Source organism: Sphaerisporangium rubeum (assembly GCF_014207705.1).
In the GTDB taxonomy this organism is placed as follows: Bacteria; Actinomycetota; Actinomycetes; order Streptosporangiales; family Streptosporangiaceae; genus Sphaerisporangium; species Sphaerisporangium rubeum.
Genome location: NZ_JACHIU010000001.1, coordinates 1488572 through 1949944, shown reverse-complemented (window position 1 = coordinate 1949944; position 461373 = coordinate 1488572). Strand labels below are relative to the sequence as shown.

The 461373-nt window shown below is 71.1% G+C and carries 365 protein-coding genes, 1 tRNA gene, 1 other RNA gene and 4 pseudogenes (2 of these 371 only partly in view); 155 read left to right on the top strand and 216 right to left on the bottom strand.

The genetic code is table 11. From position 1 onward, the window contains the following. The 3 genes from BJ992_RS08285 to BJ992_RS08275 form a co-directional block, all read right to left on the bottom strand. A protein-coding gene (locus tag BJ992_RS08285; protein ID WP_184979327.1) for an NAD-dependent epimerase/dehydratase family protein crosses the window boundary here: on the bottom strand, nt 1–175 show its beginning. The gene continues 812 nt to the left of window position 1, outside the view; 175 of the gene's 987 nt are visible here — the first part of the coding sequence; its start codon is at nt 173–175; its stop codon lies beyond the left edge, outside the window. Nucleotides 176–258: 83 nt separating this feature from the next. Continuing rightward, entirely contained in the window at nt 259–459 is a 201-nt protein-coding gene (locus tag BJ992_RS08280; protein ID WP_184979326.1) for a DUF397 domain-containing protein, read from the bottom strand. A gap of 12 nt (nt 460–471) precedes the next feature. Further along, the gene (locus BJ992_RS08275) at nt 472–1332 is read right to left on the bottom strand and encodes a helix-turn-helix domain-containing protein (protein WP_184979325.1); all 861 of its coding nucleotides are present in this window, start codon (nt 1330–1332) and stop codon (nt 472–474) included. 183 nt (nt 1333–1515) lie between these two features. On the opposite strand from BJ992_RS08275, the gene BJ992_RS08270 reads away from it, so the two are divergent. Beyond that, complete coding sequence (locus BJ992_RS08270; protein ID WP_184979324.1) at nt 1516–1944, top strand: ATP-binding protein; 429 nt, start codon at nt 1516–1518, stop codon at nt 1942–1944. 18 nt (nt 1945–1962) lie between these two features. Here BJ992_RS08270 and BJ992_RS08265 read toward each other — a convergent pair whose 3' ends face one another. Beyond that, nucleotides 1963–2331: a MerR family transcriptional regulator gene (locus BJ992_RS08265; RefSeq protein WP_184979323.1), complete on the bottom strand. Its 369-nt coding sequence runs from the start codon at nt 2329–2331 to the stop codon at nt 1963–1965. Between the two features lie 97 nt (nt 2332–2428). On the opposite strand from BJ992_RS08265, the gene BJ992_RS08260 reads away from it, so the two are divergent. Continuing rightward, complete coding sequence (locus BJ992_RS08260; protein ID WP_184979322.1) at nt 2429–3133, top strand: SDR family oxidoreductase; 705 nt, start codon at nt 2429–2431, stop codon at nt 3131–3133. A gap of 84 nt (nt 3134–3217) precedes the next feature. Here BJ992_RS08260 and BJ992_RS08255 read toward each other — a convergent pair whose 3' ends face one another. Beyond that, on the bottom strand, nt 3218–5182 hold the full coding sequence (locus tag BJ992_RS08255; RefSeq protein WP_184979321.1) for a hypothetical protein: 1965 nt from the start codon (nt 5180–5182) through the stop codon (nt 3218–3220). 113 nt (nt 5183–5295) lie between these two features. Between BJ992_RS08255 and BJ992_RS08250 the strand changes: the two genes are divergently transcribed. Next, entirely contained in the window at nt 5296–7110 is a 1815-nt protein-coding gene (locus BJ992_RS08250; RefSeq protein WP_184979320.1) for an asparagine synthetase B family protein, read from the top strand. 296 nt (nt 7111–7406) lie between these two features. Then, entirely contained in the window at nt 7407–9095 is a 1689-nt protein-coding gene (gene treS / locus BJ992_RS08245; protein ID WP_184979319.1) for a maltose alpha-D-glucosyltransferase, read from the top strand. Between the two features lie 158 nt (nt 9096–9253). Here treS and BJ992_RS08240 read toward each other — a convergent pair whose 3' ends face one another. From BJ992_RS08240 to BJ992_RS08230, 3 genes are all read right to left on the bottom strand, one after another. Continuing rightward, a complete protein-coding gene (locus BJ992_RS08240; protein WP_184979318.1) occupies nt 9254–11515 on the bottom strand; it encodes an FtsX-like permease family protein in 2262 nt (753 codons plus the stop codon). 4 nt (nt 11516–11519) lie between these two features. Further along, nucleotides 11520–12269, bottom strand: coding sequence for an ABC transporter ATP-binding protein (locus tag BJ992_RS08235; RefSeq protein WP_184979317.1), 750 nt, complete (start codon nt 12267–12269; stop codon nt 11520–11522). Between the two features lie 175 nt (nt 12270–12444). Continuing rightward, nucleotides 12445–12975, bottom strand: a complete 531-nt coding sequence (locus tag BJ992_RS08230; RefSeq protein ID WP_221474729.1) for a PadR family transcriptional regulator — start codon at nt 12973–12975, stop codon at nt 12445–12447. A 117-nt stretch (nt 12976–13092) separates the two neighbouring features. Here BJ992_RS08230 and BJ992_RS08225 point away from each other — a divergent pair, with 117 nt between their 5' ends. The 6 genes from BJ992_RS08225 to pgm all read left to right on the top strand — a co-directional run bounded on the left by BJ992_RS08225 (nt 13093) and on the right by pgm (nt 20568). After that, nucleotides 13093–14340, top strand: a complete 1248-nt coding sequence (locus BJ992_RS08225; RefSeq protein ID WP_184979316.1) for an ABC transporter substrate-binding protein — start codon at nt 13093–13095, stop codon at nt 14338–14340. A gap of 96 nt (nt 14341–14436) precedes the next feature. Then, a complete protein-coding gene (locus BJ992_RS08220) occupies nt 14437–15756 on the top strand; it encodes an ABC transporter substrate-binding protein (RefSeq protein ID WP_184979315.1) in 1320 nt (439 codons plus the stop codon). A 12-nt stretch (nt 15757–15768) separates the two neighbouring features. Continuing rightward, nucleotides 15769–17157, top strand: coding sequence for an ABC transporter permease subunit (locus tag BJ992_RS08215; RefSeq protein ID WP_184979314.1), 1389 nt, complete (start codon nt 15769–15771; stop codon nt 17155–17157). Beyond that, complete coding sequence (locus BJ992_RS08210; RefSeq protein WP_184979313.1) at nt 17154–18053, top strand: carbohydrate ABC transporter permease; 900 nt, start codon at nt 17154–17156, stop codon at nt 18051–18053. The genes BJ992_RS08215 and BJ992_RS08210 overlap by 4 nt, the downstream gene beginning before the upstream one ends. A gap of 94 nt (nt 18054–18147) precedes the next feature. Then, complete coding sequence (locus BJ992_RS08205; protein ID WP_184979312.1) at nt 18148–18825, top strand: uracil-DNA glycosylase; 678 nt, start codon at nt 18148–18150, stop codon at nt 18823–18825. Nucleotides 18826–18906: 81 nt separating this feature from the next. Beyond that, nucleotides 18907–20568 carry a phosphoglucomutase (alpha-D-glucose-1,6-bisphosphate-dependent) gene (gene pgm / locus BJ992_RS08200; protein ID WP_343072555.1) on the top strand — a complete coding sequence of 554 codons (1662 nt, stop codon included), beginning with the start codon at nt 18907–18909 and terminating at the stop codon, nt 20566–20568. Between the two features lie 68 nt (nt 20569–20636). Here pgm and BJ992_RS08195 read toward each other — a convergent pair whose 3' ends face one another. From BJ992_RS08195 to BJ992_RS08180, 4 genes are all read right to left on the bottom strand, one after another. Further along, nucleotides 20637–20963, bottom strand: a complete 327-nt coding sequence (locus tag BJ992_RS08195) for a hypothetical protein (protein WP_184979311.1) — start codon at nt 20961–20963, stop codon at nt 20637–20639. 104 nt (nt 20964–21067) lie between these two features. Then, nucleotides 21068–21370, bottom strand: a complete 303-nt coding sequence (locus BJ992_RS08190) for an MTH1187 family thiamine-binding protein (protein ID WP_184979310.1) — start codon at nt 21368–21370, stop codon at nt 21068–21070. After that, on the bottom strand, nt 21367–22656 hold the full coding sequence (locus BJ992_RS08185) for an FAD-binding domain-containing protein (protein ID WP_184979309.1): 1290 nt from the start codon (nt 22654–22656) through the stop codon (nt 21367–21369). Before BJ992_RS08185 ends, BJ992_RS08190 begins: the two co-directional genes overlap by 4 nt. Before the next feature lie 64 nt (nt 22657–22720). Then, nucleotides 22721–23704 carry a MerR family transcriptional regulator gene (locus BJ992_RS08180; protein WP_184979308.1) on the bottom strand — a complete coding sequence of 328 codons (984 nt, stop codon included), beginning with the start codon at nt 23702–23704 and terminating at the stop codon, nt 22721–22723. 520 nt (nt 23705–24224) lie between these two features. Between BJ992_RS08180 and BJ992_RS08175 the strand changes: the two genes are divergently transcribed. The 3 genes from BJ992_RS08175 (at nt 24225) to BJ992_RS08165 (ending at nt 26559) form a co-directional block, all read left to right on the top strand. Continuing rightward, a complete protein-coding gene (locus tag BJ992_RS08175) occupies nt 24225–24749 on the top strand; it encodes an RNA polymerase sigma factor (RefSeq protein ID WP_184979307.1) in 525 nt (174 codons plus the stop codon). Nucleotides 24750–25036: 287 nt separating this feature from the next. Continuing rightward, nucleotides 25037–25720, top strand: coding sequence for a Crp/Fnr family transcriptional regulator (locus BJ992_RS08170; RefSeq protein WP_184979306.1), 684 nt, complete (start codon nt 25037–25039; stop codon nt 25718–25720). Then, a complete protein-coding gene (locus tag BJ992_RS08165) occupies nt 25717–26559 on the top strand; it encodes a hypothetical protein (RefSeq protein ID WP_184979305.1) in 843 nt (280 codons plus the stop codon). The genes BJ992_RS08170 and BJ992_RS08165 overlap by 4 nt, the downstream gene beginning before the upstream one ends. Nucleotides 26560–26662: 103 nt before the next feature. On the opposite strand, the gene BJ992_RS08160 is transcribed toward BJ992_RS08165, so the two are convergent. The 7 genes from BJ992_RS08160 to BJ992_RS08130 form a co-directional block, all read right to left on the bottom strand. Further along, nucleotides 26663–28627 (bottom strand): dynamin family protein, encoded by a 1965-nt coding sequence (locus tag BJ992_RS08160; RefSeq protein ID WP_184979304.1) that lies wholly within the window; start codon nt 28625–28627, stop codon nt 26663–26665. Beyond that, complete coding sequence (locus tag BJ992_RS08155; protein WP_184979303.1) at nt 28624–30369, bottom strand: P-loop NTPase family protein; 1746 nt, start codon at nt 30367–30369, stop codon at nt 28624–28626. The genes BJ992_RS08160 and BJ992_RS08155 overlap by 4 nt, the downstream gene beginning before the upstream one ends. Further along, complete coding sequence (locus BJ992_RS08150; protein ID WP_184979302.1) at nt 30362–32389, bottom strand: dynamin family protein; 2028 nt, start codon at nt 32387–32389, stop codon at nt 30362–30364. Before BJ992_RS08150 ends, BJ992_RS08155 begins: the two co-directional genes overlap by 8 nt. 310 nt (nt 32390–32699) lie before the next feature. Beyond that, entirely contained in the window at nt 32700–34427 is a 1728-nt protein-coding gene (gene treZ / locus BJ992_RS08145; RefSeq protein ID WP_184979301.1) for a malto-oligosyltrehalose trehalohydrolase, read from the bottom strand. 40 nt (nt 34428–34467) lie between these two features. Beyond that, nucleotides 34468–36669, bottom strand: coding sequence for a malto-oligosyltrehalose synthase (gene treY, locus BJ992_RS08140; RefSeq protein ID WP_184979300.1), 2202 nt, complete (start codon nt 36667–36669; stop codon nt 34468–34470). An 84-nt stretch (nt 36670–36753) separates the two neighbouring features. Continuing rightward, nucleotides 36754–38859, bottom strand: a complete 2106-nt coding sequence (glgX, locus tag BJ992_RS08135) for a glycogen debranching protein GlgX (protein WP_184979299.1) — start codon at nt 38857–38859, stop codon at nt 36754–36756. A gap of 194 nt (nt 38860–39053) precedes the next feature. After that, a complete protein-coding gene (locus BJ992_RS08130) occupies nt 39054–39353 on the bottom strand; it encodes a hypothetical protein (RefSeq protein ID WP_184979298.1) in 300 nt (99 codons plus the stop codon). A gap of 636 nt (nt 39354–39989) precedes the next feature. On the opposite strand from BJ992_RS08130, the gene mscL reads away from it, so the two are divergent. The 8 genes from mscL to BJ992_RS08090 all read left to right on the top strand — a co-directional run bounded on the left by mscL (nt 39990) and on the right by BJ992_RS08090 (nt 55185). Then, a complete protein-coding gene (mscL, locus tag BJ992_RS08125) occupies nt 39990–40421 on the top strand; it encodes a large conductance mechanosensitive channel protein MscL (RefSeq protein WP_184979297.1) in 432 nt (143 codons plus the stop codon). A 53-nt stretch (nt 40422–40474) separates the two neighbouring features. Beyond that, a complete protein-coding gene (locus BJ992_RS08120; RefSeq protein WP_184979296.1) occupies nt 40475–41560 on the top strand; it encodes an MsnO8 family LLM class oxidoreductase in 1086 nt (361 codons plus the stop codon). Nucleotides 41561–41859: 299 nt separating this feature from the next. Beyond that, complete coding sequence (locus tag BJ992_RS08115; protein WP_184979295.1) at nt 41860–42867, top strand: LacI family DNA-binding transcriptional regulator; 1008 nt, start codon at nt 41860–41862, stop codon at nt 42865–42867. Beyond that, a complete protein-coding gene (locus BJ992_RS08110) occupies nt 42854–44449 on the top strand; it encodes a protein kinase domain-containing protein (protein WP_184979294.1) in 1596 nt (531 codons plus the stop codon). Before BJ992_RS08115 ends, BJ992_RS08110 begins: the two co-directional genes overlap by 14 nt. A 695-nt stretch (nt 44450–45144) precedes the next feature. Then, nucleotides 45145–46812: a cellulase family glycosylhydrolase gene (locus BJ992_RS08105; RefSeq protein WP_184979293.1), complete on the top strand. Its 1668-nt coding sequence runs from the start codon at nt 45145–45147 to the stop codon at nt 46810–46812. Nucleotides 46813–47221: 409 nt separating this feature from the next. Beyond that, nucleotides 47222–50107: a glycoside hydrolase family 48 protein gene (locus tag BJ992_RS08100; RefSeq protein ID WP_343072554.1), complete on the top strand. Its 2886-nt coding sequence runs from the start codon at nt 47222–47224 to the stop codon at nt 50105–50107. 204 nt (nt 50108–50311) lie between these two features. Next, entirely contained in the window at nt 50312–52690 is a 2379-nt protein-coding gene (locus BJ992_RS08095; RefSeq protein ID WP_184979291.1) for a glycoside hydrolase family 9 protein, read from the top strand. 167 nt (nt 52691–52857) lie between these two features. Continuing rightward, nucleotides 52858–55185 (top strand): glycoside hydrolase family 3 N-terminal domain-containing protein, encoded by a 2328-nt coding sequence (locus BJ992_RS08090; protein WP_184979290.1) that lies wholly within the window; start codon nt 52858–52860, stop codon nt 55183–55185. 93 nt (nt 55186–55278) lie between these two features. Here BJ992_RS08090 and BJ992_RS08085 read toward each other — a convergent pair whose 3' ends face one another. The 4 genes from BJ992_RS08085 to BJ992_RS08070 all read right to left on the bottom strand — a co-directional run bounded on the left by BJ992_RS08085 (nt 55279) and on the right by BJ992_RS08070 (nt 58355). Further along, nucleotides 55279–55944 (bottom strand): response regulator, encoded by a 666-nt coding sequence (locus BJ992_RS08085; protein ID WP_184979289.1) that lies wholly within the window; start codon nt 55942–55944, stop codon nt 55279–55281. Between the two features lie 77 nt (nt 55945–56021). Beyond that, a complete protein-coding gene (locus BJ992_RS08080) occupies nt 56022–56765 on the bottom strand; it encodes a phosphatase PAP2 family protein (protein WP_184979288.1) in 744 nt (247 codons plus the stop codon). Then, nucleotides 56762–57532: a phosphatase PAP2 family protein gene (locus BJ992_RS08075; protein ID WP_184979287.1), complete on the bottom strand. Its 771-nt coding sequence runs from the start codon at nt 57530–57532 to the stop codon at nt 56762–56764. The genes BJ992_RS08080 and BJ992_RS08075 overlap by 4 nt, the downstream gene beginning before the upstream one ends. A gap of 85 nt (nt 57533–57617) precedes the next feature. Next, nucleotides 57618–58355: a PP2C family protein-serine/threonine phosphatase gene (locus BJ992_RS08070; protein ID WP_184979286.1), complete on the bottom strand. Its 738-nt coding sequence runs from the start codon at nt 58353–58355 to the stop codon at nt 57618–57620. 97 nt (nt 58356–58452) lie between these two features. Between BJ992_RS08070 and BJ992_RS08065 the strand changes: the two genes are divergently transcribed. Both BJ992_RS08065 and BJ992_RS08060 read left to right on the top strand, forming a co-directional pair. Then, on the top strand, nt 58453–60393 hold the full coding sequence (locus BJ992_RS08065; protein WP_246496557.1) for an N-6 DNA methylase: 1941 nt from the start codon (nt 58453–58455) through the stop codon (nt 60391–60393). A 38-nt stretch (nt 60394–60431) separates the two neighbouring features. Continuing rightward, on the top strand, nt 60432–61325 hold the full coding sequence (locus tag BJ992_RS08060) for a serine/threonine-protein kinase (protein WP_184979285.1): 894 nt from the start codon (nt 60432–60434) through the stop codon (nt 61323–61325). Here BJ992_RS08060 and BJ992_RS08055 read toward each other — a convergent pair. After that, nucleotides 61322–62932, bottom strand: coding sequence for an N-acyl-D-amino-acid deacylase family protein (locus tag BJ992_RS08055; protein WP_343072553.1), 1611 nt, complete (start codon nt 62930–62932; stop codon nt 61322–61324). The genes BJ992_RS08060 and BJ992_RS08055 overlap by 4 nt on opposite strands. A gap of 175 nt (nt 62933–63107) precedes the next feature. Between BJ992_RS08055 and BJ992_RS08050 the strand changes: the two genes are divergently transcribed. From BJ992_RS08050 to BJ992_RS08005, 10 genes are all read left to right on the top strand, one after another. Then, entirely contained in the window at nt 63108–64061 is a 954-nt protein-coding gene (locus BJ992_RS08050; RefSeq protein WP_184979284.1) for a TIGR03557 family F420-dependent LLM class oxidoreductase, read from the top strand. Nucleotides 64062–64139: 78 nt separating this feature from the next. Next, complete coding sequence (locus tag BJ992_RS08045) at nt 64140–65501, top strand: extracellular solute-binding protein (protein WP_221474727.1); 1362 nt, start codon at nt 64140–64142, stop codon at nt 65499–65501. Then, nucleotides 65501–66454: a carbohydrate ABC transporter permease gene (locus BJ992_RS08040; RefSeq protein ID WP_184979282.1), complete on the top strand. Its 954-nt coding sequence runs from the start codon at nt 65501–65503 to the stop codon at nt 66452–66454. Before BJ992_RS08045 ends, BJ992_RS08040 begins: the two co-directional genes overlap by 1 nt. 31 nt (nt 66455–66485) lie before the next feature. Further along, nucleotides 66486–67379 (top strand): carbohydrate ABC transporter permease, encoded by an 894-nt coding sequence (locus tag BJ992_RS08035; protein ID WP_184979281.1) that lies wholly within the window; start codon nt 66486–66488, stop codon nt 67377–67379. A gap of 609 nt (nt 67380–67988) precedes the next feature. Next, nucleotides 67989–68633, top strand: a complete 645-nt coding sequence (locus BJ992_RS08030) for a hypothetical protein (RefSeq protein WP_184979280.1) — start codon at nt 67989–67991, stop codon at nt 68631–68633. 85 nt (nt 68634–68718) lie between these two features. Next, on the top strand, nt 68719–69240 hold the full coding sequence (locus BJ992_RS08025) for a sigma-70 family RNA polymerase sigma factor (RefSeq protein ID WP_184979279.1): 522 nt from the start codon (nt 68719–68721) through the stop codon (nt 69238–69240). Continuing rightward, nucleotides 69237–70403, top strand: a complete 1167-nt coding sequence (locus BJ992_RS08020) for a CU044_5270 family protein (protein WP_184979278.1) — start codon at nt 69237–69239, stop codon at nt 70401–70403. The genes BJ992_RS08025 and BJ992_RS08020 overlap by 4 nt, the downstream gene beginning before the upstream one ends. Before the next feature lie 487 nt (nt 70404–70890). Next, nucleotides 70891–71949, top strand: a complete 1059-nt coding sequence (locus tag BJ992_RS08015) for a polysaccharide deacetylase family protein (RefSeq protein ID WP_184979277.1) — start codon at nt 70891–70893, stop codon at nt 71947–71949. Nucleotides 71950–72406: 457 nt separating this feature from the next. Beyond that, nucleotides 72407–73264, top strand: a complete 858-nt coding sequence (locus tag BJ992_RS08010; protein ID WP_343072552.1) for a hypothetical protein — start codon at nt 72407–72409, stop codon at nt 73262–73264. 287 nt (nt 73265–73551) lie between these two features. Beyond that, nucleotides 73552–74373, top strand: coding sequence for a hypothetical protein (locus tag BJ992_RS08005; RefSeq protein ID WP_343072551.1), 822 nt, complete (start codon nt 73552–73554; stop codon nt 74371–74373). Between the two features lie 89 nt (nt 74374–74462). Here the strand turns inward: BJ992_RS08005 and BJ992_RS08000 are convergent, their stop codons facing one another. From BJ992_RS08000 to BJ992_RS07955, 10 genes are all read right to left on the bottom strand, one after another. Beyond that, nucleotides 74463–75530: a hypothetical protein gene (locus tag BJ992_RS08000; RefSeq protein ID WP_184979274.1), complete on the bottom strand. Its 1068-nt coding sequence runs from the start codon at nt 75528–75530 to the stop codon at nt 74463–74465. Continuing rightward, nucleotides 75527–76156, bottom strand: coding sequence for an RNA polymerase sigma factor (locus tag BJ992_RS07995; RefSeq protein WP_184979273.1), 630 nt, complete (start codon nt 76154–76156; stop codon nt 75527–75529). The genes BJ992_RS08000 and BJ992_RS07995 overlap by 4 nt, the downstream gene beginning before the upstream one ends. Before the next feature lie 296 nt (nt 76157–76452). Further along, nucleotides 76453–77961, bottom strand: coding sequence for an alpha/beta hydrolase (locus tag BJ992_RS07990; RefSeq protein WP_184979272.1), 1509 nt, complete (start codon nt 77959–77961; stop codon nt 76453–76455). A 17-nt stretch (nt 77962–77978) separates the two neighbouring features. Further along, nucleotides 77979–78698 carry an SRPBCC domain-containing protein gene (locus BJ992_RS07985; RefSeq protein ID WP_184979271.1) on the bottom strand — a complete coding sequence of 240 codons (720 nt, stop codon included), beginning with the start codon at nt 78696–78698 and terminating at the stop codon, nt 77979–77981. Nucleotides 78699–78712: 14 nt separating this feature from the next. Next, nucleotides 78713–80008 carry an MFS transporter gene (locus BJ992_RS07980; RefSeq protein WP_184979270.1) on the bottom strand — a complete coding sequence of 432 codons (1296 nt, stop codon included), beginning with the start codon at nt 80006–80008 and terminating at the stop codon, nt 78713–78715. Further along, nucleotides 80005–81324, bottom strand: coding sequence for a JmjC domain-containing protein (locus BJ992_RS07975; protein WP_184979269.1), 1320 nt, complete (start codon nt 81322–81324; stop codon nt 80005–80007). Before BJ992_RS07975 ends, BJ992_RS07980 begins: the two co-directional genes overlap by 4 nt. Before the next feature lie 2 nt (nt 81325–81326). After that, on the bottom strand, nt 81327–82562 hold the full coding sequence (locus BJ992_RS07970; protein WP_184979268.1) for a hypothetical protein: 1236 nt from the start codon (nt 82560–82562) through the stop codon (nt 81327–81329). A 9-nt stretch (nt 82563–82571) separates the two neighbouring features. Next, on the bottom strand, nt 82572–83612 hold the full coding sequence (locus tag BJ992_RS07965) for a YcaO-like family protein (RefSeq protein ID WP_184979267.1): 1041 nt from the start codon (nt 83610–83612) through the stop codon (nt 82572–82574). 535 nt (nt 83613–84147) lie between these two features. Then, a tRNA-Arg gene (locus BJ992_RS07960) sits at nt 84148–84222 on the bottom strand. Between the two features lie 86 nt (nt 84223–84308). Beyond that, nucleotides 84309–84908 carry a C40 family peptidase gene (locus BJ992_RS07955; RefSeq protein WP_184979266.1) on the bottom strand — a complete coding sequence of 200 codons (600 nt, stop codon included), beginning with the start codon at nt 84906–84908 and terminating at the stop codon, nt 84309–84311. Between the two features lie 252 nt (nt 84909–85160). Between BJ992_RS07955 and BJ992_RS07950 the strand changes: the two genes are divergently transcribed. Then, nucleotides 85161–85535, top strand: a complete 375-nt coding sequence (locus tag BJ992_RS07950) for a response regulator transcription factor (protein ID WP_184987739.1) — start codon at nt 85161–85163, stop codon at nt 85533–85535. Between the two features lie 244 nt (nt 85536–85779). Here BJ992_RS07950 and BJ992_RS32685 read toward each other — a convergent pair whose 3' ends face one another. Continuing rightward, a complete protein-coding gene (locus BJ992_RS32685) occupies nt 85780–89004 on the bottom strand; it encodes a helix-turn-helix transcriptional regulator (RefSeq protein ID WP_343072549.1) in 3225 nt (1074 codons plus the stop codon). A 195-nt stretch (nt 89005–89199) separates the two neighbouring features. Continuing rightward, nucleotides 89200–90624, bottom strand: a complete 1425-nt coding sequence (locus BJ992_RS07935; protein WP_246496556.1) for a glycoside hydrolase family 16 protein — start codon at nt 90622–90624, stop codon at nt 89200–89202. A gap of 991 nt (nt 90625–91615) precedes the next feature. On the opposite strand from BJ992_RS07935, the gene BJ992_RS07930 reads away from it, so the two are divergent. After that, on the top strand, nt 91616–92611 hold the full coding sequence (locus BJ992_RS07930; RefSeq protein ID WP_184979265.1) for a LacI family DNA-binding transcriptional regulator: 996 nt from the start codon (nt 91616–91618) through the stop codon (nt 92609–92611). A 47-nt stretch (nt 92612–92658) separates the two neighbouring features. On the opposite strand, the gene BJ992_RS07925 is transcribed toward BJ992_RS07930, so the two are convergent. The 3 genes from BJ992_RS07925 to BJ992_RS07915 form a co-directional block, all read right to left on the bottom strand. Next, nucleotides 92659–93876, bottom strand: coding sequence for a hypothetical protein (locus BJ992_RS07925; RefSeq protein ID WP_184979264.1), 1218 nt, complete (start codon nt 93874–93876; stop codon nt 92659–92661). Nucleotides 93877–94046: 170 nt separating this feature from the next. Next, complete coding sequence (locus BJ992_RS07920) at nt 94047–95270, bottom strand: cellulose-binding domain-containing protein (RefSeq protein ID WP_184979263.1); 1224 nt, start codon at nt 95268–95270, stop codon at nt 94047–94049. Nucleotides 95271–95633: 363 nt separating this feature from the next. Further along, a complete protein-coding gene (locus tag BJ992_RS07915; protein WP_184979262.1) occupies nt 95634–96593 on the bottom strand; it encodes a winged helix-turn-helix transcriptional regulator in 960 nt (319 codons plus the stop codon). Between the two features lie 150 nt (nt 96594–96743). On the opposite strand from BJ992_RS07915, the gene BJ992_RS07910 reads away from it, so the two are divergent. Then, on the top strand, nt 96744–97613 hold the full coding sequence (locus BJ992_RS07910; protein ID WP_184979261.1) for an LLM class flavin-dependent oxidoreductase: 870 nt from the start codon (nt 96744–96746) through the stop codon (nt 97611–97613). Nucleotides 97614–97749: 136 nt separating this feature from the next. Next, nucleotides 97750–97902, top strand: coding sequence for a hypothetical protein (locus BJ992_RS07905; RefSeq protein ID WP_246497732.1), 153 nt, complete (start codon nt 97750–97752; stop codon nt 97900–97902). Between the two features lie 97 nt (nt 97903–97999). Here the strand turns inward: BJ992_RS07905 and BJ992_RS07900 are convergent, their stop codons facing one another. Both BJ992_RS07900 and BJ992_RS07895 read right to left on the bottom strand, forming a co-directional pair. Further along, nucleotides 98000–98311 carry a DUF3817 domain-containing protein gene (locus BJ992_RS07900; RefSeq protein ID WP_184979259.1) on the bottom strand — a complete coding sequence of 104 codons (312 nt, stop codon included), beginning with the start codon at nt 98309–98311 and terminating at the stop codon, nt 98000–98002. 78 nt (nt 98312–98389) lie between these two features. After that, entirely contained in the window at nt 98390–99202 is an 813-nt protein-coding gene (locus BJ992_RS07895) for an SURF1 family protein (RefSeq protein WP_184979258.1), read from the bottom strand. A 132-nt stretch (nt 99203–99334) separates the two neighbouring features. Between BJ992_RS07895 and BJ992_RS07890 the strand changes: the two genes are divergently transcribed. Then, nucleotides 99335–99502, top strand: coding sequence for a hypothetical protein (locus BJ992_RS07890; RefSeq protein WP_184979257.1), 168 nt, complete (start codon nt 99335–99337; stop codon nt 99500–99502). 120 nt (nt 99503–99622) lie between these two features. Here BJ992_RS07890 and ggt read toward each other — a convergent pair whose 3' ends face one another. Next, complete coding sequence (gene ggt, locus BJ992_RS07885) at nt 99623–101419, bottom strand: gamma-glutamyltransferase (RefSeq protein WP_184979256.1); 1797 nt, start codon at nt 101417–101419, stop codon at nt 99623–99625. 160 nt (nt 101420–101579) lie between these two features. Between ggt and BJ992_RS07880 the strand changes: the two genes are divergently transcribed. The 5 genes from BJ992_RS07880 to BJ992_RS07860 all read left to right on the top strand — a co-directional run bounded on the left by BJ992_RS07880 (nt 101580) and on the right by BJ992_RS07860 (nt 106043). Next, nucleotides 101580–102716 carry a sensor histidine kinase gene (locus BJ992_RS07880; protein ID WP_343072548.1) on the top strand — a complete coding sequence of 379 codons (1137 nt, stop codon included), beginning with the start codon at nt 101580–101582 and terminating at the stop codon, nt 102714–102716. Then, nucleotides 102713–103360 (top strand): response regulator, encoded by a 648-nt coding sequence (locus BJ992_RS07875; protein WP_184979255.1) that lies wholly within the window; start codon nt 102713–102715, stop codon nt 103358–103360. The genes BJ992_RS07880 and BJ992_RS07875 overlap by 4 nt, the downstream gene beginning before the upstream one ends. Before the next feature lie 158 nt (nt 103361–103518). Beyond that, nucleotides 103519–103785 (top strand): SHOCT domain-containing protein, encoded by a 267-nt coding sequence (locus BJ992_RS07870; protein WP_184979254.1) that lies wholly within the window; start codon nt 103519–103521, stop codon nt 103783–103785. Further along, the gene (locus BJ992_RS07865) at nt 103782–104549 is read left to right on the top strand and encodes an SDR family oxidoreductase (protein ID WP_184979253.1); all 768 of its coding nucleotides are present in this window, start codon (nt 103782–103784) and stop codon (nt 104547–104549) included. Before BJ992_RS07870 ends, BJ992_RS07865 begins: the two co-directional genes overlap by 4 nt. 150 nt (nt 104550–104699) lie before the next feature. Further along, nucleotides 104700–106043: a sel1 repeat family protein gene (locus BJ992_RS07860; protein WP_246496555.1), complete on the top strand. Its 1344-nt coding sequence runs from the start codon at nt 104700–104702 to the stop codon at nt 106041–106043. A gap of 21 nt (nt 106044–106064) precedes the next feature. Here the strand turns inward: BJ992_RS07860 and ald are convergent, their stop codons facing one another. After that, a complete protein-coding gene (gene ald, locus BJ992_RS07855) occupies nt 106065–107183 on the bottom strand; it encodes an alanine dehydrogenase (RefSeq protein ID WP_184979251.1) in 1119 nt (372 codons plus the stop codon). A 61-nt stretch (nt 107184–107244) separates the two neighbouring features. Further along, the gene (locus BJ992_RS07850; RefSeq protein WP_184979250.1) at nt 107245–108636 is read right to left on the bottom strand and encodes an aspartate aminotransferase family protein; all 1392 of its coding nucleotides are present in this window, start codon (nt 108634–108636) and stop codon (nt 107245–107247) included. Between the two features lie 323 nt (nt 108637–108959). Between BJ992_RS07850 and BJ992_RS07845 the strand changes: the two genes are divergently transcribed. After that, the gene (locus tag BJ992_RS07845) at nt 108960–110300 is read left to right on the top strand and encodes a M20/M25/M40 family metallo-hydrolase (RefSeq protein WP_184979249.1); all 1341 of its coding nucleotides are present in this window, start codon (nt 108960–108962) and stop codon (nt 110298–110300) included. A gap of 73 nt (nt 110301–110373) precedes the next feature. Here the strand turns inward: BJ992_RS07845 and BJ992_RS07840 are convergent, their stop codons facing one another. Together BJ992_RS07840 and BJ992_RS07835 are read right to left on the bottom strand one after the other, a co-directional pair. Then, on the bottom strand, nt 110374–111351 hold the full coding sequence (locus BJ992_RS07840; protein ID WP_343072547.1) for a pectate lyase family protein: 978 nt from the start codon (nt 111349–111351) through the stop codon (nt 110374–110376). 36 nt (nt 111352–111387) lie between these two features. Continuing rightward, a complete protein-coding gene (locus BJ992_RS07835) occupies nt 111388–112830 on the bottom strand; it encodes a pectate lyase family protein (RefSeq protein WP_343072546.1) in 1443 nt (480 codons plus the stop codon). Nucleotides 112831–113322: 492 nt separating this feature from the next. On the opposite strand from BJ992_RS07835, the gene BJ992_RS07830 reads away from it, so the two are divergent. The 4 genes from BJ992_RS07830 (at nt 113323) to BJ992_RS07815 (ending at nt 116538) form a co-directional block, all read left to right on the top strand. Continuing rightward, on the top strand, nt 113323–114153 hold the full coding sequence (locus BJ992_RS07830) for a hypothetical protein (RefSeq protein WP_184979248.1): 831 nt from the start codon (nt 113323–113325) through the stop codon (nt 114151–114153). Next, nucleotides 114150–114536 (top strand): GntR family transcriptional regulator, encoded by a 387-nt coding sequence (locus BJ992_RS07825; protein ID WP_184979247.1) that lies wholly within the window; start codon nt 114150–114152, stop codon nt 114534–114536. Before BJ992_RS07830 ends, BJ992_RS07825 begins: the two co-directional genes overlap by 4 nt. A 112-nt stretch (nt 114537–114648) precedes the next feature. Next, entirely contained in the window at nt 114649–115284 is a 636-nt protein-coding gene (locus BJ992_RS07820) for a LysE family translocator (protein ID WP_184979246.1), read from the top strand. A gap of 207 nt (nt 115285–115491) precedes the next feature. Continuing rightward, nucleotides 115492–116538 (top strand): CPBP family intramembrane glutamic endopeptidase, encoded by a 1047-nt coding sequence (locus tag BJ992_RS07815; RefSeq protein WP_343072545.1) that lies wholly within the window; start codon nt 115492–115494, stop codon nt 116536–116538. Here the strand turns inward: BJ992_RS07815 and BJ992_RS34515 are convergent. From BJ992_RS34515 to BJ992_RS07785, 6 genes and pseudogenes are all read right to left on the bottom strand, one after another. Further along, nucleotides 116473–117579 (bottom strand): annotated as a pseudogene (locus BJ992_RS34515) (MFS transporter); the annotation flags it as partial. The gene BJ992_RS07815 and the pseudogene BJ992_RS34515 sit on opposite strands and share 66 nt — an antisense overlap. A gap of 168 nt (nt 117580–117747) precedes the next feature. Next, nucleotides 117748–119337, bottom strand: a complete 1590-nt coding sequence (locus BJ992_RS07805; RefSeq protein ID WP_184979245.1) for an acyl-CoA synthetase — start codon at nt 119335–119337, stop codon at nt 117748–117750. 28 nt (nt 119338–119365) lie between these two features. Further along, nucleotides 119366–120514 carry a thiolase domain-containing protein gene (locus BJ992_RS07800; protein ID WP_184979244.1) on the bottom strand — a complete coding sequence of 383 codons (1149 nt, stop codon included), beginning with the start codon at nt 120512–120514 and terminating at the stop codon, nt 119366–119368. Further along, entirely contained in the window at nt 120514–121536 is a 1023-nt protein-coding gene (locus BJ992_RS07795; protein ID WP_184979243.1) for a lipid-transfer protein, read from the bottom strand. The genes BJ992_RS07800 and BJ992_RS07795 overlap by 1 nt, the downstream gene beginning before the upstream one ends. 58 nt (nt 121537–121594) lie before the next feature. Beyond that, nucleotides 121595–122497: an OB-fold domain-containing protein gene (locus BJ992_RS07790; RefSeq protein WP_184979242.1), complete on the bottom strand. Its 903-nt coding sequence runs from the start codon at nt 122495–122497 to the stop codon at nt 121595–121597. Then, nucleotides 122487–124031, bottom strand: coding sequence for an acyl-CoA synthetase (locus tag BJ992_RS07785; protein WP_184979241.1), 1545 nt, complete (start codon nt 124029–124031; stop codon nt 122487–122489). Before BJ992_RS07785 ends, BJ992_RS07790 begins: the two co-directional genes overlap by 11 nt. A gap of 214 nt (nt 124032–124245) precedes the next feature. Here BJ992_RS07785 and BJ992_RS07780 point away from each other — a divergent pair, with 214 nt between their 5' ends. Further along, nucleotides 124246–125061, top strand: coding sequence for a crotonase/enoyl-CoA hydratase family protein (locus BJ992_RS07780; protein ID WP_184979240.1), 816 nt, complete (start codon nt 124246–124248; stop codon nt 125059–125061). 8 nt (nt 125062–125069) lie between these two features. Here the strand turns inward: BJ992_RS07780 and BJ992_RS07775 are convergent, their stop codons facing one another. Then, on the bottom strand, nt 125070–126185 hold the full coding sequence (locus tag BJ992_RS07775; protein ID WP_184979239.1) for an NAD(P)H-dependent flavin oxidoreductase: 1116 nt from the start codon (nt 126183–126185) through the stop codon (nt 125070–125072). Between the two features lie 224 nt (nt 126186–126409). Beyond that, nucleotides 126410–127345 (bottom strand): cell envelope lipid trafficking protein PgfA, encoded by a 936-nt coding sequence (pgfA, locus tag BJ992_RS07770; RefSeq protein WP_184979238.1) that lies wholly within the window; start codon nt 127343–127345, stop codon nt 126410–126412. Nucleotides 127346–127479: 134 nt separating this feature from the next. Between pgfA (BJ992_RS07770) and BJ992_RS07765 the strand changes: the two genes are divergently transcribed. Beyond that, complete coding sequence (locus BJ992_RS07765; RefSeq protein WP_184979237.1) at nt 127480–128211, top strand: class I SAM-dependent methyltransferase; 732 nt, start codon at nt 127480–127482, stop codon at nt 128209–128211. Between the two features lie 14 nt (nt 128212–128225). Here the strand turns inward: BJ992_RS07765 and pgfA (BJ992_RS07760) are convergent, their stop codons facing one another. Then, nucleotides 128226–129203: a cell envelope lipid trafficking protein PgfA gene (pgfA, locus tag BJ992_RS07760; protein ID WP_184979236.1), complete on the bottom strand. Its 978-nt coding sequence runs from the start codon at nt 129201–129203 to the stop codon at nt 128226–128228. Between the two features lie 81 nt (nt 129204–129284). Here pgfA (BJ992_RS07760) and BJ992_RS32675 point away from each other — a divergent pair, with 81 nt between their 5' ends. Next, nucleotides 129285–130496 carry an acyltransferase family protein gene (locus tag BJ992_RS32675; protein ID WP_343072544.1) on the top strand — a complete coding sequence of 404 codons (1212 nt, stop codon included), beginning with the start codon at nt 129285–129287 and terminating at the stop codon, nt 130494–130496. 921 nt (nt 130497–131417) lie between these two features. Here the strand turns inward: BJ992_RS32675 and BJ992_RS32670 are convergent. The 5 genes and pseudogenes from BJ992_RS32670 to BJ992_RS07740 form a co-directional block, all read right to left on the bottom strand. Further along, a pseudogene (locus tag BJ992_RS32670) lies at nt 131418–134651 on the bottom strand (alpha-(1->3)-arabinofuranosyltransferase domain-containing protein); the annotation flags it as partial. Then, on the bottom strand, nt 134552–135856 hold the full coding sequence (locus BJ992_RS07750; protein WP_184979234.1) for a glycosyltransferase family 4 protein: 1305 nt from the start codon (nt 135854–135856) through the stop codon (nt 134552–134554). The pseudogene BJ992_RS32670 and the gene BJ992_RS07750, both read right to left, overlap by 100 nt. A gap of 7 nt (nt 135857–135863) precedes the next feature. Continuing rightward, nucleotides 135864–136670 carry a glycosyltransferase gene (locus tag BJ992_RS07745; protein WP_184979233.1) on the bottom strand — a complete coding sequence of 269 codons (807 nt, stop codon included), beginning with the start codon at nt 136668–136670 and terminating at the stop codon, nt 135864–135866. Between the two features lie 12 nt (nt 136671–136682). Continuing rightward, a complete protein-coding gene (locus tag BJ992_RS33680; protein WP_281390319.1) occupies nt 136683–136811 on the bottom strand; it encodes a hypothetical protein in 129 nt (42 codons plus the stop codon). Nucleotides 136812–136826: 15 nt separating this feature from the next. Then, nucleotides 136827–138695: an MmpA family trehalose lipid delivery protein gene (locus BJ992_RS07740; protein ID WP_184979232.1), complete on the bottom strand. Its 1869-nt coding sequence runs from the start codon at nt 138693–138695 to the stop codon at nt 136827–136829. 137 nt (nt 138696–138832) lie between these two features. Here BJ992_RS07740 and BJ992_RS07735 point away from each other — a divergent pair, with 137 nt between their 5' ends. From BJ992_RS07735 to BJ992_RS07725, 3 genes are all read left to right on the top strand, one after another. Next, complete coding sequence (locus BJ992_RS07735; protein ID WP_184979231.1) at nt 138833–140716, top strand: hypothetical protein; 1884 nt, start codon at nt 138833–138835, stop codon at nt 140714–140716. A 174-nt stretch (nt 140717–140890) separates the two neighbouring features. Next, entirely contained in the window at nt 140891–141850 is a 960-nt protein-coding gene (locus BJ992_RS07730; RefSeq protein ID WP_184979230.1) for a LysR family transcriptional regulator, read from the top strand. A gap of 86 nt (nt 141851–141936) precedes the next feature. Continuing rightward, entirely contained in the window at nt 141937–143433 is a 1497-nt protein-coding gene (locus BJ992_RS07725; protein WP_184979229.1) for a S1 family peptidase, read from the top strand. A gap of 179 nt (nt 143434–143612) precedes the next feature. On the opposite strand, the gene BJ992_RS07720 is transcribed toward BJ992_RS07725, so the two are convergent. After that, nucleotides 143613–144104 carry an allene oxide cyclase barrel-like domain-containing protein gene (locus BJ992_RS07720; protein WP_184979228.1) on the bottom strand — a complete coding sequence of 164 codons (492 nt, stop codon included), beginning with the start codon at nt 144102–144104 and terminating at the stop codon, nt 143613–143615. Nucleotides 144105–144484: 380 nt separating this feature from the next. Here BJ992_RS07720 and BJ992_RS07715 point away from each other — a divergent pair, with 380 nt between their 5' ends. Further along, nucleotides 144485–145639, top strand: coding sequence for a S1 family peptidase (locus tag BJ992_RS07715; RefSeq protein WP_184979227.1), 1155 nt, complete (start codon nt 144485–144487; stop codon nt 145637–145639). Nucleotides 145640–145780: 141 nt separating this feature from the next. After that, nucleotides 145781–146521, top strand: coding sequence for a Clp protease N-terminal domain-containing protein (locus BJ992_RS07710; protein ID WP_184979226.1), 741 nt, complete (start codon nt 145781–145783; stop codon nt 146519–146521). On the opposite strand, the gene BJ992_RS07705 is transcribed toward BJ992_RS07710, so the two are convergent. Beyond that, on the bottom strand, nt 146522–148720 hold the full coding sequence (locus BJ992_RS07705) for an acyl-CoA dehydrogenase family protein (protein ID WP_184979225.1): 2199 nt from the start codon (nt 148718–148720) through the stop codon (nt 146522–146524). A 139-nt stretch (nt 148721–148859) separates the two neighbouring features. Then, entirely contained in the window at nt 148860–150320 is a 1461-nt protein-coding gene (locus BJ992_RS07700; protein WP_184979224.1) for a hypothetical protein, read from the bottom strand. Nucleotides 150321–150508: 188 nt separating this feature from the next. Between BJ992_RS07700 and BJ992_RS07695 the strand changes: the two genes are divergently transcribed. Next, nucleotides 150509–151618: a S1C family serine protease gene (locus BJ992_RS07695; RefSeq protein WP_184979223.1), complete on the top strand. Its 1110-nt coding sequence runs from the start codon at nt 150509–150511 to the stop codon at nt 151616–151618. 31 nt (nt 151619–151649) lie between these two features. Here the strand turns inward: BJ992_RS07695 and BJ992_RS07690 are convergent, their stop codons facing one another. Beyond that, on the bottom strand, nt 151650–152330 hold the full coding sequence (locus BJ992_RS07690; protein WP_221474725.1) for a TetR family transcriptional regulator: 681 nt from the start codon (nt 152328–152330) through the stop codon (nt 151650–151652). Between the two features lie 103 nt (nt 152331–152433). Further along, complete coding sequence (locus BJ992_RS07685) at nt 152434–153693, bottom strand: D-arabinono-1,4-lactone oxidase (RefSeq protein ID WP_343072543.1); 1260 nt, start codon at nt 153691–153693, stop codon at nt 152434–152436. Nucleotides 153694–153861: 168 nt separating this feature from the next. Between BJ992_RS07685 and BJ992_RS07680 the strand changes: the two genes are divergently transcribed. Beyond that, entirely contained in the window at nt 153862–155190 is a 1329-nt protein-coding gene (locus BJ992_RS07680; protein WP_184979221.1) for an MFS transporter, read from the top strand. Here the strand turns inward: BJ992_RS07680 and BJ992_RS07675 are convergent. The 7 genes from BJ992_RS07675 to ftsE all read right to left on the bottom strand — a co-directional run bounded on the left by BJ992_RS07675 (nt 155175) and on the right by ftsE (nt 164555). Further along, nucleotides 155175–156953 carry a glycoside hydrolase family 6 protein gene (locus BJ992_RS07675; RefSeq protein ID WP_343072542.1) on the bottom strand — a complete coding sequence of 593 codons (1779 nt, stop codon included), beginning with the start codon at nt 156951–156953 and terminating at the stop codon, nt 155175–155177. The genes BJ992_RS07680 and BJ992_RS07675 overlap by 16 nt on opposite strands. A 204-nt stretch (nt 156954–157157) precedes the next feature. Further along, on the bottom strand, nt 157158–159149 hold the full coding sequence (locus BJ992_RS07670; RefSeq protein WP_184979220.1) for an NACHT domain-containing protein: 1992 nt from the start codon (nt 159147–159149) through the stop codon (nt 157158–157160). 488 nt (nt 159150–159637) lie between these two features. Beyond that, nucleotides 159638–160015: a transfer-messenger RNA gene (gene ssrA / locus BJ992_RS07665) on the bottom strand. A gap of 457 nt (nt 160016–160472) precedes the next feature. Continuing rightward, nucleotides 160473–162332, bottom strand: coding sequence for a penicillin-binding transpeptidase domain-containing protein (locus tag BJ992_RS07660; RefSeq protein WP_343072541.1), 1860 nt, complete (start codon nt 162330–162332; stop codon nt 160473–160475). A 95-nt stretch (nt 162333–162427) separates the two neighbouring features. Beyond that, nucleotides 162428–162895, bottom strand: a complete 468-nt coding sequence (gene smpB, locus BJ992_RS07655; protein WP_184979218.1) for an SsrA-binding protein SmpB — start codon at nt 162893–162895, stop codon at nt 162428–162430. A 30-nt stretch (nt 162896–162925) separates the two neighbouring features. Next, nucleotides 162926–163834, bottom strand: coding sequence for a permease-like cell division protein FtsX (ftsX, locus tag BJ992_RS07650; protein WP_184979217.1), 909 nt, complete (start codon nt 163832–163834; stop codon nt 162926–162928). 31 nt (nt 163835–163865) lie between these two features. Further along, complete coding sequence (ftsE, locus tag BJ992_RS07645; protein WP_184979216.1) at nt 163866–164555, bottom strand: cell division ATP-binding protein FtsE; 690 nt, start codon at nt 164553–164555, stop codon at nt 163866–163868. Nucleotides 164556–164791: 236 nt separating this feature from the next. Here ftsE and BJ992_RS07640 point away from each other — a divergent pair, with 236 nt between their 5' ends. Continuing rightward, nucleotides 164792–164983: a hypothetical protein gene (locus tag BJ992_RS07640; RefSeq protein ID WP_184979215.1), complete on the top strand. Its 192-nt coding sequence runs from the start codon at nt 164792–164794 to the stop codon at nt 164981–164983. A gap of 128 nt (nt 164984–165111) precedes the next feature. Here the strand turns inward: BJ992_RS07640 and prfB are convergent, their stop codons facing one another. Further along, the gene (gene prfB, locus BJ992_RS07635; protein ID WP_184979214.1) at nt 165112–166227 is read right to left on the bottom strand and encodes a peptide chain release factor 2; all 1116 of its coding nucleotides are present in this window, start codon (nt 166225–166227) and stop codon (nt 165112–165114) included. Nucleotides 166228–166316: 89 nt separating this feature from the next. On the opposite strand from prfB, the gene BJ992_RS07630 reads away from it, so the two are divergent. Further along, the gene (locus BJ992_RS07630; protein ID WP_184979213.1) at nt 166317–167357 is read left to right on the top strand and encodes a DUF8094 domain-containing protein; all 1041 of its coding nucleotides are present in this window, start codon (nt 166317–166319) and stop codon (nt 167355–167357) included. A gap of 59 nt (nt 167358–167416) precedes the next feature. Here BJ992_RS07630 and BJ992_RS07625 read toward each other — a convergent pair whose 3' ends face one another. Then, nucleotides 167417–172216, bottom strand: coding sequence for an NAD-glutamate dehydrogenase (locus BJ992_RS07625; protein ID WP_184979212.1), 4800 nt, complete (start codon nt 172214–172216; stop codon nt 167417–167419). A gap of 423 nt (nt 172217–172639) precedes the next feature. Between BJ992_RS07625 and BJ992_RS07620 the strand changes: the two genes are divergently transcribed. Next, complete coding sequence (locus BJ992_RS07620; RefSeq protein ID WP_184979211.1) at nt 172640–174166, top strand: FAD-binding protein; 1527 nt, start codon at nt 172640–172642, stop codon at nt 174164–174166. Between the two features lie 7 nt (nt 174167–174173). On the opposite strand, the gene BJ992_RS07615 is transcribed toward BJ992_RS07620, so the two are convergent. After that, nucleotides 174174–176084, bottom strand: a complete 1911-nt coding sequence (locus tag BJ992_RS07615; RefSeq protein WP_184979210.1) for an acetoacetate--CoA ligase — start codon at nt 176082–176084, stop codon at nt 174174–174176. Nucleotides 176085–176166: 82 nt separating this feature from the next. Between BJ992_RS07615 and BJ992_RS07610 the strand changes: the two genes are divergently transcribed. Beyond that, nucleotides 176167–176802 carry a GNAT family N-acetyltransferase gene (locus BJ992_RS07610; protein ID WP_184979209.1) on the top strand — a complete coding sequence of 212 codons (636 nt, stop codon included), beginning with the start codon at nt 176167–176169 and terminating at the stop codon, nt 176800–176802. 182 nt (nt 176803–176984) lie between these two features. Continuing rightward, nucleotides 176985–178370, top strand: coding sequence for an alpha/beta fold hydrolase (locus BJ992_RS34190; protein ID WP_221474723.1), 1386 nt, complete (start codon nt 176985–176987; stop codon nt 178368–178370). A 103-nt stretch (nt 178371–178473) separates the two neighbouring features. Here BJ992_RS34190 and BJ992_RS07600 read toward each other — a convergent pair whose 3' ends face one another. The 7 genes from BJ992_RS07600 to BJ992_RS07570 all read right to left on the bottom strand — a co-directional run bounded on the left by BJ992_RS07600 (nt 178474) and on the right by BJ992_RS07570 (nt 195182). Next, a complete protein-coding gene (locus BJ992_RS07600; protein ID WP_343072540.1) occupies nt 178474–179181 on the bottom strand; it encodes an HAD family hydrolase in 708 nt (235 codons plus the stop codon). Nucleotides 179182–179302: 121 nt separating this feature from the next. Then, nucleotides 179303–179941: an HAD family hydrolase gene (locus BJ992_RS07595; RefSeq protein WP_184979207.1), complete on the bottom strand. Its 639-nt coding sequence runs from the start codon at nt 179939–179941 to the stop codon at nt 179303–179305. Between the two features lie 78 nt (nt 179942–180019). Continuing rightward, a complete protein-coding gene (locus BJ992_RS07590; protein WP_184987721.1) occupies nt 180020–180526 on the bottom strand; it encodes a DUF6912 family protein in 507 nt (168 codons plus the stop codon). 32 nt (nt 180527–180558) lie between these two features. Next, nucleotides 180559–181248: an HAD-IA family hydrolase gene (locus BJ992_RS07585; protein ID WP_184979206.1), complete on the bottom strand. Its 690-nt coding sequence runs from the start codon at nt 181246–181248 to the stop codon at nt 180559–180561. A 69-nt stretch (nt 181249–181317) separates the two neighbouring features. Continuing rightward, nucleotides 181318–183021 carry a glycoside hydrolase family 3 protein gene (locus BJ992_RS07580; RefSeq protein ID WP_343072539.1) on the bottom strand — a complete coding sequence of 568 codons (1704 nt, stop codon included), beginning with the start codon at nt 183019–183021 and terminating at the stop codon, nt 181318–181320. Nucleotides 183022–183096: 75 nt separating this feature from the next. Further along, nucleotides 183097–188604: an amino acid adenylation domain-containing protein gene (locus tag BJ992_RS07575; RefSeq protein WP_184979204.1), complete on the bottom strand. Its 5508-nt coding sequence runs from the start codon at nt 188602–188604 to the stop codon at nt 183097–183099. Further along, a complete protein-coding gene (locus tag BJ992_RS07570) occupies nt 188601–195182 on the bottom strand; it encodes an amino acid adenylation domain-containing protein (RefSeq protein WP_184979203.1) in 6582 nt (2193 codons plus the stop codon). Before BJ992_RS07570 ends, BJ992_RS07575 begins: the two co-directional genes overlap by 4 nt. A 514-nt stretch (nt 195183–195696) precedes the next feature. On the opposite strand from BJ992_RS07570, the gene BJ992_RS07565 reads away from it, so the two are divergent. Both BJ992_RS07565 and BJ992_RS34185 read left to right on the top strand, forming a co-directional pair. Further along, entirely contained in the window at nt 195697–197055 is a 1359-nt protein-coding gene (locus tag BJ992_RS07565) for a condensation domain-containing protein (protein WP_184979202.1), read from the top strand. 308 nt (nt 197056–197363) lie between these two features. Then, nucleotides 197364–198176, top strand: a pseudogene (locus tag BJ992_RS34185) (TNT domain-containing protein); the annotation flags it as partial. A gap of 173 nt (nt 198177–198349) precedes the next feature. Here BJ992_RS34185 and ptsP read toward each other — a convergent pair. The 5 genes from ptsP to BJ992_RS07540 all read right to left on the bottom strand — a co-directional run bounded on the left by ptsP (nt 198350) and on the right by BJ992_RS07540 (nt 202211). Then, entirely contained in the window at nt 198350–200092 is a 1743-nt protein-coding gene (gene ptsP / locus BJ992_RS07560) for a phosphoenolpyruvate--protein phosphotransferase (protein ID WP_184979201.1), read from the bottom strand. A 7-nt stretch (nt 200093–200099) separates the two neighbouring features. Further along, a complete protein-coding gene (locus BJ992_RS07555; RefSeq protein WP_184979200.1) occupies nt 200100–200357 on the bottom strand; it encodes an HPr family phosphocarrier protein in 258 nt (85 codons plus the stop codon). Between the two features lie 69 nt (nt 200358–200426). Further along, on the bottom strand, nt 200427–200873 hold the full coding sequence (locus tag BJ992_RS07550) for a PTS glucose transporter subunit IIA (RefSeq protein ID WP_184979199.1): 447 nt from the start codon (nt 200871–200873) through the stop codon (nt 200427–200429). A 12-nt stretch (nt 200874–200885) separates the two neighbouring features. Beyond that, nucleotides 200886–201122 (bottom strand): PTS sugar transporter subunit IIB, encoded by a 237-nt coding sequence (locus tag BJ992_RS07545; RefSeq protein ID WP_184979198.1) that lies wholly within the window; start codon nt 201120–201122, stop codon nt 200886–200888. A 54-nt stretch (nt 201123–201176) separates the two neighbouring features. Beyond that, nucleotides 201177–202211 carry an SIS domain-containing protein gene (locus BJ992_RS07540; protein WP_184979197.1) on the bottom strand — a complete coding sequence of 345 codons (1035 nt, stop codon included), beginning with the start codon at nt 202209–202211 and terminating at the stop codon, nt 201177–201179. A 158-nt stretch (nt 202212–202369) separates the two neighbouring features. Between BJ992_RS07540 and BJ992_RS07535 the strand changes: the two genes are divergently transcribed. The 3 genes from BJ992_RS07535 (at nt 202370) to BJ992_RS07525 (ending at nt 205165) form a co-directional block, all read left to right on the top strand. Next, nucleotides 202370–203110 carry a UTRA domain-containing protein gene (locus BJ992_RS07535; RefSeq protein WP_184979196.1) on the top strand — a complete coding sequence of 247 codons (741 nt, stop codon included), beginning with the start codon at nt 202370–202372 and terminating at the stop codon, nt 203108–203110. Nucleotides 203111–203141: 31 nt separating this feature from the next. Next, entirely contained in the window at nt 203142–204479 is a 1338-nt protein-coding gene (locus BJ992_RS07530; RefSeq protein WP_184979195.1) for a PTS transporter subunit EIIC, read from the top strand. Nucleotides 204480–204709: 230 nt separating this feature from the next. Further along, nucleotides 204710–205165: an Rv3235 family protein gene (locus tag BJ992_RS07525; RefSeq protein WP_184979194.1), complete on the top strand. Its 456-nt coding sequence runs from the start codon at nt 204710–204712 to the stop codon at nt 205163–205165. 118 nt (nt 205166–205283) lie between these two features. Here the strand turns inward: BJ992_RS07525 and secA are convergent, their stop codons facing one another. Next, entirely contained in the window at nt 205284–208097 is a 2814-nt protein-coding gene (gene secA / locus BJ992_RS07520; RefSeq protein WP_184979193.1) for a preprotein translocase subunit SecA, read from the bottom strand. A gap of 307 nt (nt 208098–208404) precedes the next feature. Here secA and BJ992_RS07515 point away from each other — a divergent pair, with 307 nt between their 5' ends. Both BJ992_RS07515 and BJ992_RS07510 read left to right on the top strand, forming a co-directional pair. Next, nucleotides 208405–208689, top strand: coding sequence for an HGxxPAAW family protein (locus tag BJ992_RS07515; protein ID WP_184979192.1), 285 nt, complete (start codon nt 208405–208407; stop codon nt 208687–208689). Nucleotides 208690–208829: 140 nt separating this feature from the next. Continuing rightward, nucleotides 208830–210077 (top strand): winged helix-turn-helix domain-containing protein, encoded by a 1248-nt coding sequence (locus BJ992_RS07510; RefSeq protein WP_184979191.1) that lies wholly within the window; start codon nt 208830–208832, stop codon nt 210075–210077. Here the strand turns inward: BJ992_RS07510 and BJ992_RS07505 are convergent. The 6 genes from BJ992_RS07505 to mtrA all read right to left on the bottom strand — a co-directional run bounded on the left by BJ992_RS07505 (nt 210070) and on the right by mtrA (nt 218745). Further along, nucleotides 210070–210774, bottom strand: a complete 705-nt coding sequence (locus tag BJ992_RS07505; protein ID WP_184979190.1) for a response regulator — start codon at nt 210772–210774, stop codon at nt 210070–210072. The genes BJ992_RS07510 and BJ992_RS07505 overlap by 8 nt on opposite strands. 136 nt (nt 210775–210910) lie before the next feature. Beyond that, on the bottom strand, nt 210911–211579 hold the full coding sequence (gene hpf / locus BJ992_RS07500; protein WP_184979189.1) for a ribosome hibernation-promoting factor, HPF/YfiA family: 669 nt from the start codon (nt 211577–211579) through the stop codon (nt 210911–210913). A gap of 1067 nt (nt 211580–212646) precedes the next feature. Further along, a complete protein-coding gene (locus BJ992_RS07495) occupies nt 212647–213249 on the bottom strand; it encodes a ComF family protein (RefSeq protein WP_343072538.1) in 603 nt (200 codons plus the stop codon). Between the two features lie 1268 nt (nt 213250–214517). Beyond that, nucleotides 214518–216296: an LpqB family beta-propeller domain-containing protein gene (locus tag BJ992_RS07490; protein ID WP_184979187.1), complete on the bottom strand. Its 1779-nt coding sequence runs from the start codon at nt 216294–216296 to the stop codon at nt 214518–214520. Beyond that, nucleotides 216286–218037: an MtrAB system histidine kinase MtrB gene (gene mtrB, locus BJ992_RS07485; protein WP_184979186.1), complete on the bottom strand. Its 1752-nt coding sequence runs from the start codon at nt 218035–218037 to the stop codon at nt 216286–216288. Before mtrB ends, BJ992_RS07490 begins: the two co-directional genes overlap by 11 nt. Nucleotides 218038–218067: 30 nt before the next feature. Continuing rightward, nucleotides 218068–218745, bottom strand: coding sequence for an MtrAB system response regulator MtrA (gene mtrA / locus BJ992_RS07480; protein WP_184979185.1), 678 nt, complete (start codon nt 218743–218745; stop codon nt 218068–218070). A gap of 307 nt (nt 218746–219052) precedes the next feature. Here mtrA and BJ992_RS07475 point away from each other — a divergent pair, with 307 nt between their 5' ends. The 6 genes from BJ992_RS07475 to BJ992_RS07450 all read left to right on the top strand — a co-directional run bounded on the left by BJ992_RS07475 (nt 219053) and on the right by BJ992_RS07450 (nt 226458). Beyond that, nucleotides 219053–220354: a DUF7847 domain-containing protein gene (locus BJ992_RS07475; protein WP_184979184.1), complete on the top strand. Its 1302-nt coding sequence runs from the start codon at nt 219053–219055 to the stop codon at nt 220352–220354. Beyond that, nucleotides 220351–221010 carry a DUF4129 domain-containing protein gene (locus BJ992_RS07470; RefSeq protein WP_343072537.1) on the top strand — a complete coding sequence of 220 codons (660 nt, stop codon included), beginning with the start codon at nt 220351–220353 and terminating at the stop codon, nt 221008–221010. Before BJ992_RS07475 ends, BJ992_RS07470 begins: the two co-directional genes overlap by 4 nt. Beyond that, the gene (locus BJ992_RS07465; RefSeq protein ID WP_184979183.1) at nt 221007–222185 is read left to right on the top strand and encodes a DUF4350 domain-containing protein; all 1179 of its coding nucleotides are present in this window, start codon (nt 221007–221009) and stop codon (nt 222183–222185) included. The genes BJ992_RS07470 and BJ992_RS07465 overlap by 4 nt, the downstream gene beginning before the upstream one ends. Nucleotides 222186–222340: 155 nt before the next feature. After that, on the top strand, nt 222341–223321 hold the full coding sequence (locus BJ992_RS07460) for an AAA family ATPase (protein WP_184987716.1): 981 nt from the start codon (nt 222341–222343) through the stop codon (nt 223319–223321). Further along, complete coding sequence (locus BJ992_RS07455; protein ID WP_184979182.1) at nt 223321–224661, top strand: DUF58 domain-containing protein; 1341 nt, start codon at nt 223321–223323, stop codon at nt 224659–224661. Before BJ992_RS07460 ends, BJ992_RS07455 begins: the two co-directional genes overlap by 1 nt. Before the next feature lie 144 nt (nt 224662–224805). Next, a complete protein-coding gene (locus tag BJ992_RS07450) occupies nt 224806–226458 on the top strand; it encodes a penicillin-binding transpeptidase domain-containing protein (protein ID WP_184979181.1) in 1653 nt (550 codons plus the stop codon). A 58-nt stretch (nt 226459–226516) separates the two neighbouring features. On the opposite strand, the gene BJ992_RS07445 is transcribed toward BJ992_RS07450, so the two are convergent. From BJ992_RS07445 to ahcY, 5 genes are all read right to left on the bottom strand, one after another. Continuing rightward, nucleotides 226517–227506: a stage II sporulation protein M gene (locus BJ992_RS07445; RefSeq protein ID WP_184979180.1), complete on the bottom strand. Its 990-nt coding sequence runs from the start codon at nt 227504–227506 to the stop codon at nt 226517–226519. A gap of 265 nt (nt 227507–227771) precedes the next feature. After that, a complete protein-coding gene (locus BJ992_RS33675) occupies nt 227772–228809 on the bottom strand; it encodes an RDD family protein (RefSeq protein WP_184979179.1) in 1038 nt (345 codons plus the stop codon). 44 nt (nt 228810–228853) lie between these two features. Continuing rightward, a complete protein-coding gene (locus tag BJ992_RS32645; protein WP_246496553.1) occupies nt 228854–230230 on the bottom strand; it encodes an oligopeptide/dipeptide ABC transporter ATP-binding protein in 1377 nt (458 codons plus the stop codon). A 269-nt stretch (nt 230231–230499) separates the two neighbouring features. Continuing rightward, nucleotides 230500–231762, bottom strand: coding sequence for an adenosylhomocysteinase (locus BJ992_RS07430; protein ID WP_184979177.1), 1263 nt, complete (start codon nt 231760–231762; stop codon nt 230500–230502). Nucleotides 231763–231851: 89 nt separating this feature from the next. Beyond that, complete coding sequence (gene ahcY / locus BJ992_RS07425; RefSeq protein WP_184979176.1) at nt 231852–233279, bottom strand: adenosylhomocysteinase; 1428 nt, start codon at nt 233277–233279, stop codon at nt 231852–231854. A gap of 112 nt (nt 233280–233391) precedes the next feature. Here ahcY and BJ992_RS07420 point away from each other — a divergent pair, with 112 nt between their 5' ends. Next, on the top strand, nt 233392–233724 hold the full coding sequence (locus BJ992_RS07420; protein ID WP_184979175.1) for a MerR family transcriptional regulator: 333 nt from the start codon (nt 233392–233394) through the stop codon (nt 233722–233724). Between the two features lie 59 nt (nt 233725–233783). On the opposite strand, the gene BJ992_RS07415 is transcribed toward BJ992_RS07420, so the two are convergent. The 5 genes from BJ992_RS07415 to BJ992_RS07395 form a co-directional block, all read right to left on the bottom strand. After that, the gene (locus BJ992_RS07415) at nt 233784–234761 is read right to left on the bottom strand and encodes a cation diffusion facilitator family transporter (RefSeq protein WP_184979174.1); all 978 of its coding nucleotides are present in this window, start codon (nt 234759–234761) and stop codon (nt 233784–233786) included. Nucleotides 234762–234870: 109 nt separating this feature from the next. Further along, nucleotides 234871–235995: an SIS domain-containing protein gene (locus BJ992_RS07410; RefSeq protein WP_343072536.1), complete on the bottom strand. Its 1125-nt coding sequence runs from the start codon at nt 235993–235995 to the stop codon at nt 234871–234873. Continuing rightward, nucleotides 235992–236171, bottom strand: coding sequence for a Trm112 family protein (locus BJ992_RS07405; RefSeq protein ID WP_246497061.1), 180 nt, complete (start codon nt 236169–236171; stop codon nt 235992–235994). Before BJ992_RS07405 ends, BJ992_RS07410 begins: the two co-directional genes overlap by 4 nt. Next, a complete protein-coding gene (locus BJ992_RS07400) occupies nt 236168–237547 on the bottom strand; it encodes a phosphomannomutase/phosphoglucomutase (RefSeq protein ID WP_184979172.1) in 1380 nt (459 codons plus the stop codon). The genes BJ992_RS07405 and BJ992_RS07400 overlap by 4 nt, the downstream gene beginning before the upstream one ends. A gap of 118 nt (nt 237548–237665) precedes the next feature. Then, nucleotides 237666–238040 (bottom strand): DUF3499 family protein, encoded by a 375-nt coding sequence (locus BJ992_RS07395; protein WP_184979171.1) that lies wholly within the window; start codon nt 238038–238040, stop codon nt 237666–237668. 264 nt (nt 238041–238304) lie between these two features. On the opposite strand from BJ992_RS07395, the gene BJ992_RS07390 reads away from it, so the two are divergent. Next, nucleotides 238305–238769, top strand: a complete 465-nt coding sequence (locus tag BJ992_RS07390; RefSeq protein ID WP_343072535.1) for a metallopeptidase family protein — start codon at nt 238305–238307, stop codon at nt 238767–238769. Between the two features lie 6 nt (nt 238770–238775). Here BJ992_RS07390 and BJ992_RS07385 read toward each other — a convergent pair whose 3' ends face one another. From BJ992_RS07385 to BJ992_RS07370, 4 genes are all read right to left on the bottom strand, one after another. Then, the gene (locus tag BJ992_RS07385; RefSeq protein ID WP_221474719.1) at nt 238776–240449 is read right to left on the bottom strand and encodes a DUF5719 family protein; all 1674 of its coding nucleotides are present in this window, start codon (nt 240447–240449) and stop codon (nt 238776–238778) included. Next, nucleotides 240449–243502: a glycosyltransferase family 2 protein gene (locus tag BJ992_RS07380; RefSeq protein ID WP_184979170.1), complete on the bottom strand. Its 3054-nt coding sequence runs from the start codon at nt 243500–243502 to the stop codon at nt 240449–240451. The genes BJ992_RS07385 and BJ992_RS07380 overlap by 1 nt, the downstream gene beginning before the upstream one ends. A gap of 178 nt (nt 243503–243680) precedes the next feature. After that, nucleotides 243681–243923: a WhiB family transcriptional regulator gene (locus BJ992_RS07375; RefSeq protein WP_184889896.1), complete on the bottom strand. Its 243-nt coding sequence runs from the start codon at nt 243921–243923 to the stop codon at nt 243681–243683. A 277-nt stretch (nt 243924–244200) separates the two neighbouring features. Beyond that, the gene (locus tag BJ992_RS07370; RefSeq protein WP_184979169.1) at nt 244201–246183 is read right to left on the bottom strand and encodes a hypothetical protein; all 1983 of its coding nucleotides are present in this window, start codon (nt 246181–246183) and stop codon (nt 244201–244203) included. 192 nt (nt 246184–246375) lie between these two features. Here BJ992_RS07370 and cofD point away from each other — a divergent pair, with 192 nt between their 5' ends. Both cofD and BJ992_RS07360 read left to right on the top strand, forming a co-directional pair. After that, nucleotides 246376–247302: a 2-phospho-L-lactate transferase gene (gene cofD / locus BJ992_RS07365; protein ID WP_184979168.1), complete on the top strand. Its 927-nt coding sequence runs from the start codon at nt 246376–246378 to the stop codon at nt 247300–247302. Next, complete coding sequence (locus BJ992_RS07360; protein WP_184979167.1) at nt 247299–248564, top strand: coenzyme F420-0:L-glutamate ligase; 1266 nt, start codon at nt 247299–247301, stop codon at nt 248562–248564. Before cofD ends, BJ992_RS07360 begins: the two co-directional genes overlap by 4 nt. Nucleotides 248565–248594: 30 nt before the next feature. Here BJ992_RS07360 and BJ992_RS07355 read toward each other — a convergent pair whose 3' ends face one another. Further along, entirely contained in the window at nt 248595–251129 is a 2535-nt protein-coding gene (locus BJ992_RS07355; protein ID WP_246497059.1) for a bifunctional FO biosynthesis protein CofGH, read from the bottom strand. A gap of 217 nt (nt 251130–251346) precedes the next feature. Here BJ992_RS07355 and BJ992_RS07350 point away from each other — a divergent pair, with 217 nt between their 5' ends. After that, nucleotides 251347–251487 carry a hypothetical protein gene (locus BJ992_RS07350; RefSeq protein ID WP_184979165.1) on the top strand — a complete coding sequence of 47 codons (141 nt, stop codon included), beginning with the start codon at nt 251347–251349 and terminating at the stop codon, nt 251485–251487. A gap of 50 nt (nt 251488–251537) precedes the next feature. On the opposite strand, the gene BJ992_RS07345 is transcribed toward BJ992_RS07350, so the two are convergent. Both BJ992_RS07345 and manB read right to left on the bottom strand, forming a co-directional pair. Continuing rightward, complete coding sequence (locus BJ992_RS07345; RefSeq protein WP_184979164.1) at nt 251538–252461, bottom strand: DNA glycosylase family protein; 924 nt, start codon at nt 252459–252461, stop codon at nt 251538–251540. A 28-nt stretch (nt 252462–252489) separates the two neighbouring features. After that, on the bottom strand, nt 252490–253593 hold the full coding sequence (manB, locus tag BJ992_RS07340; RefSeq protein ID WP_343072534.1) for a mannose-1-phosphate guanylyltransferase: 1104 nt from the start codon (nt 253591–253593) through the stop codon (nt 252490–252492). Nucleotides 253594–253799: 206 nt separating this feature from the next. Between manB and BJ992_RS07335 the strand changes: the two genes are divergently transcribed. The 3 genes from BJ992_RS07335 to BJ992_RS07325 all read left to right on the top strand — a co-directional run bounded on the left by BJ992_RS07335 (nt 253800) and on the right by BJ992_RS07325 (nt 255748). After that, entirely contained in the window at nt 253800–254270 is a 471-nt protein-coding gene (locus BJ992_RS07335; protein ID WP_184979162.1) for a hypothetical protein, read from the top strand. Then, the gene (locus tag BJ992_RS07330; protein WP_184979161.1) at nt 254267–254620 is read left to right on the top strand and encodes a hypothetical protein; all 354 of its coding nucleotides are present in this window, start codon (nt 254267–254269) and stop codon (nt 254618–254620) included. Before BJ992_RS07335 ends, BJ992_RS07330 begins: the two co-directional genes overlap by 4 nt. 315 nt (nt 254621–254935) lie before the next feature. Then, nucleotides 254936–255748 (top strand): DUF1206 domain-containing protein, encoded by an 813-nt coding sequence (locus tag BJ992_RS07325; RefSeq protein WP_184979160.1) that lies wholly within the window; start codon nt 254936–254938, stop codon nt 255746–255748. A 102-nt stretch (nt 255749–255850) separates the two neighbouring features. Here the strand turns inward: BJ992_RS07325 and BJ992_RS33670 are convergent, their stop codons facing one another. Beyond that, the gene (locus BJ992_RS33670; RefSeq protein ID WP_281390318.1) at nt 255851–255976 is read right to left on the bottom strand and encodes a hypothetical protein; all 126 of its coding nucleotides are present in this window, start codon (nt 255974–255976) and stop codon (nt 255851–255853) included. A 160-nt stretch (nt 255977–256136) separates the two neighbouring features. Between BJ992_RS33670 and BJ992_RS07320 the strand changes: the two genes are divergently transcribed. Then, nucleotides 256137–256460, top strand: a complete 324-nt coding sequence (locus tag BJ992_RS07320) for a hypothetical protein (RefSeq protein WP_184979159.1) — start codon at nt 256137–256139, stop codon at nt 256458–256460. Between the two features lie 72 nt (nt 256461–256532). Here BJ992_RS07320 and BJ992_RS07315 read toward each other — a convergent pair whose 3' ends face one another. From BJ992_RS07315 to BJ992_RS07305, 3 genes are all read right to left on the bottom strand, one after another. Further along, entirely contained in the window at nt 256533–257654 is a 1122-nt protein-coding gene (locus BJ992_RS07315; RefSeq protein ID WP_246496551.1) for a glycosyltransferase family 4 protein, read from the bottom strand. A gap of 190 nt (nt 257655–257844) precedes the next feature. After that, nucleotides 257845–258807, bottom strand: a complete 963-nt coding sequence (locus tag BJ992_RS07310; protein ID WP_343072533.1) for a lysylphosphatidylglycerol synthase transmembrane domain-containing protein — start codon at nt 258805–258807, stop codon at nt 257845–257847. Continuing rightward, the gene (locus BJ992_RS07305) at nt 258804–259646 is read right to left on the bottom strand and encodes a class I SAM-dependent methyltransferase (RefSeq protein ID WP_343072532.1); all 843 of its coding nucleotides are present in this window, start codon (nt 259644–259646) and stop codon (nt 258804–258806) included. Before BJ992_RS07305 ends, BJ992_RS07310 begins: the two co-directional genes overlap by 4 nt. Before the next feature lie 82 nt (nt 259647–259728). Between BJ992_RS07305 and BJ992_RS07300 the strand changes: the two genes are divergently transcribed. Next, on the top strand, nt 259729–260670 hold the full coding sequence (locus BJ992_RS07300; RefSeq protein ID WP_184979157.1) for a lysylphosphatidylglycerol synthase domain-containing protein: 942 nt from the start codon (nt 259729–259731) through the stop codon (nt 260668–260670). Here BJ992_RS07300 and BJ992_RS07295 read toward each other — a convergent pair. The 3 genes from BJ992_RS07295 to BJ992_RS07285 all read right to left on the bottom strand — a co-directional run bounded on the left by BJ992_RS07295 (nt 260628) and on the right by BJ992_RS07285 (nt 264854). Further along, nucleotides 260628–261704 (bottom strand): glycosyltransferase, encoded by a 1077-nt coding sequence (locus tag BJ992_RS07295; protein ID WP_184979156.1) that lies wholly within the window; start codon nt 261702–261704, stop codon nt 260628–260630. The two genes, BJ992_RS07300 and BJ992_RS07295, sit on opposite strands and share 43 nt — an antisense overlap. Nucleotide 261705: 1 nt before the next feature. Beyond that, on the bottom strand, nt 261706–262635 hold the full coding sequence (locus BJ992_RS07290) for a glycosyltransferase family 2 protein (protein ID WP_343072531.1): 930 nt from the start codon (nt 262633–262635) through the stop codon (nt 261706–261708). A 98-nt stretch (nt 262636–262733) separates the two neighbouring features. Then, nucleotides 262734–264854, bottom strand: coding sequence for a hypothetical protein (locus BJ992_RS07285; RefSeq protein WP_343072530.1), 2121 nt, complete (start codon nt 264852–264854; stop codon nt 262734–262736). Between the two features lie 135 nt (nt 264855–264989). Here BJ992_RS07285 and BJ992_RS07280 point away from each other — a divergent pair, with 135 nt between their 5' ends. The 4 genes from BJ992_RS07280 to BJ992_RS07265 all read left to right on the top strand — a co-directional run bounded on the left by BJ992_RS07280 (nt 264990) and on the right by BJ992_RS07265 (nt 271682). Further along, nucleotides 264990–266450 carry a hypothetical protein gene (locus BJ992_RS07280; protein WP_184979155.1) on the top strand — a complete coding sequence of 487 codons (1461 nt, stop codon included), beginning with the start codon at nt 264990–264992 and terminating at the stop codon, nt 266448–266450. A 146-nt stretch (nt 266451–266596) separates the two neighbouring features. Further along, nucleotides 266597–268453, top strand: coding sequence for an LCP family protein (locus BJ992_RS07275; protein WP_184979154.1), 1857 nt, complete (start codon nt 266597–266599; stop codon nt 268451–268453). A 245-nt stretch (nt 268454–268698) separates the two neighbouring features. Next, a complete protein-coding gene (locus BJ992_RS34180) occupies nt 268699–270486 on the top strand; it encodes an acyltransferase family protein (RefSeq protein WP_184979153.1) in 1788 nt (595 codons plus the stop codon). Nucleotides 270487–270566: 80 nt separating this feature from the next. Next, a complete protein-coding gene (locus tag BJ992_RS07265) occupies nt 270567–271682 on the top strand; it encodes a glycosyltransferase (protein WP_184979152.1) in 1116 nt (371 codons plus the stop codon). Nucleotides 271683–271706: 24 nt separating this feature from the next. On the opposite strand, the gene BJ992_RS07260 is transcribed toward BJ992_RS07265, so the two are convergent. From BJ992_RS07260 to BJ992_RS07250, 3 genes are read right to left on the bottom strand one after another with little or no spacing between them, the layout of a single operon-like run. Then, nucleotides 271707–272015 carry a Rieske 2Fe-2S domain-containing protein gene (locus BJ992_RS07260; RefSeq protein ID WP_184979151.1) on the bottom strand — a complete coding sequence of 103 codons (309 nt, stop codon included), beginning with the start codon at nt 272013–272015 and terminating at the stop codon, nt 271707–271709. Beyond that, entirely contained in the window at nt 272012–274453 is a 2442-nt protein-coding gene (gene nirB, locus BJ992_RS07255; protein WP_221474718.1) for a nitrite reductase large subunit NirB, read from the bottom strand. The genes BJ992_RS07260 and nirB overlap by 4 nt, the downstream gene beginning before the upstream one ends. A 13-nt stretch (nt 274454–274466) precedes the next feature. Next, the gene (locus tag BJ992_RS07250; protein ID WP_184979149.1) at nt 274467–274814 is read right to left on the bottom strand and encodes a molybdopterin oxidoreductase; all 348 of its coding nucleotides are present in this window, start codon (nt 274812–274814) and stop codon (nt 274467–274469) included. 195 nt (nt 274815–275009) lie between these two features. Here BJ992_RS07250 and BJ992_RS07245 point away from each other — a divergent pair, with 195 nt between their 5' ends. Then, on the top strand, nt 275010–275801 hold the full coding sequence (locus BJ992_RS07245) for an acetoacetate decarboxylase family protein (protein WP_184979148.1): 792 nt from the start codon (nt 275010–275012) through the stop codon (nt 275799–275801). A 1-nt stretch (nt 275802) separates the two neighbouring features. On the opposite strand, the gene map is transcribed toward BJ992_RS07245, so the two are convergent. Beyond that, complete coding sequence (map, locus tag BJ992_RS07240) at nt 275803–276570, bottom strand: type I methionyl aminopeptidase (protein WP_184979147.1); 768 nt, start codon at nt 276568–276570, stop codon at nt 275803–275805. A gap of 56 nt (nt 276571–276626) precedes the next feature. On the opposite strand from map, the gene BJ992_RS07235 reads away from it, so the two are divergent. Beyond that, the gene (locus BJ992_RS07235) at nt 276627–276902 is read left to right on the top strand and encodes a helix-turn-helix domain-containing protein (protein ID WP_184979146.1); all 276 of its coding nucleotides are present in this window, start codon (nt 276627–276629) and stop codon (nt 276900–276902) included. A 16-nt stretch (nt 276903–276918) separates the two neighbouring features. Here the strand turns inward: BJ992_RS07235 and BJ992_RS07230 are convergent, their stop codons facing one another. From BJ992_RS07230 to BJ992_RS34170, 6 genes are all read right to left on the bottom strand, one after another. Then, on the bottom strand, nt 276919–277785 hold the full coding sequence (locus BJ992_RS07230) for a glycosyltransferase family 2 protein (RefSeq protein WP_246496550.1): 867 nt from the start codon (nt 277783–277785) through the stop codon (nt 276919–276921). 202 nt (nt 277786–277987) lie between these two features. Then, complete coding sequence (locus BJ992_RS07225) at nt 277988–278755, bottom strand: CDP-alcohol phosphatidyltransferase family protein (protein WP_184979145.1); 768 nt, start codon at nt 278753–278755, stop codon at nt 277988–277990. After that, nucleotides 278733–279773: an iron-containing alcohol dehydrogenase family protein gene (locus BJ992_RS07220; RefSeq protein WP_184987698.1), complete on the bottom strand. Its 1041-nt coding sequence runs from the start codon at nt 279771–279773 to the stop codon at nt 278733–278735. Before BJ992_RS07220 ends, BJ992_RS07225 begins: the two co-directional genes overlap by 23 nt. A gap of 79 nt (nt 279774–279852) precedes the next feature. Further along, on the bottom strand, nt 279853–280587 hold the full coding sequence (locus BJ992_RS07215) for a phosphocholine cytidylyltransferase family protein (RefSeq protein ID WP_184979144.1): 735 nt from the start codon (nt 280585–280587) through the stop codon (nt 279853–279855). Nucleotides 280588–280711: 124 nt separating this feature from the next. Further along, on the bottom strand, nt 280712–281320 hold the full coding sequence (locus tag BJ992_RS34175; RefSeq protein WP_343072529.1) for a DUF5941 domain-containing protein: 609 nt from the start codon (nt 281318–281320) through the stop codon (nt 280712–280714). An 18-nt stretch (nt 281321–281338) separates the two neighbouring features. Continuing rightward, nucleotides 281339–282823 carry a CDP-alcohol phosphatidyltransferase family protein gene (locus tag BJ992_RS34170; protein ID WP_343072528.1) on the bottom strand — a complete coding sequence of 495 codons (1485 nt, stop codon included), beginning with the start codon at nt 282821–282823 and terminating at the stop codon, nt 281339–281341. A gap of 121 nt (nt 282824–282944) precedes the next feature. Between BJ992_RS34170 and BJ992_RS07200 the strand changes: the two genes are divergently transcribed. Next, nucleotides 282945–284231, top strand: a complete 1287-nt coding sequence (locus tag BJ992_RS07200; RefSeq protein WP_221474717.1) for an IspD/TarI family cytidylyltransferase — start codon at nt 282945–282947, stop codon at nt 284229–284231. Here the strand turns inward: BJ992_RS07200 and BJ992_RS07195 are convergent. Next, on the bottom strand, nt 284223–285239 hold the full coding sequence (locus BJ992_RS07195; protein WP_184987694.1) for a glycosyltransferase family 2 protein: 1017 nt from the start codon (nt 285237–285239) through the stop codon (nt 284223–284225). The genes BJ992_RS07200 and BJ992_RS07195 overlap by 9 nt on opposite strands. Nucleotides 285240–285337: 98 nt before the next feature. Between BJ992_RS07195 and BJ992_RS07190 the strand changes: the two genes are divergently transcribed. Further along, nucleotides 285338–286798, top strand: a complete 1461-nt coding sequence (locus BJ992_RS07190; RefSeq protein ID WP_184979141.1) for an LCP family protein — start codon at nt 285338–285340, stop codon at nt 286796–286798. 2 nt (nt 286799–286800) lie between these two features. Here the strand turns inward: BJ992_RS07190 and BJ992_RS07185 are convergent, their stop codons facing one another. Next, on the bottom strand, nt 286801–287631 hold the full coding sequence (locus tag BJ992_RS07185) for a phosphoribosylaminoimidazolesuccinocarboxamide synthase (protein ID WP_184979140.1): 831 nt from the start codon (nt 287629–287631) through the stop codon (nt 286801–286803). A 229-nt stretch (nt 287632–287860) separates the two neighbouring features. Between BJ992_RS07185 and BJ992_RS07180 the strand changes: the two genes are divergently transcribed. Then, on the top strand, nt 287861–288730 hold the full coding sequence (locus tag BJ992_RS07180) for an SAM-dependent methyltransferase (RefSeq protein WP_184979139.1): 870 nt from the start codon (nt 287861–287863) through the stop codon (nt 288728–288730). Between the two features lie 16 nt (nt 288731–288746). On the opposite strand, the gene BJ992_RS07175 is transcribed toward BJ992_RS07180, so the two are convergent. Then, nucleotides 288747–291557, bottom strand: a complete 2811-nt coding sequence (locus BJ992_RS07175) for a BTAD domain-containing putative transcriptional regulator (RefSeq protein ID WP_221474716.1) — start codon at nt 291555–291557, stop codon at nt 288747–288749. A 126-nt stretch (nt 291558–291683) separates the two neighbouring features. Between BJ992_RS07175 and BJ992_RS07170 the strand changes: the two genes are divergently transcribed. Beyond that, nucleotides 291684–292898 (top strand): chymotrypsin family serine protease, encoded by a 1215-nt coding sequence (locus BJ992_RS07170; RefSeq protein WP_184979138.1) that lies wholly within the window; start codon nt 291684–291686, stop codon nt 292896–292898. A gap of 251 nt (nt 292899–293149) precedes the next feature. Further along, a complete protein-coding gene (locus BJ992_RS07165; protein WP_184979137.1) occupies nt 293150–293629 on the top strand; it encodes an Hsp20/alpha crystallin family protein in 480 nt (159 codons plus the stop codon). Nucleotides 293630–293680: 51 nt separating this feature from the next. Here BJ992_RS07165 and BJ992_RS07160 read toward each other — a convergent pair whose 3' ends face one another. After that, complete coding sequence (locus BJ992_RS07160; RefSeq protein WP_221474715.1) at nt 293681–295072, bottom strand: pectinesterase family protein; 1392 nt, start codon at nt 295070–295072, stop codon at nt 293681–293683. 290 nt (nt 295073–295362) lie between these two features. On the opposite strand from BJ992_RS07160, the gene BJ992_RS07155 reads away from it, so the two are divergent. The 3 genes from BJ992_RS07155 to BJ992_RS07145 all read left to right on the top strand — a co-directional run bounded on the left by BJ992_RS07155 (nt 295363) and on the right by BJ992_RS07145 (nt 298012). Continuing rightward, the gene (locus BJ992_RS07155; protein WP_184979136.1) at nt 295363–296052 is read left to right on the top strand and encodes a VanZ family protein; all 690 of its coding nucleotides are present in this window, start codon (nt 295363–295365) and stop codon (nt 296050–296052) included. 169 nt (nt 296053–296221) lie between these two features. Then, complete coding sequence (locus BJ992_RS07150; RefSeq protein WP_221474714.1) at nt 296222–297352, top strand: sensor histidine kinase; 1131 nt, start codon at nt 296222–296224, stop codon at nt 297350–297352. Nucleotides 297353–297481: 129 nt separating this feature from the next. Beyond that, nucleotides 297482–298012 (top strand): RICIN domain-containing protein, encoded by a 531-nt coding sequence (locus BJ992_RS07145; protein WP_184979135.1) that lies wholly within the window; start codon nt 297482–297484, stop codon nt 298010–298012. A gap of 65 nt (nt 298013–298077) precedes the next feature. Here the strand turns inward: BJ992_RS07145 and BJ992_RS07140 are convergent, their stop codons facing one another. The 4 genes from BJ992_RS07140 to BJ992_RS07125 form a co-directional block, all read right to left on the bottom strand. Then, entirely contained in the window at nt 298078–298854 is a 777-nt protein-coding gene (locus tag BJ992_RS07140) for an enoyl-CoA hydratase-related protein (protein WP_184979134.1), read from the bottom strand. A gap of 10 nt (nt 298855–298864) precedes the next feature. Beyond that, the gene (locus tag BJ992_RS07135) at nt 298865–300199 is read right to left on the bottom strand and encodes a ferredoxin reductase domain-containing protein (protein WP_184979133.1); all 1335 of its coding nucleotides are present in this window, start codon (nt 300197–300199) and stop codon (nt 298865–298867) included. Further along, nucleotides 300196–301800, bottom strand: a complete 1605-nt coding sequence (locus tag BJ992_RS07130) for an amino acid adenylation domain-containing protein (protein WP_184979132.1) — start codon at nt 301798–301800, stop codon at nt 300196–300198. The genes BJ992_RS07135 and BJ992_RS07130 overlap by 4 nt, the downstream gene beginning before the upstream one ends. Before the next feature lie 643 nt (nt 301801–302443). Further along, the gene (locus tag BJ992_RS07125) at nt 302444–303607 is read right to left on the bottom strand and encodes an acyl-CoA dehydrogenase family protein (protein WP_184979131.1); all 1164 of its coding nucleotides are present in this window, start codon (nt 303605–303607) and stop codon (nt 302444–302446) included. A 173-nt stretch (nt 303608–303780) separates the two neighbouring features. On the opposite strand from BJ992_RS07125, the gene BJ992_RS07120 reads away from it, so the two are divergent. Continuing rightward, nucleotides 303781–305100 (top strand): nucleotide sugar dehydrogenase, encoded by a 1320-nt coding sequence (locus BJ992_RS07120; protein ID WP_184979130.1) that lies wholly within the window; start codon nt 303781–303783, stop codon nt 305098–305100. A 137-nt stretch (nt 305101–305237) separates the two neighbouring features. Here the strand turns inward: BJ992_RS07120 and purE are convergent, their stop codons facing one another. From purE to BJ992_RS07105, 3 genes are all read right to left on the bottom strand, one after another. Then, nucleotides 305238–305771, bottom strand: coding sequence for a 5-(carboxyamino)imidazole ribonucleotide mutase (gene purE / locus BJ992_RS07115; protein WP_184979129.1), 534 nt, complete (start codon nt 305769–305771; stop codon nt 305238–305240). Then, a complete protein-coding gene (locus tag BJ992_RS07110; RefSeq protein ID WP_184987686.1) occupies nt 305771–306883 on the bottom strand; it encodes a 5-(carboxyamino)imidazole ribonucleotide synthase in 1113 nt (370 codons plus the stop codon). The genes purE and BJ992_RS07110 overlap by 1 nt, the downstream gene beginning before the upstream one ends. A gap of 108 nt (nt 306884–306991) precedes the next feature. After that, nucleotides 306992–307963, bottom strand: coding sequence for a DUF8094 domain-containing protein (locus tag BJ992_RS07105; protein ID WP_184979128.1), 972 nt, complete (start codon nt 307961–307963; stop codon nt 306992–306994). Nucleotides 307964–308189: 226 nt separating this feature from the next. Here BJ992_RS07105 and BJ992_RS07100 point away from each other — a divergent pair, with 226 nt between their 5' ends. After that, nucleotides 308190–308789: a GtrA family protein gene (locus BJ992_RS07100; RefSeq protein ID WP_184979127.1), complete on the top strand. Its 600-nt coding sequence runs from the start codon at nt 308190–308192 to the stop codon at nt 308787–308789. Here the strand turns inward: BJ992_RS07100 and BJ992_RS07095 are convergent. The 8 genes from BJ992_RS07095 to BJ992_RS07060 form a co-directional block, all read right to left on the bottom strand. Beyond that, nucleotides 308773–310044 (bottom strand): HAMP domain-containing histidine kinase, encoded by a 1272-nt coding sequence (locus BJ992_RS07095; RefSeq protein WP_184979126.1) that lies wholly within the window; start codon nt 310042–310044, stop codon nt 308773–308775. The two genes, BJ992_RS07100 and BJ992_RS07095, sit on opposite strands and share 17 nt — an antisense overlap. Before the next feature lie 7 nt (nt 310045–310051). Continuing rightward, nucleotides 310052–310720, bottom strand: a complete 669-nt coding sequence (locus tag BJ992_RS07090) for a response regulator transcription factor (RefSeq protein WP_030451323.1) — start codon at nt 310718–310720, stop codon at nt 310052–310054. Nucleotides 310721–310936: 216 nt separating this feature from the next. Continuing rightward, nucleotides 310937–311425, bottom strand: coding sequence for a bacterioferritin (gene bfr, locus BJ992_RS07085; RefSeq protein ID WP_184979125.1), 489 nt, complete (start codon nt 311423–311425; stop codon nt 310937–310939). A gap of 15 nt (nt 311426–311440) precedes the next feature. Then, nucleotides 311441–311620, bottom strand: a complete 180-nt coding sequence (locus BJ992_RS07080) for a (2Fe-2S)-binding protein (RefSeq protein WP_184979124.1) — start codon at nt 311618–311620, stop codon at nt 311441–311443. 189 nt (nt 311621–311809) lie between these two features. Further along, nucleotides 311810–312439, bottom strand: coding sequence for an MBL fold metallo-hydrolase (locus tag BJ992_RS07075; RefSeq protein ID WP_184979123.1), 630 nt, complete (start codon nt 312437–312439; stop codon nt 311810–311812). After that, nucleotides 312436–313521 carry an S-(hydroxymethyl)mycothiol dehydrogenase gene (locus BJ992_RS07070; RefSeq protein WP_184979122.1) on the bottom strand — a complete coding sequence of 362 codons (1086 nt, stop codon included), beginning with the start codon at nt 313519–313521 and terminating at the stop codon, nt 312436–312438. The genes BJ992_RS07075 and BJ992_RS07070 overlap by 4 nt, the downstream gene beginning before the upstream one ends. Nucleotides 313522–313628: 107 nt before the next feature. Beyond that, on the bottom strand, nt 313629–314114 hold the full coding sequence (locus BJ992_RS07065) for a PH domain-containing protein (RefSeq protein WP_343072526.1): 486 nt from the start codon (nt 314112–314114) through the stop codon (nt 313629–313631). 46 nt (nt 314115–314160) lie between these two features. Then, nucleotides 314161–314985, bottom strand: coding sequence for a biotin--[acetyl-CoA-carboxylase] ligase (locus BJ992_RS07060; RefSeq protein ID WP_184979120.1), 825 nt, complete (start codon nt 314983–314985; stop codon nt 314161–314163). A gap of 163 nt (nt 314986–315148) precedes the next feature. On the opposite strand from BJ992_RS07060, the gene BJ992_RS07055 reads away from it, so the two are divergent. Beyond that, nucleotides 315149–317362, top strand: a complete 2214-nt coding sequence (locus tag BJ992_RS07055) for an FdhF/YdeP family oxidoreductase (protein ID WP_343072525.1) — start codon at nt 315149–315151, stop codon at nt 317360–317362. Beyond that, nucleotides 317359–318279: a formate dehydrogenase accessory sulfurtransferase FdhD gene (gene fdhD, locus BJ992_RS07050; RefSeq protein WP_343072524.1), complete on the top strand. Its 921-nt coding sequence runs from the start codon at nt 317359–317361 to the stop codon at nt 318277–318279. The genes BJ992_RS07055 and fdhD overlap by 4 nt, the downstream gene beginning before the upstream one ends. Nucleotides 318280–318292: 13 nt before the next feature. On the opposite strand, the gene BJ992_RS07045 is transcribed toward fdhD, so the two are convergent. From BJ992_RS07045 to BJ992_RS07035, 3 genes are all read right to left on the bottom strand, one after another. Then, on the bottom strand, nt 318293–320911 hold the full coding sequence (locus BJ992_RS07045; protein ID WP_246496548.1) for a phosphoenolpyruvate carboxylase: 2619 nt from the start codon (nt 320909–320911) through the stop codon (nt 318293–318295). A gap of 168 nt (nt 320912–321079) precedes the next feature. After that, a complete protein-coding gene (locus BJ992_RS07040) occupies nt 321080–322639 on the bottom strand; it encodes a hypothetical protein (RefSeq protein WP_343072523.1) in 1560 nt (519 codons plus the stop codon). Next, entirely contained in the window at nt 322615–323415 is an 801-nt protein-coding gene (locus BJ992_RS07035) for an ABC transporter ATP-binding protein (RefSeq protein WP_184979118.1), read from the bottom strand. The genes BJ992_RS07040 and BJ992_RS07035 overlap by 25 nt, the downstream gene beginning before the upstream one ends. A 76-nt stretch (nt 323416–323491) precedes the next feature. Between BJ992_RS07035 and BJ992_RS07030 the strand changes: the two genes are divergently transcribed. The 3 genes from BJ992_RS07030 (at nt 323492) to BJ992_RS07020 (ending at nt 326354) form a co-directional block, all read left to right on the top strand. Beyond that, nucleotides 323492–325090 carry an acyl-CoA carboxylase subunit beta gene (locus BJ992_RS07030; protein ID WP_184979117.1) on the top strand — a complete coding sequence of 533 codons (1599 nt, stop codon included), beginning with the start codon at nt 323492–323494 and terminating at the stop codon, nt 325088–325090. Nucleotides 325091–325100: 10 nt separating this feature from the next. Beyond that, nucleotides 325101–325304, top strand: coding sequence for an acyl-CoA carboxylase subunit epsilon (locus BJ992_RS07025; RefSeq protein WP_184979116.1), 204 nt, complete (start codon nt 325101–325103; stop codon nt 325302–325304). 105 nt (nt 325305–325409) lie between these two features. After that, entirely contained in the window at nt 325410–326354 is a 945-nt protein-coding gene (locus BJ992_RS07020; RefSeq protein WP_184979115.1) for an NYN domain-containing protein, read from the top strand. A gap of 250 nt (nt 326355–326604) precedes the next feature. Here BJ992_RS07020 and BJ992_RS07015 read toward each other — a convergent pair whose 3' ends face one another. Further along, nucleotides 326605–327585, bottom strand: a complete 981-nt coding sequence (locus BJ992_RS07015; RefSeq protein ID WP_184979114.1) for a LysR family transcriptional regulator — start codon at nt 327583–327585, stop codon at nt 326605–326607. A 71-nt stretch (nt 327586–327656) separates the two neighbouring features. On the opposite strand from BJ992_RS07015, the gene BJ992_RS07010 reads away from it, so the two are divergent. The 6 genes from BJ992_RS07010 (at nt 327657) to BJ992_RS06985 (ending at nt 336144) form a co-directional block, all read left to right on the top strand. After that, a complete protein-coding gene (locus BJ992_RS07010; RefSeq protein ID WP_184979113.1) occupies nt 327657–328400 on the top strand; it encodes a class I SAM-dependent methyltransferase in 744 nt (247 codons plus the stop codon). 10 nt (nt 328401–328410) lie between these two features. Next, a complete protein-coding gene (locus tag BJ992_RS07005; RefSeq protein WP_184979112.1) occupies nt 328411–329238 on the top strand; it encodes a class I SAM-dependent methyltransferase in 828 nt (275 codons plus the stop codon). Between the two features lie 75 nt (nt 329239–329313). Further along, entirely contained in the window at nt 329314–330729 is a 1416-nt protein-coding gene (locus tag BJ992_RS32625) for an AlkA N-terminal domain-containing protein (RefSeq protein ID WP_184979111.1), read from the top strand. A gap of 28 nt (nt 330730–330757) precedes the next feature. Then, a complete protein-coding gene (locus tag BJ992_RS06995) occupies nt 330758–331264 on the top strand; it encodes a methylated-DNA--[protein]-cysteine S-methyltransferase (RefSeq protein ID WP_184979110.1) in 507 nt (168 codons plus the stop codon). A 132-nt stretch (nt 331265–331396) separates the two neighbouring features. Beyond that, on the top strand, nt 331397–334981 hold the full coding sequence (gene dnaE / locus BJ992_RS06990) for a DNA polymerase III subunit alpha (protein WP_184979109.1): 3585 nt from the start codon (nt 331397–331399) through the stop codon (nt 334979–334981). Nucleotides 334982–335208: 227 nt separating this feature from the next. Beyond that, nucleotides 335209–336144, top strand: a complete 936-nt coding sequence (locus BJ992_RS06985; protein ID WP_184979108.1) for an aminoglycoside phosphotransferase family protein — start codon at nt 335209–335211, stop codon at nt 336142–336144. An 88-nt stretch (nt 336145–336232) separates the two neighbouring features. On the opposite strand, the gene BJ992_RS06980 is transcribed toward BJ992_RS06985, so the two are convergent. Next, the gene (locus BJ992_RS06980) at nt 336233–337228 is read right to left on the bottom strand and encodes a hypothetical protein (protein WP_184979107.1); all 996 of its coding nucleotides are present in this window, start codon (nt 337226–337228) and stop codon (nt 336233–336235) included. After that, nucleotides 337225–337869 carry a hypothetical protein gene (locus BJ992_RS06975; protein WP_184979106.1) on the bottom strand — a complete coding sequence of 215 codons (645 nt, stop codon included), beginning with the start codon at nt 337867–337869 and terminating at the stop codon, nt 337225–337227. Before BJ992_RS06975 ends, BJ992_RS06980 begins: the two co-directional genes overlap by 4 nt. Nucleotides 337870–338062: 193 nt before the next feature. Here BJ992_RS06975 and BJ992_RS06970 point away from each other — a divergent pair, with 193 nt between their 5' ends. Then, nucleotides 338063–338257, top strand: coding sequence for a hypothetical protein (locus BJ992_RS06970; RefSeq protein WP_184979105.1), 195 nt, complete (start codon nt 338063–338065; stop codon nt 338255–338257). Between the two features lie 226 nt (nt 338258–338483). On the opposite strand, the gene BJ992_RS06965 is transcribed toward BJ992_RS06970, so the two are convergent. From BJ992_RS06965 to BJ992_RS06925, 9 genes are read right to left on the bottom strand one after another with little or no spacing between them, the layout of a single operon-like run. Continuing rightward, on the bottom strand, nt 338484–341678 hold the full coding sequence (locus BJ992_RS06965; RefSeq protein WP_184979104.1) for an AfsR/SARP family transcriptional regulator: 3195 nt from the start codon (nt 341676–341678) through the stop codon (nt 338484–338486). A gap of 34 nt (nt 341679–341712) precedes the next feature. After that, nucleotides 341713–342174 (bottom strand): pilus assembly protein TadG-related protein, encoded by a 462-nt coding sequence (locus BJ992_RS06960; protein WP_343072522.1) that lies wholly within the window; start codon nt 342172–342174, stop codon nt 341713–341715. Nucleotides 342175–342197: 23 nt separating this feature from the next. Beyond that, on the bottom strand, nt 342198–342602 hold the full coding sequence (locus BJ992_RS06955) for a TadE/TadG family type IV pilus assembly protein (protein WP_184979103.1): 405 nt from the start codon (nt 342600–342602) through the stop codon (nt 342198–342200). Next, a complete protein-coding gene (locus tag BJ992_RS06950; protein ID WP_184979102.1) occupies nt 342599–342829 on the bottom strand; it encodes a hypothetical protein in 231 nt (76 codons plus the stop codon). The genes BJ992_RS06955 and BJ992_RS06950 overlap by 4 nt, the downstream gene beginning before the upstream one ends. Continuing rightward, nucleotides 342830–343753 carry a type II secretion system protein gene (locus BJ992_RS06945; protein WP_184979101.1) on the bottom strand — a complete coding sequence of 308 codons (924 nt, stop codon included), beginning with the start codon at nt 343751–343753 and terminating at the stop codon, nt 342830–342832. It abuts the gene before it with no gap. 20 nt (nt 343754–343773) lie between these two features. After that, a complete protein-coding gene (locus BJ992_RS06940; protein ID WP_184979100.1) occupies nt 343774–344685 on the bottom strand; it encodes a type II secretion system F family protein in 912 nt (303 codons plus the stop codon). Further along, nucleotides 344682–345992, bottom strand: a complete 1311-nt coding sequence (locus tag BJ992_RS06935) for a TadA family conjugal transfer-associated ATPase (RefSeq protein WP_184979099.1) — start codon at nt 345990–345992, stop codon at nt 344682–344684. Before BJ992_RS06935 ends, BJ992_RS06940 begins: the two co-directional genes overlap by 4 nt. After that, entirely contained in the window at nt 345989–346804 is an 816-nt protein-coding gene (locus BJ992_RS06930; protein WP_246496546.1) for a hypothetical protein, read from the bottom strand. The genes BJ992_RS06935 and BJ992_RS06930 overlap by 4 nt, the downstream gene beginning before the upstream one ends. 1 nt (nt 346805) lies before the next feature. Beyond that, a complete protein-coding gene (locus BJ992_RS06925) occupies nt 346806–347507 on the bottom strand; it encodes a hypothetical protein (RefSeq protein WP_184979098.1) in 702 nt (233 codons plus the stop codon). A gap of 804 nt (nt 347508–348311) precedes the next feature. Between BJ992_RS06925 and BJ992_RS06920 the strand changes: the two genes are divergently transcribed. Together BJ992_RS06920 and BJ992_RS06915 are read left to right on the top strand one after the other, a co-directional pair. Further along, nucleotides 348312–348881, top strand: coding sequence for a COG4315 family predicted lipoprotein (locus BJ992_RS06920; RefSeq protein ID WP_184979097.1), 570 nt, complete (start codon nt 348312–348314; stop codon nt 348879–348881). 104 nt (nt 348882–348985) lie between these two features. Continuing rightward, nucleotides 348986–353590, top strand: a complete 4605-nt coding sequence (locus tag BJ992_RS06915; RefSeq protein WP_184979096.1) for a type VII secretion EssC family protein — start codon at nt 348986–348988, stop codon at nt 353588–353590. A 28-nt stretch (nt 353591–353618) separates the two neighbouring features. Here the strand turns inward: BJ992_RS06915 and BJ992_RS06910 are convergent, their stop codons facing one another. After that, nucleotides 353619–354047: a TadE family protein gene (locus tag BJ992_RS06910; RefSeq protein ID WP_184979095.1), complete on the bottom strand. Its 429-nt coding sequence runs from the start codon at nt 354045–354047 to the stop codon at nt 353619–353621. Between the two features lie 655 nt (nt 354048–354702). Continuing rightward, nucleotides 354703–354975: a WXG100 family type VII secretion target gene (locus BJ992_RS06905; RefSeq protein ID WP_184979094.1), complete on the bottom strand. Its 273-nt coding sequence runs from the start codon at nt 354973–354975 to the stop codon at nt 354703–354705. A gap of 231 nt (nt 354976–355206) precedes the next feature. Here BJ992_RS06905 and BJ992_RS06900 point away from each other — a divergent pair, with 231 nt between their 5' ends. From BJ992_RS06900 to BJ992_RS06890, 3 genes are all read left to right on the top strand, one after another. Beyond that, the gene (locus BJ992_RS06900) at nt 355207–356958 is read left to right on the top strand and encodes an ATP-binding protein (protein WP_184979093.1); all 1752 of its coding nucleotides are present in this window, start codon (nt 355207–355209) and stop codon (nt 356956–356958) included. A 103-nt stretch (nt 356959–357061) separates the two neighbouring features. Next, nucleotides 357062–358447 (top strand): hypothetical protein, encoded by a 1386-nt coding sequence (locus BJ992_RS06895; RefSeq protein WP_343072521.1) that lies wholly within the window; start codon nt 357062–357064, stop codon nt 358445–358447. A gap of 163 nt (nt 358448–358610) precedes the next feature. Beyond that, on the top strand, nt 358611–359798 hold the full coding sequence (locus BJ992_RS06890; protein WP_343072968.1) for a pentapeptide repeat-containing protein: 1188 nt from the start codon (nt 358611–358613) through the stop codon (nt 359796–359798). A 3-nt stretch (nt 359799–359801) separates the two neighbouring features. Here the strand turns inward: BJ992_RS06890 and BJ992_RS06885 are convergent, their stop codons facing one another. Further along, the gene (locus BJ992_RS06885) at nt 359802–361193 is read right to left on the bottom strand and encodes an NAD(P)H-quinone dehydrogenase (protein WP_184979091.1); all 1392 of its coding nucleotides are present in this window, start codon (nt 361191–361193) and stop codon (nt 359802–359804) included. A 209-nt stretch (nt 361194–361402) separates the two neighbouring features. On the opposite strand from BJ992_RS06885, the gene BJ992_RS06880 reads away from it, so the two are divergent. Further along, the gene (locus BJ992_RS06880; protein WP_184979090.1) at nt 361403–361855 is read left to right on the top strand and encodes a gamma-glutamylcyclotransferase; all 453 of its coding nucleotides are present in this window, start codon (nt 361403–361405) and stop codon (nt 361853–361855) included. A 2-nt stretch (nt 361856–361857) separates the two neighbouring features. Here BJ992_RS06880 and BJ992_RS06875 read toward each other — a convergent pair whose 3' ends face one another. Beyond that, nucleotides 361858–362157 carry a hypothetical protein gene (locus tag BJ992_RS06875; RefSeq protein ID WP_184979089.1) on the bottom strand — a complete coding sequence of 100 codons (300 nt, stop codon included), beginning with the start codon at nt 362155–362157 and terminating at the stop codon, nt 361858–361860. A gap of 95 nt (nt 362158–362252) precedes the next feature. Here BJ992_RS06875 and BJ992_RS06870 point away from each other — a divergent pair, with 95 nt between their 5' ends. Both BJ992_RS06870 and BJ992_RS06865 read left to right on the top strand, forming a co-directional pair. Then, on the top strand, nt 362253–363056 hold the full coding sequence (locus BJ992_RS06870) for a purine-nucleoside phosphorylase (RefSeq protein WP_343072520.1): 804 nt from the start codon (nt 362253–362255) through the stop codon (nt 363054–363056). Between the two features lie 14 nt (nt 363057–363070). Beyond that, entirely contained in the window at nt 363071–364714 is a 1644-nt protein-coding gene (locus BJ992_RS06865) for a phosphohexomutase domain-containing protein (RefSeq protein WP_184987675.1), read from the top strand. A 182-nt stretch (nt 364715–364896) separates the two neighbouring features. Here BJ992_RS06865 and BJ992_RS06860 read toward each other — a convergent pair whose 3' ends face one another. From BJ992_RS06860 to BJ992_RS06845, 4 genes are all read right to left on the bottom strand, one after another. Then, on the bottom strand, nt 364897–365514 hold the full coding sequence (locus BJ992_RS06860; protein ID WP_184979087.1) for a hypothetical protein: 618 nt from the start codon (nt 365512–365514) through the stop codon (nt 364897–364899). Nucleotides 365515–365580: 66 nt separating this feature from the next. Then, entirely contained in the window at nt 365581–366660 is a 1080-nt protein-coding gene (locus BJ992_RS06855; protein ID WP_184979086.1) for an adenosine deaminase, read from the bottom strand. Between the two features lie 38 nt (nt 366661–366698). After that, the gene (locus BJ992_RS06850) at nt 366699–367397 is read right to left on the bottom strand and encodes an AMIN-like domain-containing (lipo)protein (protein WP_184979085.1); all 699 of its coding nucleotides are present in this window, start codon (nt 367395–367397) and stop codon (nt 366699–366701) included. A 187-nt stretch (nt 367398–367584) separates the two neighbouring features. Then, nucleotides 367585–369021 (bottom strand): MFS transporter, encoded by a 1437-nt coding sequence (locus tag BJ992_RS06845; protein WP_246496545.1) that lies wholly within the window; start codon nt 369019–369021, stop codon nt 367585–367587. Between the two features lie 86 nt (nt 369022–369107). Between BJ992_RS06845 and BJ992_RS06840 the strand changes: the two genes are divergently transcribed. Further along, nucleotides 369108–369485, top strand: coding sequence for a MarR family winged helix-turn-helix transcriptional regulator (locus BJ992_RS06840; RefSeq protein WP_184979083.1), 378 nt, complete (start codon nt 369108–369110; stop codon nt 369483–369485). Between the two features lie 19 nt (nt 369486–369504). Here BJ992_RS06840 and BJ992_RS06835 read toward each other — a convergent pair whose 3' ends face one another. The 9 genes from BJ992_RS06835 to BJ992_RS32620 form a co-directional block, all read right to left on the bottom strand. Continuing rightward, nucleotides 369505–370782 carry a thymidine phosphorylase gene (locus tag BJ992_RS06835; protein WP_184979082.1) on the bottom strand — a complete coding sequence of 426 codons (1278 nt, stop codon included), beginning with the start codon at nt 370780–370782 and terminating at the stop codon, nt 369505–369507. 30 nt (nt 370783–370812) lie between these two features. Next, nucleotides 370813–371205: a cytidine deaminase gene (locus tag BJ992_RS06830; RefSeq protein WP_184979081.1), complete on the bottom strand. Its 393-nt coding sequence runs from the start codon at nt 371203–371205 to the stop codon at nt 370813–370815. After that, nucleotides 371202–372470, bottom strand: a complete 1269-nt coding sequence (locus tag BJ992_RS06825) for an ABC transporter permease (protein ID WP_343072519.1) — start codon at nt 372468–372470, stop codon at nt 371202–371204. Before BJ992_RS06825 ends, BJ992_RS06830 begins: the two co-directional genes overlap by 4 nt. Continuing rightward, the gene (locus tag BJ992_RS06820) at nt 372467–373603 is read right to left on the bottom strand and encodes an ABC transporter permease (RefSeq protein WP_184979080.1); all 1137 of its coding nucleotides are present in this window, start codon (nt 373601–373603) and stop codon (nt 372467–372469) included. The genes BJ992_RS06825 and BJ992_RS06820 overlap by 4 nt, the downstream gene beginning before the upstream one ends. Continuing rightward, a complete protein-coding gene (locus BJ992_RS06815) occupies nt 373600–375273 on the bottom strand; it encodes an ATP-binding cassette domain-containing protein (protein ID WP_184987671.1) in 1674 nt (557 codons plus the stop codon). Before BJ992_RS06815 ends, BJ992_RS06820 begins: the two co-directional genes overlap by 4 nt. Before the next feature lie 231 nt (nt 375274–375504). Continuing rightward, a complete protein-coding gene (locus tag BJ992_RS06810; RefSeq protein ID WP_246496542.1) occupies nt 375505–376572 on the bottom strand; it encodes a BMP family lipoprotein in 1068 nt (355 codons plus the stop codon). Between the two features lie 242 nt (nt 376573–376814). Continuing rightward, nucleotides 376815–378056 (bottom strand): amidohydrolase, encoded by a 1242-nt coding sequence (locus tag BJ992_RS06805; protein WP_184979079.1) that lies wholly within the window; start codon nt 378054–378056, stop codon nt 376815–376817. Continuing rightward, a complete protein-coding gene (locus BJ992_RS06800) occupies nt 378043–379224 on the bottom strand; it encodes a glutamate--cysteine ligase (RefSeq protein ID WP_184979078.1) in 1182 nt (393 codons plus the stop codon). Before BJ992_RS06800 ends, BJ992_RS06805 begins: the two co-directional genes overlap by 14 nt. A 142-nt stretch (nt 379225–379366) precedes the next feature. Then, complete coding sequence (locus BJ992_RS32620; RefSeq protein WP_246496540.1) at nt 379367–379627, bottom strand: SCO4848 family membrane protein; 261 nt, start codon at nt 379625–379627, stop codon at nt 379367–379369. Between the two features lie 104 nt (nt 379628–379731). On the opposite strand from BJ992_RS32620, the gene BJ992_RS06790 reads away from it, so the two are divergent. Next, nucleotides 379732–380853: a D-alanyl-D-alanine carboxypeptidase family protein gene (locus BJ992_RS06790; RefSeq protein WP_246496538.1), complete on the top strand. Its 1122-nt coding sequence runs from the start codon at nt 379732–379734 to the stop codon at nt 380851–380853. On the opposite strand, the gene BJ992_RS06785 is transcribed toward BJ992_RS06790, so the two are convergent. From BJ992_RS06785 to BJ992_RS06775, 3 genes are all read right to left on the bottom strand, one after another. Beyond that, nucleotides 380844–381785, bottom strand: coding sequence for a YihY/virulence factor BrkB family protein (locus BJ992_RS06785; RefSeq protein ID WP_184979076.1), 942 nt, complete (start codon nt 381783–381785; stop codon nt 380844–380846). The two genes, BJ992_RS06790 and BJ992_RS06785, sit on opposite strands and share 10 nt — an antisense overlap. A 105-nt stretch (nt 381786–381890) precedes the next feature. Next, nucleotides 381891–382895, bottom strand: a complete 1005-nt coding sequence (gene trpS, locus BJ992_RS06780; protein WP_184979075.1) for a tryptophan--tRNA ligase — start codon at nt 382893–382895, stop codon at nt 381891–381893. Between the two features lie 60 nt (nt 382896–382955). Next, nucleotides 382956–384278 carry a CNNM domain-containing protein gene (locus tag BJ992_RS06775; RefSeq protein WP_184979074.1) on the bottom strand — a complete coding sequence of 441 codons (1323 nt, stop codon included), beginning with the start codon at nt 384276–384278 and terminating at the stop codon, nt 382956–382958. Between the two features lie 176 nt (nt 384279–384454). Between BJ992_RS06775 and galE the strand changes: the two genes are divergently transcribed. Next, on the top strand, nt 384455–385420 hold the full coding sequence (galE, locus tag BJ992_RS06770) for a UDP-glucose 4-epimerase GalE (RefSeq protein WP_184979073.1): 966 nt from the start codon (nt 384455–384457) through the stop codon (nt 385418–385420). A gap of 93 nt (nt 385421–385513) precedes the next feature. Beyond that, nucleotides 385514–385681 (top strand): hypothetical protein, encoded by a 168-nt coding sequence (locus tag BJ992_RS06765; protein ID WP_184979072.1) that lies wholly within the window; start codon nt 385514–385516, stop codon nt 385679–385681. Here the strand turns inward: BJ992_RS06765 and BJ992_RS06760 are convergent. After that, complete coding sequence (locus BJ992_RS06760; protein ID WP_184979071.1) at nt 385635–386168, bottom strand: DUF11 domain-containing protein; 534 nt, start codon at nt 386166–386168, stop codon at nt 385635–385637. The two genes, BJ992_RS06765 and BJ992_RS06760, sit on opposite strands and share 47 nt — an antisense overlap. 132 nt (nt 386169–386300) lie before the next feature. Continuing rightward, nucleotides 386301–388169 carry a bifunctional serine/threonine-protein kinase/glutamate ABC transporter substrate-binding protein gene (locus BJ992_RS06755; protein WP_184979070.1) on the bottom strand — a complete coding sequence of 623 codons (1869 nt, stop codon included), beginning with the start codon at nt 388167–388169 and terminating at the stop codon, nt 386301–386303. Between the two features lie 758 nt (nt 388170–388927). Between BJ992_RS06755 and BJ992_RS06750 the strand changes: the two genes are divergently transcribed. Further along, the gene (locus tag BJ992_RS06750; protein WP_184979069.1) at nt 388928–389320 is read left to right on the top strand and encodes a peptidase inhibitor family I36 protein; all 393 of its coding nucleotides are present in this window, start codon (nt 388928–388930) and stop codon (nt 389318–389320) included. Between the two features lie 176 nt (nt 389321–389496). Here BJ992_RS06750 and BJ992_RS06745 read toward each other — a convergent pair whose 3' ends face one another. From BJ992_RS06745 to BJ992_RS06735, 3 genes are all read right to left on the bottom strand, one after another. After that, the gene (locus tag BJ992_RS06745; RefSeq protein WP_184979068.1) at nt 389497–390714 is read right to left on the bottom strand and encodes an NADP-dependent isocitrate dehydrogenase; all 1218 of its coding nucleotides are present in this window, start codon (nt 390712–390714) and stop codon (nt 389497–389499) included. Between the two features lie 91 nt (nt 390715–390805). After that, on the bottom strand, nt 390806–391084 hold the full coding sequence (locus BJ992_RS06740) for a DUF3017 domain-containing protein (protein ID WP_184979067.1): 279 nt from the start codon (nt 391082–391084) through the stop codon (nt 390806–390808). Further along, nucleotides 391071–392192: a citrate/2-methylcitrate synthase gene (locus tag BJ992_RS06735; RefSeq protein ID WP_184979066.1), complete on the bottom strand. Its 1122-nt coding sequence runs from the start codon at nt 392190–392192 to the stop codon at nt 391071–391073. Before BJ992_RS06735 ends, BJ992_RS06740 begins: the two co-directional genes overlap by 14 nt. Before the next feature lie 182 nt (nt 392193–392374). Between BJ992_RS06735 and BJ992_RS06730 the strand changes: the two genes are divergently transcribed. The 4 genes and pseudogenes from BJ992_RS06730 to BJ992_RS06720 all read left to right on the top strand — a co-directional run bounded on the left by BJ992_RS06730 (nt 392375) and on the right by BJ992_RS06720 (nt 396698). Beyond that, nucleotides 392375–393022 carry an FHA domain-containing protein gene (locus tag BJ992_RS06730; RefSeq protein WP_184979065.1) on the top strand — a complete coding sequence of 216 codons (648 nt, stop codon included), beginning with the start codon at nt 392375–392377 and terminating at the stop codon, nt 393020–393022. A 99-nt stretch (nt 393023–393121) separates the two neighbouring features. Continuing rightward, nucleotides 393122–393523 (top strand): annotated as a pseudogene (locus tag BJ992_RS34165) (Uma2 family endonuclease); the annotation flags it as partial. 62 nt (nt 393524–393585) lie between these two features. Further along, entirely contained in the window at nt 393586–393744 is a 159-nt protein-coding gene (locus BJ992_RS34160) for a hypothetical protein (protein WP_343073002.1), read from the top strand. A gap of 146 nt (nt 393745–393890) precedes the next feature. Next, complete coding sequence (locus BJ992_RS06720) at nt 393891–396698, top strand: helix-turn-helix transcriptional regulator (RefSeq protein ID WP_184979064.1); 2808 nt, start codon at nt 393891–393893, stop codon at nt 396696–396698. Nucleotides 396699–396841: 143 nt separating this feature from the next. Here the strand turns inward: BJ992_RS06720 and BJ992_RS06715 are convergent, their stop codons facing one another. The 4 genes from BJ992_RS06715 to purN all read right to left on the bottom strand — a co-directional run bounded on the left by BJ992_RS06715 (nt 396842) and on the right by purN (nt 402765). After that, nucleotides 396842–399070, bottom strand: a complete 2229-nt coding sequence (locus tag BJ992_RS06715; protein ID WP_184979063.1) for a M4 family metallopeptidase — start codon at nt 399068–399070, stop codon at nt 396842–396844. A gap of 587 nt (nt 399071–399657) precedes the next feature. Continuing rightward, nucleotides 399658–400509, bottom strand: a complete 852-nt coding sequence (locus BJ992_RS06710) for a bifunctional methylenetetrahydrofolate dehydrogenase/methenyltetrahydrofolate cyclohydrolase (RefSeq protein ID WP_184979062.1) — start codon at nt 400507–400509, stop codon at nt 399658–399660. 52 nt (nt 400510–400561) lie between these two features. Next, the gene (purH, locus tag BJ992_RS06705) at nt 400562–402109 is read right to left on the bottom strand and encodes a bifunctional phosphoribosylaminoimidazolecarboxamide formyltransferase/IMP cyclohydrolase (RefSeq protein WP_343072518.1); all 1548 of its coding nucleotides are present in this window, start codon (nt 402107–402109) and stop codon (nt 400562–400564) included. A gap of 38 nt (nt 402110–402147) precedes the next feature. Then, a complete protein-coding gene (purN, locus tag BJ992_RS06700) occupies nt 402148–402765 on the bottom strand; it encodes a phosphoribosylglycinamide formyltransferase (protein ID WP_184987667.1) in 618 nt (205 codons plus the stop codon). An 84-nt stretch (nt 402766–402849) separates the two neighbouring features. Between purN and BJ992_RS06695 the strand changes: the two genes are divergently transcribed. Further along, complete coding sequence (locus BJ992_RS06695) at nt 402850–403257, top strand: hypothetical protein (protein ID WP_184979060.1); 408 nt, start codon at nt 402850–402852, stop codon at nt 403255–403257. 118 nt (nt 403258–403375) lie between these two features. Continuing rightward, entirely contained in the window at nt 403376–403669 is a 294-nt protein-coding gene (locus tag BJ992_RS06690; RefSeq protein WP_184979059.1) for a ubiquitin carboxyl-terminal hydrolase 14, read from the top strand. Between the two features lie 29 nt (nt 403670–403698). On the opposite strand, the gene BJ992_RS06685 is transcribed toward BJ992_RS06690, so the two are convergent. From BJ992_RS06685 to BJ992_RS06675, 3 genes are all read right to left on the bottom strand, one after another. Further along, nucleotides 403699–405288, bottom strand: coding sequence for a cell division protein PerM (locus BJ992_RS06685; protein WP_184979058.1), 1590 nt, complete (start codon nt 405286–405288; stop codon nt 403699–403701). A gap of 334 nt (nt 405289–405622) precedes the next feature. Continuing rightward, entirely contained in the window at nt 405623–406432 is an 810-nt protein-coding gene (locus tag BJ992_RS06680) for an alpha/beta fold hydrolase (protein WP_184979057.1), read from the bottom strand. Nucleotides 406433–406506: 74 nt separating this feature from the next. Beyond that, entirely contained in the window at nt 406507–407625 is a 1119-nt protein-coding gene (locus BJ992_RS06675) for a helix-turn-helix domain-containing protein (protein ID WP_221474710.1), read from the bottom strand. A 140-nt stretch (nt 407626–407765) separates the two neighbouring features. Between BJ992_RS06675 and BJ992_RS06670 the strand changes: the two genes are divergently transcribed. The 3 genes from BJ992_RS06670 (at nt 407766) to BJ992_RS06660 (ending at nt 411611) form a co-directional block, all read left to right on the top strand. After that, on the top strand, nt 407766–407999 hold the full coding sequence (locus BJ992_RS06670; protein WP_184979056.1) for an alpha/beta fold hydrolase: 234 nt from the start codon (nt 407766–407768) through the stop codon (nt 407997–407999). Between the two features lie 650 nt (nt 408000–408649). Beyond that, nucleotides 408650–410080 (top strand): glycoside hydrolase family 10 protein, encoded by a 1431-nt coding sequence (locus BJ992_RS06665; protein ID WP_184979055.1) that lies wholly within the window; start codon nt 408650–408652, stop codon nt 410078–410080. A gap of 31 nt (nt 410081–410111) precedes the next feature. Then, nucleotides 410112–411611, top strand: a complete 1500-nt coding sequence (locus BJ992_RS06660; RefSeq protein ID WP_184979054.1) for a non-reducing end alpha-L-arabinofuranosidase family hydrolase — start codon at nt 410112–410114, stop codon at nt 411609–411611. A 212-nt stretch (nt 411612–411823) separates the two neighbouring features. Here BJ992_RS06660 and BJ992_RS06655 read toward each other — a convergent pair whose 3' ends face one another. Next, the gene (locus BJ992_RS06655; protein WP_184979053.1) at nt 411824–412345 is read right to left on the bottom strand and encodes an ATP-binding protein; all 522 of its coding nucleotides are present in this window, start codon (nt 412343–412345) and stop codon (nt 411824–411826) included. Nucleotides 412346–412438: 93 nt separating this feature from the next. Continuing rightward, on the bottom strand, nt 412439–413611 hold the full coding sequence (locus tag BJ992_RS06650) for a helix-turn-helix domain-containing protein (RefSeq protein WP_184979052.1): 1173 nt from the start codon (nt 413609–413611) through the stop codon (nt 412439–412441). Between the two features lie 692 nt (nt 413612–414303). Between BJ992_RS06650 and BJ992_RS06645 the strand changes: the two genes are divergently transcribed. Continuing rightward, complete coding sequence (locus BJ992_RS06645; RefSeq protein WP_184979051.1) at nt 414304–414459, top strand: hypothetical protein; 156 nt, start codon at nt 414304–414306, stop codon at nt 414457–414459. A 356-nt stretch (nt 414460–414815) separates the two neighbouring features. Further along, nucleotides 414816–416183 carry an IS4 family transposase gene (locus BJ992_RS06640; protein WP_246497042.1) on the top strand — a complete coding sequence of 456 codons (1368 nt, stop codon included), beginning with the start codon at nt 414816–414818 and terminating at the stop codon, nt 416181–416183. Nucleotides 416184–416347: 164 nt separating this feature from the next. Here BJ992_RS06640 and sucD read toward each other — a convergent pair whose 3' ends face one another. The 3 genes from sucD to pcrA form a co-directional block, all read right to left on the bottom strand. After that, nucleotides 416348–417229, bottom strand: coding sequence for a succinate--CoA ligase subunit alpha (gene sucD, locus BJ992_RS06635; protein ID WP_184979049.1), 882 nt, complete (start codon nt 417227–417229; stop codon nt 416348–416350). Then, entirely contained in the window at nt 417229–418410 is a 1182-nt protein-coding gene (gene sucC / locus BJ992_RS06630; protein ID WP_184979048.1) for an ADP-forming succinate--CoA ligase subunit beta, read from the bottom strand. Before sucC ends, sucD begins: the two co-directional genes overlap by 1 nt. A 217-nt stretch (nt 418411–418627) precedes the next feature. Continuing rightward, complete coding sequence (gene pcrA, locus BJ992_RS06625; protein WP_184979047.1) at nt 418628–420886, bottom strand: DNA helicase PcrA; 2259 nt, start codon at nt 420884–420886, stop codon at nt 418628–418630. A gap of 153 nt (nt 420887–421039) precedes the next feature. Here pcrA and BJ992_RS06620 point away from each other — a divergent pair, with 153 nt between their 5' ends. Next, the gene (locus tag BJ992_RS06620) at nt 421040–421768 is read left to right on the top strand and encodes a PIG-L deacetylase family protein (RefSeq protein ID WP_343072517.1); all 729 of its coding nucleotides are present in this window, start codon (nt 421040–421042) and stop codon (nt 421766–421768) included. Here the strand turns inward: BJ992_RS06620 and BJ992_RS06615 are convergent. The 4 genes from BJ992_RS06615 to BJ992_RS06600 form a co-directional block, all read right to left on the bottom strand. Beyond that, a complete protein-coding gene (locus BJ992_RS06615; protein WP_343072516.1) occupies nt 421732–422529 on the bottom strand; it encodes a CPBP family intramembrane glutamic endopeptidase in 798 nt (265 codons plus the stop codon). The two genes, BJ992_RS06620 and BJ992_RS06615, sit on opposite strands and share 37 nt — an antisense overlap. Before the next feature lie 28 nt (nt 422530–422557). Next, entirely contained in the window at nt 422558–423274 is a 717-nt protein-coding gene (locus BJ992_RS06610) for a neutral zinc metallopeptidase (protein WP_343072515.1), read from the bottom strand. Nucleotides 423275–423537: 263 nt separating this feature from the next. Next, the gene (locus tag BJ992_RS06605) at nt 423538–424176 is read right to left on the bottom strand and encodes a response regulator (protein ID WP_184987659.1); all 639 of its coding nucleotides are present in this window, start codon (nt 424174–424176) and stop codon (nt 423538–423540) included. Between the two features lie 5 nt (nt 424177–424181). Then, complete coding sequence (locus tag BJ992_RS06600) at nt 424182–425369, bottom strand: ATP-binding protein (protein ID WP_184979045.1); 1188 nt, start codon at nt 425367–425369, stop codon at nt 424182–424184. Nucleotides 425370–425502: 133 nt separating this feature from the next. Between BJ992_RS06600 and BJ992_RS06595 the strand changes: the two genes are divergently transcribed. From BJ992_RS06595 to BJ992_RS06560, 8 genes are all read left to right on the top strand, one after another. Further along, entirely contained in the window at nt 425503–427098 is a 1596-nt protein-coding gene (locus tag BJ992_RS06595; protein ID WP_184979044.1) for a PspC domain-containing protein, read from the top strand. Beyond that, entirely contained in the window at nt 427088–427312 is a 225-nt protein-coding gene (locus tag BJ992_RS06590; RefSeq protein ID WP_184979043.1) for a hypothetical protein, read from the top strand. Before BJ992_RS06595 ends, BJ992_RS06590 begins: the two co-directional genes overlap by 11 nt. A 217-nt stretch (nt 427313–427529) precedes the next feature. Then, nucleotides 427530–428030, top strand: coding sequence for a (2Fe-2S)-binding protein (locus tag BJ992_RS06585; RefSeq protein WP_184979042.1), 501 nt, complete (start codon nt 427530–427532; stop codon nt 428028–428030). A 50-nt stretch (nt 428031–428080) separates the two neighbouring features. Then, a complete protein-coding gene (locus BJ992_RS06580) occupies nt 428081–430432 on the top strand; it encodes a xanthine dehydrogenase family protein molybdopterin-binding subunit (RefSeq protein WP_246497038.1) in 2352 nt (783 codons plus the stop codon). Continuing rightward, complete coding sequence (locus BJ992_RS06575) at nt 430429–431307, top strand: FAD binding domain-containing protein (RefSeq protein WP_184979040.1); 879 nt, start codon at nt 430429–430431, stop codon at nt 431305–431307. Before BJ992_RS06580 ends, BJ992_RS06575 begins: the two co-directional genes overlap by 4 nt. Before the next feature lie 241 nt (nt 431308–431548). Further along, nucleotides 431549–432487, top strand: coding sequence for an SRPBCC family protein (locus tag BJ992_RS06570; protein WP_246496536.1), 939 nt, complete (start codon nt 431549–431551; stop codon nt 432485–432487). A 117-nt stretch (nt 432488–432604) separates the two neighbouring features. After that, nucleotides 432605–435106: a bifunctional glycosyltransferase/CDP-glycerol:glycerophosphate glycerophosphotransferase gene (locus BJ992_RS06565; RefSeq protein ID WP_184979038.1), complete on the top strand. Its 2502-nt coding sequence runs from the start codon at nt 432605–432607 to the stop codon at nt 435104–435106. Next, a complete protein-coding gene (locus tag BJ992_RS06560; protein WP_184979037.1) occupies nt 435103–436167 on the top strand; it encodes a glycosyltransferase in 1065 nt (354 codons plus the stop codon). The genes BJ992_RS06565 and BJ992_RS06560 overlap by 4 nt, the downstream gene beginning before the upstream one ends. Before the next feature lie 2 nt (nt 436168–436169). On the opposite strand, the gene BJ992_RS06555 is transcribed toward BJ992_RS06560, so the two are convergent. Together BJ992_RS06555 and BJ992_RS06550 are read right to left on the bottom strand one after the other, a co-directional pair. Further along, nucleotides 436170–437213 carry a sulfotransferase family protein gene (locus BJ992_RS06555; protein ID WP_184979036.1) on the bottom strand — a complete coding sequence of 348 codons (1044 nt, stop codon included), beginning with the start codon at nt 437211–437213 and terminating at the stop codon, nt 436170–436172. Continuing rightward, nucleotides 437210–438148, bottom strand: a complete 939-nt coding sequence (locus BJ992_RS06550; RefSeq protein ID WP_184979035.1) for a hypothetical protein — start codon at nt 438146–438148, stop codon at nt 437210–437212. The genes BJ992_RS06555 and BJ992_RS06550 overlap by 4 nt, the downstream gene beginning before the upstream one ends. Nucleotides 438149–438399: 251 nt before the next feature. On the opposite strand from BJ992_RS06550, the gene BJ992_RS06545 reads away from it, so the two are divergent. Then, nucleotides 438400–439200: a polysaccharide deacetylase family protein gene (locus BJ992_RS06545; protein ID WP_184979034.1), complete on the top strand. Its 801-nt coding sequence runs from the start codon at nt 438400–438402 to the stop codon at nt 439198–439200. Between the two features lie 153 nt (nt 439201–439353). After that, the gene (locus BJ992_RS06540) at nt 439354–439584 is read left to right on the top strand and encodes a DUF397 domain-containing protein (protein ID WP_184979033.1); all 231 of its coding nucleotides are present in this window, start codon (nt 439354–439356) and stop codon (nt 439582–439584) included. Nucleotides 439585–439642: 58 nt separating this feature from the next. Here the strand turns inward: BJ992_RS06540 and BJ992_RS06535 are convergent, their stop codons facing one another. The 4 genes from BJ992_RS06535 to guaA form a co-directional block, all read right to left on the bottom strand. Then, nucleotides 439643–440119: a GDYXXLXY domain-containing protein gene (locus BJ992_RS06535; protein ID WP_184979032.1), complete on the bottom strand. Its 477-nt coding sequence runs from the start codon at nt 440117–440119 to the stop codon at nt 439643–439645. After that, nucleotides 440116–441288, bottom strand: a complete 1173-nt coding sequence (locus BJ992_RS06530) for a DUF2157 domain-containing protein (protein WP_184979031.1) — start codon at nt 441286–441288, stop codon at nt 440116–440118. The genes BJ992_RS06535 and BJ992_RS06530 overlap by 4 nt, the downstream gene beginning before the upstream one ends. A 38-nt stretch (nt 441289–441326) precedes the next feature. After that, complete coding sequence (locus BJ992_RS06525; RefSeq protein ID WP_184979030.1) at nt 441327–442568, bottom strand: acyltransferase family protein; 1242 nt, start codon at nt 442566–442568, stop codon at nt 441327–441329. Nucleotides 442569–442787: 219 nt separating this feature from the next. After that, nucleotides 442788–444338 (bottom strand): glutamine-hydrolyzing GMP synthase, encoded by a 1551-nt coding sequence (gene guaA, locus BJ992_RS06520; RefSeq protein WP_425503644.1) that lies wholly within the window; start codon nt 444336–444338, stop codon nt 442788–442790. A gap of 135 nt (nt 444339–444473) precedes the next feature. On the opposite strand from guaA, the gene BJ992_RS06515 reads away from it, so the two are divergent. After that, a complete protein-coding gene (locus BJ992_RS06515; protein WP_184979028.1) occupies nt 444474–446654 on the top strand; it encodes a beta-propeller domain-containing protein in 2181 nt (726 codons plus the stop codon). 212 nt (nt 446655–446866) lie between these two features. Here BJ992_RS06515 and glpD read toward each other — a convergent pair whose 3' ends face one another. Next, nucleotides 446867–448552 carry a glycerol-3-phosphate dehydrogenase gene (gene glpD / locus BJ992_RS06510; RefSeq protein ID WP_246497036.1) on the bottom strand — a complete coding sequence of 562 codons (1686 nt, stop codon included), beginning with the start codon at nt 448550–448552 and terminating at the stop codon, nt 446867–446869. A gap of 282 nt (nt 448553–448834) precedes the next feature. Here glpD and BJ992_RS06505 point away from each other — a divergent pair, with 282 nt between their 5' ends. Continuing rightward, nucleotides 448835–449710: a sugar isomerase gene (locus tag BJ992_RS06505; protein ID WP_184979026.1), complete on the top strand. Its 876-nt coding sequence runs from the start codon at nt 448835–448837 to the stop codon at nt 449708–449710. Then, nucleotides 449707–450840, top strand: coding sequence for an N-acetylglucosamine-6-phosphate deacetylase (nagA, locus tag BJ992_RS06500; RefSeq protein ID WP_184979025.1), 1134 nt, complete (start codon nt 449707–449709; stop codon nt 450838–450840). The genes BJ992_RS06505 and nagA overlap by 4 nt, the downstream gene beginning before the upstream one ends. A gap of 250 nt (nt 450841–451090) precedes the next feature. Here the strand turns inward: nagA and BJ992_RS06495 are convergent, their stop codons facing one another. Next, nucleotides 451091–452209, bottom strand: a complete 1119-nt coding sequence (locus tag BJ992_RS06495) for a GuaB3 family IMP dehydrogenase-related protein (protein ID WP_184979024.1) — start codon at nt 452207–452209, stop codon at nt 451091–451093. A gap of 84 nt (nt 452210–452293) precedes the next feature. Beyond that, the gene (gene guaB / locus BJ992_RS06490; RefSeq protein ID WP_184979023.1) at nt 452294–453772 is read right to left on the bottom strand and encodes an IMP dehydrogenase; all 1479 of its coding nucleotides are present in this window, start codon (nt 453770–453772) and stop codon (nt 452294–452296) included. Nucleotides 453773–453961: 189 nt separating this feature from the next. Here guaB and BJ992_RS06485 point away from each other — a divergent pair, with 189 nt between their 5' ends. Next, nucleotides 453962–454339: a DUF5319 family protein gene (locus tag BJ992_RS06485; protein WP_184979022.1), complete on the top strand. Its 378-nt coding sequence runs from the start codon at nt 453962–453964 to the stop codon at nt 454337–454339. Here the strand turns inward: BJ992_RS06485 and BJ992_RS06480 are convergent. From BJ992_RS06480 to groES, 4 genes are all read right to left on the bottom strand, one after another. Then, a complete protein-coding gene (locus BJ992_RS06480; RefSeq protein ID WP_184979021.1) occupies nt 454300–454506 on the bottom strand; it encodes a hypothetical protein in 207 nt (68 codons plus the stop codon). The two genes, BJ992_RS06485 and BJ992_RS06480, sit on opposite strands and share 40 nt — an antisense overlap. Then, nucleotides 454503–455129: a sigma-70 family RNA polymerase sigma factor gene (locus tag BJ992_RS06475; protein WP_184987649.1), complete on the bottom strand. Its 627-nt coding sequence runs from the start codon at nt 455127–455129 to the stop codon at nt 454503–454505. The genes BJ992_RS06480 and BJ992_RS06475 overlap by 4 nt, the downstream gene beginning before the upstream one ends. Before the next feature lie 336 nt (nt 455130–455465). Continuing rightward, a complete protein-coding gene (gene groL, locus BJ992_RS06470; RefSeq protein ID WP_184979020.1) occupies nt 455466–457088 on the bottom strand; it encodes a chaperonin GroEL in 1623 nt (540 codons plus the stop codon). A 108-nt stretch (nt 457089–457196) separates the two neighbouring features. Beyond that, complete coding sequence (groES, locus tag BJ992_RS06465) at nt 457197–457508, bottom strand: co-chaperone GroES (protein ID WP_184979019.1); 312 nt, start codon at nt 457506–457508, stop codon at nt 457197–457199. Nucleotides 457509–458172: 664 nt separating this feature from the next. Here groES and BJ992_RS32605 point away from each other — a divergent pair. Together BJ992_RS32605 and BJ992_RS06455 are read left to right on the top strand one after the other, a co-directional pair. Next, nucleotides 458173–459615 carry a THUMP-like domain-containing protein gene (locus BJ992_RS32605; protein ID WP_184979018.1) on the top strand — a complete coding sequence of 481 codons (1443 nt, stop codon included), beginning with the start codon at nt 458173–458175 and terminating at the stop codon, nt 459613–459615. Between the two features lie 186 nt (nt 459616–459801). Continuing rightward, nucleotides 459802–461373 carry the 5' portion of a hypothetical protein gene (locus BJ992_RS06455; protein WP_184979017.1) on the top strand. Its footprint extends 66 nt past the window's final position, so only the first 1572 of its 1638 coding nucleotides appear in the window; the start codon lies at nt 459802–459804; its stop codon lies beyond the right edge, outside the window.

Here is a 461373-nt window from a genome sequence, read left to right as displayed (position 1 = left end):
CGGCGAGCCCGTCGAGCCCTCCCGGCGCCGTCCGATCCCCGACGACCCTGGTGACCCCCTCCGGCACGGCCTTGTTCCCCCGATTGAGAACCGTCACCTCCCACCCTCTCCCGACCGCCGCCTCCACGACCGACCGCCCGACGAACTCCGTCCCACCCAGCACCAGAAGTCTCATGACCCCACCCTGCCCCCACCCCGTCCCGGCCCGTAACCACCGCAAGCCGAGAGCGGAATCGCCGAGAGCGTAGAACGCACCGGTCAGACCGCCTCGCCGTCCTTGAGCCCGGCGACGAACGCGGCCCACCCATCGCAACCGACCGCGATGACCGGACCACCGGGGTTCTTGCTGTCCCGCAGTGCCCTTGTGCCGCCGGCGAGGTATGCGACCTCTACGCAGTCCTGATTCGCGCTGGCGGAGCTCTTCCGCCAGACCGGCCGGGGGGAATCGGTACCGGACATCAAGGGTCTCCTTTAGAGATCGCCATAACTATGCGCCAGTTCCGCGATGAGGCGACCTGATTCATCCGGGTCAAGCGCCTTGGCGCGAAGATGGTCGAATGCCAACGTATACCGATATACGTCGACTTCCTTCTCCACGTACAGACTCCCGGTGAGATTGTCGAGGTATACGACGTCCGTATCGGCCTGATCCGGGAACTCCATGATCGAGAACGCTCCGGACGTCGCCGAGTGCGCTCCAGCTGTGAAAGGCAGCACCTGAATGGTCACGTTCGGCGCTTCGGCAGCAGCGAGGATGTGCTTGAGCTGCGCGTTCATCACCGCAGGATTACCCACGACACGGCGCAAAGCTGCCTCGTCGAGTATGACCCACAGCTTCAACGGCACGGTTCGGGACAACAATTCTCGCCGCGTCATCCTGACCTTGATCCGCCGCTCCACCTCTCCCGGAGGACTGATGACCAAGGTGTTTCGGATGACCGAACGTGCGTAATCCTCGACCTGCAGCAACCCGGGAACGATGTCCGCAGCGAAGCTCCGTATCGCCGACGCCTCCGCCTCAAGACCGATGTACGTCGCGTAGTCCGCAGGCAGATCTCCGAACGCCTGCCACCACCCTTTCTTTTGCGCGTCTCGCGCAAGTTCCATGACTTCGTCGAACTGCATAGGACTCACCTCGTAGAGCCCCACGATCCGGCCGACATCCTGCGGAGTGACCCCCACTTTGCAGGTCTCGATGCGCGAAACCTTCGATATCGACCACCCGAGTCGCGCAGCGACCTGATCCAGGGTGAGATCAGCTTGTTCGCGCATCCGCCGCAACTCCGAAGCCAATCTCCGCCGCCGGACGGTCGGGCTACCCGTCGTCTGCATCTAGTGATCCCTCTCCACCACTCGGTCATGTCTGACTCGGACGACATGAAGGACATATGCCGTGCAATTTGTTGATGCGGTTGCACCGCACTATCCCTAAGCGTAATGCTACGAGCACGCTCAGTACACAGAAGTGATCTGATCGAGTCCTTGCAAGTTGCAGCTCATACCAAAGGAGCCCCGATGACCTTGCCGTCTGACGGAGTGCGTGCCGCAGTGCTGGAGATCCCACACGACGCGGCGGCCATCAGCGGAGCCCGCGACCAGGTGAAGGAGGTGCTGCGTGCCTGGCAGATCACGGAGTTGACTGACGATGTCCTACTGGTCGTCGGCGAATTGCTCGGGAACGCCGTCCGCCACGGCGCGCCTCCTATCCGGGTATCGCTGTGGGGGACGCCGCGGGACTTCTGCGTCCGCGTCACCGACCAGGGAGCGGAGATGCCTCGGCTCCTCCACCTGGACACCGAGGCGGTGCACCGCCGGGGCCTCGCCATCGTCGCGGCGCTCGCCGACGAGTACGGAGTCAACCCCCTTCCCGGCGGGACGGGTAAGACCGTCTGGGCCAAGTGGAAGCGGATCTCCGTCACTGCGCTGCACGCCGGGAAGCCGTGAGCGGACGGCCGGGGTGGGTCAGGCGTCTACGCGGGTGCAGCCGGGGCCAGGACGTTCGGCGGTGGCGATCAGGTCGTCGAGGCGTGCGCGTGCGGTGAGGAGGTCGGTGATCTGGCGGTTGATGCGGGTGCGTTCGGCGGTCAGGCCTTTCAGGAGGGCCGGGGTGATCTTTCCTGAGTCGATGCAGGGGAGGATCTGGCGGATGGTTCTGCTGGCGAGGCCGGCGGCGTAGAGCTGCTGGATGAGGTGGACCCTGGGGACCACGGGAGCATCGTACTGGCGCTGGCCGCCGGGGGTGCGGGTGGAGGTGATGAGGGACTGTTCCTCGTAGTAGCGCAGGGAGCGGACGCTCACTCCGGACTTCTCAGCCACCTCGCCGATGCGCATGTGAGGGAACCTCCGGGACAGGACTTGCAGCTGACGTCAGTGTCAGGTTCTAGCGTAGCCGAGGCAGGTCAGCCGAGACGGGTACGGAGGTTCCCTTATGAAGATCGCCAACTCGGTCGCGTTCGTCACCGGCGCCAACAGGGGTATCGGTCGGCATATCGCCGCGCAGCTCGTGGAGCGCGGAGCGGCCAAGGTGTACGCGGCGGCGCGGGTGCCTGAGCGGGTCGACATCGACGGGGTGGAGGCGGTGCGGGTCGACGTCACCGATCCGGAGTCGGTCGCGGCGGCGGCTGCGACAGCGGGGGACGTGACGTTGCTGGTCAACAACGCGGGGGTGCTGACCGGGGCCAATCTGGTGACGGGGGACATGGACCAGATCAGGCTGGAGATGGACACGCACTTCTACGGGACGCTCAGCGTGGTGCGGGCCTTCGCGCCGGTGCTGAAGGCCAACAGGCCCGGTGCGATCGTGAACATCCTTTCCGCGCTCTCGTGGTTCTCCTATGACGGCGCCAACGCGTACGCCGCGGCCAAGGCGGCGGCGTGGAGTCTGACGAACGGGGTCAGGCTGGAGCTCGCGGGACAGGGGACGCAGGTGACCGGGGTGCATCTCGGGGTCGCGGACACCGACATGAGCAGGGGTCAGGAGGGGGAGAAGATGGATCCGGCTCTGGTCGCGCGGGCCGCGCTCGACGGGGTCGAGGCGGGGAGTCTCGAAGTCGTCGCCGACGACTGGAGCGCCATGATCAAGGCGACGCTCGCGGACGACCCGGCCCGGTTCTATGGACCGGCGCTGAGATGAGGGTGAGCCGTGGACCGGCCGGACCACGGCCTCACCCTGAGGGCCGGTTTCCGGCCCTCAGGGTGAAGGGGCTCGGTCCGGCGGTCAGATGAGGGCCAGGGGCTCTGCTGGGAGGTGGCCGAGGAGTTCGGCGGAGGTGAGGAGGGTGGGGGTGGTGGGGCGGTGCTGGATGTAGGAGTAGGGGTCGGTGGAGTAGACGCGGATGCCGTCGGTGCGGCATTGGCGCATCAGGGGGGTGTCCCAGTCTTCTGAGAGGTCGGGGATGCCGAGGGACTGGAGGGTCTGGCGGCGGGCCAGGATGGTGGCGCCGGTCACTTCGGGGAGATGGCGGTGGGACGCGGCGGGCTGGCGGAGGAGGGTCGCGCCGGTTTCCTTGATGTGGAGGTAGTAGGACGCTTTGCCGATTATCTCGGCGTCGACGGTGGTGCTGTGGCGGAGCAGGTCGGACAGGTAGTGCTCGCCGTAGGTGTCGCGGGGGTCGAGGACGGCCACCAGGTCGCCGTCGGCGAGGCGGAGGGCTCGGTCGAGGGCCGCGCCTCGGGTGGGGGGTGCGGCGTGTGCGCCGGTTCTGGTGGTTTCGCGGACCACGAGGTCGCCGTGGTGGACGGTGCGCAGGGCCTTGTCCACCACGGAGGCGTCGAGGCCGTCGGCCACGGCGACGAGCTGGCCGGGGGACAGGTGCTGGGTTTTGAGGGTCCTGAGCAGTGCGTCCAGGTCGGGCTGGCCGGAGATGGCGACGATGGCGGTGAGGGACGCGGTGGCGCGGACGGAGGGAACGCCGATCCAGTCGAGGATGGGGTCGAGCAGGGGGGTGACGGGGACGGCGTCGCGCCAGGCGCGGTGGCCGGCCGCGGCGGCGTCCGGGGGGACGGTGAACGTGGGGTCGTCCGGGGGGACGGGGGCCGGGACCACGGTGATGGGGGTGGCGCAGGCGGCGACCTCGAGGAGGGTGCGGGGGTCGGCGTCGGGGGCGGCGACGGCGAGGGACACCGAGCGGTAGGCGGTGAGGATGTCGTCGTAGGTGGCCTTGCCGGTGATCAAAGGCTGCCGGCCGGGGCCCGGGTCGCCTTGGACGGGGGTGCCGAGGAGGCCGACGCCGGAGCGGTCGCCGGCGGCGGCGACGGGGTTGTGGACACGCGGTTGCACGGCGTGCGGGAGGACGGCCACGCGGTCGTGGCGCAGGGCCGCGCGCCATTCGCGTGCGCGGGGCTCCGAGGTGACGAGGACGTGGTCGAAGTACGACGCCATGGGGACGGCGGCGGACACCGGGCCGCCGGAGTGCCAGAAGACGGTGCGGATGCCTCGGCGGCCGCACTCCTCGATCAGGTCGCGCAGGCCGCGTTCACGGCCGGCGAGTTCCGCAAGCCATCGGCCGCCGTTGCCTTGCAGGGGTCCGGCCTGGACGGACTCCACGAACAGCAGGTGGGGACGGTGTTCGTCCAGCATCGTGCGCCAGTTGTCCGGTCCGAAGTTCGTGACCTGCCGCCACTCGTAGCGGAACAGGGCCTCAGAACGCCGGTCCACGATGGCGGCCACGGTGAGGTACGGCCGGGCCAGCGGGCCCTTCGGCACGACGAAGCCTTCAGCGAGCGGCGTGGACAGCGCGGGACCGGTGGTGGCGGGCTCGGCGGGGGCCACCGGCTCGGGTTCGACGGCGGGTGGCGCGGGGTCGAAGTCGGAGCGTCGCGGCGCGGACGGTTTGCGGGCCGGCGCGCGCAGGGTGCGGGCCACCTCGGTGGGGTTCTTGGTGTGGATGGCGTCGCCGAGCTTGGACCACTTGCTGCCCTGCACCGAGTCGAGCTTCCACTGCGCGACGGCCGTCTGGTACCGCTGCTCGGCGAGTTGCTTGGCGAGTCGCGCGACCTGCTTCTCGACGGTGCGCAGCCGCGCCTCGGCCTCCTTGGCGCGGGTGACGGCCTCGGCCTCCGACTCGGCGGCTCTGGCGAGCCGTTCCTGGTAGTCGGCCAGCAGACGGGTCAGTTCCGCCGCTACCGAGGCCGCGGCGACCGCCGCGCGGAGCGCCTCGCGCGTGCTTTCCAGCTCTTCCATGCCTTCACCATGTACCGCCACGTCGAGCAAGAATAATCCCAGATCCCTGCTGACCACCTCGAACCATCACAAGTCCGTACACTCGGCTGGTGTCCGCCGAGGGGAGACGACCAGTGCGCCAGGGGAAATGGCCGCGGTACGCGGCACGTCCGTACGTCTGCGGCGCGATCGGCGCCTACGATCCCGCACGCCTCGACCGGTTGCGTGCCGCGGGCCCCGAGGTGCGTGCGGCGTACCGCACGGCGGACGCCGCGCTCTACGCCTCGGCGGCGCTGCGGCCGTACGCGGGGACGGCGCCGCGCCGCGAGAGCGGCTCTCCAGGCTTCGACGGCCCGGTGCACGGCGCACCTGGCGGTCCCGGTCATGGCGGCTCCGCGCATGGTTCACCCGGCGGTGACGGCGGCTCGGTGAACGGCTCGCCTCAGGCCGGGGTGCCGGGGTCGCCGGTGGCGTTCGCCTGGGCCGAGCGGGAACCTGACGCGGCGGGGCCGTGGCACGAGGTCGGCGAGCGGTGGGAGACCCCGGGGCTGATCGACCAAGGAGACGCGGTGGTGCTGCACACCGGCGCGTTCGGGTTGATCGACCTCTACTACCTGGCCGAGGGGGACGCGGTCTACTTCGCGGGGGCCATCGAGCCGCTGCTGGCGCTCGCGCCGCGGCCGTACGAGGTGGACTGGGACGCCTGGGCCGCGATTCTCAAGCTCACCTATCCCCTGCTGGACGCCACGCCGTACCGCGCGGTGCGGCGGCTGCCGGGCTCGGCGGCGCTGGTCTGGTCGCGGACGGAGCGGCGGGTCACCACCGACAAGCGCGCGCCGCGCTGGGTGCGCGACGAGCCGTTCGACCGCGGGATCACCGGCGCCGACATGGTGTCCCTGCTGCACGAGGCGCTGAAGCCGTTCGACGACCGGCCGCTGCTCGTGCCGGTGAGCGGCGGGTACGACTCGCGGCTGCTCGCCTCGGTGGCGGTGGCGCGGCGCATGGACGTCGAGTCGTGGACGACGAGCCCGGACGACGGGCTGGACAACGACCTGGACTTCGCGCGCTACATCACCCGCGAGCTCGGGCTCCGGCACCGGATCGTGCCGCAGGACGCGGCCGCGTACCCCGACGAGGCCCGGTGGGCCGCGCGCCGCCTTGAGTACCTGACCAGCCATCACGCCTGGTACTCCCCGTTCGCGCGCGAGGTGCACCAGGCGGGCCGCGCCGTGGTGGACGGGCTGGCCGGCGGGCCGCTGATGAAGAACTTCCTGATCACCGCGGACGCCGTCGGCGCCGGCACCACGCAGGGCCGAAAGGTAGCGCTACTGTCGGCGCTCGCGCTCGGCGAGCCGCACCTGCCGCCTCTGTCGGACGCGGCGGCGGCCTTCGTGGACGACCGCGTGACCGAGGCGTTCACGCAGGCCACCTCCATGCTGCGCGGCCACCGCGCCGAGTTGCCGCTGAGCGTGCTGCACACGCGTACGGCCCGTGGCATCGCGCGGTCCCCGGTGAACCTGGTCGGCCCCGAGGCGACCCCGGTGTTCCCTTTCCTGCATCCGGAGTTCTTCGACGCGGCGCTGTCGGTGCCGGTGGAGCGCAAGGAGGGTGGCCGCTTCTACCGCGAGATCCTGCGCGCCGCCGATCCGAGGGTCGCGGCGCTGCCGTCCACCAACGGGGCTCTGCCGCACCGGCGGGTGCCGCTGCGGTCCGGCGGGCCGGTGGCGCGCGAGTGGAACCACCGCATGCTGGTCGCGGCGGCGCGGGTGCCGGGGCTGTTGTCGGACCCGATGCGCGAGGTCGTGACGGAGGGACCCGACGCGCTGGCGGCTTTCGGGTCATGGAACGATAGGTTTTGGCTCCGCGGGCTGGTGGTTTTCGGTTCCTGGCTGACCGATTATGCGGACGTCCTTGGCGATCTCACCCCACCGTGGGTCGAGGCCGGATGAACCACCACGATTCACCCTCGAATCCGTGGCTTGAACAGGTAAGACACGCTCAGTGCCGGGGGCATTACGCAGGCATTCGAGGGAGTGCGCTCGATTACGTGGAAACCACGCCGAGTGACCCTGATTGATCGCATGCGAAGGTCCCTAATCGCCTGCTAGCGTTCCGCGAAACAGCGCCGTAATACGCGGGCACCGGCACATCCACCGGTAACGGCGGCGGGCGGGAGCCTCAGGGATGAGGGCACCGGCGGCGCGAGCCCATGACGTACCGCCCTACCCCCTTGTGAGCGATACCTATGAGTGCTTCCCCCTGCCCGGAAAACGTCTCCGAGGACTTCGTTTCCAGCGACCCCGAGTGGTACAAGCGTGCCGTCTTCTACGAGGTGCTGGTCCGAGGCTTCCGGGACTCCAACGGCGACGGAACCGGTGACCTGCGCGGACTCATCGAGAAGCTGGACTATCTGCAGTGGCTCGGCGTCGACTGCCTGTGGCTGCTGCCGCTGTACGAGAGCCCGCTGAAGGACGGCGGGTACGACATCTCGGACTACATGAAGATCCTCCAGGAGTTCGGCAACCTCGCCGACTTCGTGGAGCTGATCGAGCAGGCCCACAAGCGGGGCCTGCGCATCATCACCGACCTGGTGATGAACCACACCAGCGACCGCCACCCGTGGTTCGAGGCCTCCCGGCACGACCCGACCGGCCCGTACGGCGACTTCTACGTGTGGGCCGACGACCCGCACGGCTACCCGGCCGCGCCGATCATCTTCGTCGGCGCCGAGGAGTCCAACTGGACGTACGACCCGGTGCGCGGCCAGTACTACTGGCACCGGTTCTTCCACCACCAGCCGGATCTCAACTACGACAACCCGGCCGTGCAGGACGCCATGCTGGAGGTGCTGCGCTTCTGGCTGGACCTCGGCATCGACGGTTTCCGGCTGGACGCCGTGCCGTACCTGTTCGAGCGCGAAGGCACCGCCTGCTCCGGTCTGCCCGAGACGCACGCCTACCTCAAGCGCGTGCGGGCCGAGGTGGACCGGCTCTACCCCGACCGTGTGCTGCTCGCGGAGGCGAACGGCTGGCCCGAGGACGTCACCGAGTACTTCGGCGACCCGACGACCGGCGGCGACGAGTGCCACATGGCGTTCCACTTCCCGCTGATGCCGCGCATGTTCATGGCCGTGCGCCGCGAGTCACGGGTCCCCATCTCGGAGATCATGTCCCTGACCCCCAAGATCCCCGAGAAGGCGCAGTGGGGCATCTTCCTGCGCAACCACGACGAGCTCACCCTGGAGACCGTCACCGAGGAAGAGCGCGACTACATGCACGCCGAGTACGCCAAGGACCCGCGCATGCGGGCCTACCTCGGCATCCGGCGCCGCCTCGCGCCGCTGCTGGAGAACGACCGCGACCAGATCGAGCTGTTCACCGCGCTGCTGCTGTCCATGCCGGGTTCGCCGGTCATGTACTACGGCGACGAGATCGGCATGGGGGACAACATCTGGCTGGAGGACCGCGACTCGGTGCGCACCCCCATGCAGTGGACCCCGGACCGCAACGCCGGCTTCTCCAGCGCCGACCCCGGCCGCCTGTACCTCCCCGCCGTGATGGACCCCATCTACGGCTTCCAGTCCGTCAACGTCGAGGCGCAGACCAAGAACAGCTCGTCGCTGCTCCACTTCACCCGCAACATGCTGGCCGTACGCCGCCGCCACCCCGTCTTCGGCACCGGCGCCTACACCGAGCTGTGGTCCCCCAACCACCACGTGCTCGCGTTCCTCCGAGAGGAAGGCGACGACACCATGCTGTGCGTCAACAACCTCTCCCGCCACCCCCAGCCCGTGGAACTCGACCTCCGCCGCTTCACCGGCATGGTCCCCGTGGAATGCCGAGGCGAAGTCCCCTTCCCCGCCATAGGCGACCTCCCCTACCTCCTCACCCTCCCCGGCCACGGCTTCTACTGGTTCTCCCTGACCAACCGCTGACCACCATCCGCCGACCACCAATCACCGGCCACCCGGCCGCCGGCCGCACCACCCGGGCCGCACCACTCTCCCCGCCGCCACCGGCGCTGCTCCTCGGCGCCGACGCGGCGGGACGTGGTGCGGCGAAACCGGCGCCACCGCACGGCGGCCGGCCGGTCTCACCTAGGAGTGACAGGAACCCTGGCCCGGCCCGCGCGCCGGGCCGGGATCAAGGCGACGAGCAGGGATGCGCCGACCGCCGTCCCCATGGCGAGCAGCAGGGTCGCCGGGCCAGGCGCACGGCCGATACCCGCACCCATGCCGCTCGCGGCGCCTTGCAGGTCGATCAGTCCGGCCGACACGAGCGCACCGGCACCGGCGCCGACGGCCACGCCGAGCACGACCAGCAACCCCGTACCCGTGACCAGAGTCGCGGTGACCTGCCGTGGCGTGAGACCCATCGCCTTGAGCACAGCGAGGTCCTGTGCGTGGTCGCGCAACCCGAGCGCGCTCGCGGTCAGCAGGTTGGCGAGCCCGATCAGCGCGAGCACCACGACCAGTCCCACGATGATCACCCGGATCACCGCGAGCCGATCGGCGGGATTGACCACCTGCGAAGCCTCCAGCCCTTCCCCCTGCAACCGCGACCGCACCACAGAAGGATCGGCCCCTTCCCGCAGCACCAGCCCGTAGTACTGCGGCGGCAACGCGTCCTTGGGCGCCAGCGAGTCCAGCGGCACCGACAGCACCTCACCGTCCTGCTCGGGTTCAAGCACCCGGCCCACGATCCGCACGATCAACGGCGTGCCGCCGATGGTGAGCCGCACCCGGTCCCCCACCTGCACATGCAGCAGGTCGAGCAACCCCTGGCCGGCGACCGCCTCCCCCCGGTCCCGGAACAGCCGCCCCTCCACCACCGTGAACGGGTACGGATCCCCCACCGTCCCAAGGGCCCGGGCCCGCACCGTCCGCGTCTGCCCCGGCACCAGCGCGTCCACCTCGGTCCCCGGGAAGGCCGCCACGACATCGGGATCGGCCAGAGCCACCCGCTGCGCCTCCTCGGACGTCAGGCTCGCCGGCCGCACGATCACCGAAGCGGCCTGCCCCACCTGCTCGGGATGACCACGGAAGTCGTCGAGCGTGGCCCAGTACCCCAGTCCGATAGTGATCATCATCATCGGGATGGCCAGCCCGAACGCCGTGAAGAAGGCAGGCACCCGCCGCGTGAAGGCGTCCCGAGCACCAAGGACCAGCGCAGGCGGCAACCGCACCACGAACGCGAGCCGCGCCACCCGCGACAGGTGGCCGCTCGGCGGCGCGTGCACGGCAGGCAGCGGCGGCGTACGTCCACCGCGCCAGGCCGGCAGCCACACCGCGACCAGCACGACGGCGGCCGTGCCGAACGCGATGCCGAGCAGCGGCAGTGAGGACAGCGGCACCACCACGGTCTCCGCGAGCGCGTACACCGTGAGCAGCCGGCCGCACAGCACCCCGAGCACGATGCCGGCGACCCCGAGCGCGCCGTGCTCGATGACGAGCATGCGCACGACCTGCCGCCGGGTGAACCCCAGCGACTTGAGCGTGGCGATGTCTCGCCGCTGGGTCAGCACCCGGCCGCCGGTCGCGTTGGCGAGCGCGAGCACGGCGGCGACCAGCCCGGCCGCGCCGAACAGCGCGAGCAGCACGCCGAGCAGCCGGTTGTCCAGCTCCATCGACTGCTCGACCTCGCGCCAGGTGGACACCCGCTGCACCTGGCCGCCGAGCGTCGTGATGGCGCGCTGCACGACCAGCGACGTGGCGTCCTGGTCGGCGAGCCGCAGCCCGGTGACCGACTCGCTGCGGCCGAGTTTCGGCTCGACCTGGTCGAGCGTGCCGGCGAGCGTCCAGGCCAGGCCCGGCGTCCACTCGGGGTAGAAGCCCTGGTCACCGCTCTCGGCCAGCCCGGCGACGGTGAGCGCGTGGGTGGCGCCGTTGAGCCCGATGACGGTGAAGCGGTCACCGGCGCGCAGGCCGAGCGCGCGCGCGTAGGAGCGCTCGACCACCACGCCGGACGGCGCGCGCGGGTCGAGCCAGGAGCCTTCGCGCACCAGGGGACGGCCGACGGCGGGAAGCGTGGCGGACGACTCGCGCAGCGTCACCGGGGTCTTCTTGCCTCCCTGCACGAGGGTGGCGGGAGCGCTGCGGTACGGCCCGGCGATCTCGGTGACGCCGTCGAGGCCGCGCAGCACGGCGGGGTCGGGTGCGTCCCTGGTGTGGATCCAGACGTGCGCGCCGTTGCCGCGCGTGAACAGCCCGCGCCAGGGGTTGGTGCCGTCCTCCAGGAGAGTGGCGGCGGTGATGAGGGCCGCGACGATGCCGGCGACGGCGAGCACGGTGAGCAATGCCTGCGCGCGTCGCGCGCGCAGGTCGGCCCGCAGCCAGCGCACCTCGGCGGCGTTCACCGCCTCAGCCCCGCAGCTCGACCACGTCGCCGGGGCCGCCTTTGGTGCGGCGGCGCGGCAGGCCGATGGCGCCGTCGTCCACGATCTGGCCGTCGAGCAGGGTGACCACGCGGTCGGCGAGCCCGGCGACCCGCGCGTCGTGGGTGACGAGCACGATGGTCTGGCCCTGCCGGTGCACCTCGCCGAGCAGGCGTAGCACGTCACGCGTGTTGCGGCTGTCGAGGTTGCCGGTCGGCTCGTCGGCGAGCAGCACGCGGGGGTGGTTGGACAGCGCGCGGGCCAGTGCAACGCGCTGCTGCTCGCCACCGGACAGCCGCGAGGGTGCGACGTCGGCCTTGCCGGTGAGGCCGAGCTCGCCGAGCAGGTACTCGCGGCGCTCGCGCGCGTGCTTGGCGGTGGATCCGCCGAGCAGGGCCGGCAGCTCGACGTTGTCGGCGACGGTCATGTTGTCGACGAGGTTGAAGAACTGGAACACGAAGCCGATGTTGCGGCGGCGCAGCAGGGCCCAGCCGCTCTCCGACAGTGTGTCGGCGCGGGTGCCCTCGATCCAGATCTCGCCGCTGGTGCGGGTGTCGAGGCCGCCGAGCATGTGGACGAGTGTGGACTTCCCCGACCCCGACGGCCCCATGATCGCGACGAACTCGCCGGCCTCCACGGTGAGGTCGACCCCGCGGACGGCCGGCACGGGAAGCCCACCGGTCTGGTAGATCTTCACGAGGTTGACCGCGCGCACCGCAGGCGCCGCCGCGCTCATCGCGCGTCTCCCCCGACGCGCGTGTGAGCCGCCGCGCGCACCTGCCGTGCGCGTGCCGCACACGTCCGCGGTACGGCCACCGCGCGCGCCTGCCGTACGGCCACCGCGCGCCACGCGGTCCTGCTCTCGGCTCGCACGCCGCTCCCTCCCGCGCCGGCTCCCCGGCGCGTCTTTCTCAGGCGAGCTCCTCCTGGCAACGCTGCAACCAGTCGAGGTCGGCCTGCAGGTGCAGCATCGCACCTTCGATGAGGAGCTGCGCCGCGCGGTTCTCCTCGCCGGTGTTCTCGGCGAGTTCTACCAGATCTCGCATGAGGCCGAGGTAGTGACGGCGCTGCCTGTTGATGAGCGCCATGCGGTCGGCGATGCCGGTCATGGGGGCCAGGACGAGCTTCATGAAGAACTCGTCGCGCACCCGGGGGCCCTCGGTCGGGGAGTCGACCCACTCGTCGAGCGCCTCGCGGCCCTCGGCGGTGCAGTAGTAGACCTTCTTGTTCGGCCGGTTGGACTGCTCGACGTCGACGCCGCGCACCAGGCCGTCCTTCTCCAGGCGGCCGAGGGTGACGTAGATCTGGCCGATGTTCGGCGAGGGGTAGGCGTTACCGAATATTTGCTCTAGCGCTTGTTTCAGCTCATAGCCGTGGGCAGGTTCCTTGGCCAGGAGCGCCAGCAACTGGAGCCGCACCCCTCCACCCCCCTCGGGCCGCATGTTACCTGAGTGTTACGTGACGAGCCGTTGACGGCCACATTATCGCTATGCATAACATGCATGCACCTACATAACACGCATGTAACCCAAGAAATACCTGGAGGACACGTGCGCCTCATGGCCCCCCTGTTGCTGGCAGCCCTGCTGCTCGGCGGCTGCGCGGGGCTCGGCGAGCGTGACACGGCGGCCGGGGCCGGCGACGGCACCGGGCCGATGACGTTCGCGTCGGGACGCGACACCACCGGGTACATCCAGCCGCTCATCGACCGGTGGAACGAGAGCCATCCGGACCAGCGGGTCACCCTGCTGGAGCTCCCCGAGGCCGCCGACGAGCAGCGCGCGCAGATGGTCGCCAACCTCCAGGCCCGCAGCGACCGGTACGACATCCTCGGCCTCGACGTCGTGTGGACCGCCGAGTTCGCCGACGCCGGGTGGATCGTCCCGCTGGACCGCAGCATGTTCCCGCTCGGCAAGTTCCTCGCGCCGGTCGTCGAGACCGCCGTGTACCGCGACAAGCTGTACGCGGTGCCGTACACCAGCAACGCCGGGCTGCTCTACTACCGCAAGGACATCCTGGACCGCGAGCACCTCAAGCCGCCCACGACCTGGGCCGAGCTGCGCGACCAGGCCATGCGTCTCGGCAAGAAGTACAAGCTCGGCGGGTACGCCGGCCAGTTCCTGCCGTACGAGGGGCTGACCGTCAACTTCGCCGAGGCCGTGCAGTCCGCCGGGGGCCAGATCCTCAGCCCCGACGGCACCAAGGTCACCCTCGACCTGGACAAGGCCGCGACCGGCCTGTCCTTCCTGACCGGCGGGGTGCGTGAGGGCTGGATCCCCGAGGACTCGCTCTCCTTCAAGGAGGAGGAGTCACGGCTGGCCTTCCAGCGCGGCGAGCTGCTGTTCGCGCGCAACTGGCCGCACGCCTACGGGCCCGCGACGCGCTCGGCCATCGCCGGGAAGTTCGCGGTCACCCGCCTGCCCGGCCGGTCCGGGCCGGGTTCGAGCACGCTCGGCGGCAACAACCTGGCCATCAGCGCCTACTCCAAGCACCAGAAGTCGGCACTTGAGTTCATCCGGTACTTCACCGGGCTGGACAACGAGCGGCGCGTGCTCACCGAGGGCTCGTTCCCGCCGGTGTGGTCGGAGTTGTACGACGACCCGGCGCTCATCAAGCGCTATCCCTATCTGCCGGTGCTCAAGCAGAGCATCATGACCGCCAGGCAACGACCGGCCACCGCGAAGTACGACCAGGTGAGCCTCGTGATCTCGAGCGCCGTCTCCGACGCGCTCAACTTCAGGAAACCGGCGGACGAGACCGTCGCCGACCTGAGACAGCAACTCGGCGAGATCATTCGCACCCCCTAGATCGTCGGGGCGACCCCCCGTCTCTCATCCCATTTCTCACATTCCATCCCAGTTCCCATATTCGGTTAATCGGGGCCTGCACCAGGAGGTATGACCATGCGTGTAAGGACGACGGCCGTCGTGGCCGGGCTCATGCTCGCCGCGACCGCGTGCGGCGGTGGCGGCGAGCCCGCCGCCGGCGACCCGTCCGCGAGCGCCAGCGCACCCGCCGCCAAGTCGCTCGAAGGCACCACCATCGAGATCGCCGCCAAGTGGACCGGTGACGAGCAGGCGAACTTCGAGAAGGTCCTCGCCGCGTTCACCGAGAAGACCGGTGCCAAGGTGACCTACGCCTCCACCGGTGAGGACACCGGCGCGTACCTCGGCCCCCGCATCCAGGGCGGCAACCCGCCGGACGTCGCGGTGCTCCCCCAGCCGGGCCTCGTGCAGCAGTACGCCGACCAGAAGGCGCTCAAGCCGCTGTCGTCGGAGGTGCAGGCGCAGATCGACCAGAACTACACCCCGTACTGGAAGGAGCTCGGCTCGGCCGACGGCCAGGTGTACGGCGTGCTGGTGAAGGCCGCGCACAAGTCGCTGGTCTGGTACCGCGCACCGGCCTTCGAGGACGCCGGCGCGCAGCCCGCCGCCACCTGGGACGAGCTGATCGCCACCGCGCAGACGCTGGCCGACTCCGGCACCGCGCCGTTCGCGCTGTGCGGCGCCTCCGGCTGGACGCTCACCGACCTGTTCGAGAACATCTACCTGTCCTCGGCGGGCCCGGAGAACTACGACAAGCTGTCCAAGCACGAGATCCCGTGGACCGACCCGTCGGTGGCCACGGCGCTGGAGAAGATGGCGCAGATCTTCGGCAAGAAGGAGTTCATGCTCGGCGGCTCGTCCGGCGCGCTGCAGACCGACTTCCCGACCTGTGTGACCCAGGTGTACGGCCAGAAGAAGGCCGCCATGGTGATCGAGGCCGACTTCGTGGCCGCGTCGGTCGGCCAGTCCGGCGCCAAGGTCGGCGAGGACGCCAAGATCATGCCGTTCCCGAAGGCCGGCGACACCGAGCCGGTCGTGCTCGGCGGTGACGTCGCGGTGGCGCTGAAGGACTCCCCCGGCGCGATGGCGCTGCTGGAGTACCTGGCCTCCGCCGAAGGCGGCTCGGTGTGGGCCAAGCAGCCCGGCTACCTGTCGCCGAACCGCAACGTCTCGCCGGACAACTACCCCGACCCGCTGACCAAGGAGCTCGCGCAGACCATCATCTCCGCGGGTGAGGCCGTCCGGTACGACATGTCGGACCTGGCGCCGAGCGCGTTCGGCGGCACCGACGGCAAGGGCGAGTGGAAGCAGCTCCAGGACTTCCTGCGCAAGCCGACCGACATCAAGGGTGCGCAGGAGAAGCTCGAGGCCGACGCGGCCAAGGCCTGGAAAAAGTAGGGGGCGACGGCCGTGACCGAACGGTTGGACGGCCCGCAGGCTCCGGCCGGCGACGGTGACGTCGCCGGCGGGGCCTCCCCCGGAGCTCCACCGGCACGCGGGTTCGGACGCTCAGGCAACCTCGGACCCTCACCGAAGATCGCGTTGTTCTTCCTCCTCCCGGCGTTCGTGCTGCTCGGCGCCTGGGTGGTGTACCCGATCATCTACTCGATCTTCCGCAGCCTGTACGACGCCAACGGCGACGCCTTCGTCGGCCTCGGCAACTACGGATCGATCTTCACCGACTCCGGCATGCTCACCACGATCAGGAACAACCTGATCTGGGTCGTGGTGGCGCCGAGCCTCGTCACGGCGCTCGGCCTGCTGTTCGCCGTGCTGACCGAGCGCATCCGCTGGGCCTCGGCGTTCAAGCTGATCGTCTTCATGCCGATGGCGGTGTCGCTGCTCGCCTCCGGTGTCATCTTCCGCCTGGTGTACGAGCAGGACCCCGACCGGGGTGTCGCCAACGCCGTCATCACCTCGGTGCACGACGTCTTCCTGCCGAGCAGCGGCTACCCCGGTGCGCGGCCACGGGAGAACGACGCCGCGCCTGCGGTGGTGGACAACGGCGCGGTCGTGACCCGGCAGCCCGTCGAGGCGGGGAAGCCGGTGGACATCCCGCTGGTCGGCCTGAAGCCGGACGCCGTGCCGAAGGACGCCGCCGCCGCCAAGCAGGCCCCGGCCGCACCGGGTGAGGTCACCGGCACGGTGTGGCTGGACTTCGTGCCAGGCGGCGGGACCGTCAACAAGATGGACCCCAAGGAGAAGGGCCTGCCGGGTGTCACGGTGGAGGCGGTGTCCGGCGGCGCGGTGCGCGCCACCACCGAGACCGCGCCGGACGGCACGTTCAGGTTCACCGGGCTGCCGGCGGGCTCGTACGAGGTGCGGCTGCCGTCGTCCAACTTCTCCGAGGCGTTCAACGGTGTGACGTGGCTCGGTCCCGCGCTGATCACCCCGGCCATCATCGGGGCCTTCATCTGGGTCTGGGCCGGGTTCGCCATGGTGCTGATCGCGGCGGGGCTGTCGGCCATCCCGCGTGACGCGCTGGAGGCCGCGCGCATCGACGGCGCCACCGAGTGGCAGGTGTTCCGGCGGATCACCATCCCGCTGCTGTCCCCGGTGCTGCTCGTCGTGCTCGTGACGATGATCATCAACACGCTCAAGGTGTTCGACCTGGTCTTCGTCATCGCGCCTGGCTCGGTGCAGCCGAACGCCAACGTCATCGCGCTGGAGATGTGGCGGGTGTCGTTCGGCGGCGGCGGCAACCAGGGGCTCGGCAGCGCGCTGGCGATCTTCCTGCTGGTCCTGGTGCTGCCGTTCATGGCGCTCAACATCCGGCGGTTCCGTAGGGAGCAGACATGACCACGATGACCGCCACCCGGCCCGACTCCGGCGCCGCAGGCGCGGTGCGGCGCGGCGCGCTCGGCAGGGTCGTGGACCGGCTCGGCGGCGGCGTCGTGCAGGTCGTGCTGATCGTGCTGGCGCTGTTCTGGCTGGTGCCGACGCTCGGGCTGCTCGTCGTGTCGCTGCGTGGCGACGCCGACAACAACTCCACCGGCTGGTGGACGATCCTCACCAAGCCGGCGCAGCTCACGCTGGAGAACTACTCCAACATCCTGGCCAGCGGTTTCACCGCTTCTTTCTGGAACACCGTGGCGATCACGGTGCCGGCGACCGTCCTGGTCATCGGCATCGCCGCCATGGCGGGGTACGCGTTCGCGTGGATGGAGTTCCCCGGACGTGACGCGTTGTTCCTGGTCGTGGTGGCGCTGCTGGTGGTGCCGATCCAGATCGCGCTGATCCCCATCGCCAAGCTGTACGGCACGCTCGGGATCTTCGGCTCCATCCCCGGCGTGGTGCTGTTCCACGTGGCGTTCGGGTTGCCGTTCGCCATCTTCCTGCTGCGCAACTTCTTCACCGGCATTCCGCGCGAGCTGCTCGAAGCGGCGCGCATGGACGGCGCGAGCGAGTGGAAGATCTTCGCGACGGTGGTGTTCCCGCTGGCCAAGCCGGCCATCGCCTCGCTCGGGATCTTCCAGTTCCTGTGGGTGTGGAACGACCTGCTGGTGGCCCTGGTGTTCGCCGACAGCGACGCGCAGCCGATGACCAAGGCACTTCAGTCACAGATGCGGCAGTTCGGAACCAACGTCGACATCCTCGCGCCAGGTGCGTTTCTGTCGCTGATCATCCCGTTGGTGCTGTTCTTCGCCTTCCAGCGCTACTTCGTCCAGGGTCTGCTCGCGGGCTCGGTGAAGTAGCACCTCAGACCGGGTGCCCGTCTCGCGGGGGCAGGCGGGTACCCGGCTCAGGCGTTCGTGCTCGGCTGTCGGAGCGCGCGGCTAAGATCCCGGCATGACCGGACGTCCATTACACGAAGTAGTCGAACCAGGGTGGGCCACCGCTCTGGCACCCGTCGCAGAGCGCATCGCCGCGCTCGGCGACTTCCTGCGTCAGGAGATCGCCGACGGCCGGCGCTACCTCCCGGCGGGTGAACACGTGCTGCGGGCTTTCCAGCAGCCGTTCGACCAGGTCCGGGTGCTCATCGTCGGCCAGGACCCCTACCCGACGCCTGGCCACCCCGTGGGGCTCAGCTTCTCCGTCGCACCGGACGTACGGCCGCTTCCCGGAAGTCTGGTGAACATCTTCAAGGAGCTGAACACCGACCTCGGGCTGCCGAAGCCGTCCAACGGCGACCTCACGCCGTGGGCCGAGCAAGGCGTCCTGCTGCTCAACCGCGTGCTGACCGTCGCACCCGGCAAGCCCGCGTCCCACCGGGGCAAGGGGTGGGAGGAGGTCACCGAGCAGGCCATTCACGCGCTCGTGGCCCGTGGCACGCCGATGGTCGCCATCCTGTGGGGCCGGGACGCGCGGTCGCTGAAGCCGATGCTCAAGCAGGTGCCGTGCGTGGAGTCGGCGCACCCGTCGCCGCTGTCCGCGCGCAACGGGTTCTTCGGCAGCAGGCCGTTCAGCAGGGCCAACGCGCTGCTGGAGGAGCAGGGGGCCGCGCCGGTCGAGTGGAAGCTACCCTGACGCACCGCGTCGCGGCGGTCACCTTTATCATCCGAATGATGCGGTGACCGCCGGGGTAGTGCCCGTTCGACCGGAAAATGCGTGGACGAGGAGTTCGTCGTGGCCCACGAGCGTGCCGGAACGCCGGCGCAGCCATCCGACCTGGTGGACGTACCCCGTCTGGTGACGGCGTACTACGCGCTGCACCCCGACCCCGCCGCACCCGGTGAGCGGGTCGCGTTCGGCACCTCGGGCCACCGGGGGTCGTCGCTCAGGACGGCCTTCAACGAGGACCACATCCTCGCCACCAGCCAGGCCATCTGCGAGTACCGCACGCGGCAGGGGGTGGACGGGCCGCTGTTCCTCGGGGTGGACACCCACGCGCTGTCGGAGCCCGCGCGGGTCACCGCGCTCGAAGTGTTCGCGGCCAACGACGTGACCGTCCTCGTCGACTCGCGCGACGGCTACACGCCGACCCCCGCCGTGTCACACGCCATCCTCACCTACAACCAGGGCCGCACCACCGGGCTCGCGGACGGCGTCGTCATCACGCCGTCGCACAACCCGCCGGGGGACGGCGGGTACAAGTACAACCCGCCGAACGGCGGGCCCGCCGAGACCGGGGCCACCTCCTGGATCCAGGACCGCGCCAACGAGCTGATCGCCGACGGCCTCAAGGAGGTCAGGCGCGTGCCGTACGCGCGCGCGATCGCCGCCGAGACCACCGGCAGGTACGACTTCCTCGGTCACTACGTCGACGATCTGCCGTCGGTGCTCGACCTGGACGCCGTGCGCGACGCCGGGGTGCGCGTCGGCGCCGACCCGCTCGGCGGGGCCAGTGTGGCGTACTGGGGGGCCATCGCCGAGCGGCACCGGCTGGACCTCACCGTGGTCAACCCCGTGGTGGACCCCACGTGGCGGTTCATGACGCTCGACTGGGACGGCAAGATCCGCATGGACTGCTCGTCGCCGCACGCGATGGCGTCCCTGATCGCCGGCCGCGAGGCGTTCCAGGTGTCCACCGGCAACGACGCCGACGCCGACCGGCACGGCGTCGTCACCCCCGACGGGGGGCTGATGAACCCCAACCACTACCTGGCCGTCGCCATCTCCTACCTGTGGGCCCACCGGCCCGAGTGGCCCGCAGGCGCGCAGGTCGGCAAGACCATGGTGAGCAGCTCGATGATCGACCGGGTGGCCGCCGACCTCGGCCGTGACCTGTACGAGGTCCCGGTCGGTTTCAAGTGGTTCGTCCCCGGCCTGCTCGACGGCACCCTCGGCTTCGGCGGCGAGGAGAGCGCAGGCGCGTCGTTCCTGCGCCGCGACGGCTCGGTGTGGACCACCGACAAGGACGGCATCATCCTCGCGCTCCTGGCGTCGGAGATCATCGCCGTCACCGGTTCCACCCCGTCCGAGCTGTACCGCGACCTCACGTCCCGCTTCGGCGACCCCGCCTACGCGCGCGTGGACGCACCGGCCACCCGCGAGCAGAAAGCGGCCCTGGCCCGCCTCTCCCCCGATGACGTGACCGCCACCACCCTCGCCGGCGACCGCATCACCGCCGTCCAGGTCGCGGCCCCCGGCAACGAGGCGGCCCTCGGCGGCATCAAGGTGAGCACCGAGTCCGCCTGGTTCGCCGCGCGGCCCTCCGGCACCGAGGACGTCTACAAGATCTACGCCGAGTCCTTCCAGGGCCCCGGCCACCTCACCCGGGTGCAGCAGGAGGCCCGCTCCTTGGTGACGGCGACACTCGGCTCCGCATGATCCGGCCAGCCGTGGTCCCGGGGCTGTGGACCCCCGGGACCACGGTCAGGCGCCGCACGGCGGCATGGTCACCAGTTGCACGTGGAGTCGGGGACCTGGGTGACGTACTGGCTGTCGGCGGTGACCCAGCCGGCGGCGGCGTACGGGGTGACGATCTGCGCGCTGTACCGGCCGTTGGACACGCCGAAACTCTTGAACAGCCGGCCGTTCGGCAGCGAGTACGGCGGGTTCGTCGCGGTGCCGGTGGAGTAGGCGAACCACCGCACGTCCTGCGCGATGACCCTTCGGCAGTTCCAGGCGGTGGCGTTCGCGGGAGCCGCGGCGGGTAACAGCGCACCCACCAGCGCCGCTCCCACGGCTGTCAGCATGGCTTTGCGGCCGATGGTCACTCGCATGAGAAGTCCTCTCCGCTGGTTGCGTGTCGCGTGAACTCTCCCCCAGCAAAGATGGACATCACGGATATGTCCGGAAGATGACAGCGCGTGGATCCGACCTGTGGTCACTCCGAGCGGTCACCCAGATGGCGCTCCAAGGACTCGACCTTGGACGTCATGGCGCCGGTGACCCCGGGACGCACGTCCGCCTTGAGCACCAGGCTCACTCTCGGGGCCACCTCGGCCACCGCGTCGACGGCTCGCCTGACGACGTCCATCACCTCGTCCCACTCGCCTTCGAGGGTGGTGAACATGGCGTCGGTGCGGTTCGGCAGGCCGCTGTCGCGCACGACACGCACGGCGCGGGCCACGGGTTCGGCGACGTCCACACCGGTGCCGAGCGGGGTGACGGAGAAGGCTACGATCATGCGTCCATTGTCCCGGGGTCGATCGGAGCGGGGTAACCGGGGATCGGCGGGCTCGCCTTCCACGGCTCGTGGATCAGCGGGGCGGGGACGTCCGCCAGCTCCGGCACGTACCTGCGTACGTACTCACCCTCCGGGTCAAGCTTCCTCCCCTGCCGCACGGGGTTCAGGACACGGTTCGGCCGGGTGTCGTTCCCCGTTCCGGCGACCCACTGCCAGTTCCCCCAGTTGTTGGCGAAGTCGGCGTCGAGCAGCAGGTCCATGAAGTGGTCGCCGCCTTCACGCCAGTGGATCCTCAAGTGCTTGGTCAGGTACGACCCCACGATCAGCCGTGCCCTGTTATGCATCCACCCCTCGGCGCGCAGCTGCCGCATGCCGGCGTCCACCACGGGGATCCCCGTCATGCCTGCCTTCCAGGCCGCCAGGGCCTCCGGGTCGTCCCGCCACCGGACGTCCCTGCTCCGGTAGTCGCGCCGCGACAGGTCACCGAACGCGTACACCACCTGGTGGTGGAAGTCGCGCCAGCACAACTGCCTGACGAACGGTTCGGCCCCCGGCCGGCCCGCCGCCTGCGTCACCACGTCGTTCGGGGACACACACCCGAAGTGCAGGTAGGGGCTCAGCATCGACGTCCGGTCCTCCGACAGGTCGTCGTGGCCCTCGTCGTAGTCGGCCAGGCACAGCTTGAGCCACAGATCCAGCCGCCTGCGGCCCGCCGACTCCCCGCCGGGGATGTTCCCGTACGCCTTCGGCCGCGCCGGCACCTCTCCCGGAGGCAGCCCGTCCGGGGTCCGCACCTCCCACGGCGGCGCGAGCACCTCACGCCGCGCGCAGGCCGTCCAGGCCCGCCAGTACGGCGTGAACACGCGGTAGTGGTCTCCGGTCCCCGGCCGCACGTCCCCCGCCGGCACCACCGTCACCCCGGGGAACACCCGGAACCCCATGCGCCGCCCCTCGCACGCCTCGGCCAGCCGCCGTTCCCTGCGGCGTCCGTACGGCGTCACGTCCCCGCTGACCCACACCGCCTCGGCCCGCGCCTGCTCCGCCACCCGCATGGCCTCGTCCACCGGGTCCCCCTGCCGCAGCAGGAGCTCGCCTCCGAGGTCGCGCAGGCTCTCCCGGAGATCGCTCAGCGCCTCGGACAGGAACCGGCCGCGCTGCCGCGGCCGTATTCCCTGGTCCACCACGAACAACGGCACCACGAACCGCGCCTGCGCGCATGCCTCGGCCAGCGCCGGATGGTCGTGCACCCGCAGATCCCGGTTGAACAACACCACGACGGTCTCCACACCTACTCTTTCGCCGTGTCACCCTCCCCCGGTTGCACCTTCGCAGAGCCCGGCCGGGCCACGGTCAGGTGAGAGTGGCGAGGATCTTGGTCACCGCGTCGGGGAGGGACTCGGCATGGGTGACGCCTGGCGGCAGGTCGGCGACCGGCCAGCCGTAGCCGCCGGTGATGACCCGGGTCGGCGGCCGCAGGACGGGAAGGTCCGCGAGGGGGGCCGGGTCGCCGGTCTCCTCCCGCTCCGACCAGATGAACACGGCCGCCGGAGCGAGGCGGCGGATGGCCGCGGCCAGCGACGGGTACGGGGTGCGGGGTCCGAGCAGCCGTGTCTCCAGGCGATGGGCCGTGGTGAGCGTGGCCGCGAGCGCGTAGAGCGGAAGCGTGTGCTGCTCCTCGTCCGCGCAGGTGAGCAGGATGACGCGCGGATGCGCCGGGTCGGCGGGGCGGCCGGTGAGGGGGGTGAGGGCCGCCAGGAGGCGTTCGGAGAACAGGTGCTCGATGTGGATGTCGGCCCCGGTGGCCTGCTGGCGGCGGACGATCGAGGCGAAGGTGGGCCGGACCAGGTGGTCCCATGTCCAGGGGACGCCGTGGGAGGAGAGCGCCGCTTCCAGCGTACGGCTGACGGTGACGGCGTCGAGATTGAGCGCGGCCCGCGTGAGGATGGTGACGGCCGACGGCCCGGGCCGGGGAACGGGCCGGCCCGGCCCCACGGGGACTTCCGGCTCCTCGACGGCGACGGCGCCGGGTTGACCGGACTGCCGCTGGACGGCCCCGGCGCCGAGAGCCGCCTGGGCCGCCTCGGCAGGTGGAAGACCGGCCTTGATGAGTCGGTTCATCTCCTCCAGACGGCGCAGGTCGGCGTCGCCGTAGCGGCGGTGGCCGCCGGGGCTGCGGTGACTCGGGCCGATGCCGTAGCGCAGGTTCCAGGTGCGCAGCGTGGGTGCGGGCACACCGAGCCGGCGGGCCACCGCGCCGATGCCGTAACTGGGGCCGCTGCTTGAGTCGTCCTCCGGTCGGGTGCCGGAGGACGGTTCGCCTCTGTGATCGATCATGTGAACCGCGCCTTGGTCTGCTGTACCGCCGGAGTAAACCTTGCCAGGTGCAGACCGTCACCCGTGCCTGGTCCGGCACGACCGAGGTCTCCTTCTCGTCACTTCGAGCGGAGTGCCTTCCCCGGACGCAGCCACCGTGACTCCCACCTGGATCACCGCACAGCGGCGCCGGATTCACCGCGCGCCGTCCCACCGCGCCGGCGCCGATCAAGCGGACCCGAGACGAAGGGGGATTCCGGCCGTCGCGCATGTCCCAGCAAGCCGAGACCCACCTCGGCCGGCCCACTACGGCACCGGATCCACCACACCCCTCCCACCGCGCCGGCGCCGGTCGAGCGGAGACCCACCGGATCGGCGTGCGACGGGGCCGAATTCGCCACACACCCTTGCGACCGCGTCGGTGCCGGTCGTCGGGGCTGCCGCGGGTGGGGGGCTGTTTTTGCGTTTGCTTGGTTGCGGGGGGTGGGGTGGGTCGACTATGAATAGGTTTTGAGTAAGTTTGTGACGCGAGGGACATGTCATGGCGGAGACACTGGAACATCGTCTGGCTCAGGGGCACGAGGACGCGCTCGCCGAGTGCTATCGGACGCATGCGTCCCTGGTCGGCGGTTATCTGCGGAAGCTTGTGCCGCCGCAGGACGTCGAGGACGTGCGGCAGGTCGTCTTCTCAGAGGTCTGGCGGTCGGCGCACCGTTACGATCCGACGCGGAGCCTGGAGGCGTGGCTGCTCGGGATCGCCAGGAAGCGTGCGATCGACCATCTCAGGGCTCGTTCCCACACGACCGTGCCGCTGGACGCGGTGGCGGACCCGGCGGGTGCCGACGGCCGGGACGCGGCGGACACCTTGGGGCATCGCGATCAGCTGACGCGTGCTCTGGCCGTCCTTCCCGCTCCCCAGCGAGAGGCCATCGAGCTCGCGTACTACGGCGAACTCACCCAGCGCGAGATAGCCGTCCACCTCAATGTCCCCCTCGGTACCGTGAAAGCCAGAACCTCCCGTGGGCTCCAGCGCCTCTCGGCTCTTCTGACGCGCCACGCCGCCTGACCCCGCCTCACACCGGCCGGCGCGGAAATCCTCCGAGGCCGTGCACCCGACGCGATCCCACCGGCGCGCGAATACCCTTCCCGGCCGGCGAGCTCCGTTTTCACGATCTTCCCGCCTCGTGGTATTCGATTTCGGCATCGAAATCGCCGCCGACGGATATACACGGTATGCCGCGCAGGCGTATTTTGGTGACCAGGGGTGTATACCGGGTCACCCAGGGGAGATCCATGATCCGATCGGAATGGCCGGGGGGCCTTGATTCCTGTCGCTGGCCGCACGGCAGTCTCATGGCCGCGATTTCCGTCACCGAGCGCCGCGCGCTTCTCGCCGCGGCATTCCCGCGGAGATTCGAGCGCGGGACCGTATTCATACGCGTCGGCGAGCCCGCGAAAGAGGCCTACGTCGTCGTCTCCGGTTATGTGAAGGTCATGGCCGGGAACCCCGAGGGGAACACCGCGCTTCTGGCGATCCGCACGGCGGGGGACATGGTCGGCGAGTTCGCCGTCCTGGACGGCGGACCGCGGTCGGCGACCGTGCAGGCCGCCGGTCAGGTCGTCGTCGCGGCGATACCGGCCGACGTGCTGCATGACTTCCTCGCCGATCACCCGGGAACCGCTCGCGCGGTACAGAACGGCGTCACCGCGAAGATGCGTGAGTCGATCCGCCACCGTGCCGACCTGAACGGCGTGCCGGTGAACCTGCGCCTGGCCAGGGTGCTCCACAAGCTCGCCGGATGTTACGGCCGCGACGACGCCGAAGGGCTCGTGCTGGCCGTCCCGCTCAGTCAGGCCGATCTCGCCGCGCTCGTCGGAGCCACCGAGCAGAGCATCAGGCGTGGCCTCGCGGCTCTCCGCGAGCAGGGTGTGATCACCGCTCGTTACCGGCGGCTCATCGTGAAGGACATGTTCCGGCTCCAGACCCTGGTAGACACCGGGCCCGAGCCGCCGCTCCACGAAAGGATCACAAGGTGAACGCCTTGCCGCCGGGACGGCGCCGGATCTGCCTGGCGCTCGACATCGAGAAGTACAGCTCCAGAGGAAACGTCGCGCACATCGCGCTCCAGGAACGGCTCGTCGCCATCGTGAAGGAGGCGATGGCGCACGCGCAGGTCCCCTGGGTGATGAACGACGTACAGGACCAGGGGGACGGTCTTCTCGTCATCCAGCCACCGGGGGTGGACGAGCCCCGTGTCGTCCCCGGCCTGGTCAACGGGTTGTGCTGGGCCGTCGGCCGGGCCAACTCGCACGTGCTGAGCAGCCGCCGCCTGAGGTTGCGGGTGGCGCTGTCGGTCGGCATCGTCCATCGCGCCGCCGCCGGATACGTCGGCGACGCGGTGATCGGCGTTTCCCGGCTGCTCGACTCGGTGGTCCTGCGTGACACGTTGAGCGCCAACCCCGGTCACGACATCGCGCTGATCGTCGCGGACGACCTGTATCACGACGTGATCGCGCACGGCTATCCCGGTCTCGACCCCGCCGCGTTCACCAAGGTCCACATCGAGATCCCCGCCAAGGGGTTCACGGCGGACGCGTGGACGCATCTTCCCCGCCTCGACCACGCGGGGATGGCGGCGACCGGCCCACGGGAGACGTCACGCGGCCATCTGGCCAGGGACGTGGCCATGGGTGCGGCCGTCGTCGCCATCTCCACGGGTCTCACGAGCATCTTCACCGCGGCCCTCGACGCGGCCGACCACACTTCCGGGTACGACACCGCCGGATCGCCGTACGACGGGAGCACCGAGGGGGCCGACACCGGCCACGGCCTGGACGACGGCCACGCCACGGACATGGCGGACGCGGACGGCTGACCGCCGGCCCGGACCTGGCCCGGACCTGGCCGGACACGGTCCGGGCCGGCGGCAGGCGTCCTCGTGGACCGCCGGCTCCGGCGGTCCACGGGACACGCGGACATCAGCTGAGGGCCCACTGCTTGATCACGGACGCGGCTCGCTGGTCGATCTCCACGAGGGTTCTGCGGTGGGCCTTGAGCTCGCTCTTGGTCTGCTCGCTGGACTCCTCGTGCCGCTCCAGTTCCCCGAGCGCGAACCGGACCTTCTCGTCGACCTCCGCGACGGCCGACGCCAGCCCTTCGTCGACCCTGCGCTGCTGCTTGGCGAACTCGGCGTAGATCTTGTCGCTGATCAGCCGCGCCATCTCCGGCGCCTCGTCGCGAAGCTTCTTGGCGACCGCGTCGGCCACGGTGTCCACGATGGACTTGTTCAGCTTGTCCAGCTTCCACAACGTGCGGATCAGACCGGCCCCGGCCAGAGCGGCGAACAGCACACCGGGGCCGAATCCGAGCAGACCGATGCCGAAGGCGAGCGCCAGTTGCGGCAGGACTCCCTTGAGCATGTCCTTGAACCCGAACTGCGCGCCGACCAGCGCCGACCCCGGATCGACGAACAACCCGAGCGCCGTCGAGAGCCCGCGGTTGAGCGCCGACGGCGACCGCTGCTCCGCGATCCCGGCCGGCTCGAAGATCGAGACACGGATGTCCTCAAGGTCCCGGTCGAACATGTCCAGCTTCTCGCCGACCTGCGCCTCCAGGTCCTCGACCCTGGCGCGGATCAGGTCCGTCAGCTCCCCCTTGCGCCAGTCGTCGAGGTACTGACGGACCCGGTTCCCGAGGGCCTCGGTCATCTCCTCGGCGAGGAGGTTCATGTTCTCCTTGGCCTTGAACACGTTGAGCGTCACCTTGTTGGAGCGTTCCACCTCGTGACCCCAGCTCAGGCACAGGTCCGCGGCCTGGATCAGCCGCCGCCTCGCCTGTTCCTGTATCTGCGCGCGGGTGGCCGCGAGGTGGTTGTCCATGCTGCGGCCGATGAGCGCGCGGTCCTGGCGCAGCCGCTCCAGCGGCCCGCGGGCCTGTTCGTACTTGTCGGCGAGTTCCTTCCTGTTCCGGTCGAGGAGGCCGAGCACGTCCTCGATGGCGTCCCGGGTGGTCGCGACGACCGTCTGCACCTGGGCCGCGGGTGGCACGATCTTCAACCGAGCGCGCTGCGTGGTCAGGAAGTGCTCCAGGCTGCGTTCGAAGACCGGCAGCCCCGACGCCTCCACCTGCGCCGGGTCGCCGTTCTGCCGGCCCTTGAGCGCTCCCTGCGCGTTGACGAAGATCAGCCGATCGTCGCCGACGTCCCAGCGCTCCCTGATACGTGCGCGGACGCCGGCCTTCACGTTCTCCACGTCGTCCTCGTCGACCTGGTTGACGCGGTTGACGAGGAAGAAGATGTTGTCGTGGCAGAACATCTGCAGATGCTCCTCCATGATCTTCTGCTCGCTCTCGGAGAACGCCTGGAGCGCGCTGAAGACGAACACGACGGCGTCGGCCTTGTTGACGAACTCCAGCGTGATCCTCGCCCGCTCGATGTTCTCGTTGAGACCTGGGGAGTCCACGAGGTCCACACCGCGGCGGCAGAGCTCCAGGGGCCAGCGGATCTCCGCCATCCCCCAGGTGTTCGGCCCGTCGGACTGTGAGTCGATGGTGATATGCCGGGTCAGGTCCTGTACGGCGACCGGAACCGCGGCCTCGTCCAATCCGTCGATCTTGGTGGTGTCCACCCGGTAGAGGAATCCCTGTTCCGTCTCACCCCAGCGCACGACGCTGAGTACCGCGGTCGTGGGGTTGCCGCTGGCCGGCAGTACCTTCTGGCCGAGCATCGCGTTGATGGTGGTGCTCTTCCCCGCGTTGAACTCCCCGGCCACCAGCACGGTGAACGTGTCGTTGGCCACCCTGCCGCGCAGTTCCGCGACGGTCTCGGCCAGCGTCGGCTGGCCGGCCCCGCGTACGACCCCCTCAAGCCGCTCGATGAGTTCGATCAGTTCCTTGCGCAGTCCCTGGAACTGGTCGAAACCCGAGCCGTCCTGTATCGCCGTCATCGGCGTACCCCTCTCCCGTCGGTGAAGACGACGACGTCCGCGCCGGCGCGGATCGTCGCCGTGAGCTCCTCGGCGCCGGCCACGACGGCCGGCCAGTCCGGCGCGGCGGGAAGCGGCGTGACGGCGGGTTCCGCCATGGTGGCGCGCCACTGGTTCCGCAGCCGGAGCACCTCGTCGTGGACGTGCCGGTACACCCGCGACAGGTGGTCGGTGATCGTGTCGGTGTGGGGATCGAGCGCGGCGTCGACCACGCCGGGCAGCCGTTTCCTCAGCAGGGCCCGTTGCTCGTTCACCAGGGTGCGCAGCCGGACCTCGGCCAGCCCGGTGCCGACCAGTGACGCGATCAACGCGGCCGGGGGGCCGAAGCCGGGGACGAGCAACGCCGCCAGCAGCGCCACACCTGTCGGCCCCATGCGGTACAGGAGCTTGCGCTGACGCAGGTCGTCGAGGCGTATGTCTCCCATGACGGGGATGGCCGGGCCGGTGCCGAGGGGTTCGGCCCGCAGATCGAGGCGCAGGCCGAACGACGTGGCGAGCGCGCCGGTCACCTCGTCGAGATGGCGTCCGGTGGTGGCGTGCAGCACCTTGCGCACGTTGCCGTCCCAGGCCGCCAGCCGGGTCTCCAGCTGGTACGGCAGTTCGGCCTCCATCCACTCCTTGGGGTCCCCGGCCCGGTCCACCTGGTGGAGGACGGACGCGGTCAGCTCCTCACGGAACCGGTCCCGCTCGCGGCGCAGGTCGTCGAGCACCTGGTTCTGCTTGCTCTGCACGTCCACGGCGAGCTCGTCGAAGATCCGCAGACGGTCGGCGACGCGCGACCGGTGTCCGGCGGTCTCGCCGGCGAGACGTTCCCGCTCGGCCGCCGCGTCCCGCATCGCCTGCTCGGCCGTCGCACGCACGCTCGCGAGGCACTGGGTGATCCTGCGGCCGATGTGCTCGATACGGGCCGTGCGAGCGGTGGGGAGGATGGTGTCGGTGATCCAGGCGCGTACGCCGGCGGCGATCTCCTGTTCGGCCGCGACCTCCGCCGGGACCACGGTCAGCAGCGGGGAGAGTTTCGCGGCCCGCCTGGTCACGTAGTTCAGCACCTCGGCGCGGTCGTCCTCCTCGACGAGTTCCAGCCTGCTCAGCACGACCAGGACACGTGCAGGCGAGACCCCGAGGCGGAACAGTTCCTCCAGGAACGTCATGTCGGTCATCGTCATCGCCGAGGTGGCGGTGACCGGCATGACGACCGCGTCGGCGGAGGCGAGGACGGACCGCGCCGGTGACCTCGTGTTCCGGCACGACTCCGCCGACGCGGACACCGTGGCCAGATCCAGCCCTCCCTGCTCCAGGGTGTCGTCGTGGAGCTGGAGCCGGAAAGCCGCGACCTCCGGGTCGCCGTCACGGTGCCAGTGGTCGTCCGCGGTCAGCCTGCGAGCGCTCGGCCCGCCGGCGGTCTCGGCCTCCAGGTGGTCGATCCGGCCCGGCGTGATCACGATCGGCACGTCGGCCCCGGGGTCGGCCGGCAGTACCGTACGGCCCAGCAGCTCGTTGACCAGCCAGGACCTGAGCCGTGACGACGTGGACGTCACCACCACACGTGCCCTCATGCGCAGCGCGTGCGAGACGATCGCGTCGACCTCGTCCGAGGCGGCGTCCATCCCCGCTGTCCGCGCGACGGCGCGCGCGCCGTCCAGCCACTCCTTGACCTGGTCGCCGACGGTGACGCCGGGCCAGGTACCGCTGTCGTCAGTCATTCCACCCTCCGAAGGGGTCGGTGGTGTTCAGGCGGTCCACCGTTCGCAGCCGGACCCGCTCGGCGGTCACCGACCTTCCGCGCGCGGCGCTCTCCTTCTGCGCGGCCCTGACGCGGTCGCGGCGGCTGTTCAGGGACTTCTGCCGCCGGTGATGCTCCTGGTGGAGCGCGTCGATCGTCTTGCTGTACGTGCGCCGGTACCACGCCGCCTGGCGCCGGAGCTCCTTCTCGCATCCGTCGGCGGACCCCGCGACGGCGTCCTTCAGCTGCCGGCCGGCCTCCAGGAAGACGGGCCGGACCGGCGCCGTCGCCTTCTCCGTGGCGCGCGCACGCACCTTGGTGATGTCCGCCGCGAACAGGGCACCCACCACGAACCCCAGGGCACCGCCGACGACGGTGCCGATCCCGGGGAGGATCATGGTGCCGAGCAGCGCGCCGGCCCCGACCCCGCCGCCGAACGAGAGCGCGTCCCGCGTGCTGTCGTCGGCGCCGATCGCGGCGGCCGCGGAGAACGTGTCCGCGCCGACCACGATCCCGGCGAGGCCCACATGAGCGGTGTCACCGGTGAGCGGTGCCGCGTCGATCCGCTCCAGCTTGGAGTACTCGGCGGTGAAGGCGGCGCGCAGCGCCTCGGCCTGGGTCGTGAGCTCGCGCCGCAGGATCTCGGTGACGGCGGTCGCCGAGCCCTCCGCCAGCGTGTTCAACCTGTCCCTGACCAGGCTCGGCACCTCGTTCCTCACGACGTTCTCGATCGCTTTGCCGTTGCCGCAGGGGGCGATCGCGGCACGGATCGCGCTCTCGGTGCCGTCGGTCGCGGAGTCCGTCAGGTCGCCGACGCGGGTGAGGGCCCGCTTCTCGGCTCGCCTGATGGACCGCACCCCTGCCGTGAGCCGGTCGGCGAGAAAGTCCTCCATGTCGGCCGGGGCGACGGCGTCCAGTTCGTGCTGCCGCTTCTCCAGCGTGCGCATCTCGCCTTCCAGCTCGCGGTCGAGCTGGTCCAGCAGTTCCTGCAACAGCCGCAGCGCGGTGTCGGCCACCGCGGCGGGCCGCCGCAGCGCGGCGATCCGGTGCAGCCAGCGCCGGGTGGCCCCGAACCGCTCCACCCACACCGCGCCGTCCTCCGGCAGGGTGCCGCGCCGCGCGGCGACCACCTGCTTCGGCGAAGCGAAGATGATCGGGGGGTCGGTCAGCGAGAGCGGTCCCGCGATGCGCCGGGCCGCGTCACGGCGCCGGTCGTCGAACTCGTCGGGCTCGATCTGGTCGGCGTAGGTGATGACGAAGCAGCACCTCGCCAGCAGTCCCTCGTCCAGCGCGCCGGTCAGGAAGTCCTGCAGGGAGAGCGTCATGATCTTGCTCTCGGCGCTGACGACGACGGCGAGGTCGGCCTCGGTGACCACCTGCCTCGCGATGGCGGCGTGCGCGTGACCGTGCTCCCCGTCGCCGGAGTTCGTCCCCGGCGTGTCGATGACGACCAAGCCGGTCTCCAGCAGCGCCGACGGGTACGTCACGTCGACGCGCTCCACCTGAGGCGCCACCCCCGGATCGGTGGTGAGGATCGTCAGCGCCTCGAGCACGCCGGTCCGCTCCAGATGCTCGCGCACCTGCCGCGTGGTCGGCTCCCCGTCGAAGCCACCGTCCGCCGGCTTGACCGGCCCCCGCGCACCGTCCAGGTGTTCACCGGCCCCCGCGGTTCTCTCCCACACCGAACCGTCTCCGAACACCGCGCGCACACCGAAAGCCGGCCCGTAACGCACCCGCACCGACGCGCTCGTCGTCACCAAGGCGCTCGCCGCGAAGATTTCCGCGTCGAGAAGCGCATTGATGAACGTGCTCTTTCCGCTGCTGAACTCCCCGATCACCGCCAGGTAGAACCGGTCGTCGCCGAGCCGGGCCCTGACCCTGGCGATACGCTCCAGGTAATCGCCCCTGCGCCGGTCACTCGCGTCGAACAAGTCGAGCAGGCCCTCGGCGAAATCCAAATGATCAGCCGCCTTGGCGCCGGCATTGTCATTGCCTCTCATCGCCCCCTCCTCCGGGAAACGAGAACAGCGAACCATGCCAACAAGACGCGCGAGTAGCACAAATGGTTGCTTTCCCAATTGATCCCATAGATGGCATATATGCCGATTTTTCGGCGCAATGGATCATGCGATGCCGGGAAGCGAAATTCCTGCCGGAGAATGCAGACCAGAAGTCAAGAATTCAGTGAACGTCACACGCGGTACATCTGGCAGGAAAAGAGAGAGATGTCCGATCAGGTGGATCTACGGAACGCGGTACGCGTCAGGTCCATGTGGCATGACCGGTGCTCTTACGGCGCGGCTACGGGGGTCACCGTGTGGTCTGGAGGATGGTCACCGACCTGGGAGGGAGGGTGAGGGAGGTGTCCGCCAGGTGGGTCTTGGGGTCGGAGGTGAGGAGGATGGTTCCCGGTGGGGTTTCCAGGGTCACGGGGGTGGCGGCGAAGTTGGCGGTGATCCGGAGGTTCGCGCGGGTGACGGTGAGCCAGGTGGCGTCGTTGTCGTAGGTCGCGTGGACGCGGTCGAGGTGGGGGTCGGTCAGGGCGGGGTGGGTCTTGCGGAGGGTTATGAGGTCGCGGTACCAGGCCAGGAGGTCGGCGTGGTCGGGGGTGGTGAGTTCGGGCCAGTTGAGCTTGGACATGTGGAAGGTCTGCTCGGACTGGGGGTCGGGGGCGGTGCCGAGCCAGTCGTCGTAGCCGAAGCCGACGAACTCGCGTTCGCGGCGTTCGGCCTCGCCGGTCGCGAGATCGGGCTCGGTGTGGTCGGTGAAGAAGAGGAACGGGGTGGTGGCCCCCCATTCCTCACCCATGAAGAGCATGGGGGTGTACGGGGAGGTCAGCAGGAGTGCGGCGCCGATCCGCAGGGCCTCCATCGGCAGGCGGTCGCCTCTGGCGCGGTTGCCGATCTGGTCGTGGTTCTGCAGCGCGACGACGAAACGGTGGCCGGGGGTGGTGCGGCGGTCCACGGGACGGCCGTGGGTCCGCACGCGGAAGGTGGAGTAGGTGCCGTCGTGCAGGTAGGCCGAGGTGAGGACCTTGGCGAGAACCTCCATGGAGCCGAAGTCGCAGTAGTAGCCGTGGCGTTCGCCGGTGAGCGCCGAGTGCAGCGCGTGGTGGACGTCGTCGTCCCACACGGCGTGCAGGCCGTAGCCGCCGGACTCTCTGGGGGTGACGAGCCGGGGGTCGTTGAGGTCGGATTCGGCGATGAGAGTGAGGGGACGTCCCACGGCGGCGGACAGGGACTCGACCTCGACGGCCAGTTCCTCCAGGAAGTGGATGGCGCGCTTGTCGTGGAACGCGTGGACGGCGTCGAGACGCAGACCGTCCACGCGGTAGTCGCGCAGCCAGTGCAGCGCGTTGCCGATGAAGTAGCGGCGGACCTCGTCGGAGTGCTTGCCGTCGAGGTTGACGGCCTGACCCCAGAACGACGACGCGGAGTCGTGGAAATAGGGGCCGAACGGCGCGAGGAAGTTGCCGGACGGGCCGAGATGGTTGTGGACCACGTCCATGATCACGCCGAGGCCGGCCAGATGACAGGCGTTGACGAAACGCTTCAGTCCGTCGGGGCCGCCGTACTGCTCGTGCACCGCGTACAGGTCCACACCGTCGTACCCCCAGTTGTGGCGGCCGGGGACCGGCGGGACCGGCAGCAGCTCGACGAAGTCCACCCCGAGGTCCACCAGGTGGTCCAGGCGCTCGATCGCGGAGTCGAAGGTGCCGTCGGTGGTGAAGGTGCCGACGTGCATCTCATAGATGACCGACCCGGGGAGGACTCGGCCGTGCCACGACTGGTCGGTCCACGGGAAGCGCTCGTGCTCGTAGACGCGGCTCGGGCCGAACACCCCGGACGGCTGCCACAGGGTCCGCGGGTCGGGGAGGGGGTCGCCGTCGTCGACACGGAAGGTGTAGTCGGTGCCGTGGCCGGCGCCGGGGACCTCCGCCGTCCACCAGCCGCCGTCGCCACGGGTCATCTCGTGGCGGTGCGCGCCGTCGATCTCGACGTCGACGCGGGTGGCGAACGGTGCCCAGACCTCGAACATGTGTCTCCAAAATCGCTGAACGGTGCGCGGACCGGTGGGACTAATCCCTTTCCAGCAGAGCGACCGGATAACGTCCCAGCAGGTGAGCGAGTGGAATGCGTCCGGTGTACCGCTCGCCGGTGAGGCGGCACGTCCACCGGCCGGACGGCAGGGCCAGGGTCTCGGCGCCGAAGCCGCCGCGGCGCGCGAGGCCCGCGGGGTGGCGGGTCGCCACGGCCACCGCGCGACCGCCGCGGCTGAACGCGATGACGTGCTCACCGGTGGTGGTCAGCGGCACGTACGGCGCGCCTGGCGCGAGGCGGGACCGTACGGCGAGCGCGGTGCGGGTGACGTGCAGCTTGGCGGCGTCCCAGCTGTCGCCGGCCGGGTCGGCGAGCAGGGAACGGCGGTAGGCGAAGTCGACGGGCCTGCGGTTGTCGGGGTCCACCAGCGAGAAGTCGGTGGTCTCGGTGCCTTGGTAGACGTCGGGGACCCCCGGCATCATGATCTGCACGAGCTTCTGGCCGAGCGAGTTGACCCGCGCGTAGCGGTCCACGCGCTCGGTGAAGGCCGCCACCGACGGGCCGCACTCCTCGATGGCACGCGCCGCGAAGTCGCGGATCCCCGCCTCGTACGCCGGATCGGGAGCGATCCATGAGATGGACGTCTTGGCCTCACGAGCGGCCTTGAACAGGTAGTCGCCGAACCGTTCCACGCTGATCGGCCAGGCCGCCATGAGGTTCTGCCAGGCCAGATAGTCCAGGCGCGGGTCGAACGACACGCGTGCCGACCACTCGGCCACCGCTTCGGCCCACTCGCCGGGGATCTCCGACAGCACGGCCAGCCTGGCGCGCACGTCCTCGGAGCGCTTGGTGTCGTGGGTGGACAGGGTGGTCATGGTGTTCGGCGACATGCGCAGGCAGAACGCGTGGAACTCCTCGGCGGTGACGGAGAACCGGTCCGGTTCGCCGCCGACCTCGTTCAGGCACGACAGCGGGTACCACCGGTACAACGCGGTGTCCTCGACCCCCTTGGCCATGACCGGGCCGCAGGCCTGCTGGAACCCCACGACGGTCTCCGGCGGCCCGCCGACCACCAGCTCGGCGGCCCGCCGCACGGCGTCGGGGTCGGTGCGCGTGGCGGCGAGCTCGGCGGCCGAGCCGATCAGGCGGAGGCTCTCGGCCGGCGGCTCCTCCCCCGGCACGAGGTAGGCGCGGTAGACCGGCATCGCGGCGAGCAGTTCCGCCATGGCCTCGCGCAGCGACGGCTCACCGCGGGACAGCCGGTCCAGCTCGACGCCGAAGAACTGCGCGAGCACCTGCTTCTTGGCCTCGTACACGACGACGTCGTAGTCCTGCGTGACACCGGTGTGCTTGACGAACGTGTCGATGAGGCTCTGCGACCCTGCGGGGTCCACGAACAGCCTGGTCACCATGTTGAGCGCGTCGTAGCCGGTGGTGCCGTCGCAGGCCCAGCCGGACGGCAGCCGCTCGCCGTCGATGAGGATCTTCTCCGCGACCGTCCACACCGGCGCGCGTTCCCGCAGCCGCGCCAGGTAGCCACGCGGGTCGGCCAGCCCGTCGGGATGGTCCACCCGAAGGCCGTCGATCACGCCGTCGGCGATCAGGCCGAGGATCACCTCGTGGGTGGCGTCGAAGATCTCCGGGTCCTCCACCCGCAGCCCGATGAGCGAGTTGACGTCGAAGAACCGCCGGTACCCCGGGCCCTGCCGCCACGGGACGAGCCGGTAGTGCTGCTCCGCGAGCTGCGACGAGCCGGGCCGCAGCGGGAAGCGGTGGTCGTGGTACCGCAGGCCGTCCCCGTCGGCGACCACCTCGGCCGCGACATCGGTCCCCTCGCCGAGGACCGGCAGCGCGACCGGCCCCGCCTCCCAGTCGACGTCGAACCAGCGGGCCGCAGCCGAGCCGGGACCGTCGCGCAGCATCTCCCACAGCCGCCGGTTGCCCGACTCCGGCACCGGCACCGTCATGTGGTTCGGCACGATGTCGGCGATCAACGGCAACCCGGCCGCCGCCAGCGCGCGCAGCCCCGCCTCACCGCCGAACTCCGCGCGGATCCGTGAGTGGTCGGTGACGTCGTAGCCGTGCAGCGAACCCGGGTCGGCCTGCAGGATCGGCGACAGGTAGATGTGGCTCACCCCGAGCTCGGTGAGATAGCCCACCAGGCCCGCCGCGTCGGCGAACCCGAAGGCGGGGGTGAGCTGCAGCCGGTACGTCGCGGCCGGCGGGGTGGGGACGGTCACCGGAGGTCCTTCCTGAGGTCGGTCCGGAAAGTCGAGGGATCTACAGGACGGCGCCGGGACGGGTGTCCCGGCGCCGTCGCGGGGTCAGGCGCGGCGCAGCACGCGGACCGAACGGCCCGCGACCGGGACCTGCTCACCCGCGCGGTACACCTCGGTGTCCACGGCGATGGGGGCCGCGGTGTCGATCTCCGGCACCCACAGGTCGCCGTACACCTTCGGCAGCGTGTAGCGGATCGTCTCGTGGTGCGCGTTGAACATCAGCAGGAACGAGTCGTCCACGATGCGCCGTCCCCGCCGGTCCGGCTCGGTGATGGCCTCGCCGTTGAGGAACACGCACAGCGACTTGGCGTACCCGTTGTGCCAGTCGGCGTCGGTCATCTCGCTGCCGGACGGCGTGAGCCACGCGATGTCGGTCAGCTCGTCACCCGACCCGCGCACCGGCCGGCCGTAGAAGAAGCGGCGCCGCCGGAACACCGGGTGGCCGCGCCGCAGGTCGGCGAGCCGCTGGGTGAACTCCAGCAGCAGCCAGTTCTCCCGCACGTCGGACCAGTCGACCCAGCTGATCTCGTTGTCCTGGCAGTAGGCGTTGTTGTTGCCTTGCTGCGTGCGGCCGAGCTCGTCGCCGTGCGACAGCATCGGCACTCCCTGCGACAGGAACAAGGTGGTGAGGAAGTTGCGTTTCTGCTGCTCACGCAAGGCTTCCACGGCCCCGGACGCCGGCCCTTCCTCACCGCAGTTCCACGACCGGTTGTCGTCGGTGCCGTCGCGGTTGCCCTCGCCGTTGGCCTCGTTGTGCTTGCCGTTGTACGACACGAGGTCCCGCAGCGTGAAACCGTCGTGGCAGGTGACGAAGTTGATGGACGCGGCGGGACGGCGGCTGTCGTCCTGGTAGAGGTCGCTGGACCCGGTGAGCCGGGACGCGAACTCCGGCAGCGCCGCCGGCTCGCCGCGCCACATGTCGCGGATGGTGTCGCGGTAGCGGCCGTTCCACTCGGTCCAGCGCGGCGGGAAGTTGCCGACCTGGTAGCCGCCGGGCCCGACGTCCCACGGCTCGGCGATGAGCTTGACCTGGCTGAGCACGGGGTCCTGCTGCACCAGGTCGAAGAACGCCGACAGCCGGTCGACCTCGTGCAACTCGCGGGCCAGGGTCGCGGCGAGGTCGAAGCGGAAGCCGTCGACGTGCATCTCGATGACCCAGTAGCGCAGCGAGTCCATGATGAGCTGCAGGGTGTGCGGCGAGCGCATCAGCAGGCTGTTGCCGGTGCCGGTGGTGTCCATGTAGTAGCGCTGGTCGTCGTCCACGAGCCGGTAGTACGACCCGTTGTCGATGCCGCGCATGCTCAAGGTCGGCCCGAGGTGGTTGCCCTCGGCGGTGTGGTTGTAGACCACGTCGAGGATGACCTCGATGCCGGCCTCGTGCAGGGCCTTCACCATGGCCTTGAACTCCAGCACCTGGCCGCCGCGCTCGGCCGAGCTGGAGTAGCCGTTGTGCGGTGCGAAGAAACCGATGGTGTTGTAGCCCCAGTAGTTGGTGAGGCCGCGCTCCTGGAGGGTGTGGTCGGTGACGAACTGGTGCACCGGCATCAGCTCGACGGCCGTCACCCCGAGGCCGGTCAGGTGGTCGATGATCTCCGGGTGCGCGAGCGCGGCGTACGTGCCGCGGATGCGCTCGGGGATGCGCGGGTGCTGGATGGTCAGCCCCCGCACGTGCGCCTCGTAGATCACCGTGTTGTGGTACGGCGTGGCAGGCGGCCGGTCGTGGCCCCAGCCGAAGAACGGGTTCACGACGATGGACTTCGGCACGAACGCCGCCGAGTCGGAATCGTCGCGGCTGTCGGGCTCGCCGAAGCGGTAGCCGTAGACGGCCTGGTCCCAGCGGACCGTGCCGTCGATGGCCTTGGCGTACGGGTCGAGCAGCAGTTTGTTGGGATTGCAGCGCTGGCCGCGCGTGGGGTCGTACGGCCCGTGGACGCGGTAGCCGTACCGCTGTCCCGGGCCGATGCCGGGTAGGTACCCGTGCCACACGAAGCCCTCGCACTCGGTGAGCGCGACGCGTTGCTCGTTGTGGTCGTCGTCGAAGAGACAGAGCTCCACGCGTTCGCCGACCTCTGTGTACAGCGCGAAGTTGGTCCCCGCGCCGTCGTATGTCGCCCCGAGCGGATAGGGGTCGCCGGGCCAAGTTTCGATCATGTCACCACCCGGATAGGGATTTGCCCCATGGTCTCCCGACCATGCGGCGGAGCGCAGCCGAGTGCGAGTTTCACAGCCCCGTCACCGGCATCGTGCGGTTCCTCTCGTCCACGAGGAACTCGCCGTCCACCCGGCCGGCCCCCTGATCCGTTACGGTACCCGCACCGGGGACCAGCGCCTGACGCGCCTCGCTCTCACCGGCGCCGACGTGGCGGCTCGACGAAGTTGATCAGGCCCGCGCCTTCGCACACCCGGCACGCACGGCCGTCCACGGCGCCGTCTCCGGCGCAGGAACGGCAGGCCAGCACACGGTCGAAACGCGGGTCGCGGTAGGTGTGGCGGGTGCGCCGGCGGCCGATGGCCCAGCCCTGCACCCAGGCGAATCCGTCGATCTCGGCGAACAGCGCGTCGCTGAGCTCCCAGTGCCGGGTGACCGCGCGTTCGCGCAGCGCGTGCCACAACCCCGTTCCGAGGCCGGCGATGCCGACGTTCATGAGGACCGTTTCCTCTCTGGGTCCTTCGCGTGACCGTCGCCAGGAGCGCGGCGTCCCCACCACCGGCCCGGTGTGACCGCGGCATCATCCCCACGATGCCGCGCGGTCGCGCGTCCTACCCGCGCGCGCCCTCCCCGTCCCGTACGGCCTCCCTGCCCGTGTGGCGCGACGCACGGGTCCGGGGTGTGCTTCCGTCAGGGGCTGACCTTCTGTTTCCTTGTTCGTCCCTGTGCGTCACCGCCGATGACGATAGCCACACAAGACACTGTCTTCCGTATATACCTCTCCCGGTGCGCGCAGGGAATACCGCGCGGCGTCACAGCGCCGGACCGGGACGCGGTTTCCCGGCGGGGGTGGTCGCAGGCCAACGGCCGTCGCGGTCCGCGCCTTTAGCCGAGTAAGGGACCCAGGTAAAGGGTGTCAGCGGAGATGGCCCGCGCTCGGCTCGGTGTGGCGCGGGAGAGGACACCGCGCCGGGAACGCCGGCGACCTCGTCCTCGCTCGGCTCCGTGTGCGGCGGGAGACGTCCGTGCGAGGTCCGGGGATCGGTATGTTTGCCTGGTACTTCGCGGGTGGTCCCGCGAAACCCCCCTCGCCGTCGCGCCGACGGCGCGCGCACCCCCCTAGGAGACGACGTTGAGCGGATTCAAGCAGTTCCTGATGCGCGGCAACCTCGTGGAGCTCGCCGTCGCCGTCGTGATCGGCGCGACGTTCAGCGGGCTGATCCAGGCGCTGGTCGCGGACCTGATCACGCCGTTGATCGCGGCGGTGACCGGGGGCAAGCAGCCGGACTTCTCGCGGTACACGTTCAGCGTCAACGGCGCGGTGTTCAAGTACGGCGACTTCGTCAACCACCTGCTGACCTTCCTCATCATCGCCGCGGTCGTCTACTGGCTGGTGATCCTGCCGATGACGCGCGTGATCGGCTTCTTCGACCGCGACAAGAAGACCACCGAGAAGACCTGCCCCGAGTGCCTGAGCGACATCCCGGTGGAGGCCCGCCGCTGCGCGTTCTGCACCGTGGAGCTGTCCACCGTCCCGCCGGCCGACGACCGGCCCGCCGTCTGACGGCCGGATGCGTATGCCGGAATAGAGACCGGCCGGTCCCGGTTGCCGCGAAGGTGACCGATGAGATCCGTGGTGTCCCGCGAGGCGAGGCGACCGTACCCCTGTCCGTGCTCGACCTCGCCACCGTGGGGGCCGGCGACACGCCGGCCGACGCGCTGCGGACCTCCACCGAGCTCGCCAGGCGGGCCGAGCAGTGGGGCTACCACCGGTTCTGGGTGGCCGAGCACCACGGCATGCCGAGTGTCGCCAGCTCCTCACCGGCCGTCATCATCGCTCATCTCGGCGCGAACACCTCCACGATCCGGCTCGGCTCCGGCGGGGTGATGCTGCCGAACCACGCGCCGCTGGTCGTCGCCGAGCAGTTCGGCACGCTGCACGCGCTGCACCCGGGCCGCATCGACCTCGGTCTCGGCCGCGCTCCCGGCACCGACCAGGCGACCGCACGCGCGCTGCGCCGTGAGGCGACCCCGGACGCCGACGACTTCCCGCGCCAGCTGACCGATCTCATCGGCTTCCTCGACGACGCGCACCCGGCCGGCAGCCCGTACGAGCGCATCAGGGCCGTCCCCGGTGAGGCCTCGGCCCCCGGCTCGGGCCGTCCGCCGATCTGGCTGCTCGGCTCCAGCGGCTTCAGCGCGCGCCTGTCCGGGCTCCTCGGCCTGCCGTTCGCGTTCGCTCACCACTTCAGCGCGGCCAACACCGTCCCGGCGCTCGATCTGTACCGCTCGTCGTTCCGGCCGTCGGCGGTCCTCGACCGGCCGTACGCCATGATCGGGGTCGGTGCGGTGGCCGCGGACACCGCGCACGAGGCGCGGCGGCGAGCTCTCACCGGAGCGCTCGGCATGCTGCGGCTGCGGCGCGGTCAGCCGGCACCCCTGCCGACCCCCGAGGAGGCCGAGGCCCACCCCTACTCCGAGGTGGAGCGCGGCTTCGTGGAGGACTGGCTCTCCAATGTCGTGCACGGCGATCCCGCCACGGTGCGCGCCGGCCTGGAGGCGTTGCGTGAGCGGACCGGCGCCGACGAACTCATGATCACGACCTCGGTGCACGGCGGGCCGGCGCGCCTGCGGTCCTACGAACTGATCGCCGAGGCCTTCGGGATGCTCCGGGAGCGGGGCCCCGAGCGCGCGATCGCGTAACGAATCTGCAACGCCCCCGGCCGGATTGTACTCAACCGGTTGAGTGAAGGACAGGGCTGAGCAGGGAGGCCGGTCGGGCCGATGCCGCGGACCGGTCCCACGCAGGTGTGGTGCGGAGAGGTCTCCGGTTCACGAAGTCTGACAGGGACCTTTCTTCGCATGGAATATGTCCGTAACATCGCCTCCAGATCGGCGTGGAACATTTACCGGAAACATCTGTTGACACGCAAGAAACACTGTTATTGTGGTGGGAGCGCTCCCACACCTTCGCGATTTATTCTGAAAGCGGAGGAAGCCGGATGGCTGACCAGCCCACGCTTGCCCAGGTAGCAGCCGAAGCAGGGGTCTCCCCCGCCACGGCATCACGAGTACTCACCGGGTCTGTCCGAGTGAGCACATCGACCCGCCGCCAGGTCCATGACGCCATGTCACGTCTGGGTTACGTACGGCACCGCGCGCCACGGGGCACTTCCGCCCGGCGCTCGGACGCGCTCGTCGCGGCGGTGGTATGCGAACACACGCAACGCATGTTCGCCGAACCCTTCTACGCGAGACTCCTGTCCGCAGCCGACGAGGTGTTCACCGGTTACGGTGTGCCCTTCGTGGTGATGACCGCCACCCCGGCCACCTCCACGATCGCCGCGCCACCGCTGGTCACAGGCTCGTTCGACGGTGTCCTGCTCGCAGGCGCCAGGGAGAGGCACCCCCTCGCGGTCACACTCGCCGCGTCGGGGATCGCGGTCCGCAGCGCGGGCCGGCCGCCGGACGGCATCGATCTGCCGTTCGTCGACATGGACAACAGGGACGGGGCCCGGCAGGCCGCCGAGCACCTCCTGCTGACCAACAGGCGGGCGATCACCGTCATCGCCGGACCGCCGACGCTGCCGGGGGCCAGGGACCGTCTCGACGGCTTCCTGCGCACCCTCAACGCGGCGGGCATCAACGAGGTCCCCGTCGCGTACGGCGACTTCACGCACGCCTCAGGCGCGCACGCCATGCAGTGGCTCCTACAGCGGTCACCGCACCTCGACGCGGTGTTCGCCGCCTCGGACCCGATGGCCGCAGGCGCCATGCAGGCGCTGCGGCGCGCCGGTCGCCGGATCCCCGACGACGTGGCCGTGATCGGCTTCGACGACGCACCGCTAGCCAGGCACACCTCCCCCACCCTGACCACCGTGCGTCAGCCGGTGGAGGAGATGGCTGTGCTCACGGCCAGGATGCTGCTCATGTCGATCACCTCCGAGGAGGACGTCCAGCACGGCAACCCGATACTGCCCACGGAGCTGGTGGTTCGTGAATCAACTTGATGCGGGGGGCGTGCAGGAAGGCGATGTGCTCACGCGCCGTTACCGGCTCGTGGAGCGCATCGCCTCGGGGGGCATGTCGGCGATCTGGCGCGCTTTCGACCAGTCGCTGCACCGTACCGTCGCGATCAAGTTGCTGGACGGCAGCGTGGGAGGCGACAGCGAAGGCCGTGACCTCATCATGCGTGAGGCGCGGGCGACGGCACGCCTGATCCACCCGGACGCCATCGAGGTGTACGACTACGGCGAGACGGTCACGACACGTGGCCGGCTCGCCTCGTACGTCGTGATGCGGCTGCTGGACGGACGGCCGCTGTCCGAGCGCATCGACGAGGGCCCGCTGCCGTGGCGGGAGGCCGTGGTGATCGCGACCAGGGTGGCCCTGGTCCTCGCCGCGGCCCACCAGCGCGGCATCGTGCACCGCGACGTCACGGCGGAGAACGTCCTGCTGTCCCCCGAAGGCGCCAAGCTGCTGGACTTCGGCATCGCGGCGTACGTCGGGGAGCAGGTGGACCAGCGGCTCGCCGACTTCGGCACGCCGCCGTACGTGGCTCCCGAGCGGCTGACCAGCACGACCGTGCACCCGTCCGTCGACGTGTACGCGCTCGGCGTCCTGCTGTTCGAGATGCTCACCGGCAGGCTCCCCTACCCCGAACTGACCTGGGAGGCCCTGGAGAACGCGAACAGGACGGGGCCGCCGCCCGCGCCGTGCGTCCCCGGGCTTCCCGCCGAGGTCGCGGAACTGTGCAGGCGCTGCCTGTCGCAGGACCCAGGTGAGCGGCCGAGCGCTCAGTTCGTCGCCGACGTGCTCGGGTCCTGTCTCACGGCACCCGCCGCGACCAGCGGGTCCACCCCCGTGTGGGTGCGGCGCGCCAGGGTGGTCACCATCGCGGCCGCGGTGCTGACCACCTGGACGGCGGTCCTGCTGTGGGTGCAGCCGGAGGTGACGCCGCCGTCCGCGACGGCCTTCACGATCGGGCCGTCCCTGCCGGCCGCGTCCCCGGTGGCCGAGGGCGAACGGCACGGAGGCGCGCTCACCGAGCCGATCTCCGACTCCGACGCGGACGCCGACTCCGGCACCGTCCTGCGGGAGTCACCCACCGCGTCACCCACCGGCGCGGCCCGGGTCTCCCCCGCACCGACCCGGCCTGCGGCTTCACGGCAGCCGGAACCGGACGAACCCCAAAAGACGGTGCCGGAGGCGCAGGCGCCGCCGCCGCAGGACCAGCAGAAGCCGCAGAGCGACCCGGCGCCGCGAGACGACCAGAAGCCGCAGGACCAGCAGAAACCACCGGCCGGTGACGGCGTCAGCGCGAGCGCGCCGACACTGACCCAGGCGGTCGCCGGTTTCGACACCGCGGTCTCCGCCGGCGAGGCGGCGGGGGACATCCGTCCCGACGTCGCCCTCGACCTGCGCAACGTGGTGCACAACCTCATCCGCTCCGAAGGCGACCCCTCCGACGGCCTCGCGCGGATCCGCGTGAAGCTCGTGGAGCGGGAGCGTGAGGGCGGCCTCACATCGCAGGTAAGGCAGGACCTCGACCAGCGGCTCACCCTCATCGGAGCGGCCCTCAAGGCCGCGTAGCGCCGCACGACGACACCTCCACCGCGCGCCCGGGTCCCAGGCCGGGTGCCGCGCGGCTCTCCTCCGCCGAGCGCTCTCCTCGCCGCACTCGCGGCCCCTCTGCGTCTCTCAGCAGATTCGCCGGCTAATGGTTCACCGGGGAAAGTGCCCCGGCAAATCCGATTGTTTACCCGGAAATAATCGGTTCTTCTTAGTTAACCTTATTTCACAATAATATCGCGCGCAGAGTGACGATCTTGTCGCATACGCGAGTGTCCGAAAATAGGGTTGACGACAGTCCTTGACCTGAGTTTGACCGGACAGGGCCACATGGGAGCGCTCCCAGCACGGCGGAAAATCTTTCTCGCCTCTCCCGCCTCCGGCGTGGAATCTCCGGCTGCCGACCGCCACGCCGAGCCCGTGACCACGGAGAAGCCGGAAGGCCCTTCCGGCCATCACTCTACTCCCGCCGTGGAATTTTCACCCTCGGAAGATCCCCTGAAAGTTGCAAAGCCGACCCTGGGCCACACCGCAGGTCACACCGCAGGCAGGAAGCGGGTGGTGGCGCGGGTGTTGACGCTCCAGGGACCCGAGCGAACCATTGCTCCGCCGTGCGGCCCGCACCCGGCCCGGCACGGCGGACGGCTCCAAACGGGCCGATATGGACGCGAGCGGCGACGCCGGCGCGTCCGACCCATGTCACGAAGGGCATACCGATGAGAGCACGATGGAGCGGCGGCAGGTGGAAGGCCGCGGTGACCGCGGTCGTCACCACCGCGGCCGCGGCGGCGATGGCCGTGACGCTCGGCACCGCGCCGGCCGGCGCGGCCGGCGGCACCGGAGTGGGGTACCTCCACACCAACGGCAACAAGATCGTCGACAGCACCGGCGCGACGGTGCGGCTGACCGGCATCAACTGGTTCGGCATGGAGACCGACAACAAGACCTTCCACGGCCTGTGGGCCAACAACCCGTGGCGCAACCAGATCGACCTCATGGCGAGCCTCGGATACAACACGATCCGCGTGCCGTACTCCGACGACGCGCTCAAGCCCGGCGCGGTGGCGACCAGCGTCAACACCTACAGCAACCCCGACCTGCTGAACCTCACCCCCCTGCAGATCCTCGACAAGGTCGTGGACTACGCCGGCAGCAAGGGGATGCGGATCATCCTGGACCGGCACCGGCCCACGGCGGCGGGCCAGAGCGCGCTCTGGTACGTCCCGTCGGTGCCGGAGAGCACCTGGATCAGCAACTGGAAGATGCTCGCGCAGCACTACGCGGGCAACACGACCGTCATCGGGGCCGACCTGCACAACGAGCCGCACGCCGACGGCACCGAGCCCAACAGCACCGGGTCCTGCTGGGGGTGCGGCGACACCGCGCGTGACTGGCGTCTCGCCGCCGAGCGCGCCGGCAACGCGATCCTCGGCGTGCAGCCGAACTGGCTGATCTTCGTCGAAGGCGTGAGCTGCCCGAGCGGCGGCAACGCCAACGCCTGGGACAACATCCCCGACGAGCCGTGCGGCTGGTGGGGCGGCAACCTGTCCAAGGCCAAGGACTACCCCGTGCGGCTCAACGTGGCCAACCGGCTGGTCTACTCGCCGCACGAGTACGCGACCTCGGTCTTCCGGCAGACCTGGTTCGACGACCCGAGCTACCCGGCGAACATGCCGGCCATCTGGGACAAGTTCTTCGGGTACATCTACAAGGAGAACATCGCCCCGATCATGATGGGTGAGTTCGGCACCACGATGGCCAGCAACACCGACCGGATCTGGCTCCAGGAGCTGATGAAGTACACCGGCACCGGTGTGAACGGCATGTCCTTCACGTACTGGTCGTGGAACCCCAACTCCGGTGACACCGGCGGCATCCTCAAGGACGACTGGGCCACGGTGGACCAGGCCAAGCAGAGCATCCTGCAGCCCTACCTGATCCCCCCGGTCGGCGGCGGCACCGGCTCCCCCTCGCCGACCGTCAGCCCGACCCCGTCCCGCACCCCCACACCGACCCCCACACCCACACCCACACCGACCCCCACGCCGACCCCGACTCCCACACCGACGCCGACGCCGACGTCCGGCTCGCGGTGCCAGGTCACCTTCCGGGTGACCAACTCCTGGCAGGGTGGACTCCAGGCCGAGCTGGCGGTGCGCAACACCGGCACCACGGCGTGGAACAACTGGGCCGTCACCTGGACCATGCCGGCCGGGCTGACGCTCGCCAGCAGCTGGAACGGCGTGATCACGCAGAACGGGACCACCTGGACGGCCAGAGCGCCGAGCTACGCCACGTCGATCCCTGCCGGACAGACGGTCACCGTCGGCTTCACGGCCACCGGCAGCGGCACCGGCACCCCGACCGCGTTCACCTGCTCCTAGAACGGCCTCCGGCGCGGGACGGCACACCGTCCCGCGCCGGTGATCGGTACGCGGGCCGGAAAGTCCGCGGACCGATCGCATGGAATGTCCGATAGCTGAAAGTTTCAGCTAGGTATCACGCCAGCGTGTAAGCCTGGTGTAAGAACCGGCAGGCTGGCGAGCGTAGACGCTTGTACCGCACGAAATCTGCCTGACATGTCATTGACATCTTTGTGGCTCCCAGCAGAATTTCCAGGTGGGAGCGCTCCCATTCACCTTCATTCACTCCGCCCGGTACGAGACCGACGCTTCGCACATCATCTGCACCATCCGTCGTCATTTATCCCTTTGGAGTACCTTCAGGATGTCTTCAACATCGTTAGGAGCGGGAGCGCTCCCACGATCGCGCGCCAAGCGGCGCGGGGTGTGGGTGGCGTTGGTCAGCCTGGCGGCCGGCCTCTTCACCGTGCTGACCTCCGTACCGGCCTCGGCCGCTGTCGCCTGCAACGTGACCTACACGGCGCAGAGCTGGAACAACGGCTTCACCGCCAGTATCGACGTCAAGAACACCGGCGACCCCTGGACGAGCTGGACCCTGCGGTTCACGTTCCCCAACTCCAGCCAGCGCGTCTCCAACGGCTGGAGCGCCAACTGGACGCAGAGCGGCCAGACCGTCACCGCGACGAACGCGGCGTGGAACGGCAACCTCGGCACCGGCCAGACGACCAACATCGGCTTCCAGGGCACGCACAGCGGCACCAACCCCGACCCGACCTCGTTCTCGGTCAACGGTGTGACGTGCAACGGCGGCCAGAACCCGACGAACCAGGCGCCGACCGCGACCCTCACCTCACCGACCGCGGGCCAGACCTTCACCGCGCCGGCCACGGTGAACCTCGCCGCGACCGCCGCCGACTCCGACGGTTCGGTCACCCGGGTCGAGTTCTACAACGGCACAACGCTGCTCGGCAGCGACACCACCGCGCCGTACACCTACTCGTGGACCAACGTCCCCGCGGGTAGCTACTCGCTGACCGCGCGAGCGTACGACAACGGGTCGCCGGCGCTGACCGGCAACTCCTCGCCGGTCGGCATCACGGTGAGCGGCACCCAGGCCTCGACGATCGTGGCCAGCGCCTCCACCCTCCTCGTCCCCGAGGGCAGCAGCGCCAGCTACACGATCCGCCTGTCGCGCCAGCCGTCCAGCAGCGTCACGGTGACCACCGCGAAGGCCTCCGGCGGCGACGCCGACCTGACCATCAGCGCGGGTGCCACCCGGACCTTCACCACCTCCAACTGGAACACGCCGCAGACGGTCACCATCGCGGCGGCCGAGGACAGTGACACCACCGCGGGCTCCGCGACGTTCACCTCCACGGCCAGCGGCTGGACCAGCGCCTCCGTCGAGGCCACCGAGGCCGACAACGACACCCCGAGCGGCACCAACGAGTACATCCAGCGCTTCACCACGCTGTACAACAAGATCAAGGACCCGGCCAACGGGTACTTCTCGCCGGAAGGCATCCCCTACCACTCGGTGGAGACCTTCATGGTGGAGGCCCCGGACCACGGTCACGAGACCACCTCCGAGGCGTTCAGCTACTACCTGTGGCTCGAAGCGGTGTACGGCCAGGTCACCGGCACGTGGACCAGGTTCAACGAGGCGTGGGCGACGATGGAGAAGTACATCATCCCCGCGCAGCGCGACCAACCCACCAACTCCAGCTACAACCCGAGCTCCCCGGCCACCTACGCCGGTGAGTGGAACGACATCTCGTCGTACCCGTCGCAGCTCGACAAGAACGTGTCGGTCGGTGTCGACCCGATCGGCAACGAGCTGTCGCAGGCGTACGGCACCAAGGACATCTACGGCATGCACTGGCTGCTGGACGTCGACAACACCTACGGCTTCGGCCGCTGTGGTGACGGCACCACCCGTCCGGCGTACATCAACACCTACCAGCGTGGCCCGGAGGAGTCGGTCTTCGAGACGATCCCGCAGCCGTCCTGCGACACCTTCGCGTTCGGCGGCCGGAACGGCTACCTGGACCTGTTCACCGGCGACGCGTCCTACGCCAAGCAGTGGAAGTACACCAACGCTCCCGACGCCGACGCTCGCGCCGTGCAGGTGGCGTACTGGGCCAACATCTGGGCCACCGCTCAGGGCAAGCAGTCCCAGATCACTACCACCTTGGACAAGGCCGCCAAGATGGGTGACTACCTGCGCTACGCGATGTACGACAAGTACTTCAAGCAGCCGGGTTGCGCCAGCACCTCTTGCGCCGCCGGCACCGGGAAGAACTCCTCGAACTACCTGCTGTCCTGGTACTACGCCTGGGGTGGCGCGTACGACACCTCCGCGGGCTGGGCCTGGCGCATCGGTTCGAGCCACAACCACTCCGGTTACCAGAACCCGCTCGCGGCCTACGCGCTGGCCAACGTCGCGGCGCTGAAGCCGAAGGGTGCGACCGCGGTCCAGGACTGGAGCACCAGCTTCACCCGGCAGCTCGAGTTCTACCGCTGGCTGCAGTCCTCCGAGGGCGGCATCGCCGGTGGCGCGACCAACAGCTGGGACGGTCACTACGCGGCCCGTCCGTCCGGCACGCCGACCTTCTACGGCCTGGCGTACGACTGGCAGCCCGTCTACCACGACCCGCCGTCGAACCAGTGGTTCGGCTTCCAGGTCTGGACGATGGAGCGCATCGCGGCCCTGTACAACTCGACCGGCAACGCGCAGGCCAAGGCGCTGCTGGACAAGTGGGTCCCGTGGGCCATGGCGAACACCACGGTCAGCGGCACCACCTACCAGCTGCCGTCGACGCTGCGGTGGACCGGCCAGCCGGACACCTGGAACGCCTCCAGCCCGGGTGCCAACAACAACCTGCACGTCACCGTCGTCGACCACACCACGGACGTCGGCGTGGCGGGCTCGTACGCCAAGGTCCTCATGTACTACGCGGCTCGTGCGAACAACACGGCGGCGCGGGACATGGCCAAGGCGATCCTGGACGGCGTGTGGGCCAACTCCGACACCAAGGGTGTCTCGGTGCCGGAGACCAAGGCCGACTACAACCGGATCGACGACCCGATCTACGTCCCGTCCGGCTGGACCGGCAGGATGCCGAACGGCGACACGATCAACTCCAGCTCGACCTTCATCTCCATCCGGTCGTTCTACCGCAACGACCCGGCTTGGCCGCAGGTCTCGGCGTACCTGAACGGCACGGGCCCGGCCCCGACGTTCAACTACCACCGCTTCTGGGCCCAGGTCGACGTCGCCGTCGCTCTGGCCGAGTACGGACGCCTGTTCCCCTGATCCGCAGGCCACGGTGCGGCGGCGCCTGACACGCCGTCGCACCACCTGCAAGGTGGCCGCGCCGGCGCCTGACACGCCAGGCGCGGCCGACCGAGGCGGGGTGCGGTGGGCCTGACCCCCACCGCACCCCGTCCGACCCACCCCGATCCATCCCGATCCACCCCGGCTCCCCCCTCAAGCCACGCACAGCCCGAGAGGCCACCGATGTCCCTCAAACGCACCCTCACCGGCCTGGCGCTCCTCGCCGTGTCGGTCACGGTCCTTCCGGCGATCGGCCCGGCCTCGGCGGCCCCCGCGTTCAACTACGGCGAGGCGCTGCAGAAGTCCCTCTTCTTCTACGAGGCCCAGCGCGCCGGCAAACTCCCCGCGAACAACAGGGTCTCCTGGCGCGGCGACTCCGCGCTGAACGACGGCCAGAGCGCCGGCGTCGATCTTTCCGGCGGCTGGTACGACGCCGGTGACCACGTCAAGTTCGGCCTGCCGATGGCGTCGAGCGCCACGATGCTCGCCTGGGGCGGCGTCGAGTACCGCGACGCGTACCAGAGCTCGGGGCAGCTCCCCTATCTGCTGGACAACCTGAAGTGGGTCAACGACTACTTCATCAAGGCCCACCCCTCGGCGAACGTGCTCTACGGCCAGGTGGGCAACGGCGGCACCGACCACGCCTGGTGGGGCCCGGCCGAGGTCATGCCGATGAGCCGGCCCGCGTACAAGATCGACGCCACCTGCGGCGGGTCGGACCTCGCGGGTGAGACGGCGGCCGCGATGGCCGCGTCGTCGATGGTGTTCCGGCCCACGAACCCGTCGTACGCCGACACGCTGGTCACCCACGCGCGGCAGCTCTACAACTTCGCCGACACGGTGCGCAAGGTCTACAGCGACTGCATCACCGACGCGGCCGGGTACTACCGCTCCTACAGCGGGTACAACGACGAGCTGGTCTGGGCCGCGGCCTGGCTGCACCGGGCCACCGGTGAGGCGTCCTACCTGACCAAGGCCGAGCAGTACTACGACAACCTCAGCAACGAGCCGCAGAGCACCATCAAGTCGTACAAGTGGACGATCGCGTGGGACGACAAGTCCTACGGCGCGTACGTGCTGCTGGCCAAGCTCACCGGCAAGCAGCGGTACATCGACGACGCCAACCGGTGGCTGGACTTCTGGACGGTCGGGGTGAACGGCAACCGGGTGAACTACTCCCCCGGCGGCCAGGCCGTGCTCGACCAGTGGGGTTCGCTGCGGTACGCCGCCAACACCGCGTTCACCGCGTTCGTGTACAGCGACTGGCTGAGCGACGCCACGCGCAAGGCGCGGTACCACGACTTCGCCGTACGTCAGATCAACTACGCGCTCGGCGACAACCCGCGCCGTTCGTCCTACGTCGTCGGCTTCGGGAACAACCCGCCGAAGAACCCGCACCACCGCACGGCGCACGGTTCGTGGTCCAACAGCCTCAACGAGCCCGCCGCGACCCGGCACATCCTGTACGGCGCTCTGGTCGGCGGTCCGAAGTCGGCCGACGACGCCTACGCCGACAGCCGCAACGACTACGTGATGAACGAGGTCGCCACCGACTACAACGCGGGGTTCACCAGCGCGCTGGCGCGGCTGTACCGCGAGTACGGCGGCACGCCGCTGACGAACTTCCCCGTGGCGGAGACGCCTGACGGTCCCGAGATCTACGTGCAGGCCTCGGTCAACGCGTCCGGCGCGGGGTTCACCGAGATCAAGGCCGTGCTCTACAACCACTCGGCGTGGCCGGCGCGGACGCTGTCGGACGGATCGCTGCGGTACTTCTTCAGCCTCGACGGCACCACGACGCCGTCCCAGATCACGCTGACCTCGGCGTACACGCAGTGCCGCCAGCCGACGGGTCCGACCCAGTGGGCCGGAAACATCTACTACATCACCATCGACTGCTCGGGTCAGAACATCGCCCCCGCGGGCCAGTCGGAGTCCCGGCGTGAGATGCAGTTCCGCATCGCCAGCTCCGGCACGTGGGACCCGACCAACGACTGGTCCTACACCGGTGTGGCCACCACCCCCGGCGCGACCCCGGTGACGGTGCAGAACATCGTGGCGTACTCGGGAAGCACCCGCGTCTACGGCAACACCCCCGGCAGCGGCCCGGAGCAGACCCCGCCGGTCACCCCGACGCCGACCCCCACGCCGACTCCCACGCCGACGCCGACTCCCACGCCGACGCCGACCCCGACTCCCACCCCCACGCCGACTCCTACGCCGACCCCCACTCCCACGCCGACCCCCACCCCCACGGCGGGCCGGGCCTGCGCCGCGACCTACAGCATCACGAGTAGCTGGTCCGGCGGCTTCCAGGCCAATGTGGTGGTGCGCAACAGCGGCACGGTGGCGGTGAACTCGTGGACGGTGAACTGGACGTTCCCGAGCGGTCAGACGGTCAGCCAGATCTGGAGCGCCACCCACACCCAGTCCGGCGCCTCGGTCACGGCCCGTCCCCTGAGCTGGAACGCCGCGATCCCGACCGGCCAGACGGTCAACTTCGGATTCCTCGGGACAGGCGCCGCGACCGTCCCGGCGACGGTGAGCTGCACCGCCGCCTGATCCCCCAAAGACGTGGTCTCATGCCCTGGGAGCGCGAGACCACAAACAGCCCGGCCGGGTCGAAAGACCCGGCCGGGCGCCCCCAGGTACGGGGCCCGCGCGGCCCCGGCCGAGCGTGCGGCGACGTGCTCCTCCACCGTCGCGGCGCCATCCGAGGAGGTTTTTCGATGAACGCCGACCGGTCACCACGTCCCCTGCTCGACAGGCTGCGCATCCCTCTCGTGGCCGTGCTGGCTCTCGGCCTGCTCGGCGTCGCGGAGCAGCCTCGTGCCGACGGGGCCGCGCGGAGCGCGGCCGGTGCCGCCGCGCTCCCCTATCAGGACCCGAGCCTGCCGGTGCAGACGCGGGTGAACGACCTGTTGTCCCGGATGACCGTGGACGACAAGGTGGGACAGATGGTGCAGGCCGAGCGTGCGGCGCTGACGTCGGTCTCCGACATCGCGACGTACCGCATCGGCTCGGTGCTGTCGGGAGGCGGCTCGGCGCCGTCGCCGAACAACGCCACCGGGTGGGCCGATCTGTACGACAACTACCAGCGGCAGGCGCTGTCGACGCCGCTGGGAATCCCGATGATCTACGGGATCGACGCGGTGCACGGTCACAACAACCTGCAAGGCGCCACGATGTTCCCGCACAACATCGGGCTCGGCGCGACGCGTGACCCCGACCTCGTGCAGCGCGTCGGCCGCGCCACCGCCGAGGAGGTCGCCGGCAGCGGCCTGGACTGGACGTTCGCACCGTGTCTCTGTGTGGCGCGCGACGACCGGTGGGGCCGCACCTACGAGTCGTTCGGCGAGAACCCGCAGCTCGTGAGCCAGATGGCGAGCATCGTCACCGGCTTCCAGGGCTCCTCGCTCGGTGGCGCGGCCTCGGTGCTCGCCACCGCCAAGCACTACGTCGCCGACGGCGGGACCACCGGCGGCCGGGACCAGGGTGACGCGCAGATCAGCGAGGCCGACCTGCGTGCCATCCACCTGCCGCCGTTCCGGGCCGCCGTCGAACGCGGCGTGGGCTCGGTGATGATCTCCTTCAGCAGCTGGAACGGCCAGCGCATGCACGGCCAGCGCTACCTCATCACCGACGTGCTGAAGAACGAGCTCGGCTTCGGCGGCTTCGTGGTGACCGACTGGGCCGCCATCGACCAGCTCGACGGCCGGACCGGCTTCACGGCCGACGAGATCAGGACGGCGTTCAACGCCGGCATCGACATGGCGATGGTCCCGGTCGACCACCGGCAGTTCATCTCACTGCTGAAGCAGGAGGTGCAGGCCGGCCGGATCAGCGCGGCCCGGGTGGACGACGCCAACCGGCGCATCCTCACCAAGAAGTTCCAGCTCGGCCTGTTCGAGCGGCCGATGGCCGACCGGACGTACGCCGCGACCATCGGCAGCACGGCGCACCGTGACGTCGCCAGGGAGGCGGTGCGCAAGTCGCAGGTGCTGCTGAAGAACAGCGGTGACGTGCTGCCGCTGGCCAAGAACGGTGGCAAGATCTTCGTGGCCGGCAAGAACGCCGACGACATCGGCAACCAGAGCGGCGGCTGGACCATCTCCTGGCAGGGCTCGTCGGGGAACATCACCTCCGGGACGACGATCCTGCAGGGCATCAGGCAGAAGGCCGGGTCCGGCACCACCGTCACCTACAACAGGGACGGCTCCGGCATCGACTCGTCCTACCGGGCCGCGATCGCGGTCGTCGGCGAGACGCCGTACGCCGAGGGGCAGGGTGACCGCACGTCGCTGACCCTGGACAGCACCGACCTCACCACGCTCTCGCGGCTGCGGGCCTCCGGTGTGCCGGTCATCGTGGTGCTGGTGTCGGGACGGCCGATGGACATCTCGGCGCAGCTCGGCGACTGGAACGCGCTGCTCGCCTCGTGGCTGCCGGGGACGGAAGGCGGTGGTGTCGCCGACGTGCTGTTCGGCGACTACGCGCCGACCGGGAAGCTGCCGATGACGTGGATGCAGAACATCGGCCAGCAGCCGATCAACAGCGGGGACGGCAAGCCGGCGCTGTTCGACTACGGCTTCGGCCTCACGTACGGCACGGCCAGCCCTACCCCTACCCCCACCCCGACCCCCACGCCGACGCCGACGCCGACTCCCACCCCGACACCTACCCCGACCCCGACCCCGACGCCGACGATCACCCCCACACCGACGCCGACGCCATCCGCCGGGACGCTCGCCTGCCGGGTGACGTACCGGGTGACGAGCCAGTGGCAAGGCGGCTTCAACGCCGACGTGATCATCGGCCTGACCGCCGGTTCGGTGAGCAACTGGACGCTGAACTTCACCTGGCCCGGCTCGCAGCGCGTCAGCAACGCCTGGAACGCGCGCGTCACCCAGTCAGGAGCCCAGGTCACCGCGCTCGACGGCGGCTGGAACGCCGCCATCGGCGCAGGCGGCTCGTCGACCTTCGGATTCACGGTCACGGGGACGAGCGCTCCACCGGCCGCCTATACCCTCAACGGCGTGACCTGCGCCATCGGGTGACGCCGGGAGCGGGACGGCCACGGGCCGCCGCCGGGACGGACCCTTCCGCACCCCGTCCCGGCGGTCGGCCCGTGGCCGCCGTCCCGCGTGGGATCACGGCTGGAAGCGGTACCCGATGCCGGCCTCGGTGAGCAGGTGCCGCGGCCTGGCCGGGTCGGTCTCCAGCTTGCGGCGGAGCTGCGCCATGTACTGACGCAGGTAGTTGGTCTCCTTGACGTGGCCGGGGCCCCAGACCTCGGTGAGCAGCCGCCGCTGGCTGATCAGCCTGCCGGGGTTGCGCAGCAGTATCGCCAGCAGGTGCCACTCGGTGGGGGTCAGCCTGATGCCGTCGGAGACGGTCAGGTGCACCAGGTCCACCAAGTGGTCACCCACCGGTATCTCGGTCAGCTCGGACTCGTGGACCACGTCCCCGCGGGTCGCGGCACGGATGCGGGCCAGCAGCTCGTCGATGCCGAACGGCTTGGTGACGTAGTCGTCGGCCCCGGCGTCGAGCGCGTCCACCACGTCGGCCCCGCCGCGGCCGGACAGCACGATGATCGGGATCTTGGTCCAGCCGCGCAGGCCGTGGATCACCTCGACACCGTCGATGTCAGGTAATCCGAGGTCCAGCACCACGACGTCGGGGTGCCAGGCGGCGGCCTGGCGCAGGGCCGTGCCGCCGTCCCGGGTCACTTCGACGTCGTAGCGCCGTGCGACAAGGTTCACGCGGAGCTCGCGCAGGAGCCGCGGCTCGTCGTCCACGACGAGGATCTTGGTCATGCCCGCCCCATCTGAAGGCAATCGGCCGATGAACGATCATGGTCAAGCCGACTCCCCGCAGTCCGCACCCACGATACTCAGGGTGAGGTGCTCCAGCGTGGAGGCGTCCCGGAAGACAATCGGGCCTCGCGTGCCGAACGTGACATGAGTGCCGGCACCCCGAGCAGCGCGTGACCGGCGACGGCCACACAGACGAGGCCGAGCACCAGCCCCCAGCTCACGTCGGTGAGGTGGTGCATGCCTCGGTACAGGCGCGAGGCGGCGACGAACAGCGGCACACCGAGGCCGAGGGCCCACCACAGGACCTTGAGTATCGTGTGGCGGTGGGTGTGCAGCACGAGCACCAGGGCCACACCGCAGTAGAAGCCGACGGCCGCACTGGTGTGTCCTGAGGGGAAGCTCGACGTCGGCGGGGCCGGGTCCAGGTGACGCACCTCCGGACGCTGGCGTTCCACGAACACCGTGGCGAGCAGGAAGACGAGGTTCTGCGACCAGACCGCCACCACCAGGAAGATCGACTCACGCCAGCGGTGGAAGACCAGACGGAACACGATGGCCGTGACGGCGGTCAACGCGACGATCACCGGGGTGTCGGCCAGTGTGGAGCCGATGTGGGTGATGGTGTTGAACAGCGGCGTGCGGTCCTCCGCGAGGTCCCTGCTGACGTCCATCTCACCGGCGATGGCCGCGTGCAACGGCCGGGTGATCAGCCAGCCGACCCCGAGGGTGACCGCCGACAGCACCACCAGCGGTAAAAGCAGCAGACGCGCCGCCCACGCCGCGACCGCGGGCCATCGCCGCTCGTCACTCTCTGCCTTCATTGGGGGTTTCCTTCCGGTCGATCCGCCGGGCCTGTCTCCGGCTCGACACCCTCGATGTGGGGTTCGGCCGGCCTGAGCCCGATATCTCTTCGCCAGGTCTCGAAGGCGGCGGTGGTCGCGATGACCACCGCGGCGCCGAAGATCACGCCGGCCACGACGTCACTGACCCAGTGCACGGCGAGCGCCACACGTGTGTACGCCACTCCTGCCACGATCACCGCACCCGCGCACCACAGCAGGGCCCCCGCGCGCTTGCTGACGTACGGCAGGACCAGCAGGATCAGCACCCCCGCGCCGAGTGCGGCGTTCAGCGCGTGTCCCGAGGGGAACGACGCGCCGGGTGCCACCGCGACGGGGTCCGGCAGGTGCGGCCGTGCGCGGTCGACGGCCCACTTCAGTCCGAGCCCGAGCAGTCCGCCGACGGTGATCGTGGTGACGGCCCACGCCGCCAGCCGCCATCTCCTGCGGTACGCCAGCCACGCCACGGCGAGCACGACGGCCACCCGCCACGCCTCCGGGGAGAAAACGTCGGTCCACAGGTCGAGCACCGTGACCCAGCCGGGGTGCTCCAGTGCCCAGGCGTGCAGCGTCTCGGCCACTCCCTGGTCCAGCCGGTGGAGCGGCGGGAACGACGTCTGCACGAGGATCAGCAGCAGGGTGAACGGGACGGCGACGAGGAAGGCCGCGGCGGACGCCAGCGCGAGCCGGGGCCCGAGCCGCGCGCGGGCCTGGTTCGCCGTCGCCGACGGTGGCGCGGAACTGGACATGAGGGGGCGCTACCCCTTTCGGCGCTCTTCGAACGGGGGACGCCGGACCCGCGTCAGTGATGCTTCACCTGGCGTTCAAGGCGCCTCAGCCTTCGGCGAGCACCTCGGCCACCACGCAGGTGATGTTGTCGGGGCCGCCGCCCTGGCGGGCCAGCTCGACGAGGCGTTCCGCGGCCTCACCGAGGTCGCCGGCGGCGGTGAGGATCTCGTGCAGTTCCTTCGGGCCGACGACTCCGCTGAGGCCGTCGGAGCAGATCAGGTAGCGGTCGCCGGCCTCGGCCTCGCGCAGCGACAGGTCGGGCTCCACCGAGCCGCTGCCGCCGAGCGCGCGCATCAGCAGCGAGCGGCGCGGGTGCGCCGCGGCCTGCTCGGGGGTCATCTGACCGTCGTCGACCAGCGACTGCACCAGGGTGTGGTCGCGGGTGATCTGGTACAGATAGCCGCCGCGCAGCATGTACGCGCGCGAGTCCCCGATGTGCGCGAGCGCGATGCGGCCGGCGTCCCACAACATCGCCGTGAGCGTCGTACCCATTCCTGCCAGCTTCGGGTCGCGCGCGGCCATATCCTTCAGGCGATGACCCGCGGCGGTGATCGCCGACTCGAGCGATCCGAGCGGGTCGTCACCAGGTGGATCGCTGTCGAGTGAGGACAGCGCGGCGATGACGGTGGCGCTCGCCACCTCGCCGTGGCTGTGGCCCCCCATGCCGTCGGCGACCGCCAGCAGTCGAGGGCCGGCGTACACCGCGTCCTCGTTCCGCTGGCGGCGCAGGCCGATGTCGGTGCGGGAGGCGTACCGCAGCGTCAGCGACACGTTGTTTGACATACCCCCAGTAAATCATTGGTTGAATCACTTCACAAGCACATGACTTGTGGATTCTTTCGGCGACGTCGACTACGCTGACCGGCAGGCGAGGAGTGCCATGGGACAGCAGGGAGACACGACGCCGATGGGACACGACGCCACGCTGAACGCCGGTGACATCGCGCGGCTGGCCGACGTCGGCCGGGCCGCGGTGAGCAACTGGCGCCGCCGCCACGACGACTTCCCCCAGCCGGTCGGCGGCACCGCCGCCAGCCCGCTGTTCTCCCTGCCTGAGATCGAGGAGTGGCTGCGCCGCAACGGCAAGTCGTACGAACTGTCGCTCGGCGACCGCGTGTGGCAGCGGCTGCGCGCCGCCGCCGACGACCTGCGGCTCGGCGAGATCGTCGCCTGCGCAGGCGCCTACCTGCTGTACCTGCACCGCGACCCGGCCGGCGCGGTGCGCGGCCCCGAGCCGCCGGCCCGGCGCGCCGCGTCCGCCACCGCCGACCTGCCGGCGCCGATCGCGTGGGACCTGGTCGACGCCAGGCTGTACCGCCTGCTCGCCGACCTCGCCGCCGAGCAGGGGCCGAGGGCCGCGTTCGAGCTGCTCTGCGAGCGGTACACCGAGGCCCACTCCCGTCGCGTGCCGGTGACCCGGCCCGACGTGGCGGCGCTGCTGGTCCGCCTCGCGGCGCCTGAGGAAGGCCTCAAGGCGGGTACGGTGTTCGACCCCGCCTGCGGCGCCGGGGCCCTGCTGCTACCGGCCGCGGACAACGGTTTCCCGGTCGTGGGTCAGGAGATCGGCGGGACACCGGCGCTGCTCACCGCCGTACGGCTGCTGCTCACCGGGGCCGAGGCCCGGGTCGTCGCGGGGGACTCGCTGCGGCAGGACGCCTTCCCCGGCCTGCGTGCCGGCGCGGTCGTGTGCGACCCGCCGTTCAACGAGCGGGCCTGGGGATACGAGGAGCTGACCGGCGACCCCCGCTGGGAGTACGGGCTGCCGCCGCGCGGTGAGCCGGAGCTCGCCTGGGCCCAGCACTGCCTGGCGCACGCGCGGCCCGGCGGGCTGGTGGCGATCCTCATGCCGGCCGCCGCGGCGGGACGGCGTCCCGGCAGGCGGATCCGCGGCAACCTGCTGCGCGCCGGTGCTCTGCGCGCCGTCGTCACCCTGGCGACCGGCGGCCCCGACCTGTGGCTGCTGCGCCGGCCCGCGCCGGGGGAACGTCCGCCGTCCGCCGTGCTCATGATGGACGCGTCAGGCGACCTGGCGGCCGTCGAGCAGGCGTGGCCGGCGTTCCGCGCCGATCCCGACGCGGCCCTGCCGGACGGCGCGCGCGCCGTGCGCATCATCGACCTGCTCGACGACGAGGTGGACCTCACCCCGGCCCGTCACCTGCCGCGTCCCTACGACGACCCGGCCCTGGGGTTCGCCGCGGCGCGCGAGCGGTTCCGCGAGGCCGCCGCCGCGCTGCCCGGCGCCGTACCCGACCTCGCCGCGCACACGCCGGCCGGGGACCTGCCGGGAGCCACCGTCGCGGAACTGGTCAGAGCGGGCCTGGTCAGCGTGCACCAGGGGCCGCCGCGGCTCGCCACCGACGGCGGTGACGTGCCGGTGCTCACCGCCGCCGACCTCGCGCGCGGCGGCACGCCGACCGGCCGCACCCCGCACGACCCGAACCTGATCGTGCTGGAGCCCGGTGACGTGGTCGCCTCCCTCGTGGACGCCACCGCGCGCGCCGTCGGCGAAGGCGGCGCCGTGCTCGGCCCGCAGCTCCACCTGTACCGGGTGGACCACGAGCGCATGGACGCCGACTTCCTCGCCGGTTGCCTGCGCTTCGCCGGCGCGGCGCGTCCGTCGCCGGCCGGCGCGAGCCGCATGGACGCGCGGCGGCTGCGCGTCCCCCGCCTGCCGCTGCCGGAGCAACGCGAGTACGGCAAGGCGTTCCGCGAGCTGCTGGAGCTCGAGGACCGGCTGCGTGAGACGGCCGCGCTCGGCGAGAGCCTCGTGCGGCTAGGCTTTGACGGCCTGGCCGGTGGCCGTCTGCGGCCCCTCGCCTGACGGTGTATTTTTCCCGTGAACCGGCAGGGAGGGGGCCAATGGTCATCGGCGACCGCTACGTGCTCGACGACCTGCCTCTCGGCCAAGGCGGCATGGGTGCGGTCTACGCGGGCCACGACACCCACCTCGACCGCCGGGTCGCGGTCAAGTTCCTGCGCTTCCCCGGCGGCCACGACGAGGAGCTGTCCAAGCGCTTCATGCGTGAGGCCCGCATCCTCGCGCGCCTGGAGCACGCCGGGGCCCCGGTGCTGTACGACTTCGGCACCCACGAGCAGCGGCTCTTCCAGGTGATGCAGTTCATCGAGGGTGTCACTGTGGCCGACCTGGTGAGCGAGCACGGGCCGCTGCCTGTGCCATGGGCCGCGGCGATCGTCGCGCAGGCGTGCGCGGTGCTGTCGGCGGCGCACACGCTGTCCATCTGCCACCGCGACCTCAAGCCGACCAACCTGATGCTCTGTCCCGACGGCAGCGTCAAGGTGCTCGACTTCGGCCTCGCGATGCTGCGTGAGGCCGACGTGGCGCAGTTCACCCGGGCCGGTCAGATCATCGGCACCCCCGCCTACATGTCGCCGGAGCAGATCCAGCGCGGCCTGGCCGAGCCGCGCAGCGACCTGTACGCGCTCGGCTGCGTCCTGCACGAGATGCTCACCGGACGGCGGCTGTTCTCCGGGCCCACCGAGTACGCCGTCTTCGAGAAGCAGGTCAAGGAGCGGCCCGAGCCGGTCCCCGGCCTGCCTGACGGGCTGAACGCGCTGCTGTCCGGCCTGCTGGAGAAGGACCCGGACGATCGTCCCGCCGACGCCGCCGCGCTGTACGACCGCCTGCAGCCGTTCGCGGTGGACCTGCCGATGCTGCCGGGGTTCCTCACCCCGCCGTCGACACCGAGTCCCGGCCGCATGTACGCGCGCATCGTGGGACGCGTGCTCCCCTAGCGCGTCCCCTCCGCGGTGCGGCGCAGCGCGCGGCCCGGCAGCGCGCCGGTGTGGCGGCCCTCGTCGATGACCCGCACACCGCCGACGATCACGTACGGGATGCCGTCGGGGGTGCGGCGCGGGTCGTCGTACGTCGCGGTGTCACCGACGCCGGCGGGGTCGAAGAGCACCAGGTCGGCGTGGTATCCGGTGCGGATCAGGCCGCGGTCGGCCAGCTTGAGCCGCCTCGCCGCGCGGCCGGTCAGGTGCGCGACGCACTCCTCCAGGCCGAGCACCCCTTCCTCGCGCACGTAATGACCGAGATAGCGGGGGAAGGTCCCCCACGAGCGGGGATGCGGCTTGGCGGCGGCGAGCAGGCCGTCGCTGCCACCGGTGTGCGCGCGGTGCCGCATGATCGCGCGGACGTTCTCCTCGTTGCCGATGAACCACACGCTGGCCGTGCCGAGGCCGTCCTCGACGAGTTGCTCGCGGAACACCTCGAACGGGGGACGGCCCTCGGCGGCGGCCAGCTCGGCGACGGTGCGGCCCACGCGGTGCGCGAGCGCGGGCTCGCGGACCCCGGAGATCCTGATGGCGTCCCACGGCACCGGCACGCCGTGGCAGCCGTCCGAGCCGTCCTCCTCGATCACGCGGCGGATCCGCTCGGCCTCCTCGGGGTCGCGCAGGCGTTCCATGATGCGCTCGGGGCCGCCTTCGCAGGCCTTGCTCGGCAGCAGCGCGGACAGCATGGTCGCGGCCGGCAGGTAGGGGTAGGTGTCGAGGGTGATGTCGGCGCCGTCGTCCATGGCGGCGTCCAGCAGGGCCAGCAGCTCACCGGCCCGGCCGGCGTTCTCGGGGAAGTTCAGCGTGGCGTGCGCCAGGTGCAGGGGACAGCCGGCGGTGGTGGCGACCTGGACCATCTCGGCGTACGCCGCAAGCGCTCCCCTGCCGTAGGACCGGTGGTGCGGCGAGTAGTAGCCCCCGTACCCGGCGACCACCCGGCACAGCTCCACCAGCTCGGCGGTCCCCGCGTACATGCCGGGGGTGTAGGTGAGGCCGCTCGACATGCCGAGCGCGCCTTCCTCCATGCCGCGCGCCACCAGCGCGCGCATCGCGTCGAGCTCGGCGGCCGTCGGCTCGCGCGCGTCCCAGCCCATGGCGAGCATGCGGACCGAGCCCTGCGGCACCAGGTAGCAGGCGTTGACCGCCATGCCGCCGCGGTCCAGCCGGTCGAGGTACTCCGCGACCGACCGCCAGTCCCAGTCGAAGCCCTCGGGGTCGCCGTTCCAGCCAGCGAGGTGCCGCCGGAGCTGGTCGAGCGTGGTGTCGTCCACCGGCGCGTACGACAACCCGTCCTGGCCGAGCACCTCGCACGTCACCCCCTGCGCGACCTTGGCGAGATGGTCGGGCTCGGTGATCAGCGCGAGGTCGGAGTGCGCGTGCATGTCGATGAAGCCCGGCGCGAGCACCAGCCCCGTGGCGTCGACGGAACGGTTCCCGGCCGCGTGTCCCGGTTCCCGGGTGATCGCGGCGATCCGGCCGTCCGCCACGGTGACGTCCGCGCGGTACGCCGGCGCGCCGGTGCCGTCCACGACGGTGGCGCCGCGCACCACCAGCCCGGCGCTCACTCGCCACCTGTCCCTGTCTCGACGACCTCACCTGTCACGCTCATCACTCCTTCGCCGCGCGAACCCTTCCTCGCATGAAAACACGGCGACGGCGCGGCGGGGAGGTACGTCCCGTTTGCCGGTACGCAGCGGGGTATGGGGCCCAGAGAACAGCGAGAACGCCGAGGAGGACGATGTGACGACCTTCGGATACTTCCTCTCCTGTGAGGAGCACGGGCCCAAGGAACTGGTGCGTCAGGCCAAGATGGCCGAGCGCGCCGGGTTCGAGGCCCTGTGGATCTCCGACCACTACCATCCGTGGCTGGACGAACAGGGACAGAGCCCGTTCGTCTGGTCCGTGATCGGCGCGATCGCCGAGGCCACCTCACTGCCGATCACCACCGCCGTGACGTGTCCCCTGGTCCGCGTGCACCCGGCGGTCGTCGCGCAGGCCGCCGCGACCAGCGCCGTGCTGACCGGCGGCCGGTTCCGTCTCGGGGTCGGCACCGGCGAGGCGCTCAACGAGCACGTCATCGAGTCGCGCTGGCCCCCCACCGCCGAGCGTCTGGAGATGCTGGAGGAGGCCGTCGAGCTGATGCGCGAGCTGTGGTCCGGCAAGCTGGTGACGCACCGCGGCACGCACTACCAGGTGGACACCGCGCGGCTCTACACCCTTCCCGACGAGCCGCCGCCGGTGTACATGTCGGGCTTCGGGGAGAACTCGGTGAAGCTCGCCGGCCGCATCGCCGACGGGTACATCACCACCGGGCCGTCCGCCGAGCTGGTCGAGCTGTTCCACTCCTCCGGCGGCCAGGGAAAACCGGTACAGGGTGGACTCAAGGTCTGTTACGCCGACGACGCCGCGCAGGCACGCAAGACCGTGCACCGGCTGTGGCCCACGCAGGGCATCAAGGGAGAGGCGTCGCAGCTGCTGCCGCTGCCGCGTCACTTCGAGCAGCTCGCCGAGATGGTCACCGAGGAGGAGGCGACCGCCTCCACTCCGTGCGGCCCCGATCCGGACGTCCACGTCGAGGCGATCAAGCCGTACATCGACGCGGGGTTCGACGAGGTCTACATCAGCCAGATCGGCCAGGACCAGGACGCGTTCTTCGAGTTCTACTCCTCTACGGTGCTGCCGAGACTGCGGTGACGGCTGGGCCGGTTCAGGACGTTCCGTACGGGAAGCGCTTCGTTCAGGCACATGCGTGTTCGAAGTCAGGAGACCGAGGTGAACGCAGAGGGCTTACCGAGGCGTGCGGGCCGGGTCGCGGCGGCGTCGCTGCTCGTGGCGGTGGTCACGGCCTGCGGCGGCGTCGGCTCGGCCGGCGGAGGCGGCGGGACCGCGGGGTCCTCGGCGCTCACCACGATGGGGTTCGGGCTTCCCGACGAGATCGCGAGCGTCCGGGTGGACCGGTTCAAGAAGGCCCATCCGGACGTCAAGCTCACGATCAACCAGGGGCAGTTCGACGAGCAGGCGTTCCTGTCGGCCGTGGCGGCCGGCGAACCGCCGGACGTGGTGTACCTGCCGAGGGAACGGCTCGGCGGGTACGCGGCACGCGGCGCGATCCAGCCGCTCGACCGGTGCGTGGCCGCCGAGAAGATCGCCACCGGGGACTTCTACCCGGCGGCGCGGCAGCAGGTGACCTACGACGGCAAGTGGTACGGGGTGCCGGAGTTCTACAACTCCATCATCCTGCTGGTCAACGACAAGGCGGCCGAGGACGCCGGTGTCGGCCCCACGTCGATCGACACCTCCGACTGGGACGGGCTCGCCGCGCTCGGGGAGAAGATGAACAAGGTCTCCGGCGGGAAGGTCGAGCGGTTCGGCTTCTTCCCCAAGCTGCCGGAGTTCCTGCCGCTGTGGGCCAAGGCCAACGGTGCGGACATCCTCAGCCAGGACGGCCGTACCCCGCACCTCGACGACCCCAAGGTGGCCGAGGCGCTCGGGTACGCCGCGGGGCTGGTCGACAGGCAGGGGGGATGGAGCCGGTTGAAGGCGTTCACCGACACCTTCGACTACTTCGGGGCCGAGAACCCGTTCGTCAAGGACCAGATCGGCATGATGCTGACCGAGCAGTTCCTGGTCAGCGCGATGGCCGGCACGACGCCTGACGCGAAGATCACCGTGCTGCCGTTCAAGGACCGGCAGGGCCGGCCGGTGAACATGATCGGCGGGAACGCGTGGGTCGTCCCCGCCGGCGCGAAGAACCCCGGTGCGGCCTGTCGATGGATCAAGACGATGACCGAGGCGGACGCCTGGATCGCCGCGGCGCGCGCACGGCAGGACAAGCGGGCCGCCGAAGGCAAGGTCAACATCGGCACCTTCACCGGCAACGCGCGCGCCGACCAGGTGATCTTCAGCGAGATCGTCAAGCCGAGCGGCCACAAGCCGTTCGACGACGCCGTCGCCACGATCCGCTCGGTGCAGGAGGCCGGTTTCGTGGTGCCGCAGTCCGGTGCGGCGGCCGAGTTCACCCGCGTCTGGCAGGACGCCGCGACCCGGGTGCTCCAGGGTGCGCAGAAGCCGGCCGACGCGTTGCGGCAGGCCCAGGCCGAGGCCAAGCGCGCGCTCGACGACGCGGGGAACTGATGAGCGCCGCCGAGGCGGCCCGCCGCGGCACCGGCTCGCGGCGGCCGGTGTGGCGCGGGGAGACGCGGTGGGCCTACATCTTCCTCGCGCCGTGGCTGATCGGGCTGCTCGTGTTCCAGCTCGGCCCCATGATCGCGAGCCTGGTGCTGTCGTTCACGAGCTACGACCTGATCGGCGGGGCCCGGTTCGAAGGACTCGGCAACTACCAGCGGATGCTGGAGGACCCCAAGGTCGCGCGCGCCATCGGCAACACCGTCCTGTACACCGTGCTGCACGTGCCGCTGGCCGCGGTGCTGGCGCTCGGGCTGGCGCTGCTGCTCAACCGGATCACCGGGCCGGCCGCCGGAGCGTTCCGCACGATCTTCTACCTGCCGTCGATGACGCCGTACGTCGCGGTAGGCGTGCTGTTCCTGTTCCTGCTGAACGGCCAGGCCGGGGTGGTCAACCGGTTCCTCGCGCTGTTCGGCGTCTCGGGGCCGCAGTGGACGACCGACCCCGACTGGATCATGGCAGGCATCGTCCTGATGTCCCTGTGGAACCTCGGGTCGACGACGGTCATCCTGTTCGCCGCGCTGCGCAACGTGCCGCGCGAGCTGACCGAGGCGGCGCTCATCGACGGCGCGGGGCCGTGGCAGCGGTTCCGCTCGGTCACCCTTCCCATGATCAGCTCGGCGGTGTTCTTCGTGGTGATCGTGAACACCATCGCCGCTCTGCAGATGTTCGACCAGGTCTACACGATGTTCTTCGGCAGCCTGTCCGCGCAGCAGACCTCCGGCGACGCCGCGCTGTTCTACGTCGTCTACCTGTTCCAGCAGGCGTTCCAGTACCTCCACATGGGATACGCCTCGGCGCTGGCCTGGGTGCTCTTCCTGGTCATCGCCGTGATCACCGTGATCCAGGTGCGGGTGGGACGCCGGTTCGTGTACTACGAGGCCGAGGAGCGCACCGGATGACCAGCCTTCACTCCGCGGCCGGGTGCGCGCGATGACCACGCTCGACCGTCCCCGCGCCGTCACCGAGACCCTGCCTCCCGCCGACACCGCCGGCCGTGGCACCAGCCGGGTGTTCTTCCTGACCCTGCTCGCCGCCGCCTCGGTGGTCTTCCTGTACCCCTTCGTGTGGCTGCTCGTGGCGTCGCTCAAACCGCGCGACCGGACGTTCGCCGACCCGTTCCTGCCGTGGCCTTCGCCGTTCGCGCCGGGAAATCACGTGGCGGTCTGGGACGCGGCGCCGGTGCTGACATGGCTGGTCAACTCACTGGTGGTCGGGGTTGCCGCCGCGCTCGCCGTGACACTGTCGAGCGCGTTCGTGGCCTTCGGCTTCGCCTATTTCCGATTCCCCGGCCGGGGGGTGCTTTTCGGCAGCGTGCTGGCCACCATGATGCTTCCCGCCGCCGTCACCTTGGTGCCGACGTACCTCATCTGGAACGCGGCCGGGCTGACCGGCACACAGGTGCCATTGTGGGCCGGAAATCTGTTCGGCTCGGCCTTCTACATCTTCCTGCTCCGGCAGTTCCTGCTCGGTGTGCCCCGCTATGTCTTCGAAGCCGCACGGGTGGACGGCGCGTCGTACCTTGACCTGTTCTGGCGCATCGCGCTCCCCCTCTCGCGTCCCGCGTTGATCATCGCCTTCATCTTCGAGCTGAAGGCGAGCTGGTTCGATTTGATGAAACCTCTCATCTACCTGCGCGACCCCGCGCTGTTCACCTTGCCGCGCGGCCTGAAGGCCATCGTCGACCAGTTCTACCAGGGCGGTGACCCGAAATGGGAGATCGTGCTGGCCGCCTCCGTCGTCACGACCCTGCCGCTGATCCTGGTCTTCTTCCTCGGTCAGCGGCATTTCGTGCAGGGGATCGCGACCACCGGTCACCGCGGCTGACCTGTCTCTCGACTTTTCTCCAGAATATTAGTCAAGTAAAGCGGACAATACTGGACATTGCATGCCGAAGCAATCGCAATCTTGGCACTCAGACGGCCGGCAACTCCAAAACACTCCACGACCCGTATATGCTTTTCCTCAGAACAATCAGCCGCCGGTCAAAACGTAGGTTTCCTGAAGCTCTTCGGTCCTCACGGCCCTCCGCCGCGAGCGGGAGGCCCGGGCCGAAGACAGGCGTGTGCGCTCGGCGGTGGTGCGGACCGCCGACGCACACGCCACACACCGAGCCGGCCCCAGGCGATGACCACTCTCGCTCCGCCGCGCACCACATGACGTCCCTCACCTGATACCGCCGACCGGCCTCCTCGCACCTCCCCCTCCGTCCGGCGCGCCAGACGCCTCCCCGACTTCTGTTGCCGGCCCTGGTGGCGCACCGGACACCCCCCGCCGTCTGACATGACGGCTTCCACTTACCGGCATGCCCGCACGACGACATTCAGGCGGTTCAAGGAAGACATCTCAATCGAGAGCACTGCTCTTGACGCAGCGCGCCGCTCTGGTGTTAGCTGCTCTCACTAGAGAGCACTGCTCACGCAAGAGGAGACCGTCATGTCCGTCACCCGTTCCGGCGCCGCCGCACTGGCCGCAGGCGGCGTCCTGTTCCTGCTCTACCAGACGGTCCGCCCCTACACCGGCGAGACCGGCGCGCAGGGGGCCGCCACCATGGCCTCCACGGCGTGGGTGGCCGCGCACACGATGGCGATGGCGGCGTTCGTCCTGGTCACGCTCGGACTGGCCGCCGCGCACACTGTGCTGCGCACCCGGACCTCGGCGACCGCGGCGGTGCTGACCGGCGTCGGAGCGGGCCTGGTGCTGCCGTACTACGGCGGCGAGACCTTCGGCCTCCACGCCATCGCGGCCCGCGCGCTGCGCACCGGCGACATCGGCCTGATGACCCTCGTCGACGACTTCCGCTACGACCCGGTGGCCCTCACCATGTTCGGCGTCGGCCTGCTGCTCCTCGGCGCCGGCGCCGTGCTCGCCGCCGTCGCCGCACAGCGTTCCGGCGCCATGCCGGCCTGGCCCCTCGCCGTACTGGCCGCCGCGTGCGTCCTGCTCCTCCCCCAGTTCTACGGCCCCGCTCCGGTGCGCATGGCCCACGGCGCTCTGTTCGCCCTAGGCGCCGTGCTGACCGCCTGGCACCTGCCCCGGACCCGGTCCGCCGTGGTCGCGTACCGCACGGCGACCGGATGATTTTTCCGGGCCGCCGGTAACATCCGGGAACCTCGGACCACTTCCCGGTGTCATAACAACACACCCGGGATGGAGGAGGTGAGCGGTGACGGACGACGCGCATCGGTTCACCGGTATCTACGACGAGTGCCGCCGGCGGGTCTGGGCCTACGTGGTGAGCAAGGCGGGACGGCAGATCGCGGACGAGGTGGTGAGCGAGACGTTCGCCATCGCCTGGCGGCGGCTGGACGACGTGCCGGAACCGGCGTTGCCATGGCTGCTCGGCACCGCTCGCAACGTGCTGCGCGACACCATCAGGGCCGAGGCGCGGCGTGAGGCGGTCTCGGCCGAGCTGCGGTCCTGGACCGAAGGAGACGTCGCCGACCAGGTGACAGAACGGCTCGGCGTGCTGACCGCGCTGGCGGAGCTGCACGAGGACGACAGGGAGATCCTGATCCTCGTCGCCTGGCAGGGACTGTCGCCGCGCGACGCCGCACATGTCGTCGGATGCTCCCCCGCGACCTTCCGCGTCCGGCTGCACCGGGCCCGCAGGCGGCTCGCGCGGCACATGGACACCGCCGTCCCCACCCCTCCCCGGGTGCGCGACCTCAGTGAGGAGTGGTCATGAACCCCATGGACCGGCTGCGGGACGCACGTCCCGCGCATCTCGGCGGCACCGGGATCGACGAGCGCACGAGGGCCGCCGAGCTGGCGTACGCCATGGGGCGGCCCCGCGAGGTCACGGCGCGGCGCCGGTGGACGCGGCCGGTCCTCGGCCTCGCCCTGACCGGGGCCGCCGCCGCGGCGACCGCGGTGGCCCTCATCACGCAGGGGGCCACGGCCCCCGCACAGGGGCCGGCCCTGGCCATCCCGGCGCCGGGGTCCTCCTCCGGCGCGCCGGCGACCACCCCGATCGAGCTGTCGGCGTCCGCCGTCCTGCTGGCCGCCGCCGAACAGGCCGACCGGCAGCCGGACACGACGAAGGCGTACTGGCACACGGCGACCGTCACCCGCGGGCTGATGACCGTCGACGGCGGGTACACGTTCGTGGATCAAGGTCGCAGCGAGAGCTGGACGCCGTCCGCCGCTGGAGGCAGGACGTGGAGCCGCACCCGGTTCCTCGGCGCGAAGCCCGCGACACCGGACGACGAGGCGGCGTGGCGCGCGGCCGGAGCGCCGGAGGAACTGCGGGTCAAGGTGCCGGGCAAGAAGGCTGAGCTGATCCTGCCGACCAGGCCCGGGAAGGAGCGCGTCGAGAGCTATCCCCCGGCGGACGGGGACAAGGTGTTCTGGCTCGGCCGCAACGTCTCGATGAAGGACATCCGCGGCCTGCCGTCCGACCCGGCCAAGCTCAAGGCGTGGCTGCTGCGGTCGTACGCGGGACACGGCACCGAGAGCTCCGACACCCCCATGTCGTCGGACGAGTGGCTGTTCACGGTGGCGTCGGGGCTGATCACCGACATGCCGGTCACCTCGGCGACCCGTGGTGCGGCGTTCCGGATGCTGTCCGCGCTGAAGAGCATCGAGGTCCAGCATGACGTCACCGACGCCGAGGGCCGGACCGGCACCGCGGTCGGCATCGAGCAGAAGAGCCACGTCAGGGACGGCAGCGCGCCGGACGGGGTGCTGCGGGCCAGGCTGATCTTCGACGAGTCGACGGGTCAGGCACTCGGCACCGACAACGTCGTGGTGCGGCCCGGCGGATACCAGGCGGACCTCGACCCCGGCACGATCTGGCACTCGGTCACCGTGCTCAACGCAGGATGGACCGACACCAGACCGTCGTCCTGATCCGCCTCCCGGCCCCGGGCCTCTCGTGCCCGGGGCCACGACCCTCGCCGGGTGCCGCAGGGCCTCGGCGGACCCACACTCCTCGCGGCTTGACCGGTCGCGACCCGGTCCCCCACCGAAGGACATCGGTGGCCCCAGGCTCCTCGCGACCCGGCCGGCGCCAAGGACATCAGCGGGCCCTTGGGCTCCTTGCGAGCCGGAGCCGCCTCGAAACTTTCCTCGGATCTTCCCTCGTGTCGCCGCAGTTCGCGGCGTAGATGAGCCCTCCGGAGCCTGAAACATTTCGTCTCGTCATTGACATGTTTCAGGACGGGTTCCCACAATGATCCCCGGTAGAGCCACCGTCCCCCGCTCGACCGGATCCCGGAGGAACACGACCATGGCCGACAACGCCACCCCCCCACTCAGGCCCCGGACTCTACGGTCGGCCGTACGCCGCGCGATCGTCGCGGGAGTCGTCGCCGTGCTAGGCGCGGGAGGTCTCGCAGTGACCCTTTCGACCCCGGCCGGCGCCGCCGACTGCAGTGCCGGATACGTCGGGCTCACCTTCGACGACGGGCCCTTCGGCAACGCCACGAACAACCTGCTGAACGCGCTGAAGCAGAACGGCTTGCGCGCCACCATGTTCAACATGGGGCAGAACGCGGCGAACAACCAGGCGCTGGTCAGAGCGCAGGTGGACGCCGGCATGTGGGTCGGCAACCACAGCTACACCCACCCGCACATGACCCAGATGAACACCTCGCAGATGCAGTCGGAGATCCAGCGCACCCAGCAGGTGCTCCAGCAGGCCACCGGCACCGCGCCGCGGCTGTTCCGGCCGCCGTACGGCGAGACCAACGGCACGCTGCGCTCGGTGGAACAGCAGAACGGGCTCACCGAAGTGCTGTGGGACGTCGACTCGCAGGACTGGAACGGCGCCAGCACCGCCTCGATCGTCTCCGCCGCCGGACGGCTGCAGAACGGTCAGGTCATCCTGATGCACGACAACATCGGGAACACCGTCGCCGCCATCCCGCAGATCGCCGCCAACCTGCGCAACCGCAACCTGTGCCCCGGCATGATCTCCACCTCCACCGGCCGCGCCGTGGCCCCCACCGGCGGCGAGCCCACCGCGACGCCGACCGTGACCCCGACCGCGACCCCGACCGTGACCCCGACCTCCGGCGGCGACACGTTCCGCCTGCGCAACGAGGCCGCGGGCCGCTGCGTCGACTCCCCCAACAGCGCCTCCGGCAACGGCACCCAGCTGCAGATCTACGACTGCCACACCAACCCCAACCAGAGGTTCACCTACACCTCCGGCCGCCAGCTCCAGCTCCTCGGCAAGTGCCTCGACTCCCCCACCGGCGCGGGCTCCGGCACCCGTGTGCAGCTGTACGACTGCCACAGCGGCAACAACCAGCAGTGGAACCTCAACTCCAACGGCACCGTGACCAGCGTCGCCAACAACCTGTGCCTGGCCGTCACCGGCACCGGCAACACCTCCGGCGTCACCATCGCCTCCTGCAACGGCCAGTCCACCCAGCGCTGGACCCGCGCCTGACGCGCACCGCACGACCCGGCCGGCGGGCCACCGCCGGCCACACCCCTAGGAACTCCGGGTGGCGGGACGATTGGAGGGATCGTCCTGCCACCCGGTCGAACGGCACACGAGGACCCCGCCGGCTCGCGGCGGGGTCCTCGTGGCGTACGGCCGTCCACCGGCGATCGTCCATCGTGCGGCCGGCGGCTCCACCACAGACGCGGAACTCGATCGACCACGAAGGACCGCGAAGACGTCCGGCACGGGGAATCACGGCCGCCGCGAAAATCACACCTCGTTTCCGCCTGTTGATAACTCGCCGTCCCAGCCGCCCGAATATCGCGATCCACAAACAATGTCCAGAAATGTTGTCACGCGACACCTCGCGCTCCACACTCGGGGAAAGGAGGCCTGACCCCTACCTGCTGGAGCCGCAATGGACAGAACCGTAACCGGAATTCACGAGCGCAGTAAAACGGTGATCCGACGCCTGTCGTCCGCCGTCGCCGCCGTGCTCGCCGTCGCGTTCCTCTCGGCGCCTTCCGCCGCCGCTCTGGCGGTGCCGAGCCCGAAGGAATTCGTGTCGCTCCTCGACCTGGAATGCTTCAAGACCGATTACTACCAGCCCCCGGCCACCACCCTCACGCTGCGGCACCTCAACCCCGTGCTGAGCGGCCTGCCGATCGAGACCGTCACCCTCGGCCCGCGTGAGCAGTTGTGCACACCGGTCGCCAAGAACGGCAATATCCCACCGGACCCCGTGCTGGAGTTCATCAGGTTCGTCGACCTCGCCTGCTACCGCGTCGGCGGCGCCGCGTCGAACGCGGCCCTGGTGCTCAGCCAGCTCAACCCCGTGCTCCAGGACGTGCCGCGGCAGCAGGTCACCCTCGGCCAGTCGCAGCAGCTGTGCGTCCCGGTGCTGAAGAACAACGTCCTGCCACCCGACGAGGTCTGGAAGTTCGTCTCGCACATCGACCTGCGGTGCTACGGCGTCACGAGCCAGCCGATGAACCGCGCGCTGAAGCTGGAGCAGCTCAACCGGGTCGTGGCCGGCACGATCCGGCCGCGGGACGTACGCGTGACCGACGCGCGGCAGCTCTGCGTCCCCGTGCAGAAGCGCGGAGACGAGATCCCGGCCGAGGTCCTGAAGGTCGTCCAATGGATCGACCTGGAGAAGTACGACGTCATCTCCCCGTCCGTCACCCCCACCGTGAATTTGACCCTTCAGCACATCAACCCGGTGCTGCGCGGCCTGCCGGCCGAGCGGGCCACCATCGGCGTCCCGAGCCAACTCGCCGTACCGGTCGCCAAGAACGGCCAGTTCCCTCCGGGCTGAGCCGGGCCGTACGGCCGCACCGCAGAAGGCGGAACCCCTCCCCCGTGCGCGGAGGGGTTCCATTCCATGCATTCTTTCGAATAGACGACATTTCCGGCAAAACGACAAGCCGAACGGCGGGACATTCAAAAAACCTGTCATTAATATTGTCAGAACGTTGTGCACGGCACACACTCATGGCAGGAGGCCTTAACCCCACACACGGAGGCACTGTGAACAGACCGTTAATGCGTTTTCCAGGAGGCAGGAAATCGATTTTCCGGCGCCTGTCCTCCGCCGCGGTGGCGGTGCTGGCCATCGCATTCCTCTGCGTGCCGCCTGCCACCGCTCTCGCGCTGCCGACGCCGAAGGAACTCACCGCGTACCTCGATCTCGAATGCTTCAGGACCAACCCCTACCAGCCACCCACCACGACACTGACCGTCCGCCACATCAACCCCGTCCTCACCGGCCTGCCGATCGAGACCGTCACCCTCGGCCAGCGTGAGCAGCTGTGCGTGCCGGTCGCCAAGAACAACCAGAACCCGCCGTCACCCGCGATCGACTTCATCAAGTACATCGACCTGGCCTGCTACAAGATCTCCGGCACGACGGTGACCACGGGACTGGTGCTCAGCCACCTCAACCCGCTGTTCCAGGGCCTGCCGCGCACGCAGATCTCCATGAACACGCCGCAGCAACTGTGCGTCCCCGTCATCAAGAACAACGTCGTGCCACCCACGGAGATCCTGAACCTGGTCAGCCACATCGACCTCAAGTGCTACTCCATCACCCCGAACACCTCGCTCAGCCAGGGGGTGTCCCTGCGCCAGCTCAACCCCGTGCTCGTCGGCCCCATCCCCACACACGGCGCTCAGATCACCTTCGCTCGCCAGCTGTGCGTCCCCGTGCAGAAGGCCGGTGACCAGATCCCCTCCGAGATCTTCAACATCGTCAGATGGATCGACCTGGAGAAGTTCGACATCACCACCTCGACCCTCCCCACGGTCACCTTGGGCCTGCGCCACATCAACCCCGTACTCGGCGGCCTCCCCGCCGAGGAAGCCATCCTCCAAGGCGCATCCCAGCTCGCCCTCCCGGTGGCCAAGAACGGCAACTTCCCCCCCTGATCCACCGGCCCGGCCCGGACATCGCCGAACCCCTCCACCCCGCGGTGGAGGGGTTCCTCCGTCTCCGGCACCACCTCCGGTCACGCCGTTCAGCGCGCCGGAGCCGGATGGTCCTCGATCTGGTGTTCCGTCCCCCGGCCGCAGACCCGGAACGTCCCCGGCGCGACCTCCCTCGACCGTTCCCGTACCTGGTCGGTGATCCCCGGCGGCCACACCGTGTCCGCCGTCCACAACACCCCCGCGACCACCTCCACCTCGTGCAGGTCGAGATGGTGGAGGTCCAGCCCCGAGGCGTCCACCTCGATCGCCGCCACGTCCTGGATGAGGTCGCGGACGACGTCCCCGATGAGCTCCTCCGTCAGGTCGTACGGATAGGCCCGCGCCAGCTCACGCTCAAGGCTGTAGACCAGGCTGAGGATCTGCTTCCAGGCAGGCAGCAGGTAGGCCGCGCCGACGACGTCCCCCGCGCCTCCCAGCAGCCCGGCGACGTCCGTGGCGATCCTCCACACCAGCCTGACGGCACGGGTGAGATCGACGGCCCAGTTCAGCGGGCTGTTGAGGCCCTTGACCCCGTCCAGGGTCGCCGCCAGGGCCCGTATCCGGTCCAGCACGCCGAACCGCTCGAAGATCTCCGCGTACTCCCCCGGCGCCAGCCCGAGCGCGTCCAGGATGCTCACGGTCCGCGTCAGCGTCCGCGCCGACACCACCGCCAGGGTCACCTCGTGGTCCAGCGTCAGCGCCGAGAGCAGATCCTCACCGCGGTCCACGGTCCGCGCCGGGACGGCGGTCCCGCGCAGCACGCGCACCAGCTCGTGTGCGCGCCGCACCATCGAGTCCCGCAGTTCCTGCACCTGGTCCCGCAGGGCATCGGGTGGCCGGTCGAGCAACCGGTCGTCCTCCCGTCTGCGGTCCAGCATCCGCAACAGGAGCAGATCGCGCCGCATCTCGTGCACGTCGGCGCGCATCGCGATGACGGACGCCGCGACGTCCTCCACCGCGTCCCGGCGTGCGCTCGACACCGCGTCGTCCCCCGCCATGAGTCCGGCCAGCATCGCCGTCATGTCGGTCGCCGCTCGCAAGCTCGTGTCCAGCTCACAAGCGGCGGCACCCAGTAGTGCGTCCAGGTGGTCAAAGGGCGACTCCTGGTCTGCGCTCAAGACTCCCTCCTTCCATCCATGTCCCCGTCCGCGGCGGACGCCTGTGCGGGGCCCGGCCTGCCGTCCACGCGGAGCCCCAGTTCCCGCCTGAGGATCCTGCGTCCTTTCTTGAGCAGGTCACGCGCCTGCTGGTCGGTGATCCCGAGCTCGGCGGCGACGTCGACCGGCCGGAACCCGTCCACGCGGAACGCCATGGCCATCCGGACGTCCTCCGGCAGGCGCCGCAAGGCGTCGAGCACGAGCAAGGTGCCGGCCGTGAACTCGCCGGGGTCCTGCCCCTCCCACACCCGCTCCCCCGGCACGTCCCCGAGCACCGTCGGCGGCTCCCGCCGCCGGTCCGGCGGACGCCGGTAGCACCGCAACGCGACCGTGCGCACCCAGGCCCGCGGGTCGCGCACCGTGTCCCACCACTCAGGCCGCCGGCAGATCAGAGCCCAGGCCTGCGTGAACGCCGCCTGTGCGGCGTCCATCGCGTCCTCCTTGCTCGCCCCGTTGAACATCACGAACCGTGCCACCTGGTGCTGCTCCTTCTCGAGGAGCGCGAGGAATCCTTGTCGCTGCCGTTCCAGCACCTCGGCGTCCACCGTCCGGGCCGGCGCCTGGACCACCGGCTCATCGAACGTCATCGCACCGACCACCGCACCGCCACGGCTCCCCCTCCACCGAGACCCACCGCCGTCCGGCGTACCGCACCCGCCCCCCGGCCGGCACCCGATACGTCCACCCCACCCGTAGCTCCCCCATCCGGCCACGCACGCCTCGCAGCCGCGCTCCGGCCCCCCACAACGCGACCGCGACCACCCCCGCCGTGACGACACCCACGACCGGCTTCATCAGACCGATTCCCTCTCCTCGCCGAGACCCCGGCGAACACCGGCGTCCCTACAGAGAGGCGACCAGCCCCATGATCGGGAAGCCGGGCTCAGCCGAGACGGTCCAGCCACGAGAACAAGCGAGGAAAGACCAGCCTGGCCGCGTGGTCGGAGAGCATGCCGTGGCCCTCGCCTTCGATGGTGACCCATTCCGAACCGGACGGCAGGTCGTTCAGGTGGGTGCGGACCGCCTCGACGGGGATGCGGGGGTCTCGTTCGCCGTGCGCGACGAAGTGTGGCACGGCGGCGAAGCGAGCATGTGGCGCGAAGCGGCCGGACGCTGTGCGCAGGAAGGCCTCGACCTGTGGGTGGCCGGAGTCGTCGAGGTCGGAGGGCCGCAGGAAGCCGCCGAGCAGGAACACGCCGCGTACATCGGGGGCCATCCTGGCGACGTGGGTCGCCAGGTAGCCGCCGTAGCTCATGCCGCCGGCCACGACGGGGCCGATCGCGGTGCGGCGCAGCACGGTCAGCGCGTCGTCGGCGTCGTCCACCCCGTAGCGGCCGGGAAGCGGAGCGCGGACGGCGGGATCGACGAGGCCGCTGCCACGCAGGTTCGGCTGGACGACACGCCAGCCGGCCAGGGCCAGCGACTCGGCGAACGGCGACCAGGTCGCCAGGTTCGAGCCGTTCGGGCCGCCGTGCAGCAGCAGGACGGTGCCGCGTGCCTGGCCGGGAGGGTCGCGCAGCAGGGTCGGCAGGGGGCAGCGCGAGCCCTGGACGACGGTGGCGGCGGCGGACGGCAGGCCGTCGGCGCGCGGCGGGTCCGGGGTCAGCGGGATCTGTTCCCCGCGTGCCAGGCGCGCCGTCTCGGCCAGTTCCAGCCGGCGTGGCCGGCCGGCCGCGGTCCAGCTCAGGCCGACGAGGCCGCCGCCGGCCCGCACGTCGTCCACCACGATCGCGGCCGGCTCCACCAGGCGGCGCAGCGCTCCGGACCGCACGTCCCAGGCGTACGGGACACGACCGGGCCACGCTTCCAGGACCACGACGAGCTCGTGCTCCGACAGCCACGGGCCGGCCGCGGTCACCGGGCCGTCCCGGTGACAGACGCCGTCGCGGTCCACGCACACGACCCGGCGAGCCCTGCCGTGGCGCAGCAGCACAGCGATCCGGTCGTGTCCGTCGAGCGACGGCACCACACACTCGGCCGTCGCTCCCCGCGGCAGCCGCACCTCCCCCATGACGGGATGCGCGACGGCCCGGCCGTCGGGGGTGAGGACCGCACGGGGCCCGGCGTGTTCCGATGCCGCACCGGCCAGCGGCACCGGCGCACTGCTCGACCGCTCGGCCGCGAGGTCGTGGAACACGTCGGCGACCAGGCCGCCGTCGGTCCACTCCGGACGGCTGTGCCACAGGGAGCCGCCGGTGAGCCTGGTCCAGCGGCCGTCCGCGAGCAGCGCGAGGTGGCGACCCGACCAGGCGTCGGTGCTGACCACCGGACCGGCGGGGGTGAGTGCGAACGCCGGCCGTGCGCCGTCGAGCTGCGCGCGCAGGAACGGGGCCGGCAGCGGTCCGACGCTCCGCGGCGAACGGTCCGGCAGCGGTGCGACGTACGGTGTCATCGCCTTGCTCCCGGCGCTCAGGAGGGGGCGTACCGTTTCTCCCGCAGCACCACCGGCACCAGGCGGTCGCCGACCAGAAGTTCCACCCGTTCACCCGGCCGGTGGCTCTCGACCCACGCGTCCAGGTCGTCCAGGCTGCCGAACAGGAAGTCGCCGCAGGAACGGATGACGTCCCCCGCGCGTACCCCGGCGAGGTCGGCGGGTGCGCCGACGGCCACGTCCTGCACCAGCATTCCCTCTCCGCGTACGGCCCCGACGGGGATCACGCCGAGCTCGGTCCTGTGCATGGTGTGGTAGTTCTTCGGCGTTCCGTCCAGGTAGTCGCCGAGCAGCTCCAGGAAATGGTCCCAGTGGTGCAGGAAGCCGTCGCGCTCGAACCTGCCGTTGCCGTCCGCGGGGAAACCCTCCTGCCGGAGGCTCAGGCGGGTGTGGGTCTCCCCCGTGTCCGCCGGCACGTCCGTCAGCTCGAACGTCATCCGGATCTCGGCGTCGCAGGCGATGAGGCCGACCACCAGCTCCAGGCGGCGGAACCGGTCCAGGACCTCGATCCGTCCGCTGTAGGCGGTCGGCATGCGCGCGCCGGGGTCGTACAGCCAGCACAGCGCGGCCCCTTCGCGCTCAGGCATGACACTGGCCACCGTGCCGAGCCAGTGCTCGGCCGCCGCCGGGTCGAACATGGTCCGCCAGACCAGCTCCCTCGGGTGCCGGAGCAGGCGTTCCAGGCTGTTGCTCACCATCGTGTTCTCCTTACCTATACGGACGGGCTGTCGGCCGGGGGCCGCGTCAGCTCCGCGACCCGGGAACGTGTGATCGCGACCGTGGCGAACACGGCGAGCGCGAACATGATCACACCGGCGGCCACGAACGACGTGCGCAACCCCGACAGCGAGGCGAGCACACCGCCGAGCAGCGCACCGAACGGCATGGCCCCGTAGGTGACCAGCCGGTGCACGCCGGTGACCCTGCCGAGCAGGTGGTCCGGCGTGCCGGACTGCCGCAGGGACATCTGGTTGACGTTCCAGATAGCGGCGCCGAACCCGCCGAGGATCTCCCCGGCCGCCGCGACCCACGGATTCGGCGCCGCGGCGAGGACCAGGCAGGCGACTCCCGCCACGGCCAGTGCCACGCGCAGGCTCACCGCCGCGCCGACCCATCGGTTGAGCCGCCGGGCCTGTGCCGCGCCGAACAAGGCGCCGAGGGAACCCGCGGCGATCAGCAGGCTGAAGCCCAGGGCGCCGAGACCGAACACCTGCTGCGCGAACAGCACGAAGATCGCCGTCTGCGCGAGGGACGCCACGTTGAAGAAGCCGGCGATGCCGGTGATCGACCTCAGCACCGGCTGCCGCCACAACCAGGTGAAGCCCTCCCCGATGGCCTTGCGCAGGCCGCCGTCGCCGAGAGCGTTGCGCGCCACGTGGTAGTCGCCGCGCATCCTGCGCAGCAGGACGGCGCTGACCAGGAACGACAGCGCGTCCCCGAGGAAGGGGAGCGACCGCGACATGGTGAACAGCAGTCCGCCGAGCGGCGGCCCGACGAAGGACTCCACCGTGTTGCGTGATCCGACCAGCCACGAGTTGGCCCGCTGGATCCGCTCGGGGTCGCCTCCCACCACCTTCGGCAGCACGGCGGTGCCGGCGCTGTCGAACACGGTGTCGGCGATCGCGATCAGGAACCCCACCACCATCAGCAGCGCGATGCCGGCGTACCCCGTCGCCACGGCCGCCGCGAGCGCCGCGGTCAGGCCGGCGCGCACCAGGTCGCTGATCCACATGGCGCGTTTGCGGTCCCATCGGTCGGCCATGACACCGGCCGGCAACGCGAACAGCAGCCAGGGAAGCCTGCCGACGACGACCACCGACGACACCACGATCGGATCGCTGGACAGCGTGGCCGCCAGCAGGGGCAGCGCCGCGGACGAGATGCCGTTGCCGAGGAGCGACACCGTCGTCGCCCCCCAGAACATGGGGAAGTCCGGCGCCAGCGCGGACATGCCGGACCGGACCGGCCGGAGAGGTGGCCTCGTGTCGCGCGGGCTGTCCGCCATCATCGGCCCTTTCTGTCGGATGCGCCGGCTGGGAGAGGCTGTGACGTGGGGCCGAGCCGCAGCAGGCCGTGCCGGAGCAACTCGGCCACCAGTTCGCGGCTCTCTTCCGACGACGGCCCGCCGCCGTCGTCGTCGCGGACCAGCTCGTCCAGCCGCCACGGGGTACGTTCGAGCAGACGCCGCAGCAGAGGCGCGCAGACCGCGTCGAAGTCGTACCGCTTGCCCGCGGACACGATGACGCACCGGCTGCCGTCCTCATGGAGTGCCACCGGCCGGGGTGCGGCGAGCACCACGACGGCGTCCGGCGGGAAGTCGCCGGACGCCGCGTACGGCAACGCGTGCCGGGGCCTGGCCTGCGCGTGCGCGTCCCGTTCCGCGACGTACCGGCGCAGCCCGTCCTCGGTGAGCAGCGCGCCGATCCGGTCGCGCAACGTCGACAGCCGGACCGCCGTCTCGTCGTCCCAGCCGGTGAGCGGCAGGTCGAAACGCGCCTCCGGGTGGCGGCGCTGCCGTTCCGCCACCCACTTCAGGAAGTCCTCGACCACCGGCCGCCGGAAACCGAAGGTGAGGTGGACGGTGGTGCCGCCGACCGGCCGTACGGCGTGCCAGTGGCCGCGCGGCACGTACAGCGCCTCGCCTTCGCGCAGCTCGAACTGCCGCGAGGGGACCGGGGGGCATTCGTTGAGCGGCTCGTCGCCGGGGAGCGGCACGGGACGGCCGACGCCGAACAGCTGCCACTCCTTGCGGCCGTAGATTTGCAGGATGAGGCCGTCGTGGTCGTCCCAGTGCGGGTCGAAGGCGCCGACCTCCCCCCATGACGCGTAAAGGTTGACGAACACCTCCGCGCTCAGATCGTGTTCGAGGGCCTCGGCGAGGTCGCGGACCGCCGGGACGGCCTCGTCCACCGAACCGAAGACCAGCGTCGCGCCTTCGCGCAGCCGTGCGTGCAGTTTCACGCCGCCGACCCGGAGCACGGGTTCCCTGCCGGTGCCGCGGCCAGGGATCGGCTCGACGTAGGACGACGGAGGCAACGACCTGCCCGCCTTGGCCACCTGCATGCGGAGCGGCCAGGCCCGGTGGCCGTCGAGCAGCCGGTTGAGTTCGTCCCACGGCAGCAGGTGGTGGAAGCGGTCCGGCTCGCCGGTGTCCTGGTAACAGTCCCGCCCCCAGTACCGGTCGAGGAACCGTTCACCGCTCAGGGTGGCGAGAACGCGGTCGAGCGCGTGGCCCTGCGCTCCTGTGCCACCGGGATGCGGTCCCGGCAGGTCGGCCAGGTGGTCCAGCTCCGTGACCGCGAGCAGCCTGCGTGTCTCCATCATGATCACCTCCGGGTCCGGGTGTCCGCCTGGTGGACCGCCAGACGTGCGGCCGGATCCAGGTCGAGCAGAAGACGGCGTGCGTGCTCGGCCACGTCCGGACGTCCCAGCCGTTCCGCGCAGACGGCCGCCGCGTTCGCCGCCGACGCTCCGCGCAGCGTGCCTGAGCCCGCGGCCCGCAGGAACGTCGCGAGCGCGGCCTCCCGGTCACCGAACCCGGCGAGGTAGGCGCCGACCGCGTACAGCGGCTCGGGGTCGACAGGATCGAGGGAGAGCAGCTGCTCGACGGCGTCGGCAGGCGCGCTCGCCGTACCGGTCAGGGTGTCCAGCTTGAGGTGCGCCTCCAGCACCAGTCCCCGGTTCTCCCGCTGGTAGTGGACCTGCGACGGGTTACCGGCCGACCGCGCCAAGGCGTCGTCGTGCTCCAGCGCGGCGCGCATGTGCGTCACCACCGGTTCCCGGTCGCGGCCGGAGAGCTCGTGCAGCGCGGCGGCACGGTGGTAGCGGCTCGTCACCAGGTGCGCCAGCCAGTCCGGCTCGTCGCCGAGACCGGCGAGGGACCGCTCCGCCGCGGCGAGCCATCGGCCCGCCTCCTCCCGATCGCTGCCTCGGACACGGGTGGAGACCAGTTGCAGCGCCGCGAGGGTGCGCAGCGCGGGACGGACGGCGTCGCGGGCCAGCCAGGCGAAGATCTCGTACGGGATGGGGGACTTCCTGTTGAGCTGGTACGCCGCACGCGCCACCTCGTAGACCAGTTGCTGGCGCACCGGGTCGGCGTCCACGGCGAACGTGCCGACCAGGCGTACAGCAAGGCGGTGGAAACCGAGCTGCGTCAGCAACGCGACGACGACGACCCGGCGTGCCGCCGGCAGACCGGCCCAGCCCTCCAGCGCCTCGACGAGGGCCTGCCAGCGTGGTGAGCGCACCTCCGCGGGGAGCGCACCGGGCTGTTCGCACCGATGCCTGTCGCTTCTGGCCTGCACGACGACCTGGTAGCGGGAACTGGTGACCGACACCGTGCTGAACCAGTTCGGCACGTCCTCGTCCTGTTCGCCGGTGAGCATCCGTGCGAGGTGCACGGCGTGCAGAGAACGCAGCGGGACGAGACCATCGGTGTCCCGCAGATCGAGCCACCCGGCCCAGCGGCGGGCCAGCTCCGTCGTGTCGAGCACGTCCGCCGGCGGGAACCTCAGCTCGCCGAACGACCGGGACTCGTCGCGCTGGTAGGCGAAGGAAGACACGTTGCGCTCCTAAACCACTGGACAGGGCAGGGGGGACGACGGGGTCAGCGGTTCGAGGACCTCAGAGCCGTGGCACACGACGCGGCGCACCACGTGGCCGTCGACGGAAGGCAGCCGGACCTCGACCGGCTGGCGTGCGAACAGCGAGTCCGCCGCGTCCAGCAGCGCCGCCGCGTCGACCCGTCCCCGCCGGGACGCGCCGCGTCCCACGATCCGGCTCTCGACGAAGTCCAGGTACGCCGGCCCGGCCGCCGCCACGGCGTGACCCCGTTCCCGCTCCCGGCTCTGCAGACCGCTCGACGGCCGCGCACCGAGCGCGAGCCGTGCCGCCACCGCCTCGTAGACCGCGTGCCGTACGGCGTCACCGGTGTCACCTCTCGCCGCGGCGCCACAGGTCAGGGCCGCACCCCCGGCCCGGTACAGCAAAGCGAGCACGATGTCGGGAAAGTGCCGCGCCACACGGACGGTGCGCAACCGGACCTCGTGCTCACGCAGCCCCGCGAGCAGCTTCTCCGGCAGCACGGACTCGTGCAGGTGGTCCAGTTCCTCGAAGCCGATGTCCCCCGTGCGCCAGCCGCGGACCAGGACGTGCCGCTCCATCACCTCCAGCAGCGCCGCCGTCCGTGCCGACCACCGATCCGTCCCGGCACCCGTACCGGCCGACGTCTGCACACACCACCGCACCTCCGGCGCCGGCGGGTCCCACCCGAGCAGAACCGCCTGAGCCGGCACCACCATCTCGGCCCCGTCGCGCATCCCCTGTCCGGTCACCCAGTGACAGACCGGAGACCCGGCCGCGAGCCACGCCGCGGGCTCCACCCTGGGAAGCCCACCCGGATCCCCCACCAACGGCAGCACCCCCGCCGCCGCCACATGACTCACATGCTGCAGATACTCCCCCACCGCACGCCGCGCCGCACGCCGCGGATCGTCGTCACAAGCCCCGCCACTGATCCCCGACGCGTCACTCATCCACGCGACATGAACGGCCCCACCGACCAGAGGCCGCACCACAGGCCCGGCGGCCCGTACCTCTCCCCGGTCGCTCATCCTCACTCCTCCGCGAACCCCACCCCGGACACCAGGCCCGGACGCGGCGGGGTGCCTGCGCAGGAGACCCACCCCACCACGTCCTTCCGATCGGCCGCTCCCCGGTCACAGGCATGCGGACGACTCACGCGTCAGTAAGACTTGTTGGCGAGGACGTCGAACTCCGCGGCCTCCTCATCGACCTGACCCAGGTCCCAGCTGATCTCCATTGATGTGCTCACCTCCTCTCCGTATTGGGAGGAATCCTGACGGCCGTAAATGGTCCGCCGCATCTCGCAGAGTGCCGCACCGCGCCGGCCCCGCGTCGCGGGAGGTGAGCGGTCAGATCACGAGCCGATCCGTGTCCTCCCGGAAACCGATCACGGCCTCTTCTTCGGCCGTCCGCTCAGCACCCAGGCTCATGAACGACGACATCGGTTACTCGACCGGGTCGTCCCAAGGGGCAATAAAAACGGGCGAGGCTCCATGAGACTGGAGACCCGCCCGTTCCTGCGTCGCCTGCCTTGGTCAGCGACGTGATCAGCTGATCAAGGTCTGGTGCCCCCTGCAGGATTCGAACCTGCGCACCCGGCTCCGGAGGCCGGTGCTCTATCCCCTGAGCTAAGGGGGCTTCGACGCGGGATAAGGCTACCAGCATCGGGGGGCGGTCGGTCACGGATATGGGGGGTGATGATCGTTCGTGCGGCTTGGGGTTGTCTACGGGTGGGGGCGGGTGGCGCCTCGGTAGCGGAGGCGGTAGTAGGGGGAGGTGGCGAAGGGGGTTCTGCGGACGACGTCGCCGGATCTTGGGGCGTGGATCATGGTGCCGTGGTTCAAGTAGATGCCTACGTGGGTGGGGTCGGTGGTGCCGCCGCCGAAGAAGACGAGGTCGCCTTGGCGGAGGTGGGGGAAGGGGATGCGGTGGCCGCGTCTGAACTGGGTGCCGGTGTAGTGCGGGAGGGTCACGCCGGCTCTGGACCAGGCGTAGAGGGCCAGGCCGGAGCAGTCGAAGCCGCCTCTTGTGGGGCCGGAGCGGGAGCCGCCGCCCCAGATGTACGGGGTGCCGAGCTGGCGGAGCGCGGCTCCGGCGGCGACGGCGCCTGGCGTGCGGCGCAGCTTGCGGACGGCTCGCAGGAGGGTGGGGGGTGCGGGGAGGTGGGTGACGGTGGCGGGTCTTGGGGTGGTGGTGACGGGTTCCGGGAGGCGGGTGGGGGTCGCGTTCCTGGGGTGGGCTGCTGGTCCTGATGGCGTGGTGGGTGGGGGTACGGGGAGAGTGAGCAGGGTGAGAAGGGTCGCGGTGAGGAGTGCGGGGAACATGGGTGGGCTCCTGAGGCTCGGGGGTCAGGTCGAGGTCAGGATCTGTGGGGGTCGGGGGTGGGTTGGCGGTGGAACGGGGTTCTGTGGATGACGAGGTCGTGAGTGGGGCCGGTATTCGTGGGGTGAGCTGCGGGAACGGTGCGGGCTCCGGTAGGGGTGTGGATAACTTCGAGGTGAGGAGTTGTGGGAAAGGCGCGCATGGGGGGTTGTTGACGGGTTAGCCTCGCGGCCGTGGAAGACGTTCTGGGGCGGGTGCTGGTGGTGGATGACGACGAGGTCATCCGGCAGCTCATCGCGGTCAATCTGACGCTTGAGGGGTTTCATGTGGAGACCGCGAGCGATGGGCAGGACTGTCTTGATCGGGTGGGTGAGGTGCGGCCGGATGTGATCACGTTGGACGTGATGATGCCTCGGCTGGACGGGTGGATGACGGCCACGCGGCTGCGGGGTGGGGAGGACACGCGGCACATCAAGATCATGATGATCACCGCGCGTGCGCAGGAGGACGACAAGAAGCGGGGGCTGGGGATCGGGGTGGACGCCTATCTCACCAAGCCGTTCGACCCCGCGGAGCTGATCCAGATGGTGCGGGATCTGGCGTCGGCGTCCCGTACGGCCGACGGCTGACCGGGGGTTCGGCCGGGAAGGACGGCCGGGGTTACGGGGTTCGGCCGGGAGGCACGGGGTTCGGCCGGGAGGCACGGGGTTCGGCCGGGACGGCCGGTCGGGGGGGTCATAGGGTTCGGCCGGAATCTTGGGGTTCGGCCGGGAAGGCCCCAGGGTCACGGGGTCTGGTGGAGTGGTGTGCCGGTGAGTCGGCTGGGGTGGCTGGTGGTGTCGTCTAAGTGGTCGGAGAGTGAGTAGTGCCGGGTCAGGGGTGGGGGGGAGGGGGGTCTTGGCGGTGGTGGTGGGCCGCGGCCTGGGTTCTGGAGGAGACGCCTAGTTTGGACAGGATGTTGCTGACGTGGACGCTTACCGTCTTGGGGGCGATGAAGAGGCGTTCGGCTATGTCGCGGTTGGAGAGGCCTTCGGCCACCAGGGCCAGGACCTCTTGTTCGCGGGTGGTCAGGGGGGATTGCTGCGTGGAGGGTGGTGGCTGGGTGGGGGGTGCGGGGGTGAGGCGTGCGCGGCGGCCGAGGGATTCGAGGGCACGGGTCAGTGGGTGTGCGCCTAGGGATCGGCTCTCCGCCATGGCGGTGCGCCATTCGGTGAGGGCTTCTTCGCGTTCGCCGGCGGTGAGGAGGGCTTCGGTGAGGCGCCAGCGGGAGCGGGCCACCTCGTAGGTGAAGCCGAACTGGAAGGCCTGGAGAGCGGGACGCCAGGTTGCGGGGGTGGCGGTGCCGTGGACGCGGTGCCATTCGGCTTCGGCTCTGGCGAGCCACGCCTGGCCTTCCAGGCCGAGGTCGCCTCGCTTGCCTGAGCCGGGGCCGACGGTCGCGGCGGCGCGGGCTCGGGCCAGTAGGTCGTCGGCCCAGGACCATGGGTCGGTTGCCGGATCTTCCGTGGGGGTGGTGCGGTTCACGGAGGTGCCGGGATCCCTGGGGATGGTGCGGTTCACGGAGGTGCCGGGATCCCTGGGGGTGATGCGGTTCGTGGAGGTGCCGGGGTCCCTGGGGGTGATGCGGTTCGTGGAGGTGCCGGGGTCCTTGGGTATGCGGTTCGTGGAGGTCGTGCGAGGTGGTGGGGTGGTGCCAGAGGTGGTTTGGGGGGGTGCGGGAGGGGTTGTGGTCAGGTCGGAGAGGGCCCACAGGCCGGTGGCGCAGATGCGGATCACCACCGGGTCGAAGGGTTCCACCACGTCGAGGATGGCTTTGATGTGGTCGAGGGCTGTGTGGGGGTCGCCTTGCCAGAGTGCGTGTTCGGCGGAGAGGCCGCGGACTATGTAGGTGACGAGTTCGTCGTGCCAGAAGGGTTTCAGCCAGGCGAGGCGTTCTTCCACCACGGGGTCGCCGCGGGCCACCTCCACGAAGAGGGCGAAGCCGGAGAGGCGGGCTTCTGGGATGCGGCCGACTCGTACCGGGAAGCCGGAGGCCAGGGTGGCGGCCTGCTGCCATTCGCCGGCGACGTAGTGGATGAGGAGGCGGAGGAAGCGGAGGTCGGTGCCGTAGGTGCTCCAGTTGAGGCCGGTCTCGCGTGCGAGGGTGACGCCGGTGTCGGCGGTCCTGGCGGCGGGGATCAGGTCGCCGCGTTCGTACTGGATGCGTGCGTGGTGGAAGAGCGCGCGCAGGTCGATGGACAGGTTGCCTGAGCGGATGGCGCCGGCTTCGGCGAGCAGTTCCTGTGCGCAGGCCGCGTCGCCTTCTATCTCGTGCACCATGGCCAGGGAGATCAGCGCGCTGGACTCGGCGTCACGGACCCCGGCGGCGCGTGCGGCCGCCAGGGCCTGGCGGGCCAGGTCCTTCACGTCGTCGTGCCGAGGGGACCACAGCAAGGCACGTGCGTACGTGGCGAGAGAGCGCGCGAGTACGCAGGCGGCGGGGTCGGCCGTCGATGCCGCCTGAGGGGTGACGGTGGGGACGGCTTCGCCGGTGGATGGAGAGGTGATGGCCCCGGGGACGGCCTCCCCCGCGGAGGAGGAAATGGTGGCCGAGGGGACGACTTCGCCGGGGAGTGGAGAGGGGGTGGGAGCTGCGGGGGTGGCGAGGGTCACGGCGGTGCGCGCGGCCTCTATGGCGGCGGAGGCGGAGCCGGAGTCGATCAAGTAGTAGGCGAGGCGTTCCCAGGCTTCGGCGGTGGGGCCTTCGGTGGTGAGGAGGTCGCGGATCTGGGTGACGGCGCGGTGGGGGTCGCCGCTCTCGTCGGCGGCGGCGGCCGAGAGCAGCGCCAGGCGTGAGCGGGGGATGCCGGCGATGGCTTCCGCGTCCTGCACGCGGGGCCACAGGGCCAGGGCCTGGTCGTAGTGGCGGTGGGCCTCGGTGGGTGCGCCGATGTGCTCGGCGCGCCTGCCGGCTTCCACGGAGGCGGCGAGGGCTCCGGGGAGGTCGTGGCTCGCGAGGTAGTGGTGGGCCAGCTCGGCGGGTGAGCCGTCGAGCAGGCGGGTGAACTCGGCGTGGAGGCGGGTGCGTTCGCCGGGGAGGAGGTCGGTGTAGACGGCTTCGCGCAGCAGTGCGTGGCGGAAGGCGTAGCCGTAGTCGCCGTCGGGGAGCAGCAGGCCGCGGGAGACGATCTCGCGCATGGCCTCTTCGAGCTCGGCGTCCTCCAGGCCGGACACGCTGCGCAGCAGGCCGTGGTCGATGCGGCGGCCCGCGACGGCCGCGGCGCGCAGCACCCGCTGGGCCGGGTCGGAGAGCCGCTCGACCCTGGCGAGGAGCAGGCCGGCGAGGCCGTACGGCAGGCCGTCGGCGGCGAGGAGCTCCTCGGCGTAGAAGGGGTTGCCTTCGGCTCGCTCGACGATCTGATGGATCAGCTTGGCGTCCGTGGCGCCGAGAGTCACCAGATAGTCGGACATGTCGCCGTCGCTGAGCGGGCTCAGTTCCACGACGCTCACCGACGGCAGTCGCCGCAGCTCGGCCAGCAGAGGACGTAGCGGGTGGCGCCGGTGCAGGTCGTCGGTGCGGTAGGTGCCGACGAGGCAGACCCGCTCGCGCTGGAGCATGCGGCTGAGGAAGACCAGCAGGTCACGGGTGGACCGGTCGGCCCAGTGCAGGTCCTCCAGCACGAACAGCACCGGCCGGCGCTCCGAAAGCTCCGCGAGGAACGCCAGCGCCGACCCGAAGAGCCGCTGCTGCGTGAGCCCGGAGCCCGCGTCGTCGCCGGCGCCGGACCAGGTGCCGCCGACCAGCGCCTCCAGCATGGGCCGGTCCGCGAGCAGCGGCGCCATCTCGCCGTCGCGCGCCGCGCCGCGCAGCGCGTCGGCCAGCGGCAGGTACGGCAGTGTGTCGCCGAGCTCGGCGCACTGGCCGGTCAGCACGGCGAACCCGAGCTCGCCGGCCCGTGCCACGAGCTCTCCCACGAGGCGGGTCTTGCCGATGCCGGCGTCGCCGCCGACGACGGCCGCCCCTGGACGTCCCGCCGCGGCGCCGCCGAGCACGCCGGTCAGCCGCGCGAGCTCGTCCACCCGCCCGATGAGCGCACCGTCCGCCTGCCGCCACGTCACGTCCGGGAGTATTTCACGGCCCTGCGACACGTCCGCGGCGCGGCGGGGACGGCAACCTGTCCGGGGACAAGTGCTCACGGTCCCCGGTCCGGGGACAAGTCCGCTGAGGGCCCCCCGTCCAGGAACAGTCCGGACAGCCGGAGCAGGTCCGCGGACGGCCCGCGTCCCACGTGCGGGGACGCGGGCGGGGGACGGTCAGCTGAAGGTGAACCAGTTGAGGTTGACGAAGTCGGCCGGCTGGCCGCTGGTGAAGGTGATGTAGACGGTGTGGGTGCCGGTGGTCTGCGCGATGTTGGCGGGGACGGTGCGCCAGGTCTGCCAGCCGCCGGTGTTGCCGACGGCGAAGTCACCGATCGGCGGGTTGGAGAGGCTGTCGAGCCGGACCTGGACGAGGCCGCTGACGCCGCCTGCCGCGCCGGAGGCGACGCGGGCCACGAACTGCGTCACGGGGGTGGAGCCGAAGTTGACGTTGTCGAAGCGGAGCCAGTCGCCGTTCGCGATGTGGGAGACGTTCTGGCCGCCGCCGCTGTCGGTGGTGGTCTCCACCTGGACGCCGTTCTGGGCCTGGTAGTTCTCGGCCTGGATGGTGGAGCGCGCGTTGTGGCCGCCGCCGGGGTTGCTCGGCGTCGGCGTGGGTGACGGCGAGGGGGTGGTGCCGGTGCCGCTCTGCCAGACGGCCACGTAGTCGACGAGCATGGGGCGGCCGGAGACGGTGGACGAGGTCGGCGTGCCGGTGCCGGCGACGCCGTTGGGGAACGCGCCACCCATGGCCACGTTGAGAAGCAGGAAGTAGCCGCTGTGGCCGGTCATGTTGTTCCACGTGGTGGCGTCGAACCGGCTCTGGCTGACGCTGTGGAACTGCTGGCCGTCGACGTACCAGCGCAACTGGTTGGGGCTCACGCTGCGGTCCCACTCGAAGCGGTAGGTGTGCATCGTGGACTGGCAGGTCGAGCCGGGGCAGGCACGGCTCGCGCCGATGCCGTTGAACTCGTCACACGGGCCGCCGGGTGCGACACCACAGTGCAGCACACCCCACACCGAGTCGAGCCCGTTGACGTTCTCCATGATGTCGAACTCGCCGACCCCCGGCCAGTTCTGGTAGTTGCCGCGGTACGGCGAGCCGAGAGCCCAGAACGCCGGCCAGTAGCCGAGCGCGGAGCCGCCGGTGACGTTCGGCATCTGGATGCGGCCCTCGATGCGCAGCACCCGGCCGTCGGCGGGTTTGAAGTCGGAACGCCGGGTCTCGATGCGTGAGGACGTCCACTCTCCGGAGGAGCCGCGGATCGGCGTGATGCGCAGGTTCCCTGAGCCGTCGAGGCTGACGTTGGCGGGGTCGGCGGTGTAGCGCTGGATCTCGCCGGTCCCCCAGTTGGCGGGCCCGCCGGGGTAGCTGAAGCCGGTGTCGAAGATCCAGTTGCTGGAGGACGGCAGCGAGCCCGCGCTGCCGTTGAAGTCGTCGGCCCAGACGAGACTCCAGCCGCTCGGGGTGGACGGCACGGCGGCTCCCGCGGGGGTGGTGGCGGCGATCAGGCCGGCGGCCGGTAGGAGCGCGGTCGCGAGCACGGCCATCAGGGTGCGGAGGCGACGGCGGCGGGGTGGCGGTTCGGCGGAGGTGCTCATGGTCATCCTCATCTCTCGGGGGGTCGCGCCGCACGCCGGGGGACGTGGCGGCACGTAGTGGGGACGGGACCGCGGGACACGAGCGGCGACGGGGAACGGAGAGCGGGGTCCGGGGACATCCCGGACGTGCCCGGGGCGGAGAGCGGGGTCCGGGGCATCCGAGACGGGACCGGGGGACGGCACCGGACGACGGAGGGACGGCGACGGGACGGCGCCACGGCCGGGCGACGTGTGCGCGCGGCGGGGCCGACGGCCGTCGTGGCACCGCGCGGCGCGAGGGGCACGCGTTGGTGTTACGTATGTGTAACGCTCTCCGGCCGCTGACGTTAGATGGCTCGACAAGGGGCTGTCAACCATCGAAGAAAGATTCTTCCAGCAATTGAGAGCGCTCTCCGTTATTCGGATGAGGCTGTTCCGCCGAGAATGCCTCCCTGCCTCGGCCTTCACCAGGGCTGATCCACATCAGGCAGGTGGAACCGGTGGGTTCGCGCCATCGAATCGGTCGGCCCCAACCTTGACGAGCGAGGAGACCGGCCGCACCCTGATGCGAGAGCGCTCTCCACAAGATCTATCCAATTGGCCGGGAGAAAGGGGCAGGCGGCGTCTCGCGGACCTACGGCGAGGTCGTGTCCACGGCCGTCGCCGCACCGGCGTGCGCGTGGACACCGTGCGAAATCCTCGGTGCGGCGGACACAGGCGAGGGCCGCACCGGCGTGCGCACGGACACCATGGACGTCCCTGCTGCGGCGGACGTCGGCGGAGGGCCGCTCCAGCGTGCAGGCGGACATGACCGGCGCGCTTCCCCGGGTGGTGACGATCCCCGGTAGATTCGCCTGATCAAGGAAGCCGGGGGCCGGCGATCGCCGGTGCGGGCCGCTCGCGGGGAGGCCAGTGCCGTGTGAGCGGACGCGTCTCGTATGGTCACCACTGGTGGACTTCGAGTGGCACCATGGGTACCGCCGAAAGGCCGAGGAAGACAGGGCGCACACTGATGAAACGACCCACTCTGGAGGCGGTCGCCGCACGGGCAGGCGTCTCCCGGGCCACCGTCTCCCGGGTCGTCAACGGCCAGGCGACCGTGACCCCGGAGATCAGGGACACGGTCCTGCGCGCGGTGAACGAGCTCGGGTACGTCCCCAACTCGGCGGCACGCAGCCTGGTGACCCAGCGCACCGACTCCATAGCGCTGGTCATCTCCGAGCCGGCGACGCGCGTGTTCTCCGACGACCGCCTGTTCTCCATGGTGATCCGCACGGTGAGCGCCGAGCTGGAGGCGGCCGACAAGCAGATCGTGCTGATGCTCGCCAGCACCCCGCGCAACCACGCCAGGGTGGAGCGCTACATCTCCGGCGGCCACGTGGACGGCGTGCTGCTGCTGTCCATGCACGGCGCCGACCCCCTGCCGGCGGCCCTGACCCGCATGGGGGTGCCGGTGGTGTCGTACGGCCGGCCCGCGGTGGCCGTCGAGATGCCGTACGTCGACAACGACAACGTCGGCGGCGCCGCCGCGGCCGTGCGCCACCTGCTGGACACCGGCCGCCGCCGCATCGCCACCATCGCGGGGCCGCAGGACATGATCGGCGGCCAGGACCGCCTGACCGGGTACCGGGACGCGCTGCGCGACTCCGACCGCCGCTCGATCGTCGCCGTCGGCGACTTCACCCGCGCGTCCGGCGCGGCGGCCATGCGGCAGCTCCTTGAGGACGACCCGGGGCTCGACGCGGTGTTCGCCGCCAACGACGCCATGGCCATCGGCGCGCTGAAGACACTGCGCCACGCGGGCCGGCGTGTCCCCGACGACGTGGCGCTGGTCGGTTTCGACGACATCGAGGCCGCGCGCTACACCGACCCCCCGCTCACCACCGTGCGGCACCCCATCACCGAGCAGGCGACCGCCATGGTGCGGCTGCTGCTGACCCCGCGGCAGGACCGCGTGAGCGATCACGTCATCCTGCCGAGCGAGCTGGTGGTCCGCGAGTCCGCATGAGGACGGCCACGGCGTGGCCAGGGGTCCGCCGGCCCGTCTGACGACCGCTACGGCGTGTGGCCGAGGGCCTTCGGTATGCGGGCCAGCACGCTGTACGGCAGCAGGCCGTAGGTCGTGAAGTCCGTCGCGGTGGCCCCCGCGGCCCTGGCCGCGCGGATCTTGTCGGCCAGGCGATCGGCGGAGTCGGTGTCCGGCAGGCCGGGCCGCAGCACGGCACGCAGGTCACGGTCGGCGCCGACGGAACGGCGGTAGGCGCCGATGTCGTCGGCCACCCGCGCGGGGTCGCGCGCGTAGGCGAACACGCCGAAGGACGGCACGAGGTCGCCGAGCGCCACGAGGTCGACCCCCAGTTGCCAGGCGTCGTGCGCGGCGAGACCCGCAGGCGGCAGGCCGTCGCGGTGACCCTTGCGGTGACCGGTGCCGTCCAGGAACGTCAGCCGTGACCCCTCGGCGGCCACGGCGGCGGACACCTCGCTGACCAGGGACGTCACGGTCTCCGAACGAGCGCGCGCGTACGCCACCACGTCGGGGCCCGCGTACGCGGTGAGCGCGGCGCGGGTGACCTCACCCTGGGCCGGCGGGTCGCCGTCGAGGACGCCGCCGACGATGCGTGCGCACTCCTCGCGCGCCACCTCGGCCTTGACGCCGAGGTCGGCGGCGCGGCGCATGCACCACGCGCAGAAGCACAGGCCGAACAGGAACTCGTCCATCGGCCCGAGCGGCACGAAGCTGCGCTCGTGGCCGTGGCCCTGCTCGAACGCGCCGAAGTGCAGCGACTCGGCGACCACGCTGTCCACCCCGAGGCGCGCCACCGACCTGGCGAGCGCCACGGCGTACAGCCGGACGTCGGGGTGCGCGGGACACAGGCTCGCGGGGAAGCCACGGCCGCCGAAGCAGTCCTGCATGGTGACCTCGGGGTCGGCGAGGCCGAGCGTGAGGTTGTGCAGGAAGACGGCCCAGCCGTGCATCGCCATGCCGCGGTCGAGGGTGGCCTCCCGCAGCACCGCCAGCGGGCCGCCGGCGGCGCCTTCGCGCACCGGCGGGGTGAGGCGCAGGCCTTTGAACAGGTCAGGTGGTGGGACGAAATGAACGCCTTCGGCGCGGAGGGTGACACGGGAGCCGCCGTGCGGGGTGACGTCGCGGGCCGCGTGGTAGGCGGCGGCCACGGTGATCTCGCGCACGCCGTACCCGCCGACACGGTCGAGGACCCGGCCGGCGCCTTCGTCCCTGACGTCCTCGACGTGGAGGTAGACCGAAGCGTCCACTGCGAGCCGTGCCCTTCCGCCGATGGTCCGATGTCCCACGTGACCCTATATCGGCGCGCGTGCGGGCTCGGGCCGCCGGGAGTCAGCCTCCCGCGAACGGTTCACGCGCTCCCCTGGCCCGCCGCCGGCCGGGCGTGCCTCTCGGCCGGCGGCGGGTGCTTTCGGGGGGATCAGCAGGAGATCGGGGACGATCCGAGTGCGACGTCGTCGTACCAGATCGTGTCCGAGTCGCTGCCGTAGCTCTCCCAGCCGAGGCGCAGTGTGGACGGCCGCGGGGCGATCGTGCGGCTGAGCCACTGGGAGTCGATGTCACGAGTCGGGGTCTGGTCGAGGTGGAGACCCGCGACCTCCTGGTTGTCGAGGTAGGTGCTCATGGCCTGGCGCGTGGTGTCGATCTGGTAGCGCAGGCAGACCCAGCGGTTGGTCGGCAGCGGCACGCTCAGGGAGACGCCGGTCGGGCTCTGCTCGGGGAGCGTGGCGTCGTCGGACTCGCGGTTCCACTGCAGAGCGCCGTTCTGGCCGCCGATGCGCAGGTCACGGCCGCCGTTGGCCGAGTCGGCCATGGTGATCATGGTGACGTGGCCGGACGGCAGCGCGGTGGTGTGCCGGACCCACATGCGGCCGTACACGACGGGGCCGATGGAGGAGACGTTCTTGGTGGTGCCGACGAACATGTGGTTGCAGTAGTTGCCGCCGCCGTTGACGCGCAGGGACTTGCCGCCGCTGTGGGACTGCGAGGTGTCGATGGTGGCGGTCCCGGTGCCGGAGCAGTTGGGGGTGATGACCTGCCACTCGCCGGAGGGGCTGCCGCTCTGGTCCTCGAAGCCGGAGCAGACCACGGCGCCTGAGCAACCGGTGGAGCCGGTCGGGGTCGGCGTGGGGGTCGGCGTCGGCGTCGGGGTCGGGGTCGGCGTCGGGGTCGGCGTCGGGGTCGGCGTCGGGGTGGGGGTCGGGGTGGGGGTCGGAGTCGGCGTCGGGGTCGGCGTAGGTGTCGGGGTCGGCGTCGGGAGGCCGCCGCCGTCGCAGGGGGCGCCGTTCAGGGTGAAGCTGGTCGGCAGGGTGTTGGAGGCCGACCAGGTGCCCTGGAAGCCGAACTCGGCGGAGCCGCCGGACGGCACCGAGCCGTTGTACGACATGTTGACCGCGCGCACCGACGTACCGCTCTGGGTGACCGTGGCGTTCCAGCCGCTGGTGACCCGCTGGTCGCCGGGCCAGACCCAGCCGAGCTGCCAGCTCGTGAGCGCCGGTCCGAGGTTGGTGAGCTTCACCGACGCGGTGAACCCGCCACCCCACTGGTTGTTCTGCCACTGGACCCGGCAGATCGGGTCGGCGAGCGCGGCGGCCGGCCGGATGGGGGTCAGCAGTGCGAGCACCGCGACCACGGCGGCGAACATCGCTCCCCAGAGCAACTGCGGCCGGAGCGGCACTGCGTACGCGGATCGGCGGTTCGTGCCGCGGACCCGGCGCGGGAGCGCGCGGCGTCGTCGGAAGTGCGGCGAAGGAGGCGTGGGGCCGGGGGTGGGAGCGCTCATGGGGTTGCTCGCTTTCTCTATGGGAGCGCTCCCACGCACCGATCCGGGACCGCTCTGCTCCGCTCGCCCGCCGATGGTTCTCCGCAGCCCGCTCGGATGTCAACAAGCCCGCCGCCGCACCGGTCACCCACGCAGAGAAACCGCAGGTTCCTGGTTGAATCTTTCACCTGGCCGCCACGGCACGGCACCCGTCTCCGTGGGACGTCCCACACCCGCGGCGGACCCTCAGCCGGCCACCTCGTAGGACAGCTCGCGGCACTCCAGGTCCCCCGCGCAGACGTCGCACACCAGGACCGGCCGCAGCGGCGTGCCGCACGATCGGTGGGTGACGGCGAGCGCCGAGCCGTCCGGCGCCGGCAGCTCGCGCTGGGCCCAGTCGGTGAGCATGACCAGCACGTCGAAGAACGCCAGCCCTTTGTCGGTGAGCCGGTACACCCGCGTGGTGCCGGCGTGCAGCACGCCGAGCTCGCAGAAGCGCCGCAACCGGTCGGTGAGCACCGACGGCGCGATGCCGAGCTCGCGCTGGAAGTCGACGAACCGCCGCACCCCGAGAAACGCCGCCGCCAGCACCGTCGTGCTCCAGCGGTCCCCGAGGATCTCCATCGACACCGGACAGCCGCCGAGGCTCCCGGCCTGCGGCCGCACCGGGGTGGTGGTGCGGCGGTGGTGGCGCGGCTCCCCCACCCGTGCGAACGACAGCAGCGGCCCGCGTTCGGTGCGGGTGTCCCTGGCCGTCGCCCGGTCACGGCACCCCCCGCAGGCGACGTACGGCCGGGTGCCCTGGCCGCATCCGTCGTGGATCAGCGTCAGCATGCCGGGCCGGCCGGCCCAGCCGCGCTCCCAGCTGTAGATCGCCACGAGGTACCGCCACAGCCGCCACCCCGCCTCGGTCAGGTGGTACTCGTGACGCGTGCGGCCGTCGGGGGAGGCGACCGGCTCGAAGATGCCGTGCGCGACCAGTTCCTTGAGCCGCGCGGCCAGCACGGACTCCGAGATCCCGAGCTCGTCGCGCCATCTGGCGAAGGTGCGCACACGCAGCAGGAACGCGTGCTGGAGCATGAGCAGCACCCACCGGTCGCCGAGTATGCCGAGCGCCTGCTCGATGGCGCTGATGGCGGGGTCCGACGGGTGCGCGGCGTCGAGCCGCGGCATCGCCGACACGGCCGGAAACATCTTCGTCTCCACCGCGCCAACTTTAGACAGCGCACCGGCCCGGAGCGCCATATCGGCCCGTTGACGGTCTGACTTCTTTTTCCGTAGCTTTTCCCACTGAACCGTTCCGGCGGCCAGGCGCCTGGACGACGGCTTCACCGTGTCACGGCAGGAGCATCGCACATGAGGCTCAGCGTCGCCCTCGGTCAATGGCCGGACCGGCCGGCCGGCGAGGCGGTGCGTACCGCGCGGATCGCCGACCACCACGGGTACCCCGAGGTGTGGGTGAGTGAGCGCGGCGGTCACGACGTCTTCGCGCTGGCCACCGCGATCGGCCTGCGCACCTCCCGGATCACGGTCACGGCCGGCCCGCTCACGCCAGGCGCGCGGGACCCGGCGGCGATCGCCACCGGGGTCGCCTCGGTTGCGGAGCTGACCGGCCGCCGGGTGGACCTCGCGCTCGGCACGGCGTGGCCGCCGGCCGGAGGCGGACACGGCGCCGCCACGGCGCTGCGCGAGTCGGCCGCGGCGCTGCGGCCTCTTCTCGCCGTGCGCGAACCCGGCCCGGAACTGACCATCGCGGCCTGCGGGCCCGAGGAGGTGCGCGTGGCGGCGGAGGCCGGCCGCATGGTGATCACCATGTTCACCCCGGCGGTGGCCGCGCGGCTCATCACCGACCTGCGGCTGCTCAGCCGTACGACCAGGGTGGCGGCCTGGGTGACGGCCGCCGTGGACCCCGGCGAGGCGGCGCTCAGGCAGTTGCGCCGGTCCGTGGCGCCGTTCGTCGCCGCACCGGGGTACCGCGAGATGTTCGCCGAGGCGGGGTTCGCCGACGTGGTGGCCTACGCCGACGTCGCTCCGGGGCCGGACACCGTCGCCGAGGCGATCCCCGAGGCGCTGCTGGAGTCGGTCGCGCTGCTCGGCGACTCGGTGGAGATCATGGACAGGCTGGACGCGTACGCCGAGGCCGGGCTGGACGAGGTGGCACTGGTGCCGGTGAGCACCGACGACGACCCGTGCGGGGAGGCCACCTTGAAGGCCCTCGCCGGCTGAGCGCGGCGGAACTTCGCCTGGCACACCGCGCGTTGAGCAGGGCGACGCAGAATAGGCGTTGGGGGACCGCCCCATCTTCAGACAGAAAGGCCCGGCAATGTCGCCACTCGCCAAATACTACGTAGGCGCGGGAGTCGTGTCCGTCCTCGCTCTGCTCATCCTGCCGTCCCTCCTCGCCTGGCTGGTCGTGATCGGCGTGCTGGCGGGGCCGGTGGCCGTGTACTTCATGCTGGACGAGAGCCAGCGCGCCAGGTTGCGCCGCATCAGGCGCCGCCAGATCGGCCGATAGCCGTCCGCGCCGGGCCGGTCCGCGACCGTCCCGGCGCTCCGGTCACGGCTCAGATGCCGCGGACCACGAGCCAGACAGGAGAGTCAGTCGGCGCGGCTCAGGCGGTCGCCGGGGTGAGGCGCTCGCGCACGCGCTGGGTGACCTTGCGCTCGATGACGAACGACAGGAACGGCACGGTGCCGGCGAGCAGCACCCCGAGGATGTACGGCCACGACCAGCGGGCCTTGAGGCCGAGGTTGAGCGCCGCCAGCAGGTAGACGGCGTAGACGAACCCGTGCACCGGCCCCACCAGCGCGACGAGGGTGGCGCTGCCGAAGCCGTACTTCACCACCATCGCGGCCACCAGGGCGAGCAGCATGCAGCCGACGATGTAGGCCAGCACCCGGAAGGGTTTGAGGGCGGACTCCACTGACGATCACTACCTCGGTCGCGGGACGGTCACCCCACATTATCCCGGTGACCGGGTGGTCCCGCCGCCGGGAGAGGGTCAGGCCTGCGGGGTGGTGGCCGGCAGGCGTGCGTCCCGCGGCGTGTCGTCGTCGCGGGCCGCGCGCAGCGCGTCGCGGACGAAGTGGAACCACATGAAGACGGCGAAGGCCGCGAAGATCCACCACTGGGCCGCGTAGGCGAGGTTGCGCCAGGTGAAGCCGCCGGCGACGGTGGGAGGCGGCACCGCGACGAGCCGGGCCGGCGTGGCGCCTGCGGCCTGCTCGGTGGCGACCACGAAGCCGTCCCTGACGCGCTCGCCGTGCCAGACGTTGACCAGCACGGCGGTGGAGACGGTCGCCACCTGGCCGGCCTGCGGGACACCGCGCCGCCTGCTGAAGTCGGTGGGCTCGCTCGGCTGGAGCCGGCCCGTCACGGTCAGCTCCCCCGGCGGTACGGCCGTCGCCGGGTCGGCGGCGGACGCCACCCAGCCTCGCACGACCGGCATGACGCTGCCGTCCGCCAGCCGCATGGGGGTCAGCAACCAGAAACCGGCACTCGGGGACGTGCCGCCGCCGACCTCCACGTCCGGCATCCGCTCGGCGACCAGGAGCTGGTTCGCGGCGTCGAACGCGCCGGTCACGGTGACGCGCCTGCCGATGGCCTCGGCCTTCAGGCCCTGGCCGTCGCCGGTGAGCCCCGTGCCGGTGAGCGCCGTCAGCGCCACCGGAGCGGGGTCGGTGGCGGCACGGGGCCGGCCGGAATCCTCCCACACGCCGAGCTGCCACCGGCCGAGGAACGTGAAGGCGATGAGCACGCCGATCGTCACCAGGTGGAGACCCACGAGGCGTGGCGAGAACAGCGTGCGGAGCATGCACCCACGGTATCCGCCGCACCCGGCCGTCCGGCGCGCGCCTCCGGACCTCGCCGTTCACCTGCGCGTCATCGCGAGGCCCAACTGGCATAAACAGCCTCATCTGGCGTTTGAAGTGGCTAAAGTCATGCCATGTCCGAACCTCAGATTGACCCTGCCGGGAACACCCAGCAGTTCAAGGCCTTCGCTCAGCGCCAGGAACCCGAGGCCGCGGCCCCGCAGCGGTCCTACCTGGTCCCGGTCCTCGTGGCCGCCGCCGTCATCGTCGTCGCCGTGGTGGCGTTCCTGCTGCTGCGCTGACCCGCCGGGCCCTCGGCCGAGGGCCACGCCTGTCACTCAGGCAGCCGTCCACCGCGCCGCCGGCACCGCCGACGGCGCTTTCGTCACGTCCCCGGACCGGGCTCGACGGCGCGCCCGGTCTCACCGGCGAGCCGGGCTCACCACCAGTGCGCTCCCCCCGCCGCGGCGGGACGGCTCCGCGACCGCCTGCATCCGGCCGTCGCGCAGGAACTCAAGGCCCGTGGCGGCGCCGATCTCGCCGACCGGCGGCCCCGGCACCAGCGTGAACGTGTGACCGCGCGCGGTCAGCTCCGCGCCGTACCTGTCGATGAACGCCTGCTCGGCCTGCGTGGCCGCGGCGTTGCGCTGGCTGGCCCTCGGTGCGGCCACCGCCTCAGGCAGCGACATGCCGAACTCGTACCGGTTCACCAGGATCTGCAGGACCGTCGTGATGATCGTGGCGCCGCCGGGTGATCCGACGGCCAGCACCGGCTTGCCGGCCTTCAGCACGATGGTGGGGGCCATGGACGACCGGGGCCGCTTGCCGGGGGCCGGCAGGTTGGGGTCGCCAGGCGCGGGGCCGAAGGTGAAGTCGGTCAGCTCGTTGTTGAGCAGCACTCCCCGGCCCGGCACGACGATGCCGCTGCCGCCGGTCTGCTCGATCGTGATGTTGTACGCCGCGACGTTCCCCCAGCGGTCGGCGACGACCAGGTGGGTGGTCTCCGGCCCTTCCGGCTGAGCGAGGACCTCCGGGGGTGGCGCGGCGCCGTCCACCTGACAGCCGGAGTAGTCGCCGTCGGGGTCGCCGGGTGCGGCCGGGTTCGGCATGGCCGTCGGGCCGATCAGGCAGGCGCGTTCCTTGGCGAAGCCGTCCGACAGCAGCTCACGCAGCGGGACGTCCACGTAGCCGGGGTCGCCGACGTACTTGTTGCGGTCGGCGAAGGCCAGGCGGGACGCTTCGAGGTACTCGTGCAGGCCGACGTCCGGCAGCGCCTGGAGGATCTTCAGCGCCTCCCCCACGGTCGAGCCGCCTGAGGACGGCGGCGCCATGCCGTACACCTCGAGCGGGCCGTAGCCGACCTTGCTCGGCGCGCGCTCCAGCGCGCGGTAGGCCCGCAGGTCGGCCGTGGTCATCAGGCCGGGCCGCACCACGCGGGTGCTGCCGGGCCGCACCGGCGGCTTCTTGACGGTCGCCACGAGCTCGGCGCCGAGCCCGCCGCCGTACAGCCAGGACCCGCCGCGTCTACCCAGCTCACGGTAGGTGCGGGCCAGGTCGGGATTGCGGAACACCGAGCCGACGGCCGGCGGGTTGCCGCCTGGCAGGTACAGCGCGGCGGTGGAGGTGAAGTCGGCGAACCTCGCGGCGTTCTGTTGCGTCTGGTCGTAGAAGGTCTGGTCGACCACGAAACCCCGGTCGGCGAGGTCGGCGGCGGGTTTGAGCGCCTGCTTCAGCGAGAGGGTGCCGAACTTCTTCAGGGCCAGCTCCCACTGCGCGACGCTTCCCGGCACCCCCACCGACAGGCCGCTGGTCACCGCGTCGGCGAACGGGATGGCCGCGCCGTTCTCCTGGAACGCCGTCTCGGTCATCGCGGCCGGCGCCTTCTCGCGGCCGTCGATGGTGGTCACCCGGCGGTGCTTGGCGTCGTAGTAGACGAGGAAGCCGCCACCGGCGAGCCCCGCGGAGTACGGCTCGGTGACGCCGAGCGCCGCGGCGCCGGCCACCGCCGCGTCCATCGCGTTGCCGCCTTGCTTGAGCACGCCGAGCGCCGCCTTGCTGGCGTCCAGGTCCACGGTCGCGACCGCGCCGCCGTGGCCTTCGGCGACCGGCGCCTTGACCTGTGGCGCGTGCGCGGCGGGGTCGGCGTGTACCGGCTGGGCCACCAGCCCGGCGGACGCGACGGCCGCGGCGACGGGGAGGGCGAGACGGCGGACGGTCATGAGCGCACCTCATTCCTAGATCGCCATAGCATTGACTCACAGCTTCACAAGAGAGGTCAATGGCGCTCGTGCGACGCCGGCGGCGTACTCCCCCCGCCGTATCCGGGTCTGCCACCGGCGGACGACGACCCCGCCGCCTGGCCGAGGTAGCGTTTCGAACGTGCGTGTCCGCTGGTCTCCCCGCTCCGATTTCCTCGTGCCGTTCATCGTCGGCATGGTGCAGATCTGGGGCACGTTCGGGGCCCAGCACGGCCAGGTGCGTCCAGGAGACCCCACCACCCGGCTGCCGCTCGACGAGCTCGCGGTGGTGCTGCTGCTGATCGGCCCGCTGGCGCTGATCATGCGCCGCTCGCGGCCCGTGCCGACCCTGTGGCTGATCGCGGCGGCCACCGCTCTGTACATCTGGGGTGGTTATCCGTACGGCCCGGCGTTCGTCAGCCCGATCGTCGCGGTGTTCAACGCCGTGCTGACCGGTCACCGGCGGGCCGCCTGGATCTCCATCGGGGTGATGTACGCGTTCTTCGCGGCGTACATCACCTTCAAGCTGCCGGCGCCGCATGACCTGTGGCACCACGCCAGCATCATCGCCTCCATGCTGGTCGTGGTGACGGCCGCCGAGGTCGTCGGCGCCAGGCGCGAACGGCTCGCCGAACGGCTGCGGGTCGAGGAGGAGGAGGCCAGGCGACGCGCCAGCGACGAACGGCTCACCATGGCGCAGGAGCTGCACGACGTGCTCGGTCACAGCATCTCGCTGATCCACGTGCAGGCGGCCACCGCGCTGCACCTCATCGACGACCATCCCGAGCAGGCGCGCACCGCGCTCACCACGATCAAGCAGGCCAGCAAGGACGTGCTGACCGAGATGCGCTCGGTGCTCGGGGTGCTGCGCGACGACGCGCCGCGCTCCCCCACCGCCGGGATCGGCCAGCTCGAGGAGCTGGTCGAACGCATGCCGTCCGCCACCTTGCGCACCGAGGGGACTCCCCGGCCGCTGCCGCCGGAGGTGGACCGCGCGGCGTACCGCATCGTGCAGGAGTCCCTGACCAACGTCACCAAGCACGCTCCCGGGGCCCGCGCCACGGTGACGCTCGGGTACGGCCACGATGAGCTGCTCGTCCGGGTGGACGACACCGGCCGCACCGAGCCCGGCACGCTCACCGGGGACGGCGGCGGCGACGGCCTTCCCGGCATGCGCGCACGTGCCGCCGCGCTCGGCGGCACCCTGACCGCGGCCCCGCACCCCACCGGTTTCCGCGTGGAGGCGAGGCTCCCCATCCCCGCCGAGGACACCAAGTGATCAAGGTACTGCTGGCCGACGACCAGGCGCTCGTCCGCGCGGGTTTCCGCGCTCTGCTGGACGCGCAGGACGGCATCACCGTGGTCGCCGAGGCCGCCGACGGCGCCGAGGCGGTCCGCCTGGCCGGGGTCCACGAGCCCGACGTGGCGTTGATGGACATCCGCATGCCGGGGGTGGACGGGCTCGCCGCCACCCGTGAGATGCCGGCCGGGGTGCGCGTGATCATCCTCACGACGTTCGAGCTGGACGAGTACGTCTTCGAGGCCCTGCGCGGCGGCGCCAGCGGCTTCCTGGTGAAGGACACCGAGCCCGCGGAGCTGATCCAGGCGGTCCGCGTGGTCGCCGCCGGCGAGGCGCTGCTGTCGCCGAGCGTCACGCGGCGGCTCATCGCCGAGTACGCCACCCGTGCCAAGGAGCCGAGCGCGCCGTCCGCACTCGGTCAGCTCACCGAGCGGGAACGCGAGGTGCTCACCCTGGTCGGCACGGGGCTGACCAACGACGAGATCGCCACCCGCCTGTTCATGGCGCCGGCGACCGCCAAGACCCACGTCAGCCGCGCCATGATCAAGCTCGGCGCACGGGACCGCGCACAGCTCGTCGTCATCGCCTACGAGTCGGGGCTCGTCCGGCCCGGCTGGCTCTGACCGCTCGTACGGCCACGGGAGTACACCGGGCCGCCTCGACCACCTCGCGGAGCGTAGTGCGGAACGGGCCGCCGGGGCGATGGCAGGACGGGCTCGCCGGAGGACCGTGGGGGGTGCCGGCCGATCGGGGCCGGAGGTCATCGAGACAGGAGACGACGATGCCTTATCCGCACTGGGGTCCGGGAGCGGGGGCCTTCTGGCCGCTGATCCCGCTGTTCTGGGCTCTGCTCTGGGGGACGGTCGTGGTGCTGGTGCTGCGAGCCCGCAGGCACGGCAAGGGGCCGTTCGCGTGGAGCAGGCCGGGGACGCCGGCGTCGCCGACGGCGGCGGCCGAGGCGATACTCGCCGAGCGGTACGCGCGCGGTGAGATGAGCGACGACGAGTACTTCCAGCGGGTGTCGGTGCTGAAGGGTGGCGCCACGTGAATCCGCTCTATCCGGATCTTCAGGGCAAAGTGGCCCTGGTGACCGGGGGGTCGCGGGGCATCGGCGCGGTGGTCGCCGGTGCCCTCGCGGCGACCGGGGTGACGGTCGCCGTCAACGGCCGCGACGAGCGGGCCGTGGACGCGGTCGTCACGAGGATCGGCGAGGAAGGCGGCGAGGCGGTCGCGCTGCCGGGGGACGTGACCGATCCGGAGGCCCTGGAGGAGATGCGCCGCGCCTGTGAGGCCGGTCTCGGCCCGGTGGACGTCGTCGTCGCGTTCGCGGGGGGCGGCATCGTGCGGCCCGCGCCGATCGAGCAGATCACGCCGCAGGAGTGGCACGCCTGCGTGGACGGCAACCTGACCGCGACGTTCCTCACGCTCCGGACGTTCCTGCCCGGCATGAAGGCCCGGGGCCGCGGCTCGGTCGTCACCATGGCGTCCTCGGCGGGCCGCGCCGTGTCCCCCGCGCCGACGCCGTACGCGGCGGCCAAGGCCGGCGTCGTCATGCTCACCCGCCACGCCGCCGCGCAGGCAGGCCCGTACGGCGTCCGCGTCAACTGCGTCTCCCCCGCCACCATCCTCACCGAACGCACCTCCGTCCACATCACCGGCGAGCTGCGCGAACAGCTCGCGGCCCAGCATCCGCTCGGCCGGCTCGGCACCCCGCAGGACGTGGCCGGCGCGACGCTGTACCTGGCGTCCGACGTCTCCTCCTGGATCACCGGCGTCACCCTGGACATCGCCGGCGGCTCGCTCATGGCCTGAGCGCCACGTCGCGGCCGGGTCAAACGGCTTCCGGCGGACGGCAAGAAGCCGTTGATTCTGTTCCATCTCCTTGGATCGCGTGCGACTCTAACCCCCATGACATGGTGGCAGGGTGAACCGGACGCGGCCGTCGCCAGACCGGCCGTTCCGATGCCCCGTACGCCAGAGCCGCCGGGCCCGTCCGACACCGAAGGGGAGTTGCTCGCGGCGGCGCGAGCGGGAGACGTCACGGCGGCGCACCGGCTGGGGAAGTGGTACGCGCGGCGGGGGGACAGAGCGGCGGCGCGGCACTGGTGGGAGCGCGCGGCGCGGGCCGGGAACGTCGACAGCGCGTACAACCTCGGGGTGTGGCACGACAAGCACGGCAGCGTCGACGAGGCGATCACATGGTACGAGGTGGCGGCCGGCTCGGGGGACGCCGAGGCCGCGGTGAACCTCGCGACGTTGCTGCTGGAGCAACGAGGGGACGTGCGGCAGGCGCGCGGCTGGTTCGAGCGCGCCGCGTCCGCCGGGTCGCGGCAGGCCGCGCGGCGGCTCGCGCTTCTGTGCGAGGACATCGGGGACGACCGCGCGGCCCGCGACTGGCACCACGGCGCGGCCACGGCCGGCGACCTCGCCTCGGCGCACGACCTCGGGTTCCTCGGGTACGCGGCGGGGGACGAGGCACAGGCGCGCGGCTGGTGGGAGTACGCGGCGCGCGGGGGCCACGCCGACGCGGCGTACCACCTCGGCCGGCTGCTGGACGCGGGCCGCGACCCCGAAGGCGCCGAAGCGCTGTACCGGCTGGCCGCCGAGTCCGACCACCCGGCGGCGGCGTCCCAGCTCGGCAGGCTCGCGCTCGCGCGGCGCGACCTGCGCACGGCCCGCGCGTGGTTCGAGCGCGCGGCGCACTTCGGCCGGGTCGAGGACCAGCGGATGGCCGGGTTCGTGTGCGTCGAGCTGGAGGACCCCGCCGCCGCGGGCCACTGGTTCGGCCGCGCCGCCGCCGGAGGGGACACCGAGGCGGCCTACAACTTCGGCCTGCTGCTCATCGCCGAGCACCACGACCTGCGCGGCGGACGCCACTGGCTGCGCCAGGCCGCCGCGCACGGCCACCCCGGCGCCGTGCACGAGCTGTCCGCTCTGGAGCCGGACACGCGTTTCGGCGTGCAGCGCGTCCCCGCGTGGGACCGTCCCGTGGAGCCCGAACTGGCCGCGCGCGCCGAGCTGGCCGCGGCCGCGGCGGGCCGCCGCGGCGCCACCCCGCTGCGCGTGCGCGACCTCGTCGAGATCCTCGGCACCTGGGACCACGTGACCCGCCGCCGCGACCACCCGGCCGACCTGATCACCTGGCTCACCGACCAGAGCGGCCTGCCGGCCTCGGCCATCGAGCACCTGGCGTCGGTCCGCCTCACCCTGGTCCGTCCGGGCACGGCCCCCTGGCCCACTCCGGCGGAAGTGGACCACGTGCTGGCCACCTGTCGTGACCTGCGTAAACGCCTCGGCACGCCGTAACGGGCCGAGGCGTTCGCGACCTCAGGCCCCGGTGAGCACCTCGGCGACCGAGGTGTGCGGCAGAGCGTGAGCCGCGGCGACCTGCGCGTTGGTGAGACCGCCGGCGTGGGTGCTGAGACCGGCCGCCAGGGACGCGTCCCCGCGCAGCGCCGCCTGCCAGCCCTGGTCGGCCAGCTTGACGGCGTACGGCAGGGTGGCGTTCGTCAGCGCGTACGTCGAGGTGTTGGCCACCGAGCCCGGCATGTTGGCGACGCAGTAGAAGACGCTGCCGTGCACCTGGTAGGTCGGGTCGGCGTGTGTGGTGGGCCGGGAGTCCTCGAAGCAGCCACCCTGGTCGATGGCGATGTCCACCAGCACCGAGCCGGGCTTCATGCGGGACACCAGCTCGTTGGAGACCAGCGTCGGGGCCTTGGCGCCGGGGATGAGCACGGCGCCGATCACGAGGTCGGCCTCCAGCACGGCCTGCTCGATGGCGTAGGACGTCGAGACGATGGTGCGTAGGCGGCCCTGGTAGATGGCGTCGATCTCCCGCAGCCGGTCGATGTTGACGTCCAGGATCGTGACGTCGGCCCCCATGCCGACCGCGATCTGCGCCGCGTTCAGGCCGGACACGCCGCCGCCGATGACCACGAACTTCGCGGGGGCCACACCGGGGACCCCACCCGGCAGCACGCCGCGTCCGCCGTTGAACCGCATGAGGTTGTACGCGCCGACCTGCGGCGCGAGCCGTCCCGCGACCTCCGACATGGGGGCCAGCAGCGGCAGGCTCCGGCCGGTCTGCACCGTCTCGTACGCGATGGACGTCACGCCGCGCGACAGCAGCGCGTCGGTGCACTCCCTGGACGCGGCGAGGTGCAGGTAGGTGAACAGCACCTGCCCCTCGCGCATGCGGTGGTACTCCTCCGCGATGGGTTCCTTGACCTTGAGCACCAGTTCCGCCTGGCCCCACACCTCGTCCGCGGTGTCGAGGAGCTTGGCGCCGGCGAACAGGTAGTCCTCGTCACCGATGTGCGAACCGAGGCCCGCGCCGCGCTGGACGTACACCTCATGGCCGTGGCGCACGAGCTCGTGCACCCCCGCCGGAGTCGCGGCGACTCGGTACTCGTGGTTCTTGACCTCGGCAGGCACGCCGATCTTCATCGAAAGGGTCCTTTCAAGAGTGCTCAAGGGTGACGTCCGGTCCGCCGGACACGGAACCGCCCTACAGCCGCTTCCAGGCCTCGGTGAGGACAGATCGCAGGATCGACTCGATCTCGTCGAACTCCGCGGGGCCGCAGGTCAGCGGCGGGGCGAGCTGCACGACCGGGTCGCCGCGGTCGTCGGCGCGGCAGTAGAGCCCGGCCTCGTACAGGGCCTTGGACAGGAAACCGCGCAGCAGCCGCTCGGACTCGTCGTCGTCGAACGTCTCCTTGGTGTCGCGGTCCTTGACCAGCTCGATGCCGTAGAAGTACCCGGCGCCGCGCACGTCGCCGACGATCGGCAGGTCGCGCAGCTTCTCCAGGGTGGCGCGGAACACCGGCTCGTTGCGCTGGACGTGGCCGAGGACGTCCTCACGCTCGAACAGGTCGAGGTTGGCCAGCGCCACCGCCGACGACACCGGGTGGCCGCCGAAGGTGTAGCCGTGGCCGAACATGGCGTCACCCGACGCGAACGGCTCGAACAGCCGCTCGGAGGCGATCATAGCGCCGATCGGCGAGTAGCCGCTGGTCAGGCCCTTGGCGCAGGTGATGATGTCGGGGACGTAGTCGAACTTCTGGCCGCCGAACATCGTGCCGAGGCGGCCGAAGGCGCAGATCACCTCGTCCGACACCAGCAGCACGTCGTGGGTGTCGCAGATCTCGCGCAGCCGCTGGAAGTACCCCGGTGGCGGCGGGAAGCACCCGCCGGCGTTCTGCACCGGCTCGACGAAGACGGCCGCGACGGTCTCGGGCCCCTCCATCTCGATGGCCTTGCCGACCTGGTCGGCGGCCCAGCGTCCGAACTGCTCGGGGGTCATCCCCGGCACGCCGGTGATCTCGTCGGCGCGGTAGTAGTTGGTGTTCGGCACCCGGATCGAGCCGGGGACCAGCGGCTCGAACGGCGCCTTGAACATCGGGATGCCGGTGATCGACAACGCGCCTTGCGGCGTGCCGTGGTAGGCGATGGACCGGCTGACGACCTTGTACTTGCCGGGCTTGCCGGTGAGCTTGAAGTACTGCTTGGCGAGCTTCCACGCCGTCTCGACGGCCTCGCCGCCGCCGGTGGTGAAGAACACGCGGTTCAGGTCACCCGGCGTGAGGTCCGCCAGCCGTCCCGCGAGCTCGGCGGCCTTGGGGTGCGCGTAGGACCAGAGAGGGAAGAACGCGAGCTCCTGCGCCTGCTTGGCCGCGGCCTCGGCCAGCTCGGCACGGCCGTGACCCATCTGGACGACGAACAGGCCGGACAGACCGTCCAGGTAGCGCTTGCCGTGGATGTCGTAGATGTAGGCCCCGTCACCCCGGGTGATGGTGGGGATCTCGGTCGCGTCGTAGGAGCTGTGCCGGGTGAAGTGCATCCACAGGTTGTCCTGCGCCGCCTTCAGGACGGCGGCCGTGTCGGTGTCGGGTCGCGTCATGACTCTCTTCCTCAAGAAGATCTCGGCTTCCTTCAGTGTGCATGGTGCAGACACCTGAGTACAACCGGTTGCGTGGTGACACTATGCAAGAACTTCGGAATCCGCGAGATCGCTGTGTAACAACGACGAAATCCGTGTGCGTGTGTCGCGCGCCGGCTGCCACCTCGCCGAGGGCCGCAAACCCCTGCGACGCCAAGGTTCCGGCGGACCGGGGACGAGCGGCGGCAAAGACGCGAAGATCGCCTGCTTGGGCCCGGGGAGCCGCTCGCCTGTGGTGCAATGTGGCGAACCACACGCAGGACGAGATTGCGGGAGACACCGACGTGACCCCTGAGGAGATCGAGAACGCCGTCACGGCCGGCATGCCGCGGGCCGTCGAGGACCTCACCCGGCTGGTGTCCATCCCCTCGGTCGCCTTCCCGGGGTGGCCCGAGGAGCCGGTGCGCGCCGCCGCCGCGCTGACGGAGGAGCTGCTGCGTTCCGCGGGGCTTCCCGAGGTACGGCAGGTGCCGGTCGAGGGCAGCTTCCCCGCCGTGTTCGCCGAGGCCCCCGCGCCGGCCGGAGCCCCGACCGTGCTGCTGTACGCGCACTACGACGTGCAGCCGCCGGGGGACGCGGGCCTGTGGCGCACCCCGGCGTTCACGCCGACCCTCGTCGACGGCTGCCTGTACGGCCGTGGCGCGGCGGACGACAAGTCGGGGCTCATCTCGCACGTGCTGGCACTGCGGGCCTTCCAGGGCCGGTTCCCGGTCGGCGTCAAGGTCATCGTCGAGGGCCAGGAGGAGTACGCCGGCGAGCGGCTCGAACGGTTCGTCGAGCACAACCCCGACCTGGTGCGCGCGGACGCGATCATCGTGGCCGACACGGGGAACCCCGCCGTCGGCGACCCGGCGGTCACCACGTCGCTGCGCGGGCTCGCCGCGTTCACCGTCGAGGTGCGCACCCTCGAGGAGGCCCTGCACAGCGGCTCGTTCGGCGGCGCCGCGCCGGACGCGCTCGCGGCCCTGATCCGCGTGCTGGCCTCACTGCACGACGACAACGGCGACATCCGCGTCCCCGGCCTGCCGAAGGGCTCGTTCCTCGGCGCCGGCCCCTCGGAGGAGGACTTCCGCGCCACCGCCGGGGTGCTCGACGGGGTGGCGCTGCCGGGTTCCGGCTCGCTCGCCGACCGGCTGTGGGCCTCGTACTCCATCACCGTGACCGGTCTCGACGTGCCGACCGTGCGCGACGCGGTCAACGCGGTGCAGGCGGTGGCCCGCGCCAGGGTCACCGTGCGAGTGCCGCCTGGCGGCGACCCGGCGACCGCCGCCGACGACGTGGTGGAGCACCTGAGGCGCGCCGCGCCGTGGGGTGCGCGGGTCGAGATCACCGACCGGGTGCTCGGGTCGGGTTACCTCGCCGACACCGGCGGACGTGCGAGGTCCGCGCTGAACCGCGCGATGAAGCGCGCCTTCGGCCGCGCGCCGCGCGACATCGGCGCCGGAGGGTCGATCCCGCTGGTGGCGACGTTCGGCAAGTTGTTCCCCGCCGCCGAGATCCTGCTGTTCGGCGCCGAGGACGAAGGCGCGTCGATCCACGCGCCGAACGAACGCGTCGACCTCGAGGAACTGCGCCGCACGGCCACGACCGAGGCGCTGTTCCTGGCCGACTACGCCGAGTTCTGAGCCGTACGCGGCAGGAGGCGCCACCCGGGAGCGCCTGGAATCCGGGTGGCGCCTCGTATCCGAGCCGAGGGGCTCAGACGCCGACGCGGCCGGCGCCTGCGCCGCCGGTCACGATGGACTTGACCTGGGACGGGGTGTCGCAGGTGTAGCCGTAGGGGATGCTCGCCACGCTGCCGCCGGTCTGGCCCGCGCCGGAGTTCACCTTGTGGTTGTTGCGCGCCACCAGAGTTCCGGGCCCCGACGAGCCCTCACCGAGGTGGTACGGGTCGGGGGTGTTCTCGAAGTAGTTGCACTCCACCAGCACGCCGGCCCCCACGGTGGACGCGACGCCGTAGCTGCGCACCCCGCCGTAGAAGTTGTTGAAGACGTGCACCGGGTTGCCGAAGCGGACACGCGGGTGGCGCTGGTTGGTGCCGTCGAACCAGTTGTGGTGGTACGTCACACGCAGCCGGCCGCGGTCCTCGCCGCCGTTGCCGTCGTCGTGGCCGAGCAGCATGGTCTTGTCGTGGCTGAAGATCCGGTTCCACGACACGGTGACGTAGTCACTGGCCCGCTTGATGTCGATGGCGCCGTCGTAGCCGTTGGACAGGGTGTTGTTGCCGATCCACACCCGCGTCGAGTACTGCACGTTGATGGCGTCGTCGTTCCAGTTCCTGAAGGTCAGGTTGCGGATGATGACGTTGGAGGCGTTGGCGACGTTCAGGCCGCAGCCGACCAGGGTGGCGCCGGAGTTGCCGAGCACGCTCTTGTTCGACGTCACCTTGAGCATGCCTGAGCAGGTGATGGTCCCCGACACCCGGATGACCTGCGTCCCCGACGCCGACAACGCGCTGCTCAGCGCCGACGAACTACTGACCGTCGTCGTGCCGCCACCGGCCCCGCCGCTCGTGCCGCCGCCTTGCGTGGCCCAGCCGACCAGGTCCGACGGGCCGGCGAGCGCGACCTGGCGCGCCATCGGCACGGCGGACGCGCCGTCGACCACGGAGCCCGCCAGCGTCAGGCCGGCGGCCGCCGTCAGGGTGAGCAGGATGCTCGCCTTCGTTCTCCTCACAGTGACTTCTCCCTCGTGGATGGTGGCCGTACGGGGTCAGATGCTGATCCGGCCGGCGCCTGCGCCGCCGGTGACGATGGACTTGACCTGGGACGGGGTGTCGCAGGTGTAGCCGTAGGGGATGCTCGCCACGCTGCCGCCGGTCTGGCCGGCGCCGGAGTTCACCATGTGGTTGTTGCGCGCCACGAGCGTGCCGGGGCCGGAGTCGCCTTCGCCGAGGTGGTAGGGGTCGGGGGTGTTCTCGAAGTAGTTGCACTCGACCAGGACCCCGGCGCCTTCGGTGGAGGCGACGCCGTAGCTTCTGACCGCGCCGTAGTAGTTGTTGTAGACGTGGACGGGGTTGCCGAACCGGACGCGGGGGTGGCGCTGGTTGGTGCCGTCGAACCAGTTGTGGTGGTAGGTGACGCGCAGGTGGCCGCGGTCCTCGGAGCCGTTGCCGTCGTCGTGGCCGAGCAGCATGGTCTTGTCGTGGCTGGAGACACGGTTCCAGGAGACGGTGACGTAGTCGCTGCCGCGCTTGATGTCGATCGCGCCGTCGTAGCCGTTGGACAGGCTGTTGTGGTCGATCCACACCCGCGTCGAGTACTGCACGTTGACCGCGTCGTCGTCCCAGTCGCGGAAGGTCAGGTTGCGGATGATCACGTTGGAGGCGTTGCTGACGTTCAGGCCGCAGCCGACCAGGGTGGCGCCGGAGTTGCCGAGCACGCTCTTGTTCGACGTCACCTTGAGCATGCCTGAGCAGGTGATGGTCCCCGACACCCGGATGACCTGCGTCCCCGACGCCGACAACGCGCTGCTCAGCGCCGACGAACTGCTGACCGTCGTCGTGCCGCCACCGGCCCCGCCGGTCGTGCCGCCGCCTTGCGTGGCCCAGCCGACGAGCCCGCCGGGGTTGCCGGGTGGCGGCCCGGTCGGCGTGCTGGTGGGGGTGCTCGTCGGCGTCTGGGTCGGCGTGGTGCCACCCTGGACGAGGCGCCACTGCTTGGTGCTCACCGAGTCGCACGAGTTGGTCTGGACGAGCGCGCCTGAGGCGGTCGAGTCGTCCTTGGTGTTCAGGCACTTGCCGCCGTTGGCGTTGGCGATCCGGTAGTCCGACCCCGACTCGACGAGCTGCCACGCCTGCGACGACGCACCGGAGCAGGTCTCCTGCTGTACGGCCTTGCCGGCCGACGTGCTCGCGTCCCGCACCCCCGCGCACTTGCCGCTGTTGCCGGCCCGCAGCGTCACACCGCCGCTCACCGAGGTCAGCGTCCAGCTCTGGTTCGCCACGTCGGCGCACGCCGTCTGGGTGAGCTGCACCCCGTCGGACCCGCTGCTCCCCGGCACCGTCAGGCACAGCCCACTACCGGCGTTGACCACCCGGTACGTCCCGGACGTCGGCGCGGCCGCCGCGGCCTGCGCTCCCACGATCCCTCCGGCCACCGCGAGGCCGAGCGCCACCATCGAGACCCCGAAGCCTCGCCTTCCCTTACCGCTCACGGTCGAACTCCTCACGCCTTCGCTGTTCATGTATGTGAATCACATACAGAATGAAGAACGCCGTAAACGTAAGAACCCCTCTAACGACTGTCAACGGCGACTGTGATGCGACCACCCGGCACCGAACCCAGGCCAGTGGCCACATCGGCCTCCACCTGCCGTAACGAACTGTTCCAGTAGCCGACCAGAGGACACATATGCGAACGCCGTGAAACGTTCAGCCGACTCGCCGCCGGTCACCCACCCCGGCGCCGCGCACCCCACCGCATGACCCACACTCACCGCCGAACGGCATCCCGCCGAGACCGGACCCGCCGGCACAGCGACCGCGATGACCCTCCGCCTCACACCTCCCTCCCCCTCACCCGACGGCCCCCACCATCCGGACCGCCGCAGCCGGCCCGCCGCGCCACCGGCGACCTCGGCCGGCTTGACTTTGTCGCAAACTATGTCCCATCCTCTTAAGACAATACTTGCGACAAAGGAGCATCCATGCCGAAGCATGACACCTCACCCCCGAGCCCGCCGGTACGTCCAGGGGATCTCCGGCAGGCCACCGCCTGGCTGAACCACCACGGCCTGGACACCACGCCGACCCCGCTGCTGGCCGCACGCCTCGCCGTCCGCCGGCGCGCACGCATCGCCTTCCACATCACCCTGGCCGCCATGATCATCGCCGCCTCGCTGGCCCGCGTCCAAGACCTGCTCGCACGCGCCTTCCTCGGCCGGACCGAACCCGACCTCCCCTTGTCGTTACTGGGCCTGACGGTGTCGGTGGCGGCACTCCTCGTCGTTCAGGCGCTCATCTTCCGGTGGGTCCGCCGCGCCGACCGCCGCGCCGGGGCCCTGCTGTCCCGCCGTGTGGCCCACACCCTCCAACCAGGCTGGCGCGCCGTCCTCGGCCTTCCGCACGCCGCCTTCACCGCCGCCACCCTGGCCGCCGCGTTCCTCCTCGCCACGAGTGCCCTGACCGTCGACGACACCACCGTCCGCCACGCCGCGCTCATCCTCATGGTCGGCCTCGCCGGTGTGGCCGCCTCCCTCGCACTCCAGCTCCGTGACCTGCTCGCCGGCCCCGTGGTGGCCGAGGACGAGGCCTCCCTCACCGCCGACGTCGTCATGCGCGTGGAGGACGCTCGCGACCTCACCGCCCCCACCGTCCCCTGGACCCTCCCCGTCGTCCTCCTCTTCGGCACAGCTCCCCTCTGGTGGAACGTCGCCTCCATGGCCCTCATCCTCATCGGCGTCGCCGTCGCGCACATCGTCGCCACCAGAACCCCCTCCACCGTCACGGTGGCCCGCCAGGCGATGAGCACCCGATGATCGTCATCGACTCGGCGTCCCCCGTACCCCCCTTCGAGCAGCTACGCTCCCAGCTGGCCCGCCAGATCCAGGACCACACCCTCCCCGTAGGCACCCGCCTCCCCACCATCCGCCACCTGGCCGCCGACCTGGCCCTGGCCGTCAACACCGTCGGCCGCGCCTACCGCGAACTGGAGGAAGCCGGCCTCATAGAGACCCGCGGCCGCGCCGGCACCTACGTCGCTCCCACCGCCGACCACTCCCGCACCAAAGCCCAGGAAGCCGCGCTGACCTACGCCGGGCTGACCACCAGCCTCGGCATCCCCCCCGAAGAGGCCCTTCGCATCGTCAAAGCGGCCCTCACCTCCCTCGCGCCTCCCCCCAGGCCCTCACCGACCCGATGACCGACCGGCGACCCGGGGAACCGGTCCACCACCTCCGCCGGCGCCGTCCGGCGCCGAAGCGAGCAGGAAAACCGATGGACGTGGCGGCCGGCGGCTTCCTACCCTCGGCGCCATGCCATCGGTCACAACGCTCCTGGTCTTCGCCGCCGCGACGCTCGCGCTGCTGCTCGTCCCCGGCCCCGCCGTCGTCTACATCGTCACCCGCAGCGTGGCCCAGGGCCGTACCGCCGGCCTGGTCTCGGTGGCAGGCATCCACGCCGGCTCGGTGGTCCACGTGATCGCCGCCGCACTAGGCCTCAGCGCACTCCTCGCCGCCTCCGCCACCGCGTTCACCCTGGTCAAGTACCTGGGTGCCGCCTACCTCGTCTACCTCGGCCTGCGCAAACTCCTCTCCCGCGACCACACCCTCACCACAGAGGTCGCCCCCGCCTCCCCCACCCGCCTCTTCAGCGAAGGCTTCGTGGTCAACGTCCTCAACCCCAAGACCGCCATCTTCTTCCTGGCCTTCCTCCCCCAGTTCACCGACCCCGCCACCGGCCCGGTGGCCCTCCAGGTCATCCTCCTCGGCGTCATCTGGATCGTCCTCGGCATGGCCAGCGACGGAACGTACGCACTCATCTCCGCCACCCTGGCGACCCGCCTCCGCTCCTCCCGCAAGGCAGCACGCCGCCTGGACGTCACCAGCGGCCTCGTCTACCTCGGCCTAGGCGCCACCGCCGCCCTCACCGGCGACTCCGCCAAGCCCTAGCCCGGCTTCACCGCACCGTCCACAGCCGCCGGACGGCCCGGCACTCCTCGAACGATCACCCGACGGGGCCGCAGGTGAAGGTACGCATTAGATTGAGGCGACGCAGGCGCGTACAGGACCTTTCCACCGCGACCGGCGCCAGAGCCGGCACGGTACGGACGACGTGCGGCCCGTTGCCGGTCGGAGACGACAGTTCGGGGTGATCTCGTGACCGGCAGGCGGCCGATCGACCTGGTCCTTTTCCTCATCGTCGCCTTCGGCGCGTCATGGCTGATCGCACTGCCGCTGTGGCTCGGCCAGGGCCTGGCCACCCCGCTGTTCCCGGTGGTGGCCGCCGCGATGATGTTCACCCCCTCACTCGGTGTGGCCGCGGTCTGGCTGAGGAACCGGGTTCCCGCCAAGGAATGGGCCCGGCGGACGGGCCTCGGCCTCGGGCCGCGGCGGGGACGTACGGTGGCGCTCACGGCCGCCGTCTGGATCGGCACTCCGGTACTGATCGCGGTCGCCGTGGGGATCAGCGTGGCCCTCGGGCTGCTGCGCCTGGACCTCTCCGGCCTCAGCCTGTTCGGTGAGACCCTGCGCCAGGCAGGCGTCACTCCCCCCGCCGACCTGCGCGTCGTGGCGGCGGCGCAACTCGCCGCCGCCATGCTGGCCGGGCCCGTGCTCAACGCCATCCCGGCCCTCGGCGAGGAATGGGGCTGGCGCGGCTGGCTGCTCCCCACTCTCGTCGACCGTCACGGCCGCCGCGCCGCGCTGGTGTCGTCCGGCGTCATCTGGGGCCTGTGGCACAGCCCGCTGACCCTGCTCGGCTACAACTACCCGTCCCTCGGCCCGTGGGCCGCGCTCTACTTCACGGGCTTCTGCGTGCTCGCCGGCCTGGTCCTCGGCTGGCTGCGCCTCCGCTCGGAAAGCGTCTGGCCGGCCGTCGTCGGCCACGGCGCTCTCAACGCCGTGGCCCCGGCCCTCCTGCTCCTCGGCGACGCCGACGCCGTGCCGAACCCGGTGCTCGCCGGCATCACCGGCCTGGCCGGCTGGGTCCTCCTCGCCGTCCTGGCGTTCCTGCTCTTCCGTCTCGGCCGGCTCGAACCCCGAAGCCGTCCGGGCCGAGGAGCCACCGGGGAGGCCGCGTACCGTGCGGATCGGGGAACCGAAGGCGACGGCCGTTCCGGCGATCGCCAGGCAGGTGCCGATCAGCAGACCCGGCCGGAACTCCAGAGCCGCCGCGGTGAGGCCGGCGGCCAAGGCGCCGACTGACTGACCGCCGAAGGCAAGGAAGCGCCAGGTCGCGTTGACGCGAGGAAGCAGCTCCGGGGGGAAGAACGTCTGCCGGAAGGTCTGCTGGTTGACCCCGTAGACCGACGGCCCGGCCCCCGCCATGACCTGAGCCGCCACCAGGACGGCCACCGTGACGAGCACCGGCCCGGACGCGGCGGCCAGCACCGCGCCGGACAGGGACTCGACGAGCATCCCCGCGACGAAGGCCGGCCCCGGCCCGAGGCGGCGTGTCACGGACGGTGCGGCGACAGCTCCCGCGACCGCGGCCACGCCGCTGAGCGCGACCAGCAGACCCACCTGCCCCGGCGAAAGACCGAGATCACGCACGAGGTACAGCACCAGCACGACGGCTTTGAACTGACCCGCGAACGCGCCGATCGTGGCCGCGACGACGACAGGACGCATCACGGGGTGGCCGAAGACCGCACGCCACCCCTCCACGACCTCCGGCCCCAGTCGTCCCGGACGTGCCGCGGCGCTCACCCGGCCGGCCACACGGATACGCGACTTGACCACGGCGGAGACCAGGAACGACGTGGCGTCCACGACGATCGCGACCGGCGCGGTGAGCACCGTCACGAGCATCCCGCCGACAGCCGCTCCGGTCGTGCCGACCGTGGCGTTGCTGAGCATCAGCCCGCTGTTCGCCGCGAGCAACCGGTCACGCGGCACCAGCTCCGGCGTGAACGACTGCGCCGCCACCGCCGACAACAACCCGGCGGCCCCGGTCGCCACAGCCACCACGTACAGATGCCACATCCGCAGCACCCCGAGTACGGCGAGAGCGGGAATCACGCCGAGTACCAGCATCTGCGCCAGATCGGTGACCACAAGAACCCGCCGGTACGGCAGCCGCCCCACCCACACCCCCGCCGGCAGCCCCAGCACCAGGTGCGGCAGCAGCGCCACCGCACTCAGCACCCCCATCTCGACGGCCGACGCACCCAGATGAACCACACCGGTCAGCGGCAACGCCACAGTGGTGACACTGGACCCGAGCAGTGAGACGGAACTTCCCACGAACAGCCGCCGGAAGTCCGCGTGCTTTGTGAGAACCCCCAGGAGCCCCGGCGCGCCACCTCCCGCCTCACCCGATAAGCCGCCGGACGACCCCACATGAAGATCCTAAGCAGTGTTCTCGTGTGGTCCGCCGCGGAGTTTCCGGCTCAGCGTCCTGGAGGGGGGAGGTCAGGTTGTGGTGTTCTGCGCGGTTTCCTTGGCCCAGCGGTAGTCGGCTTTGCCGGCGGGGGTGCGGTGGATCTTTTCGACGAAGGCGTACGTCTTGGGGATTTTGTAGCCGCTCAGGCGGGACCGGCAGTGGGTGGTCAAGATGTCGGGGGTCAGGGTCCGGCCGGGACGGGGTTCGACCACGGCGACTACCTTCGTTCCCCAGTGGGGGTCGGGGAGGCCGGTGACCACGGCGTCGAAGACCGCGGGGTGGCCCTTCAGCACGGCTTCGACCTCCTCTGGGAAGACTTTCTCGCCGCCGGTGTTGATGCATTGGGAGCCGCGGCCGTGGACGTAGATGGTGCCGTCCTCTTCGACCGTCGCGAGGTCGCCGGTGAGGAGCCAGCGGGTGCCTGAGTTGTCGGTCACGAAGGTTTGCGCGGACTTCTCGGGGTCGTTGTAGTAGGCGAAGGCTATGTCGCCGGATTTGGCTATGGTGCCCAAGTCGCCGGAGCCTGGTTTCACGGGGGTGAGGGTTTCGTCCAGGACGGCCAGGGTGCAGGTGGTGTTGGGGTGGTATTTGAGGCCGGATTCGGGGGACGAGCCGGCTGCGGCGGAGGCGGTGAAGCCGGATTCGGTGCTGCCGAAGCTGTCCATGATGAGGACGTCGGGGAGGAGTTCCTGTAAGCGGTCGCGGACGACGCCGGTGAGGATGGCGCCGGTGGAGCTGAGGACCTTCAGGGAGGAGAGGTCGTGGGTGCCGGTGGCGATCTCGTCGGCGAGGGGACGGGCCATGGCGTCACCGGTGATGTTGACGCTGAAGACCTTTTCCGCGGCGATGGCGCGCAGGACGTCGGCGGCGTCGAACCTGCGGACGTAGACGACGGTGGCACCCATCCAGAAGGCGATGAAGGTGCCCATCTGCGCGGCGCCGTGCATCAGGGGAGCGGCCGGCATCATGATCAGAGGGCCGGAGGCCACGGCCGTGTCGACGACCTGCTGGGGGGTGGTGTGGGGGGCTCCCCAGGGGTTGCCGCCGCCGAAGGCCATGAACAGGTCGCGGGTGTGCCACATGACACCCTTCGGCATGCCGGTGGTGCCGCCGGTGTAGATGATGTAGATGTCCTGGTCGGAGCGGGTGGGGAGGCCGTCACGGGTGGTGGAGCGGCCGGCCAGTGCGTCGGGCCAGGGGACGGCTGTGCCGATGCCGGACGGGCCGCCTACGGTGATCAGGGTGGTCAGCGCGGGGCAGTGGGGGGCCACGGCGGACACGCGGTCGTCGAACTCCGCGTCGTAGACGAGGGCGACTATGGCGGAGTCGGTGAACAGGTAGAGCAGTTCCGCTTCGACGTAGCGGTAGTTGACGTTGATGGGGACGGCGCGGATCTTCAGTGCGGCGAGCATCGTGATGACGTACTCGACGCCGTTGTAGAGCTGGATGCCGACGTGGTCGCCGTGGCCCACGCCGTGTGCCGTCAGGTGGTGCGCGAGCCGGTTGGCTTCGGCCTCGAGTTCGGCGTACGTCAGGCGGTCGCCGCCGCAGACGACGGCGACGCGGTCCCCCACCGCGTCGGCGACACCTTCGAACAGGTCGGCGTGGTTGAACTCCATCGGGACCCTCATTCCCGGCGCCGACCGGTCACGGCCGGTCGGCGCCTACGATCCACATCGCGAAGAACTGGGCTCCGCCGCCGTAGGCGTGCCCGAGTGCGAGCCGCGCGCCGTCCACCTGGTGGTCGCCGGCCAGCCCGCGTACCTGGAGCGCGGCCTCGGCGAAACGGATGAGGCCGGACGCGCCGATGGGGTTGGAGCTGAGCACACCGCCTGAGGCGTTCCACGGGATGTCGCCGGTGAGCGCGGTGGCGCCGGACTCGGTGAGCTTCCAGCCCTCGCCTTCACCGGCGAAACCCAGGTTCTCCAACCACATCGGTTCGTACCAGGAGAACGGTACATACACTTCGGCGACGTCGATCTCTCGTCGTGGATCGGTGATCCCGGCCTGCCGGTACACGTCCGCCGCGCAGTCCTTGCCGCCTTGCGGGCTGACGGTGTCCCGGCCGGCCCGGAAGATCGGCTCCGAGCGCATGGCGGCGCCGTGGACCCACGCGGGGGTGCCGGTGACCTTGTGCTCGGCGGCGAGCACCATGGCGCAGGCGCCGTCGGACGACGGACAGGTCTCCAGGTACCGGATCGGTTCCCACAGCATCGGCGTGGACTCGACCATCTCGCGGCTGATGCCGGGGATGCGCAGATGCGCGTACGGGTTCTTCAGCGCGTTCTGCCGGTCCTTGACGGCGACCAGGGTGCCGATGTGGCCGGGTGCGCCGGAGCGGCGCATGTACTCGCGGATGTGCGGCGCGAAGTAGCCGCCGGCGCCGACGACCAGGGAGGCGGTGAACGGCAGATGGGTGCTCAGGGCCCAGGTGGCGTTGGACTCGGACTGCTTCTCGAACGCCACGACGAGCACCCGTTCGTGCACTCCGCCTTGGATGAGCGAGGCCCCGACGAGAGCGGTGGAGCCGCCGACGCTGCCTGCCGTGTGCACGCGGGTGACGGGTTTGCCGGCCGCGCCGAGCGCGTCGGCGAGGTAGGCCTCCGGCATCATGACGCCTTCGAACAGGTCGGGGGCCTTGCCGATGACCACGGCGTCGATGTCGGCGAAGGTCAGCTCGGCGTCCGCCAGCGCGCGCAGCGCGGCCTCGCGGACCAGGCCCGCGATGGACACGTCGTGCCGCCGGGTGCGGTAGTGGGTCTGTCCGACGCCGATGACGGCGCAGCGCTCGGCCATCAGGCCTCCATCACGGTCACGAGGTTCTGCTGGAGGCACGGCCCGGAGGTGGCGTGGCCGACGGCGCGGGCCGCGTCGCCTGCCATGATCCGCCGCGCGGCCTCGCCGACGCGGATGAGGCCGGTGGCCATGACGGGGTTGGCGGCGAGCGGGCCGCCTGAGGGGTTGACGGCGACGTCCGGCCCGAGGCCGAGCGCGTCCCGCAGGATGATCTCCTCGTGGCTGAACTGCGTGTGCAGCTCGGCGACGTCCACCGGGCCCTTGCCGACCCCGGCGGCGCGTCCCGCGTCGGCGGCGGACGCCGAGCGGGCCAGGTCGCGCATGCCGAGGTAGTGGGGTTCGGCGCGGTGCGCGATGCCGGTGATCCACGCGGGACGTTCCGCGATCCGCGTGGCGAGGTCACCGGCGGCGAGCACCACCGCGGCGGCGCCGTCGGTCGGCGGCGCGACGTCGCAGGAACGCAGCGGCCGTACCTGGTAGGGGTCGTCGCCGGTGGGGTCGGGGAGGTGCAGCGCGTACGGGTTGGCGCGGCCGTCGGCGCGGCTGCGGCGCGCGATCTCACGCAGCTCGGCCTCCGGCGCGCCGAGCGCGCTCGCCTGGAGCGCGGCGTACGACACCTGGTCCAGGCCGAGCGGCGCGAGGTAGTACGGGTCCAGTTGCAGGGTCATGACCTCGCGTACGTCGGTCTGCGACGACTTGCCGAAGCCGTACACCAGCGCGGAGTCCACGTCGCCGTGCTGGAGCCGCACCCACGCCTCGTACAGGGCCCACGCGGCGTCCATCTCGACGTGGCTCTCGGAGATGGGAGGCCAGGCGCCGATGGCGTCGAGCGCGGAGACGAAGGAGAACGGCGCGCCTGCCAGGTAGTCGCAGCTCCCCGAGCAGGTGAAGCCGAACCGCGACAGGCCGGAGACGCGTTTGACCTCCTCGATGACCGGCGCGATCAGCTCGGGCTCCGACAGGCCTTCGTCGTGATCGGTGTGCCTGGTCTGCGCGAACGCGACGACGGCTACCTCTCGCACGGGGGTTCTCCCTTTTCCGGGGGTCACGGCTTCGAAGGGGTCACAGGCTTTCCCGGGGTCACAGCGTGACGTCGGGCTCGCCGGTGGGGGCGAACCACCTGATGTTGCTCATCGACAGGGTGCGCTCCTCCGGCGGCACCCACACGGCGCGCACCCGCATGCCCTGCCGCACCTCGTGCGCAGGTACGTCCCCCATCAGCGCGATCATGGGGACGTCCGCGCCGTCGAGCAGGATGAACGCGGACACGAACGGCACCTCGGGGGCCCGCGGGTCCGGCAGGTTGTTGATCGCGAAGGTGGTGACGGTGCCGGTGTCCGGCAGCTCGACCTGCTCCTCGATGCGCGAACCGCAGGAGGGACACACGGTGCGGTACGGCACGTACACCTTGTCGCAGGTGGCGCAGCGGCCGGCGAGGAACACCCCGTCGCGCACGCCTTCGAGGAAGCGCAGCAGCGACGCGCCGGGCCGCACACGGTACTCGGTGCGCTGCGGGGACACCATGGTGGTGACCTCGGGGACGAAGCACGCGATGTCGGTGATGTGACCTTTGCGGTCGGTCTCCGGACGCCACCGGGGACGCACGCGCAGACCGGGACGCAGGGCCTTGACGTCGTCGACCGCGACGGCGTGCACGAGCGCGGTGTCGGCGCCGTCCAGGTCGATGAGCCCCCAGGCGAACGGCCGGTCCAGCGGATGGCCGGGACGCGGCTGTTCGACCCAGGCCCACGTGCGCACGGTGCCGGCGGGGCCGACGGGGACGAACTCGCCGGTCACCGGCTCGCCGGTGTGCGGGTCGTACTCCAGCGGCGGCACGAGCACACGGCCGTCCGCGGTGCGCACCCCGACGAGGCGGCCGTCGCGCAGTTCGGTGAGGAAGCGGCCGATGACCGGCCCGGTCGTCCGGGTGTACCCGCCGGGGAACTCCAGCGCGTGCTCGGCGACCAGCGGTTCAGATGGCACGGTCGTGGCCCTCCCAGTAGGGGTCGCGGAGCTTGCGCTTGAGCAGCTTGCCGTTGGGTTCGCGCGGCAGGTTCTCGACGAAGTCGACGCTGCGCGGCCACTTCATGCGGGACAGCCGGCCCTCCAGGGAGGCCAGCAGCTCGGCGGCGAGCTCGGGGCCGGGCTCGACGCCGGCGGCCGGTTCCACGACCGCCTTGATCTGCTCGCCCCATTCCTCGTCGGGGATGCCGAACACGGCGACGTCGGCGACCTTGGGGTGCACGACCAGCTCGTTCTCGATCTCCGCCGGGTAGATGTTGGTCCCACCGGAGATGATCATGTCGGCCTTGCGGTCGCAGAGGAACAGGTAGCCCTCGTCGTTCAGGTAGCCGATGTCCCCCACCGTGAAGTGCTCGCGCAGGCGGTTGGCCGCGGTCTTGGCGGGGTCGCCTTTGTACTCGAAGCCCGAGCCGGCCATCTTCATGTACACGGTGCCGGGGACGCCGGCGGGTACGGGCTCGTGGTCGTCGTCCACGATGAGGATCTCGCTGATGGGCCAGGGCCTGCCGACGGTGCCGGGGTGCTTGCGCCAGTCCGCCGGGGTGGCGACGGTGCCACCGCCCTCGGTGGCCGCGTAGTACTCGTACACGCAGTCTCCCCACCAGTCCAGCATCGCCTGCTTGACCGGTACGGGACAGGGGGCCGCGGCGTGGATCATCCATTTCAGGGAGGACAGGTCGTACCGCCGGCGTGTCTCGTCCGGCAGGGACAGCAGCCGCTTGAAGTGGGTCGGCACCATGTGCGAGTTGGTCACCCGGTACCGCTCGCACAGCCGGAGCATCTCCTCGGCGTCCCATTTGTCCATGTAGACCAGCGTGTGACCCATGTGCAGCGCGGTGCCGCCGAACTGCGTGACCGCGGTGTGGTAGTTCGGGGACGTGACCAGGTGGACGTTGTCCCCTCCCCCGGTGACGCCGAAGATCCGCAGCAGCCCGGTCATCAGCTCGGCGCCGTCGTCGGGGTCGAAGGGGCCGAGCGGCCGCCGCACGCCTTTCGGCCGGCCGGTGGTGCCGGAGGTGTAGTGCATGGTGGCACCCCACGTGCGATCCGCCGGCGGGGTGGCCGGCATGCCGCCGACCAGGTCCGCCATGGGACGGAAGCCGTCGATCGCGCCGATGGCGAACCTGCGGTGCGGTTCGATCGCCTCGGCGGCGCGCGCGGCCTCCTCGGCGTACCGCTCGTGCGCGACGAAGGCCTTGGCCTCGCTGTCGGTGAGGATGTACGCGATCTCGGGCCCGGTCAGGTGCCAGTTGACCGGCGTGTAGTACCACCCGGCCTGCAGTGCCGCGAGGTACAGCACGAGGCCGTCCACGCCGTTCGGCATCAGCCCGCAGACGCCGTCGCCGGGCTTGAGGCCGAGTGCGCGCAGGCCGTGCACCACCTGGTTGGCGCGTGCGTGCAGCTCACCGGCGGTGTGTTCCGCGCCGTCCGGGCCGACCGCCGCGACCCGATCGGGGTCCGCCTGCGCGAGCCTCCAGAAACCGAGCGACCCCATCGGAACTCCCTTGTCCGGTTCCGTCGTGTTGTCCCCCGGACGCGCCGCAGTGAAGCATGTCCCCAGTGTCCCCGGCAAGCCCTGGCGTCACGGGTGCGTCCCGAATAAGAATCTGTTCTAGTTCGTGTGCGCAGCCTAACCCCGGCCGGCTGAGTCGATCAAGCGCTTGCTCTGGCAAACCGGGGCCGTACCCCCGCCGACATGGAGGAACCTCGTGGAGCTCCTGCCCATCAGCACCCCGCACTGCCGTGTCGAGCGGGACGGCCACCTGGTCGTCGTCACCATGGACCGGCCCGAGGCCAAGAACGCGTTGTCGTCCGACATGCTGGTCGGCCTCGCCGACGCGTGGGCCTACATCTCGGCCGAGCCGGACGTCCGCGTGGGGATCCTCACCGGCGCGGGAGGCACGTTCTGCGCCGGGGCCGACCTCAAGGCGATGGCGTCGCCGTCCGCCGACCCCCGGGTCCAGGAGCGCGCGGCGCAGATCCCCGACTACCACTGGAAGGGCCTGCTGCGCGGCGAGGGGGCACTGCCGGCGAAGCCCATCGTGTGCGCGGTCGAGGGGTACGCCGTGGCGGGTGGCACCGAGCTGCTCGTCGGCACCGACCTGCGGGTGGTGGCCGAGTCGGCGACGCTCGGGCTGTTCGAGGCGCGGCGCGCGCTGTTCCCCATGGGAGGCAGCGCCGTACGGCTGCCGCGGCAGATCCCGTACGCGTTCGCCATGGACATCCTGCTCACCGGCCGCGCCGTCACAGCCGCGGAGGCGCTCCAGATGGGCCTGGTCAACAAGGTCGTGCCGGACGGCCAGGCGCTCGCCGCCGCGCGTGAGCTCGCCGAGCAGGTCGCGGCGTGCGGGCCGCTCGCCACGCAGGCGATCCTGCGCGCGTACCGCGACACGCTCGGCATGGCCGAGACCGAGGCGCTGAAGGTCTCCGACGCCATCGGCTGGCCGGTGATCGGCTCGGCGGACGCCAAGGAAGGCGCGCGCGCGTTCCGCGAGAAGCGGCCGGCCGTCTACCGGGGTGAGTGACACCCCGGTCAGTCCCCGGTGAGGCGGCCCAGGCGCTCCACCGCGTCGACGTACTCCTCGACCAGCTCGAACACGACGTCCTTGGCTGATTTCACCTGGTTCATCTGGCCGATGACCTGGCCCGCGGGGAACGTGGACAGCTCCCCGGCGCCATAGTCGGAGATGCGGCGCAGCGCGGGGGAGATCAGCATGAACTGCAGCGGCATCGGCAGCGTGCCGGGGGACTCGGGGGACTCCCAGGCGTCGGTCCAGGCGTTCTTGAGCAGCCGCGCGGGTTTGCCGGTCCACGACCGCGAGCGCACGGTGTCGCGCGAGGTGGCCTTCAGGATGTGCTCCCTGGCGAGCTCGGGGGTGTCGGCCTCCTCGACGGTCAGCCACAGCGAGCCGGTCCAGACGCCCTCGGCGCCGAGCGCGAGCCCCGCGGCCATCTGGCGGCCGGAGCCGATGCCGCCGGCGGCGAGCACGGGGACGTCCACGGCGTCCACCACCTGGGGGATGAGGACCATCGTGGAGATGTCGCCGGTGTGGCCGCCGGCCTCGGTGCCCTGCGCGACGACGACGTCCACGCCGACCTCGACCTGCTTGACGGCGTGCCGGGGGGTGGAGGCGAGCGCGGCGACCTTGACGCCGCGCGCGTGGGCCAGTTCCACGACGTCGGCGGGTGGCGGGCCGAGCGCGTTGGCGAGCAGCGCGATGGGGTGCTTGAGCGCGGTCTCGACCTGGGGACGCGCGGTGGCGTCGGTCCAGCCGAGCAGCACACGGCCGGCGTCGGAGTGCTCCGACAGCGGAGGCACGCCGTGCTGGGCCAGCAGGTTCTCGACGAACTGCCGGTGGCCGTCGGGGATCATCGCCTGGAGCCGCGCGACGAGGTCCTCGGGGGAGTCGACGCCGAGGTCGGCGCCGGCGTAGGAGGCCGGCATGACGACGTCCACGCCGTACGGCTTGCCGCCGACGTGCTCGTCGATCCAGGAGAGCTCGACCTCGAGCTCCTCGGGGGTGAAGTAGAGAGCGCCGAGCACTCCCATGCCGCCGGCGCGGCTGACCGCGGCGACGACGTCACGGCAGTGGCTGAAGGCGAAGATCGGCAGCTCGATCCCGAACATGTCGGTGACACGTGTCCGCATGGGTCGAACATACGACTACCCACGCGCAAACTGCAACGTGTTCTACATAGGAAGTCACCCCAGTGCTACCAGCCGGTAACCTGTCGCGTTCCAAGGCACTCCAATTCCGACAGAACACGTTCTAGTCCGAGGTTTCCGGCATCCCGGACAGAAAACGGAAATGGCCGAGGGAATCGATCCCCCGGCCATTTCACCGTCGATTGGCCGCCGTGGTGCGGGCCGCCTCAGGCCGCGTGGCTGCCGGAGCGGGGCCGCCGCGCGGCGAGGAGCGCGCCGGCGGCGATGAACAGCAGGCCCACCGCGAGCAGGGCCACCGGCACGGTCGTCCTGAGCGTGTTGATCCGGCTCTTGGCGTCCAGCGCCTTGTCCATCAGCTCGCCGACGCTCTGCGGCGTGTACTTGGCCGTCGCGACGAACGCCACCGAGCGCTCCACGCCGTCCTGCGTCTTCAGCACCTCGTGGCGGCGCTGCTCCTGCTGCACGGGGGTGCCGCTGACCGGTTCGACCCAGTAGGTGATGGTGCCGTCGTACCAGCGGTCCACCTGCACGTCGCCGGTCTGCGTCATGCCGAGCACCTTGGCCGGCGCGGTCAGCGTCTCGACCTTGGTCGGCGGGACGGTCTGCTCGAACTTGTAGACCTGGACGCCGTTGATCGTGTCCTCGCCGGTGAACCTCGCGTCGTACGCCTGGCGGACGGAGGCGTTGAACACCGGATAGGTCCGCTTCTGCGTGTCGAACGGGAACAGATAGATCTGGCCGGACAGCTTGACCGGCTCCTTCTCCACACTGGCGCCGCAGCAGTCCACCCCGGCGCCGGTGAACTTGTTGAACGCGCTGCGGCGCTGCGCGTACGAGATGCCCTCCTTGTCGTTGCTGACGTCGTTCACCGCGGTGAACTCGTCCCACACGACGTCGTCCCCCTTGGCGGCCTCGACGTCGCCGCGGGTGGTCACCGTGATGTCGAGGTTCCCGGTGAGGACCTTCAGGTCCCCTTTGCTGAAGTACCGCGCGTTGTCGGCACGCAGCTTGGTGATGCCGTACTGGTCCGCCGGCGCCGCGATCAGCCGGCCGGCCGCGTAGAACCGCACCAGTGGCGCGAGGGTGACGAGGAAGGCTCCGATCGCGATGAGCACGACACCGGTGATAGTGATTCGCCGCATCCGATCCTCCGGGTGACATGGCGTCCGTACTGAGACACCATGTCGAATAGCGCGTATGTTGCCGGTGATGGTATTCCTCGGGATGGCTCGCGTCACCACGCCGCCGCCAAATCGATAGAAACGAGTTCTACTTGATGCCCGCCGCACACCCGGCGGACGGCCTCGGCCGCTCGGTCCGGCTGTTCCGCGCGTTCACCACCGAACAGCTCGACCAGGACGGCTACTACACACTCCTGGCCGCCGACACCACCGCGCAGCTCGAACGGTACACGCCGCTGCGGGGACGCACGGTGCTGGACGTCGGCGGCGGACCCGGCTACTTCGCACGCTCCTTCGAGGCCGCAGGCGCGCGGTGCGCGCGCCTGGACGCGGACGCCGGTGAGCTGGCGGGAGCACGCGGCGAGCCGGGTGGCGTGCTCGGCAGCGCGCTGGACCTGCCGGTGCGGGACGCGGCGGTGGACGTGTGCTTCTCGTCCAACGTGCTGGAGCACGTGCCGGACCCGTGGCGGATGGCGGCCGAGATGGTGCGGGTCACCCGGCCGGGTGGCGTCGTGTACCTGGCGTTCACCAACTGGCTGTCGCCGTGGGGTGGCCACGAGACCTCGCCGTGGCACTACCTCGGGGGACACCGCGCGGCCCGCAGGTACGAACGCGCGCACGGCGCCGCGCCGAAGAACCGCTACGGCGCCAGCCTCTTCCCCGTGTCGGTCGCCGCCGCGCTGCGATGGGTCTCCCGCCGCGAGGACGTGACGGTGCTGGCCGCCGCGCCACGCTACCTGCCGACCTGGACCCGGCCCCTGGTGCGGGTGCCTGTGGTGCGTGAGTTCCTGACGTGGAACCTGATGCTGGTGCTGCGGCGGCGCTGACCTCAGCGCCGGCCTCATGTGGAACCCGAGGCCGCGGCCATGCGTGACTCCGGCGCCGCGCCGGCCTTCGCACGTCCTCCGCGGGTGAGCGACGCGAGGACGGCACCCGCGGCCAGCGCCACGCCGCCGCCGACGACCCCGGCCGTGGGGACCGTGCCGGTGAGGACGCGGACCCTGCCGAGCTCGGCGCGTGCCTCGGCGGTGCTCACCGCCACCTGCGCGGCGGTGTACGCCAGGGTGCCGTCCAGCACGGTCAGACGTTCGCGGCCGTCGGCGGTGCGGTACGCCTGCCGCACCCGCTCCTCGGCCCGCACCGGGGTGCCGGTGACCGGTTCCACCCAGTACGTGCGCGTCGCGGCGGCCCACAGGGTGACGGGGACGTCCGCACGTCCGGCGGCGCGCGGCGCCACCCCGAGCAGGCGAGGCGGAAGGCCGCGCGAGGAGATCGCGGTCGGAGGGACCTCGCTGACGAAGCGGTACACGACAAGGCCCTCGACGACCTCCGCGCCGGCGAAGCGCGCCGGGTGCGCGCGGCGCGTCGTGACGTCCCACAGGGAGGTGTCCCGGGGAGCGGTGCCGTAGGGCCAGCGGAACACCAGGCCCGAGTGCGTGGCGGGACGGCCCTCGGCGGACTCGCCGCAGCAGCCGAGCGCCACGCCGGAGCGCCGGTCGAACGCCGCGCGTTCCTGCCGGTAGGAGACCAGTGAGCCGTCCGCCGCCGCGACCTCGGTGAACGCGTCCCACACGACCCGGCGGGGGCCGCTCGCGCCGACGTCGCCGCGCAGCGTGGTGGTGCCGCGCAGCGTGCCGGTGCGCACCGTGGCCGTGCCGGGGTCGAAGTACGTCGCACCGCGCGCCTCGGTCTCCACCACGGCGTACACGTCGGGCCGCGCGCCGAGCACCCGCTCGGCGACGTAGAACCGCGTGAGCGCCGCGCCGCTCAGCAGGAACGCGCCGAGCATGACGAGGACCACCGCCGCCGATCGCCTCATGCGCCTCCCCCGCCGAGCCCGCACCACGGGGACCTGGGGAATCACCATGCGGTTCGCTACAGTGTGCAAATCCTACGCGAGGTGGCCAGGGTGGCGGAGACGATCAGTGAACGGCGGTCCGGGCCGCTCGACGCCTCGCCTGACGGGTACCGGCCCGCGCTGGACGGCATGCGCGCCGTCGCCGCGCTCGGCGTGCTGCTCCTGCACGTCGCCGCCACCACCGGCGTCGCGTTCCAGGACTCGGCGACCGGGTGGCTGCTGTCCCGCGGCGACGCGGGGGTGGCCGTCTTCTTCCTGCTGTCGGGGCTGCTGCTGTACCGGCCGTGGGCCGACGCGCTGCTGCGCGGCACCCCGGGACCGCACCTCGGCGGCTACCTGGCACGCCGGGCCCTGCGGGTGCTGCCGGCGTACTGGGTGGTGGTGACGGCGGCGCTGCTGGTCTTCAGCCCGCAGCACACCCGGTCGCCGTGGACGTGGGCCCAGTGGTTCCTGCTGCTGCCGCCGTACGACCCGGACCCGTGGTGGCGCGGCTCAGGGCCGGAAGGGCTGTACCAGATGTGGACGCTGGCGGTGGAGGCCGCGTTCTACCTCACGCTGCCGGTCATGGCGTGGGTCGTGGCGCGGCTGTCGGCCGCGGCGGACCCGGCGGCGCGAGCGCGGCGCGCGCTGCTGGTGCTCGGCGGGTTCACGGCGCTGTCCCTGCTGTACCTGCTGTTCGTCTACGTGCCGGCGTGGCGTCCGCTCGCGGGGACGTTCGTGGCGCGGTACTGGATCTGGTTCTGCCCCGGCATGATGCTGGCCGTGGTCGCGGCGTGGGCCGGGACCGAGCACGGCGACGGGCCGGTGCGCCGGTTCTGCCGCACGGTCGCGGGGTCGGCCGGGACGTGCTGGGTGATCGCGGGACTGGCGTACGTCATCGCGTGCACCGAGCTCACCGGGCCGCGTGTGCTGGGGTTCGACACGTTCTGGACGGCGTTCTTCCGCACCGTGCTGTACGCCGTGATCGCGGTGTTCGCGGTAGCGCCGCTCGCTTGGTCAACGGCGGGGAGCCGGGTCCTCGGCGGCCCCGTGCCTGCCTTCCTCGGCCGGATCTCCTACAGTGTCTTCCTGTGGCACGTCTTCGTGATCGCGATCCTGTACCGCACGCTCGGGCTTGAGCCGCGCACCGGCGGGTTCTGGGCCGTCCTGACGGTCGTCTGCCTGGTCACGGTGGCCGTCGCCACGATCTCCCACTTCGCCGTCGAGGAGCCGTTCCGCCTGCTCGGCCGCCGCCTCCCCCGCCGCGCCGCCTGACCGCGCGAGCACGGCGAGCAGCGCGCCGAGCACGGGAAGCGCGAGCAGCTGCGGCAGCACGTCGGTGAACAGCGGTCCTGCGCCGTAGGCGAGCACGACCCCGGAGACGACCAGCGCGGCCGCCGGGACCCACACGGCGGAGCGCCGGGGACCGGCGCGCGTGAACAGCCAGGCGCACAGCGGCGCCACCACCAGGCCCGCGAGTCCCGCGGCCCACAGCCCCGCCGCCGCCGACGCCAGAAGGACCGTGGCCCGGCCCGCGCCGTCCCATCGGCCCGCGTCGGCGCGCCGGCGGCCGACGACCCGCAGCAGCGCGAAGAACAGCACCGCCACCAGCGCGCCGGCGCCGCCGAGAAGGGTCCACCGGAACGGCGCGTCCGGGGTGAAGGTCAGCGTGACCCGTCCGGAGAAGCCCGCGGGGACGGCCCACCCCTGACGCCAGCCGTCGATCCGCACCGGTTCCAGCACCTGTCCGCCGGCGGTGGCGCGCCAGCCGGGGTTGTGGTTCTCCGCGACCACCAGGTACGACGCGTCCGGCGCGGTCACGTCCACGGTGCGGGTGGTGCCGGTGAGGTCGCGCGCCACGGCGGTACCGGTGTGCGGCAGGCGGGCCACGGCGGCGCCGGCGAGCACCGCGGAGTCCACCCGGAACGGGTCGAGCGGCGAGACGATCACGTGGTTGCGGCCCGCCACGACAGGCGCCGGGCCGCAGGTGACGTACCGCAGGGGACGTCCGGCCAGCACGTCGCCGAACGTGCCTTCGGCACGGCTGCGCAGCTGCGTGCCGTTGACCAGGAGCGTGGGGCCGAGGCCGCACCGCAGCGTGAACCGGTCGCGCGAGGCGCCGGGAAGCGGGTCGACACCGGGGACCACGACCTCGCCGACCTGCAGGGACCCGGGGCCGGCGAACCGCAGGGCCAGCCGGTCGGTGCGCAGCGGCGGGAACCGCACCACTCCGTCGTCGCCGATCCAGCCGCCGCGTACCGCGCCGCTCGACCCGGTGACGATGACCGAGGTCGGGGGCCGCGCGGTCGGCGGCCTGCGCACCGTGAGGCGGCTGATGTCGCGCCGGCCCTCCCAGGCGATTGTCAGCTCAGGCGAGGTGTCGTCGTCCGAGGTCACCCACGTGGTGGCGGGGTCGCCGTCGAACGCCGAACGCGGCTGGACCGCCGGGTCGCCGGACCAGGCGCTCGACCCGCGCACCACCGGCGGGCCGCCGGGCCGGGTGTACCGGTCGACGAGGGCCGGGTCGCGCAGCACGGCGTACCCCGAGACGGTCCGCTCGGCGTCGGCGGCGGCGGTGAACTCGTGGTCGAAGGCGTAGCCCTCCTCTCCCGGCCGCGCCAGCGACGGCGAGCAGACCCACCGCGTCGACCCCTCGACGCAGGCGGCACCCTCCGGGGCCCGGGTGAGGACCTGGCCGTTCTCCGGCACGTCGACGACCGGGGAGACGATGGTGCGGGACGGCAGCAGGCCCGGCACCGACAGCTCGGAGATCGCGACCGAGGTGCCGTCCCCCGCCGCGTCCGGCGTGCCGCCGACGGCGAGCACCTGGATCCGCAGCCAGGTGGCGCGGCCCTTGGGGACGGCGAGCCGCTGCGGCGCGCCGGTCGCCGCGACGTCCTGTTCCAGACGTCCGGCGTCGGTCTCCACCGCGACCCTGGCGGGGAACGGGCCGAGCGCGGGGTCGGCCACGAAGGCGACCCGTGCCTCCGGCACGTCCAGCGGACGGCCGAAGCCGACCTTGAGCCACTGTCCCTTCGCGCCTCCCCAGCCGCCGGAGCGCCAGGCGGTGCGCGGGTCGCCGTCGATGGCGGCGTACGGCAGCGCGCCTTCGACGTGCAGGTCGCGGATCGCCTCCGGGCCGGACGCCGACGACGACGCGGAGACCTCGGCGACCCCCTGGAGGCGCGCGGTGGCCCAGTACGGTTTCCAGTCGTCCTCGACGTAGTCGTCCACCGCGCCGGCCCTGCGCGGGGTCTCCCCCGCCGTCAGGGTCGGCGAGATGGAGACGCGCAGCTCGCCGAACTGACGCTGTCGCCTGCGCAGCGAGTCGGTGACGAACACCTGGCGCGGCTCGGCCCCCGCCGCGTCGTCGTCGTTCAGGACGACCGGGCCGGGGCCGAGCAGGCCGTGGTCGGCGAGGGCCAGCAGACCCTCGGGCCCGCCGTACAGCCGGGTCAGGTCGCCGGCCGGCAGCAGCGACACCGCCGGGTCCGCCGCCGCGACCTCGTACACCTCCAGCGAGGGGTAGCGCTGGTCCAGCCCGTCGAGCGCGTCGTCGGTCCACCCGCCGCCGGACGGCGGGCCGAACTCGGCGACCTTGGTGAGACCCGGTGAGGCGTCCAGTGCCTGGTGGACGCGGGCCGGCCAGGCGCCGGTCAGCTCGCGGCGGTCGAGGTCGTTGCGTACCAGCAGATAGCGCACCCCCATGCGCGCGAGCACGGGAGCGGCCCCCGGGGAGCCGTACCCGGTGCTGAGCCGCTGGTCGACGGCGTCGAGCAGGCGGACCAGGCCGAGCGACCCGGCGGCGGCGACCTGCCGCTGGGCCCAGCGCACGGTGAGCAGTTGCTGGGACGGCTCGTCCAGGGGACGGCCCCAGGTGTACTCGCCGAACCGCGAGCCGGGGACGGCGAGCACCCCCTGCCGGCCGGCGTGGTCGTTCAGCCAGCTCGCGGCCTGCCGCCAGTAGTCCGGAATGTCGCGCAGCGACCCGGACGCCGCCATGCCGAGCGTGACGGCCGGCACGACGGTGACGGTGAGCGCGGCCAGGGCCACCCCGGCGAGCACGGGCCGGGCCCGGGTCGTCCGCGGGAGGCGGGCCGTGGCGAGCAGGTGCGCGAGGCCGATCGCGACGGGGAGCCGCAGGACCGCGTCGAACTTGCGGAGGTTGCGCAGCGGAGCGAGCGGGCCGTCCAGCAGGTCGCGTACGTGACCGGCGAAACCCGGCTCAAGCAGGCTGATGTGGCCGCTCACCGCGATGAGCGTGCCGGCGAGCACGGCGAGAGCGAGGAAACGGCGTTCGCGCAGGTCCGCTCGCAGCAGGCCGGCCAGGCCGAGGGCCGCGACGACGCAGGTGGCGACGACGAGCAGCGGCCTGGTGGCCAGTTCGAAGCCGACCGGCTCCGACGGCCCGGCGCCGGTGTAGATCCACGACACCCAGTCGGGGGTGCCGCGCAGCACGTTCGGCAGGGACGTGACGGCGGTGGTGGTGCCGGCGCTCTCGGTGTAGGGGAGGAACGAGAAGCCGTACCGGGAGAACAGCAGCAGCGGCAGCGTCCACCAGACGGTGGCCGCCGCGACGCCGAACCCCCACCAGGCGAGCAGGCGCAGGCGGTAGGCGTCCCTGGTCACGATGTACAGGCCGGGGAGCACGAGCACGGCGACCACGGCGGCGGCGTTCACCCCGCCGCACAGCGCGACCGCGAACGCCGAGCGGGCCGCGCAGATCACGCGGTTGCCGCCGAGTGCCGCGGTGACCAGCGGCAGCATGATCCACGGCAGCAGCGCGGCCGGCTGGAACTCGGCCGACAGCACACCGGCCATGGTGAGCGCGCGCGGCGCGAGCGCGTAGGCCAGCGCGCCGATCAGCCGGGTTCGCGGCGTGCCGACGCCGAGCCGCGCCATCAGGCGTTCCGCGCCGGCGAACGCCAGGACGAGCAGCAGGGCCGTCCACAGCCGCTGCACGACCCAGCCGTCCAGGCCGGCCGTCCTGCCGAGTAGGAAGAACGGGCCCATGGGGAACAGGTAGCCCGCCACCTGGTTCTGGAGCTGGCCGAACTGCGCGGTGTCCCACAGCTCGACGGCACGGCCGAGGAACGCGGCCGGGGTCATCGCCAGGTCGATCTTGGTGTCGCTGATCAGCCGGCCCGGCTGGGTCAGCATGGCGAGCGTCACCAGCAGCAGCGAGCAGGCCAGCCGGTGCAGCCGTCCGCGCAGCCGTTCGTCCACCCCGGGATCACGGCGCTCCGGTGCGGACGCCGCCGGCTCGGCGTGGCCGTCAGCCGGCGGACCGGCCGGCTCGGCGTGGCCTGCCGGACCGGCGTGTGGCCGGTTCAGCACGGCTCGCCCAGCAGGACCTCCTGCGGGCCCGCGGCACGGATCTCCAGGATCTCGCCGAGGCCGGCCGCGCGGATCCGCTCGGGGGTGGTGCATTCGACGACGACGGCGCGCTCGGTGGCCGCGGTGCGGTACCTGACCACGTACGCCTCCCCATCGCCGACGTCGGTGAGTGTGAGCAGCCTGGCCATGCGCCGCGTGCTCTCGTCCCAGCCGAAGCGGGACGACCAGGCGCGGCACTCGGCCGCGATCTCGGCGCGCCGGGCCGCGACGTCCTTGAGCATGGCGCCTGCCACGGTCTCCAGGGACTCGCCGTGGCGCACCAGGCGGCCGGTGCGGCCGTCGCGCACCGCGTCGCGCAGGCCGTCCACATCGTAGGCGACCGTCGGCACCCCGAGGGCCGCCGCCTCCAGCACGCTCAGGCCCCAGCCCTCCCCCTGGGACGCGGACAGGTGCAGCCAGGACGAGGCGACCAGCCGCGCCTTCTCGTGCGCGCCGACGAACCCGTGGAAGCGCACCGTGTCCCCGAGATCCGCCGCCGTCCGCCGGAGGCGGTCCTCCTCGGGGCCGCGGCCGACGATGTGCAGCACCAGCCCCGGCCACTCGGCGCGCAGCGCCGCGGCGGCCTCGATGATCCGCTCGACCCGTTTGTGCGCCACGAGGCGGCCCACGCAGACCAGCGACGGCTGTTCCGACGGCGGCGCAGGCGCGGGTACGGGTGGGTCGCCGCCGTTCGGCACCACGTGGATCGGGCCGGTCCAGCCGAGCCGGTCCCGCATCGCCGCGACGGTGGACGGCGACACGGCGGCGCACACACGGTTCCGGTACACGTGCCGCGCCACCGGGCCTTCGAGGAACCGTCCGGCCCGCGCCATCCAGCCGGGGAAGTGCACGCCGAATTGCGCGTCGTGCACGTGGTGCATGACGCACACCACCGGGACGCGGCGCGGCACGACCCAGGGGGTGAAGAACGGGATGCCGTTCTGGCAGTCGATCACCGCGTCGAACCGGCGGCGGGCCAGCCACGCCAGCACGCGGGGATAGACGGTGAAGACGCCGCCGATCCGCACGATGTCGATGCCGTCCACCCGGTCCGCACGGGTCTGGCCCTCGTCGCGGGCCGTCACGAACGTCACCTCGGCGCCTTGCTCGGCGAGGCGGCGGCCGATCTCCCAGGCGTACGCCTCGGCGCCGCCGGCCGAACGGTGCCACGGGTCGCGCCAGTTGACCACCGCGACACGCCTGCCGGCCAGACCCGGCGGCCAGCCGGGTGCCGACAGCACCACCTCCCTGACGGGCATGCGCGCGTCAGGCCGCCGTCGAGGCCGAGTCGCGGTACGAGGCGCGCGGCGCCGGCAGGTGGCGCACACCGGAGGCGAGGCCGACGTCCCGCCAGATGGCCCCCATCTCGGCGAACACGCCGATCCCGTGGCGCAGGCACGAGAAGGTCGAGCCGGACATGTCGCGCCAGTGCACCGGGATCTCGCGCACGGCGAGCCCCCGTGCGCGGAACCGCGCGAGCAGCTCGACGTCGAACGCGAAGCCGTCGCACCGCAGCAACGCGGCGACCTCACGGGCCTCGGTGCCGCGGAACAGTTTGAAGCCGCACTGGGTGTCGCCGATGTCGCCGACGATCTGGCGGGCCAGGCCGCGGAACACCTTGGCGCCGACCCGGCGCAACGGGCTGTGCCTGGCCTCCACCACCGAGGCGGGGTCGGCGCGCGAGCCGATGACGGCGGCGTACCCCATGCCGAGCAGCGCCATCGCCGGGTCGAGCGCGGACAGGTCGGTCGCCATGTCCACGTCGCAGAACCCGACCAGCGGTGCGGTGGTGGCGAGCAGGCCGGTGCGCACGGCGGCGCCTTTGCCTTTGACGGCGCAGCGCACCAGCCGTACCGGCACGGGGGATGCCGGCCAGTCGCGGACGATGTCCGGGGTCGCGTCGGTGCTCGCGTTGTCGACCACGATGACGCGGGCCCTGACGCGCAGCTCGGCGAGCTTCGCGCACAGCGCGGCCAGCCCTGCCGGAAGGCGGTCCTCCTCGTTGAACGCGGGGACCACCAGTTCCAGCAGGGCCGGGCCGCCGGGCGCGCCGAAAGCCTGGGGGGAGACCATGGCGCGGCCGAGTCAGCGGGTGCCGTAGTTGTACAACGGCTTGTTCACGGGAACGGGGGACGGGGCGGCGAGGTTGACCACGCTCACGCCGGCGCCGAGCGCGAGCAGGACTCCTGCGACTATCGCTATCAGCAGGCGCATCACTCGGCTCCTCGGCTATCCCTCGGTTCGCGTGCAGCCGACATTAGAACGCGATCCAACAAGATGGAAGCAGATATACGAAACCGCAACAAACCATCCCAGTGCCACGACCAGCCACTTCCGTCCCGGCACCTGCGCCGGCACCGGGCCGGGGACCGTGTACAGCCGCAGATCCGGTCCCGCGTACGTGAGCGCGGCGCCCGCGAGGCGATCATGGAACAGGTCACGGTCACGTGGCTCGTCCACCACGACGAACCGCACCCCCGCGCGCCGCAGGCTCTCTGTGATCGGCCCTGTGATCGGCCCTCGCACCACGGCGGCGAGGTCCCGCGCTCTCGGGTCCTCGGTGCCGACCACGACGTCCCCGACCCGCACCGCGTCGTTCCACACCACCCGCCGCGGCAGAAACCGAGGCAGGGGGTCCAGCGAGGCGCGGTCCCCGTTCCAGGTGTACCGGCGGTACGACTCCCACGGCAGCAGCAGCACGTCCCCCACCTGCCGGTCCGCCGCCACGATCGCGCGCACCCGGTCGAAGTCGCGCGGATAGGCGACCGGGTCCAGCCGTCCGGACCCGCCGGCCGCGAGTCCCGGCAGCGACAGCACCGGCGCGAGCGCCATCACCACGGCCACGGTCACCTGAGCACGCCTCCCCACCCCGGCGGTACGGCGAGCCGTCCGGCCGTCACCCACCTCGCGGGGGGCAACCGCCTCCGTCGATCCGTCCCCGGCGGTCTGGTGAGCTGTCCTGCCGTCACCCCGGTCGGCACCCGCCTCGCGGGCTCCCGCCTCCGGTGACCCGTCCCCGCCGATCTGTCCGGCCGGCCGCACGCTCCTCTCCCCGAGCAGCCACCGGGTGGCCGCCGCGAACCCCAGGGCCTGCACCAGGGCCAGCGGCGCGACGTACTGCTGCGCGTCCCGCAGCACCGCGAACCCCGGCCAGAACCCGATCAGCCCGCGCAGCAGCGCACGGCCCGGCTCCACGGTGCCGAGTGCCGCCACCAGGAATCCGGCCACCGCAGCGACGAGCAGCCCCCGCCGTCCCGGCAGGTGCCGTGTCGGCACGAACGCCGCCACGGCCACGACCGCGAGCGTGAGCCGCAGCGCCGCGGGGACCACGGCGTCGTACCCGCCTGGCACGACCTCCGCGTTCCACACCCCCGACAACGTCAGCAGGCTCGCGTACACCCCGAACGGCGAGTCGGCGCGCGCCGCGAACGCCGCCACCCCCGCCGTGTCCCCCGGCACGTCCCGTCCGGCGAGCAGGCTCGGCACCAGCCACGGCAGGCTCAGCACGAGGCACGCCGCGGCCACCCGCGCCGTCCTCGTGAGACGGCGACCGGCCACGTCCCCGGCCACGGGTACGACGGTCAGCGCCGTGACGATCATCGCCATGAACCCCCCGGCCGCGGCCGGCAGCAGCGCGGCCGGCCATCCGCGCCGGCACCCGCCGATCACCCCGCGCACGACCCACGGCAACCCCGCGTACCCCAGCAGCAGGGCCCACTGGCCGAGGAACAACCGCTCCGCGACGAACGGGTTCCAGGCGTAGAACACCGCTCCGGCCAGCCGCACCGCGACCCGCTCACCCTGGAGCAGCGCCGCCACCCCCGAGCACGCCAGCACGAAGATCGCGAGCAGGACGACCTTCTGCACCGCCTCGCCGGGAAGCACGACCCCGAGCAGCGCCACCAGCGCGTCGCTCGGCACCGCGCGCGGCAGCGTGCCGGTCAGGCCGAACGCCGTGGGCCCGAGCACCGGCTCCGGCACGAACACCATGTCGTAGACCAGCGTGAACCCCGGCCCGAGCGCCGGCCCGAGCGCCAGGACGCCGAGCAGCAGCCCGGCGCCGAGAGGCCACCACCGCCGCACCATGCCTCCCGCCATGCCCCCACCTTGCCGGACTCAGCACACCGGCCGTACACCGGCGGGGACCGTACGGGCCTGGCGACCGTGACGAGGCGTGATATACCGGGCTTCGCTGACAGGCTCGGCAGGGGCCGACGGGGAGACGGTGGGTGGGTGTGAGCTCTCAGGACGTGACGGAGGCCATGGTCGAGGGAGGGGCCGAGGGAGGGGTCGAGGAGGGTGAGCGAGCGGGCCGGGGACGGTATCCCGGGCTGGTGCTCGGCGGGGTGCTGATCGTCGCGGGGGTGGTGGCGAAGTGGCTGGTGGTGCGGGAGGGGTTCTTCCGTGAGGACGACTTCGAGTTCATGGGCCGGGCCTTCGCGTCGGGGTTCGACCTCGGGTATCTCGGACGGGTGCATTGGGGGCAGTTCATGCCCGGCGGCTTCGCGGTGGTGTGGGGGGTGGCGCGGGTCGCGCCGTACGACTGGGGGGTCGTGACGGGGGTCGTGCTGGCGGGGTACGCGGCGGCGGGGTGCGCGGTGCTGCGCATGGTGCGGGTCCTGGCGGGGACCCGGCCGGCGGGGCTGGTGCCGGTGGCGGTCTTCCTGTTCACGCCACTCACGCTGCCGGCGATGAGCTGGTGGGCCGCGGCGTTGAACACGGTGCCGTTGCTGGTCGCGCTGCCGATGGCGGTGGCGGCGCACGTGCGGTTCCTGCGGACCGGCACGCGGGCCCGGCTGTGGGAGGCGGCGGGGTGGGTGCTGTTCGGGATGCTCTTCTTCGTGAAGGCGGCGCTCATCCCGGTCGTGTTGTTCGTGGTCACCGCCGGATATTTCACGAAGCGGCGGGGGTGGGCCGTGCTGTGGGCCACGCTGCGCGACCACCGGGCCGCCTGGGCCGTCCACGGCGGGCTGCTCGCGGCGTACGCCGCCGTCTACGTCACCCTGTCGCGCGCCTCGGCCGGCGGGCCGCGGCTGCCTGCGGCCGGTGACGTGGTCACGTTCGCGCTCGGCCTGGTCACCAGGACGTTCACGACGACGGCGCTCGGCGGGCCGGGTGAGTGGTTCCCGATCGCGGCGCGGACCGCGGCGGTCGCCGCTCCGTCCGACGCGGCGGTGGCCGGGGCCGGCGCGGTGTTCCTGCTCCTCGTCGTGGTCAGCGTGGCGGTGCGGCGGCGTGCCGCGTGGAGCTGGGGACTGCTCGCGGGCTATCTGGTGCTCGCGGGGGTGGTGCCGGTCGCGCTCGGCCGGCTCGGCGGGTGGTACGTGGAACTGGCGGGGGCCGAGACCCGGTACGTCGCGGACGCCGCGCCGGTGCTGGCGCTGTGCCTGACGCTCGCGTTCCTGCCGCTCGCGGGTGAGCGCGACGCCTACCGGCGGCCGTTCGCGTGCGGGGACCGGCTGCGGCGTGGCTGGTCACGGTGCGCACGCGGACTGACCGCCGCGGGGGTGGCGGGGTTCGCCGTGGCCGCGGCGTGGTCGACGGCGGAGCTGGTCCGGGTCGTGGACACCACGCCGGGACGGGCCTACCTGGCCGAGGCGGAGCGGTCGCTGAGGGATGCCTCGCCGGATGCCGACGTGTTCGACCGGGAGCTTCCCGGCTACCTGGTACGGCCGCTGTTCGAGGAGTACGCGCGCGCGTCCCGCGCGCTGGCGCCGTTCGCGCGGCCGGTGCACCGGGTGACGATGCGGGACGAGCCGCCGTCCCCCGCACCGCTCGTCCTGGACGACCGTGGACGGCTGCGTCCGCTGCGGATCTCGGGGGACACCTACCGGCCGGGAAAGGGCTGCCTGTCCACCGGGGCCGGCGGCGCGACGGTGCCGGTCGAGGCGCACGAGGACCGCCGTCACCTCGTACGCCTGGAGTACATCAGCGGTACGGCCCAGCCCGTGACCGTGCGGCTCGGCTCGGCGCAGGTGAGCGTGACGCTGGAGCAGGGCCTGCACGGGGTCACGTTCGGGCTCCCCGGTCACGGCGGCACGGTCCGCGTCACCGGCGATCGAGGCGCCGCGTCCTTCCAGATCTGCGCATTGGTCGTGGGGCTCGGCGTTCCGGCCTAGCGGCTCTGTGCGGCGGTGCGATGAAAACCGGCGGGGATACCGCAGGAATTTCGGTTGAAGTAAGTGCACATTTACCGAGATCACAGCCTCGTTCGGCATGATCCGACGATTTACAGTCAAATTTCGTGACAAAACATCATTGCAGCCATACCACCGTGGCCGTACCTTCCCGGTATGGATCTGGAGCTCCGACACCTCAAGATCGTGCGCGCGGTCGCCGAGGCCGGGAGCGTCACCAAGGCCGCCACCCAGTTAGGGCTGGCACAGCCGTCACTAACCGCGCAGCTCAAGCGCATCGAGCGCACCCTCGGGGGCACGCTGTTCGAACGTGACCGCAACGGAGCCCGGCCGACACCCCTCGGGGAGCTCGTGCTGACCAGGGCCCGCGTCCTGCTGCCCGCCGTACGGGAACTGCAGGAAGAAGCGGTGCGCTTCGCCAACACCTACACCGGCATCCCCGGCGTCCGGATCGGCGCCACGCACGGACCCATCCTCGGCGGCCTCGTGGACCGCCTCACCGCCGCACATCCCTCCGCGCCGGTCAGCACCCGCACCTCGTGGTCGGCCAGGGAACTCACCACGCTGGTCGGCGCGGGCCGGCTGGACTTCGCCCTGATCGGGACCTGCGGGGAGAGCCCTCCGCCGTCCATGGAATCGATGACGTGGACGGTCGTCGGCACCGACCCGGTGTTCGCGCTCCTGTCCGAGAGCCACCCCCTGGCCGGGGAGAAGGACCTGGACCTCGCGGTCCTCGCCGACGAGAGCTGGGCCATCGCGCCGGGAGACGGCTGTTTCACCGACTGTTTCGCCGGTGCCTGCGCGCGTGCGGGCTTCGTCCCGAAGAACGTGTACGAATCGGACGTCGCCACCTGCCTCCACCTGGTCCAGGTCGGCAAGGCCGTCGCGCTGTGCCAGGCGACGTTCCAGCTCACCGCGGGCCTGGTGATGATGCCGCTGACCGGCGCGCCGCTCCAGTGGCGCCACCTCCTCGGCTGGCACGTGGACTCGTTCGCCGGCCGCGCCGCCTCGACGGTGGCCGACCACGCCAGAGCCGCGCACGGCCACGCCGTCGAGCGCAGCACGCGGTACGTGGAGTGGCTGGCACGGAATCCTCATTTCGGCGCGGTTCCATAGCCCCGCGATAGGGACCAAGCGATAGTGCGGCGACGCGCGGGAGCGCGGCTACGGTGGCGGCACCCCCCATCTCCCAAGGAGAGTCCATGCTCGAAAGACGCACGGTCACCGCCGGTTGCGCCTTGGCGATCAGTGCCCTCACGCTGCTCGCCGTTCCCGCCGTCGCCATCGCCGACCGTGAACCGTCCGCCGGTTCGGTGTCGGCCGCGCTGAAGCCGCCCGCAGACATGGTGTCGGCCATGCAGCGCGATCTCGGGATCACCAAGGAGCAGGCCGAGTCGCGCCTGCTCAACGAGGCCAGGCTCGGCGAGATCGAGGTCGGCCTGCGCAAGAAGATCAGCGACCGCTACGCCGGTTCGTGGCTGAGCGGCCCCACCTCCGCCACCCTCACCGTGGCGACCTCCGACGCGGCCGCCGCCGCGTCGATCACCGGCGTCGGCGTCAAGGCCCAGGTCGTCAAGAACAGCCTGGCCTCCCTGAACGCCGCCAAGGACGCGCTCGACAAGGCCGCCGCGAACGCGCCGGCGTCCACCCCCGTGTGGTACGTCGACGTGCGCACCAACAGCGTCGTCGTGCTGTCCTCGGCGCCTGAGGAGGCCGGCGGCTTCATCGCGGCGAGCGGCGTGGACAAGAACCTCGTGCGGGTGGAGAGGTCCGCCGAGCAGCCGCAGCCGTTCTACGACCTGCGCGGCGGCGACGCGTACTACATCAACGGCTCGTCGCGCTGCTCGATCGGCTTCCCCGTGACGCGCGGCACCACCCCCGGTTTCGTCACCGCCGGCCACTGCGGCCGGGCCGGCGCCACCACGACCGGCTTCAACCAGGTGTCGCAGGGCACCTTCCAGGGGTCGTCGTTCCCGACGAACGACTACGCCTGGGTGTCGGTCAACAGCAACTGGACCCCGCAGCCGTGGGTGAAGAGCGGCAGCACCAATGTGACCGTCAGCGGGTCCACCGTGGCCGTCGAAGGCGCGTCGATCTGCCGGTCCGGCTCCACGACCGGGTGGCACTGCGGCACCGTGCAGCAGCGCAACACGAGCGTGACCTACTCGCAGGGCACGGTGTACGAGGTGACGCGGACCAACGTGTGCGCCGAGCCCGGCGACTCCGGCGGCTCCTTCATCTCCGGCAGCCAGGCCCAGGGCATGACCTCCGGCGGGTCCGGCAACTGCACCAGCGGCGGCACGACCTACTTCCAGCCCGTCAACGAGGCCCTGTCGGTGTACGGCCTGACGCTGGTCACCAGCGGTGGCGGCACCCCGCCGCCGACCGGGTGCTCCGGCTACCAGCAGACCCGGTCCGGCAGCCTGTCCAGCGGCGCCAGCGCCTACCAGCCGGACAACTCGTACTACACCACGACGGCCTCCGGCACCCACAGCGGCTGCCTGGACGGCCCGAACAGCACGGACTTCGACCTTTACCTGCAGAAATGGAATGGATCGAGCTGGGTGAACGTGGCGCAGGGCATCACGTCGGGCCCTGATGAGACGATCACCTACTCGGGCACGTCGGGCTACTACCGCTACCGTGTACACGCCTACAGCGGCTCCGGGGCCTACACCCTGGGTTACAGCGCGCCATAAGGCCCACAGGACCCCCGGGCGCAGCCGGGGAAACCGCGCCGGCGCCGCCGTCCCTTCGAGGGACGGCGGCGCCGTGCGCGGTCCAAAGGCAGGTGCGCGCGCGCTCGGAAGGCGGCTGCGTGACGCACTCGTAAGGCCGACGCTCAGGCAGGTGCGTGACGCGCTCGTCAGGCAGGGGCTCAGCCCGCGGGCTGTACGCGGAACGCCACGTGGCGCGGGCCGTCGGTGACGCGGACGGTGCCGGTGAGGCCCGTGTAATGGCCGGTGCCGCCGGTGACCGCGGCGAGGCTGCTCACGGGGACGGCGGCGGGAACGGTCTCCAGGCCGATCAAGGTGATCAGGCCGCGCTCGGTGCGCAGGACGCGGGTGCACTGCGCGAGCGAGCGGCGCGCGCTGACGTGGACGGCGGAGCACTGGACGCTCGCGTCGCCGGCCCGCTGTTTCTTCTCGTCGAAAAGCGACAGATAACTCACCCACGAATCACCCACTTTGGGGTCAGACGGCTGAGTAGTGGCATATTTCGCGGCATAGAAGATTATCGGCGCGGGCTTGCGCTCCGGCTTCACGACGCCGGACACCGACGGCGACGGCGAGAGCGGCTCAGGCGCGGCGGCGGCGGCCGGCAGGAGGGCGATCGAGCAGAACGACAGCGCCATGACCAGCGTGGTCACGGCGCGACGGTACCGGGGCGAATATCCTGACATTTATGCTCCAACTCGGGACGGGACAACGATGAACGCGCTTTCCATGAAGCAGCGGTCCGACATTTTTCCCGCGATTCCCCGGCCGAGGCAACGCCTATATTCACGGCATCACCCAGCTTGTCCAGCTAAATCACTCTAAAAAAATCCCATGCTTTTCTGGCATCCACGCGGCACTCCTGTCACGTGCCGGCGCCGCGACAGCCGGAAGGTGTGGCCGACAAAGATCACAAGTCAGGACGATCGGCGAACGGTGGCCATAACACGGAGATAGGGGTGAAACGATAGCTCCGCCATGGCCACCGGGCCGGGTTACGGTGACGGCACTCCCCCCAACACAAGGAGAGCCGATGCTCCGCAGACGCACGGTCACCGCCGGATGCGCTCTTGCAGTCAGTGCCCTCACCATGATGGCCGCCCCCGCCCTCGCGGACCGGACCCCCTCGTCCGCGTCGGGCACCACCGCCGCTCCCGCTCCCACCATGATCGATGCGATGAGCCGCGACCTCGGGATCACCAAGGAGCAGGCCGAGTCCCGGCTGCTCAACGAGGCCAGGGCCGCCGGCCTTGAGGCCTCCTACCGCGACAAGCTCGGCGGCAGCTACGCCGGCTCGTGGCTGAGCGGCCCCACCTCCGCCACCCTCACCGTGGCGACCTCCGACGCGGCCGCCGCCGCGTCGATCACCGGCGTCGGCGTCAAGGCCCAGGTCGTCAAGAACAGCCTGGCCTCCCTGAACGCCGCCAAGGACGCGCTCGACAAGGCCGCCGCGAACGCGCCGGCGTCGGCCCCGTCGTGGTACGTCGACGTGGCGACCAACAGCGTCGTCGTGCTGTCCTCCGCTCCCGCCGAGGCCGACGGCTTCATCAGCGCGAGCGGCGTCGACAAGGCCCTCGTCCGCGTCGAGCAGTCGGCGGAGGCCCCGCGGACGTTCTACGACCTGCGCGGCGGCGACGCGTACTACATCAACAACTCGGCGCGCTGCTCCATCGGCTTCTCGGTGCGCCGCGGCAGCACCCCCGGCTTCGTGACCGCCGGCCACTGCGGCCGCGCCGGCAACACCACCACCGGGTACAACCAGGTGGCGCAGGGCACCTTCCAGGGCTCGTCCTTCCCCGGCAACGACTACGCCTGGGTCGCGGTCAACAGCAACTGGACCCCGCAGCCGTGGGTGAAGAGCGGCAGCTCCAACGTGATCGTGCGCGGCTACAGCGTGGCCGGTGTCGGCTCCTCGATCTGCCGGTCCGGCTCCACCACCGGCTGGCGCTGCGGCACGGTGCAGCAGCTCAACGCCACCGTCCGGTACTCGCAGGGCACGGTCAGCGGCCTGACCCGCACCAACGCCTGCGCCGAGCCCGGCGACTCCGGCGGCTCCTTCATCTCGGGCAACCAGGCCCAGGGCATGACCTCCGGCGGGTCCGGCAACTGCTCCAGCGGCGGCACGACCTACTTCCAGCCGGTCGGCGAAGCCCTGTCGGCCTACGGCCTGACCCTTGTGACCGGCTAGCCCGGACACAACCCGGCACCACCCTCTCCGGCGCCGCCGTCCCACGAGGACGGCGGCGCTGCCGTGTGCTGTGGACAGGTAACCCCAGTGGGGGTATAGATGGGTTATAACCCCTATGTAACCCCCTAGGGAGTACCTCGCATGCCGAAGATCAATGTCTACCTGCCCGACGAGCTCGCCGAAGCCGTCAAGGAGGCGGGTGTCCCGGTGTCCGCGGTGTGCCAGCGCGCGCTGGAGCAAGCAGTGCGGCGCATCACGGCCATCCGCGTGACGGCGTTCGGCAACCTCGACGCCGACGACCCGACCGGACGGTTGACGCAGTTCACCGAGCGCGCCAGGGCCGTGCTGAGACTGGCCGTGGAGCAGGCACGCGCCGCCGGCGCGCCGGCGGTCGGCACCGAGCACCTGCTGGGTGCCATGGTCGCCGAGGGCTCCAACCTCGCGCTCCACGTGCTGCGCGCCATCGACATCGACCCGGTCCGGCTCGCGGAGGCCCTGGCTGACGACGCGGCCGATGACGCGGCCGGGGACGCCGGCCGGGCCGGGGAGCCCGCGCGGCACTTCAGCGCCGAGGCCGCCGCCGCCTTGGAGCTGACCGTCGGCGAGGCCACCGGCCTCGGACACAACTACGTCGGGTGCGAGCACCTGCTCCTCGGCCTGGTCGCCGAGCCCGACGGCGCGGCCGGCCAGACGCTGCGCGGCCTCGGGGCCGACCTGCGGCTCACCCGCCGCGCCGTCACCGCGGCGCTCGCGGGCTACGTCCACCTGCGCGCGCAGACCGGGGCCGCGCAGGCACCCGCCGCCGAGGCGCTCAAGGCGGTCGTGCGCGCGGAGCTCCAGCCGCTCGTGGCGCGGATCGAACGGCTGGAGGCCCGCGGCTGACTATTTGCCGGGTTCGGGGTCGCGCGGCAGGCCGAGCAGGCGCTCGGCGATGATGTTGAGCTGGACCTCGGTGGTGCCGCCGTAGATCGTCATGGCCCGGGTGGCGAGCACGGCGCGGTTCCAGTAGCCGGCGTCGCCGAGCTTCATGTCGGCGGCCGTCGTGGCGGCGGCACCCACCAGGGTCACGGCGCACTCGGCGACGTGCTGCGCGTGGGACGTCGACAGGAACTTGCGCACCGAGGCGTCCGCACCCGGCTCGGCGCCGGCGATCTGCTTGAGCGTGACACGCAGGCTGAGCGCGTTGATGGAGTGGCCCTCGCAGACCACCCCCGCGAGGTCCAGCCGTTCCGCGGGTGTCAGCTCGCGGTCGAGGCGGGAGGCGAGGCCGAGCAGGTCGGGGACCGAGGATCCCGTGCCGCCTGACCCCGAGGACAGTGACACACGCTCGTTGGACAGCGTGTTGCGCGCCACACGCCACCCTTCGTTCACCTCGCCGACCACCAGCTCGTCCGGCACGTAGACGTCGTCGAAGAAGACCTCGTTGAAGAGGTTCTCACCGGTCATCTCGGTGAGCGGCCGCACGGTGACGCCGGGGGCCTTCATGTCCACGATGAAGTACGTGATGCCGTCGTGCTTGGGTCTGGAGGTGTCGGTACGCGCGATGCAGATGCCCCATTCGGCGACGTGCGCCACCGACGTCCAGATCTTCTGGCCGTTCAGCCGCCAGCCGCCGTCGACCCGCTGGGCCTTCATCTGCAGGGACGCGAGGTCGGAGCCCGCACCCGGCTCACTGAAGAGCTGGCACCAGATCAGCTCGCCGGCGAGCGTGGGAGGCAGGAAGCGCTCCTGCTGCGCCGGCGTGCCGTAGGCGACGATGGACGGCACCACCCACGCGCCGATGATCATCTGCGGTGGCCGCACCTTGGCGGCGCGCAACTCCTGGTGGATGAGCACCTGCTCCAGCGGGGACGCGTCCCTGCCCCACGGCCGCGGCAGGTGCGGCATGACGAAACCCTCCGCGGCGAGTGCGCGCTTCTGCTCCTTGCCTTCGAGGCCCCCGACGCGCGCGATCTCGTCCCTGATGCCGGCGCGCATGGCCTCGGCGTCCTCAGGCAGGTCGATCTCCATCTCGCGGGTCACGCCGGACAAGGCGTGACCGGCCACCCGGTCGGCCCACTCGGCGGACGCGCCGAGCAACGCGCGCAGGGTGAGCGCGCGGCGGAAGTACAGGTGCGCGTCGTGCTCGAAGGTGTAGCCGATGCCGCCGAAGATCTGGATGGCGTCCTTGGCGCAGGAGACGGCGGCGTCCGGCGCCATCACGGCCGCGATCGCCGCCGCGTACCCGAACTCCTCGCCGCCGGCGCGGGTGGCGTCCCAGACGGTGGCCCTGGCCTGCTCCAGCGCGACGAGCATGCGTGCGGCCTTGTGCTTGACCCCCTGGAACTGGCCGATCGGCCTGCCGAACTGCACGCGCACCTTGGCGTACTCGGCAGCGGCCCGCACGCACCACGCGGCGACACCGGCCGCCTCGGCGCCGAGCAGCACGGCGGCGATGTCACGCACCGTGGTCCCGCCGAGCCCGTCGAGCACCCGCTCGGACGGCACGGCGACCGCGTCGGCCGTCACGGTGGCGACGCCACGCGTGAGGTCGAGACTTCTGACCGGGGTGACCGTCACGGCGTCCGCGTTCAGCGCGACCCACTCCCGGCCCTTGCCGGTGTCCACCGGCAGCACCAGCACGTCGGCGAGCGCTGCCCCGAGCACGGACCCGGCCGTGCCGGTGACCGTGAGCGCACCGTCGCCGTCCCTGGCGCCGCTGAGCGCGCCGCCGAGCGCCACGGCGCCGGTCAGCGAACCGTCGGCGAGCCCCGGCAGCAGCTCGGCACGCGCCTTGGCGTCGGCCGCGTGGACCACCGCGGAGGCCAGCACCGTCGGCAGGTACGGCCCCGGCGCCATCCGCTCGCCGAGCGCCTCGACCGCCACCGCCGTCTCGAGCAGCCCGAACCCGCTGCCGCCGTACTCCTCGGGGAGGTGCAGCCCGAGCAGTCCCTGCTCGGCGAGGCCTCCCCAGAACGACGGCCGCTCGTGGGTGTCCGCGGCCACCGCCGAGCGGACCACCTCGGCGGGGATGTTGCGATCCGCCCATCCGGTGACGGACTCACGGAGCGCCTCGTGCTCCTCACTCAACCCGATCGCCATGACATCCTCCGCGCGGTTCGTGCCATTACTGTGGACAGAACCATATTCTAGAAGATGCTTCCATGGCGACCGTCGGACTCCACAGGGAAATTACCGTTCCCGCCGCGCGAGCGGGTCCCGGCGGCCGGTACCGGACGGCTCAGATCGGCCGCGCGGACCAGAAGAGCATGTTGAGGTCGCGGTACAGCGCCGGACGGGTGTCCGGCACGGTGGCGAAGAGCATGGCGGGCTTCGCGCGGCCGGTCGCGACGACCATGACGTACGTCTGCGAGGTGTGCTTCTTGCCGTCCACGCGGTACGTCAGCTTGTAACCGAGCAGCCAGCCGACGCCGTTGCGGGTCCGCTGCGACGTGGTCCAGGAGAACTTGGCGTCCTTCGGCTGGTGGCGCAGGGTCCACTTGGCGGCGCGGCCGGCCAGCCTGCGGAAGTCGGAGTACACCTGTGGCTGCTTGCCGAGGCTTCCCGGCAGCGGGGCCGAGCCGATCAGCGCCATGGGAGGCGTGGCGGGCCCGGCCCTCTGCGCGGCCGAGAAGGACGCGCGGGTGGTCTTGGCCCACGGGCCGGCGTACCGGGGATAGCTCAGGCCCGCCTTGCGGTCGAGCACGTAGGACGCGACCGGGGTGCCGGGGCCGTCGAACACGGTCATGTCCTTGGCCTCGGGGACCGGCGGGACGGCGATGGGGGTCGGCGTCGGCTCGGCCGGGGTCGCCGACGCCGGCGGACCGCCGCCTTCGGCGGGGCTGACCCGCATGGGGTCCTCGGGCCGGTCGCCGCCGAACAAGGCGAAGATGAGCACGACGACGACGCCGGTCACGATGGCCGCGCATACGCCGTACACGACTCTGATCGGGATGTCCCCGACCTTCTGGACGACCCCCGCGAACGGACCGTTCCTATGAGGCCGCGCGGCGGCACGCGGCGCTTCCTCGATGGGCTCGGGCCAGTCCGGCATCTCACCGGCGCGGACCCGCGGGATGCCTCCGCGCGGCGCGGGACGGTCAGGCGCGGCGTACGGACGGCGGCGCGGGAAACCGGCAGGAGTCTCCATCGTCGCCGCGCCACGAGCGGGGGGCTCCGCCTGGGACGCGCCACGAGTGTGCGGCTCCGCCGGGGCCGGGCCACGAGCAGGAGGCTCCGCCGGGGCCGCGCCGCGGGCCGCCTTCAACGCGCTGATGACGTCGGCGGCGTCACCCGAGCCGCCTCGGCGGACCGCCAGTTCCTTCCGCACGTCCACCGTGTCGCCGGTGTCCTCCACATCGTCGGCGTGGTCGGCGGCGTCGGGGGCTGTGCCGCTCGCGTCGCCGCCTGCGGCAGGCACGTCCTGCTCGCCGGCGTCGGTGCCGGGGACGACGCGGACCGAGTCGGCGGCCCAGATGCGGACGGCGTCGATCTGCGCCGTCTCGGCGTCCATCTCGGCGTCCATCTCGGCGTCGGCCTCGGCGGCGGCGTCCCGGCGCGAGGTGGCGGCGGGAGTGCCGGCGAGCGCGTCGTCCAGGCTCAGCCGGGGCAGCGGCCCGGTGGGAGCGTCGTAGGAGGGAACGTACGCGGAAGGGTGCCCCGGCCCAGGTCGGCTGGGGGAGTCACCGGTGCCGTCCGCCATGTCGGCAGACTACGTCACAATTCGTGATCGTAGAGGCCCGGACGCGCGCCGGCCCGCATCAAACCGGCATCATCCCAGCTAGACGCCTTGAAAGCCGTGTCCAACAAAAATAACCAGCACACGGACAGATCGACGGCCGTGACTCAGCGTATCTTCGCGGACTCCCGGGCATCACACTTTCCATGGACATGGCACCACAGATCCGACTCACCGGACGCGCCGCCGCGGCCGGGCTGCTGGTGGCCGTGACCGGCGGATGCGGCCTCGTCACCGTTCCCGCCGCCACCAGCACCGCCACCGCGCCGCCGTCCCTGGACGGGACCGCCACCGCGCCGCCGTCCGTCACCGCCACTCCCCCGCAGGCGGCGCCGCTGCCTCAGGAGCAGGCGTACATGCGGGTCATCGCCAAGGTGCTGCCGTCCATCGTGCAGATCACCACCTCCAAGGGGCTCGGCTCCGGCATCGTGTACGACTCCCAGGGCCACATCCTGACCAACGCGCACGTCGTCGGCCAGGCCAAGGAGTTCAAGGTCACGCTGCCGTCCGGCGGCCTGGCCCGTGAGGCACGGCTCGTCGCGTCGTACCCGCTCGGCGACCTCGCGGTGATCCGGGTGAAGGACACCGGCGGCCTCACCCCCGCGACGTTCGGCGACTCCACCCGCCTGCGTGTGGGACAGCTCGTGCTCGCCATGGGAAACCCGCTCGGCCTGTCCGGCAGCGTGACCGACGGCATCATCTCCGCGCTCGGCCGCACCGTGACCGAGCCGCAAGGCGCGGGGTCGCCGGGTGCGACCATCACCAGTGCCATCCAGACCTCGGCCGCCATCAACCCCGGCAACAGCGGCGGCGCGCTCACCGACATGGCCGGTCAGGTCATCGGCCTGCCGACCCTGGCGGCGATCGTGCCGGAGTTGGAGGGAACCGCGCCGGGCATCGGTTTCGCCATCCCGAGCAGCACGGCCAAGGACATCGCCGACCAGATCATCCGCCACGGCAAGGTCGTCAACACCCACCGGGCCGCGCTCGGCGTGCGGGTCAACACCGTCATCGGCCCGAGCGGCCAGCCCGCCGGCGTCGGCGTGGCGCAGGTGGAGCCCGGCGGCGGCGCGGCCAAGGCCGGCATCCGGCCCGGCGACGTCATCACCAAGATCAACGGAACGCCGACCCCCACCGCCGCCGCGCTCACCGAGATCCTCGCCACCCTCAGACCCGGCACCCAGGTCCAGGTCGAACTGATCCACCCCAACGGCACCACCCGCACCCTCACCGTGACCCTCGGCACCCTCCCGAGCCGCTAGACCACGAGCACGGCCTTGCCGCAGCCAGGCGTCACGCGTCCCATCGCCGTTCCCTCGTCTCGTCCTTCTCTTCACGGCTGTCCTCACGCGGGCTGAGCAGAGCGAGCAACTGCTCGCGGCAGACGCGGCGGTACTCCGGTGATGACGGCTCGACACCGAGGACCGCCTGCACGAACTGCGGCATGGCGATCGGCGCGAACGTCAGCGCGTGCGCGAGCAGCAAGGCGAACTCCGGCGTGACCGACGTCGTGACCTCCCCCGCCTCCTGCCGGTCGCGCATCACCTCCACGGCGCGCTGCGTCGCGGCCCGCCGTTCCGCGTCGGTCTCGGCGCCTTCACCCGGGTCGTCGCCGAGGGCCCGCCACACGACCAGCCGGGCCCAGTCCGGCCGGTCGAGCGTTGCGTCCATGTACGCCGCGAGCGACTCCGCGAGCGAGACCCCCTCAGGTGAGAGCGACCCTTCCTGCTCACGCCACCGCGCGCGCAGTTCGTCGAGCAGCCCGCGCTTGCCACCGAAGTAGTAGGAGATGAGCTGCTGGTTCACCCCGGCCCGCGCCGCGATCCCCGCCGTCCGCGCACCGGCGTACCCCTTGGCCCCGAACTCCTCCACCGCGGCCTGCAGGATCCGTTCCCTGGTCCGCTCGGCCGCGCGTCCCCTGCCGTCCACGGCGACCGCGCGGCGCGCTCCGCCACGCGCTCTTTCCATGTTCATGGCTGAGGACCGTACTCGGTCAAGCATTTGGGTGACAAGATTCAATCAGGTGCATGAGTGAGCACGCTGCGACGGCTCCCCTGGTCACAGGGGTGCCGCTCGGTCAGTCTTTTCCGAACAGACGCCGGATGTACGCGTTGGCGAACTTCCCCGACGGGTCGTGGTGCCGCATCAGGCCGTGGAAGTCGTCCCAGTGCTCGTACCGGGACCGCAGCGTCTCGGCGGAGGTGGTGAACACCTTGCCCCAGTGCGGACGCGCGTCGTACGGGCCGAGGTGGTCGTCGATGAGGGAGACGACCGGGATGACGGCCTCGGTGTCCTTGATCCAGGTGAAGTGGACGCCGACGGTGTCGCGGCCCTGGCTCGGGCTCAGCCACAGGTCGTCGGCGGTCATGGTGCGGATCTCGGAGATCTGGAGCACCGGCGCGATGCGGTCCTGGATGGCGCGCAGCGCGTGCAGCGCCGGGAGGATGCGGGACCTCGGCAGCAGGAACTCGGTCTGCAGTTCCTCGCCGGCGCTCGGGGTGAAACCGGGCCGGAAGTGCGGCAGACGTTCGTGCCACGGCCCGGGGACGCCGAGCTGCTGTGTGCAGTGCTCGGCGGACACTCCGGGGATGGGATGCCGCGGCTCGGTGGCGGGGGCCGCGCCGAAGACGCCGTCCTCCGGCACGTCCGGGTCACCGTCCCGGCGTTTCATCCAGATCTGTCCGACGGTGTCCCCATGCCACTGCGTGAAAAGGCTCACGCTGTACGCACCCGACATGATGGCGTCGAAGTGATCGTCCAGCGCCTCGAACGGCAGCCCCTCGAACACCTGCTGCCGTACCTGGAACGAGGGCCCCACCTCCAGCGTCAGCGACGTCACCACCCCGAGCGCGCCGAGCGCCACCACGGCCCCGTCGAACGCCTCGTGCTCCCCCCGCCTGATCGTGACGACATCCCCCTCCGCCGTCACCATCTCCACCTCGACCACCGCCGTGGCGAGACTCCCGTTCCCGTCCCCCGACCCGTGCGTCCCCGTCGCCACCGACCCGGCCACCGAGATGTGCGGCAGCGACGCCATGTTGTGCAGCGACAACCCCTTCTCGTCCAGCCTGCGCGCCACCTCCGCGTACCGCATCCCCGCCGCGACCTTCACCACCCCCGCCGCCGAGTCGACGTCCACGACCTCCGGCAATCCCGCGACCGAGACCAGCACCCCCTCGCTGTCCGCCACGTCATTGAACGAATGCCCGCTCCCCAGCACCCGCACCGACCTCTCCCGCCCCACCACCCCCGCCAGCTCCCCCACCGACCCCGGCCGTACCACCTCCGAAGCCGAGAACACCAGATTCCCCGCCCAGTTCGTCAGTCTCCCAGCCACCCTGTCCCCTTCCTTCGCATATCTCCACAAACTGTAGGACCTGGGCTCTCCGCGTGATATCTCGCTGGTCATGGGTCGCCCCGCTTCGTTAGCATGACGACGCCTGATCGGCGATGATCTCCGGCGGCCGGCCGTGCGAGGGCCGGCGGACGGCTTCTTGGGGGACGGATGAGCGTCTGGCGTGGGCCTTGGCGGGTGCCGGTAGGGCTGGCTTATCTCGCGTTCATCCTGGTGGGGGTGAACGGCGGGGTCGGCGGGGTGTTGCTGCCGGCGCAGATCGGTGACTACGGCGTGGACAAGGCCACGATCGGGATCACGTTCTTCTTCTTCTCGGGGGGGTTCTTCGCGTCGGGGATGACGTCGGGGTCGTTGATCCAGCGGTTCGGCATGCGGGTCTCGCTGGTGGCGGCGGTGGGGATCTTCGTGGTGGGTGCGCTGTACACGGCGGTGCGGCCGCCGTTCGTCGCGTTGGTGCTGGTGCAGCTCGTGGTGGGGTACGGGATCGGGCTCATGGAGTCGGTGCTCAACGCCTTCCTGGCGGACCTGCCGTCGGCCACGACGTTGCTGAACCATCTGCACGCGTTCTTCGGGGTGGGGGCTCTGATCGGGCCCCTGCTCGCGGCCTGGATGCTGGGGTTCGTGCGGTGGCCGGTGGTGTGGCTGGTCATGGCGCTGGCGGGGGTGCCGCTGCTCGTCGGGATCTTGCTGGCTTATCCCCGCAAGCGGGACGAGGTGCGCAACCGGCCGGTGGAGGTCGACGACGTCCGGCCGGTGGAGGTGGGGAGTGCCTTGCCGTTCCCGCCGTCCGGGGAGACCGGGGAAGCCGTGGGAGGACGGGAGGCCGACGCGGTGACGGTGTCCGCGCCGGAGGTGACCACGGGGAAGCGGGGTGGGCTGCTGGTCACGGCGGTGCGGATGCCGGCGGTGATCCTGGCCTCGGTGTTCCTTTCGGTGTATGTGGGGCTGGAGATGGGTGTGGGGCAGTGGGGGTACTCACTGCTGGTCGAGGAGCACGCGCAGGCCCACCTGATCGCCGGGTACACCGTCAGCGGGTACTGGTTCGGGCTGACGGCGGGCCGGTTCCTCATCAGCCCGCTGGCGGCTCGGCTCGGGCTGAGCCCTCTGGCCATGACGTTCGCCTGCCTCGCGGGGGTCACCGCCGGCACGGTGCTCATCTGGGGTGCCCCGGCCGGCGCGGTGGCGAGCGCCGGGTTCGTCCTGCTCGGGTTCTTCCTCGGGCCGCTGTTCCCGACGGCGATGGCGGTGGTGCCGGGGCTCATCGAACCCCGGCTGGTCCCCACCGCCATCGGCGTCATGAACGGCCTGTCCGTCATCGGCGGCGCGCTGTTCCCCTGGATGGCAGGCGCGATCGCCGAAGGCGTCGGCGTCTGGTCGCTGATGCCGTTCGCTCTCGTGCTCGCCGTGGTGCAGCTCGTCGTGTGGTGGCTGCTGTCCCTGCGGATGCGAACCGCGCCTGCCGCCTACAGCGGCGGGTAGGCGTTCGCCACGAGCTGCCGGAACAACGCCGGGAACCACTGGCCCTCGACCGGGGCTTCAGGCAGCGCCTGACTCGGCACGTACGCGCCGCGCGGTTCGGAGAACAGCGGGTCGCACCGCTGGTCGAACGGGATGTTCTCCGGGTTCGGTACGGTGCTCGCCGAGCTCGCGCCGTCGGAGACACCCGGCGGTTTGATCCACGCGTAGGCGTCGATTCCCGGCGCGGGGTCGGCGCGCGGCCGTTCGCCGAGCCCGGTGCCGGTCTGGTTGCACCAGTTGGCGAGGCTGACGCGGCGGTCCACGCGGGATTGGTCGACGTACGTGTTGATGTCGGTGGAGGTGCTCGGCCCCACCGGCCTGGCCGGGCCGCCCCAGCCGTTGCGCGAGGTGTCGATCACCATGCCGATACTCGGCGGGAAGCCCGCCGCGATCAGCCGGTCGCGGAACGCTCGCGCGTACGACAGCTCGTCGACGTAGTCGTTCCAGTCGATCCACCGGGTGTACTTCAACGGCATGCCGTAGATCACCATCGAGGGGGAGATGTACGGCTCGGTCAGCGCGGCCCATTCGGCGGTGTTGACCGTGAAGCCGTCCACGAGCGGCGGCGCGCCGCCGGTGGCCCCGCCGATGCTCGCGAGCAGTTCGGCCGCCGGGCCGAAGTTGTCGGCCCAGCCGAGCCTGCCGTGGTTGGAGGCGTCGAGGTAGGTGTACACGTTGGGGATCGCGTGCAGCCTGGTGAGCGCGTACCGCACGGCCTGCGGGTAGACGCCGCTCGCGCGGACCGGCTCACAGTTGATCGTGTACACGGTGCCGGTCGGCATGATCAGACCTGGCAGGAAGTCGGGCTCGACCACCGCGACGATGCGCAGCCGCCGGTAGGCGGGGTCGGCGAGGATCGCGGCGACCGGGTCGACGTACCGGGTGCGGTACTGGTTCAGTCCGTCGGCGGCGATGGTGAAGTCACCGGTGCTCGCGTACCGCAGGCAGTTGCGGTCAGGCAGGTCGTTCAGCACGACCTGGACGGTGAGCGGCGTGTCGCCGTTCGCGGCGTCCTGCCGTACCGCCTCGTCCAGGTGGGTCCGCAGACCTGGGGCCGTGGACGTGCCGGCGATGCGCGAGACCCGGTCCAGCCACACACCGGTCGAGTTCCGCGCCACCGCGGCCCCGCCGGGCTCACCCGCCGCCGCGGCCGACCACACCGGGTCGACGTACCCGTCGGCCCCGGCGTACGGATTGCCGACCCGGCCGGGAGCCGGTGTCGGTGTCGGAGTGGGGGTCGGGGTCGGTGTCGGTGTCGGTGTCGGTGTCGGAGTGGGGGTCGGGGTCACCGGCGGGTTGGGGCCGATGCAGCCGACCCCGTTCAGCGCGAACGACGTGGGTGGGGTGTTCGCGCCGGTGTACGACCCGTTGAAGCCCAGGGTGATCCGCTGCCCCTGGTCGAGAGTCCCGTTGTACGGCAGGCTCGCCGCCGTCACGTTCCGGCCCGACTGACTCCACGCGGCGTACCATCCGTTGTCCACCCGCTGGCTCCCCGGCCAGGTGAACGTCAACCGCCACGACGTGATCCGCGGCGCCAGATTCTCGATGGTGACACTGGCCCCGAACTGTCCCCCACTGTCCCAGGTCTTCACATACGTCACCCGGCACGTCGCCGGCGGCATCGCCGCCATCGCCGGAACCGCCACCGCCACCACCGCGCACACCACCATCCCCGCGACCATCGCGAGGATCCCTCGATACCGCGTCCTCCACCGCACCACCACGCCGGACCTCCTCAGAACCAGGGAAAGCCCCCACGCCAGAAAAGAGGGGGGTCGCTCACCACCATTCGCTGTGACTCACGACCCTGTACACAGCGGAACGGCCTCCGCGGCCCCCATCGGCGCCGACCCGGACGCGATCAGCTTCCCCAGCTCGGTAAGCAGGCCCTTACCGGCGTCCTCACCCCGCCTGATCCCCTGAAAGCTTCACAGCCGCTCGGGACGCGCGAGGTGGTCCTGCAGGCCCGCGTGGCGGAACTGGTAGACCGGACCGACCACTCGGAGAAATCCCAGTCGATGCGCGTCGTCCAGGAACCCCATGAGGTTGTGCGGGTAATCACCGCGCTCCGCCAAGCGCCATGCGGTCGCCGCGAACGCCAGCCACGCGGCGTACTGGACCATGGTGAATCCGAAGGAGAGCCCGCCGGCGACACCGGACAGCAACCCCAGCTTGATTCCGAACCCGGCTCCGTTCGCCGTCCCGGCCACCAGCCCCGCGATCAGACCGGCGACGACCCCAGGGACCGCGACACACAGAATCACGATGATCCGGCTGGCACGCCAGGTCTCGTACGGCGTGATCGGCGCCGTCGTCGAGGTGGGCTGCTGCACCCACGCGACGAAGAGGAACGCCGGGACGATCCCGAGGGACGACCACAAGCCGATCCGCACCGCAAGACCTGGGCCCGCGTCCCCCACGAGCACTGCACCGACCACGAAGAGCACAGCCAGCACGATCCTGGCCAGCAGCGTGACCGAGAAGACTCGCGTCAGATCCTTTCCCCTGCTCCTCATACGCAGGCTGACGCGTCCGGGTCGGTCCGTGAACCCCTTCTGGATGGCGATCCACGTCCCCGCCCCCGACGCGAAAGCCATCGGAATCGTGACCACCGATGGGAGCTGTCCCCCGACCGCCGCGACCAAGCCACCGAGAAGGCCGATCCAACCCCAGATCCTCAGCCCCGCCCGCCTGCGCTCCTTCTCCGAGAGCACCTGCATCCCGAGCCGCCACCATACCAGGTCACGGGTGTCGCGTGCGGAGAGTGTCCCGGCCAGGCGCCGCAGGTAGTCAAGCGTCCGCTCCGGATCCCACTCATGCCGAGGCTGAAGCCTGGACAGTCCGGAGCGGCCGTCCGCACGGCCACGGGGTGGCCGCGCGGCGAGGTGCGCACGGATGTAGCCGTCCCACAGGTGGGCTTCCAGCTCGGCGTGCTGACGTCCCAGTTCGCCTGTCAGGGGAGCCGGGTCGGCACCGGTCCTGATGTAGACGGCGTTCAGGAGCCACAAGCCGAGCGGCGTCCCCGCCATCTGTGACAGTGCCGCCGGCTTCCCGGTACGCAGGCCGCTCAGCAACTTCTCCCAGTGTGGGCCGGGCTCAGGCGGCAGCCGGTCACGCAGATAGGTCTCGGCGATCGTCCTCGTGAGAGGTTTCGGCGCGATGACGGCCGTGCACGGCAAGGGCCGTCCCAGCTCAGTGATCGCCTGCCTCAACTCCTGGAGCCGTGAGGTGAGGACGAACTGCTCTGTACTGGTCTCCAGAGCGCTGATGACACCGGCCCGGACCGGGGCCGGTAACTCGTCCAGTCCGTCCAGGATGGGGAGGATGTGACCCCCAGTGACAAGAGTGTCCGCCGCGCCGGTCCCGAGGCCGGTCGCCCACAGGGCCTGGTAGTCGCGCTCCAAGGTCTTGATCAGCCAGGCACGCAGTCCCCCCTTTTGCGTGGTGTCCCAACCCGAGAGCGACAGCAGTACCGGCACCGGCCACGCCGGGTCACGTTTCTTGCCGGACAGTTCGAGCAGGAGCCGCATGGCCAGAGTGCTCTTGCCGGTACCGGGATCACCGGTGACGACCAGGCGCCACGTGTCGAGCTTCATGAAGTCTCGCGCGAGCGCGGAGACGTCGTCCCCCGCGTCGTCCGGGAACTTGATGCCGCCAAGGTGCCTGTGGTCGGCCAGCCGGCGGTCCTTGACGAGCCGCCACGCCACCGGAATCGGATAGTCGAGCGAGCGGATCACCGACTCGTCGGACCACTCCCGCCACACGACCCCCACGAGTGTCTGCTTGGCGCTCTCCTCCTGATCATGGTTCGTCACCCCACGGTCGAGTCTGCTCCGTATGCGCCGTACGATCAACGCCGCGCTGGCCGTCGCGGCGAGCACCAGACCCAGCGTGTCGGTGACCGTGGCCTTCTGATCCAAGGAGGTGAGCCTGACCGCGTACACCACGAGCGCACACAAGGCCGCCAGCAAAAGAACGTCGACGAGAATCGCCGGCCAGGATCGATGCCGATTCGCCACCGGCCCATCATGACGATCAGAGCCCACACCACCGGCCGGTTCAGCACAAACTGTTACCATCCGGATACACCAGGCGCGGTGGACTCCCTGCTCCACACGCACGCGACAGGTCCGGCGTCCGGCCCGCCGCCATCTGACGGCGCCGAATTCGCCGTACCGCTCCTTACCGCGCCGGCGCCGGAGAACGTCCGCCGGCGACGGGACGAGGACAGGCCCGAGGACGTGCGACCGGATCCCTGGTACAGGACGGGGACCGCTCGTACATGACCCCGGCCGCTGGTACGTGCCTTGGATGAAGACGCATGACCAGGATCGTGATGGCGGCGAAGGCGGGGTGTGCGGAAAAGAGTGAGGGCCGGGAGGAACGTGGTTCCTTCCGGCCCTCTTCGGGGTGGAGGTGGCGGGAATCGAACCCGCGTCCTCCGGCACCGCTCCAGGGCTTCTCCGGGCGCAGCCTGCTGTGAGTTTCTCAGCCCCGGCGATCACGCAGGCGAGTCGCCGACGGGCTCAGTCACTGTTAGGTTTCCCTAGCGGCCCCGTGACCGGGTCGCGCGGTTCAGCCTCCTAGCGATGCCAGTTCCGGGCCGGAGGCGGTCCCGGGCTGACAAGGGCAAGGTCCTCGCTCAGGCGGCGAGGGCCATACGGCCCTGAGTGCGCGTGTTATCGGCACTTATTTTTTTGCGGTCACAGTGTTAACGAGGTTATGTCCGCCGTCCTCGGCCCGCTTCCCCTGAGGCGACATGTCGAAGTCGAAACCGGTCACCCCCTGGTGGCGCCCGGGCTCTCACCCGGGCACTTCCGAAGATACTAAAGCCAACACCCCTGACGTCAACTTGATTCCCGGCGCTCCGCATGCCGAACCCTGCGGCGTGGGTGGGAGAGGCGGCCGTCGGCGGCCCGGAACACGAACCCTTCCGGATGGGTACGCGGGGTACCGCTTCGGGGACCGCGGTCTGCCGGGTGGGGTGACGAACCCCCGGGGCGTGGGCACGAGGCACACGTCCCCGGGGGCCGACCGGCAGGGTCGAGCCGGTCCGGACGGCAGGGCTTCCCCCGAGATGAAGCCCTGGTCTCATCACGGCGACTGAACCCGCAACCCCCAAGCGGGACCAGTCAATCTGGAAGACGCAGGAAGAGCCGCTGATGGTTGCTCGGCGGCCTGATGATTTTCCGGGTGGTCAGGAAGGTGGGGGAGAACAGCCCCGCCGTCGATTTCACGGGTGGTCAGGAGGCCGCGGGGAGGCTTCTGAAGAACTGGCCTGCCATCTGGGCCGGGACGGTCGGGGTGGGGGTTTCCGTCAGTACGGCGATGGCGGTGTCGCCTTGCCAGCCGACGAACCAGGAGAGGGTGCGTTGGCGTTTCTTGTCGGTGTAGGTGACGGTGGAGACCACGCCGTACACGGGAGGGCCGGGGGTGGCGGCGGCGGTGGCGGCGCCGGTGGTCACGCCGGAGCGCATCATCGAGCGGAGTTTCTCCAAAGAGGCGGAGTCCAGGGTGATGGGCTTGGGGGGGGAGACCGGGGCCACCTCGGCGGTGAGGTCGGGGGCCGAGGGGGAGGTGACCAGGGTGGGGGGGTGCCAGGTGCCGGAGGCCACGGCGGCGGCGGCGAGAGCCATGGACAGAGGACTGACGCGGACGGTCTGGCCGGTGATCACTCGGGCCTTGGCGGCGTCGGTGCGGGCCACCGGGACGCTGCCGCTGTAGGAGCGGAGCGGAAGGGTCCAGTCGGCGCCGATGCCGAAGCGGCCGGCGGAGCGGGACAGGGTTTCCGCGTCGACGCGGCGGGCCAGTGCGGCGAGCGCGGTGACGCAGCCGTGCGCGAAGTCGGTGGTGAGGGTGGGGGCGGTGCCGGTGATGGCGGAGGTCTGCACGAAGCGAGCGCCGCCTACGGTGCGGTCGGGGGGGCACGGCACCTTCTGGCCGGGGTCCACCCCGGCTTCGAGCAGGCCGTCCGCGGCGACCAGCGAGAACGCGGTGCCAGGCGGGAAACGGCCGGCGAGCGCGTCGCGTTCCTGGTGGAGCTGGCGGGAACCGACGGCCAGGATGTCGCCGGTGGACGCCTTGACGGCGACCAGCAGCGAGGGGACGGAGGAGCCGCCGGCGGCGGCGTCGGCGGCGCGCTGCACCCCCTTGTCGAGGGTCGTCTTCACCGAGGTGTTGAGGCGGCCTTCCCACCTGGCGAGCTCGGCGACCTGCTCGCCGCTCTTGAGGTCGTAGGTGATGACCCGGGTGCCGGTGGAGCCGGTGAGCTGGTCCTGGTACGCCTTCTGCAGCCCGCCCTGGCCGAGGGTGTCGCCGGCCCGCTGCGGCCCGCCGAGCTGCTGCTCGGTCTCCGCGGTGATCGCGCCGACCTTGCCGATGATCTCGACGGGCTGCGCGGGGGCGACCGGCTGCTGCTTCTTCTCGATCTGGAGGCCGGAGATGCCGTCGAGGCGGTCGCGCAGCTGCGCGTACTTGGCGCGACCGAAGGTGACGAGCGGCACGAACGACTGCGGCGGCGCGGACACGATGCGGCTGAGCAGGCGGTCCTGCGCGAAGCCGGTGAGCTGGAAGAGCTGCTCGCACAGCGTCTCGCGGTCCTTGAGGGTGGCCGGGACGACGCCGGCGACGTAGAGGGTGGCCTCTTCCTGCAGCGGGTCGCCGTTGCGGTCCAGGATGGGCTGGCGGCCCTCGGAGGTGGCGTCCACGGCGAAACGCTGACCGGCGCGCAGCTCGGGGTGGATGACGCTCGGCGACCAGCGGACCTTCCACTCGCCGTCCACCAGGTGGAGCGGCAGGTCGTTGTCGTACAGCCACAGCGGGTTGTTGTCGCCGAGGTCCACCTCGACGTGGAACCGCGCGTCGGCGTTGTCGCCTTCGGTGGTGACACCCTGCAGGGAGAACCTGATGGAGGCGGCGTCGAGCTGGAGCTTGACGTTCTCCAGGGCCTGGCCGACCTGCTTCGGGTCGCCGTCGGTGCGCCGCGCCGCCGCCGTGTAGTCGCCGGTCTGCCAGCCGACGAGGAACTCCTTGACGGCGTTGTGCGGTGACGGCTCGGCGAAGCACGCCGCGAGCGCCGGGACGGCCACGGCCAGCGAGAGCACGGCCGACACCACCCGGCGCGCCGAGGCGCGCGGGGAACTCGTGCGTGGTGCGGGGAGGACCCGACGGGGGCCCCGCGCCACGGCCTGCCGGGGCCTCACCGGTTGCGGTGCCGCAGTGCGCGGGCCATCTCGCGGGTCGCCTGCTTCTCGGCGAGGTCGTGCCGTTTGTCCCATGTCTTCTTGCCGCGGGCCAGGCCGATCTCGACCTTGGCCTTGCCGTCGCTGAAGTACAGCGCGAGCGGGACGATGGTCAGGCCCGACTCCTTGGTCTTGCCGATGAGCTTGTCGATCTCCTTGCGGTGCAGCAGCAGCTTGCGGGGACGCCGCGCCGCGTGGTTGGTCCAGGTCCCCATGTGGTACTCGGGGATGTGGACGTTCATCAGCCACACCTCGTCGTCCTTGACCTGCGCGTAGCCGTCGGCCAGGCTGGCTCGCCCGGCGCGCAGCGACTTGACCTCGGTGCCCATGAGGACGAGCCCGGCCTCGAAGGTGTCCTCGATGTGGAAGTCGTGCCGGGCCCGCTTGTTCTGGGCGACGAGCTTGCGTCCGGTCTCGCGTGGCATGGCAATGAGCCTACTGTGCGGCGGTGACCGTCAGACCCGAAGGTAACGGCGCAGGGTGACGAACGACGCGAGGATACAGATCAGCACGCCGACGACCGTGGTGAGCGTGATCACCTGTGCGACGTCGCTCCAACTCAGCTGTGTGGACAGCACGAAGTAGTTCTGCATGCCGTCGAACAGCACGATCTTGGCGAACATCAGCAGGACCGCGGAGATCACACCGCCGATGAGGCCGGCGATGGTGCCCTCCATGACGAACGGCAGCTGGATGTACAGGTTGGACGCGCCGACCAGCCGCATGATGCCGGTCTCGCGCCGCCGGTTGTACGCCGACAGCCGCACCGTGTTGCCGATCAGCAGGATCGCCGCGAACACCTGGATGAGCGCCACCACGAGCGCGGCCCACCGGAGTTTGCCCATCAACCCGAAGAACTTGTCGAGAAGCTCCTGGTCGTTCACCACGTTGGCCACGCCGGGGGTGCCGCTCAACGCGTCGAACACCACCTTGTAGTCGTCGGGGTTCTTGAGCTTCACCCGGAACGACTCCGGCATGTCCTCGACCTTGACCGCGGACAGGAACACGCTGTTGCTGCTGAAGGCGGCCTTGAAGTTCTCGAACGCCTTCTGCTGGTCCTCGTAGAAGACCTTGTCGACCTGCGGCATGCTCTGGATCTGCGTCTGGAGCGCCTGCTTCTCCTGCGCGCTGACCGCTCCGCGGCCCTTGCAGGCCTGGAACGGGTCGTTCTTCTTGCACAGGAACGCCGAGAGCTGGACCTTGTCGGACCAGTAGGTGCTCATGTTGCTGACCTGAGCGTTGATCATCAGCCCGATGCCGAGCAGAGCCATGCCGATGGCCACGGTGACGATGACCGCGATGGTCATCGTCAGGTTGCGGCGAAGGCCGATCCAGACCTCAGAGAAGATGAAGTTTGCCCGCATTGCGTGGGAGTCCCCTGTCGTTCTCGCTCGATCAGTACGCCTGGCCGTACACGCCGCGAGACTGATCTCGGACGATCTTGCCGTCCTCCAGCTCGACCACGCGCTTGCGCATGGAGTCGACGATGGCGGCGTCGTGGGTGGCCATGACGACGGTGGTGCCGGTCCGGTTGATCCGGTCGAGCACCTTCATGATCCCGATGCTGGTCGCGGGGTCGATGTTGCCCGTGGGCTCGTCCGCGAGGAGGATCATCGGCCGGTTGACGAACGCGCGGGCCATGGCGACCCGCTGCTGCTCGCCGCCGGACAGCTCGTCGGGCATGCGGTGTGCCTTGCCCTCAAGACCGACGAGTTCGACGACCTCGGGCACCACCTTGCGGATGAACCGCCGGGGCTTGCCGATGACCTCCAGCGCGAACGCGACGTTCTCGTACACGTTCTTGTTCGGCAGGAGGCGGAAGTCCTGGAACACGCAGCCGATCCGGCGGCGCAGGTGCGGCACCTTGAAGTTCGACAGGCGCGCCAGATCCTTCCCGGCGACGTGGATCGCCCCGGAGTTGGGACGCTCCTCCTTCAGGACCAGCCGGAGAAAGGTCGACTTCCCCGACCCCGAAGGACCGACCAGGAACACGAACTCACCCTTGTCGACGTCAACACTCACATGGTCGAGGGCGGGCCGGTTCTGGTTACTGTAGACCTTGGTGACATTATCGAAATGGATCACAGGCGCATCACGGCATGCCAGTCTAGGGGTTAGGACGGTAGCGGAGGTGGCCGAGTGGGCCACATCGCCTTGCTGCCGGCCGGAGGTCGCTCGGTCTTTACCAAGGATCGACGCTCCGGTTGGCCGAGGCTCAGTCTAGGGGTAACACTGGCATGGAACGTCCATAACGGAAACAAAACGATTCCACACTCGCTAACGGGCCGGTATAGCGATCTTCGTGGAGAGGAAGAGTCCCTGTGAGCTGCGAACATCTCATCTGCGCTCAGTGCGCGTCACCGGTGGTCGAGGGCCGCTGCCCCGTCTGCCGGGAAAGCAGGGAGCGGCTTCACCACCACGGTTTCGGCGGGCTGTCGCCCATGGTCATCGCGGTGGTGCTGGTCGTGCTGCTGGCCTTCACGCTGGCGCTCAGGCACCTGTACGGCGGCTGACCCCGGCATCAGGGGGCCGGGCCACGACCGTAGCCCGGGGCCCCGCCGGGGTCGCCGTGACGGAACAGGGGCCGTGCCGGGGTCAGGTCATGCCTCAGAGGCCTCAGGGCCCCGAGAGACCGGACGGGTCAGGCCGCGCCGGACTCCTGGCGGCGGGTCCAGCGGATCTCGCCCTCGATGAACTCGTCGAGGTCGCCGTCGAGCACGGCGGTCGGGTTGCCCGCCTCGACCGACGTGCGCAGATCCTTCACGATCTGGTACGGGTGCAGCACGTAGTTGCGGATCTGCGTGCCCCAGGAGGTCGTGGTCTCGCCACGCAGCTCGGACATCTTCTCGGCCTCCTCCTGCCGCTTGCGCTCCAGCAGCTTGGCCTGGAGCACGGCCATCGCCGATGCGCGGTTCTGCAGCTGGGAACGCTCGTTCTGGCAGGAGACCACGATGCCGGTGGGGAGGTGGGTGATGCGGACCGCGGAGTCGGTGGTGTTGACACCCTGGCCGCCGGGGCCCGAGGAGCGGTACACATCGATGCGCAGATCGTCCTCGTTGATGTCGATGTGGTCGGTCTGCTCGACCACGGGGACGACGTCCACGCCGGCGAAGGACGTCTGGCGGCGGCCCTGGTTGTCGAACGGGCTGATGCGCACCAGGCGGTGGGTGCCGTGCTCGCCGCGCAGGGTGCCGTAGGCGTAGGGGGCCTTCACCACGAAGGTCGCCGACTTGATGCCGGCCTCTTCGGCGTAGGAGGTGTCGTACACCTCGGTGGAGTAGCCCTTGCGCTCGGCCCAGCGCAGGTACATGCGCATGAGCATCTGGGCCCAGTCGGCGGCGTCCACCCCGCCGGCCTGCGAGTTGATGGTGATCAGCGCCTCGCGCGCGTCGTAGGGCCCCGACAGCAGGGTGCGCACCTCAAGCGCGTTGATGTCGCCGCGCAGCGAGGTGAGCTCGCGGTCGGCCTCGGCGCGCGTGTCGGCGTCGTCCTCGGCCTCGGCCAGCTCGAACAGGACCGGGAGGTCCTCCAGGCGGCGCACCAGCGCCTCGACCTTGTTGAGCTCACCCTGCAGGTGGGACAGCTTGCTGGTGACCTTCTGCGCCTGCTCGGGGTCGTTCCAGAGATCGGGTGCGGCGGCCTGCGCCTCCAGGTCGGCGATCTGCTTGCGCATAGCGTCGAGATCGAGCACGTCCTGAATGCCCTTCAGGGTGCCGGTAAGCTCGTTGATCTCTTCTACGGGATCGATGGCTGCCACATCTGCCAAGAGTACGCGAATTCAGAAGCCTCCTCGTGCGATGGCTAGCATGGCGTGCGGCAGGGACCCTTCTCGAAAGGCGAGCGAGCGTGATCAGGACCGTGCGTGCGGCGCTCGCGGCGATCCTGCTCGCCGGAGCGGCCGGCGCGTGTACGTCGGACCGGCCCGCGGCGCGGCCCTCGCCGGCCGCGACCCCGGCGCCGCAGGCGAGCGCCTCGGCGCGGGAGACCCCCACGGTGACGCTCAAGGAGGCGGCGCGGGCCGTGCGCGCCATCCTGGCCACCGACGACGTGGTGCGGGCCGCCGGCGACGAGCCGTACGCGCTGGCCCAGACGCGCGACGCGCAGTTGCCGATCATGGTGACCGAGTTCAGGTCCACCGACCTGAAACCCCCGAGGTACACCTGGGGTGAGCCGCGGCTGCTGGTGCCGCGGCTCGACCGGTTCCCCCTGTGGTTCGCCGCGCTGGTGGAGCGGCGCGACCCCCACGGGGACCGCCGCACGGCCCTGCTGGCGTTCATGCGGCAGTACGAGAACTCGCGCTGGCAGCTCAGCTTCTCGTCCCTGCTGAACGCCGCCACCCCGCTCGGCTCGGACGGCGCGCCGCTCGGCGTCGCGCTGGACGGCGAGGGGTACGCCACGCCGCTGCCGACCAGGGACGACACGCTGGCCATCAGCCCGCACCTGATGGCGCCGCTGCACGCCACCATCGCCGAGGAGGGCCCCGGCGGTTTCGCGGCCGGGCTGATCGCGGCGGGCCCGCAGACCACCGGCTACTTCACCGAGGTCGGCGAGGCCAAGCCGGAGGCCAAACGGCTCGGGCTGCTGTACGACTCGATCTTCGGCGCGACCGAGTACCCGATCTACGCGCTGCGCACCACCGACGGCGGCGCCGTGGTGCTGTACTCGCTGACCCGCACCACCAACTGGCAGGCGCAGACGCTCAACGCGGCGGGCCTGGTGCCGGTGCCGGAGAACGCGCGGTGGTCGACCGGCAGGCCGGTGGTGCGCCGCAAGCTGCGCGTCGTGGAGACCCAGCAGTACGTCGCGCACGTCCAGCCGCGCGGCGCGACCCGCCTGTCGGAGGTCGTGGGGTACGACGGCGCGGTCACCGGCGTCAGCGCCGACTGAGCTTCCGGCACAGGTCCCGCGGCGGCCGTACGCCAGCAAGGCGCACGGCCGCGGTGTCCCTAGATCTCCCCCTCGGCGTGCGGCAGGCCGCTGGCGGCGACCAGTGTGCGGATGGCGCGCAGGGCCACCGACAGGGTCGCGAGGTCGAAGGTGTCGCTCTCCCAGATCTCCGAGATCGTCTGCCGGGACCGCGCCACGGCCGCCGAGTTGGCCTCGGCCCAGCGGGCCAGCCGCTCCTCGGGGCCGAGGCCCGGCTCGCTGTGGGTGAGGATGTCCCGGGTGAGCGTGGCGTGCGCGGCGTACAGGTCGTCGCGCAGCGCGGCGCGCGCCATGGAGTTCCACCGGTTGTCGCGCGGCAGCATGATGACCCGCTCACGCAGCCGGGAGAGCTGGATGCGGTCGGCGAGGTCGAAGTACACCTCGGCGACGTCGTGCACCGGCCTGCCGGTGTTGGCCGCGATCTCCACCAGGTCGAACGTCGAGTACGCCGGCACCATCACCGCGGCCCGCTCGGCGAGGTCGGCCGGCACGCCGCGCGCGGCGTAGGCGTCGCGGCGCTCCTCGTACGCCGCGAGGTCCCGTCCGGCGAGCAGCTTCGGCAGGTCCGGCAGCAGCCCCTCGGCTCCTTCGCTGAAGAACCGTGCGGTCGTGGTGAGGTCGAGCGGCGGCCTGCGGTTGCCGAGCAGCCACCGTGCGCCGCGTTCGACCAGTTTGCGGCCCTCCAGCAGCATGGCGATCTGCGTGGCGGCGTCCACCTTGTTGTCCAGCGCCTCGACGGCACGCCAGAACGCCGGCATGCCGAAGACCTCGCGGGACACCAGGTAGGCCCGCGTGATGTCGGGGGTGGAGGCCCCGGTCTCCTCGCCGAACCGGAACAGGAACGTGATGCCGCTCATGTTGACCAGGTCGTTGACCACGCCGGTGGCGATGATCTCGCGGCGCAGCGGGTGCGCGTCCATGGTCTTGCGGAACCGTTCGCGCAGCGCCGACGGGAAGTACGACACCAGCCACGGTTCGAGGAACGGGTCGTCCGGCAGGTCGGACGCCAGCAGCTCGTGGTCGGCGGTGAGCTTGGTGTAGGCGAGCAGCACCGAGAACTCAGGCGCGGTGAGGCCGAGGCCCGACTGGCGCCGCTCGGCCATCTGCTTGTCCGACGGCAACGACTCGAGTTCGCGGTCGAGCAGCGCGTCGCGTTCCAGTCTGCGCAGGTAGCGAGCGTGGATGTGCAGCATCTCGGGGGCCTGCGCGCGGGCCGCGGCGAGCACGACGTTCTGCGCCTTGTTGTCGCGCAGCACGAGGCCCGCGACCTCGTCGGTCATGTCGAGGAAGAGCTGGTCGCGTTCGGTGTCGGTGAGGTCGCCGTCCCGGATCACCCGGTCCAGCAGGATCTTGATGTTCACCTCGTGGTCGGAGGTGTCCACACCGGCCGAGTTGTCGATGAAGTCGGTGTTGACCAGGCCGCCGCCGCGCGCGTACTCGATGCGGGCCTCCTGGGTGAGGCCGAGGTTGCCGCCTTCGCCGATCACCTTGCACCGCAGAGCGGTGGCGTCCACGCGCAGCGGGTCGTTGGCCTTGTCGCCGGCGTCGGCGTGGGTCTCGGTGGACGCCTTGACGTAGGTGCCGATGCCGCCGTTCCACAGCAGGTCCACCGGGGCCGTGAGGATGGCGCTGATGAGGTCGCTCGGGGTGAGGGCCGTCACGCCGTCGGGGATGCCGAGCGCGGCGCGCGCCTGCGGGGACACGGGGATCGACTTGGCGGTACGCGGCCACACCCCGCCGCCCCGCGAGATCAGGGAACGGTCGTAGTCGTCCCATGAGCTGCGCGGCAGCGCGAACAGCCGCTCGCGCTCGGCGTACCCGCGCTCGGCGTCGGGTGCGGGGTCGATGAAGACGTGCCGGTGGTCGAACGCGGCGATCAGCTTGATGTGGCGGGACAGCAGCATGCCGTTGCCGAACACGTCACCGGACATGTCGCCGATGCCGGCCACGGTGAAGTCGTCGGTCCGCACGTCCACGCCGAGCGAGCGGAAGTGGTGGGCCACCGACTCCCAGGCGCCGCGCGCGGTGATCCCCATGGCCTTGTGGTCGTAGCCGACCGAGCCGCCTGAGGCGAACGCGTCGCCGAGCCAGAAGCCGTACTCCTTGGCGACCTCGTTGGCGATGTCGGAGAACGTCGCGGTGCCCTTGTCGGCGGCCACCACCAGGTAGGTGTCGTCGCCGTCGTGCCGCACCACGTCGTGCGGCGGCACGACCTCGTTGTCCACGAGGTTGTCGGTGATGTCGAGCAGGCCGGAGATGAACTGCCGGTAGCAGGCCACGCCTTCGGCCATCAGCTCGTCCCTGCCGCCGCCGTGGGGTGGCCGTTTCACCACGAAACCACCCTTGGAGCCGGTCGGCACGATGACGGTGTTCTTCACCATCTGCGCCTTGACCAGGCCGAGCACCTCGGTGCGGAAGTCCTCCATGCGGTCCGACCAGCGCAGGCCGCCGCGCGCGACCTTGCCGAACCGCAGGTGCACGCCTTCGACGCGCGGCGAGTACACGAAGATCTCGATCATCGGACGCGGCGGCGGCAGCACGCTGATCGACGCCGAGTCCAGCTTGATGGAGATGTACGGCTTGCGGCGGCCGGCGAGCGTCTGGAACGCGTTGGTGCGCAGCGTGGCGGTGATCAGTTCGAGGAACGCGCGCAGGATGCGGTCCTCGTCGAGGGACGCCACGTCGTCGAGCGCGGCGAGGATCTCCTCGCGCAGCGCGTCCCCCACGTCGCCGCGCAGCTCAGGCGACCGCGCCGGGTCCAGCCTGGCCTCGAACAGCCGTACCAGCAGGCCGGCGACCCGCAGGTTCCCCACCAGCGCCTTCTCGATGTACCGCTGACTGAACGCGGTGCCGGTCTGGCGCAGGTACTTCGCGTACACACGCAGGATCTCGGCCTGGCGCCAGGTGAGCCCGGCGGCGGGGACCAGCGCGTTGAAGCCGTCGCTCTCGATCTCGCCGCGCCACAGCGCGCCGAAGGTGTCCTGCAGCAGCGTCTTGAACGTCTCGTCGGAGACCCGTTCGGTCGGGGGGCAGCGCAGGCCGAAGTCGTAGATCCAGCCGGGCTCGGCGCCTTTGCGCGCCACGCGGTACGGCCGTTCGTCCACGACCTCGATCCCCATGCGGCCGAGCAGGGGGAGCACGTCCGACAGGGAGACCGCGGCGCCGACGCGGTAGAGCTTGAACCGCCACTCCTGGTGCGGACGGTACAGGTCGAGCGCGATCTCGTCGGAGGTGGCGGCGATCTGTTCCAGGCGGCGCAGGTCCGCGACCGCGACAACGGGGGTGAAGTCCTCCTTGTACGCCTCGGGGAACGCGGCGGCGTAGCGGCGGGCCACGGTGGCGGCGTCCGGCATGGCGTCGGCGATCGCGGTGGCCAGGTCGTCCTCCCAGGACCGCGTGGTGGCCGCGACGCGGGACTCCAGCTCCTCGACGTCCACCCCTTCGATGCTGAGGGGCTTGCCGCGCTCACCGCGGATGGTGACGTGCAGGCGCGCCAGAGGGGACTCGCCGATCATGGTGCTGTAGTCGAGCGAGGTGCCGCCGAGCGCCAGCAGCAGGATGTCCTGCACGCGCACGCGCACGTCGGTGGTGTAGCGGTCACGCGGCAGGTAGATCAGGCAGGAGATGTAGCGGCCGTAGTCGTCACGGCTGAGGAACAGGCGCACGCGCTTGCGCTCGCGCAGCCGCAGCACGCCGGTGACGACCGGCACCAGGTCCTCGGCGGGGATGTGGAACAGCTCGGAGCGGGGGTAGCTCTCCAGGATCTCGATGGCGTCCTTGCCGTCGTGGCTGTCGGGTGCGAGGCCCACGCGGTCGAGCACCTCGTCGAGCTTGCGGCGCAGCACCGGGATGCGGGAGATCGACTCGCTGTACGCGACGTGGGTGAACAGGCCGAGGAAGCGGCGCTCACCGACGACCTCGCCTTCGGGGGAGAACAGCTTGACGCCGATGTAGTCCAGGTACACGGGCCGGTGCACGGTGGCGCGGCTGTTGGCCTTGGTGACGACGAGGAACTGTTTCTCGCGAGCCTTGGCGCGCAGCTCCTGCGGCATCGCGGCGAAGCTGGCCGACCCCGCCTTGTCGGCGCGCAGGATGCCGAGGCCCGTCCCCGGCACGGCGCGCAGCCGGTCGCCGTCGGCGGAGGTCTCCAGGCGGTACTCGCGGTAGCCGAGAAAGGTGAAGTGGCCGTCGGCGAGCCAGCGCAGCAGTTCGGCGCTGTCCTCGATCTCCTCGGGAGGCAGGGGCCGCGCGGTGCCGTCCGCGAGGGCCAGCGCCAGCGCGCGCATCTTGTCGGAGTCCTCGACGGCGTTGCGCACGTCCTGCAGCACGCGGCGCAGGTCGTCCTCCACGGCCCGCAGGACGGTCTCGTCGTCCTGCCGGTCGATCTCGATGCGCATCCACGACTCGGCGAGCACCTGGCCGGTGACGCCGCGCTCGGCGGTGAGCATGCGGCCGGTCAGGTCGCGCTCGACGGTCATCTGGGGGTGGACGATGAGGTGGACGCCGAGGCCGTGCCGGTCCAGCTCCATGGTCACCGAGTCGACCAGGAAGGACATGTCGTCGGTGACGACCTCCACCACGGAGTACTGCTGTCCGGCGGGGCTGTAGGCGCGCACCAGGGCACGTCCCTGCGGCCGGTGCTCGGCGAACGCGCGATGGCCCATCGCCGTGCGGTACAGCTCCTCCGGCGCGCGGTGCTCCAGGTCCTCCGGTGCGACATGCCGGTAGTACTGCCGCAGCAACGCGAGCACACGTCCGCCGTCCGCCGCCGTGTCGGCCGCGGACCTCAGCAACCGGTCCTTGTCCTCTTCGAGGGGCATGTCGCTACTCACTCCTTTGTGAGGGGTATCACCTGTGTCGCACAATCGGACGCACCTACCCCGCGAAGGCGGCCCGCTCTCCCTGCATGCGGAACCCGTCCCGGATCACTCCCGGCATACGACTTCCACCAGCGGTGACTCCCCTGGATCGCCATTGATCAGGCTTACCTGCCGCCGTACCCGATATCAGCCCATCACACATCAAACGTCAACTTGTCCCGCGCACCCGTCCCACCCCTTACCTGGTCAGCCTCCCGCACTCCACCCGCCGCCGATACCGATCTGTGATAAACCGCCGGTCCTTTGGGCACGTCTCACACAAGGGGGATGTTCTTTCGCCTCCCTTGACCCCCACGAGGAGGATCGTTGGCGGCACCGGGCCGGGCCCGGACGCGGCCGGTCCCCCTCACAAGGAGCTGAGCCGTGCGTCCATCATTCGACCGGCGGGCCTTCTTCGCCGTCTCGGCGTCATCGGTGCTCGGAGCCGTGGCCGGCTGCGCGCCTCCCGCGAGCGGCGCGCGCACCGCCGCGCCGGGTGCGGCGGTCAGGCCGCCGATCGCGGCGAGGACCAAGCCCGTTCCGAAGGACTGGTCGGCGCTCAGGGAAGGGCTGGCCGGACGGCTGATCCGGCCGGGGGACGCGGCGTACGACGCGGCGCGGCGGCTGTACAACCCGCGGTTCGACGGCGTCAGACCCGCCGGGGTCGCCTACTGCGCGAACGCCTCGGACGTCGCCGAGTGCCTGGCGTTCGCGCGCAGGACGGGGGTGCCGGTCGCGGCCCGCTCCGGCGGTCACAGCTACGCCGGATGGTCCTCGGGGACCGGCCTGATCGTGGACGTGGCCCGGATGAACGGCGTGAGCGCCGCGTCCGGCCGCGCGGTGGTCGGCGCCGGCGCTCAGCTGATCGACGTGTACGACCGTCTCGCGGCCGAAGGGGTGAGCATCCCGGCGGGCTCGTGTCCCACCGTCGGCGTCGCCGGACTCACCCTCGGCGGCGGCATCGGGGTGGTGGCCCGCAAGTACGGCCTGACCTGCGACGTGCTGGAGTCGGTCCAGATCGTCACCGCGGACGGCCGGGTGCGCACGTGCGACGCCAACCACGACGCCGATCTGTACTGGGCCTCGCGCGGCGGCGGAGGCGGCAACTTCGGCGTCGCCGTGTCGTTCACCTTCCGCACCCACCCCACCTCGGACGTCACGGTCTTCTTCCTGCACTGGCCGTGGTCGATGGCACGCAAGGCCGTCGCGGTGTGGCAGCAGTGGGCCCCAGCCGCGCCGGACGCGCTCTGGGCCAACCTGCACCTCGGCCACGACCCGGCCCCCTCCCTGACCATCGGCGGCCTGTACCTCGGTCCGCGCGCCGCGTGCGAGAAGCTGCTGGACCCACTGATCGGCCGCATCGGCGGCCGGACCACCGGCCGGTCGATCACCCAGACCACCTACCTGCAGGCCATGAAGATCATGGGTGGCTGCGCCGGCCGCACGCTCCCCCAGTGCCACGTCCAGGGCACGCTTCCCGGCCGTACCCGCGAGGGGACCTTCCCGAGGGACGACTTCCGCGCGTCCTCGCACCTGGCGTACCGTCCCCTGCCGGCGTCCGGCATCGCCGGGCTGGTCGGCCAGGCGGGGAGCCCCGGCCGTCACTCGATCCTCCTCGACGCGCTCGGCGGCAAGGTCGGCCGCGTGCGGCCCGACGCGACCGCCTACCCGCACCGCCAGGCCCTGTTCAGCGTCCAGTACTACGCGCACCGCGACGGCGCCGCCGCGTGGGTGCGCGCGGCGCGCGCCGCGATGACGCCGCACTTCGGCGAGCACGCGTACGTCAACTACATCGACCCGGCGCTGAAGAACTGGCGCCGCCAGTACTACGGCGGCAACGCCACCCGCCTGGCGAAGGTCAAGGCCGCCTACGACCCGGACCGGTTGTTCCGCTTCCCCCAGGCCGTGTGATCCCGCGTCACGGCGTGAAGTGCCTGAGCACCTCCGGGTTGGCCATCGCGCCGGTGTTGGCGGCCTTCTCCGGCGGCGTGCCGAGCAGGATCTTGCGCACCGGCACCTCCAGCTTCTTGCCGCTGAGCGTGCGCGGGATGCCGGGGACCTCGTGGATCTCGTCCGGCACGTGCCGGGGGGACAGCTCGGCGCGCAGCGCCGCCTTCACGCGGGCCGCCAGGTCGTCGGTGAGCGACTCCCCCTCGGCCGGGGTGACGTACAGCAGCAGCCGTCCCTCGCGGCCGAGCTGACCGGTGTCGATGACGAGGCTGTCGGCGATCTCGGGGAACCGCTCGACCACGCGGTAGAACTCGCTGGTCCCCATGCGCACCCCGCCGCGGTTCAGCGTGGAGTCCGACCTGCCGTAGATCACGCACGACCCGTCGTCCATGATCTTGATCCAGTCGCCGTGCCGCCACACCCCCGGATAGTCGGCGAAGTAGCTCTCCCGGTACCGCTCCCCGCCGGGGTCGTTCCAGAACATGACCGGCATCGACGGCATCGGCCGCGTCACCACCAGTTCCCCGACCTCCCCCACCACGGGGTTCCCCTCGGCGTCGAACGCCTCGACCTTCGCGCCGAGGCACCGGCACGGGATCACCCCGGCCCGCACCGGCAGCAACGGCACGGCCCCCACGAACCCGGTGCACACGTCCGTGCCGCCGGAGAACGACCCGAGCTGCACGTCCGGCAGCACGTCGTACAGCCAGGCGAACCCCTCAGGCGGCAACGGCGACCCGGTGGACCCGACCCCCCGCACCTTGGCGAGCCCTTCGGGCCGCAGCCCGGCGCGCATCGACGCGACGATGTACGGCGCGCCGGTGCCGAAGTAGGTGACCCCTTCCTCGGCCGCGAGCCGCCACAGCACGTCCGTCCCCGGATGCGTGGCGCTCCCGTCGTACAGCACCACCGTCGCGCCGACGAGCAGCCCGCCGGCCAGGTAGTTCCACATCATCCACCCGGTCGTGGTGTACCAGAGGAACACGTCCCCTTCCCCGAGGTCCTGGTGGAAGCTCAGCGCCTTGAGATGCTCGAGGACGATCCCCCCGTGGCCGTGCACGATCGCCTTCGGCAGCCCCGTCGTCCCCGACGAGTACACGATCCACAGCGGATGGCCGAACGGCACCTGCTCGAACTCCGGCTCCGCCGCCTCGGCCCGCAGCTCCTCCCACCCGAGCACCCGTCCCCCGGTGGCGACCGTCCCGGACTCCCCCACCACGACGGTCGCGGTCAGGCCCGGCAGCCGCCGCGCGATGTCCGCCACGACGTCCGACCGGTCGAACCACCGGCCGTTGTAGGTGTAGCCGTCCACCGCGATCAGCACCTTCGGGGTGATCTGCGCGAACCGGTCGGCCACGCTGGACGCGCCGAAGTCCGGCGAGCACGACGACCACACCGCGCCGAGGCTCGCCGCGGCCAGGAACGCGATCAGCGCCTCCGGCGCGTTCGGCAGGTAGGCCGCGACCCGGTCCCCCCGCCGCACCCCGAGCCGCACCAGGCCGGCCCTGACCCGTCCCACCTCGCCGGCGAGCTCACCGTAGGTGTAGACCCGCCGGCCGCCGTCCTCCGCGCGGCCGACGACGGCGACCCGGTCCGGATCACCCCTCAGCGCGTTCGCCGCGTAGTTGACCGTGCTCCCCGCGAACCACTCGGCCCCCGGCATGTCCCCCCGCAGCACCGGCCCCTCGCCGCGTGTCCCCACCACCTGGAAGTAGTCCCAGACCGCACCCCAGAACTCCTCCGGCCGCTCGACCGACCACCCCCACAGCTCGTCGTACCGCTCCCCGCTCCGTCCGAGCCACTCGGCGAACCGGGTGACCTTCGCACCCCGGACCACGGCCTCTGACGGCTCCCACAGCAACGCACCTTCGTCCACCATGCCCCCATCCTGTCCGACCCCCTTCTCCCCATGCCATCCCGCCTGACCACATAACCGGCCCCGCGAGCCGGGAGGCGGTGCGATGCTGAGGCGATGGAGGAACGTCGTGGGCCGTCCCTCGCACCGCCGCGTCTCGTTCCTCCCGGAACCGTCCGCCACCGGAAGGAGCCTGATGCGGGTCTCGTTCATCCACGAACACGGTCTGTCGGCCGCCGAGGTCCTGACCGACGAATACGTGGACGCCTACCTGGAGATCCACGCCGAGCCTCCGTACAACTCCAATCCCAATTCGTCCCGTGAGCGCTATCTGGCCAGAACGCGCCGCCAGGTCGAGAGCCCCGGCTTCCAGCTCGTCGCCTGCCGGGACGACGGCGGCGCGCTGATCGGCTGGACGTTCGGCCTGCCGTTCGCGGCAGGCGGCTGGTGGGGTGGCGTCACGTCCCCCGCACCTGAGGAGGTGCTGCGCGGCGAGAAGTTCGCCGTCATCGAGCTCAACGTGATCAGGAGCCGCCGGGGCCAGGGGTACGGCAGGCGGCTGCTCACGTCCCTGCTGGACTCGCGGCCGGAGCCGTGGGCCACACTGCTGAGTCTTCCCGCCGCGCCGGCGCACGCCATGTACGAACACCTCGGCTGGCGGGTCGTCGGGACGAACCAGCCGGCCCCGGACGCGGAAATCGCGGATGTACTCGTACTCCGGCTGGAAAACCATTCCGCCTGACAATTTTCCCGGCAATGGGCTTTCCGAGCCATTGCGGGGGCCGGTAATCGGTCACCTTTGTGCTGTTCAGTAGGGTGATGGTCCGTGTTCCCTGCTTTGTGAGGGCTCATATGGACAAGTGGTTATCGGCGCGAGGCGGAAGGGTCGTCAAGGCCTTTGGGAATGTCGCGCTGTGGGGGGTGGTGGAGGGTTTATGGACGCCGCGCGGGCCGGGGTCGGCCCTGCAGGCGCTGGCGTGCATGGGGGTCTCGCTGGCGGCCGGGTGGATCGCGGGGTTCTACGGGAGGTCGCGGTGGTACATCCTCCTGGCGCCGGTGACGTTCTGGGTGGTGCTGGAGGTCGTGCGTGCCGGAGCGCAGGGGCCGAGTGTGGACGCGGTGCGGTTCACGACGTTCGGCATGCTGGCGCTGGTGACCGGACGGCTGCCGTACGCGGTGCTGACTCTGCTCCCCATGGCCGTCGGCGCGGCTTTCGGTGCGGGGGCCGCGCGGCGGCGCGCCGGGGTGCGCGCGGCGCGGCTCCCGCGGTACGCGGGACGCGCGGTGACGGTGCTGTCGGCGGTCGTCGTTGCGGGGGTCGCGGTGGTGGTGGCGCTGCCGGGTCGTACCGCGCCGGTCGCGGGGGGTGGCGGGGTCGCGGAGCTGGCCGGCGTCTCGGTGAACGGTCACCGGTTCGGGGTGATGATCAGGGGTGCGGACGCCGCGGCGCCGGTCCTGCTGTACGTGCCGGGGCCACCCGGAGGGTCGGAGATCGGGGCCATGCGGCGGCACCTGGCGGGGCTCGAACAGCGGTTCGTCGTGGCCACCTGGGACCGGCGAGGTGGAGGCAAGTCGTTCGCGGCGTTCGAGCCCACCGCGACGCTCACGACCGAGGACGAGGTGCGCAGCACCGTCGCGATGGCCGAGTACCTGCGGGAGAGGTTCAGGCGGGACCGCGTCTACCTCGCCGCGCACTCCGGCGGGTCGATGGTGGGGGTGCTCGCCGTCCAGCGGCGGCCCGAACTGTTCGCGGCGTACATCGGGATCGGCCAGGCCGTCGCGCCGCCGGCCGCCGACGCGGCGCAGTACCAGGACACGCTGGCCTGGGCCCGCGCCACCGGGAAGGCCGAGCTCGCGCGGCGGCTGGTGGAGCTCGGGCCGCCGCCGTACGGGGACGGGTACTCCTACGAGCCGATGCTGACCAGTGAGCCCAAGGTGTACGCCTACGACCACGGACCCAACAGCGAAGGGGCCGGCGGGTTCGCCGAGAGCCTCGGGGTGCCGGAGTACTCGCTGCTCGACCAGGCGCACGTCATCGGCGGACTGGTGGACGCCTACGACCTGCTCTATCCGCGCATGCAGGGCATCGACCTGCGCCGGCAGGTGAACCGGCTCGACGTGCCGGTGTACTTCGCCGTCGGCGCGCACGAGGTGCCGGTGCGGGTGCGGCTGCTGTCGGAGTGGAGCGACCTGTTGCAGGCGCCGCACAAGGAGACCGTCACGTTCGCGACGTCGGGTCACCGGCCGCAGTTCGAACAGCCTGCGGAGTTCGTGAGGTTCGCCGAACGCGTGCTCGCCGAGACGTCCTGAGACCGAGCACGGTCCCGTCCGCGTCCGGAGGTGGACGGACGCGGACGGACATGGATGGACGCGGACGGACGCGGACGGACGCGGACGGAGCGCCGCCGGGGGTCTAGACGGGCCTGCGGTCCAGAGGGCTGGTGAGACGTGCGACGGCCGCGACCACCTCGGAGGCGTTGGTGAGGTCGGGGAGGACGATGTCGGCGCCTGCCTCGTTCAGTTCGGCCGCGGTGGAGCGGCCGGAGGCGACGGCGATCATGGTGGCGCCGGCGATGCGCGCCGCCTGTACGTCACGGGTGGAGTCGCCGACGAGGACGGTGTTCGCGCCGTCGCAGCGGAAACCGTGGCGGGCCTTGACGCGGCCCTGCGCGACCTGAAGGAGCGTGGCCTTGGGGTACACCTCCTCGCCGTAGCCGCCGCACTCGACGTCGATGTGGCGGTCCAGGCCGAAGGCCTTGAGCTTGAGCACGGCGTTGCTCTTGATGGTGCCGGTCAGCACGGACTGCACCACGCCGTCGAGGCGGGCCACCGCCTTGAGCGCGTCCTTGGCGCCTGGCATGGCCTGGCCGTCCTTGTCCAGCCGCTTGCGGCGGGCCGCGAACGCCGCGGCGAGCGCCTCGATGAAGCGCGGCAGGTGGTCGTCGCCGGTCACGATGCCGTTGACGGCGAGCGTCTCGAAGATGATCTCCGAGTCGGGACGGCCCATGGCGGGTGCGAGCTTCACCAGGGGCCGGCCGGTGACCTGCCGGAAGGCCTCGGCGTAGGCGTCACGGGTGACGATCGCCACGTCGACCAGGGTGAGGTCGACGTTCCACAGCACGAGACGGTTGATGGGGGGCCTCCGGGGACGCGAGTCGGCTGCGCTCAGGGTACGACGCCGACGGCCCGCCTGCCGACGGCATGCCGAGAATGTCGGATTCCGGGCTGTGGGTACTCGCGCGTCAGCGTGCGTGGTCGAAGGCCTCGGACAGCGTCTCGACGACCGGCAGGCCCGAGGCGCTCAGGTCGGCGCGGCTGGTCATGCCACCGGTGTACAGGACGGCCTTGGCGCCGACGTGCTGCGCCGCGTGCGCGTCGTCGAGGCTGTCGCCGATCACGAGGACCTCGGCGGGGTTCACGGCCAGCGACTCGATGTGCGCCACCATGTGCTCGGCCTTGCCGCCGCCGGGTGCGCCGTTGCTGAGGCCGTCGATGCGGGAGAAGTACCGCTCGATGCCGAGCTCGGCGGCCTTGACCACCAGGCGCTCGTGGGCCCACATGGACAGCAGCGACTGGGTGCGGCCGCGCTCGGACCAGGTGGACAGGCAGTGCAGAGCGTCCTCCGCCAGCGCGCAGGAGATCATCAGCCGGTGGTAGTGGTCGTGGAAGGCCTGGTCGAGCCGCTCCCACTCCCCTTCCTCGAGCGCGCGGCCGAGGATGCGCTCGTAGGCGACCCAGATGGGCCGGGTGTACGCGGCGCGGAAGCCGTCGGCGTCGAAGGCCGCCACGCCGTACGGCCGGAAGACCTCGTTGGTGGCGCCGACCACGGCGTCGATGTCGTGGAAGAGGGTGCCGTTCCAGTCCCAGATGATGTGCTTCATATCGCCGTCAAGCGTAAAGCCTGCCGGGCCGCGGGTCCCACCGTATTTTCCCCGGTCGTGCCGGGTGGGTCGCACGAGTCAGATGAGAAGGTCGTCGATCTCCTGCGTGGCGTACCACATGAGCTCGTGGGCCTCCGCGCCGTCCACGGTGAACCGCGCGTCCTCGTCGCCTGAGTCGGCGGCGTACACGGCGGCCAGCGCCTCCTCGACGTCCGGCACGGCCTGCAGGTCGTCCACGTGCACCGACGCGACCAGTTTGAGCGCCACGGGGACGCCGAGGGTGACCCTGGAGCGGTCGTCCAGGTCGGGGCTGGTGCGCACGTCGGCGTCCGGCACCTCGGCGGCGACGACGACCCGGCGGGCCGGCACCGGCAGGCCCTCGGCGCGGTCGCCGGCCAGCAGGCGCAGGGACGCGCGCGCGGCGTCGGTCAGCGCGACGTACTCGAGCTCCTCGGTGTCGCCGGAGACGTACCACTCGACCAGCGCGGGGGTCACCGCGTAGCCGGTCAGCGGGGCCGGGCCGAGCTCACCGTCGGCGGCCACCTTGGCGAGCGCCGGCAGTGTGCATGGCAGGTAGACGCGCATGCGTTCCTCGATCATGAATGGGTGCGGCTGGACTACATGAGTGTGCCAGCAGCGGCGCCGCTCTCCGTACCGGACGGGCCGGGACGGCGCAGCGGGTGACCGAGCAGCGTCTCCATCTCGGCGATCGTCGCCTCGGCCTCGCGGTGGTGCAGGCCCACCAGGCCGAGCGCCTGCGCCGCCGCGACGTTGGCCGCGAGGTCGTCCACGAAGACGCACCGCTCGGCCGGCAGGCCGACCAGGCCGAGCGCGTGGTGGAAGATCGCCGGCTCGGGCTTGCGCATGCCGACCTCGCCGGAGATGACGACACAGTCGAAGTACTCGTCCCAGCGGTCCCTGACGTAGTGGTCCCCCCACGAGTTGGAGAGCAGGCACGTCACGACCCCGGCGCCGCGCGCCGTAGCCAGCATCTCGTACATCGTGGGGACCGGCCGGAACCCGGCGAACATGCGGGCCAGCAGGCCCTCGGCGGCCGGCGGGCCGCCTTCGAGCGTGAGCAGGCGCGCGGCGAGGTCGCGCTCGAACATCGCCGCGTCCACCTCGCCGCGCTCCAGCGCGTGGATGGGGTTGCGGCCGTCGCCGTCGTAGGCCTCGCGGACCAGCTCGGTCATCAGCTCGGTGTAGTGGACGGCGTCGATGCCGTCGGCCTCCAGCCATTCGGTGATGGCCTCGTGCAGGCTCGTGGTGAGCACGCCGCCCCAGTCGATGAGCACACCTTTCAGCACATCGCGCTCCTTCGCTCGGCCCCGGGACGACCCGGGCCTATCAGGTTAAGCCTCGCCTCCGGTCCCCGGTCAACGCAGCCCGACCGGCAGTTTCCCCGCGGGGGTGAGACTGCCGTCCAGCGCCTTGGCGGCGGCCCTGAGCGACGCGCTGCCGGACGAGTAGACGGCGAGCGCGGTGTCGTAGCCGCCGAGGCGGGACAGCTCGTAGGGGGCCGACAGGGAGACGACCGTGACGTGCCTGCCGGTGGCCGCCATGGCCGCGACCAGGCGTGACTGCGCCGGGCCCGCGTCCTCGGTGGTGACGACGATCGAGTCCGACCGCGCGGCGGCGGCGCGGGCCGCGGCGATCTGGGCCGCGGTGGGGGTGTCCGCGGTGGGGACGGCCTCCGCGCCGTCCAGCAGGCCGGCCAGCGCGCGGGCCGCGGGGCCGGTGACGAGGATGTCCCCCTTCAGCGGGAGGTCCCCGGCGCCTTCGACGACGGTGACGGCGCGGTCGGCGATGTCCTGCGCGGTGGCGCGGTGCTCCTTGGAGCGCAGCACGGCCTCGGGGTCCTGCTCGTCCCCCTCACCGGAAAGGACGCCGCGCTCGGCCTTGAGGGTGAGCAGGCGGGTGACGGAGGCGTCGAGGCGGTCCCGCGTGACGCGGCCGGACTTCACGGCCGCCAGCACCGCGCCGTAGGCCTTGGGGAGGTCCGGCGGCATGAGCAGCAGGTCCACGCCGGCGAGGACCGCGCGGACGGCGACCTCGGCGTCGCCGTACTTCTTCCGCACGGCCGCCATGTCGAGCGCGTCGGTGGAGACCACGCCGTCGTAGCCGAGGTCGCCGCGCAGCAGACCGGTGACGATCTTCTTGGAGAGCGTGGCGGGATCGCCGGAACGGTCCAGCTCAGGCATCACGACGTGTGCCGTCATGACGATGTCCACACCCTTGCCGATGGCGGCGCGGAACGGCGGCGCGTCGAGCCTGCGCCACTTGGCCGGGGAGTGCTTGATCACGGGGAGGCCGGTGTGGCTGTCGACCCCGGTGTCGCCGTGGCCGGGGAAGTGCTTGGCGGCGGCCCCGATGCCGGCGTCGTGGAAACCCTCGACCGCGGCGGCGACCATCGCGGCGACCTTGTCCGGCTTCTCGCCGTAGGACCGGGAGCCGATGACCGGATTGGCGGGGTTGACGTTGACGTCGGCGACCGGCGCGAAGTCGACGTTCAGCCCGAGCGCGCGCATCTCCCTGCCGGTGACCTCGGCGGCGGCACGCGCGGCGCCGGGGTCGCCGGTGGCGCCGACGGCCATGTTGCCGGGGACGTCGGTGACCAGGCCGCTCAGCCGGGAGACCAGGCCGTTCTCCTGGTCCGCGCCGATCAGCAGCGGGGTCTTCGCGGCCTTCTGCAACCCGCTCGCGAGCCCGGCCACCTGCTCGGCGCTCTCGACGTTCCCCGACCAGGGGAACAGGATGACGCCGCCGAGGTGGAACTTCTTCACCACCTCCGCCGGGCTCGCCACGCCGTACCTGGCGCTGTTCTCGCCGTGCGCGCCGCTCGCCTTGGACCCGTACAGCACCGGCATGAAGAGCTGGCCGACCTTCTCCTCCAGGCTCATCCCCGCCAGCCGCTCGGCCACCGCGTCCTGGCCGGACGACGGCGTCGCGGCCGGGGTCTCCTTCGGAGGGGCCGGGGTGGCGGCCGGGGTCGTCGCCGCTCCCGGCGGTGTCGGCTCCGCGTCCGACCTGGCCCCGGAACACGCGGCACTCAGCGTCGCGATCAGCAAAAGCGCGGTCACGCGCGTTGGTCGAACCATGGCATCACGGTAGCCGCGCCACCGGCCGTCCGCGCCGCCATCGGCCCTCTCGTGGCTTTACCCGGCCTTACCCAGCACCCCCCGGTCGCGAAGGGTCTGCCATCCGATCAGGTCGTCCGGCGGCGCGTCGGGGACCAGGTCGTCGAAGTCCCACAGCACCCGGCGGCGGCGCGCGACGAGCACGCACAACGCGATGGCGGTGCCGAGGAGCACGTACAGCAGGCCGATCCCCCGGCCCTCGCCGGTGCCGATCAGCTGGCCGACCGTGCCGGCGAGCGCACCTCCGTCCATGAGCATCGGCTCGAACAGCGCGGTGCCGAGCGGCGCGATCACCGCGTAGCCGATCGGCAGTGTGGAGAACGCCACGAGCTGGTTCAGCGCGAAGACACGGCCATGGTAGCGCTGCGGGATCTTGACCTGGACGATCGTGGTGTAGACGCCGTTGAGCAGGGTCAGCGACAGGAACAGGCCGAACACCCCGGTGGCGATCGGCACCAGATGCTCCTGGACACCGACGACCACGGCGCACACCGCCAGGGACAGGGTGAACATCAACTGGCCGCGGAACCGCCGTACGCGGGGGCCACCCCACATCGCCATGGCCAGACCACCGGTGAACACCCCGAGCCCGCCGAAGAAGGCCACCGTGCCGACGTCGGTGAGCGACCCGAACGACAGCACCAGCGGCGAGATCATGAGGAACAGCGCGGCCATGAACAGGTTGACCACCGCGAAAAAGGTGATCATGCGGCGGAAGCCCTTGTTCCCCCAGGAATAGCGGAAGCCGTTGACCATCTCGGCGGTCATCGACTCGCGGCGGCGCCAGGCCATGGCGGAGGGGAAGCGGATCAGCAGGAGGCTGACGACGGCGATCGTGTAACTGATCACGTCGATGACCAGGATGCCTTCCAGGCCGATGAGCGCCATCAAGGCGGCGGCGGCGAGCGGGACGACCAGTTGCGCGACGCCGTTCATCATGCCGACGACGCCGTTGGCGTGACCGAGGAACCGCTTCGGCACCAGTTGCGGGATGGCCGAGCCGTAGGCGATGCGCTGGAAGGCCAGGGCCACCGACAGGACGGCGAGCAGCGGGTAGATGTGCCAGATCGCCAGGTTGCCGGTCCACAGCAACACGCCGAGCGCCAGTTGCGTGCCGCCGGCGCAGACGTCTCCCGCCAGCATGACGTGGCGCCGGTCGCTGCGATCCACGATGGTGCCGGCGAGCGGCGCGACCAGCATCCCCGGCACCAGCGCCAGCACGGAGAACAACGCGAAGTCGACCAGCGAGCCGGTGGTCAGGTAGATCCAGATCGGGATGGCGAACTCCGTCAGCGCCGACCCGATGATGGAGATCCCCTGACCGGCGGCGACGCCGAAGAAGCGGCGCATGCTGGGGGCCGGCCCGCCACGTGAAGGACCGCCGGACGTTCCGGCGCCTGACCCTCCGGCGGCGTCGGGGACGGCGAGATCACCGGCCTCGTGCTCCTCGGCGCCGGTCTCCCGGCCCGGCGCGGAAAGGCCTTCCAGCCACCAGGTCTCCTGGCCGGCGCCGCCGCGCTCGATCGGCGCGGTCGTCCCCGCCTCGATCGCCGGGTGGACGCGCGTGACGATCTCCGCCAGCTCCTCGGCCCGGTACCTGAGGAAGAAGTGCGCGGCCTCGTCGATGACCACGCAGGCCGTGACCGGGGAGAGCACATGCCACTCCCGGTACCGCTCCTGGTAGAACTCCATGACGGGGTCGCGCTCCCCCGCCACCGCGACGACCGGCGCCGTCAGCGGGTCGGCCTCCTCCTCGAACAGGCGGGTGAAGTACCGTTCGGCCGCGCGGGTGCCGTCCCTGCGGTTGGCGACGATCAGCCGGAGCTCCTCGGCGCTCAGGTCGGAGACGTCCAGGCCCGCCGCGGTGAGCGCGTTGACCCGGCCCTGGTGGCCGCGCAGGTCGTCCAGCCGGTGGCGCAGCCTCGTCAGGCGGCCCTCCTTGCGCGCGAACGGGAAGATCCCGCCGAGGTAGACGGCCTCGAGCCGCCGGCCCTCCTTCTCCAGCAACCTGGCGATCTCGGCGACGATCATGGCGCCGAGTCCGCAGTGGCCGTACAGCGCGACGGGGCCCGATATGGTCGCGAGGATCTCGTCGGCGCAGGTCCGCGCCACCTCGTCCGGCGGCATCGCCTCCTCCCCGAGCTCGTGGCCCGGCACGGCGATCGAGTACAGGGCCCAGTCCTCGGGGAGCGCGTCGGCCAGCGGTTTGTAGATCACCGCGCTGCCGCCGCCGTACGGCGCGCAGACCAGGGTGGTGGTGGCGGCGCGGGCCGGGGTGAGCCGGTGCAGCAGGCCGCCGGACCTGGACCCCGGGCCCGATTCGAGCAGCGCCGCCGTCTGTTCCACGGTCGTGTGCTTGAACAGGTCCATCAAGGTGATGCGGTGTTCCGGCGCGGCCTTGCGCAGCCGCGCGAGGACCTGCATGGCGAGCAGGGAGTGGCCGCCGAGCTCGAAGAAGTCGTCGAGCGCGCCGACCTCGGCGACGCCGAGCACGTCGGCCCAGATCGCGGCGACGGTCTCCTCGGCGGGGGTGCGCGGCGGCACGAACTCCGCGCCGGCGTCGGCCCGCTCGTCGCCGGGGTCAGGCAGCGCGGCCCGGTCGACCTTGCCGTGCGCCTTCAGCGGCAGGTGGTCCAGCCAGACGTACCGCGCCGGGATCATGTACGACGGCAGCCGCTCGCTCAGCCAGGCCCGCACCTCGGCCGCCGGCAGGCGCTCGGCACCCGGTTTGTCCTCCGGAAGCAGGTAGCCGACCAGCCGGCCGTCCCGCAGGTCGGCCACCGCCTGCGCCACGCCGGGGCAGGCGGACAGGACCGAGTCGATCTCACCGAGCTCGACGCGGTAGCCGCGTACCTTCACCTGCAGGTCGCGCCGGCCGAGGAACTGGAGGCTGCCGTCCGGCAGCCACCGGCCGAGGTCGCCGGTCCGGTACATGCGCGCACCGGGCTCGCCGCAGGGGTCGGGGACGAACCGCTCGGCGGTCAGACCGGGCCTGCCGAGGTACCCACGGGCCAGCCTCGGGCCGCCGAGGTGGATCTCCCCGGTCAGGCCCACGGGGACCGGCCGAAGCCGTTCGTCCAGCACGTGGACGTGCGCGCCTGGCAGCGGACGGCCGATCGGCAGCGTCGTGCCTGCCACGTCGGCGTCCGGGTCCACGGTGAAGGTCGTCATGCCGACCGTGGACTCGGTGGGGCCGTAGTGGTTGACCACCGCGCAGTGGCCGAGCGCCGCCAGATCCCTGGCCCAGGCCCAGCCGGAGGCCTCGCCGCCGAGCAGCAGCAACCGGCGCGGCAGCAGCTCGGCCGGGGTCGCCTCGGCGAGCAGCGCCGCCAGGTGCGACGGCGTCATCTTCAGGTAGTCGGCGGGGTGACGCGCGAAGTACCCGGCCAGCTCACGCGCCGAGGTCCGCGAGGGGATCAGGTGCAGCCGGCCGCCGGTCAGCAGCGCCAGGTAGAAGATCGTGACACCGAAGTCGAAGGCCAGCGACTGGAGCAGCGCGAACGCCGACCCCGGTTCGACCGCGAGCCGCTCGCGGATCCCCGCGAGGTACGTGACCAGCTCGCGGTGCTGGACCGCGACGCCTTTGGGCCGGCCGGTGGTCCCCGAGGTGTAGATCACGTACGCCAGGTCGTCCGGTGTGACCGCCGCGTCCACCGGCGCGGGGACCTGGTCGTCCCCGGTGCCTGCGTCGTCGAGGGTGATCTCGGTGAGACCGGGAGGCAGCGGTCCGCGCGCCTCCGCCGAGGTGATCACCGTGCGCGCACCGGCGTCGCCGATCATGTACCAGACGCGCTCGGCGGGCTGCTGCGGGTCGAGCGGCACGTAGGCGGCGCCGGCCTTCAGCACGCCGAGGAGCGCGACGGCGAGGCCGGCCGACTGCTCCAGGCAGACCGCCACACGGTCGCCGGGCCGTACGCCGGCGTCGCGCAGGCGCCTGGCGAGGTGACCCGCGCGCCGCTCCAGCAGGCCGTAACCGAGCGTCTCGTCACCGAAGATCACCGCGGGTGCGTCAGGGGTGCGCGCCGCCTGAGCCGAGACGAGCTCGTGCAGCAGCTCCGCGGCGGCCTCCCCCTGGTCGTCGCGGAACGGCGCGGGTGGCGGGGCCGTGCTCAGCTCCGGCAGGCGCGCGCGCTCGGCGCCGGGGAGGATGTCCAGGTCGGCGAGGCGGGTGCGCGGGTCGGCGACGGCGGAGCGCAACAGGGTCGAAAGGCCCGCTCCCATGCGGTCGATCGTGTCCTCGTGGAAGAGCGCGGTGTTGTACACCAGCGCTCCCTCGAAGCCGTCCGCGGTCTCGTGCAGGTACAGGCTGAGGTCGAACCGGCTGACGACGGTGTCGGCGGCGAACGGCGACGGCGACGGCCCGCCGGAGCCGGCCGGCCGTCCCGACCCGTAGTTCTGCAGCGCGAACATCACCTGGAAGACCGCGGGACGGCTGACGTCGCGCACCACGTCCAGCTCGTTGACGAGCTGGTCGAACGGCAGCGCCTGGTGGGAGAAGGCGTCCAGCGCCGCGTCACGGGTGCGGTCGAGCAGCTCGGCGAACGTCGGGTTCCCCGCCAGCTCCGCGCGCATGGCGAGCGTGTTGACGAACATCCCGACGAGGCCGTCCAGCTCCGGCAGCCCCCGTCCGCTGACCGGGCTTCCCACCGCGAAGTCGGTCTGTCCCGACCACCGGCCGAGCAGGGCCTGGAACGCGGCCAACATCGTCATGTACGGCGTGGCGCCGTGCGCCTCGGCCAGCGCGCGCACCGCACGGGTCAGGTCCGGGTCGAGCCGGAACGGCCGCGCGGCCCCCGCGAACGTCTGCTCCGCGGGCCGCGGCAGGTCGGCCGGCAGCTCGAGCGGCGGCACCCCCGCGAGCCGCTGCCGCCAGTAGTCCACGTCGGCCCGGTAGGCCGCCGTTCCCACGCGCCGGCGCTGCCACAGCGCGTAGTCGCCGTACTGCACCGGCAAGGGGGACAGCGACCCCCCGCCGTGCAGGGTGAGCAGCTCGTCCAGGAGGATGTCGCTGCTCCAGCCGTCGGTGACCGCGTGGTGCGCGGCGATCAGCAGCACGTGGTCGTCCGGGGCCAGCCGCACGAGCAGCACACGCATCAGCGGCCCCGCGGCGAGGTCGAACGGGATCGCCAGCTCCGCGGAGACCTGGGCCCTGGCCGACTCCACCGATCCGGCGGTGGTGACGCGGAACCCGGTGGCGGGCTCGGGGTCGACGACCAGGCGCGGCGTGCCGTCCTCTGTGGTGAGGAAACGGCTGCGCAGGCTCTCGTGCCGTGCGGTCACCTCGTGCACGGCGCGGCGCATGGCCTCGGCGTCCAAGGGGCCGTCGATCCGCACCGTGCACGACACGGTGTAGGCGGGGGTGCCGGGAAGGTACTGCTCAAGGAACCACAGCCGCTCCTGCGCGTGGGACAGCGGCGGCTCGGTCCCCTCCGGTCGTGGCGCCACGGTGAGAGTGGTCGCGGTGGGGCGGCGGCGCAGCCGCTGGGCCAGCAGGGCCTGCTTGGCCGGGGACGGGCTGGTCGTCACAACGTCTCCGTGGAGTCGAGCAGGCGCATGGCCTCCTCATCGGACAGGCCTTCCAGGTCCGCGAGGAGGGTCTCCTCGACGACCGTCGCGAACTCCTCCAGCGTGCGGTGGGTGAAGAACGCGCGGATCGGCACCTCGGCCTCGATCACGGCCCCAAGGCGCGCCGCGGCGCGTACCGCGAGCAGCGAGTGACCGCCGAGGCGGAAGAAGTCGTCGGACACGCCGACCCTGGCGACGCCGAGCAGGTCGCTCCACACCTCGGCCACCAGGACCTCGGCGTCGGTGCGCGGCGGCACGTAGGCGTGACCCGCGCCGGTCGCCGAGCCGATGACCGGCCGCTCGTCGATCCGGCCGAGCGTCTCCAGCCGGCCGTCCAGGTGGCGGCGGGCCAGTTCCCCGGTACGGCGCGGCTCGCCGTCCTGATCGCCGGCGCACAGTTCGCCGACGGCGCCAGGCGGCACCGGGCCGTCCCAGGGGTCGAGCAGCCGTTCCGGCAGCGCGGACCAGGCCGACAACAGGGCCTCGTCCTCCGCCGTGGTCAGCGGCAGTTCGGAGACGCGGCGGCCGGGGCCGGCCGCCACCGCCTCAAGCAGCACGGCGAACCGCTCGGCGAACCGCCGGACGGTCGCCGCGTCCAGCAGCGAGGCGTCGTAGGTGAACGACAAGGTGAGACCGCCGGGCTCCGGCCGCGCCGTGAGCGCCAGGTCGTGCGCGACCTCGGCCGGCCTCGGCGCGAACGGCGCGCAGTCCAGCCCGCCGAAGGACACCGGTGGCGCGGGGGACGCGGGGGACGCGGCGTCGCGCACGGTCAGCTCGGTCTGGAACAGCGGCGCCTGGCCCGGGTCGCGCTCCACCTGGAGCGCGGACACCAGCCGCTCGACCGAGACGTCCTGGTTCTCCTCGGCCTCACGTTCGGCCGAGCGCGTGCGGCGCAGCAGCTCGGTGAACGCCGGGTCGCCGGACAGGTCACCTCGGATCACCAGGTAGCGGGTGAGGTGGCCGACGACGTGTTCCAGCTCGGGATGTTCACGTCCGCTGACCGGACGGCCGACGACGAAGCCGGTACGGCCGGTGTGCCTGGCGAGCGCCACTTGATAGGCGGCGAGCAGCACGGTGAACAGTGATCCCCCCGCCGCGCGGCCGGCCTCCTCGAGCGGCTCGGCCCGGTCGGCGGGTAACCACGTCTCGTGCAGCCCCGCGACGCGCGCGGGTTCCTCGGGTCTGCGCCGGTCCAGCGGGAACTCCAGGACCGGCGCGCCGGCCAGCCACCCGCAGGCGCGCTCCAGTGCCGCGCCGGACAGTTCCTCGCGCCTGCGGCGCCAGACGGCGACGTCACCGTCCTGCACGGCCGGCGCCGGCCGTCGGCCGCCGCCGTACAGGTCGGCGAGGTCGGCGCGCATCACGCCGAGCGACCACTCGTCGGCGACCAGCGGGTGCGCCGCCAGGCACAGCACATGGTCGTCGGCGGCCAGCCGGACCAGCGCGGCACGGACCGGCGGGACGGCGGCCACGTCGAACGGCCGCGCGGCGCAGGCGTCGCACAGCCGCGCGGCCTCGGCCTCGGCATCCTCACCGATATCCGCACCGGCATGCGCACCGGCACCGGCGCGGCCGGTGAGGTCGTGTCGTTCCACCGGCATGTCGTACGCCGGCTCGATCACCGGCCGTGGCAGGCCCTCCTCGCCGGGGAAGCGGGTGCGCAGCGCCTCGTGCCGGGCCGTCAGCGCGGCGAGGGCCCCGGCCAGCGCGTCCTCGTCGAGCGGCCCGCGCAGCCGCAGCGCGGCCGACAGGTGGGACGCGGCGTCGTCACCCTGGTAGGAGTGGAGGAACCACAGCCCTTCCTGCACCGGTGACAACGGCGCCGGCGAGCCGTCCGGCCGGGGCCGCAGCGGCACCTCCGGCCGGGTGCCGGGGGCCGGCAGGGCCTTGCGGTCGATCTTGCCGTTGGGGGTGAGCGGCAGCGCCTCAAGCGGCACGTAGATCGAGGGAACCATGTACGGCGGCAGGCGCTCGGCCAGCGCGGCCCGCAGGTGGTCGTGGTCGGGGGTGCCGACCAGGTAGGCGACCAGGGTCTCGCGGTGGACCGCCGCGACGGCCTGGCGGACACCGGGATGGTCCTCCATGGCGGACTCGATCTCGCCGAGCTCGATGCGGTGGCCGCGCAGCTTGATCTGGTTGTCGGCCCGGCCGAGGTACTCCAGGGTTCCGTCGGCGTGGTGGCGGACGATGTCACCGGTGCGGTACAGACGGCCGCCGGCCGGGCCGAACGGGTCGGGGACGAAGCGCTCGGCGGTGAGCCCCGGACGTCCGAGATAGCCGTGCGCCAGGCCGTGGCCGCCGATGAGCAGCTCACCGGGGGCTCCCTGAGGGACCAGGTCGAGCCGTTCGTCGACCACGTAGACCTGGGTGTTGGCGATGGGCCCGCCGATGGAGACCCGGCCGGGGCCGGCCGGGACGTCCCACGCGGTGGACCAGATGGTGGTCTCGGTGGGGCCGTAGACGTTGATCAGCCGGCCGGTGCGTTCCCGCAGGTCACGAGCGAGCGGAAGGGGAAGGGCCTCGCCGCCGGCCAGCGCCGTCAGCGCGGGGTCGGCGTAGCCGGCGGCCAGCAGCACCCGCCAGCCCGACGGCGTGGCCTGCACATGGGTGACCCCCTCGGCCGCGACCAGCTCGGCCAGCGCGCGGCCGTCCCGCGCGACGTCCGCGTCGGCGACGACCGTACGGCCACCGGTGACCAGCGGCAGGTACAGCTCCAGCCCCGAGATGTCGAACGACAACGACGTCAGCGCCAGCCACACGTCGTCCCGCGACGCACCGAGCAGGTCGCGCATCCCCACCAGGAAGTTCAGCAGTGCCCCGTGCGGCACCACCACCCCCTTGGGCCGGCCCGTCGAACCCGAGGTGTACAGGACGTACGCCGGGTCCGCGGCGCCGGCCGCACCCGGCGGATCGGCCGCGGGGCCGCCGGCGTGGTCGCCGTCCAGGTCCAGCACCGTGCCGGTGAACGCGGGTAACCGCTCGCGCAGCTCACCTGTCGTCAGCGCGAACCGCGCGCCGGAGTCGCCGAGCACCAGCTCCACCCGCGCCGCCGGGTACTCCGGGTCCAGCGGCAGATACGCCGCGCCGGCCTTCAGCACCGCCAGCAGGCCGGCCAGCGTGTGCGCCGACCGGCCGGCGTACACCGCCACCACCTCGCCGGGCCCGGCCCCGGCCGCGCGCAGCCGCCACGCCAGCCGGTTGGCCGCCGCGTTCAGCTCCGCGTAGCTCCACCGCACCTCGCCGGCCACCACCGCGACCCGCTCCGGCGCCGCCGCCACCCGCTCCTCGAACAGCCGCACCATCCCCGGCACCGCCGGCAACGGCGACGCGGTGGCGTTCAGGGTGCGCACCATCCGCTCGCGTTCCGCGCCGTCCACCCGCAGCAGCCGCGACAGCCGCGCCTGCGGTTCGGCGACGACGCCGTCGAGCAGGCGGACGAACCGGGTGGCGATGCTCTCGATCGTCCCCGGGTCGAACAGCGCGCTGTCGTAGCCGAAGGTCAGCTCCAGGCCGGTGTCCGACATCCAGGCGTCCACCATGAGGTCGAACCGCGCCGGGGTGTGGTCGGCGTGGAACACCTCCACCGCCGCCTTCCCGAGGGTGTCGCCGCGCGCGCCGACCTGGGTGTGCAGGATGAACATGGTCTCGAACACCGCCGCGGGGCCGGCGTCGCGCGCACCGCCGAAGAGCCGTTCCATCGGGATGTCCTGGTGGGAGAACGCCGTGAGGACCGCGTCCCTGGTCGGGGCGAGCAGGTCGGTGAAAGCCGGATCGCCGGACAGGTCCCCGCGTACGACCACGGTCCCGGCCAGGTACCCGATCACGGACTCCAGCTCGACCCGGTCGCGGCCGGCGAGCGCGGTCCCGACCGCGATGTCGTGCTGTCCGGTCTGGCGGGCCAGCAGCGCCTGGTAGGCGGCGAGCAGCACCATGAACAGCGTCGTGCCGGTCGCGCGGCCGACGGCCTCCAGCCCCGCCACCGCCTGCGGCGTCAGCGTCGCGCGGTGGAAGGCGCCGCGGCGGTCGCCGCCGGACGTGCGCGGACGGTCGGACGGCAGGTTCAGCGGGGTGACACCGGCCAGCCGTTCCCGCCAGAACTCCACGGCGGCGTCGGCCTCCCCCGCCGCGTCCCGCTCGCGCCGCCAGTAGGCGACGTCGCCTTGGTGCAGCACCGGTCCCGGCGGTTCCCGTTCCTCGTAGAACGCGATCAGATCCCCGAACAGCACGTTCAGTGACCAGCCGTCGCTGATGATGTGGTGGAGCACCACGCACAGGACGTGTTCGTGCTCGTCGAGCCGGATCAGGGCCGCGCGCAGCGGCGGCGCGGCGGCCAGGTCGAACGGCGCGTTCACCCGCTCGGTCACCAGCCGCCGGGCCTGCGCCTCACGCTCGCCGTACGCGAGGGCCGACAGGTCGAACCGTTCGAGCGGCACGGGGGCCGGCGGCTCGACCACGGCGAGGAGCATGCCGTCGGTGTCGGGGAAACGGGTGCGCAGCGCCTCATGGCGGGCCGCGACGCGGGTCAGCGCGCCGTCCAGCCGGTCGGCGTCGAGCGGGCCACGCAGCCGGTAGGCGATGTAGACGTTGGAGATGTCGCCGTGGTCGAGCCGGTGCAGGAACCACATGCGTTCCTGCGCGGCCGACAGCGGCGGCGCCGTGCCGGCCGGCCGGGGGCCGAGCGGCACCGAGGACACCTCCAGGTCCCGCACCGCGGCGGCCAGACCGGTCACGGTCGAGCGCGCGAACAGCGCCTGCACGGGGACCTCGACGCCGAGCCGTGCGGTGAGCCGCGCCGCCGCCTTGGCCGCGAGCAGCGAGTGACCGCCGAGCAGGAAGAAGTCGTCGCCGGCGCCGACCGTGTCACGTTCGAGCACCTCGGCGAACACCTCGGCCACCTGGCGCTCGACCACGGTGCGCGGCGCCGCTCCGGCGCCGCTCTCCGGCGGCTCGGGCTCCGGCAGCGCCTTGCGGTCGATCTTTCCGTTGGGGGTGAGCGGGAGGGCCGTGAGCGGCACGAGGATCGAGGGGACCATGTACGAAGGCAGCCTGGCGGCCAGCGCGGCCCGCAGGTCACCGGGATCGGCGGCGCCGACCACGTACGCGACCAGGGTCTCGCGGTGCACCGCCACGACGGCCTGGCGGACCCCGGGGTGATCGTCGAGCACGGACTCGATCTCGCCGAGCTCGATGCGGTGGCCGCGCAGCTTGATCTGGTTGTCGGCCCGGCCGAGGTACTCCAGGGTGCCGTCGGCGTGCAGGCGCGCGATGTCGCCGGTGCGGTACAGACGCGCGCCGGGAGGGCCGTACGGGTCGGGGATGAAACGTTCGGCGGTCAGGTCCGGCCGGCGCAGGTAGCCGTGGGCCAGGCCGTGGCCGCCGATGAGCAGCTCACCGGGGGTGCCGTGCGGCACCGGGTCGAGCCGGTCGTCGACGATGTGGACCCGCGTGTTGGCGATGGGACGGCCGATCGAGACCCGGCCGGGGTCACGCGGCACCTCCCAGGCGGTGGACCAGATGGTGGTCTCGGTGGGGCCGTACACGTTGACCAGCCGGCCCACGGCGGCCCGCAGCTCACGGGCCAGGGCCGCAGGCAGCGCCTCACCCCCCACCAGGGCCGTCACCCGCGCGTCGGCGTAGCCGGCCGCCAGCAGCACCCGCCATCCCGACGGGGTGGCCTGCACATGGGTGACCCCCTCGGTCACCACCAGATCCGCCAGCGCGCGGCCGTCCCGCGCCGTCCCCGTGCCGGCCACCACCACACGGCCGCCGCACACCAGCGGCAGGTACAGCTCCAGCCCCGAGATGTCGAACGACAACGACGTCACCGCCAGCCAGACGTCGTCCCGCGACGCACCGAGCAGGTCGCGCATCCCCACCAGGAAGTTCAGCAGTGCCCCGTGCGGAACCACCACGCCTTTGGGCCGGCCCGTCGACCCCGAGGTGTACAGGACGTACGCCGGATCGTCCGGGCTCACCGCCACACCCGGATCCGCCACCGGACCTGCCGGTGAGTCGGCGTCCAGTTCCAGGACCGGGCTCACCGCCACACCCGGATCCGCCACCGGACCTGCCGGTGGATCGGCGTCCAGTTCCAGGACCGTGCCGTGGAAGGCCGGCAACCGGTCGCGCAGTTCGCCTGTCGTCAGCGCGAACCGCGCGCCGGAGTCGCCGAGCACCAGCTCCACCCGCGCCGCCGGGTACTCCGGGTCCAGCGGCAGGTACGCCGCACCCGCCTTCAGTACCCCGAGCATCGCCGCGAGCGTCCCCGCCGACCGGTCGGCGAACAACGCGACGACGTCACCGCGCCGTACCCCCGCCTCCCGCAGCCGCCACGCCAGCCGGCCGGCCGCCGCGTCCAGCTCCGCGTAGCTCCACCGCACCTCACCGGCCACCACCGCGACCCGCTCCGGCGCCGCCGCCACCCGCTCCTCGAACAGCCGCACCATCCCCGGCACGGCCGGCAACGGTAACGCGGTGTCGTTGAGTTCCTTCAGCAGAGGCCGGACGTTCGGCGTCTCCCGCTGCGGCATTTCAGGCATCGCGCCATCCTCTGTCGGACGGATTGTGGTCGTCCCGGCTCGAATGTCGGATCTAACGCTTGCTTGGCAAGCGCCGGATGGTGGCCCTTGACGCGTCGGACTTCGTGGCGGCGGGCACGACGCGTCACTCGGAGGAGGGAGGACCATGCGTGGGAACGCTCCCACGGAACGTCAGGGTAAGGAGCCGCTCCGGTTAGGTCAAGATCGAGTCAAGTTGAGCCCCTGTCACATGTGCCTGAACCGGGGTTAACGCCAGGCTGAAAACGTTTACAAGGGAGTGTCGCGAACATTACAGGATTTGTTCCCTTGACAGCGGCCAGTGGTGATTGCGAATGTCGTGCAGGCGGCTACGGGTAGGTTGTGGGAGCGCTCCCATGTTGGAGCGACCCCTGCCTGGGCCAGGAGACCGTGCGGGTGCCGTGCCGGCGCCTCACCATCGACCGGAAGGCGAGGCGCTCGTGCGCACACACCCCGTCCGCCGCGCCGTCCAGAGTCCGCTGACCGAGGCCACCCGATGACGGAAGGCCAGGCGGCGGAACGGCTGGCCGGCCTGTCCGACCGCCGGCGCGAGCTGCTCACGCGCCTGCTCGCGCAGAAGGCCGCCGCCACGGCCATCCCCCGCCTGCCGCGCACCGGAGCCCCGCCGGCGTGCTCCCACGAGCAGCGCCGCATCTGGCTGGCCACGCAGGCCACCCCCGAGGCGGCGCCGGCCAACGTCACGCTCGGCGTCGCGGTCACCGGCGAGCTCGATCTGGTCCGGCTCGCCGCCGCGCTCGGCGCACTGGTGACCAGGCACGAGACGTTGCGCACCCGGTACACCGCGATCGACGGACTGCCGCACCAGGTGATCCGCGCCGCGCAACCCGTGCCGCTGGAACTGGTCGACCTGACGTGCCTTCCCGAGGAGGACCGCGAGGCCGAGGCCCTGACCCTGGCCCTGACCGCCGCCGGTGAACGTTTCGACCTGGTGCGCGGGCCCGTGCTCCGGCTGACCGTGTACCGGCTCGGCGCGGCCGAGTACCGGTTGTTCCTGGTCTGCCACCACATCGCCTGCGACGGCGGCTCACTGGGACTGGTCGCGGCGGACCTGGCCGCGCTGTACTCCGGCTCGGACCTCCCGCCTCCTGCCTCGCCGGAGTACGCCGACTACGCCGCCTGGTCGGCCGAGCGGGCCCGCGAGCGGGTCCCCGAGCGGCTGCCGTACTGGCGGGACCGGCTGGCCGGCGTCGAGCCGGTGTTCCCGCGCGTCCCGAACCGGGGCGGCGCCGGACGCGGCAGCGCGACCTCGGCCGCGCGGGTCGGCCGCGACGTCGTGGACGGGCTGCGCCGGGGTGGTGCGGCCACACCGTTCACCGTGCTGCTGTCGGCCTACCTCGTGCTGCTGCACCGGCTGACCGGCCGCCGCGACCTGGTGACCGGCATGGTGACGAGCGGACGCGGCCGGCGCGAGATCGAGCCGGTCGTCGGGTGCTTCATCAACCTGGTGCCGCTGCGGGTGACGCTGCCGGACGGCTTCCCCGCGCTGCTCACCCAGGTCAAAGAGGCCGTCGCCGGTGCGCTGGCCAACGAGATCCCCTTCGACACGCTCGTCTCCGGCCTCGGCGGCCACCGCCTCCCCGGCGTGTACCCCGCGTTCCAGGCGGCCATCGTGCACCGTGACGACCCCGCTCCTCCGCCGGGCTGGGACGGACTGCGCACCAGGGTCTGGGAGCACGAGGTGGACGATCCGAGCTTCGACCTCGGCCTGACCGCCACCCCGAGAGGCGGCGAGTACGAACTCGCGCTGACCGGCCGCCTGGCCCGGTTCACCCAGGCCGACCTGGCCGACCTCACCGCACGCCTCATCGGCATCCTGCGCGATCCGGCGGTGTGAACCGGCCCGGCCGATGGCCGTGCGATCTGTGAAAGTCACACGATCGGCGTGCATGACCGAATCGGCGTGCGTGGCGGCACATGATCGGGAACATATTGAATGGCCGCCTCGCCGCTTTCACGGCTCTATTCTTTGCCTTTCCATTGTGCCGTCGGCAATGTGATCCCGGTGCCGCCGGGAATGTAGATGATCATTCACTGATCAAAGCGCACGACCGCACCCCGTGGCCGCGCATCCCCTCTGCGGGTCATATCCGCTGAAAGGGAGCCGGACGGGACCGGCGGTCCCTGGAGTCCGTTCGGCCGGGGATGTGCGCTTCGCGGGCCGGCAGGTCGCCGGATCGCCTGTGGCCGGTGAATTCCGACCATCCGCCGACGAACGCCAACAGGAAAGTCATGCCACACCATCGATGGAGCGCCGTGCTGGCCGCCGCGACCGGAGCGGCGATCTGTTCTTCCGGAGGTGCGGCCGCGCGTGCCGACGCCTCCCCGCCTGAGACCCCCCCGAGCCTCCCGGCGGCCACGGTCGCCGCGGAGGTCGCGAACCTTCCGCCGACGGCACCTCCCGGGCTGATCTGCGGACCGCCGTACGTGGAAGGCGACCCCGATCTCGGGCCGGTGCACCTGCCGACCACCGGGTACCTCGGCTACCTCATGCGCGGGTACATCCAGTTCGGCGGCCTCTCACCTCAGTTTTTCCTCGGCCGCTACTGGAACTACATCACCAACGACTACCGGTTCCCGCCGGACGACGGTTTCGCGCATTCCGGCGACTATTCCAACGGCAGGCTTCTGCTCAAGACGACATTTCTGCAGATCGGTATGGAATTGGACCGTTTCGGCGGTTACGGCGGCTCTTTCCTGGCGCCGCTCGGCGATCTGTACGCATGGCGCGCGCTGCCGCCACGCAATCTCAACACGAACGCGCAGGATCCCGCTCACCTGTGCAACTACCACGCCTTCCGGGTGCTCAAGGTGTTCCGTGTAGAAGTCGGACCGGTCGCTCCCGCATTCCAGCAACTCGCGGGAGGCACGCAATATCACGTGCTCAGCAAGTACATTCCGGAGGCGCCGCAGGGCAACCCGGAGGTACCGGTGAGCTGGCTGCTGGCGAACGGGTACCTGCAGGAGATCGATCCCCCCACCGAGCCTCTCGCCGTCCCGGTCCAGGTGACATCCACGGAGAAGCCGCGCCGGGCCTTCGTCCGCTGGTGCGGCCGTAAGGGCTCGCTCGTGGCAGGCGCCGGTCGCGGACGGTCGGTCGGAGCGCGCGTCGCCTGCGAGCACGGCGACCGTCAGCTCGGGCCCGCCTCTCCGCGCGCCACGGGATCCGCGGGAGCGTCCACGGCCTCGGCGAGTCCCGGCAAGTGGACGAGGGCCGCTTCCCGTGCGTCCTCGGGAGCAGCGGCACGGCGTGCGGCGGCCGCGGCGGCCTCGCACTGAGCGACGGTGTGGCCGGCCAGTGCGGCCCTGGCCCAGGGGACGGCCGTCGGCGTCATGGACAGCGTCGTGGCGCCGAGGCCCGTGAGCACGCAGGCCAGCGCGGGGTCCGCGGCGGCTTCGCCGCAGACCCCCGTGGGGATGCCTGCCGCCGCCGTGAGCGCGATGAGGTCGAGCAGAGCGGGGTGCCAGGGTGCGTGCAGCGGGGCCAGGGACGGGAGCTCGCGGTCGGCGGCGAAGGCGTACTGCGACAGGTCGTTGGTGCCGATGGAGAAGAAGGCGGTCTGTCCGGCCAGGTCGTGGGCCCGCAGCGCGGCGGCGGGGACCTCGATCATGACACCGGCGCCGGCGAGACCGGCCTCGCGGGCCAGTGCGGTGAACCACGCCGCCTCGTCGGCGGTCGCCACCATGGGGGCCATGACCTGGAGCAGAGGGCTGGTGTCCTCCGCAGCGCGGGCCAGCGCCTGGAGCTGGGTGGTGAGGACGTCGGGGTAGGTGCGGAACAGGCGGATGCCGCGTTCCCCCAGGGCCGGATTGGGCTCGTCCCCCGTGGGACGCAGGAACGGCAGGGGCTTGTCGGCGCCGGCGTCGAGGACGCGGACGACCACGGGTGCGCCGGGGAAGGCCTCGAAGACCTCGCGGTACACCGCCACCTGCTCCTCCAGCGACGGCGAGTCCTCCCGGTCCAGGAACAGCATCTCGGTGCGGAACAGCCCCACGCCTTCCGCGCCGTTGTCCAGCGCGGCGGCGACGTCACGGGGCCCGCCGATGTTGGCGAGCAGCGGCACGCGGCGTCCGTCGGCGGTGCGCGCGGGTGCGGCGGGGGTGCGTGCCGTACCGGTGGAGGTTCGGCCGGTCTCCACGGGTCCCGCGCCGGGTGCGGAGCCGTTCAGCCGGGTCCGCACCTCCGCCTCGTCCGGCCCGACCATGATCACACCGGCGGTGCCGTCCACCAAAACCATGGTGCCTTCGGCGATGCTGGTCGCTCCGGGGCAGGCGACGACGGCCGGCACCCCCATGGCGCGGGCCAGGATCGCGGTGTGGCTGGTCGGCCCGCCTCGCTCGGTGACGAACGCCGCCACCACGTCCCTGGACAGCGTGGCCGTGTCGGCGGGGGACAGGTCATGCGCGACCAGCACGTACGGCGCCTCGGCCTCCCCCGGCAGGCCCGGCATCGGCACACCGGTCAGCTCGGCGATCACCCGATCCCGCACGTCGTCCAGGTCGGCCACCCGCTCGGCGACGTACCCGCGGCCTTCGGCGAGGACGTCACGGAACCGCAGGAACGCGTCGTACACGGCGCGCTCGGCGGCGACCCCGGCGTCGATCAGGCCGGCCACGTCCGCGCTGAGCTCGGGGTCGAGCGCCATCATGGCCTGGGCCCGCAGGACCTCCTCGGCCTCTCCCCCGCAGGCCACGCCGCGTTCCTCCAGCGTGGCGGCGACCCGCGCGACTGCGGCCTCGGCCCTGGCCGTCTCGGCGACCGGGTCGCCGTCGTGCCGCGACCCGGCGGCCGGCTCGGCGATCTTGAACCGTAGCAGGAACGCCGCGCCGTACCCGGTCCCCGGGCTGACTCCTGCCCCGGTGAGCGTCGTCATCGTGTGTTCAGGGAACCGACACGATGGCGGCGAGCTCGTCCAGCAGCCGGTCGGCGTCCTCACCTTCGGCGTGGATCACGATGGTCTCGCCGCTGCGGACATCCAGCGCCAGGATGGACAGGATGCTCTTGGCGTTCACCGGCGTGCCGCCGGGACGCGCGACGGTGACGTCGATGGCCGCCTTCGCCGCGGTCTGCACGAACGTCGCGGCCGGCCGCGCGTGCAGGCCGACCTCCGACTCCACTACCACCTTGCGCTCAGGCACGGTTCCTCCTCGACAGGGTTGTTTTTCATTACGCCTTGATACCCGGCCTCAACAAAAGAGGCGGCTCCGTCAGTCCCACCGGAACAGTTCCTCCCCGGCGCGCACCACTCCGGCCGCCAGCGTACGCAGCGCCTCGGGCCGGGCCTCCAGCGCCACCACCGGACACGCCGGCGACAGACCGGCCGCCTCGACCACCGCCGGGTCCCAGACCACGACGGGACACCCCGCCGCGACGGTCTCCCCCTCGCGTACCAGCACCCGGAACCCCTCCCCCCGCAGCCGCACCGTGTCGATGCCGAGGTGGACCAGCACCCCTCGGCCGTCGGGCCCCACGATCACGTACGCGTGCGGGTGGATCTTCAGCACGGTGCCGTCGAGCGGCGCCAGCGCCTCACCCTCGGCGCGGCGCGGGTCGATCGCCGTGCCGGGCCCCACCAGCCCCCCGGAGAACACCGGGTCCGGCACCGCGGCCAGCCCGATGACCTTCCCGGTCACCGGCGCGAGGACAGTGGTCACGGCCTTGAGGTCTCAGCCGATGATGTCGTCGATGTCCGAGGCGAGCGTGTCGGCGTCCGGCCCCACGACGACCTGCACGACGTTACCCGCCGCCATCACGCCGTGCGCGCCGGCGGCGCGCAGCGCGGCCTGGTCGACCTTGGCGGCGTCGCGGACCTCGGTGCGCAGGCGGGTGATGCACGGCTCGATCTCGATGATGTTGCCGGCTCCGCCGAGCCCGGCGATGATCGCGTTCGCGTCAGCAGACATGTCGTCCTCCTCGTCGCACCGCCTCGGGTGCTCCCGCGTGCCGGGAAGAAAAGGCTATTGCGTCTGCGTGACCTTGTTGAGGCCGCGCGGGGAGTCGGGGTCGTACCCGAGCCGGCGGGCCAGCGCCTCGGTGAGGAGCTGACCCGGCACGATCAGCCCCATCGGGGCCACCCACTCCGGCAGCGCCGGGCCGTTGAGCGACGCGGTGGCGGCCCCCGCGAGCTCCGCGCCGCCGCCGACGGCGTACGCGGCGGCGCCGGCCCCGGTCACGCGCCTGGCGAGCGCGACGGTGCCGGGGAGCGTCGGCCCCTCCCCTGCGGCGACCAGCAGCGCGGGGGTGTCGCGGTCGACCACGGCGATCGGGCCGTGCAGCAGGTCGGCGTACGACAGGCCCATGGCGTGCAGGTAACACGCCTCCTTGAGCTTCAACGCGGTCTCCAGGGCCGTGGAGAACGCCATGCCGCGGCCCGACACCACGACACCCTGCACCCCGGCGAGGCCCTCGACGACGGCGTCCAGGTCACCGGGGTCGGCGATCAGCTCCTCGACGGCGTCCGGCACCCGGGCCAGGTCGCCGGCCTCGACGCCGGCGCCGAGGCCGAGCGCCAGCACGGCGAGCGCGGCGAGCTGGGTCGTGTAGGTCTTGGTGGCCGGAACGGCCTCCTCGGCGCCGGCCACGGTGCACAGCGCGAGGTCGGCGGCCTGCGCGAGCGGCGATCCCTCGCCGCCGTTGGTGATCGCCACGGTGGCGGCGCCGCAGTCCTTGGCCCAGGCGAGGGTCTCGACGATCTCCTCGGTGCGGCCCGACTGCGACAGGCCGACGGCGAGCGCGCCGGACAGGTCGATCCTGCGCTTGTAGGTGGTGGCGATGGACGGCGCGGCGAGCGCGGCGAGGCGGCCCGCGTACGCCTCGACCAGGTAGCGGCCGTACACCGCCGCGTTGTCGGAGGTGCCGCGCGCGACGAACACCAGGTGGCGGGTACGCGCGGCGATCGCCTCGACCTCCCCCACCCGGGGCAGCAGCGCGTCCAGCGTGGCCCTCAGCGCGGCCGGCTGCTCGGCGATCTCACTGCGCATCTTGGTCGTCATGCGTGCCCGTCCTCCGGCTGCGGGTGGCGAGATCGGCCCGTTATCGATCCGTCGCCGGTCCGTACGTTGACACTCGTTTCCGAGCTGTGGTCTAGTCCGGACTAGACCAGCACAAACCCTAACGCATCCCGCCGACGAGATCGAGAGGGGAGGGATCGGTGGCCCGGATCGACCCCGACAGCCCGGTGCCGAAGTACTTCCAGCTCCGCGAGATCCTGCTCGACCTCATCGACGGCGACGAGCTGTCCATCGGCGCGGCGATCCCCTCCGAACGAGAGCTGTGCCAGCGTTTCGGCCTGTCACGCATGACGGTACGCCAGGCCGTGGACCAGCTCGTCACCGAGGGACGCCTGCACCGCGTGGCCGGCAAAGGCACCTTCGTGGCCCGGCCGAAGATCGAGATGGCGCTCCGCCTCACCTCGTTCAGCGACGACATGCGGGCCCGCGGCATGGAACCCGGCTCACGCGACCTCGACCGGCGGGTGGTCCGTGCCAGTGCGCACCTGGCACGCGAACTCGGCATCCAGCCCGGCGAGGCCGTCCACTTCATCGAACGGCTCCGCACCGCCGACGGCGACCCGCTGTGCGTCGAGCGGGCCCACATCCCCGTGTCGTTCGCCCCCGACCTCGGCTCGCACGACCTGACCGGCCGCTCCCTGTACGCGCTGCTGGAGACGCGGCACGGGGTGGTGCTCGACGCCGGGGAGCTGACCATCGACGGCGGCATCGCCGACCCCGGCGACGCCGACCTGCTCGGCATGCCGCGCGGCGGGGCCGTGCTGCTGCTGCAGCGCAGGTCGTTCGCCGCCGGCGTCTGCGTGGAGTTCGGCGTCTCGACCTACCGCGCCGACCGGTACCAGCTCCGCACCGTGCTGGAGATCCCTGCCAGGCGGGGCTGAGTCCTCCCCTCGTCTCACCCGGAGGAAGCCGATGAGCACCTCTTCGGCGGACACGGCCCCGCCGGCCGCTTCCTCGGCCCGGGCCGCCGTGATGGCGGTGCTGTCCCGCATCGGACGTTCCCTCATGCTGCCGATCGCCGCGCTCCCCGCGGCCGGCCTGCTGCTGCGGCTCGGCCAGGACGACCTGCTCGGCCGCACGGACAACACGGCGCTCGACAAGGTGGCGGAGGTCGTCGGCGGCGCGGGAGGCGTGCTGTTCGACAACCTCCCCTTGCTGTTCGCCATCGGCGTCGCCGTCGGGTTCGCGCGCCGGTCGGACGGCTCGACGGCGCTCGCCGCGCTGATCGGCTACCTGGTGTTCGACCGGGTGTCCCGGCTGCTGTTCTTCGACGCCGACCCCGGGTTCGCCGTGCACCAGCGGGTCGCGCGGACCGTGGCCGGCGCGGACGGCCGGACGGCCGAGGTGATCGACCTGGCGGCCGGCAACCCGACCGGGGTGCTCGGCGGCATCGTCATCGGCATCACCGCGGCGCTGCTGTACCAGCGGTACCACCGGATCAAGCTGCCGACCTGGCTCGCGTTCTTCGGCGGACGGCGGTTCGTGCCGATCGTCACGGCGTTCGCGGCGCTGCTCATCGGCGTGGTGTTCGGCCTGGCGTGGCAGCCGGTCGGCGAGTGGATGACCGGGTTCGGACGGTGGCTGGCCGAGCACTCCACCGTGGGGGCCGGGATCTACGGGGTCGCCAACCGGCTGCTGATCCCGTTCGGGCTGCACCACTTCCTCAACTCGATCGTGTGGTTCCAGGTGCCGGACTGCACGGCCGGCGGCAAGGCCTTCGCCGGGGACCTGACCTGCTACCTGCAAGGAGCCCCCGGGTCCGGGGAGTTCATGGCGGGCTTCTTCCCCGTCATCATGTTCGGGTTGCCGGCCGCCGCGGTGGCCATGTGGCGGGCCGCGCCGCCACGGCGGCGGCGCGCGGCCGGCGGCATCCTGATCTCGGCGGCGCTCGTGGCGTTCGTCACCGGGATCACCGAGCCGATCGAGTTCGCGTTCATCTTCGTGGCGCCGCTGCTCTTCGTGATCCACGCGCTGCTCACCGGGGTGTCGATGGCGCTGGTCGCGGCGCTGGACGGCCATCTCGGCTTCACGTTCTCCGCGGGGGCCATCGACGCGGCACTCAACGCCACCAAGTCCAACACCGACGGCTTCGGCATGATCATGCTCATCGGTGTCGTGTACGCCGTCGTGTACTACGTGGTCTTCAGCTTCCTGATCAGGCGCCTGAACATCCTCACCCCCGGCCGCGAACCCGACGCCGACCTCGACGAGAACCCCGCACGAGAACGCACCTCAGAGCCCGGGACGTGACCCGGAGCACGGAGACGCACCTCGGAACCCCTGCTACGTCCACCCGGCGCTGGAACGCACCTCGGAACCTGCCACGTGCACCCGCACCTCGGAACCTGCCACGTGCACCCGGCACTGAATGACACCCTGGAGCCCGGGATCTTCTCGAGAAGTTGGCGCGCCGGCGTATCAGCGGCAACGTCCGGCTACTCCATGAAGGGTCACGAATCCCCCACCCAGCGGAGCGTCCGATGTCCCGACCCGATCCGGAGAGACTGACCCTCCCCACCGCGGAGCCGGCCTACGAGCGGCACCCCCGCCGCGGCCCCGCGCCTGCCGCCGCGAAGCACGCCGCGACTCCCGCCGCCGGTCCCGCCGGCGCGTTCGCCACCGGCGGCGGGCCGCCGAGCGAGCGTGCACTGCGGGGGTTCGCGCAGGCCGTGGCCGAGGTGCTGTCGGGACGGCGGCCGGCCGGGGTGGTGTCGGGACGGTTCACCGACCGGGCCTACGGTGAGCTGGTGCGGGCCGGCCACATGATCCACACCCGGCGGCGCGTGCTGGTGGGACGGCCGCACGTCACCTGGCCACGGGACGACGTCATCGAGTTCTGCGTGCTCGTGCACTGCGGCGACCGCAGCCGCGTCCTCGCGCTCCGCCTGGAACGCCGCCGCGTCCACTGGCTGTGCACCGACTTCGAGACCGCCTGAGCACCGCACGGCAGGCCCTGAAAGCCGATATGTCCGGCCGCCGGTGGACCGGCGCCGGCCTGGACGCACGACAGGCGCCTCCCCGTGCGGGGAGACGCCTGTCCTCGGTCACGTCCGGTCAGACGTTGGCGTTCTTCGGGTCGCCGTGGCAACGCTTGTACTTCTTGCCGGAGCCGCAGGGGCACGGCGCGTTGCGCTCGACGTTGCCGTACGCGGCGCGGTCGGCGGAGGTGGTGCGGACACGGGTCTGCTCCACCTCGCCGCTCTCACCAGGCGCGGTGTAGATCATCTCGGAGGGACGCTGCGGACGGCGCAGCGCCTTGGCGATGATGGCCTCGGTCTCGCTGACCGGCGCGGACACGGCGTCCTGCGGCGTCTCGTCCTGGACGATCGGGTCGTCCTGCACCTGGATCTCCAGGTTGAACAGGTAACCGACCGACTCCTCCTTGACGCCGTCGAGCATCGCGGTGAACATGTCGAAACCCTCGCGCTGGTACTCGATCAGCGGATCGCGCTGCGCGTAGGCCCGCAGGGAGATGCCTTCCTGCAGGTAGTCCATCTCGTACAGGTGCTCGCGCCACTTGCGGTCGATCACCGTGAGGATGACCTGCCGTTCGAAGACACGCATGGCCGCCGCGCCGTACTGCTCCTCGCGCCGGTCGTACGCGGCGAGCGCGTCGGCGGTGACCCGGTCGATGATGGCCTGCGCGGTCAGCGCGTCACGCTCGCCGCCGGCCTCGCTCTCGATGAGCTCGTCGACGGTGATCGAGATCGGGTAGAGCTGCTGGAACGCCTTCCACAGCTTGTCGAGCTCCCACTCCTCGGCGAAGCCCTCGGTCGTGGCGGCCCTGACGTACTCCTCGACGACCTCGCCGATGAAGCCGCGCACCTGCTCGTGCAGGTCCGCGCCTTCCATGACCCGGTGCCGCTCGGCGTAGATCACCTTGCGCTGGCGGTTCATGACCTCGTCGTACTTGAGGACGTTCTTGCGGATCTCGAAGTTCTGCTGCTCGACCTGGTGCTGCGCCGACGCGATGGCCTTGGAGACGATGCCGGACTCGATCGGCACGTCCTCGGGGATGTTCAGCCGCGTCATGATCATCTCGACCCTGGCGGAGTTGAACAGCCGCATGAGGTCGTCCTCGAGCGACAGGTAGAACCGGGACTCACCCGGGTCACCCTGGCGGCCGGACCGGCCGCGGAGCTGGTTGTCGATGCGCCGCGACTCGTGACGCTCGGTGCCGAGGACGTACAGGCCGCCGAGCTCGGTGACCTCGTCGTGCTCGGCCTTCACGGCCTCCTTGGCCTTCTCCAGCGCCTCGGGCCACGCCTTCTCGTACTCTTCGGGGGTCTCCGACGGCGACAGGCCGCGCTGCTGCAGCTCGACGTCCGCACGGAACTCGGGGTTGCCGCCGAGCATGATGTCGGTGCCGCGGCCCGCCATGTTGGTCGCCACGGTCACGGCCTGCTTGCGGCCGGCCTCGGCGATGATCGCCGCCTCACGCGCGTGGTTCTTGGCGTTCAGCACCTCATGGGCCACGCCGAGACGCTTCAGCATCTTGGAGAGCTTCTCGGACTTCTCCACCGAGGTGGTGCCGACGAGGACCGGCTGGCCCTTCTCGTACCGCTCCTTGATGTCGGTCACGCAGGCGGTGAACTTGGCGTCCTCGCTCTTGTACACCACGTCGGCCTGGTCGCGGCGGATCATCGGCCGGTTGGTCGGGATGGGGATGACCCCGAGCTTGTACGTCTGGTGGAACTCGTTGGCCTCGGTGACGGCCGTGCCGGTCATGCCGGCGAGCTTGGTGTAGAGCCGGAAATAGTTCTGCAGGGTGACCGTGGCGAGGGTCTGGTTCTCGTCCTTGATCTTGACGGCTTCCTTGGCCTCGATGGCCTGGTGCATGCCCTCGTTGTAGCGGCGGCCGTGCAGGACGCGTCCGGTGAACTCGTCGACGATGAGGACCTCGCCGTCGACGACGATGTAGTCCTTGTCCTTGCGGTACAGCTCCTTGGCCTTGATGGCGTTGTTGAGGAAGCCGACCAGGTGGGTGTGCTCGGGCTTGTAGAGGTTGTCGATGCCGAGCCAGTCCTCGACCTTCTCGACACCGGCCTCCAGGACGCCGACGGTGCGCTTCTTCTCGTCGACGATGTAGTCGCCGGTGCTGTCCTCGCCGTCCTTGCCCTCGACGCCGCGGCGGAGCCTCGGCACGATCTTGGCGAACTCCTGGTACCACTTGCCGGACTGCTCGCCGGGACCGGAGATGATCAGCGGGGTGCGGGCCTCGTCGATGAGGATCGAGTCGACCTCGTCGACGATGCCGAAGTTGTGGCCGCGCTGTACGCACTCCTCCAGCGTCCAGGCCATGTTGTCGCGCAAGTAGTCGAAGCCGAACTCGTTGTTCGTGCCGTAGGTGATGTCCGCGTTGTACTGCTTGCGGCGCTCGTCCGGCGGCATATTGGCCAGGATCACGCCGACTTCCAGCCCGAGGAAGCGGTGGACGCGGCCCATGGTCTCGGCGTCACGCTTGGCGAGGTAGTCGTTCACCGTGATGACGTGGACGCCTTTGCCGGAAATGGCGTTGAGATACGCCGGCAGCGTACAGGTCAGGGTCTTGCCCTCACCGGTGCGCATCTCGGCGATGTTGCCGAGGTGGAGGGCCGCGCCACCCATGATCTGCACGTCGAAGTGGCGCTGACCGAGCACACGGCGGGCGGCCTCGCGCACCGTCGCGAACGCCTCGGGGAGCAGGTCGTCCAGGGACTCCCCGTCGGCGTGGCGCTGCTTGAACTCGGCGGTGAGCGCGCGGAGCTCGGCGTCGGAGAGGCTGGTGAAGTCGGACTCGATCGAGTTGACCTGCTCGGCGATCCGCTTCAGCTTACGCAGGACCTTGCCCTCGCCGGCGCGAAGAATTCTGTCGAGAATGGCTGGCACTTTTCGTAAAGCTCCTCGCAGCTATGCACCTCGGCCCGACGGCCGGGACAATGAGGACGAGACATGGTTCCTGCTAGCCATGGTAGGCGGTTTCACCACCCCGCACAGCCACCGTCAATCACGCTGTCCGGACCGTGTGGCGCGACCCGTCGTGGCTGAACGGCGGGTACAGGGGCATTACGGACGGGTACGGCCGCGCCGACCGGCGGGGACGTTGGATATCGTGCGACGGTGAAGGGGCGCGAACCTTTCGCCCCGGCGTGCCGCCGACCGGCACCGCCGTATGAACGCGGACAAGGAGTCAAGCATGGCCGACAGCGCACCGGCGCAGCAGGCACACAGCGGTCAGTCCCACGCGGGCCGGCCCACCTCGTGGCTCGCCGTCACCGTGATCCTCCTCGGCTTCACCATCGGCGGTGTGGCGCTGACCATCGGCCCCAACTGGTTCCTGTTCTGGGTCGGCGTCGGCGTGACCGCGATCGGCGGCGTCCTCGCTCTGATCTTCGACATCTTCTCCGACGTGATCGAGGACGCGCCGCGCGACATCGCCGTACAGGAACACCACTCCCCGTTCGAGCGCGGCACACACTGACCGGTCCTCTCACCGGCGGCCCCTTGCACCGCACAGCCGGCCGCCGTTCCACCGGCCCCGGCTTCCGGCACGGCCGGCCGCCGCTCCGACCGGTCCCGCCTCCCGGCGTTTTCGTCGGTGGCGGGTCCTAGCATCGGGTCATGCCGACCGTCCTCCCCGCTTCCGTGATCGAGCTGACCGCCGACGAGGCCCGCCGCGCCATCCTGCGTGCTCAGGGGTTCCTCGGCGCCGACTCCCGCCGGGGTGGGGTGGCCGCGATGCTGCGGCGGCTCGCCGCCGTCCAGCTCGACACCATCTCGGTGCTCGCACGCTCGCACGAGCTGATCCCCTACGCGCGGCTCGGCGCGGTCGGCAGGCCCGCGGTCGAGCGGGCCTACTGGCACGAGCCCGCCGCCGCCTTCGAGTACTGGTGCCACGCCGCCTGTGTGCTGCCGATCGAGCACTGGCCGCTCTACTCCTTCCGCCGCCGCGCCTTCCGCGAGCGGCGCTACCGCTGGCACGAGGTGCCGCCGTCCGTCGACAAGGTGCTCGACCGCGTCAGGAACGAAGGCCCGGTGACCACCACCGACCTCGGCGGCGCCAAGAACGGCGGGCCCTGGTGGGACTGGTCCGACGTCAAGATCTCGGTGGAGTTCCTGCTGGACATCGGCGAGGTGGTCTGCACCCGCCGGGTCGGCTGGCGGCGGGTGTACGAGGCGGCCGAGCGCGCCGTCCCCGCCGCACTACTCGCCGAGGACCTCACCGACGCCGAGTGCGTCACCCGGCTCACCGGCATCGCAGGCGCCGCGCTCGGCGTGGCGACCCGGGCCGACCTGGTCGACTTCGTGCGGGTGCGCGGGCCGCACGCCGCTCTGCTCGACGAGGCCCTGGTTTCAGGCGCGGCGGGTCTCGTGCCGGTCACCGTGGCCGGCTGGCCCGCGGCCCGCGGCAAAGGAGCGGGCCCGGCCAACGCCTGGGCCGACCCCGAGGCGCTGGCGTCCCTGCCGCGCGGCAGGCACCGCACCACGCCGCTGTCGCCGTTCGACTCCCTGGTCTGGGACCGCGCGCGCACCGAGCGCGTCTTCGGCTTCACCCACCGCCTTGAGGCGTACGTCCCCAAGGACAAGCGCATCCACGGCTACTTCACCATGCCGGTCCTGGCCGGCGGCCGGCTCATCGGCCGGGTCGACCCCGCGCGCGGCGGCACCACTTTGGTGGCCCGCACCGTCGGCTTCGAACCCGGCTCCGGCACGCGCGCCGCCGAGGCCATGGCTCTCGCGCTGTGGGAGGCCGCGACGTGGGTCGGCTGCGACGACGTGCGGGTCGAGCGACTGTCCACCCCGGAGCTCGCTCCGGCCCTGGCCGCCGCTCTGCGGCAGAGCGGCGGCACGGCCGGCAGCGTCAGGTGATCTCCAGGAGGCGCTCGCGCACCGCGTAGACGACGGCCTCCATGCGGGAGTGCAGCTGGAGCTTCTCCAGGATGTTGCGCACGTGGTTCTTCACGGTGTTCTCGGAGATGAACAGCTGCTTGGCGATCTCGCGGTTGTTCATGCCCTTGGCCACCAGGCGCAGGACCTCCATCTCGCGCTCGGTCAGCCGCGGCACGGGGAGCTGCGGGGGCCGTTCGGCCTCCTTGCGGCTCATGTTGGCGAACTCGCTGATCAGCTTGGCCGCCATGGCCGGGTTGATCAGCGACTGGCCCTCGTGCACACCGCGCACGGCGTCGGGGACCTCGTCGATCTGGACGTCCTTCAGCAGGTAGCCGGTGGCCCCCGCCTTGATCGCCTCGAAGAGGTCTTCCTCCTCGTCGCTCACGGTCAGCATGATGACGCGCGAACTCGGCATCGACGCCTTGATCGCCCTGGTGGCCTCGATGCCGCTCTGCCGCGGCATGCGCACGTCCATCAGCACCACGTCGGGCATGAGGCGGTCCGCGAGCTCGACCGCCTCCTGCCCGTCGCCGGCCTCACCGACCACCTCGATGTCCGGCTCCGCGGTCAGCGCGAGATCCAGGCTCCGCCGGATCAACGCGTGATCGTCCACGATCAGCACGCGGATCGGCTCGTCACGCCCGGAACGGCCGCCCGTTTCGTCGGTCTGCGTCACGCCTCCTCCTCGTGGGGAACCGGTCGCGCCGGGGGATCGGTCCCTGCCGCGCGACGCTCCCGCGCCGTCGGAACCACCATCCTTACACGGGTTCCGAGGCTACGGGGATGGTCGAGAGGATCATCGAACGTGACGGTTATGGTTCGTCCAGCCGCAGCACGCCGTAGGCGTAACCGACGCGGCGGTACACGACGCTCGGATGGCCGCTCTCCTTGTCACGGAAGAGGTAGAAGTCGTGACCGACGAGTTCCATCTCCAGCAGCGCCTGGTCGATGGTCATCGGGTCGGCCTTGTGGAACTTCTCGCGCACGACGAGCGGCCCGTCGCCGTCCATCTCGATCGGCACGATCGGCTCAGCCGGCTCGTCGGAGGAACGCCGCCGCTCCTCCTCCGGCTCGGCGAAGCGGTCGGTCTCCGCGGGGATCGGCTCCGGCAGCGGTGTGTAGGAATCGCCAAGGACGGAGGTCAGCTCGGCCACCGAGGGGGGGCAGTGGTTGCCGTGATGGACCTTGCGCCGGTCGGCGATCCGCCGGAGTCGGCCCTCCAGCTTGCCTAGCGCTATGTCGAGCGCCGCGAACCGATCGTCGGCCGAGGCCTCGGCACGGATGGCCGGTCCCTTCGAGTGGATCGTCAGCTCGACCCGCTCTCGCTCGTCCTGTGCTCGCACGTTCGCCTGCTTGGACACCTCCACATCCACTCGGATGAGTTTGCTGTCCAGTCGCTCGATCCTGGCCAGTTTCGTCGTCACGTGATCACGGAACCGGTCACTCACACTGGTGTGCCGTCCCTTGACGATGATGTCCACTCAGAGGCCCCCCTTCGTTTCGACTGCAAAGGAGAGCACCCGTCCGGCCGACCTGGTCTTCGTCCCCACATCCGCCTGCTGAGGGGTTCGCGGCTCCATGCCACTACTGCCCTTCTCTTCTGACGAGGGACATCTGGTCCCTGCGGGAAGGCAGGACTTACCTCTAAGCCGCACCGTGATCGGTCGACGAAGAGTCGCCTTACGTGGGCCGTTTCGCCTGCGGCTGGCATCGGCTAGCCGTGCTGGTCCCCCAGAGGGGATCGGCCCGGCGCAACCACGGACCCGAACGGGTGCCATGCTCAGACGCTAGTCGCTACCGGCCCGAATGTCAGCCCGCCCCCGACCGCAAACACCACCCTCCGTAACCACCGCACCCCCCACTCCCCCTGACTCCCCACCCCCTCACCACCCCCGTACGACCCCCACCCCCTCACTCCCCCTGCAAGCAAGGCCATCTACCACTCCCGCCACCAACCTGTCCCCCCACCGCCACTCCCCCGACCCCACCAACCACTACTTTTCGTAACCTCCAGGATTTCTATCCACCTTTTTTCCCGGGCGTGTCGCCAACCCGTGACCTCCCCGATCCCCAACCTCCACCTCCAACCACCCGCCGCCAGCCGCTGGACGAAGACCAGCGCCGTGGAGGAGGACCAGCGCCGTGGACGAAGACCAGCGCCGTGGACGAAGACCAGCGCCGTGGACGAAGACCAGCGCCGTGGACGAAGACCAGCCCGGAGAAGGGAGACCGGTGCGGTGGATCGGAGACCGGCGCGACGGATAGAGACCAGCACGGCGGATAGAGACCAGCACGGCGGATCGAGATCTCCGCGTGGAGAGACTTCGGACCGGCTCGTCGGCGTACTTGAGGCCGAGCTGGACATGGCGGCAAGACCGCGAAAGACAGGGCCCGTTTGCCGGGAGGTTGGAGTAGACCGCGCCACAGGCAGCTCACCGACATAAGCGCGCCGCACAGGACTTGCTCCGCCTCGGAGTCGATTGAAGCGGCGCCGACGCGGCGGGACGTCGTACGGCGGATCCGGCGCCGTCGTACGGCGCTCAGCCGGTCAGCGGCGGAGGCGCGGAGTGGCGGTGAGGGTGATCGCCAGGGGGACGGGGATGCCGGTGCGGCGTAGGGTGGTGGCGGCTTCGGTGAGGGTGGTGCCGGTGGTCACGATGTCGTCGACGAGGACGGCCGTGACGGGAGGCCGGGTGGGCCGGCGGCGGCGTACGGCGAAAGCGTTCGAGAGGTTGGCGGCGCGCTCGGTGGCGGTGAGGCCGGCCTGGTCGCGGACGCGGCGGTGGTGCCGGAGCGCGGGAGTGCAGGATGCCGGGAGGCCGAGGGTGCGGAGTCGCGCGGCCGTGGCCGCGGCGAGGCGGGCCACGGGATCGTGGCCACGCCGTCGCACCGCCGACCGCGCGCTCGGCACAGGAACCAGCGTCAGCGGGCCGGTAGGTAACGCCGGGACAGAGAGCAGCACCGTGGCCAGAACGTCGGCCAGCGGCCGGATCAGGGCCGTGCGGCCACGTTCCTTGTAGGCGAGGACCAGTCCGCGTGCGGCTCCGCGGTAGGGAGCCGCCGACCAGCACTCCGGCATGCCACGTGGCGCGGGGACGGGTGGACGCGGCGCGGGGTCGGCGTGCAGTTCCTCGGCACAGACGGAACACACCACCGCACCTGGCAGCGCACACCCGGCACAGCTCTGCGGCAGAACCAGATCGAGAAAGGCGGACAACACCCCTCCACCATGCCGACCCGCACCGACGAAACCACCTCCACCCGACCCCACTGTCCACACTCGGCCACAAACGTCAGCCGGTACCCGTCCCAGCCACGCCGACCGCCGTACGACGGCGCCGGATTCGCCGTACACCATCCGATCGCGTCGGCGCCGTTCCAAACGACACCACCGTACAGAACAGATCATGCACGGCGGGGTCACGTGGACTCCGATCGGCACACGACCGGCCTGCACCGACTCCGAGTGCGACCCCCGCCACGCAGAAACCCGGCAAGCCATACCAACAGGGGCAACAGACCATACGCGGCCGAGACATGCCGACTCCGTCGGCAACCTGACCCGGACCGGCCGGCCGCCGTACGACGGCGCCGGATTCGCCGTGCACCACCCCACCGCCTCGGCGTCGCCCCGTCCACACCACCGGACGGAACACACCGTGCACAGCCACGCCGGCCACCGTACGAAGGCGCCGGATTCACCGTACGACGTCCCACCGCGTCGGCGCCGACTCCCCTCCGGAGGGAGCGGTCCGGACGAGGTCGAGTCGTTCGGCTCCGGTCGACTTGAAGGGGATCAATCGAGCGGGTAGACCGGAGAGCCGACACCGAAAGGAAGCAGCCCGCACACAGTCGAGTCGTTCGACTCCAATCGACCTACAAGGGGCCAACCGAGAAGGCAGACCGAAGAGCCGACCCCGAAAGGAAGCAGCCCGCACACAGCCGAGTCGTTCGGCTTCGGTCGGGTTACTGGGTCAGCCGAGAGGGGAGACCGGGGGCCGACAGCGGAAGAGAGCTGCTCGGACACAGCCGAGTCGTTCGGCTTCGGTCGAGTTACAGGGGGTCAGCCGAGAGGGGAGACCGGGGGCCGACAGCGGAAGAGAGCTGCTCGGACACAGCCGAGTCGTTCGGCTTCGGTCGAGTTACAGGGGGTCAGCCGAGAGGGGAGACCGGGGGCCGACAGCGGAAGAGAGCTGCTCGGACACAGCCGAGTCGTTCGGCTTCGGTCGAGTTACAGGGGGTCAGCCGAGAGGGGAGACCGGGGGCCGACAGCGGAAGAGAGCTGCTCGGACACAGCCGAGTCGTTCGGCTTCGGTCGAGTTACAGGGGGTCAGCCGAGAGGGGAGACCGGGGGCCGACAGCGGAAGAGAGCTGCTCGGACACAGCCGAGTCGTTCGGCTTCGGTCGAGTTACAGGGGGTCAGCCGAGGGGGTAGACCGGGGGGCCGGCGCCGGATTCGACGAGGGTGGTCCACTGTTTCTTTTGGGGGTCCCAGGCGACTATGCCGCCGTTGGCGCGGGCGGCGAGGACGGGGAGGGGGTCGGGGGCGGCGGTTATGGACTCTATGCTGCTGGCGGCTTTGGCGGTGTCGGCTCGGATGCCTTGGGTTACGGACCAGGGGGTGAGTTCGCGTTCTGATTTGGTCTTGGTGAGGACCAGGAGGGTGCTGGCGTCGCGCCACGCTATGGCGCTGATCTCTTGAGCGTCTTCGGCGGGGACGAGGACGCGGAGGTTCTGGACGGCCAGTTTGGCGCGGTCGATGGTGCCGACCATTACGCGTTGGCCGTTGCCGTCGTCGGAGATGACGGCGACTCTGGCGCCGTCGCGTGCCACGCGGAAGGCGGTGACGTCGGTGGCGGCCAGTTGGGGTGCGCTGAACTGGGTGGGGGGGCCGGAGGGGCCGCCGGAGCGGAAGACCTTGGAGGTGCCGTCGTCCTTGGTCACGGACCAGACGAAGCCGTAGCGGTCCCATGAGGGGGCGGTGGGCTTGGCGCCGGGGATCCAGCGTTGCCACTGGCTGCCGGGAGTGGTGCCGCTCACCCAGACGCCGCCGCCTTGCGCCAGCGCGGCGATCTTGGTGGAGCGTTCGTAGGAGACGGCCAGGTCGGTGAAGCGGCGGTTCTGCGCCTCGCCGGGGTCCACCAGGACGGGGTTGTCGCGGTCCTTGTCGATCAGGTGGAGTTTGCCCTGTTGCAGGTAGTACGCCTGGGCCTCGCCGGACAGGACGTCGGGGGCGAAGCGTTCGTAGTCACGCGGGTCGATGACGAACGTGCCGCCGGGGAAGGTCTCGCCGTTGACGCGCACCTCGATGCGCCGCGACTCGGTCATCGGCTTGAGCGTCCACGCGAGCTGCGCGGACAGCGCCTCGCGGTCGGCGGACTCGCGCACCGAGTCGACGATGCCGTAGGTGAAGTCCACGACCACCAGGTCGCCGTCCACCACCACGCTGTTGACGTCCACGTTGCTGCCGAACGCGGACCTGACGGCCCCGCGCAGCGGCCGGGTCGGGCCGTCGATGAGGCGGTGCACGAGCGACTTGGCGATGCTCTCGCTGGGGTTGATCGGGATGCGGACCTGGTCCACGACGAGACCTTCGGCGCCTTCGGCCGCGAAGTTCAGGTCGAACGGCCGGTAGGCCCGCTTGAAGTCGTCGTCGGACAGCAGCAGCCCGGACGGCGCGGACGAGATGCGCCACTGGCCCGCCACCTTGACCAGCATGAAGTCCAGGCTCCGCTCGGACGCGCCTTCGGTGTCGCTCGGCACGTAGTGACCGTCGCCGTCCATGCTGCCGAGCAGCGTGGTACGGAGCGTGACCCGCACCTGCTGCATGCCTTCCCGCAGCGGTTCGCTGGTCAGTGACCGCTGGTCGTAGATGGTGGTCGCGTCGAACGGGCTCCAGCCGCGTTGCGCCTCTCCGGTGAGGTACTTGCGCGCGACGGTGCGCACAGGGTCGTCGAAGCCGGCCGCCGCGGCGAGGAAACCTCCGACGATGTCCTGCGGCGAGCCGTTCGGCTTGGGATCGGCGGCGAGGATGCGCACGAACGGCTGGCTGAGGGGGTCGCCCTCGCTGGCCCCCCGGGCCTCGAAGATGTTGCCTCCCGCCGGCACCGTGGAGCAGGACGCGCAGGCCACGGCGGCCAGCAGCGCGACCAGGCAGCCGGCCAGCCGCCGGGTACGGGAGCGGAGGTCAGTCGCCATCGAAGTGCCTCTCGATCGCCGGGGACAGCACCGGCGTGGCGGCGCCGCGCCAGTGGCGGCGCATCTCGACCTCCGGCGGCACCAGCGGCAGCGGCGACCCGCGCAGCTCGGCCCCGGCCTGCCGCGGCAGGGAGAGCCGGAACTGCGACCCCTCCCCCGGCATGCCCCACGCCTGGAGCCACCCGCCGTGCAGCTGCGCGTCCTCGCGCGAGATGGCGAGCCCGAGCCCGGTGCCGCCGATGGTGCGGGCCCTCGACGGGTCGGCGCGCCAGAAGCGGTCGAACACCATGTTCTCCTCGCCGGGCTTCAGCCCGACCCCGTGGTCGCGTACGGCCACCGCCACCGAGTCGCGGTCGGCCCCGAGGGTGACCACGATGTCGCGGCCCTCGCCGTGTTCGATGGCGTTGAACAGCAGGTTGCGCAGGATGCGCTCCACCCGGCGGCTCTCCACCTCGGCCATGCACGGCTCGTTCGGCAGCCGCAGGTCGAGCCGGGTCGACTTGCGCTCGGCCAGCGGCTGGGAGTCGCCGACGGCGCGCAGCACGACGTCCCGCATGTCCACCGAGTCGACGTCCAGGGTCGCGGCCCCCGCGTCGTACCGGCTGATCTCGAGCAGGTCGGCGAGCATGGACTCGAAGCGTTCGAGCTGGGCCTGCATGAGCTCGGCCGACCGCGCGGCGGCGGGCTCGAAGTCCTCTCGCGCCTCGTACAGCAGGTCGGCGGCCATGCGGACGGTGGTGAGCGGGGTGCGCAGCTCGTGGGAGACGTCGGAGACGAACTGCCGCTGGACGTGCGACAGCTCCTCAAGCTGGTGGATCTTGAGCGCGAGGTTGGACGCCATCTCGTTGAACGACACCGCGAGCCGCGCGAGGTCGTCCTCGCCGCGGATCCGCAGCCGTTCCTCCAGGCGGCCGGCGGCGAGGCGTTCGGCGGCCTGCCGGGTGAGCCGTACCGGTGTGACGACCTGCCGGGTCACCAGGAACGCGACGGCGGCGAGCAGCAGCACCAGGGCCGCGCCGACCACGACGAGCCACTGCTGCACCAGCGACAAGGTGTGCACGTCGTCCTCGAGCGGGAAGAAGTGGTAGACCTCGTAGTCGCCGTACAGCGTGGGGACCAGCGCTCCGATGGCGAGCGCCGGCACGGGCCTGTCGTCACCGGCGTAGTACAGCGAGGTGTACATGGCCTGCGGCACGTCCTTGACCTGCCGCACCTTGTCGCGCAGCTTCGCCGTCACGCTGCGCGGGTCGACGGCCCCGGTGCCGCGGTCCTCCCCCACCCGGTCGGCGTTGAGGATCACCACGCTGTACCGCGACTCGGCCCGCCGCGCGAGCGCGTCGGCGGCCTGGTCGACGGCGCTGTCCATCTGGACGTCGCCGTCGCCGTCCGGCGCCGAGGCGGACTGCCGGTTCGGCGTCACGGCGGGCTGGGTGAGGTAGCTCGCGACGGTCGTCACGTTGGCCTGCGCCTCGGACGTGGCGGAGTTGATGCGTCCGCGCAGCACCGCCGTGTCGATCATCTGCATGAGGAAGAACCCGAGGACCGCGACCACGGTCATCGAGATCACCAAGGTGCTCGTGACCACGCGGAGCTGGAGGGAGCGCCGCCAGACGCGGCGCACCTTCCCCGCCGTGCGGCGGGCCCGCCTGCGCGCCCCGCGCACGATCTGGCGCGGCGTGCGCCGCGTCTTCTTCTTCGGTTTGGGGCGCGCCGGGCCGCGCGCGGAGGTGAGGGAGGACATCGGGACGTCCAGGCGTGGCCGGCGCGCGGCTTACGCCGGGCCCGCCTTGTAGCCCACGCCGCGCACGGTCACCACGATCTCGGGGTGCTCGGGGTCCTTCTCGATCTTGGCGCGCAGCCGCTGGACGTGGACGTTCACCAGGCGCGTGTCGGCCGCGTGGCGGTAGCCCCAGACCTGCTCCAGCAGCACCTCGCGGGTGAAGACCTGGCGCGGCTTGCGCGCGAGCGCCACCAGCAGGTCGAACTCCAGCGGGGTGAGGTTCACCGTCTCCTCGCCGCGCTTCACCGAGTGGCCGGCGACGTCGATGGTGATGTCGCCGATCTGCAGCACCTCGGGGGTCGGCTCGTCGGTGCGGCGCAGCCGGGCCCGCACCCGCGCGACGAGCTCCTTGGGCTTGAACGGCTTGACGATGTAGTCGTCGGCGCCGGACTCCAGGCCGAGCACCACGTCGATGGTGTCGCTCTTGGCGGTGAGCATCACGATCGGCACGCCGGACTCGGCCCGGATGCGACGGCACACGTCGATGCCGTCCGCTCCCGGCAGCATCAGGTCCAGCAGGACAAGATCAGGACGGGTGTCACGGAACGCGTCCAGCGCCTTGTCTCCATCGGATACGAACGACGGCTCGAAGCCCTCGCCCCGAAGGACAATGCCGAGCATCTCGGCGAGAGCCGCGTCGTCGTCGACGACCAGCACGCGTCCTTTCATAGCCCCTCATTCGTTATGCACATCTGTGTGGGAGTTCGAGGCGATTGCCGCACGACCGTCCGAAGGCTACCCGCCGGTCCTGGCCGGGTGATAAACGACCGAACATTCGCTTCGTCGAAAGCCGAATTTTAGGCGCAGCTTACGGATCTAGCCAATGATCTGGCCTGTCGGAACCACGACATGGCATGGCGCGGCCACACACCGTACGTTCCCCAGTGTGCGCCATGAGATGCGGTTCCGGTCAACCGGTGACCCCATCCCTCGCCCGGCCGCCCCAGGCAGCGGTGCGACATGCCAGGATTGGGATATGTCAGACGGTCACGGCACCCCGTCCAGCACACCCCCGGGGTGGTCGCAGAATCAGCCTCCGCCTTACGGCGCGCCGGGGCAGCAGCCGTGGACCGCTCCCGGCGACCCCAAGGACGCCGCGCCGGGGGCCGTTCCCCAAGGCCAGCCGCCGCCACCCGGCCACGCGCCGCCGCCGGGAGGCTTCTCGCCGCCAGGCGGGTACGGCGCTCCGGGGTACGGCCCGCCGCCGGGATACGGGCCGGGGTACGGCCACCGGCCGCCGCAGCCCGCGCTGCGGCCCGGCATCATCCCCCTTCGGCCGCTCGGCCTCGGTGACATCCTCGACGGCACCATCAAGCTGATCAGGTCCAACCCCAAGGCCACGCTCGGCCTGTCGGCCGTCGCGGCGGCGATCGGCACGCTGCCGGTGGCCATAGGCCAGGCGATCTACTACAGGTCGGTCGGCGACCTGCTGACCGGCGCTCCGGCGCGGTCCGACGCCGACGTGCCGTTGGGTGGGCTCGCCAGCCAGCTCGGCGGGTCGATCCTGTCGCTGGTCGTGCAGTTCTTCCTGGTGACCGTCCTCACCGGCATGCTGACCCGGGTGCTCGGCCGCGCCGTGTTCGGCGGCCGGATCACCGTCGGCGAGGCCTGGCGGCTCACCCGGTCCCGCATCGGCCCCCTGATCGGCCTCGCGCTGCTCACCGCGCTCATCGTGGCCGCGCCGCTGCTCCTCATCGCGGCGCTCGTCGCCGCGGTGCTCGCGGCCGGTTCCGGTGGCGCGGCGGTCGCGCTCGTGACGGTGGTGTTCGGGCTGATCTACATCGGCTACGCGCTGTTCATGACGGCCCACCTGTCGCTCGCCGCACCCGCGGTGGTGCTGGAGGGCCGCGGGGTGACGGCCGCGATCCGCAGGTCGTGGGGCCTGGTGCGGGGCTCGTTCTGGCGGGTGCTCGGCATCCTGCTGCTCACCTGGATCCTCACCGCGCTGCTCGGGGCCGTGCTGTCGGTGCCGATGGAGCTGGCCGTCGTGCTGGTGTCGGTGGCCGGACGCGGCGCGTTGTGGGCCACCGTGCTGATCACGATCCTTCTCACGGTCAGCGGCGTGCTCAGCGCGATGATCACCTATCCGATCCAGGCCGGGGTCAACGGCCTGCTGTACACCGACAGGCGGATGCGCGCCGAGGCGTTCGACCTGGTGCTCCAGACCGCGGCCGTCGAGCAGCACCGCCAGGGCTGGGTGCCGTCCTCGGCCGACGAGCTGTGGCACCCCTCGCACGCCGCCGGTCCGTCCGGCCCCACGCACGCCGGAGCGCCGTGATCGTCGCGACCGCCGTCGCGGCGGCCTTCGACGACATCGGACGCGAGGACGCGCGGCGCCGTGCCGTCGAGGAGCTGATCAAGCCGGAGTACCAGCAGGAGTCGCTGCTGGAGCGGGTCATCCGGCTGATCCGCGAGTTCTTCGACCAGTTGCTCGGCAACGCGCCAGGCGGGGTGCCGGGTGGAGTGATCGCGCTCGTCATCGTCGTCGTCATCGTGGGGTCGCTGATCGCGCTCGTCGCCTGGCAGGGACGCAGGGCCACCCGTGGCCGGCGGGCCGGCGAGGCGCTGCTCGGCGCCGTGGAGCGCACCGCCGACGAGCACAGGGCCGAGGCCGAGCGTCTCGCCGCCGAGTCGCGGTGGGCCGAGGCCATCAGGGAACGGCTGCGCGCCGTCGCACGCGACCTGGAGCACCGGGCCATCGTCACCCCGCAGCCCGGCCGCACCGCCGACGAGCTCGCCGAGGCCGCGGGACGTGAGCTTCCCGCGCACGCGGCACGCCTGGCGTCCGCGGTCCGCCTGTTCGACGAGGTCACCTACGGCGCCGCTCCCGGCACCGCCGAGGGCTACCAGGAGATGACCGCGCTGGACGAGACCCTCCGCACCGCCAGGCCGGCCCTGACCGTCACGTCACCGTCCCGTGGAGGTGCCCGGTGACCGTCGCGCCGCCGCGTGCGGCCGCGGCGTCGGTGTCCACCTCGCCGACCGCGCGGAGCGTGTGGCGCGGCGGCCGTGGCATCGTGGTCGTCGGCGCGCTGATCCTGGTGGTGTCGGTGGTGACGGTGCTGTTCACCGGCACCTCGACCGAAGGCAGGCCGCTCGATCCGGCGGACACCACGCTGGACGGCGGCAAGGCGCTGGCCGAGATCCTGCGGCGCCAGGGGGTGCGGGTCGAGCGGGTCACGTCGGTCGACGAGGCCGTACGGCTGGACGCGCCTGACCGGCTGCTGCTGATCTCGGCGGTGCCGCAGATCTTCGATCCTCCCGCCGCGCGAGCGCTCGCCGCCACCCGGGCCGACCGGCTCATCGTCGGCGCGGTCCCCAGCATGGAGGAGTTCGGCGCCGGCATCACCGTGAAGGACCGGACCGCGGTCGTCTCCCGGCAGCCGCGCTGCGACCTTCCCGCCGCCGCCATGGCAGGCAGCGCCTACATCGGCGGCGCGACGTTCAGCGTGCCACGCGGCGCCGTCACCTGCTACCCGACCGGCGACCTCGGGCCGAGCCTGGCCCGCGTCACCGGCGGGGGCCGCACGGTGACGGCGGTCGGCGACGGCGCGTTCATGAGCAACCAGCGGCTCGCCGAGGACGGCAACGCCGCGCTCGCCGTCAACCTCGCGGGGACGCGGCCGGTGCTGATCTGGCTGGTGCCGCCGGACGAGACGGCCGCCGGTCCGGGCTCCGGCGGCGCGACCCTGACCGACCTGCTGCCACGCGGCATACCCTGGGCCGTGCTGCAGCTCATCGTGGCCGTGGTGCTCGTCGCGCTGTGGCGCGCACGGCGCCTCGGCCCCGTGGTGGTGGAACGGCTGCCGGTCGTCGTCCGCGCCGCCGAGACCGTCGAGGGCAGGGGCCGCCTGTACCGCGCGCGCCGCGCGCGCGGCCAGGCCGCCGCCGCGCTGCGTGCCGCGAGCGCGAACCGGCTGACGCCGCGGCTCGGCCTGAACGCCGACGCCGGCCCCGAGCAGATCATCGCCGTCGCGGCCGCGCGCACCGGCCGTGAGCCCACCTGGGTCCGCGCCGTCATGTTCGGCCCGCCCCCCACCGACGACGCCGGGCTCGTGGCCCTGGCGGGTCACCTGGACACCTTGGAAAGGCAGGTACGAGAGCCGTGACCACACCTCCGCCGGGAGCACCCCAGAGCGGACCCGCCGACCCGGCCCGTCCCCCGGCTCCGACCGGGCCCACCGATCCCTCCGGCCCGGCGGGACCCGCGCCTGACCCCGCGCACGGCCCGCCTTCGGCACCGGCTCAACCCGCGCACGGCCCTATGGACAGGACCGTCGACTTCGGCGCGTCGGCCGCCGCCGTGGGGGCCAGGGAGGCGCTCGGCGCGCTGCGCGCCGAGGTGGCCAAGGCCGTGGTGGGCCAGGACGCCGTGGTCACCGGGCTGGTGATCGCGCTGCTGTGCCAGGGCCACGTGCTGCTCGAAGGCGTCCCCGGTGTCGCCAAGACGCTGCTGGTGCGCACGCTGGCCTCCACTTTGGCGCTGGACTTCAAGCGCGTGCAGTTCACGCCGGACCTGATGCCGGGTGACGTCACCGGGTCGCTGGTGTACGACGCGCGCACGGCGGAGTTCGCGTTCCGCGAGGGGCCGGTGTTCACCAACCTGCTGCTCGCCGACGAGATCAACCGCACGCCGCCGAAGACGCAGGCCGCGCTGCTGGAGGCGATGGAGGAGCGCCAGGTCAGCGTGGAGGGCTCCGCACGTGAGCTGCCGGACCCGTTCGTGGTGGTGGCGACGCAGAACCCCATCGAGTACGAAGGCACCTACCAGCTCCCCGAGGCGCAGCTCGACCGGTTCCTGCTCAAGCTGACCGTGCCGCTGCCGCCGCGCGACCAGGAGATCGCCGTGCTGGAACGGCACGCGCTCGGCTTCGACCCCAAGGACCTGTCGCACGTCAAGCAGGTGGCGTCGGCCGCCGACCTCGCCGCGGCGCGCGCCGAGACCGGCCGGGTCCACGTGGCGTCCGAGGTGCTGGCGTACGTCGTCGACCTGGCGCGCGCGACCCGCATGTCGCCGTCCCTGCAGCTCGGCGTCTCCCCGCGCGGCGCCACCGCGCTGCTCGCCGCGGCCCGCGCCTGGGCCTGGCTGTCGGGCCGCTCGTACGTCACGCCGGACGACGTGAAGGCGCTGGCCAAGCCCGCGCTGCGGCACCGTGTGCAACTGCGGCCCGAGGCGGAGCTCGAAGGCGCCACCGCCGACGGCCTGCTGGACGGCGTGCTCGCCTCGGTCCCGGTCCCGCGCTGATGGCGCTCACCGGCCGTGCGGGCCTCATCGCCGCGATCGGCGCCGTCGTGGTGCTCGTCGCGCCTGAGCCCGGCTTCGCGTTGCTCGGCCTGCTCCTGCTGGTCGCCGCGCTGGTCACGGTCGATCTGACGTTCGCGGGAAGCGTGCGGCCGCTGCGGTTCCACCGGCAAGGCGAACGGCTGGTGCGGCTCGGCGGGGACGTCGCGGTGGAACTGGTCGTGGAGAACCCCGGCGCGCGGCGCGTGCGGGGGTCGCTGCGCGACGCCTGGCCGCCGTCGGCGGGGTCGGCTCCGCGGCGGCAGCGGCTGGACGTGCCGGCCGGTGAGCGGCGCAGGCTCGTCACGACGCTGACTCCGTCCCGGCGCGGGGACCGCGAGGCGGCGACGGTCACCGTGCGGTCGCTCGGCCCGCTCGGCATCGCCGCGCGGCAGGGCTCGCACCACGTGCCGTGGACGGTGCGTGTGCTGCCGCCGTTCCTGAGCCGCAAGCACCTGCCGGCCAAGCTGGCCCGGCTGCGCGAGCTCGAAGGTCAGCACCCGGCGCTCGTGCGGGGTCAGGGCACCGAGTTCGACTCGTTGCGTGAGTACGTCGTCGGTGACGACGTGCGTTCCATCGACTGGCGGGCCAGCGCTCGCCGCGCCGACGTCGTCGTGCGCACCTGGCGGCCCGAGCGGGACCGCCGCGTCCTCATCGTCCTCGACACCGGCCGTACCTCGGCCGGCCGCGTCGGCGTGTCCCCCTTCGCCGAGCGGGGCCGGGCCGCCTCGGGAGACGCCGGGTGGCCGCGCCTGGACTGGTCGATGGACGCGGCGCTGCTGCTGGCCGCGCTCGCGGGCCGGGCCGGCGACCGGGTCGACTTCCTGGCGTTCGACCGCGCCGTGCGGGCCTGGACGACCGGGGGTGCGCGGTCGGACTCGCTGTCGGTTCTGGTCAACGTGATGGCTCCGGTCGAGGCGGAGCTGGTGGAGTCCGACTCGGCCGGCATGGTCGCCGCCATCCTGGCCCGCGCGAAGCGGCGCTGCCTGGTGGTCCTGCTGACCGACCTGAACCCCACCGCCATGGACGAGGGCCTGCTCCAGGTGCTTCCCCAGCTCACCGCGCGCCATCTGGTGCTGGTCGCCGCCGTGGCCGACCCCCGCGTGGCCGAGATGGCCGCGGGCCGTGGCACCGCGGAACGCGTGTACGACGCCGCCGCCGCCGAACGCCTGCGTGGCGACCGCGCGCGACTCACCGCGCACCTGCGCCGGCACGGCTGCGAGGTGGTGGACGCCGTCCCCGACGACCTGGCCCCGGCACTCGCCGACGCCTACCTGGCCCTGAAGGCCGCGGGCCGGCTCTGACGAAGGACCTCCTCGGCGGTCACGGGCCGCACGATATATCACGCTTCGGGTGGGGCTTTACCACAAAACCTGGTCGCGATGCCTGGCAGGCTTTACGATCCAGTTCCGCACCAGTCGCGCCAGGGGGCAGGCGGAGCAATGCCGTTGCGTGAACGTTGGCCGTTGCTGATGGTGGCCATCGTCGCCGTACTGGTCGTCATCGGCGCGGTGGTGCTGCTCGTCGCACCGGATCCGGCCACCCGGGCCGCTGTGGAACCCGCCGGCCCCGGCGAAGGCACCCGGAGCGAGCCGAGGCGCGAACTGACCTTGGAGCCCGTCCCCTCCGGCACCATGCCGGCGGACCCGTTCACCAGCATGCCTCCCGGCACCCCGCCTCCTTCGGAATCCGTCCCCACCGCGCCACCCGCGGACGCACCCGAGCCGGTGGCGGCCCAGTACTTCGCCGCCTGGCAGGCCGGTGACTTCGCCGTCATGGCGTCACTCGTCGACAACCCTCCGGCCGACTTCGCCGACCGGCACCGCAGGTTCACCGCCGACCTGCGGGTCGCGTCGCTGTCGTTGAACCCGGGAGAGACCCGCAGAGTCGCCGACGACGCCGCCGAGACGTCCTTCCAGGGGGTGCGCGAGATCACCGGGCTCGGCCGGTGGCCGTTCGAATCGGTGCTGCGACTCGGGCTCAGGAACGGCGTGTGGAAGGTGCTGTGGGGCCCGGAGACCCTGCACCCCGCGCTGCGGGACGGCGGCGGCCTGCGCCTGGTCGAGAACAAGATGACCAGGCCCGCGACCCTGACCCGCGAAGGCGAGCCGTTCCCCGCCGACAGCCGAGCCGGCGACTACTTCGTCCTCGGCGGCGCATGGACCCAACTGTCCCTCGAGGAGGTGCCGTCCGGCAACGTGCTGCTGTCCACCCCCGAACCGGAAGGCGACGGCACCCGTACCACCGTCGCGCGGCGTGTGCAGTCCGCCGCCGCTCGCGCGCTGGACGGCGTGGGCCGGCCCGCCGCCGTCGTGGCGGTGGACGTCGCGAGCCGTGAGATACGCGCCGTCGCCGACACCCTCGGCGCCAAAGGCGCGTTCAACGGCCTGTACCCGCCGGGTTCGACGTTCAAGGTGGTCACCGCCGCCGCGTTGCTGCGGTCCGGGCTGACACCGCAGTCCCCCGTCCCCTGCCCCGCGTCGTACACCATCCCGAACGGCCGCGCGTTCACCGACTCCGACGGCACCGACCACGGCACCGTCAGCCTCTCCACGGCGTTCGCGCTGTCGTGCAACACGACGTTCGCCAGGCAGGCGTACGAGCGGCTGCGTGACGACCGGCTGCGTGCCGAGGCGGCCGACCGGTTCGGATTCCGGGAGAAACCCGGCCTCAGCTCGTGCCGCATCCAGCCGGCCGCCACCCCCGACGAACTCGGCGCCGACGCCATCGGCCAGAACTCGGTGCAGGCCAGCCCGCTGTGCATGGCCGAGGTGGCCGCCGCCGTGGCGAGCGGCGTGTGGCGGCAGGCCGTGGTGACCCCCGGCGCCGACCACGGGCCTTCGGTCCCGATGGACGACGGGGTGGCGGCGTCGCTGCGGTCCATGATGACCGCCGTCGTCACCGAAGGAACGGCCGCGCGTGCCGGGCTGCCGTCCGGCACGGCAGGGAAGACCGGCACCGCCGAGGTCGCCGGCGCACCGGCCCACGCGTGGTTCATCGGCTACCGCGACGGCCTGGCCTTCGCCGTCCTGGTCGACGGCGGCGGCTCAGGCGGCGGCACCGCCGCACCCATCGCCGCCAAGTTCCTCAAGGCGCTCTGACCCGCGAAGCCGGCGCACCCGCGTCGCGGCCGGCCTTCGGTCCGTTCCCCCACGCGCGCTAACTGGTCGGCACGACGTCCGGGGCACGCTCCAGGTCGCCGGACTCGCCGGCCTTCAGCGCGCGGCGGCCGAAGTACACGACGTATCCGAGGAACGCGGCCTCCGCCACCACGCCGATGCCGATCCGGGCCCACGTCGGCAGCGGCGACGGGGTGACCATGGCCTCGATCAGGCCGGACACCAGCAGCACGACCACCAGCCCGAGCGCGACACTCACCACGGCCCTGCCCTGCTCGGCCAGCGCCTCGCCGCGTCGGCGCGGCCCCGGGTCGATCGCCGTCCAGCCGAGACGCATGCCGACGGCTGCGGCGAGGAACACGGCGGTCAGCTCCAGCAGCCCGTGCGGGGTGATCAGGCCGAAGAAGATGTCGAGACGGTCCCGCGACGCCATCAGGCCACCGGACACGCCGACGTTCAGCGCGTTCTGCCACAGCACCCACGGGATCGGCAGCCCGAGCACCACCGACATCGCGATGACCTGCATGGACACCCACGCGTTGTTGATCCACACCTGGCCGGCGAACGCGGCGGCCGGATGCTCGGAGTAGTAGTCCGCGAAGTCGTGCTCCACGAGCTGCTTGATGGTCTCCGGGCTCGCGACGGCGTTCTGCACCTCGGGGTTGCGCGCGATCCAGATGCCGACGAGCAGCGACACCGCGAGGAACACCGCCGACGTCCCGACCCACCACCAGCGGGCCCGGTACGCCACCACAGGAAACGAGACCGTGAAGAACCTTCCGAACTCCCGCCAAGCCGGACTGTGCGCTCCCGTCACCGCCGAACGGGCCCGCGCGACCAGCGCCGACAACCGTCCCACCAGCAGCACGTCCGACCCCGAACGCACGATGGACAGATGCGTCGCCGCACGCTGGTACAGCTCCACCATCTCGTCCACCTCGGCGCCGCTCAGCGAACGCCGCCGCTTGACGAGGCTCTCCAGCCGATCCCACTCGGGCTTGTGCGCGTTCACGAACGCGTCGATGTCCACCCCTCAGAGCCTACTGGGGCCACCCCCACCCGACTTTCCCTCACACCCCGAACAACCCGTCGCACACCGCCTGCCGCCGAGGAACGCACCTCCGGCAGCCACCGGCTTTCCCTGGAAAGAGAAAAAGTGGGGGGTATGACCGGCGCGACCTCTCCCTCGCGCGTCGGCCATACCCATTCCCACGTCGCGGACCAATGCCCCAATGGCCCGCTGCGACCCTGACTGCCCCCGAACGCCTGACGTATGCACACAGCCGGCGAAAAATTCAGACCGGCGCCACAAACCCCCCGGAGCCTGCCACCGAGCCCGGCATCCTCCCTGGTGGAGGCAGAGGAACAGGCGACCCCACAGGAGGCGGCGGCCCCATCGACCCCGGCCCTCTTCCGGAGGCAGACGCCGGGAACCGGCCGTACGAAGACGGCGCGCCATACGGAGACGGCGCACCGTGCGGAGACAGCGCGCCATACGGAGACAGCGCACCGTGCGGAGACAGCGCACCATACGGAGACGGCGCACCGTGCGGAGACAGCGCACCGTGTGAGGTGAAGGGACCGTGGGCCATCCGGCGCGCGAGCCGGGCCTCGGTGCGCTGGCGACGCTCGGCGAGGACGGCGGCGAGATAGACGTACGGCGGCTCGTTCGGCGGAGGCGGCGGCGACACGTACGACGCGAACTCGGTCGCGATCCGCACCCCCATCTCATGCCGTACCGCCGGCGCGAGCTGATGCCACCGCGACAGATACTGCCGCGCCGCCGACGCGAGCCCCTCAGGCAACCGCGACAACTCCAGCGTCCGGGCCCAGGAAGCCATCCACGGCGGCATCTCAGGCGGCGGCGCCTGCCGAGGCCTCCGCTCCGAGATCACGATCGTCCCCGCGAACACATCCCCCAGCCGCTTTCCCTGCGCGGACACCAACGAGACGATCAACGCCGGCGCTCCCAGCAGGAACCAGAACTCCACCAACCCGGCAAGCCCCCGGAACAACGCCTGCCTGAACCGCTCCGGCCCTCCGTCGTCACTGACCACCCGAAGCCCGAACACGAGCTTCCCCACCGTCCGCCCCCGAGACAACGTCTCAGAGACCACTGGATACCCCACCAAGATCAACGCAGCCAGCAGAATCGCGACCGCCACCACCACCGCCTGCTCCGCCACGAACCCCAACTGCCCCCAGACCCACCCCACCGCATAGATCGCCACTCCCTGCAGAACCCCGTCGACAAGCAACGCCAAGGCCCGCGAAGGCAACTGCGCCACCCGCACCTCAAGAACAACCGCTTCCCCGGTCACGACATCAGCCACCCCCCCACCCTAATTCCGCACACCACCGTCCGGCAGCCGGCCGGTCAGGCCGGGTCGGGACGGGAGAAGCGGAGGCGGAGAGCCTCGGCGGCTTCACCCAGGCCCGTGGCTTCGTGGGGGAGCCAGCAGGCGGAGGCGTGGTCGCCGTCGCCGGTGACTCGGGACAAGGGGGGACGTTCCGCTGCGCAGACCGGCATGGTGTAGGGGCAGCGGAGGTGGAAGGGGCAACCCGAGGGGACGCTGGAGGTCGGCGGGGGATGACCCAGGGAGGATTCGAGGAGGGCTTTGGTGTACGGGTGGTGGGGGTTGTGGCGGATGGTGGCGGGGGCGGCGCGTTCCACGGGGAAACCGGCGTACATCATGATGATCTCGTCGGTCAGGCCGGTGGCGATCGCGAGGCTGCTGGTGGCGAGCAGGAGGGCTGTGCCGGATTCCTGTCGTAAGCGGTGGATCAGGTCGATGATGGCGGCACCGGCCGAGACGGGAAGACCCTCTGCGGGTTCCTCGGCGATCAGCAGCTCGGGACGGGGAGCGAAGGCCATCGCGATCATGATGCGCTGCCGGGTCTCCGGGGAGAGCCGGTGCGGGTACTGCTTCGCGCACCGTGCCGGGTCGTCGACCTCCACCTCGGCGAGGAGTTCCACAGCTCGCCGACGGGCCGCCTTCCGGCCGGCCCCGTGGTCGACGGATCTGATCAGTGCCGCGAGCTGACCGCCGATCCGGCGCAACGGATGCAGCCGGCTCGTGGCCACGGGTGAAACCACCCCGATCGCCGCGTCCCGTGTCCGTCCCGCCGGCTCCGTCCCGTCGAACACCACATCCCCCGACACCTGAGCCGTTCTCGGCACCCCCACCAGCGCACGCACACACTCCCTCCCCCCACTCCCCTTCTCCCCCACCAAAGCCAGCGAACCCCCCGCCTCGACCCGGAACGACACCCCACGTACCACCTGGACCCCCGGCTCCACGGACCTGTCTTGCCCGTAAGGGGGTAGCCAGGTCAGGAGGGAGGTCCAACCCCCCCAAGCGCGACCGTCTCCTTGCGCACCACCGTCCCCGGCGGAAGCGTGGTCCCCGGACACTCCTCCACGGCCGGAATCACCACCGCGACCCTGAGCGTGACCCCTGGCTGAAGCACCACCGTCCCCGGCGGAAGCGCGGTCCCCGGACAGTCCTCCACGGCCGGAATCACCACCGCGACCCTGAGCGTGACCCCTGGCCGAAGCACCACCGTCCCCGGTGGAAGCGCCGTCGTCGAAATGATCACGCCGGCCGGGGGTGCCTCGGCCGGCGGGAGAATCTCCCCTCTCGCCTGGCGTGATGTCGCTCCGGGGAGCACGGCCGGCCCTCCGGCCGGATAAGACCGGTTCCTGAGTGGAGGGGACGGTGACCGTCAGGTTTGTCACCTGGAGGAGCGGCATGTAAGGGGTGGAGTCAGGGATGTCATGAAGGACAGGAACCCACTCCGGAGGGTGGGAAGTCGAGAGGGGTTATCCAAGTGTTGGGGAGGCGCGACCGGCAAGTGATGCTGGTTTGATCTGCGTTTGTCAGTGAATCGTGACAATGAACAGCGGCCAGGAACCGTACCGCGTTCGAGCCATGAGGACTCGGCTCGGACCAGGGACGGAGAGGTACGCCGACCGGTGGTGAGTGGATCGGCATGGCCCCGTCCGGACGGCCGGTGCCGGGGTCAGGAGCCGAAGCGCCAGGAGCGGAGGTAGTCCGCCTGGACGGGGGTGAGGGTGTCGATGGAGACGCCGGTGGCGGCCAGTTTGAGGCGGGCCACTTCGGCGTCGATCTCGCCGGGGACGTCGTAGACGCCTGGGGAGAGGCGGACACGTTCTTCGGCCAGCCAGGCCACGGCGAGGGCCTGCGCGGAGAAGGACATGTCCATCACGGCGGCGGGGTGGCCTTCGGCGGCGGTGAGGTTGACCAGGCGGCCTTCGGCCAGGAGGAGGAGGCGGCGGGAGTCGGGGAGGAGGTATTCGTCAGTGTAGGGACGGACGCCTAGGTGGACTTCCTCGGCGAGGGATTCGAGGGCCCGAACGTCGATCTCTATGTCGAAGTGGCCGGCGTTGGCGAGGATGGCGCCGTCCTTCATCTCGATGAAGTGTTCGGCGCGGATGACGTCGCGGTTGCCGGTCACGGTGATGAACAGGTCTCCGAGTGGAGCGGCTTCCGCCATGGTGCGGACCTCGTAGCCCTGGAGGCTGGCGTCGAGGGCCTTCACGGGGTCGATCTCGGTGACGACGACACGAGCGCCGTGGCCGCGTGCGCGTTCGGCGACGCCGCGGCCGCAGTAGCCGAAGCCGGCGATGACGACGGTGCGGCCGGCGAGCAGGGTGTTGGTGGCACGGATGACGCCGTCGAGGGTGGACTGGCCGGTGCCGTAGCGGTTGTCGAACATGCGCTTGGTACGGGTGTCGTTGACGGCGACCACGGGGAAGCGCAAGGCGTGTTCCGCGGCCATCTGCCTGAGCCGGATGACGCCGGTGGTGGTCTCCTCGCAGCCGCCGGTGACGCCTTTGAGCAGTTCGGTGCGTTCGGTGTGCAGGGTGTTGACGAGGTCGCAGCCGTCGTCGAGCACGATGTCGGGGGCGATGTCCAGCGCCTGGTGGATGTGACGATAGTAGGTGTCGCGGTCCACCCCGGCGCGCGCGTGCACCTCCATGCCGTACGAACGCAGCGCGGCGGCGACGTCGTTCTGCGTGGACAGGGGGTTGGACGCGGCGAGCGCGAGCTCGGCGCCGCCGACGCGCAGCACGCCGACCGCGACGGCGGTCTCGGCGGTGACGTGCAGGCAGGCGGCGATCCGCAGGCCGTCGAGCGGCCGGGTCTCGGCGAAGCGCGCGCCGAGTGCGCGCAGGACCGGCATGGACCGCAGGGCCCACTCGATCCTCCGCTCGCCGGCCTCCGCCAGTGACGCGTCCGGGTTGTTCACGTTGTCCCCCATTGGACGAAGGTCCCCGTGCGAGGGGCACGGGGACCTTCGTACCGGCCGTGCGGCCGGGCCGATCAGGAAGCCGGGATCAGTACCGCCGATCAGTAGCGGTAGTGGTCCGGCTTGTACGGGCCCTCGACGTCCACGCCGATGTACTCGGCCTGCGCCTTGGTGAGCTCGGTGAGCTTCACGCCGAGCGCGTCGAGGTGGAGGCGCGCGACCTTCTCGTCGAGGTGCTTCGGCAGGGTGTAGACGCCGATCGGGTAGTCGTCGGTCTTGGTGAACAGCTCGATCTGCGCGATCACCTGGTTGGTGAACGAGTTGGACATCACGAAGCTCGGGTGGCCGGTGGCGCAGCCGAGGTTCATCAGGCGGCCCTCGGCCAGCACGATGATGGAGTGGCCGTCGGGGAAGGTCCAGGTGTGCACCTGGGGCTTGACCTCGGTCTTCACGACGCCGGGGATCTTGGCCAGGCCCGCCATGTCGATCTCGTTGTCGAAGTGGCCGATGTTGGACACGATCGCCTGGTGCTTCATGCGGCCCATGTGGTCGGCCGTGATGATGTCGTAGTTGCCGGTGGCGGTCACGAAGATGTCCGCGATGCCGACGACCTCGTCCAGCGTGGTGACCTGGTAGCCGTCCATGGCGGCCTGCAGCGCGCAGATGGGGTCGATCTCGGTGACGATGACCCGGGCCCCCTGGCCGCGCAGCGCGTCGGCGCAGCCCTTGCCGACGTCGCCGTAGCCGCAGACGACGGCGACCTTGCCGCCGATGAGCACGTCGGTGGCGCGGTTGAGGCCATCGATGACGCTGTGGCGGCAGCCGTACTTGTTGTCGAACTTCGACTTGGTGACCGAGTCGTTGACGTTGATGGCCGGGAACAGCAGGGTGCCGTTCTTGAACATCTCGTACAGGCGGTGCACGCCGGTGGTGGTCTCCTCGGTGACACCCTTGATGCCTTCGGCGACCTTGGTCCAGCGGTTCTCGGAGGTCACGGTGCGGTGGAGCAGATCAAGGATGATCTTCCACTCCTCGGGGTCCTCCTCGGCGGCGGACGGCACGGCGCCGGCCTTCTCGTACTCGGCACCCTTGTGGACGAGCAGGGTGGCGTCGCCACCGTCGTCGAGGATCATGTTGGGGCCGGCGCCGTCGGGCCACGCGAGGGCCTGGTCGGTGCACCACCAGTACTCCTCCAGCGTCTCGCCCTTCCAGGCGAACACCGGCACACCCTTGGGCTCCTCCACAGTCCCCTCCGGACCGACCACCACGGCGGCGGCGGCGTGGTCCTGGGTGGAGAAGATGTTGCAGCTGACCCAGCGCACGTCGGCGCCGAGCTCGACCAGCGTCTCGATGAGCACCGCGGTCTGGATGGTCATGTGGAGCGAGCCCATGATCCTGGCCCCGCTCAGTGGACGCGCGCTCGCGTACTCACGGCGGATGGCCATCAGGCCCGGCATCTCGTGCTCGGCGAGCTGGATCTCCTTGCGGCCGAAGTCGGCCAGTGCAAGGTCTGCGACCTTGAAGTCCATCTGTCTTCCCCTCAACCCGATCAAGTGCGTCTTCAGCGAGTTTACGAGCCCCTCCCCGCTGGACGCACGCTCGGAGCCGCGAATCTAACACAAGAATGTAAGAATTAGTCCCATGCGCATCACAGAGGCCGCCAAGCACCTTGGACTGTCCCCCCGCATGCTCCGCTACCGGGAGGCTCTCGGCCTGCTGCCGCCGACGAGGGACAGAGGCGCGCACCGCAGGTTCGGCCCCGACGAGCTGGCGGCCGTCGGCCAGGCCATGGAGCTGGAACGCCGGTTCGACGTCTCCCCCGCCGAGCTGGCCTTCGGCCTGCGCGTGCTCAGCGAGCCCGCCGTGGCGCAGGCCGTGCGCGACCTCGGCCTGCGCATCGGCCGCATCCACGCGCCGCGCCGCGCGCTGGACTTCGAGAAGGAGAAGGCCCTGCGGCTGCTGCGCGGCCGGTGACCGCGCACCGGCCCGGCGTCGTCAGGTGGTGGGTCAGCCGTCGTGGTCAGGTGGTGGAGTCAGGTGGCGGTCTCGCCTGAGGCGGCCGGCTCGGCGGCCTCGGCGGCCTTGGCGGCCCGCGCGCGCTCCTCGCTGTACAGGTCGGGCTCCAGGTAGATGACCCTGGCGATCGGCACGGCGTCGCGGATGCGGCGCTCGGCCTCGTCGATGCCGCGCGCGACCTCGGCCGCCGTGTCGTCGTGCTGGACGGCGATCTTGGCGGCGACCAGGAGCTCCTCGGGGCCGAGGTGCAGGGTGCGTATGTGGATGACCCGGTCGACCTCGGGTGCCGCCTCCAGCGCGGCGCAGATCTTCCGCTCGACGTCGGGGGTCGCGCCTTCGCCGATGAGCAGCGACTTGGTCTCCAGGGCCAGGACGATCGCGATGACGGCCAGCAGCACGCCGATCATGAGCGTGCCGACGCCGTCCCACATGCCGTTGCCGGTGACCACGGCCATGGTGACGCCGAACAGCGCGAAGACCAGGCCGAGCAGCGCGCCGAGGTCTTCGAGCAGCACCACGGGAAGCTCAGGGGCCTTGGCGCGCCGGATGAACGTGACCCAGGACTCCTTGCCCTTCAGGTGCAATGCCTCCAGGATCGCGGTCCGGAACGAGAAGCCCTCGGCGACGATCGCGAAGATCAGCACGCCGAAGGCCCAGGCCGGCGACTCGACCGCGTGGGGATGGCTGATCTTCTCGATGCCTTCGTACAGCGAGAACACCGCGCCGATCGTGAACAGCACGACCGCCACCACGAAGGCGTAGAAGTAGCGCTCCCTGCCGTACCCGAAGGGGTGCTCGCGGTTGGAACGCCGGCGCGACCGCCGGTTGCCGACCAGCAGCAACGCCTGGTTGCCCGAGTCGGCCACCGAGTGGACGGACTCCGCCAGCATCGAGGACGAGCCGGTGAACAGGAAGGCCACGAACTTGGCCACGGCGATCGCAAGGTTCGCGGCCAACGCCGCGAGGATCGCTTTGGTACCGCCACCCGCGCTCACGCTGGCTGCCCCTTACTGGTCCGTACTTATGCGCATCCGTCCGTGCCCGTCAGGTAGCGGGATATTCATCCGGATGCCGTTCCCGCCGGTCAGCGGGGTCGCAGGAATCTTATTGCCTAATCCTTGCCTTCAGCTCGGCGATCGCCTCAACCGGGGTGGGGTCGAGACCGAAACCGATGGCCAGGTAGGCGCTGCCGTAGTCGGCGAGGCCGATCAAGGACGCCAGCCGCTCCAGCGGATGCTCCCCCTCGGCCGAGATCTCGCTGACCGGCACGCCGCGGTCCTCCGCCAGCCGCACCGCGAGCGTGCGCCGCTTGGCGGCCCGCGGGTCCTCCTCGGTGTCACGCAGCGCGAACAGGCGCAGCGTCGGCGCGGACTCCTCGCTGAAGACGTCCCGATGAGCGAACGCGCCGTCGAAGGCGGACACCAGGTCGTGCGCGGCTTCAGGAAGCTGTCCCCAGATAGCCGGATATTTCGCGTTGGTCAGCACCTGAGAGGCCAGCCGGTACGCACCCACCGCCGCCAGCGGAGAGGCCCCCCACACCATCGGGATCGACCCGGCGAGCTCCATCGCCAGCGTCTTGCCGGGGTTGATGAACGACTCACTGGACGGCCTGCACCGGTGCGCGATGTCCTCAAGGCGCCGCGCCGTGGCCTCCACCACCGGTGACCCCACGTCGACGAGCCCGAGCGCCGACGCCGCCACCAGCAGCGGCATGGCGAGCCCCCACAGGTTGGCCCGCGGCCGGCCCACCGCGCCGGCGACCGGCACCACCGCCAGGTGCGGCGCGGACGCCTGCTCGGCGACGGACGCGAGCGGCGACTCCGGCCGGCCCACCGTCACCAGGCGGCAGCCCCGCCGCACACCTTCGAGAGCCAGGGCCAGGGTCTCCTCGGTCTGGCCGGACGCCGACACCGCGATCAGCATGTCGGCGGCCCCCACCCACCCCGGCAGGCGGTCGGACCTGACCGTCACGATCGGGATCGGCGCGCCGGGGCCGCACACCGCGGCGAGCAGGTCACCCACGATGGCGGAACCACCCATGCCGGCCACCACGACGGCCCGCGGCCGGCCCTCACCCTTCATGCGCGCGACCACCCCGGCCTCCATCGCGGCGCGGTGCGACGCGCGTACCTGCGCGCCTGAGGTCGCCACGGCGTGAAGCATGCCGGACGGGTCGCCCTCGATGAGGTAGCCCGGGTTGTCCAGCCGCTCGGCCTCGAAGGAGATCACGCGCGGCGGGCCTCGTCGACCAGCAGGACCGGGATGTCGTCCCTGATGGGGTAGACCAGGCCGCACGTCTGCGAGGTGCAGGCCAGCTCGTCGGTCTCCGGCACGGGGTTCAGCGGCGACTTGCAGGCCGGGCAGGCCAGGATGTCGAGCAGCCAGTCGTCGATCTTCATGGTCAGCTCCTCACGGCGGCGAGTACCGCGTCCCGGATCGCCGCCATCTGATGGTCGTCGGCCGCCTCGGCGTTCAGCCGGAGCAGCGACTCGGTGTTGGACGGACGAAGATTGAACCACCAGTCCGGCCCCGACACCGTGATGCCGTCCAGGTCGTCCACGCTCACCCCGTCACGCTCCTGGTACTCGGCGCGGATCCTGGCGACCACGGCGGCATGGTCGGCGACCCGGCTGTTGATCTCGCCGGAGGCGTGATAGCGGGAGAAACCGTCCATCAGGCGCGACAGCGGGCCGTCCTGCTCACCGAGCGCGGCCAGCACGTGCAGCGCGGCCAGCATGCCGGAGTCGGCGAACCAGAAGTCGCGGAAGTAGTAGTGCGCGGAGTGCTCTCCGCCGAAGACCGCGCCGGTGCGGGCCATCTCGGCCTTGATGTAGGAGTGGCCGACCCGGGTGCGCACCGGCACGCCGCCGTGCTCGGCGATGATCTCGGGAACGGCCCGTGAGGTGATCAGGTTGTGGATGACCGGCGCACCGGGGTGCCTGGCCAGCTCCCGCGTGGCCACCAGTGCCGTCACGGCGGACGGCGGCACCGACTCGCCGCGCTCGTCCACCACCCAGCACCGGTCGGCGTCACCGTCGAACGCGAGCCCGAGATCGGCGCTCTTGTCCACGACCGCGGCCCGCAGGTCGAGCAGGTTCTGCGGCTCCAGCGGATTGGCCTCGTGGTTGGGGAACGAGCCGTCGAGCTCGAAGTACAGCGGGATGACCTCGACCGGCAGGCCGCCGAAGACCGCGGGAACGGTGTGGCCCGCCATGCCGTTGCCGGCGTCCACAACGACACGCAGCGGCCGCAGCCCGGACAGGTCGACCAGTCCGCGCAGGTGAGCGGCGTACCCGGCCAGCAGGTCGGACGGGGTGACGGTGCCGGTCGCAGTACCGGTCGCAGGGCCGTCCGCGGCCCGCGGCGCGAGGCCGTCGCGCAGGATCTCGGCGGCGCGGTCGCGCACGGCGGCGAGGCCGGTCTCCGAACTCATCGCGACCGCGCCGGCCCGGCACATCTTCAGCCCGTTGTACCGAGCCGGGTTGTGGCTGGCCGTGAACATCACGCCGGGGAGCTCGAGGCTGCCGCTGGCGTAGTAGAGAAGATCGGTGGAGCCGAGGCCCGCGTCGACGACGTCCGCGCCGGTGGCGGTGACCCCGCGCGCGAAGGCCGCGGCGAGCGGCGCGGAGGAGTCACGCATGTCTCTGGCGATGACCACGGCCGACGCGCCGAGCACCTCGGCGAAGGCCGCGCCTATGGCCTGCGCGGTCTCCTCGTCGAGCTCCGCCGGGACGACGCCACGGATGTCGTACGCCTTGAAGATCTTGGCGAGGTCGCCCACTACCGCTCCGCCTCTAGGTCGGCTCCGTTTCGACACCGAGCCTACTGGTTTCCCCCGGGGGTTCTCCCATGCCCGGATCACCTCTGCCGGGACTTGCCCACTCTCGACGCGGACGACGTCACCGCTCGACGTTCTGCTGCTGCTGGCCCGCGGACCGCAGCACCCTCAGGTGACCGCGTCGTCCGACCTCCACACCCTGCCCCACCGGCTCACCCGAGGACGGTGCGGGACGCGCGGCCTCGCGCACGGCGTTGGCCAGCGCCTCAAGGTCGTCGGTGCTCGGCTGCCCCGCCTCCGACGGCAGCCGCACGACCTCCCAACCGCGTGGCGCCGTCAGCCGCTCAGCGTGGTCCGCACACAGGTCATAGCAGTGCGGTTCGACGTACGTCGCAAGCGGGCCGAGCACCGCGGTCGAGTCGGCGTAGACGTACGTGAGTGTGAAGACGGCAGGCTGCCTGCAGGCGGTACGGGAACAGCTGCGGACGGGGCTCACGGAGGGACCGTATCCGGTCCGCGTTGACATTGCCACCACCCCGCACCTCTTAACGAGCGTGTCGCCACAATTCGGGCACTTGCCTCCCGTTTACGACCCCTAGGTGACCAGCCAGAACTCCCTTGACGTCCCACCTCGAAACCCCGGCCTCACCGGCCTGTCCGGACCGGCGTTGACACACGCGCGTAGCGCCGCGAAGGCGGATCAACCGGGTACCTGCCGGAGTGGGTCCTGCGGATGCGAGGCACGATCTAGGCTTGCTGTGTGAGTTCGGCCCCTGGCGGCAAGCCCCGCCCCAACGGCCCGCGGCGCCGCGACCGCCACGGCCGCGGCATGCGCGGCCCGCTCGCCCCTCCCCACGTCCCCATCGCGCGGTCCCGTGGCGAGCGGTTCGACGATCTCGTGCTGGACGCGGTCGACCGCCTCCGGCCGAACTGGGGCGAGCAGTTGTCGGCGGTGGAGTTCGCCGTCGAGGACGTCCCCCCGGTGGAGGATCTCCTCGACGGGCCGGGCCGCCTGTCGTCCGACCCCATCCCGTTCGGCCGGGTCCAGCCGCCGAGCACCGGGGCCCCGGCCGTGGTCGTCGTCTACCGGCGGCCCCTGGAGGCCCGTGCGCGCGACCGCGAGACCCTCGGCACGCTCGTCCACGACGTGGTGGTGGAGCAGGTCGCCACCCTCCTCGGCCTGTCCCCTGAGACCGTCGACCCCGGCTACGACGAACGCCACTGACCGGGGCTACGGCAGGACGGTCGCGGGGGACTCCACGGTCGGCCGGGTCAGGGTCCAGGTGCGCGACCTCGCGAGCGGGGTCGTCGTCAGCAGCAGGCCGTCCTCGGTGCGCTCGTCCATGACCTGGCCACCGTAGACGGGGGCCGAGCCCGGCAGGGGAACCACCACGAGGCTGTAGTCGCCGGCCTTGCCTGACGGAGGCGACAGCTTGATCTCCTTGGTGCGGGACGCGGGGATCTCGACGTCGACCGGCGCCGGTGGCGCGCCGCGGCCCGGCAGGGACTGCAGGCGTACGCGGGCCGTCCCCTGCGGGGCCGACAGGATCAGGCGGGTGGAGGTGCCCTTGGCGGTGCGGTTGTCGGCGAGCACGCTGCCGAGGTCCAGCGGGGCCGCGCCGGCGCCGAAGGCGATGTCCTGCGTGGAACCGGTCCCGGTGATCATCACGCCGGCGACGACGGGTGCCTGCGCGGTCAGGACGATCGCCGACGGCTGGCCGCCGATGCCGGTGGACAGGTCGACCGAGACGGTGGAACCCGCGGGGACCTCGACGGACTCGCGGTTCTTCATCGCGTAGAAACCGTCGGCGGTCAGGGCCTTCACCTGCACCACCGTGTCGGCCTCGCCGGGGGCCGTCACGAACAGCTCGCGCCGGCCGCCGCCACCCGGCAGGCCGGGGACGACCACCTGCGTCGCGGGGGCCGCGGCGGGAGGCAGCCAGTCCGAGCCCTTCTTCTCACCGAGGACGGCCCGCGCGGAGGCGGCGACCCGGCCGGTGGTGGTGCGTACCTCCACGGCCATGACCAGGGGAGACGGCGCCAGGTCGCTGACCTTGATCTCGCGGTGCTCGCCGGGTGGCAGGACCAGCGCGTTACCTGACTCGCCGACCACGGGGCCCTCCCCGGCGTACACCATGATCTCGATGACGGCCTGGGAGGAGTCGGCGTTGGTGAGGTACAGGGTGACGTCGGCGGCGGCCGGGCCGGGGCCGACGAACCACGCGCTCGAACCGGGCTCGGCGCACCGGACCGAGGACAGGCCGCGTGCGGCGCCGCGGGTCGCCTTGGTGGTCTGCACGGCCTCCAGGCCGAGCGCCATCGCGCCGGTGGCCGCGACCTCGACGGGGCCCGAGCCGGCCGGGAGGTCCTTGTGCCACGGCGCGCCTGGCCGGTCCAGCTCGGCCAGCGGCGACGCCTTGTCCTTGACCTCGGCGACGGTGGCCCGTCCCGTCCCCTTGCCTCCCGGCGGGGTGACGGTGGTGACCCGGCCCCCCGCCGGGTCGGGACACAACGCCGACACCGACTCCACGGCGACCCTGGCCGGCGCCGCGACGACGGGCTTCACCGGCGCGGGCCGCGTGACGTACGCGACCCCGTACAGCGCCGCGAGCGCCGTCACCACCAGCGCGAGGAACCCGAACCGGTTCTGCACGAGCCCGCGCACCACCACGGACGCGCCACCGCCACCACGGGCCTGCTTCGCGCGGCCGTCGGCCTCCGTGTCGCCGGGGCCGGTGGACCCGGCCCGTGTGCCGTCCCCGCCGCGGCCGAGGGGCTCGGGGCCGGCGCCGCGCCTGCGGCGGCCGGCGGACCGGGGCTCGGCGCCGTCCTCGGGGCCCCGGCGGCCGGGGAGCTCGGGCTTGGCGCCGTCCTCGCGTCTGCGGCGGCCCTTGCGTTCTGCCATCACCGGACCAGCACTCCCTGGGGCTCGCGTTCCACCGGCTCGTCGGCGTAGTCGGGGACGGGCTCGGTGCCGCGTGAGCCCGGTGCGGCAAGCACCAGGACCACGATGACGAGGACGAGCTGGATCCACAGCCAGGCGTCGTGCTGGAACGTGTCGTGCTCGACCGTGACGCGGCCCCCGGCGGCCGGTGCGGCGAAGCCCTGGGCCCAGCCGTCCACGGTGGTGGCGGCGAGAACGCCGCCGCCGGCGCGCGCGGTGAAACCGCCGGAGGGCTCGGCGAGCACCAGGGTGCGTGGGCCGGCGCCAGGCGGCACGGTGACGACCCAGCCGTCCCCCGCAGGGGCCGGCGGCACGGCGGCGCGACCGCCGTCCGGGGTCAGCAGGTAGGCGCGGCCGAGCGGCGCGGTCATGCGCCACAGGCCGCCGTTCGCCGAGAGGTTGACCCTGGCGAGCGCCGGGTCGGAGTCGAGTGCCTGCCGCAGCGCCGGGTCGACCGGCGCGGGGGCCGCGACGAACCGCACGCCGAACGTCGCGAGCGTGACGGCGTCGTCGCCGCCGCGTCCGGACACCACACCGGCGATCACGGCGCCGAGACGTGCGCGCAGCGCGTCAGGCACCGGCAGGTCGGTCTCGCCGAGGAGCGGCGAACGGCCGCGCAGCAGCGTGAAGGCCAGCTCGCCGCCGGGTGCGCGGCGCAGCACCACTGTGCTCTCACCCGCGGTGGAGTTGGCCGCGGCGTAGTCGGACACCACCGACGGCACGCCGCGCCGCAGCGGGCCGGTCACGCCGTCGCGCACCCACAGCCCCGCCACGGCCACCGGTCCGGCGAACGCCGCGAGCACCACCACGACGGCCGCGACGCGCCGCAGGCCGCCGGCGCGCAGCAGCTCGACGACCCGGTGGCCGGTGAGCGCCGCCGCCACGATGAGCCCGGTGGCGGCGAACGCCAGCGGCACCCCCGGCCAGGCAGGCGCGCCGTCCACCGGCACCCGGGACACCACGATGGCGACGAGCACGCCGAACACCGTGACACCCCACCCGACGACGACCACGAGCTGGTGGCGGCGCAGCAGCAGCGCGGCCAGCGCGGTGGCGACCAGCCCGGCGGTGGCCCAGATGGGAGGCACGCCGGGGCCGCCGGGGTTGAGCAGCAGCAGCGACTCGGCCGGCAGCCGGGGGTCCACCAGCGACGGCCGGTGCAGCCCCGCTTCGAGCAGCACACGCGCGGGGTCGGCCACCGTCTGCACCAGCCACGGCAGCAGCAGCACGACCGGCACCGCCATGGCGATGCCGAGCGACACCCCGACGCCGCGCCGCACCCCGCCGAACGACACCGCCGCGAGGCCGGCGAGCACGGCGACCAGCACGTACACCAGCGGCGCGAAGGCCGTGCCGACCGCGAGCAGCAGCCCGAGGGCCCACGCGGCCCGCCGTGCCCTGCGGCGCTCCCCGGTGATGACGGTGGAGGCGAGCGCGGCGTACACGGGAAGCAGCACGAACACCACGGCCGTGCCGAGCCGTCCGGCCGCGACGACGCCGGTCGCGACCGGCAGCAGCGCGTACGAGGCGGCGAGCCACACCCGCGGCCCCGGTGAGGCGATCATGGAGCGGGTCGCGACGTACGCCGACACCCCGGCCAGCGGCACGCACCCGAGCAGCAGCACCGAGACGGCGAGCCAGGTCTTGCCGAGGAACAACGTGGACAGCGCGGCGAGCACCGCGACGTACGGCGGGGCCCAGGCGCCGGACCCGAATCCCACCGCGTGGTAGCCGGAGGTGTAGAACTGCCACAGATCGGACGCGCCGCCGACCACAGGCACGAGCGCGCCGCCGCCGAGCAGCCCGCCGAGCACCAGTGAGCGCTCCGCGGCCAGCGCGACCGCCGTCAGCGCCAGCGCCAGCAGCACGCCGGGGTTGCTGAAGACCCGCTGCATCACCCCGGCGTCGGTGAGCAGCTCGTCGCCTTCCTCGGCGGCCGACTCGGAGATCACCGCGTGGTGGCGGCCCGCCGAGTCGATCGGCCCCGAGCCGGAGATGTACCCCTGGATCATGTCGGCCAGGCGCCGGTAGGCCATGCCCTGCGGCGTGAACAGCTTCTTGACCTCGGGATACCCCTGTTTCCTGCCCTGACGCCGCGCCTTGCGTGCGCGCATCAGGCGCAGGGGACGGCCGAGCACGGAGACCAGCGCGACGACCTCGTCCAGCGCGTTCGCCGGCTGTTTGGCGAGCAGCAGGAGCAGGCCGCGCACCAGCGTGGCGACGATGTTGCGCGGCACCGACCACAGCAGGGAACGGAACGGCAGGTTCGCCATGATGACGAACATGGCGTTGCGCCGGTCGAGCCTGCGCGGGTGGTCGGTGCTCGCGGTCAGCCGCCGCCTGCGCCTGGCCGCCGCCTCGGCGTGCCACACCACCGCGTCGGTGACGTTGAGCACGCGGTGACCGGCGGACGTGGCCCGCCAGCACAGGTCGAGGTCGTCGCGGAACAGCGGAAGGTCGGGGTCGAGGCCGCCGAGGCTCTCCCACACGTCCCGCCGGACCAGCATGCCGGCGGTGGACACGGCGAGCACCTGGCGCACGCCGTCGTGCTGGCCCTGGTCGTACTCCCTGGGTTCGAGGCCGGTGTCGCGGCGGCCCGACCGGTCGACGGTGACGCCGGCCTCCAGCAGGATGCGGCGGTCGAGCCAGTCGCGGATCTTCGGGCCGAGCACGGCGGCCTTGGGGTCGGCGGCGGCGACGGCGAGCAGGCAGGCCAGCGCCTCCCGGTCGGGAGCGCAGTCGTCGTGGAGCAGCCAGATCCACTCGTTCTCGCCGGCCTTCGGCAGCCGTTCGAGCACGGCGGCCACCGCCTCGCCGAAACCGGTGGAGCGGGGCAGGCTCAGCACGCCGTTCTGGCCGAACGCCTCGGTGAGGAGCCTGCCGCCGCCGTCACGGCTGCCGTTGTCGACCCCGACGAGACGGTCGAGGGGCCGTGTCTGCCTGAGGACGCCGTCGAGTGTCTCTCTCAGCCAGCGCGCGCCGTCGTGTGCGACGACGATCGCGGTGACGGACATGCGGGACGGTTGCACGGAGATTGGTGTCCTCGGGTCGTAAGGCTTGCGCCGATCACCCTACGACACCCCTGGCACACGTGGTCAGGCACTCCGCCAATCCGGTGCGCACCGGTGGCGTGCGCGGCACCCGCCGGCCTTCGCCGATCGCACGGTCACGGCCCCCCGGACGTGCCCGTCGTCACCCGGCCTCGCGCTTGATGCGCCGGCGTTCGCGTTCCGACAGTCCCCCCCAGATCCCGAACCTTTCGTCATGCTGCAAGGCGTACTCCAGGCATTCGGCCCGGACTTCGCAGGAGCGGCAGACCTTCTTCGCCTCCCTCGTGGACCCACCCTTCTCTGGAAAAAACGCCTCCGGGTCGGTCTGCGCGCACAGTGCGCGCTCTTGCCACCCCAGCTCTTCCGCGCCGAGCATCTGTGCCATGACCAGGTCGGTCACTGCACACCTCCTGCCGATCGCCCGCCCGCCCCGCAACGGAGCCCCCCTTTTGGAACACCTTCCTCAATACCCACGTTGTGAAAGGCGTAACAACACAGCTGTAATTACACGCGTGTGCCGCATGTGGCGTCAAGCGGCAGTGTGTTTCCCGGGACGAGACGAGCTCCTCCCGGTACGCGGACCCCGGCCGAGTGGGGCCCGCCACTGTGTCGGCGGTTTCCGGCCGCCGGAGGACTCCAAGATCCCCCGATCGTCAATGCCCTCAGCGGTCGGAACCGTACCAGGGAGCCCCCTGATCGTCGGCAGATTGTGCCTGATCTCTACCGTCGCTTTCCTCCGGCCTTGCCTGAGGGGCCCGGTCAGGCGCGTAGATCGCCGTCGGGTCGAGCGCGTCACCCCGGCGCTGCTGCGGCGTCGACGGCGGAGAGGACGGCAGCGGCGCGTTCAGCGGGTCGTCCTGGAACGCCTTCTGCTCGTACCGCATGGTCCGCTCGGTCGTCGTCTCCTCCCATGACCGGTCCCCCGGCGGGTACGGCTGCTGCTCGGCGCCGTACCCCGTCCCGTACGCCGCGCCGGCCCCGGCCTGCCGGCCCTGCGGGTCCGGCGGCGTCTGCGGGTGGCCGAAGGGGCCGCCGTAGCCGTAGCCGGGAGCCCGCACCGGCTGCGTGCCGGTGGCCTCGCCGGCGTTCTGCTCGGGCCGGCCGGCCTGGCTCTGGCCCTGGTTCTGGTAGTGCTGCGCCTGCTGGTACGCCTGCGCGATCTGCTGCATGCGCGCGTCCGCCGCGTCGCCGTACAACGGGGACGCCTCGGCGGGCCGCGCCTGCTCACCGGTGGGGTGACTCGCGTACCCCGGCTGGTCCAGCGGGCTCACCTGGGGACCCGTCTGGCCGTACCCGGGGTCCAGCGGCGACGGCTGCGGCCCGGTCTGACCGTAGCCCGCCGGGCTCACCTGGGGGCCGGTCTGGCCGTAGGACGGGTCCAGTGGCGTGACCTGCGGGCCGGTCTGGCCGTAGCCGGGGTCGGCGGACTGCTGCGCGGGCTGACCGTAGGCCGGGTCCAGCGGCGTGACCTGGGGTCCGGTCTGGCCGTACGGCGTGTCCTGCGGAGGTGTCTGCGGGCCGGTGTGACCGGGCTCGCCGGGGCCGGGCTGCGGCAGGGCCTGGCGCGCGCCGGTGGTGAAGGCGTCCGGCCAGCCGCCGCCGGCGGCGTAGGGCTGCGGCGGGTACGGCGCGGGGCTCTCGGCGGGCTCGCCGTGCGGGTGGTGCGCGGCCGGGTGGTCCTGGCGCGGCGGCTGCTGGGCCGTGAAGGGCTGCTCGGGCTGCGGGAAAGGCTGCGGGTCGGCGGACACGTACGGCTGCTGGTCGGCCGGGACGTACGGCTGCGGCTCCACCGGGACGTACGGCTGCTGGTCGGCCGGGACGTACGGCTGCGGCTCCACCGGGACGTACGGCTGCTGGTCGGCCGGGACGTACGGTGGCGGGTCGCCGGCGAACCTCGGGCCCGGGAACTGCTGCGGCACGCCGGGATGCTCACCGTACCCCTGCTGCGGGCCGGTCGTCTGCGGGCCGCCGCTCGGCAGGGCCGGCAACTGACCGGTCCCCTCGCGGCCGAAACCGGCCTGCTCCGGCGCCTGCTGACCGAACCCGGGCTGTCCCGGGCCGTGCTGGTGGCCCGTGCCGTGCTGAGCGGGACCACCCTGATGACCCGGCCCCTGCCGGCCGGCCATGGACTGCGCGGGGCCGTCCTGGCCGGGGAAGGGAGGCGGGCCGTGACCGGGGCCCATGCCGGAGGCGAAGCCCCCTCCGGGTACCGGGTTCCGCCGAGGTGCGGCGGGTGGCAGCACGGACATGGCGTACACCAGAGCGACCACGGTGAGCAGCAGGGACAGGACCCCGGTGAGCGTCCACGCCAGCAGGTTCATGGCCCCGGCCCCGGCGAAGAAGGTGCCGAGCAGGCCGATCACCCCGAGCAGCGCGGAGACCCCCAGTGCGCCGATCACCACGAGGTGGATGGTCCTGGCCCGTGGCACCGGCGGCCCGAACCGGGTGGCGAGGACGAACGCGCCGAGCGCGAGCGCCGTGTGGACCGGGGAGGTGAGCGCGTCCAGTGCGTACGCGGACCAGTCGCCGAAGGACGTACCGGTGAACAGCAGGCGCATCACGGCGATCAGGACGCCGGCCCACACGAGCGCGAGCATCAGCCACGCCGCGGGCTCACGGAGCCGTCCGGGATCTGTTTTGAGCACGACTACCTACCCCCCATGGGTTACTTCGCCACCGAAGTTTCGCACATATCCCCACTTAAGGACGTGCGGACCCATGAACCCCACAGCTCCCTCCACCCTTATCGGCACGGTCCACACGCCTCTGAGCTGGGGCTGATCCGAGGCCCCCGACCGGCCGTCCGGCCGCTCCGGCACGATGGAAGACTTGACAACATGCGCATCGTGACCCTCGCCGGCGGCATCGGCGGCGCTCGCTTCCTCCGCGGGCTCAAGGCCGCCGCCCCCGGCGCCGAGATCACCGTCATCGGCAACACCGGCGACGACATCACCCTGTTCGGTCTGCGGGTCTGCCCGGACCTCGACACCGTCATGTACACCCTCGGCGGCGGCATCGACGAGGAGCAGGGCTGGGGCCGGGCCGGCGAGCACCACATCGTCAAGGAGGAGCTGGCCGCGTACGGCGTCGAGCCGCAGTGGTTCGGCCTCGGCGACCGCGACTTCGCCACGCACATCGTGCGCACCCAGATGCTCGGCGCCGGCTACCCGCTGTCGGCGGTCACCGAGGCGCTGTGCGACCGCTGGCAGCCGGGGGTGCGGCTGATCCCGATGACCGACGACCGCACCGAGACCCACGTGATCATCGAGGACGAGCACGGCCGCCGTGCCGTCCACTTCCAGGAGTGGTGGGTGCGGCTGCGCGCGTCCGTACCGGCGAAGGGGTTCGCGCTGGTCGGCGCCGAGGACGCCAAGCCCGCGCCAGGCGTGCTGGAGGCGATGCACGAGGCGGACGCCGTCATCCTGCCGCCGTCCAACCCGGTGGTCAGCATCGGGACGATCCTCCAGATCCCCGGCATCAGGGAAGCTGTGGAGGCCAAGCCCGTGGCGGGGGTCTCCCCCATCATCGGCGGGGCCCCCGTGCGCGGCATGGCGGACGCCTGCCTGAGCGCGATCGGCGTGGAGACCAGCGCGCAGGCGGTGCTGGAGCTGTACGGCTCGCGACTGGTCGACGGCTGGCTGGTGGCCGAGCAGGACGCCGGGGTGGCGCTCGACGGCGTACGGGTCGTGGCCCGGCCGCTGCTGATGAGCGATCCCGAGGCCACCGCCGCGATCGCGCGCGCGGCGCTGGAGCTGGTCAAGTGATCACCATCCACCCTGTCCCCGGCCTGCCGGAGGTACGGCCCGGCGACGACCTCGCCGCACTGATCGCCGCCGCGGTCCCCGACCTCGCGGCCGGCGACATCCTGGTCGTCACCTCCAAGATCGCCAGCAAGGCCGAGGGCCGGGTGCGCCAGGCCGCGAGCCGCGCGGAAGCCGTCGCCGAGGAGACCGCGCGGGTCGTGGCGCGGCGCGGCGACACGGTGATCGCACAGACCCGCCACGGCTTCGTGATGGCCGCCGCCGGGGTGGACGCCTCCAACACCGAACCCGGCACGGTGCTTCTCCTGCCTGAGGACCCGGACGCGTCGGCGCGCCGCCTCCGCGCGGGCCTGCGGCCCGGGGTCGGCGTGATCCTGTCGGACACCTTCGGCCGGCCGTGGCGCAACGGCCTGACCGACATGGCCATCGGCGCGGCCGGGGTGCGTCCCCTCGACGACTTCCGTGGAAAGTCCGACGGGTACGGCAACCCGCTGTCGGCCACCGTCACGGCGCTGGTCGACGAGATCGCGGCGGCGGCCGAACTGGTCAAGGGCAAGCTCGCCGGGGTGCCTGTCGCCGTGGTGCGGGGCCTGTCCCACCTGGTGACGCCGGAGGACGGCCCCGGCGTGCGGCTGCTGATCCGTCCCGCCGACGAGGACATGTTCCGCTACGGCGCCGCGGACGTGCTGCGTGCCAGGCGAACCGTGCGCGAGTTCACCGACGCGCCGGTGGACCCGGCGGCGGTACGGCGCGCCGTCGCCGCCGCCGTCACCGCACCCGCGCCGCACCACACCACACCGTGGCGCTTCATCCTGCTGGAGACGCCGTCGGCCAGGGAGAAGCTGCTCGACGCCATGCTCGCCGCGTGGATCGCCGACCTGCGCGCCACAGGCTTCACCGAGGAGTCCATCGCCAAGCGGGTGCGGCGCGGCGACGTGCTGCGCCGCGCGCCGTACCTCGTGGTGCCGTGCCTGGTGGCCGACGGCGCGCACACCTACCCCGACGCGCGCCGCAACGCCGCCGAGCGCGAGATGTTCGTGGTGGCGACCGGCGCGGGTGTGCAGAACCTGCTGGTCCACCTGGCCGTGGAAGGCCTCGGCTCGGCATGGGTGTCGTCCACGATGTTCTGCCGCGAGGTGGTACGCGAGGTACTCGACCTGCCGGCGTCGTGGGACCCGATGGGAGCCGTCGCCGTCGGCCACCCGGCCGCGCCACCACGCGACCGTCCGGCACGGGACGCCGAGGACTTCATCGTCACCCGTTGACCCGTCCTCCGGCAGGTCAGGTGTGCGACATCAGGTCGGCGCCAGCGGCAGCGTCCGCCGTACGCTGCCGCACACGCCGTCGCTGGCCGCCGCCGCCGCGACGCGTTCCGGGGACGGCACGCCGTACCCCGTGGTGCGCTGCCGCAGCGGACGGCCGGTCGGCGCCACCATGGCGGCGATCTCGCTGATCGTCTTGTAGGAGCCGTTCTCCGAGCCCGCCATGCGGCTGATCGTCTCCTCCATCAGCGTGCCGCCGAGGTCGTTCACACCACCGGCCAGCACGTCCCTGCACAGGTCGTCGCGCAGCTTCACCCACGAGCACTGGATGTTCGCTATGGCGCCGTGCAGCAGCATCCGGGCCAGCGCGTGCACCGCGCGGTTCTCCCGCGCCGTCGGACCCGGCCGGGCCACCCCCGCCAGGTAGATCGGCGCGCTGTGGTGCACGAACGGCAGCGGCACGAATTCCGAGAAGCCGCCGGTCTCCTCCTGGATGGCCCGGATCGTACGGATGTGCGCCACCCAATGCGCCGGGGTGTCCACATGGCCGTACATCATCGTGGCGGTGGTCGGGATGCCGAGGCGGTGCGCGGTGGTGATCACCTCGATCCAGTCGCGCGCCGGCAGCTTCCCCTTGGTGAGCACCCACCGGACGTCGTCGTCGAGGATCTCCGCCGCCGTACCCGGCAGCGAGTCCACCCCGGCCTCCCGCGCGGCCTGCAGCCAGTCGCGCACGGACATGCCGGTGCGGCTCGCGCCGTTCAGCACCTCCATCGGGGAGAAGGCGTGCACGTGCATGCCGGGAAGGCGGGCCTTGACCGCTTTGGCGATGTCGAAGTACGCCGTACCCGGCAGGTCGGGGTGGATGCCGCCTTGCATGCAGACCTCGGTGGCCCCCGCCTCCCACGCCTCGGCGGCACGGTCCGCCACCTGGTCGAGCGAGAGGGTGAAGGCGTCGGCGTCGGTGCGGCGCTGCGCGAACGCGCAGAACCGGCAGCCGGTGTAGCAGACGTTGGTGAAGTTGATGTTGCGGTTCACGACGTACGTCACGTCGTCCCCCACGGCGTCCCGCCGCAGCCCGTCCGCCACGCGGCACAGCTCCTCGAGGTCCGCGCCGTCCGCGCCGAGCAGTGTGAGCGCCTGCTCGTCGGTGAGGGACGCCGGCGCCGACTCGGCGCGGCGCAGAGCCTCGCGCATGTCTCCTGAGACGTGCGTGGCCGGCCCGGACGGCAGGCGGTCCCGCAGCGCGTCCCAGTCGCCGTACACGTGGTCGAAGTCGTCACGGCGATCCGCCGACCGTCCCTCACCGTCCACGGCCGTGTGCAGGTCCGTGCGGCCGGCGGACGTGAAGCCACCGTCCGGCTCCTGCCAGGGACGTCCCCGCGGGATGACGTCGCGCGCCAGCCCGGTCTCCGGGTCGGCGAGCGCGGCGACGTGACCGGACAGGCGCGGGTCCAGCCACGGCTCGCCGGCCAGCACGTACTCGGGGTAGATCGTCAGCCGCTCCTTGAGCGTGAACCCCGCCGCGGCCGTGCGCACGGCCAGCTCGTCGATCTGCGGCCAGGGACGCTCGGGGTTGACGTGGTCCGGCGTCAGCGGCGACACGCCACCCCAGTCGTCGATGCCGGCCCGGATCATCAGGCCGTACTCGTCGCCGATGAGGTTCGGCGGGGCCTGCACGCGCGCCTTGGCGCCGAGAACGAGCCTCGCCACCGCGATCGTGGCGGCCAGCTCGTGCAGGTCGGCGTCCGGCATGCCGCGCATGGCGGTGTCCGGCTTGGCGCGGAAGTTCTGGACGATGACCTCCTGCACACCGCCGTACTCACGCGCCACCCGCCGGATCGCGAAGATCGACTCGGCCCGGTCGGTCACGGTCTCACCGATCCCGATGAGAATCCCCGTGGTGAACGGCACGTTGGAGCGTCCCGCGTCCTCAAGCACCCGCAGCCGCACCGCCGGATCCTTGTCCGGCGACCCGTGATGCGCGGCCCCCTTCTCCTCGAACAGGCGGCGCGAGGTCGTCTCCAGCATCATCCCCATGGACGGCGCCACCGGCTTGAGCCGCTGCAGGTCGGCCCAGCTCATCACCCCCGGGTTGAGGTGCGGCAACAGTCCCGTCTCCTCCAGCACCCTGACCGCCATGGCCCGCACGTACGACAACGTGTCGTCGTACCCGTGCGCGTCCAGCCACTCCCTGGCCTGGTGCCACCGGTCCTCCGGCCGGTCCCCCAGCGTGAACAGCGCCTCCTTGCACCCGAGCGCCGCACCTTTGCGCGCGATGTCCAGCACCTCGTCCGGACCGAGGAACGCCGCCGGCAGTTTTCCAGGTGCCGTCGCGAACGTGCAGTACCCGCACCGGTCCCTGCACAGCCGCGTCAACGGGATGAACACCTTCCTGCTGTAGGTGACCACCCCCGGCCGTCCCGCGGACTCGAGCCCCGCGTCCCGCACCCGTCCCGCGTACTCCAGCAGCCGATCGAGGTCATCACCTCGCGCGTGCAGCAACACGGCGCTCTCCGCCACGTCGAGCGCCTTACCGTCCCTGGCCCTCGCCAGCGCGCGCCGCATGGCGGCTTCCGTCGGGATCACGTCCATGCCTCGCACAGTACGAAACCCTGGCGACCGGCGCGCGCAGCGGGGCCGAGGGTTTAGCGTTCCTTAAGCTCTCGAACCAGTAATACTCGATAGACGTAAACAGATGCACAGGAACATACTTGAGAGGACAGCAAGTGCTCCCCCGGAACCACCTCGGGAACACACCCCTCTTCCTCACCCGGAGCCCACCATGACCTGGCTCGTCCTCGCCTTCATCATCGCCGCCGCCATCCTCGCCCCGCTCTTCGGCGCCGACACACGCGACGGCCGCAACTGGCAACCCGTCCCCTCCGGCCGGAACCGTGACCAGTTAATGCGGAACAGCCGTTAACCGCGGACCGCCGGTCCAGAACCGGCAGCCACCGGCCGCACAGCGCCGATTCAGAACGACCGATAGTCGCGAGCCGCCATACGGGGGCCGCGCGCCGGCGGCCGGGTTCCGCCGAGTTCCAGGAGGCGGACGACCCGGTGCCGGTGGCCCCGATACGGGGCCAGAAGGCCCAGCATCCCGGCGTCGTCGGTCCTGGCGCCGGTCAGCGACCAGCCGACCAGCGACGGGATGTGATAGTCGCCGACCGAGACCGCGTCCGGATCCCCGTGCGCGCGCTGACGGGTCTCCGCCGACGTCCACACACCGATCCCGGGAAGTGAGCGCATGAGCCGGTCCGCCTCCTCGGAGGTCGCCGCCTCGAACTTCCCGGCATGCGGCGCCGCATTGATGATCGTCCGAGCCCGCACCCCCTCCACCCCGGCCCGATGCCAGTCCCACGAAGGAATGGTGCGCCACACCTCCGGCTCGGGAAACACCCGCATCCCCTCAGGACCCGGCCCAGGAGCCGGCTCACCATAACGGGTGAGAAGCCACCGCCAGGCCCGCCGCGCCTCCCTCCCGACCACCTTCTGCTCCAGCACCGCGGGAACAAGCGCCTCGAAAACCCGCGACGTCCGCCCCACCCGCAGATCCCCGTGCCGCCGCGCCAACTCGTACACCAGCGGATGCCGCATGCTCCCCAGCCGATCCATCAGCTGATGAAACGCGGCCGCCTCATCCCCCCCACCGAGCAACTCCGGCAACGTCTCCAGCATCCACTCGCCCCCCGGCCCGAACGACCGGCCGACCACCACCCCTTCACCGGCACGCACCGACACCCGCAACGTGCCAGGGCCGTCAGGAGTCCGAGCCGTACGCCAGATCGCCCCGTCCGCGGCCTGCTGCCACGCCGGATCCCCGGCCCCCCGCCGATGCGGCCTCAACGTGCCGGCGACATCAACCGGCCCTCCCGGCCGCCACGTCCGTTCCCGCACGAAGCCCAGACTAGCCCCGACCCGGGGTTCAGATCTCGCTGGAGAACCGGACAGAGCAGGCCGGAAGCTGAACCCCCGGCCAGATGCGCACACCGGACAGGAGCTCGTTGTCAGCACCTATCACCGCGTTGTCACCTATGACGGCGTTCTTCAGTACCGCACCTGAGCAGACGCGCGCACCGGCCCCCACCACAGAGTCGTGAATGCCGACCCCGGACTCGATCACGCAGTCCTCGCCGAGAACGCTGCCGTGAACGGTGCTGTCGGACATGACCGTGGCCCTGGCCCCCGCCACCGTGCCGCCGGAGAGTTTCGCGTCAGCGGAGATCTCGGCACCGGGAAGACACAGGAACTCACCGGTGGGACCCGGCAGCGCCGGAGAGTCCAGCCGTCCGAGCACAAGGTCACAGGACCCCTGGACGAACGCGGCAGGCGTGCCGACATCCAGCCAGTAGGTCCGGTCGGGATACCCCATGACCAGGTCACCCGACTCGATCATGCCGGGAAAGGTCTCCCGCTCCACCGAGACGACCCGATCGGCAGGAATGCGATCGATGGCGGCCCGCTGGAAGACGTAACAGCCGGCATTGATCCGATTGGTGACCGGATTCGGAGTCTTCTCCAGAAACGCGGTCACCCGTCCATCGTCCCCGGTAGGAACACAGCCGAACCGAGACGGATCGTCGACCTCGGTGAGATGCAACGTGACAGCAGCCTGCCGTTCCACGTGAAGACGCACCTGCGCACCGATGTCGTGACCCGACAGGATGTCCCCGTTCAACACCAGAACAGGAGCCTCAGGAGCACAGGTCAGCGCCTCAGCCGCGTTCCTGATGGCCCCACCGGTACCGAGCGGCGTGCGCTCGGTCATGTACTCGAGCGACAACCCGAACTCCGACCCGTCCCCGAACACCTCAGCGAACATCTCGGCCCGGTAAGACGTGGCGAACACGATCCGCCGCACCCCGAAGGCCCGCGCACGAGCAAGCTGATGAGCCAGGAACGGCACCCCCGCCGTACTCAACAGCGGCTTAGGCGTCCGCAACGTCAAGGGCCGCAGGCGAGTCCCCTGCCCGCCGACAAGAAGAATCGCCTCAAGGCACGCCGGCCGCGGCGGGTGGCTATCCGTCACACCCGTGAGGCTAGCCGACTGATCCCCCCATCCGCGCAACGAGCCCGACCCCCCGGCATCTCCCCCGCCCGGCCTCCCCGACGCCGCAGTCCCGACCATGACCCGTCCCGCATGGACTGCCTGTCAGACAGGCCGGATCCGACCGAGGCGCCAAGGGTCTCTTTGATCGCTCATATCAGAACGTGTTCTGATGTACCGTGGTGGGTGTGAGCACCAGCCATGCCGACGCAGTGACTTTTTCTGACTTGTCGAGAAATCCCCGAGCAGTCGCCGAGCGCGCGGCACGCTTGGGACGGGTGCGTGTCACCCATCGGGACGCTCCGGACTTCTACTTGACGGCAGCGGGCCGTGAAGAGGAGCGAGAACAGACGCTCACCACCGCCTCCCGGCTGTTTCTTGCCTTGATCAAGCATGATCCCACCGCACGTGCCTTGGTCATAGCCATGCCTGAGGTCTTCCCCTGGGTCCGCCACCTGTCTTCGGACGAACTACGTGCCTTCACTCTGGAACTGGTCGAGGCGCTCTCCGATGCGGCCGAACTGGAGGTCGACGCCACCACGCCGGAGGTCATCGCCGGCTGGCGAGCCACTGCGAGGATCAAGGCCGACCCTGCGCACTACGCCGAGGCTCGCAAGCCCACGAGCGGTGACTTCGGGCCGGTGCAGGTTTCGGCATGAGCCCGAAGCGTGGAGACCGCGTTACGGTGCCACCACCGGATGGCGAGTGGGATATCCGGTTCGGTACCGGCGAAGCGGCCAGGGGCTGGGAAGAGCTGTGCCGTCATGCCTTGGCCAATACGCGCCGATGCTTCGAGGTGCTGCGGGTTGATCCCCGTTCACGCTCCAGCCACGATCGTCGGCATCGCCTACGCGGCGATCTCGCGACTCATCGTCACAACGGCAAGGATTTGGAGCAGTGGGAATTCGAGGTCACCAGCGGCGGGCGTGTCCGCTATGCCATCGATGATGTCACTCGCACTGTCTGGGTGATCTATGCATCGCCTCGGCACCCCAAAGACACCGAATAGCCAACTCTTGCTCCGCGAAGCAAGTGCTGTCACCGGCAGTACCTACTTGATCAAGGTGCCGAATGGGTATTGCGGCATCGGCGGCACCGGTGTCGGCGCAAGTGACCTTCGGCCCGGCGCTCCACGGGGCCGATGACCTCTTCGGAGGAGTAGCCGGTTCGCTGAGACCTCCGGACGGTGGTCAGGCCGGCTCGGAGGTCTCGTCGTGGGTGGAGGAGCCCATGACAGGATGGCGTCGTCGGCCAGGCGTCTGGCCGCCTCCGACGTCTGGCTCCGGCCCCGTCCAGATCGACCTGCCATCCGAGAGGAACCTCGATGACGACTGGGAAGCAGGCCGGCCGGCGGCTGGAGGGTGCGGCCCGGCGGATCGCCGACCACCCTGTCCTGGAGAAACTCGCCAGAGTCGGATTCGCCGCTCGTGGCGTGCTGTACGCGATCATCGGGCTGGCCGCCCTGCAGATCGCCTTCGGCAGAGGTGGGGAGGCCGACAAGAGCAGTGCGATCCACATCGTGCGCGACGCGCCTCTCGGTGACACCCTGCTCTGGGTCATGGCCGTCGGCCTGGTCGCATTGACGATCTGGCACATCTCTGAGGCCATCTGGGGGCGGCCCGAGGTTCGTTACCGCGTCGAGTCCGTCGCCAAGGCCGCCGTCTACGTCGCCCTCGTGTTCTCGATGGTGGCCCTGCTCACTCAGAACAAGGCCGCCTCCTCGACCGACAGCCAGTCGCAGGATGCCGCCAAGGCGCTGTTCGACCTGCCCGGTGGCCAGATCCTGGTCGCGCTGATAGCGCTGGCCCTGATCGGCTTCGGCGTGTCCTGGATGCACGAGGGGTGGACCGGTGAGTTCATGCGGGACATGCACGTGGCCGGGCCGCGCACCCACGCTCTCGTGGTCAACATCGGCCAAGTCGGTTATGTCGCCCGTGGCGTCATCGCTGTCGCCGCCGGCGTGCTGATCGGCCAGGCGGCCCTCACGTACGACCCCGACAAGGCGGTCGGCATCGACGGCGCGCTCAAGTCGCTCGCTGATACCCCGATCGGTCCATGGCTGCTCGTCGTGATCGCCATCGGCTTGGTGCTGTTCGCCGTTTACTGCTTCGCGGAGGCCCGCTGGCACCGCGTGTGAGCCGGACCAGGCTGCGCGCTCAGCTCCCGGCCCCCTGCTCGTCTTGGCTCCGCCACGACGACGGGCCTCGCCATTCAGCGCATCGCTGAATGGCGGTGGACTTCAGGGACGGTTGATCAGCTCGCCGACGTGCAGGGTCGCGGCGAGCACCTCGGGGTCGCCGGTGCGGTCGAGGCAAGCCGGCAACCCGCCGCCTGAGCCGCATGTGCGCGACGGCGCCGCCGGCACACAAGGCTCGTTCCTCGAAATGGGTGGCGAGGTGGAACTGGTTCATCGGTGGGGCTTTTCGGAAAGAGACATCTGGCGGAGGCCTTCGTCCACAGTGGTGACAGGCGCGTAGCCGAGGTGGGTGCGGGCGCGGGTGATGTCGTAGGTCCGGTCGCGGCCCATGAAGGTGATGATCCAGTTGGTGAGAGGTGGCGGCGTGGTGCTGCGCCGGGCCTTGGCGGCGGTCTCCATGAGGGCGGCCAGCGTCGATGCGATCAGGCGCGGGACGCTGCCGGCCTTGCTCACGTCGATGCCGCGGGTTGCGAGTCCGGGCCGGGCCCATCACTACGGCGCACTGCTGCTGACCAGCGTGCACGGCATCCTGGGCATGGAGGCGAGCGGCCAGCTCACCCGGGAGAAATGGCGAACCGACGCCGACGAGATTCTCGAGACCCTCCTCGGCGCGCTCCCGCCGACTGACCGGTTGTGCCCAGAAGCCATCTGACCCGGGCCTTGCGGTCGTGCGCGAAGCGCTCATTCGCACGGACCGAGGCGGTGGGACGCCGCGAGCCTCGGGTCACTGCTCCAGTGCGCGTTGGTAGGACTGGAGGTGGGCCTCGGCTGAGGCTTCCCAGGTGAATTCGCGGGATCTGGCCAGGCCGGCGGTGGAGAGGCTGGTGCGACGGTCGGGGGATTCCAGGAGGGTGCGTAGCGCTCTTCTGATGCTCTCGGCGTCGGGTTCGGTGTAGGAGACCGCTTCGCCGCCTACCTCGGGGAGGGAGGTTCGGTGGGTGGTCAGGACCGGGGCTCCGCAGGCCATGGCTTCCAGTACGGGGAGGCCGAAGCCTTCGCCTCGGGAGGGGAAGGCTACGACCATGGCGGCACCCAGGAAGCCGGGGAGGTCGGCGTAGGAGAGGTAGCCGGGGCGGACTACGCGGACGGTCACGGGGAGTTCCTCTATGGCGGCGTCCACGGCGTCGTCCCAGACGGCGGCGCTGGCGAGGACCAGGGCCGGTGGGGAGGGGAGGTCGTGGACGGCTTGGCCGAAGCCGCGGACCAGGTTGGGGACGTTCTTGCGGGGTTCGTAGGCGCCTAGGAAGGCTACGTAGGGCTGGCCGTGCAGGCCCAGGCGGTCGGTGGCTCTGCGGATCTCGGCCTCGGACGGGGGGTGGAAGAGGGCGGGGTCCACTCCGTGGTAGGCGACGTCTATTCGGGTGGGGTCGGCGCCGAGGACGCGTTCCAGTTCGTCTCTTGTGGCTTTGGAGGGGACGACGACGCGGGCCGCGTTGCGGACTGATGTGCGGGTGGCGGCGCGTAGGAAGGATGCGCGTTCGTCGTCGCCTTGGCCTTCGGTGAAGCAGGTGACGTCGTGCACGGTGGCTACGGTCGGGAGGCCGGAGTGCAGGGGCATGGAGTAGTACGGCGCGTGGATGACCTTGGCGCCTACCTGCTTGGCGAGGACCGGGACTCCGGTCTGTTCCCAGACCAGGCGGGTGCCGCGGCTGGCTATGGCCGGGGGGCCCGGGAGCACCTCGGCCTTCGGGGCCAGCCGGGAGTAGCGTTCGGCGTCGGACCGCTGGCACACGATGGCGAGGTCGGCTCCGGCCTTTCCGAGTGCCGCTACGAGACCGTCGACGTATCGGATCAGCCCGCCGCGATCGGCCGGGACCGCTGCGGCGTCAACGAGAACTCGCGCCATCAAGAGCGTTCGCCCCTTCCGCTCTCACTTCTTCTGTGAAAAGCCGGGCCGGTGTCTTCGCCCCGGTCTCACCCTCTTCACTCTATTCCGCGAGGGCCGGAACCCGTGAGAGAAATCACACCCCTTTTCCCTCGAACCCCGGCCCACGAACAGGCAAACAACAAACCACATGCCATGTCCGGGCACGGATTCAGTCGTGGGACACCTTTGTGCGGCGTGCGGCGAGGCCGGCTGCGGCGGCGCAGATGAGATCGCCCAGGGACACCACAAGGCGGGAGCACAGTGCGGCGGCGATGGCCGGGCCGGCGTCGAGGACGGGGGCCAGTGCGGCGACCATGGCGACTTCGCGTACTCCGGCGCCGGCCGGGGCGATGACCACGACGAAGCCGAGGCACCAGGCCAGCGCGAAGGCGCCGAACGACAGCGTGAAGGCGCGTGGGCCGGTGGCGCCGAGGCCGGCCACGATCAGTGCGAGGTGTGCGCCGTACGCGGCCCAGCCCGTGAAGGCCCAGGCCGCGGAGACCAGGACGCCGCGGCGGGTCAGTGGACGTTCGAGTGGCGGTCGTTTCAGCAGGCGCAGGCCGAAGCTGAGCAGGCCGTTGACGACGCGAGGGTGCAGTGCCGCTACGAGGACCGGTAGGAGCAGGAGGAGCCATGCGTACCGGGTGACGGAGCCGCCGGCGAGGCCCGGGAGGGTGAGGACGGCGACGGTGATGCCGCTGGCCAGGTAGACGGGGTAGGTGAGGAAGAACGCGGCGGCGCTGCGTGGTCGCGGCACGCCGAGATCTCTGCCGAGTTCCATCTGCGCGAGCACGGGCCACAGCGAGCCGGGGATGTACTTGCCGAGCTGGCCGACGAAGAAGACCTTGCCGGCGTCGCGCAGCGGCAGCGGGGAGCCGAGGTCGGCGAGCAGCGCGCGCCACATCATCATGCCGGCGACGAGCGCGGCCAGGACGGCGACCACGGAACCGGCGATCAGGACCGGTGACAGCCGGCCGAAGCCTTCGGCCACGGCGTCCCACCGGCCCGCTACGGCCCACGCGCCGAAGCCGAGCGCGATGGCCAGGAAACCCCAGCGCAGCAGTCTCTTGCGCATGGAGGCGGGTCGCTTCGGGGCCGCGGCGCGGCCGGTGTCCCGGGTGCCGGTGGTCACGGGGTGCGGACCGGCCGTGGCGGTTGGGGGAGGTCGTCGCCGAGGGGTGCGCGGGGGGTTTTGGTGGCGACCCACAGGTAGGTGGGGACGACGGGGAGCAGGCCGCGGAGTGCCGCACCGGGGGTGCGCGCGAGGGTGGCCTGTGCGGCGCGGCCGGCGGGGCCGCCGAACAGCTCGCCACCGGCGAAACGGTCGGGGGTGGCGAGGACCGGCAGGGAGTAGTCCCAGATGTGGAAGTCGCGGAGCATGCGGCGCAGGCCGCCGCGGGTGCGGAAGCGCTCGTGGTAGTGGTCGGCGCGGCCGGACAGCCGGACGTACCGGTCGGCGAGGCCCGGCGGCAGGTAGGACAGGAACGGCAGTTTGTAGTGCGGTTCCATGACGCCGAGCCGGTTGCCGAGGCCGAGATACAGGACGCCGTCGTCGGAGAGCACGCGGTGCATCTCCTTGATCACCGCGTCGGGGTCGACGACGTGCTCGTAGATGTGGTTGAAGACCAGCGCGTCGAGCGAGCCGTCGGGGAACGGCAGGGCCGTGCCGTCGCCGCACAGGAACGTGACGCGGTCGCCGAAGCGCTCGGACGCCTTGCGCAGCCCTGGCACATCGATGTCGACGCCGATGGCGTGCCGCGCGCCGGCGGAGGCCAGCTCGTCGGCGATGAAGCCGGCCGAGCAGCCGATGTCGGCGACGGTCATGCCGTCGAGCGCCTCGCCGGGTTTGCGGCCGAGGAAGTGGCCGAGCACTGCGATGATCTTGGCAGCCTTGCGCCGTCGCTTGGCCTCGTCCAGCATCGCACCCTGGAACTCCGAGTAGGCGAGCTGGACCGCGCGTTCCTTACCCACGCCGTCCAACACTAGTGCGCCGCCGGTGCCCGTCACCCCGAGTCGCGGGTTTCCGAGGGTCCGGGGGCCGTACGCTGGGCTGGTGCTGAGGCGGTTGCGGTCGAGCAGGGTGGTGCGGGCCGGTCTGGCGGTGGTCGCGCTCGGATTTCTCGGGTATGGGCTCGCGGTCAACTGGGGTGCCACATCGGCGGCGCTCGGACTGCTGTCGTGGGGGACGGCGGCAGGGGCCCTGGCGGCGGTGGTCGCGGGGGTGGGCTGCATGCTGGCGGCGTGGCGTGCGGTGCTGGCGGGGCTGGGGTCGCCGTTGCCTTGGCGGGTCGCGGCCAAGGTCATGTGTCTCGGTCAGCTCGGCAAGTACGTGCCGGGGTCGGTGTGGGCCTTCGCGGCGATGATGGAGCTGGCCCGTGACCACGGGTCGCCGCCGCGCCGTACGTTCGGGGCCACCGCGATCGCGCTGGTGATCTCGCTCGGGTGCGCGCTCGGGCTGGCGGCGGCGACGTTGCCGTTCACGTCGCGTGAGGTCGCCGAGCGTGCCTGGTACCTGCTGGCGCTGGTGCCGGTGATCCTGATCGGCCTGCATCCGCGGGTGCTGACGTACGGGCTCAACCTGGTGCTGCGGGTCGCGCGCCGGGAACCGCTGGAGCGGGCCCTGCCGGGCCGGGCCATGCTGGTGGCCGCGAGGTGGACCCTGGCGGGGTGGCTGCTGTACGGGGTGCACGTGTGGCTGCTGCTCGGCGACATGCGGCCGGGTGGCGCGGCGCTGTTCCCACTGGCCGCAGGCGCGTACGCGCTGGCGTGGGCCACGGGCCTGCTGGCGGTGGTCGTGCCGGCCGGCATCGGGGTGCGCGAGGGTGCGATGGTGCTGGTGCTGGCTCCGGTGCTGGACGCGCCGCGCGCGCTGGTGATCGCGGTGGTGTCCAGGCTGGCGTTCACACTGGCCGACCTCATCTGGGCCGGTCTCGGGTTCGTCCTGGCCAGAGGTCAGGCGCCGGCCAGCAGTTCGGAGGCGTACGCGGCCCAGTAGGGCTCGGGGTCGACGGCTTTGACGCCGCGCCGCAGGCGCTCGGGCTCACCGTCGGCGTAGAACCGCTTGAGGGTCTCGGTGAGCGCCGGCACGGAGCCGGCCTCGGTGAGCAGGCCGTCGACGCCGTCGGTGATGTGGTCGGCGAGCGCGCCGACGCGGGTGGCGATGACCGGCACGCCGTGCTCGTGGCCGAGCCAGGCGTTCTGGCTGGCCGTCGCGGAGCGGTACGGCAGCACCAGCGCGTCGGCCGAGGCGAACAGCGCGGGGACGTCGGCGGCCGGGACGTACCCGGGCCGCAGCTCCACGCGGTCGCCGAGCCCGAGCGACGTGATCAGCTCGCGGGTCTGGTCGAGGCCGCCCCAGAACTCCCCCGCCACGGTGAGCGACACGCCGGGGACCTCGGCGAGGGCCCGTAGCAGCAGGTCGAGGCCCTTGTAGTGCCGCACCATGCCGAAGAACAGCAGCCGGTGCCGCACCCCCTCGGCACGCTCCCCCGCGACCCCACCCTCAGGCAGGTGCGGCGGCATCTCGGCGACCCGCACCGGGGTCCGCGACAGGGATCGCGCCAGCTTGGCCTGCTCCCGCGAGTGCACGAGCACCCCGTCGGCGCGGCGCAGCAGGGCCTTGACCAGCGGCCGGTCGTAGGGCCTGCTCTCGTGCGGCAGCACGTTGTGGCACAGGGCCACGACGGGGGCCCCGCGCCGCAGGCCGCGCAGGATGCCGAGGTAGGCGGGGACCTGCACAGGACTGAGCAGGGTCAGCACCACGAGGTCCGCGCCGCGCAACCGCCGGCCGCAGCGCAGCCAGCCGTCCGGCCGGCGCCAGTCGAGGTCGCGCCGCGTGCCGGGGAACGGCTCACCTTCCGGCACGTCGATGGTCTGCTGTCCCGGATAGAGGAACGACGGGTACTGCGCGCGCCACGACTCGATCACGACGTCGTGGCCGAGGGCCGTCAGGCGGTGCGCCAGCTCGGTGGTGTGCTGCGCTCCGCCGCCTTTGTACGGGAAGGCCGGGCCGACGACGGCGACGCGCACGTCAGTCGTTCCGGGAACGGACGATCAGGTCGGCCAGCAGCGCCAGCGACCCGATGATCAGGCCGGACAGGAACGTCATCACGGTGCTCGCCGGGAAGTAGAACGGGTGGCGGAACATGTCGACCACACCCTTGCCGAACGCGATCACGACCAGCCAGATCGCCGGCGGCATGAGGACCTTGAGCGGGTTGAAGTACATCACCATGCGCAGCACCTGCAGGATGTACCGGTAGGCGTCGGAGATGAAGCTGAACTTCGACTTGCCGGCCCGCTTGCTGTACTCGATCGGCATGTAGTGCACGTCGTGCTGGTTGGACAGGAACGCCAGCGTGATCGTGGTCACGCAGGAGAACCCGGGAGGCAGCAGCCGCAGGTACGGCAGGGACACCGACCGCCGGAAGGCCCGAAGGCCCGAGTTGAGGTCGGGGATCTCCTGGCCGGCGAGCCGCTCGGCGACCTTGCGGATGAACCACTTGGCGGGGACCCGCAGGAGCTTGTGCGACCCCTGCTCGCTGGTGCGGGCCCCGACGACCTGGTCGATCGACGGGTCCTTCTCCAGGATCTGCACCAGCTCGGGGATGCGCTCGTTGGGGTAGGTCATGTCGGCGTCGGTCCACACGACGATCTCGCCGCGCGCGTCCTGCGTGCCGATGCGCCGCACCGTGCCGGAGCCGCCGTTGCGGTGGAACGCCACGACCCGCATGCTGGGGAAGCGCGGGGCCGCCTCGCGCAGCCGCGCGAGTGTGCCGTCGGTGGAGTGGTCGTCGACGGCCATCAGCTCGTAGGTGTAACCGCTGGTGTCCATTGCCTGGCAGATGCGCTCGACCTCGGCGATGACGTGGTCCTGCTCGTTGTAACACGGCAGGACGATGGTCACGTACGGCTTCGCGTCCACGGCGGGTCCCGTCTCAGGCTTCTGGGTCACACTCACGTCCGGCGAGAATACCGGCCCTGGACGGCGATCGAGTCCACGTCGGTGTTATCGGCCCACTTCCCCGGCGGCGGCGCGCCACTCCCCGGGCCGTTCCTTCAGTCTGGTGGCGGGACGACGCTCCAGACGTCGACGGCGAGGCTCCAGGTGCCGTCGGGGGCCTCCACCAGTGAGCGTTCGTCCTGGCGGGTGCGCAGGCGCAGGGCCAGAGTGGCGGGCCCGTACGGGATGAGCTGCCTGCTTTCGGCGGCGAGCACCACGGGGACACGATCGGCGGCGCGTACTTGAGCGGCGAGGCGGCGGACGACGGCCGGTGGCGCGAGGTCGCCGGTGACGGCCGCCACCTTGGCCGTGGGGACGCCGCACATGCCGCGTACGACCTGGGTGAACCGGTCGGCGGTGGCCCGCTCGACGATCAGTACGCTCGCGTCGGCCGGGATCTGGCGGCACAGGCCGTCGATGGCGGCGAGCTCGCCGCGCTCGGCGGGGGTGAACGCGGTGCCGATGGACGTCACGGCGGCCGGCACGACCAGCAAGAGGGACGCCGCGACGGCCACCACACGCGGCCGTACCGGCGTGCGGCCGGACCGCGCGGCCCGGTCGCGCAGCCACCGCGCACCCCACACGGCGAGCAGGATCAGGCCGGGGATCACGACCGGCACCAGGCGGCGGGAGGCCCAGGGGTGGTCGGGGGTGATGGCGGGCCGCCACAGCGTGGTCACCGTGCTCCAGGCGATGATCGCCAGCGGCAGGGCCCAGGCGAGGTCACGGCCGCGCAGGACCCGCCGGACGAGCACGGCCGCGCCGAGGGTGGCGAGGACGACGGCGGGGACGCCGAGGTACCAGATCACCCACCACAGGGTCTGCTCAGTGTAGAGGCGCGACGGGTCGACCGGCAGTCCGTTGGCCTTCTGGATGCCGGCGATGAACAGCGCGTTCATCCGGTCGTCGGGGTTGGTCGGCACCCGGCGCACCGTCGCCACCAGCGGCCAGGCGGCGAACGCGGCGACCACCAGCGCGACCCCGGCCGCGGCGGCCGTCCCCGGCCAGCGCGGCGGACGCGTGAGCCGCGCCAGGGCCGCCGGCCCGAACGCGCCGCACAGCACGGCGAGCGCCAGCGTGATCGCCGCGATCCCGAGCAGCGGCCGTACCGAGCCCGACAGGTATCCCAGGTACGGTCGCGCCAGCGTGTACCCGGCCCATAGCCCGAGTCCGGCGCCGGCGAGCACCCCCGCCGCCAGCGGCGGCCCCATCGCCGCGTACGCGGCGCGCCGGCCCGCCGACCCGCGCAACGCGGCGACCAGCCCGGCGGCCCCGAGCACCGGCAGCAGGTCGCGCAGCGCGTCGATCCGCACCACCACGGCCAGCCCGAACACCACTCCGGCGAGCGCGGCGGCCCACGGTCTGCGCCTGGCGTCCAGGGTGAGCGCGAGGCCGCCGAACAGCAGGATCAGCGACGGCATCTCGCTGAAAGTCGTCCGTGAGGTGTACAGGACCGGCAGGGCCACCGCGAACGCGAGCGCCGCGAGCACGGCCCACCACCCCCCGACGAGCCGCGCCGCCACCCCGCCGACCACGAGCACCGCGAGCCCGCCGAGGACCGCCGGCACCCACAGCATCCCCTGAGTGCCACCGGCCCAGTACCCCACCGCGTCGAGCACCGGCGCACCCGGCATGAACTGCGGCACGACGGCCCCGCCGTGGTCGTAGAACCCCACGCTGCCGAACACCAGGAACGGGTCGGGCCGGCCGCCGAACGCCGCGAGGTCGTAGGGGATCGGCAGCCCGCCGTGCCGTGCCAGCCACACCGCGTACTGCGCGTACGTCCCGGGGTCCCTGCGCACGATGAGCTGCTCACTGCGCAGCAGCCCGTTGAACACCGCCGACACCGAAGCGACGCCGCCGACGGCGATGGCCTGCAGCGCCGTCACCGCGAGCGCGGGGCCGCGCCACGCCACCCGGCCCCCCATGGCGCCGAGCGCGAGCGCGAGGCCGCCGGCGAGGAGCAGCGCGGCCACCGGCCGGTACGCTCCGGCCGCCACCAGCGGCACCCCGCCGATCAGCCAGCCCGCCACGGCGAGCGCCGGCACCACGGACGCGACGGCGAGCACCCGGCCCGCCGTCTCCTGCTCCGACCGTCCCACCTCGCCCCCGATCCCGGCCCGGCCCGCGGGGCCGGTGTCCCCCGCTCTCCCCAGTAACGCACGAACCACGGCCACGACCAGGTAGCGTACGGCCCCAGACCACCCACCCGGCCATACCCTTGCCCCGCCTTGTCCGTTCCTGCCTCGCGAGGCCTCGCCGAGCGGTGCGACCGGCGGCCCGGGTACGGACCGGGGAGACGAAGGAGCGGGATGCTGAGGCGGATCCCAGCGGCGGGCCGTGTCACGCGCGTGCGGCGGCATCTGGCGTTCCTGGTGGTGCTGTCGCTCGGCGTGGCGCTGCGCGCGGGGGCCATGCTCGGGTACCGGCCGGCGTTGTGGTTCCCCGACACCTACACCTATGTGGTGACGGCGCTGCGGCCGCGGCCCGATCTGGTGCGGCCGGCGGGGTACCCGATGTTCCTGCGGCTGCTCGAACCGTTCCACGACTTCGCGGTGGTCGTGCTGGTCCAGCATGTGCTGGGGCTCGCGACCGGGGTCATGATCTACGCGGCGGTACGGCGGTGGCGCGCGGCCACGTGGGCCGGGGTGGCCGCGTCGGCGCCGGTGCTGCTCGACGCCTACCAGGTGCAGCTCGAACATCTGCTGGTCTCCGACACTCTGTTCATGTTCCTGCTGGTGACCGCGGTGTACGTCGCGACAGGGACGCGGACGTGGCGGGGTGCGGCGGCGGCCGGGCTGCTGCTCGCGGCGGCGGCGGTCACCCGCACCGTGGGGCTGCCGCTGATCGTGCTCGTGGCGCTCTGGCTCGCGTTCCGTCGCCTGCCGCGGCGCGGCGCGAGAGGCACGCTCTGGCCCGCCGCCGCGTGCCTGGCCGCCGCGCTGGTGCCGGTCGGCGCGTACGCGGCGTGGTTCTCCGCCACGCACCACAGGTTCGGCATCGTCGGCGCCAACGGGGTGTTCCTGTACGGCCGCGCCATGTCGTTCGCCGACTGCGCCGTCATGCGGCCGCCACCTGATCTCGCCGTGCTCTGTGACGACACCCCGCCGGAGGCGCGGCCCCCGTCGCAGGCGTACGTCTGGGACCCCGGGGCCCCCCTGCCGTCCCTTCCCGGCATCACGTTCGCCGAGAGCTCCGACCGCCTGGCCGGCCGGTTCGCGATGCTGGCGCTGCGCTCGCAGCCCCTGGACTACGCCGCCTCGGTCCTCGGCGAGCTGGCCCGCGGCTTCGTCTGGGGCCGGCCCGTGTACCCCGACCGGGTGACCTACGACTACTACGAGTTCCCGGCTCAGCCTCCCTCCCACCCGGCGCGGACCCCCGCGATCCTCGGCCTCACCCTGGCCACGCGCGACTACCAGCGAGGTTCGGTCGACACGCGTGTCGTGGAGCCGTACGCGGGCTGGACGCGGGCCTATCAGGACGTCGCGCGGCTCCCCGGCACCGTCCTTCTGGTGGTGCTGCTCGCCGCGCCGGCCGCCGCCGTCGTCCGGCGCCGCCGCGGGGGGCCGGTGGCGGCGCCGTGGACCTTGCCGTGGATCACGGCGGTGGTGCTCCTGGTGCTCCCGGCCGCCACCGCCGAGTTCGACTACCGCTATGTGCTCCCGGCCGTTCCTCTGGCGTTCCTGGCCGCCGCACTGGCCCTGACCGGCCCGTCCGCGGGACGTGCGACCGAAAAGCCCTCTCTACCTGCGGATTCCATGCACAATGGGTAAAGCGTCCGACTAGACTGTCTCAGCAAATATCTTCACGCCGGTAAGCTTGCGCCGCCGTTCCTACCGCCTGGAGTACGCATGATCCCGAGTCCATCAATCCGATCATGCTGCCCACAACCGGGCTGGTGACCTGACCTCATGACGATATGAGCGAGCACCGACACTCCGCCTCGGTGTCGGACCGGGGAGAGCCGCGTCCGGGCCGCCGAGCGAGCCGCGCACGCCAGCAGGAGGCGCCGCCGCACGCGTACCAGCCCGAGGGGCCGCCGCACGCGTACCAGCCGGAGGGGCCGCCTCGCGCACGCCGGCCGGAGGCGCCGCCGCGCACCCATCAGCCCGAGGCGCCACCGCGTGGGCCGGCCGGCGGCGAGCGTTCCCGCCGCCACCGCGCCGCCGCGGCGCCTCCCCCCGGGACCGGCCACCTGGAGGACGGCCCACCGTCCCGCCGCCGCAGGGCCGCCGAGCCCCCCGTGCCGCCGGACGACCCGGGGTCGCGGCGGGGCCGCGACTCAGGCGGCGGAAAGCGCGGCCGGGTGCTGGCCTGGATCAGCATCGCGCTGACAGTCGTCCTCGTCGGTGTCTCCCTCGGCGGCTACACCCTGTACCGCAGCCTCCTCGGCAACCTGCGCACCCAGGACGTCAGCGGCGGCCTCAACGCCAACCGGCCGGTCAACACCACAGGCGCGCTCAACGTGCTGCTCGTCGGCTCCGACACCAGGGCCGGCGACAACAAGCGGTACGGCCAGCACATGGAGAACGAGGGGGAGCGCACCGACACGATCATCCTCCTGCACGTCTCCCCCAACCGCGACAAGGCCACCCTGATCAGCTTCCCCCGCGATTCGATGGTGCAGATCCCCGCCTGCAAGAACGCGCGCACCAAGGTCGCGATCCCGCCGCGGCTCGACATGATCAACTCGGCGTTCAACGAAGGCGGCATGGCCTGCACGATCAACACGATCGAGGCCAACACCAACATCCGCATCGACCACTTCATCAAGGTCGACTTCACCGGCTTCAAGAACATCGTGGACGCGCTCGGCGGCATCCAGATCTGCGTGCCGCAGGCCGTGAGCGACAAGAAGGCCAAGCTGGAGCTGCGGGCCGGCAAGCAGATCGTCCGCGGCGAGACGGCCCTGGCGTACGTCCGCGCCAGGTACCAGCTCGGCGACGGCAGCGACATCAGCCGCATCAAGCGCCAGCAGATCTTCCTGTCCCAGGTGGCCAAGAAGGCCACGAGCGGCGACACCCTGACCAACCCCGGCAAGCTCATCGCCTTGATCACCGCCGCCGCGCAGTCGGTGGTGATGGACCCGCAGCTCGACGTGGACACGCTGGTGCAGATCGCGCAGAGCGCGCGCAGCCTCACCGCGACCGGCGTGAAGTTCGTGACCGTGCCGTGGGAGCCGTACCCGACCGACAAGAACCGCGTGCAGTGGAAGCAGCCGGACGCCGGCCGGCTGTTCGAGTCGCTGCGCAACGACATCGAGGTGACGCCGACCGCCAAGCCGAGCGCCAGCGCCTCGGGCCCGGCCAAACCGTCCATCAAGCCGGCCCAGGTGAAGGTGCAGGTCCTCAACGGCACCAGCACCCCCGGCAGGGCCAAGGACGTCGCCGAGGCGCTCGCGGCGCAGGGCTTCGACGTCGTGCAGGTCGGTGACGCGCGCAACGCCGACGGCACCGACCGGCCGCAGACCCAGGTGCTCTACTCCAAGAAGGCCGCGGACGGCGCCGACTACGCCGCGCCGCTCGCCGCCAAGCTGGTCGGCAAGGTCGCCCCCGGCGACGGCAAGATCAAGCCCGGCAGCGTCACGCCGTTCGTCCCGAGTGCCTCCGCCACCCCGGCGGCCCCGGATGCGCAGGCGAACGCGGACGGCGCGGCGGCCGAGGGCCCGGTGATCCAGCTCGTCATCGGCGCCGACTTCAAGGGGGTCAAGGTGCCGGTCACCATCCCCGACAGCGCACGCGTCGTCGACTCCAAGACCGATGTGTGCAGCACCTGACCGATAGGCCCGGACGGCCCGATTCCCCTCGGGGAACCGGGCCGTTTTTGCCGTCTCCGGACTCTGGAATCACGGCACCGTCGCGACAAGCTCAGATCGGCACGTTAGGGTTGGCTGATCTGGTGAGCGCGCCCGCCGTCGTCCTCGATCGCCTCACCCTTCACGGGTGGCCGCCAGAAATCCGCCGCTTCAGCAGGTAAGTGCAGGTCATTTCCGTCTTCGACAGATAGCCGAGCGTTTCCCCCGTGAGTGAAACCAGATCGTCTTTCCACGTTCCGGCCCCCCGCGCGGACGGCGCCTCCACCGGCGACCCCGCCACCGACGGCCCCGGTGACCCGGGGCGGCCCGTCGCGGAGACCGGTGATACGGACACGACCGCGAGCCCCTCGGGAACGCACACGGGGCCGCAGGCGGCGCCAGGTCACGGTGAACGGCGGCCGTCCCCCGCGGGCCCCAATCCCTACCGCTCGGGTGCCGAAGCCGCGCGCGCGGCGCGCTGGCCGGTCCCCGACGGCGCCGAGCCGCCGACCGGCGCCTGGGACCGGCAACGGCCGCGCGGCGGGGAGCCGTCCGGGCCGCTGTGGCCGGTGGCCGAGCAGCCCGCCACGGCGCCGCGCCGGGGGCTTCCCCTGGACGACGACCCGGAGACGTTCACCTTCGAGCGTCCCGCCTGGCCGGAACCCCCCGCCGACGGCACCGGGCCGCGCCAGGCACTCGCCCCGGAACCCGACACCTCGGTCATCCCTGCCGCCACCACCGGCGCACCGAGCACGCCGAGCGCACCGGGCCTGCCGGGGACGCCGGCGCACGGCGACCCGTGGCCCGGGGACCACGGCCCCACTCCGTCGGACGGTTTCTCCTACTGGGAGCGCCGTCCGCTGCCGACCGGCGCCGCCGCGGCCCCTGTGGCGCCACCGGTGCCGGGCTGGGAGGCCGCCGGACAGCGTGTCGTCGGCCGGTCCACCGTAGGCGAGCGGCCCTGGGAGCAGGCCGAGGAGGAGCCGCCTGCGCCGCCGGCGCCGCGTCAGCGCGAGCCGTACCTCGACAACGTCAAGTTCGTCCTGATCGCGCTGGTAGTGACGGGCCACTCCCTGGTGCCGACGCTGTCGGCGCACTCGGCCCGCTCGGCCTACCTGTTCATCTACGTGTTCCACATGCCGCTCTTCGTGATCATCAGCGGTTACCTGAGCAGGAACTTCTGGAACTCCAACGCCAAGACCAACAAGCTCGTGGACACGTTCCTCGTGCCGTACGTCATCGTGGAGATCGGGTACGCGCTGCTGCGGTTCGCGTTCGGCCACAAGTGGAGCCTGACCATCATCGACCCGGCCTGGCTCAACTGGTACCTGCTGGCGCTGCTGCTGTGGCGCCTGTCCACCCCGGTGTGGAAGCGCATGCGTCACCCTCTGCCGATCGCGGTGGCCGTCTACCTGCTGGCGGGGCTGTCGGACCTGCCGGGTGACTTCAGCATGGACCGGTTCTTCGGCCTGATGCCGTTCTTCGTCCTCGGCCTGTGGCTCCAGCCGCACCACTTCGAGATGCTGAACCGCCGGTGGATCAAGATCCTTTCGGTGTTCACGCTCGCCGGCGGCGCCGCCGTGGCCATCCTGATCGCGCCGCACGTCAAGCTCGGGCCGGTGTACTACAAGGACAGCTACGCCGACCTCAGCCTGCCGTGGTGGACCGGCATGGGGATGCGGGCCGGTCTGCTGGTCGCCGCGCTGGCCCTGTCGGCGGCCATCCTCGCGCTGGTGCCGCGCCGCACCACGTGGTTCTCCGACCTCGGCACCCGCACGCTGTACTGCTACCTGCTGCACGGCGTGCCGGTGTACATCGCCAAGGAGATGGGCTGGCTGGAGTACCCGTGGCTGCACGGCCCGCTCGGCGTCATGGCGATCCTCAGCAGCTGCTTCGCGCTCGCCATCGTGTTGTGCCTGCCGGAGACCCGCACGGTGTTCAAGTGGCTGCTCGAGCCGAGGCTGACCTGGCTCTACCGCAGACCGTCCGCCGGCGCCAGGTCGGCGAACTCCTAGGGACGGATGTTCAACCGCATTTCCACCGCGATTCACGGTACGCATCCAGGCAGTAAGTGAACGGCGCTCAGCATCGACGCATGAAGGTATGTGTCGGCACGATCGTCCACCACCCGGAGGACGCGCGGATCATGCACCGTCAGATCCGCGCGCTGATGGAGGCCGGTCACCAGGTCACCTACGTGGCTCCGTTCACCCACTGCAACGTGACACCGATCCCGGAGATCCGGCCCATCGACGTGCCACGCGCCGTGGGGCTGCGCCGCAGGCACGCGCTGTCCACCGCGCGCGCCGCGCTGCGCAGGGGGTCGAGGGACGCCGACCTGCTCCTCGTCCACGACATGGAGTTGCTGTTCGCGCTGCCGCGCCGCCGTCCGACGACCGTGTGGGACGTGCACGAGGACACCATCGGCGCGCTGGACACCAAGGAGTACCTTCCGCCGTCCCTGCGGCGGCTGCTGCCGGGCCTGATCCAGCGCGTCGAGAGCCGGGCCGAGCGCCGGCTGCGGCTGATCCTGGCCGAGGCGGCGTACCGTGACCGGTTCACCGGCAACCACCCGGTGGTGCCGAACACGACGTACGTGCCGGACACCCCGCCGCCTCCGCCTGGCGGCAACCGCGTGGTGTACGTGGGCCAGCTCTCGCAGGCGCGCGGCACGCTGGAGATGATCGAGCTGGCCCGCCGGCTGCGTCCGCACGGCATACGCCTCGACCTGATCGGCGGCGCCGACCCGCAGGTCCGGCCCATGTTGCGCGACGCGCAGCGTGAGGGCCTGCTCGACTGGTTCGGGTACGTGCCGAACAACCACGCGTTGCGCATGGCGGAAGGCGCGCTCGCCGGCCTGTCGCTGCTGCACGACGTGCCGAACTACCGGCAGTCCCTCCCCACCAAGATCATCGAGTACATGGCCCGCGGCGTCCCCGTGATCACTACTCCGCTCCCCATGGCGGCCTCCATCGTCGGCCGTGCCGCCTGCGGCGTCGTGGTGCCGTACGGCGACGTGGACGCCGCGATCCAGGCGATCCTGCGGCTGCGTGACGACCCCGAGCGCCGCGCCGTGATGGGTTCACGCGGCTACACCGAGGCCCGCGGCCACTACCACTGGCCCGACCAGGCCCGTGACTTCGTCGCCACCCTGGAGGAATGGGCCGCGCACGTCCCCGCTCCCGCGCTACGGCGCGTGGTACCGGCCTGACTCCGCGCGTGGTTCGCGTCCGCCTCACGGGACGCTGACCACCACCTCCCCGTCGGCGGTCACCTCGGCGGCGTACACCCGCAGGTCCTTCTGGCCGCTGAGCGAACAGCCCGTGGTGAGGTCGTAGGTGTGCTGGTGCAGGGGACAGATCACGACCTGGCCGTCGATCTGGCCGTCGGCCAGCGGGCCGCCGGCGTGGGGACAGACGGCGGACACCGCGCGCAGATCGCCGCCGCGCAGGTGGAAGACGGCGACCGGCTCGCCGGCCACGGTGTAGGCCCGGCCCTCGCCGACGGGGATGTCCGCCACAGGTCCGAGACGGTGGCCGGTCACCGGACCTCGATCAGGGGGAGCGCGGGACGGAACTGGCCGGGGGTGGCGGGGTCGCGGCCCTCCAGCCAGGGGTCGCGGTAGGCGGCCACGGCCGCCTGGACGTCGCGGTCGAGGCGCTCGGCGATGCCTTCGGCGTCGTCCACCACGACGGCGCGTACGTGGTCGGCGCCGACGCGCGGCACGAAGGCGTACGTGCGTTCCAGCCAGTTGGCGTTCTCGCGGTAGTACTGCAAGAACCGGCCGGTCAGGGTGACGACCTCCTCGGGGGTGGCGACGGTCGCCAGCAGGTCACCCTTGCGCACGTGCGCTCCCGCGGCGCCGCCGACGTAGATCTCCCACCGGCCGCCTTCCACCGCGACCACACCGACGTCCTTGACATACGCCTCGGCGCAGTTGCGTGGACAGCCGGTGACGGCGAGCTTCATCTTCCCCGGTCCCTCCAGGCCCTGGTACGTGCTCTCCAGCGCGATGCCGAGCGCCGTGGAGTCGCCGAGGCCGTAGCGGCAGAAGTCCGTGCCGACGCAGGTCTTCACCGTGCGGAAGCTCTTGCCGTACGCGTAGCCCGACGGCATGCCGAGGTCGGCCCACACGGCAGGCAGGTCCTCCTTGCGCACGCCGAGCAGGTCGATGCGCTGGCCGCCGGTGACCTTGACCAGCGGCACCCGGTACTTGTCGGCGACGTCGGCGATGCGGCGCAGCTGGTCGGGGGTGGTGCAGCCGCCTTTCATCTGCGGGACGACGGAGAACGTGCCGTCCCGCTGGATGTTGGCGTGCACGCGGTCGTTGATGAACCGCGCGTCGCGCTCGTCGACGTACTCCTCGGCCCACATGACCCGCAGCAGTGACGCGAGCCCCATCTTGCTCCTGGCGTCCTCCGCGCCGCCGGGGGCCAGGGTCGCGAAGACCGCGGACACCGACTTCAGGCCACGGGCCCGGATCTCGGCCATGAGCTCGGGTTTGGCGAGCGGCACCCCTGGCACGTACCAGTTCGCCGACGGGTCGACCTCGGCCGCGCCACCGGCGGCCCAGTCGACGATCTGCTCCACCAGGGACCGGCACGAGCCGCAACCCTTGCCGGCGCGGGTCTTGGCGGCGACCCCTGTGACCGACCTGACACCGCCGCGCACGGTCTCCACCAAGGTCCGCTTGCTGACGCCGTTGCAGTTGCACACCTGCGCGTCGTCGGACAGCTCGGCCACCGACGTCTCCGCCGAGGGGCCGCCGAGGTCGAACAGCAGCCGCACCCGCTCCTCCGGCAGCGGCAGCCCCTGGTCGAACGTCTGGCTGAGGAAGGCGACCTTGTCCACGTCCCCCACCAGGGTCGCGCCGATCAGCCGGCCGTCGCGCACCACGACGCTCTTGTACGTGCCGCGGCTCGGCTCGGCGAACACCACGAACTCGTCGTCCTCGCGCTCGGGCCCGGCGACCCCCATGGCGGCGACGTTCACCCCCGCCACCTTGAGCTTGGTGGCGACCCGCGACCCGTGGTACGCGGCGGCCGGGTCGGCCCCGGTGATGTGGTCCGCCAGCACGCGTGCCTGCTCCCACAGCGGCGCCACCACGCCGTACACCTTGCCGCGGTGCTGCGCGCACTCGCCGACGGCGTAGATGTCGGGCTCGTCCACGGCCCGCATCTGGTCGTCCACGACGACACCCCGCTCGACGACGAGGCCGCTGGCCCGCGCCAGCTCGGCGTTCGGCCTGATGCCGGCCGCGACCACCACCATGTCGCAGTCGATGGACCGGCCGTCGGCGAGGCCGATGCCGGTGACCTTCTCGGTGCCTTCCACCGCGCTGGTCCTGGCGTTCAGCTCGACCCGGATGCCGAGCCGTTCCACGGCGCGTTTGAGCACGGCACCGGCCTGCGCGTCGAGCTGCTGGTTCATCAGGTGACCGCCGGCGTGCACGAGCGTGATGTCCAGGCCGTGGTTCTGCAGGCCGCGTGCCGCCTCCAGGCCGAGCAACCCGCCGCCGATCACCACGGCACGGCGGTGACCCTTGGCGTACCTGAGCATGTTGCGGGTGTCGTCGATGGTGCGGAAGGTGAAGACCCCCTGGTGGAAGCCACGCTCCGCGACCCGCATGCCGGGGATGTCCGGCACGTACGGCACGCTGCCGGTGGCGATGATCAGCTTGTCGTACCGCGTGACGCCGCGGTCGTCGGAGTACACCTTGCGCGCGAACGGGTTGACGCGCCGCACCCGCACACCGGCCCGCAGGGTGATGCCGTTCTCCTCGTACCACGCGAGGCCGTTGAGGAAGATCGCGTCCTCCGGCTCGTTCCCCGCGAGCACCTCCGACAGCATGATCCGGTTGTAGTTCCCGTACGGCTCGTCCCCGAAGATCGTGATGTCGAACCGCTCACCGCCGCCTCGCGCGAGGATCTCCTCGACCGCTCGCACCCCCGCCATCCCGTTCCCGATCACCACAAGCCGCACGGCCCGTCCCCCCTCAGACCTCGACCAGCCCGAGATCCACCACAAGCGTCCCCGGCACCCCGTCCGGCGCCGCCACGTACAGCTCGACCACCGTCCCCGGCTCCAGGTCCTCGACCACCCGCAGCGACACATGCGTCCCCGCCTTGGCCCCCACCGGGAAGTACCGCATCGGCACGCCGTCCCGCATGAGAATCACACACACCAGTTCGTCACTGCTGTTCCCGCCCCGCAGATACACCGGCTGCGCCACCACCCCGTCCGGCACGACATACCGCAACTCCCCCGCCAGCAGAAACGGCGCCTCCAGGCCCTTACCGACAAACGAGAAAACCCCCTGCAGGAACCGACCCGACGAATCCACGCCACTCCCTTCCCACACCGGCCGTCGAAAGCCCACCCGCCTCTCCCGGTCAGCGTCATCCCACCCCATTTCCCCGGCATGCAAACCCCATGACCACCCGGTTAACCACTCCTCACCTCCGACACCCTTCGCCTGACCGTCCCCGGTCGTATCCCCCTGCTGGCGTCACGGGTCCCGGGTTGGTCTACTGGAGACATGGCCAGCCACCCCGTCCAAGGTCGCCGGGTCGACACCCCCGTACAGGTCAGGGACGCCACCGCGTGCGGTGCGGGCTACCTGGTGCGTGCCGACGCGGTGCGGGCCGTGCTCGCCTACTGCGACTTCGACGTCCTCGAGGTCATTCCCGGCAAGGCGCTGTGCACCTTGGTGTTCGCACGCTTCGCCGACAGTGAGCTCGGGGCCTACCACCAGTTCGGGGTGGCGTTCCTCGTCCGGTCCCCCGGGAGTCCTCGCGTCCGGTCGCGGAGTCCGCTGTCCGGCGTCAAGGAGCTGTGCACACCCGGCACGGGGGCCTTCGTGCACTGGCTTCCCGTGGACCAGCCGTTCGCGCTGGAGGCGGGCCGCGCGATCTGGGGCTTTCCGCATGAGCTCGCGCAGCTCGACCTCCGCCTGGCGTCGCCGTACAAACGCTGCGTACTGCGCAAGGACGGCCGACTGGTGCTGGACCTGCTGCTGCGTCCCGGTATCCCCCTCCCCCGCGTGCCGTCCCCCGGCACGACCACCCTCTCCCGCGTCACCCACCTCGGCCTGCCGATCCTCGGCACCCCCACCATGGACGCCTTCACCCACCTGGACGGCGTCACCCGGCGCTCCCGCTGGACCATCCACCCCCACTCCGTCCGCACCCGCCCCGGCGGCGCCTTGATCCGCCTCGGCAACCACCCGATCGCCAAGGAACTCAGCGAGCTCGGCCTCCCCAAACGCGCGCTCAGCACGACCAGCGTGGCCCGCATGACCATGACGTTCGAGGAACCGGTGAGGATCTGACCTACGGCAGGGTGAGGACGCGCGGGCCGTCCTCGGTGACGGCGATGGTGTGCTCGATGTGCGCGGCGCGGCTGCCGTCCGTCGTGCGCAGCGTCCAGCCGTCCGGGCTCACCCGGTAGTCGTCCCTGCCGCCGGCCATGAACATGGGCTCGATGGCGAGGGTCAGGCCGTGCCGCAGCGGGTACCCACGGCCGGGACGGCCTCGGTTGGCGACATGGGGGTCCTCGTGCATGTGGCGGCCGATGCCGTGGCCGCCGAAGTTCACCGGCATCCCGCAGCCGGCCGACCGCGCGACCGTGTCGATGGCGTGCGAGATGTCCCCGATCCTGTTGCCGGTCGTCGCCGCCGCGATCCCCGCGTCCAGCGCCTCCCGCGTCGCCTTGATCAGCGCCACGTCCTCCGGGTACGGCGTGCCGACGGTGAAGCTGATCGCCGCGTCCCCCGTCCACCCGTCCAGCTCGGCCCCGCAGTCGATGCTCACCAGATCACCGTCCCGCAGCCGGTAGTCCGTCGGGATCCCGTGCACCACGGCGTCGTTGACCGACGCACAGATCACCGCGGGAAACGGCGTAGGCGCGAAGTCCGGCCGGTACCCGAGGAACGGCGACCGCGCACCGGCCTCGTCCAGCACCGTCCGCGCCACCTCGTCCAGTTCCTTTAACGGCACCCCCACCCCCGCGGCCCCCTGCACGGCCGCCAGCGCGTTGGCCACGACCCGTCCCGCCTCGCGCATCGCCGAAAGCGCCGCATCACTCTTGATCTCCACCACGACCCGGTACTCCCACCTGCACGACCAATACTTATACCGGTATTACTATAACCCTCATGGTGCGCACACCCCTGACCCCGGCCGAACGCCTCCGCGGCGAACACTTCGGCACCCTCCTCCGCCAGGCCCGAGCCGGCCGCACCCTCCTGGAGGTGGCCACCACCGCCGGCATAAGCCCAGAAACCCTGAGAAAGATAGAAACCGGCCGAGCCCCCACCCCCTCCTTCTTCACCATCGCCGCCCTGGCCTCGACCCTCGACCTCAGCCTGGACACCCTGGCCGCCGCCTGCACGACCGACACCCCGCACCGAGACCAGGCACTATCCGCCTGACACCGTGACGGCCGGCTCAGACGATGGGGGGACGGCCCAGGCGGAGCATGCGCCAGGCGGTGCGCCAGGCCATGGGGCGGCGTTCGCCTGCGGGCTGGGTGAGGCCTTCCTTGAAGCCCTGGAACCAGCTCTTGATGGCGAGGTGGGAGCGTTCGCGGATCACGGTGAGGAGGATCCAGTCGAGGAGGTACAGGGTGGCGAGGGGCCAGGGGAGGTTGCGGCGGGCCAGCCAGACGCGGTTGCGTGCGTTGAGGCGGTAGAAGTCGGCGTGCCGCGTGGGGGGGACCTGGGGGTGGTACATGACGGCGTCGGCGTCGTATTCGATGCGGTAGCCCTCGCCCAGGAGGCGCCAGGCCAGGTCGGTCTCCTCGTGCGCGTAGAAGAAGCGGCCGGGGAGGCCGCCTACCTGGAGGAAGGCCGATCTTCTGATGGCGCAGGCGCCGCCTAGGAAGGTCGTGACGGGGCTGCTGCGCTGGGGGTCGCCGGCGCGGAGTCTCGGGACGTGGCGGCGCTGGCCGACGCCGCCTTCGGGGTCCATGACGCGGAAGCTGATGACGGCGAGGTCGGGTTCGGCGGAGAAGCGTTCGCGGACGTGCGCGGCGACCTTGTCGGTGGCGTACCAGCCGTCGTCGTCGAGGAAGAGGACGACGTCGCCGGTGCATTCGCGTACGCCGTGGTTGCGGCCCTCGGGGATGCCGACGTTGGCGGGGATGCGGACGGTGCGGACGTTGGGGGACGCGGTGGCGAGCTGGGGGACGTCGGCGCCGTTGCCGACGATCACGACCTCGACGTCGCCGTCGGTCTGGGTGACGGCGGATACGACAGCCCGGTCCAGTTCGGCGACCCGGTTACCCATGGTGAGGATGACACAGGAAATCTTCAACGCGTCATCGCCTCGACGCTGGGAAGGCGCAGGTAACCATGATCACCGAGTCTGGTTGGGCGGCGGGTCCGAACTCTGTACGCATACTGTGAAATAAGGGTATCGGAACGGTCAGCGAACCCCCACCGAACAGACGGTGTTGATCGCGCGTCGGCTCTTGACAGAGATACGACGCCGGAGGCCCGCCGACGGTTCCGGGAGATCACGAAAGCCGCCTCGACGCCAGGATGCTCACCAGGTGGAGGACCGTCTGCACCCCCGCGAACACGACGCAGGCGACGGTGAGCACCTGGGTGGCGGTCAGCCCTCCCGCCACGGCGTCCCACACGGCCGCCAGCAGCGCGATGATCGAGAGCTCGACCGCCTGGAACACCCGGTGGAAGCGCAGGGCCGCCACGGCCTTCCTGGCCATGCCGAGCCTGCGGGAGGTGAACTGCTCGGCCGCCGCCTCGGAGGTGGCGGTCATGCCGGACCGCGCGCGGGCCACGTCCACCAGGTCGGTCTCCGACTTGATCAGGATCGCGCCGAGCGCCGCGGCGAACCCGAGCACGGTGTACCAGTCGGGGACGGTGGCCGACGCGCGGAACCCGAGCCCGATGAGCAGCGCCGCCTCGGCGAAGTAGTGGCCCACCCGGTCGAGGTAGACCCCGGTGATCGACGTGCGGCCCGTCCAGCGCGCCAGCTCGCCGTCGGAGCAGTCGAGCAGCAGGTACGCCTGGATCAGCAGCGCCGCGCCGAGCGCGGCCCACAGCCCCGGCAGCGCGAGCACGACGCCGGCGAGCACCCCCGCCAGGATCATCAGCCCGGTCACCTGGTTCGGCGTGATCCGCGTGCGGGCCAGGGCCCAGGTCACGTAGATCGACAGCTTGCGCATGTACAGCGCACCCGCCCAGTGCTCACCGGAGTTGCGCTCCATCGTGGTGTGCGGCTGAGCGACCGCGCGCATCTCAATGAGCGACGGCCCGGACATATTCCTCCACCCGGTCGCGCGCCTCGGCCTCCGACAGCCGCAGGTGCTCCAGAATCGTGTACCGCCCCGGACGGGTGGACGGCGCCAGCATCACGGCCTCGGTGAACTGCGTGGTCGTCAGCCCGATGTCCAAGGGGCTCACCGGCAGCTCGTGCGCGCGCAGGCAGCCGGTCACCAGCGACAGCATGCGCTGGTCCTCGCGCAGGAAGTAACAGAAGGCGGCCCCGACGCCGGCGAGCTCGCCGTGGTTCGAGGTGCCGGGGAACAGCTGGTCCACGGCATGAAGGATCTCATGATCGCCGCCGCTGCTGGGCCGTGACGAGCCGGCGACCACCATGGACATGCCGGAAAGGATCAGTGACTCGGCGAGCACGGTGAGGAACGCGTCCGACTCGATGGAGTCGGTGCGGCCGAGCACCGCCTCGGCGCTGGTGCGCGCCATGGACACCGCGAGCCCGTCGATGGGCTCGCCGCGCTCGACGTTGCCGAGCTGCCAGTCCTCGATGGCCGACAGGTTGCTGACGACGTCACCGGCGCCGGAGCGGACCAGGGACGGCGGCGCGCCGTGCACGAAGTCGAGGTCGACGAGGATGGCCAGCGGCATCGGCACGCCGAACGACCCCTTGCCTCCCTCGTGCTCCAGCGAGGACACCGGCGAGCAGATGCCGTCGTGGGAGAGATTGGTCGCCACGGCCACCATGGGGATGCCGGCCAGCGACGCGGCGTACTTGGTGACGTCGATGGTCTTGCCGCCGCCGATGCCGACGACCGCTTCGTACGCGCCTTTGCGCAGGTCGGCCCCGAGGGTGACGGCCGAGTCGACCGAGCCGTCCGGCACGCGGAACACCTCGGCGTCGACCAGCGTCGGCGCGATGAGCCCGGAGATGTGATCACCCTGACCGGAACCCACCGCGACGGCGACCCGGCCGGATGTGGCCACACGGCTGTCGGCCAGCAGCGCGCCGAGCTGCGCCACCGCGCCGCGCCGCACCTCGACGGTGAGGGGTGCGGTGAGCATACGCGCTAGCAGCGGCATGAGGTCTCCCTGGTCGTCGGCACGCCGCCGGCCGGCCTCGCGCCGGGGTGGCGCGAGGCGGCTAGTACGTGCACGCGATCTCCCGGGCCCTCGCCAGGTCGTCGTGGTTGTCGACCTCGACCCAGTCGACCTTGCCGATCGGCGCGACCGCGATGCGCTCGCCGCGCGCGACCATCTCGCCGTAGCCGTCCTCGTAGTAGAGCTGGGGGTCGCGCTCGAACGTGGCGCGCAGCGCGTCGGCGAGCCGCTCGGCGGCGCCGGGACGGATCAGCGTGGCGCCGATGTACTCACCGTGGGCCGTGGCGGGGTCCATGAGCTTGGTGATGCTCCGCAGGTACCCCCCGTCGTCCAGGGTGACCTTCATCTCCTCGTCGGCGAGGACCTTGACGTCGTCGACGGCGAGCAGGATGTCGCTGGTCACCGGCGCGTCGAGCAGCGTGCGCTCCACCGAGACCGGGTGCACCGTGTCCCCGTTGACCAGCAGCGCGCCGTGCGCGAAGTGGTCGCGCGCGCACCACAGCGAGTAGGCGTTGTTCCACTCCTCGGCCTTGTCGTTGTGGACGAGAGTGAGACGCACACCGTGGCGCGACTCCAGGTCGGCCTTGCGCTCGTGGACCGCCTCCGCGGCGTACCCCACGATCACCACGACGTCGCGGAGGTCCACGGCCGCGAGGTTACGCAGCGCGATGTCGAGGATCGTGGTCTCCCCGTCCACCGGCACCAGCGCCTTGGGCAGCGTGTCGGTGTACGGCCGCAGGCGACGTCCGGCCCCGGCGGCCAGCACCATTCCCAGCAACGTGCGCTCCTGTCGTCAAGCATGAGTTCGTAGGGTGAAAGGTTAGTTGGCCGCAGGTGCTGATCGTGTAATCCCCGGTTCACTTATGCCGTTATGAGATCGGTCGCGGCGAAGTGACGGAGGGTCAGTCCCCGGAACCGAGGTCCGCCGCCTCGACGCCGGAGCGCGGAGCGGCGAGCCAGCATGTCACGCTCTCCCAGCAGAACAACGCCGCGAGGTAGAGCGTGGCCAGCACGAACACCGGGGTCACGACGTCGAGCAGCACACCCATCGCCACCAGCAGCATGCGGCCCTCCCAGCCGAGCCCCGCGAGAGCGAGCCACGGCGGCGGGTAGACCCGCTGGCGGCAGCGGTAGACGACATCGTAGTGGTGGAACAGGACGGCCCCGAGCAGGCCCACGATCAGTGGCTTGGGGACATCCCACGCGAAGCCGACGCAGGCCACGAAGCCGTACTCGGTGCAGCGCAGGATCGGCGGCACCAGCCAGTCGAGCCGGCTGTCGTGGGGGTGGGAGCTGCCGAGACCGGCGAGCAGCAGCGCCACGGCCGGCGCGAACACGGCCGGGCCCTCGGCTCCGGCGACGCCGAGGAACAGCATCACACCGGTCACGAAGGCCCCGGCGACCGCCGGCGGCAGCGGTGGCAACTGGCCGGCGAGCAGCAGGCCCATGGCGCGGGACAGCACGCCGTCGTCCCGATAGGTGACCACCAGGTTGCGCGGCACCGGGGTCATGCGGACGTACACCATGGCTTACAGCGACCTCGCGATCCTGCCGGTGAGGGTGTACAGGGTGGCGACGCCGCCCCACGCGAGCAACGCGAGGAACGTCACCCGTGCGTTGGCCAGGGCCGCGGTGAGCGCGATCAGCAGCACGCGCTCACCGACCGGCAGCACGATGATCTTGCGGAGCCAGTAGCCCCTGGCGTGCCGGTCCAGCAGCACGGCGAGGCGTCCCCGGGACTCAGGCGCGGCGGGGACCGACAGCGCGCTGCCTGGACGCTCCAGCGCGGGGCCCGCGTGACCGGTCCCGGCGTAGGAGAAGTCGATCATGTGCCGGACCGACTGCAGCAGCATGGCCGCCACCGCCATGGCCCAGATGCCGTCCGGGCCCGCCGGTCCCGCCGCCACACCCCCCGCGTACCCGACAGCCAGGCCGACGTACACGGCGTACTCCTTCACCCGGCCGAACGACGCGTCCAGCCAGGCACCCACCGGGGAGAACGCGCGGGTGTAGCGGGCCAGGCGGCCGTCCACGCCGTCGAGCACGAACGACAGGTACAGCAGCGCCGCGCCGGCGACCAGCGCGCGGCGGCTGCCTGCGGAGAACGCGACCGCCGCGAGGCCCGCGAGGCCCACCGACAGGCCGGTGACGGTGTTCGGCGTCATGCCGAGCCGCGCGGCGAGCCGCACCAGAGGGCCGGTCCAGGTGCTCACGAGGTAGGTCGCGGTGAAACCGTCACCTGAGCGGACGGTGGCGGCGAGCCGCGCGCGGTCCTCGTCCACCTCGGCGAGAGCCGCGACCGCGGCCTCCGCCTCACGCTCCCCGGTCACGCGGGCCGCGCGCAGCAGGCCGAGCGGCGCGGCGCGCACCGGCACCCCGAGCCGTACCAGGCCCGCGAGCAGCAGGTCGACGGCCTCGCCGTCGGTGGCCCCGCCGAGCGCGCCGGCCTGCGCGAGGCCGGCGAGCTCGTCGGCCGCCTCGGCGAACGTCGCGAGGTCGGCGACGCCGACCTGCAGCACGCCGCGGAACGCGCCGTTGGCGGCCGTCACCACGTGGAACGAGTTGCCGGCGGCGACCACCCTGCCGTGGTCCACCCGCACCGGCGGGCCGCCTCCCGGCGGGGAGACCAGCGCGGCGGTGCCGCGCGACGGGTCGGCGAGCAGCAGCGCCAGGGCCTCGGTGTGGGCCACCAGGTCGCCGGGGAGCACCGCCACCGGACCGGTGCAGGCACGGGCCGCCGCCGCGACGGCACGCAGGTCGCCGGGAAGGCCGTCGCTGATCGTGGCCCGGCCCGGCGGCGGGCTCGGCCCGGCTACCCTGGTCACGACATGGTGCTCACGGACGGCGAGGTCGGCGAGCTGCGCGGCGAGCCGTGCGGCGGCGCCGGGGGACGGGCCGAGCACCACAGCGACCACGGTGGACGCGGGGCCGCCGTGGCCCGGCCGGCGGGCCGGCCGCGGCGTCACGCCGGGTGAGGAGCGCGGGGCAGGTGAGGGTGGTGGCAGGTCGGGCAACCGGGGCCTCCTTACGCCGCCTCGAACCGTCCACCTCGCAACGTAACCGAGCCGTCACTGACCTCGCAATCCCGTCGTCACGTCACATGGCGTGACCACCACAGCAGGGAGGATGGCTTTCATGCGCACCGTGGCGGTGGTCCTCGCCGGAGGAGTGGGGCAGCGGGCCGGGCTCGGCATGCCGAAACAGCTGGCGCGGATCGCGGGACGCACCATCATCGAGCACACGGTGGCCGCGTTCGAGGCGGCCCCCGAGGTGGACGAGATCGTGGTTTTGATGGCCGCGGGACACACCGATGAGGCGGCGCGGCTGGTCGCGGGTTTCCCCAAGGTGTCCCAGGTCATCGAGGGTGGCGCGAGCCGTACGGAGACGACGTGGCGCGCGCTGTCGGCGCTCGGCACGCAGGAGTGCCGTGTGCTGCTGCACGACGCGGTGCGGCCGTTCGTGGAGCCGCGGGTCATCGCCGACTGCGTGGCGGCCCTGGAGACGTCGGCCGCGGTGATGGTGGCGGTGCCGACATCGGACACGATCGTGGTGACCGGCGGCGACCTCGTGCGCGACATCCCCGACCGCGCGCCGCTGCGGCGCGTGCAGACCCCGCAGTGTTTCCTGCTGTCGGTGGTCCGCGAGGCGTACACCCGCGCGCTCGCCGACCCGGCGTTCGCGTCCCGGCCCGCCACCGACGACTGCGGCGTCGTGCTGCGTTACCTGCCTGACGTGCCGATACGTGTCGTGGCCGGCAGCGAGCACAACATGAAAGTCACCCATCCGGTCGACTTCCACATCGCCGAGAAGCTGTTCCAGGTGACGGCGTCGGTCCCCTCGGCCTCCCCCGAGACACTCAGGCAGGTGCTCTCCGGCCGGCGTCTGGTCGTCTTCGGCGACCCACGGCTCGGCGGTCTCGCCGCCGAGCACGGCGCGCTCGCGTCCTGCCTCACGGTGCCGGTGTCCGACGCGGCGGCCGTACGGGAAGCGCTCGCCGAGGCGGCCGAGGCCGGGCCGATCGACGCCGTGGTGCTCGGCGCCGGCACGGAGACGTACGCGGAACCCGAAGCAGGGCCATCGGACGGAGGCCACGTCGGTGCGAGCACTGAGGCGGACCCGGGCCAGGCCGAAGCCGGCTCAGCGCCGGACGTCGTGATCGCCGGTCACCTCGGCGCGCTGCACGTGGCGGAGGCCGCTCTCCCCTACCTGCGCGACACCCACGGTCAGCTGCTCCTGCACGCTCCGGCGCCGACCGGCGCGGCCGGCGTCTCGGCGGCCGCCGCTGTGGCGGCCCTCACGCGGTTCCTCGCCGAGGAGTGGTCCGGCCACGGCGTGCGCGTCAACTGCGTCACGGGGACGGCCAGGACGTCCCTGGACGTCCTGGCCTGCGGCGGCACCGGCCTGGTGATCGGTTCAGGCTGACGGTTTGCCGAGCCTCGGCGGGCTGGTGAGGAACCCCCATCCCCAGGACATGTGCATCGTGGCGTACACCAGGGGAAGCCGCGCCAGCGCCGCGGGTGGCAGGCCGCGACCGGTGAGGACCGAGCCCGCGACGACGGCGACGGCGTAGGCACCCGGCACGGCGAGGCCGAGCGGGAAGAACGGCGACACGACGAGGCCGAGGATGATGGCCGCCACCGCCACCGGCGGCGCGAGGTAACGCAGGTTGATGGTGCCTTCGTGGGTGCGGGCCACGACCCGCCGCCACCGGCCGTAGTGGAAGTACTGCTTGGCGAGCGCGCGGACGGTCGGCCGGGGCCGGTAGGACACCCGCATGCGGGGCTGGAACCACACCAGGCCGCCGGTCTGGCGGATGCGGTGGTTCATCTCCCAGTCCTGCGCGCGCTGGAAGTGCTCGTCGTACCCGCCGACCCGTTCCAAAGCCTCGCGGCGGAACACACCGAGGTACACGGTGTCGGCCGGCCCGGGCTGGCCGCCGGTGTGGAAACGCGCGTTGCCGACACCGATGCGGGACGTCATGGCGCACGCCACGGCCTGCTCGAACGGTGTGACCCCCTCGGCGGCCATGATGCCGCCGACGTTGTCGGCGCCGGTCTCCTCCAGGGTCTCCACCGCCACCCGCAGGTAGTCCGGCGGCAGCATGGCGTGGCCGTCCACGCGTGCGATGACGCCGTTGCGTGACGCGCCGATGGCGGCGTTGAGCGCGTTCGGTGTGCGGCCGGTGGGGTTGGCGACGACGACGACGCGGGGGTCCTCGGCGGCGAGAGCGTCGGCGACGTCCTGCGTGCGGTCCTGTGACGGGCCGACGGCGAGGACGACCTCGATCGGCCCGTCGTACCGCTGCGCGAGCACCTGGTGGACGGCCTCACGCAGATGGCGCTCCTCGTTGAGCACCGGCATGACGACGGATACGGGCGGCCAGACTCGGGTGGCCGGTCCCGGGCGGGGCGAGTCGGGGAACTCCTTCATGGCGGCGCTCACGCTACTGTACGAGCGGGTGGGGACGGCAACCCACGGCGGTGAGTACGTCCGCATCGGTGTGCGTCGGTGGCCTTTGAGGGGGCTCGATGAGTGAGGACGACTCCGGCGTCCGGGTGGGTGGGGACGCCTACGGTGGCGTCCGCCTGCCGGAACACCGCGCCAGGCGCTCGAGGTCCGGAGCGCGTGCCGTGCTGCTCTGCGCCGCGCTGTCCTGCGCGGTGCTCGCGGGCTCGGGGGTGTCGTGGTTCCTGTCGTCGTACGCCGCGGGGCAGATCAAGTCGGTGGACGCGGGGACCACCGGCTCGGACGCGCGTGGCGCGCTCAACATCCTGGTCGTCGGCGTGGACAAGCGGGACGACCTCACCCGGCGTCAGCAGAACATGCTCCACCTCGGCCGTGAGGTGGGCCAGCGCAGCGACACCATCATGCTGGTCCGTCTGTCGGAGGACCACTCCAAGGTCACGGTGGTGAGCCTGCCGCGCGACAGCTGGGTGGACATCCCCGGCAAGGGCCAGCACAAGATCAACTCGGCGTACAGCCTCGGCGGGGCCCCGCTGGCCGTGCGCACGGTGCGCAACCTCACCGGGCTCACCATCCACCACTACGTCGAGGTCAACGTCCTCGGCTTCATCAACGTCGTCGACGCCATCGGCGGCGTCGAGGTCTGCACCCCCGTGCCGATCAACGACGAGAAGACCAAGTTCCGCCTCGAACCCGGCACCTACGAGCTGGACGGCATCAAGGCCCTGTTCTACGCGCGCACCCGCGCCACCGCGCGGTCCGACCTCGACCGCATCGACCGCCAGCAGCAGGTCATGTCGGCCCTGCTGGCGCGGGCCCTCAGCGGCGGCACCCTCGCCAACCCGGCCAAGCTCACGGCGCTCGTGGGGTCCACTTTGCAGACCCTGACCGTCGACAAGGCCCTCGCCAAGGACCTGCTCGGGCTGGCCGACCAACTCAAGGACGTCTCCACCGACGACGTGACGTTCGCCACCGTCCCCCTGGCCGACGTGGACTACCGCACCTCGACCGGCGAGTCCGCGGTGCTGTGGGACAAGGCCGCCGCCGGTGACATGTTCCGCCGCATCGCCGCCGACGAACCCCTGGTGAAGCCCCCGCCGACCGTCAAGACCTCCACCACGCCGAAACCCAGCGCCTCCCCCGGGCTCACCGTGCCGCCGTCGCGCATCGCCGTCCGCGTGGTGAACGGCACCGCCGTCACCGGCCTCGGCGCGCGCGCCAAGGCCGACCTGCTGGCAGCCGGCTTCCAGGTGCCGGCCCCTCCCGGGGACACCAGCCGCCGCACGTACGAGAGCACCGTGGTGCGCTACCCCGCCGGCCGTGAGGACTCGGCCCGCACGGTCGCCGCCGCCATCCCCGGCGCCGAGCTGCGGCAGGCCGAGGTTCCCGGCCTGGAGGTCATCGTCGGCAGGTCCTACGACGGGGTCAAGAAGGTCACCGTGAAGGAGACCTCCCCGTCGGCCGGCCCTTCGCCGTCGAGCACGCCGGTCGCGCGCACGGCCACGCAGAACATCTGCAAGAAGTAGAGCTACCAGGTCTCGCCGGTGATGCGCTCGTACGCCTCGATGTAGCGCGCGCGGGTCGCCTCCACGACGTCGGCGGGGATCTCCGGGCCCGGTTCCTTCTTGTCCCAGCCGGTCCCGGCGGCCCAGTCGCGGACGAACTGCTTGTCGAAGGCGTGCTGCGGCCGGCCCGGCTCCCACTCGTCGGCGGGCCAGAACCGGGAGGAGTCGGAGGTCAGCACCTCGTCGGCGAGCACCAGTGTGCCGTCCGGGGCCCGGCCGAACTCCAGCTTGGTGTCCGCGATGATCACACCGCGGGACGCCGCGAGGTCCGCGCCGCGCCGGTACACCTCCAGCGTGATCCGGCGCAGCTCGGCGGCGGTCTCCTCACCCTGGCCCGCCGTGACGTCGTCGATGGTGATGAACTCGTCGTGCTGGCCGAGCGGCGCCTTGGTGGTCGGGGTGAAGATCGGCTCAGGCAGCCTGGACCCCTCGACCAGGCCCGGCGGCAGGCCGATGCCGGAGACCGCGCCGCTCGCCTGGTACTCACGCAGACCGAGCCCGGCGAGGTAGCCGCGCGCGATGCACTCCACAGGCACCATGTCGAGCCTGCGGCACCGCACGGCCCGGCCGGCGAACTCCGGCGGCACGTCGGTCGCGGAGATCACATGGTTCGGCACGATGTCACCGAGCCGTTCGAACCACCACAGCGACAGACGGGTCAGCACCTTGCCCTTGTCGGGGATCGGGGTCGGCAGCACCACGTCGTACACCGAGATCCGGTCGGAGGCGACGAGGACGATGTCCCCACGGTCCTCGTAGACCTCGCGGACCTTCCCCGAATGCAGCAGCTTCACCCGTGACCCCCAGCTCGACCGACCACCCGGGTGCTCCCGGCCGGACCCAAGGCTACCGCCGCGCCGCCGTCCCGCCGTGCCCCGGCCCCGGCGCGTCCGGCCCGGCGAAATCCCGTCACTTCTTAGTTACATCCGACACGACCTTTCACGAAGTGGGGTCCCGTCCCGAGCGCTATGCTTCCGGCCTGATCGACACCGAAACGGGCCCGATCCAGGACAGGTGCGGGACATGCGCGAGCACCACAACCTCACGGCGAGAAACATCCCGCCGGGGGTCGACACGTCGGTACCCAACGTCGCCCGCGTGTACGACTACATGCTCGGCGGCACGTTCAACTTCCCCGCCGACCGCCACCTCGCGGAGCTGGCGCTCCAGATCGCCCCCGACGCACCCGCCATGGCCCAGGCGCACCGCGCGTTCCTGCGGCGCGTGGTGCGCCACCTGGCCGCCGGCGGCGTCCGCCAGTTCCTCGACATCGGCTCCGGCCTCCCCACGCAGGGCAACACCCACGAGATCGCCGAACAAGCCGCGCCGGGAGCCCGCACCGTGTACGTCGACATCGACCCTGTGGTCGTCGCGCACACCCGCGAACTGCTGGAGTCCAGCGACACCGCCACCATCGTCCAGGCGGACATCCGCGACCCCGCCGGCATCCTTACGCACGAACGCTTACGCGGCCACCTGGACCTCTCCCAGCCCGTCGCCCTCCTGATGTGCGCGATCCTGCACCACCTGCACGACCACGAGTCCCCCGCCGCCGTGGCCCACCACCTCGTCTCCGCCCTCCCACCCGGCAGCCACGTCGTCATCTCCCACTTCCACAACCCCGGCCCGGCCCTCCCCGACGTGGCCGTCCAGGCCGCGGAAGCCGAGAAACTCTTCAACGAACGACTCGGCACCGGCCGCTGGCGCACCCGCGACGAGATCCTCACCTACTTCACCGGCACCACCCTGCAGGACCCCGGCCTCGTCTACCTCCCCGACTGGCGTCCCGACCCCGACGACTACCACTTCCGCGGCACCCGCTACTACGGCGACTACGCCTACAAGAGCCTCACCTACCATTCATGGCTCGCCGGCGTCGGCCGCAAGGACTGAACCGGCCCCGGCGATCTCAGGTACTCGGACGCGACGCCGCCAACCTGGCCCGGACCTCCTCGCCGCCGGGATGGCCGAGATCGCTCAGGATGCCGAGAGCCCTTCCCCACGCGGCACGGGCCGAGCGGAGGTCGCCTGCGGCCTCGTAGGTGTCACCGAGGTGGGTGAGGACTCCGGCCTCCCAGTAGCGGTCGCCGAGCCGGCGAAGGTGGTTCAGTGCGTGCTCGTAGCAGGCGATCGCCTCGGTGTGGTGTCCGAGGTGGTGGTGAGCGTAACCGAGCCGGTCCCAGCTCTCCCCCTGCCCGTGGGGGTCGCCGATCGTCTCGAACAGGGCCAGTGCCTGTTCGCAGTGCACGAGAGCCTCATGGTGTTCGTCGAGTTCGGCGTGCACCCAGCCGACGGTGTTGAGCGCGAGCGCCTGCCCGTGCGCGTGATCGGCCGCCCGGAACAGCACCAGGCACCGCCGCGCGTGCTCAAGGGCTTCACGGTGACGGTCCTGGCGTCCGAGCAGCACGGCGAGGCTGTAGTGCGTCTGCCCCTGTCCGGGGAGTTCACCGGCCTGGTGGTAAAGGGCGAGAGCCTGATCGAGATGGACGTGTGCCTCGTCGAAGCGGCCCATCTGGATGTAGGCATGGCCGATCTGCTGGTGGCCGCCGGCCTCGGTGGCGGGCTCACCCGAACGGCGTCCGGTGGTCACCGCGGCACGCTGAGTGGCGATCCAGTCGTGCCAGTGGCCTCGCCGGTCGAGATAGTCGGTCAGGGTCCAGGCCAGTTGCCAAGCGTGGGTGTCGAAACCGGCGCTCACCGCCTGTTCGACGGCGCCGAGCAGCACAGCGTGCTCGGCGCCGTACCACCGCAGCGCGTGTTCGTGGTCGAGGAGGATCTCGGGGACGACGCCTGGAGCGGCTTCCGGCAAGGTGATCGGATCTCGGCACGCGTGCAGGTGCAGCGCCGCCGCGTATCCGGTTCGCAGGTAGTGGTCCAGCACGCGGCGGATCGCGTCACCGCGGAACGCGCCGGGGTCGGTGCGCCGCGCCTTCTCCGCGGCGTAGGCGCGCAGCAGGTCGTGCAGGGTGTACCGGCCGGGAAGTCGCTCAATGATCATGTGCGTCCTGGCGAGTTCGGCGAGCACGGATCGGACCTCGGGCAGCGGCGACCCCGCGAGGCTGGCCGCCGCCGCGGCCGAGATGTCAGGCCCGTGGTGCAGCCCGAGGAGCCGGAAAAGGCGCGCGGCCTCCGGGGTGAGGGTGCGGTACGACCAGGAGAACACCGCTCGCACATCGACGGCCGGATCATCGCTGGTGAGGACGTCCAACCGGTCGTGCGCCGCTCGCAGCTCGGCGGCCAGAGCGTGCAGGGGGAAACGCGGATGGGTGGCGGCCCGCGCGACCACGATCGCCAGTGCGAGGGGTAATCGGTCACACCGTTCGATGATCTCCCCGGCCGCGTCCGGTTCGGCCGCGACACGGCCGGACCCAAGCCGCCGGTCGAGCAGTTCCCGCGCTTCGCCGGGGGAGAGCGCGCCGAGGACGAGCGGCACGGAACCGGTGGCGACCAGGCCGGAGAGCTGGTTGCGGCTGGTCACCACGACCATGCATCCAGGAGTGCCCGGAAGAAGCGGGCCGACGTGGTCGGAGTCGCGTGCGTTGTCGAGCACGATGAGCATGCGGCGGCCGGCCAGCATGCTCCGATAGAGAGCGGCCTGCGCGGCCAGGCCGGACGGTACCCGCTGCGGTGTGACATGGAGTGCGTCGAGGAAACCGCGTACCGCTTCGGCAGGATCCATCGCCCCCTCGGGAGCGAACCCGCGCAGGTTCACGTAGAGCTGCCCATCGGGAAAACGGTCACGGACCCGATGGGCCCAGTGCACGGCCAGCGCGGTCTTCCCCACCCCCGCCGTGCCGGTCAGCGCGCTGACGACCACGGCGGTGGCGTGGTGTCGCGATTGTTCGGCGAGGTCGTCCAGCCTCGACAGTTCGTCGCCGCGGCCGCAGAAGTCGCGTACGTCGATCGGCAACTGCGCCGGCACGACAGCGGGCACGGAAGGCTGCCAGGTCACCGGACGCGTGCCGGAGTCGAGGTCGCCGCGAAGGATCCCCTGGTGCGTCCGGCGGAGAACCGCCCCCGGTTCGGCACCCAGTTCGTCGACCAGCCGCCGCCGGGTGGCCCCGTACAGATCGAGCGCCTCCACCGGCCGTCCCACCGCGTACAGCGCACGCATCAGGACCGCGATCAGCGGTTCGAGAAGGGGATCCCGACGGGCCGACTCGGTGAGCGGGCCGATCACGGCGGCGGCGTCACCGGCGAGCAGTTCGGCGTCGGCCCACGACACGACGGCGTCCAGGTGCTCTCGGTGCAGGTCCTGACGCGTCCGTTCGACCCAGTTCCCGGTCAGTCCGCCGAGCGCGTCACCCCGCCAGAGCTCCAGTGCGTCGCGCAGCAGCCGCAAACGCTCGGTCGGTGCCGCTTGGCGCGCCTGCCGGAGCCGCAGCCGGAACAGGTGGAGATCGACCCGCTCGGGCTCGACGCCGAGAAGATATCCATCCGAGCGGCGCGCCAGCGGCGCGTCGGGCCCGCCAAGTGCGCCGGCTTGTTCAAGCGTCCTGCGAAGTCTGGTGACGTGCGCCTGCAGCGCTCGGCGCGCACGCTCGGGGGGGCCATCGCTCCAGACGCGCGAGATCAGGGTCTCGACGGTGACCTGACGGCCGGCGTCCACCATCAGCGCCGCCAGCACCGTGCACCGCTGCGGCGGCCCTACCGCGATCCTCACCCCGGACGCCACCACCTCCACCGGGCCCAGCAGCCGAAAGTGCACGCCGATCGCCACGCTCCGCTCCACATTCACCACTGTGAACCTGTCACTACATGGTGCGACAACATGCCGACAACTTTCTGCCTGCCGCGCGGATCCAGCATGAGAGCCCGGCTCAATCGCCCGACGACGGGAGCAGCTATGACAGAACGCACAGCCGGACGCGCCGACCGTGCCCGCCGGAGTCTCCTGGTACTGCTCGCCGCCGTGACGGCGGCCTCTCTGACCTCGGGGACCGCGTCCGCCGGCCCCAAGCCCGTCCCGGCCCCGTCCACCTCCGTCGACGACGGCACGCTCGCCGCGATGGAGGCGCAGCAGCCGCTCACGGAAGCCGCTGATCTCATCCGGTGGAGCGTCGAGCGCACCAAGGCCGGCGGCTACGCCGGCATCGAGCTCGGCGACGGCGAGGTCGTGGTCTGGTGGAAGGGCACCCTCCCTGCGGCCGTCCAGGAAGCCGTCACCGAGGCCCGCCGCGGCGCGCGGGTTCGTGTGGCCCCCGCCGTCCACTCCCGCGCCGAGCTGGAGAAAGCGGCCCGCCGCGTGGCGGACTACGTGCGCACACATCCCCGTTCCCCGTACCACAGCGTGATCATCGCTCACGACGGCAGCGGGCTCGTGGTGAAGGCCGAGCAGGCGGGACTCCCGCCGGCACCCCTGCCCGCCGATGCCAGGCCGCCGGCGGAGATCTCGGTCTCCGTCGTCCCGCAGGAACGTCCGCGGCTCGCCGGCCGGCTCAACGACACCGCCCCCTTCTGGGGTGGCGGCCGCATCAACAACAACGACAACAACTCCATATGCACCGCGGGCTTCCCCGTGATCAGGTGGGACTCGGCGTTCATGTTGACCGCAGGACACTGCGGCCGGCCCGGCGGAAGCTGGAACAACGGCGACGACAGCCGCTTCGTCGGCACCGGGGCCTATGAGCACGTGTCCCACGACCTCCTGCTGATCGCGGCTCCGGTCCACGGCCGCATCTGGGACGGGGGTGTGGGTGTCGGCGAATTCACCAAGCGCCTCCTCGGCTGGGGCTGGGTCTCGACCGGTGAACGGCTCTGCGCGTCCGGCTCGGTGACCGGAGCGCGATGCGGCTTCGTGGTCAACGGCGACACCTACGCGATGTGCGCACGTGACGTGTACGGCAACAGCGAGTGCTACTACGACCTCATCGCGGCCGACCACGACCAGTGGGCGTCCGCCGGCACCGCGGGCGACAGCGGTGGCCCGGTCTTCGGCCTCTGGGGCTCCGACGGTGTCATCGCCAAGGGAACCATCACGGCGACGATCGGCCGCACCCTCGTCTTCCAGGACTTCGGCACCGCGTGGCTGGACTTCAACATCGAGACGTTCAACGGCTGACCCGGCTTCCCTTCGTCACGACCGGACGCACGAGCGGCGGGTACGGTTCTCGTCGGCAGCGGGACGGTCTGGCCGCGTTCGACGTGCGCACCCGGGACCAGTGGAGCGGTATCGCCATATCTGTCGCTGTGTGACCGAGTCGTCACACGGGTATCTGCTCATCGCAGGCGCGGGGGACGCCTGATCCGGTCGTTCGGGGACGACAAGGGGATGTCATGTCATTGCCCATGAGACGTGGTAGGGCTCACCAGATGCACACGATCGAACCGGCGGCGATGCTCCGCCGGGACCCGTTCGCCGACGTGCAGGAACTTCTGCGCAGGATCGGGTGGATGATCCCGCCGGCCGGCGAGGCCGAGGCGGAGCGGCCGTGGATGCCGGTCGCCGAGACCGACGAGTCCGGGGACGCGTACACGATCAAGCTGGAGCTGCCAGGCGTGTCGGCGGAGGACATCGAGATCGGCATCACCGACCGGGACCTGTGCATCAACGGCGAGGTCCGCGAGGAGGAGGAAGGCGCCACCGCGCTCCGTATGCGCATGGGCCGCCTCCACTACCACACCACCCTCCCCTCCGACGTGGACGACGACAAGGTCGAGGCATCCCTGCACGACGGCGTCCTCACCGTGCGCGTCCCCAAGGCCGCGCAGGGCCGCACGCGCCGGATCGAGGTGTCCGGCAACCACGGCAAGGAGCAGCAGAAACGTCCCCGGCAGGAGGGGAGGCACTGACACGACGCGGCCTCCCGGCGCCTGCGTCGCGAACGGGACGCCGCGTCCTGCTCAGCCGACGGGGTTCCAGCCGTCGGAACCGGCCAGGTACCTCTGCGGGGTGTAGTTCGCGGCCTGGGAGTCGCTCAACTGGGGGCGGTTGCCGTTCACGCCGGCGCCGGCGCCGGTGTTCCGGTACTCCAGGAAGCGCGCGTTCTGCCAGGCGTTGCCGGACATGTCGGTCCATGGTTGCGATGTCTTGATCGTCGAGCTGAGGGTGGACTCGCGGTACAGCACCTGAGCGGCCGGGCCCCAGGGCCGGCCGAGTGTGGTGGTGTTCGCGGTGGCACCGGTGATACGCGACCGGTAGATCAGCAGGCCGTACGTCCTGCTCGCGGGGGTGCGGGCCGCGGTGATCGGCGCGCCTGTGCTGCGCTTCTCGTAGATGTCGCAGTTGTCGAACACCCCGATGCCGCCGCCGAAGATGAAGTCGACGGTGCCTTCGACGTAGGAGTTCTTCACGTAGGCGCGGCCGGAGTCGTTGACCAGCAGCGTGTCCTGGTCGCCGAGGAGACGCACGCCGTTCAGTGTGGTGCGGTCGCCGTCCAGGCGCAGCGCCACGGCCTGCTGGTCGACGCCGCTGGAGTTCTCCACGAAGTCGTTGGAGATCGTCAGGTTCGTCGCCGTGACGTCGCGGGCCGAGACGAGCACGCTGTAGCTGGCGAACGTGCCGCCGTTCCCCGCCGACCGGTTGTTCACGATGACCGTCTGCGCCGCCGACGTCCCAAGACCCTGCAAGGTGACGTAGGGCTTGTTGACCACGACGACCTCACGGTAGGTCCCCGGCTTGATCGTGATCACCACGCGACTCGTGTTGGTGGACGGCACCGCGTCGATCGCCGCCTGCACCGTGCGGTACCTGCCGGTGCCGTCAGCGGCCACGGTCGGCTGCCCCGAAGTCGGCGTGGGGGTCGGAGTCGGAGTGGGGGTCGGAGTGGGGGTCGGAGTCGGAGTCGGCGTCGCGCTCGGAGTGGTGACCGAGCCCGTGCACGTGACCCCGTTCAGGGTGAACGACGAAGGCACCGGGTTGGACCCGCTCCAGCTCCCGTTGAACCCGATGGCCGTGCTCGCCCCCGTGCCGAGATCTCCGTTGTACGACACATTGGTCGCCGTGACCGTCGCACCGCTCTGCGCGAACGTGGCGTTCCACCCCTGCGTGACGGCCTGCCCCGCACCGAACACCCAGCTCAACCGCCACCCGGAGATCGGGTCCCCCAGGTTGGTGATCGCCACATCCGCCCCGAACCCGCCTCCCCACTGCGACGTGACGGTGTACACCACCCGGCACCCACCGGCCGCCGAGGCCGAAGGAGCGTTCGCGACGGCCAGAGACGCCACCCCCAGCGCGGCCACCCCCGCCATCACCCGCCGCACACCGATCACACGCCGCCGACGCCGCGCCACGAGCGCAAGCCCGCCTTCTGAAGTCCCCACAGGCGATGGCCTTTCGATCTCGGCTCCCAGAGCCCGTCCATCGTCCGGCGATCGACGGCGCACAGAAAGGCCTCCACGACCGTCCCTCACAGCTCCGCAGCTCAGACAGTGCGTTCCACGAGGACATCCGTGAAACTTGCACCTCCTTTCGGCATGACCTACAGGCCGCTGACGTCGCCGCGCGACTCGCACCCCACATATCGCCGGCATATCGAAAACCCCATACGCCACCGCAACGGCTCACCTTCTCCAATGGAGGGATGAACCTGTCGGCACCACACCGCGCCACGCGTATCGCGCTCGCCGGCCTGGCGGTCCTCGGTATGGCGAGCGCCGCCTACGCCGTACGGCGGCCGCTCATGATGTCCGTTCCGGCCTGCGCGTCCGGCCGGTGGCACGGCTGCCTGGACACCGAGAACGGTGTGGTGCTCATGACGGCGGCCGCGCTCCCGCTGGCCGCTCTGCTGGTAGGGGCCCTGACGCTCCTGCGCCGCGCCGCCGGCGTCACCTCACCGCTGCGGAGGTCGCTGGCCGAGGTCGGCATGGTCTACGGCACTGCGCCGTTCGTGTGGATGACCCTGATGCCGGGCCTCGGAGCCGGCGTCGTCACCGGCCGGGTGAGCCTGGTCCCGCTGCGGGACCTGGCCACGATGGGGCCGATCGGCATCGGCGGCAACCTGCTGGTCTTCGCGGCGCTGGGATTCTTCGCTCCACTGCGCTTCCCGGCACTGGCGTCCGTACCACGGATGCTGGCCCTCGGCGCGGGCTTCTCGGCCGTGATCGAAACCCTGCAGTACGTCCTGCGCCTGGACCGCGTCTCGTCCGTGGACGACGTCCTGCTCAACGCCACCGGCGCCGCGCTGTTCGCTCTGGCGTCGCGCCGCTGGTGGCACACCCCGGCACAGGCGCCACCACCCCGGCCCCGCCTGGCGACGGCACCGGCAGACTGAGACACATGCGCGTACCGACAGCGGGGATCAAGCCCCGTCCGGCCGAAACCCTCCGTGACGCGACACCGGCCACCGGACCGGCATCGACACAGGCACAGGCACAGGCGGCATCGACCCCAGACCCGGCACCGACACAGGCGCGGTCCCCCGGCCGGCCCTGGCGGCACGCATGACCGGGCCGCCGGTGAACAGGCCACCAGGAGTCAGCACCCGGCTGAAACTCACCCTCAGCTATGCCGGATTCCTCCTGCTCGCCGGCGCTCTCCTCCTGGCCGTCGTATGGGTCTTCCTGCTGCGCTACGTACCCGACAGCACGATCACCCCCGGCCCGGGAAGCCACCGTTTCGGCGGCCCGGCCCCCCCGTTCATCCCCAACCGCACCGACCTCCAGCGTGCCTTCGTCCCCCGCGCGGCCCAGGCACTGACCTTCCTGCTGGCGTTCGGCCTGCTAGGCGGCTGGATCCTCGCCGGCCGCATGCTGGCGCCGCTGACTCAGATCACGAACGCGGCCCGCACGACCGCCAACGGCTCGCTGTCCCACCGCATCCGCATGAAAGGCCACCAGGACGAGTTCCGTGAACTCTCCGACACGTTCGACTCGATGCTCGAACGCCTGGAGTCCCACGTGGCCGAGCAGCGAAGATTCGCCGCCAACGCCTCCCACGAACTGCGCACCCCCCTGGCGATCTCTCAGGCCCTCCTGGAAGTTGCACGTAAGGACCCCACCCGCGACCGCGACGAACTCATCGACCGCCTGCACACCGTCAACCAGCGCGCCATCGACCTCACCGAGGCTCTTCTCCTCCTCAGCAAAAGCGACCGCGCGAACCTCCCCCGCGACCGCGTCGACCTCTCCCTGATAGCCGAACAAGCCGCGGAAACCCTCCTCCCCCTGGCCGAACGCCGCCGCATAACCCTCACCGTCACCGGCGACCCGGCCGAAACCACCGGCTCCCCCGAACTCCTCGCAAGAATGGCAACAAACCTCATTCAAAACGCCATAGTCCACAACCTCCCCACCAACGGCACCGTGACCGTCCACACCGAAACCCAACCCGACACCAGCGTCCTGATGGTCGAGAACACCGGCCACCCCCTCCCCCCACAACTGATCCCGACCCTCACCGAACCCTTCCAAAGAGGAACCCAACGCACCCGCACCGACGAACACGCCGGCGTCGGCCTGGGCCTCGCCATAGTCCAATCCATCACCCACACCCACAACGGCACCCTCACGTTGACCCCAAGACCCACCGGCGGCCTCCTCGTCACCGTCCGTCTCCCCCGCACTGTCCGGTAGGAGACACAGCCATGGAAAGGGACGGAGATCAGGCCGATAATCCACGCGTACGGTGAAGCAGAACCCTCCGTCTCACCGCACCTCCGAGGCACCTGAACACGTCATGCCGACACCATCGAAAGGCCGGAGATGCGTCCGTCGAAACGTGCCGCGGCGGTGTTCTCCGCCGCAGCCCTGTTAACCCTCACCACCTCACCCGCCGACGCCGCCACGACCTTCACCTTCAGCAACCTGCACAGCGGCAAGTGCCTGGAGGTCGCCTACTCCAGCACCGCCGACCTCGCGGCCGTCGACCAGTACACCTGCCACACCGGCAACAACCAGAAGTGGTACATCCAGCCGGCCGGCGCAGGGTGGCAGACCCTCGTCAACGTCAACAGCGGAAAGTGCCTGGACGTACTCGGCTGGAGCACCGCCGAATTCGCGACCGTCACCCAGTACACCTGTCACGGCGGAGCCAACCAGAAATGGCGCCTCGACCAGGTCCCGGCCGGCCCGGGCCAGCCGAACAACAGAATGATGCTGCGCAACCAGAACAGCGACAAGTGCCTGGAGATCCTCGACTACAGCACCGCCGACTTCGGGGAGGCGGTCCAGTACAGCTGCTACCAGGGTGCCAACCAGGTATGGGTGTCGCCGCAGTGGTACTGGCCCACCTGATTTCGCACGGCCAAAGCTCCGTCATGGCGGACTCCGCAGGGACAGGCGACCCGCGTGCCGTCGCCTCACTCGTCGAGAGACAGGTCGTTGAAGGACGGAGCGCGCTTGTCGAGGAAGGCGCGCATGCCCTCCGACTGGTCCGGGCCGGCGAACAGAGCGTGGAAGACGCGTCGTTCGAAGAGCACACCCTCGCGGAGAGAGGTCTCGTCGGCGCGGTTCACCGCCTCTCTGGCGGCCACGATCGCCGGCTTGCTGAACGAGGCGATCGTGCCGGCGATCTCCACCGCCTCCTCCATCAGGCGGCCGGCGGGGACCACCCGGGAGACCAGGCCGGCGCGCTCGGCCTCGTCGGAGCCGAGGGTGCGGCCGGTGAGGATGAGGTCCATGGCCTTGGCGCGGCCGATCAGGCGGGTGAGGCGCTGGGTGCCGCCGATGCCGGGGATCACGCCGAGCCGGATCTCGGGCTGGCCGAAGGTGGCGGTGTCGGCGGCGATGATGAGGTCGCACATCATCGCCAGCTCGCAGCCGCCGCCGAGCGCGTGGCCGGCGACCGCGGCGATCTTCGGGGTGCGCAGCGCGGCGAACTCCTCCCAGCCCGCGAAGAAGTCCTCCTCGGCCAGGTCGGTCGCGGTTCTCGCCGCCATCTCCCTGATGTCGGCGCCGGCGGCGAACGCGCGATCGGAGCCGGTGATCACGAAGCAGCCGACCCCCGGGTCGCGGTCCAGCGGTTTCAGCGCGCCTACCAGGTCTGTCATCAGCTCGGTGTTCAGCGCGTTCAGCACTTCGGGCCGGTGCAGGCGCGCGATGACGACGCGGCCCGCATGTTCGATCTTCACATTCATGGTTGCCTTCTCAGGAGTCCCAGATCGCGCCGTAGGCGGGGATCCCGCGGCGCTCCATGCCGTGCACGACCTGCCAGGTGAGCTGCTTGTTCGAGATGCAGATGACGGCCTCGGCGCCGAAGTCGGCGTACGCGGCGTAGGCCAGCCGGACCATGTCGGGTTTTCCGAGCTTGGCGGTGTCCCACAGGACGGCGTCGGGCTGTACGGCCAGGATCTCGTCGACGAGTTTGTCACCGTAGGTGTCCCGGTGCCGGCGCGCCGACCACACCAGCCGCGAGGGGACCGCGGCCGCCAGGAGGTGGGGGAGGCAGGGCCCGATCCCGCTGCCGGTGGCGACGTACACCACCTTCGTGAACAGGGTCTCGATGTTGGCCACGCCTGCGGTGGTGATGCCTTTGACCCACACATGCGACGGCAGGTCGTCGATGAAGGATCCCGTCCAGTCACCCGCGCGGGAGATCGTGAGCCTGAACCCCGGCCGGCCGGGGGCCGGGACGTTGGCGAAGGAATGCCACTCCAGGAGCGGGTTGCGGCTGACGGTGGTGGACGAGCCCGCGAACGGGGTGACGCCGTGGTCGAAGTGGACGAGCGCCACGTGTGAGGACGGCCGTTCGATGACCACCGGCACCCTGCGCAGCCGTAGCCATGGCAGTGCGATGCTCAACGTGATCACGGCCAGGATCCAGAGGCTCGGCGCCGTGGCCAGGTTCTCCCCCGCGTCCCGCGCGAAGAGCACCGCCTGGATCCAGAAGAGCGCCAGTGCGGTCCAGCCACCGAAGCGGTGCGTGCGTTCGAACAGATCGTGGTACCTGGACCGCAGCGGCGGCGACGCCGTGACCACCATGCCGACGAGCAGCGCCACCAGCGCGTACGAGACCGCGACGGTCCCTGCCGCGGCGCCGCCGAGCCCTCTCGCGGCGTGGTAGGTGAGCCCGCCGACCAGAGCGAGGAACCAGAGCGTCCCGGCCAGGACGCCGCCGATGTGCAGTCCGCCGAAGTGGTAGACCTTGGCCAGCGTCCACCGGACCCGCAGCGGCCAGGTGGTGGGTGCCAGGGTGGCGAGCCTGAACAGCAGGTTGATGACGTACTGCTGGCGGACGACGATGCCCAACGCGAAGTTGACGAGCGCGGCGGAGGACAGGGCACGCAGATCGACGCCGCCGCTCGTCCACCAACCTCCCGAACCCAGGCCGTGCGCGAGCACGACCAGGTTCGCCACGAGCACGAGGGCCGCGAGCCGGTTGTAGTGCATGAGGCGCGGGTGTTTGAGTACGCGCCGCGGGAGCGGGATCAGCCCTGGCAGCTCGATCTCCGCGTCCGCTCGCCGCGCGGCGTCGACCGTCATGACGCCACCTCCGCCACGGCCATCCTGAGCAGAGCATCCTTGTCGATCTTGCCTCGGCTGGTCATCGGCAGCGTCACCATGGGGTGGACGACGGCCGGAACGCAGTAGTAGGGAAGCGCGTCGGCCACCGCTCTCCTGGCCGCCTCCTGGTCCAGATGAGCCGGCGCGACGAACGACACCAGCGTCCGGTCGTCGAGTTTGAGCGTCACCGCACGAGTGCATCCCGGCATGGACTCCAGTACGGCCGAGACCGAGTCCAGCTCGACCCGGAAGCCGCGGATCTTGACTTGATCGTCGGTCCGACCGAGATGTTCCAATTCCCCGTCCGGTGTCCAACGGCCGAGATCCCGGGTCCTGAACATCATCCGCCTCCCGCCGAGGAACGGATCCGGCGCGTAGCGTTCGCTGGTCAGCTCGGGATCGCGCAGATATCCAGCCGAGACGCAGTCACCCCCTGCCCACATCTCACCGGTCTCGCCGATCGCGCACGGACGGCGGTTCTCGTCGAGCACGTACACCGTGTTGTTGGGTGTCGGCCGGCCGATGGTGAGCCGGATCGCCGCTCGATCGTGCCGCTGCATCGTGTTGACGATCGTGGTCTCGGTGGGGCCGCACGCGTTGTAGAAGGTGCCGACGCCGGCCCACCGGTCGGCGAGCGCACGAGGACACGGCTCCCCCGCCACGGCCGCGACCCTCACCCGGCAGCGTCCGGGGTCGACCGAGGCCAGGATCGTGGCGGTGGCGATCACCACATCGACGTTCTCCACGGTCTCCGCGATGTCCTTGCCGCGGATGACCAGCGTGGCGCCGTGGCTGAGCGCGCCGAGGATCTCCCAGGCCGCCATGTCGAACCCGATGTTGAGAATCTGCCCGACCCGCAGGCCCGGCCGCATACCGAGGTCGCCAGGCTCGGTGAGCAGGATGTTGCAGACGTTGCGATGCGTGACCGTGACCCCGTTGGGCCTCCCCGTGGTACCCGAGGTGAACAGCACATAGCAGCCGCCGTCCGGATCGACGACCCCCTCGGCCTCGAACCTGTCAGGACCGCCGAGGGCCCGCCCCATGACGGTGTCGATCGGGACACACACCTGCCCGCCGGTTGCCGGGATGCGATCCGAGACGTCCGACAGTGTGAGGATCACACGCGTCCCCGCCGTGTCGATGACCTGCCGCAGCAGTGCCTCGGGAGCGATGCCCACGTCCTGCGGCACATACGCCGCGCCTGCCTTGAGCGCGGCCAGCAACCCGGCGACCATGGGGATCCCGCGCCGTACGAAGAGCCCGACGTTGTCCCCCGGCCGGACGCCGTGCCGGACCAGCAGCGCCGCCAGCCGGTTGGCCTGGCGGTCGAGCTCACCGTAGGTGATGGTCTCGCCGAGGTGCTCCGCGGCGACCGCACACGGAGTCGCCGCGACCCATCGCTCGAACGCGCGATGGATGTGCGAATAGGGGACCGCCTGGCTGGAGCCCTGACCGAACTGCTGAAAGAGACGGCGATCCTCAGCTGACAGGCAGTCCAGCAGCGGCGTGGACCAGGGACGCTCGATGACCTGCGGGTATGTCGCCGCACAGTCGTCTGGTGCGTGGCTCAGATCAGTCATTTCCGTTCCTTCGCGGGGAAACAGAGAGCACTCTGACACCAGATGATTGATTTTTAAATCGCCTATAGCAATGGCCCCTCCAATCACAAATGGCCGCAAAATCCCCATACGGCCCGTCCGTAATCAGGAGTCACGAAGGACTCACGCCACACCGACCACACCCCCTTCTCCAACCGCCGCCTGATGAGGCCCGGAACCTCCGAGCCCCACGCGGCAAGGGAAAACACCCACGGACTCTTCCCAGAAGGACTCCCGGCGGGAACGTTCCCGACAGGAAATCACCGCACGTGCACACGGCGTACTCCACCTGCGTTTCTCGAAGATCCCGGCGAAATTCCCCGCCTGGCCTGTGGACGAAAACACGGTAAAGCGCGCGGCGGATCTGAAAGTTTCAGGTCGTCTTGACCATGCGGCACTGAATCCGCCGATTCGGATCGCCTCGCGGTCAGGAGAACGCGCCGAGCCGTCGGTCGCGATGAAGGCACCCATCAGGAATCACGCGGAACCTCCCCACATCCGCCACGGACAGACGGCGCCTGTGCGCCGGACATTCTCGACGCACCGGCGCGCGGCCGGGCCCACAGATGATGAGAACCCGGTCCGGGAGCTTCAACCGGACCGGGTTCTCGCTTGTTCGAGGGACTTACTTGAGGAGCTGGCGGGCCATGACCATGCGCTGGATCTGGTTGGTGCCTTCGTAGATCTGGGTGATCTTGGCGTCGCGCATCATGCGTTCGAGGGGGTAGTCGCGGGTGTAGCCGTAGCCGCCGAGGAGTTGGACGGCGTCGGTGGTTATCTCCATGGCGGCGTCGGAGGCGGCGCATTTGGCGGCGCTGGAGAAGAAGGTGAGGTCGGGGGATCTGGTGCCGTGCATGGCTTGGTCGGACTTGGCGGCGGCGGCGTAGGTGAGTTGGCGGGCTGCCTCCAGTTTCATGGCCATGTCGGCGAGCATGAATTGGAGGCCCTGGAAGTCGGCCAACGGCCTGCCGAACTGTTTGCGTTCCTTCACGTAGTGGATGGCGTGGTCGAGAGCGCCTTGAGCGATGCCTAGGGCCTGAGCGGCGATGGTGATCCTGGTGTGGTCCAGGGTGGCGAGGGCGGTTTTGAAGCCGGTGCCTTCTTCGCCGATCCTGCGGGTGGCGGGGATGTGGACGTTCTCCAGGATGACCTGGCGGGTGGGGGAGCCTTTGATGCCTAGCTTGCGTTCCTTGGGGCCGAAGGAGACGCCTTCGTCGGACTTCTCGACGACGAAGGCGGAGATGCCTCTAGGGCCGGCCGCCGGGTCGGTGACGGCCATGACGGTGTAGTACTCGGAGACGCCGGCGTTGGTGATCCACATCTTGGTGCCGTTGAGTACGTAGTGGTCGCCGTCTCGTACGGCGCGGGTGCGCATGGCGGCGGCGTCGGAGCCGGCTTCGGCTTCCGAGAGCGCGTACGAGAACATGGCTTCGCCGCGGGCCACGGGGGGGAGGTAGCGGCGTTTGAGGTCCTCTGCGGCCGAGAGCAGGAGGGGGACGGTGCCGAGTTTGTTGACGGCGGGGATCAGTGAGGAGGAGGCGCACGCTCTGGCGACCTCTTCGATCACGATCACGGCGGCGAGTGCGTCGGCTCCTGCGCCGTCGTACTCTTCAGGGACGTGCACGGCGTGGAGGTCGGCGGCGACCAGGGCCTTGCAGGCGTCCCAGGGGAACTCGCCGGTCTCGTCGACCTCGGCGGCGTGCGGGGCGATCTTCTCTTCGGCGAGGGCCCTCACGGTCTCGCGCAGCATCTCGTGCTCTTCGGCCGGGGCGTAGAGAGGGAAGCTCATAGCTGAATAGTAGGACGTCCAACAATAGTCTGGCCGCCATGGGGGTACATGGAGGGCAACCCCTGGTGATATGTCCCAGTTTGTCTGTTGGACCAGGCAGGGGGCCGGTAACATGCCTCGGCAACGCAGCGGTAAAGATTGGGTCGATAGCCGAACATGGAAGGAACGCGCTCGTGTCCTATCGCCTGACGGTCATCGGGACCGGTTACCTGGGTGCCACGCACGCGGCGTGCATGGCCGCGCTGGGCTTCGAGGTGCTGGGCCTGGACGTGGACCCGGTGAAGATCGCACGGCTACGTGCCGGTGAGCTGCCCATCTACGAGCCCGGGCTGCAGGACCTCATGCGGCGCGGGCTGGAGTCGGGGCGGCTGCGCTTCACGACCTCCTACGAGGAGATCGCCGAGTTCGGCGACGTTCACTTCGTCTGCGTCGGCACCCCCCAGAAGAAGGGTGAGTACGCCGCGGACGTGTCCTACCTGGACGCCGTCGTGGAGTCGCTCGCGCCGCACCTCACGCGTGAGTGCCTGGTGGTCGGCAAGTCGACGGTGCCGGTCGGCACCGCGCAGCGGCTGGCGGACAAGCTGGCCCGGCTCGCGCCGTCCGGGGCCCTGGTGGAGCTCGCGTGGAACCCCGAGTTCCTGCGTGAGGGGTTCGCCGTCAAGGACACGCTGCACCCCGACCGCATCGTGCTCGGTGTGGTGTCGGACAAGGCGGAGAAGATCATGCGGGAGGTGTACGAGCCGATGCTGCGCGAGGGCACCCCGATGGTCATCACCGACTACCCGACCGCGGAGCTCGTCAAGGTCGCGGCCAACGCGTTCCTCGCCACCAAGATCTCGTTCATCAACGCCATGGCCGAGGTGTGCGAGGCGGCGCACGCCGACGTCAAGGACCTGTCGCTGGCCCTGTCGTTCGACGAGCGCATCGGGGGACGGTTCCTCAACCCGGGGCTCGGGTTCGGCGGCGGCTGCCTGCCGAAGGACATCCGCGCGTTCATGGCGCGCGCCGGGGAGCTCGGCGCCGACCAGGCGCTCACGTTCCTGCGTGAGGTGGACGCCATCAACATGCGGCGGCGCAACCGCATGGTGGACCTGGCACGCGAGCTGACCGGCGGTTCGTTCCGCGGCTGTTCGGTGACGGTGCTCGGCGCGGCGTTCAAGCCGAACTCCGACGACATCCGCGACTCCCCCGCACTGGACGTCGCCGTCAAGATCAGGGAGCAGGGTGGGGACGTCACCGTCTACGACCCGGTGGCCCTGGAGAACGCGCGCCGCGCACACCCGTCGCTGAAGTTCGGCGAGTCCGCCCTCGAGGCGGCGCGCGGCGCTCACGTCGTGCTCCTGCTCACCGAGTGGCAGGAGTTCATCGACCTGGACGCCGAGACCCTGGGGTCGGTCGTCGCGAGCCGCCGCATCGTGGACGGCCGCAACGCGCTGGACGCCGAGACCTGGCGCGCCGCGGGCTGGCACTACCGGGCTCTCGGCCGTCCCTGAAGGGCCGAGCCGGGTGCGCGCACACGTGCGGGCTCCCGGCCGTCCCTGAGCGTCAGGCCGGACCGGGTCGCGTCTGTGTCCGGTATCTGCTGAGTGCGAGGCCGGATCGGGTCGCGCCTGTGTCCGGTCCCTGAGCGTCAGGCGGGGCCGGTCTCGCGCATCTGTGCCGCCTCGGCGCGCAGGCGCTCGCCTTTGGCGTGCGCCTGGTCGCGCAGGTCGGCCTGGAAGGCTTCCACACGCGCACGCAGGGCCTCGTCGGAGGCGGCGAGCACGCGGACGGCGAGCAGGCCGGCGTTGCGCGCGCCGCCGATGGACACGGTGGCGACCGGGACGCCGGCCGGCATCTGGACGATCGACATCAGCGAGTCCATGCCGTCCAGGTACTTGAGCGGCACCGGCACGCCGATCACCGGCAGGGGGGTCACCGAGGCGAGCATGCCGGGGAGGTGCGCCGCACCGCCGGCCCCGGCGATGATCACCCGCAGGCCGCGGCCGGCGGCACGCTCGCCGTACGCGATCATCTCCTGCGGCATGCGGTGCGCCGAGACCACGTCGGCCTCGAACGGCACCCCGAACTCGGTCACCGCCTCGGCGGCGAGCCGCATCACCGGCCAGTCGGAGTCGCTTCCCATCACGATGCCGACAAGGGGGCCGACAAGAGGGCCGGCCATCAGACGTACTCTCCCGTCATCAGGTGCACCGCGGCGTGCCTCGCACGCGCGCGCACGTCGTCCACGTCGGTGCCGAGCGCCGTGACGTGGCCGATCTTGCGACCCGGCCGCACTTCCTTGCCGTAAAAGTGGATCTTGATGCCGGGGTCGTGCGCCATCACGTGCTCGTACCGCCGGTACACGTCGGGGTCCTCGCCGCCGAGCAGGTTCGCCATCACCACCACCGGCGCCACCGGGGACGGCGAGCCGAGAGGCAGGTCCAGCACGGCCCGCAGGTGCTGCTCGAACTGCGACGTCCGCGCGCCTTCGATCGTCCAGTGGCCGCTGTTGTGCGGCCGCATGGCCAGCTCGTTGACCACCACCCGGCCGCCGGGGAGCTGGAACATCTCCACCGCGAGCACCCCGGTCACCCCGAGCTCGTTGGCGATCTTCAGTGCGACGTGCTGCGCCTGCGCCGCGTGCTCGGGGTCGAGCCCCTGCGCCGGCGCGATCACCTCGACGCAGATGCCGTCCTTCTGCACCGTCTCGACCACCGGGTAGCTGACCCCCTGACCGTGCGGGGACCGCGCCACCACCACGGCCAGCTCCCGCTCGTACGGCACCAGCTCCTCCACGATCAGCGGCGTCCCGCTCGCCAGCACCTCCGCGGCCTCATCGGCCGAGGAGAACACCCAGACCCCGCGGCCGTCGTACCCACCGCGCGCCGCCTTGAGCACGAACGGCCGTCCGTGCTCCCGCGCGAACGCCTCCAGCTCACCCGCCGAGGCGACCCGGGCCCAGGCCGGACACGGCGCGCCGATCGCCGACAGCCGCTCCCGCATCACGGCCTTGTCCTGCGCGTGCACCAGCGCCGCGGCCCCCGGCCGTACCGCCACCTCGTCCGCCAGCGCCTCGACGTGCTCCGACGGCACATGCTCGTGGTCGAACGTCACCACGTCGCACCCGCGCGCGAACTCACGCAACGCCGCCAGGTCCCGGTAGTCCCCGATCTGGACCCCGCCGACCACCCGCGCCGCACTCTCGTCCGGCGCACCGGCCAGCACCCGCAGCTCCACCCCGAGCGCGATCGCCGCCTGCTGCGTCATCCGAGCGAGCTGCCCCGCCCCCACCATCCCGACAACCGGCCACCCGGCCGTCCTCCCGAGCCCCGCTTCTCCACTGGTCACACCGCCAAACCCTACCTATTGCCGTGGAGTGCCGGCGGAGGTGGTGGGGGCCGCTCAGAGAGTGATGTCGGCCAGGGTCCGGGAGAGGGCGATGGTGGTGAGTTTGCCGGTGGGGGTGACCTTGGTGGCTAGTTGGACCACTTCGGTGGTGTGGAGGGATTTGGGGGTGGTGGTGGCGGTGAAGGCCTTGGTGGTGGTGGAGGAGTACATGGGGTGTTTGAGGTTTTTGGTGGTGGATTTCTGGGTGTAGAAGATCTTGAAGCTGTGGAAGACGAGGGCTCCGCCGCCGGCGAGGGCCAGGGCCCTGGTGTCGTCGGGGATGAGCTGGATCTCGTAGCTGAGGCGGTCGGGGCGGACGGTGGCGGGTTTCTTGATCAGTTCTTTCAGGAGGAGGCGGACGGGGTCGGTGGAGGGGAAGGTGATGCCGGTCAGGCCGTAGCGGTCGGAGAGATAGGTGAGGTGCTTCTGGGGGACGAGGCGGGCTCGGACGCCGTCGTCGGGGTCGTCGGTGGGGACGACCCGGGTGGTGACGTCGGCGTCGAGCTCGGGGGGGTCGGTCGTGAGCTTCAACGGGCCGTACGCCACGCGCCAGTGGCCGTCCTCCTGCACGAAGACGGTGTAGGCGGGGTCGGGGTCACGGGCCAAGGCGACGAACCAGGGGGTTTCCTCGGGACGGTCGGGGACGTAGAACTCGGCGTCGCGGTAGGTGGGGCGGGAGGGAACCGGGCGGCCGCTCCGGGTGGCGTCGCAGCCACGGCCGCCCAGTTCGTTCTCCGCGGCGGTGGTGAGGAACAGCACCTTCGCGCAGTCGCGGGCCTTCCAGGCGTCGTCGAGCTCCTTGAGGGTGCCGAAGGCGGTCGCGGCGTCCTCGGGGCCTACGGTACGTCCGGCGGCGGTGGGGGGCTCGGCGGAGTCCACGTCGGGGGAGGGTGGCGTGTCGCCGCGCGCTCCGCAGGCGGCCAGCAGGACGAGGCCCGCTCCGAGTGCCGTCAGCCGGAGCAGCACTCCCTCAGGTCGACGTCGCACGCCGGGAGCCACCTCTCAGGGCACCGTGGAAAGCGCCACGGAAATGACCATGGAAAGCACCGTGGGAAACTGCGGCGCAGCCTAGCGCACGGCATCAGCGGCCAACCGGGAAAGTCGGGATATCTCGGTAGATGGACACTTAACGGCGGTGGACGGTCCGACGACAGGCGCACCGGACGGCCTGCCGGTAACCTGTAGGGGCTCTGGAACCCCTGAAAGGACCGTTGTGCAGCTCATTCGCCGCTTGTATGACCGGTTCTCGGCGCTGTTCCGAGAGCTCGCCAAGTTCGGCACCGTAGGGGCCCTCGCCTTCGTCATCGACTTCGGCGGGACCAACCTCTTGCGGTACGGAGTGCAGCTAGGACCCCTGACGTCCAAGGTCGGCGCCACGGTCATCGCGGCGACCTTCGCCTATCTGGCCAACCGGTTCTGGACGTGGCGCCACCGCGAGAAGTCGGGCCTCGCGCGTGAATATTTCCTTTTTTTTGTGCTCAACGGCATCGGCTTGTTGATCTCTCTGTTGATCATCGGATTCGTCGAATACACCCTCGGCTGGACCGACCCGCTGAGCTACAACGCGTCCATGATCGTGGGTACCGCGCTCGGCACTCTGTTCCGCTTCTGGTCCTACAAGAAGTGGGTCTTCCTGCCTCCGGAGCTCCCCCCGGTGGACCCGCACACCGGCCTCCCCGAGCTCGCCGGGAAGCCGCAGGAGTCCCCGGCGCCGCAGTCCACCCACGTCCCCCTCGACCATGTGCGGACCAAGCGGCTCCCCTCGGTGAACGGTCACGACGGCACGCAGCCCCACATCAAGCCGGGCCGCTGACCACCCGTTGCCGCGCCGTCTCCACGGCGGGTCGCAGGAACAACGCGAAGACCGCGGGCCGCGCGCGCACCAGCTCCAGCCGGCCCCCGTCGGACGCGGTGAGGGCACGGGCCAGCGTCAGCCCGAGCCCGGTGCCGCCGGCGCCGCTCACGTTGCGCTCGAAGACCCGGGTGCGCAGGTGCTCGGGGATGCCGGGCCCGCAGTCGGCCACCTCGATCACGATGGACCTGTCCGAGCTCCCCGTGGTGATCGTCACCGGGCCGTCGCCGTGCTCCAGAGAGTTCTCCAGCAGCGTCGCCAGCACCTGACTGAGCCCGCCTTTGGTGACCATGGCGTGCAGCCCGCGATCCCCGGCCAGCACCAGCTCACGCCGGGACCGGCGGAACGCGGGCTCCCATTCGGTGATCTGCTGGCCGAGCACCTCGTCCAGGTCGATGGCCTCGGTCTGCGCGTGCCGCTGGCGCCGTGCCGCGGCGAGCAGCTCGTCGATGACCTTGGTGAGCCGCTCCGCCTGGACGATCGCGGCCTCACCCTCCTCGCGGACGATCGCGGGCTGGGTGGCGGCGGCCACGATCTCCTCCAGCCGCATGGTCAGCCCGGTGAGCGGTGTGCGCAACTGGTGGGACGCGTCGGTGGCGAACTCCCGCTCACGGCTCAGCAGCTCGGAGATGCGCGTGGCGCTGCGGTCGAGCACCTCGGCCACCCGGTCCAGCTCGGGGATGCCGTAGCGGTGCCTGCTCGGCCGCGCGTCACCCGAGCCGAGGCGCTCCGCGATGCGCGCCAGGTCGAGCAACGGCAGCGCGAGCCTGCGGGACTGCACGACGGCGAGCGACACCGCGACCGCGAGGGCCAGCCCGGCCAGCGCCACGATGAGCATGAGCCATCCCCGGATGTTCCGCTCCACGTGCGCGCGGTCGCGGGTGATCCGGACGAAGACCCCGCTTTCGGACTGGGTCTCCTCGGTCATCTGCCGATCGGGGGGCGGTTCGGCGCCGACGACGACCGTCGGCCTGTCGCGGATGAAGATCTGGACGTACCTGGCGGGGTACTGCCGCTGCAGTTCGTCCGGATCGATGGGCCGATCCTCGATCGACGCGTATTCGACCTGGCTGAGCAGCAGTGTCGCCTGAGCCCGTAACTGCTGGGCCGCCTCGTCGTCGATGAGGCGGGTGACCACGAGCCCGAGCGGCACTCCGAGCAGCAGGACGGCGATAGCCGCGACCACCAGAGTCGAGGAGAGCAACCTCCGGCGCATTCAACGGCTATTCGCGCTCGAACCGGAAACCGACTCCTCGTACCGTGGTGATGTAGCGGGGCTTGGCGGCGTCGTCCCCCAGTTTGCGGCGCAGCCACGAGATGTGCATGTCGAGGGTCTTGGTGGACCCCCACCAGTTGGTGTCCCACACCTCGCGCATGATCTGCTCGCGGGTGACGACCTTGCCGGCGTCCCGCACGAGCACACGCAGCAGGTCGAACTCCTTGGTGGTGAGATGCAGCTCCTTGTCACCCATCCAGGCGCGCCGCGAGTCGGCGTCGATGCGCACCCCTTGGACCACGGGGGTCTCCGAGGTGCCGCGGCGCAGCAGCGCGCGGACACGCGCGAGGAGTTCGGCGAGCCGGAACGGCTTGGTCACGTAGTCGTCGGCGCCGGCGTCGAGACCGACCACGGTGTCGACCTCGTCGACACGTGCGGTCAGGATGAGCACGGGTGTGCCGTGCCCTTCGGCGCGGATGCGACGGGCGACCTCCAGCCCGTCCATTTCGGGTAGGCCCAAATCGAGCACGATGAGGTCGACGCCCCCGGACAGAGCCCGTTCAAGGGCCTGCGGGCCATCGGGGCTCACCTCCACCTGATAGCCCTCACGGCGCAGCGCGCGTGCGAGTGGCTCCGAGATCGAGGTGTCGTCCTCGGCGAGAAGTACGCAGGTCATAAAGCGATCGTAGGACCTTAGGCGATCGTTTCCCGGGTACAGCGCGCGGTTTGACTTGTCGTTGACCCAGCAATTGACCTGGGCAAAGACGGCGAAACAGGTGCGAGCCCGTACGCACCGGCCGGGGTCACCGGGAGCGCCTCGCGGCGCACCCCGGCACCCTTCCTACCCCGTACCGCGGCACATGTGACATGCCGCGGGGACCACCGGAAAGGATCAGTCTCCCGAAGAGGACGGAAGCTCCACGAAACGCTGGAGATAGAGCGGCTCACCGAGCTTCTCGAGCAGGTCGAGCTCGGTCTCCAGGTAGTCGATGTGGTGCTCCTCATCCTTGAGGATGTCCTCGAAGATGCGGGCCGAGGTGACGTCGCCACGCTCGCGCATGAGCTGGATGCCGGGACGCAGCCGCGCCACGACGCCGAGTTCGAGGTCCAGGTCGGCCTGGTGCTGCTCCTTGACCGTCTGGCCGATGTGCAGCGTGCCGAGCTTCTGGTAGTTGGGGAGCCCCTCCAGGAAGAGGATGCGGTCGGTCAGCACCTCGGCGTGCCGCATCTCGTCGATGGACTCGGCGCGGGTGTACGCCGCGAGCTTGGTGTATCCCCAGTGCTCCTGCATCTTGGCGTGCAGGAAGTACTGGTTGATGGCCGTGAGTTCGGAGGTCAGTTGCTCGTTCAGCAGAGCAATGATCTCTCTGTCCCCCTGCATTGCGGACCTTCCGATCTATGCGGTCGCGACGAGTTCCTCAGATCGCTTAAGGATCGCACAGATCTTCCGCACGCATGTCGCGCAGTCCTTGCCGGCGCCTGTGGTATCCCGGATCTGCCGTGCGCTCTTGGCACCCGCCTGGATGCAGGCGTGGACCTCGCTCTCGGTCACCGCCTGACAGATGCACACGTACATAGAAGGATATGCCCTTCGCTCAGCGTAGGTTAGGCATGCCTAAGATAGCGCATGCTTCTTAGGTTTGCCTATCCTTTTTCTACCGCGAAGACAGCCAGCGCATGTCCAGAAAATGCACCGTATGTGTACAAATACCGCACGCTCCGTGATCCTCACAGTAAGCGGAGGACCACGGAGCACGCTACGCGATCAATGACCCCGAGCGATCCATTCGTCCAGGTCAGGGGCCTCTGCGCCGATGCTGGTGGAATCGCCGTGCCCGGTGTGCACGACCGTCGCCGGCGGCAGCACCAGCAGCCGGTCCCTGATCGAGTCGATGATGGTGCCGAACGACGAGTACGACCGTCCGGTGGCTCCCGGCCCGCCGGAGAACAGCGTGTCGCCGCTGAACAGCACGCCGAGCTCCGGCGCGTACAGGCACACCGCGCCAGGCGAGTGGCCCGGAGTGTGCAGCACACGCAGCTCGGTGCCGGCCACCTCGATCGTGTCGCCGTCGGCGAGCGGCCGGAACTCCCGGCCGGTGCCGTAGACCGCCTCCCACAACATCGTGTCCGCCGGGTGCAGCAGCACCGGCGCGCCGGTGGCGTCGGCCAGCGCACCCGCGGCGTTGATGTGGTCGTTGTGGCCGTGCGTGCAGACGATGGCCGTGAGCCGCCGGCCCCCGACGGCCTCCTCGATCGCCTCGGCGTCGTGCGCGGCGTCGATCACCACGACCTCTATGTCGTCGCCGACCAGCCAGACGTTGTTGTCGACCTGCCAGGTACCGCCGTCCAGCGTGAACTCGCCGGAGGTGACGATCTTGGCGAGGCGCTTGGTCACAGGACCACCACCGAGCGCAGCACCTCGCCGCGGTGCATCTTGGCGAACGCGTCCTCCACCTCGCCGAGCGTGATCGTCTCGGTGACGAAGCCGTCGAGGTCGAGGCGGCCCTGCAGGTAGAGGTCGATGAGCATCGGGAAGTCGCGGCTCGGCAGGCAGTCGCCGTACCACGAGGACTTCAGCGACCCGCCGCGGCCGAACACGTCCAGCAGCGGCAGCTCCAGCATCATCTCCGGCGTCGGCACGCCGACGAGCACGACGGTGCCGGCGAGGTCGCGCGCGTAGAAGGCCTGCTTGTACGTCTCGGGACGGCCCACCGCCTCGATCACGACGTCGGCGCCGTGGCCGCCGGTGAGGTCCCTGATCGCCTCCACAGGGTCGGCGTCGCGCGAGTTCACGGTGTGCGTGGCGCCGAACCGCGCGGCCCATTCGAGTTTGCGGTCGTCGATGTCCACCGCGATGATCCTGGACGCGCCGGCCACCGACGAGCCGAGCACCGCGGCGCTCCCCACGCCGCCGCAGCCGATGACCGCCACGGTGTCGCCGCGGGTCACCCCGCCGGTGTTGATGGCGGCCCCGAGACCCGCCATCACACCGCAGCCGAGCAGCCCCGCGACCGCGGGCCTCGCCTCGGCACTCACCTTGGTGCACTGACCGGCCGCGACCAGCGTGCGCGACGCGAAGGCCCCGATGCCGAGCGCGGGGCTCAGCGGCGTGCCGTCCTCCAGCGTCATCTTCTGGCTCGCGTTGTGGGTGGCGAAGCAGTACCACGGCCGGCCCCGCAGGCAGGCCCGGCAGTTGCCGCACACGGCGCGCCAGTTGAGGATCACGTAGTCGCCGGGCTCCACGGCGGTCACGCCGTCCCCCACGGCCTCCACGACGCCTGCCGCCTCGTGGCCGAGCAGGAACGGGAAGTCGTCGTTGATGCCGCCTTCGCGATAGTGCAGGTCGGTGTGGCACACGCCGCACGCCTGAACGCCGACCACCGCCTCGCCCGGCCCCGGGTCGGGGACGATGACAGGCCGCAGCGACACGGCCTCGCCCTTGCCCCCGGCGATCACACCCTGGACTTCGTACGGCATGGTGGTCCTCCCTGTATCGACCTGTATCGCGGCGCATGACGGCGTCGATGGCGTTCAGAATGTTGACGGCACGTGACGGACGTCAAGTCCGCACGCGGACGGGCCGCTCACCGTCCGTCGATCTCGCCGTCCGCGGCGTCCTCGACCAGCCGGAAGAGCTCGGCGCGCACGGTCTGGATGCGCGGCACGTCCTTCAGTGTGATCTCCCCGTTGTCGGACGCCGACTCGACCACCAGCGTGCCACAGCCGAACAGACGCTCCGCGAACGTCTGGTCGGAACTCACGCTGTTGACCTTGGTGAGCGGGATGTCGTCCGCCGACTTGCTGAGGATGCCGGTGCTGATGTTGAACCGGTGCGTGGTGAGGGTGTACGACGTGGTCTTCCACCGCAGATACGGCAGGAACGACCACAGCACGAGCGCCACCACCGACACCACCGCCACGGCGATGTAGGCGTACCCGGCGTACTCGTAGTCACGGGGGATGAAGTAGATCGCCGCGCTCGACGCCGCGACGACGACCAGGAGCGCGAAGGCGGGGAGCACCAGGCGTTTCCAGTGCGGATGGAACGAGTGCACGACCCGCTCCCCCACCGTCAAATGATGTTCAGGCAGGACCATGCGGCAAATCGTCGCACGCTCACTCACCGGGACGCACGTGTACGACGTCGCCGGCGCTGAGCGTCTCCTCGGCTCCGTCCTCGGTGCGCACGACCAGGTGTCCCGCGACGTCCACCCCGGTCGCCGTACCCCGCAGGATCCGCTCCCCCGGCAGCTCCACCCGGACCTGCCTACCGACCGTGGCGCAGCCCGCGAGATAGGCCGCGCGCAGCCCGCTCGCGTCGGCGTCCCCCCCGGCGGCCACCCACTCGCGGTAGTGGGACTCCACCTCACGCAGCACGGCGCGCAGCAGCGGGTCGCGGTCGGCGTTCCCGGCCTGCTCCAGGGTCAGCGAGGTCGCGGCCGGCACCGGCAGCTCACCGGCCCGCAGGGAGACGTTCAGCCCCATGCCGACGACCACGGCGTCGTCGGCGCGTTCGGCGAGCACCCCGGCGAGCTTTCTCTCCCCGGCCAGCAGGTCGTTCGGCCACTTCAGGCGCGCGTCGACCTCCGAGACACGCCGGACGGCCGACGCGGCGGCCAGCGCGACGAGCAGCGTGACCCAGCCCTGCCGTGCGGCCGGCACCGGGGGCCGCAGCAGCATCGAGAAGGTGAGGCCGGAACGCGGCGGCGCCGTCCAGGTGCGGCCGAGCCTGCCGCGGCCGGCGACCTGGTGCTCGGCGACCAGCACGGCCCCTTCGCGTGCGCCTTCCCTCGCCTGCGCCGCGAGGTCGGCGTTGGTGGAGCCGGTGCGCTCCACCACGGTGATCGACGTCCACAGGCCCCCCGGCCGGACGAGAGCACGGCGGAGCGCGGCCTGCGACAGAGGTGGCCGTTCCAGGTCGGTGTACGGCGAGTCGGTCACGCGGCTGCCTCCTCTCCGGCGCGCGGCCCGTCCGTACGCCGTCGGCGGCCCGCGAGACCGTCGTATGGGGGCCTCTCGCTTCGGGACCGCGTGAGGGGTGATGCTATCTATGGGTATGCCCCGGAGCACCCGCGGGCGAAGGTCAGGAGCAGGTGAACATCAGGTGAGCAAGCGTCTGGACCCACGCAACTGGGCGAGCTGGAAGCCCTTCGGCATCGGGGAGCGCAAACCCAACAACTACCTGGAGTTGTGGAAGGCGTTCCGATCGGTCAAGGGCAACAGGCGGTACGCCTGGCGCATTCTCACCAAGGGGACCTGCGACGGCTGCGCGCTCGGCACGCGCGGCATGCGCGACTGGACGATGGACGAGATCCATCTGTGCAACATCCGCCTGCGCCTGCTCAAGCTCAACACCATGCCGGCGATGGACCCGGCCGTCCTCGCCGACGCGGCCGCGGCGGCCCGCCTGAGCAGTGCGCAGCTGCGCGACCTCGGCCGCCTGCCGTACCCCATGCTGCGCCGCCGCGGCGAGCCCGGCTTCACGCGGATCGGCTGGGACGAGGCGCTCGACCTGGCGGCCGAGCGGCTGCGCGGCGCGCGGCTCGGCACGTACCTGACCAGCAGGGGTGTGCCGAACGAGAACTATTTCGCCGCGCAGAAGGCCGTGCGCGCGCTCGGCACCAACTCGGTGGACAACGCGGCACGCATCTGCCACTCCCCCTCGACGGTGGCGCTGAAGCAGACCATCGGCGCGGCGGCCACGACGTGCTCGTACACCGACTGGATCGGGTCGGACCTCATCGTGTTCATCGGGTCCAACCCGTCGAACAACCAGCCGGTCGCGATGAAGTACCTCTACCACGCCAAGAAGTCCGGCACCCGGATCGTCATGCTGAACGCCTACCGCGAGCCCGGCATGGACCGCTACTGGGTGCCGTCCAACGCCGAGTCCGCGCTGTTCGGCACCAAGATCACCGATCATTTCTTCCCGGTGAACATCGGCGGCGACATCGGCTTCCTCAACGGCGTGCTCAAACACCTCGTCGAGCGCGACCTCGTGGACAAGAAGTTCATCGACGAGCACACCGCCGGGTTCGAGGACGTGCGCGCGTCGGTCGCCGAGCAGAGCTGGGAGGAACTGGAGGCGCTCAGCGGCGCCACGCGCGAGCAGATGGCGGAACTAGCCGAGATGCTCGGCGCGGCACGCTCGGCCGTGCTGGTGTGGTCGATGGGGATCACGCAGCACACGTACGGCGAGCGCAACGTGCGCGCCATCGTCAACCTGGCGCTCGCCAGGGGGTTCGTGGGCCGGGACAACTGCGGGCTGATGCCGATCCGGGGGCACAGCGGTGTGCAGGGTGGCGCCGAGATGGGTGCGTACGCGACGGGGCTGCCAGGCGGCCTGCCGATCACGCCGGCCAACGCGTCGCGGTTCTCCGAGGCGTGGGGGTTCGAGGTGCCGGACCAGCCGGGGCTCACCGCGACCGACATGATCGACGCGGCGCACGCCGGTGAGCTGGACGTGCTGATCTCCTCGGGTGGCAACTTCCTCGAGGTGCTGCCGGACCCGCGCTACTGCCGCGAGGCGCTGAGCCGGCTGAAGATGCGCGTCCACATCGACATCGTGCCGTCCAGCCAGATGCTCGCCGACTGCGACGGCGACGTGCTGCTGCTTCCCGCGCAGACGCGGTACGAGATGGAGGGAGGGGTGACCGAGACCTCCACCGAGCGGCGGGTCATCTTCTCCCCGGAGGTGCCGGGGCCGCGCGTCGGCGAGGCGTGGCCGGAGTGGAAGATCTTCACCGAGCTGGCGGCGCGCACCAGGCCCGAGCTGGCCGACCTGATCCGCTACCCGGGTGGCACGGCGCAGATCCGCCGCGAGATCGAGGAGGCGGTGCCGTTCTACCAGGGCATCGCCGCGCTGAAGGAGTTCGGCGACAACGTCCAGTACGGCGGACGGCACCTGTGCGCGGAGGGCCGGTTCCCCACGCCGGACGGCCTCGGCCGCTTCACCGTGGTCGACCCGCCGGCGCTCCAGCGGCCCGACGGGTCCTTCATGGTGGCCACGCGGCGCGGCAAGCAGTTCAACAGCATGATCCACGAACGCAGGGACGGCTTCAACGGAGCCACCCGCGACGCCGTGCTGATCAGCCCGTACGACGCCGACCGCCTCGGCCTGGCCGACGGCACCGAGGTGGAGCTGTCCGGTGCGGCGGGCCGTTTCACCGGCCGCGTGCTGCGCGCGCCGCTCACCCCCGGCAACCTGCAGATCCACTGGCCCGAAGGCAACGTGCTGCTGGACGTCACCCGCCGCTCCCCCGCGGCGCGCATCCCCGACTACAACGCCGTGGTCACCTTGAGGCGGACGGCGCCGTGAGCCACTCCGGTGACGCGCGCACGGTGGCCGAGGACGGGCCCGCCGTGGCGCGGGCACGGGACGTGGTGGCGCGGCGGCCGGGGCCGACCACCCGCGTACGCGTGCGGGTGGTGGCCGGTGACGCGGTCCGCGACCGGCGGGACGACCTCGCCACCGAGGAGCCGCTGGAGCTGCGGATCACGGCCGGCGGGGTGACCCGCACCTTGGCGGTGACGATGCGCACCCCCGGCGCCGACTTCGAGCTGGCCGCCGGTTTCCTGTCCGGCGAGGGCCTCGCCGGGCCGCAGGACATCGCCTCCATCGCGTACTGCACCGACGAGGACCTGCCGCCGGAGGCCAGGTACAACACGGTCACCGTGCGGCTGCGCGGCGAGGTGCCTCCCGACCAGCCCGCGCTGCACCGCCACTTCCTCACCTCGAGCGCCTGCGGCGTCTGCGGCACCGCCAGCCTGGACGCGCTGCGTTCCCGCCTCGGCACGCTGACCCCCGTCGCCGCCGGCCCGCCGCCGGTCCCCGCCGCGCTGCTCCACGAGCTGCCGGGACGGCTGCGCGAGGCCCAGGGGATCTTCGGCAAGACCGGCGGCCTGCACGCCGCCGGCCTGTTCACCTGGGACGGCGATCCGGTGGCCGTCCGCGAGGACGTCGGCCGTCACAACGCCGTGGACAAGCTCACCGGCTGGGCCCTGCTGAACGGCCGCCTGCCGCTCGCCGACCACATCATGGTGGTCAGCGGCCGGACCAGCTACGAGATCATGCAGAAGGCCCTCGCGGCCGGCGTCCCCATGGTCTGCGGCGTCTCCGCTCCGTCGTCCCTGGCCGTCGACCTGGCCCGCGACTTCGGCATGACCCTCGTCGGCTTCCTGCGCGACCACCGCTTCAACATCTACGCCGGCCCGTCCCGCGTCGCCACCGGGTGAGCACCGGGTGAGTTCAGCCGGTGTTCTGCAGGCCGGCGGCGACGCCGTTGACGCTGAGCAGCAGCAGGGTCTCCAGGCGTTCGCGCTCGTCGTCGGCGAGGTCGCCGTCGGCGCGCAGCGCGGACAGCGCGCGCAGTTGCAAGTGGGACAACGCGTCGACGTACGGGTCACGCAGCTGCACGGCGCGGGACAGGACGCGGCGGTTCTGCAGCAGGCGTGAGTGGCCGGTCACGGCGAGGACCAGCTCGCGGGTGCGGTCGTACTCGGCGAGCACCTGGCCGGCGAAGTCCTGCCTGCCGCCGAGCGCCAGGTAGCGTGCGGCGATGGCGCGGTCGGTCTTGGCCAGCGACATCTCGGCGTTGTCCAGCATGGCGGCGAACAGCGGCCACTCCTTGTACGCCTGCCGCAGCTCGTCGAGGCCGGGGCCGGGGGTGCCGTCCACGGCGCCGCTGGCGGCGAGCAGGCCGCTGCCGAGACCGTACCAGCCGGGGAGGTTGACGCGGGTCTGGGCCCAGGCGAACACCCACGGGATGGCGCGCAGATCGTCCAGCGAGCGCGGCGCGCCGAGGCCGCGGCGCGCGGGCCGCGAGCCGAGGCGCAGCGAGCCGATCTCCTCAAGAGGGCTGACCAGGGCGAACCACTCGGGGAAGCCGGGGGCCTCGGTGAGCGATCGGTATGCCTGCTCGGACGCGGCGGCGACCTGCTCGGCGACGGCGCGGTAGCGCGCGGCGGCGTCGCCGTTGCGGGTCTCCACCGACGGGATGGAGGCGAGCAGCACGGCGTTGGTGACCTGCTCGATGTGCCGCAGCGCGATGGCGGGGTGGCCGTACCTGGCGAAGATGACCTCACCCTGCTCGGTGACCTTGAACCGGCCGGCCACCGACCCGGGGGCCTGCGCGAGCACGGCGCGGTTGGCGGGGCCGCCGCCGCGGCCGAGCGCGCCGCCGCGGCCGTGGAACAAGGTGAGCCGCACGTCGTGTTCGGCGGCCCAGGCGGCCAGCTCGGCCTGCGCGTCGTACAGCTTGAGCGTGGCGGCGGCCGGGCCGAGCTCCTTGGCGGAGTCGGAGTAGCCGAGCATGACCTCCATGCGGCGGCCGTTGTCCTCCAGCCTGCGCCGCACGGCCGGGATCTCCAGCATGCCGGACAGCACGGAGGCGGAGTTGGCGAGGTCCGCGCCTGACTCGAACAGCGGCACGACGTCCAGCACGGGGGCCCGTGAGCCGAGCGCGTGGCCGGCGAGGTCGTACACCGCGGCGATGTCGGCGGCCGAGCGGGTGAACGACACGACGTACCGCGAGCAGGCGCGCACGCCGAAGCGCTCCTGGATCCAGGCGATCATGCGCAGCGTCGCCAGGACCTCCTCGGTGCGCTCCGAGCGCTCCCCCGAGGCGATCTCGGCGAGCGCCTGCGCGTGCACCTGCGAGTGCTGGCGCACCTCGAGCTCGGCCAGGTGGAAGCCGAACGTCTCGACCTGCCAGATCAGGTGCTGCAGCTCGCCGTACGCCTGCCGCGTCGCGCCGCTCGCGAGCAGCGACGACTGGCAGGCCCGCAGGTCGCGCAGCATGTCGCCGGGAGAGCGGTAGGCGAGGTCGAGGTCGCGCCGCCGGGTGGCGGCGACCCGCGCGGCGACGAACAGCAGCCACTGCCGGTGCGGCTCGCGGGGGGAACGCTTGCCGAGCTCGGACACGAGCTCGGGGTGGTCGTCGGCCGCCGCGGCGAGCAGGTCGAGCAGCTCGGGGCTCGGACCGCCGTAGGACGCGGACGTGGTGAGGGTGCGGCCGATGCGGGTCGCGGCGTTCTCGAGCGCGGTCAGCACGTGCTCGGCGTGGATCAGCACGGCCTCACGGGTGACACGTGAGGTGACGTTGGGGTTGCCGTCGCGGTCGCCGCCGATCCAGCTTCCGTACCGGATGTACGCGCGCGCGAGCGGCGCGCGGGTGCCGCTGCCGTCGGCGAGCGCGGCGTCCAGCGAACGGTAGATGCGTGGCACGGTGCGGAACAGGGTCTCGTCGAACGCCGCCATCGCGGTGCGGACCTCGTCGAGCGGGTCGAGCTTGGTGTGGCGCAGCTGCGCGGTGCGCCACAGCAGGTCGATCTCCTCGAGGAGCCGCCGGTGCGCCTCCTTGCGCTCGTGCGCGCCGCGTTCGGGGGAGTTGTACTCGGCGAGCTGCGCGCTGACCCGCTGGATCGCGGTGACCACGGCGCGGCGGCGCGCCTCGGTGGGGTGCGCGGTGAGGACGGGCCGGAACTCCAGCCCGTCGATCAGCCGGGACAGCTCCTCGGTGCCGAGCTCGTTCTTCAGCTCCGACACCGCGGCGTCCAGCGACTCCGGCAGCGGCGCCTCACCGGTGTCCCTGGCGCGCAGGGTGCGGATGCGGAAGTGCTCCTCGGCGAGGTTCACCAGGTGGAAGTAGCAGGTGAACGCGCGAGCGATCTGCACGGCGCGGTCGATCGGCCAGCCGGCGACCATCTCGGCCACCTCGTCGACCGATCTCTCGTGGCGGCGCGCGGCGATCACGGCCTTGCGCAGCCGCTCGACGTCGGCGAGCAGATCGGGACCGCCGTCCTCGGCGATCACACGGCCGAGCAGCTCGCCGAGCAGGCGCACATCGGCGCGTAGCTCGTCGGGCATCTCGGAGACGGCGCTGTGACGTTCTACGGCGGAACGCTCTTGTCGACGCGGAGCGGTGGCGGCCATACCCCGAAGGCTATCCACTGGTCCCCTTTCGCCGGACACCGGTCTCATCCATTGGACTAGACCACTTTGAACGGGAAATGTCCACGCGGGGAACGGGGGTGCTCAGGTGGGACGGGACACCGCGGCCATCAGTTCGGGAAGGCGCGGGAAGCCGATCATCGCGGCGACCCTGCGGCCTCCCGCCGCCACCAGCAGGCCGTACGGCACGGCGAGCACCGTGACCCAGGCGACGCCGAGGAACATGGGGAGCGCGATCGGCAGTGCGACCACACCGGTGGCGAGCAGCGCGCCGAACGACCCGGCGAACGCCACTCCACCCTGGCCGGGTGCGGCACTGGTGAACGCGTTGAGCCGCTCGGGGTAGGTGTACGGCAGCGTGACGCTGATCACCGACCCCACGCCGAGCGCCACCGCCAGCAGACCGGCGGAACCGAGCAGCGCCGGCACGGCCCAGACGATGTCCCCCGCGATCAGGGCCCCGGCCACGGACATGACGAGCAGCACCGGCACGGCGGCCAAGGAGACGGCGAGGTGCCGGCCGGCGAGGTCGGTGCGCAGGTCGTGCTCGCTGGAGTGCACCAGCGCGTTCATCCACAGAGCGCGGCCGTCCAGACCGAACGTGTTGGCCACCTGCAGGCCGATCATCAAGGCCGCCGTGGCCGCGGGGAACAGGGCCGCCGTGACACCGGTGAGCGGCGTGGGGCCGCTGGTCAGGGAGAACATCAGGATCACCGGCACCGTGAGGGCCGCCATCCAGCCGAGACGGCCGCGCGGCTCACGGCGCAGGTACTTGAGCTCCTTGGCCGCCACCGCGCCGATCATGCCGGCGGGGAGCAGCGCGTCCAGGCGGCTGCGGCGCACCGAGCCGACCTGCGTGGACGCGTCCGCGGTGACCATGATGCGCCGCAGCGTCGCGATCCACACCGCGCCGAGCGCGGCCACCACCAGCGCCACCGCCGCGAGGTCCGCCAGCGCCGCGAGACCGCCGTCGGCCATGGCGTGCGCCGCCATGCCTGGGGGGGTCCAGCGCAGCGTCCCCGCCAGTCGTTCCAGGATCACGCTCGGCGCGTCTCCGACGCCGCGGCCGATCAGCAGGTTGGGGATCTGCGGGAGCAGGACGAGGACGAGCACGCCGACCGCCAGCAGGTCGCGGCCACGGCGGGTGCGCAGCAGCCGGGACAGGGCCGTCGTGACCGCGCGGGACGCCACCACGCACAACGCGAACTGCAGCAAGGCGGCCACCACGCCGACCAGCAGCCCGCCGGGGCCGCGCGAGACGCCGATCACCGCGCCGGTGAGCAGGAGCAGCGTGGCGACCGGCCACGGGCCGACGACCGCGGCGGTGAACATGCCGGCGGCCATCTGGCGGGCCGTCAGGGGGAACAACGCGAGCCTGGACGGGTCGAGCGTGTCGTCCACGCCGAACGCCATCAGCGGCGCGAGCACCCAGGTCAAGGTGAGCAGGGTGAACACCAGCACGCCGGCGCCTGCGGCGACGTCGGCCGGCGCGAGCCGCAGCATGCTCAGCGCGGCGAGACCGCCGGTCCCCACCACGAACGCGGCCAGCAAGGTGAAGACGAAGCCCGCGATGCGCACCGTGTCGCCGCCGCGCAGGTTGCCGGCGATCAGCCGCAGTTTCAGGCCGGCGAAGAGCCGAGCCACGACAATCCCTCCTCGCTCGCGCCGTGACCCGACCTGGCGCCGACCAGCCGCAGGAACGCCTCGTTCAGGGTGAGCCCGCCACGCACCTGCGCCGTCGGGCCCTGCGCGACGATCTGGCCGCGGCTCATCACCGACACCCAGTCGCACAATCGCTCGACGAGCTCCATGACGTGACTGGAGAAGACGATCGTGGAGCCGGACGCGGTGTAGCGGCGCAGCACCTCGATCAAGGTGTCGGCGCTCACCGGGTCGACGCCTTCGAACGGCTCGTCCAGGAACAGCACCTCGGGGTTGTGCAGCAGCGCGGCGGCGAGACCGATCTTCTTGCGCATGCCGGTGGAGTAGTCGACGACCAGCTTGTCCGCCGACCCCGCGAGGTCCATGACCTTGAGCAGTTCCTCGGCGCGCCTCGCCACCTCGCCGGTGGGTATGCCGCGCAGCCGGCCGTTGTACATCAGCAGCTCACGGCCGGACAGCCGCTCGAACAGCCGCAGGCCCTCGGGCAGCACGCCGACGCGGGACTTCACGAGCACCGGGTCGCGCCACACGTCCGCGCCGCCGACCGTCGCGACCCCGGCGTCGGGACGCAGCAGGCCGGTGATCATGCCGAGTGTGGTGGTCTTCCCCGCGCCGTTCGGGCCGACGAGCCCGGCGAAGCTTCCCTTGGGGACCACGAGATCGGCGCCGGCGACCGCCACCTGACCGCCGAACCGCTTGACCAGACCGTACGTGCGCACCGCCTCGGACAGGGTCGGCCTGTCCCCCATGTCGGTCATGACCGTCACTCTAATCGCCGTCACCACGTGCCGAGTCGGCTCACCGCGCCGGATCGGTGACGGATAACCTACGCACATGAGCGCTGAGCCGGTGTCGCCGCCTGAGAGCGTCGACGTGCACACGACCGCTGGCAAGATCGCCGATCTGGAGCGTCGGCAGTACGAGGCGACGCACGCCGGGTCGTCGCGCGCGGTGGAGAAGCAGCACGCCAAGGGCAAGATGACCGCCAGGGAGCGGCTGGTCGCCTTCCTGGACGAGGGGTCGTTCGTCGAGTTCGACGAGCTGGCGCGGCACCGCGCCACCGCGTTCGGCATGGAGCGTGACCGGCCGTACGGCGACGGCGTGGTCACCGGCCACGGCACGGTCGACGGCCGGCCGGTGGCGGTGTTCGCGCAGGACTTCACGGTGTTCGGCGGCTCGCTCGGCGAGGTCTTCGGCGAGAAGATCGTCAAGGTGATGGACCACGCGCTCAAGACCGGCTGTCCCGTGGTCGGCATCAACGACTCCGGCGGCGCGCGCATCCAGGAGGGTGTGGTCGCGCTCGGCCTGTACGCCGAGATCTTCAAGCGCAACGTGCACGCCTCCGGCGTCATCCCGCAGATCTCCCTGATCATGGGGCCGTGCGCCGGCGGCGCGGTGTACTCCCCCGCGCTGACCGACTTCGTGCTGATGGTCCGGGAGAAGTCCCACATGTTCATCACCGGGCCCGACGTCATCAAGACGGTCACCGGTGAGGAGGTCACGTTCGAGGAGCTCGGCGGCGCGCACACCCACAACTCGCGCTCCGGCGTCGCGCACTACGAGGCGGCGGACGAGGCCGACTGCCTGGAGTTCGCCAAGGCGCTGCTGTCGTACCTGCCGTCCAACAACATGGACGAGGCGCCGGTGTTCGACACCGAGGCCGAGCTCACCGTCACCGACGCCGACCGCGAGCTGGACACGCTGATCCCCGACTCGGCCAACCAGCCGTACGACATGCACCAGGTCATCGGACATGTCCTGGACGACGGCGAGTTCCTGGAGGTCCACGCCGGGTTCGCCCCCAACATCGTCGTCGGGTTCGGCCGGGTCGAAGGTCACTCGGTGGGGGTGGTCGCCAACCAGCCCATGAGCTTCGCCGGCACGCTGGACATCGCGGCGTCGGAGAAGGCCGCGCGGTTCGTCCGCACCTGCGACGCGTTCAACATCCCGGTGCTGACCTTCGTGGACGTGCCGGGTTTCCTCCCCGGCACCGACCAGGAGTGGAACGGCATCATCAGGCGCGGCGCCAAGCTGCTGTACGCCTACGCCGAGGCCACCGTGCCGCTGGTCACCGTGATCACGCGCAAGGCGTACGGCGGCGCGTACGACGTCATGGGGTCCAAGCACCTCGGCGCCGACGTCAACCTGGCGTGGCCGACCGCGCAGATCGCCGTCATGGGGGCCCAGGGAGCGGTCAACATCCTGTACCGGCGTGAGCTGGCCGCCGCCGAGGACCCCGAGACCGAGCGCAAGGCGATGATCACGCAGTACGAGGACACGCTGGCCAACCCGTATCTCGCGGCCGAGCGCGGCTACGTGGACGCGGTGATCAGGCCCGCCGACACCCGGGTGCAGGTCGTCCGGGCCCTGCGCGCGCTGCGCAACAAGCGCGCCGGGCTGCCTCCCAAGAAGCACGGCAACATCCCGCTGTAGGAGGAGCGCCATGGAGCAGCCGTATCTCAGGGTCGTGCGCGGCGACGCCACCCCCGAGGAACTCGCCGCGCTCGTGATCGCTCTCACGACAAGGGACGCGGCACCCGAGCGAACCCCGCGAAAGCCAGCTATGTGGCGAAGCCCCGCACACCAGATGAGAACCGGGCTGCCGCACGGACCAGGAGCGTGGCGTGCGAGCTCGCGACCCCATTAGATCTTCAGAAGTTGGGTGTCAACCGCCCTGAGAGTTGGGACTATCTAGAAATGGGGGAATATAGTCAGCCGATCATCGTCTAACGCCGAGGCCCTGGAGGAACGCATGGCAATCCCGGACCTCACACCGCATCCTGTGGCCGCCAAATACGCCATCCTGGTGGACGTCGGCTACCTGTACGCGGCGGCGGGTGAGGTCCTCCTCAGCGCCAGGGAGCGCAAGGAATACCGCGTGGCGGCCGACGAGCTGATCCAGGCGCTCAAGAAGCACGCCATGGAGCGCATCCCCGGCGAGTTGCTGCGCATCTACTGGTACGACGCGGCCCGTGACCGCGTCCCGACGGTCGACCAGCGTGTCATCGCGCAGCTCCCCTGGGTCAAGGTCCGCCTCGGCAACCTCAACGCGCGCGGCCAGCAGAAAGGCGTGGACGCGCAGATCCGCAGCGACCTGGAGGCCCTGGCCCGCCACCACGCGGTCAGCGACACCGTCCTCATCGCCGGGGACGAGGACATGGTCCCGGCCGTGGAGGCCGCGCAGGCCTACGGCGTCCGCATCCACCTGTGGGGGGTCGAGCCGCCGTACGGGACGAACCAGGCCGAGCGTCTCGTGTGGGAGTCCGACACCGTCGAGGAGCTCGGCGCGGACGTCCTGCGTCCGTACTTCAGCCGTGCCGCGCAGGTCGTCCCCGCCGTCCCTCCCGCGCCGTCTCCCGCACAGGTGTTCGCCGGCCGCACGCAGGTCACCGCCAAGCCCGTCATGAAACAGACCGGCCAGGTCACCAAGCTCGGCCCGAGCCGTCCCCGGGTCGAGGAGGTCGGCGAGCACGTCGCGCAGAAGTGGATCCTCACCCGCGGCCGCGACAACATCCGCGACCTCCTCCCCGGCCCGCTCCTGCCGACGGTGATCGACACCGAGCTCCTCATCGAGGCCGAGAAGGAACTCGGTCACTCCCTGCGTCCCTACCCCGAGGCGCGCGTGTGGCTGCGCGACGGCTTCTGGGCCCGCGTCTACCGCGAGTTCGACCTCGGCGTCGGCATCTCCACCAAATAGCTCCTCCCGCTCGGCGTACCGGCCCGCGCGTTCCGTCCGCTTGTGCGGGGGAATGCCTGGCGGGCCGGAGTCGCTGCTCTCCGACCCGCCAGACGGCACACGCGGCATTCCGAAATCACGTCATATACGGAATCACATGACTCACGGCCTCGGATGAAAAGTATTCAGGAGAATACGGGTCCAAGGATAATGATTGTTGTTCATACCGGTCATGTCCTACGGGTATACCGCATTCCGGTGAACCGATGACTCAGGCTTCCTGCTGCCTGCGTGCCTTCCTCGGGTAGCGCTGCGAGCCCGTCAGATCGGTGAGAATGTCCAGCATGGCCGTCACGGCGGGGGCGCGGAACGGCGGGGCCGCGGTGGCGGCGTAGAGGCGGCGGGTGGGGAGAGCCGGGGTGACGGGGAGCACGACGACGTCGCCGCGCATCGCGGTGTGCGCGAGGGTCGGCACCAGCATGACGCCGGCGCGGGCCGCGACCAGGGCCTGCTTGCCGTTCCAGTCGTCGCACCACAGGCCGACGCGCGGCTCGGCGCCGAGCGCCTCGGCGAGCGGGGTCATCGGCCCGAGGCAGTCGGGATGCGCGCCGTCGATCCAGGTCTCGGCCGCGAGGTCCGACAGGTTGACCCGCTGGCCGCGGGCCAGCCGGTGACCGGCGGGAAGAGCGATGCGCAGTTCCTCGTCGAGCAACGGGACCAACTCGACACCGTCGAGCGCGACACGGCGGGGGCTCTCGCCGGGTGAGGCGTACCTGGCGGTCTCGCCGTCCTCGTACAGGTGCCAGTGGGTGATCAGCTCCAGGTCGAGCCGGCCCTCGCGCACGTCACGCAGCGGTGGTGTCTCCTCCGCGCGCAGCAGGCTGAGGGACACGCCGGGGTGCGCGTCGGTGAACCGGCGGATGGCCTCCGGCACCAGGAAGGCGTTGGCGCTCGGGAACGCCGCGAGCCGCAGCGCGCCGGACTGCAGATCGGCGAACGACGTGAGCCGTGCCTCCAGCGCACGCAACCCGGCGAGCGTGTCGAGGGCCATCTCGACCGCGACCTCGCCGGCGGGGGTGGCGCGCACCCCGCGCGGCACCCGGCTGAACAGGCGCACACCGAGCCGTCTCTCCAGTCCCGCGATCTGCCGGGACACGGCCGGCTGGGTCAGGGACAGCGCCTCGGCGGCGGCCGAGAACGACCCGTGCTCGCCGACCGCGGCGAGCACCTGGAGCGACCAGGTGTCAAGCATGCACTGACCTTATACGTCCCCGTACCAACCCGCACTTGTCCTCATGGGTTCGCCGGTCAAGGCTTGATGTCATGCGACCCTCACTCCACGACGCGCCGGCCGACGTCACCTCCGCCGGCATCGCCGACCAGATGGCCTTCCTCACCAGGTGGCTGCCGGCCGCACCGTCCCGCGTCCTCGACGTGGGCTGCGGACACGGCGACCTCGCGCTCGCGCTCCGCGCGGCCGGTCACACGGTGACGGCCGTGGACATCGACACCACGGCCGTGTCGGCGGCCGTGCTGCGCGGCGTCGACGCGGTACGGGCCGACTTCGCCGCCTACGACGACGACCCGTTCGACGCGGTCGTGTTCTCCCTGTCCCTGCACCACATGAGCCGGCTCGCCAAGGTGGCCGGTCGGGCACGGGCCCTGCTGCGGCCCGGCGGCATGGTGCTCGTCGACGAGTTCGCCTGGGAACGCGCCGACGGCGCCACCGCGACGTGGTTCCACGACATGGCGGCCGTACTGGACTCCGCCTTCACGAACGCGCCACCGGATCGCCGTCCTCTCGCCGAGGACCCCTACGCGCACTGGATCAAGCAGCACCGGTCCCTGCACCCCGGCGAGACCATGATCGCGGCGATCGGCGTCCACTTCGAGATCCGCCGGGCCACCCGCGGCCCGTACCTGCACCGTTACCTCACCGACCGGCTCACCGACAACGAGGCCGGCGCGCGGGTCCACACCATGCTCCGGCGCATCGAGCGCCAGCGGATCCTCGGCGGTGGCCTGGCCGCCGTCGGCCTGCGGCTCGTCGCGCAGGCCACGAACTGAAAGGCACGACATGGACGAAACACTCAACACGGTTCAGGCGGACGCCTGGAACGGCCCCGAAGGGGACAACTGGGCCGAACACAGCGAACGAGGAGACGCCGGTGAGATCACCGACGCGCTGCTGGCGGCCGCCGCCGTCGGACCGCACGACCACGTCCTCGACATCGGATGCGGCACCGGTGAGACCACTCTCATCGCGGCGTCGCGAGCGCCACAGGGGCGCGCTCACGGCGTCGACCTGTCCGACGTCATGCTCCGCCGCGCCAAGGAGAGGGCCGCCGCCGCGGGTCTCGCCAACGCGACGTTCCTGCGCGCCGACGTCCAGTGCCACCCGTTCGTCCCCGGTTCGTTCACCGTGGCGATCAGCCGCTTCGGTGTCATGTTCTTCGCCGACCCCGTGGCCGCCTTCGCCAACGTCGCCACGGCCCTGCGCTCCGGCGGCCGCCTCGTCTTCGTCTGCCCCGGCCCCATGAGCGCCAGCCCCTGGTACACCACCCCCATGACGGCCCTGTGCCACCACCTCGGCCGGCCCGGCCTCCCCGACTCGTCGATGTTCTCCCTGGCCGACCCCGTCCACATCACCACCGTCCTGCACAGGGCCGGCTACACCGACGTCCGCGTCAAACCCCTGCGGGCTCCACTCGGCTTCGGCCCCGACCTCACCACCGCCACCGGCTTCTACCTCAACAGCGGCCCGCTACGAGCCCTCCAGGAGACCACCGGCCTCACTCAGGAAACCGCGCGCCACATCCTCGCCGAAGCCCTGCTCCCGCACCTGACCCCGGCCGGCGTACAGATCTCCGGCACCCACTGGCTGGTCGAGGGCACACGCGACTGACAGCGCTCCCCGCGGTCACGGCGAGGTCCGTTTTCCGCCGGTGGTCCGCGGGGAGCAGCGCCTATCGTCGTACACGTGACCCCACAGACGCTCGACTTCGACTCGTGCTACCGCGCGGTCAGCGCACGCGACACACGATTCGACGGACGGTTCTACACGGCCGTCACCTCGACCGGGATCTACTGCCGGCCCATCTGTCCCGCGCGCACACCGGCCCGGCGGAACGTGCGGTTCTACCGGCACGCGGCGGCGGCCGAGGCGGCCGGGTTCCGGCCGTGCCGGCGCTGCCGTCCCGAGCTCAGCCCCGGCGACCCCGGGTGGGACGTGCACTCCGACCTGGTGGGCCGCGCGTTGCGGCTCATCGACGACGGGGTCGCCGACGAGTACGGCGTGACGGGCCTCGCGGACCGGTTGCACGTCACGCCGCGCCACCTGCTGCGGACCTTCACCACGCGCCTCGGCGCCGGGCCGCTCGCGGTGGCGCGCACCCGGCGGCTGCTGCTGGCCAAGCAACTGCTCACCGAGACGGCGCTGCCGGTGACCGACGTGGCGTTCGCGGCGGGGTTCGGCAGCGTCCGCCAGTTCAACGCGAGCATGCGCGAGGCGTACCGCTTCTCCCCCACCGACCTGCGGGCCGCCGCCGGACGGCCGCCGGACGCCGGCGGAGCGGTGACACTGCGCCTCGCGTACCGGGGGCCGTACGACGCCGAGGCGATGTTCGCGTTCCTCGCGGCGCGTGCCGTACCCGGCGTCGAGGACGCCGGCCCGGACCACTACCGGCGCGCCGTCCCCGGCGGAGTCGTCACGGTGACCCCCGCCGCGGGACACCTGAAGCTGTCGGTCACCCTGGACGACACCCGGCGGCTCGCGCGGATCGTGGCCCGCTGCCGCCACCTGTTCGACCTGGACGCCGACCCGCACGCCATCGCCGCGGCCCTCGGCCCCACCGCGCTCGCCCCGCTGCTCGACCGGCGTCCCGGCCTGCGTGTGCCAGGCGCGTTCGACGGCTTCGAACTCGCGGTCCGCGCCGTCGCCGGCCAGCAGATCTCGGTCTCCGGAGCCCGCACCCTGCTCGGCCGCATCGCCGCGAGAGCAGGCACCGCCGTACGTCCCCCCGCCGACGGCACCCCCCACCTGCTCTTCCCGACCGCGGCCCGGCTCGCGGAGACCGACCTCGGCGGGCTCGGCCTGACCACCCGTCGCGTGGAAACCCTCAGAACGCTGGCCACTCTCGTCGCCGCCGGCGACCTCCACCTGGACGGCGGCGCCGACCCCGCCGACACCGCGGCCCTGCTCATGACCGTCCCCGGCATCGGTCCCTGGACCACCGGCTACGTCACCATGCGCGCGCTGCGCGACCCCGACGCCTGGCCCGCCAAGGACCTCGTCCTGCTGCGCGCCATGGAGTCACTGGACATCCCCGGCCACGAGCCCGACCGCTGGCGTCCCTGGCGGGCCTACGCCGCCGTCCATCTCTGGCACGCCTCCTGACCCCGGAACCCCACCCCTGGAGCTCATCATGACCATCGACGCGCAGGTCCTCCCGACCCCCACCGGCCCCCTGTCGCTGCTCACCCACGACGACGTCCTCGTGGCGGCGGGCTACACCGCGGACCCCGCCGAGATGCACACCCGCCTCCCCGAATCCTTGCGGGCTCTCCCCCTGCGCCAGGTCGCCGACCTCGGCAAACCCACCCAAGCGGTACGCGACTACCTGGACGGCGACCTCTTCGCGCTGGACGCCGTAGCGCTGGAGCAACCCGGCACCCCCACCCGCCTGCGCCTCCTCACCGCGCTGCGCGCCGTCCCCGCGGGCACCACGATCACCTACGCCGACCTGGCCGAGCAGGCGGGCCTCCCACGGACCGCCGCGCGCGCCGCCGGCTCCGCCTGCGCACAGAACCTCATCGCCCCGTTCGTCCCCTGCCACCGCATCCTCCCCGCCACCGGCAACCGCCGCTTCGGCGGCTACTACTACGGCACCGCCGTCAAGGAATGGCTGCTCCGCCACGAGGGGGCCATCTAGGCGGCTCACCGGATCGGCAGGCGGGCCACGGACGCGCTGATCGCACGTTTTCCCCCATGCTCGACCAGTCCCACCCGTCCCTCGGTAGAGTTGCGTCACCGCCAACCCCACGAGGAAAGGCCGAGATCCCCTGTGGCTGATTCGTTCGTTCACCTGCATGTTCACACTGAGTACTCGATGCTGGACGGTGCGGCGAAGATCAGCAAGCTGGCGGCCCGCGCGGCCGAGCTCGGCATGCCGGCGATCGCGATGAGCGACCACGGCAACCTGTTCGGTGCGTACGAGTTCCAGTCCAAGACCAAGGCCGCCGGCGTGAAGCCGATCATCGGGATCGAGGGCTACGTCAGCCCGGAGTCACGCCACTACAAGCGGCCCGTCTTCTGGGGGGAGCCCCACCAGCGCAAGTCCGACGAACGTACCGGCCTCGGCGGCGACGTCTCGGCGAGCGGCACCTATCTGCACAAGACCATGTGGGCCGTCAACGCTCAGGGGTTGCGCAACCTCTTCCGCATTTCTTCGCTGGCCTCCCTGGAAGGCCACATGAAGAAGTACCCCCGCATGGACGACGAGCTGTTCGACCGCTACCACGAAGGCATCGTCGCCACGACCGGCTGTCCTTCCGGGGCCGTGCAGACCCGGCTCCGGCTCGGCCAGTTCGACAAGGCGCTGGAACACGCCGCCAAGTACCAGGAGATCTTCGGCCGGGAGAACTACTTCCTGGAGATCATGGATCACGGGGGGATCCCGATCGAGACCGGGGTCCGCGACGACCTGTTGCGGATCGGGAAGACCCTCGACATCCCGCCTCTGGTGACCAACGACTCCCATTACGTCACCGAGGACCAGGCCACGGCCCATGACGCCTTGCTCTGCGTCGGCACCAACTCCCTGCTGAGCGACCCCAACAGGTTCCGGTTCTCCGGCAACGGCTACTACGTGCGGTCCGCCGAGGAGATGCGGGCTCTGGACCCGAGCTCCGACGTCTGGGCCGACGGGTGCCGGAACACCCTGGTCATCGCCGAGCGGGTCGAGTCCTACGACGAGGTGTTCTCCCACCGCGACCTCGCCGCGAAGTTCCCGGTCCCCGACGGGGAGACCGAGATGAGCTGGCTCCGCAAGGAGGCCTACCGCGGCGCGGTGAACCGGTACGGCGATCCGGTGCCCGCTCATGTGATGGAGCGGATCGACTACGAGCTCGGCGTCATCGAAGGCATGGGCTTCCCGGGTTACTTCCTCGTCGTCGCCGACATCTGCCAGTACGCGCGGGACAACAACATCTGGCTCGGCCCGGGCCGAGGTTCCGCCACCGGCTCCATGGTGGCGTACGTCACCGGCATCACCGAGCTGGACCCCATCGAGCACTCGTTGCTCTTCGAGCGGTTCCTCAATCCCGAGCGCATCTCGATGCCGGACGTCGACCTGGACTTCGACGAGCGCCGGCGCGGGGACATGATCCGTTATGTCACCGAGAAGTACGGCGAGGACAACGTCTCGCTGATCATCACCTACATGACGATCAAGTCGAAGGCGGCCGTCAAGGACGCGGCGCGGGTGCTCGGTTATCCGTTCCCCGTAGGTGAGAAGATCACCAAGGCCTTCCCGCCTGCCGTCATGGGCAAGGAGATCCCGCTCACCGGCATCTTCGACGAGAAGCACCCCCGGTACGCCGAGGCGACCGAGCTGCGTGCCCTGTACCAGGAGGACGCCGACGTCAAGCGGGTCATCGACACGGCGCTCGGACTGGAAGGCCTGACCAGAGGCACCGGCGTCCACGCCGCCGGTGTCATCCTGTCGTCCCAGCCGCTGATCGACGTCATGCCGATCTTCATGCGTCCCGACGACGGGGCACGCATCACCGGATTCGACGGCCCCAGTTCGGAGAACATGGGTGCGTTGAAGATGGACTTCCTCGGTCTGCGCAACCTCACCGTCATCGGTGACGCCGTGCAGAACGTGAAGGACAACCGCGGCATCGACCTCGACATGCTCAGCCTGTCGCTGGACGACAAGAAGACCTACGAGCTGCTGGCCCGAGGCGACACGCTCGGCGTCTTCCAGCTCGACAGTTCGATGATGCGCGACCTCACCAAGCTGATCGCACCGGCACGGTTCGAAGACATCTCGTCGGTCCTCGCGCTCGGCCGTCCCGGCCCCATGGGAGCCAACGCGCACACCAACTACGCGCTGCGCAAGGCCGGACAGCAAGAGATCACGCCGATCCATCCGAGCCTCAAGGAAGCCCTGGACCCGATCCTCGGCACGACCTACCACCTGGTGGTCTACCAGGAGCAGGTCATGGCGATCGCGCAGCAACTGGCCGGCTACACCCTCGGCGGCGCCGACATCCTGCGCCGGGCCATGGGTAAGAAGAAAAAGGAGGAGATGGACAAACAGTGGGCCACCTTCTCCTCCGGCATGATCGACAAGGGCTACACCAAGGAAGCCGCCAAGGCGGTCTGGGACGTCCTGGAACCGTTCAGCTCCTACGGATTCAACAAGTCCCACACCGCCGGCTACGGACTGGTCTCCTACTGGACCGCCTACCTCAAGGCCAACTACCCCGCCGAGTACATGGCGGCCCTGCTCACCTCGGTCGGCACCAACAAGGACCGAATGGCGCTGTACCTCGCCGAGTGCCGCCGCATGAAGGTCAAAGTCCTCCCCCCGGACGTCAACGAGTCAGGCCTGCGCTTCAGCGCCGTCGGCGAGGACGTCCGCTTCGGCCTCGGTGCCGTCCAGAACGTCGGTGAGAACGCCATCAACGGCGTCATCTCCGCGCGCACCCAAAAAGGCGCCTACACCGACTTCAACGATTTCCTGCGCAAGGTCCCGCAGGTCGTCTGCAACAAGCGAACCATAGAGTCCCTCATCAAAGCCGGAGCCTTCGACGGCCTCGGCCACTCACGCAAGGGCCTCATCCAGATCCACGACCAGGCCGTGGACTCCGTCATCGACGTGAAGCGCAAAGAGGCCCTGGGCCAGGACTCCCTCTTCGGCGCCTTCGACGACGACGACGCGAACAGCAGCGTCTTCCAGGTCCCCATCCCCGAAGGCGAATGGGACAAAAAAGTCAAACTCTCCTTCGAACGGGAAATGCTCGGCCTCTACGTCTCCGACCACCCACTCAACGGCGCCGAACGCATCATCGAACGCAACCGCGACCTGACCATAGCCCAGGTCCTCGACCGCCAGACCGAGTTCGGCAACGTCCGCATCGCCGGCATCATCTCCGGCGTGGACAAGAAGGTCACCAAAAAAGGCGACGTCTGGGCCATCCTCAAGATCGAGGACTACGACGCCTCCATCGAGGTCCCCTGCTTCCCCCAGACCTACCAGCTGTACGGCAGCAACCTGGCCCCCGACCTCGTCGTCTCAGTGACCGGCCGAATCCGCTCCCGCGGCGACGGCGAAGACGCCACCGTCTCCTTCAACGCCACCGACATCACCTTCCTCGACATCAGCGGCGTCCAAGACGACGGCCGTGAACCCATCGTCATCGCACTCCGCGAAGAACGAATCGACAAGGAACTCGTCCACGAACTGAAGCGCATCTTCCAGGCCCACCCAGGAGACACCCCCGTCCGCCTCCGCGTGGAACGCCTCAACCGCAAGATCCAACTGGTAGCCCTCCCCGACTACGCGGTCGACGTCACCGGCGGAGCCTTCGCCGGCGACATCAAGGTCCTCCTCGGACCAAGCGCTCTGGTGATGCCCTGACAGCCGAGCGAGCCCCGCTGAACGGTGAGAACGATCCGCGCGTATGCAGTAGCGCCAGGTGAGGTCATACCGATATTTCCCTGAATGCCGGTGACGACGAAGACCGTTCCTGATCGGATGTCGTCCGAGGTCTTCCGGGATGTCGATGTCCCGGATGGCCGCCGCCGGCCGCTACTTTTCGGGATTCGATCAGGAGTACGACTCACTGGCGCCTCTAATGTTTGGCTATGTCCGAAGCTCGCGTGGATCTCTTCCCTTCCTCGCTTCCTGTCGTCGCGACGCTGAGCCGTCGTGCCGACGCGCGCGAGTGGCTGGCTGGTCTGCCGCGGCTCGTGGACGAGTTGCGGGACCGGTGGTCGTTGCGGCTCGGACGGCCGTACCACGGGGGGAGTTGCTCGTGGGTGGCTCCGGTACTGCTCTCCGACGGCGACTCTGCCGTGCTCAAGGTCTGCTGGCCGCACCGGGAGGCGGCCGGGGAGGCCGAGGCGTTGCGGGTGTGGGACGGGGACGGCGCAGTGCGGCTGCTGCGGCACGATCCGGAGGTCTACGCCTTGCTGCTGGAGCCGTGCGAGCCTGGTACGGCCCTGGAGGCGGCCGGTGATCTGCCGGCTGAGGAGCGCCTTCTGATCGGGGCCGATCTGCTCGAACGGCTGTGGGTTCCGCCACCGGCCGACTCGCGCTTGGAATCTCTCGGTGACGTCACGGCCGAGTGGGCCGATCTGGTGGAAAACCGCATGGGGCGGCTGCGGCCGGCGTTCGATCCCGGACTGGTCGCGCACGGCGCGGAACTGCTGCGTACGCTCCCGGCTACGGCGTCCCGTACCGTCGTGGTCCACGGGGACTTCAACCCGGGGAACGTCCTCACCGCTCGGCGGCAGCCCTGGCTGGTCATCGACGCCAAACCCATGCTCGGCGATCCGGCGTACGACCCGTGGCCGCTCCTTGAGCAGGTCGACGATCCCTTCCGCCGGCCGGACCCTCCCCGTGTGCTGGCCGGCCGCCTCGCTCTGGTGGCGGACGCCGTGGGAGAGGATGTGCGGCGGCTGGCAGCGTGGGGGGTGGCGCGGCGGGTGGAGGCGGCGCTGTGGGGGCTGGAGTACGGGTACGACGGGGTCGAGGTGATGACGCAGGCGCGGGTGCTGGCGGATCTCGCCGGGCTGTGAGAGCTGCCGGCGAGATCCGTACGGGTGAGAGGTCTGTTCGAGCGTTGGCGGCCGAATCGCGTGGTGTGCGTTTTCGTGGGGTCGTAGGTCAGTTCTTGCCGGATTCCCGGACGGTGGTCTGGACCTCGCCTACGGGGATCTGGCGGACGGCGTCGACCACCACCGGGTCGAAGGTGAAGCCGGCGCCGCCGGTCACCGGCCAGGTCGTGGTGACCGTGAGCTGGTAGGCGTCCTGGGGGTGGTCGGCGGAGGAGCGGAGGTAGCGGACGCCGCAGGTCCAGGTGCCGCCTTTGACGTACGGGTGGCCAGTGGGGCCGCAGTTCTCCTTGACCTCCGCGCGGTTGCCTGTGGTGCCGGGGTCGATGTCGATGCGGGACAGGGTCGCGGTGACCGTGGCCGACATGACGCCGGGGAGTTCGGCGGTGACGGAGCGGGTGGTGGCGCCTACGCCGGTCAGCCAGACCCAGGTGGGGAGGTTGACGTAGCTCTTCACGTCAGGGCTGAGGTTGATGGTCGGCTCGGGGACGGTCAGCGCGGCCCTCGCGAGTTGGTACAGCTCGGCCAGGGTGATGCCGGCCGGTGGGGTCTGGCCGGCGGGGACCCAGACGGCGCCTTCGAGGCCCGACCAGCAGGCGAGGCCGTTGGGGTCAGCGGCGTTGTAGGCGGGGGTCCACCAGCGGCCGTCCTCGCCGACCTTGTCCTTGTACTGCTTGAGAAACTTGTCGAAGTCCTCCGTGGTGCCGTCCGGGTTGGTGTGGAACCAGTAGTCGCGGACGTCCTCCTGGCGTTCGAGCATGTCGTCGGCCTTGTCGCCGGGCTCGTACCAGCAGGGACGCTGGACGCGGTAGCCGTCGCTCTTGCCACCTAGTCCGTTGCCGCTGACGACGATCTTGGAGTTGCGCAGGATCACGCCTCTGGTACGGCCGCTGCCGAAGCTGTCACCGCGCGGGCCGCCGGGGTCGCCTCCGGGAGCGGCCGTCAGCGAAGTGCCGGTCAGGGGGGTGACTGTCAGCGGGGTGCCGGTCAGCGGGGTGAGGCTCAAGGTGGTCGCGGTCAGGGCCAACGACAGGAGAAGGGCTCTCATCGGCGGCACTCCTTGGCACGCTCGTGGGGGTAGGTGGCGTGCATGTACGCCTTCACCCGCCACCGGCCGTCGTCGCCTCTGCGCAGTGCTGCCACCTGGAGGTAGACGGCGGTGGGGGGTTTGGTCCAGTTCGGCTGGTCCGCCAGCGGACTGCCGGTGCCGGCATCGGTGACCTGGATGCCGGACTCGTCCACGCAGGCGTCCACCTCGGCGCCTCGGCCCGCGACGGCCGGGACCTGGATGGCGTACAGCTTGGCCGTGCCGGCCGCGGACCGGCCCTGGTCGACGAAGCCCTTCACCCAGGTGTAGCTGTCCCTGGCCGCCTGCTCCTCGGCCGCCTTGAGGTACCCGTCGTCCTCGCCCTGGCTGGTGACGGCCTTCCAGGAGCTGACGTAGCCGGTGGTGAAGGCGTCCACAATCGCCTGCTGCGCCTGGGTGAGGCCCGCCGGGGACTCGACCTGCACGGTGAGCGTGCCTGCCTCGATGGTCTTCGTCCGCGGGTCGGAGAGACCGGCACCGGGTTTCGCGGTCACCGGCGGAGCCGCGTCCCCGCCACCCGGGGTGAACGGACGGTCCGCGCCGGCGGCCGAGCATCCGCTGCTCAGGAACACGACGGCGGCCAGGACGACCCGCATCCGCATGGTGCCGACGCTAATCACACGTCACTCCACTCAACCACTGGTTTGCGGGTATCGGCATGAGTTGGCCACCCTTGTCGGCCGATCGCCGCAAAAGGCGCCGGATTCGCCGCACCACGTCCCACCGCGTCGGCGCCGAAGAGCGAGCATCTGGTGGGTGGGGATGGGTGGGTCGCGGGGAGGGACCTGGCGCGCGGTGCGTGGGGACCGGTACGCGGTGCGTGGGGACCGGTACGCGGTGCGTGGGGACCGGTACGCGGCGCACGAGAACCGGTACGCGGCGCGTGGGGACCGGTACGCGGCGCACGGGAACCGGTACGCGGCGCACGGGAACCGGTACGCGGCGCACGGGAACCGGTACGGCACAGCAGGGGGTGTCTGCGGTGCGTAGGGACGAGGGTGGACTGCAGGACATTTCCATCACCGGCCCATGTCCGGTCGACCGCCGTGCAAGGCGCCGGATTCGCCGCACCACGTCCCACCGCGTCGGCGCCGAAGGGTGGTCCGAGGTGGGCGGGGAGGGGACGGGGCTCGTGGCGGGGGGTGGAGGACGGTGTCGGTGGGGGCATGGGGGTCCTGTTAGGGGGGATTGGAAGCGCCAGGTGGGAGGAGTCCTTCTAGGCGGAGGGGAGGCTGTGGAGGCGCCAGGTGGGGAGGAGTTCGTCTATCAGGGATTCGGTTTCTGGGGACATGCCGCCGCCGTAGGGATGGGAGTTGGCTCGGCGGTGGAGGGCGTCCACTACGGCGCGGAGGTTCAGGGGGTCGGCGGTGGCGTGGGCTGCTCTCAGGAGGTCGCGCCACAGGCCTTCGTCGTCGGCGGCCAGGAGGAGGCCGGCTCGGACGGCGGCCACGGCGCCTTCGGCGTCGTCGTGGGCCAGGCGGATCTCGCAGAGGCGGTGTGCGGCGTCGGCGACGCTGGCGGTGACCTCGTATTCGAGTTCGTCGGCGGCGAGCCAGGCGTAGCGGGATCGTGGACGTGCGGCGAGGAGGGGGCCGCGGACCAGGCCGAGGGCTTTTTCGAGGAGGACGGCTCTGGCGCTGGGGTCGTCGTGGGAACGGCGGACGAGTTCGCGGAACAGCTGCCAGTCGGAGCGGACCTCGGGGCCGAGGCGGAGGCGGCCGGTGTCGTCGGTGCGGAGGTTGGGGCGGCCCTGGCTGTCGGTGCCGAGCCATTCGGTGACGCGTGCGATGGTGGCGTCGCGGACGACGGCCTGGACGCCGCGGGGCCACAGGATGCCGCCGAGCACCACGGGGTGGACGCCGCCGGGGTGCGCGGCGAGGTACACGACCATCTCGCAGGCGAGCTCGGCACGGCCTTCCTCCAGGGGAGGCACGGGGCCGATCTCGATGGGGCCGAGGATGCGGATGGTGACCGACGGCGAGGTGGTGAACTCGCGCGGGGGGCCTTCCTCCTCGCGCACCGGTTCGCCTTCGTGGCGTCCGGCGGTGCGGAACAGGTCGATCACGGCGTCGTAGTGCCGCCGGGGCAGGAGTTGCGCGTTGACCATGACGCCGAGCGCGTCGACCCTGGCCTTGCCGTCCTCGGTGACCTCCCACGTCCAGGTGGCGTGCGGTACGTCACCGGCGATGACGTACCCGGCGGCCATGCGGCTCCCGGCGCGGCCGAGGCGCGTGAGCCGTTCGGCCTCGGTGGGGTCCGGCGCGATGGCGGACAGCAGGAAGTGCGGCGGCCACACCGGGTCGGCGGCGCCGCCGTGGATGCGGCCGGTGAGCACCCGCGCGTCGGCGGCGACCATCTCGGCGGCTCTGGCCTCCAGCTCAGGCAGTACCTCGGCGAAACTCCCCACGGCGCGCACCCGGTCAGGCGCGATGGTGACGAGGTCGCCGCCGAAGCCGACGAGCGTGACCCGCATCTGGTCGGACCACCGGTTGGTGACGAGTTCGACGGCGAGCGCGGCGAGCGCGTCTCGCACCCGGTGGCCGGTCATGGCGATGACGCCTTGCGCGGCCTCCAGGTCGATCAGGACGCGTCCGCCGTCGGTGACGCCGAGCGACACCAGGCCCGGGTACGGCGCGGCGGCGTCCAGCAGCGCGTGCTCGTCGATGGCCCGTCCCTCGTGGGCCGGCAGCCGCCACGTGCGTCCGGCGTCGTGGGCTTCGAACGGCTCGGGGGCCCCGGGGTCCGGGGGGTGGATCCACAGGTCGAGGCCGCGTGCGGACAGGTGGACGGCGTAGATGGTGGGGGGTACGCGGCCCTGCTCGGCGAGGAGCTTGCCGAGCATGCGGAGCCCGTGGTCGAGCATGCGGCTGCCTGGCGCGTCGGACCCGAGGCGCAGCGCGACCTCGGCCCCGGCGGCGTCGCCGCGTGGCCGGGTGATGCGGTGGCCGAACGCGCGGTGCCAGAGCTGTTCGCGGCGGCGCCGGCCGAGCGCGACGAGCAGACCGGCGGCGGCGAGCGATCCTCCGGCCAGGTAGTCGATCAGGTCCAGGCCGCCGCCGGTCTCGACGGCCTTGTCGGGCCGGTGCCGAGGCTCGGGGACCTCGACCCGCCGCGAGGGGGACGTCTCGGCGGGCCCGCCGCTCGCGCCATGCGGCGCGGTCGCGGGAGCCTGGGACGCGGGGGCCTCGGTCGCGGGGGGCTGGACCACGGAGGGGTGATTGGCGGAGGGGTGGTTCGCGGAGGGCTGACCGACAGAGGTCTGACCTGAGGGAGCTTGACCAATCGGAGTTTGACCTGCCGGAGTTCGGCCACCCGGGACCTGACCACCTGGAGCCTGACCCACCGGAGCCTGAGTTGCGGGACCCTGTCCTGGCGGGGCCTGGGTGGCGGGGGCTTCGGCGGTGGGGGCCTTGGGGATGGCGGAGACGGCAGTCGACTTCGGCATCGGTGGGAGGTGGTAGGTGCGTTGTGGCATGGCAGGGAGGGGCAGGACGACGCCGCCTCGTTCCCCCGCCTTCTCCTGGCCGGTGCCTTTCTTCTCGGGTCCGCTCCTGACGTCCGTGGCGCCGCCGCGATCCCCCACGTACTGCGTGCGGCCGTCCAGCTCGGCCGGTTTGCTCGCGTGGTCGCGCAGGGTCTTCTCCCGGGGCTCGTCCGCCGAGACGAGGTGGACGCCGCGCGCGTCGTCCGGCATGTCGAGGACCCAGCCGGGACGGATCAGGCTCGCCATCTGGAGCCGTGAACCGTCGGGCTGGGTCTTGTGCTGGTTCAGGCGGTAGATCTCGGGGTATCGGCGGCCGTCGCCGAGGCACTTGTCGGCGATCTCCCACAGGCTCTCGTGGTGGCGGCCGTGCGGCGGCTGTACGACGTAGACCTTCTTGACCTGCCGCACCTCCTCAAGGGCCGCGCGGGCCTCGGGGGCCGGCAGGGTGTGCGCGGCCACGGCGACCGGCTGCCTGACCGGCGGCGCGGTCGCCATGCCGGTGAGGGGGATCGCGACGGCCGACGCGGTGAACAGCGCGAGCGCGGCGGACACGAGCCGGTTGGCGAGGGCCTGTGAGCCGCCGGACAGCGGCACCCTGGCCGGCATGCCGACGCGGCGGACGCCGTTGTACACCTCGACGATCACGCACACGACGAGCTGGGCCCAGGCGAGCCACACCAGCAGCACGAGGATGGCGACGGCCGTGGACGGGCTGATCTGCCGGGTCAGCAGCTCTCCGTTGAGCAGCGTGTCAGGCAGCGGCGGCCCGGTGAGGCGGAGCAGGGCATAGGGGACGCCACCCATGAGCGCCGCGAGCGCGATCAGCGCGGCGATGCCGGCGACGACGTCACCGGCGGTGCGCCGGTGCCTGATCCGGCCGCCGGCCGCGGAAGCCGGCCGGGACGGTGGCCTGCGTGACGTGGTCATCCCTCTCCCTCCTTCGTCCAGTGGTGCGGTCAGGTCATGGCTGGGGGTCGCCGGTGTCGGGACCGGCGGTGGCGGTGCCGGACATGGCGGCCCCGGGGAAGCCGAAGGCGGCGAGGAACGCGGCCTTCCACCGGGCCGTCACGGTGACGGTCACCTCGGCGGCGCCTGCGTCGCAGGTGGTCATCGCGAGGGCCGTGTCGCCGTGCGCGGACACGATCTGCCTGGCGCGGCCGCACACGGCGTCCTCCCCGAGCAGCCGCACCTGGCCGGTGGCGCGCAGGTGCTCGACGTCGATGCGGTCGGCGGCGGCGCGTGCCGCCTGCTCGGCGACGTCGGACGCGCGCAGCCGCGCGTTGATCGCCGCGCCGCCGTCCACGAGCAGTCCCGCCAGCATGAACACCACCACCGAGAAGATCACCACGAACACCGACATGGAGCCACGCTCGTCGTCGCCGGTGGCCGCGCCTGCCGTCTTGTCGTGGCAGGAAGCGGTCACCGGCCGGCAGTCCCGGCACCGTCTCACTCGACCCTCCGGAACTGTTCCAGCGGCACCACGGAGCTGCCGGTCATCTTCTTGACCGCACCGAAGCCGAGGAAGTCGAGGTCCAGCGCGCACGTCACCGTCGCCCGTACGGTGCCCCCCTCCCGCCACTCGCTGCCGTCGAGGCTGACATCGGCCTCACACTGTCCGTCGAGCGCGGCCTTGGCGGCGTTACGTCCGGCCTCCCGCGCCAGGTCCAGGGTGCGTTGCACGGACGCGGCCCGCGCGGCGTCCCTGGCGGCGCCGTTCACCTCACCCTGCGCCTCGACGACGCGGCCCGCGCCGACGAGGAACATCAGGAAGAGCAGGAACAACGGCGCCAGCATCACCGTCTCGACGGCCATCGACCCGGCCTCGCCGCGGCGGCTACGGCGCCGGGTCACGAATCTCCGCCGCCACCGCCACCCCCGAAGTTGCTCTGCAGCTCGCCTTGCTTCTGGGTGACGAGCGTCTTGATCAGTGTGGCGAGGCCGAGCGCCACCCCGGCGATGATCGCGGTGATGATGACCCATTCGACGGCGGACGCGCCACGAGAGGGAGCGGTCCTCGCGCGGTCGATCCGCACGTGGAGGACGGCGATCAGGTAGGTGAGCCATGGCGGTGTGAACATCTAGGACCCCAACATCTTCATCGCGGCCGGAAAACTGAGAAAGATCACGAACCCCGCGCACAGCAGGAGTTGCGCGACCAGCATGGACTGCGACCGTTCCCCGGCCTGTCCTTCTACCTCGGCGAGCTCGCGCCGCCGCATGGTGGCGGCCCGAGCGGTGAGCGACGCGCGTACTTTGGCGCCGTCGTCGGCCACGAGGCCGAGCGCGGCGGACAGGTCCCGCAGCTCGTCGACGTTGATCTCGTCGCCGAGCCTGCCGAGGGCCTGCCATGGGGTGATGCCGACGATCCTCGCGTTGGCCAGGGCCTCGCGGATGCGGGCCATGGCCCAGTTGCCTGAGCCGCCGTCCCCCACGGACACGGCCATGAGCAGCGCCTCTGGGACGCCTCGGCCGCCGGCGAGGTTCATGGCGACGAGGTCGAGGAACGCGCCGACGGCGTGCCGGAAGTCGCGGCGCCGCACGGCGGCGTCCCTGCGGATCTGCACGTCAGGCAGGAAGAAGAAGACGAGCGCGACCAGCAGCGCGGCCCACAGCGGCACCTGGAGCGACACTCCCCACCCCATGAGCGCGAGCCAGCCCGCGAGCACGGGGAACGCCAGCAGGCCGGACACGGCCAGCAGGACCTTGGTGGCGAGGTACCCCTCGAAGGACTTGCCGAGCAGCGCGAGGTCGGCCCGCGTGGAGCGCAGCTCCCAGCCGCGTGAGGCGTAGAAGCGGGCCAGCCGCACGCCGAGGCCGCGGCGGAAGGCGCTGACCTCCTCGTCGGCGGTGATGAGCTGGAACCGCTGCGCGTCGTCGCCGTCGCGCGCCGAGTCGAGCGCGACGAGCCGCGCCACGAGACCCGGTCGCGGCGGGAACAGCGCGCGCAGCAGCAGGAACAGCCCGAGCCCGAGCACGCCGCCGGCGAGAAGGGTCTCAACCACGGCGGCCTCCCCGCGTGTCGTCAGCCATGGACGCCTCCGGTCACCGGCTCGCGCGCGGCGGATGCGTCGGTGGCGGGGCCGAGCATGCGCGCGGGCTTGTCGAAGCGGGCCAGGCGCCGCATCCAGGCGAAGCCGGCGCCGAACAACGCCGCGACGACCACCAGCACGGCCTGGCCGAGCAGCGAGTCGTACTCCTCGACGTACGACGGGTTGAAGATCACCAGCAGTGCGGCGAACGCGACGGCGGTGCCGGTGACGATCTGCACGCTGCGGCGAGTGGAGCGCCGCTCGGCCTCGACGCGGCGGCGCATGTCGAGCTCCTCGCGGGCCGACACCGCGAGCGCGCCGAGCACCTCGCGCAGGCCGGGGCCGCGCAGCTTGGCGTTCAGGATGAGCGCGGCCACCACCAGGTCGGCGGACGGGTCGTCCAGCTCGTCGGCGAACATGCGCAACGCGTCCGGCAGCGGCATGCGGGTGTGCAGCCTGTCGACCAGGGCCCGCAGGTGGGGACGGAGCGTCGGCGCGGCGGCGCGGATCGAGGACGGGATGGCCTGCTCAAGGCCGGCCGCGCCGGCGATGGTGTCGCGCAGCGACTCGGTCCACGCCGCGAGGCCTTCGAGGCGGCTCATCGCGGCGCGTTCCTCGGCGGCGCCGCCGGTCAGGCCGCGCCAGGCCAGCACCAGCAGCACCGCACCCGCCGCCATGACCGGCCACCGGGTGACGATCAGCACGGCCGCGCCGGTGATGGTGGCGACGGCCGAGCGGGTGGACAGCCTGCGCACCAGCTCACGGCGCCGCGCGGAGTTGTCGGGACCGGCGGGCCGTGGCCGCACGCCGTACAAGGCGAGGCCGAACAGGAACAGCCCGCCGCCGACCGCCGCGCCGGCGAGGACGGCGAGCGGGTCGAACAGGCCGGGAGGCAGGGGGATCATCGCCAGTCCCCCAGCACGGTCGGGTCGTAGCCGTGCGGCACGAGATCGTCCAGGCACGCGATCGGTGCGTGCGGCACGGCGGGGCCGTCCGGACCGGGGGTGAAGACCTCCGACGACAGCACCCGGCCGTCGACGCCGGCGACCTCGCGGACGCTCGCGACGTACCGGCGCAGGCGGCCACCCTGGTGGTAGTCGTTGCGCTTCTCGATGAAGATCACGAAATCGATGGCTCCGGCGATCAGCATGTGGGTGGCCTCGATCGGCAGCCGCTCCTCGGCCTGCAGCGCGTAGGTGGAGATGCGGTTGAAGACCTCCATCGAGGAGTTGGCGTGGATCGTGGACAGCGAGCCGTCGTTGCCTTGCGTCATGGCGTTGAGCATGGTGACGATCTCGTCGCCGAGCACCTCGCCGACGATGACACGGCTCGGGTTCATGCGCAGCGACCTGCGCACCAGCTCGGCCATGGTGATCTCACCCTGGCCCTCGGAGTTCGGCAGGCGGTGCTCGAACGCCACGACGTTCGGGTGCAGCTCGGGGAACTGGTCGAGGCCGAGCTCCAGCGCGCGCTCCACCGTGATGAGCCGCTCGTGCGGGGGGATCTCGTTGGCGAGGGCCCGCAGCAGGGTGGTCTTCCCGGCGTTGGTGGACCCGGCGATCATGATGTTCTTGCGTGCCGCGACGGCGGCGGACATGAACCGGCCGAGCTCGGGGGTGAGGGTGCCGTTGCCGACGAGGTCGCTGAGGAAGACCTTGCCGAGGCGGGCCCGGCGGATCGACACGGCGGGCCGCACGGTGACGTCCATGACGGCCGACAGACGCGAGCCGTCCGGCAGGCGCAGGTCGAGCTGCGGGTTGGCGGTGTCGAACGCGCGGCTGGACAGTCCGCTGTAGGCGGCGAGGATCTGGATGAGCTCGATCAGCTCCTCGTCGGAGTCGGCCACCGGGTCGTGCATGACCTCCTGGCCGTCGGCGTACCCGACGAACACACGGTCGCAGCCGTTGACGTCGATGTTCTCGACCTCGGGGTCGTCGAGCAGCGGCTGCAGGCGGCCGACGCCGAACAGCGCGGCGTGGATGCCGGCGGCGAGCGCCTCTTCCTCCTCGGCGGTCGGCGGGGTGCGGCCCGAGCCGATCTCGCTGCGCGCGTGCTCCTCGAGGACCTGCGAGATGAGCGCGCGCGCGAACTGGCGCTCGTCCTCGCCGGTCATCGGAGCGAGGCCGCCTGCCTGGTCGAGGCGCCGCTGGTGGGCCAGGCGGTCGCCGACCTCCTGGCGGAAACGCTTGACCAGCGTGTGATCGATGCTCATGGTCGTCCGCTCTCGGTGGAAAGGCCGCCGCGTGCGCGCGGCGCCGGACGGGACGCCGCGGCGGCGGACGTGGCGCGGCCGGGGGCCACGCGCGCGGCGAGACGGCCCGCGAGCTCACGGGCCGTGCGGATGAGCAGGGAGCGGTCCAGGCGGCCACCCCACTGGCCGCGCAGCAGCTCGGCGCCTCTCGGGTCGTACGCCAGGCCCGCCACGAAGGAGACGTCGGTGCCGCTCGCGCCGACGATGCGGCGCACCTCGTCGATGGACGCGCGGTACGAACGCGGGTCGGCGATCACGACGACGCCGAGCTGGCCGCGCACCAGCGCGAGCCGTTCACGCAGGTGAGCGACGTGGTCGAGGCTCGGCCGGGTGAACAGCAGCGTGAGCTCGGCCTCGGCGATGAGGTCGGCCATCTGCGGCGTGCCGCCGAGCCTGCCGCAGTCGGCCAGCACGTCGGCGTTCGGCAGCGCGGCGAGCGCGCGGCCGAGCGGGCCCCACAGCCAGGTGAGGCCGGCGGCCTGCTCGCCGTGGGTGAGGCCGGTGAGCACGTCAAGGCCGCCGACGAGTTTCTGGGTGTGCTCGTAGACCTGCTCGGGGTGGAGGCCGCGCCTGGCCGTCGCGCCGAGGCTGAGCAGGCCGCGGCCGGGGTTGAGCACGGCGCCGTCCACGGCCGGCAGCCGGTAGACCAGGTCGCCGCCTGAGGGGTCGCACTCGGCGAGCAGCACCGGACGGGGCCACACCGCGCCGAGCGCCGTCGCGGCGGTGGTCACGCCGGGTGCCCCCTTGTCGGCGGCGAGCGCGATGAGCGCCACGTCAGCCCGCCCCGGGGAGCTTGCCGAGGGCGATCTCCCCGCTGGAGGCGTACATGGCGATGGTCGGCGACACGGTGGCGTCGACGACGATGGACACCAGGCCGCTGTTGCCGCCGTCGGGGTCGCCGGCCCGTTCGACCAGCGCGGTCGGCGCGAGCACCTTGCCGACGGCCTGGCCGCGGCCCGAGCCCGGGACGTACAGCACCTGGACCTGGTCACCGCGTTGCAGGCCGCGCGGCACCTGGCCGGCCTTGAGCGCGAGCCCGACGATGACCTTGCCGGGGACGAGCTGCTCGCTGGCCCGGCTGACCATGGCCTCGGTGAGCAGCGTGCCAGGAAGCAGGGTGACGCGCGCGAACGTCTGCGCCACCTCGGCGCGGTGGACCCACGAGACGTACCCGATGCCGGTGTCGGCGATCTGGACCTCGGTCATGGCCTCGGGGACGATCGGCTGGCCGGGGCCGATCTGCTGGGTGATCTGGATGGCGGACACGCGGTCGCCGCTGCGCAGGACCAGCAGGGTGGTGCCGAGGGCTCCGCCGAGCACGAGCAGCAGCGCGAGCGCGGCGAGCGCGGGTTTGCGCTCGCGCGGTGGCACCGGCAGCTTGCGGGACGCGGGCCCGGACAACGCGCCTGGCACCGCGGGACGCTCACCGGTGACGGGGCCGCGGCCGTCGCGGTCGGACTTCTCGCTGATCCTCATGGTCGGGGGGACACTCCGGAATCAGGACCCTGCCGGCGCCTCACCATGCGCTGATATCCGATCACCACGCCGGGTGGATCGAGATTGACCGCATGACCACGGTGACGGACGACATGGTCACGGATATGTTGGGCGGGATCGGTGGCTTATCTCCAGAATTGTCATGCCATTGTGTGCAGCTTGCCGCATGGCAGGGGGCGGAAGCCCGACCCATGCTCATCCACTATGGATTGCCTGTCAATGGAGACGTCAGAAGTCGCAACCGAACTGCGGCAACACTCGTGGTGACATTTACTATGATATTCCCCTTTGTAACTTGAGTAACACTTACCACTCTGGTTTCCCCGGCCTTACCGTATCCCAACCATCATCCCAACCATCGGCATACGGACGGTCGCGCTCCGGAGCCGGTACGTCACGCGCGCTCCGGGGGAGGTCCGAGCGGCAGACACGCCGCTGTCCACAGGGTTGTCCACAGGCAATCGCGACTTGTCGAGAGCCGACCCTAACGTCCGAATTGCGCAGATTAATACGGTTTGGCAGGCGTAATACCCCTACACCGACCGGCCACCGTCCACAGGTTCCGGCGTTATCCTCAGCTCCGTCCACAAGTGCCTGTGGATAACTTCCCCACCAGGGAAACCTCCTGGACGTCTCCCGGACGTAGGAGGTTTCCCGCTCGGTCATTCGGCCCCGGGTCACGGGGGTCAAACACGCCTCAGCGGGAACGATGACCGGCGACCCCTTCAGTAGATCGTCGTCCGGGCCGCGCACGGGCCCGGAGTTCTTGTGAACGGAGGGGGCATGTACAGAATCCTGGCCGGCCTCGGGCTGGCCGCCACCGCGCTGCTCGCGACCGCGTGCGGCGGCGCCGCCTCACCCCGCTACGACAAGGCCGCCGACAGTACCGCCGGCAAGGCCACCCCCACGGCGACCCTCACCGCGAGCGGCACACCCACCGGCACACCGAGCGGTACGGCGTCCCCCGGCGGCCCCGCCGCCACGCCTCTGCCGACACCGGAGAAGCTCACCGTCAAGACCGCCGAGTCCCGGTACGGCAGGATCCTCGTCGGCGAGCAGGGCCGCACCCTGTACGTCTTCGAGAAGGACGACCCCAAGGCCTGCTCCGCTGAGTGCCTCACCTGGTGGCCCCCAGCGGCCACGCGCGACGCGCCGAAGGCCGGGGAGGACGTCAAGGAGGACCTGCTCGGCACCGTGACCCGCGCCGACGGCACCAAGCAGATCAGCTACGACAAGCACCCCCTGTACTACTACAGCGGCGACACCGCGGAAGGGAACACCAAGGGTCAGGGCCGTGAGGAGTTCGGCGGCATGTGGAACGTCGTCGGCCCCGACGGCAGGAAAGTGGAGTAGCGGGACCGGCACCTACCGGTCTGGTTGGCGTAAACCTCCGGCCCCGGCGCGCTCGGCGGGGCTACGTTGAAGCCCGGGGAGCCGGACCCGGAGGAGAACGCCGCATGCGCATCATGCTTACCGTGCTCTCGGAGCACGGGGGGCGCGACGTCATCGTCGATGGCGACGACGACACCACGATCGCCGCACTCGCCGCCGCGCTGAAAGGCGCGCCGAGCGGGGAGCTCGGCAACGTCGTGCGGCTGAGAGCCCGCGCGCCGTACGGACTCGGCGCAGGCGGGCCACGGCCCGACGAGCCGTCGCTGTGGGTCGAAGGCAGGCGGCTGGACCCCGCCGCGACGGTGACGGCCGCGCTGCGGGACGGCGACCTGGTCACGCTCGACCAGCGCACCGCCGGGTCCACCGTGCTGTCGGAACCCGCCGGGGTCGTCGAGCTGCGGGTCGTCGGCGGGCCCGCGGCCGGGTCGGTGCACCGGCTCGGGTTCGGTGTGCATGTCATCGGGTCGGGCCAGGCCTGCTCGGTGTCCCTGGACGACCCCGAGCTGGCCCAGGAGGCCGCCGAGATCCGCGTCACCCCCGGCGACATCCTGGTGCGCGCGTTCGACGCGCCGGTCCTGCCGCCGGTCAAGCCCCGGCGGCGGCGCAGGCGGCGCAAAGGCGGCGACGACGGCACACGGCACGTCGAGATCGTGCAGGCGATGCGGCGCGGCACCACCCGTTCCGCACCGCTGCTGGCCGGCGAGGCGCTGACCGGGCCGCGGCCCTGGCCTGAGGGTGCGCCGCTGACGTGCGGCACGTCGGTCCTGGTGCTGCGCGCCACCGAGCCGCCTGACGCGCACCTGGACGCGCTGCCGGAAGGGGGGCTGGCGTACAACCGGCCGCCGCGCCTGCACCCCGCCGAGCGGCACCGCAGGTTCGAGGTGCCGGCCGAGCCGAGGCGCGGCGAGGGGGTGCGGCTGCAACTGCTGGCCGCGTGCCTCCCCGCGGTGCTCGGGCTCACCATGATGATCGTCTTCCAGGCCTGGTACTACCTGCTGATCGCGCTGATGACCCCGCTCATCATGATCGGCCAGTGGGTCAGCGACCGGCGGCACGGCAAGCGCAAGTACCGGCAGGACATGAAGGCGTACCGCGAGCGTCTCGTGGCGTTCCACGCATCCCTCGACAAGGCCCGCGCCGTCAACGAGGTCGAACGCCGCGCCGCGTCCCCCGACCCCGCCGAGCTGCTGCTCACCGCGACCGGGCCCCGGCGGCGGCTGTGGGAGCGCCGCAGCCACGACCCCGACGCGCTGCGGCTGCGCATCGGGCTCGCCGACCTGCCGGCCGAGATCGAGTTCGTACCGGAACGCGGCGCGCCGCCGGACACGGTGCTGCCCGAGCCGCCGACATCGGCAGGCGTGCCGGTGTCGCTGGCGATGCGGCGGCTCGGCGTCGCCGGCATGACCGGGCCGCGTGACGTGGTGCTCGGCGTGGCGCGGTCGCTCCTCGGCTCGGCCGTCACCCTGCACAGTCCCCGCGACCTCGCCGTGGTCGTGCTGTCGGCCGGCGCCGACGGGGCCGCGCGGTGGAACTGGACCCGCTGGCTGCCGCACTGCGCGCCGAGGGACGCCGACTGCGTGGCCCTGGTCGGGGCCGACCCCGAGGCGGCGGCGCAGCGGGTCGCGGAGCTCGCGGCGCTGATCTCGTCGCGCCTCGGCGACGACGACGCGCTCGGGCTCGGGTTGCCGTCGATGAAGGGCTGGGGACGGTCACGGACCGACGAGGAGCCGCTGTTCGCGTCCTACGACGACCGGCCCTACGACGTGCTGGTGATCCTGGACGGCGCGCAGGTGCTGCGCGCGCTGCCAGGCATGCCGCAGGTGCTGCGGCAGGGGCCGCGCGCAGGGGTGTACACCCTCGCCATCGACGATGACGAGCGGCTGCTGCCCGAGGAGTGCGCCACCGTCGTCGACTGCGCCGCCGACGGCTTCCTGCGGCTGCGCGGCGGGGGTCTTGAGGCGCTCGGGGACATCCTGGCCGACCGGGTGACGACCGCGTGGGGCGAACGGCTGGCGCGGTCGCTCGCGCCGCTGCGTGACGTGAGCCGCGACGACGCCGGGGCCGCGCTGCCGGGGTCGGTGCGGCTGCTCGACCTGCTGCAACTCACCCCCAGCGGACGGGCCGTCGCGGCGCGGTGGCGGGACGGCGGCCGTACGACCGAGGTGCCGATCGGCATGGGGGCCGACGGGCCGTTCCGCGTCGACCTCAGCAGGGACGGGCCGCACGCGCTCGTGGCCGGCACCACGGGGGCCGGCAAGTCGGAGCTGCTGCAGACGCTGATCTGCTCGCTCGCGGTGGCCAACCGGCCGGACGAGATGACGTTCGTGCTCATCGACTACAAAGGTGGCGCGGCGTTCAAGGAGTGCGTGCGGCTGCCGCACACCGTCGGCATGGTCAGCGACCTGGACGAGCACCTCACGCAGCGGGCCCTCGCGTCGCTCGCGGCCGAGATCAGGCGGCGGGAACGGCTCCTGCTGGCGGCCGGGGCCAAGGACATCGACGACTACCAGCAGTTACGCGACCAGCCCGCCACGCCGAACGGCCGGTCGTCGGCGGCGCTGCCCAGGCTCGTACTGATCATCGACGAGTTCGCGGCCATGGTGTCGGAGCTGCCGGACTTCATGGACGGGCTCGTGGACATCGCGCGGCGCGGACGGTCGCTCGGCATCCACCTCATCCTCGCGACGCAGCGGCCCGGAGGTGTGGTCACCGCGGACATCCAGGCCAACACGTCCCTGCGCATCGCGCTGCGGGTCACCGAGCCCTCGGAGTCGGCGGACATCATCGCCGGGCCCGAGGCCGCGCACATCTCCAAGTCGACGCCTGGCCGGTGCTATGTGCGGTCGGGGGTCGCCGCGGCCGAGGCGGTGCAGACGGCCCGCATCGGGGGCCGTACGGCCGAGACGGGACGCGTCGCGGCCGGGCCGCGGATCGCGGAGCTCGGGTGGCGTGAACTCGGCCATCCGCTGCGGCTCGCGGCCACCGGTACGACGGCGGGGCTCACCGCGGGGCCCGCCAGCGATCTCGCGGTGCTCGTGGACGCCGTCGTGGAGGCGGCGCGCCTGCTCAAGGTGCCGGAACAGCCGAGTCCGTGGCTGCCGCCGCTGCCTTCGGGGATCGTGCTCGAGCCGGCGCGGCCCACGTCCGGCTCCGACGAGGTGCCGCCGCTGCCGTTCGGGATCACCGACCTGCCGGCGGCGCAGTCACGGCGGTCGCTGGTGCTCGACCCGGCGCACGGGGGGCACCTGCTCATCGCCGGCACGGCACGCACCGGACGGTCGACGGCGCTGCGGACCGTCGCCGGGTCCATCGCGGCGCACGCCTCACCCCGTGACGTCCACGTGCACGCCATCGACTGCGGCTCCGGTGCGCTGATGCCGCTCGTCGCGCTGCCGCACTGCGGCGCCGTGGTGACGCGCGACCAGCTCGACCGGGTGGAACGGCTGCTCACGCGGCTGCGGACCGAGGTGGGCCGCCGGCAGCAGGCGCTCGCCGAGGCCGGGTACGCGTCCCTGGCGGAGGCGCGGGCCGCGTGGCGCCGCGAACCCGGCCGGGGGCTGCCGCCGATGCCGTGGCTGGTGCTGCTGCTCGACCGGTGGGAGGGGTTCGCCGCGGCGTTCGAGGGCTACGACTACGGCCGGCTGCTGGAGGCGCTCATGCAGTTGCTGCGTGAGGGGCCGGCGGTGGGGCTGCGTGCCGTGGTGACCGCCGACCGGTCCGGTCTGCTCGGCCAGATCTCGACCCTGTTCGAGGACCGGCTGATCATGCGGCTCGCCGATCCCGCCGACTACGGTCTCGCCGGGCTTCCCGCGCGCGGGCTGCCGTCGGCCATGCCGCCGGGCCGTGCGCTGTCGGTCACCGAGCAGGGGGTGGTGGAGAGCCAGATCGCGCTGCTCACCGAGGACCCGTCCGGCCCGGCCCAGGTGGCCGAGCTGCAGGCGCTCGCCAGGGCCGCCGCGCGGCGTTTCCCCGCGCCTGAGGGGTTGCTGCGGGTGGACGCGCTGCCGATGCGCATCACCGCCGCCGAAGCTCTCGCGCTCTCCCCCGGCTTCAGCCCGCCGTCTGCGCTGTGGGCCCTGTTCGGCGCCGGCGGCGACTCCCTGACGCCGCTCGGGGTCGACCTGGCCGGCCAGGGTCCCGCAGCCGTCGTCGCGGGACCGGCGCGGTCCGGCCGGTCCTCGGCCCTCATGACCGCCGCGCGTTCCCTGCTGGCCCGCGACACCCCCGTCGTCGTCGTGGCCCCCCGCCGTACTCCGCTGCGCGACCTCGACGGCACCCCCGGCGTCCTCGGGGTCCTCGCCGCCGACGGCGATCTGCCGTCCACCGTCGGCGACCACAGCCGGTACGTCGTGATCGTCGACGACGCCGAGCTCATCTCCCCCGACACGCCGCTCGGCCAGTCCCTGGAGGACACTCTGCGCACCGGCCGCGACGGCGACCACGCCATGATCCTCGCCGGCACCACCGGCGACCTGGCCACCGCCTACCGCGGCTTCATCGCCGAGTCCCGCAAGCCTCGTACCGGCCTGCTGCTGAGCATCCAGAGCCCAGCCGACGGCGACCTGTTCAACATCCGCCTCCCCCGAGGCACCGTAGGGGGCCCTCCCGGCCGCGGTCTGCTGATCACCAGCGGCACCCCGACCCCCATCCAGGCGGCCCTCACGACGTGATCGACACCTTGCGGCCTGCGCCTCGGGGTCAGCCGCAGTCCTGCGAGCCGTCGTCTGGCCGGAAACACTCGATCGGCCCGCCGAACGTCGAGGTGATCGTGAACGACATCCCGGGAAGAAGCGGCACCACCGCCACCGCGGCCCCCTCGACGGTCACCCCCCGCTGGTCCCCCTTCTCCCAGGCCCGGACCCCGACCCCCTGGAGCATCTTCGGCCCCACGGCCCGGACGATCGACCGCGCCTTCGTCTCCGCGGCACTCCGCCACTCACCACCGTCGGCACCGGCGGCCCGCGCGATCCGCGCACCCTCCCGAGCCGCCGCGTCCGCGACCTGCCGTCCGTGGAACACCAGCGCCATCTGCACGATCAGCAGAATGACGATCAGCACCACCGGCATGATCATCGCCAACTCGATCGCCGACGCGCCACGCTCCCCCGCACCACGCTCAGATTCCATTCCGACCCCCTCCCAAGGTCATCCCTTGAGGCCGCACTGACGCTGTCTTACCCGCCGTGAGAAGCCCAGGCGACGACGGGTCAAGTGTGGCGGCTCCTGCTGCGTGGCCGGTGCGTCCAGGCCGCACTGACGCCGTCTTACCCGCCGTGAGTAGCCCAAGAGACGACGGGTCGAGTGCCGCCGGCTCCTGCTGCGTGACCGGTGTGTCCAGGCCGCACTGACGCCGTCTTACCCGCCGTGAGAAGCCCAAGAGACGACGGGTCGAGTGCCGCCGGCTCCTGCTGCGTGGCCGGTGCGTCCAGGCCGCACTGACGCCGTCTTGCCCGCCGTGAGGAGCCGGCCGAGCGGCGGTGGCGGTCGGGTACGACGGTCTTACCGCGGGCCGGATCGGCTGGGGCCGTACGGCGCCGTCCGCCTTGGCCGCTGGGGCCGTGCGGTGCCGTCCGCCTTGGCCGCTGGGGCCGTGCGGTGCCGTCCGCCTTGGCCGCTGGGGCCGTGCGGTGCCGTCCGCCTTGGCCGCTGGGGCCGTGCGGTGCCGTCCGCCTTGGCCGCTGGGGCCGTGCGGTGCCGTCCGCCTTGGCCGCTGGGGCCGTGCGGTGCCGTCCGTCTTGGCCGCCTCCGGCCGGAGTGGTCCGGTCGGAGGCGTGCCGACAGGTCAGCGGGTGGCGGACTCGATGTTGCCGCGGTAGGTGGTGATGATGCGGGAGGCTTCGGCGAGTTCTTCGGACATGCGCTGGAAGGCCTGACGGTAGTTCTGCCAGGCTCCGTTGAAGCGGTTGGCGCCGGGGCCGGTCCAGGCGGTACCCACTTTGGCGGCTTCGCGGTCCAGGGCGGCCATCGTCTGGCGGACCTGCTCTGCCTGCTGGGTGAACTGGGCGGCCATGTTCTGCATCTCGGCGGGGTCGCCTCCGAGCAGGCTCTGGCTCATGCGGTCTCCTTCAGGATGGGTGCATGACAGGGGGTAGCCAAACGCACTCACCCTAGACGTCAAAAGGGCCCTCTCGCACGGGTTATGCCCACTGGTTATCACCGTTGGTCGGCGGAACCGTGGCCAATATAGGGGGACGAAACGTCGGGGTAGGTGCTCACGACCGATCAGAGGACGCCTAAACTCCGTTGAAGGCCCACCGGGCCTTTCACAGGGAAAGGGACGACCTCGGTGCAGAAGGTCCTGATCGCCAATCGTGGCGAGATAGCGGTGCGGATCGCCCGCGCATGCAAGGACGCCGGCCTGGCCGGTGTCGCGGTGTACGCCGAGCAAGACCTCGACGCGCTGCATGTGCGCATGGCGGACGAGGCGTACGCGCTCGGCGGGCAGTCACCCGCCGAGACCTACCTCGACATCGGCAAGCTGCTAGGCGTCGCCGCCGAGGCGGGTGCGGACGCCGTGCACCCGGGGTACGGCTTCCTCGCCGAGAACGCCGACTTCGCGCAGGCGGTCATCGACGCGGGGCTCACCTGGATCGGCCCGCCGCCTGCCGCGATCACCGCGCTCGGTGACAAGGTCGCCGCGCGGCACATCGCGCAGCGGGTCGGCGCGCCGCTCGTGGCCGGCACTCCTGATCCGGTGAGCGGCGTGGACGAGGTGGTCGCGTTCGCCGAGCAGCACGGGCTGCCGATCGCCATCAAGGCGGCGTACGGCGGCGGCGGCCGCGGCCTGAAGGTCGCGCGCACCCTGGACGAGATCCCCGACCTGTACGAGTCGGCGGTGCGCGAGGCCGTCACGGCGTTCGGCCGCGGCGAGTGCTTCGTGGAGCGCTACCTCGACCGGCCCCGGCACGTCGAGACGCAGTGTCTCGCCGACACGCACGGCAACGTCGTGGTGGTGTCCACCCGCGACTGCTCGTTGCAGCGGCGGCACCAGAAGCTCGTCGAGGAGGCCCCGGCGCCTTGTCTCACCGCCGAGCAGCGCGACCTGCTGTACACCTCGTCCAAGGCCATCCTGCGTGAGGCGGGGTACGTCGGCGCCGGCACCTGCGAGTTCCTGATCGGCCAGGACGGCACCGTGTCGTTCCTCGAGGTCAACACCCGCCTGCAGGTGGAGCACCCGGTGAGCGAGGAGGTCGCCGGCGTCGACCTGGTGCGCGAGATGTTCCGCATCGCCGACGGCGAGGCCATCGGGTACGGCGACCCGGAGATCCGCGGCCACTCCATCGAGTTCCGGATCAACGCCGAGGACGCCGGCCGCAACTTCCTGCCGGCCCCCGGCACGCTGTCCACCATGCGCGTGCCGTCCGGCCCCGGTGTGCGTCTCGACGCGGGTTACGAGCCCGGCATGACGGTGCCGCAGTCGTTCGACTCGCTGGTCGCCAAGCTGATCGTGACGGGCCGCACCCGCACCGAGGCGCTGGAGCGGTCGCGCCGCGCGCTCGACGAGTTCGTCATCGAGGGCATGCCGACGGTGCTGCCGTTCCACCGCAAGGTGGTGAGCGATCCGGCGTTCACCGGTGAGCCGTTCTCCGTGCACACCCGGTGGATCGAGACCGAGTGGGCCGGCGGCGTCGAGCCGTACGCCGGTGATGTGGCGGCGAGTGAGGAGCCCGCCGAGCGCGAGCGGGTCGTGGTCGAGGTCGGTGGCAAGCGTCTCGAGGTCGTGCTGCCGGCCGGAGCGGTCGCGGCACGGCGCGGCGGCGGCGAGGCCAAGAAGCCGGCCCGCAGGTCGGCCGGCCGGGGCACGGCCGCCGCGGCGAGCGGTGACGCGCTGGTCAGCCCGATGCAGGGCACCATCGTCAAGGTCGCGGTGGCCGACGGCGACTCGGTGGCCGCCGGCGACACCATCGTGGTCCTGGAGGCCATGAAGATGGAGCAGCCCCTCACCGCGCACAAAGGTGGCACGGTCACGGGCCTCGCGGCCGCGGTGGGGCAGACGGTCACGGCCGGTGCCGCGATCTGCGAGATCAAGGACGCATGATCTTCGATCCGGATCGGATTCCGATCCGGATGAAGATAGCGTGGCGATCGAGGAACCCTGCCGACCCGCCATTCGTCCTGTAGGACGAAGGAGGCATATAGCCGTGACCAAAATCATGACGCGCCGTGCCGCCGCCACCGTCGTGGCGGTGCTGGCCGGCCTTCTGACGCTCCTGGCGTCGCCGTCCGCGGCGCTCGCGGCTGCGCCGCCCGACCCGGGCACCGTGCTCGCCGCGTGGAAGACCAGCGACCCGTTGTACGTCGGCCCCGGCGTGACGATCTCCCAGGACGACCTGGGCAAGATCCGTGACACGCTCGAAGGCGCCGACAGCAAGATCTACGTGGCCGCGCTCGCCGACGGCACCGTCGACAACGCCAGCGCGGGGCCGTTCATCACCGCGCTCGGCCGTGAGCTGAGCTCCGCCGGCCGGCCGAGGGCCACGGTGGCCGTGCTGGACGGCAACACGCTGTTCGCCGGGTCCAGCGCCATCCGTAAGACAGGGCTCGCGGGCCAGCTCGCCAATGCGGCGACCAGCAACAACAAGGACCTCGTCACCGGCATGGAGGACTTCGTCAACCGTGTCGACAAGGCCGTCAGCGGTGACACCCGTGGCGCGCTCAAGTCCGGCAGCGCGGCCGGTGGCGGCGGTGGCGGCGGGGTGCTGATCGGCATCCTGGTGCTGGCGCTGGCCGGTGGGCTCGGCATCTTCTTCTACTCGCGCAGGCAGAAGCGCAAGCGTCAGGCGCGCGAGGCCGCCGAGCTGGCCGCCGTCAAGCAGACCGTCGACGAGGACGTCACCAAGTTCGGTGAGGAGATCACCGCGCTGGACCTCGACGTCAAGTTCGCCGACAACCCGGCCAAGGGCCAGGACGACTGGCGCAACGCTCTCGACTCCTACGAGCGCGCCAAGAACGAGCTGGCCAATGTCAAGAAGGCCGACGAGCTGCGCGGCGTGACGTCCATCCTGGAGGAGGGCCGGTACGCGCTGGCCTGCGTCAAGGCCCGGGTGAACAACCAGCCGGTCCCCGAGCGCCGCGCGCCGTGCTTCTTCAACCCGCAGCACGGCCCGTCCGTGCGTGACGTCACCTGGGCTCCTCCCGGTGGCGCGCCGCGCAACGTCCCGGCGTGCGCCATGGACGCGCAGCGCGTCGACCAGGGCTACGACCCGCAGATGCGTGAAGTCATGGTCGACGGCCACCGTCGTCCCTACTGGGACGCCGGCCCCGCCTATGCGCCGTACGCGTACGGCTACTACGGCGGTTTCGGCGGCGACCTGATGACCGGCATGCTCATCGGCACCATGCTCGGCAGCTCCTTCGGCGGGTTCGGCTTCGGCGGCTACGGCGGTTACGGCGCGGGTTACGACGCCGGCTACCAGGAGGCCTCAAGCGACTTCGGCGGCGGCGGTGGCGACTGGGGCGGCGGCGGAGACTGGGGTGGCGGCGGCGACTTCGGCGGAGGCGACTTCGGCGGCGGCGGCGACTGGTAGACCCACCTGCTCGCGACAGGTCACGGCGTTCGAAGGCCCCGGCTCCTGCCGGGGCCTTCGGTGTTCCTCAGGGTGGGAAAGTGATCCGCAAGGTGAGTGCAACCTGGCGTATATCCAGGGATGTCACACTTGGCGCAGTTCAGAGGAGGCTGCGTTGCGTGGTGTGATCGCCCTGGTCGTCGCCGGGGTCGTGCTGGGGCTGTCAGGGACGGCGGTGGCGGAGGCCGAGGTGGCGCCGTGCCGGCCGGGGTCGGGGGCCAAGTACAAGGGGAAGGACTTCACCGGCGGTGCGGCTCTACCCGCCGACCTGCGGTGCGCGGACCTCACGGGGGCCAAGCTCGACGCGGTCGACCTGATCCAGAAGGACCTCTCAGGCGCGCTGCTCAAGAACGCGTCGCTGAAGGAGGCGGACCTCACCCAGGCGAAGCTGGAGTACGCGGATCTGACGGGGGCCGACCTGACGGACGCCGACATCGGCCAGATGCACGCGAAGCACTCCGTCTTCCGTGGCGCGGTGCTCGACGGTGTCGAAGGCGCGCAGGCGGAGTTCCCGCACGCCGACCTCACGGGGGCGAAGTTCCGGCGGGCCGACCTCGGCCAGACCGAGTTCACCGACGCGACGCTGGTGGACGCGGACCTCACCGAGGCCAAGCTCGGTCAGGTCGACGCGCGCAAGGCGGACTTCAGCCGTGCCACGATGCCGGAGGCCGAGCTCACCCAGGGGGAGCTGGACTACGCGGTGTTCCGGGGGGCCGACCTCACCGAGGCGGTGTTCACGCAGGCCGAGCTGAAGGGAGCCGACCTGCGGGACGCCAAGGTGGAGGGTGCGTCGTTCACCCAGGCCGACGACCTGAACCTCACCGGAGCGCTCGGTGAGCCGGAGGACGTGCCGGACGACGCGCAGGGCAGCACGTCGGAGCTGCCGGAGGACGACGTCGCGGGCCGGGCCCCGCGGGACCGTACGGACACCTCGCGAGGCGGCGGGTCGAACCTCGGGCTCATGCTGGCGGTGGTCAGCGGAGTCGGCCTGGTGCTGACCCTGATCTTCTGGGGGGTCGCGCACCGCGGCAGGCTGGAGCGCGCGGCACGGTTCACCGCGGCGCGCAGGGCCGCCGAGGAGGACGTGACCCGGCTCGGTGAGGCCATCGACTCGCTCGACTTCGACTTCCAGATCCACAACGCGACCGACGGCGGCAGCGGCGACCAGGACTGGCGGCACGCCATCGACGCCTACGAGGCGGCCAGGAACATGCTCCAGCGGGCCCACGCCGAGCAGGACCTGGCGCAGGTCGCGCACGCCGTACAGCAGGGCCATCAGGCGCTCGGCCGCATGCGGGCCCGCCTGCGGTAGGCCTCAGATCACCGTGGCGGTCGGCAGCATGAGGCGGCGGGCCGCCTCGGTGATCGAACCCGACAGGGACGGGTAGACGGCGAAGGTGTGCGCGAGCTGGTCGACGGTGAGGCGGTGCTGCACGGCGACCGACAGGCCGAGGATCAGCTCCGACGCGCGCGGCGCGACGATCACGCCGCCGAGCACGATGCCGGTGTGCGGACGGCAGAACAGCTTCACGAAGCCGTCGTGGAACCCCTGCATCTTGGCCCGCGCGTTGGTGGCCAGCGGCAGCTTGACGACGTTGGCCTCGATCTCGCCGGCCTCGACCTGCCGCTGCGCGACGCCGACGGCCGCGATCTCGGGGTCGGTGAAGATGGCGGACGCCACGGTGGCGAGGCGCAGCGGCTGTACGGCCTCGCCGAGCGCGTGCCACACCGCGATCCGTCCCTGCATGGCGGCGACCGACGCCAGCATCAGCACGCCGGTGCAGTCCCCCGCCGCGTACACGCCGGGGGCCGAGGTGCGCGACACCTTGTCGACCTGGATGAACCCGCCGCGGTCGAGCGTGACCCCGGCGTCCTCCAGCCCGATGCCGGAGGTGTTGGGGATCATGCCGACCGTCATGAGGCAGTGGCTGCCTTCGGCCGTCCTGCCGTCCTCCAGCGTGACCACCACCCCGTCGTCGGTGCGTTTCACCGACGAGGCGCGGGAGCGGCCCATGACGTTCATGCCGCGGCGGCGGTAGACGTTCTCCAGCGCCTCGGCGGCGTCGGCGTCCTCGTTCGGCATCATGCGGTCGCGGGACGACACCAGCGTGACCTCCGAGCCGAGGGAACGGTACGCGCCGGCGAACTCGGCGCCGGTGACACCCGAGCCGACGACGATGAGATGCTCGGGCAGTTCGTCCAGGTCGTAGAGCTGACGCCAGGTGAGCACCCGCTCGCCGTCCGGCTCGGCGCCTGGCAGCACGCGCGGGGTCGCGCCGGTGGCCACGATCACCACGTCCGCCTGGATGGTGCGGCCCCCGGCCTTGACGATGCGGGGGTCCACCAGGCGTCCCGGCGCCTCGACGATCTCGACGCCTTCGGCGACCAGCCGGGCCGCGATGTCGGCGGACTGGTGGCGGGCCAGTTCCTTCACACGTTTGTTGACCAGCGGCATGTCGGCCATGACGCCGCCGGCGTCGCCGTCCGGTCCCCCCGTGAAGCGCACCCCGAGCGACGACGCGTCGAGCAGCGCCTGCTTGCGTACGGAGGTGGCGATCAGCGTCTTGGACGGCACGCAGTCGGTGAGCACGCAGGCGCCACCGGGCCCTTCGCGTTCGACCACGGTGACCTCGGCCCCGAGCTGAGCCGCGACCAGCGCCGCCTCGTATCCGCCTGGTCCGCCGCCGATGATCACAATCCTCGTCACATGTCCCATTGTCCCGCATGTCATCCGGTGCACGGTGTGCGATGGCCAATGAGAAGTGGGGTAGACCAGTAAAAGCTCGAATTATGCCGAAAAAACCCCTACAAATCCCCGGGTTCGCCGGGTGATCGCCGGAAGATCGACACCGATGACCCGCATGTCGTGACCTCCTGATCACCCGTCAAGGCGATCTTGGATTACTCTAGTGTGCCGTGCCGGTTTACGCCGCCTATGGCAGCAACATGGACCCCAAGCAGATGGCCCAGCGGGCCCCCCACTCGCCGATGCGCGGGACGGGCTGGTTGCAAGGCTGGCGCCTGACCTTCGGCGGCGCCGACGTCGGCTGGGAAGGCGCACTCGCCACCATCGCCGAGGACCCCGAGGACCACGTCTTCGTCGTGCTCTACGACGTCCCCGAATGGGACGAGCCCTCCCTCGACCAGTGGGAAGGCGCCGTCCTCGGCCTCTACCACAAGGTCAAACTTCGTGTCGCCACCCTGGACGGCGAGGTCCTCGCCTGGTTCTACGTCCTCGACGACTACGAAGGCGGCCTCCCCTCGGCCCGCTACCTCGGCATCCTCGCCGACGCCGCCGAGAAAGCCGGCGCTCCCGACGACTACGTCCGCGACCTACGCGGCCGTCCCTGCACGTCGATCGGCGATTGAGGTCACGAGGCTCGCTTCTGCTGGTACTCCATGACCGCGGCCATGATCACACTCATCGGGACGACGGCGTCGCGGTCGGCCAGCGCGGCCTCGACCCACTCCCTGATCAGAGCGGTCGGCTTGACCCCCCGCGCACGAGCCCGTTCCCGTACCTGGTCCATGACGGGCTTGGGGAGTCGTAGCGAGGTCACGATCATCACTTCTCCGGCGGGGACAGGCCCTGCCGGTACCGCCTGCGCCAACTCCGCGGACGTGTCGTGCGTGTCGTAGTGAGCGGCGAGTTCGCCAACCCTGTCCGCCATGCACACCGCCTCTCTCCGTTTCTCCGCAGGGCATCGTAATACGTTCGCATTACGCATTGTGGTCGTCGTCGGAGATGGGTTGTAGCCTCGCTGCTGTGAGTAGAGATGCGTATGAGTTGGCGGCGGAGGCGGCCCGGCGGCTGCGGGAGTTGAGTGGGGTGGCGGCGTTCGAGGTGGCGCTGGTGCTCGGGTCGGGGTGGGTGCCTGCGGCTGACGCGGTGGGGAGGGGGGTGGCGGAGTTCTCTGTCACCGAGTTGCCGGGGTTCGCGCCGCCTGGGGTGGCGGGGCATTCGGGGCGGGTGCGGGTGGTGGAGACGGCTCCGGGACGGTTCGGGCTGGTGTTTCTGGGGCGGACGCATCTGTACGAGGGGCGTGGGGTCGAGCCGGTGGTGCACGGGGTGCGCACGGCGGTGGCGGCCGGGGTGTCGACGGTGGTGCTGACCAACGCGGCCGGGGGGTTGCGGCCGGAGACGCAAGATGTCGGGGAGCCGGTGCTGATCAGTGATCACATCAACCTGACGGGGGCCAACCCCATCACCGGGGCCACGTTCATCGACCTTACCGAGGTGTACTCGCGGCGGCTGCGGGACCTCGCGCGTGAGGTGGACCCGTCGCTGGCCGAAGGGGTGTACGTCGCGTTCCGCGGGCCGACGTACGAGACACCCGCCGAGATCCGCATGCTGCGCACGCTCGGGGGTGACCTGGTCGGCATGTCCACGGTGCTCGAGGCGATCGCGGCGCGGGAGGCCGGGGCCGAGGTGCTCGGGGTCTCGCTGGTGACCAATCCGGGGGCCGGGCTGGTCGGTGAGCCGCTGAACCACGAGGAGGTTCTCGCGGTGGGCCGGTCCACGGCGGCGCGCATGGGTGTGCTGCTGGGGAAGGTCGTCGGGAAGCTGTGACGGCCACCGGAGAGGTGTCAGGGGTGGAAGAGCTGCGGGAGCGTGCGCGTGCGTGGCTCGCGCAGGATCCCGATCCGGCGACCCGTGAGGAGCTGGCGGACCTCCTCGCGCGGGGGGACGACGCGGCGCTGGCGGACCGGTTCGAGGGGAAGCTGGAGTTCGGGACGGCCGGGCTGCGGGGGGAGCTCGGGGCCGGGCCCGGCCGGATGAACCGTGTGACGGTGATGCGCGCCGCGGCCGGGCTGGCGGCGCGGCTCGGTGCCGGACGGCATGTGGTGATCGGGTATGACGCGCGGCACATGTCTTCGACATTCGCGCGGGACTCGGCGGCGGTGCTGACCGGCGCGGGGTTGCGGGTGTCGCTGATGGCCGAGCACTGGCCGACGCCGGTGCTGGCGTTCGCGGTGCGGCATCTCGGCGCGGACGCCGGAGTGATGGTCACGGCGTCGCACAACCCGCCTCGGGACAACGGGTACAAGGTGTACTGGGGGGACGGGGCCCAGATCGTGCCGCCGCTGGACACCGAGATCTCGGCGGCGATCGACTCGGTGGGAGCCGTGGACCGGCTGCCGCTCGGGTCGAGGTGGGAGACGCTGACCGACGCCGCGATCGTGGAGCCGTACCTGGCGGCGGTCCGATCGTTGCCGCTGGGGTCGGCACGTGATCTCAAGGTCGTGTACACACCGCTGCACGGGGTGGGTGGGGAGCTGTTGCTGCGTGCCTTCGCGGCGGCCGGCTTCGCCGAGCCGGTGCCGGTGGAGGCGCAGTTCACGCCTGATCCGGATTTTCCGACGGTGGCGTTCCCCAATCCTGAGGAGCCCGGGGCCATGGATCTGGCGCTTGGGCTCGCCGCTCGCGCCGGGGCCGACCTGATCATCGCCAACGATCCCGATGCCGACCGGTGCGCGGTCGGCGTGCCGGCCGACGGCGGGTTCCGCATGCTGACCGGGGACGAGGTCGGAGGGCTGCTCGGGGAGTACGTCATCACGCGGACGTCGGCCCCTGATCGGCTGGTGGCCGCGTCCATCGTGTCGTCGTCGCTGCTCGGGAAGATCGCCGCGGCGCACGGGGTGCGGCACGCCGAGACCCTCACCGGCTTCAAGTGGATCGTGAAGGCCGGGGACGGCATGGTGTTCGGCTATGAAGAGGCCCTCGGCTACACCGTCGGGTCCGACGAGGGTCTGCCGGTCCGCGACAAGGACGGCATCGGCGCGGCCCTGACGGTCGCCGCGCTGGCCGCGTCCGCCGCCACCGAAGGTCGCACCCTGTCCGACCTGCTCGACGACCAGGCCGTCCGTTACGGCCTGCACGCGACGTCCCCCCTCTCCGTCCGCGTCGCCGACCTCTCCCTGATCACCGACGCGATGACCCGTCTACGTGCCACTCCCCCTACGGAACTCGCCGGCCGCCGAGTCCTGTCCACCGACGACTTCACCACCGGCCTCGACGGCCTCCCCCCCACCGACGCACTCCGCTACGTCCTGTCCGGCGACGCACGCGTGATCATCCGCCCCTCCGGCACCGAACCCAAACTCAAGTGCTACCTGGAGGTCGTCGTCCCCGTCCCCACCTCCGAGGACGTCCCCCAGGCTCGCCGCCAGGCCTCCCACGACCTGGACACCCTGAAGTCCGACCTCAGCCGACTCCTCCACCTGTGACGACCCGCCGTACGACGGCGCCGGCTTCGCCATAGATGGTTCCCGCCGTCGCGGCGCCGGGAGAAGCTCCGACATGGACGGGGATCAGGGGACGCCGCGATCCATGGCGGCACAGCCGACCAGCAGCGCGGCTGAGTGCGGGGGTGATCAAGGCGGCACAGCCGACAGGCGGCACGGCTCGGTCAGGCGGTGATCAAGGCGGCAATCACCAGGATCAGGGCGGCGGCGAGGGCTCCCAGGGCTGAGGGGGACCAGGTTGTGGTCAGGGGGAGGGGGTCGCCGGGGAGGCGGGATTTCTGGGTGGCGGTTTCTGTCAGTTGTTGGGCCACCCAGTCGGCGTGGGTGCGGCCGGTGAAGGCTTTGGCGGCATCTTGTTGGGGTTTGGGGAGTTGGGGGTGGGTGGTGGGGTAGCGGCCGGAGGGGGTGGGGACGGTGGTGCCGCGGCGGGTGGCTTTGGCGCGTTCCCTGGCGCTGGACTGGGGGGTCCAGCAGCGGACGGACTCGTCGCCGGACTCGATGACTATGGCGTGGGAGACGTGGATGTTGTCGACGGCTTTCCACGGGATGAAGATGTTGCGCAGGGGGTTGCGGACCAGAATGCCGTCTTCTCTGGGGAGGATGCCGGGGCGGAGGCAGCCGATGTAGACGGCGGCGGTGAGGACGGCGAGGACGGCGCCGGCGACCAGTGCGGAGGGGATGCGGCCGTTGAGGATGAGGTCGACGGCGTTGAAGGCGGCGAAGGCCATCCACAACCAGCCGAGGACCCAGGCGATCGTGGATCTGAATATCTGCGGCTTCACGGCTCGCTCACCGATACCTCTCCGTTACGCGGGGCGTTCACCACGCTAACGCCTTCGGGGCGATGCTCAAGCCTGCCACTTGAGCTGCGCGAAACCGGGCTTGATGACGCCGTTGATGATGGCGAGTCGCTCGTCGAACGGGAGGAACGCCGACTTCATGGCGTTCACCGTGAACCACTGTAGGTCATCCCATCCGTACCCGAACGCGTCGACGAGACCGGCGAACTCCTTGGACACGCTGGTGCCGCTCATCAGGCGGTTGTCGGTGTTGACGGTCACCCGGAAGTACAGCCGCCGCAGCAGCCCGATGGGGTGGTCGGCGAGGGACGACGCCGCGCCGGTCTGCAGGTTGGACGTGGGGCACATCTCCAGCGGGATCCGCTTGTCCCGTACGTACGCCGCGAGCCGTCCGAGCTTGGCGGTGCCGTCCGAGGCGACCTGGATGTCGTCGATGATGCGCACGCCGTGGCCGAGCCGGTCGGCGCCGCACCACTGGATGGCCTGCCAGATGGACGGCAGCCCGAAGCCCTCCCCCGCGTGGATGGTGAAGTGGGAGTTCTCCCGCTGGAGGTACTCGAAGGCGTCGAGGTGGCGGGTCGGCGGGTACCCGGCCTCCGCGCCGGCGATGTCGAACCCGGCGACGCCGACGTCGCGGTACCGGACGGCAAGCTCGGCGATCTCCATGGAGCGCGCCTGGTGGCGCATCGCGGTGAGCAGGCTGTTCACCCGGATCCCCCGGCCGTCCGACCCTTCGCGGAAGCCGTCGAGCACGGCCTGCACCACCTGGTCGAGGCTGAGGCCGCCGGAGGTGTGCAGCTCAGGCGCGTACCGCACCTCGGCGTACACGACGCCGTCGTCGGCGAGGTCCTGCGCGCACTCGGCCGCGACACGCACCAGTGCCTCACGGGTCTGCATGACGCCGACGGTGTGCGCGAACGTCTCCAGGTACCGCTCCAGCGAACCGGAGTCCGCCGCCTCGCGGAACCAGTCGCCGAGCGCGCCGGCCTCGGTGGCCGGCAGTCTGTCGTACCCGCTCTCACGGGCCAGGTCGATGATCGTCTGGGGTCGCAGGCCACCGTCGAGATGGTCGTGCAGAAGTACTTTGGGGGCTCGGCGGATCTCGTCGAAGGTGGGCTGCTGTGTCATCGCATCATCGTACGGAAGCGGCGGCGGGGGCCGCACCGTCAGGCACGCCGGTGCGCGATGTCCACGACCAGCCGCGCGGGGTCCCGCTGCTCGAAGACCCGGAACCCGGCGCGGTGCCGCAGCCCGATCGCGACGGTGACGACCCCTTCGAAGTCCCCGACCGGCAGGACGCCGCGCACGTTGACGAGCTCGGCGTTCAGCACCGGCGTGCGGCCGAGTGTCGGCTTGCCGCTCTCGCTGTGCGCCTGCGCGGGGGTGAGCGTGATCTGCAGGAACGCGTCACCCTTCATGGGGACGACGTCGCCTGAGCCGTCCTGGACGACCTGCCGCACATACCCCACGGTGTACCCGGTGCGCGCTCCGCGCAGGTCGACGACCACCCGGTCGAAGCCCTTGTCGGCGTGCGCGGCGGTACGGATGCCGGTGACCAGCGGCGGACGTTCCGGCGTGCGGGTCACCTTGACCTGTTCGGTGGAGGTCGGCGCACCGGGGCCGGTGGACGACGGCGCGGGGACGGTCGTGGTGGGGGACGCCGGCGCGGGGATGGTGCTCGCGGACACCGTGGGTGCGGCGGTGGGCTCGGCGGTCGGTCCGGTGGTGGGTTCGGCGCTGGGGTTCGGCGTCTGCGGGGTCGGCGCGACCGTCGCGGTGGCGGCAGGCGGCGACCCGGGGGTCCCGCCGCACGCGGCGGCGAACGCCAGGGGGACGAGTGCGGCGGCGACGGCGAGCCTTCTCATGGGGACCTCGGCTTCCTCGGCGGGGTGTCACCTACTCGATGTGATGCGGAGCATGCCTCAGAAGTTCACCTGAAAACCCAACCAGACGGAAACGTATCGCCTGGGTCGAGGGACACCGGCGGACGAAAACCCGAAAGCCCCCCGGCGTCCCGCACGCCGGGGGGCTTCTCCCCCGTACGACCCCGGGTCAGACGGCCTCGACGACCTCCCGTACGGGCTCCGGCACCGGCGTCGCGGCGGTGGTCCTGGCGCGCAGGACACCGGTGACCGCGATGCCGAGGCCGGCCAGCGCGACGGCGGCGCACAGTGCGAACGACGGCCGGATCGCCGCCATGGTGACCGCGCCCCCGCCGGCGGTCGCCACGGCGGTCACGACCGCGAGGATCAGTGCCCCGCCGACCTGACCTGAGGTGTTGAGCAGCCCGGACGCGAGCCCCTGTTCGTCGTCGGCCACCCCGGCGGTGGCCTGGATGTTGAGCGAGGGGAAGGTCAGGGCGAACGAGACGCCGATCAGCGCCATGCCGGGGAGCAGCAGGCCGAGGCTCGGCGCGGGACCGGCGAACAGGAACACGCCGTACCCGGCGGCCAGGGACGCCGACCCGATGACGATGAGCCGCGCGGTGCCGAACCGGTCGGCGAGGTCCCCCATCTTGGTGGACGTCACGGCGACGATGAGGCCGGCGGGAAGGAACACGAGCGCGGTGTGCAGCGCCGACCAGCCGAGCAGGTTCTGGAAGTACTGCATGGCGACGAACTGGAAGGCGACGTACGACCCGAACAGCACCACGAGCCCGAGGTTGGCCCGCACCAGCGGCCCGGAGCGCAGGATGCCGAACCGCACGAGGGGGTGCCTGACCCGCGTCTCGATGACGACGAACACGGCGAGCAGCGCGACGGCGGCGGCGAGCGTGCCGATCGTGGTGACCGATCCCCAGCCGGTCTCGGGTGCGCGGACGACGGCGAACACCAGCAGCAGCATGCCGAACGTGATGGTGGCGGCGCCGGCCAGGTCGTACCCGCCGGTGGCGCGCTGCTCCCCCGAGTGGCGCGGCAGCAGCGGCAGGGCCGCGACCAGTGCGATGACGGCGACGGGGACCGGCATCAGGAACGTCCAGCGCCAGCCGATCTCGGTGAGCAGGCCCGACAGCACGAGGCCGAGGGAGAAGCCGCTGGCGCCGCTGGCGGTGAAGATGCTGAGCGCGCGGTTGCGCGCGGGACCTTCGGCGAACGTCGTGGTGATGATGGACAGCGCGGCAGGCGCGGTGAACGCGGCGCTGATGCCTTTGACGAACCTGGCGGCGATGAGCAGGCCACCGTCGTCGACGAGCCCGCCGAGCAGGGACGCGACGGCGAAGACCCCGAGCGCCGTGAGGAACACGCGGCGGCGGCCGAGCAGGTCCGCGGCACGGCCGCCGAGGAGCAGCAGGCCGCCGTACCCGAGCACGTAGCCGCTGACGACCCATTGGAGCGTCGAGGTGGACAGGCCGAGGTCGGCTTGGATCGACGGCAGCGCCACTCCCACCATCGAGACATCGAGCGCGTCGAGGAAGATCACAGCGCAGAGCACGGTGAGCGCACCCCACAGGCGCGCGTCCCAGCGTCCGGTGTGAGACGAGAGGTTCATGGGCCGAGACACTACATGCACATGCATTCAATGCACAAGCATTTAATTCCGATGCATCTATTGTGTGTGCATGCTATAGTCCGGTCATGGACGACGTCGATGTGGTCGCGTCCTGGCGCGAGCTGCTCGCCAGGCACGCCGTGACCTGGTGCGCTCTGGAGCGTGAGCTCGGCGACAAACACGACCTCGGAGTCAGCGAGTTCGAGGTCCTCGACCACATGTGCGAGTCCGAGAGCGGCAAACACCGCGTCCAGGAGCTCGCCGACGTGGTCCACCTGAGCCAGAGCGCGCTGTCCCGCCTCATCTCACGCCTGGAGAAGGCCGGTCTCGTCTGCCGCGACATGTGCGTGCAGGACCGCCGCGGCGTCTACGTCACCATCACCGACGCCGGCCGCGCGCGCCACGCCGAAGCCCTCCCCACCCACCGCGCGGTGCTGCGCGCCAAGGCGCCGGTCCACCACTGACCGGCGCCGAGGCGGTACGTCAGGCCGTGACGCGGTCGATGATCAGCGGCAGCAGCGACGGGTCGGCGGCGTCACCCACCGCGTAGGCGTCCTCAAGGGTCGCGAGCGCGCGGGGGAAGCGGGCCGCGTCCTCGGTGTGCAAGGTCAGCAGCGGGCTGCCCTTCTCCACGTGGTCCCCCGGCTTGGCGTGCAGCGTGATGCCGGCGGAGGCCGAGACCGTGTCCTCCTTGCGCGCGCGACCGGCGCCGAGCCGCCAGGCGGCCACGCCGACCTTGTAGGCGTCCAGCCGGGACAGGACACCGGTGGCCGGAGCGGTGACCCGCGTGGTCTCGGGGGCCGTGGGAAGAGGCGCGTCGGGGTCGCCACCCTGCGCGCTGATCATGCGGCGCCAGGCGTCCATCGCGGAGCCGTCCTTGAGCGCGTCGGCCGGGTCCTTGCCTGAGATGCCGGCGGCGTCGAGCATCTCGCGAGCCAGGCGGACGGTCAGCTCCACGACGTCGGCGGGGCCGCCGCCGGACAGGACCTCGACCGACTCCTCGACCTCCAGCGCGTGACCGACGGCGAGGCCGAGAGGCCGGTCCATGGCGGTGAGCAGCGCGACCGTGGTGACACCGTGGTCGGTGCCGAGGTCCACCATGGTGCGGGCCAGCTCGCGCGCGTGGTCGAGGTTCTTCATGAAGGCGCCGGAGCCGACCTTGACGTCGAGCACGAGCGCGCCGGTGCCTTCGGCGATCTTCTTGGACATGATGGACGACGCGATCAGCGGGATCGACTCCACCGTCCCGGTGACGTCGCGCAGCGCGTACAGCTTCTTGTCGGCGGGGGCGAGTCCGTCACCGGCGGCGCACACCACCGCGCCGGCCGTGCGCAGCACGTCGAGCATCTCGTCGTTGGACAGCGACGCGCGCCACCCGGGGATCGACTCCAGCTTGTCCAGCGTGCCGCCGGTGTGGCCGAGCCCGCGGCCCGACAGTTGCGGCACGTACGCGCCGCAGGACGCCACCAGCGGCGCGAGCGGCAAGGTGATCTTGTCGCCGACGCCGCCGGTGGAGTGCTTGTCGGTGGTGGGCCGGTCCAGTGACGACCAGTCCATGCGCGACCCCGAATCGATCATCGCCTGGGTCCACCGGCGGATCTCCTCGCGGCTCATGCCGTTGAGCAGGATCGCCATGGCGAGCGACGCCATCTGCTCCTCGGCCACCTGGCCGCGCGTGTAGGCGTCCACCACCCACGCGATCTGCTCGGCCGACAGCTCGTGGCGGTCCCGCTTGGTGGTGATGACGTCGATCGCGTCCATGTGGTGTCTCAGGCTCCAGATCTCGGGTGGTCAGTCGCGGGACAAATTCTCGGGGCCGAAGGCGAACGGCAGCACGTCGGCCATGCGCCACGGCCCCTCGGGGGTCTCCACGAGCAGCTCCGGCCCGCCGTTCTCGTACAGCAGCTGGCGGCAGCGTCCGCACGGCATGAGCAGCTCGCCGTGGCCGTCCACGCAGGTGAACGCCACCAGCGTGCCGCCGCCTGAGGCGTGCAGCGCGGACACGAGGCCGCACTCGGCGCACAGCGACAGGCCGTAGGACGCGTTCTCGACGTTGCAGCCGGTCACGATCCGGCCGTCGTCGACGAGCGCCGCGGCGCCGACGGGGAACTTCGAGTACGGCGCGTACGCGTGGCCCATCGCCTCGACGGCGGCCTCACGCAGCGCGTCCCAGTCAGGGGTCACTTGGCCTGTCCCTTCCGGTACGGCAGTCCGTCGGCGGCCGGCATGCGCAGCCGCTGCGAGGCGAGCGACAGCACCAGCAGCGTGGTCAGGTGGGGGGTGAACGAGGTGAACTGCTCGGCGACCGTGTCGGTCACCATGAACACCGCGAACACCGCGACCGCGAACACACCACTGATCAGCGCCGCGCGGGCCCGGCCCTGCTTGACGAGCTGGAACACCGCGAACGCCGCGAGCAGCATGGCGACCACCAGCAGCAGCGCGTGCACCGACGTGCCGCCTTGGCGCAGTTGGAGCGCGTCGGTGTACCCGAACAGCAGCGCGCCGCCGGCCAGGCCACCCGGCCGCCAGTTGCCGAAGATCATGGCGGCGAGGCCGATGAAGCCGCGGCCACCGGTCTGGCCCTCACGGTAGATGCCGGCGGCCACGATGGACAGGAACGCGCCGCCGAGCCCGGCGAACGCGCCGGAGATCAGCACCGCGAGGTACTTGTAGTAGTAGACGTTGACGCCGAGCGACTCGGCCGCCACGGGACGCTCGCCGCACGCGCGCAGCCGCAGGCCGAACGAGGTGCGCCACAGCACGTAGAAGCTGAGCGGCACCAGCAGGATCGCGACCAGCGTGAACAGCGACACGTTCTGGGTTATGCCCCGCAGCACTCCGGCGAGGTCGGCGATCAGGAACGTGTGGGTGGTCTCCAGGCTGCGCAACCCGTCCCCGATGCCGGGGATGCCGACGGTGTCGATGGACGGGATGCGCGGGGACTGCGTCTCGCCGCCGCCGCTCATGTTGCTGAACACCAGTTTGGACAGGTACTGCGTGACGCCGAGCCCGAGGATGTTGATGGCGACACCGGAAATGATGTGGTCGACGCCGAAGGTCACGGTGACGACGGCGTGCAGCAGCCCGCCGAGCGCGCCGCCGAGCGCACCGGCGACCACGCCGGCCCACGGGGTGCCGAACGTCAGCGCACCCCACGCGCCGCACCAGGTGCCGAGGATCATCATGCCTTCGAGGCCGATGTTGACCACGCCGGCGCGTTCGGACCACAGACCACCGAGCGCGGCGAGGCCGATCGGCACGGCGAGGCCGAGCGCGGCGCCGATCGTGCCGGCCGAGGTGATGTCGTTGGCGCCGGTGACCACACGGGCCACCGACATCATGACGAGCAGAGCGAGCACGCCGAGCAGCGCGGCACGCCAGCCGAACGCCAGGCGGCGGGACGGCGGCGCCGGCGGCGCGGCGGTGACCTCGGAGACGGCGGTCACGCGACGGCTCCTTCCGCGGGGGTGCCGGCCGAGAGCTGACGGCTCACCCGGCGTTGCTCGGCGGTCATGCGGTACCGGTGGACCAGCTCGTAGGCGATGATGACCGAGAGCACGATGGTGCCCTGCATGATGATCACGGTCTCCTTGGGGATGCCTTCGAGGTCGAGGATGTCCGAGGAGTTGTCCAGGAAGCTCCACAGCAACGCGCCGACGGCGATGCCGGCCGGGTTGTTGCGGCCGAGCAGCGCGATGGCGATGCCGGTGAAGCCGAGCCCGGTCGGGAAGTCCAGGCTGTAGGAGTAGGACGCGCCGAGCAGCTGCGGCATGCCGACCAGACCGGCCACCGCACCTGAGATGATCATGGTGAGCAGCACCATGCGCTTGACGTTGACGCCGCTCGCCACGGCCGCCGACTCCGACGCGCCGGTGGCCCGCAGGTCGAAGCCGAACCGCGTCCGGTTGAACAGCACGTGGTAGGCGATCCCCAGCAGAGCGGCGACCACGATGAAGCCGAACACCTTGGCCTGCGTGCCGGGGACGATCGCGAACCCGGGGAACTGGCCGGACTCGGGGATCGGCTTGGTGCCGATGTTGTTGCTCCCCGACACCGCGACCGCCAGTCGGTCGGTGGTGAGCAGCCACGCGCCGAACCCGGTCGCGATGGCGTTCAGCATGATCGTGGAGATGACCTCGCTGACGCCTCGGGTCACCTTGAGCAGGCCCGCGATGGAGGCCCACAGGCCGCCGACCGCCACCGCCACGAGGACCGTGACCGCGACGTGGAGCACCGGCGGGAGCACCAGCGCGCCGCCGACCGCCGCCGCGAGCAGGGCCGCCAGGCGGTACTGGCCGTCCACGCCGATGTTGAAGAGGTTCATGCGGAACCCGATCGCCACGGCGAGCGCGGAGATGTAGTACGTGGTCGCCAGGTTGACGATGTTGACGACCGTGCGGGGCTGGGAACCGTAGTCGACCAGGAGGAACAGGGTGTGCAGCGGCGGGTTGCCGGTGAGCACCAGGATGATCGAGGTCACCAGCCCGGCGAACACGATGGCGAGCAACGGCGCCGCGAGCGCCAGCAGCCCGCCGAGCCGCACCCGGCCGAGCAGCCGGTCGGTGAACGAGGAACTCATGCGCCCTCCCCGGCCGGCGTCTCGCCGGCCCGTCCCGCTGATGGTGCCGATGGCCCGTCCTGGTCCCCGGCCGGAACGGCGTCGTGATCCCCGGCCGGAACGGCGTCCTGGTCCCGCGCCGGAACGGCGTCGTGGTCCCCCGCGCCGGTCATGGCGGAGCCGAGCAGTTCCGGGGTGACCCCCGCCGGGTCCACGTCCGCGACCACCTGGCCGCGCAGCAGGACCTTCAGGGAGTCCGACAGGCCGATCAGCTCGTCCAGGTCCGCCGAGATCAGCAGGACGGCGAGGCCGGCCGCGCGTGCCGCGCGCAGGTGGTCCCAGATGGCGGCCTGAGCGCCGACGTCCACGCCTCGTGTCGGGTGGGACGCGATGAGCACCACAGGATCGCCGCTCATCTCGCGGCCCACGATGAGTTTCTGCTGGTTGCCGCCGGACAGCGCGCCGGCGTCCACGTCGATGCCGGGGGTGCGCACGTCGTAGGCGTCCACGATGCGCTGGGTGTCGGCGCGGGCCCCGGCCCGGTCGATCCACGGGCCGCGGACGTTGGGCCTGCGGGTCTGGTGACCGAGGATGCGGTTCTCCCACAGCGGGGAGGCGAGCAGCAGGCCGTGGCGCTGGCGGTCCTCGGGGATGTACCCGATGCCGCCTTCGCGCCTGCGCAGCGTCGGCCAGTGGGAGATGTCGTCGCCGCCGAGCGTGACGACCCCTTCGGCGGACCGCATCCCCATGATGGCCTCGACCAGCTCGGCCTGTCCGTTGCCCTCGACCCCGGCGATGCCGAGCACCTCGCCCTTGTGGATGTCGAACGACACGTCGCGCACCACCGCGCGTCCGTCGGCGCCGCGTACCGTCAGGCCGCGCACGGCGAGCGCCACCTCGTCGGTGACGGTGGACTCGCGGGTCTCCGGGCTCGGCAGCTCGCTGCCGACCATCAGCTCGGCGAGCCGGCGCGCGGTGACGTCCGCCGGCAGCACGCTCGCCACGGTCGTGCCGCGCCTGATCACCGTGATGGCGTCGGCCACCGACAGCACCTCGTCGAGCTTGTGCGAGATGAAGATGATGGTGAGGCCCTCGCGCACCAGTCCGCGCAGGTTGTCGAACAGCTCGTCGACCTCCTGCGGCACCAGCACGGCGGTGGGCTCGTCCAGGATCAGGATGCGCGCGCCTCGGTAGAGCACCTTGAGGATCTCGACGCGCTGCCTGGCCCCGACACCGAGGTCCTCCACCAGCGTGTCGGGGGACACGCCGAGGCCGTACGCGTCGGAGATCTCCTTGATCTTCCGGCGCGCGGCGGCGAAGTCGATGCCGAGCCCGCGGCGCGGCTCGCTGCCGAGGATGATGTTCTCAAGGACCGTGAGGTTGTCGGCGAGCATGAAGTGCTGGTGCACCATGCCGATCCCCGCGGCGATGGCGTCGGCCGGGGAGCGGAACGTCACGGGCTTCCCCTCGACGCGGATCACCCCCTCGTCGGGGTGCTGCATGCCGTAGAGGATCTTCATGAGCGTCGACTTGCCCGCGCCGTTCTCCCCCACGACGGCGTGCACGTGGCCGCGCCGCACGCTCAGGCGGATGTCACGGTTGGCGACGACGCCGGGGAACCGCTTGGTGATGCCTTCCAGCTCGACGGCGAGCGGAGGCTCTGCGGGATCCGGGGGTGTCGGGGTGCTGATGGCGGCCTCCTGCCATGACGGACGGCCCTGGTGGCGGACGTGAGCGGCCGGACGCGGCGACGCGTCCGGCACCGGGGGCCGCAGGCGTGCGGCCGGACCGGAGCGGACGCGATGACGGACCGGAGGGAGGAGGGGGACACCTGACAGTAGCCCAAGGGGCCCGGTGGCACGCCTCCGGGCCCCTGAACACTGGTTACGGCGTCCGCCGTCACCTCTGGAGGAGGGACGAGGTCACTCGGAGGGAACCTTGATCTCGCCGTCGATGATCTTCTGCTTGTAGCCGTCGAGGTCGGTCTTGATGTCGTCGACCTGGCCGCCGGTGGTGGAGAAGTCGACGCCGCCTGCCTTGAGGTCGTAGACCGTCGGGCCCGCCTTGACGCTGTTGTCCACGAAGCTCTTGAGGAAGTCGAACACCGCGACGTCGACCTTCTTGAGCATGGACGTCATGATGACGCCGCGCACCGACTCGTCGGCGGTGAGCGCCTGGTCGGAGTCCACGCCGATGGCCATGGCGTTCGCAGCCTTGGCCGCCTCGAACACGCCGCCACCCGAGCCGCCGGCCGCCTGGTAGACCACGTCGGCGCCGGAGTCGAACATGCCCTCGGCCGCGGTCTTGCCCTTGGCCGGGTCGTTGAAGCCGCCGAAGTCCGGGGGCTGCGTGAGGTACTTGACGTCGATCTTGATGTCGGGCTTCACGGCCTGCGCGCCCTTGGTGTAACCGATCTCGAACTTCTTGATCAGCGGCACCTGCACGCCGCCGACGAAGCCGATGTGGTCCTTCTTGCTCTTCAGGGCCGCCGCGGCACCCACCAGGAACGAACCCTCGTTCTCGGCGAACAGCAGGTTGGAGATGTTGGGACCCTGGGCCGCGTCGTCGACGATCGCGAACTTGGTGTCGGGGAACTCCTTGGCGACCTTCGTGATCGCCTCCGAGTAGGCGAAGCCGATGGCGACGACCGGGTTGTAGCCGCTCTGCGCGAGCAGGCGGAGCCGCTGCTCCTTCTGCGCGCCGGTCTCACCGCTGCCGGCTTCGAGTTCTTTGACCTCGCCGAGGTTCAGCTCGCCCTTGGCCTTGTCGAGTCCCGCGGCGGCGGCGTCGTTGAACGACTGGTCGCCGCGTCCGCCGATGTCGTACGCGAGACCGACCTTGGGGCCCTCGGCGGCCGCAGAAGATGGCGCGGACGCCTCCGGTGACGCGGCGTCCGAACCGTTACCGCCGCCCCCACACGCCGCCAGCGCCATGAGCATGGCACCGGCCGCGGTCGTGGCGGCCAGCTTGCTTGCGTTGATGCGAAGCAAGGTGACTCCTTCCGTGCATTCGCCGTCCAACCTGTGTGCACGCGCGACGAAACGCACGGCAACCCTGCACGGAACATAGTTGTTCGGTAAGGGTTGTCCAAACCGGCACCCAGGTCCGAAACAGGTCCGTTATGCAGCTCTCGCCACCCTGTGACCTGGGAAACCGCACCGGCGGACGGCCGCGGCCACCCGCCGTACCACGAGCCCGGCAGGTCGCGCCGCTCGCGCGGCCGGCGGCCGCGTCAGGCGGTGACGGGTTCGGCCGCGGTGGCGCCGGCCGCGGTGCGGCCACCGTCCCACAGCGCGGTGAGCGCCGTGGCGGCCATCAGGCTCACCCCTGCGCCGATGCAGCGTTCGTCCACGTCGAAGGTGCCCTGGTGGATGTCGAACCGGCCGTTGCTCCCCGGGGTGCGGACGCCGAGCCTGGCGTAGGCGCCTGGCACCGACTCCAGGTACCAGCCGAAGTCCTCGCCGCCGAGCGACTGGGGTGTCGGCACCACGGAGTTCGGGCCGAGCACCTCACCGGCGGCGTCGCTGAGCATCTCGACGCTGGTCTCCTCGTTGATGGTGGGAGGCACGCCGCGGATGTAGTTCATCTCGGCCGTCACGCCGTAGGCGACGGCGACGGAGTCGAGCAGGGACTTGAACAGGTCGGGGGCCTCGTGCCACGCCTGCTCGTCCAGGGTGCGGATCGTGCCTTCGGCCAGGCCGTCGTCGGGGATCGCGTTGGCCACGGACCCGGCCTGGACCCGGCCCCAGACCAGCGAGAGCGAGTGGCGGGGGTCGACGCGGCGGCTCAACGCGGCCGGCAGCTCGGTGACGATCTTGGCGAGCGCGAACACCAGGTCGGCCGTGAGGTGGGGCCGCGCGGTGTGACCGCCGGGGCCGCCGAGCCGCACGCTGACCTTGTCGCAGGCCCCGGTGATGGGGCCGGTGCGCAGGCCCACCCGGCCCACGTCGACCCGGGGGTCGCAGTGCAGGCCGAAGATGCGGTCCACGCCGTTGATGCCGCCGGCCTCCAGCACCTTGAGCGCGCCACCCGGCACGACCTCCTCGGCGGGCTGGAAGATGAGCCTGACCCGGCCCGGCAGCAGACCGGCCGCCGCCTGCTCGGCGAGGAACAGGCCGGTGCCGAGGATGATCGCGGTGTGCACGTCGTGGCCGCAGGCGTGGCAGACGCCGGGGACCGTCGATCGGTACGACACGTCCTTCTCGTCCAGCAGCGGCAGCGCGTCGATGTCGGCGCGCAGCGCGACCGTGGGGCCGTCGCCGCTGCCGATGTCGCAGATCAGGCCGGTGCCGCGCGGCAGCGGCACCGGGGTGAGGCCGGCCTGCTCCAGCCGCGTGGCGATGCGCTCGGTGGTGCGGTGCTCGACGAAGCCGAGCTCGGGGTGTGCGTGCAGGTCGCGCCGGAACTCGATGAGGTCCCGGTCGTTCGCGTTCAGGAACGCGCCGAGCTGCCCCCGAAGATCACGTGCCTGCATGTCCTATCGCCCCGTTCGAAGTCCTCAGTTCGGTGGTCACGAAGCGGTCCTCCGCGAGCTCGGCGATCGTCGCGTCCACGACGTCGTCGAGGGAACCGCCTCGATCAAGGATCGCGCGCTGGCGTTCGCACGAATTGCCGTGCTCCACGACCTCGCTCACCACGGCGAGTTCGCCGGGGCAGCCGAGCCGCTCGGCCATCGGCGCCAGATCCCGGCAGAGCTCGTAGAGCATGTCACGCATCGGCGCGGTGGAGCCGTGGTCGTCGGTGATGACGTTCGCGTCGAGGCCGTACCGTGTGGCCCGCCACTTGTTGTCGCGCACCACCCACGGAGCGGGGTGCGGTAGCCGGTAACCGCGGTCGAGCTGCTGGTCGAACTGCTGCACCAGGCACTGCGACAACGCCGTCACCATGCCGACCTCGCGGGGGGTCGGTATGCCGTCGAACATGCGAATCTCAATCGTGCCGAAGTTGGGCTGTGGACGGATGTCCCACCACACCTCTTTTATGCTTCTGATGGTCCCGGCGCGGATAAGGGTGTCCATGTATTCCTCGAACCCCGACCAGTCCGCCAGCATCTGCGGCGGTCCAGCCGTGGGCAGGGAGCCGAAAACTATGGCCCGGCTGGAGGCGAGCCCGGTGTCTTGGCCGCCCCAGTACGGGCTGGAGGCCGTCAGCGCGAGGAAATGCGGCAGGTAGGCCGCAAGTGCGTTGACGATGGGGATGACTTTATCCCGATCGCGCACCCCCACGTGGACATGTACGCCAAATGTTTGGATCCGCCATGCCAGCCACTGCATCTCTTCGACGAGCTCGGCGTACCGCTGGACCGGCGCGTACACCGCGTCGCGCCAGTCGCTGATGGCGTGGGTGCCGGTGCAGGCCAGCGCGGTGCCGCGCGGTGCGACGGCCTCACGCAGCCGGTCGATGGTGCCGGTGAGGTCGCGCACGGCCTCCGACACGGTGTTGTGCACGTCGGTGATGACCTCGATCTGGGACTGCATCAGCTCGTGCATCACCTTGGGCCGCGGCGACTCGCTGAGCTCAGGCACGGCCTCCAGCACCGCTTTGGCGTCCTGGCGGAGCCGTCGTGTGTGCGTGTCGACAAGCTGGAGCTCCCACTCGACACCCAATGTGGGGCCGCGCGAAGAGTTGAACTGGATCGCCACAGCAGCCTCCAACCGCGATGCTCTCAGGCCGAGTCTCCGCTCCACCGTGCGAGCGGCCAACCCGTACGGCCCCCGGTCACGGTGTGCCCGCCTCCCATCGGTCCACCCGCGGACAGGTGAAGGGGGATCGGGCCGGGAATGCTCAGGGTGGACCGTGAACCGGCCGCTCACCGTCTCTGCCCGGGGACGCGTACGCGGCCGGCCCGGCGCCACGCCACGCACGCAGGCCGATGACGCCGAGCACTCCGGCGAGGACGAGGTTGACCGCGATGAGGACGCCGTGCACGACATAGAAGGCCGTCGGGTGGCCGTCGGCGAGGTTGAGACCGAGGTTGATCCACTCGAAGACCATGAAGGCGGCCAGCACCACCAGGAAGCCGGCGACACGTCGTGTGATCCTCACCCGTTCCATCCTACCGCCGTGGTTACCGACCAGCACATTCACGATCTTTGTCGTGTCTTGCCCCAGATGAAAAGCGACAAAGTTACGCTGAGTTCCCTATGGGGATGAAACACGTGCCAATGATCGGCGCGCTGGCGCTGGCCGCGAGCCTCACGTTCGTCGTGCCGTCACCGGCCGTGGCGGACGCCTACGACAACCCGCCGATCGGCGGCGCGCTGCTCGGGGGCCGCGGCGTGATCGTGGACCAGACGGCGCGGAAGCTGCCGAAGACCGAGGCCTCGGCCTTCGTGGTCGCCGACGCCGACACCGGCGAGGTGCTCGCCGCCAAGAACCCCCATGGCCGCTTCCTGCCGGCCAGCACCTTGAAGGCGCTGACCGCGCTCACGCTGATCCCGAAGCTCGACCGCAAGAAGATGGTCAAGCCCAGCCAGGACGCCTGCAACCAGGAAGGCAGCGCCGTCGGCCTCACCCCGCGCAAGATCTACACGGTGGACGACCTGTTCCGCGCGCTGATGATGGTGTCGGGCAACGACGCCGCGGTGGCGCTGGCCGAGGCCAACGGCGGCCTGCCGAAGACGCTCGCCGACATGAACGCCGAGGCCCGGCGGATCCAGGCCATGGACACCGTCGCCAAGACACCGAACGGCCTGGACAAGCCGGGACAGAGCAGCTCGGCGTACGACCTGGCGCTCATCGCGCGCGCCGGGCTCGCCGACCCCGCCTTCCGCAAGTACGTCGGGACGAAGGTGGCGGACTTCCCCGCACCCAAGGGGCACTACCAGATCGCCAACCACAACCGGCTGCTCGGCCGCTACCCCGGCATGCTCGGCGTGAAGAACGGCTGGACGAGCAAGGCGCTCGGCAGTTTCATCGGCGCCGCGCGGCGCGACGGCCACACGATCATCGTCACGGTGATGCGGCACGAGGGCTCGTTCTGGCCGGAGGTCCAGGACCTGCTCGACTGGGGCTTCGCGGCCCGGGGCCGTACCGCGGCCGTCGGCACGCTCGTCGGCCCGATCCCGGCGGCCAAGCCGACCCGTCCCGTCGGCGGGCCGCCGACCCCCGCTCCGGCGGTGTCCAGGCCCGCGGACGCCGCCGGGGAGTCCTCCTCCGCCGGCGCCGCCGGGGTGGCCGTGATCGGTGTCGCCGCGCTCGGCGGCCTCGCCTGGCTCGGGTACGGCCTGCGCCGCCGCCGCTCACGCGGCCGGGGCTCCGCTCAGGTGTAGGCGGTCGCCGGGGCCGGGGACGGCGCCGGCGGCGGTGAGCCACCCGCGGTGGCGGTCCACGCGGTCACGTACATCGTCCAGCGGGCCGACAGGTTGATCCACACCAGCAGGCCCACCACCACGGCGAACGTGCCGTAGATCGGATTGTTGAGCGTGCCGGACAGCAGCAGGTTGGCGAGCTGCTTCAGCACACCGAACCCGACCGCGCCGAGCAGCGCGCCTTTGAGCAGGGCCCGGCGCGACCCGGTGAGCCGGCCGAGCCAGCCGAGGATCACCAGGAAGACCAGCGTGTCCGCCAGCAGTGCGATCACCAGGGCCGCGACCCGGACCAGCACCGTGCCGACGACCGACGGGCCGAGCCCGAACCAGCCGAGCACCGTGCCGGTGGCCGACACGGCGAACCCGCCGGCCAGGACCGACAGCATGAGGGTGACGCCGACCAGCAGCAAGGCCACCAGGTCGCGCAACCTGCCGATGATCATGCTCACCGGCGGCTCGGACGTCATGGTCATGTCGCGCATCGCCTCACGCAGCGCGTCCAGCGCGCCGAGCCCGGCGTACAGCAGGCCGACCAGGCCGATGAGGCCCGCCTCGACGCGCGCGTCGGCGAGCTGATCGACACGCAGCGAGCCGGCGAGGCCGGGAAGCTGCTGGTTCAACGCGGCGATCAGCGTGCGCCTGGCGCCTTCGCGGAACGCGATGACGTAGCCGAACACCGAGAACGCCAGCGCCAGCAGCGGGAAGAACGACAGGAACGCGAAGTACGTCACCGCGCCGGCCAGCCGGTCCCCCCGCTGAGCCTGGTACCGGTGGACGGTGCGCAGCAGATGGTCGAACCAGGCCCAGCGCACGCGGTACAGCGCGAGCCGCCGCCGGCCCCAACCCTTGACGCTCTCGATCCGCCGCGTCACCGAGGCCCACGCACCCGCCATGCCGACCCCCTACTTCACCAGGCGAGGAGCACGCCTGGTCTGCCGGGGCCTACCACCGGCGGGCCGCCGCAAACCTCCCGTGCGCCGGACCGGCCCGGGTGGACGTCAGACGCGCGGCAGGAAACCGACCCGCTCGCGCACCAGCTGCATGGTCTCGGCGGCCACCTCACCGGCGCGGCGCGCGCCGACGGCGAGCAGGCGGTCCAGCTCGGTCTCGTTGGCCAGGAGCTTCTCGGTGCGCTCGCGGATCGGGGCGAAGGCGTCCACGACGACCTGCGCGACCTCTTTCTTGAAGGTGCCGTAGCCCTGGCCCGCGTACCGCGTCTCCAGCTCGGGCACCGGCGTGCCGGTGAGCGCCGACTGGATGCGCAGCAGGTTGGTCACGCCGGGCTTGTTCACGGGGTCGGCGACGACCTCGGACCCGGTGTCGGTGACGGCGCGCATGATCTTCTTGGAGAGGACGCGCGGCTCCTCGAGCAGCTCCAGCAGGCCCTGCGGGCTGGAGGAGCTCTTGGACATCTTGGCCAGCGGGTCCTGGAGGTCGGTGATCTTCTCGACCTCCTTGGGGGTGAACGCCGACGGCACGACGAACGTCTCGCCGTACCGGCTGTTGAACCGCTGCGCGAGGTCGCGGGTGAGCTCCAGGTGCTGCTTCTGGTCGGCCCCCACCGGCACCTGGTCGGCCTGGTACATCAGGATGTCGGCCGCCTGGAGGATCGGGTAGGTGAACAGCCCCACCCCGGCCGCGCTCTCGCCGTACCGCGCCGCCTTGTCCTTGAACTGCGTCATGCGGCCGGCCTCCCCCATGCCGGTGTTGCAGATGAGGATCCACGTGAGCTCGCTGTGCTCACGGACCTGGCTCTGCACGAACAGCGTGCTGCGCTCGGGGTCGAGACCGGCCGCGAACAGCTGCGCGGCGGTGAGCCTGGTGCGCTGCCGCAGCTCCGCGGCCGTCGGGTGGACGGTGATCGCGTGGAGGTCGGCGATGAAGTAGAACGCGTCGTGCGTCTCCTGCATGGCGACCCACTGGCGGACGGCACCCAGGTAGTTGCCGAGGTGCAGCGAGTCGCCGGTGGGCTGGATGCCGGAGAGAACACGAGGTTTGGCCATAGCACACAATTCTGTCAGGACTCCGGACCCGATCGCGACCTGGTTAGGCCGACCGGCGGATCAGTCGCCGGGATCCGGCGGCGGTTCGGTCTCGTCGTTGAGCGGCGTCGTCCTGGTGACCCGGACCCGCGCGACGCGCCGTCCGTCCATCTCGGTCACCACGAGCGAGAAGCCGGAGCCGCGCACCTCGTCCCCCACCTCGGGAAGGTGGCCGAGCCGGGCCATGACGTACCCGGCGAGCGTCTCGTACGGCCCGTCGTCCAGCCGGATGCCGGTCTCGCCGGCGAAGTCGTCGAGGTTGACCAGCCCGTCGACCTCCATCTCACCTGACACCATGCGCACGGGTTTGCCATGAGGGTCGTACTCGTCACGGATGTCCCCGATGAGCTGTTCCATCAGGTCCTCCATGGTGACGATCCCGGCGGTGCCGCCGAACTCGTCCACCACGATGGCCAGGTGCTGTCCGTCGTCACGCATCTCGGTCAGCGTGGCGAGCACCCGTTTGGACGCCGGCAGCAGCTTGACCGGCCGGATGGGGACCAGTTCGCCGATCGGCTCGATGCGGCCGGTGAGCACCGGGTCCAGCAGATCGCGTACGTGAACGAATCCCACGATGTCGTCATAGGACCGCCGGAACACCGGGAAGCGGGAGTGCGGCATGGCGGCGGCCAGGATCGCGGCCTCGGCGAGCGGCGTGTCCACGGACATGAACTCCACCTCGGTGCGCGGCAGCATGACCTCCCGCAGGTGGCGCTTGCCGGCCGCGAACACCTCGTCGATCAGGTCGCGCTCGTCGGGGGTCAGCTCCTCGTGGCCGACCACCATGTCGCGCAGTTCCTCAGTGGTGACCGCGGCCCGGTCCTCCTCGGGGTTGCCGCCGAGCAGCCGCACCACGCCGTCGGTGGACTTCGACAGCACCCAGATGACCGGCCGCGACAGGGTGGCGAGCCGGTCGAGGAACGGCGCGACCAGGATCGACAGGCCCTCGGCCTGCTGGCGTGCCAGCCGTTTCGGCGCCAGCTCGCCGAGCACCAGCGTGACGTACGAGATGGCCAGCGTGACGATCAGCAGTGCGAGCGGTCCCGCGGCGGCGCGCGGCACCCACGTGCCGGCGAGCACGGGTTCGAGCTGCGCGGCGAGGGTGTCGGCGCCGACCGCCGCCGACGCCGCGGTGGCGACGGTGACGCCGATCTGCACCGACGAGAGGAACCGGTTGGGGTCGCGGGCCAGCTTGGCCACCCGTGCGCCGCGCCTGCCTTCGTCCGCCAGCTTGCGTATCTGGCTCTCCCGCAGGGAGACCAGCGCCATCTCCGCGGCTGCGAAGAAGCCGCCGATCAGGACGAAGGCGAGGACCAGGGCGATGTTCGCCGCGACGTTCTGCACGGATCAGAGGTCCGTTCACGATTCGGGCCAGACGATGATTGCGTCAGAGTACCCGCTGCCTACCCGCTGTCCCGTGCCGCATCCCCGGACGGAGCAACGTAAGCTGGACAGCGGATCGAACAGGAACCAACACGTTCCAAAAAGGTCGAACACCTTCTTCGGGAGAGGACGGACACGTGAAGCTGCTGGTCACCGGAGGCGCCGGATACGTCGGGAGCGCGGTGGCCGCACGCCTCGTGGACACCGGTCACGAGGTCACCGTCCTCGACGACCTGTCCACCGGCCACGCCGACGCCGTCCCGCCGGGGGCCGGGTTCGTCCAGGCGTCGATCACCGAGGCCGGGCCGGTGCTCGAGGACGGCTTCGACGGCGTGCTCCACTTCGCCGCCAAGTCGCTGGTCGGCGAGTCGGTGAAACTTCCAGGGCTGTACTGGTCGGCCAACCTCGGCGGCACACTCGCGCTGCTCGACGCCGTGCGCGAGGCCGGCGTGCCGCGCGTCGTGTTCTCCTCCACCGCCGCGACCTATGGCGAGCCCGAGCGCACCCCCATCGAGGAGACCGACCCCACCCGTCCAACCAACCCCTACGGCGCCTCCAAGCTGGCCGTGGACACCGCGCTCACGGCGTACGCGGGACTGCACGGCATCGGAGCGGTCAGCCTGCGCTATTTCAACGTCGCCGGCGCGCACACCGCCGCCGACGGACGCGTGTACGGCGAGCGGCACACCGTGGAGACCCATCTGATCCCCAACGTCCTCGCGGTCGCGCTCGGCCGGCGCACGTCGGTCGACGTGTACGGCGTCGACTACCCCACCCCCGACGGCACCTGCGTGCGCGACTACATCCACATCACCGACCTCGCCGAGGCCCACCTGCTCGCGCTCGACGCCTGCCGGCCGGGGGTCCACGAGATCTACAACCTCGGCAGCGGCACCGGGTTCTCCGTGAACGAGGTCGTGTCGGCGTGCCGGGAGGTCACCGGCCATCCGATCCCCGCGCAGGTGCGCGAGCGCCGGCCCGGCGACCCGGCGGTGCTGGTGGCGTCCTCGGAGCGCATCCGGCGCGAACTCGGCTGGAAACCCTCGCACACCGACCTGGACACCATCATCTCCGACGCCTGGGCCGCCGTACGGCCCGACTGACACGGACATCCAGGGACACGGACCGGTCAAGAAACAAAGTCACGTTCTGCGAAACCTGTGTCTCTCTGTGTCATCTGTGGTGTGATCTCCTGCGTGGCCAGAGCCGGAACCTTCCCGACCTTTGTGGTGAGACTCGCCTTCGCCGCGCTGATCCTGCTCGGCGCCATGGTGTCGGCGGCCGGCGCGGTCTTCGCCACGACCCGGGGGCCGCACGTCACCCCCGGCACCGACTGCACCGCGCGACACCATCCGTCCGCCTGACCTCCGGCCGTGGCCGGTTCGCCAGCCGGGCCGGCGCGATCCTCGTGACCAGTTCGACGTGGTTGTCCACCTCGTTGCCGTCCCTGGCGTCGGAGGTGAGACGCGCGCCGGCACGCAACGGTCCCCGCGCGCTCGCACGCACCTTGCCGAGCACCGTCAGCTCACCCGAGCCGCCGGACGGGATGTCGGCGTCCGAGGGGCACACCACCTCGTTCCGTGTCGCACCGGGGTGGCAGGCCGCCACGTCGACGTACTTGATGTCCACGTCACCCGGCACGTTGACCGTCAGCACCGGCAGCACCGCGTCCCCCGGCCCCGAGTTGCGCACCCGCACCCGGTAGGTGAGCCAGTGGCCCGGCTGGGCCACCTGCGGCGCGACCGTGATGCGCACCGACAGATCGGCCCCCGCCGAGCGCCACGGGACCGGCGGCACCCCGGCGCCGGCGAGAAGGACGAGACCGGCGACTCCCGCCGTGAGAAGACCCATTGATGGACGACCCCCATAAGTTCGCCACCAATTGAACGCCTCCCGGCACACCTCGCACCCGTCCCGACACGCGGCGCCGCTCCCGGCGAACCCCAGGCACCGGTAAAGATCGCTTGGCGTGGGGTCGCGGCGTCACTTGCAGGCGGCGAGATCCGGCATGCGCGTCTCGGCGCGGAAGTCCACCCGGCCGAAGTGCTTCTTCAGCAGCGCCGCCACCGTGCCGTCCCGGTACATCTGCATGACGGCCCCTCGCACGGCCCGGCAGGTGCGCACGTCCCCCTTCTTGATCGCCACGCCGTACCGTTCGTCGGTCAGCCTGGCGCCGAGCACCTTGTACCGGATCGAGTCGCGCTGCGCGAACCCGGCGAGCAGCAGATCGTCCCCCGGCACGGCGTCCACCACGCCGTCGTGGAGCATCACCATGCAGTCGGCGTAGGTGGCCGCGTGGACGAGCCGCACCTTGACCTTGTCCTGCACGATCCCCACCGAGGAACTGGACGCCGGCGAGCACATCGGCCGTCCCGCGAGGTCCGTCACGGTCTCGTACGGGTCACCGGCCCTGACCAGCAGATCGACGTGCGCCGTGTAGTACGGCCCCGCGAACGTCACCGGGTCGTCGTTGATCGAGTAGGTGGCGATCACCAGGTCGGCCTTGCCGGAGTCCAGCATGCCGACCCGCTCGGCCCTGCTCGACGCGCGGAACGTCACACCCTCCGCCGGTACCCCGAGCTGCTCGGCGATGTAGGTGCCGACGTCCACCTCGAAACCGCGCCACGTCCCCTGGTTGTCGAGCGCGACCCCCGGCACGAAGTCGCGCATCGCGATGGTGATCTTCTTGGTGGCCGCCACCTTGTCGGCCACGGACCGGAACGACGTGGGGGTGACCGCAGGCGTCGGCGATTCCCCGGCCGGCGCCGACGGGCTCGCGGACGGCGTGGCCGCGACACCGTACGGGCCCCACTTCCAGACGGCCACGGCTCCCCCGCCGGCCGTCACCAGCAGCGCGGCGGCCACCGCGGCCCACCGGCGCGCACCCCCGCGCCGCCGTGCCGCCGGCGCCGCCGGCGCCGCGGTCGCCGGAGGAGCGACCTGTGTGGGGGCCGCCGCGCTCTCCAGCCCCTCGGTCAGCAGCGCCGTGGACACGGGGACCGCCGGACGGGACCCCCGGCCGAGCAGCCGCAGCAGGATCTCGTCGGAGGTGGGCCGCTCGGCGGGCTCCTTGACCAGACCGGCCCGCACCACACCGCGCAGCGGCTCGGGTAACCCGCTGAGGTCGGCCTCGTCGTTCAGCACCCGGTTGAGCACCGCCGCGATGGAGTTGCCGCCGAACGGCACGACCCCCGTCGCCGCGAACGCCACCGTGGCCCCCCAGGCGAACACGTCGGCGGCCGGCCCGACCTCGCCGCCGGAGATCTGCTCAGGCGCCATGTAGGCCGGCGTCCCCACGGCCCTGCTGGTGATCGTGCCGGTGGAGTCCAGGATGCGCGCGATGCCGAAGTCGACCACCCGCGCGCCGTCGGCCGCCATCAGCACGTTGTCCGGCTTGAAGTCCCTGTGCACGATCCCCGCGTGGTGGATGGCCGTCAACGCCGTCGCCGTCCCCACCGCCAGCCGCTCCAGCGCACTGCCGCGCAGCGGCCCGCCGGCCTCCACGGTCTCCCGCAGCGAACGACCCTCGATGTACTCACTCGCGATGTACGGCGTGTCCCCGTCCAGGTCGGCCTGCACCACCCGCGCCGTGCAGAACGACGAGACCCGCTCGGCCGCCTTCAACTCCCGCGCGAACCGCGAGCGCGCCGTCAGGTCCCCGCTGAACTTCACATGCAGCAGCTTCACCGCCACCCGCACCCCGTCGTCGTCCCGACCGAGGTAGACGACCCCCTGCCCCCCCTCCCCGAGCCGCCCGACAAGGCTGAAGGGCCCAAGCTGCCGTGGATCACCCCGCCCCAGCGGCTCAACCGGCATCCCGCGTTCCCCCGCGTAGTAGGGCCAAGAACTCAACACCAGAACTTTACGGCCCCTTGGCACTCTGCCAGCCTGCCGAGACCACGCCGTGACCTCCACTTCCCCGGCCGTCGCCTGAGATCCGTTCTCCGCCGCCGGGCCGCCGGGAGGCGGCCCCCCCTCCCGGTGCGACCTTCCGGCGGCGGAGAGATGCGTGCAGGCACGCGAGGAGACCTTCCGTGCGCGGGGTGGACCTCATGCCAGGCGCACAATTCCACAATTCCCGCGAATGGCCGCTTGACCGAGGTGTTGCGGACGTAGTCAATGATGTGTTAATTTTCTGCACGTTCGACTGCTCGGTAAGTGATTCTGTTTCTCCACCATTCGACTGCGTACGGGGACGCCGTGAGTGTGAGAAAGGCACTGTTCAGAGCCACGACGCCGGAGCCCTGGCGACTCAAGGGCCACCCGGACCGCTTTCCATCGAACCGTCGCAGGGCACGGCTCAGCCGCTCATCGCCCCATTGCGCCTACCCTCCGGAAATTCCCTCCAAACCTTGACCGTAGTCATGTACGCACCGGTCACGGCCGGTGAGGTGCACTTACGCGTACCCCGCCGTGCGGGACGCGTGCGACTCCCGTCGCATTTCCACCACCTGTCGCGCTGACATCCGTTCCCCTTTTCAGCGTGGCCGAGACCACTTGCCGAGCAAAGGCGCGCATGCGCCGCCGCGTTATGCGCCAGGTGACGGAAATTCATTTCCTCATCACCGTCAGAGTTTCATCGCGCCATTCGAGCCAAAGGGAGAGAAAAAGTGAGGACTTCAAGGACCAATCGCAAGAGCAGGTTCGCGGTCGCGGCGTCACTGGCGGCGGCGGCACTGTTCGCCGGCGGCCTCACCGCCCCCCCGGCTGCCGCCTCGGCGCTCGACGGGTCGTGCGACTTCACCCGCACCCTCTGCTTATTCGAGGGCTACGACTTCACCGGCGCGAGGTTCACCACGCAGTCGTTGAATCCTCCCGCGGGTGTCTGTGTCAACCTCGCGACACACGGCTGGGGGTCGGGACGGGCCCACTCGGCGATCAACACCGCCACCACGACCGCCACGCTGTGGACCAACACCGACTGCACCGGCGTTCCCATGCCGCTGTACCCCGGCGAGTACGACGACATCGACCTCAACTCGAACAGCGTCTTCGTGTACTGATCCCCAGAGGGCATCGAACTGCGGGGGAGGGCCACGAGCGGCGGCCCTCCCCGCGCGCACGCCGCTCCCCGGTGCGGCACGTCCCCGGCCGCACCATGCCACGGGGTTGCACAGCGACCCCCGGACACGAAACGGCCCCTACCGGCGGCAGAGCCGCAGGTAGGGGCCGAATTCAGTCAGGAGGCCATCTTCTTCCTCAGGTTCTCGTCCAACGCGGCGAGGAAGTCCTGGGTGGTGAGCCACTTGGCGTCGTCGCCGACGATGATGGCGAGGTCCTTGGTCATCTGGCCGGATTCGACGGTCTCGACGCACACCTTTTCCAAGGTGTCGGCGAAGGCGGTGACCTCGGGCTGGTCGTCCAGCTTGCCGCGGTGGGCGAGGCCCCTGGTCCAGGCGAAGATGGACGCGATCGGGTTGGTGGAGGTGGGCTTGCCCTGCTGGTGCTGGCGGTAGTGGCGGGTCACGGTGCCGTGTGCGGCCTCGGCCTCCACGGTGCGGCCGTCGGGGGACATGAGGACCGAGGTCATCAGGCCGAGGGAGCCGAAGCCCTGCGCGACGGTGTCGGACTGGACGTCGCCGTCGTAGTTCTTGCAGGCCCAGACGTAGCCGCCTTCCCACTTCATCGCCTGCGCGACCATGTCGTCGATCAGGCGGTGCTCGTAGGTGATGCCGGCGGCCTCGAAGTCGGCCTTGAACTCGGCCTCGTACACCTCGGCGAAGAGATCCTTGAAGCGGCCGTCGTAGGCCTTCAGGATCGTGTTCTTGGTCGAGAGGTAGACCGGGTAGCCGCGGTCGAGGCCGTAGCGCATGGAGGCGCGCGCGAAGTCGCGGATCGACTGGTCCAGGTTGTACATCGCGAGCGCGACACCGGGGCCGGGGAAGTCGTAGACGTCGAGCTCGATGGGGGCCGAGCCGTCGGAGGGGGTGAAGGTCAGGGTCAGCGTGCCCTCGCCGGGGACCTTGAGGTCGGTGGCGCGGTACTGGTCGCCGAAGGCGTGACGGCCGATCACGATGGGCTTGGTCCAGCCGGGGACCAGCCGCGGCACGTTGGACATGATGATCGGCTCACGGAAGACCACGCCGCCGAGGATGTTGCGGATCGTGCCGTTCGGCGACCGCCACATCTTCTTGAGTCCGAACTCCTCGACCCGCGCCTCGTCGGGGGTGATCGTGGCGCACTTCACGCCGACGCCGTACTGCTTGATGGCGTTGGCCGCGTCGACCGTCACCTGGTCGTCGGTGGCGTCACGGTGCTCGATCCCGAGGTCGTAGTACTTCAGATCGACGTCGAGGTAGGGCAGGATCAACTGGTCCTTGATGAACTTCCAGATGATCCGGGTCATCTCGTCGCCGTCGAGTTCGACGACGGGACCCGCTACCTTGATCTTGGGCATGCTTGGGGTTCCCCTTTACAACTGAGCAAATGTCCTTCTTGCGGAATTGGGTGGCGATTGAGGCTATCGGATGGGTATATCCGACAATCCGCTACCCGAAGATCCGCGGCACGGTCAGACTGGCGGCGACCAGTGCCGTCACGACGCCGAGGAGCCCGTAGGTGACGAGGTCGGTGCTCCTGCGGCGCACGGTGAGCAGACTCTCCGTGCGATCCGGAAGGATCACCCGGAGCGCGGCACCCGCGAGCACCGCGAACGCCACGATCATGCCTCCCGCCCAGGCCGGCAGGCCCAGCGCGATCAGCCCGAGGCCGGCGGCCGCACCTCCGAGCACGAGGAGGTACGGCCCCCAGGCTCTACCGCTCGTCAATCGGCATCCACTTCTGATCGCGCTCCCCGATGTACTCACTGTCGGGACGGATCAGCCGGTTGTCGGCGTGCTGCTCGATCACGTGCGCCGTCCAGCCGGCCATACGGCTGACCGAGAAGACCGGTGTGAACAGATCCGTCGGAATGCCAAGGTAGTGGTAGACCGTCGCGGCGTAGAAGTCGACGTTCGGGTAGAGACCCTTCTCCGCCAGGACGACCTCCTCCATCTCCTTCGACATCCGATAGTAGGTGTCGTCCCCCGATGCCTCTCCCAGCTCCCGCGACATCTTGCGCAGATGGGTGGCGCGGGGGTCCTCGGTCTTGTAGACGCGGTGGCCGAAGCCCATGATCTTCTCGCCGGCGGCGAGCTTGTCGCGGACGGCCCGCGCCACTCCCCCGGCGGGGATGCTCTCCAAGGTGCGCATGACCTGCTCGTTGGCGCCGCCGTGCAGGGGGCCCTTGAGGGTGCCGATGGCCGCGACGATCGCCGAGTGCATGTCCGACAAGGTGGCCGCGCACACCCGGGCCGCGAACGTGGACGCGTTCATGGTGTGGTCGGCGTGCAGGGTCAGGCACGCGTCGAAGATCTCGACCGCGCGGGGGTCGGGCTCGCGGCCGGTGATCTGGAGCAGGAAGTTGGCCGCGATGCTCTTCTCCGGTTCCGGCTCGCGGGGGGTCGCGCCGGTGCGGGCCGCGTGGTAGCGCGCGACCAGGATGGGTTGCTGCGCGGTGAGCCTGGCCGCCTTCCTGCGGTTGGCCTCGAGCTCGTTGGAGTTCTTGTCCGGGTCCTCGGCTCCCGCGAGGGACACCAGGCTACGCAGGGCCTCCATGGGCTCCTGCTTCTCCGCGATCTCGGCGATGTTGCTCTCGGCCAGCGCGCCAAGGGTGCGGCCTCTGACGAGTTCCGCCCCGTAGTCGGCGAGCTGCCGTCGCGTGGGGAGCGCGCCGTGCTGGAGCAGGTGCGCGGTCTCTTCGAAGCCGGTGCGGCCGGCGAGGTCGTGGATGTCGTAGCCGCGGTAGAAGAGGCGACCGGCTCGGCCGTCGATGTCGCTCAGCGCTGTTGACGCGGCGACGACATCGGCCAGCCCTTTGGTGGGGTTGTCCGCCATGTGTTGTTTCCTCCGCTTATCGTGGGTCGAAGTCTACCTGTGAGCAGGCAAAACCGTCCGCAGAGGTCCAGACCAATTTCTGCGTTCATTCTCGTTATGGCAAAGGAGATTCCCGTACCCCTCGTTTGGGTAAGCCGGAGCTGTAGCGGAAGTAACGGCGGGCTACCTGGGGAGGAACTGCCGTGGAGGGGCCGTTCATACGCGTCGAGGAGACCGGCGAGGTCATCCCCTTGCGCCCCGAGATAACGACCATCGGCCGAGGCCGAGGGGTCGACGTCAGGCTGGCCGACCCGAGCGTGTCACGACTGCACGCCGAGCTCGTCCGCCGCGGACCGTACCTGTACGTCGTCGACCTGGGCCTGTCCAGGAACGGCACCCGGGTCAACGGCCGGCCGATCGCGAGGCGCGTCCTCGACGACGGCGACGTCGTCAGCTTCGGCGCCGCGCGGTGCCGCGTCGGTGGCGTGCCACGGGAGGACTTCACCCCCGAGGTGGAGCTGCGCCGCGCCGCCGCACCCGAGCTGACCAGGCGAGAGGTGGACGTCCTGACGTCGCTGTGCCGTCCCGCGCTGTCGGACGAGGCCTTCGTGGCCCCCGCGACCGCGCGCGAGATCGCCGACGACCTGGTCGTGACGGAGGCGGCGGTGAAACAGCACCTGCTGCGGCTGTACCAGAAGTTCCGCATCCCCGAGGGGATCAACCGGCGCACCCGCCTCGCCAACGAGGTCGTCGCGCTCGGCCTGGTGCGTCCCACCCCCGTCGTGCCGCCGCAACGCACCTCGGGCCCCGGCGAGTCACCTCCACAGGCGGCCGGCCGACGCGCTTCTTGACCCTCGTCCCACTGGGGACCCGGTCACGGCCGGACACCGCCACCCGGCGTGTTCGTCCGGCTTCGTAGCGAGAGAAGTCCCCGGTGAGCACGCCGCGTAATGTGTACTCTGAAGCACATGACGGTCCTGGTTCGGAGCGACACCGTGACTGATCCTCAGCATCCCGCATGGCTGACGCCTCCGCCTGAGGGCTTCACCGCCGACGACCTCGATCACCTTCCGGATTTGCCTGCGCACACTGAGTTGCTGGATGGAAGCTTGGTGTTCGTGAGTCCGCAGAAAGACTTCCATTCGGTCACCGTCGACCTGCTGGTCATGGCTCTTCGCCTCGCGACCCCTCGTGAGTTCCGCGTGCGCAGAGAGATGAGCATCGTGCTCGGCCCCCGGCAGCGTCCGGAACCTGATGTCGTCGTCCTGCGCACCGGCGCGCTGAACGGCCCCGACGCCACGTTCTACCCGGCGACCGACGTCCTGCTCGTGATCGAGGTCGTGAGCCCTGAGTCCGAGATCCGCGACCACGCGCGCAAGCCTCAGCTGTACGCCGAGGCCGGCATCCCCCACCTGTGCTCGTCGAGCAGCAGCACGGCCTGCCGACGGTGTTCGTCTACGCGCTCGACCCCGCAACCCGCAAGTACGTCGTCAGCAGCGTGCAGCGGGGCTCGTTCAAGGTCGACGTCCCGTTCCCCATCGAGATCGACCTGAACGAGATCGACAAGCTGTGAGGTCCACGGTGCGCGTCGCGGGTGAATGGCCGGCTGAGAGCTCTGACTAGATCGGAAACACATGTGTAACGAGGGAGGGTTGACCGTGGACGAGGGGAGGTGGATAACTGAGCGGGGGTCAGCCAGCCGTTCCTTGGGAGCTGTGGATGAGTGTGCCCTCGCCAGCATTGGTCGGACGGGCTGCTGAGTTGAAGACCTTGGTCGACGCGGTGGTACGGCCGCCGGCGGTCGTCGTGGTCGAGGGGGAAGCGGGGATCGGCAAGACGCGGCTCGTGCGGGCCGCGCTCGCACGGGTGCCGTCCGGTGACCGGGTGGTGCTGTACGGGGACTGTCATCCGATCAGGGAGCCGTTCCCCTACGGGCCGGTGATCGAGGCGTTGCGGGACGTCGGGGGCCGGTTGCCTGCCGCCGGTGAGCTCAATCCTGTGATGGGGGTCTTACGGGGGTACCTGCCGGAGATCGCGCACGCGTTGCCGCCGTCGCCGCAGCCGCTGGACGATCCACGCGCGGAACGGCACCGCGTGTTCCGCGCCGTACGCGCGCTGCTCGCCGCCGTGGGGCCGGCGGTGCTCGTCGTCGAGGACCTGCACTGGGCCGACGACGGCACGCGTGACCTGCTGCGGTTCCTCACAGGCAGGCCCCCCGAGGGGCTGTCGGTCGTGGCGACGTACCGGCGGGACGGCGCGGCGCGCTCACCGCTCGGGCCCGCCTACCTGCATCAGCCCGACACCACGTACGTCGCGGTGCAGCTCGCGCCGCTGGACGCCGGCGACGTCGGCAGTCTCGCGGCGGCGCTGATGGACCGCTCCGATCTGCCGTCGTCGTTCGTGAACAGGCTGCACGAGCGGACGGCCGGCATCCCGTTCGTGGTGGAGGAGGTCCTGCGGTCCCTGCCGGACGCCGAGGGGCCGGACGCGCTCGACCGGGCCGGGGTGCCGCAACTGCTGCGCGAGGCGATGGCCGACCGCATGGCGGGGCTGTCCCCGGCTGCCGTCGGGGCCGTGCAGGCCATGGCGGTGCTGCGGCTGCCGGCCGGCGAGGAGCTCATCACGGCCGTCGGCGGCGACCCCGCCGGGCTCGGCGAGGCGCTGCGCGCGGGGGTGCTGCACGAGCAGCCCGACGGCCGGTACGGCTTCCGGCACACCCTGGCCCAGCAGGCGGTGTACGACGCCATCCCCGGTCCGGAGCGCCGCCGCGCGCACGATCGCGCGGTGGCGGCGCTGGAGGCGATGGACGCGCCGCCGCTGGTGCAACTGGCCTTCCACGCTCGCCTGGCCGGCGACACCGCGGCCTGGCTGCGGCACGGCACCGCCGCCGCCGAGCAGGCGGCGACGCTCGGCGACACGGCGCTCGCCATCGAGGTCGTCGAGAGCATGCTCGAGGACGCCGGCCTGCCGGCCGCGCACCGCGAACCGCTCGCGCTGATGCTGAGCCGTTTCGCCGCCACCGGCCTGTCCCACCAGCGGGTGGTGCGGCTGCTGCGCCATGTGCTGCGCGACGACTTCCTGTCCCGAGGGGTGCGCGGCGAGGTGCGGCTCAACCTCGGGGTGGTGCTGTCCAACCAGGCGGGTGACACCTCGGCGGGACGCGCGGAGATCCTGACCGCGCTCGCCGAGCTGAGCGACCGGCCGACGCTCGCGGCGCGCGGGTGGGCCAGCCTGGCCCTGCCTGCCTGGAGCACCGACCCGCTGTCCACGCACCAGGAGTGGATGGCGCGGGCCGAGTCGCTGGTCGAGGCCGCCGACGACCCGGCGCTCGCCGCCGCGGTGCGGGCCAACCGCGCGTCCCTGGAGATGATGATCGGCTCGCCGGACGCGTTCGCCGTGGCCGCCACGCTGCCGGTGGCCGACCCGCGCACCGCCGTGCGCCGCGAGGTGGCCCGCGCGTACTCCAACCTGCACGACGCCGCCACCACGCTCGGCCTGCACGCCTCTGCGGCGCGGTTCGCCGACGAGGGCCGGCGCCTGGCCGTGGAGACCGGCGCGCAGTACCCGGCGTACCTGCTGGACTCCTCGTCGGTGCGGCGCGACTGGCTGACCGGACGGTGGGACGGGTTACGCGACCGCGCGGCGTCGCTCGGCGAGCTGGCCACCGAGACGCCGCTGATCGCGGTGGACATCTGGCTGGTCCTCGGGTCGCTGGCGCTGGCCACCGGCGAGTGGGACGAGGCGCACCGGTGGTTCCAGGCCGCGGGGCTCGACGCGCCGGACGCGCGGTACGTCCCGGTCGTCGCCGCGGCCTCCGGCGGCATGGTCGAGCTGCACCTGGCGCGCGGCGACCTGGACGCGGCGGTCGCCGAGGCGCAGCGGGCCGTGGCGCGGGTGCGCCGCAAAGGCGTGTGGGTGTGGGCCGCGCCGCTGGTCACACCGGCGGTGACCGCGCTGGCCTGGTCCGGCCGGCTGAGACCCGCGGCCGCGCTGGTCGCCGAGTACGCCGAGGGAGTCGCCGGGCTGATGGCGCCGTCCGCGCACGCCGCGCTGGACGCCGCGCGCGGCGCGCTCGCCGCCGCCGAGCAGCGGCACGCCGACGCCGTCGGCCACTTCGCCGAGGCCCGGCAGGCGTACACCGTGCTGCCGGAGCCGTACGCGGCGGCGCGGGCCGGAGAAGGGGAGGCGCGGGCCAGGCTCGCGCTCGGGGACGAGAGGGCTGTGGCCGGTTTCACCGAGATGGCCGAGCGGTTCGCGCGGCTCGGCGCCACGCACGACGCGGCCCGGTGCCGCCGCGCGCTGCGGGACATCGGGGTGGGGTTCCCGCTGCCGAAAGGCCGGCGGCGCGACGTCAGCGTGCTGTCGCAGCGGGAGCGTGAGGTGGCGCGGCTGGTCGCGCTCGGCCGTACCAACAGGGAGATCGCCGACGTGCTGTTCCTGTCCACGCGGACGGTGGAGAGCCATGTGGCCACGGTGCTGCGCAAACTCGGCGTCCGATCGCGCACGGAGGTGGCTCCCCCGGCCTGACGCAGTCCGCGATCTCCGCGTGTCGCGGTCGCTCTTCCGGTCTGATCCGCTTGAGATCGCGCGGCCGTTCCCCGGCGACGGTGAACCCCCGGGACCGGCGGATCCCGGGGGTCGTCGTGTCACCGTCGGCGGTCAGGCCGCCGTCATACGGTGATGCTCCACCAGTCGAGGGTCCCGGTGTCGAAGAGGTACGCGTCGTAGACCTCCAGGGTCCACGTCCCCGCCGCCACCTGGCTGACGCTCGCCGTGTAGGTCCTGGTGCCGAAGGACGTACAGCTCGAACCGCCGTAGTTCTTCAGTGTGTAATAGGTGCCGCTCGGGCCGCGCAGCCGGATCCGCAGGTCCTCGAAGCAGGTGTGCGTGCCCGTCACGACCACCGTGACCGGCGACACCGCGTTGCCGGACGCCGTCGAGGTGACCGGGCTGTTGATGGTCGCGCCGTCGTTGATGGCGTAGTCGGTGTCGTTGCGGAACGTCCGGCCGCCGGAGGTGCCGCTGACGGTCAGCGTGTACGTCGCGGTGTGGACGACCGAGCCGGTGCCGGTGATCGTGATCGGGTAGGTCCCCCCCGGCGTGGACGCCGTCGTGGCGATCGTCAGCGTGGACGAGGAACCCGAGGTCACCGAGGCCGGGCTGAAGCTCGCGGTCGCGGCGGCCGGCAGGCCGGAGGCCGTGAAGGTCACCGTCTGCGCGCTGCCGGCGGTGGTCGCCGTCGAGACCGTCGAGGTGGCCGACCCGCCGGCCGTCACCGAGCCGGACGTCGGGCTCAGCGCGATGGAGAAGTCGCTGCTGGAGGAGCTGCAGGTCGGCTCACCCGACTGCGCGGGGACGCTGATGGCGTTCCACGCGGCCTTGGTGGTGGCGCACTCGACGCTGGACGCGCCGTACAGCTCGACCGCGGCCTGCAGTGAGTGGAGACGCGCGGTGGCGTACCGCCAGGACGAGGTCTTGCGCTGCAGCGCGCCGAGGAAGATCCGGCCGGCCTTCTGGATGCCGATGCCGGTCACCGACGAGGGACCGCCGGAGCAGATCGGGCTGTTCGGCTTGCCGCCACCCGGCGCGGAACCCTCGGCGAGCAGGTAGAACCAGTGGTTGAACGGCCCGGCCGCGGCGTGCACCTCGGTGCTCGGGATCGAGGAGGACCAGCAGTTGGGGTCCCCGGCGAGGCTCGGCTGGTACATGTACCGGATCGGGCCGCCGCCGACGAGGTTGACCTCCTCGCCGACCTGGTAGTCCGGCGGGTCGTTCGGGTTGTTGGTGTACGCCTCGGTCAGCGCGCCGAAAATGTCACCGGTCGCCTCGTTGATGCCGCCGTTCTCGTTGCCGGAGCCGGCGCCACCGGGGGTGGTCTGGAAGATGGCGTGACCGAACTCGTGCGCGACGACGTCGATCGGGGTGGCCTGGCGCTGGTTGTCCTGCGAGTGGCCGAAGTTGGTGTAGCTGCCGTTCCAGTACGCGTTGACGTCGTTCAGGCCGACGCGCGCGGGGAAGCCGCCGCCGCTGCCGTTGATGCCGTTGCGGCCGAGCCATGCGCTGAGCATGTCCCATTCCTTCTGCACGGCGTACAGCGCGTCGACGCAGGCCGTCTCCAGGTTGGTGCCGCCGCCGGTGCCCCAGGCGTCGTCGGTGCCGGTGTAGGTCGAGCCGTTCTGGCCGCCGCACCGGATGCCGCTGCGTGTCGAGTCGGCCATGGACCACGAGGAGCCGGAGCCGGAGGTGCTGATGGTGACGGTGCCGTTGTAGTAGCCGGTGCCGGTGCCGGCGCGCACATCGTCGTAGGAGTCGGCGATCTCACCGGTCCTGGCGTCGACGAACACGTGCTGGATGCTCGGCTTGCCGTTCGCGACACCCGCGACCTTGGCCTCCCAGGCCAGCAGCGGCTTGGCACCCCAGGCCAGCACGACCAGGCGGGCCGCGGCGGTGTCGTCCACACGCTCGAGCACCGACTTGGCGGTCTCGGTGGCCGCCTCCGCCGTGATCGCCGGCGTGGTGGACAGCGCGGCACGGGTCGCCGGTGAGGCCGCCGTGGTGGAGCGCACCTTTCCGCTGCCGTCGGCGACCACGACCGCGTCGCCGCCGACCATCGGCAGGCCCTTGTACGTGCGGTCGTAGGTGACGTAGTAGAGGCCACCCGCACCGGCCGTGACACCGGTGCGCTTGTAGGTCTCGCTGAGGCCGACCCTCAGGTTGTCGACGCCGCTCGCGACCGCCAGGTCGGCGGCGGAGGTGGCGCGCTGCGCGGGGTCGGCGGCGGCGGCCTGTACCTTGTCCTGGCTGCCTGGCGGGGGCTTGGCCGCGGCCGGAGTGGCCGGGACCACCACGGCGATCATCGCCACGGTGGCGGTCACCGAGAGCAGAGCTCTGCGCCTCATGGGCGGTTCTTTCCTTTCTCTGCCTCCCTGGGTCGCGACGCGCCGGGGGTAGGCGCGCGCGACTCACCGCACCGCCGGAAGGGGATCGGCGGTCCGGTCGTACGGGAGTTTGGGGGATGATGAGAGAAATCGAGCGATGCGCGCCGGTGCCGGTCGGCCCGGCGGAGCGTTCTCCCATGGCGGGATCGACGGCCATGGAACTTCAGCGGCTGCTACGGCGGGATGCGGGGAAATGTCACGTCGCGGCACTCCTCCTGAGCGAGGGCGGGTCATCACCGCCCTGCCGCGACGCTAGGCCCCGGTTTCTTTGTTGAACATCCGTAGTGACATCCGTATAAGTACGGAAAAGTGCCACTGGACTGGGGAGGCATAGCAGGTCAATCCGGATGCCAGAACTATGAATGAAACGGTGAGAACGGGAAACATGGTACGGTCGGCCGCCTCGCCGTAAGCGCGGTACAGGGTCGCTCATGCCACCGCAAACCCACGGAAACGCGGTGCGTGAACGCGTGCCACGGAAACGCCGCATGAAACGCGACGCGGGAAACCCCTGATTCCGGAAGGCGTGACTCAGGGAAGCGGCGTGCTCAGCGGCTGCGCCGCTCGGCGGCCTCCACGACGTTGGTGAGCAGCATGGCGCGGGTCATGGGCCCGACACCGCCGGGGTTCGGGGCCACGAAGCCCGCCACCTCGCGGACCTCGGGGGACACGTCGCCGGCCAGCCTGCCGTCCACGCGCGAGACGCCGACGTCGAGGACGGCGGCGCCGGGCTTCACCATGTCGCGCGTGACCAGACCGGGGACTCCGGCGGCGGCGATCACGATGTCGGCCTGGCGGATGCGGGACGGCAGGTCGTGGGTGCCGGTGTGGCAGAGGGTGACCGTGGCGTTCTCGGTGCGGCGGGTGAGCAGCAGGCCGAGGGGACGGCCGACCGTGATGCCGCGGCCGACGACGGTGACGTCCGCACCCTTGAGGGGGACGCCGTACTCCTGGAGCAGGACCACGATGCCGCGAGGGGTGCACGGCAGCGGAGCGTCGACCATGTGGACGAGGCGGCCGAGGTTGACCGGGTGCAGGCCGTCGGCGTCCTTGGCCGGGTCCATGCGCTCGATCAGGGCCTGGGTGTCGAGGTGGCGCGGCAGCGGGAGCTGCACGATGTAGCCGGTGCAGGCGGGGTCGGCGTTGAGCTCGTCGATGGCGGCCTCGACGTCGGCCTGGGTCGCGGTCTCCGGCAGGTCCCTGCGGATGGACGCGATGCCGACCTCGGCGCAGTCGCGGTGCTTGCCGGCCACGTAGATCTGGCTGCCGGGGTCGTCGCCGACCAGGATCGTGCCGAGGCCCGGCGTGACACCTTGGGTGGCGAGCCGTGCCACCCGCTGCGCCAGGTCTGCCTTGATCTTGGCGGCGGTCGCCTTGCCGTCGAGAATCTGCGCGCTCACAGCTCGCCATCATCCCATGCCGCCGCGCCGCGAGGCGCGGCGGCCGCGCGCGTCAGTGGAAGAAGTGGCGGGTCCCGGTGAAGTACAGGGTGATGCCCGCCGCGGCCGCGGCGGCGATCACCTCGTCGTCCCTGACGGAGCCGCCGGGCTCGACGACGGCCCTGACACCGGCCTCGACGAGCACCTCAAGACCGTCGGGGAACGGGAAGAACGCGTCCGAGGCCGCCACCGACCCCGCGGCGCGGTCCCCGGCCCGCGCCACCGCGAGGCGCGCCGAGTCGACCCGGTTGACCTGCCCCATGCCGACGCCGACGGTGGCGCCGTCCGCGGCCAGCAAGATCGCGTTGGACTTGACCGAACGGCAGGCCCGCCAGGCGAACGCCAGGTCGGCCAGCACCTCAGGCGACGCCGGCTCCCCCGCCTTCAGCTCCCACGTCGCGGGGTCGTCGCCGGAGGCGTCCACACGGTCGACGGTCTGCACCAGCAGGCCGCCGTCGACGCGCCGGAACTCGGCGGGGTTCGCCGGGCCCGCGGGGCAGCGCAGCAGCCGGATGTTCTTCTTCTTGGTCAGCACGTCCAGGGCCTGCGGCGCGAACGACGGCGCCACGACGACCTCGGTGAAGATCGGGGCGATCTGCTCGGCCAGCTCGGCGGTCACCTCGCCGTTCACCGCGATCACCCCGCCGTACGCCGACACCGGGTCGCAGGCGTGCGCCTTGCGGTGCGCGTCGGCGACGTCGGCCCCGACCGCGAGGCCGCACGGGTTGGCGTGCTTGATGATCGCCACGGCCGGCTCGGTGAAGTCCCAGGCCGCGCGCCAGGCGGCGTCGGCGTCCACGTAGTTGTTGTAGGACATCTCCTTGCCGTGCAACTGCTCGGCGTTGGCGAGCCCGTCGGTGCCACCCGAGTACAGCGCGGCCCCCTGGTGGGGGTTCTCGCCGTACCGCAGCACCGCGCGCCGCCGCCAGGTGGCTCCCATGAAGCCCGGCCAGGAGGTGTCCTCCTCCGGCGTGTAGACGTTCGCGAACCACGAGGCCACCACGGTGTCGTACGAGGCGGTGTGCGCGTACGCGGCGGCGGCGAGGCGGCGCCGGTCGGTCTCGGTGAAACCGCCGGCCTCCAGTGCGGCGAGGACGTCGCCGTACCGGCCGGGGTCGGTGACGACCGCCACGGTGCCGTGGTTCTTGGCCGCGGCCCTGATCATGGCGGGGCCGCCGATGTCGATCTGCTCGACGCACTCCTCCGGGGACGCGCCGGACGCCACGGTCTCCTGGAACGGGTACAGGTTGACCACGACGAGCTGGAACGGCTCGATCTCCAGCTCTTCGAGTTGCTTGACGTGGGAGGGGTTGGCGCCGTCGGCGAGCAGGCCGGCGTGCACACGGGGATGCAGGGTCTTGACCCGGCCGCCGAGGCACTCGGGGAAACCGGTCAGCGACTCCACCGGCGTCACCGGCACCCCGAACGAGGCGATCTTGGAGGCCGTGCCGCCGGTGGAGACGATCTCGACGCCGGCGGCGTCCAGGGCCCGGACCAGCTCCTCCAGCCCTGACTTGTCGTAAACCGTGATCAGCGCGCGCCGGATGGCGATGCGGGTCACTTGGTGCTCCTCCCTGTGTCCGGACCGCCCGGACATAGTCACTGTGCCGAGGGCTCGCCGCCGAGGCGGACCCGGCGGCCGGTCACGGACCAGCCGTCCCGCGCCATGCGGCCGACCACGTCGACCAGCAGGCGGCGCTCCACGCTCTTGATGCGCTCGTGCAGCGAGGACTCGTCGTCACCATCCTCCACGCTCACCGCCTCCTGAGCGATGACCGGCCCGGTGTCCACCCCCGCGTCCACCAGATGGACCGTGCATCCCGTCACCCGGACGCCGTACGCGAGGGCCTCGGGGACCGCGTGCGCGCCGGGGAAGGACGGCAGCAGCGCCGGATGGGTGTTGACGACGGGGAAGGCCGCGAGCACCTCGGGGCCGAGGATCTTCATGAACCCGGCGGACACCACGAGATCGGGCTTGTGCGCCGCGATGGCGTCGCGCAGCGCCACATCCCAGGCCGCTCTGTTCGGATGGTCGGAGACCTTGGCCACGAACGACGGCAGCCCGGCCCGGCCGGCCCTGGCCAGCCCTTCGATGCCGTCACGGTCCGCGCCGACCGCGACGACCTTGGCGCCGAATGCGTCATCGGCGGAGGCGTCGATGAGGGCCTGTAGGTTGGTCCCCGAACCGGAGACGAGGACGACGAGCCGAGCCGACAGGGCTGCACTCCTTCTCAGAGCGACGTTGACGTACCGCAGTCAGCGTATCGGCCCCTCGCTCTCCACGACGCAGAGGAGGTCGGGGTGCTACCACCCGCCGAGCCCACGGGAGCCGAGGTCGGCCGCCGCGCGCTGCTGCTCGCGATCGGCGCGCTGGCGCTGACCATGATCGTCCCAGTCCTGGGCCTGGCCCTCGGCGTCTTCGCCCTGATCGTCGGCTTCCGCGCCTGGCGCACCCTCTCCCGCACCCGATCGTCGGTCCTCATGCCGGTTCTCGGCTCCCTGCTCTCCGCCGTCTCCATCGCCCTGGCCGCATCGGTCACCTGGTTCCAGACGTACTTCAGCGGCGAACTGACCGCCTACAACGACTGCATGAAAGGCGCCGGCACCACCACGGCCCAACAGATCTGCGTGACCCAGCTGGAAAAGTCCATAGAGGCCAAACTCCCCTTCGTGGCCCCCGGCACCTTCCGCCTCCCCTTCCCCCCATGACCTCGCACTCCCGATACTCCGTCGCGGAAATATCCGGTCTGTCGCCGTTCCTTGTACCAGTCGGGGCTCTCGTAGCAATGAGGCCCTGAGAGCCCACACCGGCCCTAGGAGCACCACTATGACCTGTTCTCACACCGACCTCGTCCAGAGCGTGGAACCCAGCACCCCCGCCGGCTGCGAGGACTGCCTGGCCACCGGTTCCCGCTGGGTCCACCTCCGCACCTGCCTCACCTGCGGCCACGTAGGCTGCTGCGACTCCTCCCCCAACCGCCACGCCACCGCACACTTCCACGCCACCACCCACCCCCTGGCCGAGAGCTTCGAGCCCGGCGAGGACTGGGCCTGGTGCTACCCCGACCAACTCCTCCTGGAGCCCTCCCCCAGCGGCAAGGGCCTGCGAGCGCACACCTGACCACGCGCCGTCGCACGGCGGCCGTACGGTCAGGGATCGCGGTCCCAGGCGTAGGGGTCGACGTAGATGACGTGGCCGCCGCGGTCGTCGGTCTCGTCCACGATGTCGTCCCGGGGCGGGGCGGTGGACAGGGGTCGTGCGGGACGCGGGATGTCGGGGCCGAAGGGGGTGTGTTCGTCGCTCCAGTCGGCGCGGATGGCGGGAAGGGGCTGGGTGGCGGCCTCGGTGGCGTCCATCCAGTGGCCGGGGAGGTCGGGGGACGGCTTGATCTTTGCGGTGACCTTGGAGAGGACCTCGTCGGCCATCCGGACAGGAGCGGGGGCCGTACGAGCTCCACGGAACATCGACCACCAGTTGACCAGGCCGGCCGAGATCCCCGCGGCCACCCCCACCTCAAGGGTGACCGACAGGGAGACCTCCCAGGCCGAGGGGCCGACCGCCGACAGACGGGCCCCGCCGAGCGGGCCGCCGGCCAGAGCGGCCAGCAACCCGGCCGACACGCCGGTGGCGAGCCCGCAGCCGAACCCCCACAGCGGCGCCGACTCGAACTGCGGGGTGGGGGCCATGCGCGCGACCACGACCCCCGCCGCGATCCCCGCGACGAACGGCAGCGCCAGCACCGTCATGAGCAGCGGTGACGTCGTCCCCGGCTCAGGCAGCGCACCGAGCACCGGCAGCGCCGGCACCGACCCGAGCTGCACCCCGGTCGGCGCGATCAACGTCCCCGTCCCGATCTGGAACCCGGGCCCGCTGAGGTACGCCATCCCCCAGATCACCAGGTTCGGCAGGTACAGCGCCTGCATGAGCAGCAACAGCACGCCACCGACGACCCCAGGCGCCAGGAACTCCGACAGCTCCCGCACCTGGCCGAACCCGGCGGCCAGCGCCACGAGCACGAGCACGAGCCCCGCTCCGAGCATGATCAGCAGCGCCACCGCCGTACCCGCCACCAGCGCTCTCGGCCGTTCCGGCAGGAGCCGCACCATGGACCGCCACGGCCCGATCGTCCGCGCCGTGGCCAGCGAACCGGCGGCGAACGCCAGCACGAGGTGGCTCAGCAGCACCTCCCCGACGTACGGCTGCGTCAGGTCGTTCTTCGCGATGAGCGCGACGACGCCGGCGAGCATCGCGTACGGCGCGGCCAGCGAGACCCCCGCTCTGGCGATGACCACGAGCTGAGCGCGACGACGAGCGTTCGCCAGGTCCTTGGTGCTGCCTTTGGGAAGGCGGGCCGGCAGTCGCAGCCGCAGATCGGCGTCCCTCGCCATCCACAGCCCCGCGCGGTACAGCAGCGCCGCGGGAAGCACCGTCAGCCCGAGCGGCAGCAGTCCCACACCTCCGCCTGGGATCGCGAACCCCGCGTGGTGCGCGGCCAGCCACACCTGACAGGCCGCACGGAACACCTCCGCGACCCCCTGGCCGAAGGCCCCTCGTGGCGCCGCGATCCACCCGACCAGCGTGACCGTGGTGAGCACCGCCACCCCGACCCCGAGCGTCCACGCCGCCGCCAGCATGCCGGACACCGGCAACGGACGACGCGTCTCGTCGTCGTCCCCGGCGGAACTCCGTCCGAGCACACCTCGCGGTCCCGCTCGCAGTTGATCGAAAAGGGCCGTCACGGTACCCGATTTTCGCAGCCCGCTCCATCAGGCACCCGCACATCACCCCGCGTGTCGCACCACGACCCCGGCCGGCCGCCGCACAAGGCGCCGAATTCACCGCACCACGTCCCACCGCGCCGGCGCCGAAAAGACCCGCCTCCGGCGAGACACCGGCTCGCGCCGCCTTAGGTCGCCGTGTGTGAACGCCGGGGTTCACGGCCGGAGCACGGCATCTCGGGGGTGACCGCCGGTGTCGCCGGGTTTGTCGCGTGCCGTACGCCGAGCGGCCGGCGGAGCGGGGACGCGTGAGGGCCCGGCCCCGCATCGGGGACCGGGCCGTCGTCTCAGGGGATCAGCGGGTGGCGGTGCAGGCGGCGAGGATCTGCTTCACGACCGTGTCGGGACGGGACTGCATGACCACGTGGGAGGCACCCTTGACCTCGGTGACCTTGCCGCCGGCGCGCTGGGCCATGAAGCGCTGCGCGGCCGGCGGGATCGCGTAGTCGGCGGTCGGGATGACGAACCAGGACGGGACGGTCTTCCAGGCGGGGACGCCGCTCGCCATGCTCAGACCGCCGAGGCTGCCGGGCCGCTGGGTGGCGGCCATCAGGCGGGTGACGGAGGCGGGGAGGTCGGCGGCGAACACCTCGCGGAACTTGGCCGGGTCGATGTAGCCGTCGACGCCGCCGGGGAACGGCCGGGTGAGCAGGGACGAGGACAGTTTGCCGCCGGGGTACGAATCGGCGATCTGCAGGATGTTCTCCCCTTCGTCCGGTGCGAACGCGGCGACGTACACCAGGGCCTTGACGTTGGCGTGGCCGCGTGCGGCGTTGGTGATGACGGCGCCGCCGTAGGAGTGGCCGACCAGGATGACCGGCCCGGTGATGGTGTCGACGACGCTGGAGATGTACTCGGCGTCGCTGGTGAGGTCGCGCAGCGGGTTGGCGGGGGCGATCACGGGGAAGCCGGCCGCCTGCAACGCGGTGATCGTGGCGTTCCACCCGGAGGCGTCGGCGAAGACCCCGTGGACGAGCACGATCGTCGGTTTGGCCGGGGGTGTTCGGGTGGCGGAGGCGGGGGCCACGGCGGCGGTCAGGCCGAGCACCAGGGTCAATGCGGCGATCAGCAGGCTCAGTGCCCGGTGCCGGGGGTGGACGGTCATGATCTCTCCTCGTGTCGGTGCCGGGGTCGGCGTCACGACACGAGCATCGGCCGGGGACCGAGATCCCGAATCTGTCAGATGACTACATCCGGCGGCGCGCCGTCGAGCGCGTCCCGCAGTGCGGCACGGGAGGTGATGCCGAGTTTGGGGAAGATCCCGTACACGTGCGCGCTGACCGTGCGGGACGACAGGAACAGTTTCTCGCCGATCTCCTTGTTGCTCAGGCCGGAGACCGCGAGGCGTGCCACCTCCAGTTGCTGCGCGGTCAGGCCGGCTGCGGCTCCGGGCCTGGCCTCGGCCGTCCTGCCGGTGCGCACCGCCGACTCCACCAGGTCGAGCACGGCCCACGGCGCGTACGACTCGTGGGGTTCGATGACCCCGGGAGCGCTGATCGAGGTCCAGTGTCCGTACGCGGTCTCGTAGTCGCCGTGCGCCATCGCGGCGGCCTCCAGGTTGCGCGCCGACAGCGACAGGTGCGGCGCGCTGCCACGCGGCGCGGCCCACTGCTCGACGGTGCGGCTGTACTCCCTGGCGCTGTCGGCGTCGCCGCGGGCCGCCGCGATCCAGCCGAGGCCGCACCGCAGGTCGTGCGCGAGCAGTTCCAGGTCGTGCCGCACACACAGGTCGAGCCCGGCGCCGGCGGCGGTCTCGGCGTCGTCCCACTGACCGGCGAGGAAGTGGTCGTGCGCGGCGAGCCAGGTGGCGGCGCGGCACAGCGCGGCCACCTGGCCAGGCGGCGCGTCACCCGGCAGCGCGTCGAACGCCGCGCGCACGCGGGCCGCCGGGCCGGCGCCGAGGTACACGTCGTGCAGCAGGCGCACGTGCTCGTCGTCGCAGCCGGCCACCACCGCGGTCACCTCGGCCCACTCCTCGGGATCCTGCGCGTACGAGGCGGCGATCACCCTGGCCATGAGGCCCGCGCCACCGGCGCCGCGCAGCAGGCGGCGCGCGGCGTCGAGGTCGCCGTCACGCAGCATGAGGATCTGGGCCCTGGTGGCCACGGCCCGCACGGGGTCGTCGAGGTCGCGCCGCGCCTCGTCGAGCAGTTGCTGCGCCAGGTCGAGCTGGCCGGACTCCCCCGCGAGCTCCGCCGCGTAGGACAGGCGCCTGGCCCGGTCCGCCGGGTCCGGGGTGAGGGCCGCCGCGCGGCGCATGGCCTTGACGGCGAGACCGCTGCCGCCACGTTTCCTCAAGGTGCAGTCATCTGACCGAGCTGGACGACCTGCTGCTGCGGTACTTCTCGGTCGACGGCCTCTGCGTGCTGGACGAGCGCACCCGGCTCTACCATCTGCACTAGGCGTCCGCCGCCTCCCCGAAGGCGACCGCCGACTCCTTGACGGCGTGGGCCGGCGCGGCCCCCGGCGAGCATCTCACCCGCCTCACCGTGCCGGCGTTGCTCGTGCAGGCCGAGGCGGACGCCTTCATACCACCGGACGAGTCCACGGCCCGGCTCACCGCTGTCGTTCCCGCGCTCACGGTGGCGACCATTCCCGAGGCCCCGCACGGCGCTCCGCTCACCCATCACGAGCAGTGGAACGAGTTGTTGCTGAAGTTCTCGCACACATGAGGCACACCGTGACCGTACGCCTTCTGGCCGCGCCTGAGGTAGAGGTCTCGTGACGTATCCGCACCCCTCGTAGGAGGCGGAGTGAGCGTTAACACGATGCAGCTCGGATGTGGCGGCGTACCGCCGGCCTGAACGGTCACCTCCTGTCGTGACAGCGCCGAACGGCGAGGACGGCCCCAAGGCGTGGTGTCTGCCCCGGGCCGCCCCCCACCATGGCCGCCGGGCAGTGGAACCCGGCTGGCTGTTAGCGCTCACATACTGGCTTACTGTGGCGTTTCGTGCTCCGCCGAATGGCGGTGGTGGCACGCCGGAGCCAATACGAGACGCGGCAGCGCCGTCAAGGGCGGCGCACGGCGCTCGCGGGGGGCCGGCGGGACGCGCGCGGTTCATCAGGTGTTATCAGACTGATTCCGTGCGGCCGGCGAGCTGGTGGTCTGAAACTTTCTCCGTGGGTTGACACATTTCACAACCGTTTCCAAACTGTGTCAACGAGCCGATTTCTCTTGCCGTGTGGTGGCGCACGGCGGAGCTCGCCGCTCGCGACGCCCTTGTGGTGTGCGTTCCCCGATCACGGGACGCGGCGTCGATCGCGTGGGGTGACCCTCCTCACGTGTCCACGCATTCCGTGATTCGGTCTGGAGCACTCAGTCATGGGCACGAACCCCATACCGCCGCCGGCAGCCCGGCGATCCCACAAAGGCCTGCGGGTCCTGGTCGCGAGCGCCGTCGGCGTCGTCGGCGCCATCACCGCGCTCACGGTGCCGGCGCCGGCCGGTGCGGCGGCGAGCACGCTCGGTGCCGCGGCCGCGCAGAGCGGCCGGTACTTCGGCACCGCGATCGCCTCGGGCCGGCTCGGCGACTCGAACTACACGACCATCGCGAACCGCGAGTTCAACATGGTGACCGCCGAGAACGAGATGAAGATCGACGCCACCGAGCCGAACCGGGGCCAGTTCAACTTCAGCGCCGGTGACCGGGTCTACAACTGGGCCGTGCAGAACGGCAAGCGCGTGCGCGGCCACACCCTGGCCTGGCACGGCCAGCAGCCCGGCTGGATGCAGTCCCTCTCCGGCAGCAGCCTGCGCCAGGCCATGATCGACCACATCAACGGCGTGGTCGGCCACTACAAGGGCAAGATCTACGCCTGGGACGTCGTCAACGAGGCCTTCGCCGACGGCAACTCCGGCGGCCGGCGCAGCTCCAACCTCCAGTCCACCGGCAACGACTGGATCGAGGTCGCGTTCCGCACGGCTCGCGCCGCCGACCCGGCCGCGAAGCTCTGCTACAACGACTACAACATCGACAACTGGACCTGGGCCAAGACCCAGGGTGTCTACAACATGGTGCGCGACTTCAAGCAGCGTGGCGTGCCGATCGACTGCGTGGGTCTCCAGTCGCACTTCAACAGCGGCAGCGCCTACAACAGCAACTACCGCACCACCATCTCCAGCTTCGCGGCCCTCGGCGTGGACGTCCAGATCACCGAGCTGGACGTGCAGGGTGCCTCCGCGCAGACGTACGCCGCCATCACCAACGACTGCCTGGCGGTCCCGCGCTGCACCGGCATCACCGTGTGGGGTGTGCGCGACCAGGACTCCTGGCGCAGTGGTGACACCCCGCTGCTGTTCAGCGGCAACAACAAGAAGCCGGCCTACGACGCCGTGCTCAACGCGCTGAACAACGCCACCCCCAACCCCACGCCGACGCCTACCCCGACGATCACCCCGACCCCCAACCCCACGCCGACGCCGACGCCGACCCCCACCCCGACCCCGACGCCGGTTCCGGGTGCGTGCTCCGCGACGATCACGACCACCAACTCCTGGCCCGGCGGGTTCCAGTCCGAGGTGACCGTGCGCGCCGGTAGTTCCGCCGTCAACGGGTGGACCGTGCGGTGGACCTGGCCGAGCGGACAGAGCATCAGCAGCCTGTGGAGCGGCCAGCAGAGTGTGTCCGGCTCCAGCGTCACCGTGCGCAACGCCGCCTACAACGGCTCCATCCCCGCGAGCGGCTCCACCACGTTCGGCTTCACCGCCAACGGCTCCGCCGCCACCCCGACCGCGACCTGCACCAGCCCCTGACGGCGGCTGACCCACGATGAGGAGAATTCAGATGCGTCTTCCCTGGAGAGCGCGCGCACCGCGTCCCTCCGCCGCCGCCGTCGCACCCGCGGCACGGCCCCCGGTCTCCCGCCGCGGCCTCGCGATCGGCGCGATCCCGCTCCTGATCGCCGGAAGCGGCCTGCTGGCCACCCAGCCGGCCCAGGCGGCCGTCGCCTGCCGCGTCGACTACACCATCAGTTCGAGCTGGCCCGGCGGCTTCAACGCCAGCGTCACCATCAACAACCTCGGTGACGCGGTCAACGGCTGGCGGCTGACCTGGTCCTTCGGCTCCGGTGAGCAGATCACCAACATCTGGAGCGCCACCCACACCCAGTCCGGTTCGTCGGTCACCGCCACCAACGTCTCCTACAACGGGAGCATCCCCTCCGGCGGCAGCACCAACTTCGGCTTCAACGGCTCGTCCAGCGGCAGCGCCTCCGTGCCGACGTCCTTCTCCCTGAACGGCGTCGCCTGCACCGGCACCCCCGGCACCCCGAGCCCCACGCCGACGATCACCCCGACCCCGAACCCCACCCCGACGCCGACTCCCACGCCGACGCCGACCCCCACCCCCACGCCGACCCCGACGCCGACCGGCACCTGCCAGCTGCCGTCGTCGTACCGGTGGACCTCGACCGGTGCGCTCGCGCAGCCGAAGTCGGGCTGGGTGTCGCTGAAGGACTTCACCGTGGCGCCGTACCAGGGCAAGCACCTGGTGTACGCGACCACGCACGACTTCGGCTCCAGCTGGGGCTCGATGAACTTCAGCACCTTCACCAACTGGTCGGAGATGGCCTCGGCCACCCAGACCGGCATGAACCAGGGCACCGTCGCGCCGACGCTGTTCTACTTCGCGCCGAAGAACATCTGGGTGCTGGCCTACCAGTGGGGAGGCACCGCCTTCTCCTACAAGACCTCCACCAACCCCACCAACCCCAACGGCTGGTCGTCGGCACAGCCCCTGTTCACCGGCAGCATCTCCGGCTCCGGCACCGGCCCCATCGACCAGACCCTCATCGCCGACGACCAGAACATGTACCTGTTCTTCGCCGGTGACAACGGCAAGATCTACCGGGCCAGCATGCCGATCGGCAACTTCCCCGGCAACTTCGGCTCCAACTACACCACCATCATGAGCGACTCCACGAACAACCTGTTCGAGGCCGTCCAGGTCTACAAGCTCCAGGGCCAGCAGCGCTACCTCATGCTGGTCGAGGCCATCGGCTCCCGAGGCCGCTACTTCCGCTCCTTCACCGCCACCAGCCTCGGCGGCACCTGGACCGCGAACGCCGCCACCGAGAGCAACCCGTTCGCCGGCAAGGCCAACAGCGGCGCCACCTGGACCGACGACATCAGCCACGGTGAACTGATCCGCACCAGCGCCGACCAGACCTTCACCGTCAACCCCTGCCAGCTGCAGCTCCTCTACCAGGGCCGCAGCCCGAGCTCCAACGGCGTCGAATACGGCCTCCTGCCGTACCGCCCCGGCCTGCTGACCCAGCAGCGCTGACCCCTCGTTGACCAAGGTGCCTCCGGCGCGGCCCAGCCGCTCCGGAGGCACCCGCGTCTGTAAGGGTCGATCACCGATTGACCCTTCCCGCGTTCACAGTGCATGATGAGACCGCTGCGGACAGTAGTCCGCAGAAGTGAGCCCGGCAGCTCTCCGGACGGTGAGTCGGCCGGGCTTCGCGCTTTGAGCGGTTCCCGACCCCGCCGACGGTGTCATGTGCGTCGATGCCGTACCGAATGTTCCTCGGACGCCTGCCGGTCATCACAGCCAGTCGCGTCACGGCGCCGGTACAGCACCTGGAACCAGACGGTCCGGCCCTTGTCATCCGTGTGAACACCCCAGCGATCGGAAATCGCCTCCACCAGAAAGAGACCTCGGCCACCTTCCGCGAATCCGTCCAGGTCCACGTGCGGCACGAAGTCACCACCCTCGTCCACGACGTCGACATGTATCCGGTCGTGGCAGTCGGCCAGCGCCAGGGTGACCCGGCCGCCATCGCGTGATTTCGAGTGAACCACTGAATTGGTCACCAGCTCCGACACGAGCAGGATCACGTCCCCCAGTGCGGGATGATCGTCCCCGAGTTTCCCTCTGACATACTCACGCGCTCGCGCCACCGATCGAGGCGAACCCACCAGAGGAATGACCCCCAGAAGCTTTCCCCTGAGACCACGGCCCCAATATCGCTCCCCACGTTCGTCGCCTTCATACTCTGGCGCCGTCTGCGTTCCCATGGGGAAACGCTATGAGGACCGGACACGTACGCCTAGATCGACTTCGTATCACTCGACGGGTCACGAGCGATGAAGTGCCACATCCGTGTCTCGCTATTCACCATCCATTCGGACAAAATCGGCAAGCTCCCGCATATCCCGGTCTGGAGTGCGCTTGCCGGCAAAAATCCCATTAAGAATAGCTTTCGCGTAGCGCTGATTGACGATCCACTCCGGAGAGTCATGTCTGATACGGCGCAGGACCTCGAACGCCTCGCCGTACTGACGCGACCGGCGGTGAGCCTCCGCCACATCCAGAAGATGCCGGTTGCGGTTGTTCGAAGTAGGAGCGAGATCGCTGGTCGGAATGCTGCGAGACATACGCAGAACCACGTCAGGACGATCCTCCACCATGGCGTTCTCGGCCCGCTTCATCGCCACAGTGACCGGCCCGAACGTACGAAGGAAGTCGCCGTCCGGGGAATGGTCACGACTGGCCGCGACCGCAGCCGTGCGAGCGAGCCGGATCGCGTCCTGCGCCTCCTCCGGCCGGTTGTCACGCACAGCCGCCGCCGACGCGCGCAGAAGCAACCACCCCCACGCCGACAACTCCCGAGGAGTGGCACGCGACATGCGGGGCTCCACATCGTCGGCCCATCTGACCGCCAACCGCCGCGCCTCATCAAGCTGTCCTCGACGTAACAGGAGCCAGCATCGAGTGCTCACGATCATCGCCGCGTCGAGTCGGTCATCAGCGTCATCGAGCCCTCGCCGCAGAGCAAGATCCGCCGCCTCGAACTGCCGGTTCTGCGTGAGAAGCCACCCCGTGAGGTGGAGCAACCGAGATCGGACAACGCGCTGCGAACGGTCCTCCCCGACGAGAACATCCGCGTCAGCCAGCAGTTTCGGCAGCATCGCCGCCAGTTCCCCGTAGCTGTCGCCTTGCCAGAGCGGCATCGACGCGTCCATCGCCGCCAATACTCCATCGGCCGTCGGCGACTCCTCACCCCGATTCCGGAGCCCGTACAGCGCTTGCCTCACAGGCTCCCAACGGCCGGCCGCCTGAACGTCCGCCTCATCGGCCCCGCGATCCACGATGAGCACAGTCGTCGGTACACGTAGAGCGGCAGCCAGTTTTCGCGCGGTCTCCAGCCGTACATCCGACCGCGCTCCTTGCTCCAACTTGCGAACCAGGGAAACAGACACCCCCGAGACGGCAGCAAGCTCTGCCTGACTCATCCCACGGCGCTTACGAAGATTGACGATTCGCTCACCTATGGTGGCCATGGCCTCATGGTAGGCCGCACCGTACCTCTCCGACAGCGCTAAGTGGCCATCTGCTCGCTTACAGCGATTCGGCAGTAGAGCCAGCCAACCCCGGCACCACCTCATCGCCAAGTAAGAACAGATCATGGGTGCCGCACCAGCCAGCTTTCAGAGTCGGACATATTCGACCAAGTCTCCACTGGTTACAGCGGCCAACGAGCACGAGAACGCTGAATCCAAGACCAGGGAGGTAGGGTCGAGCGGTGACAGCAGCGATCCTTCCCCGGTCTCCTCTGCACATCGCCAACCCTCTCCCCCGGCTACTCGTCCATTCTGGACATGGCAAGCCCCCGAGGCTCCCGCCGGCGCCTCCAGCGACAAACGAAGGAGGCGGCCGTGGGCCGTACTTCTTCATTTCGTACGCCTTGGACGGCCGACACATAACTAAGCTCTTGAGAGAAATAAGCCTTCATTTCGCGCTTGAAGACATCGTCCTGTCTATTGTAAAAATCGATTACCGACCTCTCACATGGGAACCGCTGTTCTTCAGGCCTAACTCTCCGACCTGGCCAGATCCGACACTACTCGCTCGACTGCGAGAGCAATCGCCGCCCTTGGGTGCAGCCGACAGACTCACGACTACGCAATCAGCCCCTTCTGCGGCTTCACGAGCACTGCGACGCAGAGTAATGGCAGGGGCCGCTTTCGCTACGGTGCTAGCCGTCTGCACGGATGCCGCGCTGAGCTTCAGCGATGCGGCTCAGTTCATAAGCCTGGCCACCGGGATAGACCCATGGATGATCGCCGTTGCGGCCTATGCTTCAGCAAAGATCGTCTTCGACAAAATTTATCCGCCAGATAAAGACTGAGTGGCTTTCACCTCTCAGGACGAAGGTTTACGGCTCGTTCGGTCGCGCATGAGGTGGATGTCGGCTGTTTCCGCAGAGCAGCACGGCGTCTGCCATCCGGCCGACTGCCGCGGCAAGACCGCGTGGTTCACTACGTGCTGGTAGCCGATCAATGGGCTGTTCGTACGACTACCCGTGAGTGCGGTCGGAGGTTCTGCAGGGTTTCGGGGGTGCGGGGGGGGCGGAGCCCCAATGCCGGGAAGTTAAGGCGGGGGGTTGGTTGTCAATAGCGCTGAGATGAGGATGGAGCTCCTGCTAGAACGTTGATCGACCAAGATCTCGTTCGTAGGCAGGAGCTCCGTGTGTGTGAGTGTGTCATGCCGGTGGGTGGGTGTGTGTGGGCTCCGGCGCATCTTGGGGTGCTGAGTGACGGGGTGCCGGTGGAGTTGGTGGATGAGGTGCTTGTGGAGTGCCGGCGAGGTGAGCGGCGGGTGCGGGTGTTGCCTGCACGGGTGGTGGTGTTTTTCGTCTTGGCGATGACCTTGTTCCCGGAGCGGGGGTATGCAGGGGTGTGGCGGGCGTTGTGTTGTTCGGTGCGGGGGGTGGGGGTGCCGTCGGCGGCGGCGTTGCGTCAGGCCAGAGCACGGCTGGGTGAGGCGCCGGTACGGATGTTGTTCGATCGGCTGCGCGGTCCGGTTGCCCCGGTTGCGACGCCGGGGGTGTGGTGGCGGGGGTTGCGGCTGGTGGCCTGGGACGGTTCCACGCTGGATCTGGCCGATGAGGCGGCGGTGCGTAAGGAGTTCGGGGCTCCGGTGCACGGCAGCGGGCGCGAGGGTGCGCCGCAGATGGCGTTCGCGCTCACCATCGAGTGCGGGACCCGGGCCGTCATGGACGCGGTGTTCGGGCATTGCCGCACGAGTGAGTCGGCATTGGTGGAACGGATGCTGGGCGCTCTTGCGCCGGGGATGCTGCTGCTTGCCGATCGCCGGTTCATCGGTCTTGGGCTGTGGCGGTCGGCCCGCCAGACCGGGGCCCACCTTTTGTGGCGCGCCACCGCTACCTTGGCCCCCACCGTGATCGCACACCTCCCCGATGGGTCCTACCTGGCCATGCGCCGCGGCCACAAGCACGAACGGCACCTGCGCGAGATGGTGCGCATCATCGAGGCCACCATCACCGTGACCCTCGCCGACGGCACCACACGCCACCAGACCTACAAGCTCATGACCACCCTGCTGGACCACCGCACCCACCCCGCCGCCGACCTTGTGGCCTGCTACCACCAGCGCTGGGAGATCGAAACCGCGTTATACGGCCTCAAAGCCATCCACAAAGGATCACTGCGACCCCTGCGATCACGCACCGTCCCCGGCATCGTCCAGGAGTTCTACGCCCTGCTGCTCACCCACCACCTGCTACGCCGCCTGGCCTGCCACGCCGCCCTGGACACCGGCCTGGACCCCGACCAGATCAGCTTCACCACCACCCTGCACACCACCCGCGACACCATCATCACCGCACACGGCACCCAGCCCCGCCACGCCCCCCAGGACTGGGCCTACACCCTCACCATGCTCACCAACCGGCCCATGCCCGCAACCCGACGCCCAAGGACCAGCCCACGCGTCAAAAACCGTCCCAAAGTCCGCTACCCCTTCCGACAAACACACCCCGACCCCAAACCCAAAACCGCCAGCTACACCATCACCATCCGCAGCCCCTTGACACTCACCCTCGCCGCCTAACTTCCCGGCATTGGGGCGGAGCCCCTGCCTCGGGGTTTGGGGCGAGAGCCCCAAAAAGCACAGTCCGAGCGGAGCGAGGGCCATGCGAGGCGGGGGCCGACGCCTTCACATACGTACGGCGCTCCTCTGGTGGGGAGGAGCGCCGTACGGGGTGGGCTATGGGGTCAGCGCATCAGGTCGCGCATCAGGCGGGCGGTTTCGCTAGGGGTCTTGCCTACCCTTACGCCTACCTTTTCGAGGGCTTCCTTCTTCGCCTGGGCTGTGCCGGCGGAGCCGCTGACGATGGCGCCGGCGTGGCCCATGGTCTTGCCTTCGGGGGCCGTGAAGCCGGCCACGTAGGCCACCACGGGCTTGGTGACGTGTTCTTCGATGTACGCGGCGGCGCGTTCTTCGGCGTCGCCGCCGATTTCGCCGATCATGACGATGGCGGCGGTCTCGGGGTCGGCCTGGAAGGCTTCGAGAGCGTCGATGTGGGTGGTGCCGATGACCGGGTCGCCGCCGATGCCTACCGCGGTGGAGAAGCCGATGTCGCGGAGTTCGTACATCAGCTGGTAGGTCAGGGTGCCGGACTTGCTGACCAGGCCGATGCGGCCGGCGGTGGTGATGTCGGCGGGGATGATGCCGGCGTTGGAGGCGCCGGGGCTGGCGATGCCGGGGCAGTTGGGGCCGATGATGCGGGTCTTGTTGCCCTTGGAGATGTTGTAGGCCCACCACTCGGTGGTGTCGTGCACCGGGACGCCTTCGGTGATGACGACGGCCAGGGGGATCTCGGCGTCGATGGCTTCGATGACGGCGGCCTTGGTGAAGGCCGGCGGGACGAAGATGACGGTGACGTCGGCGCCGGTGGCGGCCATGGACTCGGCCACGGTGGCGAAGACGGGGAGCTCGACGCCGTCGAAGTCGACGGTGGTGCCGGCCTTGCGGGGGTTGGTTCCGCCGACGACCTTGGCGCCGGCCTTGAGCATGCGGCGGGTGTGCTTGGAGCCCTCGGACCCGGTCATGCCCTGGACGATGATTTTGCTGTTCTCGGTCAGCCAGATAGCCATTACTTCCCACCTACCGCGGCGAGCTCGGCGGCGCGCTTGGCCGCGTCGTCCATGGTGTCGACCAGTTCGACGCGGGGGAGGCCGGCGTCGGAGAGGATCTGCCGCCCGAGGGTGGCGTTGTTGCCGTCCAGGCGGACGACCAGAGGGTGGGTCACGGCCTCGCCGCGGTCCGACAGGAGCTTGAACGCCGAGACGATGCCGTTGGCGACGGCGTCGCAGGCGGTGATGCCGCCGAAGACGTTCACGAAGACGGACTTCACGCTCGGGTCGGACAGCACGATCTCGAGGCCGTTGGCCATGACCTCGGCCGAGGCGCCGCCGCCGATGTCGAGGAAGTTGGCGGGCTTCTGGCCGCCGTAGGACTCGCCGGCGTACGCGACGACGTCCAGCGTGGACATGACGAGGCCCGCGCCGTTGCCGATGATGCCGACGGAGCCGTCGAGCTTGACGTAGTTGAGGTCCTTCTCCTTGGCTCGGGCCTCAAGGGGGTCCTCGGCGGCCTTGTCGGCGTACGCCTCGTGCTCGGTCTGGCGGAAGGCGGCGTTGTCGTCGAGGGTGACCTTGCCGTCGAGGGCCTTCACCTGGCCGTCCTTGGTGAGGATCATGGGGTTGACCTCGACCAGGGTGGCGTCCTCGTCGACGAAGACGGCCCAGAGCTTCTCGATGAGCTCGGCGGCGCCGTCGAGCGCGGCCTCCGGCAGGTGGCCGGCCTTCGCGATGTCGCGCGCGCGGTCGCGGTCCACGCCGGTCAGCGGGGAGACCGGGATCTTGGCGACCTTGTCGGGGGCCGTGTGCGCGACCTCTTCGATGTCCATGCCGCCCGACGCGGAACAGATCGCGAGGAAGGTGCGGTTGGCCCGGTCGAGCAGGAAGGAGAAGTAGTACTCCTCCGCGATGGCGCTGGCCTCCTCGACGAGCACCTTGTGGACCGTGTGGCCCTTGATGTCCATGCCGAGGATCTCGGTGGCCTTGCGCTCGGCGTCGGCGGCGTCGTCGGCGAGCTTCACGCCACCCGCCTTGCCGCGACCACCGGTCTTGACCTGAGCCTTCACCACGGTGCGTCCGGTCAGCTCCTGGGCCGCCGCGCGCGCCTCCTCCACGGTGTGCGCGACACGGCCGCGCGGCACCGGGATGCCGTACTCCGCGAAGAGCTCCTTCGCCTGATGTTCGAACAGGTCCACGAGGGTCCGTCCTTGCTTGTGCCGGCTGACTGCCATCTCTACGTTGAGTGACCAGACCCCGGGTGTCCGCGATCCGCCGTAAGGCCTGGCCTGAGAAGCCTAGCCCCCGTCAGCACGTGGACGGCCCGGCGGGGGGTCTTTTGCCGGCGCGGCACCGTAAACGCACACCAGTGAATATCCACAAAATTCGCAAAAGACTTTGGTGCCGATCAGGTGGTCACAGCTTCTCCAGCGGCGCGTACGCCAGCAGCAGGGTCTTCTCGCCGCCTGAGCCGAAGTCGACCTTGACCTTGGTCTTCTCGGCGGCGCCTTCGACGGCCACGACGGTGCCGAGGCCGAACGAGTCGTGGCTGACGCGGTCACCGGGGCCGAGGCTCGGCATGACCCGGCCACCGGTCTTACGAGGCGTAGCGGCGGTGCGGCTCTCACGCGAGGTGGCGGCGCTCCAGGCCGACTTGGCCGGGTCGCCGCGCCAGTCGACCAGGTCGGCCGGGACCTCGGCGAGGAACCGGGACGCTGGGTTGAACGCGGGTGCGCCCCAGGAGCTGCGCACGGCGGCCCGCGACACGTACAGCCGCTGCTGCGCGCGGGTGATGCCGACGTACGCCAGGCGGCGCTCCTCCTCCAGTTCGCGTGGCTCGCCGAGCGAGCGCATGTGGGGGAACACGCCGTCCTCGAGGCCGGTGAGGAACACCACCGGGAACTCCAGGCCCTTGGCGGTGTGGAGGGTCATCAGCGTGACCACCCCCTGGTGGTCGTCCCCCTCGGGGATCTGGTCGGCGTCGGCCACCAGCGACACCTGCTCGAGGAAGTCGACGAGCGTGCCGTCGGGGTTGGCCTCCTCGAACTCCTGGGCCACCGACACCAGCTCGTTGAGGTTCTCCAGCCGGCTCTCGTCCTGCGGGTCGCCGGACGTCTCCAGCTCGGTGCGGTACCCGGTGACGGACAGGACCTCCTCGGCCAGCTCGGAGATCGGCAGCTCCTTGCCGCGCAGATCCTCCAGAAGCGCGACGAAGTCACGGATGGCGTTGACCGAGCGGGTCGCGAGGCCGGGGGCCTCGTCGACGCGCCGCAGACCTTCCCAGAACGGGATGCGCTCCCGCGAGGCGAACGCCTCGACCATCGCCTCGGCGCGCTCGCCGATGCCGCGTTTGGGGACGTTGAGCACGCGGCGCAGCGACACGGTGTCGCCGGGGTTGGCGAGCACCCTCAGGTACGCCAGCAGGTCGCGCACCTCGCGGCGCTCGTAGAACCGGACGCCGCCGACCACCTTGTACGGCAGGCCGGTGCGGATGAAGATCTCCTCGAAGACACGGGAGGCGGCGTTGGTGCGGTAGAACACCGCGACCTGACCCGGTGTGACCCCCTCGTCGTCGGCGAGCCGGTCGACCTCCTGCGCGACGAACATGGCCTCGTCGTGCTCGTTGTCGGCGACATACCCGATGATGCGGGGGCCGGCTCCCTGGTCGGACCAAAGGTTCTTGGGTTTGCGGCCTTCGTTGCGCGAGATCACGGCGTTGGCGGCGGACAGAATGGTCTGCGTGGAGCGGTAGTTCTGCTCCAGCAGGATCGTGCGGGCCGACGGGTAGTCGCGCTCGAACTCCAGGATGTTGCGGATCGTCGCGCCGCGGAACGCGTAGATCGACTGGTCGGCGTCACCCACCACGCACAGCTCGGCCGGGGCCACCGTGCCTTCGCGCACGACGTCGCCGTCCGCCGTGCGCACCTCGGGGACGCCGACGAGCTCCCTGACCAGGATGTACTGCGCGTGGTTGGTGTCCTGGTACTCGTCGACGAGCACGTGGCGGAAGCGGCGGCGGTAGTGCTCGGCGACGTCGGGGAAGATCTGGAACAACGTGACCGTCAGCATGATCAGGTCGTCGAAGTCCATCGCGCCGGCCTCGGTGAGCCGCTGCTGGTAGGTGCGGTACGCCTCGGCGAGCGTGCGCTCCAGGTGGGTCTTGGCCTGCGAGGCGGCGGTCTCGTAGTCGACCAGCTCGTTCTTGAGGTTGCTGACCTGCGCGGAGAACGACCGCGGCGGGTAGCGCTTGGGGTCGAGGTCGAGCTCGCGGCACACCATGGCCATGAGGCGCTGCGCGTCGGCCTGGTCGTAGATCGAGAAATTGGAGGTGAAGCCGAGCCGCTTGGCCTCGCGGCGCAGGATGCGCACGCACGCGCTGTGGAACGTCATGACCCACATGGCCTTGGACCTCGGGCCGATCAGCCGCTCCACGCGGTCCTTCATCTCGCGCGCGGCCTTGTTGGTGAAGGTGATCGCGAGGATCTCCTGCGGCTGCACGTGGCGCTCGGACAGCAGGTAGGCGATGCGGTGGGTCAGCACCCGCGTCTTACCCGAGCCGGCACCCGCGACGATCAGCAAAGGCCCGCCTTCGTGGAGGACGGCGGCACGCTGCTCGGGGTTCAGCCCGTCGAGCAGGGGGTGATCAACGGCGGGGTTCACGGCAGGGCTCGGCACGTCCCCTAGCGTATGGCGCGTCACCGACAATGGCCGACTCTTCGGCCCCTCCCCACCCCTGAATCCGGCCGCCGCGATGTGACGGCGGGCCGGAATACCGGGACAATGCGTAGGACGCGGCCTGGGTGGACGCCGCGGACGAGGAGGAGGACCGTGACCGCGCTAGACGACGCCGACATCACCAAGGTTCTGGTGGTTGTCGCGCATCCGGACGATGTGGACTTCGGAGCCGCCGGGAGCATCGCCGCGTTCACCGACAAAGGCATCGAGGTCGTGTACTGCCTGGTGACCGACGGGGACGCCGGAGGGTTCGACCGTGAGACCGACGGCGACGGCATGGCCGAGCTGCGGCGTGCCGAGCAGGCCGAGGCCGCCAAGTGCGTCGGGGTGGTGGACGTGCGCCACCTCGGGTACCGCGACGGGATCGTGGAGGCCACGCTGGGGCTCCGCAAGGACATCACGCGGGTGATCCGCCAGGTGCGGCCGGACCGGGTGATCACGTCCTCGCCTGAGCGGAACTATGTGCGGATCAGCCCCAGCCATCCTGATCACCGGGCTGTCGGCGGGGCCACCTTGGACGCGGTGTACCCCGACGCGCGCAACCCGTACACGTTCCCCGAGCTGCTCGCCGAGGAAGGGCTCGAGCCGTGGGTGGTGCGTGAGGTGTGGCTGACCGGGGGGCCGACGGCCAACCACTATGTGGACGTCACGGCGACCTTGGACCGCAAACTGGCCGCGTTGCGTGCGCACGTCAGCCAGACCGGTCATCTGGATGACGGGCTGGAGACCTTCGTGAAGGGTTTCCTCGGCCGCAACGCCGAGGCCGGCGGGTTGCCTGAGGGGACCTACGCCGAGTCGTTCCTGGTGGTGCCGACGGCCTGATCCCTGCGCGGGAGCCGTGCGGCGGCGCGTGCGGCGAGGAAGCCGAGTGCGTTCGTCGCGAGGTGGGTGAGGGACGGTGCGAGCAGGCCGCCGCGGCGGCGCAGCTCGTGGAAGAAGACGCCGGCGGCGGTGGTCGAGGCCACGGTGCCCGCGACGACGGCGGCCACGGGTGGGACGCGGCGGCTCGGACTGGCCGGCGTGTCCGGCGCTTCGTTGACGGGTGCCGGTACGGTCGTCGAGGCGAGGCCGCCGAGTGCGGGGTTGGCGGCGGCCATGTCGACGGCGGGGAGGACGTGCCAGAGGCCGAACAGGGCCGATGACGCGGCGACGGACGTGGTGGGGCCGTGCGAGCGGCGCAGCACGGCGGGGAGTACGCCGCGGAAGGCGACCTCCTCCAGCAGGACGGTGCCTATGGGGACCTGGATCAGGGTCTCCTCCAGGAGGCGGGCCGGGGACAGGCTCAGGGCCCGTTCGTCGTGGAAGAGCTTCCTGGTGGCGGGGAGAAGGACGCCTCCCGCGTACGCGGCGGTGACGGCCGCGGCGAGGGTGCCGCCGACGCGGGTCCCCTTACGTCCGCTGGTGAAGCCCATCTCCTGCCAGCCGAGGCCCGCGCGTCTCGCCATGAACAGCAGCAGACCGGTCGCCGCGGCCGAGGTCACCGGCGCGAGGCGGGGTGCCACGCGGTTGTTGAGGACGTTGGCGGTCAGGAGTACGGCGAGCGTGGACGGCAGCAGGTGCCGTGTGCCACCGTGCTCTTCCACTGACTTCCCCCCTGCGTCACCGACCAGCCTAGGCCGATCCGCAGGAGTCGACGCCGTTGTTGTACCCGCCGGCGAAGGACTGCTGACGTTGCGCCGCGGTGCCGTGCGCGTCCTCGCGCCACCAGGCGTCCGTGGGGTCGCCGGCCGCCGCGAGGTTGGTCATCAGCTCGTCCTCGTCGCCGTCCTCCGCCTGGAGCTGGCCACCCTGTACGAGACCGCCGAGCGCGCCACCCGCGTAGCAGTCGGCCTGGAGCTCCCGCTCGACGCTGAAGCTGAAGTCGCTCATGAGCTGGGCCTGCACCGCGTGACCGATCTCGTGCGGCACGATCACATACACCGACCCGTCCCCGAGCTGGTCGTACAGCCCACGCATCCAGTCCGCGTCGTAAGCCACGAAGTGCCCCACCGGACAGTAGAACGCGTTCTCCGGCACAGAAGGCTGACCCCCGCAGTCCGGCCCGTCGTTCCCCGAGTACGCCTCGAAGCGCGTCAGCGGCCGGTAGGACCGTCCCGCCGCCTGGAAGCGCTGTTCCCAGAACTTCTCCGTGAGATCACGCGCCAGCGCGACGTCCTCCTCGAAAGTCTGCCCCGCCGGCTGCTCGTCCTGCTTCGACGGCTTGGCGGACCGCTTCGGCTCCGAAACCGACGAGTCCGGCGAATCCTCACGATCGGGAACGGTCAGGCCCGCGCAGCCGGTCGCGAGCACGGCCACCAGAACGAGCGAAAGCACTGTGCGAGGGGTCACGTTCCAATCCTGTCCGACCTGACGTTCCCTCGCGCAACCGTTCCACCAAAGTGAGACCTAACGGAACGGTGCCAGGTCGAGAGGGGCCACCCTGAGCGCCGTACGACGGCGCCGGATTCGCCGTACGGCGGCCCGCCGCGTCGGCGCCGGGACAAGCCACCCCACCGACGACGGGTGGCAGCCGACCGCCGACGGGTGGCAGCCGACCGATGACGGGTGGCAGCCGACCGATGACGGGTGGCAGCCGACGACGGGTGGTCGGGTCAGACGAGGCGGCGGGCTGTGGCCCAGCGGGAGAGTTCGTGGCGGTTGCTCAGTTGGAGTTTGCGGAGGACCGAGGAGACGTGGGTTTCTACCGTTTTCACGGAGATGAAGAGTTCCTTCGCTATTTCCTTGTAGGCGTAGCCTCTGGCTATCAGGCGGAGGACTTCGCGTTCTCTGGTGGTCAGGGAGTCCAGCTCGGGGTCGATGCTGGGGGCTTCGGTCGAGGCGAAGGCGTCGAGGACGAAGCCGGCCAGGCGGGGGGAGAAGACGGCGTCGCCTTCTGAGACCCGGACTATGGCGTCGGTGAGTTCGCGGCCGCTGATGGTTTTCGTCACATAGCCTCTGGCGCCGCCGCGGATGACGCCTATGACGTCTTCCGCGGCGTCGGAGACCGACAGGGCCAGGAAGCGGACCTGGGCTCCGGTGCCGAGGACCCGGCGGAGGACCTCTTGGCCGCCGCCGCCTGGCATGTGGACGTCCAGGAGGACCACGTCGGGGTTGAGTTGCGTGATGGCGGTCACGGCCGAGTCGACGTCTTCGGCTTCGCCGATCACTTCGATCCTGGCGTCCAGTTCGGCTCGCACGCCGGACCGGAACAGCCGGTGGTCGTCGACGATCAGTACTTTGACCACGCTCACCGTGCTCACACCCGTTCCCGCTTCATCGTCAGCATTACCTCTGTACCCTCACCGGGGGCCGTCTTGACCCTCGCGCCGCCGCCGTGCCGTTCCATCCTGCCGATGATCGACTGGCGGATGCCCATGCGGTCGTCGGGTACGTCGTCCATATTGAACCCTTTGCCGCGGTCGCGGACGAACACGGTGACCTCGTCGGCCTCCACCTCGGCGTAGACCGAGATCACAGAGGCCTCGGCGTACTTGGCGGCGTTGACCATGGCCTGCCGGGTCGCCTGGAGCATGGCGCGCAGGCGGTCGTCGAGGTCGCAGTCGCCGACGCAGACGATCTCGATGGGAATGCCGTGCTCGTCCTCGATCTCGGCGGCGACGCGGCGCACCGCGGCGGCCATCGACGCGTCGGCGTCGGCTTTGGGCTGGTACAGCCAGTTGCGCAGCTCGCGTTCCTGGGACCGCGCGAGCCGGGTGACCTCGAACGGGTCACTGGCGTTGCGCTGGATCAGCGTGAGGGTGTGCAGGACCGAGTCGTGGACGTGCGCGGCCATCTCGGCACGCTCCTCCTGCCTGATGCGCTCGCGGCGTTCCTTCTGCAGTTCCTTCCACAGGCCGGTGAGCCACGGCGCGGCGATGAGCGCGATGCCGCCGACCACGACGGCGGTGAACACCAGACCCGGCCGGGCCTCGGCGAGTTTGCCCTGCGCGGCGAGGAAGCCGATGGCGCCGATCACCACGAGCATCAGGCCGATGCCGGTGCGGACCCAGGAGCGACGCACCTGGCGTACGGCGTCGGTCATCCAGCGTTGCCGCCGGCCGGGCTCGGCCTGCTGCCACAGGATCAGGGTGCCGATGCCGCCGATGGCGATCGACCAGGTGCCGACGCCGCCGGTGGAGGCGCCGGTGAGCCAGCCGAACGCGGTGAGCGCGAGGCCGAGCACGGCGTACGCGGCGAACTGGCCCCAGTCGCGCGGCGGCGCCTCGCCTTCGTGCTGTTCACGCGGGGTGAACATCCACAACGCCGCGTAGGCGATGATGCCGACGCCGTCGAGGACGCTGAGCAGCACGAAGGCCAGGCGCAGCACGACGGGGTCCAGCCTCAGCTGACCGGCGGCGCCTTGGGCCACACCCGCGACCAGCCGGCCGCGTAGCGGCCTGACCAGCCGTGGGGCGGTCTCGGGAATCATGGAGGTCTCGCTCATCTCCCCCGCATCGTCACATGTGAGAGGTGTCGCGCGCATCAGGGCGCTCCCTGATCCGGTCCCTGAGGGGTCGGGGACGAGTCAGGGGTGTCCCCGATGGTGACCGGAGGGGGACATGGCCAACGATGGAGCCATGACAGAGGCAGGCGATCCCGGCGCGCAGTCCGCAGCGGGTACTTTCGCGGCGGTGGACGACCAGGAGCGCGTGCTCGGCAGAGAGAACGACGGGCGCATGATCACGGGGGTGTGCGCGGGCCTCGGGAAGTACATGGGGATGGACCCCGTGATCTTCCGGGTGGGGTTCGCGGCCCTGGTCATCGGCTCCGGCATCGGCATCATGTTGTACGTCGCGGCGTTCCTGCTGATGCGCACGCCGGACGGCGGCCCGGGTTACGCCGAGCAGTGGAGCCGGCGGGTGTTCGACCCCGAGACGGTGATGGGGCTGCTCGGCGCGATCTTCACGCTGGGCCTGGTCATCAACCTCGCCTCGGACGGCATCGGTACGGCGACCGTCGTGGTCGGCACCCTGCTGGCGATCACCTTGCTCACCGCGCACGCGCGCGGCGTGGACCTGCTGGCGCTGGCGAGGTCGCTCCCCGAGCGCCTGCGCACCGCCGCGAGACGTCCCGCGCCGCAGCCCCACCCGTACGGCCCGCCGGCGTTCGCGCCTCCCATGGGACCGGCCGGCGCCGGACCGGCCGCGACCGGGATGCCGGGAACAGGGACGCCGGGGATGCCGGGGATGCACGCCACCGCCGCCTACCCGCAGGACGCTCCCCCGGCGCCTCCTGCCGCCGGCCACGAGCAGGCGCCGCCGGCTCCGGGGGCACCGCGCGCTCCGGAGGCGCCGCGGGCCCCGGGTACGCCGCCTCCGTACCGCTCGCTGGCGGAGCTGGCGCGCGAGGCCGCCATGGAGGCCCGCCAGGCCACCGAGGCCGCGCGAGCCGCACAGGCCACCGGCGGTCCGGCGCAACCGGCCTGGCAGGGACGGCGCAGCGCCTACGACTCCTCAGGCGAGCCTTTCGCCCCGCACGGCCCGTATGCGCGCCGGCCGTACGACCCCTACGAGCAGTGGACCCGCACCGGCACCGTCCACCCTCCGCGCAAGCGGGAGAGGCGGCCGAGAGCCTACGTCGGGGTGCTCACCTTCTTCATCGCGTTCCTGGTCGGAGGCATCATGGTCGCCACGCAGGCGCCACCCAGTTCGTCGCAGATCCCGCTGATCGGCGGGGTCACCCTCATCATCGTCGGCGCGGGACTGCTGATCACGACGTGGTTCGACCGAGGCGCCGGCCTGGTCGCCGTCGGCGCCGTGCTGTCGGTGGTCCTGATCGCGGGGGCCGGTCTCGGGGACATCCCGAGGAACATCGGCAGCTACACGTGGTCGCCGGTGGACACCGCGCAACCGGTGCGCGTGTACTCGGTCGGCATCGGGGACGGCACGCTGGACCTGAGCGACACGCGGCTGACGCCGGGTTCACGCTCCCGGTTCGATGCCTCGGTGTCGGTCGGCGAGATCAAGGTCATCGTGCCGCGCGGCGCGCGGGTCGAGGTGTCCGGCCACACCCGGCTCGGCGACGTCAAGATCGAGCACAGGGTGAAGGGTGGCGCGGACGTCACCTTCAACCGGGTGCTGGAACCGGACGTCCCGGTGAGCGGCCCGGTGCCGGTGATCGAGCTGCACGTCAAGGCCGGCATCGGTGACGTGGAGGTGAGCCGTGCGGCCTGACCCGCAGGAGACCGCGCCTGCGAAGAAGCAGCGCAGGTACTGGCACCGCACCGACTGGCTGTCGTTGTTCTCCGGCCTGCTGTTCATCGGCATCGGCGTCCGTTATCTCGTGGAACCGCCGCCGAACACCGGCGTGATGGTCCTGACCTTGGTCTTCGGCCTGGGTTTCGCGGGTTTCTTCGCGGTCGTCTCCCGCGCGTTCCGCAAGCGCTGAGACGCGTGAGGCGTACTTTTACCGCTACGGGGGGTTGACCGGGGAGCCGATAGGCGTAATTTCGCTTTTGTCGGTTCTCACTCCACTCACTCCAATCCCCGTTAGTGCGCTCGCCAGGCACGGCGCCTGCCGGAAGCTCCGATAGCGAGGTCCGCACTGGCCGCGCACGGGACGTACGTCAACGAAGACGCCTGTACAGCGCGCGCATGGAGGACGAATGACCCGTATCACCGTCACCGTCGACGGAATCGCGTACGAGGAGGAGGTCGAACCCCGGCTGCTGCTCGTCCACCTGCTGCGAGATCGCCTCGGACTGACCGGCACACCGATCGGCTGTGACACCGGCAACTGCGGCGCCTGCACGGTCATGCTGGACGGCCGCAGCGCCAAGAGCTGCTCGGTGCTCGCGGTGCAGGCCGACGAGTCGGACATCCTCACCGTGGAAGGCCTGTCGGGGGACGGCGGCGGCTGGCACCCCATGCAGCGCGCCTTCCACGAGGAGCACGCGCTGCAGTGCGGCTACTGCACCCCCGGCATGATCATGGCCGCGATCGACCTGCTGAAGGACGACCCCGACCCGTCCGAGGAGTCCGTCCGCCACGGCCTCGAAGGCAACCTGTGCCGGTGCACCGGCTACACCAACATCGTCCGGGCCGTCCGGCGCGGCGCGCGTGAGATGAACGGCCAGGAGCAGGCCTCCGCCGAGGGGGCCCGATGACCGAGGAACTCGACGCCGGCATGGTGGCGCGCACCATCGCCGAGAACGACATGCTGAGCGAGCCCGCACCGGGCCGTACGGAGGTCGGCGCGGCGCGGCGGCGCAAGGAGGACGCGCGCCTGGTCACCGGCCGCAGCCGCTGGACCGACAACATCCAGCTCCCCGGCATGCTGTACGTGGCGTTCCTGCGCAGCCCGATGGCGCACGCCAGGGTGACCCGGGTGGACGTGTCGGGTGCGCGCGGCCTGCCGGGGGTGGTGGCGGCGTTCAGCGGCAAGGACCTCGCCGAGGAGCAGGGCAGCCTGCCGTGCGCGTGGCCGGTCACCGAGGACATCGTGATCCCCGACCACCCGCCGATGGCCGTGGACGAGGTCAGGTACGCCGGTGAGGCGGTCGCGTGCGTCGTCGCGACCGACCGCTACCGCGCGGCGGACGCGCTGGAGGCGATCGAGGTCGACTACGACCCGCTGCCGCCGGTGCTGGACATGACCGAGGCGCTCACCGAGGGATCGCCGAAGGTGCACGAGCACGGCAACCGGTCGTTCGTGTGGAAGTTCGCCGCCGGGGACGCCGACGCGGCGTTCCGGGACGCGCCGGTGGTGGTCGAGCGCACGTACGTGCAGCAGCGGCTCATCCCCTCGGCGATGGAGCCGCGCGCGGTGGTCGCGCAGACCGACGGCGACTCGTTCACGCTGTACTCGGCGACGCAGATCCCGCACATCCTGCGGATCATGCTGGCGCAGGTCACCGGCATCCCCGAGCACAAGCTGCGGGTGATCGCGCCGGACGTCGGCGGCGGCTTCGGGTCCAAGCTCCAGGTGACCGCCGAGGAGGTGATCGCGCTGCTGCTCACGCGCCGGCTCGGCAAGCCGGTCAAGTGGACCGAGTCGCGCTCGGAAGGCAACCTGACCGTACACCACGGCCGCGACCAGCTCCAGCGCATCTCGCTCGCCGCCGACCAGGACGGACGCATCCGGGGCCTGAAGGTCGACCTGCTGGCCGACATGGGTGCGTACCTGATGCTGGTCACGCCGGGTGTGCCGCTGCTCGGCGCGTTCATGTACAACGGCATCTACAAGATGGACGCCTACGACTTCACGTGCACCGGCGTGTTCACCACCAAGATGCCGACCGACGCCTACCGTGGCGCGGGACGGCCCGAGGCGACGTACGCCATCGAGCGCGTGATGGACGAGTTGGCGCACGAGGTCGGCCTCGACCCGATCGAGGTGCGGCGGCGCAACTGGATCAGGCACGAGGAGTTCCCCTACGCCACCATCGCGGGCCTGACGTACGACTCGGGGAACTACGAGGCGGCCACCGACAAGGCGCTCGCGCTGTTCGGGTACGACAAGCTGCGCGCCGAGCAGGCCGAGCGCGCCGAACGCGGCGACCCCGTGCGGCTCGGCATCGGGGTGTCGACGTTCACCGAGATGTGCGGCCTCGCGCCGAGCCGGGTGCTCGGCTCGCTGAGCTACGGCGCCGGCGGCTGGGAGCACGCGGACGTGCGCATGTTGCCGACCGGCAAGGTCGAGGTGGTCACCGGGTCCAGCCCGCACGGCCAGGGCCATGAGACGGCGTGGAGCCAGATCGTCGCCGACGCGCTCGGCGTGCCGTTCGAGGACGTCTCGGTGGTGCACGGCGACACGTCGGTGTCCCACAAGGGCATGGACACCTACGGCTCGCGCTCGCTGGTGGTCGGCGGTGTGGCGGTGCTGCGGGCCTGCGACAAGGTGAAGGACAAGGCCAGGCGGATCGCGGCGCACATGCTGGAGGCGTCACCCGAAGACGTCGAGTTCGACGGCGGCACGTTCCGGGTGCGCGGCACCGACGCCGGCAAGACGATCCAGGAGGTCGCGCTGGCGACGTTCGCGGCGCACGACCTGCCGGACGGCGTGGAGCCGAGTCTGGACTCCTCGGTGACGTTCGACCCGGACAACTTCTCGTTCCCGCACGGCACACACCTGTGCGCCACCGAGGTGGACACCGAGACCGGGGCCGTCACGATCCGGTCGTACGTCGCGGTGGACGACGTCGGCAAGGTCGTCAACCCGATGATCGTGGAGGGCCAGGTGCACGGCGGGCTGGCGCAGGGCATCGCGCAGGCGCTGTTCGAGGAGGCCGTGTACGACTCCGAAGGCAACCTGCTCACCACGACCATGGCCGACTACCTGCTGCCGTCGGCCGCCGACCTGCCGTCCTTCGTCACCGACCGCACCGAGACGCCGGCCACGACCAACCCGCTCGGCGTCAAAGGCGTCGGCGAGGCCGGCACGATCGCCTCGACCCCCGCGGTGGTCAACGCCATCGTGGACGCGCTGCGGCCGTACGGGGTGCACGACGTGCCGATGCCCTGCACCCCCGAACGGGTGTGGCGCGCGATCGACGGAGGTGCCGCGTGATCCCGGCGACGTTCGACTACGTACGGCCCGCGACCCTGGAGGATGCGCTCGGCGTGCTCGCCGGGGCCGGGGACGAGGCCAAGGTCCTGTCCGGCGGCCAGTCGCTGCTTCCGCTGCTGCGGCTGCGGCTGTCGTACCCCTCGGTCCTGGTGGACGTCGGCCGCCTCGGCGAGCTGCGCGGCATCAGGGACGAGGACGGCCACGTGCTCATCGGCGCCGGGACCACGCACGACGAGGTGGTGCGCTCGGCGATCGTCAACGCCGAGTGTCCGCTGGTCGCGCTCGCCACGGCGACCGTCGCCGACCCGGCGGTGCGGCACCGCGGCACGTTCGGCGGCTCCCTGGCGCACGCCGACCCGGCCGGTGACCTGCCGGCCGTGGCGGTGGCCCTGGACATGGAGCTGGTGCTGCGCTCGGCGTCCGGCGAGCGGGTGGTCGCGGCAGGCGACTTCTTCGCCGACTACCTGGAGACCGCCATGGAACCCGGCGAGATCCTGACCGCGGTGCGCGTGCCGAAGCTCGGCCCCGGCTGGGGGTACCACTACGAGAAGTTCCACCGTACGGCGCAGGCCTGGGCCATCGTCGGCGTCGCCGCCGCGGTCCGCGTCTCGGGTTCCGGCGGCGAACGGCGCGTCGAGCAGGCCCGCGTGGGCCTGACCAACATGGGCTCCGTCCCGGTCCGCGCCACCGCCGTCGAGGCGGCCGTACCCGGGGCCGGGCCGGACGGCTCCGGCCTGCGCGACGCGGCCGGTCTCGCGGCCGACGGCACCTCACCGCCGTCCGACCTGCACGCCTCCCCCGGCTACCGAAGCCACCTCGCCAGGGTGCTGACCCGCCGCGCGCTGTCGGCGGCGGCGCTGGCCGTCCAGGGGTGATGTCCGTGACGGGCCGGTGGACCTGCGCCACCGGCCCGCGCGGGAGCGGTGACGCGCCGTAGGGTGTGGTGAGGATCCGCAGGTCGGCCAATACTTCGCAATAGCGATTTCGGTTATTGGGTAGTGCGGTATCGGAGTATCGCGGCATACGGCTGGTCGTGCGGACGAACTGGTGAAAGGAGGAAGGTAGGCACTCTCCGCCTCCCCCCAGGGTGGCGCGCCTGCCGAGAATCTGATGGCGATGCGGTTCGAGCATGACTTCACGGTCCCCGTACCCGTCGAGCAGGCGTGGGCCGTGCTCCTTGACGTGGAGCGGGTGGCGCCGTGCCTGCCAGGAGCGACGCTCGACACCGTGGAGGGGGAGGCGTTCACCGGCCGGCTCAAGGTCAAGGTCGGGCCGATCACGGTGACCTACCGGGGCCAGGCGTCGTTCACGTCCGTCGACAAGGACGGCCACACGATCGGCATCAGCGCCTCGGGCAAGGAGGCGCGCGGCACCGGCACGGCCGCGGCGGACGTCGAGGCGGCCCTGTCCGGTGAAGGCGGCTGGACCAAGGTGAGCGTCCGCACGTCCTTCAACGTCACCGGCCGGCCCGCGCAGTTCGGCCGCGGCGTGATGGCCGAGGTCGGCGCCAAGCTCATCGACCGCTTCGCCGCCAACCTCGCGGCCCTGCTGCGTGAGGCGCACCAGCCCCCGACCGACGCCGAGATCGCCGAAGGCGCGAGCGCCGGGCCCGGCACGACCCCCTTCAACGAGCCGGCCCCGCTCGGCGAGCTCGCCGAGTCCGTGGCCTCGGCGGAGTCCGTCACGACTCCGCTGAGCGAGCCCGAGGCGGCACCGGCGCGGCCCGTCCCGGCACCGGTGAGCGAGCCCGCGGAGCCTCTCGCGACCCCCTTGAGTGAGCCCGCGCAGTCGTTGCCGCCGGTCCCCGCCGGGAACGGCTCCGCCGTGCGTCATCTGTCCGCCGTCCCCGACCCGGCGCAGCGTGAGGAGATCAGCGCTCGCGACGCGCACCCGGCCGGCACGGCGCGCACCAGCCTGTCCGCAGAGGAGGAGGCCCTCGACCTGCTGCGGATCGCCGGTGTGCCGCTGCTCAAGCGTCTCGCGCCGGCCGTCGGGGCCGTGACCGCGGCGGTCCTGCTGATCTGGTTCCTGCGCCGCCTGTTGACCCGGCGGTAGATCCGGCGATATACGCAAAAGTCCGGCAAGGGGGGGTCAGCACTCCCCTGGTTGCGGCGACACGGCGAGCGGCACGGGAATACCCGAGTCAGCCTGGACGGCGACTCGGGGGGCGGTATGCGGCCGGATGTCAGCGTTGTGCTCGCCTGTGGCGACCCCGATCCCCGGGTTGTGGCGTCGGTGCTCGGCCAGTCGCTGGGGAACGTCGAGCTGGTCGTCGTCGGGTCCGCCGGTGGGGCCGCCGGCGGCGACCAGCGGATGCGGTACGTGGCGGGACAGGAGGCGGGGGGACGCGGAGCGGCGCGCAACGAGGGGCTGGACGCGGTCCGTGCGCCGTTCGTGATGGTGCTGGACGACGGGGTGGTGCTGACACGGCACGCCTGCGGCAGCCTGCTCGCCGAGGTGGAGCGCACCGGCGGTGACTTCGCGACCGGAGCGGTCACGTGGCCGCGGGGGACGGCGGCGGGGCCGCGTGCCGGGTTCTACGCGCCGCGACGGGTCGTCGCCGGGGTCAGGGACGAGCCGCGGATGTTCCTGGACGCGGCGGTGACCAACAAGCTGTACCGGACCGGGTTCCTGCGCGAACACGGGGTGCGGTTCCCCGAGGACGTCCACGAGGAGGACGTCGTGTTCACCGCGCAGGTGTTCCGGGACGCGCGGCGGTTCGCGGTGGTGCCGTGGCCGGTGCACCTGGCGCCGCCGCGGACCGGGGACGGCGACCTCGACGACGTACGACGGCGGGTGCGCGCGGCGCGGACGGCGGACGCGCGGCTGCGCGACGGCGGTGCACCGGACCTGGTGGCGGCGCGGCAGCGGCGGTTCCTCGTGCACGACCTGCGGGGCCACCTGGACGGGCTGCCACGGCGCGACGCCGTGTGGGTCAAGGAGTTCGCGGCGGCGCTGCGGCCGTACCTTTCGGAGCTGGAGCCCGGCGTCGAGGCCACGGTGGACCCCATGGTCGCGGTGTGCTGCCACCTCGCGCGGGCCGGCCGCGTGGCGGACCTGGTGGTCGCGGCGCGGTCGCTGACCACGCCGCGCGCGGCCCCGCGGCACGCGCTGCGGGTGGACGGCCGCACCTACTGGGGGACCCGGGCCCATCCGGGGCTGGACATCACGGGGCTCGGGCTGGCCGAGCTGCCGTTCTCGGCGTCCCGGATCCGGCACGAGGTCACCGAGATCACCGCGTCGGGGACGGTCGTGTCCCTGACGATCAGGACGTACGACCCGTTCGCGGTGCTGCGGCGCGGCCGGACCGTGGCCGACCTGGTGGTGCGGGGGACACGGGTCCGGCTGGCACCCCGCAGGCAGCCGGACGGCGGGTACCTGGTGCGGGCCGAGATCGACCTCGCGGGGACGCCGCCGGGACGCGGCGGACGCACCGACGCGCTCATCCGGTTCACCCGGGCCGACGGTCACCACACCAGCGACCGGCTGCTCGTCGACCCCGCCACTCCCCCGCTCGTGCTCACCACGGGGGGCCACCAGGTGACCGTGGGGCCCGTCGGGGACAGCGCCTTCCTGCGGGTGCGGTGGCGCGGCGCGGGGGTGGCCCGGCCGCGTACCAGGCCGCGGCGGGTGCTGACCGGCGCGCGCGTCAAGGAGTGGGTGTACCGGCGGCTGATCCGCGTGGTGCGGCCCAGGCCCGGTCTCGCGCTGTTCGAGTCGGCCGGTGGCGCCGCGTACACCGGCAACCCGAGGTACGTCCACGAGGAGATCCGCCGGCGCGGCCTGCCGTTGCGGGTGTGCTGGTCGGTGCGCGGCGACCCGTCCGGCTTCCCCGCCGACGTGCCGCTGGTGCGGCGCATGAGCTGGCGGTACGTGTGGCTGCTCGCCAGGGCCGGGTACTGGGTGGACGACCGGGGCCTGCCTGCCGGGTTCCCCAAGCCGGCGCGCACACGGTACCTGCAGACCTGGGACGGGTTCCCCGAGGCCGGACCCGGGGGTGACGCGGCCGAGCGCAGGGCCGCGGTGGCTCGGTGGGACGCGCTGGTGTCCCCCGGGCCGGAGTTCACGCGGGTCTTCGTGCCGGCCACCGAGTTCACCGGCACGGTGCTGCCGTTCGGCTCCCCCAAGTGCGACGTGCTCGTCACCGGCGACCCCGGCGCGGCGCACCGGGTGCGTGCGGCCCTGGAGATCCCCCCTGACCGGCGCGTCCTGCTGTACGCGCCACATCCGGGGACGACGGCAGGCGACGGCCTGGAGGTCGTCGCCGAGACGCTCGCCGGTCAGTGGGTGATCGTGGTCCACGCCGAGGGCCGGTACCGGATCCCCCGCCGCGTGCGGCCCCTCGTGCGCACCGCGGGACCCGAGGTCAACGACCTGATCCTCGCCTCGGACGCGCTGGCGGGAGACCACATGCCGCTGGTGCGCGACTACGCCTGCACCGGCCGGCCCATCCTGATCTACTCCCCCGGCGGACCGGCCGGCGACCGGTGCGACCCCCTGCCGGGGCCCGTGCTGACGACGCCGAAGGAACTCGTCACGGCACTGGCCGACCTCGACGAGGTGACGGAACGGCACGCCGCCAGGTACGCCGACTTCCGTGCGCTGTACTGCGCCGACGAGACAGGTGACGCCGCGCGCCGCGTTGTCGCCGCGTTCTTCCACCCCCGCCGATGACGGTCGTGTTCGTCTGCCTGGACGCCGACGCGCTCGGCGGGATCCAGCAGGTGACGCACACACTCGCGCAGGGGCTCGCGGTCCGGGGTCACACCGTGGGGATCGCGGGGCTGCGGCGCACCGCGACGCCGTTCCGGTACGTGGAGCGTCCGCTGTACGGACGGCGGGTGCCGCGATGGCGCGTCCCGTGGCGCGGCGTGGCGCGCCGGTGGGGGGAACAAGCACTGCGCGCGGCCGCCGGCGGGGTCGTGGTGCTGACGTGTCCCCGCGTCGCCGGCCTGCTGGCGGGGAAGGCGCCGGACGGCACGCGGGTCGTCGGCCAGTACCACGGGTCGTTCGCGCAGGCCAGGGACGGCGGGGACCTCGCGGACGTGCGGCGGCACTACGGCGGTCTCGACCGGGCCGTGTTCCCGAGCGCGGACGACGCGTGGCGGTTCGCCGAGGAGGCGCTGCTGCCGAACGCCGTGGACCTGCCGGCGCCGCTGCGCGCCTGGCCCGACTCGGCGTCGTACCTGGACACGCGCCGGGTGCTCGGGGTCGGCAGGCTCGTCCCCGGCAAGCGGTTCGACCGGCTCATCACGGCGTTCGCACGCGCGGTGCGGGCCCGCGCCGGGTGGGAGCTCCACCTGGTCGGCGACGGGCCGGAGCTGCCGCGCCTGCGTGCCTGCGCCGCGGCGGCGGGTGTCGCCGGCCGCGTGGTGTTCCGCGGCCGGGTCGGCGCGGCGGAACTCGGCGGGGAGTTCCGCAACGCCGCCGTGCTCGGCCTGACCAGCGAGCACGAGGGTATGCCGCCGGTGGTGGCGGAGGCGGCGGCGCACGGCATGCCGGCCGTCGCGTTCGACGTGTCAGGCGGGGTGCGTTCCCTCGTGCTGGACGGCACGACAGGTGTGCTGGTGCCGCACGCCGACCTCGACGCCTTCACCGGCGCGCTCGCCGCGCTGATGGCCGACCCGGCCCGCCGCCGCAGGCTCGGCGCCGCGGCCCGCGCGCACGCCGCGGCCTTCCGTCTCGACCCGGTGCTGGACCGCTGGGAGGACCTGTTCGCCGCCGTCCGCCGCTGAGCTCACCCCCTGATGAGGTCCTGCGCGGTGCGCTGACGCGGCACGCTCGCCAGAGCGAGCTGGCCCGAGGTCAGCATGGCGGCGAGCGGACCCGGCTCACGGCGGCGGTTGACCTGGTCGCGGGCCTGGCGTTCCCAGCGGGACAGCGCACGGTGGGTCGCCGTCCTGCGGTAGGTGAGCAGTTGCCTCGCCGACGGCGACGGCGCGCCGCTGAGCTCGTAGCCGTGGTCGCGCAGCCGCCGCGCGAGAACGTGCTCGCACAACGACGCCTCCCAGGGCTCCAGCCGGTCGGCCCAGCTCCCCACGCGGGCCTGCGACACCTCGTTGCGGGTGTTGCGGTGCCACACCTTGCGCCTCGGCACGGCGACCGGGGCCACCAGCTGCGGCTCGCACATCGACGGGTCGAACTCCTCGCCGAGGAACGCGCACAGCCTGGTCAGCTCCCCCTCGGGGTCGGCGGTGAGGTCCTCGTAGCGCAGCTCGTGGTAACTCCCCGCAGGCAGCGACCTCGCGAGCCGGCGGCCCTGGTCGACGGACTCGGCCCAGTTGGCGATGGCGTGGTTGATGTCCAAGCTGTACCACGGCATCTCCTTGAGGGACGCGACGCAGTCACGGCCGTCCCGCACCAGGTGCACGAACTGCGCGTCGGGGAACATCCGCAGCAGCACGTCCACGTACTTGACGTAGCACGGCCGTTTGTCACCCCACCGCGCCTTGCCGAACCGCTCGGCGTACATGCGGAACGCCTGCCCGACCACCGAGCCGAGCGAGCCGGGCCCCTCGGTGGCCCGGCGCACGTATTCGGACCGGTCCAGCCCGAGCTCGCGGAACCTGGTGGCGCGGGCACCGGCGATCCACTCGGCGAGCGCGCGGCGCCGCTCCACGTCACGCATGTCGCCGTGGAGGCGGCGGTGGTAGTAGACGGACAGCACGAACCGCGTCTCAGGCGGGACCGCGACACGCCGGTGCGCGTGCAGCATGAGTTGCAGCATCGTGGTGCCGGAACGCGGACAGCCGACGACGAAGATCGGCCGGTCGGTACTCATCGGAACTCCACCTCTGTACGGAACGGGTCGGTCCGCAGCCGCGGGCCCGCGGCGGAAGCAGGCGCCGGGCCACCGGCCCGGGCCGCCACCGCGCGCGAGACCCGCCGCGTACGGTGGATCAGGACGATCTCGCCGAGCACGAGCGACGCGCACGCCACCGCCGCGACCACGAGCGACGCGCCGGGCCCGGCGAGCGGGGCCAGCACGAACACGGCCGCGTGGAACTCTCCGTCACCCACGCGCGGGCCGAGAGGGCCGTGCGACCGCCACGCGAGCACCGGAGGCGGGGCCGCGGGGTGCTCCGGCGGAGCGTGGGACAACCCCGGCGCGGCACGGGCCGGACCGGCGGCGGCCCGCGGCTCGGTCATCTGGATCATCGGGCCGAACGGCGACACGAACTCGGGCCGCGCCGTGGGCCTCGACGGCGGCCGGTCGTCCGGCGCGTCCGCGAGCCCCGGCTCGGCCGGCCGGCGCGGCGGTCTCAGCCGTGGCGTGTCGACGTGCCGGACCAGGTCCAGTACGGCGACGACGACGCCGAGCAGCACGTACACCGGCCGTCCCGTGGCCGCGTACAGGCCGTACGCCAGACCGCACGCGCAGCAGACCACCCGGACGCGGTCGCGCATGTGGTCCTGCCACCGGCCGGCCGGCGGCACCGTGCCCCGCAGCCCGGCCAGCACGCCGGCCGCGCGGACGGCCGCGACGCTCAGGTGGAACAGCAGCGCGCCGGCCGCGAACCGGCCCGTCGCGAAGCACGCCGCCGCGCCGAGGCCGAGGAGCGGTGACGCGCGGGTCAGACCGGCCGGCGCGACGCGGGTGTGGTTCCCCGCGAGCAGCGCGAGCCGGCCGGCGACCGGGTCGACGAGGTGCGCCGTCCACCACGAGGCTCCGCGTGCGCGGGCCGCACGGACGTCATCGAGCGAGTAGGACCCCATGGCCACTCAGCATGACTACCACAAGTCGCCGGAATCTTACCTTCTGTAACTCGCATGAGATCTCCAGAAGGATTCTTGACCGGCGGTGGCGCCTGCCGACGGCCCTCTTGACCCGCGCGCAGGGTAGGGGTCGCCGGCGCGGTGGGGAGGTGACCGGCGTCGTACGGAGCGGCACGGATCTACCGGTATCGCATGGTTACTCGGCTCGAGTCCCGTCTGGGATAGGGTGGCGCGGCGCGGAAGGAGTATGGATGATGCGGCGGTGGCTCCCGATCCTGACGGTGACGCTGACGGCGGTGGTGGCGGCGTCGCCGCTCGCCGCGGCCGACCCGGCAGGGAGGAGCGGCGAGGCCGGGACGACCGGCGCGGCCGCGAAGACCGGCACCGCGGCGAGAACCGGCACGGTCACGACGGCGGCCAAGGCCCGGACGGTCGACTGCGCCAAGGTGAAGTGCATCGCGCTGACCTTCGACGACGGCCCCGGACGCCACACCGGCAAGCTCCTCAAGACGCTGAGCAAGAACAAGACCAAGGTCACGTTCTTCCTGATGGGCCGGCAGGCCGATCGGTACCCCGGCACGGCGCGCGCCATCGCACGCGCGGGCCACGAGATCGGCAACCACACCTACGACCACCCGCACCTGACGTCCCTGTACGACGGCCTGATCCGCGACGAGCTGGTACGCGCGCAGGACTCCATCGAGCGGGCCACCGGACGGCGTCCCACCCTGATGCGGCCCCCGTACGGCGACACCGACGAACGGGTGTCCGGCATCGCCGCCGAGCTCGGCCTCGCGCAGATCCTGTGGAACCGCACGGCCCGCGACTGGGAGCTGCGGAACACCAAGGCCATCACCAAGCGGGTGCTCGGCGACGCGGCGCGCGACAAGGTCGTGCTGATGCACGACATCTGGCCGGAGACGGTCGCCGCGATGCCCGGCATCCTGCGGTCGCTCAAGAAGAAGGGCTACCACGTCGTCACGGTGAGCACGCTGCTGCGGGGCCGCGAACTCGGTGCAGGCGAGACGTACCCGGTGAGCGGCTGGCGCTGACCCCGGTACCCCTGCGAAACCGATCCGTCACGGATAGGCGCGGCGGGTCGAGCCGGCGTGTATTCTCTCGAACTGTTGTGCCGTGCCACTGTTCTTCCGGCCGCGTGTGATCCGACGTCCCCCGGGCTGTAGCCGAAGGAGATCTGGTCGACGATGAGCGACACAGGTGAGAAGAGCGAGCTGTACGCCATGGACATCTCCGATGTCACCTGGCTGAGCGCACCAGGCAGCACGTCCGACGACCGCATCGAGATCGCCTACCTCCCCGGTGGCGCCGTCGCGCTGCGCAACCCCGCCGACCCCAACGGCACCGTGCTGCGGTACACGGCCGGCGAGTGGCGCGCCTTCGTCCTCGGCGTCCGCGACGGCGAGTTCGACGACTGACCCGCGCCGCCACCACGGCGGGACGACCACCCACGCCGCTCCTGGTCCGCCGCGGCGGTCAGCGGGGCTCGATGTCCAGCACGGCCGCGTTGCCCTGGTCGTCCACCCGCACCACGGCGGCGGCGCGGTCGTCGCGCAGCTCCTCCTGCACGCGGCGCGCGGCGTCCTCAGGCAGGAACAGGCTGTCGATGCCGCAGCTCAGCGGGCCCTCACCGCGGGTCTCGCAGGTGAGGTACGGCGGCGCGGCCGGCCGGGCCACGACGACGCCGGTCCCCTTCCACACCGCGCCGTCACGGGTCAGCGGCACGAACACCCGGCCGGGACGCAGACCGCGCGCCACCGGCAGGCCGGGGTACTGGAGCGCGGCGTACGCGCCGCGGAACGGGTCGACGGGGTCCACCGGGCCCACGGCGAGACGGTACCGCGTGCCGGTGAGCCTGGCCGACAGCTGCGGCCACACCGCGACCGTGAGCAGCGCGAGCTGGAGCACGACCGCGGCGGCGACCAGCACGGGACGGGACGTCAGGCGACTCATCGCACCACCCTCATGAGCCTGCGCCGGCCGTAGTCGACCAGCACGCCGGTGACGAGGAACACCACGCCGAGCACGAGGAACAGCGCCGCACCCGACAGCAGCGGCTGGAACACCGCGAAGCTCTGCACCGTCACGAACAGCACCAGCGCGGCGGTGACGACGTACACCAGCGGCGCCAGGTCACGCCGCGCGGCGACCACCGCGAACCACACCGCGGACAGGACGTACACCAAGGTGCCGGCGACGGCCCGCGCGGTCTGCGCCGCACCGGGGCCCTCCGGGTACCGCGGCGGCTCGGCACCCCACGCCGCCAGCAGCATCGCGGCGACGAGCATGAGCACCACCGCCACGACCTCCCGGCGCCGCTCGGTGTCCCCCAGCAGAAAGGCGGCGGCCCCGGCGATCACCACGGCCACCAGCCCCGGCCAGATCGCCACCGACCCGTACAGGCCGCCGCTCTGCGGCGAACCCGGGAAGGCGGCGACGAACAGCCCGACGAGCACGAGAACCACCCCGGCCAGGCGCCACAGCGGCGCGAACTCCGGCCGCCACCTCGACTCGTGCAGCACGGCCACCGCCACGGACACCGCACCCGCCACGACCAGGGCCACCGCGACGCCGCCGGCACTGGAGACCCGCTCCCCGGCGAACCAGCCGTACCAGCCCGCGCCGAGGGTCAGCGCGGCCGACAGCGGCCCTCGGGACCCGGTGGCGTAGGCGTAGGCCAGGGAACCCGCGGCCCACACGCCGAGCAGACCGGAATCGTACGCCGGGACCTGGAGGCTCTGCGCGGCCTGGAACACCACGCCGCCGCCGGCGAGCACGGCCACCAGACGCGCCGCCTCCACGCCGCCGCCGGGCCGGACGGTCCGCGCGAGGATCTCGCCGAGCGCCACGGCACCCAGCCAGACGATCAGGATGCCGGCGAACCTGACCGTCGGCGAGATGCGGTAGAGGTTGGCCGAGACCAGCCAGATGAGGCCGACGCCGAGGAACCCGCCGCCGAGGACGAGGATGAGCCGCTCCAGGCTCAGCCGGCGGCCGGGGACGTACCGATCGGCGATCCGGGAGGCGGTGGCGGCGTCGATCAGGCCGTCGGCCTGCCAGCGGGCCAGCTCACCGTGCATCCACGCCAGGCGCCGCACCGGCACCCGGGTCGTCGCGTTCATCGTTCACTTCTCCCACCCGGAAGGGCCCCGCGGCCCGGTCAGCCAAGGTTACTGGCCGAGACCGTCTCGCGGCCCCGCGTCGGCACAGGAGGCTCCGGCAGCGCGCGGGAGAGCCGGCGGCCGAGGGTCTGCATGGGCCGCTCCACCAGGCGGTAGGTCACCCAGCTCAGGCCGAGGACCACCGTGATGTACGCCACGGCGAGCGCCGCCTGCAGCAGGAGCGGCTCGCGGCGCGGGTCGCCGTACACGGCGAGGAAGAGCTTCATCAAAGGGTGGTGCAGCAGGTAGACCGAGTAGCTGACCAGCCCCAGCCAGACCAGCGCGCGCGGCACCCGCCGGCGCCGGAACGCCATGCCGAGCGCGAAGGTCGCCGCGACCAGCGCCATGGTGGCCAGCCACACCGGCGGATCGGCCCACCACCCGGCCCGCGCCGCGAAGAACGGCGTGGCGGCCAGCGGCACCGCCACCCCCGCGACGGCCCACAGATGCGAGATCTCCCCGCGTTCCCAGCGGTACAGCACCGTGCCGGTGAACATCACCGACAGGATCGCCGGGCCGAGCCAGGGAATGCGTCCCCCGACCAGCACCAGCACGACGGCCAGCGCGCCGACGACCACGGCCCCCACCGCGCGGACCCACCCTCTCCCCACGAGCACCAGCGCGAGCCCCGCGGCCATCACCCCGAACGTCCAGAGCTCCGCCGCCACGTACGCCGTGAGCGGCCGCGCCAGCAGCAGGCCCACCCCGAGCGCCGCCACCGCGGACAGCACCGCGAACAGACCGCTGCGCCGGTGCGACCCGCCGACGAACAGGGCCGTGATCAGCAGGTAGAACGCCATCTCGTAGGAGAGCGTCCACATGGTCTCGCCGATCCCCGGGGTCCACACCAGGTCGAGCAGCATGGTGACGTGCGCCGCGACGGTCTCGGGATCGGCCCCCACCCCCTGCCGCACCGGCACCAGCGGCGTGGAAAGCAGCACGATCACGATCACCAGCAGGTAGAGGGGGTAGAGCCGGAACAGTCTCCCCAGCCAGAACCTGCGCACGTCCCCCTTGTTCTCCAGCGAGGCCGGGATGACGTACCCGCTGACCAGGAAGAAGACCATGACCCCGTAGATGCCGAGGTTCATCCAGTACGGCCGCAACCCCGGCAGGAACCGGTAGAGCATGTGCTCCAGCAGCACCGCCACCGCTCCGACCCCGCGCAGCGCGTCCAGCCACGCCAGACGTCGACCTGCGTGCGCGGCGCTATCCGGAGGAACCGGCCGGGGGGATGACATCAGACCAGGCTGACCCACCCCGCGCCGCGGAGCAACCGGAATCAGGCAACCGGGCACGCACCGGCGACCGCGCAGGGCCGGACGCTCCAGGTCAGCCCGGATGGGACGGGATCAACGACACCGGATGGCCCGTGAAATCGGGATCACTCCCCCACAGCGCCAGGCGGCCCATGGATCAGGGTCACTTCCCCGTGACGCCAGGAGGCCGGTGAAACCGGATCACTCCCACTCGATGGTGCCGGGCGGCTTGCTGGTGACGTCGAGGACGACGCGGTTGATCTCGCGGACCTCGTTGGTGATGCGGGTGGAGATCCTGGCGAGCACGTCGTAGGGGACGCGGGACCAGTCGGCGGTCATGGCGTCCTCGCTGCTGACGGGACGCAGGACCACGGGGTGGCCGTACGTGCGGCCGTCCCCCTGGACGCCGACGGAGCGGACGTCGGCCAGCAGGACCACGGGGCACTGCCAGATCTCGCGGTCCAGGCCGGCGCGGGACAGCTCCTCGCGCGCGATGGCGTCGGCCTCGCGCAGGATGGACAGGCGGTCGGCGGTGACCTCGCCGACGATGCGGATGCCGAGACCGGGGCCGGGGAACGGCTGGCGCCAGACCATGGCGGGAGGGAGGCCGAGCTCCTCGCCGGCGCGGCGCACCTCGTCCTTGAAGAGGGTGCGCAGCGGCTCCACCAGGGAGAACCTCAGATCGTCCGGAAGGCCGCCGACGTTGTGGTGGGACTTGATGTTGGCGGCGCCGGTGCCGCCGCCGGACTCCACCACGTCGGGGTAGAGGGTGCCCTGCACGAGGAAGTCGACGGGGCCGTCGGCCATGATGGCCCGCTGCTCGTCCTCGAAGACGCGGATGAACTCACGGCCGATGATCTTGCGCTTCTCCTCGGGGTCGGTCACCCCGGACAGCGCCTTGAGGAAACGCTCGGCGGCGTCCACGACGCGCAGCCTGACCCCGGTGGCGGCCACGAAGTCGCGCTCCACCTGCTCGGCCTCGCCTTTGCGCAGCAGGCCGTGGTCGACGAACACGCAGGTCAGCCGGTCACCGATGGCGCGCTGCACGATGGCGGCGGCCACGGCGGAGTCGACGCCACCCGACAGGCCGCAGATGGCGCGGCCCCGCGGGCCCACCTGAGCGCGCACGGCGTCGACGGCGTCCTCGACGATGTTGAGCATCGTCCAGGACGGACGGCAGCCGGCGGCGTCGAGGAAGTGCTTGAGCACGGCCTGGCCGTGGTCGGAGTGCAGGACCTCGGGGTGGAACTGCACGCCGTACAGCCCGCGGTCGGGAGCCTCCATGACGGCCACGGGGGTGTCGGGGGTCCAGCCGGTCACCTGGAAGCCCTGCGGCGCGGCGACCACGCTGTCGCCGTGGGACATCCACACCGACTGGGTCGCCGGCAGGCCGGACAGCAGCACGCCTTCGCGGCCCACGGTGAGCTGGGTGCGGCCGTACTCGGAGATGCCGGTGTGCGCGACCTGGCCGCCGAGGACCCGGGCCATCTCCTGGAAGCCGTAGCAGATGCCGAACGTCGGCACGCCGGTCTCGAACAGGCCCTCAGGCGCGGCCGGCGCGCCTTCGGCGTACACCGACGCGGGGCCGCCGGACAGGATGATGGCCTTGGGCCGCTTCGCGAGCATCTCGGCCACCGGCATGGTGGACGGGACGATCTCGGAGTACACGTGGCACTCACGCACCCGCCGAGCGATCAACTGCGCGTACTGAGCGCCGAAGTCGACGACCAGGACCGTGTCGAACTCAGACACAGAAAAGACCCCCAAAGAGCTGCCGCGATACCCGCATTCTATCGGCGGCCCCCCGATGGCCGGACGAAATCCAAGATCCGCCGATGTGACCGCGCGTGCCGTGAACCGCCTCGGCGCCGGATTCGTCGTAGGGGCATGAGGACTTCGATCGGCACCGCCGCCGCCGTCGCGCTCACCCTGCTCGCGACGGCGTGCACCGGTGGCACGACCCCCGGCACGCCGTCCGCGACGGCCCCCGAGGGCACGCCGGTGACGCTCGGCGCCGTCAAGCTGGTCTCCTACGACTCCTGCGAGGAGATGCTGGAGGGCCTGCGCGCGGCCACCGCCAAGATCGTCGGGCCGTGGGGACTCGGCGGGCCGATCATGCTCGGCCGCGAGAGCATTGCCGCGGGCCAGGCGGACGCCAAGGCCGCCGTACCGGCGCACTCCACGACGAACGTGAACGAGGCAGGCGCCGACGAGCCCGACCTGGTGAAGACCGACGGCGAGCGGATCGTCACGATCACCCGAGGCGTGCTGCGGGTCGTGGACGCGGCCACCAGGAAGGTCACCGGCACCCTGCGGCTGCTGCCGCCGGACCAGGGGTGGGTGACGTCGAGCCTGCTGCTGAGCGGCGACCGCGCGCTCGTGATGCTCGGCGAGGGCTCGGCGGTCCCGCTCGGCGCGATGGCCAAGCGGCCCGCCGGTCCGGCCTCACGCCTCGTGCTGGTCGACCTGGCGCAGATGAAGGAACTCGGCTCGCTCAGCCCCGCCGGTCAGCAGGTGGACGTCCGCATGACCGGCTCCACCGCGCGCGTCGTCGTCCGGTCCCAGCCGGTGTTCGAGTTCCCCGAGGGACGTCCCGACGACCCCGAGCCCGAGCGCCTCAGCCGCAACAAGAAGATCGTCGAGCAGGCGCCGATCGAGGCGTGGCTGCCGTCGTACGAGGTCACGGGGGCCGACGGGAAGACCCGGACCGAGCGGGTGCCGTGCGAGCGGGTCAGCCACCCGAAGGAGTACACCGGCGCATCCATGATCACGGTGCATTCCATCGACCTGGCCGCCTCGATCGACGGCGGCGAGCCGATCAGCGTGGCGGCCGACGGCGACACCGTGTACTCCACGCCGACCAGCCTGTACGTGACCAGCAACCCCAACCTGTGGGCCGGAATGCCGGTGACCATGCTGGAGAGGCCCCTCGTCGACGTGGCCCCCGCCGAGACCACCGGCCCGGTGACCCCCGGAAGCGCCGAGCGGGCCGCGACGCCGTCCGCGCCGATCGCCCCCAAGGCCGAGACCTCCCCTCCCGCGGAGAAGGTGGAGCCGAGCAACGACCCGTCCATGCCGTCGCTGCTCCCCGAGACCATCGCTCCTTCTTCCTCGCCGTCCGGCGTCCCCCCGGCCACCGAGCGTCCGACCGGGTCACCGGAACCGACGGTCACCCCCGGCCCCTCGAAGGCGCAGACGCCGCCTGAGCGCACCGAGGTGCACCGGTTCGACATCTCGGCCCCCGGCACCCCCCGGTACACCGGCTCAGGCGAGGTGCCTGGACAGTTGCTCAACCAGTACTCGCTCTCCGAGCACGACGGTCACCTGCGGGTCGCCACCACATCGTCCGGCACGTCGGCCGATCCCTCCACCGGCGCGCCGAACGACAGCTCGAGCGGGGTGTACGTGCTGAAGGCCGACACGCTGGAGCGGACCGGCGAGGTGACCGGGCTCGGCAAGGGTGAGCGGATCTACTCGGTGCGGTTCATCGGCACCGCCGGGTACGTCGTCACGTTCCGCCAGACCGACCCGCTGTACACGCTGGACCTGAGCGACCCCGCGCACCCGAAGGTCGGCGGTGAACTGAAGATCACCGGGTTCTCGTCCTACCTGCACCCGGCAGGCGACGGACGGCTGCTCGGCATCGGCCAGGAGGCGAACGACAAGGGCCAGGTGCAGGGGACGCAGATCTCGCTGTTCGACGTGACCGACCCCGCCGCGCCGAAACGGCTCGCGCAGTACCACCGGAAGGACTCGTCGTCGGAGGCCGAGAGCGAGCCGCACGCGTTCTTCTACTGGCCCGGCACGCGGCAGGCCGTCGTCCCGCTGAACTCGTGGAACGACGACAACCAGAACTCCGCGGTGGTGCTCAAGGTCGGCGCCGGCTCCCTCACCGAACAGGGAGTGATCACGCATCCGGCGCCGAAGCCGGACGACCGCAACCCCATGGACCCGCGGGTGCGCCGCACGCTGATCGTCGGCGACACGCTGTGGACGGTGTCGGACAACGGCCTGAAGGCCAGCGACCCCGCCACGCTCGACGAGCAGGGATGGGTGTCCTTCACCTGACGACGACGGCTTCCGGGCCGTACCGCGCAGTGCGGCCCGGAGGTGCCAGGCCGTACGGAACCCGTCCGCGGCGAGCCGAGACGGGGACCGTACGGCCCACGGCACCAAGGGGACCCGCCGCCGGGCCACGCACCCACACTGCCCCGGCCCGGCGGCGCCGGGTCTCCCGTGCTCCTGGGCTCCGGCTCGGCCACCTGCGACCCGGAGGGGTCTCACACCCGCCTGGGCTCCGGCTCGGCCACCGGGACGATCTCAGGAGCGCCGAGACGGATCGCGTCGGCCTCCTGGTCGGTGTCCTGCTCCTGGGAGAGCCGTTCGGCCTCGATGCGCTTGGAGTAGTACTCGACCTCACGCTTGACCTGGTCGGCGTCCCAGCCGAGCGGCCCGGCGAGCAGCTCGGCGGCCTCCTGCGCGACGGCCGTGCCGCGGTGGAACGTCTCGATCGAGATGCGGGTGCGGCGGGTCAGCACGTCGTTGAGGTGACGCGCGCCTTCGTGGGTGGCCGCGTAGACCACCTCGGCCCGCAGGTAGTCGTCCGCGCCGGACAGGGGACGGCCGAGCGACGGATTCTCGTCGATCAGCGCGAGCACCTCGTCGATGAGCGAGCCGTACCGCTGGAGCAGGTGCTCGATGCGGGCCACGTGCAGGCCGGACTCGCGCGCGATGCGGTGCCGCGAGTTCCACAGCGCCTGGTAGCCCTCGGCCCCCACCAGCGGCACCCGGTCGGTGCAGGACGGCGGGACCCGCCGGTCCAGGCCGTGCGCGACGGCGCTCACGGCGTCCTCGGCCATCACGCGGTACGTCGTGTACTTGCCGCCGGCGATCATCACCAGGCCCGGCACGGGGTGGGTGACGACGTGCTCGCGCGACAGCTTGGACGTCTCCTCCGACTCCCCGGCGAGCAGCGGCCGAAGGCCCGCGTACACGCCTTCGACGTCGTCACGGGTGAGCGGCACCGACAACACGGCGTTGACGTGGTCGAGCACGTAGTCGATGTCCTGGCGTGAGGCCGCGGGATGCGCCTTGTCCAGGGACCACTGCGTGTCGGTGGTGCCGACGATCCAGTGGCGGCCCCACGGGATCACGAACAGCACGGACTTCTCGGTGCGCAGGATGATTCCGGTGAGCGAGTGGATGCGGTCCCTCGGCACCACCAGGTGCACGCCTTTGGACGAGCGCACGTGAATCTGGCCCCGGCCGCCGACCAGCTCCTGGATGTCGTCGGTCCACACCCCGGTGGCGTTCACGACCTGCCTGGCCCGCACGTCGTACTCGCCGCCGGTCTCCAGGTCCCTGATCCGCACCCCCGTGACCCGCTCCCCCTCACGCAGGAAACCGACCACCTTGGTGCGCGAGGCCACCTGCGCGCCGTACGCGGCGGCGGTGCGCAGCATGGTGGAGACGTACCTGGCGTCGTCGACCTGCGCGTCCCAGTACTGCACGGCCCCGGTGAACGCCGACTTGCGCAGCGCCGGGGCCAGCCGCAGGGCCCGGCGCCTGGACAGGTGCCGGTGTCCCGGCACGCCGCGGGTCAGGCCCGCCGAGTAGCCGAGCGAGTCGTACAGCGCCAGCCCGGCGCCGACGTAGGGCCGCTCCCAGACGTGGTGCGTCAGCGGGAAGAGGAACGGCACCGGCCGCACGAGGTGGGGTGCGATCCGCTGGAGCAGCAGCGACCGCTCACGCAGCGCCTCACGCACCAGGTCGAAGTTCATCTGCTCCAGGTAGCGCAGGCCGCCGTGGATCAGCTTGGACGAACGTGACGACGTCCCCGAGGCGAAGTCGCGCGCCTCCACCAGCCCCACCGACAGGCCGCGGGTGACCGCGTCCAGCGCGACCCCCGCGCCGACGACCCCGCCTCCGACGACGACGACGTCCAGCTCCTGCGCCGGGTCGGCCATCCGGCCGAGCGCCGCCACGCGTTCCGCGGGCCCGAGCCGGGCCGAATGGGTGCCGCCGATGTGGGTGCCGACGCCGTCCGTCCTCCCTCGCCGTGCCGCGTCCCGCCGTGCGCCGCCTTCCTGGCCTGTCATCGCATCCCCCTGGGAAATGGCGTGTCACGTCCCGACATATCTACCCGTGGGTAGATAAGCACATGCCGCCGGCCGGTCCCGCCGCGCGCGGCATCAGGACCATCCTGCTATAAATGGCCCTGACCAGGATCGACCATCCCGGAGCGGCTCGTGACCACGCACCTCGCGACCGAGATCGCGTCCCAGCCCGAGTGCTGGCGCCGCGCCGTGGAGCTGGCCGGCGCCGCCCCGTTGCCGGCGCGCGGAGAGCGGGTGGCGGTCACCGGGTGCGGCACCTCGTGGTTCGCCGCGCAGTCCTACGCCGCGCTGCGTGAGCGCGCCGGCCACGGCGAGACCGACGCGTTCGCCGCCTCGGAGTTCCCGCTCGGCCGGCGGTACGACCGGGTGGTGGCCCTCACCCGGTCCGGCACCACCACCGAGGTCCTCGATCTGCTCGGCGAGCTGCGCAGCACACGTACCACCGTGATCACGGCCGACCCGTCGTCCCCCGTGGTCCGCGCGGCCGGGGACGTGATCGTGCTGGACTTCGCCGACGAGCGGTCGGTGGTGCAGACGCGGTTCGCGACCACGCAGCTCGCGCTGCTGCGTGCTCACCTCGGCGAGGATCTCGACGGGGCCGTCGTGGCCGCCGAGCACGCCGTCACCGAGCAGGTCCCCGCCGAGCTGGTGGAGGCCGAGCAGTTCACCTTCCTCGGCCGCGGCTGGACCTGCGGGCTCGCGCAGGAGGCCGCGCTGAAACTGCGCGAGGCCGCGCGGGCCTGGACCGAGGCGTACCCGGCCATGGAGTACCGCCACGGACCCGTCAGCGTGGCCGGGCCCGGCCGGGTCACCTGGATGCTCGGCACCCCGCCGGCGGGGCTCGCCGCCGACGTCGCACGCACCGGGGCCGCCTTCGTGAGCAGGGAGGCCGACGCCATGGCCGAGCTGGTCAGGGTGCAGCGCCTCGCCGAGGCCAGGGCCCTCGCGCTGGGCCTCGACCCCGACCGTCCGCTCCACCTCACCCGATCGGTGATCCTCGGCCGATGAGCACCACACTCACCGACGCGCGCGTCGTCACCCCCGGCGGCGTCCACGAGGGCTGGCTCACCGTCGAGGACGGCCGCCTCACGCACATCGGACGGGGACGCGCGCCGGGGGCCGGGGAGAGCCTCGGCGGCCGGCACGTCGTCCCCGGTTTCGTCGACATCCACACCCACGGCGGAGCCGGGGCCTCGTTCCCCTCAGGAGACCAGGAGCAGGCGCGGCGCGCGGCGGACTTCCAAGCGCGGCACGGCACCACGACGATTATGGCGAGTCTCGTCACCGCCTCGATCGCCGACCTGTCCCGCGCCACGGCGGCTCTGGCGGAGCTGTGCGACGACGGCCTGCTCGCCGGAGTGCACCTGGAGGGCCCCTACATCGCGCCGTCCCGCCGTGGAGCCCACGACCCCGGTCTGCTGCGCCATCCGTCCCCCGGTGAGCTGTCCGGCCTTCTGAGGGCCGGACGGGGCCATGTCCGCATGGTGACCGTCGCACCTGAGCTTCCCGGCGGCCTCGAAACGGTGCGCGCCGCGGTGTCCGAAGGCGTGATCGCCGCACTCGGCCACAGCGACGCGACGTACGACCAGGCGCGGGAAGGCATCGAGGCCGGCTGCACCGTCGCCACCCACCTGTACAACGCGCTGCCGCCGCTGCACCACCGCGACCCGGGCCCGGTCGCCGCGCTGCTGGAGGACCCCCGCGTCACCGTCGAGCTGATCAACGACGGTGTGCACGCGCACCCCGCGATGCTCCGCCTCGCCGTCTCGGCCGCCGGCGCGTCCCGCGCGGTGCTGGTCACCGACGCCATGGCCGCCGCCGGCATGGGGGACGGCACCTACCGCCTCGGCTCCATGGACGTCGACGTCACCGGCGGCACCGCCACCCTCGTGGACGGCGGCGCCATCGCCGGCAGCACCCTGACCATGGACACCGCCTTCCGCCGCGCCGTACAGGACGTGGGCCTGACCCTGGAGCAGGCCACCGAGATGGCCTCCCACACCCCCGCGCGGATCCTCGGCATCGATTCCTTCACCGGCTCCATCACCGTCGGCCACCAAGCCGACCTGGTCGTCCTCAACGACGATCTGACCGTCCACCGCGTCATGCGCCGCGGCGCCTGGCTGCCGGCGGCCTGATCTTCCATTCGGGAGCGAGGCCGGACACCGCGTGACACCGCGTGACACCGCGTGACACCGCCGCACCCGGCCGGACCGGCCCCCGGCCGAGGCCCCGACACCCCCATGACGCGACACCGCCGCGCCGGACCTCGGTCCGGCGCGGCGGTGTCGTCTGTGGTCGTCTGTGGTCGTCTGTGGTCGTCTGTGGTCGTCTGTGGTCGTCTGTGGTCGTCTGTGGTCGTCTGTGGTCGTCTGTGGCTGGACGGGCTCAGTGCTGCTGGGGGGCCACCACGACCTCGACACGCTGGAACTCCTTGATGTCGGAGTAGCCGGCGGTGGCCATGGTGCGGCGCAGGGCACCCATGAGGTTCATGGAGCCGTCGGCGACCGTGGAGGGGCCGTGCAGGATCTCCTGGAGACTGCCGATGGTGCCGACCTCGACGCGTGCGCCTCTCGGCAGGTCGGGGTGGTGGGACTCCGAGCCCCAGTGGTGGCCGCGGCCCGGGGCCTCCGACGCTCTGGCCAGTGGTGAGCCGACCATCACGGCGTCGGAGCCGCAGGCGATGGCCTTGGCGATGTCGCCGGAGCTCGTCATGCCGCCGTCGGCGATGACGTGGACGTACCGGCCGCCGGACTCGTCGAGGTAGTCGCGGCGGGCCGCGGCGACGTCGCCGATGGCGGTGGCCATGGGGACGGCCACGCCGAGCACGGTGCGGGTGGTGTGGCCGGAGCCGCCGCCGAAGCCGACGAGCACACCGGCGGCCCCGGTGCGCATCAGGTGGAGCGCCGCGGTGTAGGTGGCGCAGCCCCCCACGACCACCGGGACGTCGAGCTCGTAGATGAACTGCTTGAGGTTGAGCGGCTCGGCGCGGCCGGAGACGTGCTCGGCCGAGACGGTCGTGCCGCGGATCACGAAGATGTCGGCGCCGGCGTCGACCACAGCCTTGTAGTGCTGCGCGGTGCGCTGCGGCGACAGCCGGGCCGCGGTGGTCACCCCGGCGGAGCGGACCTCCTCGATGCGGCGGCCGATGAGCTCGTCGCTGATCGGCGCCGAGTAGATCTCCTGCAGGCGGCGGGTGGCCGCCTCACCCTGGAGCTCGGCGACCTCCGACAGCAGCGACGCCGGGTCCTCGTAGCGGGTCCACAGCCCTTCGAGGTCCAGCACGGCCAGGCCGCCGAGGCGGCCGATCTGGATCGCGGTGGTCGGCGAGACCACGCTGTCCATCGGGCTCACCACGACGGGGAGCTCGAAGCGGTAGGCGTCGATCTGCCACGCGATCGACACCTCCTCGGGGTCGCGGGTGCGCCGCGACGGCACGATGCCGATCTCGTCCAGCTCGAACCCGCGGCGGCCGCTCTTGCCCCGGCCGATCTCAACCTGACTCATGCTCTCGCTCGTTCCGTTCCTCGTCGACGCCGGAAGCCCACAACGTCCTACCCCGCCACGACCCGGTACATCCCGGACGCGGGTTCAGCGGCCGTGGTAATTGGGGGCCTCGACGGTCATCTGGATGTCGTGGGGGTGGCTCTCCTTGAGGCCCGCGGCGGTGATCGGCATCAACTGGCCGTTCTGGTGGAGCTCGGCGATGGTGCGCGAGCCGGTGTACCACATGCCCTGGCGCAGGCCGCCGACGAGCTGGTGCGCGACGGCGGCGACCGGGCCGCGGTAGGGGACCTGGCCCTCGATGCCCTCGGGGATGTACTTGTCCTCGCTGGCGACGGTCTCCTGGAAGTAGCGGTCCTTGCTGTAGGAGCCGCCGCGCTCACGGTTGCGCACCGCGCCGAGCGAGCCCATGCCGCGGTACGACTTGAACTGCTTGCCGTTGATGAAGATCAGCTCACCGGGTGACTCCTCGCAGCCGGCGAGCAGCGAACCGAGCATCACGGTGTCCGCGCCGGCGGCGAGTGCCTTGGCGATGTCGCCGGAGTACTGCAGGCCGCCGTCGCCGATCACCGGGACGCCGGCCGGACCGGCCGCCAGCGACGCCTCGTGGATCGCCGTCACCTGCGGCGCGCCGACGCCGGCCACGACGCGGGTGGTGCAGATGGAGCCGGGACCCACACCGACCTTGACGGCGTCGGCGCCGGCGTCGATGAGGGCCTGCGCGCCGGCGCGGGTCGCGACGTTGCCGCCGATGACGTCCACCTGCGAGCTGGCCTTGATCTTGGCGACCATGTCGCACACCCCGCGCGAGTGGCCGTGCGCGGTGTCGACCACGATGACGTCCACACCGGCCTCGATGAGGGCCTGCGCGCGCTTCTCGGCGTCACCGGCGACCCCCACCGCCGCGCCGACCACCAGACGGCCGCGCGCGTCCTTGGTCGCGAGGGGATACTGCTCGCTCTTGGTGAAATCTTTCACGGTGATCAGGCCGCGCAGCCGGCCCCCGGCGTCCACGAGCGGCAGCTTCTCGACCTTGTTGTCGCGCAGCAGCCGGAACGCCTCGTCCCGCGGCACACCCTCAGGCGCGGTGACCAGCGGCATGGGGGTCATGACCTCGCGCACCGGCCGCTCGTGGTCACCCTCGAACCGCATGTCGCGGTTGGTGACGATGCCGACGAGCACACCGCTGTGGTCGGTGACCGGCACACCCGAGATGCGGTACTTGGCGCACAGCCGCTCGACGTCGGCGAGCGTGTCGTCAGGCGCGCACGTCACGGGGTTGGTGACCATGCCGGCCTCGGAGCGCTTCACCAGGTCGGCCTGCTGCGCCTGGTCCTCGATCGACAGGTTGCGGTGCAGGATGCCGATGCCGCCCTGCCTGGCCATGGCCACCGCCATGCGGGCCTCGGTGACCGTGTCCATCGCGGCCGAGACCAGCGGGACCCGTAGCGTGATCGAGCGCGACAGGCGGGTGGTGGTGTCCGCGTCCCCGGGGTTGAGATCGGAGTACGCGGGCACAAGGAGCACGTCGTCGAACGTCAGTCCCTGCTCGGTGAACCTGGCCACCTGTCACCCCACTTTTGCCCATGGCGCTCTCAAAACCGGGAAAGGCGCCGGCCCCGGGCCACCAGTTTAGTGGCCCCCAGGTCAGGAGCCCGTCCCGCCGGTGGACGGCGGGACGGCGACACGCGATGGGATGTCCGCTTACCGGCACTTTCTCTCACCAGGACAACCAAGGGTCATAAGGTGGAATGCGTGCTGGAAGATGTCCCCCGCGATCCGTTCGCGGACGACCCGAACGACCCCACGGCGGTGCTCGGCGAGTCCGCCCCCTGCGAGCCGCTGACCTTGGCGGAGCGCGAGGAGGCCCTCACCGACCTCGCCGACGTCGAGGTCTTTCGCTCGCTGCTCGAACCGCGGGGCATCCTCGGCCTGTGCCTGGACTGCCCTGAATGCGGTGAACAACACTACTTCGGGTGGGATCTCCTGCGGGGGAACCTGCGCCAGATGATCAACCACGGACGGCCCCAGGTCCACGAGCCGGCCTTCGAGCCCGACCCGGCCCACTACGTGAGCTGGGAATACGCGCGAGGCTACGTCGACGGCGTGATCGACACCGAGGAGAGCCGCTGATCGACGTCCTCGGTGAGCGCGCGCAGCAGGCGCACGGCGGCGTCACCGCCGTCCGGCGCCGGCTCCCGGCGCGCCAGCGCGTCGAGCACATCATCCGTCCGGAGCACCGCCGGGTCGGCCTCCGGCCCGTGCCTGCGCACCCGGCGTGCCGGCCGCAGAGAGGTCAAGCTATCGACTCCAGCTCGGCCATCGCACGCAACCTGGCCAGGGCCCGATGCTGAGCGACGCGAACCGCACCTGGTGACATACCGAGTACGTTACCCGTCTCCTCCGCCGACAGTCCTGACACCACGCGCAAGATGATCAGCTCACGCTGGTTGTCGGGAAGGCGGGACAGCAGCGCTCGCGCGTGCTCGGCCTCGATGTACCGCACCACGGTCTCCTCCGGCCCCGGCCCCTGGTCGGGACCGTCCGGCAGGTCCTGGGTCGGCACGGCGGACCGCACCGAGCTGCGCAGCGCGTCCGCCACCTTGTGCGAGGCGATGCCGAAGACGAACGACGCGAACGGCCGGCCCATGTCCCGGTAACGCGGCAGCGCGGCCAGGACCGCGATGCACACCTCCTGGGCCACGTCGTCGGCTATGTGGTAATGACCGGAGACCCGGCCGAGCCTGGCGCGGCAATAGCGCACCACCATGGGCCGCAAGCGGCCCAGCAATGATTCGATCGCGCTGCGATCCCCCTGCACGGCAAGGCTCGTCAGATCCCTGAGGTCGGACTCATCCGATCTCGTCGCAAGCCTTACCCCGGCCTTGGCGTCGGCGACGCATCCCTCGGTCACGTTACGCATGATGCCCGCCACGATCGCGCATGTCGTCATAGTGAATGGATACGGATTGGTCACATTGACGCTTCGATAACCGAGGGTAATCAAGCGAACACAGGTACGTTTCCCCATTTCGCAGGCGTACCCGAATTCGCGGGTATTTGTTAGATGTCGCCCCCAGAGGGGAAGGATGAGGTTGACGTCCGCCCGACGCGCCGGCACGCCGATCGGTTTACCGTGCCGCCAAATCACGGCCGGAAAAATCTTTTCCGCGAAATAGCCACGGCCCGTGCCTCGTCGCGAGGCACGGGCCGTGGTGTCGAACCGTGAAGCGGGCCGATGGCCCTGTGCGGGACCGCGTCAGTGACCGTGACCGTGACCGTGGCCCTGGCCCGCGGCGGCCGGAGCCTCCTCCTCGGGCTTGTCCACGACGAGCGCCTCGGTGGTGAGCAGCATCCCCGCGATGGAGGCGGCGTTCTGCACCGCCGAGCGGGTGACCTTCACCGGGTCGATGACACCCTCGGCGACCAGGTCGCCGTACTGGCCGGTGGCGGCGTTGAGGCCGTGACCGGCCGGCAGGTCGCTGATCTTGGAGGTGATGACGTAGCCCTCCAGACCGGCGTTCTCGGCGATCCAGCGGGCCGGCTCCACCAGCGCACGACGGACGATGGAGACACCGGTGGCCTCGTCGCCGGACAGACCGAGGTCGTCCAGCTCCTTGGACAGGTGCACCAGCGCCGAGCCGCCGCCGGAGACGATGCCCTCCTCGATCGCGGCGCGGGTGGCCGAGATCGCGTCCTCAAGGCGGTGCTTCTTCTCCTTCAGCTCCACCTCGGTGGCCGCGCCGACGCGCAGGATGCACACGCCGCCGGACAGCTTGGCGAGGCGCTCCTGGAGCTTCTCGCGGTCCCAGTCCGAGTCGGTGTGCTCGATGGCGTACTGGATCTCACGCACGCGGTCGGAGATGGCCTGCGGGTCACCCGCGCCGTCCACGACGGTGGTGTTGTCCTTGTCCACCACGATGCGGCGCGCGGTGCCGAGCACCTCCAGGCCGACGTTCTCCAGCTTGAGGCCGAGTTCCTCGGAGACGACCTGGCCGCCGGTGAGGATGGCCATGTCCTGCAGCATCGCCTTGCGGCGGTCACCGAAGCCGGGGGCCTTGACGGCCACCGAGGTGAACGTGCCGCGGATCTTGTTGGTGACCAGGACGGCCAGGGCCTCGCCCTCGATGTCCTCGGCGACCACGAACAGCGGCTTCTTGGTCTGCGCGACCTTCTCCAGCAGCGGGAGGAACCCGGCGATGGAGGAGATCTTGCCGAGGTGCAGCAGGACGTAGGCGTCCTCCAGCACGGCCTCCATGCGCTCGGGGTCGGTCACCATGTACGGCGACAGGTACCCCTTGTCGAACTGGAGTCCCTCGGTGAACTCCAGCTCCAGGCCCATGGTGTTGGACTCTTCGACGGTGATGACACCGTCCTTGCCCACCTTGTCGAACGCCTCGGCGATCAGCTCGCCGATCTTGGCGTCCTGCGCGGAGATGGTCGCGACGTTCGCGATCTCCTTCTTGTCCTCGACGGTGCGCGCACGCTCAAGCAGGCGGTCGCTCACCGCGCGCGCGGCGACGTCGATGCCGCGCTTGAGGCTCAGCGGCGAGGCGCCGGCGGCGACGTTGCGCAGACCCTCGCGCACCATGGCCTGGGCCAGCACGGTGGCGGTGGTGGTGCCGTCACCCGCGATGTCGTTGGTCTTCGTCGCCACTTCCTTGGCGAGCTGAGCGCCGAGGTTCTCGTACGGCTTCTCGAGCTCGACCTCACGGGCGATGGTGACACCGTCGTTGGTGATGGTGGGGGCACCGAACTTCTTGTCGATGACGACATTCCGCCCGCGCGGCCCGAGGGTCACCTTGACGGCGTCCGCGAGGGCGTTGACGCCGCGCTCGAGCGCGCGGCGTGCGTCCTCGTCGAACTCCAGGATCTTCGGCATTTAAGGTCCTCTCAGCATCAGAGCCCCGGGCCTTCGGTGAAGCACCCGGGGCTTGATACGCGTTTTCTGTAAGGCTCCGTGGAGATGGCCGCTTACGCGCCCGGGGCTTTACTTCTCGATGATCGCGAGAACGTCGCGGGCGGAGAGCACCAGGTACTCCTCGCCGCCGTACTTGACCTCGGTGCCGCCGTACTTGCTGTAGAGGACGACGTCGCCCTCCTTGACGTCGAGCGGGATGCGCTTGTCGCCGTCCTCGTCCCAGTTACCCGGGCCCACCGCGAGGACGCGCCCCTCCTGGGGCTTCTCCTTGGCGGTGTCCGGGATCACCAGACCGGAAGCGGTCGTCTGCTCTGCCTCAAGCGGCTGGACCACGATGCGGTCGCCGAGCGGCTTAACGGGAACCTTGGTGGCGGTCGTCACGATCGGACCTCCCCTTCAGATTTGTGATGACGAGCTGAAGAGGCGACCAGCGGCCTGCCGTCGCGGGTGTCAGACCTGCCTCGTCGCATTTTGTCTTGGCACTCTCCATCGGAGAGTGCCAACACTGAACAGTATGCAAGGCCGCCGACACAGTCAACACGGACAGGCCGTCCCAGGTCAGTCCGCCGAACAGCCCCTAGCGAACAGAACCTTCCTCGGCCGACATGTCCCTTTTCCCAACCTACTCACGCTACCCGCGACCCCCGCCACCGCCACCGCCACCGCCACCGCCACCGCCACCGCCACCGCCACCGCCAGACACAAACACACCATGTCCCTTCCTTGACCCGCTCACGCGATCCCCGCGTGCCGAGATGTTCATCCCTGACCCACTCACCCCACCCCCGCATGCCGACATGTCCACCCCTTACCCACTCACCCCACCCGCACGTGCCGAGATGTTCATCCCTGATCCACTCACCCCATCCCCGCGTGTCGTCTCCATCAGCAGACATGGACTCAACAGGTCCATCCGTGGCCCGCTCCCTCCACCCGCGCGTGCCGACATGTCCCTCCTTGGTCCACTCACCCCACCCACACGTGCCGACATGTCCATCTAAGGCCTCGCCCGCGCCACCCGTAGGTGCCGGTAGCGTCAGCAGGCGTGGATCTCGACGCCTTCCGCGAACTGCTGACCCCGCGCGGCCTGCGCGCGCTGGCGGACGCCGAGCGCGCCGTCGCCGAAGGCGCGGACGCCGTCGCGGCGGCGGTGACGTTGCGCAGGACCTACCCCGCAGGGCTCACCGGCGCCGCACTCACCCAGGCGCGGCTGCGTTCGCGTGCGACGGCGAAGTTCGGCGCCGACGCCGGCGTGATGTATTTCACGCCTGACGGCCTGGAGCAGGCCACCCGCGCCGAGGTCGCGGCCCACCGCGCCGGCCGGTTCGGGCCAGGCGACCGGGTCGCGGACGCCTGCTGCGGCATCGGCGGCGACCTGCTGGCCCTGGCCCGCGCCGGGTGCCGTGTCGACGCGGTGGATCGCGACCCGCTGACCGTGGAGGTCGCTCGCGCCAACGCCGCCGCGCTCGGCCTGTCGGCGCTGGTGACCGTCACCGTGGGGGACGCCGAAGCCGTGGAGCCGGAACGGCACGACGCGCTGTTCGCCGACCCCGCGCGGCGCACCACCGGCAGGCGGGTCTTCGACCCCATGTCCTACTCGCCGCCATGGCCGGATGTCCTGGCTCTGGCGGCGCGCGCACGCGGCGCGTGCCTGAAGGTCGCACCAGGCGTGCCGTACGACGTTTTGCCTGCCGACGCCGAGACCGAGTGGGTCTCCTGGCGCGGCGAGGTCAAGGAGGCCGCCGTCTGGACCGGCGTCCTCGCCACACCGGGGGTGCACCGGCGGGCCACCATGCTGTCGTCCCGGCCTCCAGGACTCTCGTCCGAGCGGCCGGGACTCTCGTCCGAGCGGCCGGGACTCTCGTCCGAGCGGCCGGGACCCTCGTCCGAGCGGCCGGGACCCTCGTCCGAGCGGCCGGGACCCTCGTCCGAGCGGCCGGGACCCTCGTCCGAGCGGCCGGGACCCTCATCTGAGCCGCCGAAGCCGTCATCCGAGCAGCCGGGACCGCCGGCCGCGGCACCTGCGCCGTCCACGTCGTCCACGTCGTCCACGCCGCCTGCGCCGCCGTCCGCGCTGAGTCTCACACCGGACTCCGCGCTCGGGGACCCGCCGGTCGGGCCGGTGGGGCGGTATCTGTACGAACCGGACGGAGCGGCGATCCGCGCGCACCTGGTGGCCGAGGTCGCCGCCTCGGTGGAGGGGCGGCTGCTCGACGCGCGCATCGCGTACATCACCGGGGACGGGCCGGCGGTCACGCCGTGGGCCTCGCGGTACGAGGTGCTGGAAACGCTGCCGTTTTCCCTGAAAAGGCTGCGGGCCGCGCTGCGGGCCCGTGACATCGGCACCGTGACCCTCAAGAAACGCGGCTCCGCGCTGGACATTGAACGCCTTCGCAAGGATTTGCGGCTTTCAGGAAAGAATTCCGGAGTCGTGGCACTCACCCGGATCGGCGATCATCCGTACGCGCTCATCTGCGACCCGGCCTGACCTGCGACGATAGCAAACACGGGCAATTTATCGATAATCACGATGTTTTAAACTCGGCCCGGAAAGAGACGTGCTCAGGCACTACAGTTGGCCCGCGCGGGATTTCATCGACCGTCGTTTCACCCGATTTGTTCGTCGTGCACCCCTTCACCGCCAGGCGTGCGCCGGCGAGCGAAGGAGCCCTCGGTGGACCACTCCAACCACACCCTCCTCCAGGCGGGAAGCCAGACCGCCATCTCCGACCGCATGCGCGAGCTCCTCGCGCGCGCCGCACAGGACCACGTCTACGAGCAGCGCACCCAAGGCGCCGTGCTCGACGAGATCCGCCAGCGGCTGGAAGGCATGGAGTGGGTCCTGCGAGAGGTGCGGGAACGCGAGCTCGGTGGCCTCAGCGGCGCGCTGGAGGACATGGGGGGACGTCTCGGCGAGCTCGCCACCCGTCCCCCCGTGTGGGCCGAGGGCCTCGCGCAGCACGTCGAGATCGTCCGCGACCGGGTGGACGGCGTCGGCAGCCGCCTCGCCGGCCTCGGCGACCGCGTCGAGTCCGTAGGCGACCGCGTCAAACCCGTCTCCGAGCTCCCCGCGCTGTGGACCGACCTGAGCACCGTGCGCGAAGGCGTCGCGGAGGCCCTGAAGCGCATCCAGGCGGTCCTGGACGGCACCCACGGCATGGCGGACCGCATGGCCGAGTTCACCCGCCGCCTGGCCCAGTTCCAGTCCGGCATCGAAGCCGCGGGAGGCCGCTTCACCCGCGTCGACAAGGCCCTGCTCGACCTCACCCAGCGCACCGAACGCGTCGAAGGCTGCGTCCTCGACCTCAGCGAAGGCATGGAGGACACCCTCGCCGCCACCATGGACCGTCTCACGGCCACCATGGAAAAACTCGCCACCGGCCTGGAGGGGGTCACCACCCGCCTCACCGGCACCGAATCCCAGCTCACCACCCGCCTGACCGCCATAGACACCACCCTCACCACCATCACCACCCGCTTAGAAGCCCTCGACTCCCGCCTGACCACCCACACCGACACCACCCACACCCACCTGAAATCCCTCACCTCCTGCCTGGAAGCCACCCGCTCCGCCGCCGAACAAGCCCAAGCGACAGCCGAAACCACCCAGGCCACCGTCCACCACCTCACCACCACAACAGAGGCCGACCGCACCACTCTGGAAGCCCTCACCACGACCACACAATCCGCCCTCGCCACCCTCACCACGACCGTGGAGTCCACCCACTCCAACCTCGCAACCTTGGCCGCGACCACAGAGTCCACCCGCTCCGACCTCGCGGCCCTGACGACCACGGTGGAGTCCACCGCCTCGGACCTCCAGACCCTCACCACATCGGCGGATACCACCCGCTCCACCCTCCAGGACCTCGGCGCAAGATCCGATGCCGTAACGGCAAGACTCGCCGACCAGGAAACCCGCCTCACCTCCTTCGGCGACAACTTCGAAGGCGTCAACGAACGCCTGGACCTCCTGGACGACCACCTGGAAGCCGTCAACCAACGCGTAGGCCAACTCCCCGCACTCCTCGAAGTAGGCGAGGTACACAAACGCGTCGGCGAGCTGATCGACGCACAAACCGCCACCCAAGCCGAACACCTCACCACCATCGCCGACCGCATAGCCGAAACCATCCCCACCCTGAAACCCCTGATCCAAGCCCGCCCCGACCACCCCCAACTGACCAAAACAATCCAAGACCTCCTCCACCCCACCCACACCGACCTGACCCGCCACCTAAGCGGC

What these genes read in the sequence shown, in the direction of transcription:
- BJ992_RS08280 (WP_184979326.1), bottom strand. Translation starts at nt 459, where the DNA reads ATGTCCGGTACCGATTCCCCCCGGCCGGTCTGGCGGAAGAGCTCCGCC.
- BJ992_RS08275 (WP_184979325.1), bottom strand. Translation starts at nt 1,332, where the DNA reads ATGCAGACGACGGGTAGCCCGACCGTCCGGCGGCGGAGATTGGCTTCG.
- BJ992_RS08270 (WP_184979324.1), top strand. Translation starts at nt 1,516, where the DNA reads ATGACCTTGCCGTCTGACGGAGTGCGTGCCGCAGTGCTGGAGATCCCA.
- BJ992_RS08265 (WP_184979323.1), bottom strand. Translation starts at nt 2,331, where the DNA reads ATGCGCATCGGCGAGGTGGCTGAGAAGTCCGGAGTGAGCGTCCGCTCC.
- BJ992_RS08260 (WP_184979322.1), top strand. Translation starts at nt 2,429, where the DNA reads ATGAAGATCGCCAACTCGGTCGCGTTCGTCACCGGCGCCAACAGGGGT.
- BJ992_RS08255 (WP_184979321.1), bottom strand. Translation starts at nt 5,182, where the DNA reads ATGGAAGAGCTGGAAAGCACGCGCGAGGCGCTCCGCGCGGCGGTCGCC.
- treS (WP_184979319.1), top strand. Translation starts at nt 7,407, where the DNA reads ATGAGTGCTTCCCCCTGCCCGGAAAACGTCTCCGAGGACTTCGTTTCC.
- BJ992_RS08235 (WP_184979317.1), bottom strand. Translation starts at nt 12,269, where the DNA reads ATGAGCGCGGCGGCGCCTGCGGTGCGCGCGGTCAACCTCGTGAAGATC.
- BJ992_RS08230 (WP_221474729.1), bottom strand. Translation starts at nt 12,975, where the DNA reads ATGCGGCCCGAGGGGGGTGGAGGGGTGCGGCTCCAGTTGCTGGCGCTC.
- BJ992_RS08225 (WP_184979316.1), top strand. Translation starts at nt 13,093, where the DNA reads ATGGCCCCCCTGTTGCTGGCAGCCCTGCTGCTCGGCGGCTGCGCGGGG.
- BJ992_RS08220 (WP_184979315.1), top strand. Translation starts at nt 14,437, where the DNA reads ATGCGTGTAAGGACGACGGCCGTCGTGGCCGGGCTCATGCTCGCCGCG.
- BJ992_RS08210 (WP_184979313.1), top strand. Translation starts at nt 17,154, where the DNA reads ATGACCACGATGACCGCCACCCGGCCCGACTCCGGCGCCGCAGGCGCG.
- BJ992_RS08205 (WP_184979312.1), top strand. Translation starts at nt 18,148, where the DNA reads ATGACCGGACGTCCATTACACGAAGTAGTCGAACCAGGGTGGGCCACC.
- BJ992_RS08195 (WP_184979311.1), bottom strand. Translation starts at nt 20,963, where the DNA reads ATGCGAGTGACCATCGGCCGCAAAGCCATGCTGACAGCCGTGGGAGCG.
- BJ992_RS08190 (WP_184979310.1), bottom strand. Translation starts at nt 21,370, where the DNA reads ATGATCGTAGCCTTCTCCGTCACCCCGCTCGGCACCGGTGTGGACGTC.
- BJ992_RS08180 (WP_184979308.1), bottom strand. Translation starts at nt 23,704, where the DNA reads ATGATCGATCACAGAGGCGAACCGTCCTCCGGCACCCGACCGGAGGAC.
- BJ992_RS08175 (WP_184979307.1), top strand. Translation starts at nt 24,225, where the DNA reads ATGGCGGAGACACTGGAACATCGTCTGGCTCAGGGGCACGAGGACGCG.
- BJ992_RS08170 (WP_184979306.1), top strand. Translation starts at nt 25,037, where the DNA reads ATGGCCGCGATTTCCGTCACCGAGCGCCGCGCGCTTCTCGCCGCGGCA.
- BJ992_RS08160 (WP_184979304.1), bottom strand. Translation starts at nt 28,627, where the DNA reads ATGACGGCGATACAGGACGGCTCGGGTTTCGACCAGTTCCAGGGACTG.
- BJ992_RS08155 (WP_184979303.1), bottom strand. Translation starts at nt 30,369, where the DNA reads ATGACTGACGACAGCGGTACCTGGCCCGGCGTCACCGTCGGCGACCAG.
- BJ992_RS08150 (WP_184979302.1), bottom strand. Translation starts at nt 32,389, where the DNA reads ATGAGAGGCAATGACAATGCCGGCGCCAAGGCGGCTGATCATTTGGAT.
- treZ (WP_184979301.1), bottom strand. Translation starts at nt 34,427, where the DNA reads ATGTTCGAGGTCTGGGCACCGTTCGCCACCCGCGTCGACGTCGAGATC.
- glgX (WP_184979299.1), bottom strand. Translation starts at nt 38,859, where the DNA reads ATGATCGAAACTTGGCCCGGCGACCCCTATCCGCTCGGGGCGACATAC.
- BJ992_RS08130 (WP_184979298.1), bottom strand. Translation starts at nt 39,353, where the DNA reads ATGAACGTCGGCATCGCCGGCCTCGGAACGGGGTTGTGGCACGCGCTG.
- BJ992_RS08115 (WP_184979295.1), top strand. Translation starts at nt 41,860, where the DNA reads ATGGCTGACCAGCCCACGCTTGCCCAGGTAGCAGCCGAAGCAGGGGTC.
- BJ992_RS08105 (WP_184979293.1), top strand. Translation starts at nt 45,145, where the DNA reads ATGAGAGCACGATGGAGCGGCGGCAGGTGGAAGGCCGCGGTGACCGCG.
- BJ992_RS08095 (WP_184979291.1), top strand. Translation starts at nt 50,312, where the DNA reads ATGTCCCTCAAACGCACCCTCACCGGCCTGGCGCTCCTCGCCGTGTCG.
- BJ992_RS08090 (WP_184979290.1), top strand. Translation starts at nt 52,858, where the DNA reads ATGAACGCCGACCGGTCACCACGTCCCCTGCTCGACAGGCTGCGCATC.
- BJ992_RS08085 (WP_184979289.1), bottom strand. Translation starts at nt 55,944, where the DNA reads ATGACCAAGATCCTCGTCGTGGACGACGAGCCGCGGCTCCTGCGCGAG.
- BJ992_RS08080 (WP_184979288.1), bottom strand. Translation starts at nt 56,765, where the DNA reads ATGAAGGCAGAGAGTGACGAGCGGCGATGGCCCGCGGTCGCGGCGTGG.
- BJ992_RS08075 (WP_184979287.1), bottom strand. Translation starts at nt 57,532, where the DNA reads ATGTCCAGTTCCGCGCCACCGTCGGCGACGGCGAACCAGGCCCGCGCG.
- BJ992_RS08070 (WP_184979286.1), bottom strand. Translation starts at nt 58,355, where the DNA reads ATGTCAAACAACGTGTCGCTGACGCTGCGGTACGCCTCCCGCACCGAC.
- BJ992_RS08065 (WP_246496557.1), top strand. Translation starts at nt 58,453, where the DNA reads ATGGGACAGCAGGGAGACACGACGCCGATGGGACACGACGCCACGCTG.
- BJ992_RS08060 (WP_184979285.1), top strand. Translation starts at nt 60,432, where the DNA reads ATGGTCATCGGCGACCGCTACGTGCTCGACGACCTGCCTCTCGGCCAA.
- BJ992_RS08040 (WP_184979282.1), top strand. Translation starts at nt 65,501, where the DNA reads ATGAGCGCCGCCGAGGCGGCCCGCCGCGGCACCGGCTCGCGGCGGCCG.
- BJ992_RS08035 (WP_184979281.1), top strand. Translation starts at nt 66,486, where the DNA reads ATGACCACGCTCGACCGTCCCCGCGCCGTCACCGAGACCCTGCCTCCC.
- BJ992_RS08030 (WP_184979280.1), top strand. Translation starts at nt 67,989, where the DNA reads ATGTCCGTCACCCGTTCCGGCGCCGCCGCACTGGCCGCAGGCGGCGTC.
- BJ992_RS08020 (WP_184979278.1), top strand. Translation starts at nt 69,237, where the DNA reads ATGAACCCCATGGACCGGCTGCGGGACGCACGTCCCGCGCATCTCGGC.
- BJ992_RS07995 (WP_184979273.1), bottom strand. Translation starts at nt 76,156, where the DNA reads ATGACGTTCGATGAGCCGGTGGTCCAGGCGCCGGCCCGGACGGTGGAC.
- BJ992_RS07990 (WP_184979272.1), bottom strand. Translation starts at nt 77,961, where the DNA reads ATGACACCGTACGTCGCACCGCTGCCGGACCGTTCGCCGCGGAGCGTC.
- BJ992_RS07985 (WP_184979271.1), bottom strand. Translation starts at nt 78,698, where the DNA reads ATGGTGAGCAACAGCCTGGAACGCCTGCTCCGGCACCCGAGGGAGCTG.
- BJ992_RS07980 (WP_184979270.1), bottom strand. Translation starts at nt 80,008, where the DNA reads ATGATGGCGGACAGCCCGCGCGACACGAGGCCACCTCTCCGGCCGGTC.
- BJ992_RS07975 (WP_184979269.1), bottom strand. Translation starts at nt 81,324, where the DNA reads ATGATGGAGACACGCAGGCTGCTCGCGGTCACGGAGCTGGACCACCTG.
- BJ992_RS07965 (WP_184979267.1), bottom strand. Translation starts at nt 83,612, where the DNA reads ATGAGCGACCGGGGAGAGGTACGGGCCGCCGGGCCTGTGGTGCGGCCT.
- BJ992_RS07955 (WP_184979266.1), bottom strand. Translation starts at nt 84,908, where the DNA reads ATGTTCCCCGCACTCCTCACCGCGACCCTTCTCACCCTGCTCACTCTC.
- BJ992_RS07935 (WP_246496556.1), bottom strand. Translation starts at nt 90,624, where the DNA reads ATGAGCACCTCCGCCGAACCGCCACCCCGCCGCCGTCGCCTCCGCACC.
- BJ992_RS07930 (WP_184979265.1), top strand. Translation starts at nt 91,616, where the DNA reads ATGAAACGACCCACTCTGGAGGCGGTCGCCGCACGGGCAGGCGTCTCC.
- BJ992_RS07920 (WP_184979263.1), bottom strand. Translation starts at nt 95,270, where the DNA reads ATGTTCGCCGCCGTGGTCGCGGTGCTCGCACTGCTGACCCCCATCCGG.
- BJ992_RS07910 (WP_184979261.1), top strand. Translation starts at nt 96,744, where the DNA reads ATGAGGCTCAGCGTCGCCCTCGGTCAATGGCCGGACCGGCCGGCCGGC.
- BJ992_RS07895 (WP_184979258.1), bottom strand. Translation starts at nt 99,202, where the DNA reads ATGCTCCGCACGCTGTTCTCGCCACGCCTCGTGGGTCTCCACCTGGTG.
- BJ992_RS07890 (WP_184979257.1), top strand. Translation starts at nt 99,335, where the DNA reads ATGTCCGAACCTCAGATTGACCCTGCCGGGAACACCCAGCAGTTCAAG.
- ggt (WP_184979256.1), bottom strand. Translation starts at nt 101,419, where the DNA reads ATGACCGTCCGCCGTCTCGCCCTCCCCGTCGCCGCGGCCGTCGCGTCC.
- BJ992_RS07870 (WP_184979254.1), top strand. Translation starts at nt 103,519, where the DNA reads ATGCCTTATCCGCACTGGGGTCCGGGAGCGGGGGCCTTCTGGCCGCTG.
- BJ992_RS07860 (WP_246496555.1), top strand. Translation starts at nt 104,700, where the DNA reads ATGCCCCGTACGCCAGAGCCGCCGGGCCCGTCCGACACCGAAGGGGAG.
- ald (WP_184979251.1), bottom strand. Translation starts at nt 107,183, where the DNA reads ATGAAGATCGGCGTGCCTGCCGAGGTCAAGAACCACGAGTACCGAGTC.
- BJ992_RS07850 (WP_184979250.1), bottom strand. Translation starts at nt 108,636, where the DNA reads ATGACGCGACCCGACACCGACACGGCCGCCGTCCTGAAGGCGGCGCAG.
- BJ992_RS07830 (WP_184979248.1), top strand. Translation starts at nt 113,323, where the DNA reads ATGCCGAAGCATGACACCTCACCCCCGAGCCCGCCGGTACGTCCAGGG.
- BJ992_RS07825 (WP_184979247.1), top strand. Translation starts at nt 114,150, where the DNA reads ATGATCGTCATCGACTCGGCGTCCCCCGTACCCCCCTTCGAGCAGCTA.
- BJ992_RS07820 (WP_184979246.1), top strand. Translation starts at nt 114,649, where the DNA reads ATGCCATCGGTCACAACGCTCCTGGTCTTCGCCGCCGCGACGCTCGCG.
- BJ992_RS07805 (WP_184979245.1), bottom strand. Translation starts at nt 119,337, where the DNA reads ATGGAGTTCAACCACGCCGACCTGTTCGAAGGTGTCGCCGACGCGGTG.
- BJ992_RS07800 (WP_184979244.1), bottom strand. Translation starts at nt 120,514, where the DNA reads ATGGCCGAGCGCTGCGCCGTCATCGGCGTCGGACAGACCCACTACCGC.
- BJ992_RS07785 (WP_184979241.1), bottom strand. Translation starts at nt 124,031, where the DNA reads ATGGGGTCGCTCGGTTTCTGGAGGCTCGCGCAGGCGGACCCCGATCGG.
- BJ992_RS07775 (WP_184979239.1), bottom strand. Translation starts at nt 126,185, where the DNA reads ATGCGGACACGTGTCACCGACATGTTCGGGATCGAGCTGCCGATCTTC.
- pgfA (WP_184979238.1), bottom strand. Translation starts at nt 127,345, where the DNA reads ATGCGGCGAATCACTATCACCGGTGTCGTGCTCATCGCGATCGGAGCC.
- BJ992_RS07765 (WP_184979237.1), top strand. Translation starts at nt 127,480, where the DNA reads ATGCCCGCCGCACACCCGGCGGACGGCCTCGGCCGCTCGGTCCGGCTG.
- pgfA (WP_184979236.1), bottom strand. Translation starts at nt 129,203, where the DNA reads ATGAGGCGATCGGCGGCGGTGGTCCTCGTCATGCTCGGCGCGTTCCTG.
- BJ992_RS07750 (WP_184979234.1), bottom strand. Translation starts at nt 135,856, where the DNA reads ATGCCCGTCAGGGAGGTGGTGCTGTCGGCACCCGGCTGGCCGCCGGGT.
- BJ992_RS07745 (WP_184979233.1), bottom strand. Translation starts at nt 136,670, where the DNA reads ATGGTCTCCCCCCAGGCTTTCGGCGCGCCCGGCGGCCCGGCCCTGCTG.
- BJ992_RS33680 (WP_281390319.1), bottom strand. Translation starts at nt 136,811, where the DNA reads ATGCGCCTGCTGATAGCGATAGTCGCAGGAGTCCTGCTCGCGCTCGGC.
- BJ992_RS07740 (WP_184979232.1), bottom strand. Translation starts at nt 138,695, where the DNA reads ATGGCGGGAGGCATGGTGCGGCGGTGGTGGCCTCTCGGCGCCGGGCTG.
- BJ992_RS07730 (WP_184979230.1), top strand. Translation starts at nt 140,891, where the DNA reads ATGGATCTGGAGCTCCGACACCTCAAGATCGTGCGCGCGGTCGCCGAG.
- BJ992_RS07725 (WP_184979229.1), top strand. Translation starts at nt 141,937, where the DNA reads ATGCTCGAAAGACGCACGGTCACCGCCGGTTGCGCCTTGGCGATCAGT.
- BJ992_RS07715 (WP_184979227.1), top strand. Translation starts at nt 144,485, where the DNA reads ATGCTCCGCAGACGCACGGTCACCGCCGGATGCGCTCTTGCAGTCAGT.
- BJ992_RS07710 (WP_184979226.1), top strand. Translation starts at nt 145,781, where the DNA reads ATGCCGAAGATCAATGTCTACCTGCCCGACGAGCTCGCCGAAGCCGTC.
- BJ992_RS07705 (WP_184979225.1), bottom strand. Translation starts at nt 148,720, where the DNA reads ATGGCGATCGGGTTGAGTGAGGAGCACGAGGCGCTCCGTGAGTCCGTC.
- BJ992_RS07700 (WP_184979224.1), bottom strand. Translation starts at nt 150,320, where the DNA reads ATGGCGGACGGCACCGGTGACTCCCCCAGCCGACCTGGGCCGGGGCAC.
- BJ992_RS07695 (WP_184979223.1), top strand. Translation starts at nt 150,509, where the DNA reads ATGGCACCACAGATCCGACTCACCGGACGCGCCGCCGCGGCCGGGCTG.
- BJ992_RS07690 (WP_221474725.1), bottom strand. Translation starts at nt 152,330, where the DNA reads ATGAACATGGAAAGAGCGCGTGGCGGAGCGCGCCGCGCGGTCGCCGTG.
- BJ992_RS07680 (WP_184979221.1), top strand. Translation starts at nt 153,862, where the DNA reads ATGAGCGTCTGGCGTGGGCCTTGGCGGGTGCCGGTAGGGCTGGCTTAT.
- smpB (WP_184979218.1), bottom strand. Translation starts at nt 162,895, where the DNA reads ATGCCACGCGAGACCGGACGCAAGCTCGTCGCCCAGAACAAGCGGGCC.
- ftsX (WP_184979217.1), bottom strand. Translation starts at nt 163,834, where the DNA reads ATGCGGGCAAACTTCATCTTCTCTGAGGTCTGGATCGGCCTTCGCCGC.
- BJ992_RS07625 (WP_184979212.1), bottom strand. Translation starts at nt 172,216, where the DNA reads ATGCCCCTCGAAGAGGACAAGGACCGGTTGCTGAGGTCCGCGGCCGAC.
- BJ992_RS07615 (WP_184979210.1), bottom strand. Translation starts at nt 176,084, where the DNA reads ATGGTGGACGAAGGTGCGTTGCTGTGGGAGCCGTCAGAGGCCGTGGTC.
- BJ992_RS07610 (WP_184979209.1), top strand. Translation starts at nt 176,167, where the DNA reads ATGCTGAGGCGATGGAGGAACGTCGTGGGCCGTCCCTCGCACCGCCGC.
- BJ992_RS07595 (WP_184979207.1), bottom strand. Translation starts at nt 179,941, where the DNA reads ATGAAGCACATCATCTGGGACTGGAACGGCACCCTCTTCCACGACATC.
- BJ992_RS07590 (WP_184987721.1), bottom strand. Translation starts at nt 180,526, where the DNA reads ATGCGCGTCTACCTGCCATGCACACTGCCGGCGCTCGCCAAGGTGGCC.
- BJ992_RS07570 (WP_184979203.1), bottom strand. Translation starts at nt 195,182, where the DNA reads ATGCCTGAAATGCCGCAGCGGGAGACGCCGAACGTCCGGCCTCTGCTG.
- BJ992_RS07565 (WP_184979202.1), top strand. Translation starts at nt 195,697, where the DNA reads ATGACGGAAGGCCAGGCGGCGGAACGGCTGGCCGGCCTGTCCGACCGC.
- ptsP (WP_184979201.1), bottom strand. Translation starts at nt 200,092, where the DNA reads ATGACGACGCTCACCGGGGCAGGAGTCAGCCCGGGGACCGGGTACGGC.
- BJ992_RS07545 (WP_184979198.1), bottom strand. Translation starts at nt 201,122, where the DNA reads ATGTCTGCTGACGCGAACGCGATCATCGCCGGGCTCGGCGGAGCCGGC.
- BJ992_RS07540 (WP_184979197.1), bottom strand. Translation starts at nt 202,211, where the DNA reads ATGACGACCAAGATGCGCAGTGAGATCGCCGAGCAGCCGGCCGCGCTG.
- BJ992_RS07530 (WP_184979195.1), top strand. Translation starts at nt 203,142, where the DNA reads ATGAGCACCTCTTCGGCGGACACGGCCCCGCCGGCCGCTTCCTCGGCC.
- BJ992_RS07525 (WP_184979194.1), top strand. Translation starts at nt 204,710, where the DNA reads ATGTCCCGACCCGATCCGGAGAGACTGACCCTCCCCACCGCGGAGCCG.
- BJ992_RS07515 (WP_184979192.1), top strand. Translation starts at nt 208,405, where the DNA reads ATGGCCGACAGCGCACCGGCGCAGCAGGCACACAGCGGTCAGTCCCAC.
- BJ992_RS07510 (WP_184979191.1), top strand. Translation starts at nt 208,830, where the DNA reads ATGCCGACCGTCCTCCCCGCTTCCGTGATCGAGCTGACCGCCGACGAG.
- BJ992_RS07490 (WP_184979187.1), bottom strand. Translation starts at nt 216,296, where the DNA reads ATGGCGACTGACCTCCGCTCCCGTACCCGGCGGCTGGCCGGCTGCCTG.
- mtrB (WP_184979186.1), bottom strand. Translation starts at nt 218,037, where the DNA reads ATGTCCTCCCTCACCTCCGCGCGCGGCCCGGCGCGCCCCAAACCGAAG.
- mtrA (WP_184979185.1), bottom strand. Translation starts at nt 218,745, where the DNA reads ATGAAAGGACGCGTGCTGGTCGTCGACGACGACGCGGCTCTCGCCGAG.
- BJ992_RS07475 (WP_184979184.1), top strand. Translation starts at nt 219,053, where the DNA reads ATGTCAGACGGTCACGGCACCCCGTCCAGCACACCCCCGGGGTGGTCG.
- BJ992_RS07460 (WP_184987716.1), top strand. Translation starts at nt 222,341, where the DNA reads ATGGACAGGACCGTCGACTTCGGCGCGTCGGCCGCCGCCGTGGGGGCC.
- BJ992_RS07455 (WP_184979182.1), top strand. Translation starts at nt 223,321, where the DNA reads ATGGCGCTCACCGGCCGTGCGGGCCTCATCGCCGCGATCGGCGCCGTC.
- BJ992_RS32645 (WP_246496553.1), bottom strand. Translation starts at nt 230,230, where the DNA reads ATGCCGCTCCTCCAGGTGACAAACCTGACGGTCACCGTCCCCTCCACT.
- BJ992_RS07430 (WP_184979177.1), bottom strand. Translation starts at nt 231,762, where the DNA reads ATGGGGGACAACGTGAACAACCCGGACGCGTCACTGGCGGAGGCCGGC.
- ahcY (WP_184979176.1), bottom strand. Translation starts at nt 233,279, where the DNA reads ATGGACTTCAAGGTCGCAGACCTTGCACTGGCCGACTTCGGCCGCAAG.
- BJ992_RS07420 (WP_184979175.1), top strand. Translation starts at nt 233,392, where the DNA reads ATGCGCATCACAGAGGCCGCCAAGCACCTTGGACTGTCCCCCCGCATG.
- BJ992_RS07385 (WP_221474719.1), bottom strand. Translation starts at nt 240,449, where the DNA reads ATGGCAGAACGCAAGGGCCGCCGCAGACGCGAGGACGGCGCCAAGCCC.
- BJ992_RS07380 (WP_184979170.1), bottom strand. Translation starts at nt 243,502, where the DNA reads ATGTCCGTCACCGCGATCGTCGTCGCACACGACGGCGCGCGCTGGCTG.
- BJ992_RS07375 (WP_184889896.1), bottom strand. Translation starts at nt 243,923, where the DNA reads ATGGCACAGATGCTCGGCGCGGAAGAGCTGGGGTGGCAAGAGCGCGCA.
- cofD (WP_184979168.1), top strand. Translation starts at nt 246,376, where the DNA reads ATGCGCATCGTGACCCTCGCCGGCGGCATCGGCGGCGCTCGCTTCCTC.
- BJ992_RS07355 (WP_246497059.1), bottom strand. Translation starts at nt 251,129, where the DNA reads ATGCGGCGCGCGCTGGCGAGGGCCAGGGACGGTAAGGCGCTCGACGTG.
- BJ992_RS07350 (WP_184979165.1), top strand. Translation starts at nt 251,347, where the DNA reads ATGACCTGGCTCGTCCTCGCCTTCATCATCGCCGCCGCCATCCTCGCC.
- BJ992_RS07330 (WP_184979161.1), top strand. Translation starts at nt 254,267, where the DNA reads ATGAGCCCGAAGCGTGGAGACCGCGTTACGGTGCCACCACCGGATGGC.
- BJ992_RS07325 (WP_184979160.1), top strand. Translation starts at nt 254,936, where the DNA reads ATGACGACTGGGAAGCAGGCCGGCCGGCGGCTGGAGGGTGCGGCCCGG.
- BJ992_RS07320 (WP_184979159.1), top strand. Translation starts at nt 256,137, where the DNA reads ATGAAGGTGATGATCCAGTTGGTGAGAGGTGGCGGCGTGGTGCTGCGC.
- BJ992_RS07315 (WP_246496551.1), bottom strand. Translation starts at nt 257,654, where the DNA reads ATGGCGCGAGTTCTCGTTGACGCCGCAGCGGTCCCGGCCGATCGCGGC.
- BJ992_RS07280 (WP_184979155.1), top strand. Translation starts at nt 264,990, where the DNA reads ATGCTGAGGCGGATCCCAGCGGCGGGCCGTGTCACGCGCGTGCGGCGG.
- BJ992_RS07275 (WP_184979154.1), top strand. Translation starts at nt 266,597, where the DNA reads ATGAGCGAGCACCGACACTCCGCCTCGGTGTCGGACCGGGGAGAGCCG.
- BJ992_RS07265 (WP_184979152.1), top strand. Translation starts at nt 270,567, where the DNA reads ATGAAGGTATGTGTCGGCACGATCGTCCACCACCCGGAGGACGCGCGG.
- BJ992_RS07245 (WP_184979148.1), top strand. Translation starts at nt 275,010, where the DNA reads ATGGCCAGCCACCCCGTCCAAGGTCGCCGGGTCGACACCCCCGTACAG.
- BJ992_RS07235 (WP_184979146.1), top strand. Translation starts at nt 276,627, where the DNA reads ATGGTGCGCACACCCCTGACCCCGGCCGAACGCCTCCGCGGCGAACAC.
- BJ992_RS07225 (WP_184979145.1), bottom strand. Translation starts at nt 278,755, where the DNA reads ATGTCCGGGCCGTCGCTCATTGAGATGCGCGCGGTCGCTCAGCCGCAC.
- BJ992_RS07220 (WP_184987698.1), bottom strand. Translation starts at nt 279,773, where the DNA reads ATGCTCACCGCACCCCTCACCGTCGAGGTGCGGCGCGGCGCGGTGGCG.
- BJ992_RS34175 (WP_343072529.1), bottom strand. Translation starts at nt 281,320, where the DNA reads ATGACCCCGGTGCCGCGCAACCTGGTGGTCACCTATCGGGACGACGGC.
- BJ992_RS07200 (WP_221474717.1), top strand. Translation starts at nt 282,945, where the DNA reads ATGCGCACCGTGGCGGTGGTCCTCGCCGGAGGAGTGGGGCAGCGGGCC.
- BJ992_RS07195 (WP_184987694.1), bottom strand. Translation starts at nt 285,239, where the DNA reads ATGAAGGAGTTCCCCGACTCGCCCCGCCCGGGACCGGCCACCCGAGTC.
- BJ992_RS07190 (WP_184979141.1), top strand. Translation starts at nt 285,338, where the DNA reads ATGAGTGAGGACGACTCCGGCGTCCGGGTGGGTGGGGACGCCTACGGT.
- BJ992_RS07180 (WP_184979139.1), top strand. Translation starts at nt 287,861, where the DNA reads ATGCGCGAGCACCACAACCTCACGGCGAGAAACATCCCGCCGGGGGTC.
- BJ992_RS07170 (WP_184979138.1), top strand. Translation starts at nt 291,684, where the DNA reads ATGACAGAACGCACAGCCGGACGCGCCGACCGTGCCCGCCGGAGTCTC.
- BJ992_RS07165 (WP_184979137.1), top strand. Translation starts at nt 293,150, where the DNA reads ATGCACACGATCGAACCGGCGGCGATGCTCCGCCGGGACCCGTTCGCC.
- BJ992_RS07155 (WP_184979136.1), top strand. Translation starts at nt 295,363, where the DNA reads ATGAACCTGTCGGCACCACACCGCGCCACGCGTATCGCGCTCGCCGGC.
- BJ992_RS07150 (WP_221474714.1), top strand. Translation starts at nt 296,222, where the DNA reads ATGACCGGGCCGCCGGTGAACAGGCCACCAGGAGTCAGCACCCGGCTG.
- BJ992_RS07145 (WP_184979135.1), top strand. Translation starts at nt 297,482, where the DNA reads ATGCGTCCGTCGAAACGTGCCGCGGCGGTGTTCTCCGCCGCAGCCCTG.
- BJ992_RS07140 (WP_184979134.1), bottom strand. Translation starts at nt 298,854, where the DNA reads ATGAATGTGAAGATCGAACATGCGGGCCGCGTCGTCATCGCGCGCCTG.
- BJ992_RS07135 (WP_184979133.1), bottom strand. Translation starts at nt 300,199, where the DNA reads ATGACGGTCGACGCCGCGCGGCGAGCGGACGCGGAGATCGAGCTGCCA.
- BJ992_RS07130 (WP_184979132.1), bottom strand. Translation starts at nt 301,800, where the DNA reads ATGACTGATCTGAGCCACGCACCAGACGACTGTGCGGCGACATACCCG.
- BJ992_RS07125 (WP_184979131.1), bottom strand. Translation starts at nt 303,607, where the DNA reads ATGAGCTTCCCTCTCTACGCCCCGGCCGAAGAGCACGAGATGCTGCGC.
- purE (WP_184979129.1), bottom strand. Translation starts at nt 305,771, where the DNA reads ATGGCCGGCCCTCTTGTCGGCCCCCTTGTCGGCATCGTGATGGGAAGC.
- BJ992_RS07110 (WP_184987686.1), bottom strand. Translation starts at nt 306,883, where the DNA reads ATGGTGGGGGCGGGGCAGCTCGCTCGGATGACGCAGCAGGCGGCGATC.
- BJ992_RS07095 (WP_184979126.1), bottom strand. Translation starts at nt 310,044, where the DNA reads ATGCGCCGGAGGTTGCTCTCCTCGACTCTGGTGGTCGCGGCTATCGCC.
- BJ992_RS07090 (WP_030451323.1), bottom strand. Translation starts at nt 310,720, where the DNA reads ATGACCTGCGTACTTCTCGCCGAGGACGACACCTCGATCTCGGAGCCA.
- bfr (WP_184979125.1), bottom strand. Translation starts at nt 311,425, where the DNA reads ATGCAGGGGGACAGAGAGATCATTGCTCTGCTGAACGAGCAACTGACC.
- BJ992_RS07080 (WP_184979124.1), bottom strand. Translation starts at nt 311,620, where the DNA reads ATGTACGTGTGCATCTGTCAGGCGGTGACCGAGAGCGAGGTCCACGCC.
- BJ992_RS07070 (WP_184979122.1), bottom strand. Translation starts at nt 313,521, where the DNA reads ATGCCGTACGAAGTCCAGGGTGTGATCGCCGGGGGCAAGGGCGAGGCC.
- BJ992_RS07045 (WP_246496548.1), bottom strand. Translation starts at nt 320,911, where the DNA reads ATGCCCGACGAGCTACGCGCCGATGTGCGCCTGCTCGGCGAGCTGCTC.
- BJ992_RS07035 (WP_184979118.1), bottom strand. Translation starts at nt 323,415, where the DNA reads ATGACCGACATGGGGGACAGGCCGACCCTGTCCGAGGCGGTGCGCACG.
- BJ992_RS07030 (WP_184979117.1), top strand. Translation starts at nt 323,492, where the DNA reads ATGAGCGCTGAGCCGGTGTCGCCGCCTGAGAGCGTCGACGTGCACACG.
- BJ992_RS07025 (WP_184979116.1), top strand. Translation starts at nt 325,101, where the DNA reads ATGGAGCAGCCGTATCTCAGGGTCGTGCGCGGCGACGCCACCCCCGAG.
- BJ992_RS07020 (WP_184979115.1), top strand. Translation starts at nt 325,410, where the DNA reads ATGGCAATCCCGGACCTCACACCGCATCCTGTGGCCGCCAAATACGCC.
- BJ992_RS07015 (WP_184979114.1), bottom strand. Translation starts at nt 327,585, where the DNA reads ATGCTTGACACCTGGTCGCTCCAGGTGCTCGCCGCGGTCGGCGAGCAC.
- BJ992_RS07010 (WP_184979113.1), top strand. Translation starts at nt 327,657, where the DNA reads ATGCGACCCTCACTCCACGACGCGCCGGCCGACGTCACCTCCGCCGGC.
- BJ992_RS07005 (WP_184979112.1), top strand. Translation starts at nt 328,411, where the DNA reads ATGGACGAAACACTCAACACGGTTCAGGCGGACGCCTGGAACGGCCCC.
- BJ992_RS06995 (WP_184979110.1), top strand. Translation starts at nt 330,758, where the DNA reads ATGACCATCGACGCGCAGGTCCTCCCGACCCCCACCGGCCCCCTGTCG.
- BJ992_RS06985 (WP_184979108.1), top strand. Translation starts at nt 335,209, where the DNA reads ATGTCCGAAGCTCGCGTGGATCTCTTCCCTTCCTCGCTTCCTGTCGTC.
- BJ992_RS06980 (WP_184979107.1), bottom strand. Translation starts at nt 337,228, where the DNA reads ATGAGAGCCCTTCTCCTGTCGTTGGCCCTGACCGCGACCACCTTGAGC.
- BJ992_RS06975 (WP_184979106.1), bottom strand. Translation starts at nt 337,869, where the DNA reads ATGCGGATGCGGGTCGTCCTGGCCGCCGTCGTGTTCCTGAGCAGCGGA.
- BJ992_RS06965 (WP_184979104.1), bottom strand. Translation starts at nt 341,678, where the DNA reads ATGACCACGTCACGCAGGCCACCGTCCCGGCCGGCTTCCGCGGCCGGC.
- BJ992_RS06950 (WP_184979102.1), bottom strand. Translation starts at nt 342,829, where the DNA reads ATGTTCACACCGCCATGGCTCACCTACCTGATCGCCGTCCTCCACGTG.
- BJ992_RS06940 (WP_184979100.1), bottom strand. Translation starts at nt 344,685, where the DNA reads ATGATCCCCCTGCCTCCCGGCCTGTTCGACCCGCTCGCCGTCCTCGCC.
- BJ992_RS06935 (WP_184979099.1), bottom strand. Translation starts at nt 345,992, where the DNA reads ATGAGCATCGATCACACGCTGGTCAAGCGTTTCCGCCAGGAGGTCGGC.
- BJ992_RS06925 (WP_184979098.1), bottom strand. Translation starts at nt 347,507, where the DNA reads ATGAGGATCAGCGAGAAGTCCGACCGCGACGGCCGCGGCCCCGTCACC.
- BJ992_RS06920 (WP_184979097.1), top strand. Translation starts at nt 348,312, where the DNA reads ATGTACAGAATCCTGGCCGGCCTCGGGCTGGCCGCCACCGCGCTGCTC.
- BJ992_RS06915 (WP_184979096.1), top strand. Translation starts at nt 348,986, where the DNA reads ATGCGCATCATGCTTACCGTGCTCTCGGAGCACGGGGGGCGCGACGTC.
- BJ992_RS06910 (WP_184979095.1), bottom strand. Translation starts at nt 354,047, where the DNA reads ATGGAATCTGAGCGTGGTGCGGGGGAGCGTGGCGCGTCGGCGATCGAG.
- BJ992_RS06905 (WP_184979094.1), bottom strand. Translation starts at nt 354,975, where the DNA reads ATGAGCCAGAGCCTGCTCGGAGGCGACCCCGCCGAGATGCAGAACATG.
- BJ992_RS06875 (WP_184979089.1), bottom strand. Translation starts at nt 362,157, where the DNA reads ATGGCGGACAGGGTTGGCGAACTCGCCGCTCACTACGACACGCACGAC.
- BJ992_RS06855 (WP_184979086.1), bottom strand. Translation starts at nt 366,660, where the DNA reads ATGACACAGCAGCCCACCTTCGACGAGATCCGCCGAGCCCCCAAAGTA.
- BJ992_RS06850 (WP_184979085.1), bottom strand. Translation starts at nt 367,397, where the DNA reads ATGAGAAGGCTCGCCGTCGCCGCCGCACTCGTCCCCCTGGCGTTCGCC.
- BJ992_RS06845 (WP_246496545.1), bottom strand. Translation starts at nt 369,021, where the DNA reads ATGAACCTCTCGTCTCACACCGGACGCTGGGACGCGCGCCTGTGGGGT.
- BJ992_RS06840 (WP_184979083.1), top strand. Translation starts at nt 369,108, where the DNA reads ATGGACGACGTCGATGTGGTCGCGTCCTGGCGCGAGCTGCTCGCCAGG.
- BJ992_RS06835 (WP_184979082.1), bottom strand. Translation starts at nt 370,782, where the DNA reads ATGGACGCGATCGACGTCATCACCACCAAGCGGGACCGCCACGAGCTG.
- BJ992_RS06820 (WP_184979080.1), bottom strand. Translation starts at nt 373,603, where the DNA reads ATGAGTTCCTCGTTCACCGACCGGCTGCTCGGCCGGGTGCGGCTCGGC.
- BJ992_RS06805 (WP_184979079.1), bottom strand. Translation starts at nt 378,056, where the DNA reads ATGCAGGCACGTGATCTTCGGGGGCAGCTCGGCGCGTTCCTGAACGCG.
- BJ992_RS06790 (WP_246496538.1), top strand. Translation starts at nt 379,732, where the DNA reads ATGAAACACGTGCCAATGATCGGCGCGCTGGCGCTGGCCGCGAGCCTC.
- BJ992_RS06785 (WP_184979076.1), bottom strand. Translation starts at nt 381,785, where the DNA reads ATGGCGGGTGCGTGGGCCTCGGTGACGCGGCGGATCGAGAGCGTCAAG.
- trpS (WP_184979075.1), bottom strand. Translation starts at nt 382,895, where the DNA reads ATGGCCAAACCTCGTGTTCTCTCCGGCATCCAGCCCACCGGCGACTCG.
- BJ992_RS06760 (WP_184979071.1), bottom strand. Translation starts at nt 386,168, where the DNA reads ATGGGTCTTCTCACGGCGGGAGTCGCCGGTCTCGTCCTTCTCGCCGGC.
- BJ992_RS06745 (WP_184979068.1), bottom strand. Translation starts at nt 390,714, where the DNA reads ATGCCCAAGATCAAGGTAGCGGGTCCCGTCGTCGAACTCGACGGCGAC.
- BJ992_RS06735 (WP_184979066.1), bottom strand. Translation starts at nt 392,192, where the DNA reads ATGGCGGACAACCCCACCAAAGGGCTGGCCGATGTCGTCGCCGCGTCA.
- BJ992_RS06720 (WP_184979064.1), top strand. Translation starts at nt 393,891, where the DNA reads ATGAGTGTGCCCTCGCCAGCATTGGTCGGACGGGCTGCTGAGTTGAAG.
- BJ992_RS06715 (WP_184979063.1), bottom strand. Translation starts at nt 399,070, where the DNA reads ATGAGGCGCAGAGCTCTGCTCTCGGTGACCGCCACCGTGGCGATGATC.
- BJ992_RS06690 (WP_184979059.1), top strand. Translation starts at nt 403,376, where the DNA reads ATGACCTGTTCTCACACCGACCTCGTCCAGAGCGTGGAACCCAGCACC.
- BJ992_RS06680 (WP_184979057.1), bottom strand. Translation starts at nt 406,432, where the DNA reads ATGACCGTCCACCCCCGGCACCGGGCACTGAGCCTGCTGATCGCCGCA.
- BJ992_RS06665 (WP_184979055.1), top strand. Translation starts at nt 408,650, where the DNA reads ATGGGCACGAACCCCATACCGCCGCCGGCAGCCCGGCGATCCCACAAA.
- BJ992_RS06660 (WP_184979054.1), top strand. Translation starts at nt 410,112, where the DNA reads ATGCGTCTTCCCTGGAGAGCGCGCGCACCGCGTCCCTCCGCCGCCGCC.
- BJ992_RS06655 (WP_184979053.1), bottom strand. Translation starts at nt 412,345, where the DNA reads ATGGGAACGCAGACGGCGCCAGAGTATGAAGGCGACGAACGTGGGGAG.
- BJ992_RS06650 (WP_184979052.1), bottom strand. Translation starts at nt 413,611, where the DNA reads ATGGCCACCATAGGTGAGCGAATCGTCAATCTTCGTAAGCGCCGTGGG.
- BJ992_RS06640 (WP_246497042.1), top strand. Translation starts at nt 414,816, where the DNA reads ATGCCGGTGGGTGGGTGTGTGTGGGCTCCGGCGCATCTTGGGGTGCTG.
- sucD (WP_184979049.1), bottom strand. Translation starts at nt 417,229, where the DNA reads ATGGCTATCTGGCTGACCGAGAACAGCAAAATCATCGTCCAGGGCATG.
- BJ992_RS06600 (WP_184979045.1), bottom strand. Translation starts at nt 425,369, where the DNA reads ATGAGCGAGACCTCCATGATTCCCGAGACCGCCCCACGGCTGGTCAGG.
- BJ992_RS06595 (WP_184979044.1), top strand. Translation starts at nt 425,503, where the DNA reads ATGACAGAGGCAGGCGATCCCGGCGCGCAGTCCGCAGCGGGTACTTTC.
- BJ992_RS06585 (WP_184979042.1), top strand. Translation starts at nt 427,530, where the DNA reads ATGACCCGTATCACCGTCACCGTCGACGGAATCGCGTACGAGGAGGAG.
- BJ992_RS06580 (WP_246497038.1), top strand. Translation starts at nt 428,081, where the DNA reads ATGCTGAGCGAGCCCGCACCGGGCCGTACGGAGGTCGGCGCGGCGCGG.
- BJ992_RS06570 (WP_246496536.1), top strand. Translation starts at nt 431,549, where the DNA reads ATGCGGTTCGAGCATGACTTCACGGTCCCCGTACCCGTCGAGCAGGCG.
- BJ992_RS06565 (WP_184979038.1), top strand. Translation starts at nt 432,605, where the DNA reads ATGCGGCCGGATGTCAGCGTTGTGCTCGCCTGTGGCGACCCCGATCCC.
- BJ992_RS06560 (WP_184979037.1), top strand. Translation starts at nt 435,103, where the DNA reads ATGACGGTCGTGTTCGTCTGCCTGGACGCCGACGCGCTCGGCGGGATC.
- BJ992_RS06555 (WP_184979036.1), bottom strand. Translation starts at nt 437,213, where the DNA reads ATGAGTACCGACCGGCCGATCTTCGTCGTCGGCTGTCCGCGTTCCGGC.
- BJ992_RS06550 (WP_184979035.1), bottom strand. Translation starts at nt 438,148, where the DNA reads ATGGGGTCCTACTCGCTCGATGACGTCCGTGCGGCCCGCGCACGCGGA.
- BJ992_RS06545 (WP_184979034.1), top strand. Translation starts at nt 438,400, where the DNA reads ATGATGCGGCGGTGGCTCCCGATCCTGACGGTGACGCTGACGGCGGTG.
- BJ992_RS06540 (WP_184979033.1), top strand. Translation starts at nt 439,354, where the DNA reads ATGAGCGACACAGGTGAGAAGAGCGAGCTGTACGCCATGGACATCTCC.
- BJ992_RS06535 (WP_184979032.1), bottom strand. Translation starts at nt 440,119, where the DNA reads ATGAGTCGCCTGACGTCCCGTCCCGTGCTGGTCGCCGCCGCGGTCGTG.
- BJ992_RS06530 (WP_184979031.1), bottom strand. Translation starts at nt 441,288, where the DNA reads ATGAACGCGACGACCCGGGTGCCGGTGCGGCGCCTGGCGTGGATGCAC.
- BJ992_RS06525 (WP_184979030.1), bottom strand. Translation starts at nt 442,568, where the DNA reads ATGTCATCCCCCCGGCCGGTTCCTCCGGATAGCGCCGCGCACGCAGGT.
- BJ992_RS06515 (WP_184979028.1), top strand. Translation starts at nt 444,474, where the DNA reads ATGAGGACTTCGATCGGCACCGCCGCCGCCGTCGCGCTCACCCTGCTC.
- glpD (WP_246497036.1), bottom strand. Translation starts at nt 448,552, where the DNA reads ATGGCCGACCCGGCGCAGGAGCTGGACGTCGTCGTCGTCGGAGGCGGG.
- nagA (WP_184979025.1), top strand. Translation starts at nt 449,707, where the DNA reads ATGAGCACCACACTCACCGACGCGCGCGTCGTCACCCCCGGCGGCGTC.
- BJ992_RS06495 (WP_184979024.1), bottom strand. Translation starts at nt 452,209, where the DNA reads ATGAGTCAGGTTGAGATCGGCCGGGGCAAGAGCGGCCGCCGCGGGTTC.
- BJ992_RS06475 (WP_184987649.1), bottom strand. Translation starts at nt 455,129, where the DNA reads ATGCGTAACGTGACCGAGGGATGCGTCGCCGACGCCAAGGCCGGGGTA.
- groL (WP_184979020.1), bottom strand. Translation starts at nt 457,088, where the DNA reads ATGCCGAAGATCCTGGAGTTCGACGAGGACGCACGCCGCGCGCTCGAG.